General features: G+C 67.3%; 429 protein-coding genes, 8 tRNA genes and 2 pseudogenes (2 of these 439 running past the window's edge). 210 read left to right on the top strand and 229 right to left on the bottom strand.

Features of this window, described 5'->3' with window-relative positions; all coding sequences use genetic code 11:
• Positions 1-1,064, bottom strand: the 5' portion of a protein-coding gene (locus tag AC2YHA_RS04735; protein WP_487401702.1) for a lytic transglycosylase domain-containing protein. It extends 1,036 nt beyond the left edge of the window; the window shows 1,064 of its 2,100 coding nt (coding positions 1-1,064); it begins with the start codon at positions 1,062-1,064; its stop codon lies beyond the left edge, outside the window.
• A 72-nt stretch (positions 1,065-1,136) separates the two neighbouring features.
• Here AC2YHA_RS04735 and dapA point away from each other — a divergent pair, with 72 nt between their 5' ends.
• Positions 1,137-2,015: a 4-hydroxy-tetrahydrodipicolinate synthase gene (gene dapA / locus AC2YHA_RS04730; protein ID WP_487400570.1), complete on the top strand. Its 879-nt coding sequence runs from the start codon at positions 1,137-1,139 to the stop codon at positions 2,013-2,015.
• A gap of 190 nt (positions 2,016-2,205) precedes the next feature.
• Here the strand turns inward: dapA and AC2YHA_RS04725 are convergent, their stop codons facing one another.
• A complete protein-coding gene (locus AC2YHA_RS04725) occupies positions 2,206-2,544 on the bottom strand; it encodes a gamma-glutamylcyclotransferase family protein (RefSeq protein ID WP_487400569.1) in 339 nt (112 codons plus the stop codon).
• Between the two features lie 45 nt (positions 2,545-2,589).
• Between AC2YHA_RS04725 and smpB the strand changes: the two genes are divergently transcribed.
• From smpB to AC2YHA_RS04700, 5 genes are all read left to right on the top strand, one after another.
• Positions 2,590-3,072, top strand: a complete 483-nt coding sequence (smpB, locus tag AC2YHA_RS04720; RefSeq protein ID WP_487400568.1) for an SsrA-binding protein SmpB — start codon at positions 2,590-2,592, stop codon at positions 3,070-3,072.
• The gene (locus AC2YHA_RS04715) at positions 3,065-3,649 is read left to right on the top strand and encodes a DUF2062 domain-containing protein (protein ID WP_487400567.1); all 585 of its coding nucleotides are present in this window, start codon (positions 3,065-3,067) and stop codon (positions 3,647-3,649) included. Before smpB ends, AC2YHA_RS04715 begins: the two co-directional genes overlap by 8 nt.
• Before the next feature lie 82 nt (positions 3,650-3,731).
• A complete protein-coding gene (locus AC2YHA_RS04710) occupies positions 3,732-5,783 on the top strand; it encodes a M13 family metallopeptidase (RefSeq protein WP_487400566.1) in 2,052 nt (683 codons plus the stop codon).
• A gap of 47 nt (positions 5,784-5,830) precedes the next feature.
• Entirely contained in the window at positions 5,831-8,227 is a 2,397-nt protein-coding gene (locus AC2YHA_RS04705) for a hybrid sensor histidine kinase/response regulator (protein ID WP_487400565.1), read from the top strand.
• A 37-nt stretch (positions 8,228-8,264) separates the two neighbouring features.
• A complete protein-coding gene (locus AC2YHA_RS04700; RefSeq protein WP_233782633.1) occupies positions 8,265-8,627 on the top strand; it encodes a response regulator in 363 nt (120 codons plus the stop codon).
• Positions 8,628-8,754: 127 nt separating this feature from the next.
• On the opposite strand, the gene AC2YHA_RS04695 is transcribed toward AC2YHA_RS04700, so the two are convergent.
• Positions 8,755-11,025, bottom strand: a complete 2,271-nt coding sequence (locus AC2YHA_RS04695) for a coiled-coil domain-containing protein (RefSeq protein ID WP_487400564.1) — start codon at positions 11,023-11,025, stop codon at positions 8,755-8,757.
• A gap of 111 nt (positions 11,026-11,136) precedes the next feature.
• On the opposite strand from AC2YHA_RS04695, the gene AC2YHA_RS04690 reads away from it, so the two are divergent.
• Positions 11,137-11,427, top strand: a complete 291-nt coding sequence (locus AC2YHA_RS04690) for an Hpt domain-containing protein (RefSeq protein ID WP_233782635.1) — start codon at positions 11,137-11,139, stop codon at positions 11,425-11,427.
• On the opposite strand, the gene AC2YHA_RS04685 is transcribed toward AC2YHA_RS04690, so the two are convergent.
• The 8 genes from AC2YHA_RS04685 to AC2YHA_RS04650 form a co-directional block, all read right to left on the bottom strand.
• Positions 11,424-11,948, bottom strand: coding sequence for a hypothetical protein (locus tag AC2YHA_RS04685; RefSeq protein ID WP_487400563.1), 525 nt, complete (start codon positions 11,946-11,948; stop codon positions 11,424-11,426). The two genes, AC2YHA_RS04690 and AC2YHA_RS04685, sit on opposite strands and share 4 nt — an antisense overlap.
• On the bottom strand, positions 11,948-13,126 hold the full coding sequence (locus tag AC2YHA_RS04680) for a vWA domain-containing protein (protein WP_487400562.1): 1,179 nt from the start codon (positions 13,124-13,126) through the stop codon (positions 11,948-11,950). Before AC2YHA_RS04680 ends, AC2YHA_RS04685 begins: the two co-directional genes overlap by 1 nt.
• Before the next feature lie 9 nt (positions 13,127-13,135).
• On the bottom strand, positions 13,136-14,545 hold the full coding sequence (locus AC2YHA_RS04675) for a hypothetical protein (RefSeq protein ID WP_487400561.1): 1,410 nt from the start codon (positions 14,543-14,545) through the stop codon (positions 13,136-13,138).
• Positions 14,546-14,595: 50 nt separating this feature from the next.
• Complete coding sequence (locus tag AC2YHA_RS04670) at positions 14,596-15,444, bottom strand: AAA family ATPase (RefSeq protein ID WP_487400560.1); 849 nt, start codon at positions 15,442-15,444, stop codon at positions 14,596-14,598.
• 248 nt (positions 15,445-15,692) lie between these two features.
• Positions 15,693-16,361, bottom strand: a complete 669-nt coding sequence (locus AC2YHA_RS04665) for a DUF6975 family protein (protein ID WP_487400559.1) — start codon at positions 16,359-16,361, stop codon at positions 15,693-15,695.
• 340 nt (positions 16,362-16,701) lie between these two features.
• Positions 16,702-18,732, bottom strand: coding sequence for an RNA polymerase sigma factor RpoD (rpoD, locus tag AC2YHA_RS04660; RefSeq protein WP_487400558.1), 2,031 nt, complete (start codon positions 18,730-18,732; stop codon positions 16,702-16,704).
• A complete protein-coding gene (gene dnaG / locus AC2YHA_RS04655; protein ID WP_487400557.1) occupies positions 18,732-20,594 on the bottom strand; it encodes a DNA primase in 1,863 nt (620 codons plus the stop codon). Before dnaG ends, rpoD begins: the two co-directional genes overlap by 1 nt.
• Before the next feature lie 50 nt (positions 20,595-20,644).
• Positions 20,645-21,097, bottom strand: a complete 453-nt coding sequence (locus AC2YHA_RS04650; RefSeq protein WP_487400556.1) for a GatB/YqeY domain-containing protein — start codon at positions 21,095-21,097, stop codon at positions 20,645-20,647.
• A gap of 96 nt (positions 21,098-21,193) precedes the next feature.
• Here AC2YHA_RS04650 and carA point away from each other — a divergent pair, with 96 nt between their 5' ends.
• From carA to AC2YHA_RS04625, 5 genes are all read left to right on the top strand, one after another.
• Positions 21,194-22,366, top strand: coding sequence for a glutamine-hydrolyzing carbamoyl-phosphate synthase small subunit (carA, locus tag AC2YHA_RS04645; RefSeq protein WP_487400555.1), 1,173 nt, complete (start codon positions 21,194-21,196; stop codon positions 22,364-22,366).
• A complete protein-coding gene (locus AC2YHA_RS04640) occupies positions 22,363-22,599 on the top strand; it encodes a hypothetical protein (RefSeq protein WP_487400554.1) in 237 nt (78 codons plus the stop codon). The genes carA and AC2YHA_RS04640 overlap by 4 nt, the downstream gene beginning before the upstream one ends.
• Entirely contained in the window at positions 22,599-25,922 is a 3,324-nt protein-coding gene (gene carB / locus AC2YHA_RS04635; RefSeq protein ID WP_487400553.1) for a carbamoyl-phosphate synthase large subunit, read from the top strand. Before AC2YHA_RS04640 ends, carB begins: the two co-directional genes overlap by 1 nt.
• A 77-nt stretch (positions 25,923-25,999) precedes the next feature.
• Complete coding sequence (gene greA, locus AC2YHA_RS04630) at positions 26,000-26,476, top strand: transcription elongation factor GreA (RefSeq protein ID WP_233782647.1); 477 nt, start codon at positions 26,000-26,002, stop codon at positions 26,474-26,476.
• Positions 26,477-26,495: 19 nt separating this feature from the next.
• Positions 26,496-27,137 carry a rhomboid family intramembrane serine protease gene (locus tag AC2YHA_RS04625; protein ID WP_487400552.1) on the top strand — a complete coding sequence of 214 codons (642 nt, stop codon included), beginning with the start codon at positions 26,496-26,498 and terminating at the stop codon, positions 27,135-27,137.
• On the opposite strand, the gene AC2YHA_RS04620 is transcribed toward AC2YHA_RS04625, so the two are convergent.
• Complete coding sequence (locus tag AC2YHA_RS04620) at positions 27,134-27,763, bottom strand: carbonic anhydrase (RefSeq protein WP_487400551.1); 630 nt, start codon at positions 27,761-27,763, stop codon at positions 27,134-27,136. The two genes, AC2YHA_RS04625 and AC2YHA_RS04620, sit on opposite strands and share 4 nt — an antisense overlap.
• A gap of 65 nt (positions 27,764-27,828) precedes the next feature.
• On the opposite strand from AC2YHA_RS04620, the gene lipA reads away from it, so the two are divergent.
• Both lipA and AC2YHA_RS04610 read left to right on the top strand, forming a co-directional pair.
• Positions 27,829-28,752 carry a lipoyl synthase gene (gene lipA, locus AC2YHA_RS04615; protein ID WP_487400550.1) on the top strand — a complete coding sequence of 308 codons (924 nt, stop codon included), beginning with the start codon at positions 27,829-27,831 and terminating at the stop codon, positions 28,750-28,752.
• Positions 28,736-29,233 (top strand): type II toxin-antitoxin system RatA family toxin, encoded by a 498-nt coding sequence (locus AC2YHA_RS04610; protein ID WP_487400549.1) that lies wholly within the window; start codon positions 28,736-28,738, stop codon positions 29,231-29,233. Before lipA ends, AC2YHA_RS04610 begins: the two co-directional genes overlap by 17 nt.
• Here the strand turns inward: AC2YHA_RS04610 and AC2YHA_RS04605 are convergent.
• From AC2YHA_RS04605 to AC2YHA_RS04595, 3 genes are read right to left on the bottom strand one after another with little or no spacing between them, the layout of a single operon-like run.
• Entirely contained in the window at positions 29,158-29,700 is a 543-nt protein-coding gene (locus tag AC2YHA_RS04605) for a CinA family protein (protein WP_487400548.1), read from the bottom strand. The two genes, AC2YHA_RS04610 and AC2YHA_RS04605, sit on opposite strands and share 76 nt — an antisense overlap.
• Positions 29,697-30,233 carry a hypothetical protein gene (locus AC2YHA_RS04600; protein WP_233782653.1) on the bottom strand — a complete coding sequence of 179 codons (537 nt, stop codon included), beginning with the start codon at positions 30,231-30,233 and terminating at the stop codon, positions 29,697-29,699. Before AC2YHA_RS04600 ends, AC2YHA_RS04605 begins: the two co-directional genes overlap by 4 nt.
• Positions 30,233-31,375: a bifunctional 2-C-methyl-D-erythritol 4-phosphate cytidylyltransferase/2-C-methyl-D-erythritol 2,4-cyclodiphosphate synthase gene (locus AC2YHA_RS04595; protein WP_487400547.1), complete on the bottom strand. Its 1,143-nt coding sequence runs from the start codon at positions 31,373-31,375 to the stop codon at positions 30,233-30,235. The genes AC2YHA_RS04600 and AC2YHA_RS04595 overlap by 1 nt, the downstream gene beginning before the upstream one ends.
• Before the next feature lie 353 nt (positions 31,376-31,728).
• Between AC2YHA_RS04595 and dusB the strand changes: the two genes are divergently transcribed.
• From dusB to hflX, 7 genes are all read left to right on the top strand, one after another.
• Entirely contained in the window at positions 31,729-32,727 is a 999-nt protein-coding gene (gene dusB / locus AC2YHA_RS04590) for a tRNA dihydrouridine synthase DusB (RefSeq protein ID WP_487400546.1), read from the top strand.
• Between the two features lie 53 nt (positions 32,728-32,780).
• Complete coding sequence (locus AC2YHA_RS04585; protein ID WP_487401701.1) at positions 32,781-33,794, top strand: two-component system sensor histidine kinase NtrB; 1,014 nt, start codon at positions 32,781-32,783, stop codon at positions 33,792-33,794.
• Positions 33,787-35,229 (top strand): nitrogen regulation protein NR(I), encoded by a 1,443-nt coding sequence (gene ntrC, locus AC2YHA_RS04580; RefSeq protein WP_487400545.1) that lies wholly within the window; start codon positions 33,787-33,789, stop codon positions 35,227-35,229. The genes AC2YHA_RS04585 and ntrC overlap by 8 nt, the downstream gene beginning before the upstream one ends.
• Positions 35,230-35,281: 52 nt before the next feature.
• Entirely contained in the window at positions 35,282-37,540 is a 2,259-nt protein-coding gene (locus tag AC2YHA_RS04575) for a sensor histidine kinase (protein WP_487400544.1), read from the top strand.
• On the top strand, positions 37,537-38,916 hold the full coding sequence (ntrX, locus tag AC2YHA_RS04570; protein ID WP_487400543.1) for a nitrogen assimilation response regulator NtrX: 1,380 nt from the start codon (positions 37,537-37,539) through the stop codon (positions 38,914-38,916). The genes AC2YHA_RS04575 and ntrX overlap by 4 nt, the downstream gene beginning before the upstream one ends.
• Positions 38,917-38,989: 73 nt before the next feature.
• Positions 38,990-39,529 (top strand): RNA chaperone Hfq, encoded by a 540-nt coding sequence (gene hfq, locus AC2YHA_RS04565; protein WP_487400542.1) that lies wholly within the window; start codon positions 38,990-38,992, stop codon positions 39,527-39,529.
• A 4-nt stretch (positions 39,530-39,533) separates the two neighbouring features.
• Positions 39,534-40,826: a GTPase HflX gene (gene hflX / locus AC2YHA_RS04560; RefSeq protein WP_487400541.1), complete on the top strand. Its 1,293-nt coding sequence runs from the start codon at positions 39,534-39,536 to the stop codon at positions 40,824-40,826.
• Between the two features lie 112 nt (positions 40,827-40,938).
• Here hflX and AC2YHA_RS04555 read toward each other — a convergent pair whose 3' ends face one another.
• Positions 40,939-42,291, bottom strand: coding sequence for a glycoside hydrolase family 27 protein (locus AC2YHA_RS04555; protein WP_487400540.1), 1,353 nt, complete (start codon positions 42,289-42,291; stop codon positions 40,939-40,941).
• A gap of 31 nt (positions 42,292-42,322) precedes the next feature.
• A complete protein-coding gene (mazG, locus tag AC2YHA_RS04550) occupies positions 42,323-43,060 on the bottom strand; it encodes a nucleoside triphosphate pyrophosphohydrolase (protein ID WP_233782662.1) in 738 nt (245 codons plus the stop codon).
• A gap of 219 nt (positions 43,061-43,279) precedes the next feature.
• Here mazG and AC2YHA_RS04545 point away from each other — a divergent pair, with 219 nt between their 5' ends.
• On the top strand, positions 43,280-44,245 hold the full coding sequence (locus tag AC2YHA_RS04545) for an endonuclease/exonuclease/phosphatase family protein (protein ID WP_487400539.1): 966 nt from the start codon (positions 43,280-43,282) through the stop codon (positions 44,243-44,245).
• A 128-nt stretch (positions 44,246-44,373) separates the two neighbouring features.
• On the opposite strand, the gene AC2YHA_RS04540 is transcribed toward AC2YHA_RS04545, so the two are convergent.
• The 9 genes from AC2YHA_RS04540 to AC2YHA_RS04500 form a co-directional block, all read right to left on the bottom strand.
• Complete coding sequence (locus AC2YHA_RS04540) at positions 44,374-44,988, bottom strand: retropepsin-like aspartic protease family protein (protein WP_487400538.1); 615 nt, start codon at positions 44,986-44,988, stop codon at positions 44,374-44,376.
• Positions 44,985-45,749: an MBL fold metallo-hydrolase gene (locus tag AC2YHA_RS04535; protein WP_487400537.1), complete on the bottom strand. Its 765-nt coding sequence runs from the start codon at positions 45,747-45,749 to the stop codon at positions 44,985-44,987. The genes AC2YHA_RS04540 and AC2YHA_RS04535 overlap by 4 nt, the downstream gene beginning before the upstream one ends.
• Complete coding sequence (locus tag AC2YHA_RS04530; RefSeq protein ID WP_487400536.1) at positions 45,746-46,525, bottom strand: TatD family hydrolase; 780 nt, start codon at positions 46,523-46,525, stop codon at positions 45,746-45,748. Before AC2YHA_RS04530 ends, AC2YHA_RS04535 begins: the two co-directional genes overlap by 4 nt.
• The gene (gene metG / locus AC2YHA_RS04525) at positions 46,522-48,060 is read right to left on the bottom strand and encodes a methionine--tRNA ligase (RefSeq protein ID WP_487400535.1); all 1,539 of its coding nucleotides are present in this window, start codon (positions 48,058-48,060) and stop codon (positions 46,522-46,524) included. The genes AC2YHA_RS04530 and metG overlap by 4 nt, the downstream gene beginning before the upstream one ends.
• An 82-nt stretch (positions 48,061-48,142) precedes the next feature.
• On the bottom strand, positions 48,143-49,126 hold the full coding sequence (locus AC2YHA_RS04520) for a DNA polymerase III subunit delta' (RefSeq protein ID WP_487400534.1): 984 nt from the start codon (positions 49,124-49,126) through the stop codon (positions 48,143-48,145).
• 163 nt (positions 49,127-49,289) lie between these two features.
• Positions 49,290-49,916 carry a dTMP kinase gene (gene tmk, locus AC2YHA_RS04515; protein WP_487400533.1) on the bottom strand — a complete coding sequence of 209 codons (627 nt, stop codon included), beginning with the start codon at positions 49,914-49,916 and terminating at the stop codon, positions 49,290-49,292.
• Positions 49,913-51,094, bottom strand: coding sequence for a D-alanyl-D-alanine carboxypeptidase family protein (locus AC2YHA_RS04510; RefSeq protein ID WP_487400532.1), 1,182 nt, complete (start codon positions 51,092-51,094; stop codon positions 49,913-49,915). The genes tmk and AC2YHA_RS04510 overlap by 4 nt, the downstream gene beginning before the upstream one ends.
• A gap of 26 nt (positions 51,095-51,120) precedes the next feature.
• A complete protein-coding gene (locus AC2YHA_RS04505) occupies positions 51,121-51,972 on the bottom strand; it encodes an SPOR domain-containing protein (protein ID WP_487400531.1) in 852 nt (283 codons plus the stop codon).
• Positions 51,956-52,999, bottom strand: coding sequence for a lytic murein transglycosylase (locus tag AC2YHA_RS04500; RefSeq protein WP_487400530.1), 1,044 nt, complete (start codon positions 52,997-52,999; stop codon positions 51,956-51,958). The genes AC2YHA_RS04505 and AC2YHA_RS04500 overlap by 17 nt, the downstream gene beginning before the upstream one ends.
• A gap of 100 nt (positions 53,000-53,099) precedes the next feature.
• On the opposite strand from AC2YHA_RS04500, the gene AC2YHA_RS04495 reads away from it, so the two are divergent.
• Both AC2YHA_RS04495 and poxB read left to right on the top strand, forming a co-directional pair.
• Positions 53,100-53,189, top strand: a tRNA-Ser gene (locus tag AC2YHA_RS04495).
• A 104-nt stretch (positions 53,190-53,293) separates the two neighbouring features.
• A complete protein-coding gene (gene poxB, locus AC2YHA_RS04490) occupies positions 53,294-55,027 on the top strand; it encodes a ubiquinone-dependent pyruvate dehydrogenase (RefSeq protein ID WP_487400529.1) in 1,734 nt (577 codons plus the stop codon).
• A gap of 1 nt (position 55,028) precedes the next feature.
• Here poxB and AC2YHA_RS04485 read toward each other — a convergent pair whose 3' ends face one another.
• From AC2YHA_RS04485 to rpsB, 13 genes are all read right to left on the bottom strand, one after another.
• A complete protein-coding gene (locus AC2YHA_RS04485) occupies positions 55,029-55,469 on the bottom strand; it encodes a hypothetical protein (protein WP_487400528.1) in 441 nt (146 codons plus the stop codon).
• A gap of 139 nt (positions 55,470-55,608) precedes the next feature.
• Positions 55,609-55,839, bottom strand: a complete 231-nt coding sequence (gene rpmE / locus AC2YHA_RS04480) for a 50S ribosomal protein L31 (protein WP_233782677.1) — start codon at positions 55,837-55,839, stop codon at positions 55,609-55,611.
• A gap of 98 nt (positions 55,840-55,937) precedes the next feature.
• Positions 55,938-56,420 (bottom strand): 3-hydroxyacyl-ACP dehydratase FabZ, encoded by a 483-nt coding sequence (fabZ, locus tag AC2YHA_RS04475; RefSeq protein ID WP_487400527.1) that lies wholly within the window; start codon positions 56,418-56,420, stop codon positions 55,938-55,940.
• Complete coding sequence (locus AC2YHA_RS04470; RefSeq protein ID WP_487400526.1) at positions 56,417-57,082, bottom strand: OmpH family outer membrane protein; 666 nt, start codon at positions 57,080-57,082, stop codon at positions 56,417-56,419. Before AC2YHA_RS04470 ends, fabZ begins: the two co-directional genes overlap by 4 nt.
• Positions 57,082-59,796 carry an outer membrane protein assembly factor BamA gene (gene bamA / locus AC2YHA_RS04465; protein ID WP_487400525.1) on the bottom strand — a complete coding sequence of 905 codons (2,715 nt, stop codon included), beginning with the start codon at positions 59,794-59,796 and terminating at the stop codon, positions 57,082-57,084. The genes AC2YHA_RS04470 and bamA overlap by 1 nt, the downstream gene beginning before the upstream one ends.
• A 109-nt stretch (positions 59,797-59,905) precedes the next feature.
• Positions 59,906-61,015, bottom strand: coding sequence for an RIP metalloprotease RseP (rseP, locus tag AC2YHA_RS04460; RefSeq protein WP_487400524.1), 1,110 nt, complete (start codon positions 61,013-61,015; stop codon positions 59,906-59,908).
• Between the two features lie 14 nt (positions 61,016-61,029).
• Positions 61,030-62,184 carry a 1-deoxy-D-xylulose-5-phosphate reductoisomerase gene (locus AC2YHA_RS04455; RefSeq protein WP_487400523.1) on the bottom strand — a complete coding sequence of 385 codons (1,155 nt, stop codon included), beginning with the start codon at positions 62,182-62,184 and terminating at the stop codon, positions 61,030-61,032.
• Positions 62,181-62,954 (bottom strand): phosphatidate cytidylyltransferase, encoded by a 774-nt coding sequence (locus AC2YHA_RS04450; RefSeq protein WP_487400522.1) that lies wholly within the window; start codon positions 62,952-62,954, stop codon positions 62,181-62,183. Before AC2YHA_RS04450 ends, AC2YHA_RS04455 begins: the two co-directional genes overlap by 4 nt.
• Position 62,955: 1 nt before the next feature.
• Complete coding sequence (locus tag AC2YHA_RS04445; RefSeq protein ID WP_487400521.1) at positions 62,956-63,681, bottom strand: isoprenyl transferase; 726 nt, start codon at positions 63,679-63,681, stop codon at positions 62,956-62,958.
• Between the two features lie 122 nt (positions 63,682-63,803).
• Positions 63,804-64,361 (bottom strand): ribosome recycling factor, encoded by a 558-nt coding sequence (frr, locus tag AC2YHA_RS04440; RefSeq protein ID WP_487400520.1) that lies wholly within the window; start codon positions 64,359-64,361, stop codon positions 63,804-63,806.
• 12 nt (positions 64,362-64,373) lie between these two features.
• Positions 64,374-65,096: a UMP kinase gene (pyrH, locus tag AC2YHA_RS04435; protein WP_233782685.1), complete on the bottom strand. Its 723-nt coding sequence runs from the start codon at positions 65,094-65,096 to the stop codon at positions 64,374-64,376.
• Positions 65,097-65,275: 179 nt separating this feature from the next.
• A complete protein-coding gene (tsf, locus tag AC2YHA_RS04430) occupies positions 65,276-66,208 on the bottom strand; it encodes a translation elongation factor Ts (protein ID WP_233782686.1) in 933 nt (310 codons plus the stop codon).
• Positions 66,209-66,298: 90 nt separating this feature from the next.
• On the bottom strand, positions 66,299-67,141 hold the full coding sequence (gene rpsB / locus AC2YHA_RS04425) for a 30S ribosomal protein S2 (protein ID WP_487400519.1): 843 nt from the start codon (positions 67,139-67,141) through the stop codon (positions 66,299-66,301).
• Positions 67,142-67,439: 298 nt separating this feature from the next.
• Between rpsB and AC2YHA_RS04420 the strand changes: the two genes are divergently transcribed.
• Positions 67,440-67,664 carry a hypothetical protein gene (locus tag AC2YHA_RS04420; RefSeq protein WP_233782688.1) on the top strand — a complete coding sequence of 75 codons (225 nt, stop codon included), beginning with the start codon at positions 67,440-67,442 and terminating at the stop codon, positions 67,662-67,664.
• Here the strand turns inward: AC2YHA_RS04420 and AC2YHA_RS04415 are convergent.
• Both AC2YHA_RS04415 and AC2YHA_RS04410 read right to left on the bottom strand, forming a co-directional pair.
• Positions 67,615-68,424: a CDP-alcohol phosphatidyltransferase family protein gene (locus AC2YHA_RS04415; protein WP_233782689.1), complete on the bottom strand. Its 810-nt coding sequence runs from the start codon at positions 68,422-68,424 to the stop codon at positions 67,615-67,617. The genes AC2YHA_RS04420 and AC2YHA_RS04415 overlap by 50 nt on opposite strands.
• The gene (locus tag AC2YHA_RS04410; RefSeq protein WP_487400518.1) at positions 68,424-69,152 is read right to left on the bottom strand and encodes a phosphatidylserine decarboxylase; all 729 of its coding nucleotides are present in this window, start codon (positions 69,150-69,152) and stop codon (positions 68,424-68,426) included. Before AC2YHA_RS04410 ends, AC2YHA_RS04415 begins: the two co-directional genes overlap by 1 nt.
• 111 nt (positions 69,153-69,263) lie before the next feature.
• Here AC2YHA_RS04410 and AC2YHA_RS04405 point away from each other — a divergent pair, with 111 nt between their 5' ends.
• Positions 69,264-70,484, top strand: coding sequence for an NADP-dependent isocitrate dehydrogenase (locus AC2YHA_RS04405; protein ID WP_487400517.1), 1,221 nt, complete (start codon positions 69,264-69,266; stop codon positions 70,482-70,484).
• 183 nt (positions 70,485-70,667) lie between these two features.
• Here AC2YHA_RS04405 and AC2YHA_RS04400 read toward each other — a convergent pair whose 3' ends face one another.
• On the bottom strand, positions 70,668-72,254 hold the full coding sequence (locus tag AC2YHA_RS04400) for a monovalent cation:proton antiporter-2 (CPA2) family protein (protein WP_487400516.1): 1,587 nt from the start codon (positions 72,252-72,254) through the stop codon (positions 70,668-70,670).
• 100 nt (positions 72,255-72,354) lie between these two features.
• Here AC2YHA_RS04400 and AC2YHA_RS04395 point away from each other — a divergent pair, with 100 nt between their 5' ends.
• The gene (locus AC2YHA_RS04395; RefSeq protein ID WP_487400515.1) at positions 72,355-74,136 is read left to right on the top strand and encodes a cation:proton antiporter domain-containing protein; all 1,782 of its coding nucleotides are present in this window, start codon (positions 72,355-72,357) and stop codon (positions 74,134-74,136) included.
• Between the two features lie 85 nt (positions 74,137-74,221).
• The gene (locus AC2YHA_RS04390) at positions 74,222-74,782 is read left to right on the top strand and encodes a hypothetical protein (protein WP_487400514.1); all 561 of its coding nucleotides are present in this window, start codon (positions 74,222-74,224) and stop codon (positions 74,780-74,782) included.
• A gap of 145 nt (positions 74,783-74,927) precedes the next feature.
• On the opposite strand, the gene alaS is transcribed toward AC2YHA_RS04390, so the two are convergent.
• Genes alaS through AC2YHA_RS04375 form a run of 3 tightly spaced genes read right to left on the bottom strand, consistent with a single transcriptional unit; the run spans position 74,928 to position 79,533 of the window.
• Entirely contained in the window at positions 74,928-77,585 is a 2,658-nt protein-coding gene (gene alaS / locus AC2YHA_RS04385; protein WP_487400513.1) for an alanine--tRNA ligase, read from the bottom strand.
• A gap of 32 nt (positions 77,586-77,617) precedes the next feature.
• Positions 77,618-78,283, bottom strand: a complete 666-nt coding sequence (locus AC2YHA_RS04380) for a phytanoyl-CoA dioxygenase family protein (protein ID WP_487400512.1) — start codon at positions 78,281-78,283, stop codon at positions 77,618-77,620.
• Positions 78,280-79,533: a M24 family metallopeptidase gene (locus tag AC2YHA_RS04375; RefSeq protein WP_487400511.1), complete on the bottom strand. Its 1,254-nt coding sequence runs from the start codon at positions 79,531-79,533 to the stop codon at positions 78,280-78,282. Before AC2YHA_RS04375 ends, AC2YHA_RS04380 begins: the two co-directional genes overlap by 4 nt.
• 78 nt (positions 79,534-79,611) lie before the next feature.
• Here AC2YHA_RS04375 and AC2YHA_RS04370 point away from each other — a divergent pair, with 78 nt between their 5' ends.
• Entirely contained in the window at positions 79,612-80,934 is a 1,323-nt protein-coding gene (locus tag AC2YHA_RS04370) for a dicarboxylate/amino acid:cation symporter (protein ID WP_233782699.1), read from the top strand.
• Between the two features lie 9 nt (positions 80,935-80,943).
• Here the strand turns inward: AC2YHA_RS04370 and AC2YHA_RS04365 are convergent, their stop codons facing one another.
• The 3 genes from AC2YHA_RS04365 to recA form a co-directional block, all read right to left on the bottom strand.
• Positions 80,944-81,570, bottom strand: coding sequence for a glutathione S-transferase family protein (locus tag AC2YHA_RS04365; RefSeq protein ID WP_487400510.1), 627 nt, complete (start codon positions 81,568-81,570; stop codon positions 80,944-80,946).
• 13 nt (positions 81,571-81,583) lie between these two features.
• Entirely contained in the window at positions 81,584-82,411 is an 828-nt protein-coding gene (locus tag AC2YHA_RS04360; protein WP_487400509.1) for a class I SAM-dependent methyltransferase, read from the bottom strand.
• A gap of 315 nt (positions 82,412-82,726) precedes the next feature.
• The gene (gene recA / locus AC2YHA_RS04355; protein WP_233782702.1) at positions 82,727-83,812 is read right to left on the bottom strand and encodes a recombinase RecA; all 1,086 of its coding nucleotides are present in this window, start codon (positions 83,810-83,812) and stop codon (positions 82,727-82,729) included.
• A gap of 168 nt (positions 83,813-83,980) precedes the next feature.
• On the opposite strand from recA, the gene AC2YHA_RS04350 reads away from it, so the two are divergent.
• Entirely contained in the window at positions 83,981-85,057 is a 1,077-nt protein-coding gene (locus tag AC2YHA_RS04350) for an oxidoreductase (protein ID WP_487400508.1), read from the top strand.
• A 15-nt stretch (positions 85,058-85,072) separates the two neighbouring features.
• Here AC2YHA_RS04350 and AC2YHA_RS04345 read toward each other — a convergent pair whose 3' ends face one another.
• Complete coding sequence (locus tag AC2YHA_RS04345; protein WP_233782704.1) at positions 85,073-85,969, bottom strand: SDR family oxidoreductase; 897 nt, start codon at positions 85,967-85,969, stop codon at positions 85,073-85,075.
• A 93-nt stretch (positions 85,970-86,062) separates the two neighbouring features.
• Here AC2YHA_RS04345 and AC2YHA_RS04340 point away from each other — a divergent pair, with 93 nt between their 5' ends.
• Entirely contained in the window at positions 86,063-86,956 is an 894-nt protein-coding gene (locus AC2YHA_RS04340; protein WP_487400507.1) for a helix-turn-helix transcriptional regulator, read from the top strand.
• On the opposite strand, the gene AC2YHA_RS04335 is transcribed toward AC2YHA_RS04340, so the two are convergent.
• The 25 genes from AC2YHA_RS04335 to thiE all read right to left on the bottom strand — a co-directional run bounded on the left by AC2YHA_RS04335 (position 86,896) and on the right by thiE (position 110,219).
• Positions 86,896-87,174 (bottom strand): DUF1467 family protein, encoded by a 279-nt coding sequence (locus AC2YHA_RS04335; protein WP_233782706.1) that lies wholly within the window; start codon positions 87,172-87,174, stop codon positions 86,896-86,898. The genes AC2YHA_RS04340 and AC2YHA_RS04335 overlap by 61 nt on opposite strands.
• A gap of 10 nt (positions 87,175-87,184) precedes the next feature.
• Positions 87,185-88,828, bottom strand: a complete 1,644-nt coding sequence (locus AC2YHA_RS04330) for a ribonuclease J (protein WP_487400506.1) — start codon at positions 88,826-88,828, stop codon at positions 87,185-87,187.
• Between the two features lie 106 nt (positions 88,829-88,934).
• The gene (locus AC2YHA_RS04325) at positions 88,935-89,726 is read right to left on the bottom strand and encodes a type III pantothenate kinase (protein ID WP_487400505.1); all 792 of its coding nucleotides are present in this window, start codon (positions 89,724-89,726) and stop codon (positions 88,935-88,937) included.
• Between the two features lie 100 nt (positions 89,727-89,826).
• Positions 89,827-90,525 carry a biotin--[acetyl-CoA-carboxylase] ligase gene (locus AC2YHA_RS04320; RefSeq protein ID WP_487401700.1) on the bottom strand — a complete coding sequence of 233 codons (699 nt, stop codon included), beginning with the start codon at positions 90,523-90,525 and terminating at the stop codon, positions 89,827-89,829.
• Positions 90,526-90,533: 8 nt separating this feature from the next.
• Positions 90,534-91,976: an NADH-quinone oxidoreductase subunit NuoN gene (nuoN, locus tag AC2YHA_RS04315; RefSeq protein ID WP_487400504.1), complete on the bottom strand. Its 1,443-nt coding sequence runs from the start codon at positions 91,974-91,976 to the stop codon at positions 90,534-90,536.
• The gene (locus AC2YHA_RS04310; RefSeq protein ID WP_487400503.1) at positions 91,976-93,514 is read right to left on the bottom strand and encodes an NADH-quinone oxidoreductase subunit M; all 1,539 of its coding nucleotides are present in this window, start codon (positions 93,512-93,514) and stop codon (positions 91,976-91,978) included. The genes nuoN and AC2YHA_RS04310 overlap by 1 nt, the downstream gene beginning before the upstream one ends.
• The gene (gene nuoL / locus AC2YHA_RS04305) at positions 93,511-95,586 is read right to left on the bottom strand and encodes an NADH-quinone oxidoreductase subunit L (RefSeq protein WP_487400502.1); all 2,076 of its coding nucleotides are present in this window, start codon (positions 95,584-95,586) and stop codon (positions 93,511-93,513) included. The genes AC2YHA_RS04310 and nuoL overlap by 4 nt, the downstream gene beginning before the upstream one ends.
• A 34-nt stretch (positions 95,587-95,620) precedes the next feature.
• On the bottom strand, positions 95,621-95,926 hold the full coding sequence (gene nuoK, locus AC2YHA_RS04300; protein WP_487400501.1) for an NADH-quinone oxidoreductase subunit NuoK: 306 nt from the start codon (positions 95,924-95,926) through the stop codon (positions 95,621-95,623).
• Entirely contained in the window at positions 95,923-96,534 is a 612-nt protein-coding gene (locus AC2YHA_RS04295; RefSeq protein WP_233782713.1) for an NADH-quinone oxidoreductase subunit J, read from the bottom strand. Before AC2YHA_RS04295 ends, nuoK begins: the two co-directional genes overlap by 4 nt.
• A 96-nt stretch (positions 96,535-96,630) precedes the next feature.
• A complete protein-coding gene (gene nuoI, locus AC2YHA_RS04290; protein ID WP_487400500.1) occupies positions 96,631-97,116 on the bottom strand; it encodes an NADH-quinone oxidoreductase subunit NuoI in 486 nt (161 codons plus the stop codon).
• Complete coding sequence (gene nuoH, locus AC2YHA_RS04285) at positions 97,113-98,165, bottom strand: NADH-quinone oxidoreductase subunit NuoH (protein ID WP_487400499.1); 1,053 nt, start codon at positions 98,163-98,165, stop codon at positions 97,113-97,115. The genes nuoI and nuoH overlap by 4 nt, the downstream gene beginning before the upstream one ends.
• Positions 98,166-98,385: 220 nt before the next feature.
• Positions 98,386-100,401, bottom strand: coding sequence for an NADH-quinone oxidoreductase subunit NuoG (gene nuoG, locus AC2YHA_RS04280; RefSeq protein WP_487400498.1), 2,016 nt, complete (start codon positions 100,399-100,401; stop codon positions 98,386-98,388).
• Positions 100,401-101,705 (bottom strand): NADH-quinone oxidoreductase subunit NuoF, encoded by a 1,305-nt coding sequence (gene nuoF / locus AC2YHA_RS04275; protein ID WP_233782718.1) that lies wholly within the window; start codon positions 101,703-101,705, stop codon positions 100,401-100,403. The genes nuoG and nuoF overlap by 1 nt, the downstream gene beginning before the upstream one ends.
• A 3-nt stretch (positions 101,706-101,708) precedes the next feature.
• Positions 101,709-101,858, bottom strand: coding sequence for a hypothetical protein (locus AC2YHA_RS04270; RefSeq protein ID WP_487400497.1), 150 nt, complete (start codon positions 101,856-101,858; stop codon positions 101,709-101,711).
• On the bottom strand, positions 101,858-102,526 hold the full coding sequence (locus tag AC2YHA_RS04265; protein WP_233782720.1) for a complex I 24 kDa subunit family protein: 669 nt from the start codon (positions 102,524-102,526) through the stop codon (positions 101,858-101,860). The genes AC2YHA_RS04270 and AC2YHA_RS04265 overlap by 1 nt, the downstream gene beginning before the upstream one ends.
• On the bottom strand, positions 102,526-102,981 hold the full coding sequence (locus tag AC2YHA_RS04260; RefSeq protein ID WP_233782721.1) for a hypothetical protein: 456 nt from the start codon (positions 102,979-102,981) through the stop codon (positions 102,526-102,528). The genes AC2YHA_RS04265 and AC2YHA_RS04260 overlap by 1 nt, the downstream gene beginning before the upstream one ends.
• Complete coding sequence (locus tag AC2YHA_RS04255) at positions 102,978-104,198, bottom strand: NADH-quinone oxidoreductase subunit D (RefSeq protein WP_487401699.1); 1,221 nt, start codon at positions 104,196-104,198, stop codon at positions 102,978-102,980. Before AC2YHA_RS04255 ends, AC2YHA_RS04260 begins: the two co-directional genes overlap by 4 nt.
• 33 nt (positions 104,199-104,231) lie before the next feature.
• Entirely contained in the window at positions 104,232-105,140 is a 909-nt protein-coding gene (locus tag AC2YHA_RS04250) for an NADH-quinone oxidoreductase subunit C (protein ID WP_487400496.1), read from the bottom strand.
• Positions 105,137-105,688: a NuoB/complex I 20 kDa subunit family protein gene (locus AC2YHA_RS04245; protein ID WP_487400495.1), complete on the bottom strand. Its 552-nt coding sequence runs from the start codon at positions 105,686-105,688 to the stop codon at positions 105,137-105,139. Before AC2YHA_RS04245 ends, AC2YHA_RS04250 begins: the two co-directional genes overlap by 4 nt.
• Positions 105,679-106,053: an NADH-quinone oxidoreductase subunit A gene (locus tag AC2YHA_RS04240; protein ID WP_487400494.1), complete on the bottom strand. Its 375-nt coding sequence runs from the start codon at positions 106,051-106,053 to the stop codon at positions 105,679-105,681. Before AC2YHA_RS04240 ends, AC2YHA_RS04245 begins: the two co-directional genes overlap by 10 nt.
• Positions 106,054-106,296: 243 nt before the next feature.
• Complete coding sequence (locus AC2YHA_RS04235; RefSeq protein WP_487400493.1) at positions 106,297-107,112, bottom strand: inositol monophosphatase family protein; 816 nt, start codon at positions 107,110-107,112, stop codon at positions 106,297-106,299.
• A gap of 128 nt (positions 107,113-107,240) precedes the next feature.
• Entirely contained in the window at positions 107,241-107,804 is a 564-nt protein-coding gene (gene efp / locus AC2YHA_RS04230; protein ID WP_233782726.1) for an elongation factor P, read from the bottom strand.
• 58 nt (positions 107,805-107,862) lie between these two features.
• Positions 107,863-108,480: a M23 family metallopeptidase gene (locus tag AC2YHA_RS04225; protein WP_487400492.1), complete on the bottom strand. Its 618-nt coding sequence runs from the start codon at positions 108,478-108,480 to the stop codon at positions 107,863-107,865.
• Positions 108,477-109,457, bottom strand: coding sequence for a L,D-transpeptidase family protein (locus tag AC2YHA_RS04220; RefSeq protein WP_487400491.1), 981 nt, complete (start codon positions 109,455-109,457; stop codon positions 108,477-108,479). Before AC2YHA_RS04220 ends, AC2YHA_RS04225 begins: the two co-directional genes overlap by 4 nt.
• A 60-nt stretch (positions 109,458-109,517) precedes the next feature.
• Entirely contained in the window at positions 109,518-110,219 is a 702-nt protein-coding gene (thiE, locus tag AC2YHA_RS04215; protein ID WP_487400490.1) for a thiamine phosphate synthase, read from the bottom strand.
• Here thiE and AC2YHA_RS04210 point away from each other — a divergent pair.
• Positions 110,218-110,958 carry a DUF72 domain-containing protein gene (locus tag AC2YHA_RS04210; protein ID WP_487400489.1) on the top strand — a complete coding sequence of 247 codons (741 nt, stop codon included), beginning with the start codon at positions 110,218-110,220 and terminating at the stop codon, positions 110,956-110,958. The genes thiE and AC2YHA_RS04210 overlap by 2 nt on opposite strands.
• A 124-nt stretch (positions 110,959-111,082) precedes the next feature.
• Here AC2YHA_RS04210 and AC2YHA_RS04205 read toward each other — a convergent pair whose 3' ends face one another.
• Together AC2YHA_RS04205 and AC2YHA_RS04200 are read right to left on the bottom strand one after the other, a co-directional pair.
• On the bottom strand, positions 111,083-111,736 hold the full coding sequence (locus tag AC2YHA_RS04205; RefSeq protein WP_487400488.1) for an O-methyltransferase: 654 nt from the start codon (positions 111,734-111,736) through the stop codon (positions 111,083-111,085).
• A 7-nt stretch (positions 111,737-111,743) separates the two neighbouring features.
• A complete protein-coding gene (locus AC2YHA_RS04200) occupies positions 111,744-112,652 on the bottom strand; it encodes a class I fructose-bisphosphate aldolase (RefSeq protein WP_487400487.1) in 909 nt (302 codons plus the stop codon).
• Between the two features lie 137 nt (positions 112,653-112,789).
• Here AC2YHA_RS04200 and AC2YHA_RS04195 point away from each other — a divergent pair, with 137 nt between their 5' ends.
• Both AC2YHA_RS04195 and AC2YHA_RS04190 read left to right on the top strand, forming a co-directional pair.
• A complete protein-coding gene (locus tag AC2YHA_RS04195; RefSeq protein ID WP_487400486.1) occupies positions 112,790-113,974 on the top strand; it encodes an MFS transporter in 1,185 nt (394 codons plus the stop codon).
• A gap of 142 nt (positions 113,975-114,116) precedes the next feature.
• Complete coding sequence (locus AC2YHA_RS04190; protein WP_487401698.1) at positions 114,117-114,533, top strand: TlpA family protein disulfide reductase; 417 nt, start codon at positions 114,117-114,119, stop codon at positions 114,531-114,533.
• A gap of 4 nt (positions 114,534-114,537) precedes the next feature.
• Here the strand turns inward: AC2YHA_RS04190 and AC2YHA_RS04185 are convergent, their stop codons facing one another.
• Genes AC2YHA_RS04185 through tkt form a run of 5 tightly spaced genes read right to left on the bottom strand, consistent with a single transcriptional unit; the run spans position 114,538 to position 119,573 of the window.
• Positions 114,538-114,954 carry a VOC family protein gene (locus AC2YHA_RS04185; protein ID WP_487400485.1) on the bottom strand — a complete coding sequence of 139 codons (417 nt, stop codon included), beginning with the start codon at positions 114,952-114,954 and terminating at the stop codon, positions 114,538-114,540.
• Positions 114,951-116,141 (bottom strand): phosphoglycerate kinase, encoded by a 1,191-nt coding sequence (locus tag AC2YHA_RS04180; protein WP_487400484.1) that lies wholly within the window; start codon positions 116,139-116,141, stop codon positions 114,951-114,953. The genes AC2YHA_RS04185 and AC2YHA_RS04180 overlap by 4 nt, the downstream gene beginning before the upstream one ends.
• Positions 116,138-116,593: an MOSC domain-containing protein gene (locus AC2YHA_RS04175; RefSeq protein ID WP_487400483.1), complete on the bottom strand. Its 456-nt coding sequence runs from the start codon at positions 116,591-116,593 to the stop codon at positions 116,138-116,140. Before AC2YHA_RS04175 ends, AC2YHA_RS04180 begins: the two co-directional genes overlap by 4 nt.
• Positions 116,593-117,603 (bottom strand): type I glyceraldehyde-3-phosphate dehydrogenase, encoded by a 1,011-nt coding sequence (gene gap, locus AC2YHA_RS04170; protein WP_487400482.1) that lies wholly within the window; start codon positions 117,601-117,603, stop codon positions 116,593-116,595. Before gap ends, AC2YHA_RS04175 begins: the two co-directional genes overlap by 1 nt.
• A complete protein-coding gene (tkt, locus tag AC2YHA_RS04165) occupies positions 117,600-119,573 on the bottom strand; it encodes a transketolase (protein WP_487400481.1) in 1,974 nt (657 codons plus the stop codon). The genes gap and tkt overlap by 4 nt, the downstream gene beginning before the upstream one ends.
• 124 nt (positions 119,574-119,697) lie before the next feature.
• Here tkt and AC2YHA_RS04160 point away from each other — a divergent pair, with 124 nt between their 5' ends.
• The 4 genes from AC2YHA_RS04160 (at position 119,698) to AC2YHA_RS04145 (ending at position 121,145) form a co-directional block, all read left to right on the top strand.
• The gene (locus AC2YHA_RS04160; protein WP_233782739.1) at positions 119,698-119,886 is read left to right on the top strand and encodes a hypothetical protein; all 189 of its coding nucleotides are present in this window, start codon (positions 119,698-119,700) and stop codon (positions 119,884-119,886) included.
• Entirely contained in the window at positions 119,886-120,194 is a 309-nt protein-coding gene (locus AC2YHA_RS04155) for a cell division protein ZapA (RefSeq protein ID WP_233782740.1), read from the top strand. Before AC2YHA_RS04160 ends, AC2YHA_RS04155 begins: the two co-directional genes overlap by 1 nt.
• A gap of 190 nt (positions 120,195-120,384) precedes the next feature.
• Entirely contained in the window at positions 120,385-120,927 is a 543-nt protein-coding gene (locus tag AC2YHA_RS04150) for a 5-formyltetrahydrofolate cyclo-ligase (RefSeq protein WP_487400480.1), read from the top strand.
• Complete coding sequence (locus tag AC2YHA_RS04145) at positions 120,924-121,145, top strand: DUF2842 domain-containing protein (RefSeq protein WP_487400479.1); 222 nt, start codon at positions 120,924-120,926, stop codon at positions 121,143-121,145. The genes AC2YHA_RS04150 and AC2YHA_RS04145 overlap by 4 nt, the downstream gene beginning before the upstream one ends.
• A gap of 23 nt (positions 121,146-121,168) precedes the next feature.
• Here AC2YHA_RS04145 and AC2YHA_RS04140 read toward each other — a convergent pair.
• Together AC2YHA_RS04140 and AC2YHA_RS04135 are read right to left on the bottom strand one after the other, a co-directional pair.
• Positions 121,169-121,245, bottom strand: a tRNA-Asp gene (locus tag AC2YHA_RS04140).
• A gap of 35 nt (positions 121,246-121,280) precedes the next feature.
• Positions 121,281-122,417: an AI-2E family transporter gene (locus tag AC2YHA_RS04135; RefSeq protein WP_487401697.1), complete on the bottom strand. Its 1,137-nt coding sequence runs from the start codon at positions 122,415-122,417 to the stop codon at positions 121,281-121,283.
• Positions 122,418-122,604: 187 nt separating this feature from the next.
• On the opposite strand from AC2YHA_RS04135, the gene AC2YHA_RS04130 reads away from it, so the two are divergent.
• The gene (locus AC2YHA_RS04130; protein ID WP_487400478.1) at positions 122,605-124,089 is read left to right on the top strand and encodes an FGGY family carbohydrate kinase; all 1,485 of its coding nucleotides are present in this window, start codon (positions 122,605-122,607) and stop codon (positions 124,087-124,089) included.
• Positions 124,090-124,153: 64 nt separating this feature from the next.
• Positions 124,154-124,405 carry a hypothetical protein gene (locus tag AC2YHA_RS04125; RefSeq protein WP_487400477.1) on the top strand — a complete coding sequence of 84 codons (252 nt, stop codon included), beginning with the start codon at positions 124,154-124,156 and terminating at the stop codon, positions 124,403-124,405.
• 154 nt (positions 124,406-124,559) lie between these two features.
• On the opposite strand, the gene AC2YHA_RS04120 is transcribed toward AC2YHA_RS04125, so the two are convergent.
• Both AC2YHA_RS04120 and AC2YHA_RS04115 read right to left on the bottom strand, forming a co-directional pair.
• Positions 124,560-125,426, bottom strand: a complete 867-nt coding sequence (locus AC2YHA_RS04120; protein WP_487400476.1) for an oxidoreductase — start codon at positions 125,424-125,426, stop codon at positions 124,560-124,562.
• A 42-nt stretch (positions 125,427-125,468) separates the two neighbouring features.
• Entirely contained in the window at positions 125,469-127,172 is a 1,704-nt protein-coding gene (locus AC2YHA_RS04115) for a class I adenylate-forming enzyme family protein (RefSeq protein WP_487401696.1), read from the bottom strand.
• A 210-nt stretch (positions 127,173-127,382) separates the two neighbouring features.
• On the opposite strand from AC2YHA_RS04115, the gene AC2YHA_RS04110 reads away from it, so the two are divergent.
• The 6 genes from AC2YHA_RS04110 (at position 127,383) to AC2YHA_RS04085 (ending at position 135,562) form a co-directional block, all read left to right on the top strand.
• Positions 127,383-128,603: a serine hydrolase domain-containing protein gene (locus tag AC2YHA_RS04110; protein ID WP_487401695.1), complete on the top strand. Its 1,221-nt coding sequence runs from the start codon at positions 127,383-127,385 to the stop codon at positions 128,601-128,603.
• A gap of 19 nt (positions 128,604-128,622) precedes the next feature.
• Positions 128,623-130,650 carry a 3-hydroxyacyl-CoA dehydrogenase NAD-binding domain-containing protein gene (locus tag AC2YHA_RS04105; RefSeq protein ID WP_487400475.1) on the top strand — a complete coding sequence of 676 codons (2,028 nt, stop codon included), beginning with the start codon at positions 128,623-128,625 and terminating at the stop codon, positions 130,648-130,650.
• A gap of 130 nt (positions 130,651-130,780) precedes the next feature.
• A complete protein-coding gene (locus AC2YHA_RS04100) occupies positions 130,781-132,097 on the top strand; it encodes an amidase family protein (RefSeq protein WP_487400474.1) in 1,317 nt (438 codons plus the stop codon).
• Complete coding sequence (locus AC2YHA_RS04095; RefSeq protein WP_487400473.1) at positions 132,094-133,281, top strand: acyl-CoA dehydrogenase family protein; 1,188 nt, start codon at positions 132,094-132,096, stop codon at positions 133,279-133,281. The genes AC2YHA_RS04100 and AC2YHA_RS04095 overlap by 4 nt, the downstream gene beginning before the upstream one ends.
• 130 nt (positions 133,282-133,411) lie before the next feature.
• The gene (locus AC2YHA_RS04090) at positions 133,412-134,539 is read left to right on the top strand and encodes an acyl-CoA dehydrogenase family protein (protein WP_487400472.1); all 1,128 of its coding nucleotides are present in this window, start codon (positions 133,412-133,414) and stop codon (positions 134,537-134,539) included.
• Positions 134,540-134,665: 126 nt separating this feature from the next.
• A complete protein-coding gene (locus tag AC2YHA_RS04085; protein WP_487400471.1) occupies positions 134,666-135,562 on the top strand; it encodes an acyl-CoA thioesterase in 897 nt (298 codons plus the stop codon).
• A 194-nt stretch (positions 135,563-135,756) separates the two neighbouring features.
• On the opposite strand, the gene AC2YHA_RS04080 is transcribed toward AC2YHA_RS04085, so the two are convergent.
• The 6 genes from AC2YHA_RS04080 to AC2YHA_RS04055 form a co-directional block, all read right to left on the bottom strand.
• Positions 135,757-135,999 (bottom strand): hypothetical protein, encoded by a 243-nt coding sequence (locus AC2YHA_RS04080; RefSeq protein ID WP_233782748.1) that lies wholly within the window; start codon positions 135,997-135,999, stop codon positions 135,757-135,759.
• 252 nt (positions 136,000-136,251) lie between these two features.
• A complete protein-coding gene (locus AC2YHA_RS04075) occupies positions 136,252-136,452 on the bottom strand; it encodes a hypothetical protein (protein WP_487400470.1) in 201 nt (66 codons plus the stop codon).
• A gap of 353 nt (positions 136,453-136,805) precedes the next feature.
• Complete coding sequence (locus AC2YHA_RS04070; RefSeq protein ID WP_487400469.1) at positions 136,806-137,606, bottom strand: SDR family NAD(P)-dependent oxidoreductase; 801 nt, start codon at positions 137,604-137,606, stop codon at positions 136,806-136,808.
• Positions 137,606-138,655: a phosphotransferase family protein gene (locus AC2YHA_RS04065; RefSeq protein ID WP_487400468.1), complete on the bottom strand. Its 1,050-nt coding sequence runs from the start codon at positions 138,653-138,655 to the stop codon at positions 137,606-137,608. Before AC2YHA_RS04065 ends, AC2YHA_RS04070 begins: the two co-directional genes overlap by 1 nt.
• Entirely contained in the window at positions 138,655-139,740 is a 1,086-nt protein-coding gene (locus AC2YHA_RS04060; protein WP_487400467.1) for a Zn-dependent alcohol dehydrogenase, read from the bottom strand. The genes AC2YHA_RS04065 and AC2YHA_RS04060 overlap by 1 nt, the downstream gene beginning before the upstream one ends.
• A gap of 115 nt (positions 139,741-139,855) precedes the next feature.
• On the bottom strand, positions 139,856-141,139 hold the full coding sequence (locus tag AC2YHA_RS04055) for an acyl-CoA dehydrogenase family protein (RefSeq protein ID WP_487400466.1): 1,284 nt from the start codon (positions 141,137-141,139) through the stop codon (positions 139,856-139,858).
• A gap of 135 nt (positions 141,140-141,274) precedes the next feature.
• On the opposite strand from AC2YHA_RS04055, the gene AC2YHA_RS04050 reads away from it, so the two are divergent.
• Entirely contained in the window at positions 141,275-142,516 is a 1,242-nt protein-coding gene (locus AC2YHA_RS04050; RefSeq protein WP_233782754.1) for a TetR/AcrR family transcriptional regulator, read from the top strand.
• A 150-nt stretch (positions 142,517-142,666) separates the two neighbouring features.
• Here AC2YHA_RS04050 and AC2YHA_RS04045 read toward each other — a convergent pair whose 3' ends face one another.
• Entirely contained in the window at positions 142,667-143,737 is a 1,071-nt protein-coding gene (locus tag AC2YHA_RS04045; protein WP_487400465.1) for an acyl-CoA dehydrogenase family protein, read from the bottom strand.
• A gap of 194 nt (positions 143,738-143,931) precedes the next feature.
• Complete coding sequence (locus tag AC2YHA_RS04040; RefSeq protein ID WP_487400464.1) at positions 143,932-145,143, bottom strand: acyl-CoA dehydrogenase family protein; 1,212 nt, start codon at positions 145,141-145,143, stop codon at positions 143,932-143,934.
• A 213-nt stretch (positions 145,144-145,356) separates the two neighbouring features.
• On the opposite strand from AC2YHA_RS04040, the gene AC2YHA_RS04035 reads away from it, so the two are divergent.
• From AC2YHA_RS04035 to AC2YHA_RS04020, 4 genes are all read left to right on the top strand, one after another.
• Complete coding sequence (locus AC2YHA_RS04035; RefSeq protein ID WP_487400463.1) at positions 145,357-145,701, top strand: ArsR/SmtB family transcription factor; 345 nt, start codon at positions 145,357-145,359, stop codon at positions 145,699-145,701.
• A 1-nt stretch (position 145,702) separates the two neighbouring features.
• Entirely contained in the window at positions 145,703-146,176 is a 474-nt protein-coding gene (locus AC2YHA_RS04030; protein WP_487400462.1) for an SRPBCC domain-containing protein, read from the top strand.
• 156 nt (positions 146,177-146,332) lie between these two features.
• Entirely contained in the window at positions 146,333-147,559 is a 1,227-nt protein-coding gene (locus tag AC2YHA_RS04025; RefSeq protein ID WP_487400461.1) for an MFS transporter, read from the top strand.
• A 189-nt stretch (positions 147,560-147,748) separates the two neighbouring features.
• Entirely contained in the window at positions 147,749-148,216 is a 468-nt protein-coding gene (locus AC2YHA_RS04020) for a hypothetical protein (RefSeq protein ID WP_487400460.1), read from the top strand.
• 77 nt (positions 148,217-148,293) lie between these two features.
• Here AC2YHA_RS04020 and AC2YHA_RS04015 read toward each other — a convergent pair whose 3' ends face one another.
• Positions 148,294-149,079, bottom strand: a complete 786-nt coding sequence (locus tag AC2YHA_RS04015) for an SDR family NAD(P)-dependent oxidoreductase (RefSeq protein ID WP_487400459.1) — start codon at positions 149,077-149,079, stop codon at positions 148,294-148,296.
• Between the two features lie 84 nt (positions 149,080-149,163).
• On the opposite strand from AC2YHA_RS04015, the gene AC2YHA_RS04010 reads away from it, so the two are divergent.
• From AC2YHA_RS04010 to pyrF, 10 genes are all read left to right on the top strand, one after another.
• A complete protein-coding gene (locus tag AC2YHA_RS04010) occupies positions 149,164-150,717 on the top strand; it encodes a class I adenylate-forming enzyme family protein (RefSeq protein WP_487400458.1) in 1,554 nt (517 codons plus the stop codon).
• Positions 150,714-151,487, top strand: coding sequence for a thioesterase family protein (locus AC2YHA_RS04005; protein ID WP_487400457.1), 774 nt, complete (start codon positions 150,714-150,716; stop codon positions 151,485-151,487). Before AC2YHA_RS04010 ends, AC2YHA_RS04005 begins: the two co-directional genes overlap by 4 nt.
• Positions 151,488-151,604: 117 nt before the next feature.
• On the top strand, positions 151,605-152,297 hold the full coding sequence (locus tag AC2YHA_RS04000; protein WP_487400456.1) for an EF-hand domain-containing protein: 693 nt from the start codon (positions 151,605-151,607) through the stop codon (positions 152,295-152,297).
• A gap of 79 nt (positions 152,298-152,376) precedes the next feature.
• Positions 152,377-153,105 (top strand): response regulator, encoded by a 729-nt coding sequence (locus AC2YHA_RS03995; protein WP_487400455.1) that lies wholly within the window; start codon positions 152,377-152,379, stop codon positions 153,103-153,105.
• Positions 153,099-154,445 (top strand): sensor histidine kinase, encoded by a 1,347-nt coding sequence (locus AC2YHA_RS03990; RefSeq protein WP_487401694.1) that lies wholly within the window; start codon positions 153,099-153,101, stop codon positions 154,443-154,445. Before AC2YHA_RS03995 ends, AC2YHA_RS03990 begins: the two co-directional genes overlap by 7 nt.
• Positions 154,446-154,511: 66 nt before the next feature.
• A complete protein-coding gene (locus tag AC2YHA_RS03985; protein ID WP_233782762.1) occupies positions 154,512-154,694 on the top strand; it encodes a hypothetical protein in 183 nt (60 codons plus the stop codon).
• A gap of 25 nt (positions 154,695-154,719) precedes the next feature.
• Complete coding sequence (locus tag AC2YHA_RS03980; protein WP_233782763.1) at positions 154,720-155,415, top strand: endonuclease/exonuclease/phosphatase family protein; 696 nt, start codon at positions 154,720-154,722, stop codon at positions 155,413-155,415.
• 43 nt (positions 155,416-155,458) lie between these two features.
• Complete coding sequence (locus tag AC2YHA_RS03975; protein WP_487400454.1) at positions 155,459-157,735, top strand: patatin-like protein; 2,277 nt, start codon at positions 155,459-155,461, stop codon at positions 157,733-157,735.
• Between the two features lie 43 nt (positions 157,736-157,778).
• Positions 157,779-158,102: a LapA family protein gene (locus AC2YHA_RS03970; RefSeq protein WP_233782765.1), complete on the top strand. Its 324-nt coding sequence runs from the start codon at positions 157,779-157,781 to the stop codon at positions 158,100-158,102.
• The gene (gene pyrF, locus AC2YHA_RS03965) at positions 158,099-158,770 is read left to right on the top strand and encodes an orotidine-5'-phosphate decarboxylase (protein WP_487400453.1); all 672 of its coding nucleotides are present in this window, start codon (positions 158,099-158,101) and stop codon (positions 158,768-158,770) included. The genes AC2YHA_RS03970 and pyrF overlap by 4 nt, the downstream gene beginning before the upstream one ends.
• 6 nt (positions 158,771-158,776) lie before the next feature.
• Here pyrF and AC2YHA_RS03960 read toward each other — a convergent pair whose 3' ends face one another.
• The gene (locus AC2YHA_RS03960) at positions 158,777-158,920 is read right to left on the bottom strand and encodes a hypothetical protein (RefSeq protein ID WP_233782766.1); all 144 of its coding nucleotides are present in this window, start codon (positions 158,918-158,920) and stop codon (positions 158,777-158,779) included.
• A gap of 91 nt (positions 158,921-159,011) precedes the next feature.
• Here AC2YHA_RS03960 and AC2YHA_RS03955 point away from each other — a divergent pair, with 91 nt between their 5' ends.
• The 7 genes from AC2YHA_RS03955 to AC2YHA_RS03925 all read left to right on the top strand — a co-directional run bounded on the left by AC2YHA_RS03955 (position 159,012) and on the right by AC2YHA_RS03925 (position 165,076).
• Positions 159,012-159,512 carry a GNAT family N-acetyltransferase gene (locus tag AC2YHA_RS03955; protein ID WP_487400452.1) on the top strand — a complete coding sequence of 167 codons (501 nt, stop codon included), beginning with the start codon at positions 159,012-159,014 and terminating at the stop codon, positions 159,510-159,512.
• A complete protein-coding gene (locus AC2YHA_RS03950) occupies positions 159,512-160,144 on the top strand; it encodes a phosphoribosylanthranilate isomerase (RefSeq protein WP_487400451.1) in 633 nt (210 codons plus the stop codon). Before AC2YHA_RS03955 ends, AC2YHA_RS03950 begins: the two co-directional genes overlap by 1 nt.
• 89 nt (positions 160,145-160,233) lie before the next feature.
• Complete coding sequence (gene trpB, locus AC2YHA_RS03945) at positions 160,234-161,478, top strand: tryptophan synthase subunit beta (protein WP_487400450.1); 1,245 nt, start codon at positions 160,234-160,236, stop codon at positions 161,476-161,478.
• Entirely contained in the window at positions 161,475-162,296 is an 822-nt protein-coding gene (gene trpA / locus AC2YHA_RS03940; RefSeq protein ID WP_487400449.1) for a tryptophan synthase subunit alpha, read from the top strand. Before trpB ends, trpA begins: the two co-directional genes overlap by 4 nt.
• Positions 162,293-163,153 (top strand): acetyl-CoA carboxylase, carboxyltransferase subunit beta, encoded by an 861-nt coding sequence (accD, locus tag AC2YHA_RS03935; RefSeq protein WP_487400448.1) that lies wholly within the window; start codon positions 162,293-162,295, stop codon positions 163,151-163,153. The genes trpA and accD overlap by 4 nt, the downstream gene beginning before the upstream one ends.
• Positions 163,154-163,281: 128 nt before the next feature.
• Positions 163,282-164,574: a bifunctional folylpolyglutamate synthase/dihydrofolate synthase gene (locus AC2YHA_RS03930; RefSeq protein WP_487400447.1), complete on the top strand. Its 1,293-nt coding sequence runs from the start codon at positions 163,282-163,284 to the stop codon at positions 164,572-164,574.
• Positions 164,575-164,647: 73 nt separating this feature from the next.
• On the top strand, positions 164,648-165,076 hold the full coding sequence (locus AC2YHA_RS03925; protein ID WP_487400446.1) for a DUF6628 family protein: 429 nt from the start codon (positions 164,648-164,650) through the stop codon (positions 165,074-165,076).
• Positions 165,077-165,547: 471 nt separating this feature from the next.
• Here the strand turns inward: AC2YHA_RS03925 and AC2YHA_RS03920 are convergent, their stop codons facing one another.
• Positions 165,548-166,933 (bottom strand): AmpG family muropeptide MFS transporter, encoded by a 1,386-nt coding sequence (locus AC2YHA_RS03920; protein ID WP_487400445.1) that lies wholly within the window; start codon positions 166,931-166,933, stop codon positions 165,548-165,550.
• 58 nt (positions 166,934-166,991) lie between these two features.
• Between AC2YHA_RS03920 and AC2YHA_RS03915 the strand changes: the two genes are divergently transcribed.
• On the top strand, positions 166,992-168,119 hold the full coding sequence (locus AC2YHA_RS03915; RefSeq protein WP_487400444.1) for an aromatic ring-hydroxylating oxygenase subunit alpha: 1,128 nt from the start codon (positions 166,992-166,994) through the stop codon (positions 168,117-168,119).
• A gap of 15 nt (positions 168,120-168,134) precedes the next feature.
• Here the strand turns inward: AC2YHA_RS03915 and AC2YHA_RS03910 are convergent, their stop codons facing one another.
• From AC2YHA_RS03910 to AC2YHA_RS03900, 3 genes are all read right to left on the bottom strand, one after another.
• The gene (locus tag AC2YHA_RS03910) at positions 168,135-170,735 is read right to left on the bottom strand and encodes a hypothetical protein (protein WP_487400443.1); all 2,601 of its coding nucleotides are present in this window, start codon (positions 170,733-170,735) and stop codon (positions 168,135-168,137) included.
• 248 nt (positions 170,736-170,983) lie between these two features.
• Positions 170,984-171,484, bottom strand: coding sequence for a hypothetical protein (locus AC2YHA_RS03905; RefSeq protein WP_233782777.1), 501 nt, complete (start codon positions 171,482-171,484; stop codon positions 170,984-170,986).
• A 196-nt stretch (positions 171,485-171,680) separates the two neighbouring features.
• Positions 171,681-174,686, bottom strand: coding sequence for a TonB-dependent receptor (locus AC2YHA_RS03900; RefSeq protein WP_487401693.1), 3,006 nt, complete (start codon positions 174,684-174,686; stop codon positions 171,681-171,683).
• 497 nt (positions 174,687-175,183) lie between these two features.
• Between AC2YHA_RS03900 and AC2YHA_RS03895 the strand changes: the two genes are divergently transcribed.
• The 3 genes from AC2YHA_RS03895 to AC2YHA_RS03885 all read left to right on the top strand — a co-directional run bounded on the left by AC2YHA_RS03895 (position 175,184) and on the right by AC2YHA_RS03885 (position 180,597).
• Positions 175,184-176,524: an oligogalacturonate lyase family protein gene (locus tag AC2YHA_RS03895; RefSeq protein ID WP_487400442.1), complete on the top strand. Its 1,341-nt coding sequence runs from the start codon at positions 175,184-175,186 to the stop codon at positions 176,522-176,524.
• Between the two features lie 247 nt (positions 176,525-176,771).
• Positions 176,772-179,744 (top strand): TonB-dependent receptor, encoded by a 2,973-nt coding sequence (locus AC2YHA_RS03890; RefSeq protein ID WP_487400441.1) that lies wholly within the window; start codon positions 176,772-176,774, stop codon positions 179,742-179,744.
• Between the two features lie 67 nt (positions 179,745-179,811).
• The gene (locus AC2YHA_RS03885) at positions 179,812-180,597 is read left to right on the top strand and encodes a rhamnogalacturonan acetylesterase (protein WP_487400440.1); all 786 of its coding nucleotides are present in this window, start codon (positions 179,812-179,814) and stop codon (positions 180,595-180,597) included.
• Here AC2YHA_RS03885 and AC2YHA_RS03880 read toward each other — a convergent pair.
• Positions 180,594-181,286 (bottom strand): DUF6250 domain-containing protein, encoded by a 693-nt coding sequence (locus AC2YHA_RS03880; RefSeq protein ID WP_487400439.1) that lies wholly within the window; start codon positions 181,284-181,286, stop codon positions 180,594-180,596. The two genes, AC2YHA_RS03885 and AC2YHA_RS03880, sit on opposite strands and share 4 nt — an antisense overlap.
• 169 nt (positions 181,287-181,455) lie before the next feature.
• Here AC2YHA_RS03880 and AC2YHA_RS03875 point away from each other — a divergent pair, with 169 nt between their 5' ends.
• From AC2YHA_RS03875 to AC2YHA_RS03850, 6 genes are all read left to right on the top strand, one after another.
• Positions 181,456-182,988, top strand: coding sequence for a rhamnogalacturonidase (locus tag AC2YHA_RS03875; RefSeq protein WP_487400438.1), 1,533 nt, complete (start codon positions 181,456-181,458; stop codon positions 182,986-182,988).
• Positions 182,989-182,997: 9 nt separating this feature from the next.
• A complete protein-coding gene (rhaM, locus tag AC2YHA_RS03870) occupies positions 182,998-183,312 on the top strand; it encodes an L-rhamnose mutarotase (protein WP_487400437.1) in 315 nt (104 codons plus the stop codon).
• Between the two features lie 50 nt (positions 183,313-183,362).
• Positions 183,363-184,475 (top strand): beta-galactosidase BglB, encoded by a 1,113-nt coding sequence (gene bglB / locus AC2YHA_RS03865; protein ID WP_487400436.1) that lies wholly within the window; start codon positions 183,363-183,365, stop codon positions 184,473-184,475.
• Between the two features lie 19 nt (positions 184,476-184,494).
• Positions 184,495-186,015: an MFS transporter gene (locus AC2YHA_RS03860; RefSeq protein WP_487400435.1), complete on the top strand. Its 1,521-nt coding sequence runs from the start codon at positions 184,495-184,497 to the stop codon at positions 186,013-186,015.
• On the top strand, positions 186,012-186,977 hold the full coding sequence (locus tag AC2YHA_RS03855; RefSeq protein ID WP_487400434.1) for an alpha/beta hydrolase: 966 nt from the start codon (positions 186,012-186,014) through the stop codon (positions 186,975-186,977). Before AC2YHA_RS03860 ends, AC2YHA_RS03855 begins: the two co-directional genes overlap by 4 nt.
• A 111-nt stretch (positions 186,978-187,088) precedes the next feature.
• Entirely contained in the window at positions 187,089-187,865 is a 777-nt protein-coding gene (locus tag AC2YHA_RS03850; RefSeq protein WP_487400433.1) for an IclR family transcriptional regulator, read from the top strand.
• 6 nt (positions 187,866-187,871) lie between these two features.
• Here AC2YHA_RS03850 and AC2YHA_RS03845 read toward each other — a convergent pair whose 3' ends face one another.
• The 10 genes from AC2YHA_RS03845 to AC2YHA_RS03800 form a co-directional block, all read right to left on the bottom strand.
• On the bottom strand, positions 187,872-188,846 hold the full coding sequence (locus tag AC2YHA_RS03845) for a glycosyltransferase (protein WP_487400432.1): 975 nt from the start codon (positions 188,844-188,846) through the stop codon (positions 187,872-187,874).
• 391 nt (positions 188,847-189,237) lie between these two features.
• Complete coding sequence (locus AC2YHA_RS03840; RefSeq protein ID WP_487400431.1) at positions 189,238-190,473, bottom strand: glycoside hydrolase family 5 protein; 1,236 nt, start codon at positions 190,471-190,473, stop codon at positions 189,238-189,240.
• Between the two features lie 548 nt (positions 190,474-191,021).
• Positions 191,022-191,459 carry a UDP-N-acetylglucosamine--LPS N-acetylglucosamine transferase gene (locus AC2YHA_RS03835; protein ID WP_487400430.1) on the bottom strand — a complete coding sequence of 146 codons (438 nt, stop codon included), beginning with the start codon at positions 191,457-191,459 and terminating at the stop codon, positions 191,022-191,024.
• Between the two features lie 76 nt (positions 191,460-191,535).
• Positions 191,536-192,105 carry a polysaccharide biosynthesis/export family protein gene (locus AC2YHA_RS03830; RefSeq protein ID WP_233782790.1) on the bottom strand — a complete coding sequence of 190 codons (570 nt, stop codon included), beginning with the start codon at positions 192,103-192,105 and terminating at the stop codon, positions 191,536-191,538.
• The gene (locus AC2YHA_RS03825; RefSeq protein WP_487400429.1) at positions 192,102-193,271 is read right to left on the bottom strand and encodes a glycosyltransferase family 4 protein; all 1,170 of its coding nucleotides are present in this window, start codon (positions 193,269-193,271) and stop codon (positions 192,102-192,104) included. Before AC2YHA_RS03825 ends, AC2YHA_RS03830 begins: the two co-directional genes overlap by 4 nt.
• Before the next feature lie 39 nt (positions 193,272-193,310).
• Positions 193,311-194,078 carry an exopolysaccharide biosynthesis polyprenyl glycosylphosphotransferase gene (locus AC2YHA_RS03820; RefSeq protein WP_487400428.1) on the bottom strand — a complete coding sequence of 256 codons (768 nt, stop codon included), beginning with the start codon at positions 194,076-194,078 and terminating at the stop codon, positions 193,311-193,313.
• Positions 194,079-194,227: 149 nt separating this feature from the next.
• Positions 194,228-194,965, bottom strand: a complete 738-nt coding sequence (locus AC2YHA_RS03815) for a CpsD/CapB family tyrosine-protein kinase (RefSeq protein ID WP_233782792.1) — start codon at positions 194,963-194,965, stop codon at positions 194,228-194,230.
• Positions 194,965-196,335 (bottom strand): Wzz/FepE/Etk N-terminal domain-containing protein, encoded by a 1,371-nt coding sequence (locus tag AC2YHA_RS03810; protein WP_487400427.1) that lies wholly within the window; start codon positions 196,333-196,335, stop codon positions 194,965-194,967. The genes AC2YHA_RS03815 and AC2YHA_RS03810 overlap by 1 nt, the downstream gene beginning before the upstream one ends.
• A 23-nt stretch (positions 196,336-196,358) precedes the next feature.
• On the bottom strand, positions 196,359-197,687 hold the full coding sequence (locus AC2YHA_RS03805; RefSeq protein WP_487400426.1) for an ATP-binding protein: 1,329 nt from the start codon (positions 197,685-197,687) through the stop codon (positions 196,359-196,361).
• 16 nt (positions 197,688-197,703) lie between these two features.
• Positions 197,704-198,981: a hypothetical protein gene (locus AC2YHA_RS03800; RefSeq protein WP_487400425.1), complete on the bottom strand. Its 1,278-nt coding sequence runs from the start codon at positions 198,979-198,981 to the stop codon at positions 197,704-197,706.
• A 384-nt stretch (positions 198,982-199,365) separates the two neighbouring features.
• On the opposite strand from AC2YHA_RS03800, the gene AC2YHA_RS03795 reads away from it, so the two are divergent.
• From AC2YHA_RS03795 to AC2YHA_RS03780, 4 genes are read left to right on the top strand one after another with little or no spacing between them, the layout of a single operon-like run.
• Positions 199,366-200,484, top strand: coding sequence for a Gfo/Idh/MocA family protein (locus AC2YHA_RS03795; protein WP_487400424.1), 1,119 nt, complete (start codon positions 199,366-199,368; stop codon positions 200,482-200,484).
• A 30-nt stretch (positions 200,485-200,514) separates the two neighbouring features.
• Complete coding sequence (locus tag AC2YHA_RS03790) at positions 200,515-201,003, top strand: glycosyltransferase (RefSeq protein WP_233782797.1); 489 nt, start codon at positions 200,515-200,517, stop codon at positions 201,001-201,003.
• A gap of 13 nt (positions 201,004-201,016) precedes the next feature.
• Positions 201,017-201,892: a hypothetical protein gene (locus AC2YHA_RS03785; RefSeq protein WP_487400423.1), complete on the top strand. Its 876-nt coding sequence runs from the start codon at positions 201,017-201,019 to the stop codon at positions 201,890-201,892.
• Between the two features lie 38 nt (positions 201,893-201,930).
• A complete protein-coding gene (locus tag AC2YHA_RS03780; protein WP_487400422.1) occupies positions 201,931-203,268 on the top strand; it encodes an outer membrane beta-barrel protein in 1,338 nt (445 codons plus the stop codon).
• Here the strand turns inward: AC2YHA_RS03780 and AC2YHA_RS03775 are convergent.
• The 7 genes and pseudogenes from AC2YHA_RS03775 to AC2YHA_RS03745 form a co-directional block, all read right to left on the bottom strand.
• Positions 203,265-204,752: an oligosaccharide flippase family protein gene (locus AC2YHA_RS03775; RefSeq protein WP_487400421.1), complete on the bottom strand. Its 1,488-nt coding sequence runs from the start codon at positions 204,750-204,752 to the stop codon at positions 203,265-203,267. The two genes, AC2YHA_RS03780 and AC2YHA_RS03775, sit on opposite strands and share 4 nt — an antisense overlap.
• A 161-nt stretch (positions 204,753-204,913) precedes the next feature.
• Positions 204,914-205,909: a hypothetical protein gene (locus AC2YHA_RS03770; RefSeq protein WP_487400420.1), complete on the bottom strand. Its 996-nt coding sequence runs from the start codon at positions 205,907-205,909 to the stop codon at positions 204,914-204,916.
• Positions 205,909-206,160 carry an acyl carrier protein gene (locus AC2YHA_RS03765; protein ID WP_233782802.1) on the bottom strand — a complete coding sequence of 84 codons (252 nt, stop codon included), beginning with the start codon at positions 206,158-206,160 and terminating at the stop codon, positions 205,909-205,911. The genes AC2YHA_RS03770 and AC2YHA_RS03765 overlap by 1 nt, the downstream gene beginning before the upstream one ends.
• A complete protein-coding gene (locus AC2YHA_RS03760) occupies positions 206,157-208,067 on the bottom strand; it encodes an HAD-IIIC family phosphatase (RefSeq protein ID WP_487400419.1) in 1,911 nt (636 codons plus the stop codon). Before AC2YHA_RS03760 ends, AC2YHA_RS03765 begins: the two co-directional genes overlap by 4 nt.
• A 14-nt stretch (positions 208,068-208,081) precedes the next feature.
• Complete coding sequence (locus AC2YHA_RS03755) at positions 208,082-209,695, bottom strand: MBOAT family O-acyltransferase (RefSeq protein ID WP_487400418.1); 1,614 nt, start codon at positions 209,693-209,695, stop codon at positions 208,082-208,084.
• Positions 209,696-209,809: 114 nt separating this feature from the next.
• On the bottom strand, positions 209,810-210,154 hold the full coding sequence (locus AC2YHA_RS03750; RefSeq protein WP_487400417.1) for a LuxR C-terminal-related transcriptional regulator: 345 nt from the start codon (positions 210,152-210,154) through the stop codon (positions 209,810-209,812).
• Between the two features lie 88 nt (positions 210,155-210,242).
• A pseudogene (locus tag AC2YHA_RS03745) lies at positions 210,243-210,479 on the bottom strand (hypothetical protein); the annotation flags it as partial.
• Positions 210,480-211,072: 593 nt separating this feature from the next.
• Between AC2YHA_RS03745 and AC2YHA_RS03740 the strand changes: the two are divergent.
• Genes AC2YHA_RS03740 through AC2YHA_RS03720 form a run of 5 tightly spaced genes read left to right on the top strand, consistent with a single transcriptional unit; the run spans position 211,073 to position 215,994 of the window.
• On the top strand, positions 211,073-212,161 hold the full coding sequence (locus AC2YHA_RS03740; RefSeq protein ID WP_487400416.1) for an NAD-dependent epimerase/dehydratase family protein: 1,089 nt from the start codon (positions 211,073-211,075) through the stop codon (positions 212,159-212,161).
• Complete coding sequence (gene rfbF, locus AC2YHA_RS03735) at positions 212,158-212,973, top strand: glucose-1-phosphate cytidylyltransferase (protein WP_233782807.1); 816 nt, start codon at positions 212,158-212,160, stop codon at positions 212,971-212,973. Before AC2YHA_RS03740 ends, rfbF begins: the two co-directional genes overlap by 4 nt.
• Entirely contained in the window at positions 212,970-214,295 is a 1,326-nt protein-coding gene (locus tag AC2YHA_RS03730; protein ID WP_233782808.1) for an NAD(P)H-dependent oxidoreductase, read from the top strand. The genes rfbF and AC2YHA_RS03730 overlap by 4 nt, the downstream gene beginning before the upstream one ends.
• A gap of 7 nt (positions 214,296-214,302) precedes the next feature.
• A complete protein-coding gene (locus AC2YHA_RS03725) occupies positions 214,303-214,851 on the top strand; it encodes a dTDP-4-dehydrorhamnose 3,5-epimerase family protein (protein ID WP_233782809.1) in 549 nt (182 codons plus the stop codon).
• A 30-nt stretch (positions 214,852-214,881) separates the two neighbouring features.
• Positions 214,882-215,994, top strand: a complete 1,113-nt coding sequence (locus AC2YHA_RS03720) for an NAD(P)/FAD-dependent oxidoreductase (RefSeq protein ID WP_487400415.1) — start codon at positions 214,882-214,884, stop codon at positions 215,992-215,994.
• Between the two features lie 21 nt (positions 215,995-216,015).
• Here AC2YHA_RS03720 and AC2YHA_RS03715 read toward each other — a convergent pair whose 3' ends face one another.
• Positions 216,016-216,984, bottom strand: a complete 969-nt coding sequence (locus tag AC2YHA_RS03715) for a glycosyltransferase family 2 protein (protein ID WP_487400414.1) — start codon at positions 216,982-216,984, stop codon at positions 216,016-216,018.
• A gap of 41 nt (positions 216,985-217,025) precedes the next feature.
• Complete coding sequence (locus tag AC2YHA_RS03710) at positions 217,026-218,267, bottom strand: class I SAM-dependent methyltransferase (protein WP_487400413.1); 1,242 nt, start codon at positions 218,265-218,267, stop codon at positions 217,026-217,028.
• A 240-nt stretch (positions 218,268-218,507) separates the two neighbouring features.
• On the opposite strand from AC2YHA_RS03710, the gene AC2YHA_RS03705 reads away from it, so the two are divergent.
• The 12 genes from AC2YHA_RS03705 (at position 218,508) to AC2YHA_RS03650 (ending at position 237,136) form a co-directional block, all read left to right on the top strand.
• Positions 218,508-219,881: a polysaccharide lyase 6 family protein gene (locus AC2YHA_RS03705; protein WP_487400412.1), complete on the top strand. Its 1,374-nt coding sequence runs from the start codon at positions 218,508-218,510 to the stop codon at positions 219,879-219,881.
• On the top strand, positions 219,881-222,082 hold the full coding sequence (locus AC2YHA_RS03700; protein ID WP_487400411.1) for an alginate lyase family protein: 2,202 nt from the start codon (positions 219,881-219,883) through the stop codon (positions 222,080-222,082). The genes AC2YHA_RS03705 and AC2YHA_RS03700 overlap by 1 nt, the downstream gene beginning before the upstream one ends.
• The gene (locus tag AC2YHA_RS03695; protein ID WP_487400410.1) at positions 222,079-223,371 is read left to right on the top strand and encodes an MFS transporter; all 1,293 of its coding nucleotides are present in this window, start codon (positions 222,079-222,081) and stop codon (positions 223,369-223,371) included. Before AC2YHA_RS03700 ends, AC2YHA_RS03695 begins: the two co-directional genes overlap by 4 nt.
• On the top strand, positions 223,368-224,120 hold the full coding sequence (locus AC2YHA_RS03690) for an SDR family NAD(P)-dependent oxidoreductase (RefSeq protein WP_487400409.1): 753 nt from the start codon (positions 223,368-223,370) through the stop codon (positions 224,118-224,120). Before AC2YHA_RS03695 ends, AC2YHA_RS03690 begins: the two co-directional genes overlap by 4 nt.
• 11 nt (positions 224,121-224,131) lie before the next feature.
• Positions 224,132-224,989 (top strand): rhamnogalacturonan acetylesterase, encoded by an 858-nt coding sequence (locus AC2YHA_RS03685; protein ID WP_233782817.1) that lies wholly within the window; start codon positions 224,132-224,134, stop codon positions 224,987-224,989.
• A gap of 165 nt (positions 224,990-225,154) precedes the next feature.
• Positions 225,155-228,031, top strand: coding sequence for a TonB-dependent receptor (locus AC2YHA_RS03680; protein WP_487400408.1), 2,877 nt, complete (start codon positions 225,155-225,157; stop codon positions 228,029-228,031).
• 102 nt (positions 228,032-228,133) lie between these two features.
• Entirely contained in the window at positions 228,134-228,883 is a 750-nt protein-coding gene (locus AC2YHA_RS03675; RefSeq protein WP_233782819.1) for a FadR/GntR family transcriptional regulator, read from the top strand.
• A 216-nt stretch (positions 228,884-229,099) separates the two neighbouring features.
• Positions 229,100-230,905 (top strand): IlvD/Edd family dehydratase, encoded by a 1,806-nt coding sequence (locus AC2YHA_RS03670; protein ID WP_487400407.1) that lies wholly within the window; start codon positions 229,100-229,102, stop codon positions 230,903-230,905.
• 20 nt (positions 230,906-230,925) lie between these two features.
• Positions 230,926-232,092 (top strand): cellulase family glycosylhydrolase, encoded by a 1,167-nt coding sequence (locus tag AC2YHA_RS03665; protein ID WP_487400406.1) that lies wholly within the window; start codon positions 230,926-230,928, stop codon positions 232,090-232,092.
• Between the two features lie 272 nt (positions 232,093-232,364).
• The gene (locus AC2YHA_RS03660) at positions 232,365-235,100 is read left to right on the top strand and encodes a TonB-dependent receptor (RefSeq protein ID WP_487400405.1); all 2,736 of its coding nucleotides are present in this window, start codon (positions 232,365-232,367) and stop codon (positions 235,098-235,100) included.
• Positions 235,100-236,044 carry a family 43 glycosylhydrolase gene (locus AC2YHA_RS03655; RefSeq protein WP_487400404.1) on the top strand — a complete coding sequence of 315 codons (945 nt, stop codon included), beginning with the start codon at positions 235,100-235,102 and terminating at the stop codon, positions 236,042-236,044. The genes AC2YHA_RS03660 and AC2YHA_RS03655 overlap by 1 nt, the downstream gene beginning before the upstream one ends.
• Positions 236,045-236,092: 48 nt before the next feature.
• Entirely contained in the window at positions 236,093-237,136 is a 1,044-nt protein-coding gene (locus AC2YHA_RS03650) for an arabinan endo-1,5-alpha-L-arabinosidase (RefSeq protein ID WP_487400403.1), read from the top strand.
• Between the two features lie 185 nt (positions 237,137-237,321).
• Here AC2YHA_RS03650 and AC2YHA_RS03645 read toward each other — a convergent pair.
• The 3 genes from AC2YHA_RS03645 to lon all read right to left on the bottom strand — a co-directional run bounded on the left by AC2YHA_RS03645 (position 237,322) and on the right by lon (position 240,290).
• Positions 237,322-237,396: transfer RNA gene (locus AC2YHA_RS03645), tRNA-Val, on the bottom strand.
• A 74-nt stretch (positions 237,397-237,470) separates the two neighbouring features.
• Positions 237,471-237,743, bottom strand: a complete 273-nt coding sequence (locus AC2YHA_RS03640) for an HU family DNA-binding protein (RefSeq protein ID WP_233782825.1) — start codon at positions 237,741-237,743, stop codon at positions 237,471-237,473.
• A gap of 141 nt (positions 237,744-237,884) precedes the next feature.
• Positions 237,885-240,290, bottom strand: coding sequence for an endopeptidase La (lon, locus tag AC2YHA_RS03635; RefSeq protein ID WP_487400402.1), 2,406 nt, complete (start codon positions 240,288-240,290; stop codon positions 237,885-237,887).
• Between the two features lie 131 nt (positions 240,291-240,421).
• Here lon and AC2YHA_RS03630 point away from each other — a divergent pair, with 131 nt between their 5' ends.
• The 5 genes from AC2YHA_RS03630 to AC2YHA_RS03610 all read left to right on the top strand — a co-directional run bounded on the left by AC2YHA_RS03630 (position 240,422) and on the right by AC2YHA_RS03610 (position 246,523).
• Positions 240,422-242,143, top strand: a complete 1,722-nt coding sequence (locus AC2YHA_RS03630) for a M1 family metallopeptidase (protein ID WP_487400401.1) — start codon at positions 240,422-240,424, stop codon at positions 242,141-242,143.
• A 400-nt stretch (positions 242,144-242,543) separates the two neighbouring features.
• Positions 242,544-244,103: an FAD-dependent monooxygenase gene (locus AC2YHA_RS03625; RefSeq protein ID WP_487400400.1), complete on the top strand. Its 1,560-nt coding sequence runs from the start codon at positions 242,544-242,546 to the stop codon at positions 244,101-244,103.
• 233 nt (positions 244,104-244,336) lie between these two features.
• Positions 244,337-244,783: a DUF1003 domain-containing protein gene (locus tag AC2YHA_RS03620; protein ID WP_487400399.1), complete on the top strand. Its 447-nt coding sequence runs from the start codon at positions 244,337-244,339 to the stop codon at positions 244,781-244,783.
• Positions 244,784-244,904: 121 nt separating this feature from the next.
• Positions 244,905-245,864 (top strand): magnesium transporter CorA family protein, encoded by a 960-nt coding sequence (locus AC2YHA_RS03615; RefSeq protein WP_487400398.1) that lies wholly within the window; start codon positions 244,905-244,907, stop codon positions 245,862-245,864.
• Complete coding sequence (locus AC2YHA_RS03610) at positions 245,861-246,523, top strand: hypothetical protein (RefSeq protein WP_487400397.1); 663 nt, start codon at positions 245,861-245,863, stop codon at positions 246,521-246,523. Before AC2YHA_RS03615 ends, AC2YHA_RS03610 begins: the two co-directional genes overlap by 4 nt.
• A 166-nt stretch (positions 246,524-246,689) precedes the next feature.
• Here AC2YHA_RS03610 and clpX read toward each other — a convergent pair whose 3' ends face one another.
• The 5 genes from clpX to AC2YHA_RS03585 all read right to left on the bottom strand — a co-directional run bounded on the left by clpX (position 246,690) and on the right by AC2YHA_RS03585 (position 251,903).
• The gene (clpX, locus tag AC2YHA_RS03605) at positions 246,690-247,961 is read right to left on the bottom strand and encodes an ATP-dependent Clp protease ATP-binding subunit ClpX (protein WP_233782832.1); all 1,272 of its coding nucleotides are present in this window, start codon (positions 247,959-247,961) and stop codon (positions 246,690-246,692) included.
• Between the two features lie 283 nt (positions 247,962-248,244).
• Complete coding sequence (locus AC2YHA_RS03600) at positions 248,245-248,862, bottom strand: ATP-dependent Clp protease proteolytic subunit (RefSeq protein WP_233782833.1); 618 nt, start codon at positions 248,860-248,862, stop codon at positions 248,245-248,247.
• A gap of 134 nt (positions 248,863-248,996) precedes the next feature.
• A complete protein-coding gene (locus tag AC2YHA_RS03595) occupies positions 248,997-249,923 on the bottom strand; it encodes a glycosyltransferase (protein WP_487400396.1) in 927 nt (308 codons plus the stop codon).
• Between the two features lie 211 nt (positions 249,924-250,134).
• Complete coding sequence (gene tig / locus AC2YHA_RS03590) at positions 250,135-251,745, bottom strand: trigger factor (RefSeq protein WP_487400395.1); 1,611 nt, start codon at positions 251,743-251,745, stop codon at positions 250,135-250,137.
• A 73-nt stretch (positions 251,746-251,818) separates the two neighbouring features.
• Positions 251,819-251,903: transfer RNA gene (locus AC2YHA_RS03585), tRNA-Leu, on the bottom strand.
• Between the two features lie 103 nt (positions 251,904-252,006).
• On the opposite strand from AC2YHA_RS03585, the gene AC2YHA_RS03580 reads away from it, so the two are divergent.
• Positions 252,007-252,234, top strand: a complete 228-nt coding sequence (locus tag AC2YHA_RS03580) for a hypothetical protein (protein ID WP_233782836.1) — start codon at positions 252,007-252,009, stop codon at positions 252,232-252,234.
• Between the two features lie 13 nt (positions 252,235-252,247).
• Positions 252,248-252,460, top strand: a complete 213-nt coding sequence (locus tag AC2YHA_RS03575) for a hypothetical protein (protein WP_487400394.1) — start codon at positions 252,248-252,250, stop codon at positions 252,458-252,460.
• A 93-nt stretch (positions 252,461-252,553) separates the two neighbouring features.
• Here AC2YHA_RS03575 and AC2YHA_RS03570 read toward each other — a convergent pair whose 3' ends face one another.
• The 4 genes from AC2YHA_RS03570 to gatB all read right to left on the bottom strand — a co-directional run bounded on the left by AC2YHA_RS03570 (position 252,554) and on the right by gatB (position 256,698).
• A complete protein-coding gene (locus AC2YHA_RS03570; RefSeq protein ID WP_487400393.1) occupies positions 252,554-253,051 on the bottom strand; it encodes a hypothetical protein in 498 nt (165 codons plus the stop codon).
• A gap of 101 nt (positions 253,052-253,152) precedes the next feature.
• Positions 253,153-254,355 carry a M48 family metallopeptidase gene (locus AC2YHA_RS03565; RefSeq protein WP_487400392.1) on the bottom strand — a complete coding sequence of 401 codons (1,203 nt, stop codon included), beginning with the start codon at positions 254,353-254,355 and terminating at the stop codon, positions 253,153-253,155.
• Positions 254,352-255,101: a hypothetical protein gene (locus tag AC2YHA_RS03560; RefSeq protein ID WP_487400391.1), complete on the bottom strand. Its 750-nt coding sequence runs from the start codon at positions 255,099-255,101 to the stop codon at positions 254,352-254,354. The genes AC2YHA_RS03565 and AC2YHA_RS03560 overlap by 4 nt, the downstream gene beginning before the upstream one ends.
• 139 nt (positions 255,102-255,240) lie before the next feature.
• The gene (gatB, locus tag AC2YHA_RS03555) at positions 255,241-256,698 is read right to left on the bottom strand and encodes an Asp-tRNA(Asn)/Glu-tRNA(Gln) amidotransferase subunit GatB (protein WP_233782841.1); all 1,458 of its coding nucleotides are present in this window, start codon (positions 256,696-256,698) and stop codon (positions 255,241-255,243) included.
• A gap of 105 nt (positions 256,699-256,803) precedes the next feature.
• On the opposite strand from gatB, the gene AC2YHA_RS03550 reads away from it, so the two are divergent.
• Both AC2YHA_RS03550 and AC2YHA_RS03545 read left to right on the top strand, forming a co-directional pair.
• Positions 256,804-257,601 carry an FkbM family methyltransferase gene (locus AC2YHA_RS03550; RefSeq protein WP_487400390.1) on the top strand — a complete coding sequence of 266 codons (798 nt, stop codon included), beginning with the start codon at positions 256,804-256,806 and terminating at the stop codon, positions 257,599-257,601.
• A 186-nt stretch (positions 257,602-257,787) separates the two neighbouring features.
• Positions 257,788-257,973: a hypothetical protein gene (locus AC2YHA_RS03545; protein WP_233782843.1), complete on the top strand. Its 186-nt coding sequence runs from the start codon at positions 257,788-257,790 to the stop codon at positions 257,971-257,973.
• Between the two features lie 464 nt (positions 257,974-258,437).
• Here the strand turns inward: AC2YHA_RS03545 and gatA are convergent, their stop codons facing one another.
• Positions 258,438-259,922 carry an Asp-tRNA(Asn)/Glu-tRNA(Gln) amidotransferase subunit GatA gene (gene gatA / locus AC2YHA_RS03540; RefSeq protein WP_487400389.1) on the bottom strand — a complete coding sequence of 495 codons (1,485 nt, stop codon included), beginning with the start codon at positions 259,920-259,922 and terminating at the stop codon, positions 258,438-258,440.
• Positions 259,922-260,209 (bottom strand): Asp-tRNA(Asn)/Glu-tRNA(Gln) amidotransferase subunit GatC, encoded by a 288-nt coding sequence (gene gatC, locus AC2YHA_RS03535; RefSeq protein ID WP_233782845.1) that lies wholly within the window; start codon positions 260,207-260,209, stop codon positions 259,922-259,924. The genes gatA and gatC overlap by 1 nt, the downstream gene beginning before the upstream one ends.
• 154 nt (positions 260,210-260,363) lie before the next feature.
• Between gatC and AC2YHA_RS03530 the strand changes: the two genes are divergently transcribed.
• Both AC2YHA_RS03530 and ruvX read left to right on the top strand, forming a co-directional pair.
• Positions 260,364-261,470, top strand: a complete 1,107-nt coding sequence (locus tag AC2YHA_RS03530; protein WP_487400388.1) for a DUF3089 domain-containing protein — start codon at positions 260,364-260,366, stop codon at positions 261,468-261,470.
• Positions 261,471-261,581: 111 nt separating this feature from the next.
• A complete protein-coding gene (ruvX, locus tag AC2YHA_RS03525; RefSeq protein WP_233786584.1) occupies positions 261,582-262,043 on the top strand; it encodes a Holliday junction resolvase RuvX in 462 nt (153 codons plus the stop codon).
• A 140-nt stretch (positions 262,044-262,183) separates the two neighbouring features.
• Here the strand turns inward: ruvX and AC2YHA_RS03520 are convergent, their stop codons facing one another.
• The gene (locus AC2YHA_RS03520; RefSeq protein WP_233782847.1) at positions 262,184-262,513 is read right to left on the bottom strand and encodes a PilZ domain-containing protein; all 330 of its coding nucleotides are present in this window, start codon (positions 262,511-262,513) and stop codon (positions 262,184-262,186) included.
• A gap of 176 nt (positions 262,514-262,689) precedes the next feature.
• On the opposite strand from AC2YHA_RS03520, the gene AC2YHA_RS03515 reads away from it, so the two are divergent.
• Together AC2YHA_RS03515 and AC2YHA_RS03510 are read left to right on the top strand one after the other, a co-directional pair.
• Positions 262,690-263,679 carry an aspartate carbamoyltransferase catalytic subunit gene (locus tag AC2YHA_RS03515; RefSeq protein WP_233782848.1) on the top strand — a complete coding sequence of 330 codons (990 nt, stop codon included), beginning with the start codon at positions 262,690-262,692 and terminating at the stop codon, positions 263,677-263,679.
• Positions 263,676-264,899, top strand: coding sequence for a dihydroorotase (locus AC2YHA_RS03510; RefSeq protein WP_487400387.1), 1,224 nt, complete (start codon positions 263,676-263,678; stop codon positions 264,897-264,899). The genes AC2YHA_RS03515 and AC2YHA_RS03510 overlap by 4 nt, the downstream gene beginning before the upstream one ends.
• 161 nt (positions 264,900-265,060) lie before the next feature.
• Here AC2YHA_RS03510 and AC2YHA_RS03505 read toward each other — a convergent pair whose 3' ends face one another.
• Genes AC2YHA_RS03505 through AC2YHA_RS03495 form a run of 3 tightly spaced genes read right to left on the bottom strand, consistent with a single transcriptional unit; the run spans position 265,061 to position 267,692 of the window.
• Complete coding sequence (locus AC2YHA_RS03505; protein ID WP_487400386.1) at positions 265,061-266,407, bottom strand: SPOR domain-containing protein; 1,347 nt, start codon at positions 266,405-266,407, stop codon at positions 265,061-265,063.
• Positions 266,408-266,416: 9 nt separating this feature from the next.
• Complete coding sequence (locus AC2YHA_RS03500; protein ID WP_487400385.1) at positions 266,417-266,977, bottom strand: hypothetical protein; 561 nt, start codon at positions 266,975-266,977, stop codon at positions 266,417-266,419.
• Between the two features lies 1 nt (position 266,978).
• Positions 266,979-267,692 carry an AAA family ATPase gene (locus AC2YHA_RS03495; RefSeq protein ID WP_487400384.1) on the bottom strand — a complete coding sequence of 238 codons (714 nt, stop codon included), beginning with the start codon at positions 267,690-267,692 and terminating at the stop codon, positions 266,979-266,981.
• A gap of 167 nt (positions 267,693-267,859) precedes the next feature.
• On the opposite strand from AC2YHA_RS03495, the gene AC2YHA_RS03490 reads away from it, so the two are divergent.
• A complete protein-coding gene (locus AC2YHA_RS03490) occupies positions 267,860-268,840 on the top strand; it encodes an SPOR domain-containing protein (RefSeq protein WP_233782853.1) in 981 nt (326 codons plus the stop codon).
• Between the two features lie 16 nt (positions 268,841-268,856).
• Here the strand turns inward: AC2YHA_RS03490 and AC2YHA_RS03485 are convergent, their stop codons facing one another.
• Both AC2YHA_RS03485 and serB read right to left on the bottom strand, forming a co-directional pair.
• The gene (locus AC2YHA_RS03485; protein WP_487400383.1) at positions 268,857-269,231 is read right to left on the bottom strand and encodes a Dabb family protein; all 375 of its coding nucleotides are present in this window, start codon (positions 269,229-269,231) and stop codon (positions 268,857-268,859) included.
• Positions 269,232-269,493: 262 nt separating this feature from the next.
• On the bottom strand, positions 269,494-270,375 hold the full coding sequence (gene serB / locus AC2YHA_RS03480; protein WP_487400382.1) for a phosphoserine phosphatase SerB: 882 nt from the start codon (positions 270,373-270,375) through the stop codon (positions 269,494-269,496).
• On the opposite strand from serB, the gene miaA reads away from it, so the two are divergent.
• The 9 genes from miaA to AC2YHA_RS03435 all read left to right on the top strand — a co-directional run bounded on the left by miaA (position 270,368) and on the right by AC2YHA_RS03435 (position 280,377).
• Positions 270,368-271,297: a tRNA (adenosine(37)-N6)-dimethylallyltransferase MiaA gene (gene miaA / locus AC2YHA_RS03475; protein WP_487400381.1), complete on the top strand. Its 930-nt coding sequence runs from the start codon at positions 270,368-270,370 to the stop codon at positions 271,295-271,297. The two genes, serB and miaA, sit on opposite strands and share 8 nt — an antisense overlap.
• Positions 271,298-271,376: 79 nt before the next feature.
• Complete coding sequence (locus tag AC2YHA_RS03470; protein ID WP_487400380.1) at positions 271,377-273,122, top strand: acetolactate synthase 3 large subunit; 1,746 nt, start codon at positions 271,377-271,379, stop codon at positions 273,120-273,122.
• Positions 273,123-273,282: 160 nt separating this feature from the next.
• On the top strand, positions 273,283-273,798 hold the full coding sequence (gene ilvN, locus AC2YHA_RS03465; protein WP_233782858.1) for an acetolactate synthase small subunit: 516 nt from the start codon (positions 273,283-273,285) through the stop codon (positions 273,796-273,798).
• A gap of 128 nt (positions 273,799-273,926) precedes the next feature.
• Positions 273,927-274,946, top strand: coding sequence for a ketol-acid reductoisomerase (ilvC, locus tag AC2YHA_RS03460; protein WP_487400379.1), 1,020 nt, complete (start codon positions 273,927-273,929; stop codon positions 274,944-274,946).
• Positions 274,947-275,150: 204 nt separating this feature from the next.
• A complete protein-coding gene (locus AC2YHA_RS03455; protein WP_487400378.1) occupies positions 275,151-275,789 on the top strand; it encodes a YceI family protein in 639 nt (212 codons plus the stop codon).
• Between the two features lie 6 nt (positions 275,790-275,795).
• On the top strand, positions 275,796-276,401 hold the full coding sequence (locus tag AC2YHA_RS03450; RefSeq protein ID WP_233782861.1) for a TMEM175 family protein: 606 nt from the start codon (positions 275,796-275,798) through the stop codon (positions 276,399-276,401).
• 184 nt (positions 276,402-276,585) lie between these two features.
• Positions 276,586-278,247: a 2-isopropylmalate synthase gene (gene leuA, locus AC2YHA_RS03445; RefSeq protein WP_487400377.1), complete on the top strand. Its 1,662-nt coding sequence runs from the start codon at positions 276,586-276,588 to the stop codon at positions 278,245-278,247.
• Positions 278,248-278,337: 90 nt separating this feature from the next.
• Positions 278,338-279,918 (top strand): hypothetical protein, encoded by a 1,581-nt coding sequence (locus AC2YHA_RS03440; RefSeq protein ID WP_487400376.1) that lies wholly within the window; start codon positions 278,338-278,340, stop codon positions 279,916-279,918.
• Positions 279,919-280,071: 153 nt separating this feature from the next.
• A complete protein-coding gene (locus AC2YHA_RS03435; RefSeq protein ID WP_233782864.1) occupies positions 280,072-280,377 on the top strand; it encodes a hypothetical protein in 306 nt (101 codons plus the stop codon).
• Positions 280,378-280,436: 59 nt separating this feature from the next.
• On the opposite strand, the gene folE is transcribed toward AC2YHA_RS03435, so the two are convergent.
• Positions 280,437-281,057: a GTP cyclohydrolase I FolE gene (gene folE, locus AC2YHA_RS03430; protein WP_233782865.1), complete on the bottom strand. Its 621-nt coding sequence runs from the start codon at positions 281,055-281,057 to the stop codon at positions 280,437-280,439.
• A 238-nt stretch (positions 281,058-281,295) separates the two neighbouring features.
• Between folE and AC2YHA_RS03425 the strand changes: the two genes are divergently transcribed.
• The 3 genes from AC2YHA_RS03425 to AC2YHA_RS03415 all read left to right on the top strand — a co-directional run bounded on the left by AC2YHA_RS03425 (position 281,296) and on the right by AC2YHA_RS03415 (position 286,066).
• Positions 281,296-284,259 carry a TonB-dependent receptor gene (locus AC2YHA_RS03425; RefSeq protein ID WP_487400375.1) on the top strand — a complete coding sequence of 988 codons (2,964 nt, stop codon included), beginning with the start codon at positions 281,296-281,298 and terminating at the stop codon, positions 284,257-284,259.
• Positions 284,260-284,614: 355 nt separating this feature from the next.
• A complete protein-coding gene (locus AC2YHA_RS03420; protein ID WP_233782867.1) occupies positions 284,615-284,893 on the top strand; it encodes an SWIB/MDM2 domain-containing protein in 279 nt (92 codons plus the stop codon).
• A gap of 384 nt (positions 284,894-285,277) precedes the next feature.
• Positions 285,278-286,066 (top strand): SapC family protein, encoded by a 789-nt coding sequence (locus AC2YHA_RS03415; protein WP_487400374.1) that lies wholly within the window; start codon positions 285,278-285,280, stop codon positions 286,064-286,066.
• A 200-nt stretch (positions 286,067-286,266) separates the two neighbouring features.
• Here the strand turns inward: AC2YHA_RS03415 and AC2YHA_RS03410 are convergent, their stop codons facing one another.
• Positions 286,267-286,884: a TetR/AcrR family transcriptional regulator gene (locus tag AC2YHA_RS03410; RefSeq protein WP_487400373.1), complete on the bottom strand. Its 618-nt coding sequence runs from the start codon at positions 286,882-286,884 to the stop codon at positions 286,267-286,269.
• Between the two features lie 106 nt (positions 286,885-286,990).
• Between AC2YHA_RS03410 and AC2YHA_RS03405 the strand changes: the two genes are divergently transcribed.
• The 6 genes from AC2YHA_RS03405 to AC2YHA_RS03380 all read left to right on the top strand — a co-directional run bounded on the left by AC2YHA_RS03405 (position 286,991) and on the right by AC2YHA_RS03380 (position 296,310).
• Positions 286,991-288,211 (top strand): efflux RND transporter periplasmic adaptor subunit, encoded by a 1,221-nt coding sequence (locus AC2YHA_RS03405; protein ID WP_487400372.1) that lies wholly within the window; start codon positions 286,991-286,993, stop codon positions 288,209-288,211.
• A 6-nt stretch (positions 288,212-288,217) separates the two neighbouring features.
• Positions 288,218-291,403, top strand: coding sequence for an efflux RND transporter permease subunit (locus AC2YHA_RS03400; RefSeq protein WP_487400371.1), 3,186 nt, complete (start codon positions 288,218-288,220; stop codon positions 291,401-291,403).
• A 5-nt stretch (positions 291,404-291,408) separates the two neighbouring features.
• Positions 291,409-292,839 carry an efflux transporter outer membrane subunit gene (locus AC2YHA_RS03395; protein WP_487400370.1) on the top strand — a complete coding sequence of 477 codons (1,431 nt, stop codon included), beginning with the start codon at positions 291,409-291,411 and terminating at the stop codon, positions 292,837-292,839.
• Positions 292,840-293,035: 196 nt separating this feature from the next.
• Complete coding sequence (locus AC2YHA_RS03390; RefSeq protein ID WP_487400369.1) at positions 293,036-294,562, top strand: cation:proton antiporter; 1,527 nt, start codon at positions 293,036-293,038, stop codon at positions 294,560-294,562.
• Positions 294,563-294,721: 159 nt separating this feature from the next.
• A complete protein-coding gene (locus AC2YHA_RS03385; RefSeq protein ID WP_233782874.1) occupies positions 294,722-294,970 on the top strand; it encodes a hypothetical protein in 249 nt (82 codons plus the stop codon).
• A 5-nt stretch (positions 294,971-294,975) separates the two neighbouring features.
• Positions 294,976-296,310 carry a L,D-transpeptidase family protein gene (locus AC2YHA_RS03380; protein WP_233782875.1) on the top strand — a complete coding sequence of 445 codons (1,335 nt, stop codon included), beginning with the start codon at positions 294,976-294,978 and terminating at the stop codon, positions 296,308-296,310.
• Positions 296,311-296,317: 7 nt separating this feature from the next.
• On the opposite strand, the gene AC2YHA_RS03375 is transcribed toward AC2YHA_RS03380, so the two are convergent.
• The 5 genes from AC2YHA_RS03375 to AC2YHA_RS03355 all read right to left on the bottom strand — a co-directional run bounded on the left by AC2YHA_RS03375 (position 296,318) and on the right by AC2YHA_RS03355 (position 298,644).
• A tRNA-Arg gene (locus AC2YHA_RS03375) sits at positions 296,318-296,394 on the bottom strand.
• Positions 296,395-296,443: 49 nt separating this feature from the next.
• Positions 296,444-296,875, bottom strand: coding sequence for a DUF1178 family protein (locus tag AC2YHA_RS03370; RefSeq protein ID WP_487400368.1), 432 nt, complete (start codon positions 296,873-296,875; stop codon positions 296,444-296,446).
• On the bottom strand, positions 296,872-297,696 hold the full coding sequence (locus tag AC2YHA_RS03365) for a carbon-nitrogen hydrolase family protein (RefSeq protein ID WP_487400367.1): 825 nt from the start codon (positions 297,694-297,696) through the stop codon (positions 296,872-296,874). Before AC2YHA_RS03365 ends, AC2YHA_RS03370 begins: the two co-directional genes overlap by 4 nt.
• Positions 297,693-297,950 carry a glutaredoxin 3 gene (gene grxC / locus AC2YHA_RS03360; RefSeq protein WP_487401692.1) on the bottom strand — a complete coding sequence of 86 codons (258 nt, stop codon included), beginning with the start codon at positions 297,948-297,950 and terminating at the stop codon, positions 297,693-297,695. Before grxC ends, AC2YHA_RS03365 begins: the two co-directional genes overlap by 4 nt.
• Positions 297,951-297,984: 34 nt before the next feature.
• A complete protein-coding gene (locus AC2YHA_RS03355; protein WP_487400366.1) occupies positions 297,985-298,644 on the bottom strand; it encodes a ComF family protein in 660 nt (219 codons plus the stop codon).
• 120 nt (positions 298,645-298,764) lie between these two features.
• On the opposite strand from AC2YHA_RS03355, the gene AC2YHA_RS03350 reads away from it, so the two are divergent.
• Positions 298,765-299,577: a class I SAM-dependent methyltransferase gene (locus tag AC2YHA_RS03350; RefSeq protein ID WP_487401691.1), complete on the top strand. Its 813-nt coding sequence runs from the start codon at positions 298,765-298,767 to the stop codon at positions 299,575-299,577.
• On the opposite strand, the gene AC2YHA_RS03345 is transcribed toward AC2YHA_RS03350, so the two are convergent.
• A complete protein-coding gene (locus AC2YHA_RS03345) occupies positions 299,574-299,981 on the bottom strand; it encodes a (deoxy)nucleoside triphosphate pyrophosphohydrolase (protein WP_487401690.1) in 408 nt (135 codons plus the stop codon). The two genes, AC2YHA_RS03350 and AC2YHA_RS03345, sit on opposite strands and share 4 nt — an antisense overlap.
• Positions 299,982-300,054: 73 nt before the next feature.
• Here AC2YHA_RS03345 and AC2YHA_RS03340 point away from each other — a divergent pair, with 73 nt between their 5' ends.
• Both AC2YHA_RS03340 and AC2YHA_RS03335 read left to right on the top strand, forming a co-directional pair.
• Positions 300,055-300,228, top strand: a complete 174-nt coding sequence (locus AC2YHA_RS03340; protein ID WP_233782880.1) for a Flp family type IVb pilin — start codon at positions 300,055-300,057, stop codon at positions 300,226-300,228.
• Positions 300,229-300,350: 122 nt separating this feature from the next.
• Positions 300,351-300,521, top strand: coding sequence for a Flp family type IVb pilin (locus AC2YHA_RS03335; RefSeq protein ID WP_487400365.1), 171 nt, complete (start codon positions 300,351-300,353; stop codon positions 300,519-300,521).
• A gap of 98 nt (positions 300,522-300,619) precedes the next feature.
• Here the strand turns inward: AC2YHA_RS03335 and AC2YHA_RS03330 are convergent, their stop codons facing one another.
• From AC2YHA_RS03330 to AC2YHA_RS03315, 4 genes are read right to left on the bottom strand one after another with little or no spacing between them, the layout of a single operon-like run.
• Positions 300,620-301,567 (bottom strand): acetyl-CoA carboxylase carboxyltransferase subunit alpha, encoded by a 948-nt coding sequence (locus AC2YHA_RS03330; protein WP_487400364.1) that lies wholly within the window; start codon positions 301,565-301,567, stop codon positions 300,620-300,622.
• A 14-nt stretch (positions 301,568-301,581) separates the two neighbouring features.
• Positions 301,582-302,487: a tyrosine recombinase gene (locus AC2YHA_RS03325; protein WP_487400363.1), complete on the bottom strand. Its 906-nt coding sequence runs from the start codon at positions 302,485-302,487 to the stop codon at positions 301,582-301,584.
• Positions 302,487-304,301: a hypothetical protein gene (locus AC2YHA_RS03320; RefSeq protein ID WP_487400362.1), complete on the bottom strand. Its 1,815-nt coding sequence runs from the start codon at positions 304,299-304,301 to the stop codon at positions 302,487-302,489. The genes AC2YHA_RS03325 and AC2YHA_RS03320 overlap by 1 nt, the downstream gene beginning before the upstream one ends.
• A complete protein-coding gene (locus AC2YHA_RS03315; RefSeq protein ID WP_264757851.1) occupies positions 304,285-304,419 on the bottom strand; it encodes a hypothetical protein in 135 nt (44 codons plus the stop codon). The genes AC2YHA_RS03320 and AC2YHA_RS03315 overlap by 17 nt, the downstream gene beginning before the upstream one ends.
• A gap of 73 nt (positions 304,420-304,492) precedes the next feature.
• Here AC2YHA_RS03315 and AC2YHA_RS03310 point away from each other — a divergent pair, with 73 nt between their 5' ends.
• From AC2YHA_RS03310 to AC2YHA_RS03295, 4 genes are read left to right on the top strand one after another with little or no spacing between them, the layout of a single operon-like run.
• Positions 304,493-305,032: a shikimate kinase gene (locus AC2YHA_RS03310; protein ID WP_487400361.1), complete on the top strand. Its 540-nt coding sequence runs from the start codon at positions 304,493-304,495 to the stop codon at positions 305,030-305,032.
• Positions 305,029-306,147, top strand: a complete 1,119-nt coding sequence (gene aroB / locus AC2YHA_RS03305; protein ID WP_487400360.1) for a 3-dehydroquinate synthase — start codon at positions 305,029-305,031, stop codon at positions 306,145-306,147. Before AC2YHA_RS03310 ends, aroB begins: the two co-directional genes overlap by 4 nt.
• A 29-nt stretch (positions 306,148-306,176) precedes the next feature.
• On the top strand, positions 306,177-306,446 hold the full coding sequence (locus AC2YHA_RS03300; protein WP_487400359.1) for a CopG family ribbon-helix-helix protein: 270 nt from the start codon (positions 306,177-306,179) through the stop codon (positions 306,444-306,446).
• Positions 306,443-306,739 carry a type II toxin-antitoxin system RelE/ParE family toxin gene (locus tag AC2YHA_RS03295; RefSeq protein WP_487400358.1) on the top strand — a complete coding sequence of 99 codons (297 nt, stop codon included), beginning with the start codon at positions 306,443-306,445 and terminating at the stop codon, positions 306,737-306,739. The genes AC2YHA_RS03300 and AC2YHA_RS03295 overlap by 4 nt, the downstream gene beginning before the upstream one ends.
• Here the strand turns inward: AC2YHA_RS03295 and AC2YHA_RS03290 are convergent.
• The 3 genes from AC2YHA_RS03290 to AC2YHA_RS03280 are packed head-to-tail and all read right to left on the bottom strand — an operon-like array spanning position 306,736 to position 309,280.
• Positions 306,736-307,077, bottom strand: a complete 342-nt coding sequence (locus AC2YHA_RS03290; protein ID WP_487400357.1) for a DUF423 domain-containing protein — start codon at positions 307,075-307,077, stop codon at positions 306,736-306,738. The two genes, AC2YHA_RS03295 and AC2YHA_RS03290, sit on opposite strands and share 4 nt — an antisense overlap.
• On the bottom strand, positions 307,074-308,855 hold the full coding sequence (locus AC2YHA_RS03285) for a cation:proton antiporter domain-containing protein (protein ID WP_487400356.1): 1,782 nt from the start codon (positions 308,853-308,855) through the stop codon (positions 307,074-307,076). The genes AC2YHA_RS03290 and AC2YHA_RS03285 overlap by 4 nt, the downstream gene beginning before the upstream one ends.
• Entirely contained in the window at positions 308,852-309,280 is a 429-nt protein-coding gene (locus AC2YHA_RS03280; RefSeq protein ID WP_487401689.1) for an iron-sulfur cluster assembly scaffold protein, read from the bottom strand. The genes AC2YHA_RS03285 and AC2YHA_RS03280 overlap by 4 nt, the downstream gene beginning before the upstream one ends.
• A gap of 128 nt (positions 309,281-309,408) precedes the next feature.
• Here AC2YHA_RS03280 and AC2YHA_RS03275 point away from each other — a divergent pair, with 128 nt between their 5' ends.
• Positions 309,409-309,975 (top strand): YncE family protein, encoded by a 567-nt coding sequence (locus AC2YHA_RS03275; RefSeq protein ID WP_487400355.1) that lies wholly within the window; start codon positions 309,409-309,411, stop codon positions 309,973-309,975.
• Complete coding sequence (locus AC2YHA_RS03270; RefSeq protein WP_487400354.1) at positions 309,969-310,556, top strand: YncE family protein; 588 nt, start codon at positions 309,969-309,971, stop codon at positions 310,554-310,556. Before AC2YHA_RS03275 ends, AC2YHA_RS03270 begins: the two co-directional genes overlap by 7 nt.
• A gap of 87 nt (positions 310,557-310,643) precedes the next feature.
• Here the strand turns inward: AC2YHA_RS03270 and AC2YHA_RS03265 are convergent, their stop codons facing one another.
• Together AC2YHA_RS03265 and radA are read right to left on the bottom strand one after the other, a co-directional pair.
• Positions 310,644-311,213 carry a CvpA family protein gene (locus AC2YHA_RS03265; protein ID WP_487400353.1) on the bottom strand — a complete coding sequence of 190 codons (570 nt, stop codon included), beginning with the start codon at positions 311,211-311,213 and terminating at the stop codon, positions 310,644-310,646.
• A 56-nt stretch (positions 311,214-311,269) separates the two neighbouring features.
• Positions 311,270-312,643: a DNA repair protein RadA gene (radA, locus tag AC2YHA_RS03260; protein ID WP_487400352.1), complete on the bottom strand. Its 1,374-nt coding sequence runs from the start codon at positions 312,641-312,643 to the stop codon at positions 311,270-311,272.
• Between the two features lie 108 nt (positions 312,644-312,751).
• Here radA and AC2YHA_RS03255 point away from each other — a divergent pair, with 108 nt between their 5' ends.
• Together AC2YHA_RS03255 and AC2YHA_RS03250 are read left to right on the top strand one after the other, a co-directional pair.
• Positions 312,752-313,531 carry a DUF6683 family protein gene (locus AC2YHA_RS03255; protein ID WP_487400351.1) on the top strand — a complete coding sequence of 260 codons (780 nt, stop codon included), beginning with the start codon at positions 312,752-312,754 and terminating at the stop codon, positions 313,529-313,531.
• 124 nt (positions 313,532-313,655) lie between these two features.
• Positions 313,656-314,810 (top strand): glycosyltransferase family 4 protein, encoded by a 1,155-nt coding sequence (locus AC2YHA_RS03250; RefSeq protein WP_233782895.1) that lies wholly within the window; start codon positions 313,656-313,658, stop codon positions 314,808-314,810.
• Between the two features lie 4 nt (positions 314,811-314,814).
• Here AC2YHA_RS03250 and AC2YHA_RS03245 read toward each other — a convergent pair whose 3' ends face one another.
• Complete coding sequence (locus AC2YHA_RS03245) at positions 314,815-316,311, bottom strand: hypothetical protein (protein WP_487400350.1); 1,497 nt, start codon at positions 316,309-316,311, stop codon at positions 314,815-314,817.
• Positions 316,312-316,419: 108 nt separating this feature from the next.
• Complete coding sequence (locus AC2YHA_RS03240) at positions 316,420-317,022, bottom strand: TetR/AcrR family transcriptional regulator (protein ID WP_233782897.1); 603 nt, start codon at positions 317,020-317,022, stop codon at positions 316,420-316,422.
• 128 nt (positions 317,023-317,150) lie between these two features.
• On the opposite strand from AC2YHA_RS03240, the gene AC2YHA_RS03235 reads away from it, so the two are divergent.
• A complete protein-coding gene (locus AC2YHA_RS03235) occupies positions 317,151-318,350 on the top strand; it encodes an MFS transporter (protein ID WP_487400349.1) in 1,200 nt (399 codons plus the stop codon).
• A 200-nt stretch (positions 318,351-318,550) separates the two neighbouring features.
• On the opposite strand, the gene AC2YHA_RS03230 is transcribed toward AC2YHA_RS03235, so the two are convergent.
• Positions 318,551-319,069, bottom strand: a complete 519-nt coding sequence (locus AC2YHA_RS03230; RefSeq protein ID WP_233782899.1) for a hypothetical protein — start codon at positions 319,067-319,069, stop codon at positions 318,551-318,553.
• A 163-nt stretch (positions 319,070-319,232) separates the two neighbouring features.
• Here AC2YHA_RS03230 and AC2YHA_RS03225 point away from each other — a divergent pair, with 163 nt between their 5' ends.
• Both AC2YHA_RS03225 and AC2YHA_RS03220 read left to right on the top strand, forming a co-directional pair.
• A complete protein-coding gene (locus AC2YHA_RS03225) occupies positions 319,233-319,817 on the top strand; it encodes a TetR/AcrR family transcriptional regulator (RefSeq protein WP_487400348.1) in 585 nt (194 codons plus the stop codon).
• A 195-nt stretch (positions 319,818-320,012) separates the two neighbouring features.
• On the top strand, positions 320,013-320,354 hold the full coding sequence (locus AC2YHA_RS03220; protein ID WP_487400347.1) for a hypothetical protein: 342 nt from the start codon (positions 320,013-320,015) through the stop codon (positions 320,352-320,354).
• A gap of 13 nt (positions 320,355-320,367) precedes the next feature.
• Here AC2YHA_RS03220 and AC2YHA_RS03215 read toward each other — a convergent pair whose 3' ends face one another.
• A complete protein-coding gene (locus tag AC2YHA_RS03215; protein ID WP_487400346.1) occupies positions 320,368-320,694 on the bottom strand; it encodes a DUF2218 domain-containing protein in 327 nt (108 codons plus the stop codon).
• A 71-nt stretch (positions 320,695-320,765) separates the two neighbouring features.
• Positions 320,766-321,401, bottom strand: coding sequence for a PadR family transcriptional regulator (locus tag AC2YHA_RS03210; RefSeq protein WP_233782903.1), 636 nt, complete (start codon positions 321,399-321,401; stop codon positions 320,766-320,768).
• A gap of 157 nt (positions 321,402-321,558) precedes the next feature.
• On the opposite strand from AC2YHA_RS03210, the gene AC2YHA_RS03205 reads away from it, so the two are divergent.
• From AC2YHA_RS03205 to AC2YHA_RS03190, 4 genes are all read left to right on the top strand, one after another.
• Positions 321,559-322,881: a replication-associated recombination protein A gene (locus AC2YHA_RS03205; protein WP_487400345.1), complete on the top strand. Its 1,323-nt coding sequence runs from the start codon at positions 321,559-321,561 to the stop codon at positions 322,879-322,881.
• The gene (locus AC2YHA_RS03200) at positions 322,874-323,083 is read left to right on the top strand and encodes a hypothetical protein (RefSeq protein ID WP_487400344.1); all 210 of its coding nucleotides are present in this window, start codon (positions 322,874-322,876) and stop codon (positions 323,081-323,083) included. Before AC2YHA_RS03205 ends, AC2YHA_RS03200 begins: the two co-directional genes overlap by 8 nt.
• Complete coding sequence (locus AC2YHA_RS03195; protein ID WP_487400343.1) at positions 323,067-323,951, top strand: hypothetical protein; 885 nt, start codon at positions 323,067-323,069, stop codon at positions 323,949-323,951. Before AC2YHA_RS03200 ends, AC2YHA_RS03195 begins: the two co-directional genes overlap by 17 nt.
• Before the next feature lie 16 nt (positions 323,952-323,967).
• Positions 323,968-324,043, top strand: a tRNA-Thr gene (locus AC2YHA_RS03190).
• A gap of 54 nt (positions 324,044-324,097) precedes the next feature.
• Here the strand turns inward: AC2YHA_RS03190 and AC2YHA_RS03185 are convergent.
• The gene (locus AC2YHA_RS03185; RefSeq protein WP_487400342.1) at positions 324,098-326,170 is read right to left on the bottom strand and encodes a M13 family metallopeptidase; all 2,073 of its coding nucleotides are present in this window, start codon (positions 326,168-326,170) and stop codon (positions 324,098-324,100) included.
• A 105-nt stretch (positions 326,171-326,275) separates the two neighbouring features.
• Between AC2YHA_RS03185 and AC2YHA_RS03180 the strand changes: the two genes are divergently transcribed.
• Complete coding sequence (locus tag AC2YHA_RS03180; protein WP_487400341.1) at positions 326,276-327,877, top strand: carboxyl transferase domain-containing protein; 1,602 nt, start codon at positions 326,276-326,278, stop codon at positions 327,875-327,877.
• 218 nt (positions 327,878-328,095) lie between these two features.
• On the opposite strand, the gene AC2YHA_RS03175 is transcribed toward AC2YHA_RS03180, so the two are convergent.
• The gene (locus AC2YHA_RS03175; RefSeq protein ID WP_487400340.1) at positions 328,096-328,260 is read right to left on the bottom strand and encodes an endonuclease domain-containing protein; all 165 of its coding nucleotides are present in this window, start codon (positions 328,258-328,260) and stop codon (positions 328,096-328,098) included.
• Between the two features lie 146 nt (positions 328,261-328,406).
• Here AC2YHA_RS03175 and AC2YHA_RS03170 point away from each other — a divergent pair, with 146 nt between their 5' ends.
• From AC2YHA_RS03170 to AC2YHA_RS03150, 5 genes are all read left to right on the top strand, one after another.
• Positions 328,407-328,880: a nuclear transport factor 2 family protein gene (locus tag AC2YHA_RS03170; protein WP_487400339.1), complete on the top strand. Its 474-nt coding sequence runs from the start codon at positions 328,407-328,409 to the stop codon at positions 328,878-328,880.
• Positions 328,881-329,018: 138 nt separating this feature from the next.
• On the top strand, positions 329,019-330,920 hold the full coding sequence (locus AC2YHA_RS03165) for an acetyl/propionyl/methylcrotonyl-CoA carboxylase subunit alpha (RefSeq protein WP_487400338.1): 1,902 nt from the start codon (positions 329,019-329,021) through the stop codon (positions 330,918-330,920).
• A 121-nt stretch (positions 330,921-331,041) separates the two neighbouring features.
• Positions 331,042-331,509, top strand: coding sequence for an N-acetyltransferase family protein (locus tag AC2YHA_RS03160; protein WP_487400337.1), 468 nt, complete (start codon positions 331,042-331,044; stop codon positions 331,507-331,509).
• Entirely contained in the window at positions 331,509-331,967 is a 459-nt protein-coding gene (locus AC2YHA_RS03155) for a MaoC family dehydratase (protein WP_487400336.1), read from the top strand. Before AC2YHA_RS03160 ends, AC2YHA_RS03155 begins: the two co-directional genes overlap by 1 nt.
• Positions 331,964-333,190 (top strand): flavin monoamine oxidase family protein, encoded by a 1,227-nt coding sequence (locus AC2YHA_RS03150; RefSeq protein ID WP_487400335.1) that lies wholly within the window; start codon positions 331,964-331,966, stop codon positions 333,188-333,190. The genes AC2YHA_RS03155 and AC2YHA_RS03150 overlap by 4 nt, the downstream gene beginning before the upstream one ends.
• 6 nt (positions 333,191-333,196) lie before the next feature.
• Here the strand turns inward: AC2YHA_RS03150 and AC2YHA_RS03145 are convergent, their stop codons facing one another.
• The 12 genes from AC2YHA_RS03145 to trmD form a co-directional block, all read right to left on the bottom strand.
• Positions 333,197-333,892 carry a hypothetical protein gene (locus AC2YHA_RS03145; RefSeq protein WP_487400334.1) on the bottom strand — a complete coding sequence of 232 codons (696 nt, stop codon included), beginning with the start codon at positions 333,890-333,892 and terminating at the stop codon, positions 333,197-333,199.
• Between the two features lie 92 nt (positions 333,893-333,984).
• Entirely contained in the window at positions 333,985-334,287 is a 303-nt protein-coding gene (locus AC2YHA_RS03140) for a hypothetical protein (protein WP_233782916.1), read from the bottom strand.
• Between the two features lie 152 nt (positions 334,288-334,439).
• Complete coding sequence (locus tag AC2YHA_RS03135; protein WP_487400333.1) at positions 334,440-335,915, bottom strand: flavin-containing monooxygenase; 1,476 nt, start codon at positions 335,913-335,915, stop codon at positions 334,440-334,442.
• Between the two features lie 61 nt (positions 335,916-335,976).
• Positions 335,977-336,426, bottom strand: a complete 450-nt coding sequence (locus AC2YHA_RS03130; protein WP_233782918.1) for a MarR family winged helix-turn-helix transcriptional regulator — start codon at positions 336,424-336,426, stop codon at positions 335,977-335,979.
• A gap of 44 nt (positions 336,427-336,470) precedes the next feature.
• Positions 336,471-337,889, bottom strand: coding sequence for a coniferyl aldehyde dehydrogenase (locus AC2YHA_RS03125; protein WP_487400332.1), 1,419 nt, complete (start codon positions 337,887-337,889; stop codon positions 336,471-336,473).
• A 19-nt stretch (positions 337,890-337,908) separates the two neighbouring features.
• On the bottom strand, positions 337,909-338,670 hold the full coding sequence (locus tag AC2YHA_RS03120) for a prepilin peptidase (RefSeq protein WP_487400331.1): 762 nt from the start codon (positions 338,668-338,670) through the stop codon (positions 337,909-337,911).
• 4 nt (positions 338,671-338,674) lie between these two features.
• On the bottom strand, positions 338,675-339,112 hold the full coding sequence (locus tag AC2YHA_RS03115; protein ID WP_233782921.1) for a GFA family protein: 438 nt from the start codon (positions 339,110-339,112) through the stop codon (positions 338,675-338,677).
• Positions 339,109-340,137 carry an aspartate-semialdehyde dehydrogenase gene (locus AC2YHA_RS03110; RefSeq protein WP_233782922.1) on the bottom strand — a complete coding sequence of 343 codons (1,029 nt, stop codon included), beginning with the start codon at positions 340,135-340,137 and terminating at the stop codon, positions 339,109-339,111. Before AC2YHA_RS03110 ends, AC2YHA_RS03115 begins: the two co-directional genes overlap by 4 nt.
• Before the next feature lie 154 nt (positions 340,138-340,291).
• On the bottom strand, positions 340,292-342,523 hold the full coding sequence (locus AC2YHA_RS03105) for a S9 family peptidase (protein ID WP_487400330.1): 2,232 nt from the start codon (positions 342,521-342,523) through the stop codon (positions 340,292-340,294).
• 42 nt (positions 342,524-342,565) lie between these two features.
• A complete protein-coding gene (locus AC2YHA_RS03100) occupies positions 342,566-343,936 on the bottom strand; it encodes a DUF418 domain-containing protein (RefSeq protein WP_487400329.1) in 1,371 nt (456 codons plus the stop codon).
• A 168-nt stretch (positions 343,937-344,104) separates the two neighbouring features.
• The gene (gene rplS / locus AC2YHA_RS03095) at positions 344,105-344,497 is read right to left on the bottom strand and encodes a 50S ribosomal protein L19 (RefSeq protein ID WP_233782924.1); all 393 of its coding nucleotides are present in this window, start codon (positions 344,495-344,497) and stop codon (positions 344,105-344,107) included.
• Positions 344,494-345,231 (bottom strand): tRNA (guanosine(37)-N1)-methyltransferase TrmD, encoded by a 738-nt coding sequence (trmD, locus tag AC2YHA_RS03090; RefSeq protein ID WP_487400328.1) that lies wholly within the window; start codon positions 345,229-345,231, stop codon positions 344,494-344,496. The genes rplS and trmD overlap by 4 nt, the downstream gene beginning before the upstream one ends.
• 45 nt (positions 345,232-345,276) lie before the next feature.
• Between trmD and AC2YHA_RS03085 the strand changes: the two genes are divergently transcribed.
• Positions 345,277-346,194, top strand: coding sequence for an NAD(P)/FAD-dependent oxidoreductase (locus AC2YHA_RS03085; protein ID WP_487400327.1), 918 nt, complete (start codon positions 345,277-345,279; stop codon positions 346,192-346,194).
• Here the strand turns inward: AC2YHA_RS03085 and AC2YHA_RS03080 are convergent.
• The 6 genes and pseudogenes from AC2YHA_RS03080 to ffh form a co-directional block, all read right to left on the bottom strand.
• Positions 346,191-346,490 (bottom strand): hypothetical protein, encoded by a 300-nt coding sequence (locus AC2YHA_RS03080; protein ID WP_487400326.1) that lies wholly within the window; start codon positions 346,488-346,490, stop codon positions 346,191-346,193. The genes AC2YHA_RS03085 and AC2YHA_RS03080 overlap by 4 nt on opposite strands.
• A gap of 32 nt (positions 346,491-346,522) precedes the next feature.
• Positions 346,523-347,254, bottom strand: a complete 732-nt coding sequence (locus tag AC2YHA_RS03075; RefSeq protein ID WP_487400325.1) for a metallophosphoesterase family protein — start codon at positions 347,252-347,254, stop codon at positions 346,523-346,525.
• A complete protein-coding gene (gene rimM, locus AC2YHA_RS03070; RefSeq protein WP_487400324.1) occupies positions 347,251-347,742 on the bottom strand; it encodes a ribosome maturation factor RimM in 492 nt (163 codons plus the stop codon). The genes AC2YHA_RS03075 and rimM overlap by 4 nt, the downstream gene beginning before the upstream one ends.
• Positions 347,717-347,854: a hypothetical protein gene (locus tag AC2YHA_RS03065; protein ID WP_487400323.1), complete on the bottom strand. Its 138-nt coding sequence runs from the start codon at positions 347,852-347,854 to the stop codon at positions 347,717-347,719. The genes rimM and AC2YHA_RS03065 overlap by 26 nt, the downstream gene beginning before the upstream one ends.
• A gap of 301 nt (positions 347,855-348,155) precedes the next feature.
• A pseudogene (gene rpsP / locus AC2YHA_RS03060) lies at positions 348,156-348,516 on the bottom strand (30S ribosomal protein S16); the annotation flags it as partial.
• Positions 348,517-348,569: 53 nt separating this feature from the next.
• A complete protein-coding gene (ffh, locus tag AC2YHA_RS03055; RefSeq protein WP_233782932.1) occupies positions 348,570-350,054 on the bottom strand; it encodes a signal recognition particle protein in 1,485 nt (494 codons plus the stop codon).
• A gap of 371 nt (positions 350,055-350,425) precedes the next feature.
• Between ffh and AC2YHA_RS03050 the strand changes: the two genes are divergently transcribed.
• Complete coding sequence (locus tag AC2YHA_RS03050; protein ID WP_487400322.1) at positions 350,426-352,048, top strand: putative bifunctional diguanylate cyclase/phosphodiesterase; 1,623 nt, start codon at positions 350,426-350,428, stop codon at positions 352,046-352,048.
• Here AC2YHA_RS03050 and AC2YHA_RS03045 read toward each other — a convergent pair.
• Positions 352,023-352,598 (bottom strand): DUF924 family protein, encoded by a 576-nt coding sequence (locus AC2YHA_RS03045; protein ID WP_233782934.1) that lies wholly within the window; start codon positions 352,596-352,598, stop codon positions 352,023-352,025. The genes AC2YHA_RS03050 and AC2YHA_RS03045 overlap by 26 nt on opposite strands.
• On the opposite strand from AC2YHA_RS03045, the gene AC2YHA_RS03040 reads away from it, so the two are divergent.
• The 3 genes from AC2YHA_RS03040 to AC2YHA_RS03030 are packed head-to-tail and all read left to right on the top strand — an operon-like array spanning position 352,597 to position 355,435.
• Positions 352,597-353,886 carry a MiaB/RimO family radical SAM methylthiotransferase gene (locus tag AC2YHA_RS03040; RefSeq protein ID WP_487400321.1) on the top strand — a complete coding sequence of 430 codons (1,290 nt, stop codon included), beginning with the start codon at positions 352,597-352,599 and terminating at the stop codon, positions 353,884-353,886. The genes AC2YHA_RS03045 and AC2YHA_RS03040 overlap by 2 nt on opposite strands.
• Positions 353,883-354,815 carry a signal recognition particle-docking protein FtsY gene (ftsY, locus tag AC2YHA_RS03035; RefSeq protein ID WP_487400320.1) on the top strand — a complete coding sequence of 311 codons (933 nt, stop codon included), beginning with the start codon at positions 353,883-353,885 and terminating at the stop codon, positions 354,813-354,815. The genes AC2YHA_RS03040 and ftsY overlap by 4 nt, the downstream gene beginning before the upstream one ends.
• A 2-nt stretch (positions 354,816-354,817) precedes the next feature.
• Entirely contained in the window at positions 354,818-355,435 is a 618-nt protein-coding gene (locus tag AC2YHA_RS03030) for a septation protein A (RefSeq protein WP_487400319.1), read from the top strand.
• A gap of 121 nt (positions 355,436-355,556) precedes the next feature.
• On the opposite strand, the gene AC2YHA_RS03025 is transcribed toward AC2YHA_RS03030, so the two are convergent.
• Positions 355,557-356,168 carry a superoxide dismutase gene (locus AC2YHA_RS03025; RefSeq protein ID WP_233782938.1) on the bottom strand — a complete coding sequence of 204 codons (612 nt, stop codon included), beginning with the start codon at positions 356,166-356,168 and terminating at the stop codon, positions 355,557-355,559.
• An 84-nt stretch (positions 356,169-356,252) separates the two neighbouring features.
• On the bottom strand, positions 356,253-357,281 hold the full coding sequence (gene pspF / locus AC2YHA_RS03020; RefSeq protein ID WP_487401688.1) for a phage shock protein operon transcriptional activator: 1,029 nt from the start codon (positions 357,279-357,281) through the stop codon (positions 356,253-356,255).
• 179 nt (positions 357,282-357,460) lie between these two features.
• Here pspF and AC2YHA_RS03015 point away from each other — a divergent pair, with 179 nt between their 5' ends.
• From AC2YHA_RS03015 to AC2YHA_RS02975, 9 genes are all read left to right on the top strand, one after another.
• Positions 357,461-357,604 (top strand): hypothetical protein, encoded by a 144-nt coding sequence (locus AC2YHA_RS03015; RefSeq protein WP_233782939.1) that lies wholly within the window; start codon positions 357,461-357,463, stop codon positions 357,602-357,604.
• A gap of 79 nt (positions 357,605-357,683) precedes the next feature.
• Positions 357,684-358,355, top strand: coding sequence for a phage shock protein PspA (pspA, locus tag AC2YHA_RS03010; protein WP_233782940.1), 672 nt, complete (start codon positions 357,684-357,686; stop codon positions 358,353-358,355).
• A 4-nt stretch (positions 358,356-358,359) separates the two neighbouring features.
• Positions 358,360-358,635, top strand: coding sequence for an envelope stress response membrane protein PspB (gene pspB, locus AC2YHA_RS03005; RefSeq protein ID WP_233782941.1), 276 nt, complete (start codon positions 358,360-358,362; stop codon positions 358,633-358,635).
• 1 nt (position 358,636) lies between these two features.
• Complete coding sequence (gene pspC / locus AC2YHA_RS03000; RefSeq protein ID WP_487400318.1) at positions 358,637-359,017, top strand: envelope stress response membrane protein PspC; 381 nt, start codon at positions 358,637-358,639, stop codon at positions 359,015-359,017.
• A 39-nt stretch (positions 359,018-359,056) separates the two neighbouring features.
• Positions 359,057-359,347: a hypothetical protein gene (locus AC2YHA_RS02995; RefSeq protein WP_233782943.1), complete on the top strand. Its 291-nt coding sequence runs from the start codon at positions 359,057-359,059 to the stop codon at positions 359,345-359,347.
• Positions 359,348-359,445: 98 nt separating this feature from the next.
• Positions 359,446-359,643 (top strand): hypothetical protein, encoded by a 198-nt coding sequence (locus tag AC2YHA_RS02990; RefSeq protein WP_406694210.1) that lies wholly within the window; start codon positions 359,446-359,448, stop codon positions 359,641-359,643.
• A gap of 254 nt (positions 359,644-359,897) precedes the next feature.
• On the top strand, positions 359,898-360,173 hold the full coding sequence (locus tag AC2YHA_RS02985; RefSeq protein WP_233782945.1) for a hypothetical protein: 276 nt from the start codon (positions 359,898-359,900) through the stop codon (positions 360,171-360,173).
• Between the two features lie 14 nt (positions 360,174-360,187).
• Positions 360,188-360,427 carry a hypothetical protein gene (locus tag AC2YHA_RS02980; protein ID WP_233782946.1) on the top strand — a complete coding sequence of 80 codons (240 nt, stop codon included), beginning with the start codon at positions 360,188-360,190 and terminating at the stop codon, positions 360,425-360,427.
• Positions 360,428-360,557: 130 nt separating this feature from the next.
• Positions 360,558-360,965, top strand: coding sequence for a SufE family protein (locus AC2YHA_RS02975; RefSeq protein WP_233782947.1), 408 nt, complete (start codon positions 360,558-360,560; stop codon positions 360,963-360,965).
• Here AC2YHA_RS02975 and AC2YHA_RS02970 read toward each other — a convergent pair.
• The 3 genes from AC2YHA_RS02970 to mutL are packed head-to-tail and all read right to left on the bottom strand — an operon-like array spanning position 360,953 to position 363,658.
• Complete coding sequence (locus AC2YHA_RS02970; RefSeq protein ID WP_233782948.1) at positions 360,953-361,276, bottom strand: (2Fe-2S) ferredoxin domain-containing protein; 324 nt, start codon at positions 361,274-361,276, stop codon at positions 360,953-360,955. The genes AC2YHA_RS02975 and AC2YHA_RS02970 overlap by 13 nt on opposite strands.
• Entirely contained in the window at positions 361,261-361,797 is a 537-nt protein-coding gene (locus AC2YHA_RS02965) for a J domain-containing protein (RefSeq protein ID WP_233782949.1), read from the bottom strand. Before AC2YHA_RS02965 ends, AC2YHA_RS02970 begins: the two co-directional genes overlap by 16 nt.
• Before the next feature lie 49 nt (positions 361,798-361,846).
• On the bottom strand, positions 361,847-363,658 hold the full coding sequence (mutL, locus tag AC2YHA_RS02960) for a DNA mismatch repair endonuclease MutL (protein WP_487400317.1): 1,812 nt from the start codon (positions 363,656-363,658) through the stop codon (positions 361,847-361,849).
• 146 nt (positions 363,659-363,804) lie between these two features.
• On the opposite strand from mutL, the gene AC2YHA_RS02955 reads away from it, so the two are divergent.
• The 6 genes from AC2YHA_RS02955 (at position 363,805) to AC2YHA_RS02930 (ending at position 369,636) form a co-directional block, all read left to right on the top strand.
• On the top strand, positions 363,805-364,851 hold the full coding sequence (locus tag AC2YHA_RS02955; protein ID WP_233782951.1) for a rod shape-determining protein: 1,047 nt from the start codon (positions 363,805-363,807) through the stop codon (positions 364,849-364,851).
• 23 nt (positions 364,852-364,874) lie between these two features.
• A complete protein-coding gene (locus AC2YHA_RS02950; RefSeq protein WP_487400316.1) occupies positions 364,875-365,780 on the top strand; it encodes a rod shape-determining protein MreC in 906 nt (301 codons plus the stop codon).
• On the top strand, positions 365,777-366,295 hold the full coding sequence (locus tag AC2YHA_RS02945; protein WP_487400315.1) for a rod shape-determining protein MreD: 519 nt from the start codon (positions 365,777-365,779) through the stop codon (positions 366,293-366,295). The genes AC2YHA_RS02950 and AC2YHA_RS02945 overlap by 4 nt, the downstream gene beginning before the upstream one ends.
• The gene (gene mrdA / locus AC2YHA_RS02940; RefSeq protein ID WP_487400314.1) at positions 366,292-368,343 is read left to right on the top strand and encodes a penicillin-binding protein 2; all 2,052 of its coding nucleotides are present in this window, start codon (positions 366,292-366,294) and stop codon (positions 368,341-368,343) included. The genes AC2YHA_RS02945 and mrdA overlap by 4 nt, the downstream gene beginning before the upstream one ends.
• The gene (rodA, locus tag AC2YHA_RS02935) at positions 368,340-369,458 is read left to right on the top strand and encodes a rod shape-determining protein RodA (protein ID WP_487400313.1); all 1,119 of its coding nucleotides are present in this window, start codon (positions 368,340-368,342) and stop codon (positions 369,456-369,458) included. Before mrdA ends, rodA begins: the two co-directional genes overlap by 4 nt.
• Before the next feature lie 102 nt (positions 369,459-369,560).
• Positions 369,561-369,636 (top strand) — tRNA-Lys (locus tag AC2YHA_RS02930).
• 181 nt (positions 369,637-369,817) lie between these two features.
• On the opposite strand, the gene AC2YHA_RS02925 is transcribed toward AC2YHA_RS02930, so the two are convergent.
• Positions 369,818-370,903: an alpha/beta hydrolase gene (locus AC2YHA_RS02925; RefSeq protein WP_487400312.1), complete on the bottom strand. Its 1,086-nt coding sequence runs from the start codon at positions 370,901-370,903 to the stop codon at positions 369,818-369,820.
• A 270-nt stretch (positions 370,904-371,173) separates the two neighbouring features.
• On the opposite strand from AC2YHA_RS02925, the gene AC2YHA_RS02920 reads away from it, so the two are divergent.
• Entirely contained in the window at positions 371,174-374,137 is a 2,964-nt protein-coding gene (locus AC2YHA_RS02920; RefSeq protein ID WP_487400311.1) for a TonB-dependent receptor, read from the top strand.
• A 150-nt stretch (positions 374,138-374,287) separates the two neighbouring features.
• Positions 374,288-376,981, top strand: a complete 2,694-nt coding sequence (locus AC2YHA_RS02915; RefSeq protein ID WP_487400310.1) for a glycoside hydrolase family 3 protein — start codon at positions 374,288-374,290, stop codon at positions 376,979-376,981.
• A gap of 133 nt (positions 376,982-377,114) precedes the next feature.
• Here the strand turns inward: AC2YHA_RS02915 and AC2YHA_RS02910 are convergent, their stop codons facing one another.
• Positions 377,115-380,102 (bottom strand): TonB-dependent receptor domain-containing protein, encoded by a 2,988-nt coding sequence (locus AC2YHA_RS02910; RefSeq protein ID WP_487400309.1) that lies wholly within the window; start codon positions 380,100-380,102, stop codon positions 377,115-377,117.
• Between the two features lie 107 nt (positions 380,103-380,209).
• Positions 380,210-381,160, bottom strand: a complete 951-nt coding sequence (locus tag AC2YHA_RS02905) for a cupin domain-containing protein (protein WP_487400308.1) — start codon at positions 381,158-381,160, stop codon at positions 380,210-380,212.
• A 105-nt stretch (positions 381,161-381,265) separates the two neighbouring features.
• Between AC2YHA_RS02905 and AC2YHA_RS02900 the strand changes: the two genes are divergently transcribed.
• Positions 381,266-381,745 carry a hypothetical protein gene (locus AC2YHA_RS02900; RefSeq protein WP_233782960.1) on the top strand — a complete coding sequence of 160 codons (480 nt, stop codon included), beginning with the start codon at positions 381,266-381,268 and terminating at the stop codon, positions 381,743-381,745.
• Here the strand turns inward: AC2YHA_RS02900 and AC2YHA_RS02895 are convergent.
• The gene (locus tag AC2YHA_RS02895; RefSeq protein ID WP_487400307.1) at positions 381,723-383,045 is read right to left on the bottom strand and encodes an MFS transporter; all 1,323 of its coding nucleotides are present in this window, start codon (positions 383,043-383,045) and stop codon (positions 381,723-381,725) included. The two genes, AC2YHA_RS02900 and AC2YHA_RS02895, sit on opposite strands and share 23 nt — an antisense overlap.
• 113 nt (positions 383,046-383,158) lie before the next feature.
• Between AC2YHA_RS02895 and AC2YHA_RS02890 the strand changes: the two genes are divergently transcribed.
• From AC2YHA_RS02890 to AC2YHA_RS02880, 3 genes are all read left to right on the top strand, one after another.
• On the top strand, positions 383,159-384,073 hold the full coding sequence (locus AC2YHA_RS02890; protein WP_487400306.1) for a cupin domain-containing protein: 915 nt from the start codon (positions 383,159-383,161) through the stop codon (positions 384,071-384,073).
• A gap of 65 nt (positions 384,074-384,138) precedes the next feature.
• Positions 384,139-384,561: a hypothetical protein gene (locus AC2YHA_RS02885; protein WP_487400305.1), complete on the top strand. Its 423-nt coding sequence runs from the start codon at positions 384,139-384,141 to the stop codon at positions 384,559-384,561.
• A gap of 57 nt (positions 384,562-384,618) precedes the next feature.
• Positions 384,619-385,635: an SMP-30/gluconolactonase/LRE family protein gene (locus AC2YHA_RS02880; RefSeq protein WP_487400304.1), complete on the top strand. Its 1,017-nt coding sequence runs from the start codon at positions 384,619-384,621 to the stop codon at positions 385,633-385,635.
• A 36-nt stretch (positions 385,636-385,671) separates the two neighbouring features.
• Here AC2YHA_RS02880 and AC2YHA_RS02875 read toward each other — a convergent pair whose 3' ends face one another.
• Positions 385,672-386,019 (bottom strand): c-type cytochrome, encoded by a 348-nt coding sequence (locus tag AC2YHA_RS02875; protein WP_487400303.1) that lies wholly within the window; start codon positions 386,017-386,019, stop codon positions 385,672-385,674.
• A gap of 9 nt (positions 386,020-386,028) precedes the next feature.
• Positions 386,029-387,870 carry a pyrroloquinoline quinone-dependent dehydrogenase gene (locus tag AC2YHA_RS02870; protein ID WP_487400302.1) on the bottom strand — a complete coding sequence of 614 codons (1,842 nt, stop codon included), beginning with the start codon at positions 387,868-387,870 and terminating at the stop codon, positions 386,029-386,031.
• A gap of 224 nt (positions 387,871-388,094) precedes the next feature.
• Between AC2YHA_RS02870 and AC2YHA_RS02865 the strand changes: the two genes are divergently transcribed.
• Both AC2YHA_RS02865 and AC2YHA_RS02860 read left to right on the top strand, forming a co-directional pair.
• On the top strand, positions 388,095-389,279 hold the full coding sequence (locus AC2YHA_RS02865; protein WP_487400301.1) for a CaiB/BaiF CoA transferase family protein: 1,185 nt from the start codon (positions 388,095-388,097) through the stop codon (positions 389,277-389,279).
• Positions 389,276-390,058, top strand: coding sequence for an enoyl-CoA hydratase (locus AC2YHA_RS02860; protein WP_487400300.1), 783 nt, complete (start codon positions 389,276-389,278; stop codon positions 390,056-390,058). The genes AC2YHA_RS02865 and AC2YHA_RS02860 overlap by 4 nt, the downstream gene beginning before the upstream one ends.
• A 150-nt stretch (positions 390,059-390,208) precedes the next feature.
• On the opposite strand, the gene AC2YHA_RS02855 is transcribed toward AC2YHA_RS02860, so the two are convergent.
• The 11 genes from AC2YHA_RS02855 to AC2YHA_RS02805 form a co-directional block, all read right to left on the bottom strand.
• A complete protein-coding gene (locus AC2YHA_RS02855; RefSeq protein WP_487400299.1) occupies positions 390,209-390,655 on the bottom strand; it encodes a c-type cytochrome in 447 nt (148 codons plus the stop codon).
• Positions 390,655-392,724 (bottom strand): outer membrane protein assembly factor BamB family protein, encoded by a 2,070-nt coding sequence (locus tag AC2YHA_RS02850; protein ID WP_487400298.1) that lies wholly within the window; start codon positions 392,722-392,724, stop codon positions 390,655-390,657. The genes AC2YHA_RS02855 and AC2YHA_RS02850 overlap by 1 nt, the downstream gene beginning before the upstream one ends.
• Positions 392,725-392,780: 56 nt before the next feature.
• A complete protein-coding gene (locus AC2YHA_RS02845) occupies positions 392,781-394,265 on the bottom strand; it encodes an NAD-dependent succinate-semialdehyde dehydrogenase (RefSeq protein WP_487400297.1) in 1,485 nt (494 codons plus the stop codon).
• Positions 394,266-394,285: 20 nt separating this feature from the next.
• On the bottom strand, positions 394,286-395,521 hold the full coding sequence (locus tag AC2YHA_RS02840) for an iron-containing alcohol dehydrogenase (RefSeq protein ID WP_487400296.1): 1,236 nt from the start codon (positions 395,519-395,521) through the stop codon (positions 394,286-394,288).
• Positions 395,518-395,916, bottom strand: a complete 399-nt coding sequence (locus AC2YHA_RS02835) for a c-type cytochrome (RefSeq protein WP_487400295.1) — start codon at positions 395,914-395,916, stop codon at positions 395,518-395,520. Before AC2YHA_RS02835 ends, AC2YHA_RS02840 begins: the two co-directional genes overlap by 4 nt.
• A 39-nt stretch (positions 395,917-395,955) precedes the next feature.
• Entirely contained in the window at positions 395,956-397,728 is a 1,773-nt protein-coding gene (locus tag AC2YHA_RS02830; protein WP_487400294.1) for a GMC family oxidoreductase, read from the bottom strand.
• Entirely contained in the window at positions 397,728-398,471 is a 744-nt protein-coding gene (locus AC2YHA_RS02825; protein ID WP_233782975.1) for a gluconate 2-dehydrogenase subunit 3 family protein, read from the bottom strand. The genes AC2YHA_RS02830 and AC2YHA_RS02825 overlap by 1 nt, the downstream gene beginning before the upstream one ends.
• Complete coding sequence (locus tag AC2YHA_RS02820; protein WP_233782976.1) at positions 398,468-399,790, bottom strand: MFS transporter; 1,323 nt, start codon at positions 399,788-399,790, stop codon at positions 398,468-398,470. The genes AC2YHA_RS02825 and AC2YHA_RS02820 overlap by 4 nt, the downstream gene beginning before the upstream one ends.
• Positions 399,787-401,118, bottom strand: coding sequence for an amidohydrolase family protein (locus tag AC2YHA_RS02815; RefSeq protein WP_487400293.1), 1,332 nt, complete (start codon positions 401,116-401,118; stop codon positions 399,787-399,789). Before AC2YHA_RS02815 ends, AC2YHA_RS02820 begins: the two co-directional genes overlap by 4 nt.
• A 186-nt stretch (positions 401,119-401,304) precedes the next feature.
• Positions 401,305-402,036: a GntR family transcriptional regulator gene (locus AC2YHA_RS02810; protein ID WP_487400292.1), complete on the bottom strand. Its 732-nt coding sequence runs from the start codon at positions 402,034-402,036 to the stop codon at positions 401,305-401,307.
• A 178-nt stretch (positions 402,037-402,214) separates the two neighbouring features.
• Entirely contained in the window at positions 402,215-402,460 is a 246-nt protein-coding gene (locus tag AC2YHA_RS02805) for an NADPH-dependent FMN reductase (RefSeq protein ID WP_487400291.1), read from the bottom strand.
• A 237-nt stretch (positions 402,461-402,697) separates the two neighbouring features.
• On the opposite strand from AC2YHA_RS02805, the gene AC2YHA_RS02800 reads away from it, so the two are divergent.
• From AC2YHA_RS02800 to AC2YHA_RS02790, 3 genes are all read left to right on the top strand, one after another.
• Complete coding sequence (locus AC2YHA_RS02800) at positions 402,698-403,063, top strand: hypothetical protein (protein WP_233782979.1); 366 nt, start codon at positions 402,698-402,700, stop codon at positions 403,061-403,063.
• A gap of 202 nt (positions 403,064-403,265) precedes the next feature.
• Entirely contained in the window at positions 403,266-404,093 is an 828-nt protein-coding gene (locus AC2YHA_RS02795) for an outer membrane beta-barrel protein (protein ID WP_487400290.1), read from the top strand.
• Between the two features lie 63 nt (positions 404,094-404,156).
• Positions 404,157-404,432 (top strand): hypothetical protein, encoded by a 276-nt coding sequence (locus AC2YHA_RS02790; protein WP_487400289.1) that lies wholly within the window; start codon positions 404,157-404,159, stop codon positions 404,430-404,432.
• 73 nt (positions 404,433-404,505) lie between these two features.
• Here the strand turns inward: AC2YHA_RS02790 and AC2YHA_RS02785 are convergent, their stop codons facing one another.
• From AC2YHA_RS02785 to AC2YHA_RS02770, 4 genes are read right to left on the bottom strand one after another with little or no spacing between them, the layout of a single operon-like run.
• Complete coding sequence (locus AC2YHA_RS02785) at positions 404,506-405,000, bottom strand: hypothetical protein (RefSeq protein WP_487400288.1); 495 nt, start codon at positions 404,998-405,000, stop codon at positions 404,506-404,508.
• 52 nt (positions 405,001-405,052) lie between these two features.
• Complete coding sequence (locus AC2YHA_RS02780; protein ID WP_487400287.1) at positions 405,053-405,676, bottom strand: trimeric intracellular cation channel family protein; 624 nt, start codon at positions 405,674-405,676, stop codon at positions 405,053-405,055.
• Positions 405,677-405,725: 49 nt separating this feature from the next.
• Positions 405,726-406,127 (bottom strand): lysozyme inhibitor LprI family protein, encoded by a 402-nt coding sequence (locus AC2YHA_RS02775; RefSeq protein WP_233782984.1) that lies wholly within the window; start codon positions 406,125-406,127, stop codon positions 405,726-405,728.
• 22 nt (positions 406,128-406,149) lie between these two features.
• Positions 406,150-406,695, bottom strand: a complete 546-nt coding sequence (locus AC2YHA_RS02770; protein WP_487400286.1) for a DUF3011 domain-containing protein — start codon at positions 406,693-406,695, stop codon at positions 406,150-406,152.
• Between the two features lie 247 nt (positions 406,696-406,942).
• On the opposite strand from AC2YHA_RS02770, the gene AC2YHA_RS02765 reads away from it, so the two are divergent.
• Genes AC2YHA_RS02765 through AC2YHA_RS02745 form a run of 5 tightly spaced genes read left to right on the top strand, consistent with a single transcriptional unit; the run spans position 406,943 to position 410,573 of the window.
• Positions 406,943-407,770, top strand: coding sequence for a transporter substrate-binding domain-containing protein (locus tag AC2YHA_RS02765; RefSeq protein WP_487400285.1), 828 nt, complete (start codon positions 406,943-406,945; stop codon positions 407,768-407,770).
• Between the two features lie 58 nt (positions 407,771-407,828).
• Positions 407,829-408,572 carry a L,D-transpeptidase family protein gene (locus AC2YHA_RS02760; RefSeq protein ID WP_487400284.1) on the top strand — a complete coding sequence of 248 codons (744 nt, stop codon included), beginning with the start codon at positions 407,829-407,831 and terminating at the stop codon, positions 408,570-408,572.
• On the top strand, positions 408,497-408,832 hold the full coding sequence (locus AC2YHA_RS02755) for a hypothetical protein (protein ID WP_487400283.1): 336 nt from the start codon (positions 408,497-408,499) through the stop codon (positions 408,830-408,832). Before AC2YHA_RS02760 ends, AC2YHA_RS02755 begins: the two co-directional genes overlap by 76 nt.
• 46 nt (positions 408,833-408,878) lie before the next feature.
• Positions 408,879-409,961, top strand: a complete 1,083-nt coding sequence (locus tag AC2YHA_RS02750; RefSeq protein ID WP_487400282.1) for an MBL fold metallo-hydrolase — start codon at positions 408,879-408,881, stop codon at positions 409,959-409,961.
• Positions 409,962-409,988: 27 nt separating this feature from the next.
• The gene (locus tag AC2YHA_RS02745) at positions 409,989-410,573 is read left to right on the top strand and encodes a hypothetical protein (protein ID WP_487400281.1); all 585 of its coding nucleotides are present in this window, start codon (positions 409,989-409,991) and stop codon (positions 410,571-410,573) included.
• 41 nt (positions 410,574-410,614) lie between these two features.
• Here AC2YHA_RS02745 and AC2YHA_RS02740 read toward each other — a convergent pair whose 3' ends face one another.
• From AC2YHA_RS02740 to AC2YHA_RS02710, 7 genes are all read right to left on the bottom strand, one after another.
• Positions 410,615-410,860 carry a DUF333 domain-containing protein gene (locus AC2YHA_RS02740; protein ID WP_233782990.1) on the bottom strand — a complete coding sequence of 82 codons (246 nt, stop codon included), beginning with the start codon at positions 410,858-410,860 and terminating at the stop codon, positions 410,615-410,617.
• Positions 410,861-411,063: 203 nt separating this feature from the next.
• Complete coding sequence (locus AC2YHA_RS02735) at positions 411,064-412,482, bottom strand: Gfo/Idh/MocA family protein (RefSeq protein WP_487400280.1); 1,419 nt, start codon at positions 412,480-412,482, stop codon at positions 411,064-411,066.
• A 284-nt stretch (positions 412,483-412,766) separates the two neighbouring features.
• Positions 412,767-413,489 carry a Crp/Fnr family transcriptional regulator gene (locus tag AC2YHA_RS02730; protein WP_233786592.1) on the bottom strand — a complete coding sequence of 241 codons (723 nt, stop codon included), beginning with the start codon at positions 413,487-413,489 and terminating at the stop codon, positions 412,767-412,769.
• Between the two features lie 408 nt (positions 413,490-413,897).
• Positions 413,898-414,224: a response regulator gene (locus AC2YHA_RS02725; RefSeq protein WP_487400279.1), complete on the bottom strand. Its 327-nt coding sequence runs from the start codon at positions 414,222-414,224 to the stop codon at positions 413,898-413,900.
• Between the two features lie 23 nt (positions 414,225-414,247).
• Positions 414,248-416,857: an ATP-binding protein gene (locus AC2YHA_RS02720; RefSeq protein ID WP_487400278.1), complete on the bottom strand. Its 2,610-nt coding sequence runs from the start codon at positions 416,855-416,857 to the stop codon at positions 414,248-414,250.
• The gene (locus AC2YHA_RS02715; protein WP_487400277.1) at positions 416,847-418,352 is read right to left on the bottom strand and encodes an ATPase domain-containing protein; all 1,506 of its coding nucleotides are present in this window, start codon (positions 418,350-418,352) and stop codon (positions 416,847-416,849) included. The genes AC2YHA_RS02720 and AC2YHA_RS02715 overlap by 11 nt, the downstream gene beginning before the upstream one ends.
• Before the next feature lie 146 nt (positions 418,353-418,498).
• A complete protein-coding gene (locus AC2YHA_RS02710; protein WP_233782995.1) occupies positions 418,499-418,819 on the bottom strand; it encodes a hypothetical protein in 321 nt (106 codons plus the stop codon).
• An 8-nt stretch (positions 418,820-418,827) separates the two neighbouring features.
• Here AC2YHA_RS02710 and AC2YHA_RS02705 point away from each other — a divergent pair, with 8 nt between their 5' ends.
• The 11 genes from AC2YHA_RS02705 (at position 418,828) to AC2YHA_RS02655 (ending at position 427,379) form a co-directional block, all read left to right on the top strand.
• The gene (locus AC2YHA_RS02705; RefSeq protein WP_487400276.1) at positions 418,828-419,586 is read left to right on the top strand and encodes a Crp/Fnr family transcriptional regulator; all 759 of its coding nucleotides are present in this window, start codon (positions 418,828-418,830) and stop codon (positions 419,584-419,586) included.
• 304 nt (positions 419,587-419,890) lie between these two features.
• Positions 419,891-420,022 (top strand): hypothetical protein, encoded by a 132-nt coding sequence (locus AC2YHA_RS02700; protein ID WP_264757852.1) that lies wholly within the window; start codon positions 419,891-419,893, stop codon positions 420,020-420,022.
• A 1-nt stretch (position 420,023) separates the two neighbouring features.
• Positions 420,024-420,284 (top strand): translation initiation factor IF-1, encoded by a 261-nt coding sequence (gene infA, locus AC2YHA_RS02695; RefSeq protein ID WP_233782997.1) that lies wholly within the window; start codon positions 420,024-420,026, stop codon positions 420,282-420,284.
• Positions 420,281-420,568 (top strand): antitoxin Xre/MbcA/ParS toxin-binding domain-containing protein, encoded by a 288-nt coding sequence (locus tag AC2YHA_RS02690; RefSeq protein ID WP_233782998.1) that lies wholly within the window; start codon positions 420,281-420,283, stop codon positions 420,566-420,568. Before infA ends, AC2YHA_RS02690 begins: the two co-directional genes overlap by 4 nt.
• 15 nt (positions 420,569-420,583) lie before the next feature.
• Entirely contained in the window at positions 420,584-421,495 is a 912-nt protein-coding gene (locus tag AC2YHA_RS02685) for a transglutaminase family protein (protein ID WP_233782999.1), read from the top strand.
• A 9-nt stretch (positions 421,496-421,504) separates the two neighbouring features.
• Positions 421,505-421,711: a cold-shock protein gene (locus AC2YHA_RS02680; protein ID WP_233783000.1), complete on the top strand. Its 207-nt coding sequence runs from the start codon at positions 421,505-421,507 to the stop codon at positions 421,709-421,711.
• Entirely contained in the window at positions 421,711-422,343 is a 633-nt protein-coding gene (locus AC2YHA_RS02675; RefSeq protein ID WP_487400275.1) for a hypothetical protein, read from the top strand. Before AC2YHA_RS02680 ends, AC2YHA_RS02675 begins: the two co-directional genes overlap by 1 nt.
• A 225-nt stretch (positions 422,344-422,568) precedes the next feature.
• Positions 422,569-422,742: a hypothetical protein gene (locus AC2YHA_RS02670; protein WP_233783002.1), complete on the top strand. Its 174-nt coding sequence runs from the start codon at positions 422,569-422,571 to the stop codon at positions 422,740-422,742.
• Positions 422,743-422,828: 86 nt separating this feature from the next.
• The gene (locus tag AC2YHA_RS02665; protein ID WP_233783003.1) at positions 422,829-423,086 is read left to right on the top strand and encodes a hypothetical protein; all 258 of its coding nucleotides are present in this window, start codon (positions 422,829-422,831) and stop codon (positions 423,084-423,086) included.
• Between the two features lie 343 nt (positions 423,087-423,429).
• Positions 423,430-425,541: a TonB-dependent receptor gene (locus AC2YHA_RS02660; protein WP_487400274.1), complete on the top strand. Its 2,112-nt coding sequence runs from the start codon at positions 423,430-423,432 to the stop codon at positions 425,539-425,541.
• A 149-nt stretch (positions 425,542-425,690) separates the two neighbouring features.
• A complete protein-coding gene (locus tag AC2YHA_RS02655) occupies positions 425,691-427,379 on the top strand; it encodes an alpha-L-fucosidase (RefSeq protein WP_487400273.1) in 1,689 nt (562 codons plus the stop codon).
• A gap of 113 nt (positions 427,380-427,492) precedes the next feature.
• Here the strand turns inward: AC2YHA_RS02655 and AC2YHA_RS02650 are convergent, their stop codons facing one another.
• The 5 genes from AC2YHA_RS02650 to AC2YHA_RS02630 are packed head-to-tail and all read right to left on the bottom strand — an operon-like array spanning position 427,493 to position 435,254.
• The gene (locus tag AC2YHA_RS02650) at positions 427,493-428,365 is read right to left on the bottom strand and encodes an NAD(P)-dependent oxidoreductase (protein WP_487400272.1); all 873 of its coding nucleotides are present in this window, start codon (positions 428,363-428,365) and stop codon (positions 427,493-427,495) included.
• Positions 428,362-429,540 carry an L-rhamnonate dehydratase gene (locus AC2YHA_RS02645; RefSeq protein WP_487400271.1) on the bottom strand — a complete coding sequence of 393 codons (1,179 nt, stop codon included), beginning with the start codon at positions 429,538-429,540 and terminating at the stop codon, positions 428,362-428,364. Before AC2YHA_RS02645 ends, AC2YHA_RS02650 begins: the two co-directional genes overlap by 4 nt.
• Complete coding sequence (locus tag AC2YHA_RS02640) at positions 429,537-430,808, bottom strand: MFS transporter (protein ID WP_487400270.1); 1,272 nt, start codon at positions 430,806-430,808, stop codon at positions 429,537-429,539. Before AC2YHA_RS02640 ends, AC2YHA_RS02645 begins: the two co-directional genes overlap by 4 nt.
• Before the next feature lie 16 nt (positions 430,809-430,824).
• Positions 430,825-432,504: a GH39 family glycosyl hydrolase gene (locus AC2YHA_RS02635; RefSeq protein WP_487400269.1), complete on the bottom strand. Its 1,680-nt coding sequence runs from the start codon at positions 432,502-432,504 to the stop codon at positions 430,825-430,827.
• A gap of 32 nt (positions 432,505-432,536) precedes the next feature.
• Entirely contained in the window at positions 432,537-435,254 is a 2,718-nt protein-coding gene (locus AC2YHA_RS02630) for a TonB-dependent receptor (RefSeq protein ID WP_487400268.1), read from the bottom strand.
• A 183-nt stretch (positions 435,255-435,437) separates the two neighbouring features.
• On the opposite strand from AC2YHA_RS02630, the gene AC2YHA_RS02625 reads away from it, so the two are divergent.
• Positions 435,438-436,166, top strand: a complete 729-nt coding sequence (locus AC2YHA_RS02625) for a FadR/GntR family transcriptional regulator (protein ID WP_487400267.1) — start codon at positions 435,438-435,440, stop codon at positions 436,164-436,166.
• 391 nt (positions 436,167-436,557) lie between these two features.
• On the opposite strand, the gene AC2YHA_RS02620 is transcribed toward AC2YHA_RS02625, so the two are convergent.
• The 5 genes from AC2YHA_RS02620 to AC2YHA_RS02600 form a co-directional block, all read right to left on the bottom strand.
• Positions 436,558-436,634: transfer RNA gene (locus tag AC2YHA_RS02620), tRNA-Met, on the bottom strand.
• Between the two features lie 40 nt (positions 436,635-436,674).
• Positions 436,675-437,184: a 2'-5' RNA ligase family protein gene (locus AC2YHA_RS02615; RefSeq protein WP_487400266.1), complete on the bottom strand. Its 510-nt coding sequence runs from the start codon at positions 437,182-437,184 to the stop codon at positions 436,675-436,677.
• Between the two features lie 12 nt (positions 437,185-437,196).
• On the bottom strand, positions 437,197-438,315 hold the full coding sequence (locus tag AC2YHA_RS02610) for a glycoside hydrolase family 130 protein (RefSeq protein ID WP_487400265.1): 1,119 nt from the start codon (positions 438,313-438,315) through the stop codon (positions 437,197-437,199).
• Positions 438,312-439,064, bottom strand: coding sequence for an SDR family oxidoreductase (locus tag AC2YHA_RS02605; protein WP_487400264.1), 753 nt, complete (start codon positions 439,062-439,064; stop codon positions 438,312-438,314). The genes AC2YHA_RS02610 and AC2YHA_RS02605 overlap by 4 nt, the downstream gene beginning before the upstream one ends.
• Positions 439,065-439,098: 34 nt before the next feature.
• Entirely contained in the window at positions 439,099-440,004 is a 906-nt protein-coding gene (locus tag AC2YHA_RS02600; protein ID WP_487400263.1) for an alpha/beta fold hydrolase, read from the bottom strand.
• A gap of 18 nt (positions 440,005-440,022) precedes the next feature.
• Between AC2YHA_RS02600 and AC2YHA_RS02595 the strand changes: the two genes are divergently transcribed.
• From AC2YHA_RS02595 to AC2YHA_RS02565, 7 genes are all read left to right on the top strand, one after another.
• A complete protein-coding gene (locus AC2YHA_RS02595) occupies positions 440,023-441,363 on the top strand; it encodes a protein adenylyltransferase SelO family protein (RefSeq protein WP_487400262.1) in 1,341 nt (446 codons plus the stop codon).
• Positions 441,364-441,542: 179 nt separating this feature from the next.
• Complete coding sequence (gene astD, locus AC2YHA_RS02590) at positions 441,543-442,958, top strand: succinylglutamate-semialdehyde dehydrogenase (RefSeq protein WP_487400261.1); 1,416 nt, start codon at positions 441,543-441,545, stop codon at positions 442,956-442,958.
• A 325-nt stretch (positions 442,959-443,283) separates the two neighbouring features.
• On the top strand, positions 443,284-444,072 hold the full coding sequence (gene cobA, locus AC2YHA_RS02585) for a uroporphyrinogen-III C-methyltransferase (RefSeq protein WP_487400260.1): 789 nt from the start codon (positions 443,284-443,286) through the stop codon (positions 444,070-444,072).
• A complete protein-coding gene (locus AC2YHA_RS02580; protein WP_233783019.1) occupies positions 444,069-444,365 on the top strand; it encodes a DUF2849 domain-containing protein in 297 nt (98 codons plus the stop codon). Before cobA ends, AC2YHA_RS02580 begins: the two co-directional genes overlap by 4 nt.
• Before the next feature lies 1 nt (position 444,366).
• A complete protein-coding gene (locus AC2YHA_RS02575; protein WP_487400259.1) occupies positions 444,367-446,001 on the top strand; it encodes a nitrite/sulfite reductase in 1,635 nt (544 codons plus the stop codon).
• Positions 445,994-446,422, top strand: a complete 429-nt coding sequence (locus AC2YHA_RS02570; RefSeq protein WP_487400258.1) for a DUF934 domain-containing protein — start codon at positions 445,994-445,996, stop codon at positions 446,420-446,422. Before AC2YHA_RS02575 ends, AC2YHA_RS02570 begins: the two co-directional genes overlap by 8 nt.
• Positions 446,415-447,179, top strand: coding sequence for a phosphoadenylyl-sulfate reductase (locus tag AC2YHA_RS02565; protein ID WP_487400257.1), 765 nt, complete (start codon positions 446,415-446,417; stop codon positions 447,177-447,179). Before AC2YHA_RS02570 ends, AC2YHA_RS02565 begins: the two co-directional genes overlap by 8 nt.
• A 46-nt stretch (positions 447,180-447,225) precedes the next feature.
• Here AC2YHA_RS02565 and AC2YHA_RS02560 read toward each other — a convergent pair whose 3' ends face one another.
• The 4 genes from AC2YHA_RS02560 to AC2YHA_RS02545 form a co-directional block, all read right to left on the bottom strand.
• The gene (locus AC2YHA_RS02560) at positions 447,226-448,737 is read right to left on the bottom strand and encodes a replicative DNA helicase (RefSeq protein WP_487400256.1); all 1,512 of its coding nucleotides are present in this window, start codon (positions 448,735-448,737) and stop codon (positions 447,226-447,228) included.
• A gap of 107 nt (positions 448,738-448,844) precedes the next feature.
• Positions 448,845-451,391, bottom strand: coding sequence for a glycoside hydrolase family 3 C-terminal domain-containing protein (locus tag AC2YHA_RS02555; protein WP_487400255.1), 2,547 nt, complete (start codon positions 451,389-451,391; stop codon positions 448,845-448,847).
• Position 451,392: 1 nt separating this feature from the next.
• Positions 451,393-451,713, bottom strand: a complete 321-nt coding sequence (locus tag AC2YHA_RS02550) for a hypothetical protein (RefSeq protein ID WP_487400254.1) — start codon at positions 451,711-451,713, stop codon at positions 451,393-451,395.
• Between the two features lie 5 nt (positions 451,714-451,718).
• Positions 451,719-452,148, bottom strand: the 3' end of a protein-coding gene (locus tag AC2YHA_RS02545; RefSeq protein ID WP_487401687.1) for an AMP-binding protein. 1,247 nt of this gene lie beyond the right edge of the window; 430 of the gene's 1,677 nt are visible here — the last part of the coding sequence; its start codon lies off the right edge, out of view; its stop codon occupies positions 451,719-451,721.

The following is a 452,148-nucleotide window of genomic DNA, read 5'->3' as shown; positions in this document are numbered from 1 at the left end:
ACCAGGCTGGTGTAATCGTCGCGCTCGCCCAGCGACTTGCTGCTGACGTCGGTCTGCGGCGGATAGGCGTCGTCGACCTGGCGCGCGATGTCATAGGCGGTCTGGTACTGACGGTCGGCATAGGCGCCGCGTGCGTTGGTGAGCAGCACCTCGTACCATTTCTCGGGGTGGGTCGGCAGGGTCCTGAGCTGGTGCGGCCGGGCGAGCTGGGCGCGCGCGGTGGGACTCGCATTGTTGTTGCGGTACCAGCTCGCGCGATCGGCGAGGAAGCCGGCGTCGTTCAGCGCCGAAGCCTCGACGGCGGCGCCGCGCGTCATCGCATCCGGCGCATTGGTGCGATAGGCGAGCCGCGCGGCGAAGATCGCCTGCCGCGCCGGCGAGGTATAGGGGAGCTGGCGCTGGGCGGCGCTGGTCGCGCCCTGCCACAGCAGCATGTCCATCCGCGCATCCTGGTCGTCGGGACCGAAGCTGCTGGAGAACTGGCCGAGCAGCAGCGATTCGTCTGACGGGCGCAGCACGCCCTTGCGCCACGCCTTGCGCGCCTGCTCGGCGGCACGGTCGCGCTGCCCCATCGCGGCGAGCGCCACCGCGTAACGGACGTGACCGGCGCCGGTCAGCGGCGGAAAGCGATCGAAGAAGCGGACGGTGGTGCTCGGCGAATCCTGGCCCGCGGATGTCTCCGCCGCGGCACGCCGGCTGGTCTCGCCCGGCCAGCCGGGATGGGCGAGCAGGAAATTGGCGTAGGTCGAGAAACCGAGATTGTCCGACTGCTGCAGCATCTTCCACTGATCGATCGCCGAAAGCAGCGCAGCGGAGGATGAATCGCCCGTCGAGGCATAGCTTTGCGTCGGATAGCTCGGCGTCACCGTCGGGGTCGGTGTCGGAGCGGGGCTGCCGTAAACCTGCGACGGAAGGATCTGCTGCGGAGCCCCCCCCGAGGTATTGGCATTGTATTGCGGCGGAAGCAGCTGCTGCGGCACGGCACGCTGATGCAGGCCGGCGGCGATTGCCCCACCCGATACGCACGCAAGCAACAACGCGCCCTTGGAAACCCACCCGAGCATGCTGGACATGATACGGAATACGGACGTATCTGCCACCCCACATTTAATCGCTCGAAGGTTGCTCACCGAAAAATGTTCTCCGGTTCGATTCCTGCACTGGTGACGCCGTTCCTGAACGGCGCCTTCGACGAAGCGGCATATCGCACGTTGGTTGAATGGCAGATTACCGAAGGTTCCTCGGCACTTGTGCCGTGCGGCACCACCGGCGAGGCTGCGACGATGTCGATGGAGGAGCATTTCCGCGTCGTCCGCGTCTGCGTCGAGGCGGCGAAGGGGCGCGTGCCGGTGATCGCCGGGGCAGGATCGAACGACACGCGGGTCGCGATCGCCAACATCAAGGCGGCGAAGGAGGCCGGAGCCGACGCGGCGCTGATGGTTCCGCCCTATTACAACCGGCCGAACCAGGAGGGCATCTTCCGCCATTTCGAGGCGGTGGCGGCCGCCTGCGACCTGCCGATCGTGCTCTATAACGTGCCGGGCCGTACGGTGACGGACATCAAGCCGGAGACGGTGGCGCGGCTCAAGGCGGCTTTTCCCAGCATCGTCGGCATCAAGGACGCGACCGGCGACATGCCGCGCGTGTCGCAGCACCGTGCCTCGTGCGGGCCGGATTTCGCCCAGCTCTCGGGCAATGACGACATGGCGATCGCGTTCAACGCGACCGGCGGGCGTGGCTGCATCTCGGTCACCGCCAATGTCGCGCCGCGCCTGTGCGCCGAATTCCAGGCGGCGACGCTTGCCGGCGATTATGCGAAGGCGCTGGCACTCCACGACCGGCTGTTCCCGCTTCATGGCGCGCTGTTCAGCGACGCGTCGCCGGGGCCCGTCAAATATGCCCTGAACCGCGTGAAGCCGGAGATCCCGGCCGAGCTGCGCCTGCCGATGACCCCGCCGTCGGACGCGAGCCGCAAGGCCGTCGACGCGGCGCTGGCGTTCGCGGGGCTGGTCTAGGACCGGCGGAAGGCGGACATCTCAACCCTCTTCAGCGTCACCCCGGACTTGTTCCGGGGTCCACCGGGAGGCAAGGGCTGGACAAGAGGGTTTAGCCCTGCCCGTGGGGCCCAGTGGACCCCGGAACAAGTCCGGGGTGACGGTTGGGAGCCGGACTAGGGAATATCCGCAGTTCCAGATGTTGACGGCCCTAGCCGACGTACACGAACGCCCGGCGTCCCGACCTCAGCGTCACCTCGACGCGCCGATAATCCGCGACCTCATAGGCGTCGGCGCGGGGCAGGTCGTCCGCACCGATGGCGAGCGCATGACCCTCGATCATGTCTGCCGCCGCGCCGGTCTCGCGCAGGATCGGATGCTCGGCGAGGCCGCTGGTGCGTACCACTTCGGGATCGCCGATCGCCAGCATCTCGACGCGATAGCCGGGCAGGGCATCGGCCTCGGCGGCGAGCTCGCGGCCGAACACGGCGAGCTGCACCTCGCGCTGGCGCAGCGTGCCGTAGGAGAACAGCCAGATCGTTCCGTCCATCATGCCTTTCCTTCGCGGCCTCATCCGCCTACATCGCCCGGCCTTATGGCCCGTCCTCGCCCCGATACGTTCGACAAGAAGAAGATCGTCGCCGAGAACCGGCGCGCGCGCTTCGAATATTTCATCGAGGACGTGTACGAGGCCGGCCTTGCCCTGACCGGCACCGAGGTCAAGTCCCTGCGCTTCGGCGAGGGATCGATCGCGGAGGCCTATGCCGAGGTACGCGACGAGCAGGTGTGGCTGGTCAACGCCAACATCCCCGAGTTCAGCCACGGCAACCGCTTCAACCACGAGCCGAAGCGGCCCCGTAAATTGCTGCTTCACGAGCGCGAGATAAACCGCCTCCATGGTGCGGTGGCGCGCGAGGGAATGACCCTTGTGCCGCTCAGCATCTACTTTAACAGCCGTGGGCGGGCGAAGGTCGAGCTCGCGCTCGCGAAGGGCAAGAAGGCGCATGACAAGCGCGACACGATCCGGGAACGGGACTGGAAGCGGGAGCAGGGAAGGCTCCTGCGCGAACGTGGCTGAGCCGGCCCGCCGCAAGGACTGGCTTGCACGCTGGATCGCGAACAACGTGCCGACGCGCGAGCAGCTCGAGCAGAGCCGGCTGCTGCGCCCCGTCGCGCATCGCGTGCTCGCGCCGGCGCTGTGGCGGTTCACCCGGCGATCGGTGCCGCGCGGCACGGCGCTTGGCCTGTTCGTCGGCATCTTCCTGATGATCCCGGGGCTTCAGATCGCCGGCGCTGCCCTGCTGGCGCTGCCGTTCCGCGCCAATGTGCCGATCGCCGCCGCGATGACCTTCCTCAGCAACCCGGCGACGACGCCCTTCATCCTCTACGCGTCGGTCTACATCGGCAATCTGCTGCTCGGCCGGACGGCCGACGCATCGGGGTTCATGGCGCTGGTCAACGCCAATGCCGGCCTGTCCCAATGGGTGGCCTGGCTCCTGTCCGAGGCCGCGCCGGCGCTGATCCTCGGGCTGACCATCATCGCGGGCGGCTGCGCGCTGGTCGGCTATGCCGCGACGGCGCTCGGCTGGCGCTGGTGGATCGCGCGCAAGTGGCGCAAACGCCACGACACGCGGAGTTCCTCCTTAACGCGTTGACGGGCCGTATCGCCGGGGTAAGACAGTCGGCATGGCCCGGAGTCCTTCCGGGCGACTGACTTCCGCACGAAAGGCTCCGCCCATGCGGCTTTCCGCCATTGCCACCATCCTTTTCGCCGGCACCGCGCTTTCGGCCGGCGCCCACGCCCAGTCGACCGTCGCGCCGGCGGATACACCGCCAGCGAGCGCCGGCGCGCCCAAGATCGGGACCTTCGGCCTCGACACTTCGGGCATGGACCGCAGCATCGCGCCCGGCGACGACTTCTACGACTATGCCAACGGCAACTGGGACAAGACGACGCAGATCCCCGCCGATCGCGCGTCGTTCGGCATGTTCCACGTGCTGCAGGACCTGTCGCTCGAGCAGACCCGCACGATCTTGGAGGAGGCCGCGAAGCAGCCCGGCAGCAAGATCGGCGATTATTATGCGAGCTTCCTGGACGAAGCCGCGGCCGAGGCGAAGGGGATCGCGCCGATCAAGCCGTGGCTGACGGCGATCGCCGGCGCCAAGGACAAGACCGCGCTGGTGACCGAGGCGGCCAAGCTCCAGCGCGCCGGCGTCGGCGGCTTCTTCGGGCTCGGCGTGACGCAGGATGCCAAAGAGCCCGAGAAATACATCGTCATGACGAACCAGTCGGGCCTGATGCTGCCCGACCGCGACTATTATCTGAAGGACGATCCCAAGCTCGAGGGTATCCGGACCGCCTACAAGGCCTATCTCGCCCAGCTGCTGACGATGGCGGGCGAGACCGACGGCGCCGCGCGCGCCAATGCGGTGTTCGAGCTGGAGAAGCAGATCGCGACGGTCCACTGGACCCGCATCGAGAACCGCGACGAGGACAAGACCTACAACCGCTGGCTGACGGCGGACTTCGAGAGCAAGGCGCCGGGCTATCCCTGGCACGCCTATGCGGCCGCGCTCGGCGTGCCGGCGCAGCCTTATTACATCGTCTCGCAGCCGTCGGCGGTGACCGCCGAGGCGAAGATCTTCGCCGACGCGCCGATCCAGGTGCTGCGCGATTTCTACACGCTGCGCGTGCTCGATACCTTCGCCCCCTATCTCAACAGCGCGTTCGACAAGGCGGAGTTCGCGTTCAACGGCACCGTCCTGTCGGGGCAGCCGCAGCAGCGGCCGCGGTGGAAGCGCGGCGTGGCGCTGGTCAGCGCCGGGCTGGGCGAGGCGGTCGGGCAGGTCTATGTCGCCCGCTACTTCCCGCCGGAATCGAAGGCGGCGATCGACGATCTGGTCAAGAACCTCCGCGCCGCGATGGGCGACCGGCTCCAGAAGCTGGAGTGGATGGCACCGGAGACCAAGCAGAAGGCGCTGGCCAAGCTGGCCGCCTTCACGCCCAAGATCGGCTATCCGGACAAGTGGCGCGACTATTCGGCGCTGCGGATCGACCGCGGCGACCTGGTCGGCAACGTCGCGCGTGCCAACGAGTTCGAGTTCCAGCGTGATCTCAACAAGCTCGGCAAGCCGCTCGACCGCGGCGAGTGGTTCATGACGCCGATGACGATCAATGCCTATGCCAATCCGCCGATGAACGAGATCGTGTTCCCGGCGGCGATCCTGCAGGCGCCGTTCTTCGATCCGCATGCCGACGCGGCGATCAACTATGGCGGGATCGGCGCGGTGATCGGGCACGAGCTCAGCCATCATTTCGACGACCAGGGCCGCAAGTACGATCCCAGCGGCAAGCTCGCCGAATGGTGGACGCCGCAGGACGTCGAGCGCTTCAAGAGCTTCACCGACAAGCTGGTCAAGCAGTACGACGCCTATGAGCCGCTGCCCGGCCAGCACGTCCAGGGCGAGCTGACGCTGGGCGAGAACATCGCCGACCTCGCCGGGCTGACGGTCGCCTATGAGGCGTACAAGAAGTCGCTGAACGGCAAGCCGGCGCCGGTGATCGGCGGCCTGACAGGGGACCAGCGCTTCTACCTCGGCTGGGCGCAGGTGTGGCGCTCCAAATATCGCGAGCCGATCCTGCGCCAGCAGCTCTTGAGCGATCCGCACTCGCCGGGGCCGGAGCGCGTCGCGACGGTGCGCAACCTCGATCCCTGGTACGACGCCTACAAGCCGAAGCCGGGCGAGAAGCTCTACCTGGCACCGGATCAGCGCGTCCGCATCTGGTGACGGCGCCAATGGCTTGACGGGGGCGCGGAGGCGCCGACAAGGGTCCGATGGCCACGCTTCCGCACTCGTCAGGACAGTCCGAACATCCCTCCGCCCTGCTGCCGGTCGCCATCGCGGTCGGCGCGGCGGCTCTGGCGGCGGCAGCGATCCTGTTGCTGATCGGTGACCGCACGCTGGCGATCGGATTCGGCGCGGCGGGCCTGATCGTCGGCGCTGCCGCCTTCGCGGCGTCGCGGCTGATCCATGCCGCGACCACCGTCTCGACCGAGCCGGACTGGGGCGTCGCTCATGCGATCGCCGCGACCTCGGCGGAGGCGATCGCGGTCACCGACCGGGCCGGGCGCATCGTCTGCGCCAACGACCGCTACGAGACGCTGTTCGGCGGCTATCCGACCCCGCCCAACGTGCCGCTGCCCGAGGACGAGGTCGGGCGGCTTGGCACCGCCGGCCGTGCCGCCTGGCGGGAAGGGGAGGGACGGACCGCGCTGATCGTGCGCGACGAGCGCGTCGAGGTGACCGTCGGCCGGATCGGCGACGAGATGCTGCTGTGGCGCTTCAAGATGGCCGATGCCGTCAACGTCGTCGCGATCGCGACGGCGGCCATTGCCGGGCCCAACGGCGACCGGCTTGGCGGCGCGGGGATCATGGCGGCCTTGCTCGGGCCGGACGGGCGGGTGCGTACCGCCAATCGCGTGCTCCGCGCCCGTGCGATGGGGCATGAGGAGGGCGCGATCGAGGGCCGCGACTTCGCGCGTTTCCTCATCACCGACAGCGCCGGGCTGGTCCGTTTCGAGCGCGAAGGGCTGGGTGGCAACCCGCTGCGCGTGCTGCAGGTGCCGTTCCTCGACGGCGACGATGCGCCGATGCTGGTGGTCCTGCTCGACGAGGAGCCGCAGATCACGGTGCCCGCGATCGGATCGAGCGCGGCGAGCCACGTCCGCAGCCTGATCGCGCTGCTGCCGGTGCCGCTGGCGCTGATCGATCGCGAGGGCCGCTTCCTGCACATGAACGAGGCCTTCACCCGGGTGACCGGCGTCAACGGGTCGGCGCCGCCGCTCTATCCGGGCGACCTGGTCGTGCGCGACGATAAGGCGGCGCTGGCCGACGCCATCCGCCGCTTCGCCGGCGGCGCGGCGCATTCGACCCAGATGCCGGTGCGCTTCGCGGATCGGCCCGACGAACCGGTGCAGGTCGGCCTCGCCGGCGCGCGCGGGCTCGGCGAGGCGGCGGTGCTGATGAGCGTCAAGGACGACGCCGAGGAAGGCAAGCTCAAGGACCAGGTCGCGCAGGCGACCAAGATGCAGGCGGTCGGCCAGCTCGCCGGCGGCGTCGCGCATGATTTCAACAACATCCTGACGGCGATCATCGGCCACTGCGACCTGATGCTGATGCGCCATACGCCGGGCGACAGCGATTACGACGACATCCAGCAGATCAGGATGAACTCGAACCGCGCGGCCGGGCTGACGCGCCAGCTGCTCGCCTTCTCGCGCCAGCAGACGCTCAGGCCACAGGTGCTGCAGCTTCCCGACGTGATCTCGGAGGTATCGAACCTCCTGAAGCGCCTGCTCGGCGAGACGGTGCGGCTGGTCGTCAACCACGGCCGCAACCTGGGGCCGGTGCGGATCGATCCGGGCCAGCTCGAGCAGGTGGTGATCAACCTTGCCGTCAACGCCCGCGATGCGATGCTCGCCAAGAATCCCAATGGCGGCGGGACGCTGACGATCGAGACGATGGCGGTCGGCCCGTCGGAAGTTCGCGGCATGGAGGACGACGTGCTTCCGGTCGGCGATTATACGGCGCTCCGCGTCTCCGACACCGGCACCGGCATTCCGGCCGACGTGCTGCCCAAGATCTTCGAGCCGTTCTTCACCACGAAAGAGGTGGGGAAGGGGACCGGGCTCGGGCTTTCGACCGTCTATGGCATCGTCAAGCAGTCGGGCGGCTATATCTTCGCCGAGAGCCCGCGCAGCGGCGGCGCGGCCTTCACCATCTATCTGCCGGTCCATTCGGCGGCCGCCGCGCCGGCTCCCGCACCCGCGTCGTCGTCGAAAGCGAAGCCGGGCGATACCTGGGGCAGCGGCACCATTCTCCTCGTCGAGGACGAGGACATGGTGCGCGCGGTGGCGGAGCGGGCGTTGACGCGGCAGGGCTATCAGGTGGTCACTGCCGAGAATGGCGAAGCCGCCCTGGAGCTGCTTGCGCAGATGGAGAGCGCGCCCGACCTGCTGATCTCCGACGTCGTCATGCCGACCATGGACGGCCCGACGATGGTACGGCGCGCCCGCGAACGTTATCCCAACCTCGCGATCCTGTTCATGTCCGGATATGCCGAGGAGCAGTTGCGTCGCTCGATCGACATCGACCGCGTCGCTTTCCTGCCGAAACCCTTTTCGGTTCAGCAGCTTGCCGAGGCCGCGCGCGACGTGCTGGCCGCGAAGTGACTAGCCACGACGCGGCTGATCGCTTAGGAAAACCGGAATGTCGCGTCCGCAACAAATCCTCATCGTCGAGGATGAACCTCTGATCGCCATGATGCTCGAGGATTTCCTCGATGCACTGGGCAAGGGCGTCGCGGGAGCGGTCGACACGGTCGCCGCGGCGCTCGATCGGATCGCCGCCGGCGGGATCGATGCCGCGATCGTCGACATCAACCTGCGCGGAGGCGAGACGAGCTGGGCCATCGCCGATGCGCTCGATGCGGCGGGTACCCCCTTCCTCTTCGCTACCGGCGGCACCGACGACGCAATCGTCGAACGTCATCGCGATCGGCCGGTGCTCACCAAGCCGTTCACGATGGACGGGGTAGAAAAGGCGCTCTCGAACCTGATCGTCGAGGTTTAGAGTTCGATCCATCTGGCTGTTCCCCGGCGAAGGCAGGGGCCCAGTTGCGAGCGGTTCGATACTGGGCCCCGGCCTTCGCCGGGGAACAGATTCAAACTGGCCTAAATCCGACTCTAGATAGCCGTCATCAGGTGCGCAGGCGTTCGATCGCCTGGGCGAGCGCGACATAGAGCTTGCCCATGTCGGACGAGAGCAGCGTGACGCCGAGCGACGACCCGTCACGCAACGCCAGGATCTGGCGCAGCATCGCTTCGAAATCGTGGATGTAGCGATTGACCTGCTCGCGGAAATCGCCGTCGGTATCGTAGAGCCGCAGGATCTCCCGTGCCTCGCTCGCATCGAGCAGGCGCACCGCGCGCCGCGTGAAGACGCCGCGATCGCCCTTGAGATAGGCGGCCCAGGCGCTGTCGGACACTTCGTGCGAGAAGCTCTTGGTGATGTCGATCGACGCCGAATTGAGCGCCTCGACCAGCAGCGACATGCGACGTCCGAAATTGTCGTGGTTGGCGGCCTCGCGATCGGCGCGCTCGGCGTCGATCCGCGCCTCGAGCTGTGCCGTGGTCTCGCTGATCGTCATGAGCTGCTCGGCCAGCCGTTCGGAGGCGCGCGTCGCGGCGGCGACGGCGCCTTCCGACGCTTCCGCCAGTTCGCCGAGCGGCTGCGGGAGCGCGCGGGCGAAGGCGCGGCGGACGGCATCGGCGCTTTCGGCTTCGATCGCGCCGGCGGCATCTGGGATGACCTGCGTCAACACGCCGCGCGCACTCTCGGCGGCGCGCGAGGCGGTTTCGCGGATACGGGCGAGCGCGTCGACCAGCTGCGGCGCGGCATCCTCGGCGAAGCGGCGCGCCTTGGCGATCGCCTCCTCGACCACCGCATCCATCGTCATTGCCTTGTCGTGGCCGGCGTCGAAGGTCTCGTTGAGCGTCGCGGTGATCTCGGTCAGCTTCTCGCGCTCGGTGGCGACGAGGCCGGCGACCGCGTTGACCGCATCGTGCGTGCTCTCGGCGGCGGTGACGAGCGCCAGCAGCTCGGGCTTGGCGGTGCCGACCAGCGAACGGCTGGAGGCGATCTTCTCCTCCAGCCGGCCGAGCGCGCCGGGGAGAGTCTCGTCGATCTCGCGGGTCGAGGCATCGAGCGCGGTCAGCAGGTCCTCGGTGGTCGCGATCAGCGTCCGGGCCACGCTCTCGCCGTCGCGCATCGTCTCGGTCAGCGCGCCCGCAGATCCGGAGAGGGCGCTGATCGACGCGGCGAGTTCCTGGCTCTTGGCGAGGCCGTCGGCGTGCAGCCGGTCGAGCTGCCCCGAGGCGCCTTCGACGCCGACCGAGAGGCTGGCGAACAGCGAATCGGTGCGATGCTGCTCCTCGCCGAGCCGGGCGGTGATGCGGTCGACCGCCGCCTCGACCTCGTCCAGCCGCTGCCGGAGCGCATCGGCGCTTTCGTGGCTGGCCTTCTCGATCGCGGCCTGGCTGGTGCCGAGCATCGCCAGCATCGCCTCGCCCTGCGCGGCGATGCCCTTGCGCGCCTCGTCGATCGCCCGGGCGGCACGGTCGAGCACGGCATCGACCGCGGCAGACATCTCGCCGGCGGCATTGTCGAGCCGGGCGGCGGCGGTCTCGCTGGTCGCCTCCATCCGCTCGAGATGAGCGGCAAGGCGGGCGGCTGCGCCGCTCGCGACCTCGTCCGCGGCACGCCCGCGATCGGAAAGCGTCGCCAGATGCCCGCCGAGCTCCACCGCCTTCTGGCTGGCCGCCAGCCCCGCGGCGTTGAGCGCTTCGGCCATGCCGGCGGTCTCCGCCTGCGCCTTGGGCAGCGAATTGAACACGACGTTGAGGCTCGCCTCGGTCGTCTCGGCCGATTTGACCAGCGATCCGCTGATCGTCTCGAGGATGCGTGCTTCGGCGGACAGTTCGCCGCTGATGGCGTGCAGCCGCTCCGACGCGGCATCGCCGATCGCGACGAGCGAGCTCGCCTGCTCGGCCAGTGCGCGGCGATTGGCCTCGATCCGGTTGGACAGCGCCAGGATCGTCTCGTCGAGCCGCGTCGCCTCGTTCCGCATCGCCCGCGCGGTGGCGCCGAAGCGGCGCGCCTCGGCGCGACTCGTGCGGAGGAACAGCAGATAGAGCGTGGCGGCGAGGAGCGGCGGCACGCAGAGCGCCGCAATGAACTCGGCGAGCGCGACCGGCGCCATCGGGAAGGCTCCGCGCGAGAACCACGCCATCGCGGCGACCCAAGCCAGCGACAACAGTACCAGCAGGACTGCGACGACCCGTGCAAAAGACGAGGGCGCCGGCTGCTCCGCCGCCCAGTCTTCCGCCTCCGCATCCGCTGGCGACTCGCTCCAGCTCTCCTCTTCGGCGGACAATGCGGTCCCCTCGTCCTCGTCAGGACGCAGATTCACGATACGCGTACCCCCGGTCACAGTCATTCGGAGACGTGTATCACGTTTCGTCCGGTTCGTAAGCCGGGCGTGGAAACCGGTCGTTAAGCATATGCGCCTAGTTCCGGGCACATGGCCTATGATCCCGGTGCAATCGATGCGACCCTGGCGGCGGCGGTAGGCGACGAGCCCGCGCTGATCGCCGAGCTGCGCGAAGCCTTTCTCGACAGCGCGAAGACCAATCTGGCGACGATCGAGAAGACGCGCGACCACGCGGTGTGGAAGGACGCGTCGCTGCGGCTCAAGGGCCTGGCGGCGAGCTTCGGCGCGATCCGCCTGATGGCGCTTGCGGGCGAGGCGGCCGATCGCCCGGGCGATCCGGAGGCGCTGCGCAAGATGCGGCGGGCGATCGAGCGGCTCTAGTCAGGCAGCAGCGGCAGCCTGCGGATCGCTTCGATCCGGTCGATGGTCGCAAAGCTTCCCGTCGGGTAGGAGGGAAAGCGCGCGGTTTCCCTGCCGACGAAAGTCACATGATAGGCTCGCGGCTTTTTCCATGAATCGGAGGTCGCCATCACGGTGCCGGACTTCAGCTTGACCTTCCGCTTCGGAAGAATCAGCTGATAGCGATCTGACACGACATCTAATCCAAAATGAAACAGGTCTTTTTCGCGCATCTGGGTTTCACCTTCGTGGAAGATGGACCACGAGCCGTTCGTGACGAGCACCCCACTCATCCGGCGCGGCGTTCCGAAGCGGTAGCATTGGTCCGCCCGTTGTTCCTCGCCGACGCCGACCCCGCCGATGCCGCATGGCACCCCGAGAAAGGGCAAATAGACCTTCAGCCGATTGCCCAGGTGCCGATACGCCTGCGCAGGCGGCGCCCAGTCGCCCTCGCTGCACGCCGTCACGAGAAGCACAGCCGCGACGGCGCCCCACAGCCGCATCAATGCTTCCTGCTCAGCTCGCGCATCGCTCCGTCCAGCCCGGCGAGCGTCAGCGGGTACATGCGGTCGTTCATCAGCTCGCGCATGATGCGGACCGACTGCGAATAACCCCATTGCTCCTCCGGCACCGGATTGAGCCACACCGCTGCGGGATAGGTGTTGGTGAGCCGGTGCATCCACACCGCGCCGGCTTCCTCGTTCATATGTTCGACCGATCCGCCGGGATGGGTGATCTCATAGGGGCTCATCGACGCGTCGCCGACGAACACCAGCTTATAGTCGTGGCCGAACTTGTGGAGCACGTCCCAGGTCGGCGTGCGCTCGGTGAAGCGGCGGCGGTTGTCCTTCCACACGCCTTCGTAGACGCAGTTGTGGAAGTAGAAGAATTCGAGGTTCTTGAACTCGCTGGTCGCGGCCGAGAACAGCTCCTCGCAGAGCCTGACGAACGGGTCCATCGACCCGCCGATGTCGAGGAACAGCAGCAGCTTGACCGCATTGTGCCGCTCCGGGCGCATGTGGACGTCGAGCCAGCCCTGCTTGGCGGTGCCGGCGATGGTGGCATCGAGGTCGAGCTCCTCGGCCGCTCCTTCGCGTGCGAAGCGGCGCAGGCGGCGGAGCGCGATCTTGATGTTGCGGGTACCGAGCTCGCGCGTATTGTCGAGGTTGCGGAACTCGCGGCCCTCCCAGACCTTCAGCGCACGCTTGTGCGTGCTCTCGCCGCCGATCCGCACGCCTTCCGGGTTGTAGCCCGAGTTCCCGTAGGGCGAGGTGCCGCCGGTGCCGATCCATTTGCTGCCGCCCTGGTGCCGGCCTTCCTGCTCGGCGAGGCGCTGCTTCAGCGTCTCCATGATCTCGTCCCAGGAGCCGAGCGACTCGATCTTCGCCATCTCCTCGGGCGTCAGATATTTCTGCGCGACCGCCTTCAGCCAGTCCTCGGGAATGTCCGCGCTCTGGGTGCCGTAGCTGGTGGAGATGCCGCGGAACACCTTGGTGAAGACCTGGTCGAAACGATCGAGCAGGCCCTCGTCCTTCACATAGGTCGCGCGGGCCAGATAGTAGAAGGCTTCCGGGGTACGCTCCACGACCTCCCGGTCGAGCGCCTCCAGGAGCACGAGATGCTCCTTGAGGCTGGCCGGAATGCCGGCCGCGCGCAATTCGTCGAGGAAGCCGAGGAACATGGCGTCTTTCTAGGGCTGGAGCTCGTAGAGCGTCCAGTCGGTTCCGGAGAGGCCTCGCGCATGGGCGCTGGCGACCGGCCGGTAGAGGCGGCCGCAGAGCGGGATGGTCGCGGGGAAGCTCTGCCCTTCGAACCGGTCGACGAAGACGAAGCGCGCCGGCGGACAATCGGCGTCGACGATCGTGAGCGGATAACGCTGGTGCTCGGCGGCGACGCGGATCACGGCAAGGCCGGTCTCGCGGTCGAGCCGCAACGTCGCGCCGCCGGGCGAACGTGCCGACATCGCCCGTACCGCCGCGCCGGGATCGCCGCGCTGGTTGGCGATGAGGATGCCGTCCTGGACCAGGCTCGCCGCAGTCAACGCGGCCAGCGCCGCTCCGGCGGTCCATCGTTTCCAGCGTCCGGCGGCAAGCCCCAGTCCCGTCGCTTCTCCGATCAGGATCAGCAAGGCGGCGCTGGAGAGGAGATAATAGCGCGCGAAGCTGACATTGCCTGCGTGCAGGATGGCGATCGTCAGCGGGAAACCGATGATCGCGAGACGATGGAAAGCGAGGCGCGAGACCCCGAAGCGAGGCGCCACCAGCACGAGGATCGCTACCAGGATCGGCAGCCAGACGTCGTGGCGCGGAATGCCGACGGTATAGCCCGCCATATCGCCGATGCCGCGGAGATAGGCGGGTAGGGTGAAGGGATCGTAGCGGCCGACGGTGAAACCGTTCTCGCTGGCCAACGCCGCGCCGGCGATCAGGCCGAGCACGCCGGCCAATGCGAGCAGCGCTGGACCGAACAGCCGCAGCGTGTCGCGGATCGCGCCCTTCCACCCGGCATGCTTCCATGTCGCGAAGAAAGCCCAGCCGACGACCGCGCAGACGCCGAATATCATGGTGAGTTGCGACAGCGCACCGAGTGCGAAGCACCAGGCCAACCCGCGGCGAGGGTGCGGGATCTCGCCTGCCAGCCAGCGATCCACCAGCAGCACCGCGGCGAGCAGCGCAAGCAGCATCGGCGCATAGCCACGCGCTTCCGATCCCATCGTCACCAGGATCGGCGATACGGCGAACAGCCATGCCGTGGTCAGCCCGACGACCGTGCCGCGCCGTGATCCGATCCGTCCGGCGACCCAGATCGTGACCGTGCCGCTTACGATCGACAGCGCGCGCGTCAGCACCGGCGGTGCGGCGAGGCCGACAAGCTGGAGCCAGAGCGAATTGAGATGGTGGTTGTTGTCGTGATTGATCTTGAGGAACACGCCGAGCGGCGTGCCCGTGTCGTGCGCGAGCGTCGCCGACCAAGCTTCATCAAGCCATAGCGAGCCCTGTGCCGATGCGATGCGCAGCGCCAGCCCGAACACGACGATCGCGCTGAGCAGGACAGGAAAGCGGCGGTCGAGTTCCCCCCTCGGGCCCATCGCAGCCAGCATGCGTCGGTCGGGCGCTCGGTGCAAGCTCGACCGGTAGAGCCGGAATGATGTCAGCGGCCGCCCTGCCGTTTCGCCATGAACGCCAGCCGCTCGAACAGCATCACGTCAGCCTCGTTCTTGAGCAGAGCGCCGTGGAGCGGCGGGATCGCCTTGGTGGGATCGCGGTTCTGCAGCACCTCGAGCGGCATGTCCTCGTGGAGCAGCAGTTTGAGCCAGTCGAGCAACTCGCTGGTCGAGGGCTTCTTCTTGAGCCCCGGCACCTCGCGGATGTCGTAGAACACGTCCATCGCCTTGCCGACCAGGATCTTCTGGATGCCGGGGAAGTGGACGTCGACGATCCGCTGCATCGTCTCGCGGTCGGGGAACTTGATGTAGTGGAAGAAGCAGCGGCGCAGGAAGGCGTCCGGCAGGTCCTTCTCGTTGTTCGAGGTGATGACGACGATCGGCCGCTCGGCGGCGCGCACGGTCTCGCCGGTTTCGTAGACGTGGAATTCCATCCGGTCGAGCTCCTGGAGGAGGTCGTTGGGGAATTCGATGTCGGCCTTGTCGATCTCGTCGATCAGCAGGACGGGCACTTGCGGAGAGGTGAACGCCTCCCACAGCTTGCCCTTGCGGATATAGTTGGAGATGTCGTGGACGCGCGGATCGCCGAGCTGGCCGTCGCGTAGGCGCGCGACCGCATCATATTCGTAGAGGCCCTGCTGCGCCTTGGTCGTCGACTTGACGTTCCACTCGATCAGCGGGGCGCCGACCGCCTTGGCGATCTCATAGGCGAGCACCGTCTTGCCGGTGCCCGGCTCGCCCTTCACCAGCAGCGGACGCCGGAGCATGACCGCGGCATTGACCGCGACCTTGAGATCCTCGGTGGCGACATAGCTCTGGGTACCCTCGAACCGCATCCGTGCCCGTCCTTTTCAAAGATCGGGTATGCAGTAGAGGGTCGCGGCGCCTCAGCGCAAGCGTTTGGTCGGACGGACATTTAGCTCCCGTGCGAGGTAGGAAGCCTTTCAATCCTCCCCCGCCAGGGGGAGGTGTCAGCCGTAGGCTGACGGAGGGGGAGGACGGCGACTCATTATCGACTCGTTTCCGCCCCCTCCGTCACGCTTCGCGTGCCACCTCCCCCTAGCGGGGGAGGATTTGATCCGTCTTAGCGGTGATGGCGGCGGGCGTCGGCGCGGGCCTCGAGCAACTGCCAGAGGGCGCGGTGCTGGGCGAGGGTCTGGCCGGCGCCGAACAGCATCGCCCGCTCGAACGCCGGGGTTTCTGCCAGGGCGGCGACCACCGTCGCGCTGTCGCGGGCGAGGGGGAGGGCGCTTTCCACCACCTGCAGCCCCAGCCGGCGCGCGCCGGCATCGAGGACGTGGCGGATCGCGGGCCAATCGAGCACCAGCGCCATCGCGGAGCCGATCGCGACGCCCGCCCGGTCGGAGCTGGCGAGCATGTCGAGCGCATGGCGCTGGCCGGTGATCGCGGCCTCGCTCTCGGCCTGGCCGGGGGTGCTCGGCAGCGGCCCGGCGGCGGCGACGAGACGGACGACGCCGGCGCGCTCCTCGGTAAAGCCGGTGGCCGCTTCGCCCAGCCACGCCTCCACCACCGGGTGTTCGGCGCGGCCCTGCGCATGTTCGAGGACGCCGGGATGGCGGGCGTGGAGCATGCACCAACAATGCGCGGCATCGGCCAGATCAAGGGTCGCCGAGCCGGCTCCCGCCAGCATGGCGGCGAACGGCTCGACCGCGCTGCCTTCTGCCGAGACCAGCGCGGTGAGAGCTTCCCATGCCTCGCCGAAGCGGGCGCCGTTTGCCGAGGTGAACGCCATAGGCTCCTATCCGAAGTGTCTGCCGGCCGGGCCGACGTCCACTCCTTCATCCGGCACAAGCCTATACCGAAGGACGTAAAAACGCGGTTGATCGCGAATTAATCAAGCGTTCGGAGAGATGAAGAAAGGGCCCGTTTCGGTGGAAACGGGCCCGTAGAGCGGCTCGCGACAAACCTGAATCGTCATGCCGGACTTGTTCCGGCATCCACCTCGCCCATGAAGACTGGCGCTGAGGTCTAGCCCGAACCTCGAAACCGGCGTCTGGCTGCCCGGTGGACCCCGGAACAAGTCCGGGGTGACGAAGAATTGCGGGTCAGCTTTTCCTCAATCCGCTCCCGGATCACTGATCGAGGAACGAGCGCATCTTTCGCGATCGGCTCGGATGCTTGAGTTTCCGCAAGGCCTTGGCCTCGATCTGGCGGATGCGCTCGCGCGTCACCGAGAACTGCTGGCCGACCTCTTCCAGCGTGTGATCGGTGTTCATGCCGATGCCGAAGCGCATCCGCAGCACGCGCTCCTCGCGCGGGGTGAGGCTGGCGAGGACGCGGGTGACCGTCTCCTTGAGGTTCGCCTGGATCGCGGCGTCCACCGGGATGACGGCGTTCTTGTCCTCGATGAAGTCGCCGAGGTGCGAATCCTCCTCGTCGCCGATCGGCGTTTCGAGGCTGATCGGCTCCTTGGCGATCTTCATCACCTTGCGCACCTTCTCGAGCGGCATCGACAGGCGCTCGGCCATCTCCTCGGGCGTGGGCTCGCGGCCCTGCTCGTGGAGGAACTGGCGGCTGGTGCGGACCAGCTTGTTGATCGTCTCGATCATGTGGACCGGGATGCGGATCGTACGCGCCTGATCGGCGATCGAACGCGTGATCGCCTGGCGGATCCACCAGGTCGCATAGGTCGAGAATTTGTAGCCGCGGCGGTACTCGAACTTGTCGACCGCCTTCATCAGGCCGATGTTGCCCTCCTGGATCAGGTCCAGGAACTGCAGACCGCGGTTCGTGTACTTCTTGGCGATGGAGATCACGAGGCGGAGATTGGCCTCGACCATCTCCTTCTTCGCGATCCGCGCCTCGCGCTCGCCCTTCTGCACCATGTTGACGATGCGGCGGAACTCGGCGAGCGCCATGCCGGTCTGCTGCGAGATCTCGGCGATCTCGGCACGGATGCGGTCGACCGCCGCCGCCTCGTTCGCGGCGAAGGCCGCCCATTTCTTGTCGAGGCCCGCGATCGACTGCAGCCACTGCTCGTCGAGCTCATGGTCGACATAGCGGTCGAGAAAGTCCTTGCGGCTGACCTTGTGACGCTCGGCGAGGCGCAGCATCTGCCCGCCCAGCGCGGTCAGGCGACGGTTGAAGCTGTAGAGCTGATCGACGAGATACTCGATCTTCGCCTGGTGGAACTGGACGCTCTCGACCTCCGCGGTCAGCTCCTCGCGCAGCTTCTGATATTTGCGCTCGTCTGCCGCCGTAAGCTCGCCGCCGGCGGCCATCGCGCCCAGCCGCTGCTCCTGCATCTTGGAGAACTTCTTGTAGATCGCGGTGATGTTGGCGAACCGCTCGAGCGCAGCCGGCTTGAGCGTTTCCTCCATCTGGGCGAGGCTGAGCGTATTGTCCTCGTCGTCGTCGTCCGATGGACGCGGGGCGCGCCGCTCGGTCATCGACTCCTCGTCGTCCTCGTCCTGGACCTCCTCGACGTCGTCCTCCTCCTTGAAGGAGGGGCCGGTGCTCGATTCGCTGATCTCGCCGCTATCGTCCTCGGCGCCCTCGACCTGCTCGGCCGATGGACCCTTGGACAGCATCGCGTCGAGATCGAGGATCTCGCGCAGCTGCATCGTGCCCTCGTTGAGCGCGGTCGACCAGCCGATGATCGCGTTGAAGGTGATCGGCGATTCGCACAGGCCGAGGATCATCGTGTCGCGGCCGGCCTCGATGCGCTTGGCGATGGCGATCTCGCCCTCGCGCGACAGCAGTTCGACGGCGCCCATCTCGCGCAGGTACATGCGGACGGGATCGTCGGTGCGATCGACCGTCTCCTTCTTCTTGACCGCTTCCAGCGTCGGGACCTGCTCGCCGTCGGAATCGCCGCCATCGACCTCGTCGACGCTGTCGTCCTCGGGCTCGGCATCCTCGCCCGCATCCTCGTTCTCGACGACGTTGACGCCCATGTCGTTGAGCGCGGACATGACGTCCTCGATCTGCTCCGAGGACATCTGATCCTGCGGCAGCATCTCGTTGAGCTGATCGACGGTGATGTATCCGCGCTTCTTGGCGCGCGCGACCAGCTTCTTGATCGAACCCTCGTTGAGGTCGATCAGCGGCGCGTCGCCCGTGTCCGGAGTGTCGGCGACGTCCGCCATATTCGCCTTGGCCATCAATTTCCCTCGGTACCTTCGGAAGTGTCTTTGTCGTCCAGCATCAGATTTGCAAGTCGTGCCTGAAGCGCCTGCTGCTCTCTGACCAGCGCAATCTGCCGCTCGAACGCCTCATCGGTGAAACGCTCGCCCAGCCTTGCCGTTGCCTCGGCGAGCGCAGCATCGACCCGTGGACGCGCGATCATCACCGCGATCGCCTCGTCCAAGTCGCTGTGCGCGCGGACGTCATCCCATCCCTTCTGGGTGAAGGTGAAGGGCATGCTGTCAGCGCGCAACAGATCTGCTGCGATTTCACCAAAGCCGGACTGCGCCAATATGGTGAGCACGCGCGACTGATCAAGCGCATGATCTTCAAGGGCAACATCGACCACCGCCTCGAACAGCCGCCCGAGCGCGCCGCCGGCGAGCCTGAGCGAGCCGAGCACCTCCATGTGCCGCGCGATCTCCGCCGGGTGGCGGATGAGGCCCGCGAGCACCGCCTTGGCCAGCACCGGGTCGATCCCGCTGGCGTTGACGGCACGTGCGGTGGGGGAGGGCGGCGGCGCCGGCGGCTGCCACTTGCCGGCGCGGGCATCGCGCACGCGCGGCGCGAAGGCGCGAGGCGGCGGCGCGAAATGGGCGTCGAAGCGGCGGCGGAACTCCGCGAGATATTCGGAACGGACGGCGGCATCGCCGATCGTGCCCGCGAGGTCGCCGAGGCGACGTTTCAGGCCGGCGCGCTGTTCGGGCGTGTCGAGCGGTTCGGCGGTGAGCTCGTGGCTCCAGAGGCGATCGACCAGCGGCTGGGGTCTAGTCAGTAGCCCTTCGAACGTCACTGCTCCCCGGGTGCGAACGAGATCGTCCGGGTCGAGCCCGTCGGGCAGCGTCACGAAGGCGAGGCTCCTGCCCGGCGCCAGCATCGGCAGCGCGCGATGGGCGGCGCGGATCGCGGCCTTCTGTCCGGCCGCATCGCCGTCGAAGCAGAGGACCGGCACGTCGGCGATGCGCCACAGGCGATCGAGCTGCGCCTCGGTCACCGCCGTGCCGAGCGGCGCCACCGCTTCCTCGAACCCGGCCTGGGCGAGGGCGATCACGTCCATATAGCCCTCGACCGCGATGATGCGGCCGGACTTGCGCGCGGCGGGGAGGGCGCGGTCTAGGTTGTAGAGCGTGCGGCCCTTGTCGAAGAGCGGCGTCTCGGGGGAGTTGAGGTACTTGGGCTCGCCTTCGCCGACGATGCGGCCGCCGAAGGCGATCGGCCGCCCGCGCGGGTCGCGGATCGGGATCATCAGGCGGCCGCGGAAGCGGTCGTAAGGGGTCTTGTCATCGACGGCGATCAGCAGACCGGCCTCGACCAGTATCGCGTCGCCGTAGCTCCTGAGCGCGTCCTTGAGCTTGCCCCGCGAATCGGGGGCGAAGCCGAGGCCGAACGCCTTCGCCGTCTCGGGCCGGATGCCGCGTCGGTCGAGCAGCGCACGCGCCTCGGCGCCGGCGATGCCGTTCAGCTGGTCGGTGAACCACTGGGCGGCGTCGGCCATCGCCTCGTGCAGGCCCTTGGCCCGTTCGGCGCGCTCGGCGGAGCGGCGGTCCTGCGCCGGCACGTCCAGTCCGGCAGCCTGGGCCAGCTCCTTCACCGCGTCCATGAACGGCAGGCCGCGCTGGTCGGTCATCCAGCGGATCGCATCGCCATGCGTGCCGCAGCCGAAGCAGTGGTAGAAGCCCTTGTCGTCGTTGACGTAGAAGCTGGGCGTCTTCTCGTGGTGGAAGGGGCAGCAGGCGCGCCATTCCTTGCCGGCGCGCTGGAGCTTCACCGACTTGGCGATCAGCCCGGACAGGTGCGTGCGGGCGCGCAATTCGTCGAGGAAGGCGGGAGTGAGACTCACGCCCCGATTCTATCACATCTGCCAGCCCGAGGCCGGTCTGACAACGCGTTTTAGGACAGCGCTGCCTTCACGAGAGCACTCGCCTTGCTCATGTCGAGCGTGGTGGCGTGTCGGGCCTTCAGCTCAGCCATAACGCGGCCCATGTCCTTCATCGAGCTGGCGCCGAGCTCGGCCTTGATCAGCTCGATTGCGTCCTTGGTCTGCTCCTCGCTCATCTGCTGGGGCAAGAAGCGCTCGATCACGTCGACCTCGGCCTGCTCGGCGGCCGCGAGCTCCGGGCGGCCGCCCTTCTGGTAGAGCTCGATCGATTCGCGGCGCTGCTTCACCATCTTCTGCAGCACCTCGACGACCAGCGCGTCGTCGTCGGCGGGGGCACCGCCGGTGCGCGCCTCGATGTCGCGGTTTTTGATCGCCGACTGGATCAGGCGGATCGCGGCGGTGCTCTGCTTGTCGCCCGCCTTCATGGCGGTGACGAGCGCGGTCTTGATGTCGTCTCGAATCATGCGGACCCTCCTAGCGGCGGTTGACGCGCGGGGGGAGGGGGTCTACGCGCCGCCACTTAGCGACATCGCCAACCCAAACAGGAGTGCCCGCCCCCCATGGCCGACGCCAACCCCAGCCGCGCGCCCGAAGGAGCCACGGGCGTTCTCGTACTCGCGAGCGGGGAGATCGTCTGGGGCCGCGGATTCGGCGCCGAGGGCGAGGCGGTAGGGGAAGTGTGCTTCCACACCGCGATGACCGGGTATCAGGAGATCATGACCGACCCGAGCTTCGCCGGGCAGGTCATCACCTTCACCTTCCCCCACATCGGCAACGTCGGCGCCAATCCGGACGACGTCGAGGCCGACGATCCCCATGCGCTCGGCATGATCGTGCGCGAGGACCCGACCGCGCCCAGCAACTTCCGCGCGGCCGAGAATCTCGATTCGTGGATGAAGAAGCACGCCCGCATCGGCCTCGCCGGCGTCGACACGCGCGCGCTGACCCGGCGCATCCGCACGGGCGGGGCGCCCAACGGGGTGATCGCCCATTCGGCGAGCGGGGAGTTCGACATCCCGCTGCTGCTCGACATGGCGCGGAGCTGGCCGGGGCTGGAGGGCATGGACCTCGCCAAGGAGGTCTCGACCGAGACGCATTACGGTTGGCAGGGCGGCATCTGGCGGCTCGGCTTCGGCTATGGGGGGGAGGGCAGCGAGGCGGATCGCCCGCATGTCGTCGCGGTCGATTACGGCAGCAAGCGCAATATCTTCCGTAATCTTGTTAAAGCCGGGGCCAAGGTCTCGGTGGTGCCGGCGACCGCCAGCTTCGAGCAGATCATGGCGCTGGAGCCGGACGGCTTCTTCCTGTCGAACGGCCCGGGCGATCCGGCCGCGACCGGCGAATATGCGGTGCCGGTGATCCGGAAGCTGCTGGAAACCGGCAAGCCGCTGTTCGGCATTTGCCTCGGCCATCAGCTGCTGGGGCTGGCGGTGGGGGCCGAGACCACCAAGATGTTCCAGGGCCACCGCGGCGCCAACCATCCGGTCAAGCGCCTGTCGGACGACGCGGTCGAGATCACCAGCATGAACCACGGCTTCGCGGTCGAGCGCGAGAGCCTGCCGGAGGGCGTGCGCGAGACGCATGTGTCGCTGTTCGACGGATCGAACTGCGGGCTGGAGCTGACGGATCGGCCGGCGTTTTCGGTGCAATACCATCCCGAGGCCAGCCCGGGGCCGCAGGACAGCTTCTATCTGTTCGAGCGGTTCGTGGGGATGATGAAGGCGGACGCGTGACTGACGAAATTTCCCGCTTCCGGATCAAGCCGGAGTTTTTGGAAATGGCGTTGGCAAATTTCCGTACTTCAGGAGCAGAGCCCAGCGCCATTGTCGAACGATCGGATGGCGGGGTCTCAGTTGAATTCCGAAATCTGACCGATGAGCAGGCTTCTGCAATAGCCAAGAACTTCCGCCCAGAGCATTCCGCGATCATTGGCGTGGTCGGCGGGTCGCCTTTCGAGAGCCAATAATGCCCAAACGCACCGACATCTCCTCCATCCTCGTCATCGGCCCGGGGCCGATCGTCATCGGTCAGGCGTGCGAATTCGATTACTCCGGCACGCAGGCGATCAAGGCGCTGCGCGAGGAGGGCTATCGCATCGTCCTGGTCAACTCGAACCCGGCGACGATCATGACCGATCCCGAACTGGCCGACGCCACCTATGTCGAGCCGATCACGCCCGCGGTGGTCGCGAAGATCATCGAGAAGGAGCGGCCCGACGCCGTGCTGCCCACCATGGGCGGGCAGACCGCGCTCAACACCGCGCTGGCGCTCGCGCAGGACGGCACGCTGGAGAAGTTCGGCGTCACGATGATCGGCGCCGACGCCGAGGCGATCGACAAGGCCGAGGATCGGCTCAAGTTCCGCGAGGCGATGGACAAGATCGGGCTCGAATCCGCCCGCTCGGCGATCGCGCACAGCGAGGCGGAGGCGCTGGAGGGGCTGGAGAAGGTCGGGCTGCCCGCCATCATCCGCCCCTCCTTCACGCTCGGCGGCACCGGCGGTGGCGTCGCCTACAACCGCGAGGAGTTCGTCGAGATCGTCCGCAAGGGACTCGACGCCTCGCCGACCACCGAGGTGCTGATCGAGGAATCGCTGCTCGGCTGGAAGGAATATGAGATGGAGGTCGTGCGCGACAAGCACGACAACGCCATCATCGTCTGCTCGATCGAGAACATCGACCCGATGGGCATCCACACGGGCGATTCGATCACCGTCGCGCCGGCTCTGACGCTGACCGACAAGGAATATCAGATCATGCGCAACGCCAGCATCGCGGTGCTGCGCGAGATCGGCGTCGAGACCGGCGGCTCCAACGTCCAGTTCGCGGTCAATCCCAGGGATGGCCGCCTTGTCGTGATCGAGATGAACCCGCGCGTGTCGCGCTCCTCGGCGCTGGCGTCGAAGGCGACCGGCTTCCCGATCGCCAAGGTCGCGGCCAAGCTGGCGGTCGGCTACACGCTCGACGAGATCGACAACGACATCACCGGTGCGACCCCGGCCAGCTTCGAGCCGACGATCGATTACGTCGTCACCAAGATCCCGCGCTTCGCCTTCGAGAAGTTCAAGGGCGCCGAGCCGGTGCTGTCCACCGCGATGAAGTCGGTGGGCGAGGTGATGGCGATCGGGCGCAACATCCATGAGAGCCTGCAGAAGGCGCTCAGGGGGCTGGAGACGGGGCTTTCCGGCTTCAACGACGTCGACCGGCTGGTCGGCGCGCCGCGCGAGGAGATCGAGGCGGCGCTGGCGGTGCCGACGCCGGACCGGCTGCTGGTCGCGGCGCAGGCGCTGCGCGAGGGCTTCTCGGTCGCCGAGGTCCATGCCATCGCCAAGTACGATCCGTGGTTCCTCGAGCGGATCGCCGAGATCGTCGCGGCCGAGGACGAGGTCGCCGCGAACGGTCTCCCGCGCGATGCCGAGGGGATGCGGCGGCTGAAGGCGATGGGCTTCTCCGACAAGCGGCTCGCTTATCTGGCGGTCAAGTCGGCGGGCCTGCGCGACCGCTTCCCGGCGCGCAGCGGCCTGATCCACGAGGCGGTCAAGGCGATGACCGGCGGGGTGAACGAGGCCGAGGTGCGCGCGCTGCGGCACAAGCTGGGCGTCCGGCCGGTGTTCAAGCGCATCGACACCTGCGCGGCCGAGTTCGAGGCCAAGACGCCGTACATGTACTCGACCTACGAGGCGCCCTCGTTCGGAGAGCCCGAAGACGAGAGCCAGCCTTCCGAGCGGAAGAAGATCGTCATCCTCGGCGGCGGGCCGAACCGGATCGGGCAGGGGATCGAGTTCGACTATTGCTGCTGCCACGCCTGCTTCGCGCTGGCGGACGCCGGCTATGAGACGATCATGGTCAACTGCAATCCGGAGACGGTGAGCACCGACTACGATACCTCCGACCGCCTCTATTTCGAGCCGCTGACCGCGGAGGACGTGTTGGAGATCCTGCATGTCGAGCAGTCGAACGGCACGCTGGTCGGCGTGATCGTCCAGTTCGGCGGGCAGACGCCGCTCAACCTGGCGCGCGCGCTGGAGGAGGCGGGCATCCCGATCCTCGGCACCTCGCCCGACGCGATCGACCTGGCCGAGGATCGCGAGCGTTTCGCCAACCTGGTCGCCAAGCTCGGGCTCAAGCAGCCCGCCAACGGCATCGCGCGCAGCCGCGAGGAAGCGGTCGCGGTCGCCGAGCGTATCGGCTACCCCGTGCTGATGCGGCCGAGCTATGTGCTCGGGGGGCGGGCGATGGAGATCGTCGACTCGACCGTCCAGCTCGACGATTACATTCAGACCGCGGTGCAGGTGTCGGGCGACTCGCCGGTGCTGATCGACCGCTACCTGCGCGACGCGATCGAGGTCGACGTCGACGCCATCGCCGACGGCACCGACGTGGTCGTGGCGGGCGTGATGCAGCATATCGAGGAGGCGGGCGTCCATTCGGGCGACTCGGCCTGCTCGCTGCCGCCGTACAGCCTGCCGGACGAGATCATCGCCGAGATCGAGCGCCAGGCCGACGCGCTGGCGCGGGCGCTGGGCGTCAAGGGCCTGATGAACATCCAGTTCGCGGTGAAGGACGGCGAGGTCTACCTCATCGAGGTCAACCCGCGCGCCAGCCGCACCGTGCCGTTCGTCGCCAAGGCGATCGGTACACCCATCGCCAAGATCGCCAGCAGGGTGATGGCGGGCGAGAAGCTCGCCGACCTGCCGAAGATCGATCGGGCGATCTCCCACGTCGCGGTCAAGGAGGCGGTGTTCCCGTTCAACCGCTTCCCGGGCGTCGATCCGGTGCTGTCACCCGAGATGAAGTCCACCGGCGAAGTCATGGGAATCGATCGCGATTTCACCGTTGCCTTCGCCAAGGCGCAGCTCGGCGCCGGCACGGTGCTGCCCGATGGCGGCACGCTGTTCGTCAGCGTCAAGGACAGCGACAAGCCGGTGGTGCTGCCGGGGGTGCGCACCCTCGCGGAGCTGGGCTTCACGATCGTCGCGACCGGCGGCACCGCCGACTATCTGATCGCGAACGGCGTTGAGGTCGAACGGGTCAACAAGGTGGCGCAGGGGCGGCCGCATATCGTCGACCGCATCCGCGACGGCGACATCGGCCTCATCTTCAACACCACCGAGGGCTGGCAGAGCCTCAAGGACAGCCAGGAGATCCGTAAATCGGCGCTTTCCGGGCGGATTCCCTATTTCACCACGGCGTCGTCGAGCGTGGCGGCGGCGCGGGCGATCGCATCGCTCAGGACCACGTCCCTTGAAGTGCGTCCTCTGCAAGCCTATTATTCGCAGTCGCACAATTGATCCCCACAACCGGTGTTAATGTGCGGGCGGCCCGGATGCGGGACGTCTGACGAGGACGCGTTGAAGGAAAAGGGCGAATGGCCACGGTCGAGAAAATGCCGATGCTGGCGGAGGGCTATGAGAAGCTCACCGCCGATTTGAAGCGCCTCAAGGAAGAGCGTCCGCAGATCGTCGACGCGATCGAGGAAGCGCGCGCGCACGGCGATCTCTCCGAAAACGCGGAGTATCACGCGGCCAAGGAGCGCCAGGGCCAGATCGAGGCATCGATCGCCGACATCGAGGACAAGCTCAGCCGCGCGCAGATCATCGACCCGACCGAGCTGTCGGGCGACAAGGTGGTGTTCGGCGCGACGGTGACCTTGCTCGACGAGGACGACAAGCCGGTGCGCTACCAGATCGTCGGCCAGACCGAGGCGGACGCCAAGACCGGCCGCATCAGCTACAACTCGCCGCTCGGCCGCGCGCTGATCGGGCGCAAGGTGGACGACGAGGTCGAGGTGACGGTGCCGTCGGGCGACCGCTACTATCTCGTCTCGAAGATCGAGTTCATCTGACGCCTGTCCGGCGGCGATGATGGGCGGCAACCTGCGCGTCGCTCCGGTCACCTGGGCGATCGTGGCGGTGACGGTTGCCGTCAGCTTGCTCGCCCAATGGACGATCGGCAACGTCAACGCGGCGCTCTACGCCGGCTTCGTGCCGGGGCGGGCGAGCTTGGGTTTCGCGGGTGATATCCCGGGCCTGTTTCCGGTCATACTGACGCCGCTCAGTGCGACGCTGATCCATGGCGGCCTGCTTCATCTGGCCATGAACATGGCGATGCTGGTCGCGACCGGCACACTCACCGAACGCGCGATTGGCGGGCGCGGGATGGTCGTGCTCTATCTGGTCGGTGCCTATGCGGCAGCGGCGGGGCAATGGTTGGGCGATCCCTCCTCCCCGGTGCCGATGGTGGGGGCGAGCGGGGCGATCTCCGCGGTCATCGGCGCCTCGTCGCTCTTCTACGGGCGATCCAGGGCGCGGGCGATCGGGCCGGTCCCGGCCGGCGCGGTGCACATGCTGTGGCTGCTCGCGGCGTGGACGGTGCTCAATTTCGCCTTTGCCCTCATTCTCGCCAATGCCGGAGTCGGCATCGCCGTCGCCGCGCATATTGGCGGGTTCGTCGCCGGCCTGGCGCTGGCGCGGCCGCTGCTGATGTGGCGGTGGCGGGGGGCTTAAGCCGGCGCGAACTCGCCGCGGTCGTCCATCACCCACAAGATGCCGTCGCGGATCGCGAAATAGGCGCCGCGCAGCGTAAGCCTGCCCGCCGCCTCGCGCTCGGGGATGCAAGGGAAGGTCCGGAGATTGGCGATCGAGACGCGGACCGTCTCCAGCTCCATCGCGCGCACCGCCTCCGGTGTGTTGCCGAACTCGGCGAGGATACGGTCGCGCGCCTCGTCGAGCAGGTCGACCCAGTGCGCGATGAAGCCGCCTTCGCCCGGCGGGGACCCCTCGAACCGGCGCGAGAGCGCGGCCGCGACGCCGCCGCACATGCCATGGCCCATCACCACGATCTCGCTCACCTCGAGCTGCGTCACCGCGAACTCGAGCGCCGCCGAGACGCCGTGGCGGCCGCCGCCGATCTCGAACGGCGGCACCAGGTTCGCGATGTTGCGCACGACGAAGATTTCGCCGGGCGAGACATCGAAGATCTGCGAAGGATCGACTCGGCTGTCCGAGCAGGCGATCACCATGACCTTGGGGCTCTGGCCCTCCGAGAGGCGGGCCCAGCGGTCGCGCTGTTGGGACCAGCCGCGCGCGCGGAAACGGTAATAACCTGCGATGAGATCGTAGAATTCGCTCATGACCCGTCTCTTGCACCGCTGCTCGGGGCTGGCAAGCCGGACGCAGCGTCGCTATCTGGCCCTTCATGAACGACATGTCCCCGCTCGCCCGGGAGCCGCGCCAGCGCAAGCCCGACTGGATCCGCGTCAAGGCCCCGACCTCTGCCGGTTTCGCGGCGACCCGCGCCCTGATGCGGGCGAAGAGCCTGACCACCGTCTGCGAAGAGGCGGCCTGTCCGAACATCGGCGAGTGCTGGACCAAGAAGCACGCGACGGTGATGATCCTGGGCGACACCTGCACGCGGGCCTGCGCCTTCTGCAACGTCAAGACCGGGATGCCGCGTCGCGTCGATCCGATGGAGCCGCAGAACGTCGCCGATGCCGCCGCGCAGATGGGGCTGCAGCACATCGTCGTCACCTCGGTCGACCGCGACGACCTGCCCGACGGCGGCGCCAGCCAGTTCGTCAAGGTGATCGAGGCGATCCGTCGCACCAACCCCACCACCACGATCGAGATCCTGACCCCCGACTTCCGCAACAAGCATGAAGCGGCGGTCGAGGCGATCGTCGCGGCTCGGCCCGACGTCTACAACCACAATCTGGAGACGGTGCCGAGGCTCTATCCGACCATCCGGCCGGGCGCGCGCTACTATGCCTCGCTCAGGCTGCTGGAGAGCGTCAAGAAGCTCGATCCGTCGATCTTCACCAAGTCGGGCATCATGCTGGGGCTCAGTGAGGAGCGGCTCGAAGTCCATCAGGTGATGGACGACATGCGCTCGGCCGACGTCGATTTCCTGACGATGGGCCAATATCTCCAGCCGACGCCGCGCCATGCCAAGGTCGCCGACTTCGTGACGCCGCAGGCGTTCGACGCCTATGCCGCGATCGCGCGGGCCAAGGGATTCCTGCTGGTCGCGTCCTCGCCGCTGACGCGGTCGAGCTATCACGCCGGCGACGATTTCGAGCGGCTGCGCGTGGCGCGCGAGGCGAAGCTTGCCCAAGCACGCTGAGACCCGGCAGCTTCCCTACACGCCGGAGCAGATGTTCGACCTGGTGGCCGACGTCGGCCGCTATGCCGAGTTCCTGCCCTGGGTGACCGCGATCCGCGTGCGCTCCGAGAGCGCGACACAGATGGTCGCGGACATGATCGTCGGGTTCAAGGGACTGCGCGAGACCTTCACCTCCAAGGTGGAGAAGGTGCGGCCGGAGCATATCCACGTCGATTATCTCGAAGGGCCGCTCAAGTATCTCCACAACGACTGGCGCTTCCGTCCGGACGGACAAGGGGGGACGCTGGTCGAGTTCGCGGTCGATTTCGCTTTCAAGAACCGGGTATTCGAGATGCTCGCGGGGCAGGTGTTCGACCGGGCGCTCAGGAAGATGATCGGCGCGTTCGAGGCGCGGGCGGCCGTGCTCTACGGCGCCGGCACCTCGACCTCCGGCGCGAGCGCGCCTGGCAGCAGCAAGGACAATGCGCACAACGCCGCCTGAAGCCTGACGCCACCACGGCCGAGGTTGCCGAACTCGCGCGTATCCGCCACGACATGATCCGGGTCCGCGCCCTTCTCGGCACGGGCGAAGACGACCGTGCCGACCGGCTTTTTCTCGCTGCCGCCGCCAGGCCCGGCAATGCCGGTAATCGCGACCGCCACATCGGCCCCGGTCGCTTCCAGCGCGCCCTGCGCCATCTGCCAGGCGACCGCGACCGAAACGGCGCCGAAGGTCTCGATCACTTCGTTGCCGACCTTGACCAGCCGGGTCTTGGCCTCATTGGAATAGGTGACGAGGCCCCCCTCGAACACGTCGGACGAGCCCGCGATCTCCGTCAGCGCGGCGGAGACGAGGCCGCCGGTGCAGCTTTCCGCGACGGCGACGCGGCGGCCGGCGGCGCGGTTGGCGTCGATCACCTGGCGCGCAGCCTCGACCAGCTCGGCGGGGAGAAGCGTGTCGATGCTCATGGCCTGGCCGCCCCCGGCTGACAGATGACGAACCCGCCGGCCGGCGGGTTCTTGCGCTGGGCGAGCTCGGCGACGGTCACGATTAGCGAGACGGTGTTCTGCGCCGGCAGCGGATCGATCAGCGACAGCAGCCGGTCGATCGAGGCGCAGTCGGCGGGCTTCAGGTCCTTGACCAGCAGCGGAGCGAGCAGCGATCCGACCAACGGCCGGGCGAAATCGTTCTGCAGCATCTGCGCACTGTCGGGCGGCAGCAGCTTGCCAAGCGCCGCGCGGGCAATCGGCCAGGCGCCGTCGCCTCCTACGGCATATTTGGCGGCGAGCCGGTCGGCTGGGCGGCGGAGATAGGCGCCCGCCGGCAGCGACGGCGCACACATCGAGGCGGTGAGGCGGATGAGATCGGGCGCGACGGTGGCCACCACCGCCTCGGCCTCACGCGGAGAGACGCAGACGGTGGCCGGAGCAGCCTGCGCGGCGGTCGCGGCGAACGCGCCCGTCCAGAGCGCGGCAAGCGCAGCGAACGATTTGAACGGCATCAACGGACTCCTGGGACCCGGACGGTCGCAATGGCCTGTGCGGCGATCCCCTCACGCCGGCCGGTGAACCCCAGCCTTTCGGTGGTGGTGGCCTTCACCGAAACCTGACGCTCGTCAAGCCGCAAGAGCGTCGCGATGCGCGTCCGGATCGTCGAACGGTGGGGGCCGACCTTGGGCTCCTCGCAGATGAGGGTGAGGTCGACGAAGTCGATCATGCCGCCCTCGGCGCGGACCAGATCGGCGGCATGCTCGAGGAACTGGCCCGAGGCGGCGCCGCGCCATTGCGGATCGCTGGGCGGGAAATGGGTGCCGATGTCGCCCGCGCCGATCGTGCCGAGCAGTGCGTCGGTGATGGCGTGGAGTGCGACGTCGGCGTCGCTGTGGCCGGAGAGGCCGCGGTCGTGAGGGATCAGCACGCCGCCGAGCCACAGCTCCTCGCCGGCTTCTAGCCGATGGACGTCGAAGCCGGTGGCGCTGCGCGAGATCAGGCTCGCGCCGAGTCGCGCCTCCGCGGCGACGAGGTCGGCGGGGTAGGTGAGCTTTTCGAGCATCGGATGTCCTTCGACCATCGCGACGTCGTGGCCGGCGGCCCGGAGCACCTGGGCGTCGTCGGTGGCCTCGGCGTCGTCGGGCCAGGCGGTGTGGGCATCGACGATCGCAGCATAATCGAACGCCTGCGGAGTCTGAACCCGGTGGAGGCCGGCGCGGGGGACGGTGGCGCCGAGCGATTCGTCGCCGAGCGCTAACGTGTCGGCGACCGGCAGCACCGGGACAGCACCGAGCGCGCGGTCGAGGGCCGATGTCAGGCGATCGACGACCTCGGCAGGAAGGAAAGGGCGGGCGGCGTCATGGATGAGGACGCGGTCGACGCCTTCCAGCGCGGCCAGGCCGGCGCGGACCGACTCGCGCCGGGTGGCGCCGCCGGTGACAAAGCGGACGTTCGGAGCGGCGGCGCGGAGTTGATTCTCCTGGCCTTCGCCGATCACGACGAGCAGCTCGTCGATCGCGGGATGCGCGCGGAAAGCAGCGATGCTGTGCGCCACCACCGGCTTGCCGCCGAGAAGGGCGAATTGCTTGGGCGTGTCGCCGCCAAGGCGCGATCCGGTGCCGGCGGCGACGATGAGGGCGGCGGTTCGTGCCATGCGCGGGCGCCTAGCCGATGCGCGAGGCAGGCGCCAATAGGTTGGTTCACGCGAAGGCGCGAAGACGCGAAGAAGAAGGAAGGTTTTGTGCGCGCAGAGCGCAGAGAGCTCAGAGGTGATTCGTTTGCAGTCCCGTCTCGCGTTAGCGAGACATTCAACCCTTGATGCGCAACAAGCTTGAAGGCCGCTGGCGCGGCCGGATGTGCGACAAGCGACGTAACCTCTGCGCTCTCTGCGCCTCTGCGCGAAAATCCTTCTTTTCCTTTCTTCTTCGCGTCTTCGCGTGAACCCCTTCTTCCTTGCCAATCCGCACTTGTCGCACTATCGGCTCATGCCTAATTTTCAGGCACATCATGCAGACGCTCGCCCCCATCCAGATCGGACCCGTCCGGATCGACACTCCCGTGCTGCTCGCGCCGATGACGGGGGTGACCGACCTGCCGTTCCGCCGTGTCGTGCGGCGGCACGGGTCGGGGCTCAACGTCACCGAGATGATCGCCAGCCAGGCGGCGATCCGCGAGACGCGGCAGTCGATCCAGAAGGCGCTATGGGATCCGATCGAGGATCCGGTGTCGATGCAGCTGGTCGGCTGCACGCCCTATGAGATGGGCGAGGCGGCGAAGCTGGCGGAAGACAAAGGCGCCGCGATCGTCGACATCAACATGGGCTGCCCGGTGCGTAAGGTCACCAACGGCGACGCGGGATCGGCGCTGATGCGCGACCTCAAGCTCGCCGCCGAGCTAGTCGATGCGGTGGTGAAGGCGGTGAAGGCACCGGTGACGCTCAAGATGCGGATGGGCTGGGACCATTCGAGCCTCAACGCGCCCGAGCTCGCGCGCATCGCCGAAGACCTTGGCGTCAAGATGGTGACGGTCCACGGGCGCACCCGCAACCAGATGTACAAGGGCTCGGCCGACTGGGCTTTCGTGCGCAAGGTCAAGGATGCGGTGGCGATCCCGGTCATCATCAACGGAGACATCTGCTCGATCGAGGATGCGCGGACCGCGCTCGACCAGTCGGGCGCGGACGGGGTGATGATCGGCCGCGGCGCCTATGGCCGGCCGTGGCTGCTCCGGCAGGTGATGGACGCGCTGGAAGGCCGCACGCCGCGTGCCGACCCGAGCCTCGACGAACAATATTCAACGATCATCGAGCATTATGACGAAATGCTGAACCTCTATGGCAAGGAGGTCGGCACCAATGTCGCGCGCAAGCATATCGGCTGGTACACGCGCGGCCTCCACGGATCGGCCGAGTTCCGCAACCGCGTCAACCAGGAGCCGGACCCCGAGGTGGTGAAGGCTATGCTTGCCGAATTCTACGCGCCGTGGACCACGCGCGCCGCCGCGTGAGCTCCGACGAGCCAGGTTTCGCGGAGCTGTTCGCGGCATTGCCGGTGGCGGCGATGCTGGTCGATCCCGAGGGGCGGATCGCGCGCGCCAATGCCGCGTGCGAGACTCTGCTCAATTTCTCCGAGCGCGCAATGGTGGGACAGGACGTCGACGTGCTGGTCCGCTTCCCCGAGGCGCAGGCCGACCGGCGGCGCGGACGGATGTTTGCGGCCTATGACGTCGACGTGGGGATCGGTCGGGTCGGGCGGTTGCGCGTCGACCTGCTCGAGAGCGAGGTGCCGGACCGGCCGGGCTGGCGGATCGTGACGATCCGGCAGAGCCCGGCGGCGCGCGGGCACACCACCGATCGCGCCGCGGGCGCGCGGGCGGCGATCGGCGCGGCGGCGATGCTGGCGCACGAGATCAAGAACCCGCTGTCTGGCATCCGCGGCGCCGCGCAGCTGCTCGCCGAGGGCGACGGGGCAGGGGAGCTCACCACGCTGATCACCACCGAGGTCGATCGCATCGCGGCCCTTATCGATCGGATGCAGGACTTCACCGATACACGGCCGCTAACGCTCGCGCCGACCAATATCTATCCGCTGCTGGGCCATGCGCGGCGGGTGGCGCTGGCGGGGTTCGGGCGAGGGGTGGCGCTGGACGAGCGGTTCGATCCGTCGCTGCCGCCGGCGCTGGTCGACGGCGATGCGCTGCTGCAGGTGGTGCTCAACCTGCTCAAGAATGCCTGCGAGGCGGTGAGCGAGGTGGCGGCGCCGCGCGTCACCGTCACCACCGCCTATCGCCATGGCATGTCGGCGAGCGCTGCGCCGGGCAGGCCGCGCCAGCCGTTGCCGATCGAGCTCACCGTGATCGACAACGGTCCCGGCGCGCCCCCGGATATCGCCGAGCACCTGTTCGAGCCGTTCGTGTCGGGCAAGGCGGAAGGGCGGGGGCTTGGCCTGCCGCTGGTCGAGAAGCTGGTGCGCGACATGGGCGGGATCGTCCAATATGCGCGCGAATATATCCGGGAGGGCGAGCCGGAGATGACGGTGTTCCGCGTATTGCTGCCGAGAGCCAAAAATGACTGAGGGCCATATCCTCGTCGTCGACGACGACGCCGCGATCCGCACGGTCGTCGGCCAGGCGCTGCGGCGGAAGGGGCATCGCGTCACCACCGCGGCGAGCCTGGCCGAGCTCAGGCGGGCGCTGGCGGGCGAGCTGCCCGACGTGCTCGTCACCGACGTGGTGCTGCCCGACGGCGACGGCATCGCGATGGTGCCGGAGGTGCTGGCCGAACATCCGCGGCTGCCGGTGATCGTGCTGTCGGCACAGAACACGCTCTCCACCGCCGTGCGCGCCAATGAGGCGGGGGCGTACGACTATCTTCCCAAGCCGTTCGACCTCGACGCGCTGAGCCAGGCGGTGGCGAGCGCGCTCGCGCGCGGGCGGCGAGGGCCGAGCGACGTCATGGCGCCGGCCGAGGAAGCGGTACCGATGATCGGCCGCTCGCCGGCGATGCAGGAGGTCTATCGGATCATCGCGCGGGTGGTCTCCAATGATCTCACTGTGCTGGTGTCGGGCGAGTCCGGGACGGGCAAGGAGCTGGTCGCGCGGGCGATCCACGACCTGGGGCCGCGGCGGCAGGCGCCGTTCGTCGCGCTCAACATGGCGGCGATCCCGCGCGAGCTGATCGAGGCCGAGCTGTTCGGGCACGAGCGCGGCGCCTTCACCGGCGCGGCGGCACGCAACGCCGGGCGATTCGAGCAGGCGGCGGGCGGCACCTTGTTCCTCGACGAGATCGGCGACATGCCGATGGAGGCCCAGACGCGGCTGCTGCGCGTGCTCCAGTCGGGCGAGTTCACCACCGTCGGCGGCGCGCGGACGATCCGCGCGGACGTGCGCATCGTCGCGGCGACCAACCGCGACCTTGCCGCGCTGGTGGCTGCGGGGGGCTTCCGCGAGGATCTCTACTACCGGCTCAACGTGGTGCCGGTGACGCTGCCGGCCTTGCGCGAGCGGCGGCAAGACATCGCGCTGCTTGCCCGCCATTTCCTCGATCGCGCCGCGGAGGACGGGCTGCCGCGCAAGCAAATCGGACCGGACGGGATCGCCGCGCTGGAGGCGTATGACTGGCCGGGCAACGTGCGCGAGCTCGAGAATCTGATGCGCCGGCTCGCCGCATTGAGCCGCGACGAATTGATCGGAGCGGCCGAGATCGCGGCGATGCTGAACGGCGGCCCGGTTGCCGGCGCTGCCATCGATCCGGAGATCGAGGCGGCGGTGCGCGGCCGGCTGGCGGCGATCGCGCGTGAGGAGCCGGCGCGGCTCGACGACGGCACGCTCTACGACCGCATCATCGCCGAGGTCGAGCGGCCGCTGATCGCGGCGATGCTGGAGCGGCACGGCGGCAACCAGCTGCGCGCGGCGCGGGCGCTCGGAATCAACCGGAACACGTTGCGCAAACGGCTCACCGACCTCGGGCTGACGGGCGACATGCGGTCAGGCGGACCGGATCCGCGTTAACTGTCACGATTCTGTGTTTTGCAGGCAACAGTGATGGTGTAGGCATGCAACGATGACCGTTGCCGCCGAGCCGATTGCCGAAGCGACCGCTGCCCCGCGGCGCTTCACGATCACGCCGGCGATCGAGCTCATGGTGTTCGGCGCCGCGGTGGCGGTGGCGATCGTGAGCTGGCTGGTGATCAGCGGCGACAGCGATACGCCGCGGCTGCTCAGCCCGCCCTTGGTGGCGCTGCTGCTCGTCGCCAATCTCCTCCCCGGAGTCGCGCTGCTGGTGCTGATCGGCCGACGGATTGCCCGCAGCCGCGCGGCGCGCCTGCCGCTGGCGGGGGAGGGGCGGCTGCATGTGCGGCTGGTGGCGCTGTTCTCGGTGCTCGCCAGCGTGCCGATGATCCTGGTGACGATCTTCGCCTCGTTCCTGTTCCAGTTCGGCGTCGAATTCTGGTTCTCCGACCGCGCGCGCGGAATGCTCGAGAACGTCCAGAGCCTGGCCCAGCAATCCTATCAGGAGATGCTGCGGTACGTGGACAACGAGAATCTGGCGATGGCGAAGGACCTCTCGTCCTTCCTGCTCGTCGACAAGCTGCCGATCGACAGCCGGGAATTCCAGGGCAATTTCGCCACCCAGGTGCTCTATCGCAACCTGTCCGAGGCGGTCATCTTCTCGATCACGCCCAATGGACAGCTCGACGCGCTGGCGCTGGTCAACCCCTATGACCGGCCGCTCGAGAAGGACATCGACGCCTCGGTCATCGCCCAGCTCAAGGCCGGGAAGCCGAGCGTCGTCGGGACGAGCAGCGAACGGACCCAGTCGGTCACGCAGATTCCGGGGACCGACCTCTACGTCTACGCCGCGCGCGTCTCGGGCGCGCAGGAGATGGCGGCCCGCATGAACCGCGCCAAGGCGGTGCTTGGCGATTATCAGGCACTGCTCGCGCGATCACGAAGTCTTCAGCTTCTATTCAATGCCGCCTTGCTGGCCATCTCCCTGCTGATCGTCGGCATCGCCGTGTTCGTGGCGCTGGCGGTCGCGGACCGCCTCGTACGGCCGGTCGGCGAGCTGGTCGATGCGGCGCAGCGGGTGGCGGGGGGTGATCTTGCCGCGCGCGTGCCCGAACCCAAGTCTCGCGACGAGATCGGCGTGCTCGCCAACGCCTTCAACCGTATGACAGGCCGACTCCAGGAGCAGACCGGTGCGCTGGTCGAGGCCAATGCCGAGGCGGAGAGCCGCCGCGCGCTGATCGAGGCGGTGCTGGCCGGCGTCACCGCCGGGGTGATCGCGATCGGCGAGGATCGCTCGATCCGCCTGTTCAACAGCTCGGCGCTGGAGCTGCTCCGGCCCGGTGCGATCCCGCTCGGCCGGCCGCTGGCCGAGGTCGCCCCCGAGCTCGATGCCCTGCTCGACGGCGAGGCGCGCGAGGGAATCGTCCAGCTCACCGCCGCCGGCGAGGCGCGCACTCTTGCGGTCAAGATCACCCGGGATGAGGACGGCCATGTTCTCACCTTCGACGACATCACCCAGCAGCTCATCGACCAGCGCCGCGCCGCCTGGTCCGACGTCGCGCGCCGCATCGCGCACGAGATCAAGAATCCGCTGACCCCGATCCAGCTCGCTGCGGAGCGGCTGCAGCGGCGCTACGGCAAGATGGCGGAGGAGGGCGATTCGACCTTCGCGCGCCTGACCGACACCATCGTGCGGCAGGTGAGCGACTTGAGGCGCATGGTCGACGAATTCTCGTCCTTCGCGCGGATGCCGAAGCCGGTGTTCCGGCGCGAAGCGGTGCTCGACCTCGCGCGGCAGGCGGTGTTCCTGCATGAGGTGGCGCATCCGGCGATCCGCTTCGGCCTCACCTATGACGATCCGCCGCCGAGTCTGGTGTGCGATCGCCGCCAGATCGGGCAGGCGCTCACCAACATCGTCAAGAACGCGGTCGAGGCGGTCGAGGCGCGCGAGGGCGAGGACCTGCCGCAAGGCGAAGTGTCGCTCAAGATCGCGAATGAGGGCGAGCGCTGCGTCACCATCCGCGTCACCGACAACGGCGTCGGCCTGCCCGCCGAGCGCGACCGTATCGTCGAACCCTATATGACCACGCGCAGCCGCGGCACCGGCCTCGGCCTCGCCATCGTCAAGAAGATCGTCGAGGAGCATTTCGGTACCATGACCTTCGCCGACCGGGCGGAAGGTAGCGGCACCGTGGTCACGCTCACCTTCGACGCGGTGATGCTCTCCAGCCTCGCCGATGCGCAGGCTGAGGATGCCGGCACCTCCGATCCCAGCCCAACAACCCTGACACGCCATCGGACCAACGCATGACCCTCGACATTCTCGTCGTCGACGACGAACTCGACATCCGCGAACTCGTTTCGGGCGTCCTCGAGGACGAAGGTTACGAAACACGGACGGCCGCCGACAGCGATGCCGCACTTGAGGCCATCGCTGCGCGGCGGCCGAGCCTGGTGCTGCTCGACGTCTGGCTGCAGGGCTCGCGGCTCGACGGGCTCGAGCTGCTCGACGAGATCAAGCGGCGCGACCCGTCGATCCCGGTGCTGGTGATCTCCGGCCACGGCAACCTCGACACCGCCGTGGCGGCGATCCGGCGCGGCGCCAGCGACTTCATCGAGAAGCCGTTCGAAGCGGAGCGGCTGCTGCTGCTCGTCGAGCGCGCGACCGAGACCGAGCGGCTGAAGCGCGAGGTGGCGAGCCTGCGCGCGACGGTGGGCCGTGAGACCGACCTTACCGGCAGCTCGACCGCGATCAACTCGGTCCGCGCGACGCTGAAGCGTGTCGCCTCGACCGGCAGCCGTGTGCTGATCATGGGCGGCGCCGGCGTCGGCAAGGAGGTGGCGGCACGGCTGCTCCACGGCTGGAGCACGCGTGCCAACGGCCCCTTCGTGGTGGTGAGCGCGGCGCGGATGACGCCCGAGCGTGTCGAGGAGGAGCTGTTCGGCGTCGAGGAGGGCGGCGATCTCGTGCGGCCCGGCCTGCTCGAGCAGGCGCATGGCGGCACGCTGTTCCTCGACGAGATCGCCGACATGCCGGTCGCGACCCAGGCGCGGATCCTGCGCGTGCTGACCGACCAGAGCTTCACCCGCGTCAGCGGCACCCGCATCGTCAAGGTCGACGTGCGCGTGGTCTCCGCCACCTCGCGCGACCTGACTGCCGAGATTGCCGAGGGGCGGTTCCGCGAGGATCTCTACTATCGCCTCAACGTGGTGCCGGTGACGATCCCGACGCTCGCCGAGCGGCGCGAGGACATTCCGGCGCTGGTCGAGCATTTCGTCGCCCATTACGCCGCCGAGCGCCGCGTGCCGACGCCCGAGATCGCGGCCGACGCGATGGTGGCGCTGCAGAGCTACGAATGGCCGGGCAACGTCCGCCAGCTCCGCAACGTCGTCGAGCGGACGGTGATCCTGGCGCCGGGCAACCGCATCGGCCGCATCGACTTGGACCTGCTGCCGCCCGAGGTGCTGGGCAATACGCCCGGCGGGGATGGGGGCGTGACCGCCACCGCGATCATGGGGGCGCCCCTGCGCGAGGCGCGTGAAAGCTTCGAACGCGAATATCTGCGCGTCCAGATCCGGCGCTTCTCGGGCAATATCTCGCGGACGGCGAGCTTCATCGGGATGGAGCGGTCGGCGTTGCATCGCAAGCTCAAGCTGCTTGGAATCACCGAGACGCGCGAGGAGTAGCCTCTAATCCCGTCATCCCGGCTTTCGCCGGGATGACGGGTAAAGGTGGACGTATCGGCTCGCGCACCTTAGATTGCGTCCCAACAACAATCGCGGAAAAGCCGCCAAGACCAAGGAGCCAATCATGGCCGACAAGCAGACCTCCCTCCAGGACCTGTTCCTCAACGCGCTTCGCAAATCCAAGACCCCGGTGACGATGTTCCTCGTCAAGGGCGTCAAGCTCCAGGGTATCGTTACCTGGTTCGACAATTTCTCGGTGCTGCTGCGCCGGGACGGTCAGTCGCAGCTGATCTACAAGCATGCGATCTCGACGATCATGCCGTCGGGGCCGCTGGACGTCGCCAGCATCGTCGAAGCGGTGGGAGAGAACCAGCACAAACAGCCGCTTTTGCAGGAAATTTTCCTGAATGCGGTGCGCCGCCAGCAGGAAAGCGTCACCATGTTCCTGGTCAACGGCGTGATGCTGCAGGGCTCGATCGCGGCGTTCGACCTGTTCTGCATGCTGCTCCAGCGCGAGGGCTTGTCGCAGCTCGTCTATAAGCACGCAGTGTCGACCATCCAGCCCGCCAATCCGCTCAATCTCGCCGACGAACAGGCGAGCGACGCCGAATAGCGGCGTGTCGACCGGTTTCGATCGCGACGCGCAGGATTTCGCGCGCGGCGCGCGGGCCGTGGTCGTGCTGCCCGACCAGGGCAGTGCGAGCCGCGACGCCGACGCGCGTTTGGAGGAAACCGCGGGCCTTGCGCTTGCGATCGGAATTGAAGTGCGCGCGAAGATCGCCTTCCGCGTGCGCGCGCCCAAGCCAGCGACGCTGATCGGCAGCGGGCAGGTCGACCAGCTCGCCGAGATGGTGAAGGCCGAGGAACTCGGTCTCGCCGTGTTCGACGCCGCGCTGACGCCGGTGCAGCAGCGCAACCTCGAGACCGCACTCGGCTGCAAGGTGATCGACCGGACCGGTCTGATCCTCGAGATTTTCGGGGAGCGGGCGCGGACGGCGGAGGGCCGGCTCCAGGTCGAGCTGGCGCATCTCGATTATCAGGCGGGCCGGCTGGTGCGGAGCTGGACCCACCTCGAACGTCAGCGCGGCGGCTTCGGCTTCCTCGGCGGCCCGGGCGAGACGCAGATCGAGGCCGACCGGCGCTTGATCCGCGACCGTATGGCGCGGCTCAGGCGCGAGCTCGACCAGGTCAGCCGCACGCGCGGCCTGCACCGCGAGCGGCGCCAGCGCGCGCCGTGGCCGGTGATCGCGCTGGTCGGCTATACCAACGCAGGGAAATCCACGCTTTTCAATCGCCTGACCGGCGCTGACGTCATGGCAGAGAACCTGCTGTTCGCGACGCTGGACCCGACGCTGCGGCAGATCAGTCTGCCGGGGATCGACAAGGCGATCCTGTCCGACACGGTGGGGTTCGTCTCCGAGCTGCCGACCCAGCTCGTCGCGGCGTTCAAGGCGACGCTGGAGGAAGTGGTCTCGGCCGACCTCCTGATCCACGTCCGCGACATCGCGCATCCCGACAGCGAGGCGCAGCGCGCCGACGTCGAGAAGGTACTGGGCGAGATCGGCGTCGCCGAGACGGCGCCCAGGATCGAGGCGTGGAACAAGCTCGACCTGCTGTCACCCGAGCGCCGGGCGGAGATCGCGGCCGAGGCGGCACGGCGCGAGGAGGTGGTGGCGGTATCGGCGTTGAGCGGGGAAGGCGTCGACACACTGCTTGCCACCGTCGCGGAGCATCTGACGCGCGGGCACCGACGCTACACGATCACGCTCGACGCGAGCGACGGCGCAGGGGCGGCGTGGCTCCACCAGCATGGCGACGTGCTGACGCATGACGTTGAAGGCGAGCGCGCGGTGTATGAGGTACGGATGGCGCCGCGGGATTACGAGCGGTTCTCGCTGCGGCGGGAGTAGGGGCCGCGGCCAGCGACCATAGCGTCATCCCGGCGAAAGCCGTGCCGCATCGCGCCTTCGCTTGAGATCCCGGCTTTCGCCGGGATGACGTATGTCCGGCCGATCCCAATCGCTAGCGTACTCCGAATAGGACAGCGCCGTGCGGCGGCACCGTCGCATCGATGCGATCGGTAACCGGCTCCAACTCCTTCGCTGCCCACAGATCGCGCAGCCGCCCTCCAGCAAGGCCGATCCGCCGCAATGGAACGCTCATCCGTGCCGCATCCGGCCGATCCGACAGGTTGAACATCGCGACATAGGCCGTCCGCCGATCGGGCGAGCGCGCGGTCCACACGCATTGGTTGTCGGCAAGATACCAGGGCCGATTTTCGATGCTGTGCTGGTTGACCGCGACCACGTCGTCGTTGGTCAGCAGGCTCAGGGTCCAGTCGTCGAGATGGCGCAGATCACCACCCATGATGAGCGGCGAGCGGGCGATCGACCACAAAGTCATCAGCGTCCGCTGCTCGTCGCGCGTGAATTTCGTGTCGCGCTCGCCCATCGAAAGGCGGCCGAGCGGCAGCATGTCGGCGTCGGGCCAGGAGCCGGGGCCGCAATAAGGGGTCCAGTTCTCGAGCCGGGTGAACTGGGCCTTCAGCATCGGCCATTCGTCCCAGAAATCGTCGCTGATCCGCCACATCTGGGCATGACGGCGGACATGCGGGCCGCGCACCACGGGCGTCTCGCCGGGCGAGAGGCTGAGGATGATCGGCCGGCCGCTGGCGAGGATCGCCTTGTGCGCCGCCTCGATCTCCGGCGCGTGCGCGTCATAGGGGCGGCTCATGTCGTCCATCTTGACGAAATCCACGCCCCAGCTCGCGAACAGCGCGAAGACGCTGTCGTAATAGGCCTGCGCGCCCGGCTTGGTCATGTCGACGCCGAACATGTCGGGATTCCACGGACAGATGCTGGAGCGGTCGGCGATGTCGCCGGCGCGGACGCCTCCGCCGCCCAGCACCGGCAGGTTGCGTTCGACCGCGAGCCGCGGGATGCCGCGCATCAGGTGGACGCCGAACTTGAGGCCCATCGCATGGATCTTCGCCGCGAGGGGGGCGAAGCCGGCACCGTTCGCGGCGGAAGGGAAGCGGTTCGGCGCCGGGACCAGCCGTCCGTGGGCGTCGAGCGCTGGCACCGGATTGTCGTTGTAGCGATAGCCCTTGGCGTCGGGTTCGTACCACTGGATGTCGACGGTGAAGACATCATAGCCATGCGGCTTGAGCTTCGTCGCCATAATCGCAGCGTTCTCCAGCGCCTGCGCCTCGGTGATGGTGGTGGCGAAGCTGTTCCAGCTGTTCCAGCCCATCGGCGGCGTTGGCGCCAATATTGCTTTCGGCGATCTCGCCTCCGATCCAGCGCCGGCGGTCGCCAGGGCAAGCCCCGCAGGAGCAAGCAGCGCCGCACGGCGCGACATGCTGAAATCCGTCATTCAAACCCCCTCTTGATGCTGCCGCGCCCGCTCAGCCGGCCTGTTTCGCCTTCTGCCACAGCGCTTCCTGACGATCGAGGCCGAGGGTCGGGAAGGCCGCGCCGGCCTCCGCCTCCATTGCGCGGAAGCGGTGCTCGAATTTCGCATTGGCACGGCGGAGCGCGGCCTCGGGATCGACGCCGAGCTTGCGCGCCCAGTTGACTGCGGCGAACAGGAGATCGCCGATCTCCTCCGCCCGATCCTCGGGCGCGGCGGCTTCGACCTCGGCGAGCTCCTCGTCGATCTTGGCGCGGGCTCCGGCCGGGTCGGGCCAGTCGAAGCCGGTGCGGGCGGCGCGCTTCTGGAGCTTTTCGGCGCGCGCGAGGGCGGGGAGGCCGATCGCGACGCCGGCCAGGGCGCTCGCATCGGGTTTGGCGGCACGTTCCTCGGCCTTGATCGCCTCCCAGAGGTGATGGCCGCCCTCGGCCAAGTCGCCGAAGATGTGGGGATGGCGGCGCTCCATCTTGTCGCTGATCGCCGTCACGACGTCATTCAAGTCGAACAGACCCGCTTCTTCGGCGATGCGGCTATGGAAAACGACCTGGAGCAGGAGGTCGCCGAGCTCGTCCTTGAGGTCGGCCATGTCGCCACGCTCGATGGCGTCGGCGACCTCATAGGCTTCCTCGATCGTGTAGGGCGCAATCGTCGCGAAGCTCTGCGCCACGTCCCATTCGCAGCCATGCTCCGGGTCGCGCAACCGCGCCATGATCGCCACCAGCCGTTCGATCATGCCTCTTTCCTCGGATTCGTCTATGATTGATTGCTCTTGGCGGAAGGCTTTAATCCGCCAGTGAATGGCGTCTAGTCGATAAGCAGGCATGGCTTGATGAAAGTTCGAAGCTCGATCGGTCGGCTGGTGAGGCGATGGGGAGGGTTCGCCGGATGCGCCCTGCTGCTCTCGTCATGCGGGACACCGCCGCCGCTCCGGGCGATCGCCTGTCAGTCCGCAATGCCGCCCGACATCGCCATATCGAAGGACGGCCGGACGGCGAGCACGACCTTGTCGGTGCTCACCTACAATATCGAAGGGCTGGGCTGGCCGGCACGCAGCGGCCGAGCGACGCAGCTGCGCGAGATCGGCGAGCGACTGGCGGCGATGCGGGCGTCCGGCAAGGGGCCGGACGTGGTGATGTTCCAGGAGATGTTCAGCGGTGCTGCTAAAAAGGCTGTAGCATCGACCGGTTATCCCGCGATCATTACAGGCCCACGCAGAACCACGCGGCCTCACGAATCGACCCGAGATCCGCTGCCGGGCAAGGCGAAGATCAAGCGGGGCGAGTTGGGCATCCACTTCAACGGCAGCGGACTTGCCGTCGCTTCCCGCTATGCGATCGTGCATGTCGACAGACGGGCCTACGGGCGACGATCCTGCGCCGGGTTCGACTGCCTCGCCAACAAGGGCATCGTGCTGGCCCGCATCGCCATTCCGGGCGTGCCGACGCCGGTCGACCTCTACGACACGCACATGAACTCGCGGAATGCCTCGCGTGCGCCGGCCAACCGCAACCTCGAAGCGCATGAGCGGCAGGCGCTGGAGGCATCAGAATTCATCGATCGGACACACGATGATGCCTTTCCGATCGTCTTCGGCGGCGACTTCAACATGCGGCATTCGGAGGAGCGGTGGGAGAATTTCACCCGCTATCAATCGCTCAAGCTGGTCCACCGCGTGTGCGCCGATCCTGCCTCGGGATGCGAGGTCCGCATGTCGTGGGACGATGATGAGCCCTGGATGGACACCCAGGATCTCCAATTCTTCTGGAGCGGCGACCAAGTGGCAATCCGCCCGATCCGCGTCGAGGCGGTGTTCGACGGTGGACCGACGGGCCCGGAGCTTTCGGACCACGACGGGTTCCTGGTCACGTATGAGCTGAAATGGCCAAGAAGCGCTTCGCCATGGCCGCAATGTCGGTGATGGAACTCGAATGCGAAGGGCTCCCGATATCTGTTATCCGCGATCCCGTGTTCCGCCTCGCAGGCACCTCGAATCAAGTTCGATAATATACATTATGTAAAGTAAAGATGTTTTTGTGAGGGGCTCTTCTAGTTTCGTGTCTCACCTCGTTTCGGTTCGAGCACCAGCGTCCGTCCCTCGACCCGCCACGAGCCGAGCCGCGACAGGAAGTTCATGCCGAGCACATCGGTGCTGCCGAATGCCGACGACACCACGACGCCGAGATCGCGGGTTTCGAGGTCGCCTATGCTAACGCGTTCGGCGCGGCCGCGGTCAGCGGTGACGCTGCCGTTGGCGGTATTGATCACCACTGGAAAGCCGCCGCCTCCAACTTCGATCCCGGCATTGCGCGCGGTTTCCGGCGACAAGGCGGTTATCGTTGCGCCGCTGTCGACCAACATGCGCTTCGTATAATCATTGAGCTTCACCCGTGCCCAGAAATGGCCGTCCTCGCTCATGGTGATGCGCACCGTGTCGCCGACCACCTCCTGATCACCCAAACCGAGCCGTTCGGCAGCGGCGGTCACCACCGTCTCGATCTGCTGGCGATACAGCAGTGCGATCGCGATGAGGCCGATGATTGCGCCCCAGGCGATCAGCGATCGGATGATCGTGCCCAACGAGGCACGCTGCGCCATCAGCGCGCTCACCGCCAGCACCAGCGCGCCCAACGCCCAGATGTAATTGGCCGAATCGAGGCTCACAACACGATCTCCAGGCCGTCATAGCCGGGCTCGACGCCGGACGGCAGCTCGGCGACGAGTGTCGCATAATCCATCGAATGGTCCATATGCGTCAGTACCGCCCGCCCGACACCGAGCTCGGCCGCCCAGCCGACCGCCTGATCCAGCGTCGGATGCGTCGGATGCGGCGCACGGCGCAGCGCGTCGACGATCCAGAGGTCGATATCCTTATAATGACTTCGCATATCGTCGGTTAAGATATTGAAATCAGTTGCATAACCTGTCGTCGACCGGCCGTCGGTGAATCGCAATCCAGCCGAGACGATATCGCCGTGCGGCTGATCGACGACCGTGACCTCGACATCGCCGATCCGAAGATTGTCCGGCAACAATTGGAGATCGACCGTCGCCGGATAGCCTTTCCGTCCGGCGACGACATAGGCAAAGCGTTCCCGCAGCACCTCCGCTGTCGCCGGGCGCGCATAGCCAGGCACCGGGTTGCCACGCAGGTGGAAGATCTGGCGGACGTCGTCGATACCGTGGGTGTGATCCGCGTGGTCGTGCGTCCAGATGATCGCATCGACGGTACTCACTTGCGCGGCCAACAGTTGCTCGCGCAGATCCGGGCCCGTATCGACGAGGATGCGCGTGGTTTCGGTCTCGACCAGGATTGAAACGCGGGTGCGGCGGTTCCTGGTCTCGGCAGGATCGCAGGCACCCCAATCGTTGCCGATCCTCGGCACGCCGGACGAGGTGCCGCAGCCGAGGATGCGGATCTTCACGCCGCCGTCTTTGCGAATAGCTTGTGGAAGTTGATGCGCGTAACTTCCGACAATTCCTCAGCATCTTCGCCGCGGAGATCGGCGAGGAAGCGGCAAGTGTCAGCAACAAATGCCGGCTCGCCGGTCTTGCCACGATGTGGGACCGGGGCGAGGAACGGCGCATCTGTCTCGATCAGCAGTCGCTCGCGCGGCAGCCAGGCGGCAGTTTCCTGGAGATCACGAGCGTTCTTGAAGGTCACGATGCCCGAGATCGAGATATAGAAACCAAGATCAAGCGCCTTGCGGGCGAAGTCGCCGCTGGCGGTGAAGCAGTGGATCACGCCGGGGAAGGCCCCCTTCCCCAGCTCGTCGGCCAGGATCGCAACGGTGTCCTCCTCGGCGTCGCGGGTGTGGACGACGATCGGCAGCTGCGTCTCGCGGCAGGCGGCGAGATGCGCGCGGAAGCTGGCCTGCTGTCGTTCGCGATCGCTGTGGTCGTAGTAATAATCGAGCCCGCTCTCGCCGATGCCGACCACGCGCGGATGGCGGGCACGCTCGACCAGCTTGGCGGTGTCGACATGGGGATGCTGGTCGGCTTCGTGCGGATGGATGCCGACGGTTGCCCACACGTCCGGCTCGCGTTCGGCGGTGGCGAGGACCGCGTCCCACTCGCTCTCGCGCGTGGCGATGTTGAGCATCGCGACCACGCCGGCATCGCGGGCGCGCGCCAGCACCTCGGGCTGCTGCTCGGCCAGCCCTTTGTAGTTGAGGTGGCAATGGCTGTCGGCGAGCCTCATGCCGCTTCGCTCAGCTCGAGCCGCGGGAACACGCCGCTCGGAGGCGGCAGCGCCGTTCCGGCCGCGATCGGGCGCGCGAGGGCGGCGAAATCACGGACGTCCGCCCCCTGCCCCAGCAGATCCAGCAGCTTGTCGGCGCTTTCGGGAATAACCCATCGCGTCATGACCGCGATCCGGCGGATCGCCTCGGCGGCATAGTAGAGGATGGCGTCGGCTCGCGCCGGGTCGGTCTTGCGCGCGCTCCACGGTGCCTGGTCGGCGAAATACTGGTTGGCGTCGCGCGCTGCCGCCCAGATCGCGTCGAGCGCGGCGTGGATGGCGAGATCGGTCATGGCGTCATGCATCCCCCGCTCCGCCGCGGCGACGCTCTCGATCAGCGCCTCCTCGGCGGCGGTCGGCTCGCCCGGCTGCGGCACTTGTCCGGCGCAATTCTTGGCGATGATCGACAGGCAGCGCTGAGCGAGATTGCCCAGATTGTTGGCGAGATCGGCATTGCAGCGGGTGACGATCGCCTCCTCCGAATAGCTGCCGTCCTGGCCGAAGCTGACCTCGCGCAGCAGGAAATAGCGCAAGGGGTCGACGCCGAAGCGGTCGGCGAGTTCCATCGGATCGGTGACGTTACCGAGCGATTTCGACATCTTCTCGCCGCGGTTGAGCAGGAAGCCGTGGCCGAACACGCGGCGCGGCAGCGGCAGCTTCGCAGACATCAGAAAGGCCGGCCAGTAAACCGTATGGAATCGCACGATATCCTTGCCAATCAGATGCAAGTCCGCCGGCCAGTATTTCGCCAACGGATCGCCCGCGTCCGGATAGCCGGTGCCCGTCAGATAGTTGGTGAGCGCGTCGACCCAAACGTACATCACATGGCCAGGGCTGTCGGGCACCGGTACGCCCCAGTCGAAGCTGGTGCGCGAGACCGACAGGTCGGAGAGGCCGCCCGAAACGAAGGCGATCATCTCGTTGCGGCGGGCCTCCGGCTGGATGAAATCCTTGTTCTCTTCGTACAGCTTTAGCAGCGGCTCCTGATATTTGCTCAGACGAAAGAACCAGGTCTCCTCCGCCGTCCATTCGACCGGCGTGCCCTGGGGCGAGAGCTTCTGGCCGCCCTCCCCTTCGACGAGTTCGCTTTCATCGTAGAAGGCCTCGTCACGGACCGAATACCAGCCCTCGTAGCGGTCGAGATAGAGGTCGCCCGCGGCCTCCATCGCGCGCCAGATCGCTTGGCTGGCGGCATGGTGATCGGGTTCGACCGTGCGGATGAAGCGATCATAGGAGATGTTCAGGCGATCATCCATCTCCTTGAAATAAGCTGACATCTCGTCAGCAAGCGTGCGCGTTTCGATGCCGCGGGCACGCGCCGTCTGGACCATCTTGAGGCCATGTTCGTCGGTGCCGGTCTGGAAGCGCACGTCGCGGCCCGCCTGGCGGTGATAGCGGGCGATCGCGTCGGCGGCGATCGCCTCATAGGCATGGCCGATGTGCGGGCGACCGTTGGGATAGCTGATGGCGGTGGTGATGTAATAGGGTTCGGCCATGCCGGCCATCTAGTGCAGCACGCGGTCGGGGGGAAGCAGCAGCTGGCGAGGTCGCCATTTCCTCGGTGCAAGGCCGGGGCAGTTAACGCGGGGCGAGCCTCGCGACCAGGCCGCCCATCTCGAACGCCGTCGTCGAGGCGTCGAGCGACTGGGCGAGCGAGACGCGGGCGAGCTCCGCCGCGGCGTCATAGGCGTCGAGGGCGTCCTTGAGCTGCGGCCCGGCGAGATCGCGCGCGCGCTCGGCGATGAAGGCGGGGACGCGTTCGAGGAAGGCTTCGTAGCGCGGCTGGGCGGACTTGAGGCCGAGCGTGCGGGCGAGGCGGACGCGATGCGCGTTCGAGGGATCGCCGTCGCGGGCGATCGCGGCGAGCTCCTTCTCCAGCCCGCCGAGGTCGAGGCCGGCAAAGTGCAGCGCGCGGCCGGGGGAACCCTGCCCCGCCCTGACCAACGCGGTGATCTCGGCCTTGCTCGCATCGGGAAGCTCGGCGTGGAGCACCTCGGCGACCTCCGCGTCGCTCAAGGGATCGAAACGGAGCAGCCGGCAGCGTGAGCGGATCGTCGGGAGCAGGCGGCCCGGGGCGTGGCTGACGAGCAGGAAGATGGTGCCGGCGGGCGGCTCCTCCAGGTTCTTGAGCAGCGCGTTGGAGGCGCCGGGACGCTCGAGGTCGTCGATCGCGTCGATCAGGATCACGCGGCGGTCGCTGAGCGCCGGCTTGGTCGCGAGCATCGGCTGGAGCGCGCGGACCTGCGCGATCGGGATCGAACGCGCGATGTCCTGGTCGGGCTTGTCGGGGTCCTTGGGGAGGCGCGTCATCTCGCGATAGTCGGGATGCGCGCCCGCGGCGATCAGCGTGACGGTGCGATTGTCCGCCGGCACGTCGAGGCCGGGCGGAAGCGTGCCGGGCGCGGCGGCCTCGGCGAGGAGGCGCGCGGCGGCGGTGCGGGCGAAGCGGGCCTTGCCCACCCCCTCCGGGCCGGCGATCAGCCAGGCGTGGTGGAGCTGCCCGCTGGCGAGCGAGGCGAGGAAGGCGTCGATGGCGGCCCGGTTGCCGATGAAGGGGGTCATGGGTGTGTCCAGCTCCTCCCCGGCACGGGGAGGGGGACCAGCCGCAGGCTGGTGGAGGGGGCCCTCCACCGGCGAATCGCTTGGGGCCGGGCCCCCTCCACCATTCGCTCCGCGAATGGTCCCCCTCCCCGTGCCGGGGAGGAGCTTGGGTGCGTCGCGCCTTTCATACCAACAGGTCCGCCAGCTCAGCCAGCAGCCGCGCGGTCACTGCCTCCGCATCGCCCGACGCGTCGACCAGCCGCACCCGCTCCGGCTCGCGCTCGGCGATGCGGCGGAAGCCGGCGGCGACGGCGGCATGGAAATCCGGCCCGCGCGACTGGAAACGGTCGAGCGCGCCGGCATCGCGGGTCGCGGCGCGCGAGGCGCCCTCGTCCTGGCCGATCTCCAGTACCAGCGTGCGGTCGGGCAGCAGCCCCTTCGAGCCGAAGCCGTGCAGTGCCAGGATCGCGGCGTCGTCGATGCCCTGCGCCCCCTGATAGGCCCGCGTCGAATCGACGAAGCGGTCGGATATCACCCAGATTCCTGTCTCGATCGCAGGCCGGATCTTCTTCTCGACGTGATCCGCGCGCGCCGCCGCGAACAGCAAGGTCTCGCTATGCGGGCTCCACCGCGCGACCTCGCCGCCGAGCAGCAGGCCGCGCACCGCCTCCGCACCCTCGCTGCCGCCGGGCTCACGCGTTACCAGCACCTCCAGGCCGCGCCGGCCGAGCTCGTCGGCGAGCCGAGCCGCCTGGGTCGACTTGCCGGCGCCCTCCCCTCCCTCGAGGGTGATGAAGCGCCCGGCCGTCACGCCCCGAACAGCGACTTGAACCCGGCCCAGACGCGGCCGAAGAAGCCTGCCTCGCCGACGTCGCTGGCGGCGACCAGCGGCAGCGTCTGCGGGCCGCCGTCGGGGGTCTGCACGACGAGGTCGGCGATGTGCTGGCCGGCCTTGATCGGCGCCTTGACCGGGCCGTTGTAGACCACTTTGGCAGTGACGTTGGGCGAGGTGCCCGCGGGCACGGTGATGGCGAGGTTGCGCGGGGCGACGAGGCCCACCTCGCCCGCGTCGCCGAGCTGGACCTCGGCGGTCGAGACCTGCTTGCCCTTGGCGACGAGCGGCTTCGAGTTCCAGGCGCGGAAGCCCCAGTTCATGAACTTGACCGATTCGTCGATGCGCTGATTGAAGCTGGTGAGCCCGGCGACGACCATGATCAGGCGGCGCCCGCCCTGCTCGGCCGAGCCGGTGAAGCCGTAGCCCGCCTCCTCGGTATGACCGGTCTTGAGGCCGTCGGCGCCCTGGACACGGCCCAGCAGCGGGTCGCGGTTGGCCTGGGTGATGTCGGCGCCGCTGCCCAGCGTCTTGCCCCAGGTGAAGCTCGGCAGCGAATAATATTTCTTGTAGAGATCGGGGTGTTCCTCGATCGTCGCCTGGGCGACCTTGGCGAGGTCGCGCGCGGTCACATAGGTGACGCCCCCGTCCGGCCAGCCGTTGGAGGTGCCGAAGTGGCTGTTCTTGAGACCCAGCTCCTGCGCGCGCCGGTTCATCAGGTTGACGAAGGCTTCCTCGGTGCCCGAGATGCCCTCGGCCAGCACGACGCAGGCATCGTTGCCGGACAGGGTGACGATACCCTTCAGCAGATTGTCGACGCTGACCTTCTCACCGGATGAGAGGAACATAGTCGAACCTGCTGCAGGACCGTGCCATTTCTGCCAGGTCTCCGGGCGCACGTCCATCATCTGGTCGAGCTTCAGATCGCCCTTCTTGATGAGGTCGAAGGCGACCAGCACGGTCATCATCTTCGCCATCGATGCCGGCGGCATCCGGCGGTCGGCGTCCTTGGAGTAGAGCTCGGCGCCCGACGAGAGGTCGATCATATAGGCGACCGGCGCCGCGGTCTGGAACGGCGGGGCCGCGGCCACCGTCGGATAGGCGATCGCGACCGCGAGGACGGGGGCAACGGCGGCGGCGAGATAGTTGCGGGTCATGGCACTCACTAACATAGGAGGGTGGATCAATTCATGCGGACGACGCGTGCGTCCGGATAGCCCTGCCGCACCGCGGCGGCGCGGCCGCGGCCGGCGGATTCGGCGTCGGGAAACGGGCCGAGGCGGACGCGGAACAGCGTGCCCGCGGGCTCGACGAGGCCGCCGATGCTGCTCGCCAGCGCGTCGGCACGGGCGCGGCTGGAGAGCGCGGCGACCTGGACGTAATAGCCGGCGATGTGGCGCGGCGCGGGTGCGGGCGCCTTGGCCGGGGCTTTCTTCGGCGGTGACGCCGGCTTAGGCGGTGGTGTGCGGGCCGGAGGCGGGCTCGGCGAAGCCGCGGGCGGCACGGACGCGGTGACGATAGGCGCCGTCGCACCCGGCGGCGGGCCGAGCCGCTTGCGCAGCGGAAGCAGCAGCGCCTTCGGAGCGTCGCTGCGGCCCGACGCGGCTTGGCCAGCACTCAGCAGCGCAATGTCCTGCGGCGGCGGCGTCACGCGGCGCACGCGCACCGGCGCCGGATCCGCGGCGATGCCGAGCGCCGATGCCGCGCCCGGCGACAGCAGCGCGAGGCGGTTAGGCGAACCATTGCCGGTCACCACCGCGAGGGCGGTCTTGCCGCTGTCGAGCGCCGTCACCTCGACATAGCTGCCGGGCGGCAGCGTCGAGCTCGCGATCGAGACGCCGCCGAGCTCTGCGAGACCGGCATAGCCGACCTCGTCATAGCGTACCTCACCAGGCTTGGCCTCGGACGAACCGCGCGGGCCGTCGCCGGGCGGCTCCTGGAAGGCTGCCGCGTCCTGTGGCTGCGCCTGGGCGTCCGCCTCCCCGATCCCGAGGACAAGCCCTGCCAGGGCCAGAAAGCTAGCGCACGATCTCATCGGCGAGCAGCCCTACCGAAAGCGCGTAGAAATTCGAGCAATTATAATCGAGGATCACGCGATAATTGCCGGTGAGAAGATAGGCGGTGCGGCCCGGCCCGTCGGGCTCGAGCAGGGTCGCGAGCATATCGTCCGCCGGCCATCCCCTCCCCTGCGGCACCAGGCCGAGCGCGCGCCATTCGCGCATCGTCTTCCAGCGGCTGTGGCGCTCGTGGACTCGCGGGCAGCGCGGGCTGACCGTCGAGGTGCCGAGCGCGGCGCGGTTGAGGCTCCCGGGCACCGTCACCGCGAAGCCCCAGGGCTGGCCGGGACGCCAGCCGGCATTCACGAAATAATTGGCGATCGAGGCGAGCGTGTCCGCCTCGCTGCTCCAGATGTCGGCGCGTCCGTCGCCGTCGCCATCGCGGGCGAGGCGGAGATAGACCGACGGCAGGAACTGCGGGCCGCCGAACGCGCCGGCCCAGCTGCCGACCAGGCGCGAGCGCGGGACGCCGCGGTCGATCATCTTGAGCGCGGCGATGAACTCGTCGGTGAAGAGCTGGCGGCGGCGCCCTTCATAGGCGAGCGTCGCCAGGCTGCGCGGCAGGTCGAAGCCGCCCATCACCCGGCCGTAATTGGTCTCGTGCCCCCAGATCGCGACCATGATCTGCTCGGGGACGCCGGTCTCCGCCTCGATGCGGGCGAGGCGGCCGCGCGAGCGCTGATAGGCGGCGCGGCCGGCGGTGATGCGCGCGGCGTCGACGTGCTGCGCGCGATAGGGTGCGAAGGGCGGGATCGGGGCGTTGGGCGCGGCTTCCGGCTGGCCGCGGTCGAGCTGGATCACGCGCGGGTTATAGGTCAGCGTCGGCGCGACCGAATCGAAGGTCGCGGGCGAGACGCCCTCGGCGATCGCCTTCGACCGGATCGATTGGAGAAAGGCCTGGAGCCCGGCGTCGTCCTGCGCGCTGGCCGGTCCTCCGGCAAGCGCTGCGCAGGCGAGCGCGATGGTGAGACCCAGGTGACGCAGACGTACGCTTACCCCCGACATGCGGCCTGTGTGCCACAGCCGGCGGGGCACGCGAAACCCCCAATCTCCCGCGGCTTGCACAAATGGCCGCAGGACCGGTAAGCGGGCGCACCGCTCGCGCGGAGAGGTGGCCGAGTGGTTTAAGGCAGCGGTCTTGAAAACCGCCGTGGGTTCACGCCCACCGTGGGTTCGAATCCCACCCTCTCCGCCACATGCTTTCAGCGCTCAGGCAGTTTATGCGGTTCCGCCCGGCCTTGAAACGCGGCGTCCGATCCCGAACTGGCAGGCTGAGCGATATTGCGAAGGAGCGAGCCGATGGCCCAGACCGTTGCCGACCAGTTCATCGAGACGCTTGTCGCCGCAGGGGTCAAGCGCATCTACGGCATCGTCGGCGACAGCCTCAACGGCCTCACCGACGCGGTCCGGCGTCGCGGCGACATCGAGTGGCTCCATGTCCGGCACGAGGAGGTGGCGGCATTCGCGGCCGGCGCCGAGGCGCATCTGACCGGCAGCATCGCCGTGTGCGCCGGCAGCTGCGGGCCGGGCAACCTGCATCTCATCAACGGGCTGTTCGACTGCCACCGCTCGCGCGTGCCGGTGCTGGCGATCGCGGCGCATATCCCCTCCCCCGAGATCGGGTCCGGCTATTTCCAGGAGACGCATCCGCAGAGCCTCTTCCAGGAGTGCAGCCATTATTGCGAACTGGTCTCCAGCCCGACGCAGATGCCGCGCGTCCTGGAGGTCGCGATCCGCGAGGCGGTGGGGAAGCAGGGCGTGTCGGTGGCGGTCATCCCCGGCGATGTCGCGCTTGCCCCGGCGCAGGAGGCGGCGGCGCCCTCTACGGTCGATCTGCGCCCTAGAGCGCCGGTCGTCGTGCCGCGGGAGGCGGACCTTCAGGCGCTCGCCGACCTGCTCAACGGGGCGAAACGCGTGACGCTCTTCTGCGGCGGTGGCTGCGCCGGTGCCCATGACGAGCTGCTCGCGCTCGGCGACGTACTCAAGGCGCCGATGGCCCACACCATCCGCGGCAAGGAGCATGTCGAGTGGGACAATCCCCATGACGTCGGGATGACCGGGCTGATCGGCTTCTCCTCCGGCTATTATGCGATGAACGACTGCGATGTCCTGCTGCTGCTCGGCGCCGATTTTCCCTATCGACAGTTCTATCCGGCGGCGGGCACGCGGATCGCGCAGGTCGACATCCGGCCGGAGAATCTGGGTCGGCGTGCGCCGATCGAGCTCGGCGTGGTCGGCGATGTCCGCGCGACGATCGCCGCACTCCTGCCCCTGCTGCGGGAGAAGGTCGACGGCGCGTATTTGGACAAGGCGCGCGATCATTATGCCAAGGCCCGGCAGGCGCTCGACGCGCTCGCCGACGGTTCCTCCGGCCGCAAGCCGATCCATCCGCAGCAGGTGGCCAAGGCGATCAGCGACCTCGCCGCGGACGATGCCGTCTTCACCTGTGACGTCGGGCTGCCGACCGTATGGGCCGCGCGCTATCTTGCCATGAACGGCAAGCGGCGGCTGCTCGGGTCCTTCTGGCACGGGTCGATGGCCAATGCGCTGGCGCAGGCGATCGGTGCCCAGGCGACGTTCCCGGAGCGGCAGGTGATCTCGCTCTCGGGAGACGGCGGCTTCACCATGCTGATGGGCGATTTCATCAGCCTGGCGCAGCTCGGGCTGCCGGTGAAGGTGGTGGTGTTCAACAATGGCTCGCTCGGCTTCGTCGAACTCGAGCAGAAATCCACGGGGTTCCTGGATTTCGGCGTGGAGCTGCAGAACCCCAATTTCGCCGCCATGGCCGAAGCCGCGGGCATCCGCGGGATCCGGCTAGAGGATCCGGGCGAAGTAACCTCCGGCATCCGCGCCGCGATGGAGCATGACGGTCCGGTGCTGGTCGATGCTCTCGTCAATCGCCAGGAGCTCGCGATGCCGCCGAAGATCACCGCGGCGATGGCGCAGGGATTCACGCTCTACATGGTGAAGGCGGTGCTGAACGGCCGCGTCGACGAGGTGCTCGACATCGCCCGCACCAACCTGTGGAGATGATTCAGGGCTCGATCACCCGGTCGACCATGCCGGCGATGCCGCCGTTCACACCGAGATCGCTCGAAGCGACGCCGCCGGCGTCGCCGACAAGACGCAGCGTCAGCCTGGTGTCGAGCGGGCTGCCGCCGCGGGACTGACGTGCGGGCGAATCAAGGCGGAGGGCGCGGACGCTCGCGGTTTCGACCGGCTCGAAGGATCGCTCGAAACGCTCGCGCCGGACGGTGGAACGAAGCGTTTGCGGACGCTTCGTCAGGTCGGGCATGTCGGTGGCGGCGACGGGGATGAAGGCCATGCGCCTCGCGAGGGAGCGCGATACGGGGGCGCGGACGGTGGAACCGGATGTGGCGACCGTCCGGTTCTTCAGCGCCACGCGCTCGCCCTGCGACGAGGCAGGCGCCGCGAGCATGACTGCGATGATCCCGGACAGGGTGCAAACCAGCATTCACCGCTCCCTTCAGGTGAACGGTATAATGCTGACGCAAGTCTTTCGATCCCGCAAGTCCTTAACAAGTCCTTAAACGGCCGCGGATTTTTATCGCCGCCGCGAACCGGCTCCGGTCCGCGGCGGAACGATGGAATGCTTACTTCTTGCCGAGGCTGAGGCCGCCGAAGCGCTTGTTGAAGCGCGCGACCTGGCCGCCCGCGTCGAGGAGCTGCTTGGAACCGCCGGTCCACGCCGGGTGCGCAAGCGGATCGATGTCGAGCTGCATCGTGTCGCCTTCCTTGCCCCAGGTGGAGCGGGTCTCGAACACGGTGCCGTCGGTCATCTGCACCTTGATCATGTGGTAATCGGGGTGGGTATCTTTCTTCACGTCACTCTAGCTCCTGTCGGCGGCTGGTTTCCGACCAGCCAAAAAGGAAGGCGCGCCCCTACATGGGAGCGCGCCCGATGGCAAGTTTCGTCGATGATTCAGGCGCTCGGCGGGTCGGCGATCATCGCGGTGAAATTGGCCTGCGCCGCCACCTGCCCGTCGATCAGCGCGCGGCCGGCGAACTTGGAGACCGTCGCGCGCTTCTGGACGAACTCGACCTCGAGGCGGAGCAGCACGCCGGGCTCGACCGGCTTGCGGAACTTCGCCTCGTCGATCGCCATGAAGTAGACGAGCTTGCCCGAGCCGGCGAGCCCGAACGATTCGACCGCCAGCACGCCGGCGGCCTGCGCCAGCGCCTCGACGATCAGCACGCCGGGCATGATCGGCCGGCCGGGGAAATGGCCCTGGAAGAAGCCCTCGTTGATCGTCACCGCCTTGATCGCGGCGATCGACTGGCCGGGAATCAGCTCCTCGACCCGGTCGACCAGCAGCATCGGGTAGCGGTGCGGCAGCGCCGCCATCACCCGTCCGATATCGAGCGGGCCGATGGAGGCGGTGCCGGCCGAAGCCGCTTCGTTCATCGACCCTGCTGCTGCGGACGCGCGGGAGTCGAGGCGGCCGGCGCTGCCGCGGCCGGAGCGGCGCCCGTCGCCTGCTGCTGCTGGCCCGGCTGCCAGTTGGCCGGCGGGGTGATGCTGACCGACGGAACGAGGCGGTCGAGTTCGGTGGTGACGTCGGCGGTGATGTCGGCCGTCGGTTGGGCGAACAGCGCCGCGTCCGGACGGAGCAGGAGCTGCACGTTCTTGCGGGTGGTCGCCGCGGTCACCGCGGGAGCGAGCTGAGCCTGGATCTGCTCGAGCGCATAGGCCTGGGCGCGCTGCGCCGGGGCGGTCAGACGGGCGAGCTCCTGGTTGCCGGCATTCTCGCGCGTCTGGATCGCCTGCGCCTGGGTACGCAGCGTCGCCTCGGCAACGTTCGCCTTACGGTCCGCCTCGAACTTGGTGTAGAGCGGCTGCAGCTCGGTCTGGATCGCCTTGCGGCGGGCCTCGGCCTGGTCGATCTGCGCCTTGTAGGTGGTCTGGATCTGCTGCTGGGCAGCGGTCCATGCCTTGCTGCGCGCGACGGCGGCCTCCGGATTGGCGACCGCGATGCCCGCGACCTGGGCGGCCGCCGGCGCGACCAGCGCGACGGTGCCGGGGATCGCCGCGGCGGCGGCGAGCAAAATCATCTTGAACGTCTTCATCAGAACTGAGTCCCTACGTTGAAAGTAATGAGCTTGGGATCGTCGCCCTTCTGCGTGAGAAGGGCCTTGGCGACGTCGATACGCAACGGGCCGAACGGAGAATTCCAGTTCACGCCGAAGCCGACCGACAGGCGCGGCTTCGCCGAATTGCCGAGATATTCCTCGTAGAACGGGTTGGTCGTCGAGGTCAGAACCGTGTTGGGAGTGTCGCCCACGCAAGGGCCACCCGCGGTCGCCGACGAGCCGATGGCGCAGGTGGTGACCGTGGTCGTGCCGGGAACGGTATAGAGCTGACGACCCTCCGAATCCTTGATGTAATCGATGAGGGGCAACAGCGTCGGCGAGCCGTCCTTGTTGTAGAGCAGGTTGCCGTTGGCATCGCGCGCCTGTGGGAAGGCGGCGGTCGGCAGCGGCTTCTTGAGGCCGAACAGCGCACCGGCCTGGACATAGATCGAGGGCCTGAGACCCATCTCGCGCGCGCCGGCGCCGAGCGGGATTTCGAGCTCCAGGCGGCTCAGGTAATAGGCACGGCCGCCGAGCGCGTCGTCGATGACCTGGTCACGATCCCTGTTGAGCGCCTGGTCGCCCGTCGCCGCCGAGCCGCTATACTGATAGCGCAGCACGCGCGGGCCGACGCCGCGGATGTCGAAGCCGCGGAACTGCGGCTCGCCCAGGTAGAAGCGGTCGGTGATGCGGACGCTGTCGACGCCGGGGCCCTTGTCCCCCTCCAGGCTGTGGATGTAGCCGCCCTCGCCCACCAGCGAGAGGATGAAGCCGCCGCCGACGCTCCAGAACTTCGACCCTTCGGCGCGGCCGCGGATGTAGCGCACGTCGCCGCCGAGACCGGCGAAGTCGGCGCTCAGCGAGAGGCGCTGACCGGCGGTCGGCCGCAGGCGGCTGTTGAGGCTGTCGTAGGAGATCGACAGGCCGATCATCGAGGTCAGACGGTTGCCGATCGCCTCGCAGAGATAGCGGCCGGCCTTGAGCGGATCGCAGACGCCGTTGGTGTAGAAGGTGCTCTTGTCGAGCCCAACGTCGTCCTTGCTCAGCGTATAGCGGCCCGACAGCGTCCAATATTCGGTGAGCGGCACGCCGGTCGCGATCTGGAAACCGGTCGAGACGTTTGAATATGTGGTCTGACGATCGCTGCCCAAGTAATTGAAAGCATTGTAGTCCCGACGGAAGATCGTGCCGCCGAGCGCGATGTTCTTGTCGAGGAAATAGGGCTCGGTGAAGCCCAGCTCGACCGACTTCGAATAGCTCGAATAATTGACCGAGGCGCGCAGGTCCTGGCCCTTGCCGCGGAAGTTGCGCTGGCGGATCGAGGCCTGGAGGATGAAGCGCTCGAGGCTCGAGAAGCCCGCCGACAGGGTGAGCTCGCCGGTCGCCTTCTCCTCGACGTTGGCGCCGAGCACGATGCGGTCGGGTGAAGAGCCCGGGTTCTGCGATATCTCGAACTTATCCTGGAAATAGCCGAGCGAGTTGATGCGGTCGGTCGAACGCTTGACCAGGAAGGTGTTGAAGGCGTCGCCCTCCGCCAGGCGCATCTCGCGGCGGATGATCTTGTCCTGGGTCTGGGTGTTGCCGGTGATGTCGATCTTCTCGACGTAGGTGCGGTTGGCTTCCTTGATATGGAAGTTGAGGCTCATCGTGAGCGCTTCGCGGTCACGCTGGAACTCGGGGTCCACGTCGGCGAAGGCGTAGCCGAAGGCGCCGGCGGTCTGGCTCAGCGAGTCGACGGTGTCCTCGACCTTCTTGGCGTTGTACCAGTCACCCTTCTTGATCCCGAGCGTCGCCGCCATCCGCTTGTCGTCGAAGTCGCGGATGTCGCTGTCGACGGTGACGTCGCCGAACTTGTAGCGCGGCCCTTCCTCGACCACGTAGGTGATGATGAAGTCGCGCTTGTCGGGCGTCAGCTCGGCGACCGCAGAGATCACGCGGAAGTCGGCATAGCCCTCGGTCAGATAGAACTGGCGCAGCTTCTGCTGGTCATAGGCCAGGCGGTCCTGGTCATAGGACGTGTTCGACGAGAAGATGGTGAGGAGGCGCGCCTCCTTGGTCGCCATCTGCTTCCTGAGCTCGCCGTCCGAGAATTTCTCGTTGCCGATGATGTTGATCTGGCGGACCTTGGACTTGGGCCCCTCGTGGATCTCGAAGATCACGTCGACGCGGTTCTGGTCGAGGCTGACCTGCTTGGGCTCGACCGAGGCGCCGAAGCGGCCCTGGCGGCGGTAAAGCTCGATGATGCGCGCGACGTCGGCGCGCACCGCGGTGCGCGTGAAGATCTGGCGCGGTTTGAGCTTCAGCTCCTTCTCGATCTTGTCGTTCTTGAGCCGCTTGTTGCCCTCCAGCACCACGCGGTTGATGATCGGGTTCTCGCGGATGCGGATGACGATGTCGCCGGTGACCGCGCCGTCGATCTGGACGTCCGCCAGCAGATCGGAAGCAAGCAGGTCCTTGATCGCTTGGTCGAGCGTCTCGTTGGTGTAGGGGATGCCGACGCGCAGGCGCGTGTAGCTCAGCACCGTCTCCGGCTCCACGCGCTGCGAGCCCTCGACCCGCAGCGAGCGGATGATGTGCTCCTGCGCCGGCGCGGGCGCGACGGTTGCGGTCACGGGCGGCGGCGGGGTCTGCACCGCAGGCGCCGTCTGGGCGAGGGCGGCGAGCGGCACACCGGCGAGCATCGTGCCAGCGAGCAGTGCCGTGGCACGCATGGAAGTCGTCGAAGCCAAGTTCGGTGTCACCTAATCCCACCCCAGAAGGAAGTCTCTGCCCGCAGGCGCCGCGCCCCCGCGCGGCCCCTGCCCTAAGCGCCCCGGCCGATCAACCCGCCAATCCATGAACCAAGTCGTTGAAAGTGACCAGCAGCATCAAAGCAAGGATCATCGCCAGCCCGCCGCGAAAGGCCCATTCCTGCACCTGTGGGCCGACCGGGCGCCGCCTCACCGCCTCGACTGCATAGAGAAGCAGATGGCCTCCGTCGAGCACCGGAACTGGCAAGAGGTTGATGAATCCCAGATTAATCGAGATGAGCGCGACCAGCCCGACGAACGGTTCCCAGCCGAGCGAGAGCTGCTGGCCGGCGACCTGGGCGATCTTGATCGGCCCGCCGAGCTCCTCCACCGAGCGGCGGCCGGTGACAATCTGGGCGAGCGAATCGACCATCATGCGGACGATCTCGACGGTGCGGCCGACGCCGATCCCCGGCGCCTCGAGCAGCGACACCGGCACGCGCACCGGCGGACCCGACAGGACGCCGAGCATCCCGATGCGATAATCGGTGCCGAAGCGGTCGGTCTCATGACGGACGGCGAAGGTCACCGGCAGCGCGAGCGTCTCGCCCTGGCGGTCGACCGTCATGATCGCACCTTCGCCGGGGCGGAGCGACACGTAGCGTGCGAGCTCGTCGAACCGCTCGATCGAGCGGCCGTCGATGGCGGTGATGCGGTCGCCGGCGTGGAGGCCCGCGGCCGCGGCGGCGCTGCGAGCGGTCACCTCCCGCACTACCGGCGGCGTGCGGCTGTCGCCATAGGCATAGGCGAAGCCGGCGAGGATCAGGATCGCGATCAGGAAGTTGGTGATCGGCCCCGCCGCCACCACGATCGCGCGCTGCCACACCGGCTTGGCCTGGAAGGTGCGCGCGCGTTCGGCGGGCGGGAGCTGGAGCCATTCGGCCGAGGGCTGGCTGGCCGGGTTCATGTCGCCGGCGAACTTGACGTAGCCGCCGAGTGGCAGCCACGCGAACTTCCAGCGGGTGCCGCGTCTGTCGGTCACCCCGAAGATCTCGCGCCCAAAGCCGATCGAAAAGACCTCCGCCTTCACCCCGAACAAGCGGCCGGCGAGATAATGGCCGAGCTCGTGCACGAACACGAGCGGACCCAGCACCAGCAGGAAAGCGGCGACGGTCAGGAGAAAGCCGGGGGTTTCGGTCAAGCTACGAATATCCTCTACACGCCAATCTTTACACGGCCACCGGCTATTCTGCGCGCCTCTGCGTCGACGTTCAACACGGCATCGAGGCTGTCCGGCGCACCCGGATCGTAGCGGCCGAGGGTATCCTCGACGATTGCGGCAATTTCGAGGAAGCCGATGCGGCGGTCAAGGAAAGCGGCGACGGCGACCTCGTTGGCGGCGTTGAGGATCGCCGGGCGGGCGCCGCCGGCCTCCAGCGCAGCGCGGGCGAGGCGCAGCGCGGGGAAGCGCACCGGGTCCGGCGCCTCGAAGTCCAGCCGGCCGATGGCGACCAGGTCGAGCGGCGCCATCGGCGTCGCCATCCGCTCGGGCCAGGCGAGCGTGTGCGCGATCGGCACGCGCATGTCCGAGGGACCGAGCTGCGCGAGCAGCGAGCCGTCGCGGTACTCGACCAGGGAATGGACCACCGACTGACGGTGGACGATGACGTCGAGGCGGTCGGAGGGCATGGCGAACAGGTGATGCGCCTCGATCAGCTCGAGGCCCTTGTTCATCATCGTCGCCGAATCGACCGAGATCTTGGCGCCCATCGACCAATTGGGATGAGCGACCGCCTGCTCGGGGGTGATCGCATGCATAGCCGCCGCATCCCAGTCGCGGAACGGACCGCCGCTGGCGGTGAGGATGATCCGGCGCACCGCGTCGCGGTTGCCGGGCTCCAGGCACTGGAAGATCGCGTTGTGCTCCGAATCGACCGGGAGCAGCATGGCGCCATTGGCCGCGGCGGCGGCAGTCATCACCTCGCCGGCGGAGACCAGCGCCTCCTTGTTGGCGAGCGCGACCGCGCCCCCTGCCCTGATCGCGGTCATCACCGGCCTGAGGCCGGCGCAGCCGACGATCGCGGCCATCGTCCAGTCGGCGCCCATCGCCGCCGCCTCGCACACCGCATCGGCGCCACCGGCGGCGGCGATGCCGGTGCCGGCGAGTGCGTCGCGGAGTGCTGGCAGGCAGCTTTCGTCGGCGACCACCGCAAGGCGCGCATTGGTGCGGATCGCCGCCGCCGCCAGCCGCTCGACATCGCAATTGGCGGTGAGCGCGAGCACCTCGAACGCCTCCGGCGCGCGCTCGACGAGGTCGAGCGTCGAGCGGCCAACCGATCCGGTCGCGCCGAGGACGGTGACGGTCTTCATCCGAGCCATCTCGGCAGTTCTACCAGCAGCGCGGCCACCGGCGCTACCGCGACCAGCCCGTCAAGGCGGTCGAGCAGGCCGCCATGACCCGGCAGGAGATTGCCCGAATCCTTGACCTCGGCGCGGCGCTTGAGCCAGCTCTCGTAGAGGTCGCCGGCCTGCGCCAGCAGCGCCAGCACCGGCGTCGCCGCAGCGAGGTGGAACGGCAGGCCCGCCCAGCAGTGCAGCGCGAATCCGAACAGCGCCGCCGCGATCATGCCGCCGATCAGGCCGGCCCAGGTCTTGTTGGGACTCAGCATCGGCGCGAGCCTGGGGCCGCCGAACGTGCGACCGGCGAAGAAGGCGCCGATATCGGTCGCCCACACCAGCGCCATCGCCCAGAAGGCGAGCAGCAGGCCATTGTCCTGCTCACGCAGCAGCAGCAGCGCCAGCACGGGCACGCCGACGTAAAGGATGCCGCCGCCGATCGCGCTGCGCCGGGTCGCGGCGGCGGCGAAGAAGGTGGCGCCGGCGATCAGCCCGAGCGCGAAGAAGCCCGGCCCGGCGGCGAGCGGTGCCGGCGCCATGATCGCGAGCGGCACCGACAGGCTGAACTGCGCGATCCGCCGCTCGCGCCGGGTACCGCCGCGCAGCGCCACCCACTCGACCGTCATCAGCAGCGCGGCCACCACCAGCACCAGCCAGAAGGCGAAGCCGCCCGCCCACAGCGCCGCGACGGCGAGCGCGACCAGCACGAGGCCGACCACCGACCGGACGGCGAGATCGGACATGTCAGAGCCCGCCGAACCGCCGCTGCCGCCGCCCGAACGCCGCAACCGCCTCCGCCAGCGCGGCGCCGTCGAAGTCGGGCCACAGCGTGTCGACGAACAGCAGCTCGGCATAGGCCGCCTGCCAGAGCAGGAAGTTGGACAGCCGCTGCTCGCCCGAGGTGCGGATGAGGAGGTCGACCGGCGGCAGCGCGCCGCTCATCAGCTCGCCTTCGAACGCCTGCTCGTCGATCGCCTGCGGGTCGAGCTCGCCCGCGCGGGCCTTCTCCGCCAGGCGGCGGGCGGCGGCAGCGATCTCCGCCTGCGCGCCGTAATTGAGCGCGATCACCACGGTCGGACCGGGATTGTTCGCCGTGCGGGCGAGCACGTCCTCGATCATCCGGACCAGATCGGGCGCCAGCGCGCGCCAGTCGCCGATGATCGCGAGCCGCACGCCTTCGCGCACGAACTCCTCGATGTCGGACTGGATGAAGCGGCGCAGCAGCCCCATCAGCTCGCCGACCTCCTCAGCCGGACGGCGCCAGTTCTCCGAGGAGAAGGCGTAGAGCGTCAGATACTCGATGCCCATCTCGCGCGCCGCGCGCGTGACACGGCGCACCGCTTCGACGCCCTTGCGGTGCCCGGCGATGCGCGGCAGGTGCCGGGCCTTCGCCCAGCGCCCGTTGCCGTCCATGATGATCGCCACATGGCGGGGTGCGGTCGCGCTGCCTGGCACGAGAGCAGTCGCCATCTAGCCCCTCCCCTTCAGGGGAGGGGTTGGGGGTGGGGCCTCGCCGCAAGCGACATGGCCTGCCGCACTCCCCCACCCCAACCCCTCCCCTGAAGGGGAGGGGCTTGAGAAAGGTACGTTCCTCACTTGCCGAGGATTTCCTTCTCCTTGGCGGCCGCGGCGGCATCGATGTCGGCGATCGTCGCATCGGTCAGCTTCTGCACCTCGGTCTCGTGGCGCTTGCGCTCGTCTTCCGAATAGACGCCCTTCTTTTCGTCAGTCTTGAGGCTATCCATGCCGTCGCGGCGCACGTTGCGGACCGCGATGCGCGCCTTCTCCGCATATTGGCCGGCCAGCTTGGCGAGCTCCTTGCGGCGTTCCTCGGTGAGGTCCGGGATCGGCAGGCGCAGCGTCTGGCCGTCGACGATCGGGTTGAGGCCGAGCCCGGCCGAGCGGATCGCCTTGTCAACCGGGCCGACGTTCGACTTGTCCCACACCTGCACCGACAGCATGCGCGGCTCGGGTGCCGAGACAGTGGCGACCTGGTTGAGCGGCATGTGCGCGCCATAGACCTCGACCGTCACCGGATCGAGCAGCGAGACGTTGGCGCGGCCGGTGCGCAGGCCCGCGAGGTCGTGCTTCAGCGCCTCGAGAGCGCCGGCCATGCGGCGCTCGAGGTCGGATTTGTCATAGGCGGCCATTTAAGTGTCCTCTCAAGCCTGGTTCCGGACGATGGTCGACGTGCCCTCGCCGCGCAGCACGGCGGCGAGATTGCCTTCGTCCCGGATGTTGAACACGACGATCGGGATGTCGTTGTCGCGGCATAGTGCGACCGCGCTCGCGTCCATGACCTTGAGGTCGTCGGCGAGCACGCGGTTGAAGCTCAGCGTGTCGTAGCGCTTGGCGGTCGGCACCTTCTTGGGATCGGCGTCATAGACGCCGTCGACGCTGGTCCCCTTGAACAGCGCGTCGCAGCCCATCTCGGCGGCGCGGAGAGCCGCCGTGGTGTCGGTGGTGAAGAACGGCAGCCCGGTGCCCGCGGCGAACAGCACCACCCGCCCCTTCTCCATGTGCCGCATCGCGCGGCGGCGGATATAGGGCTCGCAGACCGAGGCCATCGGGATCGCCGACTGGACGCGCGTGTCGACGCCGATCTTCTCGAGCGCGTTCTGCATCGCCAGCGCGTTCATCACCGTCGCGAGCATGCCCATGTAATCGGCCGAGGCGCGGTCGAAGCCCTGCGCGGCGCCGGCGAGCCCACGGAAGATGTTGCCCCCGCCCACCACCATGCAGATCTCGAGCCCACTGTCCTTCGCCGCCTTCACCTCCCCGGCGACACGCGCGCACATGGCGGGGTCGATACCGAACTGGCCGCTGCCCATCAGGACCTCGCCCGATAGCTTGAGGAGGATGCGGTTGAAGCGCGGGAGGGTCATGAAGGCCTTGATTTCGTGAGCGGGACAGCGAAGCGGCGCGGACCTTAGAGGTGCCGCGCCGCGAAGGGAAGCGTTGGCCTCAATCGTCATGCCGGACTTGTTCCGGCATCCACGCAGCCGCAGGCGATAAGGCTTGTGGAGACGTGGACCCCGGCACAAGGCCGGGGTGACGGTTGGAGCTACTTCGTCTGCGGAACGCCCGACGCCGCCGCCACCTCGGCGGCGAAGTCGCTGGCTTCCTTCTCGATGCCCTCGCCGAGCTGGAAGCGGACATAGTCCTTGAGCACGATCGACGCGCCCGCGTCCTTGCCCGCCTTCGCCACGACGTCGGCGATCGGCGTCTTGCCGTCCATCACGAACAGCTGGCTGAGGAGAGCATTCTCCTTGGCGAACTTCTTGATCGCGCCCTCGACCATCTTGGCGACGATGTCGGCCGGTTTGCCGCTCTCGGCCGCCTTCTCGGTCGCGATCGCGCGCTCGCGCTCGATCACGTCCTGGTCGAGGCCGCTCTCGTCGAGCGCCAGCGGGAAGGCCGCGGCGATGTGCATCGCCAGCTGCTTGCCGAGCGGCTCGAGCACGTCGACGCCCGCGTCCGACTCCAGCGCGACCAGCACGCCGATCTTGCCGAGGCCCGGCGCCGCCGCATTGTGGACATAGGGGATCACCGCGCCCTGCGACACTTCGAGGCGTTTCGCGCGGCGCACCGCCTGGTTCTCGCCGATCGTGGCGATGTTGTTGGTCAGCACCTCCTCGACCGTCTTGTCGCCGAGCTGCGCGGCCTTGATCGTCGCGAGGTCGTCGCCGAGCTCGAGCGCGACCGTCGTCACGTCGCGCACGAACGCCTGGAACTGGTCGTTCTTGGCGACGAAATCGGTCTCCGAGTTGACCTCGACCACCGCGCCCTTCGGCCCCGCGACGGCGACGCCGACCAGACCCTCGGCCGCGGTGCGGCTCGACTTCTTGGCGGCGGCGGCGAGGCCCTTGGTCTTCAGCCAGTCGAGCGCGGCGTCCATGTCGCCGTTCGTCTCGGTCAGCGCCTTCTTGCAATCCATCATGCCCGCGCCGCTCTTCTCGCGCAGGTCCTTCACGGCAGCGGCAGTGATCTCGGCCATGTGAAAATCCTCTTGGGGAAGGTTGATATATGAACAACGGGGCAGAGCGTGGTTGCGCCCTGCCCCGCCGATGTTTCAGTTCGGCGACGCTCAGGCGTCGATCTGGCGTTCGCCTTCGAGCGCGGTCTCGGGCTCGCTCGCCGCAGCCGGATGCTCGGGATCGGCCTCGGCGACCGGCTCGACGCTCAGCGCCTCCTCGGCCGGCGGCTCGTCCATCGCGCCGAGGTCGCGGCCCGACTGCGCCTGCGCCTGCTGGCCGCCGCGGGTGGCGGCGATCGCCACCGCCTCGCAATAGAGGCGGATCGCGCGCGACGCGTCATCATTGGCCGGCACCGGGAAAGCGATGCCGTCCGGCGACACGTTCGAATCGAGGATCGCGACGACCGGGATGCCGAGCGTGTTGGCTTCCTTGATCGCCAGCTCTTCCTTGTTGGCGTCAATCACGAACATGACGTCGGGCACGCCGCCCATGTCGCGGATGCCGCCGAGCGACAGCTCGAGCTTGTCGCGCTCACGGGTGAGCTGCAGCACTTCCTTCTTGGTGAGGCCGTGCGTGTCGCCCGACAGCTGCTCCTCGAGCGCCTTGAGGCGCTTGATCGAGCCAGAGATCGTCTTCCAGTTGGTGAGCATGCCGCCCAGCCAGCGATGGTTGACGAAATGCTGGCCGGCGCGGCGCGCGGCCTCGGCGATCGGCTCCTGCGCCTGGCGCTTGGTGCCGACGAACAGCACCTTGCCGCCGGCGGCGACGGTCGAGCTCACGAACTCCAGCGCGCGCGCGAACAGCGGCACGGTCTGCGAGAGGTCGAGGATGTGGACGCCGTTGCGGTCGCCGAAGATGTAGGGCTTCATCTTCGGGTTCCAGCGGTGCGTCTGGTGGCCGAAATGCGCGCCCGATTCGAGCAGCTGCTGCATGGTGACGACGGGTGCCGCCATAGGGTATAGACTCCTTCCGGTTGATCCTCTGGGAAGCGATGACCTGACGAGCGCGAGAGCGCCGGCCGGGCACCGGGTTATGGGCTTCCCATGCGGGTTGAGGCGGCGCCCTTAGCCGAAGCGCCGTCCCGATTCAAGCGAACATTGTGGCTTGACGCGCGAACATCAAGAGAACATAACGTGACTCAGTTGAGAACTTCGGCGGCAGCAGCCGTGCGGGTGCAACGGATATCGGCCTCAAACGTCTGGAATCGCGGGATTCCGAGCACGGGGCAGATTTGGATGGGAGCCAAGGGTGATGGCGGTCATTGCATTTCTCGTGTTCGCGGCCGCGTTCGTCGCGGCGTGCTGGACGATCTGGGCGACCGTGGCGCCTGAGGCGGGACGGATCGTCGACCTGCTCGTGCATGGCCCTGCCCTCTCCGCGCCCGTCCTGGCGCCGGTGCCGCCGCGCGGCGGACTGCGGCCGGCGGTCAGGGTGCGGACGGCGATGCGGCCGGCGCTACTGCGCGCAGCTGCCTGACCCGGCGATAGGATGACACGCTGAACGGCAGCGAAGCGATATAAAGCAGGCTGAGCACGCTCAGTGCCTGCCACGGCGCCGACACCAGCGCGGCGCCGATCGCGACCACCACCACGATTGCCTCGAAGCGGATGTTGCGCCTGAGGCGGAACGACGACCAGCTGTAGGTGGCGAGGCTCGACACCATCAACAGCGCGACCAGCGCCAGCCACGGGCCCACCAGCCAGGGCGAGCGGAGCACCGGCTCCTCGGTCCACAGCCAGAGATAGATGGGAAGCAGCGCGAGGCCGGCGCCGGCCGGCGCCGGGACGCCGGTGAGGAAGCCGGCAGACTTGTGCGGCTGATCGGTGAGGTCGATGCGCGCGTTGAACCGGGCGAGGCGCAGCGCGCAGAACACGGCGTAGAGCAGCGCGCCGATCCAGCCGAAGCGCGGCGCGTTGGTCAGCGACCAGAGATAGAGGACCAGCGCGGGCGATACGCCGAAGCTGATCGCGTCGGAAAGCGAATCGAGCTCGGCACCGAACCGGCTCTCACCGCGCAGCAGCCGCGCGATCCGCCCGTCGATCCCGTCGAGGATCGCGGCGATCATGATCATCAGCACCGCCTGCTCCCACTGGCCGGAGATGGCGAAGCGGACCGCGGTGAGGCCGGCGCAGAGCGCGAGCGCCGTCACCGCATTGGGCGCGACCGAGCGCAGCGGGATGCCGCGCGCCTCGCGGCGGCGGCGCAATCGTCGGCGCGCTTCGCCGTCGGTCGCCATTATTGCGCGACGCCGAGGACCGGATCGGCGCCCTTGCGGCCGATCACCGTCTCCCCCGCCACCGCGCGCTGGCCGAGCGCGACCTGGCAGGCGACGTCCTCGGGAAGGTAGACGTCGACGCGGCTGCCGAAGCGGATGAGGCCGATGCGCTGCCCGGCGACGACGATGTCGCCCGGCTTGGCGAAGGTGACGATACGCCGCGCGACCAGCCCGGCGATCTGGGTGAAGCCGACGCGCATGCCATCGCGGTCCTCGACCACGAAATGCTGGCGCTCATTTTCCTCGCTAGCCTTGTCCAGGTCCGCGTTCAGGAACTTGCCCGAAATATAGACGACCTGGCGGATCGTGCCGGAGATCGGCGTGCGATTGATGTGGACGTCGAACACGCTCATGAAGATCGAAACGCGCACGCGGGGCGCTTCGCCCAATCCGTTGTCGCCGGCGAGCTCGGGCGGCAGCGGCACGCGCTCGATCATGGTGACGAGACCGTCGGCGGGCGAGACGATCAGCCCTTCCCCTTGCGGCGTCACCCGCACCGGATCGCGGAAGAATGCGGCGACCCAGATCGTCAGGCCGATGAACGGCCAGGTGAGGATGGGCAGGAACAGCCACGCCACGAACGTGATCGCCGCGGCGATCAGCACATATTTGCGGCCCTCGGGATGGACCGAGGGGAAGCGCCACTTGACCGTCGGAGCGCCGGCGGCCGGCTTGTCTGGGGAAGTCATCGCATAAACCTAACGGCATGGCGCACCGCACACAACGCCGGACCGCTTGATCGTCCCGATCCTTCTGCCTAGGGCGTTCGCCAAATCCTCCCCTCAAGACAGGAAGCGAGCATGGCGAAGATCAAGGTGAAGACGCCCGTCGTGGAGATCGACGGCGACGAGATGACGCGGATCATCTGGGAATGGATCCGCGAGCGCCTGATCAAGCCCTATCTCGACATCGACCTCGATTATTACGATCTCGGCATCGAGCATCGCGACGCCACCGACGACAAGGTGACGATCGACAGCGCCAAGGCGATCCAGAAGTACGGCGTGGGCGTCAAGTGCGCCACCATCACCCCGGACGAGGCGCGCGTCGAGGAGTTCAACCTCAAGAAGATGTGGAAGTCGCCGAACGGCACGATCCGCAACATCCTGGGCGGCGTGGTGTTCCGCGAGCCGATCGTGATGCGCAACGTCCCGCGGCTGATCCCGGGCTGGACCCATCCGATCGTCGTCGGCCGTCACGCGTTCGGCGACCAGTACAAGGCGACCGACTTCAAGGTGCCGGGCGCGGGCAAGCTCACGATGAAGTGGCAGGGCGCCGATGGCCAGGTGATCGAGGAGGAGGTGTTCGACTTCCCGGGCGCCGGGGTGGCGATGGGGATGTACAACCTGGACGAGTCGATCCGCGACTTTGCCAGGGCCAGCCTGAACTACGGCCTCAACCGCAAGTGGCCGGTGTATCTGTCGACGAAGAACACGATCCTCAAGGCCTATGACGGGCGGTTCAAGGACATCTTCCAGGAGGTGTTCGAGAACGAGTTCAAGGCGCAGTTCGACGAACTTAGCATCGAGTATCAGCATCGCCTGATCGACGACATGGTCGCCAGCGCGCTCAAGTGGCACGGCGAGTTCGTGTGGGCGTGCAAGAACTACGACGGCGACGTCCAGTCGGACCAGGTCGCGCAGGGCTTCGGCTCGCTGGGGCTGATGACCTCGGTGCTGATGACCCCGGACGGCAAGACGATCGAGGCCGAGGCTGCGCACGGCACCGTCACCCGCCACTATCGTCAGCACCAGCAGGGCAAGGCGACCTCGACCAACCCGATCGCGTCGATCTTCGCCTGGACCGGCGGTCTCAAGTTCCGCGGCAAGTTCGACGGCACGCCCGACGTCACCCGCTTCGCCGAGACGCTGGAGAAGGTGTGCGTCGAGACCGTCGAGGGCGGCCAGATGACCAAGGACCTCGCTATCCTGATCGGCCCGGACCAGCCGTGGATGACCACCGAGCAGTTCTTCGAGGCGGTGCGCGTCAATCTCGAGAAGGCGATGGCGAACTGGGCCTGATTTTTGTTCACGCGGAGGCGCGGAGACGCGGAGGTATCTCATCTGGTGCTATCGTCTCGCGTCAGCGAGGCCTTAGTGCCTGCCGCGCCCATTCCATTGAGAGCCGCTCGCGCGGCTAAGACTGCGGCAAGCGCCGTCTCTCCGCGCCTCCGCGCCTCCGCGTGAATCTCCTTTTCTTCCGCCTCAACCCTTCGCCAACTCGATCATCCGCCGGGCGATCTCGCGTTCGCCCATGATGGTGTGGGTGGCGCCGTGTTCGTCGAGGTGGGCGACCTCTTGGTCGCGATGGGCGCGAGCGACGATACATAGGTCCGGATTGAGCCGGCGCGCCTGCTCGACGATCTGACCGGCCTCGAACGTATCGGGGATGGCCACCAGCAGCACCCTCGCCTCCCCGATGCCGGCACGGGCGAGGACATCCGGGTCGGCCGCGTTGCCGACGATCATCTCGGCATCGGTGCCTTCGGGTAGCGGGCCGACGTCGTCCTCGGTCTCGATCACCACCAGCCTGCCCTTGCCGATCCCGGCGCCGACCAGCGCGCCGACGCGGCCGTAGCCGACCAGCACGACATGGCCCTTCTTCGGCGCTGGCGGCGCGGGCGCGGCCTCGCGAGGCGGGGCGAGCCGGTCGATCAGCGCGAACAGCAGCGGGTTGAGCATGATCGACAGGATCGCGCCTGCCAGGATCAGATCGCGCGCGTCCGCCGGCAGGATGCCGAGCGATGAGCCGAGCGTGGCGAGGATGAACGAAAATTCGCCGATCTGCGCGAGGCTGGCGGCGATGGTCAGGCCGGTGCGGTTCGGGCGGCCGAAGGCGCGGACGATGGCGTAGGCCGCGATCGACTTGCCGAGCAGGATGATCGCCAGCGTCGCGAGCAGGGCGAGCGTGTCGGTGACGACGATCGCGGGATTGAACAGCATGCCCACCGAGACGAAGAACAGCACCGCAAAGGCGTCGCGCAGCGGCAGCGTCTCCTCGGCGGCGCGCTGGCTGAGCGGCGATTCGGCGAGGATGATGCCGGCGAAGAAGGCGCCCAGCGCGAACGATACGCCGAACAGCAGCGCCGCTCCCGCCGCGAAGCCGAGCGCGACCGCCAGCACCGCCAGCCGGAACAGCTCGCGCGAGCCACTGTGCGCGACCCAGTGCAGGATCCACGGCACCACGCGCCGGCCGACGATCAGCATGAAGGCGACGAAGGCGGCGACCTTGCCCGCCGTCACGAGCAGCGTCCAGCCGATCGCCTGCCCGCCCGAGGCCAGCGCCGGGATCAGCACCAGCGCGAACACCATCACCAGATCCTCGACGATCAGCCAGCCGACCGCGATGCGCCCGCGCTCGGTGTCGACGATCCGGCGCTCGTTCAATGCGCGCAGCAGCACCACCGTGCTCGCCACCGACAGCGCGAGTCCGAACATCAGGCTGCCGCCGGTCGGCCATCCGAGCAGATGGCCAAGGCCCCAGCCGAGCAGCACCGCGCAGGCGATCTGCCCGATCGCACCCGGCACCGCGATCCGGCGGACGGAGAGCAGGTCCTTGATCGAGAAATGCAGCCCGACGCCGAACATCAGCAGGATGACGCCGAGCTCGGCTAATTCGTTGGCCAAGCCCTGGTCGGCGACATAGCCCGGCGTGAAGGGCCCGACGGCGATACCGGCGAGCAGATAGCCGATCAGCGGCGACAGCCTCAGCCGCTGTGCGATCGCGCCGAAGATGAAGGCCAGCACGAGCCCGATGACGACGATGCCGATCAGCGGCGTGACATGATGCATGGACGGGAGGTTAGGCACCGCAGGCTGCAATTGCGAGCCGGCAGCAACTTTTTGTCACGCGGCACTGGCGCCACCGGCATTTCATCCGCAACAATGGGATATGCCGCTGCCGCTCAATTCCACCGCCTTCAGCGATTCCCTCGTCGTCCTCGGCGCCGCCGGCCTGGTCATTCCTGCCTTCGCGCGCTTCCGCATCAGCCCGGTGATCGGGTTCATCCTGGTCGGCATCCTGGTCGGACCGGCGGGGCTCGGCCGTTTCGTCGGCGAGTTTCCCTGGCTCTATCACCTCACCATCACCCATCAGGAATCGATCGAGCCCTTCGCGGAGCTCGGCATCATCCTGCTGCTGTTCGCGATCGGGCTGGAGCTGTCGCTCAAGCGGCTATGGGCGATGCGCGGCATGGTGTTCGGCGTCGGTGCCGCGGAGTTGCTCGCCGCTGCGGCGATCATCGGCGGTGCCCTCTATCTGTTCGGTGAAGGCGTGGGCGGCGCGATCGGGCTCGGCCTGGCGCTGGCGCTGTCGTCGACCGCGCTGGTGCTGCCGCTGACCGGCACAGAGAGCCGCGTCGGCCGCGCAGCCTTCGCGATGCTGCTGTTCGAGGATCTGGCGCTGGTGCCGATCATCTTCCTGCTCGGCGCGCTCGCCCCCTCCGCCGGGGGCGAGGGCTGGGCCGGGCTCGCCCGAGTCGCGTTGCAGGGGGCGCTGGCGGTGGGGGCGCTCTTCGTCGTCGGGCGTCTGGTGCTGCCGCGCCTGTTCGGCCAGGCGGCACGGACCAAGAGCCCGGAGCTGTTCCTGGCCACCAGCTTGATCGTCGTCATCGCGGCGAGTCTGGTCACCGTAGCGGCCGGCCTGTCGCCGATCGTCGGTGCGTTGGTCGCCGGCATCCTGATCGCCGAGACCGAATATCACAGCGAGGTCGAGGTGATGACCGCGCCGTTCCGGGGCCTGGCGCTCGGTGTGTTCCTGATCACGGTTGGAATGCGGCTGGACCTTGGCGTGGTGGCAGCCGAATGGAGCCGCTTCCTCGTCGCGATCGTCGCGGTGATGCTGGTGAAAGTGATCGTCACCGGGGCGCTGCTGCGCCTGTCCGGCAGCGGCGTCGGCACCGCGGCCGAGACCGCGGTTCTGATGGCGAGCCCGTCAGAGACGACGCTGATCGTGCTCGGCGTGGCGGGCGGCGCGGCGCTGATCCAGCCGTCGACCGCCGCCTTCTGGACCACCGTCACCGCGATCGGGCTCACCATCACGCCGCTGCTCGCCAAGGCCGGACGCGGAATCGCACGGATGCTGGAAGACCGCGAGGAGATCGGCGAGCCCGAAGTCGCCGAGCGGCCGGGAACGGTGGTCCTGGGCTTCGGCCGCGTCGGCCGCACCGTCGCGGACATGCTGAAGGCGCATGGCAAGCCCTATCTCGCGATCGACGCCGACATCGACGGCGTGAACGCGGCGCGGCGCGAGGGCTATCACGTCATCTTCGGCGACGTCGCGCGCAGCGAACTGGTCGACCGGCTGCGGCTCGGCCATGCCGACGCGCTCATCCTGACGATGGACGATCCGGTGCTGACGGTGGCACTCGCCCGCCGCGTGCGTGCCTGGGTGCCGCACCTGCCGATCGTCGCGCGCGCCCGCGATGCCGCGCATGCCGCGGAGCTCTACAAGGCCGGCGTCACAGATGCGGTGCCGGAGACGCTGGAGAGCTCGCTCCAGCTCGCCGAGGCGGTGCTGGTCGACATCGGCGTGGCGATGGGGCCGGTGATTGCCTCGATCCACGAGAAGCGCGACGAAATGCGCAAGAGCATCAAGGAGGCGGCTGGGCTGGACCGCGAACCGCGCATCCGGCGGGTGCGATCGCATCCTTCAGGCTCGATTAATCCCGCCTGAGGCTGCATCCGTCGCAGTTGGAGCGCGGGAACCGATCGTGTGACACTATCGTTCCTTGGCTCAAATGACGTGGAGATTTTTTGGAATGAAGGCTTCTACCTATCTGCTTGCGGCTGGCCTGATGATCGCGCCGGCCATTGCGTCGGCTCAGACCGCCCCGGCGGCGCCCGCCGCCGGCCAGGCGGCAGCTCCCGCGGTGGGTGACACTGTCTATGATTCGACCGGCGCGACGATGGGCACTGTCGAGGCGGTGACGCCGCAGGCCGTCGTGATCAACACCGGCACCGTCAAGGTTCCGGTGCCGCCGACGTCGGTCGGCAAGGATGCCAAGGGCTGGCACATGGCGATGACCAAGGCCGACCTGGAAGCGGCCGGCCAGCAGGCGCAGGCAGCCCAGCAGGCGCAGCTCAAGAGCGCGCTGACCCCTGGCGCGCAGGTTCACGCCAGCGACGGCACCACTGTGATCGGCACCGTCAAGGCAGCGGACGACCAGTTCGTCACGCTGACCAGCTCGAGCGGCCGTGAGGTCAAGCTACCGATCGCCGGCTTCGGTGCCGGCCCGAACGGTGTTGTCGTCGGTATGACTGCCGATCAGTTCAACGCCGCCGTGGGTGGCGGCGCTCCGGCGCCGACCCCGGGGAACTGAGCTGACGGGAGGGCGGTGCCGTTCGGGTGCCGCCCTTCCCGGCATATAATCTTCCGTCATCCCGGCGAAAGCCGGGATCTCCTGCGGAGGCGCTATACGGCCTGAGATCCCGGCTTTCGCCGGGATGACGAGGGAGGCTTGGCGTCTATGCCGCCCTCTTCATTCCTTCCAGCGCCGCCTTCACCGCCGCGATCGCCTCGCTTCCCTTGTCGCCGTCGGGACCGCCGCCTTGGGCCATGTCAGGCCGCCCGCCGCCGCCCTGCCCGCCCAGCGCCGCCACCGCGGCCTTGACCAGCTCGACCGCGTTAAGCCGTCCGACGAGATCGTCGGTGACGCCGACCGCGACCGAGGCGCGGCCGTCGTTGACCGCGACCAGCGCCGCCACGCCCGAGCCGATACGCGCCTTGGCCTCGTCGACGGCGCCGCGCAGGCCCTTGGGCTCCAGCCCCTCGATCACCTGGCCGATGAAGGCGACGCCGCCGACCTGCTCCGGTCCGGCCGTCTCGGCCTTGCCGCCGCCGCCGAGCGCCAGCGCCTTCTTCGCTTCGGCAAGCTCACGCTCCAGCCGCCGCCGCTCCTCCAGCAGCGATACCACGCGCGCCGGCACCTCGTCGGGCGGGGCCTTGAGGGCCGCGGCGGCTTCCTTGAGCTTGTCGTCGCGGGCGGAGAGATAAGCGCGTGCCGCCTCGCCAGTCAGCGCCTCGACCCGGCGGATACCTGAGGACACAGCGCCCTCGCTCACCACTTTGAAAAGGCCGATCTCGCCGAGCGCATTGACGTGGGTGCCGCCGCACAGTTCGAGCGAGTAGGTGCCGTCGGCATCCTCGCCCATGCTGACGACGCGGACCTCGTCGCCGTATTTCTCGCCGAACAGCGCCATCGCGCCCATCTCGATCGCGTCTTCGGGGGTCATCAGCCGCGTGGTGACGACGCCGTTGGAGCGGATCTGCGCGTTCACATCGGCCTCGACCTGGGCGAGCTCGGCCGGGAGCATCGCGGTCGGGTGGCTGACGTCGAAACGCAGGCGGTCGGGCGCGACCAGCGAGCCCTTCTGCGCGACGTGGGTACCGAGGCGTTCGCGAAGGGCAGCGTGCAGCAGGTGCGTTGCCGAGTGGTTGGCGCGGATGCGCGCGCGGCGGTCGAGGTCGATGACGAGCCTGACGGTGTCGCCGACGCGAAGCTCGCCGCTCTCGATCGTGGCGAGATGGCCGTGAAGCTTGCCGACGTGCTTTTGGGTATCGGTGACCACCGCGTGCACACCGTCGCCGTCGATCGTGCCGGCGTCGCCGACCTGGCCGCCGCTCTCGGCGTAGAAGGGCGTCTGGTTGACGACGATCTCGACCGTGTCGCCCTTCCCCGCCCGATCGACCCGCGCGCCGTCCTTGACCAGTGCGACCACCTCGGCCTCGCCGGTGTCGCTGGCATAGCCAGTGAACTCGGTCGCGCCCTTGTCCTCGGCGATGTCGAACCAGATCTCCTCGCTCGCCTTGGCGCCCGAGCCCTTCCAGGCGGCGCGGGCGGCGGCCTTCTGCTCGGCCATGGCGGCATCGAAGCCGGCGCGGTCGACCGCGATGCCCTGGGCTCGGAGCGCGTCCTCGGTCAGGTCGTAGGGGAAGCCGAAGGTGTCGTAGAGCTTGAATGCCGTGGCGCCGGGCAGCGTGTCGCCCTCGCCGAGGCCCTGCGTCGCCTCGTCGAGCAGGCGCAGGCCGTTCGACAGCGTCTGGCGGAAGCGCGTCTCCTCCTGGAGCAGCGTCGCCTCGATCAGCGGCTGGGCGCGGACCAGCTCGGGGAAGGCGGCGCCCATCTCGGCGACCAGCGACGGCACCATGCGATGCATCAGCGGCTCCTTGGCACCGAGCAGGTGCGCGTGGCGCATGGCGCGGCGCATGATGCGGCGCAGGACATAGCCCCTGCCCTCGTTCGCCGGCAGCACGCCGTCGGCGACGAGGAACCCCGAGGAGCGGAGGTGATCGGCGATGACACGGTGGCTCGCCTGGTTCTCGCCGGTGGTCGCCGTGCCGGTGAGCGCGCCGCTCTCGGCGATCAGCGCCTTGAAGGTGTCGGTGTCGTAGTTGTCGTGGACGCCCTGCAGCACCGCGGCGATGCGCTCGAGGCCCATGCCGGTGTCGATCGACGGACGCGGCAGGTCGCCGACGATCTCGTCATTCTCCTGCACGAACTGCATGAAGACGAGGTTCCAGATCTCGACGAAGCGGTCGCCGTCCTCGTCCGGCGACCCCGGCGGGCCGCCGGGGATATGCTCGCCGTGGTCGTAGAAGATCTCCGAGCAGGGACCGCATGGGCCGTCGGAGCCCATCGCCCAGAAATTGTCCTTGGTCGGGATACGGATGATCCTGTGGTCAGGGAGGCCGGCGATCTTCTTCCACAGGTCGAACGCCTGGTCGTCGGTGTGGTAGACCGTCGCGGTAAGCTTCTCGGCGGGGATGCCCCACGTCTTCGTAAGGAGGGTCCAGGCGTGAAGAATTGCCTGTTCCTTGAAATAGTCGCCGAACGAGAAGTTGCCGAGCATCTCGAAGAAGGTGTGGTGCCGGGCGGTGTAGCCGACGTTGTCGAGGTCGTTGTGCTTGCCGCCGGCGCGGACGCACTTCTGCGAGCTGGTAGCGGTCGAATAGGGGCGCGTCTCGAGGCCGGTGAAGACGTTCTTGAACGGCACCATGCCGGCGTTGACGAACATCAGCGTCGGATCGTTCTGCGGCACCAGCGGCGCCGACGGCACGCGGGCGTGGCCCTGGCTCTCGAAATAGTCGAGGAAGGATCGGCGGATGTCGTTCGTCGAGGTCATGGGGGGCGACTTAGGGGAGCAAGGCGACTTGCTCAAGCTGCGACCGCCCAGGCAAGCCCACCCGGCAAGCTATCGGCGGAAAAGTCGATCTGCATAACCCGCCGGTGGCGCCCGGCGGCCGCGCGATCCGAAGCGTGAAGAATGGGGGTCGAATAGAGCCAGACATCCCCCACGCCAGCGAAACACGGGATCTCGCCGGTTGCCGCCACAACGGCGGCGATCCGGTGCTCTTCTATCAACCCCAGGCGATGGGAGCCCGGAGCCACGAGGAGCGGAGCGTTGTCGGCGTCGACCGCATCAACGTGCAGACGCGCGGTCACCATCCGCTCGAGCAGTTCGATCGGCGGCGCGACATGCGGCCGCCCCTGTTTCACGGACCACGGGCCGAAACCCGGAACATCGCACCGCTCGCGTACCTCGATCGTACGATCCTGATGCCATCCCAACGCCCAGTTCCCCCCGTCACGTTTGTCGAAAAGCAGGACTCGAACCGGTCGCGCCGCTTCGCCGATATGCCGGGCGACGATTGCACGGACTCGCGCTACCGCAGATAGGCCGGCGATTTCGATAGGCGCGAGACGATACCCCGGGCGGCCATCCGGAAGCGATCGGAACAGCGTGTCGAGATCGGCGAGATCGCCGGTCTCCAGTAATCCGACGTGATGCTCGAACCCCATTTCGCACAGCGTGGAAATCATCCCAGCGGTGCGTCGATCGACTGCGGCGGCTCACTGAACCATTCCGGGCCACTCTCCGTCATGTGGAAGCAATCCTCCAGACGCACGCCGAACTTGCCGGGCAGGTAGATGCCGGGCTCGTTCGAGAAGCACATGCCTGGGGCGAGGCGCGTGGCCTCGCCGTGGACGAGGTTGACCGGCTCGTGGCCGTCGAGGCCGATGCCGTGGCCGGTGCGGTGCGACAGGCCCGGCAGCGCATAGCGCGGGCCGTAGCCCCAGCGTTCGTATTGCGCACGGACGGCGTCATCGACGCTGCCGGCCGGGACGCCGAGCTTCGCCGCCGTGAAGGCGATCTGCTGGCCCTGGCGGACCTGGTCCCACACCTTGCGGACCTCGGCCGAGGCGCTGCCCTTCACGAAGGTGCGCGAGACATCCGACTGATAGTCCTGGACGGTGCAGCCGCAGTCCATCAGCAGCACCGCGCCGTCGGTCATCTTCTGCGGCTTTCTGCTGCCGTGCGGATAGGCGGCCGATTCGCCGATCAGCGCCATCGAGAACTCCGGGCTGCCGCCGAGCTTGCGCGTCGCGGCGCTCATCAGTGCGCCGATGTCGGACTGGCTCATGCCGGCCTCGACCCGCTCCCACGTCCAGCGATAGGCGGCGATGGTGACGTCGGTCGCCTTCTGCATCAGCGCGATCTCGGCCGGCGTCTTGATCATGCGGCAGCCGCGCACCACCGGATTGGCCGAGACCAGCTTCGATGCCGGCAGATCGCGCGCCAGCGTGTCGGGGATGAAGAAGCGCACGGTCTCCTCGATCCCGATCGAACGGCCGGCAAGCTTGCGGTCTTTGAGGAAGCCGGCGACCAGCGCCAGCGGATCCTCGTCCTCCTGCCACACGCGGACCTCCGCAGGGACGGCAAGCGTCTCGCGCATCCGCGGTTCCTCGAAAAAGGGCGAGACGATGCACGGCTGCCCCTCGACCGGCAGCACCGCCAGCAGCGCGCGCTCGCTGCGGCCCCAGCGGATGCCGGTGAAATAGACGAGGCTCGACCCTGGCTCGACCAGCACGGCGCCGATGCCATGCGCCCGCATCAGCGCCTGCGCACGGGCGAGACGGCGGGCACGTTCCTCCGGGCCGATCGGTACCGCGTCGCCGGTGATATCTCTGAGCGCCGAGAGGTCGGGATCGGCGGCGCGGAGCAGGCCGGGCGTGGCGAGCAGCGGCAGCGCGGCGGCGGCCCGGACGAGGCGGCGGCGGGTCAGGATCATGGCGCCAAGCGATAGGGTGCTTGACCGCGGCGCCGCAATCCCCTTCCTGTGGCCGATGTTCAACGGGGGAGACGGATTTTGGCCAAGCGCCTGACCACCTTCATTCTGATCGGCCTGGTGCTGGGTCTCGTCGTCGGGTGGATCGTCAACGCGGCGTTCGACAGCGGAACGCCCGAATCGGCGGCGACGCTCAAGGAGATCGCCAAATGGTTCGGCATCGTGACGCAGGTGTTCCTGCATCTCATCAAGATGATCATCGCGCCGCTGGTGTTCGGCACTTTGGTGGTCGGCATAGCGCACATGGGCGACACCGGGGCGTTGGGGCGCGTGGGCCTGAAGTCGCTCGGCTGGTTCATCTGCGCGAGCCTGATGTCGCTGACGCTCGGCCTGATCATGGTCCACATCCTGCAGCCGGGCCTGGGGCTCAACCTGCCGCTGCCGCCGGCGAGCGCGGGCAGCGGGCTCGACAAGAGCAAGTTCGACGCGGCCGAGATCATCACCCACATCTTCCCGAGCTCGATCGTCGAGGCGATGGCGAGCAACGACATCCTGCAGATCGTCGTCTTCTCGGTGTTCTTCGGCGTCGCGATCACCGCGGTCGGCGAACGCGCCGCGCCGCTGGTCAAGGCGGCCGAGGCGCTGACGCAGGTGATGCTGCAGGTGACCGACTATGTCATGCGCTTCGCCCCCTTCGCAGTGTTCGCGGCGGTGGCGGCGACGCTGATCGAGCGCGGGCCGAGCGTGATCGGCAAGCTCGCTTACTTCATGGGATCGGTCTATCTGGGCCTCGCGCTGCTGTGGTGCGCGCTGGGGGCGCTGGCGCTGCTGTTCGTCGGCAAGCGGGCGCTGCAGCTGTTCCGCTATATCCGCGAGCCGACCCTGGTCGCCTTCTCGACCGCATCGTCGGAGGCCGCCTTCCCGCGCACGCTGGAGGCGCTCGATCGGTTCGGGGTGCCGCCGCGCATCGCCAGCTTCGTGCTGCCGCTCGGCTATTCGTTCAACCTCGACGGGTCGATGATGTACATGACCTTCGCGTCGCTGTTCATCGCCCAGGCCTATGGCATCCATCTCGACCTCGGCACGCAGATCGCGATGCTGCTGACGCTGATGATCACGTCGAAGGGCATCGCCGGGGTGCCGCGCGCCAGCCTGGTCGTGATCGCGGCGACGCTCAACCAGTTCCACCTGCCCGAGGCGGGGCTGCTGCTGGTGCTGGCGGTCGACCATTTCCTCGACATGGGCCGCTCGGCGACCAACGTGGTCGGCAATGCCGTCGCGGCGAGCGTGGTGGCGCGCTGGGAAGGCGGGCTCGATCCGGCCGAGCCGCCGGTGATCGAACCCGTGCCGGCACCGACCGGCGGCGGGCCGGTGAAGGATGATCAGAGCTTTCGCGATGTGTGAAGCCGCCGGTTAGGCATAGGCATAGGGCCCGCCGGCCTCGAGCGCGGCCTGATATGCAGGGCGGGCATGGATTCTTTCCAGCCACGCGATCGACGCCGGCCGCGAGGCATCGAGGCCAGCGCGGCCGCGAGCGGCTTCGAGGGGGTAGCTCATCATCACGTCGGCGGCGGTGAAGTCGTCGCCGGCGAACCAGGGGCGGCCGGCGAGCTCGCTCTCGATCCAGTCGAGATGGACGTCGATCATCGGCTGGAAGCGCTTGGTCGCCGTCCTCCCCAGCAACGGCACGCGGCTCAGCACGAGCTTGGCGAACAGCACCGGCATCAGCGAGCCCTCGGCATAGTGGAGGAAGTAACGGTAGCGCAGCGCCGAGTCGCGGTGCGCCGGCATGCCGAGCCGGCCATCGGCATGCTCGACCAGATACTCGACGATCGCCCCGGTCTCCGCGACCACCCGCCCCTCGTTCTCGATCACCGGGGACTTGCCGAGCGGGTGCACCTTCCTGAGCTCGGGCGGGGCGAGCATCGTCGCCTTGTTCCGCTCGTAGCGCTTGATCTCATAGGGAAGCCCCAGCTCCTCGAGCAGCCACAGCACGCGCTGCGAGCGCGAGTTCTCGAGATGGTGGACGATGATCGCCATGATGCTCCCCGTTCTAGTGTGCTGCCGACCATATCCATGCGGCGGCGGGGAAGTCGACGACATTGCCATGACGATAGCGCGATACGGCTGCGGCGAGGCGATCGAGCAATGCCGGCTGCACCTCGGGCGGCGCGTCGCGGATCAGTCGCGCTGCGGGGCCGATGCGGCGGAAGAAGGCGACCGCGTCCGTGACCGGGTCTTCGCCCTCGCCGGCGAGATAGGCGTAGTCGACCGGAGTGGCGATCGGATCGCGCCACCCCGCTTCACGGAGGATTGTCTCGACGCGATCGGCGTCTGCGAAAGCGAAAGGCCCCGGCCCGGCTTCGGTCGGTGGCGGTGCATGGCCGAGCACCGCGGCGGGGATCTCCTCGGCCCAGGGACTGAGGCTGCGGTCGCGGAAGCAGGAGAAGATGAGGCGCGCGTCCGGCGCTGCCGCTGCATGGAGCCGGGCGAAGGCCGCGACAGGGTCGGCGAAGAACATCACGCCGTGACGTGAGACGATGAGGTCGAAGGATGCGTGGCGCTCGGTCACGTCGAGCGCATCGCCGGCGACGAAGGCAAGATTGGCGCGGTCCTGCGCACGAGCGGTCGCGACGGCGACGAGTTCGGCAGACAGGTCGATGCCGAGCACCTTCGCATCTGGCCGGGCTGCCGCGAGCGCAAGGCTGGTGCTGCCAGCGCCGCAACCGATATCGGCGGCGCGGAAGCGGTCCGGCGGCGCCGCGGCGAGGATGGCGGCGTCGAAGTGCGGCGTGAACGCGGCGAAGCTGCGGTCGGTGCGGCGCCATTCCTCGGCCCAGGTCCGGCCAACCGTCCCGGTCCATTCGATTGCTCCGGTCAACCACGCTCTCCTTGTTGAGGCCGGCCATTCAAGGAACGGCGGCTCCTTGGATTAATTGCCAAGATGGGCGCTCAGCATAGGTGACATTCGGGTTGTCCACACGTGCCGTTCCAAGTCCCTCCTCTGAAGAGGAGAGGCTTGATGAGCGGAGCCGGTTCGAATTCCGAGGGCACTCCGGCATCCAAAGGTTCCGAAAAACGACATAGCCGCCGCCCTTTTCCCGAAACGGAAAAGGCCCGCCGCGCGGGCGAGCCTTTCCGGGAGCTTGCGGCGTACTCCGCGCATCGGCGGAGCCGTCGCGAAACCTGTCGCGCCTCAGAGATCGTCGTCCCCTGCGTCATCGTCGGCGCCGCCGACCATCATCTCCTCGGCGACCTGCTCGGTCCGGCCGCGGATCGCAGCTTCGAGCCGGGCGGTGATCTCCGGATTCTCCTTGAGGAAGGTCTTGGCGTTCTCGCGGCCCTGGCCGATGCGGACGCTGTCGTAGCTGAACCAGGCGCCCGACTTCTCGACCAACCCGGCCTTGACGCCGAGGTCGAGGATTTCGCCGATCTTCGAGATGCCTTCGCCGTACATGATGTCGAACTCGACCTGCTTGAACGGCGGCGCGACCTTGTTCTTCACCACCTTCACGCGGGTGGTGTTGCCGATGATGTCCTCGCGGTCCTTGATCTGGCCGGTGCGGCGGATGTCGAGGCGGACCGATGCGTAGAACTTGAGCGCGTTGCCGCCGGTGGTCGTCTCCGGATTGCCGTACATCACGCCGATCTTCATGCGCAGCTGATTGATGAAGATCACCATGCAGCGCGAGCGGCTGATCGAGCCGGTGAGCTTGCGCAGCGACTGCGACATCAGCCGCGCCTGCAGGCCGACATGGCTGTCGCCCATCTCGCCTTCGATCTCGGCCCTGGGCACCAGCGCGGCGACCGAATCGACCACCAGCACATCGATCGCGTTCGAGCGCACCAGCGTGTCGGTGATCTCCAGCGCCTGCTCGCCGGTATCGGGCTGCGACACGATCAGTTCGTCGATGTCGACGCCGAGCTTCTTGGCATAGACCGGGTCGAGCGCGTGCTCGGCATCGACGAAGGCGGCGGTACCGCCGTTACGCTGAGCCTCCGCGATGACGTGGAGCGCGAGCGTGGTCTTGCCCGAGCTTTCGGGACCGTAGACCTCGATCACGCGGCCGCGCGGCAGGCCGCCGACGCCGAGCGCGATGTCGAGCCCGAGCGACCCCGTGGAGATCGCCTCGACCTGCATTGCCTCTTTCGAGCCGAGCCGCATCGCGCTGCCCTTGCCGAACGCGCGGTCGATCTGTGCGAGGGCGGCGTCGAGCGCCTTCTGACGATCAGAGTTGGTGGTTGCCATGCCGGTATCGATGACCTTCAGGTTCGCTGCCATTGGGAAGCTCCGTCGCTAGGGCATCCACGCGCCCGGTTCAACGCTTTGTAAGGCGTACGTATCGCATTTGTTCTCATGGAACAAGAGCGGAACGAAATTTTTTCGTGCGGCCCGCCCCTCCTGCCCTGCGGTTGACCGGTCCGGCTGCCGCTGCGACATCGCGACACTATGACGACATCGACCGAAACCGCCGCCGTCCGGGCCGGGCTGATCGGCTACGGCTATGCCGGCAAGACCTTCCATGCGCCGATGATGCTGGCGACGCGCGGCCTGGCGCTCACGGCGGTCGTGTCCAGCGATCCGGCCAAGGTCGGGCGCGATTTGCCCGACGTCGAGGTGATCGCCGATCCGCAGGCCCTGATCGCGCGGGACGACATCGAGCTGGTCGTGATCGCCTCCCCCAACGCGAGCCACGCCCCGCTTGCGGCCACTGCGCTCGCGGCCGGCAAGCATGTGGTCGTCGACAAGCCCTTCACCCTCAACCTCGCCGAGGCGCGGAAGGTGGTGGCGCTCGCCGAGGCCCAGGAGCAGCTGCTGGCGGTGTTCCATAACCGGCGCTGGGACAGCGACTTCCTCGGCGTGCGGCAGGCCATCCAGAGCGGGCTGCTCGGACGCGTCACCCATTTCGAGTCGCATTTCGATCGCTTCCGGCCCGAGGTGCGCCAGCGCTGGCGCGAGGGGCCGGGGCCCGGGAGCGGGATCTGGTTCGATCTCGGGCCGCATCTCATCGATCAGGCGCTCCAGCTGTTCGGGCTTCCGCAGCGCGTACAGGCGGACCTCGCCATGCAGCGGAGCGGCGCGCTGACCGACGACTGGGCGCATGTCGTGCTCGATTACGGGGCGCTGCGGGTGATCCTCCATGCCGGAATGATGGTGGCGGGCGGCAGCAGCCGGTTCGTCGTGCACGGGGAGAAAGGAAGTTTGGTCAAGCGCAAGCCGGACCGGCAGGAGGCGCAGCTGCTCGCGGGGATGACGCCGGGCAGCCCCGGGTGGGGCACGGACGACGACGACATGCTGTTCTACGACGGATCGGGCGACGAGCGGCGGATCGCGGCGCCGGCCGGCGATCAGCTGAGCTTCTATCGCGGCGTCGCCGATGCTGTGCGCGGCGCCGCGCCGAACCCGGTGCCGCCGATCGAGGCACTGACCGTGATGGCCGTGCTCGAGGCGGCAGCCGAATCCGCGCGCGACGGCCGGACGGTCGCGCTGCCGCTGACCGAGCAGGAGCGCGCCGCGTTGGCGTGAGCGGTGGCCGGCGGGTCAGGCTGCAGGCACTTCCAGCCGTTCGAGATCGGCGATCAGGCCGGGACCGGTCGGCTGCCATCCCAGCTGCGCGCGCGTCCATTCGCTCGATGCGGGAAGGTCCCTCGCCGCGAAATGTGCGAGCCAGCCGAAATGGGCTCCGGCCTCCTCCGGAGCAATCGACGCCACCGGCAGTCCGAGGCGGCGGCCGATGGTTTCGGCGATCTCGCGCGTCGGGACGCCCTCTTCGGCAACGGCATGGTATCTGGCATTCGGCTCCGCGCGCTCGAGCACGAGCCGGTAGAGGCGCGCCACGTCGAGCACATGCGCGGCCGGCCAGCGGTTATCTCCCTCCCCGACATAGGCGAACACCCCCTTTTCGCGCGCGATCTCGATCGCCGGGGTGACGAGGCCCTGCTTGCGCGTGTCGTGAACCTGCGGAAGCCGCACCACCGACACATTGGCTCCGGCAGCCGCAGCGGCAGCGGCTGCCTCTTCCGATGCGGCGCGCGGAACCACCGAGGAGCTGACGGTCGGACCATCCTCCCTCGCCGGCTCCGCTGGCACGGTGTTACCGATGGCGGTGCCGGACGTCACGATCAGCGGCCGGTCCGAACCGGCGAGCGCGGCACCCAGGGCCTCGACGACACGCCGGTCGTCCTCGCAATTCTGCGCGAAGGTCGAGAAGTCGTGGTTGAAGGCGAGATGGATGACGCCGTCGGAGCGGGCGGCGCCGCTCGTCAGGCTGTCCCGGTCCGCGATCGATCCGCGGTGCGGTTCAGCCCCGGCAGCGGCGAGCGCCGCGACGCCCTGTTCCGAGCGTGTGAGGCCGAGGACCTGATGCCCCGCCGCCAACAGCTCCCGCACGACCGCCGAGCCGATGAATCCGGTCGCGCCGGTGACGAATACCCGCATGAGATGGTCTCCATGATTTCTGCGGAGACGAATCTGGCGGGTCGCGCTATCCTGTTAAAGACGAGACATTATCCTGGTATAAGAGCTAACAGCATGGGCACATCCGGCCAGAGCGACAACCGCCTCGGCGCCTATCTGAAGGATCGGCGGGGAAAACTCGATCCGGCGGCGTTCGGTTTTCCGGGCACGCGCCGGCGCACGCCCGGTCTGCGCCGCGAGGAAGTGGCGCAGCGGGCCAACATCAGCGCGACCTGGTACACCTGGCTCGAGCAGGGACGCGGCGGCGCGCCTTCGGCCGAGGTGCTCGACCGGATCGCCTCTGCGCTCATGCTGACCGAGGTCGAGCGTGAGCATCTCTTCCTCCTGGGGCTGGGGCACCCGCCGGAGGCGCGCTATCGGAAGGACGAGGGTGTCTCCCCGCGCCTGCAGCACGTGCTGGACCGGCTCGAACCGAGCCCGGCGATGATCCGGACGGCGACATGGGACGTCGTCGCATGGAACCGCGCGGTGGCGGTGACGCTGACCGACTATGGCTCGCTGCCGCCGGGGCAGCGCAACATCCTGCGCGCCATCTTCCTCGACCGGCGCGTCCGCGAGGCTCAATATGACTGGAAGAGCGTGGCGCGGTTCGTCGTCGGGGTTTTCCGTGTGGACGCCGCCCGCGCCGGCGCATCGGCGGAGGTGACCTCCTTCGTCGAGGAGCTCTGCCTGCTGAGCCCCGAGTTCGAGGCGATGTGGCGCGAGAACGACGTCCACAGCTATGGCGAGGGCACCAAGCACATCCGGCATCCGCTGCTCGGGCCGATCTCTTTCGAATATTCGGCCTTCGCGGTCGACGGCAGGACCGACCTCAGCATGATCGTCTACAATCCGGTCGATCCGGGCCTTTCCGACAAAATCCAGTCGCTCATCGACGAGGCCGATACTCAGCCCGCCGGCCGGCCCCAGCGCGTCCAGTCGAGCATGTCGGCGGTGACCCAGCCGTAGACGTAGTTGAGCAGGAATAGCCCCCACAGGATCGTCGCGACGATCGTCACGCGGAGCGCGATGCGGCCGGGCCGGAAGACGTGGGGCGCGCTCTCGGCCTGACCCGGCACCAGCTCGGCACCCGCCTCGTGCGCGGTGCGGACGCCGAAGGGGAGCACGAGGAAGACCGAGAAGGCCCAGAACAGGGCATAGATGGCGATCGCGGACTTCCAGTTCATCGCGGAAATCCTACGCCTGGATCACCAGCACGTCGACGATTGGCTTCTTGCCCGTCCAGCGCGTGGCGACGCGGCGAACGGCGAGACGCAGGGCCTCGCGGAGGGTGTCGAGTCCCTTGCCGCGGCTGTCCTTGACCGCCTTTTCGGCGGCGTCGACCGCTTCATCGAGGAAGGGCTCCCGCTCCTCCTCGACCGGAATGCCCTGGAGCCGCACTTCAGGCTCGCCGATCAGCGAGCCGTCCTTGCGGATCGCCACCGCGACCGAGATCTGGCCATAGGCGGCGATGCGGCGGCGCTCGTTGATGGTGCCGCCGTCCGCCGGCAGGATCACGTCGCCGTCGAGCGCGAGGCGTCCGACCAGGGCCTCACCGATCTTCTCGGGCGTGCCGGGGGCGAGACGGATGATGTCGCCGTCCTTTTGCAGCACCGCGCCGGGGACGCCGTTCTCCAGCGCGAAGCGGGCGTGTTCGGCGAGGTGGCGCATCTCGCCGTGGACCGGCATCACCAGCTGCGGGCGGATCCAGTGGTACATCGACTGGAGCTCCGGGCGCCCGGGATGGCCGGAGACGTGGACGAAGGCCTGGCGGTCGGTGATGATCTCGACGCCCGCAGTGGCAAGCTTGTTCTGGATCTCGCCGATCGCGCGCTCGTTGCCGGGGATCTGCTTGGAGGAGAAGACGACGGTGTCGCCGCGAGCCAGCTTGATCGGGTGGCTGTCGTCGGCGATGCGCGCGAGCGCGGCGCGCGGCTCGCCCTGGCCGCCGGTGGCGACGATCAGCACCTGGCTGCGCGGCAGGCCCATCGCCGTCTCCCAGTCGACCGTCTCGGGGAAGCCCTTGAGATAGCCGACAGAGCGGGCGACGCGCAGGATTCGGTCGAGCGAGCGGCCGGCGACGCAGAGGGTGCGGCCGGTGTCCTTGGCGACCTCGCCCAGCGTGGCAAGGCGCGCGGCGTTGGAGGCGAAGGTGGTGACGAGCACGCGGCCCTTCGCCGCCGAGATCACCTCGTCGAGCCCGGCGCGGACCTCGGCCTCGCTGCCCGACGCTTCGGGGTTGAAGACGTTGGTGGAGTCACAGACCAGCGCGAAGATGCCCTTGTCGCCGATCTGGGTCAGCTCCTCGGCGGTCGAGGTGGAGCCGAGCAGCGGGGTCTCGTCGATCTTCCAGTCGCCGGTGTGGAAGATGCGGCCGTGCGACGTCTCGATGAGGAGGGCGTTGCCCTCGGGGATCGAGTGGGCGAGCGGGACATAGGTCACGGCGAATGGGCCGAGCTGGACCTTGCCGTCCTCGCGGACGACGTGGAGCTTGACCTGGTCGGAGATGCCCTCCTCGTCGAGCTTCTCGCGGATCAGGCCGGCGGTGAAGGGCGAGGCGTAGAGCGGGACGCCCAATTCGGCGGCGAAATAGGGCAGCGCGCCGATGTGATCCTCGTGCCCGTGGGTCAGGAAGATGCCGACGAGATCGTCGAGCCGCTCCTCGATGAACGAGAGGTCGGGCAGCAGCACGTCGACGCCGGGATAGTCGGGATCGGCGAAGGTCACGCCGCAATCGACCATCAGCCACTTGCCGTTGCAGCCGTAGAGATTGACGTTCATGCCGATCTCGCCGGACCCGCCGAGCGCGACGAAGAGGAGTTCGTTGTTGGGGTTGGTCACTTGAGTCCTTTGGAAAACCGTATCCCCGCGAAGGCGGGAATCCAGGGGGTAACGGAGAGTGTCGCTTGAGCCCCCTGGGCTCCCGCCTACGCGGGAGCACATATCATTACTTCATATGGGCCCGCTGCCACACCAGCGCCAGCCCCTGGAGTGTGAGATCGGGTTCGTAGATGTCGAACACGTCGGTATGCTTTTCGAACAAGATGGCGAGGCCGCCGGTGCTGATCACCTTCGCCGGGCGGCCGATCTCGGCCTTGGTGCGGGCGACCAGACCCTCGATCATCGCGACATAGCCCCAGTAGATGCCGATGTTCATCTGGTCGACGGTGTTGCGGCCGATCACGCTGCGGCTCTCGGGCGCCTCGATCGCGATGCGGGGGAGCTTGGCGGCGGCGCTCACCAGCGCGTCGAGCGACAGGTTGATGCCCGGCGCGATGATGCCGCCCTTGTAGGCACCCGAATAGTCGACGACGTCGAAGGTGGTGGCGGTGCCGAAATCGATGATGATCGCGTCGCCCGGATGACTCGCATGCGCGGCGATGCAGTTGAGCGCGCGGTCGGCGCCGAGGTTCTGCGGCTCGTCGACGTCGAGCGCGAAGTCCCAGCCGCCCTCCCCCGCGATCATCGCCTCGCCGCCGAAATATTTGCTGGCGAGCATCTGGAGGTTGTGGAGCGCGCGCGGGACGACGGTGCCGATGATGACGCCGGTCACCGCCGATCGATCGAGCCCCTCGAGCGCGAGGAGCTGGCTCAGCCATACCGCATATTCGTCGAAGGTACGGCGCGGATCGGTGGCGATGCGCCAGCGCGCCCGGATCGCGTCCGGCCCCGGCGGCGCGTCGAGGTCGATCAGCGCGAAGACGACGTTGGTATTGCCGGCATCGATCGCGAGCAGCATTGCCCTCAAACCCTCCGTTCGTGTCGAGCGAAGTCGAGACACGCTGGTGTCGCCCAGCCCGTTCCTCGACTTCGCTCGGAACGAACGGGTGGGAATGCCCTCAGATGAGGAACACGTCGCCTGCGTGCATGACATGCCGGCCGCCGTCGGCCAAGCGCAGGATGAGCGCGCCCTGGCTGTCGAGCCCGTCGAACAGGCCGTCGACGCTGGTGCCGTCGGGCAGGCGCGCGGTAAGCGCGGTGCCGACCGGATGCGCGCGCTCCAGCCAGCGCTGGCGGATCGGGGCGAGCCCCTCCCCTCGCCAGCGCGCGAGCCAGCGGGCGAAGGATTCGGCGAGCGTCTCGGCGAAGACGGCGGGGTCGACGGTGGTGTCGTGGTCGGCGAGGCTGGTGGTCGGGCGGTCGGCGAGGCCGGGGTGATGCGCGAGGTTGACGCCGCAGCCGATCACCACCGCATCGCCGGCGCGTTCGAGGAGGATGCCTGCGATCTTCGCTCCCTCAAGGAGCAGGTCGTTGGGCCATTTGAGCGCGAGAGCGGTGCCGCCATGTGCGGCCACCGCCTCCTCCACAGCCACGCCTGCGACCAGTGCCAGCGTCGGGGGCGGCGGATCGGCGGGGCGCAGGCGGACCAGCGTGCTACCGTAGAAATTGCCCGCCTCGGAGACCCACGGCCGCCCTTGCCGCCCGCGTCCGGCGGTCTGGCGTTCGGCGCGGAGCCACCAGCCCTCCTCCGCACCGCCGGCGGCGGCGAGCGCGAGGAGGTCGGCGTTGGTCGATCCCGTCTCGGCGACGGTACGGATCGTCGGCGTCAGAACAGCGAGCCCGCCGCGACCTGGGTCCAGCGGCCGAGCGGCGCCAGCAGGAACCAGCCCACCGGCGACACCAGCACCGCCGCGACCGCGATCAGCCCGCCCTCGATCACGCTGCCGCGCGGGAAGGCCTCGGCCGGCGCGTCGAAGTACATGACCTTGACGATGCGCAGGTAATAATAGGCACCGATCACCGAGGCGACGAAGCCGGCGACCGCGAGCGGGAACAGCCCCGCGCCGACCGCGGCGTCGAACACCGCCAGCTTGGCGTTGAACCCGAGCAGCGGCGGGATGCCGGCCAGGCTGAACATGAAGATCGCCATCGCCAGCGCCAGCCCCGGCCGCGTGCGCGACAGGCCGGCGAGGCTGTCGATCGCCTCGACCTGCTGCCCCTCGGCATCGCGCATCTGCAGCACGACGATGAAGCTGCCGAGAGTCATGGTGATGTAGACGGTGAGGTAGAACAGCACCGCGGCGACGCCCTGCGGCGTACCGGCGGCGAGGCCGACCAGCACGAAGCCGACGTTGTTGATCGACGAATAGGCGAGCAGGCGCTTGACGTTGCGCTGCCCGATCGCGGCGACCGCGCCGAAGATGATCGAGGCGAGCGCGGCGAAGATCACGATCTGGCGCCACTGGCTCTCGGCCGGACCCATCGCCTCGATCGCGACGCGCACGCTGAGCGCCATCGCCGCCACCTTGGGCGCCGAAGCGAAGAAGGCGGTGACCGGGGTCGGCGCGCCCTCATAGACGTCGGGCGTCCACATGTGGAACGGCACCGCCGCGAGCTTGAAGGCGAGGCCCGCGAACACGAACACCAGGCCGATCAGCAGCCCGGTCGAATGGCCGCGCTCATAGGCGGCGGCGACCAGCTCGAAATTGGTCGAGCCCGAGAAGCCGTAGACCAGCGAAATGCCGTAGAGCAGGATGCCCGATGCGAGCGCGCCCAGCACGAAATATTTGAGGCCCGCTTCCGCCGAGCGGCCGTCGCGGCGCATGAAGCTCGCCAGCACATAGGCGGCGAGGCTCTGCAGCTCGAGGCCGATGTAGAGCGACAGCATGTCGCCGGCCGAGGCCATCACGCCCATGCCGATCGCCGACAGCAGCATCAGCACCGGATATTCCGGGCGCAGGTCGTCGCCGCTGGTGCGCTGGAAGAATCCAGGTGCGATGATGATCGATACCGCGGTGCCGGCGTAGATCAGCACCTTGGCGAAGGCAGCGAAGCCGTCGGCGCGGTAGAGGCCGTCGAAGGCGACTGCGCCGCTCGACGACGGGCCGATCAGCGCGATGCCGGCGCCGATCAGCACGGCGACCGCGGTCCAGCTCACCGCGCGGGTCGAGGCCTGGCCGCCCCAGGCGGCGACCAGCATCAGCACGAGCGCGCCGATGCCGAGTACGATCTCCGGCAGCGTCAGCAGGGTCTGGTGGGCGAGCGACATCAGTGCGCCTCCCCATGCGTGGCTTCAGCGGCGTGGGCGGCAGGCACGGCGGCGGGGTTGCCGGGGGTCGGCAGCGAATCGCCGGCCGGCTTGGCGCGGTCGACGCGGGCGAGCAGCGTGGTCACATCGTTGCGCATCGGCGCGAGGAAGCTCTCCGGATAGACGCCCATCCACAGCACCACCGCGGCGAGCGCGCCGAGCATCGCCAGCTCGCGGCGGTTGAGGTCGGGCATGGCCTTGACGTCGTCGTGGACGAGATCGCCGAACACGACGCGGCGGTAGAGATAGAGCATGTAGGCGGCGCCCAGGATGATGCCGGTGGTGCAGACGAGCGTGATCCACGTCGACACCTGATAGGTGCCCATCAGGCTCAGCACCTCGCCGACGAAGTTGCTGGTGCCGGGCAGACCGACCGAGGCCATGGTGAACAGCATGAACAGCACGGCGTAGCGCGGCATGTTGATCGCGAGGCCGCCGTAGCGGGCGATCTCGCGGGTGTGGAGCCGGTCGTAGATCACGCCGACGCAGAGGAACAGCGCGCCCGAGACCAGGCCGTGGCCCAGCATCACCATCATCGCGCCCTCGATGCCCTGCTGGTTGAAGGCGAACAGACCGATGGTGACGATCGCCATATGCGCGACCGAGGAATAGGCGATCAGCTTCTTCATGTCGCTCTGCACCAGCGCGACCAGCGAGGTATAGACCACGGCGATCGCCGACAGGCCGAACACCAGCCAGATCAGCTCAGCCGACGCCTCAGGGAACATCGGCAGCGAGAAGCGCAGGAAGCCGTAGCCGCCGAGCTTCAACAGCACGCCCGCCAGGATCACCGAGCCCGCGGTCGGCGCCTGCACGTGCGCGTCGGGCAGCCAAGTGTGGACCGGCCACATCGGCATCTTGACCGCGAACGAGGCGAAGAAGGCGAGCCACAGCCAGGTCTGCGCGTGAACCGGGAAGTCGTGCGTCAGCAGTGTCGGGATATAAGTGGTCCCCGCCTCCTGGCTCATCCACAGCATCGCCACCAGCATCAGCAGCGAGCCGAGCAGCGTGTAGAGGAAGAACTTGTACGACGCGTAGATGCGGTTGGCGCCGCCCCAGATGCCGATGATCAGGTACATCGGGATCAGGCCGCCTTCGAAGAAGATGTAGAACAGGAACAGGTCCTGCGCGGCGAAGGTGCCGATCATCAGCAGCTCGGTCGCGAGGAACGCGGCCATATATTCGGGCACGCGCTCGGTGATCGCATCCCAGCTCGCGCCGATGCAGATCGGCATCAGGAACACGCTGAGCAGGATCAGCAGCAGCGCGAAGCCGTCGATGCCGAGCGCCCAGGCGAAGCGCCCGAACAGCGGCACGTTCTCGACGAACTGCCACTGCGCGCCGCCGACGTCGAAATTGGCCCAGAGCACGATGCCGAGCGCGAGGTCGATGAACGTCGCGATCAGCGCGATCCAGCGTGCGGTGCTGGCGTTGACCAGCAGGCAGGCGACCGCGCCGAGCGCGGGCACCAGCAGCATGAGGGAAAGGATGCCGCTCATCGTGCCACCACCCAGGTCACCGCCGCGACCAGGCCGAGCAGCATCACGAACGCATAGGTGTAGAGGTAACCCGACTGGAGCCGCGCCGTGACGCCGCTGCCGCGCGCCACCACCCAGGCGACGCCGTTGGGACCGAAGCGGTCGATCGTGCCTTCGTCACCGCCCTTCCAGAACAGGCGGCCGATCGCGAATGCGGGCTTCACGAACAGCACGTTGTAGACCTCATCGAAGTACCATTTGTTGAGCAGGAAGCGGTAGAGGACGCGGAACATGTCGGCGAACTGGGCCGGGAACTCCGGCGCGCGGATGTAGGCGAGCCAGGCGATCAACAGGCCGAGCAGCATCACGATCGTCGCCGAGAGCTTCACCAGCACCGGCACCTCGTGCATCGCATGCATCAGATGCTCGTTGAAGGCGACCGCGCCGTGCCAGAAGCTCTCGCCGGCGGTCGGCTCGATGAAGAAGCCGTGGAACACCAAGCCCGCGAGCACCGCGCCGACTGACAGCAGCGCCAGCGGCAGCAGCATCGTCCACGGGCTCTCGTGCGGATGATAGCCGGCGGTGCCCTCGTGCAGGTCGTGCGCGCCGGGTTCGTCGACATGCTGGTCGTGGCCAGCGCCCTCATCGACGCCGTGATGGCCGTGGCCGTGCGCGTCGTGAACGGCGTGCTGGATATGCTCCGAGTTCGCCCAGCGCGGCTTGCCCCAGAAGGTCAGGAACATAAGGCGCCAGGAATAGAAGCTGGTCAGCAGCGCCGCGAACACGCCGACGTAGAAGGCGAGCTGGCTGGTGCCGCCGGCCGCCCAGGCCGCCTCGATGATCGCATCCTTCGAGTGGAAGCCGGCGAAGCCGATCGCGGCATTGCCGAAGATGCCGGGAATGCCGACACCGGTGATCGCGAGCGTGCCCGCCATCATCGCCCAGAAGGTGATCGGGATGTGCTTCCTCAGGCCCCCGTAGAAGCGCATGTCCTGCTCATGGTGCATGGCATGGATCACCGAGCCGGCGCCGAGGAACAGCAGCGCCTTGAAGAAGGCGTGGGTGAACAGGTGGAACATCGCCGCGCCATACGCGCCGACGCCGGCGGCGAAGAACATGTAGCCGAGCTGCGAGCAGGTCGAATAGGCGATCACGCGCTTGATGTCGTTCTGCACCGTGCCGACGGTGGCGGCGAACAGGCAGGTCGCGGCGCCGATGAAGGTGACGAAGCCCATCGCCACCGGGCTGGTCTCGAACATCGGCGACAGGCGGCAGACCATGAACACGCCCGCGGTCACCATCGTCGCGGCGTGGATCAGCGCCGACACCGGGGTCGGACCCTCCATCGCGTCGGGAAGCCAGGTGTGCAAGCCCAGCTGCGCCGACTTGCCCATCGCGCCGATGAACAACAGGATGCACAGCACCGTCATCGTGTCGAACCGGTGGCCGAGAAAGCCGATCGTGCTACCGGCCATGCCCGGCGCCGCCTCAAGGATCGCCGGGATCGAGATCGTCCCGAACACGAGATAGGTGCCGAAGATGCCGAGCATGAAGCCGAGGTCGCCCACACGGTTCACCACGAACGCCTTGATCGCGGCGGCGTTGGCGCTCGGCTTCTTGAACCAGAATCCGATCAGCAGGTACGAGGCGAGGCCGACGCCTTCCCAGCCGAAGAACATCTGGAGCAGGTTGTCCGCCGTCACCAGCATCAGCATCGCGAAGGTGAACAGCGACAGATAGGCGAAGAACCGCGGCTGATCCGGGTCCTCGTCCATATACCCCCAGCTATAGAGGTGGACGAGCGCCGACACGCTGGTGATCACCACCAGCATCACCGCGGTGAGCGCATCGACTCGGAGCGCCCAGGCGACGTCGAGCGTGCCCGACCTGATCCAGGTGAACACCGGCTCGACATGCGCCTCGGCATGGCCGCCGAGGAAGCCGATGAAGATCGGCCAGGACAGCAGGCACGACACGAATAGGCCCGCGGTGGTGATCACCTTGGGGAAGGTCGTGCCGAACGCGCGGTTGCTCAGCCCCGCGACGGCGGCGGCGAGCAGCGGCAGGAAGACAATGACGGCGATCGGCGTCATAGGACGCCGCCCCGGTGACGGTTATTGTTCTGCATCACCCCTTCATCCGGTTGACGTCGTCGACCGAGATCGTGCCGCGGCCGCGGAAATAGATGACCAGGATCGCGAGCCCGATCGCCGCCTCGCCCGCGGCGACGGTCAGCACGAACATCGCGAACACCTGCCCGACCAGGTCCTGGAGATACGCCGAGAAGGCGACAAGGTTGAGGTTCACGGCCAGCAGGATGAGCTCGATCGCCATCAGGATCAGGATCAGGTTCTTGCGGTTGGCGACGAGGCCGAACACGCCGAGCCCGAACAGGATCGCGGCGACGACCAGATAGTGCGTGAGGCCGATCACAGCTCCACCCCCTGCCCGACGGGCGCATCGATGTTGCGGACGGAGTCCTTGGAGCGGCGGCTCACCTGGCTCCAGATCTTCTGCGGACGCGTGTCGCGGCGCTCGCGGTGGGTCAGCACGATCGCGCCGATCATCGCCACCAGCAGCACCAGGCCGGCGCCCTCGAACACGAACAGGTAGCGCGTGTAGAGCAGCCGCCCGATTCCCTCGATGTTGGGCACTGCGGCGTCGATCGGGGCGGCGCGCGCGGCGAGGTCGACCCCGCCGGCGCTCCACGCGCCCGCGCCGATCACCACCTCGGCGGCGACCACCAGCGCCAGCGCCAGCCCCAGCGCGCCGTAGCGCACGAAGCCGGCGCGCAGCTCGGCGAAGTCGATGTCGAGCATCATGACGACGAACAGGAACAGCACTGCGACCGCGCCGACGTAGACGATCACCAGCAGCATCGCGATGAACTCGGCGCCCGCGAGCACCATCAGCCCCGCCGCGTTGAAGAAGGCGAGGATCAGCCACAGCACCGAATGCACCGGATTGCGCGACGTGATCGTCAGCGCTGCCGACACGATCACGATCGCGGCGAACAGGTAGAAGGCAATGGCCTGGATCATGCGCGCGCATCCTTGCGCTTGCAGCTCGCGGCCCCGGCTTGCGCCGGGATGGCGGAGGTAAAGTGAATCATCGGAGCCCCAGAAGTCACGGCGCGCTTACCGATAGGGCGCGTCGGCGGCAAGGTTCGCCGCGATCACGCTCTCCCAGCGGTCGCCGTTGGCGAGCAGCTTGGCCTTGTCGTAGATCAGCTCCTCGCGCGTCTCGGTCGAGAACTCGAAGTTCGGCCCCTCGACGATCGCGTCCACCGGGCATGCCTCCTGGCACAGGCCGCAGTAGATGCACTTGGTCATGTCGATGTCGTAGCGCGTGGTGCGGCGGCTGCCGTCGTCGCGCGGCTCGGCCTCGATCGTGATCGCCAGCGCCGGACAGATCGCCTCGCACAGCTTGCACGCGATGCAACGCTCTTCGCCGTTGGGATAACGGCGCAGCGCATGCTCGCCGCGGAAGCGGGGCGAGATCGGGTTCTTTTCGAACGGGTAGTTGATCGTCGCCTTGGGCTTGAAGAAATACTTCAGCGTCAGCCAGTGGGCCTTCACGAACTCCCACAGGGTGAACGAGCGGACGACTTGGGCGAGGCTCATGCCGCACCTCCGTAACGGGTCAGCATCAGAAATCCTGAAACCAGGACGACGAAGAACAGCGACAGCGGCAGGAACACCTTCCAGCCGAGGCGCATCAGCTGGTCGTAGCGGTAGCGCGGCACCGTCGCCTTCACCCAGCTGAAGATGAAGAAGAAGCACCAGACCTTGAGCAGAAACCAGATGATTCCCGGCACGAGATAGAGCGGCGCCCAGTCGAGCGGCGGCAGCCAGCCACCCCAGAACAGGATGGCGTTCAGCGCGCACATCAGGATGACGTTGGCATATTCGCCGAGCCAGAACAGCGCGAAGCTCATCGAGCTGTATTCGGTCTGATAGCCGGCGACGAGCTCCGATTCCGCTTCGGTCAGGTCGAACGGCGGGCGCGCGGTCTCGGCCAGCGCCGAGATCAGGAACACCACCGCCATCGGGAACAGCAGCGGGTTGAAGCCGAAGCCGTTGACGAAGCCGTACAGCCCCTTCTGCGCCATCACGATCTGGCTGAGGTTGAACGAGCCCGCCCACAGCACCACCGAGATGAGGACGAAGCCGATCGCGACCTCGTAGCTCACCATCTGCGCAGCGGCGCGGAGCGAGGAGTAGAAGGGATATTTGGAGTTCGACGACCAGCCGGCGATGATCACCCCGTAGACGCCCATCGACGACGCCGCGAGCACGTAGAGCAGCCCGACGTTGATGTCGGCGAGCACCACGCCGGCCTGGAACGGGATCACCGCCCACACGATCAGCGCGACGGTGAAGGTGATGATCGGCGCGAGCAGGAACAGGCCACGGTTGGCCGACGACGGGACGATCGTCTCCTGCAGGAAGACCTTGAGACCGTCGGCGAAGCTCTGCAGCAGGCCGAACGGGCCGACGACATTGGGGCCGCGGCGCAACGCCATCGCCGCCCAGATCTTGCGGTCGGCGTAGATGATCATCGCCACCGCCAGCATCAGCGGCAGAGCAATCACCAGGATGCCGACGATCGTGGCGATGAACCACGCCCAGCCGAAAGGCAGGCCGATGGTGTTCTGGAAGAAGGCGGTCATGAATTCACCCGTGCCCCGGCGAAGGCCGGGGCCCAGTTACGAGCTGCGTGGAGCTGGGCCCCGGCCTTCGCCGGGGCACAAGAACGACAAATATCCGTCACGTCAGCCACACCGCGATCAGCACCGCGGCGATCACCACCAACGCTATGATAAGGCAACCGATCTGCACCTTTGTCAGCAGCAGCTGAAACAGCAGATCGGAAACGAAGTCCCACATCCATCACTCCGCCGCCTCCGCGAACTCCTGGCCATGGATCAGCTCGGCCGAGCAGCGCTGCATCGTCGGGCTGGCGCGGCAGATGGCGTTGGTGAGGTAGAAGTCGGCGATCGGATAGGTCACCGGCCCGCTCGCCTTGGCGGCGAGCTTCGGCGGCGCCCAGTCGTAGCGAACGAGGCCCTCCTGCCCCAGCGCCGGCACCGCCTCGGCCATCGCCGCGCGCAGCTCGTCGAAGCTGTCGAACGGCAGCGTCGCGCCGAGCTTCTCCGACAGCGCGCGCAGGATCGCCCAGTCCTCGCGGGCGTCGCCCGGCGGGAAGACGGCACGGTCGCCGCGCTGCACCCGGCCTTCGAGGTTGACGTAGGTGCCCGGCTTCTCGGCATAGCTGGCGCCGGGCAGCACCACGTCGGCATGATGCGCGCCATTGTCGCCGTGATGGCCGATGAAGACCTTGAACGTGCTCTCGAACGCCGAATAGTCGACCTCGTCGGCGCCGAGGAAGAAGGCGAGCTGCGGCTTGGCCGCGACGATGTCGGCGATGCCGCCCTTCTGCGCATAGCCGAGCATCAGCCCGCCCATCCGCGCCGCCGCGGTATGGATCACGCCGAAGCCGTTCCACGCCGTGCCGTCCTCGAGCGTGCGGACCAGCTTCATCGGCTCGACCAGCGCGAGCGCCGCACCCTGCGCCGCCTTGAGCGAGCCCGGGCCGGCGATGACGAGCGGCCGCTTGGCATTCTCGAACGCCTGCACCACCTGCTCCGGCAGCTTGGCGAGCAGGCCGAGGTCGTCGCCCAGCCATTCGGCCTTGTAGGTGAGATCGACCTCGGGGCCGATCGCGAACACCTTGGCGCCCTTCTTAATCGCCTTGCGCACGCGCGTGTTGATCAGCGGCGCCTCCCAGCGGAGGTTCGAGCCGACCAGCAGGATCGCGTCCGCCTCCTCGACTCCCGCGATGGTCGGGTTGAAGGCGACGGCGCCGAGGTTGGTCACGTCATAGGACAGGCCGGTCTGGCGCCCCTCGAGCAGGGTCGAGCCGAGCTGGTTGACCAGCACCTTGGCCGCGAACATCGTCTCGCAGTCGACCTGGTCGCCGGCGATCGCGGCGACGCTGCTGCCGGCCTGGACCGCGGCGATCGCGTCGAACGCCTCTTCCCAGCTCGCCGGCTGGAGCTTGCCCTCGCGGCGGACATAGGGCCGGTCGAGCCGGCGCCGGACGAGCCCGTCGACGGCGTGGCGCGTCTTGTCGTGCGCCCACTCCTCGTTCACGTCCTCGTTGATCCGCGGCAGCGCGCGCAGCACCTGGCGGCCGCGGCTGTCGAGGCGGATGTTGGTGCCGACGCCGTCCATCACGTCGATCGCCAGCGTCTTCTTGAGCTCCCACGGCCGCGCCTCGAACGCATAGGGCTTCGAGGTTAGCGCGCCGACCGGGCACAGGTCGACGATGTTGCCCGACAGTTCGCTCTTGAACGCCTCTTCGAGATAGGTCGTGATCTGCATGTCCTCGCCGCGATAGATCGCGCCGACTTCCTCGACCCCGGCGACCTCCTCGGCGAAGCGCACGCAGCGGGTGCACTGGATGCAGCGGGTCATGACCGTCTTGACGATCGGGCCCATGTACTTCTCGGTGACCGCGCGCTTGTTCTCGTCGTAGCGCGAATGGCCGCGGCCATAGGCGATCGACTGGTCCTGCAGGTCGCACTCGCCGCCCTGGTCGCAGATCGGGCAGTCGAGCGGATGGTTGATGAGCAGGAACTCCATCACGCCTTCGCGCGCCGCCTTGACCATCGGCGAGGTGGTGAACACCTCCTGGTTGTCGGCGGCGGGCAGCGCGCACGACGCCTGCGGCTTCGGCGGCCCCGGCTTCACCTCGACCAGGCACATGCGGCAATTGCCGGCGATCGACAGCCGCTCGTGGTAGCAGAAGCGCGGAATTTCCTTCCCCGCGGCCTCGCATGCCTGGAGCACGGTGGCCCCGGCGGGCACCTCTACTTCGATACCGTCTACTTTGAGCTTGGGCATTACTCGGCAGCCTCTTGCATCGGGGCAGCGCCGGCGCCCTGACGCTCGGCGATGCGGCGCTCCAGCTCGGGGCGGAAATGGCGGATCAGGCCCTGGATCGGCCAGGCCGCCGCGTCGCCGAGCGCGCAGATGGTGTGGCCCTCGACCTGCTTGGTGACCTGCTGAAGCGTGTCGATCTCGCTGACGTCGGCGTCGCCGGTGCGCAGCCGCTCCATCACGCGCCACATCCACCCGGTGCCCTCGCGGCACGGCGTGCACTGGCCGCAGCTCTCATGCTTGTAGAAATAGCTGATGCGGCTGATCGCACGGACGATGTCGGTCGATTTGTCCATGACGATCACGGCCGCGGTGCCGAGGCCCGAGCCGACGCCGCGCAGCCCGTCGAAGTCCATCGGGCAGTCCATGATCTGCTCGGCCGGCACCAGCGGCACCGACGATCCGCCCGGGATCACCGCCAGCAGATTGTCCCAGCCGCCACGGATGCCGCCGCAATGCTCCTCGATGAGCTGACGGAACGGGATCGACATCGCGTCCTCGACCACGCACGGCTTGTTCACATGGCCGCTGATCTGGAAGAGCTTGGTGCCCTTGTTGTTCTCGGCGCCGAAGCTCGCAAACCATTCGGGCCCGCGGCGCAGGATGGTCGGCGCGACCGCGATCGATTCGACGTTGTTGACCGTGGTCGGACAGCCGTAGAGGCCGGCACCTGCCGGGAACGGCGGCTTCAGGCGCGGCTGGCCCTTCTTGCCCTCCAGACTCTCCAGCATCGCGGTCTCTTCGCCGCAGATATAGGCGCCGGCACCGCGGTGGACGAACACGTCGAAGTCATAGCCCGACCCGCACGCGTTCTTGCCGATGAAGCCGCGGTCATAGGCTTCGGCGACGGCGGCGAACAAGGTCTCCGCCTCGCGGATATATTCGCCGCGGATGTAGATGTAGGCAGCCCGCGCGCGCATCGCGAAGCCGGCGACCAGAGCGCCCTCGATCAGCTTGTGCGGATCGTGGCGGATGATCTCGCGGTCCTTGCACGATCCCGGCTCGGATTCGTCGGCGTTGATGACCAGGAAGCTGGGCCGGTCGGGGCGCGGCTCCTTGGGCATGAACGACCATTTGGTGCCGGTCGGGAAGCCCGCCCCACCCCGCCCGCGCAGGCCCGAGGCCTTGATGCGGTCGATGATCGTGTCCTGCCCGAGCGCGAGCAGCGCCTTGGTGTTGTCCCAGTCGCCGCGCTTGATGGCGGCGTCCACATTCCACGGCTGGTAGCCGTAGAGGTTGGTGAAGATGCGGTCCTTGTCTGCCAGCATTGCCTAGCGTCCCTGCCCCACCAGCCTCTCGGCGAGGAAATAGGCGATCACCGCGACCGCGAGGCCGACGACGATACCGAGGATGGCGCCGATCACCTTGATCGCGAACACGACCACGATGATGCCGATGATGATCGCAATGATCGCACCCATCACCACTCCCCCCGATAATCATGGTTCTCGGTGACCATCGCCTTGAGCGTGGTCGGGCCGCCGAGCGGCTCGACGGTGTGGCGGCCCGGCTCCTGCGTGCCGGTCTTGGGCTGCTCGCCCCGCGCCAGCGCGTCGAGGATCGCGGTCATGCGGTCGTAGTCGAGGTCCTCGTAGTTGTCGTCGTTGATCTGCACCATCGGCGCCGACGAGCAATTGCCCATGCACTCGACCTCGGTGAGCGTGAACAGCCCGTCCGGCGTCGTCTTGCCCTTGGCGAGGCCATAGTTGCGGCACGCGGCGAGCACGTCGTCCGACCCGCGCAGCATGCACGGCGTCGTACCGCACACCTGGACGTGGAAGCGGCCGACCGGCGCCAGGTTGAACATGGTGTAGAAGGTCGCGACCTCGAACACGCGGATGTATGGCATGCCGAGCTCGCGCGCGACGAACTCGATCACCGGGACCGGCAGCCAGCCCTGGGTATTGGTCTCGGCGCCGACCTGGCGCTGGGCGAGGTCGAGGAACGGGATCGAGGCCGACTGCTGGCGGCCCGGCGGATAGCGGCCGACGATCTCGGCGGCCTTCTTCCGGTTCTCCTCGGTCCACGCGAACGCGCCCCAGCGCGCGCGGGTCTCGGCCTCGTCGGGGATGTGGGCAGCTTCAGCCATCAACGCGGTTCCGTGGGAGCGGCCGGCGGCGCGGGCGGCGTCGCCGGTCTATAGACAGTCTGGGCGGCGCTGACCTTCGCGATCAGCTCGCCGTCGAAATCGATCTCGGTGGTGGTATCGGCCGGAAGGCCGCCGGTGCAGCGCATGGTGAGCACCACCGCATCCTCGTTCACCTCGAACGGCTTGACGCGCGTGCAGCCCTTGAGCGGCGCGATCGTGTCGGGCTTGAGCAGGCCCATGATGCCGTTGATGTCGGTGGTGGCCCCCGGCGCGACGATCGGCGTGAGCGCGGCGCCGTTGCCGTTGGCGGCGACCGCGAGCAGCGTCTTGACCTTGGCGACGCGCGCGCGGGCGACGTCCATCGACACCGACGGCGGCGGCGCGGGTGGAGGCGCAGGCGGGGCGGCCTGCTGCTGCGCGATGGCGAACGCGGCGAAGGCGACGAGACCGATCACCGGTCGCACTCCCCGAACACCACGTCGATCGCGCCCAGGATCGCGGTGGTGTCCGCGAGCATGTGGCCCTTCGACATGAAGTCCATCGCCTGGAGGTGACTGAACGCGGTGGGGCGGATCTTGCAGCGGTAGGGCTTATTCGAGCCGTCGGCGACCAGGTAGACGCCGAACTCGCCCTTGGGGCTCTCCGTCGCGACGTACACCTCGCCGGCGGGCACGTGATAGCCTTCGGTGTAGAGCTTGAAGTGGTGGATGAGCGCTTCCATCGAGCGCTTCATCTCGCCGCGCTTGGGCGGCACCACCTTGCGGTCGGTGCTGGCGATCGGACCTTCCGGCATCTCATTGAGGCACTGCTTCATGATCCGCGCGGACTGGCGGACCTCCTCGACGCGCACCATGAAGCGGTCGTAGCAGTCGCCGCGCGTGCCGACCGGCACGTCGAACTGCATCCGATCGTAGACGTCGTAGGGCTGCGACTTGCGCAGGTCCCACGGAATGCCCGAGCCGCGGATCATCGGGCCCGAGAAGCCCCAGCGCACCGCGTCCTCGCGGCTCACCACCGCGATGTCGACGTTGCGCTGCTTGAAGATGCGGTTCTCGGCGACCAGGCTGATCGCGTCCTCGAACAGGCGCGGCAGGCGGGTGTCGAGCCAGTCGGCGATGTCGGTCAAGAGCTTCAGCGGCACGTCCTGATGGACGCCGCCCGGGCGCAGGTAATTGTGGTGCATCCGCGCGCCCGACGCGCGCTCGAAGAAGTTGAGGCAGTCCTCGCGCAGCTCGAACAGCCACAAGTTCGGCGTCATCGCGCCGACGTCCATGACGTGCGACCCGAGGTTGAGCATATGGTTCGAGATGCGGGTCAGCTCGGCGAAGAACACGCGGAGATACTGCGCACGGATCGGCACCTCGAGGTCGAGCAGCTTCTCGACCGCCAGCACGAAGCTGTGCTCCATGCACATCGGCGAGCAGTAATCGAGCCGGTCGAAGTACGGCAGCGCCTGCGCGTAGGTCTTGTACTCGATCAGCTTCTCGGTGCCGCGGTGGAGCAGGCCGACATGCGGATCGACGCGCTCGACGATCTCGCCGTCGAGCTCCAGCACCAGCCGCAGCACGCCGTGCGCCGCCGGATGCTGCGGGCCGAAGTTGATCGTGTAGTTCTGGATGGCGACGTCGCCTTCGCTCTCCGGCTCGCGCACGGAGTCGACGGTCTGCTCCATCATCTGATCGACGGTATCAGCCATGGGCTACGCTCACTGGTTCTGCCCCTTGCCCTTGGTCGGCACGACGGCGCGCTTGCGAGGCTTCGGCTTGGCATCGGCCTCGGGCTTGCCGGCGCCGGTGTCGGCGGTGCTGTCCTTGGTCTTGGCGCGCTTCGCCTTGGGCGTGGCGGGCTTGGAGGCCTTCGCGCCGGCCTTCTGAATCTCGTCGGCGGTCACCGGCGAGGGCGCACCCTTCTCCTGCGGCACCGCGGGCGCGGGCGGCGCGGGAGGCGGCGGCGGAGTCGGCGCGGGCTTGCCCTGCGGCGTGTCGCCGGGGCCGGGGCCGGTCGCCTTCTCGTCACCCGGCAGCACATAGGCCGCACCTTCCCACGGGCTCATGAAGTCGAAGTTGCGGAAGTCCTGCGCCAGGCTGACCGGCTGGTAGACGACGCGCTTCGCCTCTTCCGAGTAGCGCAGCTCGACATAACCGCTCAGCGGAAAATCCTTGCGCTGTGGATGGCCGCGGAAGCCATAGTCGGTGAGGATGCGCCTGAGGTCCGGATTGCCCGAGAACAGCACGCCGTACATGTCGTACACCTCGCGCTCGAGCCAGCCGGCGTTGGGCCACAGCGAAGTGACCGACGGCACCGGCTTCACCTCGTCGGTGGTGACGCGGACCTGGATGCGGTGGTTGCGGGTGAGGCTCAGCAGGCAGTAGACCACCTCGAACCGCTCCGGACGGCTCGGATAGTCGACGCCGGCGATCTCCATGCACTGCTGGTACTCGAGGCCGGGCGTGTCGCGCAGCGCGGTCATCGCCGGCACCAGCGCCTCGCGATCGACATAGAGCGCGACCTCGCCGACCTGGTCCTGCGCGTGCAGCAGCTTGTCGCCGAGCGCGGCGGTCGCCGCCTCGATCACGCCGTCGTTGGTCAGGTAACGGGGTGCCGGGGCCCTCACCGCTCCAGGCTCCCGATGCGGCGGATCTTCCGCTGGAGCTGCATCACGCCGTAGAGCAACGCCTCGGCGGTCGGCGGGCAGCCGGGGACGTAGATGTCAACCGGCACGATGCGATCGCAGCCGCGCACGACGCTGTAGCTATAGTGGTAATAGCCGCCGCCATTGGCGCACGACCCCATCGAGATGACGTACTTGGGCTCCGACATCTGGTCGTAGACCTTGCGCAGCGCCGGCGCCATCTTGTTGCAGAGCGTGCCGGCGACGATCATCACGTCCGACTGACGCGGGCTCGCGCGCGGCGCCGCGCCGAAGCGCTCCATGTCGTAGCGGGGCATGTTGACGTGGATCATCTCGACCGCGCAGCAGGCAAGGCCGAAGGTCATCCACCACAGCGAACCGGTGCGCGCCCACTGGAACAGCTCCTCGGTCGAGGTGACCAGGAAACCCTTGTCGGTGAGCTCGGTGTTGATGTCGTCGAAGAACGCCTGATCCGGCGCGACCTTCTCGGTCGGGAACGCATTCTCCGACGGCGACAGGATCACTCCCATTCGAGCGCTCCCTTCTTCCAGGCATAGATGAGACCGAGCGCGAGCTCGGCGATGAAGACCATCATCGACCCCCAGGCGACCCAGCCCAGGTCGAACACGGTGACCGCCCAGGGATAGAGGAACGCCGCCTCGAGATCGAAGACGATGAACAGGATCGCGACCAGATAGAAGCGCACGTCGAACTGGCTGCGCGAATCCTCGAAGGCGGGGAAGCCGCATTCATATTCGCTGAGCTTCTCCGGCGTCGGCTGGTGCGTGCCGGTCAGTCGGGCGACCAGCATCGGCAGGACCACAAAGGCGCCGGACAGCAGGATCGCCACTCCCAGGAACAGGAGGATCGGAAGATATTGCGACAGGTCGACCAAGGGCGTTGCTCGCAGGTGCGAAATGGAATGGGGGGCTCCTAGACCCTGACCCCTAGCCGGGCAAGGGTTTGAGGCGTGAGAATGACTCGCAATTAGATCGCTTTGTTCCCTCTCCCCGTTGGGAGAGGGAGGGAGCCGCGAAGCGGCGGAAGGGTGAGGGTGACTGCGCCAGGTGAGGTCACCCTCACCCTTCCCACTGCCTTCGGCAGCGGGCCCCTTCCCTCTCCCAACGGGAGAGGGAGTTTAGCGCAGCGCGCCGCCGAGCAGCTTATGGAGCCGCGAATGGAGCACGTCATTCCCGGCGAGCACCTGGCCGCGCTCGAGCACGCGGTCCTGGCCGCGGAAGTCGGTGATGAAGCCGCCCGCTTCCTTGATCAGGATCACGCCGGCCGCGATGTCCCACGGCTGCAGTCCGCTTTCCCAGAAGCCGTCGTAACGCCCCGCCGCCACCCAGGCGAGGTCGAGCGCCGCCGAGCCGAAACGCCGGATGCCGGCCACCTCGGGCGCGATCGCGCCGAAGATGCGGCTCCATTCGGCGAAGTCGCCATGCCCCAGGAAAGGAATGCCGGTCGCGATCAGCGCCTCGGACATATCCCGCCGCGCCGACACGCGCAGCCGCTGGCCCTGCAGCCAGGCGCCGCGCCCCTTCTCGGCCCAGAAGCCCTCGTCGGTGAGCGGCTGATAGACCATGCCGTGGGTTATCTCGGGCTTGCCGCCCGCCCCCCGTGGATCCTCGACCGCGATGGAGATCGCGAAATGCGGGATGCCGTGGAGGAAGTTCGAGGTGCCGTCGAGCGGGTCGACGATCCAGCGCGGCTTGTCGGGATCGCCCTCGATCGAGCCGCCCTCCTCCGCGAGGATGCCCCAGTCGGGCCGCGCCTTGTGGAGCTCCTCGAGGATCGTCTCCTCGGCGCGCTTGTCGGCCATGCTGACGAAGTCGGCGGGCCCCTTGCGGCTCACCTGGAGGTGCTGGACCTCGTTGAAGTCACGGCGAAGCCGCGGCGCCGCCTTGCGGACCGCGCGCTCCATGATCGTGATGAGGCCGGAGTGACTAACCAAAACGATGCTCCAAAACCCCTCTCCCACCGGGAGAGGGAGGGGCCCAAAGCGTCAGCTTTGGGAGGGTGAGGGTGAGTGCGGACCGTCCCGTCGCCCTCACCCAACCTTCTCCCGAAGGGAGAGGGCTTTTAGTCCGCCCGGCGGACGTAGGTCTGCTCGTACACGTCGACGACGATACGCGTGCCCGAGGTGATATGCGGCGGCACCATCACCCGGACGCCGTTGTCGAGCAGCGCCGGCTTGTAGCTGGACGAGGCGGTCTGGCCCTTCACCACCGCGTCAGCCTCGACGATCGTCGCCTCGATCGTGTCGGGAAGCTGGACGTTGATCGGCTCCTCGTCGTAGAGCTCCATCACCACGTCCATGCCGTCCTGCAGGAAGGCGGCGGCATCGCCGAGCAGGTCCTTGGGCAGGGTGATCTGGTCGTAGGTGTCCTTGTCCATGAACACCAGCTGCTCGCCGTCTGCGAACAGGAACTGGAAGTCCTTGGTGTCCAGCCGCACGCGCTCCACCGTCTCGGCCGAGCGGAAGCGGACGTTGTTCTTGCGGCCGTCGCGCAGGTTCTTGAGCTCGACCTGCATATAGGCGCCGCCCTTGCCGGGCTGGGTGTGCTGGATCTTCACGGCGCGCCAGATGCCGCCTTCATATTCGATGATGTTGCCGGGACGGATGTCCACGCCGCTGATCTTCATGGGGATCTACCTGCTGGAAAGAGCGAGGGGCGCCCGCAAGCGCCCGTGGAGGCGCCCCTTAGCGTCCCGGCCGGTTTCCGACAAGCAGCGGATAGGGATTGACCGGCTCGCCCTGCCACCAGCCGTCCTCGGGGTTCATCCGCGAGATGCCGAAATGGAGGTGGTAGTTGCCGGCCCCCGCGTTGCCGGTGTCGCCGACGAAGGCGATCGGCTCGCCTGCGCGCACCTGCTTCCCTTCGGCAATGCCGGGCGCGTAGCCGGCGAGATGAGCGTAGTAATAGCTCCAGCGTCCGTCCGCCGAGCGGATGTAGAGGGTATGGCCGCCCGCCCTGCTGTCGAACAGCTTCTCGACCGTCCCTGCAGCCGCGGCGAGCACCGGCGTCCCGGCAGGGGCGATGATGTCCGTTCCCTGATGCGGCCGAGCGCCGCTGTCGCGCGACTGACCCCAGGTGTCGGTGATCTGCGCCATAGAGACGCCGACGACCGGCACGACGAGCGCCGGCGAGTCCTCCGACCGAACCGGTGCCGGCGGCGCGGGCGCGATCGTCCCGTCGGTGAAGTTCACCATCAGCGCCAGCGCGAGTCCCAGCATCAGCACGAACGCCAGGATGAGGCGTGCCGCCGCCTTGCGTCGAGTCCCCAGCCGGTCCCGATTCGAGAGCGGCGTCGCGGTCATGGCCGGAACTCCACCGGCGTGCCCGGCTTCACCATCAGCGCCAGCCGTGCGGCATCCCAGTTGGTCAGGCGGATGCAGCCATGGCTTTCGGTGCGGCCGATGTTCTGCGGCTCGGGCGTGCCGTGGATGCCGTAATGCGGCTTCGACAGGTCGAGCCACACTACCCCCACCGGCCCGTTCGGCCCCGGCGGCAGCATCTCGGCGTCATCACCCTTCTTCGCGTCCCAGAACAGTTTGGGATTATAGTGAAATCGGGGATTGGTGTCGGCGCCGTTGATCTTCCACCGGCCGATCGGCAGCGGATCATGCTCCGATCCCATGGTGGCGCTGAACTGGGCGACGAGGCGGTCGCCGCTGCCGAACACCTTGAGCACGCCCTCCGACTTGTCGACGACGATCCTCGCCGCGCTCGGCTGACGCGCGTCGACGTTGAGGTCGCCGAGCGTGCGCCGCCACTCGGGCTTGAGGTCGGCGGGATAGTCGCGGGACGTCGGCAGCACGTTCGGCACGACGATCGGCGTCCCCGGCCGCAGCATCGTCTCCGGGCTATTGAGCTCGAGCAGCACCGCGGGCGAGGTGTGGAACATCTCCGCCAGCTTCTCCATCGGCGAGCGATAGGCGAGCGAGGGCATCTTCGCCTGCTCTCCGTAATCCTTGGGCGTCGGGTTGATGAAGGGCCCGGCGAGCATCTCGGCGGTGAGTGAGATACGCGTCTCCGGCCGGATCGCTCGATGGGGATAGAGCGCCCGGAGGGTCGGTCGATCGATCCTGCCGCTGACCTTGAGCCCGCGCGATTGCTGGAAGCCACGCAATGCCGCCTTGAGCGACTGCCCGTCCCGCCCGTCGACGATACCCGGCGAGAAACCGAGGTGGTCGAGGATCACCTGGACATGGAGGATGCTGCGGTCGAGCGATGGCGTCTGGGCGGCGGCGGGCGTGGCGCACAATAGCGCAAGGATCACCGCAAACGCCCGCATCCAATTGACTCCACTCCTAAATAGGGAATCGTTGAACGCGCGAAACCAATCGACGTTGCGTCAGGTCGAACCAAGTATCTCGGCAAAAGCTCGTATCGCCGCGACTTCATCACCGCCCCACACCGCGTGCGAGACCGCGAGGAAATCGGCGCCGGCCGCGATCAGCGGCACGGCATTAGCCGGCGTGATCCCGCCGATCGCGACGCAGGGGATTTCGAACAGGGTCGACCACCAGGACAGGATCGACGGATCGGGCCGGTGCCGCGTCTCCTTGGTCGCGGTCGGGTAGAAGGCGCCGAATGCGACATAATCCGCCCCGGCCTCTCCCGCTTCCATGGCGAGATGGCGGCTGTCGTGGCAGGTCACGCCGATCTGCGCCGACGGCCCGAGGATCTGGCGTGCCTCGCGCGGGTCGCCGTCCTCCTGCCCTAGATGCACCCCATCGGCGCCGAGGCGCTTGGCGAGGCTGATGCTGTCGTTGACGATGAAGGCGACGTCATGGTCCGCGCAGATGCACTGGAGCGGCTCGGCGAGCCGCGCAGCCTCATGCTGGTCGACGCCCTTCACGCGGAACTGGAAGGCGGCGACCGGTCCCGCCTCAAGCGCGCGGGCGAGGCGGTCGGGAAAAGCGCCCGCCACGTCGAGCGGCGAGATCAGGTAGAGCTGGCACGGCGGTTTCTTGTCGTCGCGCTCGAAGCGCGCGGCGAAATCCGGGTCGAGTGCGTTGTCGAAACCGTCGTCGTCTTCGCCAAGGGACTGCATGTCGCGCTCCGAAATCCGTGTCGGCTGCTCCGGCTGGATGTACCGGCACTGGCGGGGCGCCTTCTATCCCGAGACGCTCGCCGTCAACCGCTGGTTCGGCTTCTATGCCGAACATTTCGACACGGTCGAGATCAACAACAGCTTCTACCGCCTGCCCACGGCCGAAACCTTCGCCAAATGGAAGGACCAGGCGCCGAGGGACTTCCGCTATGCGGTGAAGGCCAACCGCTACATCACCCAGGCCAAGCGGCTGAAGGACTGCGCCGAACCGCTCGCGCGGATGATCGCACCGACGCGCAAACTCGGCGACCGGCTGGGCGCGATCCTCTACCAGCTCCCGCCGCGCTTGCGGATCAACCTCGAACGGCTGGAGGATTTCCTGAAACTGCTCCCGCACGACCTCACCCACGCGTTCGAGTTCCGCGACAAGAGCTGGCTCACCGACGAGACGCTGGCGCTGCTGGGCTGCTACGGCGCCTCCTTCTGCGCGCACGACATGCCCGACCTTGCGACGCCGCGCTGGGCGGTCGGACCGATCGCCTATGTCCGCTTCCACGGCAGCGGCGGCAAATATTGGGGCCGCTACTCCGACGAAGCGCTGCTCGGCTGGACCGACTGGATGATCGCTCAGACACGGGAGGGCCGCAGCGTCTGGGCCTATTTCAACAACGACGCCCACGCCGACGCCATCCACGACGCGCAGACGCTGAAGGCGATGGTGCGGCGGGCTTTGCACTAACCTGCCCTATCCGTCACCCCGGCGAAGGCCGGGGTCCACCAAGCCTCCAATACTGTCCTTTGGTCCGCTTGCTCTGTGCTTGCCTTCCGGTGGACCCCGGCCTTCGCCGGGGTGACGGAGGTGTTTAGTCGACCACCGCGATCAGAAAGCCGTCCCACTTCTTCACGCCCACGGTTTGGATCGCAGTCGCGGAAAGGCGCGGCTCGGCCGCGACCGTCTCAAATAATCTGCGCGTGCCGACGATCCTTTCGTCACGGCTGTCCGCATCGAGCAGGCCACCCTCGCGCACGACATTGTCGACCACGATCGTCGTACCCGGCCGCGACAGGTCGATCGCCGCCCGCACATAGGCGGCGTTGTTCTGCTTGTCGGCGTCGATGAAGACGAAGTCGAACGGGCCGGTAAGCCCCTTCAGGCTGTCGAGCGCCGGGCCGACGATCACCTCGACCTTGTCCGTCAGCCCCGCAGTAGCGATGTTCGCGCGGGCGACGTCGGCGTGATGCGCATCGACCTCCAGCGTGGTCAGCCGCCCGCCCTCCGGCAGCGCCCGGGCGAGCCAGATCGTGGAATAACCGCCGAGCGTGCCGACCTCGAGGATGTGTTTCGCCCCGGCCATCCGCGCGAGCAGGTGGAGGAACTTGCCCTGCACCGGCGCGACGTCGATCGCCGGCAGCGCGCCCGCCTGGTTCGCCGCCAGCGCACCGTCGAGGACAGGATCGGGGCCGAGCAGTTGCCCGGAGATATAGTCGTCGACGTCGCGCCAGCGGTCTTCGGTCATGCCGCGGTCACTCCTCGTCCTTGTAGATGCGCACCAGCTTGTCGAGCATCGCCAACGCGTCGCCGCGCTCGCGCTGGAAGGTGTTGCGGCCGATGATCGAGCCGTTGCCGCCGCCGTCGCGGATGTCGCGCGCGTCCTGGTAGACCGCGTCCTCGCCCTTGGCGGCGCCGCCCGAGAACACCACGATGCGACGGCCGTTGAAGCAGGCCTTCACGACATGCTTCACGCGGTCCGACTGCTTCGACCAGTCGGTGCCCTCGTAAACCTTCTGCGCATCCTTCTGCTCGATGTGCGCGCTCGGCAGCTTGACCTTGATGATGTGTGCGCCGAGCAGCGCCGCCATGTGTGCGGCATAGGCGCCGACGTCGAGCGCCAGCTCGCCGTCCTTGGTGAGCTTGCCGCCGCGCGGATAGGACCAGATCACCGTCGCGATGCCGACCGACTTGGCCTCGGCGGACAGTTCCTTGATCTCCTCCATCATATCGAACACCTCGTCGGCGCCCGGATAGATGGTGAAGCCGATCGCCGAGCAGCCGAGCCGCAGCGCATCGTCGACGCCGCCGGTCACCGCCTGGTTGATACCGGTAGCCCATGAATTCGACGAATTGACCTTGAGGATCGTCGGGATCTGCCCGGCGAAGGTGTCGGCGCCCGCCTCCAGCATCCCGAGCGGGGCGGCATAGGCGGAGAGGCCCGCGTCGATCGCGAGCTGGTAATGGTAATGCGGGTCATAGGCCGGCTCGTTGACCGCGAAGCTGCGCGCCGGCCCATGCTCGAAGCCCTGGTCGACCGGCAGGATGATGAGCTTGCCGGTGCCGCCGAGGCGCCCCTGCATCAGGATGCGGGCCAGATTGGCCTTCACGCCCGGGTTGTCGGATTCGTAATTGGCAAGAATGGCCTTTACGGTCGGCGTCATCATTGTCTCCCCTTCTATGTTCCTTGCCGCGGCTGATAGTCAGCGCCTCGCCCGTCCGCAACGCGCCGAAACCGGAAATTCCGCGCTACCGGCAAGCTTCAGCTTGATTTTGCTGCGACGCAGCGCATCTGCGGCGGATGCACACGCCGCAACAGCATCAGCTCTCGCCCGCCCTCACCCTGCTGATGGCAGTCGGCTGCGGCGTGATGGTCGCCAATCTCTACTATGCCCAGACGCTGATCGAGATGATCGCGCCCGATGTCGGCCTGTCGCCGGCCGTCGCCGGCGGCATCGTCACGCTGACGCAGCTCGGCTACGGGCTCGGGCTGGCGCTGATCGTGCCGCTGTCGGACATCGTCGAGAACAAGCGGCTGGTGATCGTCGCCACCATCGGTGCCGTACTGGGGAGCATCGGCGTGGCCGCTGCGGGGAATGCCGGGCTGTTCCTGCTGGCATCGCTGATCGTCGGCACCTGCTCGGTCGGCGTACAGGTGCTGATCCCGTTCGCCGCGCACCTCAGCAGCCATGAGCGGCAGGGGCGCACGATCGGCATGGTGATGAGCGGCCTCTTGACCGGCATCATGCTGGCGCGGCCGGTGGCGGGCTTCATCGCCGCGGTCGCGGGCTGGCGCGCGGTGTTCGTCGTCTCGGCGATCGCGATGGCGGCGATCGGCGCGGTGCTGGCGGCGAAGCTGCCGCAGCGCCGGCCGGCGGTGCGGATGAGCTATGGCGCGATCCTGGCTTCGAGCTTCGGGACCTTCGGCCGCTATCGCCAGCTGAGGCTGCGCACCGCCTATCAGTCGCTGCTGTTCCTGGCCTTCAACCTGTTCTGGACCGCCGCGCCACTCACCCTCTACCGGGAGTTCGGCGCGAGCCACGCCGAGGTGGCATTGTTCGCCCTCGCCGGCGCCGGCGGCGCGCTGGCGGCCCCGATCGCCGGACACCTCGCCGACCAGGGCAAGCTCAAAGCGACCACCTTCGCGGCGCTGCTGCTGCTCACCCTCTCCTTCCTCGTCGCGGACCTGGTCGTGGCGGCGGGCAGCGTCATCGCCTTCGCGGTGACGGCAGTGCTGATCGACGCGGCGGTGCAGCTCAACCAGATCACCGGCCAGCGCATCATCTTCGGCCTCGCGCCCGAGGCGCGCGGACGGATCAATGCCGCCTACATGACGGTGATGTTCCTGATCGGCGCGATGGGCTCGCTGATCGGCTCCGCGAGTTACGAGCGCGGAGGCTGGGGCCTGTCGGCGCTGATCGGTGCCGGGATCGGCGCCGTGCTGCTGGCGCTGTTCCTGACGTTCGACCGCCGCGCCGACGCTTGACGGCCGCCCGACCCCCGCTCACAATCGGCGGCCGAGGGGGGCCTCAATGAAGACATTGTCGATGCTCGGGCTAGCGCTGCCTGCCATCCTGTTCGCCACGGCGGCATCGCCGGAACGCGTGCCATCGCAGCCGAAGGTCGGGATGCTCGCACCGAACTTCGAGCTCAAGCTGATCGACGGCAGCAAGGTGACGCTCGACGAGCTGCGCGGCAACGTCATCGTGCTCAATTTCTGGGCGACCTGGTGCGTGCCGTGCCGAGAGGAGCTGCCGCTGCTCGACCGCTATTACGACATCCAGCGCTCGCACGGCCTCAAGGTGTTCGCGATCACCACCGAAGGATCGGTGCCGCTCTACAAGCTCAAGCCTTTGTTCGCGAAGATGACGATCCCTTCGGCGCGCGGCATCAAGGGCCCCTACGGCTCGCTCGGCGGCGTGCCGACCAACTTCGTGATCGGCCGCGACGGCCGCGTGCGCTATGCCAAGGCCGGGGCGTTCGACCTGGATGCGCTCAACGCGATCCTGGTGCCGCTGCTCAAGGAGCCGGTGCCGGCGAGCTGACGGTTCAGCGCGGCACCGGCGCCCAGGGCGGTCCCTTGAGCTCGAGATTGTTGCCTTCCGGGTCGGTGAGGTAGATCGACGGCCCCTCGCCTTCCGCGCCGTAGCGCGACACGATCTCCGCCTTGATGCCATGCCCGGCGAGCTCCGCCAGGATCGCCTCTCCATCCCACGGCAGCACGCGGAAGCAGACATGGTCGACGTTGCGCCTCTCCCTGCCGGGAGCCGCGCCGCCCTGGCTGCCGAGCTTGCCGTCGATCGGAACCAGATCGATCAGCGCGGTGCCGACGCGCAGCTGATAGAGGCCGACCGCCTCCTGCTTCTTCTCCCAGCGCGCGCCGAGCACGTCGATGTAGAAGGCCGCCACCCTCTCCAGGTCGACCACGCGGAACACGACGTGGTCGATGGCCTGGACCGTGATCATCGCGCCAGCGCCGCCACACCGGGCAGCTCTTTCCCTTCCATCCACTCGAGGAACGCGCCGCCGGCGGTCGAGACGAAGCTGAACTGGTCGGCGACGCCGGCCTGGTTGAGCGCGGCCACGGTATCGCCGCCGCCCGCGACCGAGACCAGCGAGCCTTCCTTGGTGAGCGCCGCCGCGGTCTTGGCCAGGGTGACGGTCGCCGTGTCGAACGGCGGCGTCTCGAACGCGCCGAGGGGGCCGTTCCACACCAAGGTGCGGCAGGTCTTGAGCACGTCGGCCAACGCCTCGGTCGCGGCGGGGCCGACGTCGAGGATCATCTCGTCGGCGGCGACCTCGTGGACGTTGACGGTGCGGGTCGGCGGGTTGGGCTTGAACTCCTTCGCCACCACCACGTCATAGGGCAGGTGCACGGTGCAGCCGGCGCGGTCGGCCGCCTCCATGATCTCCTCGGCGGTGCCGGTGAGGTCGTGCTCGGCCAGCGACTTGCCGACGTCGACGCCGCGCGCGGCGAGGAAGGTGTTCGCCATGCCGCCGCCGATGATGAGATGGTCGACCTTCGCCACCAGATGCTTCAGCACGTCGAGCTTGGTCGACACCTTCGCCCCACCGACCACCGCCGCGACCGGATGCTCGGGATTGCCGAGCGCCTTGTCGAGCGCGTCGAGCTCGGCCTCCATCTGGCGGCCGGCATAGGCGGGCAGCTTGTGCGCCAGCCCTTCGGTCGAGGCATGGGCGCGGTGGGCGGCGGAGAAGGCGTCGTTGACGTAGATGTCGCCGAGCGCGGCGAGCCGGTCGATCGTCTCGGGCGCGTTCTTCTCCTCGCCGGGATCGAAACGGGTGTTCTCGAGCACGCCGATGTCGCCGGGCTGCATCGTCGCGATCGCCTCGGTCGCGTCCTGGTCGTCGATGAAACGGACCGGACGGCCGAGCACCTGCTCATAGGGCTTGGTGACCAGCGCCAGCGACATTTCGGGATTGCGCTGCCCCTTGGGCCGGCCGAAGTGCGCGAGCACGATCACGATCGCGCCCTTGTCGGCGAGCTCGGTGACGGTCGGGATGGTGGCGCGCAGCCGCGTGTCGTCGGTCACCGTGCCGCCGTCCATCGGCACGTTCAAATCCTCGCGCACCAGCACGCGCTTGCCCGAAACATCGCTGAGATCGTCGAGGGTCTTGAAGGGTCGGGTCATGGTTCGATCCTGATCGGGTCACCGACGGCAATCGCGCCGCCGGCAACGACAAAGGCACAGACGCCGCCGCGCCAGCCGGGCGTCAGCGCCTCGCGAAGTCCGGGCGCGAGCGCGTTCATCCGCTCGCACGGCTCGGTCTCGGCGGTGACCTCGAGCACCACGTCGGCGCCGATGCGCAGCCGCGTGCCGCCGGCCTGCGGCAGGTCGAGACCGTCAACCAGCAGGTTGGCGCGCCGTTCCTGCCACGGAACGCTCGCGCCGACCTCGGCGATCGCCGCCTGCCAGTCGCCGCGTTCGATCAGCGTCACCTGGCGCTTGTACGGACCGCCCTTCCTCCCGCCGCGGAAGTCGCCGGCAATGCCGCCCTCGACCGACACCTCGGTGCGATCGAGCGTCTCCATCGGCGCCTTGGGGGCCGCGTGGCGGGCGATGCCGGCGAGCACGCCGGTCATCACATCAGCTTCGCCATCGCGCCCGCGGTGTCGACCATGCGGTTCGAGAAGCCCCACTCATTGTCGTACCAGCTGACGACACGGACGAGCTTGCCCTCGATCACCGCCGTCTCCAGGCTGTCGACGGTCGACGAGGCCGGCGTATGGACGATGTCGACCGAGACCAGCGGGTCCTCCGAATAGACCAGCACGCCCTTGAGCGGCCCGCTCTCCGATGCGGCCTTGAGGATCGCGTTGACCTCTTCCTTCGTCGTGTCGCGCTTGGGGGTGAAGGTGAGATCGATCAGGCTGCCGTCCGGCACCGGCACGCGCACCGACGAGCCGTCGAGCTTGCCCTTCAGCTCCGGCAGCACCTCGCCCACCGCGCGGGCGGCGCCGGTGGTGGTGGGGATGATCGACATGGCGGCGGCGCGGGCGCGGCGCAGGTCCTTGTGGATCTGGTCGAGGATCTTCTGGTCGTTGGTATAGGCATGGACCGTGGTCATCAGGCCGCGCTCGATGCCGATCGAATCGTTCATCACCTTGGCGACCGGCGCCAGGCAGTTGGTGGTGCACGACGCGTTGGAGACGATCGTGTGCTCGGCGGTCAGCTTGTCGTGGTTGACACCATAGACGACGGTCAGGTCCGCGCCCTTGGCCGGGGCCGAGATCAGCACCTTCTTGGCGCCCGCGTCGATGTGCTTCTTAGCGCTCTCGCGGTCGGTGAAGAAGCCGGTGCACTCCAGCACCAGGTCGACGCCATTGGCCTTGTGCGGCAAGTTGGCGGGATCGCGCTCGGCGGTGACGTGGATGCGCTTGCCGTCGATGATCAGGTCGTTGCCGTCGGCCGCGACCTCGCCCGGATACTTGCCGTGGACCGAATCGCGGCTGAACAGCCAGGCGTTCGACTTGGCGTCGGCGAGGTCGTTGATCGAGACCAGCTCGAGCCCCGTGTCGCCGCGCTCCAGCATCGCGCGCGCGACGAGGCGGCCGATGCGTCCGAAACCATTGATCGCAACCTTCACCGTCATGCCGTCCACTCCTTCACTTTGGCGAGGACCTGGGGCGCGATCTTGTCCGCCGTCAGTCCGAAATAATCATAGAGCGCCTCCGCCGGCGCCGAGGCACCGAAGCGGTCGATGCCGAAACGCAGCCCATTGAGGCCGGTATAGCGTTCCCATCCCATCGTCGTTCCAGCCTCGATCGACACGCGGAGCGGGCCTTGGGGCAGGATGTCGGCACGATAGTCGGGCGATTGCGCGTCGAAGCGCGACCAGCAGGGCATGGACACCACATCGGCACCCAAGCCCGCCTCTTCAAGCCTGGCGGCGACCGCGACCGCGATCTCGACCTCCGAGCCGGTGGCGATCAGCACCACCTTGCGCTCCGCCTCGGCCGCCTTGAGTCGATAGGCTCCCTTCGCCGCCAGCATCTCGCCGTCGTGGCGAAGCTGCGGCAGGTTCTGCCGGGTGAGCGCGAGCAGCGACGGACCGCCCTCGTTCTCCAGGCTCGCCGCCCAGGCCTCGGCAGTCTCGACCACGTCGCAAGGGCGCCAGACCTCCAGGTTCGGGATCGTGCGCAGCGACATGAGATGCTCGATCGGCTGGTGCGTCGGCCCGTCCTCGCCGAGGCCGATCGAATCGTGCGTCATCACATAGACGACCCGCGCCCGCTGGAGCGCCGACAGGCGGATCGCCGGCCGGGCATAGTCGGAGAAGACCAGGAAGGTGCCGCCATAGGGGATCACGCCCCCGTGCAGCGCCATGCCGTTCATCGCCGCGCCCATGCCGAACTCGCGGATGCCGTAATAGACATAGCGGCCGGCATAGTCGTCGCGGGTCAGCGGACCGGTGGCGGCGGTCTTGGTGTTGTTCGAGCCCGTAAGGTCGGCCGAGCCGCCGACCAGCTCGGGCACCGCCACGGTGAGCGCGTCCAGTGCCAGCTCGGAGGCCTTGCGCGTCGCCACTTTCTGCGGCTCGGCGAACAGCTTGGCGATATGGGCAGGAATGCCGGTGTCGGCCGGCAGGTCGCCCGCAATCCGGCGCTCGAATTCCTTACGTTTGTCGGAGCTTGCGAGTCGTTTCTCCCATTCGGCATGAGGCTCGGTACCACGCCTGCCGGCAGCGAGCCAGGCTTCGCGCACCTCCTCCGGCACCTCGAACGGCGCCGAGGTCCAGCCGAGCTCGACCCGCGCCGCTGCGACCTCGTCCTTCCCGAGCGGCGAGCCGTGGGTCTTGGACGTGCCCTGCTTGTTGGGCGCGCCCTTGCCGATGATCGTGCGACAGCGGACCAGCGACGGCCGCGGGTCGGCGAGTGCGGCGTCGAAGGCGGCGGCGATGCTCGCCGGATCATGTCCGTCGCACTCGACCGTATGCCAGCCGGTCGCGGCATAGCGTGCCGGGATATCCTCGTCGGTCGACAGCGAGGTCGGGCCGTCGATGGTGATCTTGTTGTCGTCCCACAGCACGATCAGCCGGCCGAGCTTCAGATGCCCGGCAAGCCCGATCGCCTCATGGTTGACGCCCTCCATCAGGCATCCGTCGCCAGCGATCACCCATGTGCGATGGTCGACCAGATCGTCGCCGAACCCCGCGTTGAGGTGCCGCTCGGCAACCGCCATGCCGACCGCCATCGCCAGCCCCTGCCCGAGCGGACCGGTGGTGCATTCGATGCCCGGCAGCTCGAAATTCTCCGGATGCCCGGCGCAAGGGCTGCCGAGCTGCCGGAAATTGCGGATATCCTCGATGGTAGGACGCGCGTAGCCGGTCAGGTACAGCAGCGAATAGATCAGCATCGATCCATGCCCCGCCGACAGCACGAAACGGTCGCGGTCCGGCCATTTGGGATCGGCGGGATCGAACTTGAGATAGCGGGTGAACAGCACCGTCGCGACGTCGGCCATGCCCATCGGCATACCGGGATGGCCGGAGTTGGCCGCCTCGACCGCATCCATCGAAAGGGCGCGGATGGCATTGGCCTGGGCGGTGAAGATCTGATCCATGCGCGGTCCTGGCAATGGGTGATGCCGGCGACTCACCGGCCGCGCTGCCTTTCGCGAGCAAACCCCGCCGCGTCAACCGCGGGGCGAACTTGCCGCGCCGCAATGTTGGGGCTACATCTTCGGAATGGCGGACCAAGCGCCTGAAATTGCACTGCGCAGGATCGAGGACGCGCTGGCGCGGATCGAAACGGCCGCCGCGCGGCTGCGCACCGGAACCCCCGGCCTCGAACGTCGACATGAGCGGTTGCGCGAACGTGTCGAGGCCGCGATCGCCGCGCTCGACGAGATCATCGCACGGGAAGATGAAGGCTGATGGCCGAGGTCCAGCTCATCATCGGCGGCCGCAGCCACACCGTCGCCTGCCGCGACGGCGAAGAGGCCGAACTGGAGGCACTGGGCCGCCGGCTCGACCGCCACGCCGACGCCGCCGCCCGTGCGGCCGGATCGGCGGGCGGCGAACGGATGATGCTGTTCATCGCGCTGATGCTCGCCGACGAGCTCGCCGAGACCGAGCGGACGCGCGGCGACGGAGACGGAAACGTGGCCGCCGTGCTGCAGCATATCGCCAGGCGGCTCGAATCGGTCGCGACAGCCCTTGAGAACGGACCCGTGCAGCTCTAGATAGGGCAGCGGCGGGCACTGCCCGGTACGAGCCTCCAAATATCCCTGAGGCTATTCATCATCCATGGGGGCTGTCCCTGCGCAGATCCTGGTCTGTCGTACATGGTCCCCACCTGACGTACTGTGCGTCAGAGGATATCGTGGCATACGGCCACGGCGGTCCCGCCACCTCTTTCCCCGAGCCTGTCCGATGAGCGACGAGAAGCGCGCCCTGCGCGCCCGGATGCGCGCCGAGCGCGATGCCTTCGCGATGGCGAGCGATGCGGTGATCGCGCCGCCGCCCGAATATCTCGCGCGGCTGGCACCGGGCGTGATCGTTGCTTCCTACGTCCCGATGGGCAGCGAAGCAGACCCTAGCCCGCTCGCCGCCGCCGCCCGCGCCGCCGGCGCCCGGCTGGCGCTGCCGCACGTCGTCGACCGGCGGGGCGAGCTGCGCTTCTTCCCCTGGCGGGACGGCGACCCTCTCCACCCCGGCCCGTTCGGCCTGCGCCAGCCCGCCTGCGACGGCGAGGAGCTGGCGCCGGCGATCATCCTGACCCCGCTCGTCGCCTTCGACGACAGGCTCAATCGCCTGGGCCAGGGCGCCGGCCACTACGACCGCGCCTTCGCCCGCTATCCCGACGCGTGGCGGCTCGGCATCGCCTGGTCGGTGCAACGCCTGCTCGCGATCGACACCGATCCCTGGGACGTCCCGCTCCACGCGGTCGTCACCGAACAAGGACTGCTGCCGTGACTCCCGAAACCAAGCCGAGCTGGCGCAAGCCCGCCGGCATGTTCGCCCTACTTGCCTATATCGCGGTATGGGTGGTGCTGGTCACCAGCTTCTCCGGCGTGATCGGCACGCTCGCCTGGCTGCTGCAGCTGGTCATCTATCTCGTCGCCGGGATCGCCTGGATCGCGCCGCTGAAGCCGTTGCTGCTGTGGATGGAAACGGGCCGCTGGCGCGCCTGATTCCCGGTACCAATTACCAGGAATGGCGCGAGTGACGGGGCTCGAACCCGCGACCTCCGGCGTGACAGGCCGGCGCTCTAACCAACTGAGCTACACCCGCGTATCGCTGCGAGAGCGCGGCACCTAGAGCCCGCCCTACCCCCTGTCAACCGGTGTTTCGCCCCCTTTTTTCACGCGCAGCCGCGGCCCCTCGCTCTCGCCGTGCACCAGCGTACCGTGCTCGAACAGGAATCCGGCGATGTCGGGCTTGCCGGCGGCGTTCAGGATCGTCTGGATGATGATGAGCAGCGGCACCGCGAGCAGCGCCCCCGGCGTCCCCCACACCCAGCCCCAGAAGCTCAGCGAGATCAGGATCAGGATCGGGTTGATGGTCAGCCGGTGCCCGACGATGAACGGCGTCACCGCATTCGCCTCGAGCAGGTGGCAGCCGACCATGACCGCCGCCGGCAGCAGCGCCAGCCACAGATCGTCGAAGGTCATCAGTCCGCCGAGCGCGAGCAGCGCCGCCGCCAGGATCGGCCCGAAATAGGGGATATAGTTGAGCAGCGCGACCACGCCGCCCCACATCAGCGGCGTCGGCATCCCGATCAGGTAGAGCGCCGCCGCGACGATCAGCCCCAGCGATACGTTGATCGCGGTGATCGTGCCGAGATAGGCGGAGGTATCGTCGACCACATCCTGGATCACCCGCGCGGTGGCGAGCGCGCCGCCGAAGCTGGTGCGGCTGGTGATCCACTTGCGCCGCGTCCGCGTCCAGCCCGCCAGGAAGAAATAGACCACCAGCACGCCGTAGAACATCTCGATGAACGCCGACGGCGCCGAGGTCGCGAACAGCTCGACCACCGAGCGCGGCGGCGCGGTCGGCGCCACCACCGGCTGGCGGGCCGGGACCTCCGCCATCTGGCGCAGCGTCTTGTTCACCAGCTTCTCGAGGTTCGAATAGAAATCGATCACCGGCGCGATGTTGGTCTGGATCTGGTCGATCCGCTCGGGAAGCACCCGCACCCATTGCCACGCCGGCACCACGATCGAGGCGAGCGCGATATTGGCCGCGATCAGGAACAGCAGCACGCAGATCAGCGCCGCGAGGCCCGACGGGACATGATGCTCCTCCAGCCATTCAAGCAGCGGCACCAGCGCGATCGCGACGACGATCGCGGCGGTGGTGGGCAGGAAGAAGGACGACCCCGCCTGAAGCGCGAAGGGCAAGGCGACGACCAGACCGACCCCGGCGATCAGCGTCAGTCCGGCGAGCAGGCGGTCGCGCCGCAGGACCTCGACCTCCTCGACGCTTCCCTTGCCGCGCGGCGGAGGCGACGGTTTCGCGGCCGTCGCCTCGACGATCGCGTCGGCCTCGGCTTTGCTGATCTTCGCCGGCTTCTCGTTCACGCAGCACACCTTTCGGCCGGACTGTAGCGGCAATTCCCCGTTGGAGAAAAGCGGGCTAGCCTCTCCTATCATGACCGACCACCTGCTCGTCATCGACGAAGGCACCACCTCCACCCGCGCGATGCTGTTCGCCGCCGACGGCCGCTGCCTCGCCACGGCGCAGGAGGAACTGGAGCAGCATTACCCCCGCCCCGGCTGGGTCGAGCATGACGCAGCGGAGATCTGGGCCAAGAGCGCCCGCTGCGCCGCCGCGATGGTCGAGCACGCCGGCGGGGCCGAGTGCATCGCCGCGATCGGCATCACCAACCAGCGCGAGACGGTGGTGTTCTGGGACAAGCGCACCGGCGAGCCGCTCGCGCCCGCGATCGTGTGGCAGGACCGGCGCACCGCCGGGCTCTGCCGCCGGCTCAAGGACCGCGGCGAGGAGCCGGGCGTGCAGGCGCGCACCGGCCTGCTGCTCGATCCCTATTTCTCGGGCACCAAGATCGCCTGGGCGTGCGAGCAGTGGCCGGCGCTGCGCGAGGCGGGCGAACGCCTGGCGGTCGGTACGGTCGAGAGCTGGCTGGTCTGGAAGCTGACCGCCAACGAGACTCGCGGCGGCCTCCACGTCACCGACGCCACCAATGCCTCGCGCACGCTGCTGATGGGGCTCGGCAGCGGGCAATGGGACGACGGGCTCACCGAACTGTTCGACGTGCCGCGCCGGGCCCTGCCGGAGATCGTCGACTGCGCGGGCCGCTTCGGCACCACGACGCTGTTCGGCGGCGAGATTCCGGTCTCAGGCCTCGCCGGCGACCAGCAGGCGGCGACGATCGGCCAGTCCTGCCTCGCGCCCGGCGACAGCAAGGGGACGTTCGGCACCGGCGCCTTCGTCCTCACCCAATATGGCGCGCGCGTGCCCGTCTCGCGCAACCGGCTGCTCGCCACGGTCGTCTGGCAGCTCGGCGGGCAGCGCGCCTATGCGCTGGAGGGATCGGTGTTCGTCGCCGGCAGCCTGATCAAATGGCTGCGCGACAGCCTGGGCCTGATCGCCACCGCGGAGGAGACGGCGGCGCTGGCCGCGAGCGTCGCGGACAATGCCGGCGTCTATTGCGTCCCCGCTCTCTCCGGCCTCGGCGCGCCCTGGTGGGAACCGGAGGCGCGCGGTAGCCTCTCCGGCCTGTCCTTCACCGCGACGCGCGCGCATGTCGTCCGCGCGGCGCTGGAGGCGATGGCGCACCAGGCGCACGACCTCAAGACCGCCTTCGCCGCCGACGGCGCCGACTGGTCGTGCCTTCGCATCGACGGCGGCATGGTCGCCAACGACTGGATGGCGCAGGACATGGCCGACATGCTGGGGATCGAGGTCGAGCGGCCCACGTTCGCCGAGACGACGGCGCTCGGCGCCGCGATGCTGGCGGGCGTCGGCTGCGGCCTGTTCGCGAACCTCGAAGAGGCGGCGGCGATGCGCGGCAAGGTCGAGACCTTCACGCCACGGCTCGGCGCGGACGAGCGGCAGGCGCGGCTCGACGGATGGGCCCGGGCGGTGCGCAGCGTCGTCGAAGGAGCGCGCTGACCCGCTTCAGCGCCGGTTCAGCAGCGCGGGCATCGATTGCGGACAGCCTCCGAGAGTAAGGCCCATGATCGTCCTGATCACCGTGCTGGCCAGCGTCGCACCGGCGCAAGGCGCGCATCTCGCGAGCGTGAAATCCCCCGTCTTCGCCCCATCTCCGCCAATCGCCCCTTCGCCGCCGCCGCGACGCTCGCCGACCTCGCGGGTGCGCGAATGGACCCTCGATCAGCGTTATTGCGAGCACCGCCGCAACGGGTCGTGCATGATGAGTGCGCCCGACCTGCTCAAGCCGGACGTGGCGCCGAAGGAAGAGCGGTAGCTACCAAAAACCCCTCTCCCCTTGGGAGAGGGAGGGGCCCGCTCGGCGCTAGCCGAGTGGGAGGGTGAGGGTGACCGCCGCCGGCCGTGGTCACCCTCACCCTCCCGCCGCTTCGCGGCTCCTTCCCTCTCCCAATGGGAGAGGGACAGTCGGCTTAACCCTCGCGCCCGCCGATCGGCCGTATCTCCGCGTCCGGAAAGGCCGTCGCCTCGCTCACGGCGCGCCATGCCGCGACGTCCCCGTCGACCGCCGCCCGCTTCGCCTCCCATCCCGCCAGCGCGTCGGCGCCCAGCATCAGCCGCAGCGGCGGATCGTCGCTCTCCACCGCCGCGATCATCGCTTCCGCCGCCCGCGCCGGATCGCCCGGCTGCCTGCCGTCGTTGCCGTAGAGATAATCCTCGACCGGATCGATCACCGCCCGATAGGCGTCCAGCCGCGCCTCCGGCCGCATGTTCGCCCCTCCGGCGAACTCGGTGCGGAAGGCACCCGGCTCGACGATCGTCACATGGATGCCGAGCGGCCGCACCTCGTCGCGCAGCGCCTCGCTCCAGCCTTCGAGCGCGAACTTCGACGCGCAATAGACGGAGAAGCCGCCCATCGAGATCAGTCCGCCGATGCTAGTGAGGTTGAGGATATGGCCGCTCCCCTGCCCCCGCATCTGCGGCAGCGCGGCGCGGATCAGCTCGGCCGGGCCGAAGAAATTGACCTCCATCTGATCGCGCAGCTGATCGGCCGAGAATTCCTCGGCGGCGCCGAGCGATCCGCGGCCGGCGATATTGGCCAGCACATCGATCCGCCCGAAGCGATCGACCGCCGCCGCGACCGCGGCCCTGCGCGCGCCATCGTCGGTAACGTCGAGCGCGACGGGAAGCGCGCGCGCATCGTGCTCCGCCGCCAATTCCTCCAGCGCGTCGCTCCGCCGCGCGGCGAGCACGGCATTGTCGCCCCGCGCCAACACCGCCTCGGCCAGCGCCCGGCCGAACCCGCTCGACGCGCCCGTGATGAACCAGGTCCTCGCCACATTCCGTCTCCCGATCGCCCACCGGCGATTCGGGCGCGGAGATTATGCCGCTTCCTGCCCCGCGAACATCGCCTTCAGCTCCTTCTTCAGGATCTTGCCGTTGGCGTTCCTGGGCAGCGTCTCCTTCACGAAGCGGACAGCGACCGGCACCTTGAACGCGGCCAGCCGCTCGCGGACCCATTGCTGGAGCTCGGCCTCGGTCGCCTGCGTGCCCGGCGCCAGATGCACCACCGCCACCGGTTCCTCGCCGAGCGTGCGGTGCGGCACGCCGATCAGCGCCGCGTCGGTCACTGCAGGATGAGCGTAGAGCACATCCTCCACCTCCGACGAATAGATGTTCTCGCCGCCGCGGATGATGATGTCCTTGGCGCGGTCGACGATGTAGCAGAAACCTTCCTCGTCGAGCCGGGCGAGGTCGCCCGTGCGCACCCAGCCATCGATGAAGGTCGCCGCGGTCGCCTCAGGCTTGTTCCAATAGCCCTTCACCACCATCGGCCCCTTGGCCCAGAGCTCGCCGACCTCGCCGACCGGCAGCTCGCGGGGATTGTCGTCAATGGTCATGATCTTGAGGTCCGCAACGGGGACAGCCGGTCCGCAGCTCGTCGGGCGGTTGAGATAGTCCTCGGCGCCATGGCCGGTGACGGTCGCCATCGTCTCGGTCATGCCCCAGCCGTTGCCCGGCAGCGCGCCGAACTCGGTGTAGATGCGCTTCACCAACTCCGGCGCCGAGGGCGCACCGCCATAGGCGATCGATTCGAGCGAGGAGAGGTCGTATTTGTGGCGATCGGGATGCTCCAGCAGCTGCCAGGCGATCGTCGGCACGCCGCCGGTCAGGTGGACCTTCTCGCGCTCGATCAGCTCCATCGCCAGGACCGGATCCCATTTGCGCATGAAGATCAGCGTGTTGCCGACCGCGACGCAGCCCATCAGCGCCGCGCTGCAGGCGGTGACGTGGAACAGCGGGATCACCGTCAGCACCGTGCGCGGCTCGGGCTGCGCCGGCATCTCGCCGCGCCTCAGCGCCGAGCGCGCGGTCGAATAGCCGCTCGACAGGATGTTGGTGCAGATGTTGCGATGCGTGCCGAGCGCCCCCTTGGGATGGCCGGTGGTGCCGCTGGTGTAGAAGATCGTGGCGTCGTCGTCGGGCGCCAGCTCGACCTGCGGCAGCGTCGCCTGCGGCAGGTCCGCCCACGCCGAGGTCGGGCCGATCAGCTCGTCGAGCGACGAGGCGATGCCGTCGAGCGGTCCGCGCGCGCGGGTGACGATCACGCGCTCCAGGTCGGGCAGCCGCTCGTAGCAATCCTTGAGCCGCTCGTGCCGCTCCCCGTCGACGAACAGCACCTTCGAGCCCGAATCGGCCAGGCCATATTCGAGTTCGCCGCCGGTCCACCACGCGTTGAGCGGCACGCAGATCGCGCCGATGCTGGTGATCGCGAAGAAGATCGTCGGCCACTCGGGCAGGTTGCGCGCCGCCAGCGCCACCCGGTCGCCCTTCTGCACGCCCATGTCCTGCAGCTTCGCGGCGAGATGCGCGACCGCCTTGAAATTGGCGGCGTAGGTGACCCGCTCGCCTTCATACACCGTGAAGACCCGGTCGCCGTGCAGCTGCGACGCCATGATCAGCAGCGCCAGCGTCGGCGGCGTCTGTTTCCACACCCGCGTCGGCACGCCGCGGATGTCGACCGCCTCCATCTCGAACTTGGTGCCCGGAGCAGTGAGCAGCGCGTCGGCCTGCGCGATGCTCATCTTCGGCCAGTCGGCGGGAAGCGCGATCAGGGGTTCGGTCGACACATCTCTCTCCACTCGAAATCCGGGTCACTCGAAACTCGGGTTTGTGCGTGACCGCCTCTTTTCACAAAGGTTAGTGTTGATTCACGCGACGCTCAAGGCAATAGAAGCGCCTCGCCTGCCGGACACGGCGGGAGCAACGATTTGAAACAGTGGTATGGAGGAGAGATGGAGCTGGCGCGGCCCGAGGATCACGGTTTCGACCGTGCCCGCCTCGCGCGAATCGATGCGCTGCTGGATGAGCGCTACGTCGCTTCCGGCAAGCTTCCCCACGCCCAGATCCTGATCGCCCGCGATGGCGAGATCGTCCATTTCACCAGCCTCGGCGCCGCGCGCGAGGGCGGCGCGCCGGTCGACGAGACCAGCCTGTTCCGCATCGCCAGCATGACCAAGCCGATCACCTCGATCGCCTTCATGATGCTGGTCGAGGAGGGCAAGGTCGCGCTCGACACGCCGGTCCACCACATCCTGCCCGAGTTCAAGGGCATCGGCGTCTACGACGGCGGCGGCGGCAGCGTGCCCTTCGTCACCAAACCGACCGCCGAGCCGATGCGGATGGTCGACCTGCTCCGCCACACCTCCGGCCTCACCTATGGCTTCCAGAACCGCTCCAACGTCGACGCCGCCTATCGGGCGAGCAAGATCGAGGCATGGTACGACAACCTCGACCTCGACGGCTTCGTCGCCGCGCTGGCGAAGCTGCCGCTCGAATTCTCCCCGGGCGAGGCGTGGAACTATTCGGTATCGACCGACGTGCTCGGCGCCATCGTCCAGCGCATCGCCGGCAAGCCGCTGCCGGAGGTGTTCCGCGAGCGCATCCTCGCCCCGCTCGGCATGGACGACACCTTCTTCCAGGTGCCGGCCGACAAGCTCCACCGGCTGACCGACTGCTACACCTTCGTGCCCGACAAGGGCCGCATCATGTACGATCGCGGCGAGGAATCGGCCTGGGCCAGGCCCCAGACGCTGACCTCGGGCGGCGGCGGGCTGGTGTCGAGCGCGCTCGACTATCACCGTTTCTGCCGCATGTGCCTGAACGGCGGCGAGCTCGACGGAGCCCGCATCGTCTCGCGCAAGACGATCGAGCTGATGACGCTCAACCACCTGCCCGGCAGATCCGACCTCGCCACCATGTCCCGCTCGCTGTTCAGCGAGACCACCAACGCCGGCACCGGCTTCGGCCTCGGCTTCGCGGTGACCCAGGACGTCGCGAAGTCGATGATCCCGGGCAGCGTCGGCGAATATTATTGGGGCGGCATGTTCTCGACCGCCTTCTTCATCGATCCGGTCGAGCGCGTCACCATGGTGTTCATGACCCAGATGTCGCCCTCCAACACCTACCCGATCCGGCGCGAGCTCAAGACGCTGATCTACTCGGCGCTGGTCTGACCCTTCAGGAGAGAGAAACATGGCCTCCCCCGTCCGCACCGAACGCCACGACGACGTCCTCGTCATCATCTCCGACAACCCGCCGGTGAACGCGCTCGGCGCGGCGGTGCGGCAGGGATTGGACGCCGGCATCAAGGAAGCCGCCGCCGATCCGGCGATCAAGGCGGTGGTGATCCGCTGCGACGGCCGCACCTTCTTCGCTGGCGCCGACATCACCGAGTTCGGCAAGCCCCCGGTCGAGCCCTGGCTGCCCGCGGTGGTCGACGCGATCGAGGCGCTCGACAAGCCGGTGGTGGCGGCGATCCACGGCACCGCGTTCGGCGGCGGCTGCGAGGTGGCGCTCGGTTGCCATTACCGCATCGCCGTGCCCTCGGCGAAGCTCGGCACGCCCGAGGTCAAGCTCGGCCTGCTCCCCGGCGCGGGCGGCACCCAGCGCATCCCGCGCATCGCCGGCGTCAAGCTGGCGCTGGAGATGACCGCGCTCGGCGACCCGATCTCCGCCGAACGGGCACTCGACGCAGGTCTCATCGACCGCCTCGCCGGCGAGGACAGCCTGGAGCCCGATGCGGTCACCTTCGCCCGCGAAGTCGCCGACTGGCGCCCCCTGCCCCGCGCTTCCGAAAAGAGCGTGACGCCCGATCCCGGGGCGGTCGAAGCATTCAGACAAGCCAACGCCCGCCGCTTCCGCGGCTTCGAGGCGCCGTTCGCCAACATCGCCTGCGTCGAGAAGGCGGCGTCCGGCGCGAGCTTCGCCGACGGCATCGCCTTCGAGCGGCAGGAATTCATGAAGCTGATGATGGGCACCCAATCGGCCGCCCAGCGCCATATCTTCTTCGCCGAGCGCAAGGCCTCGAAGATCGACGACGTGCCCGAGGACATCAAGCTGCGCGACATCCACAGGGTCGGCGTGATCGGCGCCGGCACCATGGGCGGCGGCATAGCCATGAACTTCCTGTCGGCCGGCATCCCGGTCACCATCGTCGAGATGGCGCAAGAGGCGCTCGACCGCGGCACGGCCACGATCCGCAAGAACTACGAGGCCACCGCCGCCAAGGGCCGCATTACCACCGCGCAGGTCGAAAAGGCGATGGGCCTGCTCACCCCTACACTCGATTTCGACGCCCTCGCCGACTGCGACCTCGTCATCGAGGCAGTCTATGAAAGCATGGACGTCAAGAAGGAGGTGTTCGGCAAGCTCGATCATGTAGCCAAGCCCGGTGCGATCCTCGCCTCCAACACCAGCTACCTCAACATCGACGAGATCGCCGCGGCCACCTCGCGGCCTGAGGATGTGCTGGGGATGCACTTCTTCTCGCCCGCCAACGTGATGAAGCTGCTCGAGGTCGTGCGCGGGGCGAAAACCGCACCCGACGTGCTGGCGACGGTGATGGCGCTCGCCAAGACGATCCGCAAGATCGCGGTGGTCGCCGGCGTCTGCTTCGGCTTCATCGGCAATCGCATGCTGATGCCGCGCCAGATCGAGGCCAACAAGCTCCTGATGGAGGGTGCCAGCCCCGAACAGATCGACGAGGTCCATGTCGAGTTCGGGATGCCGATGGGCCCGTTCCAGATGAGCGACCTGGCCGGCGTCGACATCGGCTGGCACCGCGACCCGACCCGCATCGAAAGCATCCGCGACGCACTCTGCGCCGAGGGCCGCTGGGGGCAGAAGAAGGGCGCGGGCTTCTACGACTACGACGAGAAGCGCAATCCGACGCCGTCCCCGCGCGTCGCGGAGATCATCGAGGAGTTCCGCAAGAAGACCGGCACGCCTCAACACGCGGTGACCGACGAGGAGATCGTCGAGCGCACGCTCTACCCGATGGTCAACGAGGGCGCGAAGATCCTCGCGGAGGGGATGGCCCAGCGCGCGTCGGACATCGATGTGGTGTGGATCTACGGCTACGGCTGGCCGGTCTACCGCGGCGGGCCGATGTTCTGGGCGAACACGGTGGGGCTCAAGACCATCGTCGAGGGGCTGGAGAAACATGGCTTCGACGTGGCGCCGCTGTTGCGGGAGAAGGCGGAGAAGGGGGAGCGGTTCTGATGGGAGTGCTGCAATTAGCCCTCTCCCCTTTGGGGAGAGGGTTGGGAGAGGGGCAGTGCGGCAGGCGACGGTCTCTGCGAGGCTCCTCCCCCTCTCCCAACCCTCTCCCCAGAGGGGAGAGGGCTAAACGATGAAAACCGTCCAGCAAACCGTCGCCGCCATCGCGGCAGGCGAAACCTCCGCCCGCGCCGAGGTCGAATCCGCCATCGCCCGCATCGAATCCGGCGACGCCGCGATCAACGCCGTCGTCGTCCGCGATTTCGACCGCGCTCGCGCCGCCGCCGACGCGGCCGACCGCCGCATCATGGAGGGCGAACGCACCCCGCTGCTCGGCCTGCCGATGACGGTGAAGGAGAGCTTCGACGTCGCCGGTCTCCCCACGAGCTGGGGCTTCGTCGAGCATCGCGACTATGTGCCCACGGCCGATGCGGAGGCGGTGAAGCGCCTCAAGAACGCCGGCGCGATCATCCTCGGCAAGACCAACGTCCCGCCGGCGCTCGCCGACCTCCAGGCCGACAACCCTGTCTACGGCCGTACCAACAACCCCCACAACCCCGAGCGGGTCGCGGGCGGCTCCTCCGGCGGCTCGGCGGCCGCGCTGGCAGCCGGCTACGTCGCGCTGGAACTGGGCTCCGACATCGGCGGCTCGATCCGCGTCCCCGCCGCCTTCAACGGCGTCTGGGGCCACAAGCCGACCTATGCCGCCCTCTCCTCCGAAGGCCATCATTTCCCCCGTACCGACGGCGCCCGCGCGGCGATGGCGGTGATCGGCCCGCTGGCGCGCGATCCGGACGATCTCGCCCTCGCGCTCGACATCCTGGCCAGCCAGCCGCTCCCCAGACCCGCTCCGCGCGAGCCTGGCGAATGGCGCGTGCTGATCCTTGACGGCCACCCTTCCGCCAAGGTCGCCGCCCCGATCCGCGACGCGCTCGATGCCCTTGCCCGCGCCTTCGAGCGCGCCGGTGCCAGGGTCGACCGCGACAGCCCGCTGCTGCCCGACCTCGCCGAGCAGCACCGCCACTACATGCACATGCTGAACATCGCGATCACGCGCGGCGTCCCGCCCGAGGGAAAGCCGGCGCCGACGCTGGCCGAATGGTTCGACCTCCACGACCACCAGGCCCGCAACCGCCGCCGCTGGAACCGCCTGTTCGCCGACTATGACGCGGTGATCACGCCAACGCTCGGCGTCACCGCCTTCCCGCACGACCCGACCCCGCTCGCCGAACGCCAGCTGGTGATCGACGGCGAGCCCACCCCGTTCGGCGCGCAGTTCGCCTTCCCCGGCCTCGCCACCTTCCCGATGCTGCCCGCGACCAGCGTGCCGATCGCCGTCGATCCCGACGGCCTGCCGATCGGCGTCCAGGTGATCGCCGACACACTCGCCGACCACACCGCGATCGCCGTGGCCAAGGCCGCGCACGACCTGATGAGGACTGAGAGATGACCGACCTCGACACCTTCCGCACGGAGACCCGCGCCTGGCTGGAGGCGAACTGCCCGCCGTCGATGCGTGAGCCGGCGCATGGCGAAGCCGACATCAACTGGGGCGGCCGCAAGGCGGATTACTCGAAGAACCCCGATCAGAAGCTGTGGATGGACCGCATGGCCGAGCGCGGCTGGACGGTGCCCGACTGGCCGAAAGCATACGGGGGCGGCGGCCTTTCCCCGGCCGAGACCAAGATCCTGCGCGAGGAGATGGCCCGCCTCAAATGCCGCAACCCGCTCAACAGCTTCGGCATCTCGATGCTCGGCCCCGCACTTCTCAAATACGGCACCGAGGAACAGAAGCTCGAGCACCTGCCGAAGATCGCCCGCGGCGAAATCCGCTGGTGCCAGGGCTATTCGGAGCCCAACGCCGGCTCCGATCTCGCCGGCCTCCAGACCTGGGCCGAGGACGCAGGCGACCATTATGTCGTCAACGGCCAGAAGGTCTGGACCAGCTACGCCGACAAGGCCGACTGGATCTTCTGCCTGGTCCGCACCTCCAGGGAGTCGAAGCAGGGTGGTATCAGCTTCCTCCTGTTCGACATGGAAAGCCCCGGCGTCTCGACCAGGCCGATCCTGCTGATCTCCGGCTATTCGCCCTTCTGCGAGACCTTCTTCGACAATGTGAAGGTGCCCAAGGCCAACCGCGTCCATGACGAGAACAAGGGCTGGGACGTCGCCAAATACCTGCTCGGCCACGAGCGCGAGATGATCTCGGGCATGGGCCTCGGCTCGGGCGGCGGCAACCCGCTGATCGAGGGCGCGATCGCGACGATCGGCCTCGACGCCGACGGCCGCCTCGCCGACCCGCTGCTGCGCGCCCAGATCGCGCTGTTCGAGGTGCGGGCCAAGGCGTTCGCGGCGATGTCCGAGCGCTTCATCGACGAGCTCAAGGCGGGCAAGGCGCATCCCGCCCAGCCGTCAATGATGAAATATTATGGCACCGAGCTGAACAAGGCCCGCCACGAGCTGATGATGGCCGCGGGCGGCTCCGATGCTCTCGAATGGGAAAGCGATGCTTCCTACCATGGCGCGGCCGCACGGGCATGGCTCAGGACCAAGGCCAATTCGATCGAGGGCGGCACCAGCGAGATCCAGCTCAACATCGTCGCCAAGCGGATCCTGGAGCTGCCCGGAGCGTGACATATACAAGCCCTCTCCCCCTTGGGGAGAGGGTTGGGAGAGGGGTTGGGGTCTCACCGAGACCAGCGCCCGCGGCACCGCCCCTCTCCCCAACCCTCTCCCCAAGGGGGAGAGGGAGCAGGAGATAGCAATGCCCCTCTACCTCAACGACGAACAGACGATGCTCCGCGACACCGCAAAGGATTTCGTCGCCGAGCACGCCCCGGTCAGCCACCTCCGCGCCCTGCGCGACGCGAACGACCCCACCGGCTTCAGCCGCGACCTGTGGAAGCAGTTCGCCGAGATGGGCTTCACGGGCATCCTGATCCCGGAGGCGGACAACGGCCTGGGCCTCGGCCATGTCGAAGCCGGCGTGGTGCTGGAGGAGGTCGGCCGCAACCTTTCCCCATCCCCCTTCCTCACCACCGCCGTCGCCGCGGTCGAGGTGCTAAACGGCACCGCCCACGCCGCTCGCTGGTTCCCCGGCATCCTTACCGGCGAGACCGTCGCCGCTCTCGCGATCGACGAAGGCCCAAAGCATCGCAATCATTTCGCCATGAAGGCGGAGCGTTCCGGCAACGGTTTCAAGCTCAGCGGCAAGAAGCAATTCGTCACCCACGGCCACGTCGCCGACCTCATCATCGTCGCCGCCCGTACCGCTGGCGCGCCTGCGGACATGGACGGCCTCACCCTGTTCGCCGTGCCGAAGGACGCCGCCGGCCTCACCGCGACACCCGAGCGCCTTGCCGACTCCAGCCTCGCCGCCCGCCTGGACTTCGACGGCGTCGAGCTCGATGCCGACGCGGTGATCGGCGAGGTCGATGCCGGCCGCGATCCGCTGCGCCGCCTGATGCACGCCGCACGCGCCGGCGCCTCGGCCGAGCTGCTGGGCGTCGGCGGCGGCGCGATGGACATGACGATCGGCTATCTGAAGGAACGCAAGCAGTTCGGCCTGCCGATCGGCAGCTTCCAGGCCCTCCAGCACCGCGCCGCCCATCTCTATTCGGAAATGGAGGTCGCCCGCGCCGCCACGCTCAAGGCCCAGCAGCTACTCGATGCCGGCGACGACAAGGCGGCGGAGGCGGTGTCGGTCGCCAAGGCGATGACGGGCCTCGCCACCACCCTCGCGGTGCAGGAAGGCATCCAGATGCACGGCGGCATCGGCATGACCGACGAGTTCGACATCGGCTTCTACATGAAGCGGGCGCGCGTGCTTGCGGAGATGTTCGGCGACGCGAACTTCCACGCCGACATTCTGGCAAAGAATGCCGGCTACTGACCCCTCCCCCTTCGCCCTGAGCTTGTCGACCCGGAGGGCGAGCTTGCTCAACAGCCGCCCTTCTTTCTATCGAAGGGGAGAAGAGAGAACGGTGCTTCGACAAGCTCAGCACGAACGGAAGTAACAATGGCCGACGACGAACTCCCCAAACCCCGCCGCACCGATGCGGAGATCGTCGCCGAGCTGGTGACCCTGCTCGAGGTCGAAGAACTCGACACCGACCTCTACCGCGGCTCGCGCCAGCCGGGCGGGCGCGGCCGCGTGTTCGGCGGTCAGGTGATCGCACAGGCACTGCAATCGGCGCAGCGCTCGGTCAGCGAAGGCAAGATCGCCCATTCGCTCCACGCCTATTTCATGCGACCGGGCGACGAGGACTATCCGATCATCTACCGCGTCGTCCGCGACTTCGAAGGACGAAGCTTCGCCACGCGCCGCATCATCGCCATGCAGCGCGGCCAGCCGATCCTCAACATGGCTGCCTCCTTCCAGCTTCCCGAGGAAGGGCTCCACCACCAGGACGCGATGCCGGATGTCCCACCGCCCGAGGAGCTAAGGACCGAGCAGGAGCTTCGCCGCGAGGCGATCGACGAAATCCCGGAAAAGCTGCGTCCCTTCTTCCTCCGCCGCCGCCCGATCGAGATCCGCCCGGTGGCGCCCCGGCCCTGGCACAAACCGGAAAAGTCGGAACCCGCCCATCAAAGCTGGTTCCGCGCGATCGCACCGCTTCCCGACGATCCCGCGCTGCATCGCGCGGTCATTTCCTATGCCTCCGACATGATGCTGCTCGGCACGGCGATGCTGCCGCACGGCGTCACCTGGATGACGCACAATATGCAGACCGCCAGCCTCGACCATGCCGTGTGGCTGCACGAACCGGCCCGCGCGGATGAATGGCTGCTCTATGTCACCGACAGCCCCTGGTCTGGCCACGCCCGTGGCTTCAACCGCGGCAAGATCTACGATCGCGGTGGCCGCCTTGTTGCAAGCACCGCCCAGGAAGGCCTCATCCGCCTGCGCGGATAAAATTCCATCGGGCTGAAGCTTGTGCTCCCGTGAAAGCAGGAGCCTTGGATCTCGGAGCGTTCGCTTGCGGCCTGAGCTCCTGCCTTCGTAGGAGCACTGGCAGTATTTCCATTCGGACAGGACGGCCCCTGACCATCAAAAGAAAAAGGCCGCCGGAACAACCGGCGGCCTCAATCGGTCAATGACCGGAATTCTCAGTTGCTGTCGGAATCGTCGTCGTCATCGACCGCGATGATGATCGCACCGGCGCCGATCGCAAGGGCGCCGACGACAGCGGCCCAGGCTCCGGGAGCAAGCCGCGACTTGCCGTCGGTCTGCGACGACGCGCGAACCTGCGGCGCGTTGGCGACCGAAAGCTTCGCAGCCGGATTGGCAAGCGCCGGCGTCGCCATCAAGGACAGCGCGATCGCAGCGGATGTCATAAGCCTGATACGCATAATAAAGTAACCCCTTCGGCGGTTGAACCCTCAAGGCGATTCGTAACGCAACTCGCCCACTCGAGTTCCACGGAACCGGGCGAGCCTCACTGTGCAGTCATCTTCTGCACCGCACAAAATATCCCAACTAAGATACCAACGCAAGCTTAACTGGACAAAAGAAAATCGCCCGGCGACCGAAGGATAACCTTCACCCACCGGACGATCCCTCAGGCCGCGCCTGAACGCGGCCAATGTCATGCAACTGTCAGATCAGTTGCTGTCCGAATCATCGTCATCATCGGCGATGATGATGATGCCGGCGATGATCGCCACAGCCGCGAGGCCGATCAGCACGCCCGACCCGATGTGCGACGCCTTGTCGGCGGGCGACGAGGCGCGAACCTGCGACGCCTTGGCAACCGACAGGCGAGCCGCCGGATTCGCGAGCGCCGGGGTGGCGATGAGAGACATGGCAATGGCGGCTGACGTCAGAAGTCTGGCGCGCATAAAAAACAGCCCCTTTCGAGAGTGATAACTCGGATGAAATCGCTTACGCAGTTACAGGCTCGGGCCCTGCCGGACCGTCGCAACGACGCCCAGCCCAAGCCAGACGACGGGGTTCGCTTAACGCAAAGCAGCTTCCACCACAAGCTTGCTACGGATCGAAATCCCGAATTCGACACGCCCGGTCGCGAAAATGCCGGCTCATGCCGAATCGTATCTGGTGCCGAGACGTGCTTTGACAGCATTCGGCAAAGAATGGACACCGATTGTTACTGTCCGTTAACAATCTGCACCGGATCGGATCCATCGCCTGTGATCGGCTACACCGCCGGCTTGCCGAATTCCTGGCGCGTCACCGGATGGCTCGACGACAGGCCGCCGTCGACCGCGATCGCCTGACCGTTGATATAGCTGGCGTCGTCGGACGCGAGGAACAGCGCGGTGCGCGCGATCTCCTCGGGCGCGCCATAGCGCCCGAGCGGATTGAGCCGTCCGACCTTGTCGAGCTTGCCGGCCTCACGCGCATAGTCGAACACGCGCTGCGTCATGCCCGTCTCGATCAGGCCGGGACAGATCGCATTGACGCGCACGCCGGTCCCGGTGAGCTGCTGCGCCGCGGTCTGGACGAGGTTGATCACGCCCGCCTTTGATGCCGAATAGGCCGGTCCACCTGCGCCCGAGCGGATGCCGGCGACGCTGGCGGTGCAGACGATCGCACCCTTGCCCCGTTTGATGATCTCCGGAGCGCCATGCTTGATCGCCAGGAACGGCCCGATGAGGTTCACGCGCAGCACCTCCGTCCACAATTCGACCGAGGATTCGAAGATGCCGGCCATGCCGCCGGAGATGCCGGCATTGGCGTAGATCACGTCGAGGCCGCCGTACCGCTCGACCGCCAGCGCGACGGTGCGCACGACACCCTCCTCGCTGCCGGCATCCATCTGGATCGCGGTTGCCGTCCCACCCGCGGCCGTGATGAGCTCGACCGTCTCGTGCACCGCTTCAGTTTGGTCGGCAGCGATCACCCGACCGCCCTCCTCTGCGAACAGCCGAGCCGAGGCGCGGCCGATACCCGATCCCGCGCCGGTGACGATGATCGATTTGCTCGAAAAGCGCGCCATCAGATGCCCCCCGCCTTCTCCGCGAACGCCCATGCGCTCCTCGCTAGCATCGGCACCCGCGACCCCGCCTCCTCCGCCTGCGCGTTCGAGGCATTGCCGTCGAGGAAACGCCGCTTGATCCCCTGCACGATCCCCATCAGCCGGAACTGGCAAAAAGCGAAATACCAGTTGAGATCCGGCACCCCGTCCAGCCCGGTCGCGGCGCAATAGCGCTCGACCATCTCCTCGATCGTCGGAATGCCGCTGTCGCGCCCCGCAAGGCCGCCCACGGTGGCGGCCCCATTCGCTGGCATCGCCCAGTTGATCAGCAGATAGCTGAAGTCCGCCATCGGGTCGCCGAGCGTCGACAGCTCCCAGTCGAGCACCGCCCTCACCCGCGCCTCTCCGTCGGCGAAGATCATGTTGTCGATGCGATAGTCGCCGTGGACGATCGCGGTGCGTTTCTGCTCGGGCAGGGTGCGCGGCAGCCACTCGATCAGCCGCTCGGCCTCCGGAATGTCGTCGGTTTGCGCGAGCCGGTACTGCTTGGTCCAGCGCCCGACCTGCCTCTCGAAGTAACTTCCCGGCTTTCCGTAATCGTTTAAGCCAACTTTATCATAGTCGATATTATGAAGCTGGGCGAGACGGTCGACGATTTCGTGATAGATCGCGGTGCGCTGCTCGGGCGTGTGATCAGGCAAGGCGCCGTTCCAATAGGTGACGCCCTCCACCAGCTCCATCACATAGAAGGCGGAGCCGATGACGCTCTCGTCCTCGCACAGTCCGTAGGGCCGAGCGACCGGAAAGCCGGTCGGATGCAGGCCGGAGATCAAGCGATATTCACGGTCGACCGCGTGGGCGGACGGCAGCAGCGGTCCGAATGGCTTGCGCCGCAGCACATAGGGACCACTCGGCGAATCAATACGATAGGTCGGATTGCTCTGGCCGCCCGGGAACTTGGCGTAGCGGAGCGGTCCGCGGAAGCCGGCGACGTTCGCCTCCATCCACGCGGTCAGTTGGCCGGTATCAAGGTCGTCGACCTGCTCCAGTTCGGTCCGCCGCTCCGCCATCATGCGAACTCGATCACCGACCGGACGCTGTCGCCCTGGCGCAGCTTGTCGAACGCGTCATTCACATCCTCCAGCCTGATCCGCTCGGCGACCATCGTGTCGAGGTCGAGCTTGCCGTCGAGGTAGAGCCGCACCAGCCGCGGCATGTCGATCGGGAAGCGCGTCGATCCGGCCAGCGAACCCTGGATCTTCTTGGCGCTGAGGAAGGTCGGCCCCGGCAGGTTCACCGTCACCCCCGGCGCGATCATGCCGAGGATCGTCGCGGTGCCCCCACGGCACAGGATCGTCCAGGCCAGTTCGGCGGTGTTCCCCCGCCCGACCGCCTCGATTGCGTAGTTGACCCCGCCGTCGGTCAGCTTCAGCACCTGCTTGACCAGGTCGTCGGCATTGGCGTCGAGCGCATGGGTCGCCCCCATCTTCAATGCGATTTCGCGCTTCTCCGGCACCGGATCGATCGCGATGATCGTCTGCGCGCCCGCGATCTTGGCGGCATTGACCGCGCTGAGGCCGATGCCCCCCGCCCCCACTACCGCGACGCTGTCGCCGGGCCGCACGTCGCTGTCGTGGAAGATCGCACCGGCACCGGTCATCACCGCGCAGCCGAGTAGCGCCGCCCGGTCGAGCGGCATCGCCTTGTCGATCGCGACGCAGGCGTTCTCGTGGATCAGCATCCGCTCCGCGAAGGCGGACAGGTTGAGGTAATGCGCGATCGGCGTCCCGTCGGTCAGCTTCAGCCGCGGCTCGGCGCCCTCGGGCCGGCGCACCGACGCGTCGATGCACAGCGACGGACGGCCCGAGACGCAGAACTCGCAGCTCCCGCAGAAGGCGGTGAAGAAGCTGATGACATGATCCCCCGGCTTCAGCCGCGCGACGTCGCTGCCGACCGCCAGCACCACGCCGGCCGCCTCATGCCCCGGCACCGTCGGCATCGCGTGCGGATAGACGCCGTCGACGAAATGCAGGTCCGACCGGCACACACCGCACGCCGCCGTCTGCACCAGCACCTCGCGCGGGCCGGGATCGGCGACGATCACCTCCTCGATGCGGAGGGGCTGCTTCGGCTCGAACAGGACGGCTGCTTTCACTTTCATCCTCTCCCTTCGTCACCCCGGCCTTGTGCCGGGGTCCACCGCGCCACCCGCGACGGCATGAATTGTTGAGCCGTGGATGCCGGAACAAGTCCGGCATGACGGTTGGGGCCTAACGCGACACCCCGACATCCCCGCTCGACGCCGTATCCGCCCGATATTCCCCATATTTCCCGAACTCGTGCCGCGCGATCGCCCGGTTGTGCACCTCGTCCGGCCCGTCGGCGAAGCGCAACGTCCGTACGTTCGCCCAGGCACCCGCCAGCTCGAAATCGCCCGACACCCCGCCCCCGCCATGCGCCTGGATGGCATCGTCCAGGATCTGCAGCGCCATCGACGGCGCCTGCACCTTGATCATCGCGATCTCGAGCTGTGCCGACTTGTTGCCCGCCTTGTCCATCATGTCCGCCGCCTTGAGGCAGAGCAGCCGCGTCATCTCGATGTCGATCCGCGCCCGCGCGATGCGCTGCTCCCAGATCGAATGGTCGGCGATGCGCTTGCCGAAGGCGATGCGCGACAAGAGCCGCTTCGCCATCGCCTCGATCGCCACCTCGGCCACCCCGATCGTGCGCATGCAGTGATGGATGCGCCCCGGCCCAAGCCGCCCCTGCGCGATCTCGAATCCCCGCCCCTCGCCGAGGAGGACGTTCTCGACCGGCACGCGGACATTCTCCAGCACCACCTCGCCATGCCCGTGCGGAGCATGGTCGTAGCCGAACACCGACAGCATCCGCTCGATCCGCACGCCCGGCGCGTCGAGCGGCACCAGGATCTGACTCTGCTGGGCATGGCGCTTGGCTTGCGTGTCGGTCTTGCCCATCACGATCGCGATCTTGCAGCGCGGATCGCCCACCCCCGACGACCACCATTTCCGCCCGTTGATGACATAATGATCGCCCTCCCGGACCATCGAAGTCTCGATGTTGGTCGCGTCCGACGACGCCACCGCCGGCTCGGTCATCAGGAAAGCCGAACGGATCTCCCCGTCCATCAGCGGCCGCAGCCACCGCTCCTTCTGCTCGCGCGTGCCGTAGCGGTGCAGCACCTCCATGTTGCCGGTGTCGGGCGCCGAGCAGTTGAAGCATTCGCTCGCCCAGCCGATCCTGCCCATCTCCTCGGCACATAACGCATATTCGAGATTGGTGAGCTGCGTGCCCTCGAACTCGAAGCTGTCGTCGACATGGGCCTGCCCCGAATGCGGCGGCATGAAGAAGTTCCACAGCCCCTGCGCCCTGGCGATTGCCTTCACCTCCTCGACGACGGGAAGCACCTTCCAGCGATCGCCCTCGTCATGCTGTCGGCGATACTCGTCCTGCCGCGTGCGGATGTGCTGGTCGATGAAGGCCCTCACGCGGTCGCGGAAATAGGTCTCGCGCTCGCTCAGCGTGAAGTCCATGGCCGCCTCTCCTCAATCTCGCGTCATTCTGCCGCTCCGGCCATACCCGATTTTCGGTAAGGCCTGTCAAGCGTGCCGAACACTCCCGCAAAAAAAGACGCTTTGGTTTCAAAAATCCCCTGCTAGATTGAGGAGATGAACGCCCCGGACCCGATCCGCGCGGCCGAGGAGGGGGGAACGAAGCGGTTCCGCGCGAAGCGTGACGCCATCCTCGCCGCAGCCGCCGAAGCCATCAACGAACAGAGCGCGAAGGGCATGACCTTCGCCGACGTCGCCGCGCGCGTCGGGCTCAACACCACCAGCGTCACCTATTATTTCCGCCGCAAGGAGGACCTCGCCACCGCCTGCTTCGAGCATACGCTCGAGCGGCTGCAGGACATGCTGGCAGCCTCGATGGCGGAACCGACGCCGGAGCGGCGCGTCGCCAAATTCCTCGAGATCAACATGACCCGCCTCGCCGCGATCCGCCGCGAGGAGGAGAAGCCGCTGGCGGTGCTGTCGGACCTGCGCGCGCTGGAGGGGCCGGCGCGCGAGCAGCTCCTCGCCGGCTGGCGCGAGGTGTTCAGCCGCACCCGCCTCCTCTGGGGCGAGCCCGCCACCCGTGCGATCAAGGACCTCAACGGCGCCCGCGCGCACGTGCTGCTCGAGAACAGCTTCTGGCTGTCGGCCTGGCTCACCCGCTACGAACTCGACGAATATCCGCGCGTCGAGCAGCGTATCATGGACGTGTTCCGCACCGGCCTCGCCCGCCAGGACGCGGCCTGGGCGCCGGCGCTGCTCGACCTGACGCATGACGAAAGCGAGCCCGGCCGCGCCGCCTTCCTGACCGCGGCGACGCGCCTCATCAACGAGCTCGGCTACCGCGGCGCCTCGGTGCACAGGATCGCGAGCGAGCTCAACGTCACCAAGGGCAGCTTCTACCACCATCTCGACGCCAAGGACGAGCTGGTCACCGCCTGCTACAAGCGCAGCTTCGACACCATCGCCGACGCCCAGCGCCTCGCGCACGAGCGCGGCGGCAGCTTGTGGCAGATGCTGCAGGACGTGATCGCGACCTTGCTCGACGTGCAGTTCTCGGAGCACGGCCCGCTCCTGCGTACCACCGCACTGTCGGGCCTGCCCCCGCGCGAGCGGCAGACGATGATCGACCGCTCGAACCGCATCGCGCGCCGCTTCGCCGGCATGATCTCCGACGGCATCGCCGAGGGCTCGATCCGCCCGGTCGACCCGCTGGTCGCGAGCCAACTGCTGATGTCGCTGCAGAACGCCGCCTTCGACATGCGCAAATGGGCCGGCACCATGAGCCGCGAGCGCGCGGTGGCGATGTACGCCTCGACGCTGGCGTTCGGCCTATTCGACGACAGGGCGGCGGGGTAGCCCTTACCGTCCCTCTCCCATTGGGAGAGGGAAGGAGCGCCGAAGGCGCGGGAGGGTGAGGGTGACTACGGCCGGCGAGGGCACCCTCACCCTCCCACTCGGCTACGCCGAGCGGGCCCCTCCCTCTCCCAATGGGAGAGGGCCTTCTCTCTAATACCCACCCAACCGCGCGAACCGGTCACGGTGCCACGCCGCCGTCCCCCACATCTGCTCCAGCACCCGCATCCGCTTCAGGTAGAATCCCGCATCATACTCGTCGGTCATACCGATGCCGCCATGAAGCTGGATCAGCTCGCGGCTCATCAGGTTGCCGACCTCATTGGCCTTGGCCTTGGCGAGCGAAGCCGCCTGGCGCGTGTCGCCACCGCCGTCGAGCGCCTGGAGCCCCGCCTCGACCGCCGAGCGCATGACCTCGATATCGCCATAGAGCCCGGCCATGCGGTGCTGCAGCGCCTGGAAGGTCGCCAGCACCTGCCCGAACTGCACGCGCTGCTTAAGGTAGGCGAGCGTGGTCTCAAACGCCTGCCCTGCCATGCCAAGCATCTCGGCGGAGGCGAGGATCGCCGCGCGGTCGAGCGCCGCATCGAGCAGGCCATCCCCGCCCTCCGTCAGCTTCTCGGCCGCCGCGCCGGTGAAACGCACCTCGGCATGGCTACGGAAGTCGGCGAGGTGCCGTCGCGAGCGGGCAACCCCTTCCCCCTCCTCGACCAGATAGAGCCCATCGACCGCCGCGACGACGAACAGTCCCGCGGTATCGCCCTCAGCCACGAACGCCTTGACGCCGCTCAGCCTGCCGCCCTCGACTCGCGCGGCAATCGCCGCCGGGTCATGCCGCGGCCCCTCGTCGACCGCGAGCGTCGCCACCAGCTCGCCGCTCGCGATCCGGGGCAGGAACCGCGCCTTCTGCTCCTCGCTGCCGCCGAGGATGATCGCCGATGCCGCCACCGCCGACGCGACGAGCGGGCTGGCGGTGAGCGTCTTCGCCGTCTCCTCGATCACCAGCCCCAGGCTCAGCCAGCCGAAATCGCTGCCGCCATAGGCCTCGGGAATGATGATCCCGGTCCAGCCCATCCCGGCCATCTCGCCATAGACCGACGGATCGTACCCCGCCGCCTCGCCCGCATCGCGCACCTTGCGCCAGGCGCCGACGGGGCTCTCGTTGCTGGTCCACTCGCGCGCCATGTCGCGCAGCATCGTCTGCTCTTCGCTGAGAACGGCCATACCGAAACTCCCTCTCCCCACCGGGGAGTTTCAGGTCGGATTGTCCCCCGGACAATCCTAAACCGTGCGGGGCACGGTTTACCTGAAACTGGTTGGGGAGAGGGGCAGTGTGTCCCACCACCCTCTCGACCCAGCCCCTCTCCCGACTTCGCTACGCTCGTCTGCCCTCTCCCCGGACGGGGAGAGGGCGCAAATCACTGATGATCCAGCATCCCCAGAATGCGCTTGGCGATCACGTTGTTCTGGATTTCGGTCGATCCGCCGTAGATCGTGGTCGCCTTGCCGAACAGCCACGCTCGAGTGGCGGTGATCTCCTCGCGCGTGAAGCCTTTGCCTTCCCAGCCGAGCCCCTGCAGCCCCGCGATCTCGATGATCAGCTCGGCCCGCTCCTGCCCCAGCTTGGTGCCGATCGTCTTGAGGATCGACGACACCTCGGACACGCCGCCCGCCGCCTTCGATTCCGCCTGCACCCGCATCGCGGTGAGCAGGAAGGCGCGCCAGTCCATCTCGAACCGGGTGATCCGGGCGCGCAGCTCGCGATCGGCGATCAGCCCGTCCTCGTCCGTCCCGACATATGTCTTCGCGAGGTCCGCCAGCGACGGCCCGCCCGGCATCAGCCGCGCGCCCGCGCCCGACAGGTTGGTGCGCTCGTGCTGGAGCAGCCGCTTGCCGATCGTCCAGCCCTGCCCCTCCTCGCCGACGCGATCCTTCTTCGGCACCTTCACGTCGGTGAAGAAGGTCTCGCAGAACGGCGACATGCCGCTGATCATCCGGATCGGCTTCACCTCGACGCCGGGCGCCCTCATGTCGATCAGCACGAAGCTGATGCCGCCCTGCTTCTGGCTCTTGTCGGTGCGCACCAGGCAGAAGCATTTGTCCGCCCATTGCCCGCCGCTGGTCCAGGTCTTCTGCCCGTTGACGAGGTAATGATCCCCCATGTCCTCGGCGAAGGTCTGCAGGTTGGCGAGATCGGACCCGGCGTTGGGCTCCGAATAGCCCTGGCACCAGCGCACCTCGCCCCGGGCGATCGCCGGGATATGCTCGCGCTTCTGCTCTTCGCTGCCATATTCGAGCAGCGTCGGGCCGAACATCATCACGCCCATGCCGCCGATCGGGTTCCAGGCGCCGATCCGCGCCATCTCCTCGGCGAGCACCTTCGCCTCGGTCCGGCTCAGGCCGCCGCCGCCATACTCGCTGGGCCAGGTCGGGACGCCCCATCCCTTCTCGCCCATCGCCTTCTTCCAAGCGGCCTCCTCGGGCGACAGCTCGGTCGGTCCTTCGACCGCCGACATCGCATTGTCCTTGCCCTTCAGCGCCGACGGGAAATTCTCCGCGAGCCACGCGCGGACAGCCGCGCGGAACTCGTCCAACGCACTCGCCGTCTCCGGTTCAGCCAGGGTCGCCATTGCCTCTCCCATCCTTGGACCCGCCGAACGGCGCCTGTGGCAACTTCGGCGTCGACATGTTTACTTTCGCCCGCGGCCGACCCGCGGCCCGGACTCATGTTTCGAAGCTGCGGTACGGAAAGCGCGCCGTCAAGGCCCACTGTCCCTCTCCCGCTGGGAGAGGGGGCGTTTGATGCGATTGACCATTATATTTCCATTTGTCTATATAGCTTCATGGCAATCGAATCATCCCGCCTCGACGCGACCTTCACCGCGCTGGGCGATCCCACCCGCCGCGCGATCCTCGCCCGGCTCGCGCTCGGGGAGGCGACCGTGTCCGAGCTCGCCCAGCCCTTCGCACTCAGCCAGCCGACCATCTCGAAGCATCTCAAGATGCTCGAGCGCGCCGGGCTGATCGAGGTCGGCCGCGACGCGCAGCGCCGCCCGCGTCGCCTGCGCGCCGACGCGATCAAGGACGCCGCCGACTGGATCGAGCCGTTCCGCGCGCTGTGGGAGCGCCGCTTCGACAATCTCGACCGCCACCTCGCGGCCAAGCAGAAAACCAAGCAGGAGCAATAGCATGTCCCTCGCCGTCCAGGCTGCCGACACCGGCTTCACCATCGATCGCGCTCGCCGGACGATCCGCCTCGTCCGCGACTTCGCGGCACCGCGCGCAATGGTGTTCGAGGCATGGACCACGCCCGAGGACCTGACCCTATGGTGGGACGCCACCGGCGCGCCGCTCGCCGAATGCGAGCTCGACCTGCGCCCGGGCGGCCGCTTCCGCTTCGTCAGCGTGCACGAGGACATGCACGTCTTCGACGGCACCTATCTGGAAGTGGCGCCACCCGAACGGCTTGTGCTCGAGGCCAACGGCCTCATCGGCACCATCAGCTTCGCCGAGGCCGCAGGCGGCACCCGGATGACGCTGGAGATCGTCGCCTCCTCCGACGAGCATTTCCAGCACCTCCTCGAAACCGGCGTCGCGGAGGGAACAAGCCGCACCTGCGACAATCTCGTCGCCTATGTGGACAGGAAGCCGCGCGCAGCGTGATCATAGGCCGCCGTGCTCCTGCGAAGGCAGGAGCCTTGGCCGCGGACGATGTCCCTCGCCGCTCCGCAGGAGCACGGAAGCATCTCAAGAGCACGGTGACGGCTTCAATCCGATCGAAACCCGCTCTAAACAGCGCGCCCCAGGGAGAGACTTCACATGCGCTTCGAACATCGCGCGGTACCGATCGCATTGGCGGCGGTGCTGATCGACACGATCGGCTTCGGCATCGTCATGCCGGTGCTGCCGACGCTGCTGATGCAGCTCGGCCATACCGACATCGAGCACGCAACCCGCGTCGCCGGCTACATGCTCGTCGCCTTCGCGGGCGTGCAGTTCTTCGCCGGGCCGGTGCTCGGCAACCTCTCCGACCGGTTCGGGCGGCGGCCGGTGCTGATCTATTCGATGCTGTCGTTCGGCGTCGACTATGCACTGATGGCCTGGGCGCCGACGATCGGCTGGCTGTTCCTCGGCCGCGCGATCGCGGGCGCGGCGGGCGCGGTCTACGGCCCGGCCGGGTCGGTGATCGCCGACGTGACTCCGCCGGAGAAGCGCGCCGGCACCTTCGCGCTGATCGGCGCCGCCTTCGGGCTCGGCTTCATCCTCGGCCCGGCGCTCGGCGGGCTGGTGTCGGGCTGGGGCGTGCGCGCGCCGTTCATCGTCGCGGGGCTGCTCGCGCTGTTGAACGCGCTGGTGATGGCGGTCGCGATGCCCGAGACGCTGAAGCCGGAGAACCGCCGCCCGTTCAGCCTGGCCGACGCGCATATCGTCGGCGCCTTCCGCCCGCTGTTCCATGCCGGCGTCGCCGGGCCGCTGCTGCTGGCGACCTTCATCTTCCAGCTCGCGCACATGGTCTATCCCTCGACCTGGAGCTTCTGGGCGACGGCGCGCTTCGGCTGGAGCCCGCGCGAGATCGGCTGGAGCCTCGCCTTCGTCGGCTTCATGAGCGTGATCGTCCAGGCCGGGCTCACCGGCCGCGCGGTCAAGGCGCTCGGCGAGCGGCGCACCTTGCTGATCGGCATGGCGAGCTCGGCGATCGCGTTCATCGGCTACACCCTCATCACCGCCGGCTGGCAGGCCTATGCGCTGTTCGTGGTGAGCTCGCTCCAGGGCTTCGTCATGCCGTCGGTCCAGGGCCTGCTCTCGCGCCTGGTCGACGCGACCCGGCAGGGCCAGCTCCAGGGCGGCATGGGCAGCATGGGCAGCGTCTCGCTGATCCTCGGCCCGCTGATGCTGACGCAGGCGCTCGCGTTCGGAATCGACCACAGCTTCCCCGGCGCGGCCTTCGCGCTGGCGGCGGTGCTGACCCTCACTGCGACCGCACTCGTCATATGGAAGGTGCTGGGGCACGTGCCGCCGAAGGAGGCATCGGCCGCGGCTGCATAGCCGCCCGCCGGGTCGTGGACTTGAACGGGACGACTGGTTTCGACCCGTCGATGGTCGATGCCCCCTCGCGAGTTCGAAACCGGTCGTTCACCCTTCAGAGATAGAGGCAACGAAGCTCGATATCGCGGGACCGACCCTATGCGCGCCAATTTATGCCTTGCCGCTCTCCTCGCTGTCCAAGCTGCTGCCGTGAGCGCCGCCACGACAGCAGCTTACTACGGTCCAATGAAGGGCGGCCAAGGCTACAAGGATCAACTGACGAAGGACGGGTTTTGGAAGATTGAAGCGGCAACGAAAGGCCGGAAGATGCTCGCGATCGATGTTGCAATCTATCGTGCCGCTGAAATGGCCCGAGCCGCTGGCAGCAAATTCGTGGAAATTCATGATGCGTACTCTGGCGGGAACAGAATCGGCGATGAGCGGGCCACCTTATTTGCACGTCCGGCGGCGGCTGGTGTGCACCCAAGCGTCTGCAGGTCCGGCAAGCCCAATCGCTGCTACACCGCCGACATCGACATTATCCGGAAGCGGCTCAGTGGTGCTTCGGGCAATGAGCCGGGAATGGCGGCGCCTAGCTATGTGGATAAATATGGTCGCACCGTCATGGAAAGTGGTTATGGGATCGGTGCGGTTACGCCTCTTAAAGCCGTGAACTGAGCATCCCGCGCAGCTTCGGCCTCGGCTCGCGCCCGCCCTCGACTATTGTAAACGCACTTGCCTTATCAATTCACGGGCTAGATTTCCTTCCCCGGCCGCCGCGATAGCCCGACATCAAGGTGCGCGCCGGCGTCGAGCTCGACCACCTCGCCGGTGATCACGCGGCTCGCCGGATCGAGCAGCATCGCGATCGGGCCGGCGATATCCTCCGCCGTCGCGGCCATCGCCATGGGCACGCTCGCCGCGATCCGCTCATTGAGCGCCTTGAGCCCCTCCTCGCCCAGCCGGTTGGCGAACCAGCCGGTGCCGACGTAGCTCGGCGCCACCGCATTCATGCGAATCCTCGGCGCCAGCACGCGCGCGAGGCTTTTGGTCATGGTAATCAGCGCACCCTTCGACGCAGCATAGGCGACCGACGACCCGATCCCGTGCACACCCGCGACCGAGGCGACGTTGACCACCGCGCTGTGCGGCCCCTCGCGCATCGCGGGCGCGCAGGCGCGGATCATCTGGAAGGCGCCGATCAGGTTGAGCCGGTAGATGTCGATGAAATCCTCGGCGTCGAGCGCCTCCAGGTCCTCGTGCGCGGCGAACTTGGTCTTGCCGGCGTTGTTGACGAGATAGTCGATCCGCCCGAACGCCTCGACCGCCGCCTGCGCCAGCGCCCGGCACTGGCCGTCATCGACGACATCGGCCCGCACCGCGATCGCCCCATTGCCCACCTCTGCCGCCAAAGCCTCGGCCGCCTCACGACTCGAAGCATAATTGACGACACAGCGAACACCTCGCGCCGCCAGCACCCGCACCACCGCCGCCCCGATCCCGGTGCCCCCACCGGTAACCACCGCAACCTCTCCCGTCATGCCATCCTCCATTTTTCGAAGATCGCGTATGGCATTCCCCGCCACTTCCGCCTAGCTGTCGACCGAAAAGACCATGGAGAGCCCATGCCGACCGCCGTGGACATTCTAGGGAGCAATTTCGCCACCCTGCCCGATCTGATCGCCGCCCATGCCCGCGAGCATGGCGACAAGCCGGCGCTGATCCAGGGCGACCGCAGCCTGAGCTACGCCGAGCTCGACGAGGTAATGGATCGGGTCGCCGCGGCGCTTCAGCGGGAGGGCGTCCGGCGGCGTCAGGCGGTCGCGATCGTGGCGGCGATGTCGATCGAATATGCCTGCGCGTTCCTCGGTGCCGTGCGGGCCGGAGCGGTGCCGGCGCCGATCGCTCCGTCCTCGACCGGCGAACAGATGGCAGCGATGATCGCCGACAGCGGCGCCTCGATCCTCTACCTCGACGCCGATGCCGTCAGAACGCTTGGCGACAGGCCGACAGCCGCCAAGCGCGTCGCGCTCGACGACAGCGATGCCGGCGTGGCGCACGAGGATTTCATCGCGCCGAAGGGCAGCAAGCCGCAGGCGGTCGTAACCCTGCCCGACGATCCGTTCAACATCATCTATTCCTCCGGCACCACCGGCACGCCCAAGGGCATCGTCCAGCCGCACCGCATGCGCTGGGCGCACATCGCCCACAATGCGGCGGCGGGGTTCGGCGAGGCGGTGACGATGATCGCGACGCCGCTCTATTCCAACACCACGCTGGTCAGTTTCCTGCCGACGCTCGGCTGGGGCGGCACCTGCGTGCTGCTCGGCAAGTTCGATGCGCTGAAGTTCGTCCAGGCGGCGGAAAGGCACCGTGCCACCCACGCCATGCTGGTGCCGGTCCAGTACGCCCGGATCATGGCGCTGCCGGAGTTCGACCGCTTCGACCTTTCCAGCTTCCGGCTCAAGACCTGCACCTCCGCTCCCTTCTCCGCCGCACTCAAGGCCGACATCCTCGCCCGCTGGCCAGGGCTGCTCGTCGAATATTACGGCATGACCGAGGGCGGCGGCACCTGCGTGCTGATCGCCAACATGTTCCCGGACAAGCTCCACACCGTCGGCCGCCCGATCGAGGGCCACGATATCCGTCTGATCGACGACGACGGCCGCGAGGTGCCGGTCGGGGAGATGGGCGAGGTGGTCGGCCGCTCGCCGGCAATGATGACCGGCTATCACGGACGCAGCGAGGCGACCAGCGCCGCCGAATGGTTCGACGCGGAGGGCAACCGCTTCATCCGCCACGGCGACGTCGGTCGGTTCGACGAGGACGGTTTCCTGACGCTGCTCGACCGCAAGAAGGACGTGATCATCTCCGGCGGCTTCAACATCTACCCCTCGGACATCGAGGCGGTGATGGCGGAGCATCCCGACGTCGCCGACTGCACCGTCGTCGGCGTGCCGTCGGAGGAATGGGGCGAGACACCGGTCGCCTTCTTCGTGCCCAAGCCCGACACGCGCCCCGACCGCCAGGCGGTGATGGACTGGGTCAACGCCCGCGTCGGCAGGACGCAACGGCTGCGCGGCATCGAGGTGCTCGACGAGCTGCCGCGCAGCGCGATCGGCAAGGTGCTGAAGCGCGAGCTGCGCGATCGCTATCAGGCGGCCAGGGAAGCGGCATGACCGCCCTCGCCGAGCTGCTGGCCGGTGCAGAACCGGTTCAAGGCGGATTCCGCGTCGAAGTCCCGCCGAGCTGGCTCCAGGGCCGCACCGCCTATGGCGGCCTCTCCTCCGCGCTGGCGCTGCACGCGGCGAAGCTCAGCGACACCGATCTGCCGCCGCTGCGTTCGGCGCTGATCGCCTTCGTCGGGCCGCTGTCCGGCACGGTGACCGTCACCGCCGAGCGCCTCCGCCGCGGCCGCAACGCCGCCTTCGTCGAGGCGACGATCCGCTCCGAGGCCGGACTGGGCTATCGCGCCACCTTCGTGTTCATGGCCGACCTGCCCTCCAGCATCGCCCATGACGAGGCGGCCCGGACGCCGCACGCCCCGCCTCCAGCCGACGCCGAGCTCTACACCGGGCCGCCCGGGTTCTTCACCGGCAACTTCAACTTCTACGACATGAAGGCGCATGTCTCGGGCCCCGAATGGCTGCGCTGGGGCCGGCTGCGCGAGCGCGAGGGGCTCGATCCCGAGACGCACCTGATCGCCGTCGCCGACGCGCTGCCGCCCGCCGCCTTCGCGCTGATCCGCGACAACCAGGTGACGATGAGCTCGATGACCTGGATCGTGAACCTGCTCCAGCCCCGCCCTGTCACCATTGACGGCTGGTGGCTGCTCCACACCCGCAGCGATCGCGCGGTCGGCGGCTATTCGAGCCAGCGCATGACGATGTGGAACGCTGACGGCGTGCCCGTAGTCGAGGCGATGCAGGGCGTCGCGGTGTTCGGCTAGCGAAGCTGCGACATGTTGCGACAATCTCGCCGGCCAGTGACACACGCCAGCGACACCGGCCTTCCATATCGCCGACAGCGGGACCGATCCGGCCCGTCAGCGAAAGGATTGCCCGCAATGAAACCCTTCCCGCTTCTGGCCGCGCTCGGCGTCACGATGCTGACCGGCGTCGCCGCCTTCGCCACCCAGACCGCACCCGCCGCTACCATCGTCAAGCCGCTCAAGGGCGATACCGACAAGGACGGCAAGCTGACCCGTGCCGAGTTCCTCGCCGGTGCCGAGGCGCGCTTCGCCAAGCTCGACACCAACAAGGATGGCGTGCTCACGCCCGACGAGATGCACGCCGGCCACGGCAAGTTCGGCCATCGTTTCGGCGGGGCACCTGGGCTGATGCCGCAGGATTCGCCCCCGCCGATGGGCCGCGGGATGGGCGGACGGATGCTGGACCGCCTCGACACCGACAAGGATGGCAAGATCAGCAAGGCCGAGTTCGCCGCCCAGTCCGGCGAGCGCTTCGCGCGCATGGACACCAACGGCGACGGCAAGATCGATGCCGCGGAGCGTTCCGCAGCCGCCGAAGGCGGCCGGCGCGGCGGGCGCGGCATGAGCCGGATGGATCCCGACGGCGACGGCGTGATCACCCGCGCCGAGTATGACGCCCAGAGCGACCAGCGCTTCGCCCGGCTCGACACCAACGGCGACGGCTTCATCGATGCGGCCGAGCGTCAGGCGATGATGTCGCGCATGGGTCGCGGCCGCCCCGGCGGTGACACGCCTCCCCCTCCGCCGCCGGCCCCCGAGGGCAATTGAGCGCGGACGCCAGCGTCGGGCCGGTCACCCTCCTCGTCCGGCCCGGCGCTGGCCATGACGCGATGATATGGTAACTGCCATGGAGATGTCCGCCGAACTTCCCCATCTGCTGCTCGTCGACGACGAGCGCTCGATTCGCGAGCCGCTCGCGCAATATCTGACCAAACAGGGCTTCCGCGTGACCCAGTCGGGCGACGCCGAGAGCGCCCGCGCGCGGCTCAACGCCTATGCGATCGACCTGATCGTGCTCGACATCATGATGCCGGGTGAGGATGGCCTGTCGCTGTGCCGCCACATCCGCGCGACCAGCGACACGCCGGTGATCCTGCTCACCGCCCGCAGTGAGGAGACCGACCGGATCATCGGGCTCGAGATGGGCGCCGACGACTATGTGGTGAAACCCTTCTCCCCCCGCGAGCTTGCCGCGCGCATCCGCGTGGTGCTGCGGCGCGTGGCGGCCGGTGGAGTGCGTCAGCATGGACCGGAGGCGGGTGCCTACGCCTTCTCCGGCTGGGTGCTGAAGACCGCGGAGCGCACGCTGATCGATCGGGAGGGCGTCGCCGTCCCGCTCTCGACCGGCGAATACAACCTGCTGCTCGCGCTGGTCACGCGCCCGCGCCAGGTGCTGACGCGTGACCAGCTCCTCGATCTCACGCAAGGCCGCGAGGCGGCCGCGTTCGACCGCTCGATCGACAATCAGGTCAGCCGCCTCAGGAAAAAGATCGAGACCGATCCGAAGACCCCGACCCTCATCAAGACCGTGTGGGGCGGCGGCTACACCCTCGCCGCCGAAGTCACCAAATTGTGAGGTTCGGTCCGCGCAGCCTGCCCGGCCAGCTCGCGCTGCTCGTCGCGATCGCGTTGTTCCTCGCGCAGGCGATCAACTTCGGCCTGCTGCTGCGCGAGCGTAGCAAGTTACGACTGGCCGGCACCACCGGTCCGACCGTGACCCGCCTGATCGATGCCTTCGAGCGGCTCGGCAGCGGACGCCCCCTCTCCGACCGCCCGCGCGGACGCGTCCGCCTCGTTCCGGGCAATCCGATCCCCCGGGAATTGCCGCGCGTCGAGGATATAGAGTCCGCGATTCGCTCCGGCCTCGCCGAGGCCGGCGTTTCACCGGGCCGCATCGTCACCGGCGTCCGGCCGGTTTCTCCCAACGACCCGCGTATTATGCGTATGCGACCGGACCAGGCGCGCCGATTCCTCCACAGCGGCGCCGAGCTGGTGGTGGCGGTCGAGGCACCGAAGCGGGGCTGGCTGACGCTCTCCGTCCCATGGCCGCGCACCGAGCGCGGGCTAGTCGCGCAGCTCGCCGCGCAGACGCTGATCCTCTACGGCATCGTTCTGCTTGCGGTGCTGTGGATCGGGCACCGCATCGCCCGCCCGCTCCGCGCCCTTGCCGCTGCCGCGCATGATTTCCATCCCGGCGACAACGCGCCGCCGGTCGAGGAGCAGGGTCCAAGCGACGTCCGCGCCGTGATCGCGGCCTATAATGCGCTCAGCAAACGCGTGACGGCGATGCTCGACGAGAAGGACCGGATGCTCGGCGCGATCGGCCACGACCTGCGCACGCCGCTGGCAGCGCTGCGCGTCAGGATCGAATCGGTCGAGGACGACACCGACCGCGCGAAGATGGCCGACACGATCGACGAGATGAACCGCACGCTCGACGACATCCTCTCGCTCGCCCGGCTCGGCCGTCCGAGCGAGCCGCCGGTCGAGGTCGACCTCGCCGCGCTGGTCGACGCGGTGGTCGAGGATTTCCGCGACCTCGGTCATGACGTCACGGCAGAGGAGTTCCCGCGCCTGCCGATGCGGCTCAGGCCCGCACTGATGCGGCGCGCGGTGCGCAACCTCATCGAAAATGCGGTCAAATATGCCGCCGACGTCGAGGTGACACTTAACCCGACGCCGAAAGGTGCGCGGATCGAGGTGCTCGACCGCGGGCCCGGCGTTCCTCCGGACAAGCTCACCGCAGTGTTCGCTCCCTTCACCCGGCTCGAAAGCTCGCGCAACCGGGAGACGGGCGGCATCGGCCTCGGCCTCGCGCTCGCGCGGGCGATCGTCGAGGAGGCCGGCGGCACGATCGCGCTCGCCAATCGCGACGGCGGCGGCCTCGTCGCCACGATCGAGCTTCGCCGCAAATGAATGCGGCGCGGACGCAACTCCGGCGCCGTTCGACCGTTCCCGCGCGACGATCCGTGGAGGACGCAGATGCCCGACGGGAACAGATTGGCACAGCAGGCGGGTCATGCCGTCGCCGAGGAAGGGATAGTGGTGCTGGACGGACCGGACGGCGTCGCGATCACCATGACTCCCGAGGCGGCGGAGCAGACCGCCCGTAACCTCGAACAGGCGGCCGAGGAAGCGCGGCGCCAGCGCGAGATGCAACGCTGATCCGATTGCGTTACATCGGCCCGCGATGATCAAGGTCGCGAGCTACAATATGCGCAAGGCGATCGGCACCGATCGCCGCCGCCTTCCCGAGCGCACGCTGGAGGTTCTGCGCGAGATCGATGCGGACGTGATCGCTCTGCAGGAGGCCGACCGCCGCTTCGGCCGGCGCGAGGGTGTCATCTCGCTCCATCTCCTGGAGGAGCACAGCCCCTGGAAGGCGGTCCCGTTCGGGATGCGCGCGCACAGCATGGGCTGGCACGGCAACGCGCTGCTGGTGCGCAAGGACGCGACCGTCGCCGATTGTGAGGCGATCCACCTGCCCGCGCTGGAGCCGCGCGGCGCGGTGATGGCCGACGTCAGGGTGAACGGGATCATGCTCCGCGTGGTCGGCATGCACCTCGATCTTTCCGGCCTGTGGCGGCGGCGGCAGGCGCATGCGATCCTCACCCATGTCGCCACGGCCGCCACGCAGCACCCGACGGTACTGATGGGCGACCTCAACGAATGGAGCCGTCAATCCGGTTGCCTGCGCGACTTCAGCCGGGACTTCACCGCGGCGGAGACCGGCCCCAGCTTCCACGCCCGGCGGCCGGTCGCCCGCCTCGATCGGATCATGGTGTCGCATGACCTCACGGTGACGGGCTGCGGCGTGCATTCCAGCGCCGCGTCGCGGACCGCCTCCGATCATTTGCCCGTGTGGGCCGAGCTCGAGCTCGCCTGATCCCATGCTGGCTTCGATGCCCTTGAACGGCTAACCGGAAGCCATGCGGGAGAAGGAACTGAGGCTGGCGCTGGTCTGCTATGGCGGCATCAGCCTCGCCGTCTACATGCATGGCATCACCGGAGAGATCTGGCGCCTCATCCGCGCCAGCCACGCCTTTCACGAAGGATCCGAACGCGCCGGCGGCAGCCAGGGCGTCTATCATGCGCTGCTGGAGGAGATCGCCGACAGTGCCGAACTGCGGCTGCGCGTGCTGGTGGACATCATCGCCGGCGCCAGCGCCGGTGGGATCAACGGCATCTTCCTGGCGCAAGCGATCGCCGCCGGCCAGTCTCTCGATCCCCTCACCCAGATGTGGTTCGACTATGCCGACGTCGAGGCGCTGCTCGATCCGGATGCCGCGCCCAATCCCTTCTCGAAGCTGTGGGCGGCGCCGATCGCCTGGATGGCCGCCAGCCGCGATGCGATCGCCGAAACGGTCGAGCCGGCGACCCGCGAGGAGGTCGGCCGCAAGCTCCAGCGCTTCGTCCGCGCCCGCTGGTTCGAGCCGCCATTCGGCGGCAAGCGCTTCACCCACATGATGTTCGACGCGCTCGACGCGATGGCCGCCGGCCCCAAGGGACCGCGCCTGTTGCCGGAGGGGCAGCCGCTCGACCTGTTCGTCACCGTGACCGATTTCCGCGGCCATCCCGAACGGCTCCGGCTCAACTCGCCGCCCGAGGTGGTCGAGACCGAGCATCGGCTGATCTTCCCCTTCTCCGACGACGGCGAGGGAAGCTGTGGCGAGCCGATCGAGCTCGCCTTCGCCGCACGCGCGACCTCGAGCTTCCCCGGAGCCTTCCCGCCGCTCCGCCTCGCCGAGATCGATGAGGTGGTGGCTGAGCGCAAACTCGAATGGCCGACGCGCCAGGCCTTCGTAGAGCGCGTATTGCCGCGCCATTCCGCCGCCAACGCCGCCGAGAGCGCTGTGCTGATCGACGGATCGGTGCTCGCCAATGCCCCTTTCCGCCCCGCGATCGACGCGCTGCGCGATCGTCCCGCCAAGCGCCAGATCGACCGCCGCTTCGTCTATGTCGATCCGGTACCAGGCTTCCATTTCTCACTGGGCTCGACCGCCGCCGAGCAGCCCGGTTTCTTCCAGACCATCATCGGCGCACTTTCCGAGCTCCCCCGCCAACAGCCGATCCGCGACAATCTCGACGCGATCGCGGCGCGGACCGAGCGGATCGAGCGGATGCACGCGATCCTGGAGGGGCTACGCGCCGAGGTCGAGGGCGCGGTAATGGGCATCTTCGGCTATACGCTGTTCCTAGACTATCCGACGACGTCGCGGCTCGCGACTTGGCGACGGCGCGCCCAGATCGCCGCGGCCAAGAATGCCGGCCTGTCCTATTCGGCCTATGCCCGGCTCAAGCTGGTCGATGTGACCGCACTCACGGCGGACCTGCTCGAACGCGCCGGGGGGGAAACCAGTCCGGATCGCCGGCAGCATCTACGTGATCGCGTCGGCGCCGCGATCGCTGCACGGGGCGTTACGCCGGCCACCGCGGGCGAGCTCTCCGTGAACTCGGCGATCGTCCATTTCCTGCGCGCGCACGACCTCGGCTTCCGCATCCGTCGGCTGCGGCTGCTGGCGCGGCGGCTGACCGAGATGGATACGGGCGGCGACGACCAGCGGCTCCAGCCGTTCCGCGACGCGCTCTACGAAAGCCTCGCCCGCTATCTCGATCTCCAGGACAGCGACCGGCACAAGGCACTGCGCGACCAGGTCCGCCATCTCGGCGACGACGCCGGCCCGCTGCTCGATGCGCTCGCCGCCGCGATGGACCTCCCCGGCATCGACGCCGAGACCGATCGCCGCCTGTCCGAGGGCTTTTCCGCGCTGCCCAAGGAGCTGCGCCGGCCGCTGCTGCTCGCCTATCTGGGCTTCCCCTTCTTCGACATCGCCACCTTGCCGCTGCTCCAGGGCGAGGGGCTCGACGAGTTCGATCCCGTAAAGGTCGACCGCATCTCCCCGGATGATGCCAAGGCGATCCGCGCCGGCGGCGCCGCGGCGACGCTGAAGGGCATCCAGTTCAACAATTTCGGCGCCTTCTTCAGCCGTGCCTATCGCGAGAACGACTATCTGTGGGGTCGCCTCCACGGCGCCGACCGGCTGGTCGACATCATCGTTTCCACCCTGCCCCTCAACGTCAGCCTGAAGCCGGGCCGGATCGCCGCGATCAAGCGCGCCGCCTTCCTCGCCATCCTCGACGCGGAGGAATCGCGCCTCACCGCGATTCCGGGCCTTTTCGAACAGCTGCGGCAGGAGATCGGCTGATCGGGGTGGCCATTTGCCGCAGACGCACATAAGGTCCACGCTCATGCAATTCCTCAAGACATTGCTGATCGTCCTCATGGTCGGTCTCGGGGTCGCCTTCGCGATCAACAATTGGACGACGGTGCCGCTGGCGCTGTGGGGCGGCCTCGTCGCCGACGTGAACCTGCCGCTGCTGATGCTGGTGTGCTTCCTCGCCGGGCTGGTCCCGATGTGGCTCGCCTGGCTCACCACCCGCTGGCGGCTGCGCAACCGCCTCGCCACCACCGAGCGCACCGTCGCCGACCTGCGCCAGGCCACCGCCACGCCGCCACCGCCACCCCCCGTGGCTGAGGAGAGCGCCTCGCCGCTTCCGGGGACGCTGCTGTGAGCCCGCTGTTCGTCGCCCTCGATACGCCGGACCTCGACCGCGCCAAGGCATTGGCGATGCGGGTGCGCAACCACGTCGGCGGGATCAAGCTCGGCCTCGAGTTCTTCCTGGCCAATGGTCGCACGGGGGTGCGCGAGATGGCCGACATCGGCCTGCCGGTGTTCCTCGACCTCAAGCTCCACGACATTCCCAACACCGTCGCCAAGGCGATCCAGGCGCTCCGCCCGCTGGAGCCGGCGATCCTCACCGTCCATGCCGCCGGCGGCCGCGCGATGATGGAGGATGCCAAGGCCGCCGCGCCGCTCGACACCAAGGTCGTCGCGGTGACGATGCTGACCAGCCTCGACGGCGACGACCTGACCTCGATCGGCCTCAAGCCCGATCCGCACGAACAGGTGCTGCGGCTGACCGAGCTCGCGCGCTCGGCGGGCATCGACGGCATCGTCTGCTCGGGCGAGGAAGTCGCCGCGGCACGCAAGCTCTGGCACGACGGTTTCTTCGTGGTGCCGGGGGTGCGTCCGCTCAACAGCCACGCCGCCGATCAGAAGCGCGTGGTCTCGCCCCGTCAGGCGCTCGATTCGGGCGCCTCGATCCTGGTGGTCGGCCGCCCGATCACCCAGGCCGAAGACCCCGACCAGGCGGCCCGGGCGATCGAGGCGACGCTGTAGCGCGGTTCAGGCGGCGCCGGTCACGATCGCCAGGAACTCGCCGAATTCCATTCCCGCGAGGAAGATGGCGACGGCCGACGCCAGCACCAGCAGCGCGTTCGTCAGGCGCTTGCGCTGCTCGAAGAAGCGCACGATCTGATCGATATCCATGACCCAGAACCTAGCATCCGCCACGCCTCAGGAAAATCATCGTTGCGGCGGCGAACGCGCGAGCTATCCCGCCGCGATGTCATCCGACCTCATGATTCGCCTCGCGACGCGCGGGGACCTGCCCGGCCTGCATCCGGTGATCGAGCGCGCCTACCGCGGCGACAGCGCGCGCGAGGGATGGACGCACGAGGCGGACCTGCTCGACGACCCGCGCACCAGCCTCGACGTGCTGGAGGGCATCATCGCCAGCCCGGAGCAGCGCCTGCTGGTCGCCGAACGCGGCGACGGCACGCTGCTCGGCTGCGTCTCGGTGACGGGGCTCGGCGGCGGCCTCGCCTATCTCGGCCAGCTCTGCGTCGAACCGCGCCTCCAGGCCGGCGGCATCGGCAAGCTGCTGCTGACCGCTGCCGAGGATTGCGCCCGCAGCGAATTCGGCGCCGATCGCATCGAGATGACGGTGATCGACACGCGCGCCGAGCTGATCGCCTATTATGAGCGCCGCGGCTACGCACTCACCGGGGAGCGGCGCGATTTTCCCATTCCGCTCGATCCGCCGATGTTCATGGTGGTTCTCGAAAAGCCGCTTGCCTGATGCCTGCCAGCGCCAAGATCTGCGGCCTGTCGACGCCCGAAACGCTCGCCGCCGCCGTCGACGGAGGGGCGAGCCATGTCGGCTTCGTGGGGTTCCCACCGAGTCCGCGCCACGTTCCACCGGAACGGTTGGCGGCGCTGGCCGGGCGCGCACCGGCACGCGTGACCCGGGTCGGCGTGTTCGTCGATCCCGACGACGCGCTGCTCGACAGCGTCGTCCCATGGCTCGATGCGCTCCAGCTCCACAAGGTCGCGCCCGAGCGTGCCGCCGCAATCCGCGCCCGCCATGGCCGCGAGACCTGGATCGCGGTTCCGGTCAAGGCCCGTGCCGACCTCGATGCGGCACGCGGCTATCGCGGCGCGGCCGATCTCATCCTCTATGACGCCAAGACCCCCGACACCGCCGCGCTGCCCGGCGGCATGGGCTTGCGCTTCGATTGGACACTGCTCGACGGCTTCGCGCATCCACTGCCCTGGGCGCTCTCCGGCGGGCTCGACGTAGGCAACGTCGGCGAGGCGATCGGGCGCACCGGCGCGCGGCTAGTCGACGTCTCCTCGGGTGTCGAGAGCGCGCCGGGCGTCAAGGATGTGGACAAGATCGCCGCTTTCCTTAAAGCGGTGGCGCAATGTTGAGGCTGTCCGTTCCCGTCCGCATCGGTTCTCGATGGCGCTGATCGCTTGCCCCGAGCCAGCGAACGCCATCCTGAATCCGTGAGAGAGACATGACCGACACTGCTTCCCTGCCCAATTCCCTGCGCAATCAACCGGACGAACGCGGGCATTTCGGCCAGTTCGGCGGCCGCTACGTCGCCGAGACGCTGATGCCGCTGATCCTCGATCTCGAGCGGGAATATCGCGCGGCCAAGGACGATCCCGCCTTCCAGGCCGAGTTCGACGGACTGCTCGAGCATTATGTCGGCCGCCCGAGCCCGCTCTACTTCGCCGAGCGCCTGACCGCGCATTACCGCGAGGGCGCGCCGGCCGGCATGGGCGCCAAGATCTACTTCAAGCGCGAGGAACTCAACCACACCGGCGCGCACAAGATCAACAACTGCATCGGCCAGATCCTGCTCGCCCGCCGCATGGGCAAGACGCGGATCATCGCCGAGACCGGCGCCGGCCAGCACGGCGTCGCCACCGCGACCGTCGCCGCGCGCTTCGGCCTGCCCTGCACGATCTTCATGGGCGCCAAGGACGTCGAGCGGCAGAAGCCCAACGTGTTCCGCATGAAGCTGCTCGGCGCCGAGGTGGAGCCGGTCACCTCGGGCGCGCAGACGCTCAAGGACGCGATGAACGAGGCGCTGCGCCACTGGGTCGCGAACGTCCACGACACCTTCTACATCATCGGCACCGCCGCCGGCCCGCATCCCTATCCTGAGCTCGTCCGCGACTTCCAGGCCGTGATCGGCAAGGAGACGCGCGCGCAGATGCTGAAGGCGGAGGGGCGCCTTCCCGACCTGCTGATCGCGGCGGTCGGCGGCGGATCGAACGCGATCGGGCTGTTCCACCCCTTCCTCGACGATCCCGACGTGGCGATGCTCGGCGTCGAGGCGGCGGGGCACGGCATCGAGACCGGCCAGCACGCCGCCAGCCTCACCGGCGGTGCGCCCGGCATTCTCCACGGCAACAAGACCTATCTGCTCCAGGACGAGGATGGCCAGATCACCGAGGCGCATTCGATCTCGGCCGGGCTCGACTACCCGGGCATCGGCCCCGAGCACAGCTGGCTGCACGAGAGCGGCCGCGTCGAGTATCTTCCGATCACCGACCGGCAGGCGCTGGACGCGTTCCAGCTCTGCTGCCGCGCAGAAGGCATCATTCCCGCCCTCGAAAGCTCGCACGCGCTGGCAGCTCTCGAAGCCAAGGCGCGGGAAATGCACGAAGATCAGATCATCGTCGTCAATGTCTCCGGCCGCGGCGACAAGGATATCTTCACCGTCGCCGAAGCGCTGGGGGCGGGAATATGACCCTTTCCCATGAAGCGGCGACCCGCCTCTCCGCCGCCTTCGCCAAGGGCCGTCCCGCGCTCGTGACCTTCGTCACCGCCGGTGATCCCTCCCCCGCCGCTACCCCGGCGATCCTCGACGCGCTGGTCGAGGGCGGTGCCGACGTGATCGAGCTGGGGATGCCCTTCACCGATCCGATGGCGGACGGCCCGGCGATCCAGGCGGCGAACCTGCGCAGCCTCGCGGCGGGCACCACCACCGCCGACATCCTCGCGCTGGCCAAAGGCTTCCGCGAGCGGCACCCGGAGACGCCGCTGGTGCTGATGGGTTACGCCAACCCAATGCTCCGCCGCGGTGCCGAATGGTTCGCCGACGCCTGCGCGGCGGCTGGCGTCGACGGCGTGATCTGCGTCGACGTTCCCCCCGAGGAGGACGATGCGCTCGGCCCCGCGCTCCGGGCGAAGGATGTCGCGCTGATCCGTCTCGCTACGCCGACCACCGACGCCGCGCGTCTGCCCGCGGTGCTGGGCGACGCCGGCGGCTTCCTCTACTACGTCTCGGTCGCGGGCATCACCGGCCTCCAGCAGGCCGCGCAAGCCTCGATCGCCGAGGCGGTCGGCCGGCTCAAGGCCGCCACCGACCTGCCCGTTGCAGTCGGTTTCGGCATCCGCACGCCCGAACAGGCGACCGCAGTGGCCGCGGTGGCGGACGGCGTCGTCGTCGGCTCGGCGATCGTCGACCTTATCGCCCAGCACGGCGCAGATGCATCCGGCCCGGTCCGCGACTATATCGCGTCGCTCGCGGCCGCGATCCGCGCCGCAAGGAAGGAACCCGCATGAGCTGGCTCAGCCGCGTCCGCAACGCCATTTCCGCCGTCGTCACCCGCGGCGCGCAGACCACCGACAACCTCTGGCACAAGTGCAAGGGCTGCGGTCAGATGGTGTTCGTCAAGGAGCTGGAGGAGAACCTCTACGTCTGCCCGCATTGCGAGCATCACGAGCGCATCGGGCCGCAGCTGCGTTTCCAATATCATTTCGACGAAGGAAGCTGGCAGGTGCTGCCCAGCCCCAAAGTCGCGGAGGATCCGCTCCGCTTCCGCGATTCGAAGCGCTACACCGACCGTCTCAAGGCCGCGCGGGCAGCGACCAATGAGCAGGACGCCTTCGTCAACGCGCTCGGCACGATCGACGGCCGCAAGGCGGTGATCGGCGTGCAGGACTTCGCCTTCATGGGCGGGTCGATGGGCCAGGCGGTCGGCGAGGCCTTCGTCGCCGGCTGCGAGGCCGCGATCGCGAACGATGCCCCCTTCATCGTCTTCACCGCCTCGGGCGGCGCGCGCATGCAGGAAGGCATCCTCAGCCTGATGCAGATGCCGCGCTCGACCGTCGCGATCGAGATGCTGCACGACGCAGGCCTGCCCTATATCGTCGTGCTGACCGACCCGACCTCGGGCGGCGTGATGGCCGCCTATGCGATGCTCGGCGACGTCCAGATCGCCGAGCCCAAGGCGACGCTCGCCTTCACCGGCCGCCGCGTGATCGAGAACACCATCCGCGAGAAGCTGCCCGACGATTTCCAGACGTCGGAATATTATCTCGACCATGGCCTCATCGACATGGTCGTGGCGCGCAAGGAGCTTAAGGCGTCTCTCGCGCGATTGGTCGGTTACCTCAGCGCGGAGCGGAAAGCGGCATGAACAATCAAAAGCCCTCTCCCCTTTGGGGAGAGGGTTGGGAGAGGGGAAGGTGTCTCACCGAGACCGCCTGCCTGCCGCACCGCCCCTCTCCCCGGCCCTCTCCCCGGAGGGGAGAGGGAGTTAGATAGATGGATTTCGCCGTCTCCACAGACCCCGCCGTCCAGGCCCAGCTCGATCGCCTGTGGGCATTGTCCCCCGGCGCCGACATCCTTGGCCTTTCCCGCGTTACGGAGCTGCTCGCGCGCCTCGGCGACCCGCATCTCGCGCTGCCGCCGGTGTTCCATGTCGCCGGCACCAACGGCAAGGGCTCGACCTGCGCCTTCCTCCGCGCCGCGCTGGAGGCGGACGATAAGCTGGTCCACGTCTACACCTCGCCCCATCTCGTCCGCTTCAACGAGCGCATCCGCCTTGCCGGCAAGCTGATCGACGACGCCGCGCTCGCCGCGCTGCTCGAACGCGTGCTCGACCATGCCGAAGGGATCGGCGCGAGCTTCTTCGAGGTCACCACCGCCGCCGCCTTCCTCGCCTTCGCCGAGACGCCGGCCGACGCCTGCGTGATCGAGGTGGGCCTCGGCGGCCGGCTCGATGCCACCAACGTCATCGCCGATCCGGCCGTCTGCGGCATCGCCCAGCTCGGCATCGACCATCAAGCCTTCCTCGGCGATACGATCGAGAGCATCGCCTACGAAAAAGCCGGCATCGGCAAGCCCGGTCGCCCACTGGTGATCCATTCCCAGAGCTTCAATATCCGTGCCGCGATCGCGCACGGCGCCGGCGAGGCGAAGATCGTTGCCGAAGGGGAAGACTGGTCGTTCCGCATCGAGGATGACGCCAGCCTCTCGATCCGGGACGGCCGCGGCAGTATCCGCACGCCAGGCCCTGCGCTGATCGGCACGCACCAGCACGCCAATCTGGCCCTCGCGATCGAGATGATCCGCAACCAGGATCGCGTGCCCGTCGCGGAGGAATCGCTGCGCGCCGCCCCGCTCGCCGCGCGCTGGCCAGCGCGGATGCAGCGCCTTGCCGACGGTCCGCTCACCCGCCGGGCGAAGGGCCCGGTCTGGCTCGACGGCGGCCATAATCCCGCCGCAGCCGACGCGGTTGCCGCCGCGCTCGCCGACCAGCTCGGCGACGGCCAGGTCCACCTGATCCTCGGCATGCTCGTCAACAAGGACGCCGCCGGCCTGCTCGCCCCCTTCGCGCCGCTGGTCGCCTCGCTGACGGCGGTGCCGGTTCCTGGCCACGAACATCATGCGCCGGAGGTCCTCGCCGAACTCGCCCGCGAGTTCGGCATTCCCGCCGACACCGCGCCGGACGTCCCCGCTGCACTCGATGCGGCGCCCGCCGGCACCACGCTGATCCTCGGCTCGCTCTACCTCGCCGGCATCGTTCTGGCTCTCAACGACGAGCCGCCCATGTGACCCGTTTAATTGCGATTGACTTGCAATAGCAGACAAGAGACATTGGATCGGCGCCATCAGCGGAGCCGATTCCATGACGACCACCCAATCCTTCCAAGCGTTGTTCCAGCCGCTCCCGCCCGATGATCCCGCCGCGCGGCTGATCCTGTTCGGCTTCCGTCAGATGGGGGCGCGCGGGCTGGACGACGCCTGCGTCGCGCACAGCTTCATGACCGCGTTCGGCAAGGATTTCCGCCGCCCGCTCGTCCTGCTGCGCACGCTGATGATGGAGCTGTCGGCGGCCACCACCGGACCGATCCAGATCGCCCCTTGGTGCTGCGCGCGCCTCACCCCGGCCGAGGCGGGCATCCTCGACGTGCTCAGGACCTGCCTCTCCAACGAGCGCACCGCCGGCCTGCTGCTCGCCGATCTGCTCGGCACGCGTGATGCGGCCGGCCCGCTCGCCACCGCGACGGCCCTTGCGATCGCCTTCGCCGATTTGGGCCTGCCGCTCGGAGGCTAGGATCGACCCTGATGAAACGAACCCGTGCTCCCGCGAAGGCGGCGCTTACGGCCTGGATGTCTGTCTTCGCAGGGGCATTGGACATCTTGCAATGTAGGATTTCGTCTGCTGAGCTCGCCCGATCCCAGCCGCGCGAGCGCCGGTCCGCTCTTTGATCCTGTCGATCTCATTGATCCTGTCGATCTCATCGATGTCGCGCCACTGCCGCGTCGCTGTAGCGTTGCCGTAGCGTCCCTGACGCGCCGCCGCCGCGTCAGCGTCGCGTCCGTGCAGCGTTCAAGGCGGACCGGCTCGCAGACACACGACCTGAGTCAACTTAGTCAACATTTTCGGATGCCCGATACCGGAAGACGCCATCCGGACAGGGGCCGTTTTACCTATGACTTTCGTGACCTTCGACGGTTTTCCGCGGGTTTCCGGCTCCCGTCCTGAGGCGCTCGTGCACGCGGCGAGACGCGCTTCGACAGAGGATCACGCCGGCGCCCCCTCTCGCGCTTCGCCGGCGCTTTCGCGGGATGCGGGCGGCGGCTCGGCCTCGACCTGGCGAATGCTGTCGACCACGAAGCCGCGCTTCCACAGGAGCCACAGCAGCACCATGCCCGGCACCGCCACCAGCGTGGTCATGATCCAGAAGCCCACCCAGCCGAGCGTATCGGCGGCATAGCCGGCCGGCGTCGACAGCCACGTCCGCCCTACGGATGCGAACGAGGACAGCAGCGCGAACTGCGTGGCGGTATAGGCGAGGTTCGACAGCCCCGACAGGTAGGTCACGAATACCGCGAGCCCCATGCCGCTCGTCACCTGCTCCGTCGCGACCGCGATGGTAAGCCAGGTGGTCGAATGCCCTTGAGATGCCAGGATCGCGAAAGTCAGGTTGCTCAGCATCATCAGCACGCCGGACGCAAACAGGGCACGCCCCATGCCGAGCCGGGCCATAAACGGTGGCGCCAGCGCGACACCCACGATCAGCCCCCAGAAGCCGACGAGCTTGTTGATCGCCACGAACTCGGTGTCGGTGAAGCCGAGCTCGACGATCATCGGATTCAGCATCGCCTGCCCCATCGCGTCGCCGAGCTTGTAGATCAGCACGAACAGCAGGATCAGCACGGCGCCGCGGCGGGCGAAGAATTCGCGGAACGGGCCGACGATGGTCTCCTCCAGCCACCGGGCGAAGGATCGGCGCGGCTCGGCCTCGACCGCGCGTTCATGCAGCCCCGGTCCAGCCCAGAGCGCAGCTAGAAGCCCCGGAATCACGCAAAGGCCGGTCAATCCATAAGCCATCGCCCAGCCAAGCCCCAGGCCCTCGGGCGAGGCGATCGCGATCGTCCCCACACCCGCGAAGAACGCGCCGAGGCGATAGCCGAACTGGTTGTTGGCGGTGCCATAGGGCAGTTCCTCGTCCGAAAGGATCTCGATGCGATAGGCATCGATGACGATGTCCTGAGTCGCCCCAAGGAAGGCGGTGACGATCGCCCAGAAGGCGAACACGCCGAGATGCTTTTCGGGCGCGCTCGCTCCCAGCATCCAGACGGCGCCGAACAGCAGCGCCATGATCAGGAACAGCCAGGCGCGCCGCTGCCCGAACAGCGCCGAGAGAAGCGGCAGGCGCACACGGTCGATGAGCGGCGCCCATAGGAACTTGAGCGTGTAGGGTGTCGTCAGGCCGACAGCGAAGCCGATCGTCTTCTTGTCGATGCCGACCTTCGCCAGCCAGAAGGTCATCGTGCCGAGCAGCAGCGCCAGCGGGAACCCGCTCGTTATGCCCAGCAGCAAGGCCGCGATCGGCCGGGGACGAACATAGGGCGCAATCGCCGTCAGCCACCCGCCTTCCGCACTTCCGTCGACCCGTGCCGCCATCCACTTGCTCCCCACCCGTAACCGTACGACACTAACGCAAAAGATCGGGAGAGGAAGGATGAACGCGCCCACCAGCGGCCAGCTCGCGCTCGCCGCCCGTCTCGCTGAAGGCGGCAGCCGCGCCGCCGATGCGATCAGCTACGTCGAGGCGAGCGTCTATACCTCGCCGGAAGTGTTCGCCGCGGAGCGCGCACGCATTTTCGCCCGCGTGCCACTGGTGATCGCGCCTTCGGTCCTGCTGCCCGACCGCAACATGGCCGTACCGCATGACGGCTTCGGGAAGCCGCTGCTCGTCACCCGCGACGGCAACGGCGAGGCGCACGTCTTCCTCAACGTCTGCCGCCATCGCGGCACGAGACTAGTGGAGGGACAGGAGTGCGTGAAGGCGCCACGCCTCGTCTGTCCCTATCACGCCTGGACCTACGCCACCGACGGCCGCCTGGTCGGCGTACCGCGGCCTGAGACCTTCCCCGGACTCGACAAGGCCGAATATGGATTGAGACGCCTGCCGACCTACGAAGGCGGTGGCCTGATCTGGTTCTCCTTCGCCGAAGACGCGGATTTCGCCGAACCGCGCGCGCTCGCGCAGGATTTCGAGGCATTCGATCTCGCCGGACAGCATCTATTCCGCCGCCGCACCCATGACGTCGCCGCCAACTGGAAGCTGATCATGGACGCGTTCCTGGAGAGCTACCACGTCGCCCGCCTCCATTCGGGGACGATCGGCAAGTTCTTCAAGGACGGCGTCTCCACCGCCGACACGATCGGGCCGCACCAGCGCTCCGCGGTCGGCCGCGATGCCGACGAGGCAACGCTCTCTTCCCGCGACTGGGCGGAGCTGCGCCGCGCGATCACCTTCACCTACCAGATGTTTCCGGGCGCGGTGCTCGTCGCCAGCCCGGACTACATCAACCTCATGGTGCTGATGCCGCAGTCCGAAGGCCGCGTGCTGGTCGAGGATTTCATGCTGATCCCCGAAGCCCCCGTCACGGATCAGGCCCGCGATCATTGGGAGCGGAGCTGGGCGTTGCTCGACGGCCGCGTGTTCGGCGCAGAGGATTTCCGTGCGGCCGAGCTCGGTCAGCAGGGCCTCGCCTCGGGCGCGGTCGAGCGGATCACGCTGGGCGGTCTCGAACGCGGCATCCGCATCTTCCACGATGCGGTCGAGACGCGGCTGCGGGCCTAAAGGCGCAAGAGCCGGTCAGAATCGCTTGCGGATGCCCAGCCGGATGGTGCGGCCGAGAGGATCTATCTCGGCTCGGCTGAAACCGGGAGGGACGCTTCCGTCGCTCAGCGTGACGCGCCGATAGCTGTCGAGGAGATTCTGAACGTCCAGCGTGATGCGCAGATTTGAGAGCAGCGAGTCCTTGCGCGCCTGCCCCAGGAGACGTTCAGGCTCGACGAACATTCCCAGATTGAACTGCGTCATCGTCGGATAACGGAAATCGAGCTGTCCGCTCGACAATGCGGCACCGCGGACATAGGCGGCGCTTTGCCAGCTTCCGCTCAGCGTCGCGCCGATGCCGCGCTTGCCCGCAACCATCTGGATCGAGACAGTGTGCCGCGGTTGCGCGCCATCGCCGCCCAGCCGGTCGAACACGGGAAGCCCCGGCCGGATCAGCAGCTCGCTTCGCAGCTGCCAACGATGGTTGAGCGAGAAGGTCAGCTGGATCGGGTCCGCTATCCTGGCCGGCAGCGTGCCCGTTCCGGGGCGCCCGCCGTTCGCCCGGCCCTTTGTCGACAGGCGCAGCACGAGCGATGTGGTGAGCTGCTCGCTCAGATCCCGCGTTATGTTGATCGGGCGCGCATCGATCGCGACGAGCCGGCCCGATGCATCGCGCGTGATCCGCTCCGGGAATACGGCCTCGACCGCCGGCGTGAATGTCGGGAATGAAGCGACGCCGCCATCGGCGACCTGCCGCTGATACCCCAGGTTGATCGTCGCGACCTGGCTGCCGAACGGGCGCAACATGCCGTTGAACGAAAGGTTGCGGCGGCTTCCACGCTGAAGGTCCGGATTGCCTCCCGTGATCAGGACCGGATCGGCGACCTCCTGACGAACGAAATCATAGATCTGGGTGACGGTCTCGACCCGCGGTCCGTCGAGCAGATCGACGCTCGGCGCCATTTCCTCGTAGCTGAATGACCCGCGGAGCTGGAGAATGGGGAATGGCGACCAGATCAACCTTCCCGTGAATTGCGGCTGCGGCCTGACGTTCGTACCCGTCTCGACGCTGCCGGACAGCTCGGCGGAAAGGTCCCCTAACGGCGCAAGCACGCCGGCGCTCCGGCTGGCGATGGGAATGCTGATCAGCTCCTGAATGTTGAGCCGATCGCGCTGGGCCGCATTGCGTGAAGTCATGCCGGTGGCATCGTCGATGCGGCTGTTCACCGCATTGCTGCGGCTCGCGACCGCCGAGAAATTGGAGCTCACCTGTCCGGCCGGAAGCGAGAAAATCGCCTTCGAAACATTGAGCTGCACATTCAGGCTATCGCTCCTCGAACGGTTCCGGTCGATGAGCAGACGGTCCTTTTGCCAAGGTCCATAGGGGTCGAACGAAGGATCGTTCCCGTCGATCAGATCCTGAATTTCGGCGCCATCGATTCCGCGCTCGAAAATGCCGTTGGACCGGCTGCGCATATAATTGGCGATGACGGTGGTCTGCCAGTCGCCGATCGCCCCGGAAAGCGACAACGACATGCCCAGCGTCTGGGTCCGCTGCGTGTTGCGTAGCGCCCGCGCGCCTTCGAGGCCGCGTACGAGCACGACATCATCGGCGAAGGGAGACCAGGGACTGCCCACCGGCAATGTGACCGCAGTCGTCGCGAGCCCATGAAGCTGCGTGCTGCTGCCGGTGGTCGCATTGATGTTGAGCGAGCCCGAAAACGATCCCAAGGGCCGCGTGACGCCGGCGTTGAACGACAATGAGCGCGTCGATGGCAGCAGGGTTTCATAGTCGTTCGGGTCGCCCCACCGGACCGCATCCGCAGTCGCGGCGAAATCGCCCAGCACGGGCGGCTGGAACACGGCGCCTGGCGGAATGCCTGCGATGGTGACCGGCCGCCCCGTCAGCTGGCTGAGCTCGGGATCGATCTCACCTCCGTTCACGCCTTCGATGTGGCCGGCGAGATCGACCGGCGTGCGACGTGGGGTCCGCCTTTCGCTCTTGAGCAGACTGCTGTCGCGCAAGACCTGTGCCTGCGCATTCCACTGCGTCTGCCCATCAATCACCACCCGCCCGACCGACAATCGTTCGCTGTCGCGCCCGCCGGCCGTCGGCAAAGTCACGCCTGTTTCGGCGTGCCAGCTGACGAATTGTTTCTTGAGCACCAGGTTCACGACACGCTGGTCGGACGGATAGCCGTATCGCGCAGCGGCCTCGGGGGGCAGGATCGCGAGACGGGCGAGTGCTTCCGGAGGAAAGCCTGCGATGCCGGCCGCCGTGCCGATCCGCTTCCCGTTCACGAGAAGGACCGGCTGCTGGTCGTTGATCAGGGGTTTGATGTTCTGGATCAGTTCGCCGATGCTGTCGGCGCCGTAGATTTCGATGTCGCTTTCGCTCAACTCGGTTTCCGGTGCGACGCTCGCGTCGCCATAGCGGGCGGTCACCACGATATCGTCCGCCGCGCCGGAGACGGTAGCGGATTGCCCCCTTCCCTGCGCCTGATCCGCGGAATCCGGAGCTGCGCCGGTTTGCAACGTCGTTTGCGCACAAGCACGATCAACGACGACGGTTAGAATCACCAGTCCAGCCAAATGAGCCCAACTCACCGTTGCGCGCCAATCGGTCGTCGCGACCATCGCGCGATCTGTGCCCTTCGATCGGCACACGGCCAATGTCGACCGGTCGACAGGTTAGACGAATGATACTCGGTCACTTCGAGCATAAGGCTCGCATTTCTCTAACCAATTGCGACGACGGCAAGGCTGTTGTCGCAATGTCCTTAGATCAGCACTTTCAACCGGCTCCGTTGAAAAATTTGGGCGCCCAATGGGCGCCCAAGTCACGGGGAGTACCGTTGCAAAATCCAGTCTGTCGCGGAAGCCTATCAGGGATCGACGACGCTTCCGTTCGACGGCGAGATCAGATGGACATCGCCGATCACCGTGCATGGTGCCGAGCCGCCGCCACCCGGCAGGGACGCATTGACCGACAGGACCTTGGTCCCATTGTTCCAGATGCCGCCGATAGTTCCGGAGCATCCGCCTGGCGTGATCGTGGAAACATCGACGTTGCTGATCGACAGCGTGCTGCTCGCACCATCGAAAGTGACCGGATACGGCGTGTTGTTGAAGGTAATGGTGCTGCACAGACCGAACGTTCCGCCGGAAAGGCTGGGCGTGGCGGTGGCGCTGTGTCCATCCGGTGCGACAGTCACCTCGAGCGTGAGATCGCAAGTCAATGCGATGCCCTTGTTCACGTTCACCGTCCCCTGCAGGATCCAGGGGCTGGGATAGGCCGTGCCATCCGGGCTGTAGGTGTCGGCATAAGCAGCCTGCGCGCCCAACAGCGCCAGCGGGCTCATGCACAATGCCACGATCTTCTTCATGGTTTCCTCTCCTAAATACCATAGGTTATTATTGGAGAATGCCCCTGCACTAATAGGGCAAATATAAAATCATTGAAATTTACACTGATGTCAAGAAAGTTTTTTGATATCTAAAATTAATGTACACGAATCACCTTTTCAGAAAACATTGTTCTCTGAATTATGTCTGCCTCGACCTTGTAGTTACCGACTTATACTAGAATCTCTTCGCAACGCTAAATCCGAATATACGTGGATCGAGAGTGAATACGTTGGCCGTCAGGCCAGTATCATCGCTGTTCGTGAAGAAGTCTGTGATTGGGGTCTTGTTGAAGACGTTCTTCACATAGAACTGCAGGGAAAGGTCCCATTTCGGCTGGTTCAGCGTCACCGCTAGGTTGGCGTTGTCCCAGGCCCTGAGACGATCATATTCGGTGTTGTAGATGCGCGCGTAGCTCTTCGACTGGCGATAATAGTCGCCGCGGAGAGTCAGCTCCCAATCGTCGATGAAGAGCGTGTACTGCGCGCCGACGTTGAAGGTCAGGCGCGGCGAGTTGGGCAGCTCGTTGCCTCCCAGATCAGCATAGAAGCCGCGTCCGCTATTCGGCGCGCCGCTGCCGCCTTGGGCGATGTTCAGGCCGATCGTATCGGGATTGTACGGCGCGAAAGGATTGTAGGTGAAGCCGTAGAGCCTGTCGAAGGGCACCGTCCCTGGCACGGCGGGATTGAAGGTTCCGACGCGGGATGATCCCGGACACAGCGCGGCAAGTGCGACATCCCTGGTCGGAAGCGGCGAGGCCAGGATCCGCTCGACGAAGACGCGTGGCGCGATGCAATTGGACGGCACCTGGATCCACGGGCGGAGCACCACCCAATTGGGATCGCCTTGGGTGCGGTCCATGACGTCGATCGATTGAGCGCCGTCCTTCAGCCGCGTCCGGAGATAGCCGAGCGTGGCATCCATCCGGAACGCGCGCGACGGACGCCATGCCGCTTCGAACTCCAGGCCCCAGCTCGTCGCGTTGAAATTCTCGTTATAGGCGATCCGATCGACGATCTGGGAGATCTGGTAATCCTTGTAATCATAGAAGAAGCCGGTGGCGTTCAGCGTGAACTTCCCGCCGGCGAAGCTGTTCTTGGTTCCGATCTCGAAGGCGTTGACATATTCGGGCCGGAAGGTTTGCGGCAGGGGCAAGTACTGGACGACGGACGGGTTGAAATCGACGCGAGGCGGATTGGTGCCACCGCCCTTGTATCCCCGCGCGGCGGAGAAATAGACCAACGTATCGTCGGTGAAGCCGAGCTCCGGCTTCCAGTCGAGCACCAGCCGGCCGGTGAACTTGTCCCATTTCTGCTCGATATCGGGCAGGGCCGGATAGCCGCTGTTCACGCGACCGCCCGTGGTCCCCCCCGGAAAGGCGGTCTCGGTTCCGCCGCCGAGCAGCAGCTGGCTGGGGATCTGGGAGGAGGTCTTCTTGTCCTGAGTATACCGCAATCCCGCGGTGAGCTTCACGTTCCGCGCGACGTTCCAGTAGAGCTCGCCGAAACCGGCCCATGATTTAGTCCTGATCAGGTTCCGGCTCAGGAAATAATTATGCCCCTGATCGTTGAGCGCGTTCAATGGATTGGGATCGACGTAAACGCACTCCCTGCCCTCAAATCCCAGTTCGCAGGGGCGCAGTGAGTTGGCATTTCCATTCCTGTTATAGAACCACTGCGACAGCAGCGTGAAGATATTGTTGAATACGTAATAATCGTCCTGCGATTTGAAATCGAGGTAATTGGCTCCGATGTTGAAGTTGATCGGCCCGTCATAGGATGATTGCAGCCGCAATTCCTGAGTCCACTGGCGATTGCGCGACCGGCTGATGTCGATGGACACCATCCGATCCGAGCACCCCAGCTGCGGATCGCAGAATTGGCCGCCCGGCGTCGGCCCCGGAAAAGCGGTGGTGTCGATCGGCCGGTTCAGAGCGTCCACGAGTGGCTGCGTGGAACTGTTGAACAGCGGTGCCGAAACGAAGCGGTTGTAATCCTGCGAGGAGTAATAGCGATCGCGCGTATAGGCGGTCTGCGACACCAGCTTCAGCCCATTGGCGGGCTCGAACTCCATGTTGAACTGGAAGATGTCGTTCTTCGCACGAAACACCGGATCGTAGCTGGTGGATATCTCGCGCAGGTTGCGCGATTGCACCACGTCCGCAAACGGATCGCCAGCAGTGACCGCATATACGGCCTTGCGAGGATTGGGACCCGGCACATAGCCCAGGTTGATACCGCCGGCGACCCCCAGGAATACCAGGCTGTTGCCGTTGGGCGCACTATAGGCTGCATCGTCATAGAGCGATCCCGGCAGGCACCCCTGGCTGAGGCGCCCGCGCGTCACCGGACTGGTGACGTTGACATTCCCTACCCGCTCCGGCCCCGGATCGCGCGTGCAGAGCTGCTTGCCTGTGCGTGAGCGGTCGTCGTCCTCCTCGAAATGCTGCCAGATCGCGTTGACGCGGAAATTGTGGCTCGGCTCCCATTGCACCGAGGCGCGCGTCGACCAGAGATCGCGGCCGTTCACGCGGTTCTTCGTGAAGCTGTTGTAGTCGAAGCCGTCGCGCTTGGTCATCTGCCCGGCGAGGCGGAAACCCAGCGTGTCGGTGACCGGCACGTTGATCATGCCCCACAGGCGGCGGCTGTCGTAATTGCCCACCTCGGCCTTCACCTCGGCCTCGAACTCGGCGCTCGGAAGCGCCGGGATCAGGTTGACCACGCCGCCGGTCGCATTGCGGCCGTAGAGCGTGCCCTGCGGGCCGCGCAGCACCTCCACGCGCTGCATGTCGAAGAATTCGGATTCGAACAGCCGATTGCGGATCATCGGCGTGTTGTTGAAGCTCACGGCGACCGCCGGATCGGTCGACGCCGAGATCGCCTTGGTCCCGATCCCGCGGATCGAGAAATTGTACATGCTGAAATTGCTCTTGGAGAAGCTGACGTTGGGAACAGCGCGCAGCAGTTCCGAGCCGGCTTCGATCTTGTGATCGGCGAGCGACTGCGCCGAAAAGGCGGAGATCGCGATCGGAACATCCTGGAGCCGCTGCTCCGTCTTCTGTGCGGTGACGACGATGTCGTTGGCGGAATCATATTCGTCGGCCGGCGGCTGCGGTGCCTGCTGGGTCGCGGCGGCAACGCCTTTTGTCTGCGCCTGCGCATGCGCCGTCGCCGAACAGGTCATGGCCACCAGCGAAGCGCCCACGATCAGATGCGCACGAAATCCCCTAGATTTCATTCCCTCCAACCCCTCCCTGTTACGGCTTCGCCCTGTCGGACGGCCGCTTTTTCACCACCCGTCGAGTCGCGGCTGGTGAATGAAGCCTTCCCCTTATGTACATTGATGTCAACACGAAATAACACTGATGTTAATGTTTAATTGACCTCATATCTCTCCAGCAAAATGGCTGATTATCAGGATATTAGCCGTTCACGATCGGCAGCTGTCTCGCCGCATATCGCCACCTGCGCGACTAGCCGGCTATCGGACGGCGCAGGATAGCGTGGTGGCAGCGGTCCAGATCGACGCCGCATCACTCAACAAACCGGACATCTGTTTAATCAGGTGACGGGAAGCGTCCTCGACTCACCGCATGGACGATTGACGTTAAATCTCACTCTCCAGTATCGATATCCAAAATATGGGACATCTGGGTCCCACTGGAGGATGGAAAGGTGCGGATGATACGTCGCTATGCTGGCTCGCGTGTCGCCGGGCTTCTCGCAGCGCTGATATTGGTCACCAGCGGCGGGGCGGCGCCGGCGCAGGACCCGCCGCGCGAGTGGATCGATCCCGACACCGGCCATCGCGTGATCCGCATCTCCGACCAGCCGGGCAGCTCCAGCCTCTATTTCAACTACAACGGCTATACGCCGCAGGGCGACAAGCTGCTGATCTCGACCCCGACCGGGATCGCCGCCTACGATCTCAAGACGCGCAAGCTCTCGCCAGTGGTGACGATCAAGGGGCCGTTCCGGCTGCTCTTCACCGGCCACAGGACGCGTTCGGTCTATTACCAGGTCGCGCCCGACGGGAGCCGGCCCGGCCCCAAGACGATCTATGCGGCGGATGTCGACACCGGCAAGGTGCGCAAGGTCGCGGAGGTGCCGAACGGCGAAATCCAGACGATCAACGCCGACGAGACGCTGCTCGGCGGGGTCGAGACCGATCCCAATTCCAGCGCCGAGGCGCTCAAATATTTCCGCCAGCGCGACGCCCGCTACGACCAGGCGGACTATCGCGCCTCGTGGCCCGACGGCCGGCCGATGACCTATGCGGAGTCGAAGGAAGTCCGCATGAACGAGCGGCTCGAGTCGAAAATCCCGATGACGATGTTCGTCATCGACACGCGGACGGGCAAGCAGCGCACGGTCTACGGCTCGACCGATTGGCTCAACCATCTGCAATTCTCGCCGACCGATCCGGGCCTGCTCATGTATTGCCACGAAGGGCCGTGGCATAAGGTCGATCGGCTATGGCTGATCCGCGTCGACCAGCCCGACGCCAAGCCGCTCAAGCTGCACGAGCGCACGATGAACATGGAGATCGCCGGCCACGAATGGTTCAGCCGCGACGGCAAGACCGTGTGGTACGACCTGCAGACGCCGCGCGGCGAGGATTTCTGGGTCGCGGGCTATGAGATCGCGACGGGCAAGCGCAACTGGTACCATCTCCAGCGCAACGAATGGTCGGTGCACTTCAACAGTTCGCCCGACGGCACGATGTTCGCGGGTGACGGCGGCGACAGCGAGATGGTCGCACACGCGCCCGACGGGAAGTGGCTCTACCTGTTCAAGCCGAACGGCATTCCCGATGTCGCCGGCATCCAGGCACCGAATTCGGGCTCGCTGATCCACCCCGGCTATTTCACCTCCGAGCGGCTCGTGAACATGAAGAATCACGATTACCGGCTCGAGCCGAACGTGAACTTCACGCCGGACGGCAAATGGCTGGTGTTCCGATCGAACATGTTCGGACCGACTCAGGTCTACGCGGTCGAGCTCGCCAAGGCGCAGCAATAGGCGCGGTTGGCGCCGGCGATGCGCTCTATCGGACGATGATGGCGACGGGCCGGCAGCAAGCGGCCGACCGCGATGCGTGGCCTTGCCGCCACGGTCCGGCGCACGGCCGGGGCAATGTTTTTTAACGGGCTTGACACCGCTAGCCCCAAAGGCGCATCGCTCCAATTAGTGATATTATATTCCACATCGTGGGACTAAGGCGATCCGGTAGGAACACGCCGGACCGAGCGTGAATGGGAGGTTTGGGATGAGTGAAAGCGTACCGGCCCGCGGCAGCGCACTGCGGTTCACGGCCTCGATCGGGGCAATAGTGCTCGGACTGACGAGCGCATCCGCCTTCGCACAGGAAACACCCCCCGCTCCCGCCGGTCAGGACGGTGCGCAGGAGGCGACCGCTCCCGCCCCCGATCAGCAGGACACCAGCCCGGACATCGTCGTCACCGGCTTCCGCGGCTCGCTGGAGAACGCGCTGCGCATCAAGCAGAGCTCGGCGGGTGTCGTGGACGCGATCAGTGCGCAGGACATCGCCGACTTCCCCGACGCCAACCTCGCCGACTCGCTCCAGCGTGTCCCCGGCATCTCGATCGAGCGCGACGGCGGCGAGGGGCGCGCGATCACGGTGCGCGGGCTCGGCGGCGACTTCAGCCGCACCCGCTTCAACGGGTTGGAGGCGATCTCGGCGACCACCGGCTCGACGCTCGGCGCCGGCATCAACCGCGGCCGCACCTTCGACTACAGCGTGTTCGCGTCGGAGCTGTTCAGTCAGGTGGTGGTCAACAAGACCCAGTCCGCCGAGGTCGACGAAGGCTCGCTCGGCGCGACCGTCGATCTCACCACTGGCCGGCCGTTCGACAAGCCCGGCTTCCAGGCGGCGCTGTCCGCGCAGGCGGCCTATTACACGATCAACGACAAATGGGCGCCGCGCATCGCCGGCCTGATCAGCGACACCTTCGCCGACGATCGGATCGGCGTGCTGTTCTCCTTCGCCTGGAACAAGCGCAGCGTGCAGGAGGACGCCTATTCCAACACCAGCCTGTCCGACTTCACCGACATCAACAACGGCTTCTGCCCGATCGTGCCGGGCACGCCGACGACGCCCGTCAACCCGCTGGTCGGCACCGCGCCGCGCGCCTCGCAGTGCATTCCCGCCTCGGGACCCAATCCGGGCTCGACGCCCGACGCCTACAACGCGATCAACCAGCCGAACGTCTTCATGGCCCGCCTGCCGGGTTACGGCCGCTTCCTCAACGATCAGGAGCGCCTCGGCCTGACCGGCTCGATCCAGCTCAAGCCGACCGATCACATGCAGATCACGATCGATCTCGCCTATTCGCGGTTCGATCAGAAGAAGACCGATCTCGCCACCAACCCGATCAGCCTCAACCGCGGCCTCGGCTCGCCGCCCGCCGGCACGCCTTGGACGCCCGCACAGCTCGCCGGGCGCCCGAACATGAAGATCCACGACGTCGAGATCAACGACGCGGGCGAAGTCGTCTACGGCCTGTTCGACGACACCGACTTCGGCGTCACCAACAGCTACGACGTCTCCTCGACCTATTTCTGGCAGGCCAATGGCCGGATCGACCAGGATGTCGGCGAGAAGGGCAAGCTCAGCATCCTCTACGGCCAGTCGCGCTCCTATTTCGACAACCCTTATTCCCGCCTGGTCACCTTCAGCCGCTTCGACGGGGACGGCTTCGTCTACGACGCGCGGGATAATCGGAAGACCCCGATCCTCGACTATGGCTTCGACGCGACCGATCCCAACAACTGGCAATACGCCAACGGCTACGACAACATCCGCCAGTTCCGCGCGACCGTCGACAACCAGTTCAAGACGCTGAAGGTCGATTTCCAATACGAGCTCAATGACGCGCTGACCTTCAAGACCGGCATCGCCGGCAAGCGCTTCAAGTTCGCCTCGACCCGCGAGCAGCGCATCGCCTCACAGAACCTGATCCCGCCGCTGCCTGCCGGCATGACCATGGCCGACATCAGCAAGGTGGTGACGGTCGACGGCATCAGCATCCCCGACGGGTCGACCAACTCGTTCGTGGTGCCTGACATCTTCAAGATCATGCAGACCTTCAACGTCGACTGCGAATGCGTGAACCAGTTCGGCGACTTCCGCATGGGCAGCGTCGGCACGGGATCGCAGGGCGACAACCGCTCGGTGATCGAGCAGGACGTCAGCCCCTATGCGCAGCTCGACTATAAGTTCGACCTCGCCAACGGCATGATCGTGCGCGGCAATGCCGGCGTGCGCTATGCGCATACCGACCAGAGCTCGACCGGCTATGTCGGCGCCGGCGTGCTGACGCGCGTCAACCGCAGCTACGACAACTGGCTGCCGGCGGTGAACCTGGCGGTCGACGTCACGCCCAAGCTGACCGCACGCCTCGCCTATGCCAAGGCGATGTCGCGCCCCTCGCTCGGTTTCCTGACGCCAGGCGGCGCGATCGGCACCGCGCAGATCCCGTTCACCGCGACCGTCGGCAATCCCTATCTCAAGCCCTATCTCGCGGACAATTACGACGTCAGCGTCGAGTGGTACTTCCAGCAGGGCGCGGTGCTGTCGGCCGCCTATTTCCACAAGGACATCAGCAACTTCGTCCAGCAGATCACGACGACGATGGGCTATTCCGATGCCGGCCTGCCGCTCTCGCTGCTCTCGCCGACGCAGGATCCCAACACGCCGACCAACATTACCACCTACCGCAACACCGCGGGCGGCAAGATCGACGGCTTCGAGATCTCCTACCAGCAGCCGTTCACCTTCCTGCCCGGCTTCCTCAAGCATTTCGGCGCGATCCTGAACTACACGCACATCAAGTCGAACATCTCCTATGTGCTGACGACCAGCGCCTCGGGTCCGACGATGCAGGCTCCGCTGATCAACGTCTCGCCCAACTCGGCGAACGCGACGCTCTATTACGAGGACGACAAATTCTCGATCCGCGGCTCGCTCGCCTATCGCGACGAGTATCTGCGCATCATTCCGGTCCGTGCCGGCCTCGCCGACACCGCCGGCGCCTACAGCAGCACCAACATCGACGCCTCGGCGAGCTACAAGCTCACCGACCGGCTGACGCTGACCGTCGACGCGATCAATCTCACCAACCAGCCCACCAGCTATTGGGACGGCGAGGACCGGCGCGACCAACAGGTCTACAGCTCGACAGGGCGGCAGTTCTTCTTCGGGGCGCGGTACAAGTTTTAGACGGCTCCTCACCTCGGGAGGCGGGGCATCGGCGCCGCCTCTCGTTTTGGAGCTTTGGGGAGGGGTTATGCGCAAGGCTGCTCTGACGATGCTGCTGATGCTGGGAACGGCGGCGGCCGCCGATCCGCCTCCTCCGCGCGTCCTGATCGCGAGCGATTCGACCGCGGCCAATTATTCTTCCGATCAGTTCCCGCAGATGGGCTGGGGCATGTTCCTCGGCTGCTCGCTCGATCCGGGCAGCGAGGTGATCAATCGGGCGCGCGGCGGCCGCAGCACACGGACGTTCCTGTCGGAAGGGCTATGGTCGGCGCTGCTCGATGATATCCGTCCCGGCGACACGGTGCTGATCCAGTTCGGCCATAATGACGAGGATCTGAAGAAGCCCCAGCGCCACACCGAGGCGAACGGCGAATATCGCGAGAACCTCGAGCGCTTCGTGCGCGACGTGCGCGCGAAGCGGGGTCGGCCGGTCCTGGTGACTCCGGTCGCCCGGCACGAGTTCCGCGACGGGCATATCCAGCCGACTCACGGCGACTATGCCAGGGCGGTGATCGCTGTCGCCCGCGCCACTCGCACGCCGCTGATCGACCTCGATGCCGACAGCCGTGCCTTCCTCGACAAGCAGGGCGAGGCGGCATCGGCGCGCTATTTCATGATCTACACCCCCGACGATCATATCGCGCGCTTTCCGGATGGGCACAACGACACCACCCACCTCAACGAGCTCGGCGCGCGGGCGACGGCGCGCATCGTCGCGAATGCACTGGCAAAGCTGCGGCTGCCGATCTCGCGCCATGTCCACCGGGACGATCCGGACGCAGCGGTCGCGCGCGGCAATGCCGCGTGCGGCTAGGCGGTCCGCACGGTGAAGTCGCGGATCCGAAGATGACTTTTGGTCGTGCGGAGTCCGAAATGCCCATGCAGATAGGGCTCGGCATCGTCGAGTGCGAACAGCAGCTTTCCGTCGCGCTCCACGGCAATATGCCGGCCGTCGGCGATCAGGCGGACATGCGTCCAGCGGCTGGGCTCGAGCAGCGCCCCTCGGTCGGACCGGTCGTGCTGCGGCAGGATCGGCCGGTCGCCGGCGCGGCCGACGTAGCGGCGCAGGCGCGTGGTGGTGTTCCGGTTGCCGCCGATCCCGACATAATAGGTGCGGAGCGTATCATAATCGGCGAAGGCGCCGCTGCGCGGGCGATCGAGCACCGATCCGTCCGGCGCCGCCGGGTCGGTCGCCATCCAGAACGCGTTGACGTCGCTTACCGCATCATTGGGGCCGCCCTCGGCGACCGCCAGCACCCGATAGTCGATCGTCACCGGCGCCTGCAGCTCCGGCCGGAACCACAAGGTGATCCCCGCCGGCGCATCGATGTCGAGGATTCCGTCGCGGACGCTCACCTTGGCGGGGCGCTCGGCTTCGACGGCCCATTGACTGAGATCGCGGCGGAAATCATCGCGCAACACCCGCCCACTATCCCGCGCGGCGGCGAGTATGGGTACAAGGGCCAGCGCTCCGATCAGCGAGCGACGCTTGAGTGCAATCATCGGAGTGCATCTTCCTTGCATAATATGAATTATAAAAGCATATTGTGGGATATCGGCGCAACCGACCGCGCTCAGGATAGTCGTCCGTAGAGGGGAAAGCGATGCGTGGCAGGATGCGCCGACACGGCCGGACGGCGTGGTGTTGACGTCCCTGTTGTCGCGTCGGGACGTGAGCGGTGCGCTCGCGGCGGGGCTTGCCGCCCTGCCCTTCCCTGCGCGCGCCGGCCAGCGCTACGACGTCCGCGACTTCGGCGCGCGGGGCGACGGCGTCACGCTCGACACCGATGCCGTGAACCGCGCGATCGCGGCGGCGTCCCGCGGCGGCGGTGGGACGGTTGTGTTTCCGGCGGGACGGTACCTGTGCTTCTCGATCCGCCTTCAAAGCCGCGTCACGCTGCAGCTCAATGCCGGCGCGGTGATCGAGGGCGCCGATCCGGCCGTCCACCCCGGCCGCTACGACGATCCCGAGCAGGGTTCGGACGGCCTTTACCAGGATTTCGGCCACAGCCACTGGCGCAACAGCCTGATCTGGGGCGATGGCGTCGAGGACGTCGCGATCGTCGGACCGGGGATGATCCACGGCAAGGGACTCACCCGCAACGGCCCCGGCGCCCGCTGGACGCGCGGCGCGGGCGAGCGGCCGAACTCGATGGCCGGCATGTCCGCCACCGAGATATCGCGGCTGGAACCGGCATTCGAGGCGATGCGCGGCCTTGGCAATAAGGCGATCGCGCTCAAGAACGCCCGCAAGGTGCGCCTCTCCGGCTTCACGCTGCTGCTCGGTGGACATTTCGCCATCCTCGCCACCGGCGTCGAGGGGCTGACGATCGATCGGCTGACGATCGACACCCAGCGCGACGGGATCGACCTCGATTGCGTGCGGAACGCCACCGTCACCAACTGCCGCGTCAACACGCCCAACGACGACGCGATCGTGCTCAAGAGCAGCTTCGCGCTCGGCCGTATCGTACCGACCGAGCATGTCCTCGTGCGCGACTGCACCGTCTCCGGTTACGACGTCGGCACGATGATCGACGGCACGCGCGGGCGCACTACCCTGCTCGCGCCCGACCGCGACGGACCGACCGGGCGCATCAAGCTCGGCACCGAGAGCAACGGCGGCTATCGCCACATTCTGATCGAGCGCTGCCGGTTCGAGCGGTCGCGGGGGCTGGCGCTGGAGACGGTCGACGGCGGCGCGATGGAGGATGTGGTCGCGCGCGATCTCACCATGCGCGAGGTCACCACTGCGCCGATCTTCGTGCGGCTCGGCGATCGCCGCAGGGGGCCAGCCGGTACTCGCGTTGGATCGACGCGCGGCATCGTCATCGCGGATATCGATGCGGCCATGTCCGAACACCGCTATCCGGCGATCGTCGCGGGGTTGCCGGGGCATCCGGTGGGGGACGTCGCGCTTCGTAACATTCATCTCGCCTTTCCAGGCGGCGGCACCGCCGCAGAGGCCGCGACACGACCCGCGGAGCAGGCGGAAGCCTATCCTGAACCGAGCATGTTCGGCCCCCTCCCCGCCTGGGGACTGTGGATGCGCCATGCCCAAGGCGTCACGATCGACCGGCTGTCGATGGAGACCGCCGCCCCGGACGCGCGTCCAGCAATTATGACCCAAGACGCCACACGACTCGCCGTCACCCGCACGCCGCTCTGGTCGGGCGCCGTGCATCTCCCGTCAGAGCCGGCCTGAAGGATAGCCATGACCATCCACGCCTTCCGCATGCAGCTCAAGCCCGGCACGGTCGAGGAATACCGCCGCCGCCACGACGAGATCTGGCCCGAGCTCGCCGAGCTGCTCCGCACATCCGGCATCTACGACTATTCGATCTTCCTCGACGAGCAGACGCTGGCGCTGTTCGCCGTTCTCAAGCTCGCCGACGACAACCGCCGCGACGCCCTGCCCGACCATCCGGTGATGCGCCGCTGGTGGGATCACATGGCGCCGCTGATGGAGGTTCAGCCCGACAACCGGCCGGTCGAATGGCCGCTGGTGCCGATGTTCCACTTGGATTGACCGCGGCCTTGCCCGCGCCCCCGCACAGCTTCAGGAGTGAAAGACAGTTTATGGCAGCCTTGACCCATTCGATCCCGCGATCCCAGGTGATCGATGCGATCGACCGGCTGATCGACAATCTCGTCAACTTGCATGACGAGACCGGCGAGTTCCTGCTGCGCCTCGACGACGGCCGCGTCATTGACACCAAGGGATGGAACGACTGGGAATGGACCCACGGCGTCGGCCTGTTCGGCCTCTACCGCTATTGGGAGCAGACCGGGAGCGACCGTGCGCTGGACGTGATGCTCGACTGGTTCCGCGACCGCTTCGCCGCGGGCACGCCGACCAAGAACATCAACACCATGGCGCCGTTCCTGACGCTCGCCAATCTCTACGAGCAGACCGGCGACCAGACCTATATCCCCTATCTCGACACTTGGGCCGAATGGCTGATGGCCCCGAACGGCCTGCCCAAGACCGAGGAGGGCGGCTTCCAGCACATCGTCTTCAACGACGAGAATCCCGGCGAGCTGTGGGACGATACGCTGATGATGTCGGTGCTGCCGCTCGCGCGCATCGGCCTGCTGCTGGGGCGGCCGCATTATGTCGAGGAGGCGAAGCGCCAGTTCCTCGTCCACGTCAAATATCTCGCCGACCGCAAGACCGGCCTGTGGTATCACGGCTGGACCTTCGACGGCCGCCACAATTTCGCCGAGGCGCTGTGGGCGCGCGGCAATTGCTGGGTGACGATCGCGATTCCCGAGATCATCGAGATGCTCGATCTGCCGGAGGGCGATGCCTTCCGCACCTTCCTGATCGACGCGCTGACGACGCAGGTGAAGACGCTGGCCGAGCACCAGCACGAGAGCGGCCTGTGGCACACGCTGATCACCGATCCGACCAGCTATCTCGAGGCCTCCGCCACCGCCGGCTTCGCTTACGGCATCCTGAAGGCGGTGAGAAAGCGCTACATCTCCGCCGACTATGAGGCGGTGGGGATCAAGGCAATCGAGGGCGTGCTCGCCAACATCGACGAGCACGGCGAGCTCAAGCAGGTGAGCTTCGGCACCGCGATGGGCGACACGCTCCAGTTCTACAAGGACATCCCGCTCACCTCGATGCCCTATGGCCAGAGCCTGGCGATCTGTGCGCTCGCGGAGTTCCTCCGCACCTATATCTGACGGCGGGAGGGAGAGGATCATGGCGCAGCCGCAGGCACAACCATCGGCCGGCGCGGCGCGCCCCGTCCGGTTCATCAACTATCTGGCCTATGGCTCGAACGACTTCCTCGGCGCGGGCTCGATGGCTGTCATCTCGGGCTGGGTGCTGATCTTCTACACCACCGTCTGCGGCCTCAGCGCCGGCCAGGCGGCTACGATCTTCGCGGTGGCGCGCATCCTCGACGCGATCACCTCCCCGCTGATCGGCCACATCTCGGACCATTTCGGCGGCACCTGGCTCGGCAGGAAGTTCGGGCGGCGGCGCTTCTTCATCCTCGCCGCCATCCCGCTGATGCCCGCCTTCGCACTGATGTGGCTGCCGGGGCAGAGCTTCCTCTACTACCTCGTCACTTACGTCCTGTTCGAGATGGTCTACGCGATGGAGATCATCCCCTACGAGACGCTCGCCGCCGAAATGTCCAACGACTATAAGGTGAAGGCGAAGTTCGCCGGCGCGCGTATCCTGCTCGGCCAATGTTCGGCGATCCTGGCGGGCTTCCTGCCGCTGTGGATCATCAACTACCTCGGCCGCGAGAGCCCGAATACCTTCTTCTACATGGGCCTGATCTTCACCGCGCTGTTCATGACCACGGCGACGATGCTCTACCTGTTCAGCTGGGAACGGCAGCGGCCTGCGGCGGCGGCATCGCAGTCCGGCGGTTCGGCCTGGGAATCGCTGCGCGGACTCTATCGCAATCTCCTGTCGACGATGCGGATCCGGGCGTTCCGCCTGCATCTCGGCATGTATCTCGGCGGCTATATCAGCCAGGACATCTTCAACGCGGCCTTCACCTTCTTCGTGATCTTCGCGCTGGCCGGCTCGACCGCGCTCACCTCCGGCCTGCTGGGGCCGCTCTACATCGTCCAGCTCGTCGCGGTGATGCTGGCGATCAACGTCGCGCTGCGGGCCGCGCCCAGCATCGCCTATCGCGTCGCCGCGCTCAGCTTCGGCATCGGCGTGCTGCTGCTGCTCGGCTGCTGGTGGGCCGGGATCACCGCGCACAGCTGCCTGCTGTGGGTGCCGATCGTCTTCGCCGGGCTCGGCCGCGGCGCGCTCAATTACATCCCGTGGGCGACCTACAACTACATGGCGGATGTCGACGAGATCGTCACCGGTCAGCGCCGCGAGGGCAGCTTCGCCGGTGTGATGACCTTCGTCCGCAAGGCGACCCAGGCGGCGGCGGTCGCGGGTGTCGGCGTCATCATGGAGCTGGGCGGCTTTCAGTCCAAGGCGGCGGTGCAGACGCCTGAGGCAGTCCAGACGATCGCCTGGGTGCTGGGGATCGGCACGCTGTCGGTGCTCGTGCTCGGCGTCATCGTCTCGCTGCGCTTCCGGCTCGACCCGAAGACCCACGCCGTGCTGATGCACGAGATCGAGCGACTGCGCGCCGGCGCCACCGCCCCGGAAAGCGAGGAAAGCCGGGCAGTCGTCGAAGACCTGTCGGGCTGGCGCTACGAGCAGCTCTGGGGCCGCAATCCCGTCGCGAGGACCGCGCAATGAGTTCAAACATCGACCGCCGGACACTGCTCGCCGGGGGCGTCATGCTGGGTGCCGCGTCTGTCGCCGGAGCGCAGTCGACACTCCCACCGGGCTTCGAGCGTTTCGCGATCTGGCCCGGACCGGCACCCGGCGGCGAAAAGATGACGGCGGTGGAGGAGGAACGCCCCCGCTCGCCGGACGGCCCGCCGGACGACACCGCCTTCACCCACGTCACCCGTCCGACCCTCACCGTGGTGAGGCCGGCGAAGTCCAATGGCGCGGCGCTGCTGCTGGTGCCGGGCGGAGGCTACCGGCGCGTCGCGATCGGTCGTGGAGGCCATGCCATCGCCCGGCACTTCGCCGATGCGGGCTACACCTGCTTCATACTACTCTACCGCCTGCCCGGCGACGCCTGGGCCGCCGGCCCCGACGCGCCGCTGCAGGACGCGCAGCGCGCGATACGGCTGATTCGCACGCGTGCGAAGCGGGACGGATTCGACGGGGAGCGGATCGGGGTGCTCGGTTTCTCGGCCGGCGGCCATCTTGCCGCGCGCCTCGCCGCGCAGCCGGACCTCGCCACCTATGCCGCGATCGACGCCGCCGACGCGCTGCCGGCACGGCCGACGATCGCCGGCCTGCTCTACCCGGTCGCCTCGATGGCGGACGGGATCGCGCATATGGGATCGCGCAACGAATTGCTCGGCCGTCAGCCCAGCGAGCAACGGATCGCCGCCTATTCGACCGATCGGCTGGTGACCGGTGCGATGCCGGCGACCTTCCTCGCCCACGCCGTCGACGACACGACGGTACCGGTCGAGAACAGCCTCGCGCTGTTCTCCGCGCTGCAGGCGCAGAAGGTGCCGCGGGAGATGCACCTGTTCGAGACGGGCGGGCACGGCTTCGCCCTGCAATTGCCGGACGGCACCACCTCGCCCTGGCCCGAGCTGTTCATCGCCTGGTCGCGGCGGCACGGCATGGGCTGAGCGGATCGAGGCGGCGGGCTGGCTATCCTCGGAATAATTCACATATTGAGGCGCATCGCGATACGCTAAGACCCAATCACAAACGCCGCCGGATCCCAGGAGATGAATTCCATGCAAGACGAGACGCTCGAGAAGGGCGCCCCTGCCGCGAAGGGCGCGCAGACCCTGATGCGCGCGCTCGATATCCTCGACGAGATCATCGAGGGCCCGGCCAAGGTCACCGATCTCGCCCAGAAGCTGAGCCTCAGCCGCGCCACCACCTATCGCCTCGCGCAGGCGCTGCGGTCGCGCGACTATCTGTCGCCGACGCGGGACGGCTATTCGCTCGGGCCGAAGCTGCTCCAGCTCGGCTCGCTGGCGCTCGAGCAGACCGATTTCCTGCGGATCGCACGGACCCATATGGAGCAGCTTTCGGAGCAGACCGGCTTCTGCGTGTTCATCGGCAAGCGCGAGGGCGACTGGTCGCGTCACCTCGACCGCGTTACCGGCCGCCAGCGACTCCGGGTCTCCACTGCGCCCGGCGACCGGCGCTTCATCACGGAGACCGGCCTGGGCAAGGCGCTGCTGCTCGACGAGGACGCTTCGTCGCTGACGCGGCTTTTCTACGAGGGGAAGCCGCATGCCAGCGAAGCGCAGCTGAAGGCGTTCCTGTCCGCGATGGAAGTGCATCGCGGGCGCCAGCTGGTGATGCACGAAAGCGAGCTGGACGACGGCGTCCGCTCGGTGGCGTCGCCGGTGCGCAATGCGAAGGGTCAGATCATCATGGCGATCAGCATCGCCAGCGCCGCCCATTACCTGACCGACGAGGTCACCGCGGAGATCGCGGGGCCGGTACGGTCGACCGCGATCGACCTCAGTGCCGCCTTCGGGTACGCGCGGCCGGAATAGCCCCGGTCAACATTCCAGTTCCTGTCGCCAGCTCTCGGCGAACCGCTCGCGCGTGAAGCGGCCCAGCGATTGCCGCATCGCGTCGGCGCGGCTGAAGCGTTCGGCGGGTGTCATCGTCGCGAGTCGGATCATGGTTTCCGCGATCCCGGCCTCATCGTCGGCTCGGGCGGTGAGCGCTCCGGGACCGGCGACCTCCTCCAGCACGCTCGCCGCCGTCACCAGCGGGATCGCGCCATGGCTGATCGCCTCGGCCACCGGCATGCCGAAGCCCTCCAGCCGGCTGACGAGGACGAAGCCGACGGCATTGGCATAGAGCCAGGTGAGCTCGGCATCGGAGACATAGGGCAGCAGATGCACGCCCGTCGTTCTGGCGGCGGCCTGCTCCACCAAGTCGGCTCCGGGTTCCCGCGCACCGCAGAGCACGTAGCTGAACCCCTGATCGGCAAGACCCGAGCGTGCGAAGGCACGGATGGTCGCGAGCTGGTTCTTCCGCCGGCCGAGGCTGCCGACGGTCAGCAGGAAGGGGCCTTGGATGCCCGGGATCGGCTGCTGCCACGGATGGCGGATGCCCTCCCGCATCTGGGGATAGACCACCGCCATCCCTGGGCCCGGCCCATAAAGGCCGGCAAAGGCGTCGCGCGACGCCGCACTGACGAACACCGTCCGTGCACGCGCGGCGACGATCTTGCGAAAGGCGTTGCGGTACAGGCGATGAAGCCAGGGTTGGAACAGATCGGGATGGGTGATCGGGCCCATGTCGTGCACCAGCACCATGTCCTGTGGCCCTATCCGGCTGTGCAGCACCGAATAGGGATCGAGATGGAGCGTAGGATTGCGGCCGCGGCGAGGAGGCAGCGGATTTCCGTCCAGCAGACTCGCCAGACGCATCTCGATCTTGAGACCGAGTTTGAGGGTCCGGGCACGCACCCCCTCCGGCGTCTCGCCACGCCGGCTCCGCCAGTAATATACGTTCCCGATCATCGCGCGGTGATCGGAGATGATGTCGCGCCCGATGAAGTATTTACCCGTCCTGTTCTCCAGGGCCGAGGAGAAATCTATGTTCCATAACGGCAATGACGCATTCCCGGGCCTGCTGCTGGAATGACGGACAGGCTAATCCCGCCGCGCTGCGGGAATCAAAGAACATCTTGATCGAACCCGTTTTTGCGCGGGTTCACCTGATCGGAACACTGAAGGCTCTTCGGAGCTAATCCCCTTTCAGGGATCGATTCGGCCGTCGGACTTGCTAGCCACCGGTACCAAGAGATCGATTCCTCGCTTCCGTTGTTCCGGCCCCCGCCGGACGAACGAAGGGCCGCCTCCCCCACCCCCTGGCGGCCCTTCACCCTTCTTTATCGAATGCGGCTGCGCATCATTGCGCCACTTGCTGAAGAACCTGCATGACGCCGCGGTCGGCCCCGACGATCTTTCCGGAGCTGTCCGTCTGCGGGAACAGGTTCATCGTGTAGGTATCGTTCAGATACGGGATGTCCTGGTGCGCCGTCAGCCTGAGACCGGCGGCATCGGCTGACTGAACGAAATTGCGCACGATCGTCTGCCATTCGGTGCGATCGGGGGCACCGAACTCGCCGATGTGACCGCGATCCTGGAAGCCATGCGCCTTCAGCCATTCGATGAACGGCGCGAGCCGCTGGACGCCGATGTTGGCGTTGGTCGGCGCGCTCTCGCTGCCGCCGCCGTAGACGCCGCTCGAGTTCGCATCGAAATACTGGTGCGCCGACCACATGATGCGGTTGGCCGGATCGGACAGCGTGTGGATCGTCGGGTTGTTCTGCGGCCACATCTGCGCGCTGGCCCAGCCATAACCGTCGATCAGGATCCAGAGCGAGCTGTTGATCTTGCGGATCGCGTTGATCGATTGCTGGCACGCATCGCGCCAGCCGGCCTCGCCGATCGCCAGGTCGTGCGGCTCGTTCATCAGCTCGATGCCGACGACCGCGGGATGGCTGCCGAACGTCTGCACCAGCTTCGTGCAATAATCGACGAACGCCGAGATCGGCACCTGGGAGGAACCGAGCTGCGCCTTCGATTTCGCCGACCAGCTGCCGTTGTAGCCGACCCAGCGCGAGCCGTAGTTATGGCAGAGGTCGAGGAACACCTTGAGCCCGTTCGCCTGGGCGCGATCGAGATAATGGCGGACGAGGTTGACCGTATTGCGCAGCGGGTTGTTCGGGTCGGCATAGTGATCCAGCAGCTGCTCGCCCAGCTCGCCGAAGGTGCGCGGCTGGAGCCGCTCCCAGGCGCCCTGGAGGCGGATGTGGTCCATCCCCTTCGACTTGTAATAGGAGAAATGGCTGTCCGGGGTGACGAAGACCTCGCCGTTCAGACGACCGGGCAGCGTGTCGGGCGTGCCTTCCAGGCTGGCGAAATTGACACCGTATCTGAAGTCCTGTCCCGATGGCGCCGGTGTAGGGGTCGGCGTGGGAGTGGGCGCCGGAGTCGGAGCGGGAGTTGGTGTCGGTGTCGGCGAGGGCGTCGGCGTGATGATCGACCCGCCGGTCTCGGCCGACGAACCCCCGCCTCCGCAGCCGGCGACGATCGCGCCCGCACCGGCGACCAGCCAGCGGATCGCCCGGCGCCGGTTCACTGGATCGAGCTCGCGAAGCAGCGGGATATGAGATGAATCGTCATGCACCCCATTATCAAAGCCGCCATCAGCTAATATTTGGTAATCGGTGTCACTATTCTTCACTGATACTACCTTGGTATTATTGAACAAGATCCAGAAGAGCCACCCCGTCAGCAGGCACGCATTTCGCCGATCGCGAAGCCATGAGGCTCCACGCATCCTCTCGATTGGCGTTTATTGTTCTGACCCCGCGCGCAGGAGCGCCGGGACTTCAGTTGCAGGGCATCACGCGGAGAAGCGCAGCCTCACCGCAGACAGCAGTTTTCGAAGGAACAGGAACAAGACGGGGAAGGAATTATCGAAGCGGATGGTTCGAATTAGGTAGGGGACCTCCACTGGAGTAGCTCGTTGGACGTATTCCCCTATAGCCGATGGAGTCGGCTTAACAACATGAGTAAGTCAACGCCCTGTCGCGTTGAGGCTTCACAACGTCGATTCATAACAAATGTTATATAATCCAAAAGTATTACTTCACCCGCGGTAGCACCTTGGGCCGGCGGATTCTCTCAGACGATTCTGCCCCAACATTCGAGCCCCTCGGCTTTGGCGACGTCCGGCCATTGCGGCACGCAGCGATGCGCCAGCCGCTTGGCAATACGGCCGGATGTAGAGAGATGCTCGGAGTTGGCGATGCTGTCGATCCACAGCGTCCTGGCGCCAATGAGGCGGCCGAGCAGCACGAACGGCAGCATCGGCGCCGATCCGGTCGTCACAATGGCGTGCGGCCGTTCGCTGAGGAGGATGCGGATCGCGCGCCAGAAGATCGGCACGAATCCTTTCAGGCTGAAACGAGAGGCGTCCGGTACCCAGTAATAGCGGTGCCCGGGCACGAGCTCAGCATAGCTGTGGAAGGTCGAGACGTAGGCGACCTCGAAGCCGTCGAAGGCCGGCCGCAGGCGCTGCAACTCGATCCAATGGCCGCCGCCGGACGCCCCGACCAGCATTCTCGGCTGGTTCGCTTTGGCCCCACGCGAACGCCCGGCGACGCTGATGCCGCCCTGCGGCGGCTTCCTCCCCGGCTCAGAAATAGCGCTCTCCCACGCGGATCGTGTCGCCCGGATTGATCGGCGTCGAGGCGGTGAGACGTATCGGCATCTCGGTGCTGGCATTGTCGCGGGTGATGTAGATCGTCTTGGCATTGGCGCGATAGGTGAAGCCCTCGGCGGTCGCGACCGCCTTGAGCGCGGTCAGCCCATTCGAGAAGGGATATTGGCCCGGCTTCCGCACCTCGCCGAGAATGTAATAGGGCCGGTATTTGAGCACCTCGCAGCTGACCTGCGGCTTGCGGACCATGTTGGCGGCGAGCAGCCGGCCGGCGATCTCCTTTTCGAGCTCCGCCGGCGTCATGCCGCGCACCGAGAATGGCTCGATCAGCGACAGCGAGATGGTGCCGTCGGTCGCAACCTCATATTCGCCGCTGAGATCCTTGAAGCCGAAAGTGGTCACGCGCAGCCGATCACCCGGCCCCAGCGTATAGGCGCTCGTCGCCGCGAGCGGCGGCCCGTCGGGCAGATGCGTGTTGCTGCATCCGGCGGCAGCGGCGGTGGCCGCCGCCAGGCAGATGATGCGAATTCTCGTCCACGTCTTCATGCTGATCCTCCCTGACCCTGGCTTTGCATGATTTGAGTGATCGTCTCGGGCACGGGGCGGCGGTCCGCCTTCAGCGCGCGGGCATAGAGCGCCTCGATCTGATCGAGCACGCCGCGCCATCCGAAGCCGGCCAGACGCGGCGCCAATGCCGCATCCCGGGCTTCGATCGCCTCATAGGCGGCGAGATCGGCGAGGAAGCGATCGATGTCCCTGCCCCGCTCGAACGCGATCGCGGTTCCGCATCCGACGCGGGCGATGGTGCGGCGAAAGGGCGCGATGTCGCTGAGCAGCGGATAGAGACCCGCCCCCACCCCCTCCACCGCCGCGACGCCGAATCCCTCGAAGGCGGAGGCGCACGCATAGACGCTGCTGCGCGCGATCAGGCGCCGCAGGTCATCGTCGCTCGGCAGCGCGTGGAGCTCGACGGCATCCTCGACGCCTTCCGCCCGGGCCCAGGAGCGGAGCTGGTCCAGCGAGACGCCCATTTCCTTGCCGGCGACGATCAGCCGCCACGCGGGATCGCGCTCGCGCAGCCCTGCGAACCAGGCGATCAGCCGGTCGAGCCCCTTGTTGGGCGCGAGCCGGCCGAAATAGATCATCGTCCTGGCGCCCGGTGCCGCCAGGCCGGCGAACTTGGCGGTATCGACCGCATTCTCGACCGCCACCACCTTGCTGCCGGCGATCCGCTCGAAGATCGCCGCATCCGCGATGCCGGAAGCGGCGACGAAGGCATAGTTGCGCAGCGTCGCCCGCGTGATCCCGTGGAACCACAGCCGCTTGATCGTGCGGGCAAACGGGGTGTGGAAGAAGCCGCCGTGTGTCGACAGGATCAGCGGCTTGCCGTGCAGCGGCCGCAGCCAGCCGAGAAAGTCGGCGAAGAAGTCCAAGCCATGGACATGCACGATCTCGGCATTGCCGATGTGACGCAGCACCCCCGGCGCGAAGGGATATTTGGGCGAACCGCGGTACGGCACGCGGACGATCTCGACCCCGTTGCGCCACTCGCTGGATGCCAACCGCCGGCCATCGCTGTAGAAGATGCGGTTGAGCGTCACCACGCGTACCTGATGTCCTTCGCGTGCCTGGCGCTCGGCCAGCGACGATACCGTCGCCTCGACCCCGCCGACGCCGGGCGGGTACTGCCGGACGGCATGAACGATCCTCATGCCGCCGCTCCCCAGCGCGAGGCGAGACGCGTGCGCATCTCAGTACGCGTTCCGGTCGCGGACCATCAGCGGGATGGTCTGCAGCAGGATGGCGAGATCGAAGAACAAAGACCAGCGCTCGATATATTCGCAATCGGCGCGAACCCGTGCCTCCATGCAGGAGAGATCATGGATTTCGCCGCGCAACCCGCGAATCTGCGCGAGGCCCGTCATGCCGGGTTTCGCGCGGAAGCGCCGGGCATAATCGCCGATCAGCAGGCCGTAGCGGCGGTCATGCGCGACCGCATGCGGCCGCGGCCCGACCAGCGACATGTCGCCCGCGAGCACGTTGAACAGCTGCGGCAGCTCGTCGAGGCTCGTGCTCCGGAGCAGTGCACCGATCGGCGTCACGCGCGCGTCGTTGCGCGTCGCATGGGCAATGCCGTCGCCGTCCTCCAGCACGCGCATCGTCCGGAATTTCCAGACGGCGAAGACGCGTCCGTGCAACCCGGTACGGCTCTGTCGGAATAGGATCGGACCGGGGCTCGTCACCCGCACCGCCAATGCGATCAGCATCAACGACGGCAGCAGCAGGATCAGCAGGAGGAGCGCGACGCTCACGTCCATCGCCCGCTTGGCCCGGGACGTCGCCGCCGGCGTCGCGAAGGCCTGTATCGTTTCCGTCGGCAGCGAGATGACGATGGTCGAGACAGAAGGCGCCGAGGCCGCAGGCCGCACCGGGACAGGGCTGTTCGTAGGAACCGGGACCGGCGCAGCCTCAGAGAAGTTCGCCGGAGCGCTCTCGACCGCCGTCCCGTACCCGCTCATGACCAGGCCCTCGCTCGATCTTTTCGAGAACTAGAGGTACAGGACGCCGGAGGTGGTCGAAATTAATCAGAAGTTTACGAACAGGATCATTGGTATATCGCTGCGTATAACTCTAAAGATGACAAATTTATCTTATAAAATATCGTGAGTTATGTGGCCATGATTGTACCAACCACTCTGGTCTTCATATCATTCAAACGGTTTATGACGTGCGCAATCTCTTCTACTGAAGTGGTATTGTTCCTGACGACCACAACCGCAGCGTCGATGGCCTCGCACACGGCCGCAGGCTCGCCGAACGGCACCCCGGCGTCGACGATCATCATTCCGTAGCTTTCCAGCAGCCGCATCGCGCCGTGATGGAAGTGCTGGCCGTCGAGCAGCACCGGCGCGTTCGCGGCCGTCTTGCCGCCGGGCAGAACGACGAGATCGGCAACCGGCGACGGCTGCACGAGCGTCCGCACGTCGGCTTCGCCCGACAGCGCCGCCACCAGCCCGGCCGACTCGTGCAGCCCGAAGAACAGGTGCTGCGACGGCTGCTCGAGATTGGCGTCGACCAGAACCGTCGGCGTTCCGCCCTGCGCATAGGTGATCGCCAGATTGGCGGCGAGCACCGATGCCTCCAGCCCGGCCCCCGCACCGAGCACCGCGACCGAGCGGATCGGCGGCTCGTCGGGCAGCGGCAGCGCCGAGATCGACAGGCGCAGGCTGCGCGCGAGCCGGGCGATGGCGTTGTCCGGATCGTACGCCGCGACGGCGAGCGGACTCAGCCGCCCGTCCTCCGGCGCCAGCAGGGCCTCCCCTGCCGTGCCCTCGTTTCGCGGCGCCTCGTCGACCGCATCCGCGTCATGGACGAGCACCGCATGCTCGGTGGATCGTATCCGCATCAAACCCCTCCCGCCTTGAGCTCCCTAAGCTGCGGGAGCGCCTTGAAATCGAAGGTCCCGAGCACCGGCACGCCGGTATTCTCGAACAGGCTGCTGACCGTCCGGATGATCGGCCGGCGCAGTTCCATCGCCACCGCGGCGATGATGCCGAGGCCGAGGCCGCCGAGCGCGGCCAGCAGCAGCAGCAGCGGCACGTTCGGGGTGGCCGGCAGCAGCGGCGGCGTGGCGCGGTCGACCTGCTGGGCGTTGGTGGTCGGCAATCCGCTCTGCAGCCGCATCATGTTGAGCCGCTGCGTGACCGCCTCATAGGCCTTCTGCGCGCTGGTGACCTCGTTCTGAAGCGCTTCGAGCTGCGCCTGATTGGCGGTCACCGCCAGCATCCGTCCCCGCTGAGCATTTACGAGTCGCTGCAGCTGCGACTCCCGCGAGGATGCAGCCGAGCTCGCGACGCGGACCGTCTGGCTGGCGGCCCCCGTCTCGGCGCGGAGCTTGGCGCGGAGCGTGTCGCGTTCCGCCCTTGCGGCGACCAGATCCGGGTGCGCGTCGCCATGCGTCGACGCCAGCTCGGAGAGTTTCGCCTCGCTCACGGCGACCTGCTGGCGCAGCGACTCGATCACCGCGCTCGACTGCACGTCGGGCGACTGCGAGACGCGGTTGCCGGCGCGCGCGCGCATGTCGGCGGCGGCGCCCTCGGCCGACGCCAGCTGCGAGGACAGCGCGCTCAGCCGGTCGGCCTCGAGCGCCAGGGCATTGCCGTCGACCATGCCGTGGCTGCGCTGGAAATCGGTCACCGCCGCTTGCGCGCGCTCCAGATTGCCGCGGACCTCCGTGGTCTGCTGCTGGAACCAGCGGGCATATTGCTTGGCGGTGTTGGTGCTGATCTCCATGCGCAGCGCCACGAAGTTCCGCGCGAAGCTGTTGGCGAGCCGCGCCGCCGTGCGCGGGTCGTTCGCCGTGTAGCGCACGGCGAGCACGTTGGTGTCCCTCTCCGGTGCCACCTGGACATGCTGCAGCACGTCCGACACGAGCCAGGTCTCGAACGAGCGCCCCGGCTCGCCGGCCTTGCGCCACTTGCGCTGCATGTCCGGATCGGCGGCGAGCCCCTCCGCGCGGATCACCCGCCGCGCGACCGCATCGCTGCGGATGAGGTCGGCCTGGGTGCCGAGCATCGACTTCTCGTTCTGCACCGGCTGCGAGTTGCGCAGCTCGGGATCAGGGCCGCGATCGTCGAACAGCAGCGATGCGCGCGCGACATAGGTGCGCTCCACCAGCATGAGCCAGCCGGCGGCCAGCGCGACGGTTGCGGCGAACACCGCGAGGATCAGTCGCCAGCGCGATTTCAGCGCCAGGGCCATGTTTGATTGGAGCATCGCTTCGACTCCCCTTCGTTGCGTCAGTTGCCCGCCTCGGAAACCGCCTTCAGCCGCGCGCCCTGATGCAGGGCGAGGATCGTCAGCAGAAACTGCGGCGCCGCGCCGTCACGGAAATAGGCCCGCTCGCTCCGCCCGGTGTCGCGGCGCAGCGCCGGGCCGAGCAGCCCCTCGATCTCTTCGTCCGCACTCAGGCTGTCGCGCATCGCCGCCTCCCGCGCCGCGCGCTGGATCCGCGTGCGCTTGTCGAGGTCGGCCGCCGCCAGCCGCTGGAACAGCTCGGCATCGCCCGGATTGAGCAGCGCCCATGTGTCGAACGCCCGCCGCATCGCGACGCGGGTGATGACCAGGTCGACCGCGGCACAATCGCGCCGCACCGCCTCCAATGCGGCGAGATAGCAGAACAGCTGCACATGATAGGGCGAGCCGCAGGCGAGATCGGCGATCTCGCCCTGGCTGGCCTCGTCGAAGGTGACGCCGGCGCGCTGCGCACCCGTGGTGATCAGCGCAAAGGTGTCTTCGCGCGAGATCCGGCCGATCGGGATCGGCACCAGATGCCGCCTGAGCGACGGATGGCAGAGGATCAGCTCCTCGACCGTCTGCGCGATGCCGACCAGCAGCATCTGCACCGGAAGCCGTGCATCCGACAGCAGCTTCATCAGCGTCGCGATCTGGCTGTTCACCTCACCGTCCTCGACGCGGTCGAACTCGTCGAGGATCAGGATGATCTGGCAGTCCGGCGTCAGGCGGGAGAAGAGATCCACCACCATCCGCGGCCCGAAATCGCCGGCGAGCAGCGCATCGCGTTCGATGCGGAAACCGTGCTTCTCGACGAACGGGATGCAGGAATCGGGGATGAAGCCGAGATAGGGGCGGATCAGGTCGGCGAAGGAGGTCGATGCCTCGCACGCCGTGTAGATGACGACCGCGCCCTCCTGATCGGCATAGTCGCCGAACACCTGCGCGAGCGACGTCTTTCCCGATCCGCGTGACCCGTGGATGATCGCATGCTGCCGCCCGACCAGCACCGCTTCGAACAGCGTCTCCAGCTTGTCGTCGCGGCCGTACAGATTCTGGCGCTGGCGGACCGGATGCGCGGCATCGAAGGCCGCGATGATCCGCGCAGCCGCGCTGACCGGTGCGAGCCGGGTATTGACCGCGGGACGTCCGCTGCCGAGCCCGGCGCCGGCGGCCGTCCGCTTTAGCGGTTCCGGGGCGATCGCGGCGACAGTCTGCACCGTGCGCTCTTCCGGCTTGCCGAGCAGCCATCTCAGCGCGCGGCGCCACAGGCTGTCGCGGCGGGTTTCGACAGGGGCGAGGGACATGGCGTCCGCTGTCTGCTCGGCGATCATCCGCGAGAATCCTTCTTCATCGAACTCTCCATGCTCCGGGACGAATGGGGCCGGCGATCGGCCGACGGCCGGCTGCGGCAGGGGCGTGCGCGGGCCGCAACCGCCCGAGCGCGCGATCCGCGGCCATCCGGTCCCGCACCGCCGAAAGCGAGCGCATGAATCCGGCCAGCAGCCACATCGGCGCGGCGACCTTCATGCTGAAGATGGCATTCCCCGCCACCAGCAGGTTCATGAAGAAGAAGATGCCGATCCCCCATGCGCAGCGCCTCTGCGCATCGGATTCGAACGGCACGATCAGCGCGACATAGATCCACAGCGCGATCGCGCCGACGATCGAACTCGAATAGAGCACATAGGAGTAGCCGCTGTCGGGAAACTGGCCGGACTCGAAGACGCGCGCGCCCAGCGACGCCGGCAGGTCCGTCAGCGACAGGAGATAGATCGTCTGGCCGAGCCGCCCTGCCAGGTCGTCCTCGTTCGACGGACCAAGGAAGGTTGCCACCACGATCGCCAGCCCGAGCATGACGAGCGGCAGCAGCAGCGTCGCATAGCGCGGGAGGCGCGGATAGACGAAATAGCCGACGACGGAGAGCAGCGCGAAACCCGACGACATGCGTGTGTTGTTGGAAAGGAGCGCCAGCACCACAAAGGTGACGCCGATCCATTTCTCCAGCCGCCCCAGCGACCTCCACATCGCGACGAGGTAGATCAGGATCACCCCGGCGAAATTGGCGAGCGATGTCTGCTCGATGAAGATCGAGGAGGTTCGCGGCGTCATGAACACGCCGAAGCTGAACCGCCCCTCGAAGCCGAGCGCGTTGCCGAACAGGCCGGTGTCCTCATAGTCGAATTCGCCGAGACCGCGCGTGTTCTGGTAGTAGTTGAACGGCTGGAAGAACGTCGCATAGCCTTGGCGCGAGCTGAGCTCGAACAGCAACCCCGCCAGCACGATGCCGATGGCGAGCGCGAACGCCAGGCGGATGCCGCGCTCGCTCGAACGAAGGCCCAGCATCGTGAACAGCACGATGATGGCGACGTTGCGCAGCGCCTCCACCACCAGCGCGCCGTTGATGAAGGAAAGGAACAGCGCGCCCATCAGGAACGCCACGCCGAGGATGACCGGTGGCTCGTCCCGCGGCGACAGGCCACGCGACAAGACGGCAGCGGCCGCGGTCGCGAGGATGATGAATTCGGCGGCTGCGACTTCGGTCATCGACAGCGTCCGCCCATGCGCGTTCACGAAGGCGAGCACGGCATTGTAGGAGATCGCCCCGACCAGCAGGAAAGCGATCATCCAATCGTGCAATGTCCTTTGGAGCGGCTGGCTACCCACTTTTAGAGTTCCCCGAGCTCCTTGGTGTTATCATCCAAGTGTGTTGCGCACGCGGGCGACGAAAAAACGCCAGTCAGCCGTTGCCATCCTTGCTTATCATTGGTTTGGCCGAGCCAAACTTGCTTACGAGTATTAACCCCCATTAACTGTGGATAATACTTAGATACAATTTTCCGCCGTTTTGCTTTGTGCGAGACAATCCCTACCCGCGCCGCACCTGCCTCAAGGCAGGCGGCGGGGGACCATGGCGAGTGCGAGGGGGCGTTGGTCCGCCGGCTGCGCAATGCGCACCGGCGCGGGCATCGCCCTGCCCGCAACCTGGCCGGACACAAGGGGGTGACGCCAGTGAGCAGCGACAGAAAGATAGCCGTCGTCGGCCTGGGCAAGATGGGTATCTCGCACCTGGCGATCGCCAACGCGACGCCCGGCCTCAGGGTCGTCGCCGCCTGCGACAGCTCCACGCTGATCGGCAGCATGGTCGAGAAATACTGCCGAATCCCGGTGCTCCCGAAATTCGATCAGCTGATCGAGCTTCCCGGTATCGACGGCCTGATCATCGCGGCACCGACGCGGCTCCATGCCGACATGATCCGGGCCGCCCTGGCGCGCGGACTCCACGTCTTCTGCGAGAAGCCGATGACCCTGTCGCACCGCGTCAGCAGCGATCTTGCCGAGGAGGCGGCGGTACGCGGGCTGGTCGGGCAGGTCGGCTATCACAACCGCTTCGTCGGGACATTTCGCGAGGCCAGGCGGCTGATCGACGCCGGCGCGATCGGCCGCGTCCGCCATGTCCATGCCGAGGCCTATGGCCCGGTCGTCCTCAAGCCCGCCTCCAAGACGTGGCGGAGCAAGGCCGGCGAAGGCGGCGGCTGCCTCTATGACTATGCCGCGCATCCCATCAACCTGATGAACTGGTTCGTCGGACGCCCGGACGCCTGCTCGGGCGGACAGCTCACCCGCCAATGGTCGACCGAAGTCGACGATGCGGTCTATGCCAATCTGAGCTTCGCACAGGGTGTGACCGGCCAGGTGTCGGTGAACTGGTCCGACGAGACCGCGCGCAAGATGACGACGCGGATCACGGTGATGGGCGACGGCGGCAAGATCGTTGCTGACCGGCAGGAGCTGACGGTGTTCATCGGCGCGCGCGGCCAGCCACCGGCCGGATATCTCCACGGCTGGAACGTCAAGTACATCACCGAGCTCACGCCCCACCCCGCCTTCTATCTTCGCGGCGAGGAATATTCCGCGCAGCTCGAGGCGTTCGCGGCGGCGATGGCCTCGCCCGGCGCGGAGCAGATCAACGATTTCGCCAGCGCCGCCGATACCGATTTCACGCTCGAGCTGATCCGGCTCGCCGATCGTCCGGAGGAGCGTCCTGCGGCCGCCGCGGCGGTCAACGGCACCGCCACCGCCTTTCCACCGCGGCGAACCTTGCTCAGCCGCACGCTGGGGCTGCGCTGACCGGCGCGGCGGGACGCTGAAGGCAGTGCCATGATCTTCGCATCGGTAGGCTCGATGCTGCCGTTCGACCGTTTCGTGCGGGCGGTGGACGAGTGGGCGGCGGCGAACCCCGGCGTCCCGGTATTCCTCCAGATCGGCGACGGCGCCTATCGGCCTCGCCATGCGGAGAGTGCACGCATCCTGCCGCATCAGGACTATGCCGCGCGGCTGGCGCAGTGCCGGCTGTTCGTCGCCCACGCCGGGATCGGGTCGATCGTGCAGGCGCTGGAGATCGGCAAGCAGATCCTGATGCTGCCGCGGCTGGCGAGGCTCGGCGAGCACACCACCGACCATCAGCTCCATACGATCGAGCGCTTCCGCGACACGCCCGGGCTGAGGGTCGCCGGCGATACCGACGCGCTGAAGGCGGAGATGAGCACGCTGCTCGCCGCCCCGCTCAGCGGCGGGGCCGCCCTGCCCCCTTATGCTCCGCCCGAAATGATCGCGAAGATCCGCGACTATCTGCGCGCACCGCGCTGAGGAGACGACGACGATGGACCGCATCCTGTTCGGCGACAACCAGTTCTTCGGCATCAACCATATGTCGGAGGAAAAGGCGCGGCAGCAGGCGATCGCCTTTCGCGACGTGAGCGCGATCGTCGATACCCTCCGGGCAGCGCACAAGGCCGGGATTGACGTGTTCATGTGCACGACGCACGATCGCGTCGCTGAAGTGGCGGACATCGTCCGCGCCAATCGGGGGGATTGGCAGGGCATGAAATTCTACCCGTGCATGCCGTACGCGCACAAATACGCGAACGCCGTCACCGAGCTCGGCTATGTCGACGCGCTCAGGAAGTTCATGCCGAGCGGCAATATGCTCGACGCGGCGATGCGGGGCGGCAAGGCGCTGCTGACCCGCGACGTCAGGAGTGCGGCGACGCTACTGATCGACGCCGAGATGAAGCCGTTCGAGGGACTGGAGACGCCGATCGTCTTCCTCCAGAACGTCGTCACCGACCTGTTGCTCGGGCTCGGCTTCTTCGATGCATTCCGCATCTTCGCCGATCATGTCGAGCGCCGCTACGGCGCCGAGGCGGGCTTCATCACCATGAACCTGCCGGCGCTGCTGCCCGCGCTGGAGTCGGTCGGCATCCGCAACCCGATCGTCTGCGCGAACGTCAACAAGATCGGCTTCCGCATGTCCGGCGGAATCCCTGCCTATCGCGATGCGCTCGCCAGCCGGCCCGCGCGCGTCATCGCCATGTCGGTGCTCGCTTCCGGTGCGATACCGCCCGCGGAAGCGATCGAGTGGGTCGTGAACGAACCTTATGTCCAGTCCATCCTGTTCGGTGCCTCCAGCGAGCGGAACATCCGCAACACGGTCGAGCTGATCCGGCGCTTCGATGGCGAAAGCGTAATGGCCTGAGCGCGGCCGTCGCGCCCTCCTCCAGCAGGAGCCTTCGCATGATCGCATCGTCCTCCCTGTTCCGCCCGTTGCCGAGATGGCTGCTGGCCTCGACCATTCTTTGCGGGACCTGCTCCCCTGCCTTCGCGCAGGAAGCCCAGCTGCCGCGCCTCGCGAACATCGAGACGGTGACCGTCGAGGACGGCGTCGATCTCGACGTGCGTGAACGGCACCGGCCGGAGCTCGATCCCGTCGGCCATGCGCTGGGCGCCTGGCGGATCTATCCGTCGGCCACGTTGAGCGCCGGCTGGGACAGCAACCTGTTCGGCTCCGAGGATGATCGCGTCTCGGCCGGCTTCCTCCAGCTCGAGCCGGCGGTGGCGGCGGTGCTCAGTTCCTCGCAGCTCGACGTGACGCTGGACGCCAGCGGCCGGTTCGCCCGGTTCGCCGATCAGCCGCATGCGAAGGAGAATGCCTACCGCCTCGCCGGCTTCGCGCGCCGCGAGCTGTCGTCGCTGAGCTCGATCGAAGGCGGCGTCGATTTCGAGCAACTCGTCGAGCGGCGCGAGTCGAGCGAGTTCCCGGGAGGACGCGTGGCGCCCTCGATCTTCCTGCGCACGCGTCTCTATACGACCTTCCGCTATCAGACGGGCAAGTTCGGCGGGCTGGCGACGGTGGACTATACGACGTTCAACTATCGCGACACCGACGCGCTGGCGGCGGACGGTAGCGTGGTCGGCCGCATCGACCAGGACGTGCGCGACCAGCACACGCTCCGCGGCAGCCTGCGCGGCGAGTTCGAGGTGACGCCGGCGATCGGGTTGTTCGTCCAGGGCATCGGCTCGTCGATCGACTATCGCAAGGACGAGGTCGCGCCGGGCGTCCCCAATCCGGGCGGCTCCGAATATACGCTGCTCGGCGGCGTCGCATTCCGACCCAGCAGCCTGTTCGTGGGATCGATCGGCGCCGGCTATGTGTGGCGCAGCTATGACGCCGTCAGCCTCCGTTCGATCAACGGCTTCGCGCTCAACGCCGACGTCCGCTACTATCTGACGCCATTGGTGACGATCTCCGCCCAGGCCGCGCGAACGGTCGAGGAGGCGGTGCTCCAGAGCGCCCGCGGCTACGTCAGCGACAGCGCGAGCGTGCGCGCCGACTATGAGCTGCTGCGATCGCTGCTGATCAACATGCGGGCGTCCTACCAGCACAACGACTTCCGCTCCTCGCCGCGGCTCGACCGCATCGTCGATGTCGGAGCGGGTGCCCGCTATCAGGCGAACCGCGCACTCGCGCTCGACGTGGATGCCAGCTACGTCAATCGCGACGTGAAGGGCGATCCGTTCGCCGCGAGCTTCGACGAGTTCCGCGTCCGCGCCGGGGTCCGCTACAGCTTCTAGGCGTCGCCGCCGCGGGCGAGCGCGATGTCCCCGCGGATCCTTTCGCGGCCGACCACTGCCGTGGCGATCTGGACGATCTGCCCGAACAGCCTCGGCGCGCAGATGCGGAGCGCGACGGCGTAGATCACGATGCCGCCGACGACGGTCAATGCCAGGCCGGCAAGCGCAGGCAGCTCGTCCGAAAGCAGCCTGTGGATCATCGACAACAGCACGATCATCACGACCGTGGCCGCCTGCGACGGCAACAGCGCCGCCAGCATCGTGCGCCACCCCAGCCCCACCTCGCGAAGCGCCAGTCCCAGGCGCAGCGGGAACAGCAGCATCGTGGTGCAGGAGAAAGCGGCGGCAAGCGCCACCGGTCCGAATGCGACCGCGACCAGGTAGACGCAGATGTTGGTGACCGCGAGCACCGCCGAGCACAGCGAATCGATATGCGCGCGCTGCGCCACCACCAGCACCGAGCTCGAGAATTGGCTGAGCGACAGGAAATAGCCGCTCGCCGCCAGCGCGGTCAGGATCGGCGCGGAGGCGTGCCAGCTCGGCCCCAGCATCACCCGGATCAGCTCGGGCGCGACGATCGCCAGGCCGGCGAAGGCCGGGGCGCACAACGCACTCGTCAGCATCATGCCGCTGCGGAACGCCAGTCGGCGCTGATCATCGGTCTCGAGGTTGGCGAGCGCAGGCAAGGTCAGCGTCGACACGCTGTTCACCAGCATCAGGTTGGCGGCGAGCATGATCCGCTTCGCCGCGTTGTAGAGACCGGTGACGGCAGGACCGAAATAACCGCTGACGAAGATCAGGTCGGAATCGTTCGCGATCGCCGTCCACAGCGCCCCGAGCGAGACGTGCCGCGCGCGCCGCAGTATCTCGCGCACTCGCGTCCATGACCGCACCAGCCGCGGCCGCCAGCCCGCGCTGATCCAGAGCGTCGCGACGTTGACCACGGCGATGGTGAACTGCTGCCCCACCAGGCTCCACAGGTCATAGCCGTTCACCGCCATCGACAGCCCGACCACGCCGCCGAAGACCACCGACAGCGTCGAGCGGACGGCGAGCGCACGGAACTCCATGCGCCGGGCGAGCCACGCCGCGGGCGTTCCCGACAGGCCGTAGCCGAGCAGCAGAAACGCGATCATCCGAAGCGCCGCCCCCGCCTCGGGCGAGCCGATCAGGTCGGCGACGGGCTGGGCGAGCAGGACCATCGCGGCCGTCGTCACCGATCCGGTGATCGCGACGATGGTGAAGCAGACGTCGTAGTCCTCGTCCCTGACGTCGGGGTTGGAATAGACCGCGATCGTGACCGAATCGATCAGCAGGCGCCGCACGAACTCGACGACGGTGATGCTGACCGCGATCAGGCCGAAGCTGCTCTGCGAGACGTAGCGGGCGATGAACAGGAAGACGAGCAGCGACAGCCCCTGCCCCGCTCCCTGGCCCAGCACGATCCACAGCGCGTTGCGGCCGAGCTGCCTCTGCGCGCTCACCGAGCCGTCCGTCCCGGGACGCAACGCGTCCGGCTGGGGCCGGGAAAGACGTGAGGCATGATCATGGCGCTTCCCCGAACGGATCGTGCGCCCCTGTATCACCGGCACGCGGGGCTCCGGCCGGTGCGTTCGGCTTACCCCCGATGGACCCTGGGCGCGGGTCAGGTGGCGCTCGCGGGATGCAGATGGGAAGAGGCATCCGTTTCGCGCAGCAGGGCGCGGGTGAACGGCCCGGTGCTCGACCAGCGCAGGTGCATCGCATCGAAATAGGCGGTCGACGGCAACCGGATCAGAGAGACATGCAACCCGCCGTGCGTGCCGGCCAGGGCAGCGCGCGCGTCGTGCTCGAGTGCCCTCAGCGTGGGTTCGCCATAGCGACGGCTCCATTCCGATTGCATCGGCATCAGCACGACGTCGAAGGCGATGTTACGCTTCTCCAACGCTCGCGCCATCCCGCGCAGCGACGCGAAGCAGGCGGCGTCGAGCTTGCGCACGTCGCCGTAATGGAGGCCGCGCGAGACCGGCGGCTCCGCCGGCCCGTCGCCCCAACGGTTCTGCACCAGCGTGCTGGTCGACGCCGCGCTGGCGCGGTCCTCGCGGATGCCGCGCGCATTGCTCGCCAGCGTCAGCGGATCGAAATAGCGGGCGTAGAACCAGGCGGGCGAGGCATGGCCGAACACGAAACGATCCGCCTCACCGGTGTCGAAACGCGAGGCCTCGCCAAACCCGCACGCTTCGAAATCGAACGGCGAGGCGATCAGCACGATATGGCGCACGCTCGGCAGGCGCTGCGTCAGCCAGGCGGTGATCCGCGCGCTCTGGCTGATCTGGGCGCCGCAGAAGCCGGCATTGTACGGGCGTATCGCCGGATCGGTCGCGATCGCCACCGGGCTGTTGAAATGGCGCCAGGCGACCGATGATCCGACAATCAGCAGATTGGGCTCCTGCGGCGGGTGGGCGCGCATGCCGTTGAGCTTCTCGTCGATGCACAGGCTGTTCGCGATCTGCGGCGGCGGCAATCTGTCGGCGGCCCGCAGCCCCACCAGCGCACCCACCAGCGACAGGACGGTAAGGATGGCACCGAGCGCGAAGCCGGCGAGATAGCGCTGCATCCGCGCGGTCTCGCGCGGGGCGTCGGCGGGCGCGTGGCTGGCCATCACCCCCGCCTCGCCAGCTTGTCGCCGATCAGCGTGGCGAACTCGCCGACGTTTTTGAGCGATTCGAACTCGGCGGTGGTGAAGCGGATGCCGAACCGCTGCTCGGTCGCGACGATCAGCAGGACGTGCGCCTGGCTGTCCCAGCCGGGCACGTCCTGCGCGGTGGTGGTCGAGCCGATCTGGAGATCGTCGTCCTCGAAGACGTCGCGCATGACCTCGGTCAGACCGGCGTAGATGTCCTGCTGCGTCATGCGCGGATCTCCAGTTTCATGTGATGGGCCGGCAGCGCGGCGTCGGCGAGCGGCAGGTGCCAGAAGCGGGCGCCGTTGCTGGTTTCGGGCGACTGCATCGGCGTGAAGCCGAGCCGCTCATAATGTTCCTCGACCATCGCGTTGCGGCCGGACGGCCGGTACTCGCCGACCAGCCGGATCGCGCCCGACCTGCGCGCCGCATCGGCGAGCACCTGCAGCGCCGCCGCCTCGACCCCGCGGCCGAGCACGCGGCAGCTCATCAGCCAGGTATCGATCAGCAGCGAGCCCTCGCCCCATTGCGGGTCCGGCCGCGCGAGGATCACGCTGATCAGGCCGTTGTCGCCGAACCGGTCGCGCAGCCGGAAGCACAGGCCGACGTTCGCCGGATCGCCGAGCAGGGCCGCCAGTTCCTGCTCGCCGCGGCGCACGGTGGTCAGGTTGAACTGGTTGCTCTTGTTGATGAGCTGCGCCGCACGCGGCCGGTCCACCGGTGAGATCGGCCCGACCGTCAGCGTCATGTCGAGGCTCTCCAGGAACCCGTCCATGTCGGTCGACGCCTCGACCGCAGCGGCGCGTTCGGCATTGGCGGCATAGTTTTGCCCGCGAGCGAAATCGTCGTGGGTCACGGCGACCGCCTCGAAATAGCCGGCGGCCGCCAGCCGCTCGGGATAATAGGCGACGTCGTCGGGAAGCTCCGGCACCGCCACCTGCGGCAGCTCGCGGCGGATGATCGCCCGCTCGGCGGGGTTGTCGTCGACGAACACCAGGCTGTCGAGGCCGATGTTCAACCGCCGGGCGATCTCGCGCAGGTTGGTGGCCTTGTCCTGCCAGTTGGCGACGAAGCAGGCGACGTGGCTTTGCCGGAGGTGCATCTCCGGATGCTGCTCGAACATCGCCGCGGCAACCGCATGATCGTTCTTGCTGCACACGGCGATGATCACGCCGCGCTCGGCGAGGCGGACGACCTGGTGCTGGAAGGCGAGATACGCCTCCCCTTCCGCGCTGCCCTGCCCCAGCTTGACGCCGTCGATGCCGTCGTCGCCGATCACGCCGCCCCACAGGGTATTGTCGAGGTCCAGCACCAGGCACTTGCGCGATCGGCCGCCCGCAGCGGCGAGCACGCGCGCGACGAGATCGCCGTAGAGCGGCGCGAATATGGGATTGATGAGCTGCTTGGCCTGATGCCAGCGGACCGGGTCGTAGCGGCGGTCGTCGCCGATCGCCTCGGGCAGCTGGTCCGCGATGTCGACGACGGGCACGCCGTCCTCCACCGCCGCCTCGCGCAGGGCCTGGTCGAGCCGGCGGCACAGGCTGGCGGGCGACGCCGGCAGCAACAGCTCGTTGGAGCCGATCACCGGCGGCGCCTGGCCGATCAGCGTCTGGTGCACCGGCTGCGCCCCGAAGCGATTGCGCGCCTGCCGCCAGAGCTGCCGCACGTCCGCCACCGTCGCCCTCACGAGCTCATCCGCCTCGCTTTCGTCGGTGCTGAGAGGCAAGGCGGGCAGCAGCGCCGCGGTATCGAGCGCCAGCAGGACGAGCTGCGGATCGAAACGTTCCAGCGCGGCGTCTCCGGTCAACAGAGTCTGCCGGAACTGGGCATAGCCGTCGACATGCACCGATGCGGCGATGCCATGGGACAGACCGGCCACACGGATGGCCGGAACGAGATGATCGACGCTGTGCGACGCCAGGATCGCAAGGCGAAGCGGCGTCAGTCCGGCATCGTCGAGCTCGGCGAGGCATCCTTCCGCCAGCCGGTCGATCCGCTGCGTCGCGACCGCGTCACGGTCATGACCGGCGAGCCCGATCGCCGCGCGAAGCCGCGCGAGCGGATCGGCGATGCCGCGGGCCGTCTTGATCGCGCCGGAGAGATCGGGGTCTTGCGGGAGCCAGGGGAGCATCTGCATCGGCGCCACCCCCATCAGAACTGGAAGTAGAGGAACTCTGTCGGCGCGGCCGACAGGGCATAGAGCAGGGTCACGGCGCACACCGCCCCCATCACCACCCCCAGCGCAGCCGAGGGACGCCAGTGCAATGCCGGCAGCCACCGCCCCAGCCAGCTCGCCCGCGCCTGGAAGTCCAGCGCCGTGGGATAGTCGCGCAGCCATTGATAGGCGTTGGGCAGGGTCCACACGACCGCGAGGAAGACGGCGATCCTGAGCGGATAGCTGAGCTCGAAATTCTCGAGCGAGGCGAAGTGCAGGCCGAGCAGCTGGGCGAAGACCTCCGCTCCCGGCACGCCGGCGAGCGGACGCGGCAGGGTGATGCCGTTGAGGCCCGCCATGCCGGCGAGCAGGTCGAGCGCGGCGCCGACGCTCGGCGCGCGGAAGAACACCAGCGCCACGACCACGCACAGGAACGTGAGCAGCACCGATGCCGCAACCGCCAGCGGCCCTCCGGCATCGAGCGGGCGGCCCCGGTGGACCTTCCACGCGCGCCAGCCATGCGCGACGACCAGGTAAAGGCCGTGCAGCAGGCCGAAGATCACGAACTGCCAGCCGGCGCCGTGCCAGACGCCGGAGACGAACATGGTGAACACCGTCGGTAGCGCGACCAGCGCGACGAAGGTGCCGGGCGTCATCCGCCCGCGCCTCGGCAGCGGCAGCCCTTTCGCTGCGCGCCGGCGGGTGAGGGTCACGACGATGGGATTATAGACATAGGCGGTCAGGAACCGCGTCAGCGTCATGTGCCAGCGCGACCAATATTCGATCACGTTGCGCGCCTTGTAGGGGCTGTTGAAGTTGGGCGGCAGCGCGATGCCGAACAGCAGCCCCAGGCCGATCGCCATGTCGGTGTAGCCGGAGAAGTCGAAATAAATCTGTAGGGCATAGGACAGCGCCGCCGTCCAGGCGTGGACGAGTTGCACGCCGCCGGGCTCGGCGGAGAAGGTGAAGATCGGCGATGCGATCGCGCCGAACGGGTCGGCGACCATCACCTTCTTGAACAGCCCGATCAGGAACAGCGTGACGCCGATGCCGATCAGGTCCCAGCGCGGGCGGAACCGCTCGGGGCTGCCGAACTGCGACAGCATCTCGCGATGGTGCGTGATCGGCCCGGCGATCAGGTGCGGGAAGAAGGTGATGAACAGGCAATAGTTGAGCGGATCGCGCTCGCTCACCTTCCCGCCGAATGCGTCGACCAGATAGGCGATCTGCTGGAAGGTGAAGAAGGAGATCGCCAGCGGCAGGATGACGTGCGGGATATGCCAGTCGAGGCTGAGCGCCCCGCTCAGCGTCGTCATGAAGAACACGGTGTATTTGAAATAGCCGAGCAGCGCCACGTTGAAGAGGATGCCGCCGGCGAGGATCCACTTGTCCGGCCGGCGGATCAGCACGCCGCCGAGCATGTAATTCACCGCGATGCTGAGCAGCAGCAGCGGCAGGTTGGCCGGCCGCCACCAGCTGTAGAAGGCGAGCGAGGCGAGCGTCAGCCACAGCGCCGCCAGCCGCCGCTGCCGGAATTTTGCCAGCACCAGGAAGCCGACGAAGACGATCGGCAGGAATACGAGCAGGAACTCGTCCGAATTGAACAGCACCTACCGTCCCCCAAAGGGAAGCCGGCCACTTCATCCGGGCTTCCTGGCTGGTACGTTCCGATCGACGCCGGCGCGCGTCCTTTGCTGGCTGGTGCGGCGGCCTGGGACGCGGTGTCAGACCGCCGCCACCTCGCCATATTTGAACGGCGGACGCTTGATGGCGCCGGTTATCCTGCGCAGCGCCGTGTCCGGCCACTTCTCCCCCACCGCCCAGATCGCGGCCTGCGTTCGGTTCTGTACGCCGACCTTGCGCAGGATCGCCTTCACATGGACCTTCACGGTCGCTTCGCTGATGCTCAGCTGGCGTGAGATGACCTTGTTCGGCTGGCCTGCGATCAGGCACTGCAGAATCTCGACCTCTCGGCTGGAAAGCCCCGCGCCTTCGATCGACTGGCTCGTATGCATCGGTGCCGAGGCGGAGGCGATGTCCGGAAGCACCTCGGCCAGCGAGGAGGGCATCACCTTCTCCCCCCATCGCCACCAGACGCAACGAGGCGATCAGCGGCTCGACCGAGATGTTCTTGACGATATAGGCCTGCGCTCCCGCGCGGAACGAGGCCGCCATTGTCTCAAAATCGAACTCGTCGGCGAGCAGCACCAGCTTCGCGGCGGGGAACTCCCGTCGCAGCTTCTCGACGAACTCGGCGCCATGCGTGTCGATGAAGTTTTCCACCAGGATGAGGTGGGTGTCGCTCTCGGTCGCCTGGCGCGAACTTTCCAACTGCGCTGGATCATCCGCGGTTTCGACGACCTTGAAATCATGCTCGGCAAGGATGCGTACCATGCCTTCACGCGTGATTGGATTACGGCCCAACAGTGCAACGGTTACGGGCGATTTCATCATCGGTCTCCCCAGTCCGATTAGCAGCCCTCAGAAACATCCTCTTCAGTGCTGCCCTTTTATCGACGAACCGATTTTCTGGTAACCAAGATTACCTATCAACTTCCCCCTTGATTCCGCAAAGGCGACTCTGTGGTAACCCAATGTGATAGCTTAAGTCCCCCGGTACACAAGATTGTCACATACTAGTCTGATCGGCTCTAACATGGATCAAATTTTTCTCCTAGTTCTTTAACCCTATTACGTGGGCGATAACTTGCTTTTACCCTGCAGTCATTCGCTAGCCTGCGCATCGTTCGCCCGAGAGCGATGAGGCCAAGAGCGGGCTCGACATCATCCACCCGCATGATCGGGCAAGTCCCTTTTCGGGACACAGATCCGACTACAATCCGGGATGGGTTGCGGTTGGCGCCCGGCCTGATCGCGCTGCCTACGAAGTATGATGACCCAAAGAAAGCACGACAGAACGCCGCCAATTGTGGGAGTTCGGACAAGGAAATCCGGTCGCACTTGCATTTGCAGGAAAGGGGGCGCCGATGAAGATCCTCGTCACGGGAAACATGGGATATGTCGGACCTGCCGTCGTCCGCCGCCTGCGCGCGCGATATCCGGACGCCGTCATCCACGGATACGACAGCGGCTTCTTCGCGCACTGCCTGACGACGCAGGAGGGCATGCCCGAGCGGCGCCTCGACTGCCAGATCTTCGACGACGTGCGGAACGTGCGGCGGCGCGACCTCGACGGTTATGACGCGGTGATCCTGCTCGCCGCGATTTCCAACGACCCGATGGGCGAACGCTTCAGCGCCGTGACCCGCGCCGTCAACCAGGACGCCGCCGTGTCGATCGCCCGGGCCGCGAGTGCCGCAGGCGTCCGCAACCTCGTCTTCGCGTCGAGCTGCAGCGTCTATGGCGTCGCCGACGGGCCGCCGCGCCGCGAGGAGGATCCGGTCGATCCCCGCACCGCCTATGCCGCGTCCAAGGTCGGCACCGAGCAGGCGCTCAGCGCACTCGACGGCGACATGACGATCACCTGCCTGCGCTTCGCCACCGCCTGCGGCATGTCCGACCGGCTGCGCCTCGACCTGGTCCTCAACGACTTCGTCGCCTCCGCGCTCAGCAAGGGTCGGATCGAGATCCTTTCGGACGGCACGCCCTGGCGTCCGATGATCGACACCGCGGACATGGCCCGCGCCATCGATTGGGCGGCGACGCGGCCGGCTGAGAACGGCGGGCGCCATCTGATCGTCAACGTCGGCGCGAACGAAGCCAATTACCGTGTCCGCGACCTTGCGGAAGCGGTGGCGGCGGCGGTGCCGGGCTGCACCGTGTCGCTGAACCGGGAGGCGCCGGTCGACTCGCGGTCCTATCGCGTCGACTTCAGCCGCTACGCCGAGCTGGCGCCGGATCACCTGCCACAGGTCAGCCTGGCGACGTCGGTCCAGGAGCTGATCGCCGGCCTCTCCAACCTCGGCTTCGCCGATCGCGACTTCCGCAGCTCAGGACTGATCCGGCTTCAGACGCTGAAGCAACTGATCGCCGAGGGCCAGCTGTCCGAGGACCTGACATGGACGAGAGGGGCACCGCGAAGCATCGCGATCCGGCGCGAGGAGGTCGAGGCATGAAAGCAGTTCTGCTCGCAGGTGGTTTCGGCACGCGCCTCAGCGAAGAGACGACCGTCACGCCGAAGCCGATGGTCGAGGTCGGCGGGCGTCCGCTGCTCTGGCACATCATGAAGATCTATGCCCATTACGGCATCCGCGAGTTCGTGATCCTCGGCGGCTACAAGGTCGAGTATATCCGCTCCTATTTCCTGAATTACATGGCACGGACCTGCGACCTGTCGATCAACCTCAGATCCGGCGCGGTCGAATGGCTCGATTGCAGCACCGAGGACTGGCAGGTCACCATCCTCGATACCGGGCTCAACACGATGACGGGGGGGCGCCTGCGCCGGGCACGGCACCTGCTCGACGGCACCTTCTGCCTGACCTACGGCGACGGTGTCAGCAACGTCGACATCCCGGCGCTGATCGCCAGGCACCGCGCGTCAAAGGCCGTGTGCACCCTCACCGCCGTCTCCCAGCCCGGCCGCTACGGCGCGCTGCGGCTCGCGGACAACGGCGCCACCGTCCAGGGCTTCCGCGAGAAGGGGGCGAGCGACGGCGGCATGATCAATGGCGGCTTCTTCGTGTGCGAGCCCGAGGTGGTCGACTTCATCGACGAGGACGGCACCGTCTTCGAAGGCGCGCCGATGGATCGCATGATCGCGCAGGGCAGGCTCGGTTCGCACGTCCACACCGGCTTCTGGCAGAGCATGGATACGCTGCGCGACAAATACCTGCTGGAGGAGCTCTGGCAGAGCGGCACGCCGCCGTGGAAAGTGTGGTCCGACGAACCCGAATCCAACATCGCATTGTGGAGGCGGTCGGCATGATCATCATCGACCAGGCGCTCGCGAGACGCGAGGCCGAGGGAAAGCCGATCCGCGTCGGGCTGGTCGGCACCGGCTTCATGGGCGCGGGCATCGTCCGGCAGATCGTCACGGCGACGAAGGGCATGCGGATCGTGGCGGTCGCCAACCGCCACATCGCCACCGCGATCCAGGCGGTGCAGGATGTCGGCATCGAGCCTTTGCTGTGCGACAGCGCGCAGGCGATCAGCCGCGTGATCTCGTCCGGCTATGTCGCCGTCACCCGCGACGGCGAGGCGCTGGCGAGCGCCGACGGCATCGACGTCGTGGTCGAGGTGACCGGGTCGATCGACTATGCCGCTGGCGTGGTGCTGGCGGCGATCTCGGCCGGCAAGCACGTCGTCCAGATGAACGCCGAGCTCGACGGTACCGTCGGTCCGATCCTCTATGCCAAGGCGCGCTCGGCCGGCGTCACCTACACCTTCAGCGACGGCGACCAGCCGGGCGTGCAGATGAACCTGCTGCGCTTCGTCCAGGGAATCGGCGTCACGCCGGTGATGTGCGGCAACATCAAGGGACTGCACGATCCCCACCGCACTCCGGAGACCCAGCGCGCCTTCGCCGAGAAATGGGGGCAGAAGCCGGTGATGGTCTCGTCCTTCGCCGACGGGTGCAAGATTTCCTACGAACAGGCGATCGTCGCCAACGGCACCGGCTTTCGCGTCGCCCAGCGCGGCATGGTTGGTCTGGACTTCTCGGGCGGCGATCCGACCGCGCCGCTGTTCCCGCTCGACGAGGCATTGCCGCAGCTCGTCGAGATCATCGAGGAGCATGGCGAGGGGCTGGTCGACTATGTCGTCGGCTGCCGCCCGGCGCCCGGCGTGTTCGTGATCGGCCGGCACGACGATCCGCGCCAGCGCCATTTCCTCAATCTCTACAAGCTGGGGCCAGGGCCTTATTATTGTTTCCAGACGCCCTATCATCTCTGCCATTTCGAGGTGCCGAACTCGATCGCCCGCGTCTGCCTGTTCGGGGATTCGGTGCTGGCGCCGACCGCGGGCCCGCGCGTCGGCGTCGTCGCGGCGGCGAAGAAGGATCTTCGCCCCGGCGACACGATCACCGAGTTCGGCGGCTTCGAAGCCTATGGCGTCGCCGAGAATTACGACGTGATCGAGCGCGACCGGCTGCTGCCGATGGGCATCGCGCTGGATGCCACGTTGATCCGGCCGGTGCCGAAGGACCATGTCCTCACCTACGCCGACGTCTCGCTGCCCAAGGATCGCCTGATCGACAATCTCTACGCGCAGCAGTCTCGCCGCTTCGGGCACAACACATTGGCGGCGTGACGGCACCATGTTCTTCGCGCCGACATCGCTGGCGGACGCCTATCTGATCCGGCCCGACCGGCGGGTGGACGATCGCGGCTATTTCGCGCGCACCATGTGCTACGACGAGTTCGCCGAGCGCGGGCTCGTCAGCGACTTCGTGCAGCAGAGCCTGTCGGTGACCGCCAAGGCGGGAACGGTCCGCGGCCTGCATTTCCAATACCCGCCCTATGGCGAGGCCAAGCTGGTCCGCTGCGTCCGCGGCGCGATCCAGGACATCATCCTCGATCTGCGCCAGGATTCCCCTACCTATCTGCGGTCGGAGGGGTTCAGGCTGGATGCGGAGAACGGACACCAGCTCTATGTGCCGCCGGGCTTCGCCCACAGCTTCCAGACGCTGGTCGACGACGTCGAGGTCACCTATCTCATCTCGGCGCCTTACACGCCCGACGCGCAGGGCGGGCTGCGCTACGACGATCCCGAGCTCGGGATCGAGTGGCCGCTGCCGGTGGCGGCCATCTCGCCGCGGGACCTCGCATGGCCGCTGATCCACCCGCACGCGCCGCCCGCCCTGTGATCCTGCCGTTCCTACAGAGTCCGGGACGTCGTGGCTGACATCGACGTCCTCGTCGTCGGCGCCGGCGTGATCGGCCTCGCGATTGCGCGAAGGCTCGCCTCGGCCGGCCTCAGCACGATCGTCGCCGAGCGCGAGTCGAGCTTCGGCACCGTGACCAGCTCACGCAACAGCGAGGTGATCCACGCCGGCCTCTACTATGACGGCACACCGCTGAAGGCGGAGCTGTGCGTCGCCGGCCGCGGCCTGCTCTACCGCTATGCCGGGCAGCGCCACGTCCCGCACCGGCGGATCGGCAAGCTGATCGTCGCCTTCGAGCCCCAGGAGGAAATCGCGCTCGAGCGGATCGCGGCGAGCGCGCGCAACGCCGGCGTCACCGATCTCAAATGGCTGTCCGCTGCCGAGGTCCGGGCGCTGGAGCCCGCGCTGCACTGCTCGAGCGCCCTGCTCTCCCCCTCGACCGGGATCATCGACAGCCATGCCTATATGCTGACGCTGCTCGCCGATGCCGAGACGGCCGGCGCGGCGTTCGTCCCGCATACGCGCGTAGATCGGCTGACGCGCACGCCGGCGGGAAACTGGGCGATTCACATCGAGGGCGAGCCACGGCCGGTGCTGTCGGCGCGCCGCGTGGTCAACGCCGCGGGCCACGGCGCGCGGGCGCTTGCGCTGAACACCGAGGGACTCGACGCGAACCGGGTGCCGGACGTCCATTATGCCCGGGGCAATTATTTCACCTACCAGGGCAAAGTGCCGTTCACCCGGCTGATCTATCCCGTTCCCGTTCCGGGCGGGCTGGGTACCCATCTGACGCTCGACCTTGCCGGTGCGGCACGCTTCGGGCCGGATGTCGAGTGGATCGACGAGATCGATCACAGCGTCGATCCCGGCCGGGCCCATCAGTTCGCGGCCGCAGCGCGGCGCATCTGGCCGGCACTGGACCCGGAGCGGCTCGCGCCAGGCTATTGCGGCATCCGCCCCAAGCTCAGCCGTGCCGGCGGGCCGGCCGCCGATTTCGCGATCCGCGGACCCGCCGATCACGGCGCGCCCGATCTCGTCACTCTCTTCGGGATCGAGTCGCCCGGCCTCACCGCATCGCTTGCCATAGCGGAACTGGTCGCGCGCAAGCTGGACCTGGCAGGCTGAGGCGGACGCCCTGCCCGCGTTTCACGCCGCGCGCCTGGAGGGCGCCGCGAGCCTGTCCTGCGTGACGACGGGACGATCCAGCCTGTCGTCCAGCATCTCGATCTTCGGCCGGTAGACGAAGCCGGACGCGGTGCCTCGGGCAACGATCGCTGCCCTGCGCCAGTGTCCGCGCATGGTCAGCAGGGCGAAGGTCTTGGCCTGGCGCCACAGGTGCAGCGCGATCCGCGACGGGCGGTCGTATCTCAGCAGCGAGTAGGTGGTGTTGCGGTGCAGGTAGTAATGATAGCCGAGCCGCCGCCGGTCCTTCTCCGTGCGGATATCGAGCGCACCTTCGAGCTTGCGGGCATGGAGCACGCGGCTGCTCCCGACCGCATAACCCGGGCCGTCCTGCGTCACGCGCAGAGTGAACTCGCGGTCCTCGCCGAAGATGAACATCGACGCGATCGGCAGGCCGTGGCGGCCGAGCGTGGCTCGCGGCAGCAGGATGGAGGCGAAAGTCGCGGCCAGGGTCGGCACGATCGTCTCTTCCAGCAGCTCGCCCCAGTTCGGGAAGCCGAGCGCGTTGCGCGTCCGGTCGATATCCGGCACCTCGGTCAGCAATCCGCTGGTGGAGCGGGCCATCGACACCAGATAGGGCGGGTCGATGCCGCGCAGCGTCAGCTTGGCATGGGCGTCGAGCAGTCGCTCCAGCGCCTCCGGCTCGGGGATGACGTCGTCGTCCATCACCCAGATGAAATCGCTGCCGCCCTCATAGGCGAGCCGCATCCCCAGGTTGAAGCCGCCCGCCGCGCCAAGGTTGGTAGTCAGCGAGTGCGTCTGCACCCGCCCCGCCCAGGTCCCGGCCAGCATCTCGCGGGTGCCGTCGCTGCTGGCGTTGTCGATCACTAGGATCCGCTCGCACCGCCGCGTCTGCGCCGAGAGCGCGAGCAGGCAGCGCGTCAGCATCTCCTTGCGATTATAGGTCAGGACGACCGCACAGACTGCGCCCATATTGCCCCCATTTTCGACACCGCTGCCCCGTTTAGCGGTGTTCAGACGACACTCGGCCAGGGAATCGCCGTGATGAACCGGAGGCCCCAGCCCGACGTTCCGGCCATCTGCTGCATGATTTCGTCCTTCAGGTTCCACGGAAGGATCACGAGGTAATCGGGCTTGGCGGCGGCGATCATCTCCGGGGCGACGATCGGGATGCGCACGCCGGGGATCGACTTGCCCTGCTTCGACGCTGCGCGGTCGACGGTGAACTCGATCACGCTGCGATCGACCCCGCAATAGTTGAGCAGCGTCGTCCCCTTGGCCGGGGCGCCATAGGCGGCGATCCGCTTGCCGTCGGCCTTGAGGTCGAGGAGCAGGCTGCGGAACGCCAGCCTCAGCCGGTCCACATTCTCGGCGAAGCCATGATAGATCTCGTCGCGATCGAGGCCGTACTCGATCTCCTCGGCCAGCACCCGTGCCACCGCCGGTCCGGTCGGGTGCCCCGCTTCCTGGCGACAGACGAAGTAGCGCAGCGATCCGCCGTGCGTCGGCAATTCCTCGACGTCGAACACGCGCAGCCCCGCGGCTTCGAACACGCGCTTGGCGGCGAGCAGCGAGTAATAGGAGAAATGCTCGTGGTAGATGGTATCGAACTGGTTGCGCTGCATCAGCCGGAGCAGGTGCTGCACCTCGACCGTCGCCACCCCCTCCGGCTTGAGCAGGGTGCGGATGCCGGCGGCGAAGTCGTTCACGTCAGGGACATGGGCGAAGACGTTGTTCGCGGTGACGAGGTCGGCCTGCCAGCCCTCGGCGACCAACCCATCCGCATAGGCGCGGCCGAAGAAGTCGACGCGCGTCGGAATGCCCTTCGCGATCGCGGCGTCGGCGACCGAGCGGCACGGCTCGATCCCCAACGTGTCGAGCTGCCGCTGCATCGAGAACTGCAGCAGATAGCCGTCGTTGCTCGCGATCTCGACGTGCCTGGCGCCGGGAGCCAGCCCAAAGCGCTCGATCATGCGATCGACATAACGCTCGGCATGATCGAGCCAGCTCGTCGACGCCGATGAGAAATAGGCATAGTCGTTGCGGAACAGATCGTCGGCGGCCTTCAGGTCGACGGTCTGGGCAAGGCGGCAGTCGCCGCACACCATGACCTTGAGGGCGACCTTCGGGTCGTCCTCGACCGTAACCGCCATCTCGACGAAGTCATTCGCGACCGGAATATCCCCCAGGTCGGCGAGAACGAGCTCCATTTGCTTGCCGCAGTGGCGACAAAAGGCGCGATCATCTGCTGCCATCACCCCACCCTTCTAGGATCGCGGTACGTCGATCCGGCCGGATATTGTCGGCGACCCTGATCGATCGCTCCGGCCCGTTCAACTATTCTTCCGTGGTAACTCGCGCGCCCTCGCGGCGGTTGGGTCCGACGCTCTACAGACCAATTATTAGACCAAATACCGAAATTGGCATGCACACTACCTTGCCTATGCCGCATGTCACTGTTAGGCCAGTGCTCAACGAGATCGTAGGCGGAGGACATGAAGGCGATTTGGCTGGGCATCGCAGCGTGTGTCATGGCGCCTCCCGCGGCCGCTCGCGATTGGGTGGTGCGTGACCGCCAGGGCTATGCTGAGGCCGCCGCGCGCCTGAGCCCCGGCGATCGGCTCCTGCTCGCCGATGGTGAATGGCGCGATTTCGTCATCCGCTTCACCGCCACCGGCACGGCCGACCGGCCGATCACGTTCGCTGCGCAGACCCCTGGGAAGGTCGTGCTCAGCGGCCGGTCGAGCCTCAGCATCGCGGGCCGGCATCTCGTCGTGTCGGGACTGGTGTTCCGCGACGGCCATACCCCCGGCGAGTCGGTGATCGAGCTGCGCGACGGCAAGCGGTGGGCGGAGCATGTGCGGCTGACCGGAATCGTGATCGACCGCTTCAACCCGCCCCGCCGCGACCGCGCCGACCATTGGGTTTCGCTGTTCGGCAGCGACAACCGCGTCGACCACAGCCATTTCGTCGGCAAGGCCAATGCCGGCGCGATGATGGTGGTGGTGCGCGACACGGGATGGCCACTCGCCAATCGCCATCGCATCGACCACAATTACTTCGGCCCGCGCCCGCCGCTCGGCCGCAACGGCGGCGAGACGATCCGCATCGGCACCAGCACGCAATCGCAGAGCGATTCCGGCACGATCGTCGAGGACAATTATTTCGAGCGCTGTGACGGCGAGGCCGAGATCGTCTCGATCAAGTCGGGCGGCAACGTCGTCCGCCGCAACATGTTCGTCGAATCGCAGGGCGCGGTGGTCCTTCGCCACGGCCACGGCAACCTCATCGAGCGCAACGTCTTCCTCGGCCGCGGGATCAAAAGGACTGGCGGCGTGCGCGTCATCAATGCCCGCCAGACCGTGCGCGGCAATTACATGGAGGGGCTCGCCGGCACCGACTTCACCAGCGCGATCGCGGTGATGAACGGCGTGCCCAACTCGCCGCTCAACCGCTACGCGCCGGTCGAGGACGCGCTGATCGCCAACAACAGCGTGATCGAGGCAGCGCGGATCACGCTGGCGATGGGCGCCGACCGCGAGCGCACCGTGGCGCCGCGATCGACGCGTTTCGTCGCCAACCTGATCGTCAACCACGGCGACGACCCCTTCCGCGCGGAGGGACCGATCGACGGCATCCGCTTCGAAGGCAACGTCCAGCAGGCAGGCCGGCGCGGGCCGCTCGAACTCGGCATCGCCCAACGCCCCGTCCGCCTTGAACGCGCGGCCAACGGGTTGCTGTATCCCGCCGACCCCGCATTGGCCGCGATCGGCGCACCGCGCGACCTCGCCCCGTTCGGTCGCGAGGCAGTGGGGGTGGACTGGTATCCGAAACCGGCGACGACCGGGACGACAAGGGAGGAGAGTTGATGCGCATGATGAGGCCGGCGATCGCGCTGGCGCTGCTGGTGACCGTGGCGCCGGCGACGGCGATGTCCGCAGCCACGGGCCAAACCAATACGGCTGCCGCTCCGGTGCTGCTCGACCCGCAGGGCATGGCCGCGATGGCCGGAGAAGGCGCCCGCTACCCGCTGTTCGCCGCCGAGCTGCGCCGCGTCCGCACCGAGGTCGATGCCGCGATGCGCCGGCCGATCGACGTGCCGGTGCCGAAGGACCCAGGCGGCGGCTTCACCCACGAGCAGCACAAGCGCAACTACACGCTGATCTACGGCGCCGGGTTGCTCTACCGCATCACCGGCGAGCGCGCCTATGCCGACTATGCCCGCACCATGCTGCTCGCCTACGCCAGGCTCTATCCCACGCTCGGCAAGCACCCGGCCGCCTCGAACGAGGAATATGGCAAGCTGTTCTGGCAGAGCCTCAACGACAGCGTGTGGGTGGTTTATGCGGTCCAGGGCTATGACGCGATCCGCGACACGCTGACGCCGGCCGACCGCAAGGCGATCGACGACCAGGTCTTCCGCCCGATGGCGAAGTTCCTGTCGGAGGAGCAGGTCCGCGTCTTCGACCTGATCCACAACCACGCGACCTGGTCGTGCGCGGCGGTCGGCATGATCGGCTATGTGCTGCGCGACCACGCGCTGGTCGACAAGGCGCTGAAGGGCAGCGACCTCAGCGGCAAGGCCGGCTTCCTGCGCCAGGTCGACCTCCTGTTCTCGCCCGACGGCTATTACACCGAGGGTCCCTATTACCAGCGCTACGCCCTGCTCCCGTTCGTGCTGTTCGCGCGGATGATCTCGGAGAATGACCCAAGCCTCAATATCTTCCAGTACCGCGACGGCGTGCTGGTCAAGGCGATCACCACCGCGATCCAGCTGACGCAGGACGGTTATTTCTTCCCGATCAACGACGCGATGCCCGACAAGAGCCTCAAAACCGACGAGCTCTATCAGGCGGTCGCGATCGGCTACGGCGTGACGCACGATCCGGCGCTGCTCTCGATCGCCGAGTGGCAGGGACGGACCGTGCTCAGCCCCGATGGCCTCGCCGTGGCGCGCGATGTCGCCGCGGGCAAGGCCAAGCCCTTCCCCTTCGTCGCCTCCGCGCTGTTCCGCGACGGACCGGACGGCGGTCAGGGCGGGCTCGCCGTGATGCGCGACAAGGACCAGACGCTGCTCGCCAAGAACAGCGCCATGGGCATGGGCCACGGCCATTTCGACAAGCTCAACTGGCTCCTCTACGACAACGGCCATCCGATCGTCGTCGACTATGGCGCCGCGCGCTTCCTCAACGTCGAGAGCAAGGACGGCGGCCGCTACCTCAAGGAGAACGAGAGCTGGGCGAAGCAGAGCGTCGCCCACAACACGCTGGTGGTGAACGAGACCAGCCAGTTCGCCGGCAAGTGGAAGGTCGGCCAGACGCTGGCGCCCAGGCAGGTCTTCTTCTCGGGCGACGGCCCGACCAAGGTCAGCACCGCGGAGATCGCCGGTGCCTGGCCGGGCGTCACCTTCCGCCGCACGCTGGTGCAGCTTCCCGTCGCCGGCATGGCGAGCCCGCTCGTCGTCGACCTGATGAGCGTGAAGGGCGACAGCCAGGCCACCTACGACCTGCCGCTCCACTACAACGGGCACATCACCGACGTCGGCTTCCCGATCCGGTCCAACGTCGCGGAGCGGCCGGTGCTCGGCAAGCAGGCCGGCTATCAGCACATCTGGGTCGATGCGACCGGCACGCTGCCCGCGGGCGGCGGAGCGCTCACCTGGATGACGGACGACCGCTTCTACACCTATCGCATGTTGCCGCCCGCGGGCGCTGAGGTGATCCTGGGTGAGAGCGGCGCCAACGATCCCAACTTCAACCTGCGCCGCGAGCCGCTGCTGATCGAGCGGGTGACGGGCAAGGACGTGCAGTTCGTCAACCTGCTCGAGCCGCACGGCGTCTACGATCCCTCGGCCGAGACCACGGTCGGCAGCAGCAGCCGGATCGCGGCGCTCCGCCATGCCCGGGGGGACGACGGCGACCTGATCGCGATCGACCTGGTCGGCGGCGGCACGATCACGCTGGCGATCGCCGACTCCGCCGATCCTGCCGCGACGCACCGCGCGACGATCGACGGCCGGACGGTCGAGTGGAAGGGACACTTCGCCCGCTTCGACGGAACCGCCAAATGACGCGCCCGATCCAGGGCCTGCGCTGGTTTGTGATCGGCCTGATCGCGCTGGCGACCGTCATCAACTACATCGACCGCAACGCGCTGGCGGTGATGTGGCCGGCGGTGTCCAAGGACATCGGTGCCGACAAGGCCGATTACGCGCTGCTCGTGACCGCGTTCATGATCGCCTATGCGGTCGGCCAGTCGCTGTTCGGGCGGCTGCTCGACGTGATCGGCACGCGGCTGGGCTTCGTCGTCTCGATCTTCGTCTGGTCCGCCTCGATCGCCGCACATGCGCTGGTGCGCTCGATCGGCGCGCTGACGGCGCTGCGCCTGACGCTCGGCGTCAGCGAGGCGGGCACCTGGCCCGGCGCGGTCAAGGCCAACGCCCTCTGGTTCCCGCAGCGCGAGCGGGCGCTGGCGCAGGGCATCTTCAACTCCGGCGCGGCGATCGGCGCGATCGTCGCGGCGCCGCTGGTCGCCTGGCTCTATTCGCTGTTCGGATGGCAGGCGACCTTCCTCGTCGTCGGCCTGCTCGGCTTCGCCTGGCTGCTGCCGTGGCTGTGGCTCTATCGCGGCGATCCCGATGCGCACCCCTGGCTCAGCGAGGCCGAACGCGCCCACATCGCCGGCGACGCGCCTCGCGAGACGAGCGAGGATGCCGGCTCGCCGGGCATCCTCGGCCTGCTCCGCTACCGGCAGAGCTGGGCGATCCTGCTGTCGCGCTTCTTCCTCGATCCCGTGTGGTGGCTGTTCGTCTCCTGGCTGCCGATCTACCTGTCCGAGACCTTCCATTTCGACGTGAAGCAGATCGGCCTGTTCGGCTGGGTGCCGTTCGTCGGCGCGATGCTGGGGAGCCTCGGCGGCGGCTGGCTGTCGGGGGCGTTGATCCGGCGCGGCTGGCCGGTGCTGCGCGCGCGGCTCGTCGCGATCGCGCTCGGCGGCGCGATCATGTTGCCGGCGCTGCTGCTGACGATGACGGCGGCGAGCCCGCTCTACGCGGTGCTGCTGATCGCGGTGATCCTGTTCGGCTTCCAGATCGCGATCAACAACATCCAGACGCTGCCGAGCGATTATTTCGCCGGCGGCGCCGTCGGCACGCTCGCCGGGATCGGCGGCACCGCCGCGGTCGCGGGCACGCTCATCACCACCTGGCTGGTGCCGGTCATGACGCGGCAGGGCTACGCGCCGATCTTCGCGCTGGGCGCGGCGATCGTGCCGCTGGGCGTGCTCGCGGTGTGGCTGCTCGGGCGCAGCCGCCCTGCCCCCATTTCCATCTCACCATCATCGAAAGGGTTCGACGCATGAAGCTCAAGGACAAGGTCGCGATCGTCACCGGCGGCGGGCGGGACATCGGCCGCTCGGTGTCGCTGCGGCTGGCGGCGGAGGGCGCGCGCGTCGTCGTCAACTATCGCCGTGACGAGGCCGCCGCGGCCGCGACCGTCCAGGAGATCGAGGCGGCCGGCGGCACCGCGCTGCTCGTCCAGGGCGACGTGACCGATGCCAATGCGGTGGCATCGCTGGTCGGTGCGACGACCAGGGCATTCGGCGAGCGCATCGACGTGCTGGTCAACGTCGCCGGCGGCATGGTCGCGCGCAAGACACTGGCCGAGATGGACGCCGCTTTCTTCGACACGGTGATGGACCTCAACCTGCGTTCGGCGTTCCTGGTGACCAAGGCGGTGCTGCCGCACATGGGCCAGGGCGGCGCGATCGTGAACCTGTCGTCGCTCGCCGGACGCGACGGCGGCGGGCCGGGCGCGACCATCTATGCCACCGCCAAGGGCGCGCTGACGAGCTTCACCCGCGGCCTCGCCAAGGAGCTCGGGCCGCAGGGCATCCGCGTCAACGCGCTCTGCCCCGGGCTGATCGGCACCAGCTTCCACGACATCTTCTCCAAGCCCGAGGGCCGCGCCGCCGTCGCCGGCAACACGCCGCTGCGACGCGAGGGGCATCCGGACGAGGTGGCGGCGGCGGTGGCCTATCTCGCCTCCGACGACGCGTCGTTCCTGACCGGCGTCAACCTGGACATCAACGGCGGTCTGTTCTTCTCGTGAGGAGGTTCGGCATGAGGACGATGCTGGCAACGGCGGCGGTTCTCTCGCTGGTGGCAGGAACCGCGGCAGCGCAGACCCAGCCCCGCGAGCGTACCGACGCGCCGCCGATCAGCGCCTATAAGGTCATCCTGGTCGGCGATTCGACGATGGCGCCGGGCAGCGGCTGGGCGTCGATGTTCTGCGCCGAGCACGTCAAGTCGTCGATCGCCTGCCTCAACCTCGGCCGCGGCGGCCGCTCGACGCGCAGCTACCGTGCGGAAGGATCGTGGGATCTCGCGATCGCCGAGGCGAAGCTGCCCGGCTATCGCAAGACCTGGGTGCTGATCCAGTTCGGCCACAACGACCAGTCGGACAAGCCCGAGCGCTGGACCGACATGGCCACGGAGTTCCCCGCCAACCTCAAGCGCATGGTCGAGGAGGTCCGCGCGGCCGGCGCCGAGCCGGTGCTGCTCACGCCGCTGTCGCGCCGCGCATTCCGCGCCGGCAAGCTCGACAACACGCTCGAGCCATGGGCGGCGGAGGTGCGCAAGGTCGCGGCGGCCATGCAGGTGCCGCTCGTCGATCTCAATGCGCACAGCGCCGCGCTGGTGCAGAAGCTCGGACCGGTCGAGGCGACCAAGCTCGCGATGGCCGAGCCGCTGCCCGAGGAACTTGCCGCCGCCAAAGCAGGCACCACGCTCAAGCCGCGCACGGCGGAGGAGGCGCGCGTCCCCGATCCGGCGCCGACACCCAACGGTCCGCGCGGCAGCTATGGGCGCAAGTTCGACTACACCCATGTCGGCGATGCCGGCGCGCGCGTCTTCTCCGCGATGGTCGCCAACGACCTCGCCGCTGTCGTGCCGGAGCTGCGGGGCCAGCTCGTTCCCTGATCTCCTCCCCTGCCGGACCCGTTCTCTCCCCGGGCGGGTCCGGCCTTTTCTCGACTGGCCGGCCATACCCGGCATAATTGGTATATATACAGGTATTGATAAGTACCTTGACAATTGGCCGGCCACAGGCGCATCGGAAGGCATAACCATAATCGGGAGGGATGGATGATCGGGATCGTGCGGCACGACGGCATTTCGTCTGGAGCGTTGCTGCTGGCCGGGGTTGCCGGCGCTTGCCTCGCCATGGCGCAGCCCGCGCTGGCGCAGGATGCTCCGCCTGCAGGAAGCCAGGTCCCGGCCGATCAGCCCACCGAGGAGCAGCAGCAGGACATCGTCGTCCGCGGCATCCGCGAGACCATCCAGACCTCGATCAACGTCAAGCGCACCGAGACCGCGATCGTCGACGCCTTGAGCGCCGAGGACATCGGCGACCTGCCGGCGCTGTCGATCGGCGAGGCGATCCAGACGATCACCGGCGCCACCACCCACCGCGAGAAGGGCGGCGCGACCGAGATCGCGCTGCGCGGCCTCGGCTCCTTCCTCAGCAACACCACCTTCAACGGCCGGGAGGCGACCAACGGCAGCGGCGACCGCTCGGTCAACTTCAACCAGTTCCCGTCCGAGCTGATCAACGGGATCAAGATCTACAAGTCGCAGCAGGCGAACCTGATCGAGGGCGGCGTCGCCGGCACGATCGAGCTCGGCACGCTGCGCCCGCTCGACTATGGCAAGCGGCTGATCCAGGCCGAGGTCAAGGCCAACTACAATCCCTATGAGGACCGCATCACCGGCGCGAGCGGCTGGGGCTGGCGCGGCACGCTGAGCTACGTCGACCAGTTCCACGCCGGCGCGCTCGGCGACATCGGCATCGCGATCGGCGTCCAGCGCAACCAGGTCAACAATCCCGAGGAGACCTATGCGGCGAGCTCGACCTGGGTCGCCTGCGACCCGACGCGCCCCAGCACCAGCGCCTGCAACCAGGTGAGCCGCGAGCAGGCGGCGGCGGGCCGGGACTTCTACCTCGCGCCGAACTCGGCGACCTTCCGCCAGATCACCGAGGCGGACAAGCGCGACGCCGTCATGGGTTCGGTCCAGTGGAAGCCGTCGAGCCGGCTCGATATCAACCTCGACTTCCAATATTCAAAGCGCGACTACACCGAGGACCGCCACGACCTGAACATCTCGGAGGCGACCTACAACCTGCGCAACGTCCAGTACGACGACCAACATCGGCTGCTCTATGCCGAGGGCACCTCGTCGGTGGAGGCGAACGGTAACTATCTGACCCGCGACGAGAAATATATCGGCATCGGCGGCAGCGCGACCTGGCGGGCGACCGACCGGCTGACGTTGAACGGCGATATCTCCTGGTCGCGCACCGAGCGCGGCACGGTCGAGCGCTCGACGCGCCTGCGCACCGACCCGCTCGACCTCGACGGCCGGCGCACGGCGATCAACAACCAGCGCATCCCCTGGGTCTATGACGCGCGCGGCGGCTTCGCGACCGCGATCAGCTTCGATCCGCGCTTCAACGCCAACGATTGGTCGCTGTTCAGCGACGACGCCCGCTTCCGTCGCGACGACGAGGAGAAGACCGACGACATCATCGCCGCGCGCTTCGATGCCGGCTACGACCTCGACGGCTTCCTGAGCAAGATCGAGGCGGGGCTGCGCTTCTCGCACCGCCGCTACACCGCCTATGACGACCGCGTCGAGCTGACCCAGGACGACCGCGCCGTCGACCGCGCGGTCAGCCTCGCCTGCCGCCGTCCGTTCCCGCAGCGCGACTACCTCTCCGGCGCGCCCGTCCAGTCGATCACCAGCTGGGCGACCTACGACACGCTCTGCCAGTTCCGGAACTATCTCGGCACCGAGGATCCGGGCCCCAACGCCGATCTCCGCTCCGTCACCAACGCCGACGTGCGCGAGAACGTCTGGGCCGGCTATGTCATGGCGTCGTACAAGGGCTCGCTCGGCAGCCTGCCGGTGCGCGGCAATTTCGGCGTGCGCCTGATCGACACCCGCGTCACCTCGATCGGCCTGCGCGCCGGCCTCGACGTGATCCAGAACTCCGACGGCTCGATCCGCCTGGAAGAGAACGGTGACTTCGACAGCGTTCGCCTCACCAACCATTATTTCCGCGCGCTGCCGAGCATCAACGCCAACTTCGACCTCGCCCGCGACGTGATCCTGCGCGCGGCCGTCTATCGCGCGATGTCGCGTCCGGCGCCGAGCGACCTCGCTGCCGGCCGCTCGATCACGCTCGAGGACGGCACCGACTTCGACAATATCGCCGACGCGATCGACAACATCCTCGCGGAGGGCAGCCCCGGCCTCAAGCCGATCATGTCGTGGAACGGCGACCTCGCGCTCGAATGGTATCCGAACAAGGACACGATGCTGGCAGGCACGGTCTACTACAAGCGCTTCGCCGGCGGTTTCCTGCCGGTCGCGATCGACGAGGATTTCGAGATCGGCGGCGAGACGGTGACCGTGCCGGTCACCCAGCGCACCAACAGCGACGCGAAGAGCACCGTCTACGGCCTGGAGATCACGCTCGCCAACCGCTTCTCCTGGCTGCCGGCGCCGTTCGACGGGCTCGGCACCAAGATCAGCTACGATCATGCGCTGTCGAACTTCAAGAACTACGACATCCGCCTCGGCGACCTGCTCGACCCGGCGACCGGCGCGGTGACGCCCGGCATGATCCCGGCCGCCAACCTCAACGGCTATTCTAGGGACGTGCTGTCGGCGCAGCTCTATTACCAGATCGGCGGCCTGTCGCTGCAGGCGATCGGCAACTATCGATCGGGCTATTACCAGGACTTCGTCGGCGGCAACTCGCAGCTCCGCTTCGTCCGGTCGTCCGAGACGCTGGACCTGCGCGCCTCGTACAACATCAACCGCAACGTCTCGCTGCGGTTCGAGGCGCTCAACCTGTTCGACGAACCCAAGGTCACCGACATGCCGGTGCTCGGCAGCAGCCGCCAATATCACTATTACGGGTCGAAATACTTCATCGGCCTCCGCGTCCGCCTGTGAGGGAGAGCGGAATTGGTCTGTCACCTGCTTGATGTTTGATCCCGCACCGGTATGACAATCGCCCAGGCATAGGCGCCCAGGCATAGGAGGACGATCACAGGCATGGCGGAGCGCCGGCTCTTTCAGGAAATCGCGCAGCGTATCGCGGATCTGGTCGATCGCGGCGAGTTTCCGCCCGGCTCGCGCCTGCCCGGCGAGCGCGAGCTGGCCGAGCGCTTCGGCGTCAGCCGTGTCACCATCCGCGAGGCCGAGATCGCGCTGCAGGCGACCGGCCTCGTCCGCATCAAGACCGGCTCGGGCGTCTACATCACCGACGCCGCCACCACGCGGACGAGCGAGTTCCCGCCGATCACCGCGTTCGAACTCACCGAGGCGCGCTCGCTGTTCGAGGCGGAGGCAGCCGCCCTGGCGGCGCCGATCATCACCGACGAGCAGATCGCGCGGCTGGAGCGGCTGCTCGCCGAGATGTCCGAGGACGACGAGGAGGACAGCGGCCGCGCCACCGATGCCGACCGCGATTTCCACCTGACGATCGCCTCGGCGTCCGACAATCAGGCGATCATCCATGTGATCAGCACCCTGTGGCGGATGCGCACCGAGATCGCGGAGGTGCGCAACACCTACGCCACCGTCTGCCACCACGACGGGCCGACCCGGCACCGCGAGCATGTCGCGATCGTCGAGGCGCTGCGGGCACGCGACCCACAGGCGGCGCGCGTCGCGATGCGCCAGCATTTCAGCCGGCTGCTCGAGGCGATGATCGACGCGACCGAGCAGCGCGAGCTCCAGGAATTACGCCGCAAGTCCGAGGCGAGCCGCGCCCGCTTCCTGATGAGCGCACAGCTGTCCTGAGCCGGCGCATTTACAACCCCTCGTCGCCCCGGCGCAGGCCGGGGTCCACCGAGCCGCACGCTCTGGACCCGATCCTCTAACTCGTCGCTTGCGCGGTGGACCCCGGCCTGCGCCGGGGGTGACGGCCCCAGGGGCATCCTTATGTCGGTTGTTTTTATAAGATATATATGCTTTTAATGAGCAATCGTGGTGTTGAATCGATGTAACGGAGAGGTGATGAGCGACGGCAGCAATGGGAGCGGCACGAAGCTCAGGTCCCGTGCCTGGTTCGACAACCCTCACAATCCGGACATGACCGCGCTCTACGTCGAGCGTTACCTCAACTACGGCCTCAGCCTTGCCGAGCTGCAGTCGGGCAAGCCGATCATCGGCATCGCCCAGACCGGCAGCGACCTGGCACCGTGCAATCGCCATCATCTGGTGCTGGCGGAGCGAGTGAAGGAAGGAATCCGCGAGGCCGGCGGCATCCCGCTCGAATTCCCGACCCATCCGATCCAGGAGACGGGCAAGCGCCCGACCGCCGGCATCGACCGCAACCTCGCCTATCTGAGCCTGGTCGAGACGCTCCACGGCTATCCGATCGACGGGGTGGTGCTGACGATCGGCTGCGACAAGACCACTCCCGCCTGCCTGATGGCCGCCGCGACGATGAACATCCCGGCGATCGCGCTGTCGGTCGGGCCGATGCTCAACGGCTGGTACAAGGGCGAGCGCACCGGATCGGGCACGATCGTGTGGAAGGCGCGCGAGCTGCTCGCGGCCGGCGAGATCGACTACAAGGGCTTCATCGAGCTGGTCGCCTCCTCTGCTCCCTCGACCGGCTTCTGCAACACGATGGGCACGGCGACGACGATGAACTCGCTGACCGAGGCGCTCGGCATGTCCCTGCCCGGCTCGGCGGCGATCCCCGCCCCCTATCGCGACCGCCAGCAATGCGCGTGGGAGACCGGGCGCCGGGTCGTCGAGATGGTTCACGCCGACCGCAAGCCCTCCGACATCCTCACCCGCACCGCCTTCCTCAACGCGATCCGGGTGAACTCGGCGATCGGCGGCTCGACCAACGCGCCGATCCATCTCAACGCGATCGCCCGCCACATCGGCGTCGAGCTGACGCTGGCCGACTGGGAGGAGCATGGCGCCGACGTGCCGCTGCTCGTCAATCTCCAGCCGGCCGGGGAGTATCTCGGCGAGGACTATTATCGCGCCGGCGGCGTTCCGGCGGTGATGGGCGAGCTCCTTCGCGCCGGCCTCATCGACGGCACCGCGCTCACCGCCAACGGCCGCACCGTCGCGGATAACGTGGCGGACGCGCGGATCGAGGACGAGGCGGTGATCCGCCCGCTCGCGGCCCCGCTCAAGCCCGCGGCCGGCCTCACCGTGCTGTCGGGCAACCTGTTCGACGGCGCGGTGATGAAGCTGTCGGTGATCTCGGACGAGTTCCGCGCGCGCTACCTGTCCGACCCCGCCGACCCCGAGGCATTCGAGGGCCGCGCCGTCGTGTTCGACGGGCCCGAGGACTATCACGCGCGCATCGACGATCCCGCGCTCGGCATCGACGAGCGCACCATCCTGATCATGCGCGGCGCCGGCCCGATCGGCTATCCCGGCGGCGCCGAGGTCGTGAACATGCGCCCGCCCGCCGCGCTGATCCGCGCCGGCGTCCATGCCCTGCCCTGCATCGGCGACGGCCGCCAGTCGGGGACGAGCGGCAGCCCGTCGATCCTCAACGCCGCGCCCGAGGCGGCCGTCGGCGGTGGGCTCGCGCTGGTGCGCACCGGCGACCGCATCCGCATCGACCTCGGGCACCGCCGCGCCGACATGCTGGTCGACGAGGCCGAGCTCATCCGCCGCCGCGCGGAGATGACGGATGTCGAGGCTCGCCTGATCCCCGAATCGCAGACGCCATGGCAGGAAATCCACCGCGACATCGTCGGCCAGTTCGACACCGGCGCGGTGATCGAGAGCGCCGTCAAATATCAGCGCATTGCCCAGACCCGCGGCCTGCCCCGCGACAGCCACTGACCAGAAAAGAGGACAAGAGGATGACCGCGTTCCGCCCGATGACGATCCGTTTGCTTGCCGCCGCCGCGACCGCCGCGCTCGCGCTCGGCGCCGCCACGCCCGCCGCCGCGCGCGATCTTTGGACCAAGGCCGAGGCGAAGCGCTGGTACGATGCGCAACCCTGGCTGCTCGGCGCCAACTACGCGCCCGCGACCGCGATCAACCAGCTCGAGATGTGGCAGGCGGACAGCTTCGACCCCACGACGATCGACAAGGAGCTCGGCTGGGCCGAAGGCCTGGGCATGACGACGATGCGCGTCTTCCTCCATAATCTGCTGTGGGAGAACGATCCGGAGGGCCTCAAGAAGCGCATCGACACCTTCCTGACGATCGCGGCCAAGCACAAGATCAAGCCGATGTTCGTGCTGTTCGACAGCTGCTGGGATCCGAACCCGGTCGCCGGCAAGCAGCATCCGCCGATCCCCGGCGTCCACAATTCGGGCTGGGTGCAGGGCCCGGGCGCGGCGCGGCTCGCGGACACCGCCCGGTACGACAAGCTCGAAGCCTATGTGAAGGACATCGTCGGCAGCTTCGCCAACGACAAGCGCGTACTCGCCTGGGACGTGTGGAACGAGCCCAACAACGAGGGCGGCGGCAATTACAAGCCGACGCCGAACAAGAAGCAGCTCGTCGCCGGCCTGCTCGGCAAGGTGTTCGACTGGGCGCAGTCGGCCAATCCCAGCCAGCCGCTGACATCGGGGCTGTGGATCGGCGACAGCTGGGACCGCGCGGAGACGCTCGACGCCGTCGAAAAGATCCAGATCGCCCGCTCCGACGTGCTGACCTTCCACGACTACAATTGGCCGGAGAAGTTCGAGCAGCGGGCGCGCCAGATGCTGAGCTACGGCCGCCCCGTCATCTGCACCGAATATATGGCGCGCGGCGCGGGATCGACCTTCGACGGCTCGCTGCCGATCGCCAAGCGGCTCGACATCGGCATGGTCAACTGGGGCTTCGTCGACGGCAAGACCCAGACGCGGCTGCCGTGGGACAGCTGGAAGAAGCCGTACACCTTCGACGAGCCGACCGTCTGGTTCCACGAGGTGCTGCGCGCCGACGGCACGCCCTATCGCCAGGCCGAGGCCGACATGCTGCGCGCCTACAGCGCGGCGCCCAAGGGCGTGGTGCCGTCCCCGTCCCGAAAATAGGTGCACTCGAGTTCGATCAGGCCCCCATGCACGACTTTTCTAAGCCCCTCCCCTTCAGGGGAGGGGTTGGGGTGGGGCAGCGCCGCAAGCAGATCGCCCGTGGATAGGCCCCACCCCAATTCCTTTCCTGAAGAGGAGGGCCTTGCATGTCCTAACGATTTCAATCGGACGCTCCCGCATCCGACCATAAATAATACTTGTCATATAAATCAATTTAAGACATAGTGAGAATCCATAATGGCCCGAACGGGCCCCGTAGGGAGGAGAGTATTATGATCCGCAAATCCACGTTGCTCGGCGCGTCCTCGGCCGCAGTCCTGCTGTGCGCTTTGGCCGCTCCTGCGCTCGCGCAGACCGAGCAGACACCCCCGCCCGCCCCCGCCGCAACCGGCGATCAGGCGGACACGTCCGAGGACATCGTCGTCACCGGCATCCGCGCCAGCCTTGCTCGCGCCGCCGAGATCAAGCGCGACGCCGCGCAGGTGGTCGATTCGATCGTCGCGCAGGACATCGGCAAGTTCCCCGATCCGACCACGGCGGCGGCGCTCCAGCGCGTGCCCGGCATCCAGGTGACCGTCGGCTCCAACAACGAAATCGTCAATCCGCGGATCCGCGGCCTCGACGACATCCTGACCACGCTCGACGGGCGTGAGATCTTCACCGCCGAAGGGCGCGGCTTCGCGTTCCAGGACCTGCCGGCCGAGGCGCTGGCGCGCGTGGACGTCTACAAGTCGAACACCGCCAACCTGATCGAGGGCGGCGTCGCCGGCACGATCGACCTGCGGCTCAACAAGCCGTTCAATTACAAGGACCCGACCTTCGCGGTCAGCGGCAAGCTCAACTATGCGTCGAACGCCGAGAAGCTGAGCCCGCAGATCAGCGCGCTCGCCACCGACCGCTGGGACACCGGCATCGGCGAGATCGGCGTGCTGCTCAACGTGTCGTGGTACGACATGAAGTTCAATCGCCCGGTCAACTATGTCGCGGAGCGGCGCTCGGGCGACCATCTGAATGGCGGCGATGGGTACGCGATTCCGATCTCGACGGGCGGCCTGAACGAGTTCGGCAGCTACTCGCGCCCGCAGGCCAACGGTTCGATCCAGTGGCAGGCGTCACCGGAGCTGCAGCTCTATGTGGACGGCCTCTATTCGGCCTATCGCGGCAAATTCTCGACGGCATTCTACGAGTATCAGTTATTCAATTCGGATAGCGTTTCCAATATCAGCACCGACGACAACTGCTTCACCGCACGGGTGAACGACGACGGGTTCAACGCCAATTCGGGCCAGATCCTGAACAACGAATACACCGACCGGCAGCTCTGCAATCTGACGTCCGGCCAGTTCCACAACACCAACTCCTTCACCAGCACGCAGGCGAAGAATCACAAGACCGACAGCTATCTCGCGGCGTTCGGCGCGAAGTATGACGCGGACCGGGTGCACCTGGCGCTCGATCTTTCCTATCAGGAATCGATCGTCAACAATGAGACGTTCATCGTCGACACCGGCAAGAAGGTGGATTCGGTGTCGCTCGACCTCAATCGGTCGGATCATTCGCCGGTGGTGACTGCGCCCGGCAATCCGATGATCGATCCGACGGGCTACACCTTCTTCAACGGCCTGTTCCAGGACTATCTGCGCGCGAAGGGCGACCTGTTCGCCGCCAAGCTGGACGGCAGCTACGATGTCGGCGGGATCATCAAGACCATCGAGTTCGGCGGCCGCTATGCCGATCGCGGCGCGCTGTTCCAGCAGGTACAGCTCGGCGTCGGCGCCCCGGGCGGCTCGGGTAACGTGCCGGTCACCGCGGCAGGCGTTCCGAGCGATTTCTTCGTGCGCGCGCCGGGCATTCCCCAGATCAACGGGGGAGCGCCGTTCCTGATCCCCAGCCGCTCCTATCTGCTGTCCGACGAGGGACAGGCCCTGCTGCGCGACTATTTCGGCGCGCCGGAGGGCCAGCCGCCGTTCGATCCGACACGGCGGTTCGAGGCGAACGAGAAGACCTATGCCGCCTATGCGCAGGTCGGATACGAGATCCCGCTCGGCGGCGCCATCGGCGTCGACGGCAAGATCGGCGTCCGCTACTCGCGCACCGATCGCGACATCACCGGTACCGGCGTGGTCGACGGCGATCCGGTGACCACGACCGCCAGCACCAGCGACACCGACTGGCTGCCCAACGCCAGCGCACGCATCAAGTTCGGCGGCGGCCTCCAGGCACGCTTCACCTACGCCAAGACGCTGGCGCGGCCGCCCTTCGGGTCGCTCAACCCCGGCCTCAACTACATCGTCTCGACCAACCCCAACATCCGCAACGGCGGCTCGGGCGGCAATCCGGACCTGCTGCCGCAGATGTCGGACAGCTTCGATGCCACGCTCGAATATTACTGGTCTTCGGGCTATCTCGCGATCGGCGGCTATTACCGCAAGATCAAGAACCGCATCGTGAACGGCGTCGATGTCGAGACGATCGACGGAATCGAATACAACATCTCGCGGCCGCGCAACGTCGGCCGGGCGAAGCTCAAGGGCATCGAGGTCAGCGGCCAGACCTTCTTCGATTTCCTGCCGGGCGACCTCGCCGGCTTCGGCGCGTTCGGCAACTTCACCTATGCCGACAGCGAGATCGGCGTGGGCGACGACCTGTCGGGCTTCCCGCTCCAGGGCGTATCGAAGTACAACTTCAACCTGGGCCTGCTGTACGATCGTCACGGCATCTCCGGCCGCGTGGTCTACACCTATCGCTCGAAATATTTCGACGAGGACCGCAGCGGCGCCGGCGACGTGCGCCCGGTCGGCACGGAGACCTGGCTGAACTACGTCCGCCCCAACGGCCGCCTGGATTTCAGCCTGGGCGTCGACGTGACCCGCAACCTCACCCTGACGGTCGAGGGGACCAACGTCCTACGCTCGCGCTACCAAAGCTACATCAACAACAGCTATTTCATCCGGGACACGCGTACCGACGACAGCATCTACGCGGTCGGCTTCCGGGCGCGCTTCTGATGCGATGGCGGGGCATGGCGGTGGCGGCAGTTCTTGCCGCCACCCCGGCTCATGCGGACAATCCGCAGTTTCGCGGCGCCGATCCGCATGCGATCATCATCGGCAGCGAACTCTGGGTGTTCCCGACCGGCGGCCCCAGCGGGAGCTGGAGCGCCGGCCGGTTCGGCGCCTGGTCCAGCGCCGACCTGGTCCATTGGAAGAGCCGCGGCGTGCTGATCCGCCGCGACGCGATCAAGTGGATCGGCGACGACGGCGCGGCGGAGCATTTCCTGTGGGCGCCGGCCGTCGCGACACGAAACGGCAAATGGTATCTCTATTATTCGGTGGGTCCACAGAACCCGACGCCGAGCCGGATCGGCGTCGCCGTCGCCGATCGTCCGGAAGGACCTTATCAGGACAGCGGAAGGCCGCTGCTGACCGGCGGCAACGGGTTCGAGGCGATCGACCCGATGGTGTTCGTCGATCCCAGGACGCAGACGCCCTATCTTTATGCAGGCGGCAGCGCCGGCGCCACGCTCCGCGTGTTCGAGCTCAAGCCAGACATGGTGACGATCGCGCGCGAGATAGCGGTCGAACAGCCGCCCCAGTTCACCGAAGGGGCGTTCATGCATGAACGGAACGGCCTTTATTATCTCTCCTACAGCCACGGCAAATGGAATGGGCCGAGTTATTCGGTCCATTATGCCACCGCGCCCTCTCCGACCGGTCCTTGGACCTATCGGGGCCCGATCCTGACCGGCGACAAGAGCCATCAGGGGCCGGGCCACCACAGCTTCGTCCAGCGCAACGGCGAATGGCTGATCGTCTATCATCGCTGGGAACGGCCGCCCGGCGAAGGTCCCTATCGAGGCGAACGCCAGGTCGCGATCGAGCCCATCCGCTATGCAAGCGACGGATCGATCCTGCCGGTCAAAATGACGGACGGAGCGGATTCGCCGCGCTGATCGAGCGAGCCGCGGCAATTGCTCCGTCGCTTATTCAAGGAGCCCACCATGCACATCGATCGTCGCAACCTGCTGATCGGAGGAGCCAGTGCCGCCCTCGGTGCGGGCGGAGCCGGCCTCGCCTTTGCGCAGAGCATGTCGCCCAATTCGCTCAACGCGAAGCTCACTGGCGACCTGACGCCAATCCATGATCCGGTCATCATCCGTGAAGGCGACACCTATCACGTCTTCGGCTCCGGCGGATGGAGCAAGCGGCCGTCGGTGACATGGCGCGTGTCCAAGGATCTGGCGAACTGGCGCGATAACGGCGATCCGTTCGATGCCGTGCCGGCCTGGGCAAAGGCGGCGATCCCCAAGGCCGAGAGCATGTGGGCGCCCGACATCTCCTATGTCGATGGCCGGTTCCGCCTCTATTATGCGGTCTCGACTGGCGGCAGCATGCGCTCTGCGATCGGCTTCGCCACGACGAAGACGCTCGATCGGAGCTCCCCGGACTATGGCTGGACCGATCACGGCATGGTGATCGAGACCTTCGAAGGCGGCACCTACAACGCGATCGACGCCAATTTCGTGATCGACGCCGAGGGCAATCACTGGCTTGCGTTCGGCAGCTACTGGAGCGGCCTCAAGCTGATCCCGCTCGACAAGGCGACGGGCAAGCCCCGCCCCGGTGACAGGACGATCCACTCGATCGCCTATCGCCCCGCGCCCACCGGCGGCGACAATCCCATCGAGGGCGCCTTCATCATCCGCCGCGACGGCTGGTACTATCTGTTCGCCAGCTACGACTATTGCTGCAGGAAGGAAGCGAGCAACTATTACGTCGCCGTCGGCCGGGCGAAGCAGGTGACCGGCCCCTATGTCGGCCGCGACGGCAAGGCGATGATGGATGGCTACGGCACTGCGGTGATCGTCGAGCGGCCGTGGGCGTCCTCACGCTGGCGTGGCCCCGGCCATTGCGGCCTGTATCACGACGGGAACCGCGACCTGATCGTCTACCATGCCTATGACACCGAGCATGGCTCCGCTCCCACCCTGCGCATCGCCGAGCTCAGCTGGAGCGCCGACGGGTGGCCTTCGGCGCTGACCTGATCTCCGCTCGCCGACTCACCGAATCGGGCTCCTGCGAAAGCAGGAGCCCTGGATCAGGGGCGTGTTGCTTGCGGCCAGAGCTCCTGCCTTCGCAGGAGCACTATCCGCGCGTCTGCCGCGCTTTGATAGGGAGAGAGCATCTCCCTCGGAGCTACCGATAGTGGCTTAACTCCGAGGGGAAGAAATGGTGGGCGCGGCTGGGATTGAACCAGCGACCCCTGCGGTGTGAACACAGTGCTCTACCACTGAGCTACGCGCCCGAAACGGGAAGCGGGCCTTTAGGCGGGGGCGGACCGGCTGTCCAGCCCCCAGCCCGCGCAGCCCATCGATTAAATCAGTTCACCGAGTCCTTGAGGCCCTTGCCGGCCTTGAACTTGGGCTGGGACGAGGCCTTGATCGTCATCGGCTCGCCGGTGCGCGGGTTGCGGCCGGTCGAGGCCTTGCGCTTGCTGACCGAGAAGGTACCGAAGCCGACGAGGCGCACTTCGTCGCCCTTCTTGAGCGCGCTCGCGATCGCGTCGAATACCGCTTCCACCGCGCGGCTGGCGTCGCCCTTGCCCAGACCCGATGCGTCGGCGACCTGTCCGATCAGTTCCTGCTTGTTCATGCCCTGGAATCCCCCTTACCTGGTACGCGGAAAAGAATCGCGGCCGCTGGCCGAACGGCCAATAAGGCTCGCGCCATCGGCTGAGTCAAAGGATTTTCGGCATCTTTCCGGCTGAACGGAGCCGAAACGATGCCGAAATCCTCAGTGGTGCAAAGCCTCGCCCGCCGGCGGCACGCCCTGCGGCGGTTGCGTAGCAAGCTCGTCAGCCTCGCTCCAGTCGATCGGCGTGACGGGTTCGACCAGCGCCAGACGCAACACCTCGTCGACATGCTTGACCGGAACGATCTCGAGCCCTTCGAGGATGTTGTTCGGGATCTCCGCCAAATCCTTCTCATTCTCGACCGGGATCAGCACCGTCTTGATGCCGCCGCGCAGCGCCGCGAGCAGCTTTTCCTTGAGCCCGCCGATCGGCAGCACGCGGCCGCGCAGCGTCACCTCGCCGGTCATCGCCACATCCTTGCGCACCGGAATGCCGGTCAAAGTCGACACGATCGAGGTGACCAGGCCGATGCCCGCCGACGGCCCGTCCTTGGGCACCGCGCCCTCGGGCAGATGGACGTGGATGTCCTTGCGGCCGAACAGGCTCGGCTTGATACCGTAGCTCGGCGAGCGCGCCTTGACGAAGCTGAAGGCGGCCTCGACCGATTCCTTCATCACGTCGCCGAGCTTGCCGGTCGTCTTGATCGCGCCCTTGCCGGGCACGGTCACGCTCTCGATCGTCAGCAACTCGCCGCCGACCTCGGTCCAGGCGAGCCCGGTGACAGCACCGATCTGATGCTCCTCCTCGCCGAGGCCATGGCGGAACTTCTGGACGCCCGCGAACTCGGCGAGATTGTCCGGCGTGATCGTCACGCTCTCCGCCTTCCCTTCCAGGATGCGGCGCAGCGCCTTGCGGGCGAGCTTGGCGATCTCGCGCTCCAGCGTGCGCACGCCCGCCTCGCGGGTGTAGCGCTGGATGAGCGCGCGCAGACCCTCCTGGGTCAACGTGAACTCACCCTCCTTGAGCCCGTGCGCCTCGACCTGCTTGGCGATCAGGTGACGCTCGGCGATCTCGACCTTCTCATCCTCGGTATAGCCCTCGAGCCGGATGATCTCCATGCGGTCGAGCAGCGGCTGCGGCAGGTTGAGAGTGTTGGCCGTCGTCACGAACATCACGTCCGAAAGATCGATGTCGATCTCCAGATAATGGTCGTTGAACTTGTTGTTCTGCTCCGGGTCCAGCACCTCGAGCAGCGCCGAGGCGGGATCGCCGCGGAAATCCTGGCCGAGCTTGTCGATCTCGTCGAGCAGGAACAGCGGGTTCGACGTGCCGGCCTTGCGCAGGTTGGTCACGATCTTGCCCGGCAGCGAGCCGATGTAGGTGCGGCGGTGGCCCCGAATTTCTGCTTCATCGCGCACACCGCCTAAAGATTGACGGATAAATTCGCGGCCGGTGGCCTTGGCGATGCTCTTGCCGAGCGACGTCTTGCCGACGCCGGGCGGGCCGACGAGGCACAGGATCGGGCCCTTGAGCTTGTTGGTGCGGGCCTGGACCGCGAGATATTCGATGATCCGGTCCTTGACCTTCTCCAGCGCGTAATGGTCCTCGTCGAGGATCGCCTGTGCGGCGGCGATGTCCTTCTTGATCTTGGACTTCTTGCCCCACGGCAGCCCGAGCAGCACGTCGAGGTAGTTGCGCACCACCGTCGCCTCGGCGCTCATCGGCGCCATCGTCTTGAGCTTCTTGAGCTCGGCGGTCGCCTTGGTCCGCGCCTCCTTCGACAGCTTGAGCGTCGCGATCTTCTGGGTCAGCTCGGCGACCTCGTTGCCGTCGCCGTCCTCGCCCTCATTGCCCAGCTCGCGCTGGATCGCCTTCAACTGCTCGTTGAGGTAATATTCGCGCTGGGTCTTCTCCATCTGGCGCTTGACGCGCGAGCGGATCTTCTTCTCGACCTGCAGCACGCCGAGCTCGCCCTCCATGAAGGCGAACACCATCTCCAGCCGCTTCTGTGGGTCGGTCTCGACCAGCAGCGCCTGCTTGTCGGCGACCTTGACCGCGATGTTGCCCGCGACCGCGTCGGCGAGGCGCGACGGCTCCTCGAGCTCGGACAGCTGCACCGCGGTCTCGGCCGGCAGCTTGCGGTTGAGCTTGGCGTAATTCTCGAACTGCTCGACCACCGAGCGCATCAGCGCCTGGAGCTCTGCACTGGCCACCTCGAGCGTGTCGTCGCTCTCGACCGCGCTCACCGTCGCGGTGAGGTAGCCCTCGGTCGTCTCCAGCGTCTCGAGCTTCGCGCGCTCCTTGCCCGCGACCAGCACGCGCACGGTGCCGTCGGGCAGCTTGAGGAGCTGCATCACCTCGGCGGTGACGCCGACATCATAGAGGTCGTCGCGGCCGGGATCGTCCTCGGACGGATCGAGCTGGGCGATCAGCAGGATCTCCTTGTCCCCCGCCATCGCGGCTTCGAGGGCCGCGACCGACTTGTCGCGGCCAACGAACAGCGGCACGATCATATGCGGGAAGACGACGATGTCGCGCAGGGGAAGAACGGGGTAGGACTGTTTCATGGAAACTCCGGGTGGCCCAGAACCGGGCCGATTTCCTGCTTTATATGGTGCCGATGCGGATCGCATCAATCCGCCGTTAGAACTATGACGCGCCTTCGCGCCCACCATCGTTGAAACCGAAAGCCTTCTCCATGCATCTTCGCTCCTTCGCCGCGCTGGCGCTGCTCACCACCTCGCTGACCCCGCAGCTCGCCGCGGCCGAGAAGGGCAAGCCCGAGGTCACCGCGCTGACCCAGCGATCGGGCGGGCCGGTCGATCCCGAGCAGGCGAAGCTGCAGCTCGACACGGTCGACCTCGCGATCGAGGTGTTTCCCGACAAGGAGACGATCGCCGGCACCGCCACCCTCGCCTTCACCGCCAAGGCGCCGCTGACCCGGCTGCTGATCGACCTCGACCGCAACCTGCCGGTCAGCGCGATCGAGATCGACGGCACGCCGCTGAAGCCCGGCGCCTGGACCAACCCGGAAGGGCGTCTGTTCGTCACCCTGCCGGCGCCGATTCCCGCGGGCGGCAAGGTCACGGCCAAGCTCACCTATGGCGGCACCCCGCACGTCGCGATCCGCGCGCCCTGGGACGACGGCATCGTCTGGGCGAAGACGAAGGACGGCCGGCCGTGGATCGCCACCACCAGCGAAGGGTCGGGCTGCGACCTGTTCTGGCCCTGCCTCGACATGCCGAGCGGCGAGCCCGAGCGGATGGACCTTCACATCACCGTGCCCAAGGGGCTCAAGGCGCCCTCCAACGGCGTGCTCAAAGGGGTCGACACGCTGCCCGACGGCCGCACCACCTGGAACTGGAGCGCCAAGCACCCCAACACCTATGCGATCGCGCTCAACATCGCGCCCTATGAGCTGATCGAGGGCGACTACAAGAGCCGCTTCGGCAACACGATCAGGATGCAATATTGGTATCTGCCGGGCGAGGAGACGCAGGCCAAAGGGCTGTTCGCCGAGTTCGCACCGACGCTCGATTTCTTCGAGACGCTGATCGGCCCATACCCGTTCGGCGACGAGAAGATGGGCGTGGTCGAGACGCCGCATCTCGGCATGGAGCACCAGACGATCAACGCCTATGGCAACGGCTACAAGAAGGCGGCGGAGGGCTTCGACTGGCTGTTCCAGCACGAGTTCAGCCACGAATGGTTCGGCAACCAGCTCACCGCCGCCAACTGGGACGATTACTGGCTGCACGAGGGCTATGGCGCGTACATGCAGCCGCTCTACGGCCTGTGGCGCGAAGGCCAGGCCCGCTACGCCGCGATGATGGCGACCCAGCGCACCGGCATCCGCAACAAGGCGCCGATCGTCTCCGGCCAGGTCCGCACCGAGGAGCAGGTCTATGACGAGGACAAGGGCGGGCCCGGCGGCGACATCTACAACAAGGGCGCGTGGATGCTCCACACGCTGAGGAACCTGATCGGCGACAAGGCCTTCTTCGAGGTGACCACCCGGGCCGTCTACGGCCGTCCCGATCCCCGGCCGGGCAATTTCAAGCCGCGGTTCGGCTCGACCGCGGAATACCGCCGGATCGTCAACGAGGTGACCGGCAAGGACTATGGCTGGTTCTTCGACGTTTACCTCAGCGAGGCGGCGCTGCCCGACCTGGTCGAGAGCCGTAGCGGCGACACGCTGACGCTCGCCTGGAAGACGCCGGGCGACCGCCCCTTCCCGATGCCGGTCGAGGTGCAGATCGGCCTGGACGGACCGGTCAAGGTCGTGCCGATGACCGGCGGCAGCGGCACGCTGGCGGTTCCCGCCGGCGAGCACATCATCATCGATCCCGCCGCGAAGATCCTCCGCCGCTCGCTCGCGATCGAGGCCGTGCAGGCGCAGCGGCAGGCGGAGGCGCAATAGTCTTCAAGGTTGGGTGAGCCGCCATCGGCTGCCGTTGGCAGCCATCCTGCTCGGATGGAGGCCGAGTCGGTGCTCCTGCGAAGGCAGGAGCTCAGGCCGCAAGCGGCACGCCCGGCAATCCAGGGCTCCTGCCTTCGCAGGAGCACGATTCCACCTCATCCAGGGGGCCGCATCCCTTCCCGTTGCGGCCCGATCGCTGCGCCGCTATATCGCCCGCGTCGGAAAAGGCAGACTTGGTTTGGTAAGCCCAAGTCCTTTCGGTAACGAAAGCTCTGGTCTCTGGCCTCGTGCATGAGATCCCCACGACGAACATCGGACGCCGCCCGGCGCCCCCATGTTCGTCCGTGTGGGACTCGCATCCGAGGAACGCTCCGGTCGAACATCGACGAAGGAGCGTTTCATGCACGATCCCTATCCCGACCCCTATGATGTCGTAATCGCCGGAGCCGGCCCCGTCGGCCTGTTTCTCGCTTGTGAGCTGCGCCTCTCCGGCCTCTCGGTCCTGATTCTGGAGCAAGGCGAGGACCCGCACTCTCCCTTGAAGCGACTTCCGTTCGGGATGCGCGGCCTTTCTGCGCCCACCCTCGAAGCCTTTTACCGTCGCGGATTGCTGGACGACATCGTCACAGCCCAGCGCGCGAACGATGACGCGGGGGGCCGCACCCCGGCTGAGGCACATTGGATGCAGCAGCCGCGCCGTCCCGGAGGCCATTTCGCCGGCATCCAGTTCTATCACGACGACATCGATACTTCGGCATGGCGATATCGCCTGCCGAGCCCGGCCGGCACCGGCATGGCGGTCGAGATGGAGACACTCGAATCCGTTCTGGCCGCGCGAGCCATTGCGATGGGGGTCGAGATCCGGCGCGGCATGGCCGTCGAGGGCTTCGATCCTTCGGACGAGGAGGTGACCGTCCGCGCCGCCGGACAGACCTTCCGGGGACGCTGGCTCGTCGGCTGTGACGGCGGCCGCAGCACGGTGCGCAAAACGGGCGGCTTCGGATTCGCCGGCACCGATCCCGAGTTCACCGGCTATTCCATCGATGTCGAGATGGCCGATCCGGACGGGCTTCGCCCGGGGCGCCACTATACGCCGACGGGCATGTATACCTATGCACGGCCAGGGGTGATCGCGATGGTAGACTTCGACGGCGGCGCCTTCCACCGAACCCGTCCGGTCACGCTTGACCATGTGCAGGCAGTGCTGCGCCGCGTTTCGGGCACGGATATTACCCTGACGGCTCTCCGGCTCGCCACCACCTGGACGGATCGTGCCTGCCAGGCGACGGCCTATCGCAGGGGACGGGTGCTGCTCGCGGGCGATGCCGCGCATATCCATTCTCCTCTCGGAGGCCAGGGGCTCAATCTGGGGCTCGGCGACGCGATGAACCTGGGATGGAAGCTCGCCGCCACGATCCGCGGCGACGCACCGGCCGGCCTGCTCGACAGCTATATGACCGAGCGGCACCCGGTAGGGGCCCAGGTCCTCGACTGGTCGCGGGCCCAGGTCGCGCTCATGCGGCCGACGCCGAGCACCCGTGCGCTCGAATCGATCATCCGCGATCTCATCGAGACCCGTGACGGCGCGACCTACTTCGCCGAGCGCGTGTGGGGCGTTTCCCTCCGCTACGACCTAGGCGGCAACCATCCGCTGGTGGGCCGCAGCGTCCCCGATTTCGAACTGGCCGACGAGACGAGGGTCGGCGATCTGCTGACCGAAGGGAAAGGCTTGTTTCTGGACTTCGACCCTCGCGCGCCGCTTCAAGCCCTCGCAAGGCGCTGGAAGGGGCGGATCGCCTATATCGCGGCCGACGCCAAGGATCGGCTCGGCCTGAGCGCCGTGCTGGTGCGCCCCGACGGTTTCGTCGCCTGGGCCAGCGAGGCCGCCGCCGACGATGAGGACGCCGCTCGGGCCGCTTTGCGATGGTTCGGCCAACCTGAGGCACATAGGCCCGCCTAGCTCCTCCGATGCCGCTCGCACGGCGCACCATGACGCATTTGTCATTTGCGCAGCGCAGCATCGTCGCCTACATGGCCACCCGCGGACAGCAGCGTCCGTAGTCCGAACCCCCGAGGGGATCATGTCCAACAACGACCAAAGTCGATCGAGATTGCCCGCCGGGCCTCGCCGTTGAGCTGATCCTGTCGGCTCACCGCGACGGTCCGAGCGGGCCGTCGAAAGCGAGGTGAGCCATGAACACCACCATCCGTTTCCTCACCCAGTCCTGGCGCCGCGACGGCGTGCGCCGTGACGCCAACGAGCTGTTCGCCGAGCGCCTGACCTTCGGCGAGCGGCTGGCCGACCGTGTCGCCGCGATCGGCGGTTCTTGGGGCTTCATCATCGGTTTCGGCCTGTTCCTCGGCCTGTGGGCGGTGACCAACACCGTCCTGCTCGGGGTGCGGGCGTTTGACCCCTTCCCCTTCATCTTCCTCAACCTGATGCTGTCGATGCTCGCCGCGCTGCAGGCGCCGATCATCATGATGAGCCAGAACCGCCAGGCGGCGAAGGACCGGCTCGACGCACGGCTCGACTATGAGACCAACCTGCGCGCCGAGGCGCAGATCGAGGCGCTGCACGAGAAGATCGACGCGCTCACCGAGACGGTGATGCGGCTGATCCTCGAAAACAAGGCCGCGTGACGCCGCCGCCCCTGGAGACCGCAATGGACCCCGACAGTCAACCTAGCCCGAACTCCCGCGCAGCGACCGGCTGACCTTCCTGGTCCGGTGCTGCCACCGCAGCAACCGGAAGGACAGACCCATGCTGACAGCCTTCGGCCGGCATCACGACCGGCTCGTTCCCATCGACATCGACACCCCCGGCGCCACCGCGCCGCTCTGGATCGACCTCGACGCCCCCTCCGATGAGGAGGCCGAGCTCGTCGCGCGGCGCTTCGGAATCGCCGTCCCGAGCCGTTCCGACATGGACGACATCGAGCCGTCCTCGCGCCTCTATCGCGAGGACGGCGTCGCGTTCATGACCGTGACGGTAGTCACCAACGGCGACGGCAAGTCGCCCGTCACCTTCGCGCTCGGCCGCGAGGTGCTGGTGACGGTGCGCTATGCCGATCCCACGCCGTTCGGCAATTTCGTGCACAGGCCGCACGCAGCCGACGCCGCGATGAGCGCCGAGACGGTGATGACCGGCCTCGTCGAGACGATCGTCGACCGCATCGCCGACACGCTGGAGCAGATCGGCGGCACGCTGGACGGCGTGTCGCGCGAGGTGTTCGCGGGCGGGCCGAGCAACCCGACCGCGAAGACCCGCGACCTCCAGGCCATCCTAGAGCAGATCGGCCGCGCCGGCGACCTGCTCACCCGGCTGCGCGAGAGCCTGGTCGGGCTCAACCGCCTGCTCAGCTTCCACGGCGCCCACGCCGCCACCTCGAAGCCGGCGCGCGAGGCGCGGGCGCGGCTCAAGACCGTCCAGCGCGACGTGCTGTCGCTGACCGATCATGCGGGCTTCCTGTCGGCCAAGGTCAACTTCCTGCTCGACGCGACGCTGGGGCTCATCAACCTCGAGCAGAACCAGATCATCAAGATCTTCACCGTCGCCTCGGTCGCCTTCCTGCCGCCGACGCTGATCGCGTCGCTCTACGGCATGAACTTCGAGATGATGCCGGAGCTCAAATGGAGCCTCGGCTATCCGTTCGCGATCGTGCTGATGGTGCTGTCGGCGGCGATCCCCTTCGCCTATTTCTCGCGCCGGGGTTGGCTGTGATCCGCGCCGGCATTCTCGCGGTCGTCGCCACCGTCTGGGCGCTCCCGGCCTCGGCGAGCGGCGGCGCGCATGTGGTCGACGATGCGGCGGTGGAGATCGTCGGCACCTGCCATCTGGAGAGTTGGGTCAGCAGGACTGGGCGGCAGAGGGTCCTCGTCAACAGCGCGCCGGCATGTACCTTCCGTATCCTGCCGCGCATCGAGTTCGGCGGTGCGCTCCAGCGCGAATGGCTGCGGGGCGAGGATGCGCGCACGCTGGCAGGCCCCAGCATCAAGCTGCTGCTCGCCGCTCCGTCTCACGGGCCGTCGCTTGCGCTGGTCGGCACCGCCGCGATCGACACCCGCTCCGGCGCTATTGCCACTGCGTCCGTGATAGCGCCGGTGACGTTCACGCTGTCAGGCCGGACGCGGCTCAACCTCAATGCCGGCTGGACGCGCACCGGCCGGCGCGACGCCGCATTCTACGGCGCGCAGGTCGAGCATGCGGTCAACGAGACGCTGGCGGTGATGGTGGAGGCGTATCGCCTCGGCGGGGCGACCGGTGTCCAGAGCGGGCTGCGCTGGACGCCGAAGCCGGGCCGGATCGACGTCGACCTGCTCGTCGCCCGCGAGACCAACCTGCCGCCGCGCTTCACCTTGGGGCTTACGGTGCGGGCTTAGGGCGGATCAGCATTCAAATCCTCCCCGCCAGGGGGAGGTGGCGCGCGAAGCGTGACGGGAGGGGGAGAAAGCACACCGATAGCGTATCGCGTCCTCCCCCTCCGTCAGCCTGCGGCTGACACCTCCCCCTGGCGGGGGAGGATTGAAAAGGCGGCGCATTCCGGCCCTAGGCCGCGTCGCCGGCCTTTTCCTTCTCTTTCTTGGCATAGACGCGCACCGGCTCCTTGGTGCCGGCGACGACGTCCTTGTCGATCATCACCTCGTCGACGCCGTCCATGCTGGGCAGGTCGAACATGGTGTCGAGCAATATGCCCTCGAGGATCGAGCGCAGGCCGCGCGCGCCGGTCTTGCGGTCGATCGCCTTCTTGGCGGTCGCCACCAGCGCGTCGTCGGTGAAGCCGAGCTTCACCTCCTCCATGTCGAACAGCTTCTGATACTGCTTGACCAGCGCGTTCTTGGGCTCGGTCAGGATCTTGACCAGCGCCTCGGTATCGAGGTCCTCGAGCGTCGCGATCACCGGCAGGCGGCCGACGAACTCGGGGATCAGGCCGAACTTGAGCAGATCCTCCGGCTCGACGTTCTTCAGCACCTCGCCGGTGCGCCGCTCCTCGGGCGCGGCGACGTGCGCGCCGAAGCCGATCGACTTGCCCTGGAGGCGGTCGCCGATGATCTTGTCGAGGCCCGAGAAGGCACCGCCGCAGATGAACAGGATGTTGGTCGTGTCGACCTGCAGGAACTCCTGCTGCGGGTGCTTGCGGCCGCCCTGCGGGGGAACGGAGGCGGTGGTGCCCTCCATCAGCTTGAGCAGCGCCTGCTGCACGCCCTCGCCCGAGACGTCGCGGGTGATCGACGGATTCTCGGCCTTGCGGCTGATCTTGTCGATCTCGTCGATGTAGACGATGCCGCGCTGCGCCCGCTCGACATTGTAGTCGGACGCCTGGAGCAGCTTGAGGATGATGTTCTCGACGTCCTCGCCGACATAGCCCGCCTCGGTCAGCGTGGTCGCGTCGGCCATGGTGAAGGGCACGTCGAGGATGCGCGCCAGCGTCTGCGCCAGCAGCGTCTTGCCGCAGCCGGTCGGGCCGACCAGCAGGATGTTCGACTTGGAGAGCTCGACCTCGGCGCCCTTGGCGCCGTGGTTGAGGCGCTTGTAGTGGTTGTGCACCGCCACCGAGAGCACGCGCTTGGCGCGGCTTTGGCCGATCACGTAATCGTCGAGGACATCGCAGATCTCCTGCGGCGTGGGGACGCCGCCGTCCTTCTTCGACACCAGCGCGGACTTGGTCTCCTCGCGGATGATGTCGTTGCACAGCTCCACGCACTCGTCGCAGATGAAGACGGTGGGGCCCGCGATCAGCTTGCGCACCTCGTGCTGCGATTTGCCGCAGAAGGAGCAATAGAGGGTGCTCTTCGAGTCGCCACCGCTCAGCTTGGTCATTCAATCACCTCTTGCGCGCAGCTCATACGGGCGCGTCCAACATTCGGGCACGCATCCTAGCGCACCCACGTAAACCCACAATGAAAATTCCGTTGGGTCATCTCAACTGGGGATCGCGGCGTCGCAACTTCGTCGACCGCTTCCTTCCTTCTTGAGATGGAGACTCGCGGTCTGGTGCACAAGCCCGGCTTGACCGCGTGAAGCCCCGCCGCGATCGGCGGAAGCGGCGGGATCGGCCAGTGGCAGCGAGATACTTACCCACCAGCCGATCCACCTACCCGGCTCAGGCGGCCTGGGCGGCGTCTTCGGCCGGAGTCGGGCGCTTGTCGAACACCTCGTCGACGATGCCGAAGGCCTTGGCCTCCTCGGCCTCGAGGAAGGTGTCGCGGTCCATCGCCCGCTCGATCTCCGTCAGCTCCTTGCCGGTGTACTTGGCATAGAGATCGTTCATCCGCTTGCGGATGCGCAGGATCTCCTTGGCCTGGATCTCGATGTCGCTGGCCATGCCCTGGGCGCCGCCCGAGGGCTGGTGGACCATGATCCGGGCGTTGGTGAGCGCGACGCGCATCCCCGGCTCGCCCGAGGCGAGCAGGAAGCTGCCCATCGACGCCGCCTGGCCGATGCACACCGTGCCGACGCGCGGGCGGATGTACTGCATGGTGTCGTGGATCGCCATGCCCGCGGTCACCACGCCGCCCGGCGAGTTGATGTACATCCAGATGTCCTTCTTCGGATTCTCCGATTCGAGGAACAGCAGCTGGGCGGTGATGAGGGAGGCCATGTGGTCCTCGACCGGGCCGGTCACGAACACGATCCGCTCGCGCAGCAGGCGCGAGTAGATGTCGAAGCTGCGTTCGCCGCGGCTCGACTGCTCGATGACGATGGGGACAAGGGCGCTCATAGGATCGTGCATGACAGTCCGCTCTGAAAGGTGGACGCCTTACATCGGCGTTCGACATTCCCGGTGCAAGAGGAGAACAAGGTGAACATCATGCGGACGGATCGCGCGGCACCCGTTTCCACTTCGGTCGCGGGCTATGTCGAAGGTCCCGGCACGGCGAGGTAGGCGAGGCGACGCACCTCGCGACGGCCGCGGACGACGGTGTCCAGGATCAGACCCGCGGTGGCGCTCAGCGACGCGAGGATCATCAGGCCGGTCGCCAGGATCGCGGTCGGGAAGCGCGGGACCAGGCCGGTCTGGGCATAGGTGACCGCCAGGGGAATCCCGAGCAGCACCGCGGTCAGCGCGAGCAGGCCGCCGATCAGGCCGAAGAACAGCATCGGCCGCTCGATGCGGTAGAGGGTGATGATGGTGCTGAGGATGCGCAGGCCGTCCCGATAGGTGTTGAGTTTCGACGCGGAGCCCTCGGGACGGGCGAAATAGGGCGTTTCGACTTCCCCCACCGGCATCTTGAGCTCCAGCGCATGGACGGAAATCTCGGTCTCGATCTCGAAGCCGCCGGAAAGGACCGGGAAACTCTTCACAAATCGCCTCGAAAAGGCGCGATAACCTGAGAAGATGTCGGTGAAAGTCCGGCCGAACAGGCGGGCGAGGATGCCGGTCATCAGCCGGTTGCCGAGCACATGGCCGCGCCGGTACGCCTCGGCCGCCTCGTGGACGCGGGTGCCGACCACCATGTCGAGGCCGTCCTCGAGCAGGCGGGCGACCATCTTCGGCGCGGCCTTGGGATCATAGGTCGCGTCGCCGTCGGCCATCACGTAGACGTCGGCGTCGACGTCGGCGAACATGCGGCGGACGACGTTGCCTTTGCCTTGCATCCGCTCGCTGCGGACGACCGCACCGGCCGCGCGCGCGACCTCGACGGTGCGGTCGCGCGAATTGTTGTCGTAGACGTAGATGGCGGCGCCGGGGAACGCGTCGCGGAAGCCCGCGATCGTCTGCGCGATCGCGGCCTCCTCGTTGTAGCAGGGCAGCAGGACGGCGATGCGTGGCTGATTCAAATCGCGAAGCCCCCCAAACCTTCTCCCCTTGTGGGAGAAGGATACCGTAGCTTAGCGGCGCCAGCCGCTTAACGGAGGTTGGATGAGGGGTAAGCGGCTTCCCAGAAGCCGCGCGGTCGCAAGCGCGACCGCCTTCCCCTCACCCAGCTCCGCCCCGGACTTGATCCGGGGCTGCGCAACCCTTTCCCACAAGGGGAAAGGGAAGAAAAGGTTACGCTTCCGCCTTCTTCTTCGCCGGAGCCTTCTTGGCGGCGGGCTTGGCCTCCGTCTCGGCGGCCTCGGCCTTCTTCGCCGGCGCCTTGCGGGTCGCGGCCTTCTTGACCGGCTCCTCGGCGACCAGTTCGGCCTCGGCGACCGCTTCGCTCAGCGACTCGTCCTTCTTGGCGGCAGCCTTCTTCGCCGGAGCCTTCTCCTTGGCAGGAGCAGCCTTCTTCGACGACTTGCGCGGCTTGTGGTTGTCGTGGTCGTGGGTGTGGGTGCCCGAGGCGAAGCCATCGTCGCTCTCGATCGCGGCTTCCAGCTCCTCGCGGGTCACCTCGCGGTCGGTGATCTCGGCTTTGTCGAACAGGAAGTCGACGACCTTGTCCTCATAGAGCGGCGCGCGCAGCTGGGCGGCGGCGAGCGGTTCCTGCTGGATGTACTGGACGAAGCGCTGGCGATCCTCCGGGCGGTACTGCGACGCCGCCTGCTGGATCAGCATGTTCATCTCCTGCGCCGTCACCTCGACGCCGTTGGCCTGTCCGATCTCCGAGAGCAGCAGGCCCAGGCGCACGCGGCGCTCGGCGATCGCGCGGTAATCGTCCTTCTCGGCCTCGAGCTCGGCCTTGGCCGCCGCGACGTCCTCCTCATGCTCGGCCTCGTGCTGGAGCTGGTGCCAGATCTGGTCGAACTCCTGCTCGACCATCGTCGGCGGCACCGGGAAATCGTGGCCCGCCGCGAGCTGGTCGAGCAGTTTGCGCTTCATGTAGGTGCGGGTGAGGCCGTTGAGCTCCTGCTCGGCCTGGCCCTTGAGGATGCCGCGGAGCTGCTCGAGGCTCTCCAGGCCCAGGTTCTTGGCGAGGTCGTCGTCGATCTTGGTCTCGCCGAGCTTCTTCACCGCGGTGACCTTGACGTCGAAGGTCGCCGGCTTGCCCTTCAGAGTCTCGACAGGGTAATCCTCGGGGAAGGCGACCTCGACCGTCTTCTCGTCGCCCGCCTTGACGCCGACCAGTTGGTCCTCGAAGCCCGGGATCAGGCGGCCCGAGCCGATCTCGATCGACATGTCGGTGCCGGTGCCGCCGTCGAAGGCGACGCCGTCGACCTTGCCGGCGAAGTCCATCACCACCAGGTCGCCGGTCTTGGCCTTGTAGGTCTTGGGCGCCTCGTCGAAGCTCTTCGACTGGCCGGCGAGCTCGGCCAGGCGCTCGTCGATCTTCGCCTCGTCGACGGGCACCGTCAGCCGCTCGAGCTTCAGCCCGTCGATCGACGGGGTCGGCACGTCGGGCAGCACCTCGAGCTCGATGGTGATCTCGGCGTCCTTGCCGGCCTCATAATCGTCGTTGAGACGGACCGAAGGCTGGATCGCGGGGCGCAGCTTGAACTCGCTGACGAGCGACTGCACGCCGTCCTGGATCGAGCTGTTGAGCGCGTCCTGCGCCAGCGCCTCGCCATGCATCTTGCGGACCAGGTTCGCCGGCACCTTGCCGGGGCGGAAGCCGGGCATGCGCACCTGCGGCGCGACGCGCTTGACCTCGGCATCGACCTTCTTGTCGATGTCCTTGGCAGTAATCTTGAGCGTATAGGCGCGCTTCAGGCCCTCGTTCAGCGTCTCGACAGTCTGCATGGGTTGGGGTTGCTCTCGTTCTTTAATCGGAATCCGTCAGGCGGCGTCCTGCCAGCACGTGCGTGGAACGGGCTGGTGCGGGCGAAGGGAGTCGAACCCCCACATCTTTCGATACTGGAACCTAAATCCAGCGCGTCTACCAGTTCCGCCACGCCCGCATACGGGACACCGCCGGTGTGCGCGCGGCTCTATAGCAAAGGCGCGCGCGGGCGCAACCGCGACGGGCAGGCAAACGTTGGATGGGCGAAGGAGATGCCCGAAATGCCCGTCGAACCGCCGATCCCCGGCCCCGATGCCCCGCCCCCGCCCGGGCCGCCGCCGGCGCCGCAGCCGGGCCAGCCGACCACTCCGCCGCCCGAAACCCCGCCGCAGCCGGCGCCGGGGCGGCCGGACGCGCCGCCGCCGGAGGTCGATCCGCCGGGACCCGACATCGACGTGCCGACGCCGGGGAGCGACCCGAGCACGCCGCCTATCCAGCCCATCGCCTGAGAGGAATTACGTCATGAGCGACCGGAATAGCGATCCACATCCCGACAGCCTGCCCGAGGATGACCACGACGAGCGCAGCGACATCGAGCAGGCGGTCGAGAGCCGCAGCGACGAGCTCAAGCGCCGCGGCGCCGATACCGATTCGCCGCTGGAGCCAACGGTGTCGGTCGACACTGCCGGTGGTGCCGGCGGGACGGTGAAGAATCAGGAGGATGCAGGGCAGTAGTGCCTGAACATCATCCCCTGCAGGGATCATGCGCGCTCGTCCTCCAGCGCTTCTTCCTGCCCAGGTGAAGGATGCTCCGCGGATAGCGAGAGGTCAGGTGAGAGTGGCGGACTTCACCAAGGCGCGGAAATCGCCAACCGCCTGATCGAAATAATAGAGCCGCGGCGCATCGAACGTCATCATGTAAAGATTGCCCTTGATGATCGCGGCGCTCGCTTCGCCCTTGCGGGGCAGATTGTCCGAATCGGTATAGGTGTAGGTGAATCGCACGCCTTCATGGCCCAGGAATTCCGCCGGCTCGGTCGACGCAACTGAAAACGTCCCGATCTGCTTGTAGGCGCGATAGGTGGATTCCAGCAGTTCCGGCACCTCGACGATCAGCGTGTCCTTCGTGAATTTGGGAAGCGGCTCCTTCTTCTTGCTCCGCTCCTTGATAAGCGGCTTGCCGGCAGCGATTCCGCCGTAGAAGGTGACATCGTTGAGCTGATCGCCGTCGAGCGTCCAGGTTTCGGTATTCTTCCCGGCGCTCACGCCAAGGCGATTCCAATCGCGGGACGGCGTCACCGAAACCGCTGAATCGGCCACCGCCACCGTCACCCCCTTCTCGCGCAGCTTGTGGGCATAGGCGGTTGTCGTCAGCAAAAGCGCCGGCAGCAGGGCCAGGGCGAGCACGGGTCGTGCGTGCAGGGACATCAATTGGTCACCCCTTCCTTGGGAAGCATCATCCGGATCATGGCGGCGTCCGATGCTTCGGGTTTCAACTCGAGATATTTGCGCAAGGCGGTCTGCCCATCCGTCGGGCGGCCGGTCTTGATCAGGGAAAGGCCGAGCCCGCGATGCGCATCGGCCAGCGCGGTGTCGAGCCGAATGGCCGATTCGTAGAATTCGGCCGCGTTGACCAGGTCACGTTGCTGACCGCGCAGCCGATACAGCTCGCCGCGCGCGAACCAGAGCGGCGCCGTCCACCCCGACGCGGCAAGCGATTGGATCAGATAGTCGCTGGCCCCGAAATCGTTCAGCTTGATCTGATCGTCGAGGAAGATCGGCAACCAGTGGGCCATCGCCTCCCGGTAACGATCGGCGCCGTCGTCGCGGGAAGCACCGTCGGGGTCCGCCAGCGCCGCCATCGTCAAGGCCCGCTCGCCCTCGGGAGGATGCGACGCCGTGAACGCGATCGCATTGAATCTCGGCTTGCTGAGCCCCTTGCTGCGGGACGATGCCTCGATCTCCGCCATGAGATTCTGCCAGACCGCGGAGGCGGCCTGCGGCCTCAACTTGCTGGTGTTCAGATATCCGACCCCCAGCCGATCGGCCTCGCGCTCATTGTCCCGGCTGTACCGGAACAAATTGCCGTAGACGGAGAGTTGGACATCAGCGTACGACCGCCTCACATCATAGCTCGGCGCCATGCTGGCGAGCAGCGCGCTCCATGCCAGCAGATCGGTTCCCGTCCGCCTGGCCTTGAAAAGTTTCAAGCCATGGCGCTGCTCATAATGCCCGAACTCATGGCCGAGGATGGCGCCCAGCTCGGCTTCGCTGCGCATCCGCAGCAGGAGACCGGAGAAGACCCGCATCGTGCCGTTGGACGACATGTTGGCGTTGAACGTGGGTTCGCGCATGATGTACACGCGCACCGCCTTGCAGCGATCGGTCCCGACCGTGTCGCACAGGACATGTCGGACATAGGCGTTCAGCTTTTCGTCGCGAATGACCAGTTCGGAGGCGGCGAGCCTGCGTTCGGACTCGTCAAACTCCCGCCACAGACCGATCTCGTCGACGCCCTGCGGCTGGTAGGCGCCGACATAGGGCGGCGGCGGCGGAGCGACCTCTGCCATCGCCGGCCCGGCGAGAACTGCCGCCAGGGCGCCGGCGACCATCGCGCCGGCGCGCCTCACTTGTCGGCATCCTTGTCGAGATTGCTGCCCGGGAAATCCTCGAGCAGCTGGCGCACGCGCTTCTCGGAGCCGTCGACTTCCCTGGGGTCGCCGCCCATCTGTCCGTCCGCATTGAGCCAGAGAAGGTTGCCGGTCCTGAGGTCGACCAGCCCGGCAAAGCCCTGATGCTCGCCCGATTTGACCGCGATCCCGGGTCCGACCGCCGCCAATATCTGCAGCACTTTCCGTCCGGTCGATCCAAAGGCGTCCTTGTTGTAGATGAACAGCGCGTAATCGGCATCCTTTGCGCCGGGAAGGTCGGCGACACTGGCGCCCAACGACCAATCGAAAATATTCGCCTTATTGTCGCGCTTCTTGGTCGGCAGCCGATTGCCGACGAAGAACTGATATTCGATCACCGCCTGGGAAACCGCACCGAAGAGCTGCATGTGCTCCTCGAGATTCCGGGCATCCTCACCATAGGCCTCGGGTGCGGTGATCACCGCATTGCCGAGCTGCTTCTGATATTTCTCGAGTGCAGCCTGAATGTTCGTTCTGGCCCGATCCGTCCATTCCGCGTTCGGCTCGAATATCCCGCCGGTCGATTGGGATCCGACCCGCACCGATGGGCGGAAGACCAGGATTTTCTTGCCGCTGTTGCTGGCAAGCTCGAAGTCCTGTCGGACAGCGGACTTCTCCTGTGCCGCCACCGGAACGACGACAAGGCACAACGCCGCCGCTACGGCGAGCGCAATCCCCCTGAACATTATGTCCCCCCTTCGCGCGCCGAATCAAACCCCCATCGGCGCGCGGTCGGAGGGTAACTCCGGTCCGGCTAGTTGCAAGATAGTTTGTTGCGATCGGACAACGATATTGTCTCCGATCCGGCGCAGCTGAAGGCGGCTTCTAACCGCCCAGCGCCTTCCTGAGCAGCTCGTTGACGACGCCTGGGTTGGCCTTGCCGCCCATCGCCTTCATCGTCTGGCCGACGAAGAAGCCGAACAGCTGCTGCTTGCCGGCGCGATACTGTTCGAGCTGGCCGGGATTGGCGGCGAGGACATCGGCGATGACCTTCTCGATCGCGCCGGTGTCGGACGTCTGCTTGAGGCCGCGCTCCTCGACGATTTTCGCCGGGTCGCCGCCGGTCTCCAGCATCACCTCGAACACCTGCTTGGCGAGGCTGCCCGACAGCGTGCCGTCGGCGACGAGGCCGAGCAGCTCGGCAGCCTGATTGGGCGAGACCGGCGATTCGGTGATGTCCTTGCCGAGGCGGTTCAGCGCCCCGAACAGCTCGGAAGCGACCCAGTTGGAGGCCTGGACGGGCGCGGCGCCGGCCTCGAGCAGCGCGTCGAACCAGCGCGCGGTCTCGACCTCGGCGGTCAGCACGCCGGCATTATAGGGGGTGATCCCCAGCGCCTCGTAGCGCGCGCGCTTGGCGTCGGGCAGCTCGGGCAGGCTGGCGCGGCATTCCTCGAGGAAGGCGTCGTCGAGCTCGAGCGGGAGCAGGTCCGGGTCGGGGAAATAGCGATAGTCGTGCGCATCCTCCTTGGAGCGCATCGACCGCGTCGTGCCGGTGTCCGGATTGAACAGTCGCGTCTCCTGCACCACGCGGCCGCCCGCCTCCAGCACGTCGACCTGGCGCATCGCCTCATGCTCGATCGCCTGCATGACGAAGCGGACCGAGTTGACGTTCTTGGTCTCGGTGCGGATGCCGAACGGCTCGCCCGGCTTGCGGACCGACACGTTGACGTCAGCGCGCATGGAGCCCTCCTCCATGTTGCCGTCGCAGCTGCCGACATATCTCAGAATCGATCTGAGCTTGCGGAGATAAGCTCCCGCTTCAGCAGGTGAACGCATGTCCGGGCGACTGACGATCTCCATCAGCGCTACGCCCGAGCGGTTGAGGTCGACGTAGCTGCGGGTCGGATGCTGGTCGTGCATCAGCTTGCCCGCGTCCTGCTCGACATGGATGCGCTCGACACCGACCGTCTTGGTCGCGTCGTCGACCTCGATCTCCACCGCGCCCTCGCCGACCAGCGGATGGTAGAGCTGGCTGATCTGATAGCCCTGCGGCAGATCGGCGTAGAAATAGTTCTTGCGGTCGAACCGCGACCATTTGTTGATCTGCGCGTCGATCGCCATGCCAGTGCGCACCGCCTGACGGATGCACTCCTTATTGGGTACCGGCAGCATGCCGGGCATCGCCGCGTCGACCAGGCTGACCTGGGTGTTGGGCTCTGCGCCGAAAGCGGTCGAGGCGCCCGAGAACAGCTTGGCGTTGGAGGTGACCTGGGCGTGGACCTCGAGGCCGATCACGACCTCCCACTCACCCGTGGCGCCCTGGATGCGATATTCTGCAGACATGCCGCCCCCATATGGCGTCGACGGATCGTTGGAAAGCCCGGTCCAGCGGTCTTGCGAGGGCCGAAGGGCCGTGCAACTGTGCAGTAAAGTAGCGGAGTCGAATTGATGTCGACCGCGGGGCTGCAATATGGCTTCCACCATAAACGATCCTTCACCTCGACGGCGAAGGCGGCGCTGCGTTACCAAAGCTACTCCGGTACCCTGAAAGTATTACTCCATTGCTATAGCCCGATCAATTTCCTTAAGCGCTACGTTACCGGCCAGGGATCCTACCCCGTGACCATCGACCTCAGGACACCGATCGGACCGGTCGGCGTGACTGCCTTTTCGCCGGAGGATATTCTGACGATCAACGAGATTTTCTTCTGGAAGGATTATGGGCAATCGCGCACCGACCGGATCGTCGTCGATTTCGGGTCGAACGTCGGGATATCGAGCCTCTATTTCCTGACGCGCAATCCCTATTCCACCCTCTATTGCCACGAGCCGCTGCCGCAGAACGTCGCGCGGCTGCGGCAGAATCTGCGCGGGTTCGAGGATCGCTACCACCTGTCCGAGGCCGCGGTGGCCGAGCATGACGGTACCGCGCAGTTCGGATGGGAGCCGACCGGGCGCTATGGCGGAATCGGCTATGCCTCGGCACGGCAGATGACGGTGCCGGCGGTCGATTCGAACCGCGTCCTAGCCGAGATCGTCGAGCGGCATGGCGAGATCGATCTGCTCAAGATCGACATCGAGGGATCGGAGCATGAGATCACCGCGCGCATCCCCTTCGACCTGGCGCGCAGGATCAGGCGGATGGTGATCGAACTGCCGTTCCGCGACAATCCGCTGCCGCGCACGCACGACATGCACTATCGCTGGCCGATCACGACGCTGATCCGGCGGATGGAGCAGTTTTAGGGAGCGTTTGGCGTCGCACCACGAATATTCACATGGCGAAGATCATGTCATTCAGATCCGGAGAGGCGAAGATCGGCGAATTTCAGATGAGAGCGAAGTGATGATATTGCATTATTGTGCTTGCGCCGAGACCGGCACCGTTGATATTATGGCTATCCAGGCCAGTGACCTGACGAGGCGGAAGGCATGACCGGGAACGAGGCGCGGCGCCAAGAATTGCCTGCCGAGGCTGATGACGCGACCGAGTTCGCGGTAGCGGCCCTCCTGGAACAGCTCTGCATTTCGTCATTGAATGATGATGAAGACGCAGTCGCCGAGCTGAGCATGTTGCTACGCCACGCGTTGCAGAACGCCTCGGATTTGCACAGCTAACGTCTTTTGCGCGATTTCCCGGTGCGCGGCGCCGTCTTCGACTGGGCGGAGCGGGTCGGTTGGTGCGTGATACGAGGTACTTGTTGAAAGGGCATCAGATCGTAGATCTGTCTTGCAAGGTAACGCATCCGGATCACGCCGGCCTTGTTCTTCGCCAAGGCAAATTCGATCGTCCTGCCCGCGATCTTGTGTAGCATCCGTCGAGCAGTCGAATACGTCGCTCGATCCATCGGCTCCCCGTTTCCCGCGTCAACTGGGCACGCTGTACGGCGATTATAGTCTATAAATGCCCGGTTTGCATCCATTGCTTCAGGAAAAGCAGCGATAACTACCTGCCTACTCCAATAGAGGTAGTACCAAGGAATTATATTTTCTCGCCACGCAGGGAGAGTAGCGCAGATTCCCCTCACGCTGCCGGACCAACGGCTCCCGACGATCCGGCCGAGCGCATCGGCCGGATCATCCTACCACCAGGCATCCGGCCGGGCCGTGAAGCCCGCACGCTGCTCGATCGCCAGGCCGGCGTCGAGGACGCCCTGCTCGTCGAGCGGCTTGCCGATGATCTGGAGGCCGAGCGGCAAGCCGCCCGCGTCGAGGCCGCCCGGCACGCTCATCGCCGGCAGGCCCGCGAGGCTCGACGGCACGGTGAAGACGTCGTTCAGGTACATCGCGATCGGATCGGCGCTCTTCTCGCCGAGCGCGAAGGCGGCAGAAGGCGCGGTTGGGGTCAGCAGCAGGTCGCAGCTTTCCCACACCTGCTCGAAGTCGCGCGCGATCAGTGCACGGACCTTCTGCGCCTGAGTGTAATAGGCATCGTAGAAGCCGGCCGAGAGCACATATGTGCCGATCATGATGCGGCGCTTGACCTCGTCGCCGAAGCCGGCCGCGCGCGTCGCCGCATACATGTCCTGCAGGCCTGCGCCCTCGGGCAGCTCGCGCCGGCCGTAGCGCACGCCGTCGTAGCGGGCGAGGTTCGACGACGCCTCCGCCGGCGCGATGATGTAATAGGCCGGCAGCGCGTATCTGGTGTGGGGCAGCGACACCTCGACCACCTCGGCGCCGGCGTCCTTCAGCCAGTCGATGCCCTGCTGCCACAGCGCCTCGATTTCGGCGGGCATGCCGTCGACCCGATACTCCCTGGGAATACCGATCCGCTTGCCCTTGAGATCGCTTGATAATCCCGATTCCCACTGCGGCACCGGCAGGTCGAGCGAGGTCGCATCCTTGGGATCGAACCCCGCCATCGCCTCCAGCAGGATCGCGCAGTCGCGCACGTCACGCGCCATCGGCCCCGCCTGATCGAGCGAGGAGGCAAAGGCGATCACGCCCCAGCGCGAGCAGCGGCCGTAGGTCGGCTTGATGCCCGAGATGCCGGTGAACGCCGCCGGCTGGCGGATCGAGCCGCCGGTGTCGGTTCCGGTAGCGCCCGGGCACAACCGCGCCGCGATCGCCGCCGAGCTTCCGCCCGAGGAGCCGCCCGGCGCGAGCGGGGCATTGCCGCCGTCGTTGCGGCGCCATGGCGAGATGACGTTGCCGAAATGGCTCGTCTCGTTGGACGAGCCCATCGCGAACTGGTCCATGTTGAGCTTGCCGAGCATCCCGGCGCCAGCGCGCCAGAGATTGCCCGACACGGTCGATTCGTAGGTCGGCGTGAAGCCTTCGAGGATGTGGCTGGCCGCGGTCGCCGGCACGCCCGCGGTGCAGAACAGGTCCTTCATGCCGATCGGCACGCCGGCAAGGGGCTTGAGCTCCTCGCCCGCGGCGCGCGCGTCGTCGGCCGCCTTGGCGGCGGCGAGCGCGTGATCGGGGGTCTCGACCAGGAACGCGTTGAGCGCCTTGGCCGCGCTGACGCGGGCAACGAAGGCGTCCGCCACCTCGCGCGCGGAAAAGTCGCCAGCGCGGACGCCGTCGCGGATGGCGGCGACGCCGAGATCGGTGAGCTCGGCCATTATTCGATCACCTTCGGCACGGTGAAGAAGCCGTGCTCGGCCTGGGGCGCGTTCGCCAGCACCTGTTCGCGCACGCCGCCGTCGGTGACGACGTCGTCGCGCAGGCGCAGGTGGTTGGGGATGACGGCGGTCATCGGCTGCACGGACGAGGTGTCGACCTCGCCCAGTTGCTCGATCCAGCCGAGGATGTTGGCAAGCTCGGGAGCGAGGCGCTCGGCCTCCTCCTCGGTGATCGCGATGCGCGCCAAGCTCGCGACCTTCTTCACGGTGGCAATGTCGATGGACATGGGGAGCGCGGCTAGCACCCGCCCCCGCCGCAGCGCAACCTCGGATGCGCACTGACAGAAGCATGGGGCGATTGCGCAATGAGCAACCATGGGGCACGGCGGTTGCGATTGCAGCCGCTACGAATATGCTGCACTGCACAATGGAGTCGCCGGGGTGGCCAGGAAATTCCTCTATGTCATCGCAGGACTGATCGTGCTCGCCATCGCCGCCACCTTCGCCTACCGCCTGTTCGGCGTGCAACTGCTCCGGCAGGCGCTGGTGCCGGGCACGTCGTTCCAGGCGCAGCCGGCGATGGCACGGGGCATCTATGCCCGGCGCGACATGTGGATCGCGCAGCCCGACCTGCCGGGCAATCCGGCGCTGTGGACGCCTGCCGGCATGGCGCCGGCCAAGACTCCGGCGGCGGCGGTGTTCTTCATCCATCCGACCTCGTATCTCGACCGGGCGCGCTGGAACGCGCCGCTCGACAACAGGGAGGCGAACGATCGCGCCGCACTGTTCCTGCGGGGGCAGGCGAGCGCATTCAACGGCGTCGGCGGCATCTGGGCGCCGCGCTATCGCCAGGCGACGTTCGGGGCGTTCCTGACCAATCAGGCGGATGCCGAAAAGGCGCTGGACCTAGCCTATGGCGATGTGACGCTCGCGTTCGACCGGTTCCTGGAGGAAGCGGGCGACCGGCCGATCATCCTGGCCGGGCACAGCCAGGGGGCGCTCCACCTGACGCGGCTGCTGCACGACCGCATTGCCGGAACGCCGCTCGCGAAGCGGATCGTCGCGGCCTATGTCGTCGGCTGGCCGGTGTCGCGCACCGCGGACCTGCCGGCGCTCGGGCTGCCGGAGTGCGCCGCGGCCGACCAGGCCGGCTGCATCCTGTCGTGGCAGAGCTTCGCCGAGCCCGCCGACCCGTCGCTGATCGTCGACACCTTCGACGGGACCAAGGGGTTCACGGGCGCGCCGCGCAAGGGAACGCCGATGATCTGCACCAACCCACTGACCGGCACGCCCGGCGCGACGGCGCCGGCGAGCGCCAACCTCGGTACGCTGTTCCCCAATGCCGATCTCAGCGGCGCGACGCTGCAGCCGGGCCGGGTGCCGGCGCGGTGCGACGGGCGCGGGTTCCTGCTGATCGGAAGCGGGCCGGAGGTCGGGCCCTATGTGCTGCCGGGGAATAACTATCATGTGTTCGACTACAGCTTGTTCTGGGCGAACGTGCGCGCGGACGCGGAGCGGCGGCTGAAGGCGTTCCAGGCGCGGAAGTAACTTACCCGTCATGCCGGACTTGTTCCGGCATCCACTGTGCAGCAAGTTCCGCAGCCGAAGGATTGGCGGCACCGTGGATGCCGGAACAAGTCCGGCATGACGGGTAGGGATATGATCACCACCGATCCAACACAGTTCCATGCGACGCTTCCCGACGGCGGTCGCCTGCTCGGGCTCGACGTCGGGACGAAGACGATCGGCACGGCGCTGTGCGATGCGGGCTGGAGCTTCGCCTCCCCTGCCCCGTTGGTCCGGCGCACCAAGTTCACCGCGGACAAGGCCGCGCTCGCGGCAATGCTGGGGCCGCAGGCGGTGAAGGGGGTCGTGATCGGACTTCCCCTCAACCTCGACGGCAGCGATTCCCCTCGCACGCAGTCGACGCGCGCCTTTGCCCGGAACGTCGAGGACTGGGGCCTGCCCATCCTGCTGTGGGACGAGCGCTGGTCGACCGTGGCGGTCGAGCGGACGATGATCGAACAGGATCTCTCCCGCGCCAAGCGGGCCGAGCGTGTCGACAGCCTCGCCGCCGCGCACATCCTGCAGGCGGCGATCGATGCTTTGGTGAACGTCTAGAAGGTGATCCTGCCGGATTGAAGCAAGCCGTTCCCCGGCGAAGGCCGGGGTCCAGTATCGGTGAAGGGGAGGTGGTATCCCGCCACCCGAGTTGTCTTGCAACTGGGCCCCGGCCTTCGCCGGGGAACAGAGTCAGATACCTAGACGAGCTTGAGGACGATCGCGCGGAGCAGCGAACGGTCGATCGGGGTATCGAAGCGGCAGCCCATCATCGCACCGTCGCGCCACACCACGCGCGCGGCGACGGGATCGCTGCCGTCGAGGCTGAGCTGGACCGAGGCGCCGGGCTTGCGCGGACGGTCGCCCTCGATGCGGCAGCCGTAGATCGAGAGATCGCGCAGGATCGCCTCGCGCGGCTCGCCCATCACGCGATGGATGCTGACGCAGGAGATCGGCGTCGGCACGCGCCGCGCCGCGCGCCGTTCGACCGGCGCCGCCTCATCCGCCATATGCACCGCTTTGGAAGCCATGCCGCCTCCCTCCCTGCCGGGACTGTGCCGCGCCGATGGTAAACGATTGGTTAATCCGCGAGGCGCGAATCGAAATCCGCTGCCCGCGCCGATTCGTACCGTCACAACAACGAGCCGGCAAGGGAGCCGTCGCCAGGCTTGCCCGGCGCCGGCCCACGCGCTAGCGGTCGGCTTTAATGCCAGCATCCGATCACCGACCCGCCGCGCTCCTCAGGGGACGCGAGGCGTTCCCGCACAGGCATCTGGTCGGCATCGCCGGCCTCCAGCCGCACGAGATCATGTTCCTGCTCGACGAGGCCGAGCAGTGGATCGACGCCAACCGCACCCGCGCCAAGGGCGACGGGCGGCTGGCGGGGCTGACGCAGATCAACGCCTTCTTCGAGAACTCGACGCGCACGCTGCTGTCGTTCGAGATCGCGGGCAAAAGGCTGGGCGCCGACGTCGTCAACATGCACGCCGCCCAGTCCAGCGTGAAGAAGGGCGAGACGCTGATCGACACCGCGGTGACGCTCAACGCGATGCGCGCCGACGTGATCGTGATCCGCCACATGAGCTCGGGCGCGGTGCAGCTCATCGCGGACAAGGTCGATTGTCCGGTGCTCAACGCGGGCGACGGGCGGCACGAGCACCCCACGCAGGCGCTGCTCGACGCGCTGACGATCCGGCGGCGGCGCGGGCGCGTGGAGGGGCAGCGGGTGGTGATCTGCGGCGACCTGCTCCACAGCCGCGTCGCGCGGTCGAACATCCTGGCGCTGACCGCGCTGGCGGCGGAGGTGCGGGTGTGCGCGCCCTCGACGCTGATGCCGCCGGCGATCGAGGCATTCGGCGTCACGCCCTTCACCGATTTCGACGCCGCGCTGGAGGGGGCCGACGTGGTGATGATGCTGCGCGTCCAGAACGAGCGGATGTCGGGCGGCTTCATCCCCTCGACCCGCGAGTTCCATGCACGCTACGGCCTCACGCCCGAGCGGCTGGCGCGGGCCAAGGACGACGCGCTCGTGATGCATCCGGGGCCGATGAACCGGGGGGTCGAGATCACTTCGAGCGTGGCCGATCACCCGAGCCGCTCGGCGATCACCGAGCAGGTCGAGATGGGGGTGGCGGTGCGCATGGCCTGCCTCGACGTGCTGACGCGAGCCGAGCGCGGCGTGGAGGGCTGGGCATGAGCCGGATCGCCTTCACCAACGCCCGCATCGTCTGCCCGGCGAACGGCATCCGCCACGGCACGCTGCTGATCGAGGGCGAGACGATCGCCGCCGGCGAGGATGTGCCCGCCGATGCCACAGTGATCGACTGCGCGGGCAAGACGCTCGCGCCCGGCATCGTCGATCTCGGCGCCTTCGCGGTCGACAAGGCGGCGTGCCGCGACGGCGGCGTGGTCCGCGTCGCGCTGATGCCCGACCAGTCGCCGGTGCTCGACGATCCCGGCATCGTCCGCCGCGCCGCGACGATGGGCAAGCCGGAGCTGTGGGTCCATCCGCTCGGTGCCGCAACCAGGGGGCTGGCCGGCACCGACCTTGCCGAGATGGCGATCAACGCCTCGGCCGGCGCGCGCGCGGTGGCGACGGGACGGCGCTGGATCGCCGATTCAGGGCTGATGCGCAAAGTGCTCGCCTATGCCCGCGACTGCGGCCTGGCGGTGGTGAGCCATGCCGAGGATACCGGCCTCACTGGCGAGGCGGTCGCCACCGACGGGCTGACCGCGACCCTGCTCGGCCTCCCCTCCGCGCCCGCGATCGCCGAGGCGCTGGCGATCGCGCGCGACCTGATGCTGGCGGAGGAGACCGGCGCGCGAATCCATTTCCGGCAGGTCACCACGGCAGCGGGCTTCGACCTGGTCCGCGCGGCCAAGCGGCGCGGCGTCGCCGTCACCTGCGGGATCACACCGGCGCACCTGCTGCTGTCGGACATCGCCGTCAGCGATTTCCGTACCTATGCGCACCTGTCGCCGCCGCTGCGGAGCGAGGCGGATCGCCGGGCGTGCCTGGCCGCGCTCAAGGACGGCACGATCGACGTGCTCGCCTCCGGCGACGATCCGCGCGGGCCCGAGGAGAAGCGCCTGCCCTTCGCCGATTCGGCGCCGGGGGCGGCAGGCACGCGCACGTTGCTCGCGCTGGCGCTCGGCCTCGCGCGTGATGCGGAGATGCCGCCGGACCGGCTGTTCGCGCTGCTCGCCGCCAATCCGGCCAGGGTGCTGGGGCTGGAGACGGGTACGCTGGAGCCCGGCCGCCCCGCCGACCTGATCCTGTTCGACCCGGACACGCCGTGGCAGATCGATGCCGAGGCGCTCGGCAACACGCCGTTCGACGGCCTGCCGGTGCAGGGCCGCGTGCTCCGGATGTTCAAGGGCGGGAAGGAGATCCTGGCCTGGAGTCGGTCCGGATGAAATGGAATCGTGCTCCTGCGAAGGCAGGAGCCCTGGATCATCGGGATGTCGCTTGCGGCCAGAGCTCCTGCCTTCGCAGGAGCACCGACGCTGCTTCAATCTGAACAGGACAGCCGCTAGAGGCGTACCTTAGCCCCTCCCCTCCAGGGAGGGATTTGAAGTCAGCGCGCGGCCAGCTGGACGCCGCCGCCATTGCGGGGCCTGGACCAGCTCGCGATCGTCTCGCCCACCGCGCCGCGTACGAAGCAGCGGCCGCCGACGCGCCTGACGTTGGCGCAGAGCCGCACCGCGTCCGCACGCGTGAAGCCGCCGACCGACAGGCGGTAGAAGCTGGCGCCGTTCACCGTCGCCTGCATCCCCTGCGGCTGCAGCGACGAGAGCGCGGCGACGCGGCGGCTCAGGCCTCCCCACTTCTCCTGGGCAATAGCGGCATTCTCATAGGCGCCGAGCTGGACGAAGTAGCTGCCGGTGGCGGGCGCGAAAGCCTTGTGCGGCTGGGCCTTGACGATGGCGGCCGGCTTCCGCGTGGCGATGGGCCGCGCCTGGGCGACCCGCGCGACCGGGATCGGCTGGACGATCTCCTGGCGCGGCGCGAACGAGACTCCGACCGCGGGAGCGGCTTCGGCGACCGTTTCGACCCGCGCCGGTGCCGGTGCGGGCATGGCCCCCTCGCTCGCCGACGGGGCTGCCGGAGCTTCCGCAACAGCCTTGGGTGATTCGCCGGTGCCGGGCATGAAGGCGTCGACCGGATCGACCACCTGCGCGACGACGGCCACGGCGCGCGTCGTCACGCTGAGGGCGAGCTGCTGCGGCTGGCCGGCGTCCTCGACCGGCGTCACGCCGAGCAGCGCGGCGACCTGGTCGGATGCGGAGCTCGGGCGCGCGAAGGCGGCCCATTGCACGATGCGCTTGTCGACCTCTGCCGGCGACACGTCGAGCGCGGCGACGGTCTTGGCATCGCTCCAGCGGCCGGCAAGCGCGAGGCTCAGCGCGAGGTTCTGGCGGGTCTTCGCATCCGCCTCGGGCGCGCGTGCCGCCGGGATCAGGAGCTCGACCGCGCCGACCGGATCGCCGGCCAACGCCATCGCAAGGCCGCGGTCGGCCGCGGAAATGCTGTCGCGGTGCGCATCGAGCGTCTCGCGCGCGCCGCCCCAGTCGCCGGTGCCGATCTGCGCGAGCGCGAGGTGCAGCGCCGCGGCGCCGTCGGCGGGATTGAGCGCCAGCGCATCCTTGAGCGCCTCGCCGGCCGAGACGAAGCGGCCGGCCATCAGATAGGCCTGCCCCAGCAGCGTGCGATAGCTCGCCTCGCGCGGCTGCAGAGCCACCGCGGCCTCCGCCGCCGTCACCGCCTGCCCGGCCTTGTGCCTGGCCAGCGCCTTGGCGGCAATGCCAGCCTGCTCGGCGGCGCGGCGCGGGGCGCCGGTGTCGCTCGCGGCGGTGGCGGCGATGCTGCCGGCGAGCGTCACCCCGACGAGCGCGGCAGCGGCGATGGTGGTGCGGAACGTCATGTTATCCCCTCAGGCATTGTCGGGGCGGGAGAGCTGGCCGACCAGCGGCTCGACCTCCGGAAGCGAAGCGATGAAGGCGTCGAGCGCCTCGGTGACCAGCGCCTGCGCGGAGCGGTTGCGGCACGCCGAGGCGAGGCGGAGGCGCAGGTGGCGCTCGGGGTCGAGGCGCAGCGTGAATGCCGCCCTGGGCTTGCCGGCGCGGACCTCGCGCTGGATGCGCGCGGCGGTCGCGATCGAGACGGGGCGGACCTCCTCCTCGACATGGGCGGCCGGGGCGGGAGCCGGTTCGGCGACCGGTTCGTCGAACTCCCGGCGGAGCGCCCGGCGCTCGACCAGCACCGGCGGCACCGGCGCCTCGGCGGGCGGCTCGATCGAGGAGAGCAGCGGCTGCACCGGCGCGGGCGTGGGGAGTTCCTGCGCGTCGCCCATGTCGTTCCAGCCGAGATCCTCCAGGCTGAGGCCCGTGCCGTGGAAACCCTGCGGCCGCATCGCCGGCCGTGCCTGTCCCTTGCGTGCGAGCAGCCCCGAGGAGAGCGAGGCCAGCGGCTTGCTGTTTCCGATCGCGGCCATGTCAGCTCACCACCCGGCGGCCGAAGCCACCCTGAGGCCGCGCCGCGGGGAAGCCGACGCCCTGGGCCGGCGCGGCGAACACGGTGCGGCGGAAATTCTTCTCGAGCCGGTCGGAGACATAGGTCCACAGTGCCTCGACCTCGGCGGCGGAGCGGCCGTTGGGATCGACCTCCATCACCGTGCGGCCGTCGATCATCGACGCGGCGAAATCGGTGCGGTGGTGCAGCGTCACCGGCGCGACGGTGCCGTGCTGCGACAGCGCGACCGCGGCTTCGCTGGTGATGCGCGCCTTGGGCGTGGCGCCGTTGACGACGAAGATCAGCGGCTTGCCGGCGCGGTCGCACAGGTCGACGGTGGCGCCGACCGCGCGCAGGTCGTGCGGGCTCGGCCGGGTCGGGACCACGACCAGCTCGGCGACCGCGATCACGCTCTGGATCGCCATGGTGATCGCCGGCGGCGTATCGATGACGGCAAGGCGGAAGCCCTGCTGGCGCAACACTTCGAGATCGGCGGCGAGCCGTGCGACCGTGGTCTGGGCGAAGGCCGGGAAATCCGTGTCCCGCTCGTTCCACCAGTCGGAGAGCGACCCCTGCGGGTCGATGTCGATCAGCACGACCGGGCCTGCGCCCGCCATCTGCGCCTGCACGGCGAGATGCCCGGAAAGCGTCGTCTTTCCGGACCCGCCCTTCTGCGATGCCATCGCGAGTACGCGCATTGCCACCCCTGAGCCCATCTGTTCCTGGATGCGGGCAGTGCCATGCCTTCCAATAAGAACTGGTTAATGGGCCGGGAGGCGATTTCCGGCGGCCGGGCCCGTGGTTAACGGAAGCTTTGCCAATTGCCGGCCAAAGGGCATATCCCTTGAGCCAGGAGACGCAGGCGATGAGACATGCATGGTTGGGTGCGGCGGTGCTGGCCGCCGGTCTGGCAGTGCCGGCCGCCGCCGACGTGAAGGCGGGCGTCGATGCCTGGGGGCGCGGCGAATACAAGAAGGCGGTCGAGGAATGGCGCGGCCCGGCGCTGGCCGGCGATCCCGATGCGCAGTTCAATCTTGGCCAGGCCTACAAGCTCGGGCGCGGCGTGCCGGTCGATCTGGCGATGGCCGAGGAATGGTACCGCAAGGCCGCGCAGCAGGGCCATCCGCAGGCTGAGGACAATTACGGGCTCGCGCTGTTCCAGAACAACAAGCGCGACCAGGCGCTGCCGTGGCTGGAGAAATCCGCCGGCCGCGGCGAGCCGCGGGCGCAGTATGTGCTCGGCACTATGTATTTCAACGGCGACACGGTGAGGCGCGACTGGGTGAAGGCCTATGCGCTGGTGACACGCGCCTCCGCCGCCGGGCTGCCGCAGGCGTCGAGCGCGCTGGCGCAGATGGACAGTGCCATCAGCCTCGCCGACCGCCAGCGCGGCACCGAGCTGGCGCGGCAATATGAAGCGCAGGCCCAGCGCGCGCAGACGACCAGCGCACTTGCCGCGAGCGAGGACCGGCCCGTCCGTCCGATCGAGGCCGCGCCGGTGCCGGCGACGCGGGCTCCGGAGCGCGTCGCGGCGAACGACACTCGGCGGCCGAGTCCGCCCCCCGCGCCGCCGGTCAGGCGGGATGCGTCGCGTCCCTCCCCTGCCCCGCGCGTCGACGGCGGCTGGCGGGTACAGCTCGGCAGCTTCCGCGAGACCGGCAATGCGCACGGCCTGTTCGCCACGCTCCAGCGCAAGGGCGCGGTCGGCGGGCTCACGCCCTATTTCGTCAAGGCAGGCGAGCTGACCAAGCTCCAGGTCGGCCCCTTCCCCAGCAGCGCCGCCGCAACCCAGGCCTGCAGCACCATCAAGCGCGCCGGCAGCGAGTGCGTGCCGGTGCGGAGATAGCGGCTGGTCGCGCCGCTCAGGCCTTCAGCGTGTCGTAGACGACCACCTTGCGCCACAGGTGGCTGCACTTGGCGACGAATTGCTGATGGATGGGATGATCCTGATAGATCTTCTGATCGGCGACGCTGTCGAAGAACATCAGCTCCGACACGTCATAGCTGGCATCGACCACGTCGCGCGCCTCGGTCGGCGCGGGTACGCCGATATGGAGGCCGCGGATGGCCTCGATACCCCCGAGCGTCCGCAGACCCGCGATCAGCTGCTCGCGATCCTCGGCGGAACCGGGATTCTTCAGCCAGAACAGGACATGATGGACCAGCTTCGCGGAGATAGGCGTTGCGGCGGCCGCGCCGGGGCCCGCCGCGGCGGCCGCGCCGCCAGCTGCGATCATCGTCATAACGCTCCTGCGATCGGTTTCCATTACGCGCCCTCTTCCCGCTTGCCTTCTAAGGTTAGGGTGCAGCACCGCCGGCGACAATCCTAGGGCGGATCGACATTTGAGTTGCCAGGACGCCGCAACCCCATTTTCAGCGCAATCCCGGGCTTGACCCGGGATCCAGAGTTACAGGCGACGCCGCTCGTGGCCCTGGATGCCGGATCAAGTCCGGCATGACGAGTATGAGAAGCGCCTCGACGCTGAATGTCGATCAGTCCTAACCTTCTACCCAATCCTGCCGGCCGATCCCCTGCGCCCACAGCAGCGCCGTCAGGTCGCCATGGTCGATCCGCGCCCCGGCAGCGGCGGCGACGATCGGCTTGGCATGATAGGCGACGCCGAGGCCGGCCCTGCGGATCATCGCGAGATCGTTGGCGCCATCGCCGACCGCCAGCGTCGCCTCGGGCGCCAGGCCGTGCTCGGCGATGGCGCCGAGCAGCGTCGTCTCTTTGGTCGAGGAATCGACGATCGGCTTCTCCACCTTGCCGTTCAGCCTGCCCTCGGCGATGACGAGTCGGTTGGCGATGGCGCGGTCGAAGCCGATCTCCGCCGCCACCGGCTCGGCGAAGCGGGTGAAGCCGCCCGACACCAGCACCGTATGCGCCCCCCGCGCGCGCATCGTGCGGACCAGCGCCTTGGCGCCCGGCATGATCCGCACCCGCTCGGCGAGGCAGCGGTCGATGGCGCTCTCGTCCAGCCCCTCGAGCAGCGCCACCCGCGCGTCGAGCGCCTGGGCGAAATCCAACTCGCCCCTCATCGCCCGCTCGGTCACCTCGGCGATCCGCGGCTTGATGCCGGCATAGTCGGCGAGCTCGTCGATGCACTCGACGGTGATCATCGTCGAATCCATGTCGGCGACCAGCAACGCCTTGGCCCGGCCCTCCGCCGACTGCACGACGACGTCGGTCGCGGCGAAGGCGCCCTCCAGCACACCGCGGGCGATTTCCGGATTGTGCGCGAACGGAAGGTCCGCGGCGGCGCCCTCGTCGAGCCATCGCCATGCTCCGGGCACGCAACCGGCCGCGGCGAGCCGATCGGCGGCTTCCGACAAATCTCCCGCCGAAAGCTTTCCGGCTGCTATCAATGTCGCAATGAACACGTCCGACCTCCCGCTGCTGGCGCTCATCGCAGGACCGACCGCGAGCGGCAAGTCGGCGCTCGCGCTGGCGCTGGCCGAGCGGCATCGCGGTACGCTGATCAACGCCGACGCGAGCCAGGTCTATGCCGACCTGCGCCTCCTTTCCGCCCGCCCGAGCGCGGAGGAGGAGGCGCGTGCGCCGCATCGGCTGTTCGGGCATGTCGACGGAGCCGACCTCGGCTATTCCGCCGCGCGCTGGGCGGAGGAGGCGAAGGCGGCGATCGGCGAGACGGTCGCGGAGGGGCGGCTGCCGATCCTCGTCGGCGGCACCGGCCTTTATCTGCGCACCCTGCTCGACGGCATCGCGCCGGTGCCGGAGATCGATCCGGACATCCGCGCCGAGGTTCGCGCGCTGCCGGTCGCCGGGGCTCGTGCCGCACTCGCCGATGCCGATCCCGTTGCCGAAGCGCGTCTCCGCCCCACCGACACCACCCGCATCGCCCGCGCACTGGAGGTGATCCGCTCGACCGGCCGCCCGCTCGCGGCATGGCAGGCGGAGCGTGTCGGCGGGATCGCCGGCGATCATCGCCTCGTCCCGCTCGTCCTGCTCCCCGATCGCGCCTGGCTGGTGGCGCGCTGCGATGCGCGGTTCGAGGCGATGATGGAGCAAGGCGCCGTCGAGGAGGTGGAGGCGCTGCTCGCCCGCGACCTTCCCGAAACCGCGCCGGTTCGCCGGGCCATCGGGGTACGGGAAATCGGTGACTGGCTGGCCGGACTTTCGATGCGCGAAGAAGCGATTGCTCGCGCCCAGGCGGCGACGCGGCAATATGCCAAACGGCAATACACCTGGTTCCGCCATCAGCCGCCGGCCGATTGGCGTCGCACGGATAAGACAGAAACATCCATTCTTATGAGTGAATTTGAAATAAGATTACCACGATAAGCGTTGACACGTAGTTTTCCTGCGACTAGCAGGCCGCCTCCACCCGGTGCTATTGCACCTGCGAAGAAAGGACCGAACCGTGGCCGAGAAAAGCGGAGCCGATATCCTGGTCGAGGCGCTCGGCGATCTCGGCGTGGAGGTCGTGTTCGGCTATCCGGGCGGGGCGGTCCTTCCGATCTACGACGCGCTGTTCAAGCAGAAGAAGATCCGCCACATCCTCGTCCGTCACGAGCAGGCGGCGACGCATGCCGCCGAGGGCTATGCGCGCTCGACGGGCAAGCCGGGCGTGGTGCTGGTCACCTCTGGACCGGGCGCGACCAACGCGGTCACCGGCATCACCGACGCGTTGATGGATTCGATCCCGATGGTGGTGATCACCGGCCAGGTGCCGACGGCGCTGATCGGCACCGATGCCTTCCAGGAGGCCGACACCGTCGGCATCACGCGGCACTGCACCAAGCACAATTATCTAGTGAAGGACCCGTCGACGCTCGGCGCGACGATCCATGAGGCGTTCCACATCGCCACCTCCGGCCGTCCGGGCCCGGTGGTGGTCGACATTCCCAAGGACGTCCAGGTCGCCACCGCGCGCTACGAGAGGCCGGGCCCGATCCAGCACAAGACCTATCGCCCGCAGGTGAAGCCCGACCTTCCCGCGATCGAGACCGCGGTCGACATGCTCGCCGCCGCCGAGCGCCCGGTGCTCTACACCGGCGGCGGGGTGATCAACGCGGGGCCGGCAGCGTCGCAGATGCTGCGCGAGCTGGCGAAGATCACCGGCGCGCCGGTCACCTCGACGCTGATGGGGCTCGGCGCCCTGCCCGCCTCGTCGCCGCAATGGCTGGGCATGCTCGGCATGCACGGCACCTACGAGGCGAACTGGGCGATGAACCAGGCCGACCTCGTCATCGCGATCGGCGCGCGCTTCGACGACCGCGTGACGGGCCGGCTCGACGCATTCAGCCCGAACAGCCGCAAGGTCCATATCGACATCGACCGTTCCTCGGTGAACAAGACGGTGCGGATCGACCTCCCCATCATCGCCGACGCCGGCCATGCGCTGGAAGCGATGGTCAAGCTGTGGAAGGCGCGTCAGCATCCCAAGCCCGACCTGTCCGAATGGTGGGCGCGGATCGACGGCTGGCGCGCGGCCAGATGCCTCGACTTCGCCGAGAGCGGCGAGACGATCATGCCGCAGCGCGCGATCCGCGCGCTCTACGAGGCGACCAAGGATCGCGCGCCGATCATCTCGACCGAGGTCGGCCAGCACCAGATGTGGGCCGCGCAGCATTTCGGATTCGAGGCGCCGAACAAGTGGCTGACCTCGGGCGGGCTCGGCACGATGGGCTATGGCCTGCCCGCCGCGATCGGCGCGCAGCTCGGCAACCCGGGCGCGCTGGTGATCGACATCGCCGGCGAGGCGTCCATCCAGATGAACATCCAGGAACTGGCGACTGCGACCCAGTATCGCCTGCCGGTCAAGATCTTCATCCTCAACAACGAATATATGGGCATGGTCCGCCAGTGGCAGGAGCTGACCTACCAGTCGCGCTACTCGGAAAGCTATTCCGACGCGCTGCCCGACTTCGTGAAGCTGGCCGAGGCCTATGGCTGGAAGGGCATCCGCATCGACACGCGCGCAGAGCTGGACGACGGCATCGCCGCGATGCTGGCGCACGACGGGCCGGTGATCGTCGACTGCCGCGTGGCCAAGCTCGCCAACTGCTTCCCGATGATCCCGTCGGGCGCCGCCCATACCGAGATGCTCCTCCAGGCCGCCGAGGTTTCCGGCGAAATGGACGACGAAGCCAAGGCGCTGGTGTGATGGCACATATAAATCCTCCCCGGCACGGGGAGGGGGACCATCGCGGAGCGATGGTGGAGGGGGCCCTCCACCTGCTGCACCGCCTGCCGCCCACCCCCTCCACCAAGCCGCTACGCGCCTTGGTCCCCCTCCCCGTCCCGGGGAGGATCTGAGAAGAGCCATGCACATCAAGGAAGAGCAGCGCGAGCGGCATACGCTCGCCGTGATCGTCGACAACGAGCCGGGCATCCTCGCCCGGATCGCCGGCCTGTTCACCGCCCGCGGCTACAATATCGAGAGCCTGACGGTGTCGGAGATCAGCGAGGACGATCTCATCAGCCGCATCACCATCGTCACCTCCGCCTCGGCGCCGGTGATGGAGCAGATCATCGCCCAGCTCGAGCGGCTGGTGCCGGTGCACAAAGTGACGGACCTGACCGCCCTCGGTCCCCACGTCGAGCGCGAGCTGGCGCTGGTCAAAGTGAAGGGCACGGGCGACCATCGCATCGAGGCGCTGCGCCTCGCCGAGGTCTATCGCGCCCGCGTGGTCGACGCGACCACCGCCAGCTTCGTGTTCGAGGTGACCGGCGCGACCGAGAAGATCGACAAGTTCGTCGAGCTGATGGACGAGCTCGGCCTGGTCGAGGTCGCTCGCACCGGCATCGTCGCCATCGCGCGGGGGGCGGAGGCGGCCTGAGTTCGAAGGAAATGAAACCAACCCGTCACCCCGGCGAAAGCCGGGGTCCAGGGTCACAGGCGGGAACCTGCCTGGCTCTGGATCCCGGCTTTCGCCGGGATGGCGAATAGAAAGGGAAATACCGGGAAATGCGTGTCTATTACGATCGCGACGCCGATCTGAACCTGATCACGGCCAAGAAGATCGCCATCCTCGGCTACGGCAGCCAGGGCCATGCCCATGCGCAGAACCTGCGCGATTCGGGGGTGAAGGAGGTCGCGATCGCGCTTCGTCCCGGCTCGGCGAGCGCGAAGAAGGCGGAGGATGCCAGCTTCAAGGTGATGGCGAACGCCGACGCCGCGAAGTGGGCCGACATCCTGATGGTGCTCGCGCCCGACGAGCATCAGGCGGCAATCTATGCCGACGATCTCCACGCCAATCTCCGTCCCGGCGCGGCGATCGCCTTCGCGCACGGCCTCAACGTCCATTTCAGCCTGATCGAGCCGCGCGCCGACATCGACGTGATCATGATCGCGCCCAAGGGCCCCGGCCACACCGTCCGCAGCGAATATGTCCGCGGCGGCGGCGTGCCCTGCCTGATGGCCGTGCACCAGGACGCGTCGGGCAACGCCCATGACCTTGCGCTCGCCTATGCCTCGGGCGTCGGCGGCGGCCGGTCGGGCATCATCGAGACCAATTTCCGCGAGGAATGCGAGACCGACCTGTTCGGTGAGCAGGTGGTGCTGTGCGGCGGCCTCACCCACCTGATCCAGGCCGGGTTCGAGACGCTGGTCGAGGCGGGCTACGCGCCCGAGATGGCCTATTTCGAGTGCCTCCACGAGGTGAAGCTGATCGTCGACCTGATGTACGAGGGCGGCATCGCCAACATGCGCTACTCGATCTCGAACACCGCCGAGTACGGCGACATCACCACCGGTCCGCGCATCATCACCGAGGAGACCAAGAAGGAGATGAAGCGCGTGCTCGCCGACATCCAGGGCGGGCGGTTCGTGAAGGACTTCGTGCTCGACAACCGCGCGGGCCAGCCCGAGCTCAAGGCCGCGCGCAAGCTGGCCGCGGCGCATCCGATCGAGAAGGTCGGCGCGGAGCTGCGCGCGATGATGCCGTGGATCGGCGCCAACAAGCTGGTCGACAAGGACAAGAACTGACGATCGGCGTCGTCAGGACGCCGGTCGTCATCCCGGCGCAGGCCGGGATCTCGAGCCACGAGCCCAGTGTTTGTGGCATGAGATCCCGGCTTTCGCCGGGATGACGATGAAAAGAGACGCAGATTTCATTCCCCGGGCACGAGGCGTTTGACGACGCCTCGTTTCGACGCGAGGATGGCGCATCGACTTTCAGGGGAGTCGCTCATGCGCCGTATCGTGCTCGCTTCCGTCATCGCCACCGTTGCAGTCGCCGCGCCGATCGTCGCCCAGCAGGGGATGCAGGCGCCGGGATCGAAGAACCCCGCCGCGATCACCGGCGGCACCTATCAGGTCGATCCCGGCCATACGCTGGTGCGCTGGCAGGTCGATCACCTCGGCTTCACGCCCTATTTCGGCATCTTCGGCAGCGTCACCGGCACGCTGACGCTCGATCCCAAGAACCCCGGCGCGGCCAAGGTCGACGTGACCATCCCGGTCGCCAAGGTGACCACCGCGAACGAAGCGCTGACCGCCCACCTGCTGCGCGCCGGCAAGGACGGCGGCAAGCCCGATTTCTTCGGCCCCTCGCCCGCCGATGCGCGCTTCGTCTCCACCAGCGTGACGGTCGCCGGCCAGTCGGCGACGATCGCCGGCAACCTCACGCTCAACGGCGTCACCAAGCCGGTGACGCTCGCCGCAGAATTCTACGGCGCAGGCAAGATGCCGGAGCAGATGGGCGGTAAGGAGAACGTCGGCTTCACCGCCACCGGCACGATCAAGCGCAGCGATTTCGGCGTGACGATGGGCATCCCGCTCGTCTCCGACGAGGTCAAGCTCGACATCGCTGCCGCCTTCGCGAAGTAAGACGGCATGGCGGAGGAAGGTGAGGAAGGCCGCCCCGGCGTCGGCCGGGTCGAGGCCTTTTCCGACGGCGTGGTCGCGATCATCGTCACGATCATGGTGCTCGAGCTCCACCCGCCGGTCGCCGAGGGGATGGACCGGCTGTGGACGCTGTGGCCGGTGTTCCTCGCCTATGTGCTGAGCTACGCCTATGTCGCGATCTACTGGGTCAACCACCATCGCCTGTTCGGCCATGCGACGCGGGTCACCAACGGGCTGATCTGGTGGAACATGCTGCTGCTGTTCACGCTCAGCCTGGTGCCGTTCTCGACCAGCTATCTCGGCGAGCATCATTTCAGCCGCGAGGCGACCTGGGTTTATCTGGCGACGATGCTGTTCCCAGCGATCGCCTACACCTTCCTCCAGCGGGTGATCCGCGTCACCGGCCGGCAGGGCGAGGCCGCAGAAACCTATCATCGCCAGACCATCCGCAAGGCGATCGTGGCGACGCTGATCTATATTGCCGGCGCCCTGCTCACCTTCGTCTCGCCCTGGTTCGGCGTCGCCGCCGCCGCGCTGGTCGCGGTGCTGTGGTTCCTGCCGTACGGACCGCTTGACAGGCTCTTCGCGCGATAGACGCTGGACAGCACCCCTCTGCTGTGGCTAACGCAAGGCGCATGACGCAGGCGCTTCGCCTCTCGCTGCTTCTTCGACTTACGCGCCCTTAGGCGCGACCCTCGCCGTGCGCCCGCGGGCGCCGCGACCCGCCTAAGGGCCACAACCGACCCGACCGCCAACCGCGAAGCCCGCGAGACGACCCATGCTGCGCAATCCCGAGACCAAGTACCGCCCCTTCCCCACCATCGACCTGCCCGACCGGCGCTGGCCGTCGGCGGTCATCGCCAAGCCGCCGCGCTGGCTCTCCACCGACATGCGCGACGGCAACCAGGCGCTGATCGACCCGATGGATGCGGAGAAGAAGACCCGCTTCTTCGACCTCTTGGTCAAGGTCGGCCTCAAGGAGATCGAGGTCGGCTTCCCCGCCGCCGGCGCGACCGAGTTCGACTTCATCTCGAGCCTGGTCCGTTCGGACCGCATCCCCGAGGACGTGACGGTCCAGGTCCTGACGCAGTCGCGCCGCGACCTCATCGAGACCAGCTTCAGGAGCCTGGAGGGCGCGCGGACCGCGATCGTCCACCTCTACAACGCCATCTCGCCGTCATGGCGCCGCATCGTGTTCGGCATGAGCCGTGAGGAGATCAAGCAGATCGCGGTCGACGGTGTGAAGGTGCTGCGTGACCAGGCCGCGGCCTATCCCGGCACCGACTGGCGCTTCGAATACAGCCCCGAGACCTTCTCCACCGCCGAGCTCGATTTCAGCCTGGAGGTGTGCGAGGCGGTGATGGACGTGCTGCGTCCGACGCCGGAGAAGCCGCTGATCCTCAACCTGCCGGCGACGGTCGAATGCGCGACGCCCAACGTCTATGCCGACCAGGTCGAATGGTTCGGCCGCAACATCCGCGACCGCGACAGCGTGGTGATCAGCCTCCACACCCACAACGACCGCGGCACTGGCGTCGCCGCGACCGAACTGGGGCTGATGGCCGGCGCCGACCGCGTCGAAGGCTGCCTGTTCGGCAACGGCGAGCGCACCGGCAACGTCGACCTGGTGACGGTCGCGCTCAACATGTATACCCAGGGGATCGACCCGGGCCTGGACTTCTCGGACATCGACGAGGTCATCAAGACGGTCGAATATTGCAACAACATCCCCGTCCACTCGCGCCATCCCTATGCGGGCGACCTGGTCTTCACCGCCTTCTCGGGATCGCACCAGGACGCGATCAAGAAGGGCTTCGCGGCGCAGGAAGCGCGCAACGACGATCTCTGGGACGTGCCCTATCTGCCGATCGATCCCAAGGACTTGGGGCGCGACTACGAGGCGGTGATCCGCGTCAACTCGCAGTCGGGCAAGGGCGGCGTCGCCTGGGTGCTGGAGCAGGACAAGGGGCTGAAGCTCCCCAAGCGGCTGCAGGCCGATTTCAGCCGCCACGTCCAGGCCTTCGCCGACCAGACCAGCCGCGAGCTCGATGCCGCCGACATCTGGCGGCTGTTCGAGGCGACCTACCTGCCGGGCGCAGACGATCGCATCGCCCTCACCGACTATGAGGAGAGCGGCCAGCCCGGCGACCGGCTTTTCGTAGGCCGGGTACGGGTCGACGGCGCCGAGCGCTCGATCTCCGGCCGCGGCAACGGCCTGATCTCGGGCGTGGTCGCCGCGCTGGCGGAAGCGACCGGCCAGGCGCTGGAGGTGGTCGACTATAACGAGCACGCCATCGGCCATGGGACGGACGTGCAGGCGGCGACCTATCTCGAATGTCGCACGCCCGACGGCCGAACCGTGTGGGGCGTCGGCATCGACAGCGACGTGGCGACGGCTTCGGTCCGGGCGGCGATCGGGGCGGCGAACGCGGCTGGCTGAGCCTGCATCTAATCGAATCGTTTAGTGACGGTTCCGGCCGTTGCTGAAAGACTCCTGCGCCAAGCACCATTTCGCGCAGGAGAAGTTCGGATGTTGGATGCAGCAGGCGGTTCGGGTGCGGTTTCCGCGACGCAGGCGCAACAGCTGGCGCCGAGCCAGAACGGCGCCCGTGACCCGAAGGTCGAGCAGGCAGTCCAGCAGACCGCACGCTTTGCCCAGGAATATCACGGCGACCCGGCCTATGTGATCCAGCAGACCATGGCTGATCCCGATCTCAGTCAGGCACAGAAGGACGAATATATCGCCCGCGTGGTCGATCTCGCGAGTGGCTCCGACTCCGGCTTCCGCACCCAGGCGGGCGGGCTCGACGATCGCGCACGCGGCGAGCTGGTGACTGCGCTCGAGCAGATCGGCGTCGCCTATACCGATCCCGCCACGCCCGAGCTGCGCGAGCAGGTGACCGCGGCGATGGGCCGCAACATCGATTCGGGCCGGCTCGACGCCGATCAGATCCATTCGCTGGTCGATCCGTCACGCAATCCAGCGTCGGACGGGGTGCGCCAGCTGCTCAGCACTGCCACCGACGGTGCAGTGCTGCAGCAGGTCGCCTACGACTTGCGCACCGATGCCGGGCGCAACGGCTATGACATCAACACCCAGAACGGGATGCGCGGCGTCCAGGCGCTGACCGCCGCCGCCGATATCGCCGGCATGGCGGCAAAGCACGGCTATTCGGCCGCGGCCAACGGCATCATCGCCCATATCGCCGACCAGCCCAATCCCGGCGAGTTGATCCAGCTGATGGATCGGCTGCCGATGAACGCCTACGGCAACCCGCCGTCGGGCCGCGGCGGCTTCGACGCGGTCGCCTCCGCGCTCGCCGGCACCAACAACCTCTACGCGCAAGCCAAGTTCGACAAGGTCTTCAGCGCCATGGTCGATCTCAGTGGCGAATCGAACGTGCTCGACCGCTCCGCGGGGCTCAACGACCTCGGCGCCTACTTCGACCGCAACCTCAGCCGGCTGAACCAGGAGACCACCTACGCGGGAAGCTGGAACGACCGCGGCGGTGACGCCAAGCCGCCGACGCCCTACCATTCGCTCACCGAGCGCTTCATGCGCAACGTGATGCTCAACAGCGAGTTCGACGGCAAGGCCGCCACCCAGCAGGCGATCGGCGACGAGATGGCGCAGCTCGGCAACATCGTCGGCGCGCGCCCCGGCGCGGGCGCTCCCAACGAGGCGCAGCGCACCGAGGCGGCGATGCAGTTCGGCACGCTGCTCGGCTCGATGCAGGGCGCCGCGGCGTCCTACGTCAAGAGCACCCGTGATAGCGCCGACCAGCAGATCGAATCGATCCGCACCATCACCGATCTCCTCACCGATCAGGTGCTCGGCAAGACCGGTCCGCTCGGCGAAGCGTTCGGCGGTCAGCTCGTCGATGCCTTCTGGGATCATCTCGGCAGCAGCGCCGAAGCCGGCGCCGAACAGGACGTCAGCGACGCGATGGGACAGCTCACCGACATCGGCGAGGCGATCGACCAGGCGATGACGCGGTCGCTGCGCGACAACTACCCGCCCTCGACCGCCGATCGGACGGGGGTCAACGGCCCAGGCATCATCGCCGACTACGAAGGAGCGGTGACGACGCACCGGGCCAATCCGGAGTGACGGATGGGTCAGTTCTCCGCCAACTGCTCCGGGCGCGGGTGTTCTACATCCCGTGCTCACCGATCCTGAACCTCGGCTGCCGATCGGGTTCAGCGCCGCCTCAGCCGGCCTGCACTATTCGCCGATGATGCGAAGACCCGCAGGAGATCGGACATGACCCTGAAGACCTTGTTGCTCGGCCTCACCGCCGCCGCCGCGATCGCGGTGCCCGGTGTCGCGTCGGCGCAATATTATGACCATGGCCGCGGATATTACGGCCGCGGCTATTATGACGGCCCCCGCTATGACGGCCGCCGCGACTATCGCCATCACGATCGCTGGGATCGCCGCGACCGGTGGAGCCGGTGGGACCGCTATCGCTGGGAGCAGCGCCGCCGCTGGGCACGGGAACGGCGCCATCATCGCCACTATCGCGATTACGACCGAGGCGGGTGGAACGGCTACGGCTATTATCGCTGATCCACGCGAGGAGAGGTTCGGGACCGGCTGTCACATGGCGGCCGGTCCCGTCCCGTTCATCAGTCCCTGACCCCCATCAGCGCCAGCACTTCCTTGCGGCTGCGATCGTCCTCGCGGAACACGCCCATCATCCGGCTGGTGACCATCGCCACGCCCGGCGTGCGCACGCCGCGCGCGGTCATGCAGGCGTGGCTCGCCTCGATCACCACCGCGACGCCGCGCGGCTTGAGATTGTCCCAGATGCAGTCGGCGACCTCGGCGGTCAGCCGCTCCTGCACCTGCAGCCGCCGCGCGAAGCCGTGCAGCACGCGCGCGAGCTTCGAGATGCCGACGACATGGTCCTGCGGCAGATAGGCGATGTGCGCCCGGCCGATGATCGGCGCCATGTGATGCTCGCAATGCGACTGGAACGGAATGTCCTTGAGCAGCACGATCTCGTCATAGCCGCCCACTTCCTCGAACACGCGGCTCAGATGCTCCGAGGGGTGTTCGCCATAGCCCTGGCAATATTCCTTCCACGCGCGCGCGACGCGCTTCGGCGTGTCGAGCAGCCCTTCGCGATTCGGATCGTCGCCGGCCCAGCGGATCAGCGTCCGCACCGCCTCCGCGACCTCGTCGGGCACCGGAATCTTGGGGGCGGAAGCGACCAGATCGCCGTCGTCGGGTTCGTCGCCATGCATGTCCGTTCTCGTCTCCTGCGTCGCTTCCGCCGGATTTCCGTTACGGCAGTCGCGATTTTCCAAATATCGGTCTTGTATTGAAACTGTTTCACCTTGGCCACAGCCCGGAAAAACCGCGGAAAAGCTGAGTTAAATGCAATTGACGCTTCAGAATCGTGGGCGTTAGTATCTCCGGTATGGTTTTCCAACCCCGTTAGACCGGCTCGAAGACCGGCGGCGGACAAGAGAGGGGATGTCCATGAAGAAGTTCGAGCTGCTTGCGGCTTCGGCGTTGACTTTGGTCGCCGCCACGCCCGCTTTCGCCCAGGATACCGCCGCAACGCAAGCGCCGCCAGCCGCGGCGACGCAGACGGCGGACGAAGATCAGGGCGGCGTCGCCGACATCGTCATCACTGCGCAGCGCCAGTCCGAACGGCTCCAGGACGTGCCGATCGCGGTGTCGGCCTTCACCGCCGAGAACCTTCAGCAGCAGCAGATCGTCAACCCGACCGCGCTGCAGCAGACGCTGCCCAACATCACCTATACCAAGACCAACTTCACCAGCTCGAGCTTCACCATCCGCGGCATCGGCGATCTGTGCGTGGGCGTCACCTGCGACAGCGCGACCGCGATCCACGTCAACGACATGCCCCTGCTCGGCAGCCGCCTGTTCGAGAGCGAGTTTTACGACCTCGAGCGCGTCGAGGTGCTGCGCGGACCGCAAGGCACGTTGTTCGGCCGCAACGCGACCTCGGGCGTGGTCAACTTCATCACTGCCAAGCCCGACCTCTCCGGCATCCATGCCGCGGGCGAGTTCGAATACGGCAACTACGATTCCAAGCAGGCCAAGGCGATGCTGAACGTGCCGCTGGCGAGCACGCTGGGCGTGCGCGTCGCCGGCATGTGGCTCAACCGCGACGGCTATACGAAGAACCTCCACACCGGCAACGACATCGACGGGCGCGATCTGTGGTCGGTGCGTGGCACCATCTCGTGGGAGCCGGATCCCAACACCCGGCTCGACCTGATCGGCTATTATTTCCACGAGAAGGACGACCGCTCGCGCATCCAGAAGCAGCTCTGCCACCGCGATCCGACCGGCGTGCTCGGCTGTCTGCCCGACCGCCTGGCCAACGAGACCACCAACGGCAACTCGCTGCTGAACACGATCTTCACCTCGACCGAGGTGATCAACCTCAACTTCGGCGCCGCCGCGGGGCTGTTCCGGCCGCTCTCGACCGGCAGCCTCTACAACCCCAACGACGCCTATGCCGGCGTCGTCAACCCGCGCGGCATGCGCACGGTCGACATCGATTTCGAGCCGACCTATTTCGCCAAGGAGCAGCAGTACACCGCCAAGTTCTTCCACGATTTCGGTTCGGTCTCGCTCAACATGACCGGCGGCTACATGGAGAACGAGGTCCGCTCGCGTACCGACTACAACCTGGCGGTCAGCAGCTTCTCCACCTCCGCGCTTCAGGCGCTGGAACTCTATGCAAGCAACCCGTCGCCGTACCAACCGCTCTTCCAGGCGATCCGCAACACGCTGATCCCCAATGGTCCGACCGGCGGCCTGTGCCAGTCGGCGCCCGATCCCAATAACCTCGGCGTGTTCGGTGGGGCGTCGATCGGCTGCTATCCGACCAGCCTCGATTTCGACGAATCGAGCCAGAAGGTGAAGCAATATTCCGCCGAAGCGCATATCGACAGCCATTTCGACGGGATGTTCAACTTCCTGCTCGGCGGTATCTATTTCGACAGCAAGACCTACAACAACAGCTATTACGTCAACAGCTTCGGCCTGGATTATGCCGCGGCGATCCTTGGCGCCGGGCAGACGATCGCGCATTGGGCTGCCGGCGATACGGACTATCCGCCGGTCTACCGCGGGTCGCCGTTCTTCCGGAACAACACCGACTTCTTCCACCTGAAGTCGTGGGGCGTGTTCGGCGAGACCTATTTCGAATTCAACGATAAGGTGAAGCTGACGCTGGGCCTGCGCTACAACCACGATGAGAAATATGTGCGGGCGCGCAGCACCCTGCTCTCGGATGCGATCGGCCAAGGGGTGTTCATCCCTTATGGCAGCGATTCCTTCACCGACGCGGTCAACTACGCCAATCTCGATTTCGACGCGAACACGCCGGGCGCGCAGGACTTCGCGATCAACAAGGTCAAGTTCAACCGGCTGACCGGCCGCGCGGTGCTCGACTATCGCATCACGCCCGACAACCTGCTCTACGCATCCTATTCGCGCGGATATAAGTCGGGCGGCATCAACCCGCCGCTGTCGCCGTCGTTCGCGGTGCCGATCACGTTCACGCCCGAGAAGGTCGATGCGTTCGAGATCGGCAGCAAGAATACCTTCGCCAATGGCAAGCTCCGGCTCAACGTCACCGCCTTCTACTACAAGTACAACAGCCTACAGCTCAGCCGCATCGTCTCGCGCACGGCGGTCAACGACAATGTCAATGCCGACATCTATGGTGTCGAGGCGGAGGCGATCATCAGCCCGGTCCGCAAGTTCGTGGTCAATGCGAACTTCAGCTACCTGCACTCGAAGGTGTCGGACGACAAGTTCATCGCCGATCCGCGCGATCCGTCGGGCGGCCGGTCGGACGCGGTGATCATCAAGGACATCTCGAACGCGGCCAACTGCGCGGTCGTGTCCAACAGCGGCAGCGCGGCGGCGGTGAACGGCTTCGTCACCCAGGTCAATTCCCAGCTCGGCCTGCGCGCGCCGACACCGGTGCCGGGCACCAATACCACGGGTGCGTTCAGCGTCTGTTCGGTGCTGCAGGCAGCGGTGGCCGCCAACTCGCTGCCCTTCACCGTCCTGGGCAGCGGCGTCGACGTGAACATCCGCGGCAACAAGCTGCCCGGCGCGCCGACCTACAAGGCGTCGGTGGGGGCGCAGTACACCATCGACTTCGCCAACGGCATGTCGCTGGTGCCGCGCGCCGACCTCAACTTCACCGGCAACAGCTACGCCAGCGTGTTCAACCGCCAGATGGACCGCCTGCCCGCCTATGAGGTGATCAACGCGCAGATCACGCTGAACGGCGCCGACGACCGGTGGTATCTGCGCGGCTTCGTGCAGAACCTGACCAACAACAACGCGGTCACCGGCCAATATACCGGCGATCAGGCGTCGGGTCTCTACACCAACGTCTTCACGATCGAGCCGCGGCGCTACGGCATCGCTGCCGGTTTCCGCTTCTGATCGGCGGAGGGGAGGAGAAGGGGCGGGTGCACGGCGCCCGCCCCTTTTTCTCGCCGTCTCGATGCAGTCGACCGCACCGGACGGACGCTTCACCGCACCGGAGCGGGCGACTGTACCAAAAGCGCTTCACAAGCGCGGCCGGGTCCGCTGGAAATCCCTTGACGGCACATGGCAAGGGATATCGACGAAGAAACAGGCTCCAAATACGTGGATAACCGTCACAAGACGCGTGCATCCGGCGAAAATCCGCAATACATCACGCGAAGCGACAACGGCGGGAGGCAGCGCCAGGCCGTCGGCGCTTATCAAGGAATGAACGCGGGGGTAGGCCCCTCGCGATGAGTGGGAGAAGAACATGGCAAAGGAAGCCACCAAGAAGTCCGGCGGCGCTCGTGGGGGGATCACCGCGCCGGTGACTCCGTCTCCGGAGCTCGCCGCGATCGTCGGCAACGGCCCGCTGCCGCGCAGCGAGATCGTCAGCAAGATCTGGGCTCACATCAAGGCGAACAACCTTCAGAACCCGGCGAACAAGCGCGAGATCCTGGCCGACGACAAGCTGAAGAAGATCTTCGGCAAGGACAAGGCCACGATGTTCGAGATGAACAAGCACATCAGCGGCCACGTCAAGGCGTGAGCCCAAGCGCCCGGCGGCGATACCCTCGCCGCCGGACCGCCTGCCGGGCGCGCGGCGCCGGCAAATTGAGGGGACTGGACCATGTCCGCCCCCTCCACCGTCATCCCGGACCTGTTCCGGGGTCCACGGGGCAACCAAGCGTAGCTTTCGCGGTTCCAGCCGAAACCGCAGCGCCATTCCTTGTGGAGACGTGGATGCCGGAACAAGTCCGGCATGACGATTTAGGCCGTCCCAGGCCGTGGCGCGGCCACAAAGGCTTCCAAAGCCAAGTCCGCCCCTCTCAACAGCTTGCGGCCGCCCCGCGCTCCGCCTAGTAAGCGGTGATCGTCAGACGCAGCGTGCGCCGGGCGGCAAAGATTCCAACTCCCGCAGGAGAGACCTTCGATGGCCACCAATCCGGCCGCCCAGCTTCCGCTGTTCTACAACGACCTTCAGCCGCTCTCGAGCCAGACCCACGCCGACTGGCGCGTGCGCCAGACCAATGCCGCGCCGTTCCTCGCCACCCAGCACGCCGTGCCGCTGACGGTCGAGGAATTCCCGCTGGTCCAGCGCCGCATGCCGATCGTGTTCTCGGTCGGCGACGATCCGATCCCGCTCGCGCTGATGGGTCTCAACGAGGGCGTCAACGTCTTCATCGACAGCGAGGGCAAGCTGCGCGATCAGGAGACCTACGTCCCGGCCTATATCCGCCGCTATCCCTATATGCTGGCGCGGCTGCGCCCGGATGCGGACGAGCTGTCGCTGTGCTTCGATCCGTCGTCGGATACGATCGGCGCGTTCGATGAAGGCGAGAAGCTGTTCGAGAACGGCGAGCCGACCGAAGTGACCAAGGCGATCCTGGGCTTTGCCGAGCAGTTCGAGCAGGCCGGCCAGCGCACGTCGCAGTTCATGGCCGAGCTCAAGCAGCTCGAGCTGCTGATCGACGGCGAGGTCCAGATCCAGCCCGACGGCGCGGCGCAGCCGTTCATCTACCGCGGCTTCCAGATGGTCGACGAGAAGAAGCTCACCGAGCTGCGCGGCGACCAGCTGCGCAAGATGGTGCAGTCGGGGATGCTGCCGCTGGTCTATGCCCATCTCTTCTCGCTGAGCCTGATGCGCGATCTGTTCGCCAAGCAGGCGCAGCAGGGTAACGCGCCGGTGCCGGCCTCGGCGATCGAGGCTGCCAACGCCTGACGCGGAACCGTCATAGAGCCCGGTTAGGGCATCCCGAAAGGGGGAAAGCGCCGGACGCCAAGAGCGGCCGGCGCTTTTTTGTTTCCAATTGCCGTCATCCCGGCGAAAGCCGGGATCTCCCGAGGCTATAGTACGACCGCCGCCTGAGATCCCGGCTTTCGCCGGGATGACGTTTCAATCCGGATCGGTTCAGATTCCGCTTAACGCGACAGCTCGTCGATCTCGCGTTCGATGACGGCGGTAATGTAATGGCCGAGCGGCTCCGTCTTCATGTCGGGATGAACGACCATGCGCGCCATCACGCCGAAGCCCTGCGCCAGGATGAAGTCGATGAGCGTTGCGCATTTGTCGGTCCGCTCCTTCGCCGGAGCGAGCGCAGCGAGCGCGGCCGACAGGTTCCGGCGGATACGCGCGTCCATCGTGCGCATGATCGCCGCGACACGATCGTTGCGGCCCGCTTCGGCCAGGATCTCGGTCATCATCCGGCACTTCTCGGCGGTGTCGTCAACCGTACCGAATCGCTTGATCCAGCAGCGGATCGCGGGGAGATCGCCCTTGGCGACGGCCTGGGCGAGGACATCCTCCTCGATCCATTCCGCGACGCCTTCCTCGCAAATGGCGGCGATCACGTCCTCCTTGCTCTCGAAGTCGCGGTAGATCTGGCCGACCTTGATTCCCGACGCGGCAGCGATCTGCGCGACGCCGGTGCGGTGAAAGCCATGCTCGATGAAAAGCGCCCGTGCCGTCTCGATCACATGCCGGCGCCGCACGTCGGCCCGGCTCGCACGCGCCGCATTCTCGACGAGCGCCGTGTTCATCTGTATCTTTCCCTCCGGCTTGACAACGACCCTGCCGGCGGACTAGTCGGCGCCGACACACAAGTGAATGATCGTTCACATATAATCACAGCCTGCAGGTAAGTCCATGAAAAATATCGCTTCCGCGATCGGAATCACGTTGCTGCTCGCAGGCTGTGGTGGTGCACCGCAGCAACCGCCGCCCGGTCCGCCGCAGGTCGGAGTCGTGACGGTGCGCGAGGAGCCGGTGACGCTCAGCACCGAGCTGCCGGGCCGCACCAGCGCCTATGAGACCTCGGACGTGCGTCCGCAGGTCAACGGCATCATCCTCGCCCGCCTGTTCGAGGAAGGCGACTATGTGCGCGCGGGGCAACCGCTCTACCGCATCGATCCCAAGCCCTATGAGGCGCAGGTCGCCAACGCCCGTGCGGCGCTGGCTCGGGCGCGGGCGGCGATCGCCTCGTCGCAGGCGCTCGCGCGGCGCTACGGCGAACTGGTCAAGATCAACGCCATCTCCCGCCAGGACGCCGAGAACGCCATCACCAGCGCGCAGCAGGCGCAGGCCGATGTCGCAGCGCAGCAGGCGGCATTGCGCAGCGCCGAGATCGATCTCGCCCGCACCACCATCCGCGCGCCGATCTCGGGCCGGATCGGCCGCTCCGCCTTCACCACCGGCGCGCTGGTCTCGGCGGCGCAGGCCGATGCGCTCGCCGTCATCCAGCGGCTCGATCCGATCTATGTCGACATCCAGCAGTCGAGCGCCGACCTGCTCAGGCTGCGCCAGCAGATCATGTCGGGCGAGCTCGCCTCCGGCGGCAACGCGCGCGTGCGGCTGAAGCTGGAGGACGGATCGACCTATCCGGTCGAGGGCACGCTCAAGTTCACCGACGTGACGGTCGATCCGACGACCGGCAGCCAGGTGATCCGCGCGGTCTTCCCGAATCCGCGCGGGCTGCTGCTGCCGGGGATGTATGTCCGCGCCGAGCTGGTCCAGGGCATCAAGTCCAACGGCATGCTGGTGCCGCAGCGCGGCGTGACGCGCGACGAGAAGGGCAATGCCACCGCGCTGGTGGTCGGCGCCGACGGCAAGCTCCAACCGCGCACGCTCACCGCGCCGCGGACGGTCGGCCAGAACTGGCTGGTCACTGCGGGCCTCAAGCCCGGCGACCGCGTGGTCGTCGAGGGCGCGCAGAACCTCCAGCCCGGCACGCCGGTCAAGGCCGTTCCCTTCCAGGAGAACGCCGGCAACCAGGCGCCGGGCGGCCAGCAGCCGCAGGGCGCCGCGCCGGCAGGTGAGGGTCAGGCTCAGGCCAATCAGCCGCAAGGCAACCAGACACAGGCGAAGTAACCGGCCATGTCACGCTATTTCATCGACCGGCCCATCTTCGCGTGGGTCATCGCCATCATCCTGATGCTGGGCGGCGTGCTCGCGCTGCGCAGCCTGCCGATCGAGCAGTTCCCGACGATCGCAGCGCCGGCGGTGACGATCACCGCCACCTATCCCGGCGCCGACGCGGAGACGATGGAGCGAACGACGACGCAGATCATCGAGCAGCAGCTCAAGGGCATCGATCACCTGCGCTACTTCTCGTCGTCGTCCTCCTCGTCCGGCAGCGCGACGATCACCCTCACCTTCGAGCAGGGGACCAACCCCGACATCGCTCAGGTGCAAGTGCAGAACAAGATCCAGGCGGCGACCTCGCTGCTGCCGCAGGAGGTGCAGCGCCAGGGCGTCCAGGTGCAGAAGTCGTCGGCCGCCTTCCTGCTGATCGTCGGCCTTTATTCCGAGGACGGCTCGCACAACTCGGTCGACCTCGCCGACTATGTCATCTCGCGCTTTCAGGACCCGATCAGCCGTGTGAACGGCGTCGGCTCGCTCCAGACCTTCGGCGGCCAATATGCGATGCGCGTCTGGGTCGATCCGATCAAGCTGGCCAACTACAGCCTGACCATCGGCGACATCAGCAACGCGTTGCAGGCGCAGAATGCGCAGGTTTCCGCCGGCCAGATCGGCGCGCCGCCCGCGCCCAAGGAGCAGATGCTGAACGCGACCGTCTCGGTCCAGTCGCGCCTGCAGACGCCCGAACAGTTCGGTGCGATCCGCCTCAAGACCTCGTCCGACGGCGCGGTCGTGCGGCTGCGCGACGTCGCGCGCCTCGAGCTCGGGGCGGAAGTCTACGGTTTCGCTCCGCTCTACAACGGCAAGCCTGCGTCGGGTTTCGCGGTGATGCTGGCGCCGGGCGCCAACGCGCTCAACACGGTCGACGCGGTGAAGGCCGAGGTCGAGCAGATCGCCAAGCAGTTCCCGTCGGACATCAAGGTGGTCTACCCGCTCGACAGCACGCCCTTCATCCGGCTGTCGATCGAGCAGGTGGTCGAGACGCTGGTCGAGGCGGTGGTCCTCGTCTTCCTCGTCATGTTCCTTTTCCTGCAGAACTGGCGGGCGACGCTGATCCCGACGATCGCGGTGCCGGTGGTGCTGCTCGGCACCTTCGCGGTGATGTCGATCGCGGGCTATTCGATCAACACGCTGACCTTGTTCGGCATGGTGCTCGCCATCGGCCTGCTGGTCGACGACGCGATCGTCGTCGTCGAGAACGTCGAACGCCTGATCCAGGACGAGGGGCTCAGTCCCAAGGACGCCGCGCGCAAGTCGATGGACGAGATCACCGGCGCACTGGTCGGCATCGCCGCGGTGCTGTCCGCGGTGTTCCTGCCGATGGCCTTCTTCGGCGGCTCGACCGGCGTGATCTACCGCCAGTTCTCGATCACCATCGTCTCGGCGATGGCGCTGTCGGTGATGGTCGCGCTGATCCTGACCCCGGCGCTGTGCGCCACGATCCTGAAGCCGCACGATCCCAACAAGCACGAGGGCAACGGCCCCCTCGCCCGCTTCTTCCGCTGGTTCAACGACTGGTTCGATCGCGGCCGCCACAAGTACGACAAGGGCGTGCGCGGCACCACGCGCAGCTGGAAGCGCTCGGCGCTGGTCTATCTGCTGATCGTGGTGGGCATGGGCACGCTGTTCTATCGGCTGCCGACCAGCTTCCTGCCCGAAGAGGATCAGGGATGGCTGATGGCGATGGTCCAGGGCCCGTCGGGCGCGACGCTGCCGCGCACGGAAAAGGCGCTGGACGTGGTACGCGACCATTTCCTCAAGGACGAGAAGGCGAACGTCACAGGCATCTTCACGGTCGCCGGCTTCTCCTTCGCCGGCCAGGGGCAGAACGCCGGCATCGCCTTCATCCAGCTCAAGGACTGGAAGGACCGCAAGGGTGCGCAGAACTCGGCGCAGGCGATCGCCGGGCGCGCGATGGGCAGCTTCATGCAATATAAGGACGCGATGATGTTCGCGTTCCTGCCGCCCGCGGTGCAGGAGCTCGGCAACGCCACCGGCTTCGATACCTGGCTCGTCGACCGCTCCAACCTCGGCCATGCGCAGCTCACCCAGATGCGCAACATGATGCTCGGCATGTCGATGCAGGAGAAGCGCGTGGCGCAGGTGCGCCCGATGAGCCTGGACGACGCGCCGCAGCTGAAGGTCAACGTCGACCAGGACAAGGCCGGCGCGCTCGGACTCGACCTCGCCGCGATCAACACGACGATCGCGACCGCCTGGGGCGGCGCCTATGTCAACGACTTCATCGACCGCGGGCGCGTGAAGCGCGTCTACCTCCAGGCGGACGAGCCCTATCGCCAGTCGCCCGAGAGCATCGGCGACCTCTATGTGCGCGGGGCGAGCGGGACGATGGCGCCGTTCACCGCCTTCTCCGATCTCAGCTGGGTCAATGGGCCGGTGCAGCTCACCCGCTACAACGGCCAGCCCGCGCTCCAGCTTCAGGGCGGCGCGGCACCCGGCGTCAGCACCGGCGACGCGATGACGGCGATGGAGGGCATCCATGCCAAGCTGCCGCCCGGCACCGCGCTCGACTGGACCGGCCTCTCCTATGAGGAGCGGCTGTCGGGGAGCCAGGCGCCCGCGCTCTATGGCCTGTCGCTGCTGATCGTGTTCCTGTGCCTCGCCGCGCTCTACGAGAGCTGGTCGGTGCCGATCGCGGTCCTGCTGGTGGTGCCGCTGGGCGTGCTCGGCGCGCTGCTCGCGGCGACGCTGACGGGACTCAACAACGACATCTACCTCCAGGTCGGCCTGATCACGACGATCGGCGTCTCGGCCAAGAACGCGATCCTGATCGTCGAGTTCGCGGAGGAACGCGTGCGCGCCGGCTGGACCGCGTTCGACGCGGCGATGGAGGCGGCACGGCTGCGCTTGCGACCGATCCTGATGACCAGCTTCGCCTTCGTGTTCGGTGTGCTGCCGCTCGCGATCACCACCGGCGCGGGTGCCGGCGGCCAGAACGCGATCGGCCGTGCGGTGGTCGGCGGCATGTTGTCGGCGACCGTGCTGGCGATCTTCTTCGTGCCGATGTTCTTCGTGGTGGTGAGCCGGCTGTTCGGCCACGGCCAAGTCGACAAGCGAACCAGCCCGCCCGAAGGCGAGCCCCGGCCCAATGATGGCGGCGTCGCGCCGCAGGGAGCCTGATTGCAATGACCAAGCCGCTTCTCGCTCTCCTGATGGGCGCGACGATGCTCGCCGGATGCAATCTCGCGCCCAAATACGCCCGTCCCGCCAGCCCTGTCCCGCCGGCGCTGCCGGAGGGCGGCGTCTATCCGCGCGCCGCCAGCGACGCGCCGGACGTCACCGCGATCGGTTGGCGGGACTTCTTCCTCGACCCGCGGCTGCGGCAGGTGATCGAGACGGGCCTCGACAACAACCGCGACCTGCGCGTGGCGGCGGCGAATGTGCTGCAGGCGCGGGCGCAGCTGCGCACGCAGCGTGCCGACCAGGTGCCGACGACCACGGTGACGGGCAGCGGCACCTATACGAACAACATCCAGGGTGCGGGTGCCGGAGCAGGCGCGGGCGCAGGTGCCGGCGCGACTTCGTCGAACCTCGAATTCTACTCGCTGAACGCCGGCTTCTCCGCCTTCGAGCTCGATCTGTTCGGCCGCATCCGCAACTTGACGCGGGCCGCGCAGGAGCAGGTGTTCGCCAGCGAGGAAGCGCAGCGCTCGACGCGGATCAGCCTGATCGCGGAGATCGCCACCGCGTGGCTCACCCTCGCCTCCGACCAGGAGCAGCTCCGCCTCTCGCGCGACACGCTGCGCACCTTCGAGGAGACGCTGCGCCTCACCCGCGAGCAGTTCCGCGTCGGCGTCGGTTCGGAGCTCGAGGTGCGGCAGGCGGAGACCAACTACCAGTCCGCCCGCAACGACATCGCGACGCTGGAGACCCGCATCGCGCAGGACCAGAACGCGCTCAACCTGCTGGTCGGCACTACCGTGCCCGCCGAGCAGCTCCCGACCAGCCTCGGCGCGGAGCCGGTCACACGCGACGCATTGCCTGCCAACCTGTCGTCGGAGGTGCTGCTGCGCCGTCCCGACGTGCTGCGCGCCGAGCATCAGCTGATCGCCGAGAACGCCAATATCGGCGCAGCGCGCGCGGCTTTCTTCCCGACGATCTCGCTGACCACGACGATCGGCACGATCGGCACCGCGCTGTCGAGCCTCTTCTCGGGCGGCAGTTTCACCTACAATGCGCAGCCGAGCGCGTCGCTGCCGCTGTTCGACGGCGGACGCCGGGCGGGCAACCTCGACTATGCCAAGGCGTCGCAGCAGGTGGCGGTCGCGACCTATGAGAAGGCGATCCAGACCTCCTTCCGCGAGGTCTCCGACGCGCTCGCCCAGCGCGGCAAGATCGGCGATCAGCTCTCGGCGCAGACCGCGCGGGTCGAGGCGGCGCAGGTCGCCGCGCGGCTGTCCGATGCGCGCTTCCGGGCGGGGGTCGATTCCTTCCTCACCACCCTCGACGCGCAGCGCACCGCCTATGCGACCCAGCAGCAGCTCGTGACGACGCGGTTCACCCAGGCGAGCAATCTGGTCGAGCTCTATCGTTCGCTGGGCGGCGGGCTGAACTGATCGCCGCGACGACCCTATCCTTTGTCATTCCCGCGAAGGCGGGAATCCATTGTCGCTGCAGTTGGTGAGACTCACGACGGCCAGCCAGAATGGATTCCCGCCTTCGCGGGAATGACGTGGAAGGGAGGCCGCGCTCAAGCTACGGCACTCCGGGTTGATAGTTGCGAAAGCGGAGTCTTGATCTAGGCTCCCGCGCGTGACCTTCTTCGAGAGCCTCCTCGCGCTGATGCTGGTGGCGGTCCTGCTGCTGCAGGTCTCGCGCAGGCTCGGACTCCCCTACCCCACGCTGCTCGCCGCCGCGGGAGTCGCGGTCGGCATGATCCCGGGCGCGCCGTCGATCCTGATCGCGCCGGAAACCGCGCTCGCGCTGTTCCTCGCGCCGGTGCTGATCGATGCCGCATACGACTACCCGATCGGCGCCGCACGCAAGCTGCTGGCGCCGCTTGTCGTCTATGCCGTCGTTGCGGTGATCGTGACGGCGCTGGCGGTCGCCGGCATCGGCGTCGGGATGCTCGGCCTGCCGCTCGCCGCCGCGCTGACCCTGGGTGCGATCGTCGCGCCGCCCGATGCCGCCGCGGCGACGGCGGTCCTCGTCAACCTGCCGGTCGCGCGCCGCATCGACGCGTTGCTGAAGGGCGAGAGCCTGTTCAACGACGCGACCGCGCTGCTGCTGTTCACCGCCGCGCTGACGGTGCAGCAGCGCGGCGGGCTCGATGGCGGCACGGCCGCGCAGCTCGCCCTCGCCGCGCCGGGCGGCATCCTGTTCGGCATCGCCTATGGCTGGCTCGTCTCGCGGCTGCAGCCGCTGGTCGGCAATACCGTGGGCGCGACGTTGCTCCAGTTCGTCCACGCTTTCCTCACCTGGATCATCGCCGAGCATCTGCACCTGTCCGCCGTCCTCGCCGTGGTGGCGAGCGCGATGACGATCGCTTCCCGTGCCAGGGCGAGCGATTCCCCGCGGATGCGCGTCCATTCCTTCGCGGTGTGGACGACCGTGGTGTTCCTGCTCAACGTCCTCGCCTTCCTGCTGATGGGCCTGCAGGCGCGGCGCATCGTGGCGGCGATGGACGCCGCCGAATTCGCCCGCGCCGCCTGGTTCGCGGGCGCGGTGGTGCTGGCGGCGATCGTGGTGCGGCTGGTGATCTCGTTCGGCTATCGCTGGGCAGTCACCCCTCGCCACGGCGAGGAGACCGAGCGTCTTTCCCGCGCCGAAACCTTCCTGCTCGGCTGGACGGGAATGCGAGGTCTCGTCACCCTCGCCACCGCCTTCGCGCTTCCGGCCGACTTTCCCGAGCGCAACACCGTCGTCCTTGCCGCCTTCGCGGTCGTGCTGGTGACGTTGGTCGTGCAGGGAGCGACGCTCGCGCCCTTCATCCGCTTCTTCGGCATCAGCCGCACCGCCGAGGCCGAGAACGAGATCGTCCAGGCGCGCATCGCCCTCGCCGGCGCCGCGCTCGAACGGCTCGAGGACGAGCCCGGCGAAGAGGCTGGGCAGTTGCGCGGTCTCTACGAGCAATTCCGCGACGGCCGGCGCAGTTCGCCGTCGCTCGATCGCCGCCAAGGCCTAGCGCTCGCGGCAGTGCTCGCCCAGCGCGAGCGGCTCGACCGCCTGCGCGCCGAGAACCGCGTCGGCGCCGATGCCTATCTCCAGCTCCAGGAGGAGCTCGACTGGAAGCAGCTCTCGGTGGCGAGCGACGACGAGCGGCGTATCGCCGAGAGCTGATCGCCGACATCGCCGCCACATCCGTCGCAGGTCGTCGCGCATCGCGCACCGTTGGTCGCTCCCGGGATGGCGGGCGGGCTCCCGGCGAGTTCCTCTCCCGCTGGGGGTGACCATGCGTACCGGCCTCAGAGACCGGACGCGCTTGAAGGGATGTGACATATGCGTTTCCGACCCATCATGCTGGCGAGCCTGGGCGCGCTCACGCTCGCGGCTTGCGCCAAGGAGGAACAGGTCGCGTCGGCGCCGCCGCCACCGCCCGGAGCGGTTCCGGGCAGCACCGCGGCGGACCGCGACGGCGACGGCATCGTCGACGGCTATTACACCGCCGACGGCATCTATCATCCCAACGCCGCGCCGGCCCTGCCGCCGCCTCCGCCGGCACCGACCCGTCTGGGAGAACGGGGCTGACCACCATGCTTCCGGGAGTGCGGCGGCGCCGCACTCCCCTCTGCCTCGCCATCGCGATTGCTGCCTTCTTCGCCGGCCAGGCGACCGCCGCGGCACCGGCAGGACAAAGGACCGCGCGCTCCGCCCGCGTCCCGGCCATATCCGACGCGATCGTGTCAGCCATTCGGGAGGAAGCCAATGGCTCGCTCAAGCGCTTCTACGCCAGCCGCGGCTTCCGGCCGCTATGGGCGCCGGACGGCCGGTTCGGACGCGCCACTGACACGCTGATCGGCTATCTGAACTCGGCCGAGCTCGACGGGCTCGAGCCTTCATCCTACGATGTCGGTGAGCTCCGCGATCTCGTCGGCCAGGCGCGCAGCGGCGACCCGCGGGCGGTCGCTCGCGCCGAGCTCGCGCTCTCGGAAGCCTTCGCGCGCTACGTCCAGGACCAGCGCCGACCGCGCGACGTCGGCATGATCTATGCGGACCGCAAGCTGAAGCCGAAAAAGCTCCGCACCGAGACGGTCCTACGCGCCGCCGCCTTCCCCAAGTCGTTCGGCGACTATGTCGCCGACATGGGCTGGATGAGCGACCAGTACGTCCGCCTGCGCGCACTGGCGGCGCGGGCCCGCAAGGTCGGCGCATCCGAGCAGGAAATGGAACGCCTGCGCCTTAATCTCGATCGCGCACGGCTGCTTCCGGGTCCCTGGACCCGCCATGTCGTCGTCGATGCCTCCTCCGGCCGGCTCTGGTATTATGAGGCGGGAAAGCAGGTCGGGACGATGCGCGTCGTTGTCGGCGCACGCGAGACGCAGACACCGATGCTCGCCGGCACGCTGCAATGGGCGATCCTCAATCCCTATTGGAACGTGCCGACCTATCTCGCCCGCAACGACATCGCGCCCAAGGTGCTGGGCGGCCGCTCGCTCGCCTCGATGAAGATGGAGGCGCTGTCCGACTGGAGCGCCTCGCCGCGCACGCTCGATTCCAGGGCGATCGACTGGCACGCGGTGGCGGCCGGCGAAGAGGAAGTGCGCCTGCGCGAGCTGCCCGGCCCGGCCAATTCGATGGGGAAGGTCAAGTTCCTCTTCCCGAACAAGGAGGGGATCTATCTGCACGACACGCCCAAGCGCGACCTGCTGCGCAAGGACGACCGCCATTTCAGCAACGGCTGCATCCGGCTGGAGAATGCGGCGGAACTCGGCCGCTGGCTGCTCCAGAAGCCGCTCGGGACGGCGAAGACGCCGGAACAGGCGGTGCCGCTTCCAGTGCCGACCCCGGTTTACCTGACCTACATCACCGCGACCGCGACGGACGCGGGTCTGGCCTTTCGCAACGACGTGTATGGGCGGGACGGCTGAAGGGCGATGGTGCCCTCGAGAGGATTCGAACCTCCGACCTGCGGTTTAGGAAACCGTTGCTCTATCCTGCTGAGCTACGAGGGCGCCGGAGAGGCTGGTAGTAGGCGCGCCGCCGAGGGTCAATCGCGCGCGCTCAGTTGAGCGTCTCGGGCGGGACCACCGGCACCAGCAGCGGCGCCACCGGCACGCCTTCCTCGACCAGCGCCTTCGCCTGATCGGGAGTCGCCTGGCCGTGGATCGGCCCGGCCGGCTCGTCGCCGAGATGCATCGCGCGCGCCTTGTCAGCGAAGGCCATGCCGACCCATTGCGAGGTCTTGAGCGCCTCCGCCTGCTCGGCCGCGATGGCCGCCAGCGCCGCCTTCACCGCCTCCGGCGTCGGCCGGGCGTCGCGGCGATTGCCCTTGGACGCGACGTTGGGCGCCATTACCGCCTTCGCTACGTCGCTGACGCCGCACATCGGACAGGCAATCAGCGATCCTGCGCGCTGCTCCTCATAGGCCGTGCTGGAGGCGAACCACGCCTCGAACACATGGCCGCTGGCGCATTTGAGGTCGAACGCGATCATCGCGCCGCCTCCACCGGAGGAATCGCGCGGCGATGCGCGAGCACCGGGATGCGCGCGCGGGTGTCGGCCACACGCGCCGGATCGATCTCGGCAAAGCCCAGTCCCGCCTCGCTCCCCATGTCGAGCAACACACCGCCCCAGGGATCGATCACCAGCGAATGGCCATAGGTGGCGCGGCCGTCGTCGTGATTGCCGACCTGCGCCGCGGCGACCACGAAAGCGGCAGATTCGATAGCGCGCGCTCGGAGCAGCGTATGCCAGTGCGCCATACCCGTCGGCACCGTGAACGCCGCCGGCACCGCCAGGATCGTCGCCCCCGCCCCGCTCAGCGCCTGGAAGAGCGCGGGAAAGCGCAGGTCGTAGCAGATCGACAGGCCCAAGGTGCCGAGCGGCGTCTCCGCCGTCACCGCACGCTCGCCCGGCGCATAGGCGGCCGACTCGCGCCAGCTCTCGCCGGTGGGCAGGTCGACGTCGAACAGATGGAGCTTGTCGTAGGTGGCGCGGATCGCGCCCGTATCGTCGATCACGAAGCTGCGGTTGGCGAAGCGCCCATCGTCCGCCAGCACCGCCAGTGAGCCGAGATGCACCCACAGCCCCTGCTCCGCCGCCGCGCCGCGCACCGCCGCCAGCACCGGATCGTCCTCGGCGCGCACGATCGACTCCGCCGCACGATCGCGGTCGCGGTCGATCAGGTTGGACATCTCCGGCGTGAACAGCATCGCCGCGCCGGCCGCCTTCGCCTCGGCCACTGCCGATACGATGGTGCGCGCGTTCGCCGCGGGGTCGATCCCGCTGGTCATTTGGAGCAGGGCCGCCTTCATGCCGCGAGGAACCGATCCAGCGATCCCTCGCGATCCAGCGCGGCCAGATCGTCCGATCCGCCGACATGGCGACCGTCGATGAAGACCTGAGGCACGGTGGTTCGCCCATCGGCGCGCTGGATCATCTCGGCGCGGCGGGGGCCGCCCATGGTGATGTCGAACTCCTCGTACGCCACGCCCTTCTCGCCGAGCAGCCGCTTGGCGCGCGTGCAATAGGGACAGAATGCCTTGGTGTAGATTTCGACCTTCGCCATGATGGCGGAGAGGTGTGGGCGGAAGCCCGTCTTGTCAATCATTTGCTTGGCGCTCGATCACCCGCGCCCAGGCGAGCACCGTCACCCGCGCCGCACCGCCCTTGAGCAGGACGCGGGTACAGGCGGCCACTGTCGCGCCCGTGGTATAGACGTCATCGACCAGCACGACGTGCTTCTCGCTGAGCCGCTCCCCTGCCCCGTCGGCCAGCGCGAACGCTCCCGCGACTGCCTTCGCCCGCTGGCGCGGCCCCATTCCGCGCAATACCGGCGTCGCCTTGGCGCGCAGCAGCAGCCGTGGCTCATGCGGGATGCCGCTCCCCTTCGCCAGCCCGCCGGCGATCAGCGCCGCCTGGTTGTACCCGCGCGACCAGAGCCGCCAGCGATGGAGCGGCACCGGCACGATCAGCTGCGCATCACCGGGCAGCAGCCGCGCCATCTGCCGCGCCGCCGTCTCGGCAAAGGCGCTGCGCCCGCCATATTTGAGCCGCAGCGCCACCGTCTTGGCGATCTCGCCATAAGCCACCGCGGCGCGGGCGCCGGCATAGGGCGGCGGATCGGCCAGGCAGGCGCCGCACAGCGCCTCCTCGCCGCGATCGAACTCGAACGGCAGCGCGCAGCCCGCGCACCACGGCGGTCCCAGGAAATCGAACGACGCCCAGCAGGCGGCGCAGAAGCGGTGGTCCGCTTCGACCACGGCACCACACCCTGGACAACGCGGCGGCAGCGCCAGCGCGGCGACGAGGGCGAGCGGCCGGGCGACATTCGCGATCACACCCCCTTGTCGCCGCCCGCGCGCCGCCGCACAAGCGCCGGCGTGGACACGCCCGAAATCTTCGACCGCCGCCTCCGCCGCCTGCGCCGCGACCGTGCTGCGCGGGGCTATGACGGCTTCCTGCGCGACTTCATGCTCGAGGGGATCGTCGACCGGCTGGGGGCGGTGACGCGCAGCTTCGGCGAAGTGCTCGACCTGGGTGCGGCCGATCACAGCTTCGCCCTGCCTGGCGCCCGCGTCGTCCGCTGCGATCCCGGTGCGCTGTTTGCCCGCGGCGGCGTGCAGGCCGACGAGGATCGCCTCCCCTTCGACGACGCGAGCTTCGACCTCGTCGTCTCGGCCGGCGTGCTCGACCAGGTCAACGATCTGCCTGGCGCGCTCGCGCTGATCCGGCGCGTGCTGCGGCCGGACGGGCTGTTCCTCGGCGCCTTCGCCGGCGCCGGCAGCCTCGCCACCTTGCGCGCGGTGCTGCGCGAGGCCGAGCCCGGCGTTGCCCGGCTCCACCCGCAGATCGACGTGCGCTCGGCCGGCGACCTGCTCGTCCGCGCCGGCTTCGCGCTGCCGGTCGCCGATACCGAGCGGCTCGACGTCCGCTACGCCAGCATCTTCAAGCTGTTCGCCGACCTGCGCGCGACGGCCTCCACCAACCTGCTCGTCGACCGCACGCCCCTCACCCGGGAGACGCTTGCCCGCGCCGCTCAGGTGTTCATGGACCGCGCCGATTCCGACGGCCGCACGCCCGAGCGCTTCGAAATCGTGTTCCTGACCGGCTGGGCGCCCGATCCCTCGCAACCCAAGCCCGCCCGCCGCGGCAGCGCAACTGCCAGCCTCGCCGCGGCATTGCGGCCGAACTAGACGAGCGCGTCGAGCAACCCGATCAGCGGCTTGTCAGCGGGCGGCATCTCCAGGCGGTGCAGTTCCACCGGCCGCACCCATTTGAGTGCGGCAGCGTGATGCGGCGCGGCTGTGCCCGACCATTTTCGGCAGACGTAGAGCAGCAGCAGGAGATGCTTTTCCCCGAGAGGCTCGCTGGCGAAGGCGGCCGGGGCCAGGCAGGCCGCTTCCACGCCGATCCCCAACTCCTCGGCGAGCTCGCGGATCAGCGCTCCTTCCGGCGTCTCACCCGGCTCGATCTTGCCGCCGGGGAATTCCCACAGGCCCGCCATCGGCTTGCCCGGTGGACGTTGCTGCACCAGCACGCGCCCGTCGGCATCGATCAGCGCCGCCGCCGCGACATGGAACAACTCCGCGCCCCCCAATGACACTTCGTTAATCCTCCGCCTTTAGCTTCACGGGCGATCGACCGGAGACCGATCGCGAATGCGCATCATCATGACCGCCCTGCGCCGGCTCGTCGGCGACCGCAAGGCCGCGACGGCCGTCGAATATGGCCTGATCCTGGCGTTCATCGTCATCGCGATGATCGTCGCCCTGCGTGCCATGGCCGATGCGACCACCGGCATGTGGGGCATGGTATCGGATACCGTTTCCTCCGTCATGGGCTGACGCAGCAAAACTCTCCGACGCCTTAAACCTTTCTCAACCTCCCGCCCCCTAATCTGCGACCGCTGTCCAGGGGGTCACCCGGGGCGGCCGGGTGACTGAAGCTTCCAATTGGGGAAACCGACATGCAGAAGATTCGCAACTTCCTGAAGAATCGCAAGGGCGCGACCGCCATCGAGTACGGTCTGATCGCCGCGCTCATCGCCGTTGCCGCGATCGCCGCGATGCAGGGTCTGGGCAACTCGCTCAACAAGACCTTCAACAACGTCTCGGGCCAGCTGGATTCGCGGACCTAAGACCTGCGCTTAAGACAGGAAAGGGCGGTGGAACCAACGTTCCGCCGCCTTTTTCTTTACCTGTCCTTGATCCGCATCGCCCGCCAACGGTCGGTCGCTCAAATCCGCCCGATCTTCAGAAACTTCGCGCGCCTCGCCGCGCGCACCGCCGTCGGCTCCTGCCCGTCGAGCGCCGTCAGCTCCTCCCACAGCGCATCCCCCAACGAGGCAATCGCCGCCGCCGGATCGCGGTGCGCGCCGCCAAGCGGCTCGGGCACGATACGGTCGATCACGCCCAGCGCCTTCAGGTCTTGCGCCGTGACCTTCATCGCCTCCGCCGCCTCGGCCGCCTTGTCCGCCGTACGCCATAGGATCGACGCGCAGCCCTCCGGTGAGATCACCGAATAGACCGCGTGCTCGAACATCAGTACGCTGTTGCCCGTCGCCAGCGCCACTGCGCCGCCCGAGCCGCCCTCGCCCACCACCGCGGCAATCAGCGGCACGCCCAGCTCGAGACACGCCTCGGTCGAACGCGCGATCGCTTCCGCCTGGCCGCGCTCCTCCGCCTGCACGCCGGGGAAGGCGCCCGAGGTATCGACCAGGGTCAGCACCGGCAGGCCGAAGCGGTCGGCGAGTTTCATCAGCCGGATCGCCTTGCGATAGCCCTCGGGCTTGCCCATGCCGAAATTGTGCTTGAGACGGCTCGCGGTATCATCGCCCTTCTCGTGGCCGATCACCATCACCTTGCGGCCGCGGAACATGCCGAGCCCGCCGATGATCGCCTGATCGTCGGCGAAGGCGCGGTCGCCGGCGAGCGGCATGAAATCCTCGACCAGCGCGGCGATGTAATGCTTGAAATGCGGCCGATCGGGATGGCGCGCGACCTGCGTCTTCTGCCAGGGCGTCAGCCGCGCATAGGTGTCGCGCAGCAGCTTGTCCGACTTGGCCTGCAGCTTGGCGATCTCGGCATCGATGTCGATGCTGCTGTCCGCCGCGCTCTCGCGCAGCTCGTCGATCCGGCCCTGCAGCTCGGCGATCGGTTTCTCGAAGTCCAGGAAGTTTGCCATGAGCGCGCCTGCGGTTAGGCCCGGCGGAGCGGCACGTCAACGAGCGGATGGCGCTGGTTGACCAGCTCGACCAGCCGCCGGCTGTCGACATGGGTGTAGATCTCGGTGGTGGCGATGCTCGCATGGCCCAGCATCGCCTGCAGCGCGCGCAGGTCCGCGCCGCCCTCCAGCAGGTGCGTGGCGAAGGCATGGCGCAGCACGTGGGGGCTCACCCGCTCGGGCGGAATGCCGGCCTCCGCCGCCAGTCCCTTGACGATCTGGTAGAGCCTGACCCGCGAGAGATGCTTTTTGCCCGACGGGAACAGCCACGCGCGATCGCTCGCGACATGGTCCCGCCACACCGCCACGGCGGCGCGCGCGCGATCGGAGATCGGCACCAGCCGCTCGCGCCCGCCCTTGCCGCGCAGGATTAGATAGGGCCGGTCGGGCTGCACCGCGTTGCGCGGCAGCGACACGAGCTCACTCGCGCGCAGCCCTGATCCGTAGAGCAGCTCGACCAGCGCGGCGAGCCTCAGGTCATTGGGATCGGCCGGCACCCGCGCGATCCGCGCCTCGATCGCGGCGAACATCGCGTCGACATCGGCGGTCGACAGCACCTTGGGCAGCGACCGCGCGGTTCCCGGGCGGGGCAGCGCGGCGCCGGGGTCGTCGCTCCTGAGGCCCTCATCGGCCAGGAAAGCGAAGAAGCGCCGGAGCGCCGCCGACTTGCGCGCCACGGTCGACCGCGCCAGCTCCGCCCAGCCGCCCGCGAGCCGCTGCAACGCCTCCGCGTCGGCGGAGCCGAGCCGTCCGCCCAGCACTTCCGACGCCAGCATCAGGTCGCTGCGATAGGCGGCGATGGTATTCCCCGCCGCCCCGGCCTCCGCCGCCAGCATCTCGAGGAAGCGCTCGACCAGCGCCCGATCCTCACCGGCAGGCATCAGAGCCGCGCGATCGCCTCCGCGGCGATCATCCGCGCCTCGCCTTCGAGGCCGACCGCGCGCAGCGCCGCAACGCTGTGGAACAGCACCTCGGGCGGCACCCCCCGCCAGCTCGTCGTCTGCATACCCACACCGGCAAGCAGCAGCACCGTACCCGCTTCGCCCCGCGCCGCCGCCGCCTCGATCGCGCGGGTCCAGCTGTTCTCCAGCCCGAAGCGCACGTCGAACGACCGTCCGAGCCGCTGCGCCTCGTCCTCGGACAGCCGCCCGAGCCCGGCGAGCCCGGCGAGCAGCATCCGTGCCTTCAGCCGCTCGGCATCCTGATCGCCGCTGCGATAATCCTCGACGTCGCCGGGCCGCACCCGGCCTCCGCGCGGATCGGTGAGCGCGATCATCGCCCAGGCATCGCCCGCCCGCGGCGCCACGCCGCGCCAGCGCGCCGCCATGGTATCGAGCCCACCGGTCAGCATCGAGGCCACGAGCCGATCGGAATCGCCCGCGAGGTCCTGCGCCGGCGCGACCCGTGCCGCCGCTCGCGCGGTCAGGATCAGCCGCGCGAAGCGTTCGCGCACCGTCTCGCCGCTGTCCCAGATCTGCCGCAGCGCGCCGATCCGTTCCTCGGGCGTCGCGCCGGTGAAGGCGGTCTGCAGATCGTTCGCCCGCGCGCCCGCTGCCGAGGTACTTTCGCCGCCGGCAGCGATCTCGCCATAAAGGTCAGCCAGCGCCAGGCTGGAGAGCACACCCTGCGCGGCCGCCATGTCGGCGACGCCGACCCGGTCCGCCGGCTCGATCATCGGCGACGTCGCGCGCCACGAGGCGACCTGCGCCCCCACGGTCCCGAACAGCTCTGCCGGGATCTCTACCCCGGTCGCGGTGGCGAGTCCGTAGCGCCAGATCGTCAGCCGGTCGACGCCGTTCCATTCGGTCGGCTCGATCGTCACCGAACGGCCGCCGCCAGCGCCGACCACCTTCTCGGCCAGCAGCGCGTCGAGGGTGCGCCCCATGCCGCGCCGCGCGGACTGGAGCTGCTGCCCCGCCTCGCGCGGCTTGCCGGCCAGCGCGGAGCACATCGCCTTGGCGAAGGCCCAGCCGCGTTCGTTCGATACGCCCGACGCGGGCTCCGCCAGCGGGCAGAGACCCGCCGGATCGCCGGTGGCGAGCATCGCCTGCATCGCCACCTGGAACAGCTTGGGCGTATAATCCTCGGTATCGACGCTCTGCACCACCGCGCGCGCCACATCGGCCTCGCCCATGCGCAGCAGCAGCCAGGCGCGTTCGGCGGCGAAGTCGGCGCCGTTGACGCCCGGCGGCGGCGCCAGCCGCGACGCCAGCGCGCGGCGCAGCGCGATCGACAGCCAGCGTGACGGCAACGGCGCGTCGAGCCGCCGCATCAGCAGCTCGATCGTGCGGCCATTCGCACGCCCGAAGGCATTCAGATCCACGCCGCCGCTGTTCGGCCCGATCGCGCCGAGCTGGTTCAGCGGCCGCTTGGCATAGGCCGGCAGCTCATAGGCAGAGAGGTCGACCGGCGTCGGCGTCGCGGTGGGCGTCGGCGTAGGTGTCGGCACGGCGCCCGGCGGCAGCAGCTCGACCGGCGGCGGTGCCACTGCCGGAGCAGGCGCAGGCGTACCCGGCTGCACGGGCCGCGACGCGGGTGCTGGTCCCGGCGCCGGGGTCGGCGCGGGTGCGGCCGGCTCGTTGAAGCCGGGCGGCAGGATCGATTCGGGGGCGTTCTGTCGGCTGCTGGCGAATCCCGCGCCCGCCGCAAGCGCCAGGGCGAGCGCGCCGAGCCCGACGCTAGCTGAGGTTTTCAAGCGCGACCGCCTTCTCGACCTTCACCGGAGCCTTCTCGCTATTCCGTCCCGCCAGCCAGAACATGCCGCCTACGAGCACGACGAGAATGAGGAGGAGAATGACCAGGGAACGCGACATGACCAACCTTTGCGGACTTTTGTTACGGGCCTTTTGCCCGACCGGCACCCTCGCTGTATAGCCCCCGCCGACGATGTTGCACTCCCCACCTCGCAAACCGCTCTGGACGGGCAAGCCGATCGTACTGGTAGGGCTGATGGGCGCCGGCAAGTCGACGGTCGGCCGCCGCCTCGCGATGCGGCTCGGCCTGCCCTTCATCGATGCCGACAGCGAGATCGAGACTGCCGCCGGCATGACGATCACCGAGATTTTCGACACCTTCGGCGAGCCTTATTTTCGCGACGGCGAGCGCCGGGTGATCGCGCGCCTGATCGACGGCACGCCCAAGGTGATCGCGACCGGCGGCGGCGCCTTCATCAACGACGACACGCGTGCGCTGATTCTCGATCAGGCGCTGGCGGTGTGGCTGGATGCGCAGCCGCAGGTGCTTGCCGATCGCGTCGCGCGCCGCGATACGCGTCCGCTGCTCCGGGGCCGCGACCCGCACGACGTGCTGTCCGACCTCGCCGCCAAGAGGAATCCTTATTACGCCATGGCCCCCATCCGCGTGCCCAGCAACAACGCCCCCCACGAGCATACCGTCACCGCGATCCTGAAGGCGCTGGGGCTGTGACGATCGTCCGCGTCGACCTCGCCGACCGTAGCTATGACGTGGTCATCGAAAGCGGTCTGTTGGGACGCGCCGGCGAGCGCCTCGCCCCGCTCTCCCGCCGCCGTCCGATGGCGATCGTCACCGACGAGAACATCCGCCCGCATCTCGCCACGCTCCAGGCGAGCCTTGCGGCGCACGGCGTCGCCAGCGAGCCGATCGTCCTCCCACCGGGCGAATCGACCAAGAGCTGGGCGAGCCTCGAATCGCTCACCGACCGCCTGCTGGAGCTGGGCGTCGAGCGCGGCGATCATGTCATCGCGCTCGGCGGCGGCGTGATCGGCGACCTCGTCGGCTTCGCCTGCGCCATCCTCAAGCGCGGCTGCGGCTTCGTCCAGGTGCCGACCACCTTGCTGGCCCAGGTCGATTCGTCAGTCGGCGGCAAGACCGCGATCAACGCCCGCGCCGGCAAGAATCTGATCGGCGCCTTCCACCAGCCGAGCCTCGTCCTGATCGATCCCGACGTGCTCGACACGCTGCCCCCGCGCCAGCTGCGCGCCGGCTATGCCGAAGTCGTCAAATATGGCCTGATCGACGACTTCGCCTTCTTCGAATGGTGCGAAGCCAACGCACCCGCGCTGCTCGCCGGCGACCCCGCGGCGCGAGAATATGCGATCGCCCACTCCGTCGCCGCCAAGGCCCGCATCGTCGCTGCCGACGAGCGCGAGACCAGCGGCACGCGCGCCCTGCTCAATCTCGGCCACACCTTCGGCCATGCACTGGAAGCGGAGACCGGCTTCTCCGACCGGTTGCTGCATGGCGAGGGCGTCGCGGCCGGCATGGCGCTCGCCTTCGCCTTCTCCGCGGCGCAAGGCATCGCTCCCGGCCAGGATGCCGAGCGCGTCGCCGCGCATCTGCGCGCCGTCGGCCTTCCCGACAGTCCCGCGGCGGCGGGTATCGACGCGAGTGGCGAAACGCTGGTCGCGCACATGCTCCACGACAAGAAGATGGATGCCGGCGCCCTCCCCTTCCTGCTCGCGCGCGGGATTGGCCGGACCTACCTCGACAAGACGGTGGACCTGACGGCGGTGGCGGCGTTCCTCGACGGCCGGCTTGTCGCTGAAGCGCAAAGTGATTAATTTCTAATCAAGTCGATTGGAAACCGATCATGAATGCCCCGACCAAGGTATTGACCGCTCATGTGCCGGCAAGTCTTGCCGAGCGAGTCGATCGCATGGCCTCGCGGCTCGAACGCTCGCGCGGCTGGGTGATGAAGCAGGCACTCGCTGCATGGATCGACCAGGAGGAGGAGCGCGATCGGCTGACGCGTGAGGCGTTGGCGGATGTCGATGCGGGACGCCTGATCGATCACCAGGACATTTGCGCCTGGGCCGATAGCCTGGCGACCGACGAACCGCTCCCGCCCCCGACGGCATGAAGGTTCGATGGACGAACCGCGCTTCGGCCGACCTCGTTCGGCTTCATGCTTTTCTTGAACCTGTTGCACCGGATGCCGCGGCGCGTGTCGTTCGGGAACTCGCTCACGCGCCCGAACGCCTGCTCGACTATCCTCGGATCGGCGAAAAGCTTGATGCGTATGAGCCGCGCGAGATTCGCCGCATCCAAGTCGGCCACTATGAGCTGCGATACGAAATTGCCGACGCGACGATCCTTATCCTTCGCCTGTGGCACGCTCGGGAAAACCGCAGCTTCGATGGCGACGACGACTAAGGATTGGCCGTCCCCATCGCGCTCCACGCCAGCCACAGCCACCCCGCGATCATCGCCGCGCCGCCGATCGGCGTCACCGCACCCAGCCAGCGCGGCGCGCCGAGTGCCATCGCGTAGAGCGTGCCCGCGAACACCGTTCCACCCAGCACGAAGCACCAGGCCGGTCCCGGCGCCGCCATCCGCGCCGCCACCAGTGCCGCGACCGCGTGGATAAGCTGATACTGGCCGCCGGTCCTGAGCCATTCCGCCGCCTGCCCCTCGGCGCCATGCGCACCGAACGCGCCGGCCGCCACCGCCAGCGCGCCCGACAGCGCCGCCAGAACCGAGACCAGGTTCATCCGCAATCCTCCCCTAGCGTGTCGCGCAGGTTGCGCGGCGTGACGATCATCGTGTCGCGCGCCGCGCGGATGTCGCCCGATTCGAACTGAATCTTGAGCCGCTCGCGGTCGCGGGCGCGATAGAGGTCCTCCGTCCGCCGGATCTCCTCCTCGTCGACGCCGACCGCCGCCATCGCCTCGCGCGCCATGCGGATTGCCGATTCGATCAGCTCGCGCACCACACCCCGCGCCGGCGAGCCCCGCAGCTTGAGCAGCTGCCGCCGATCGAACGCACGCACAAAGATCGCGGCGTTGGGAAACGCCTCATGCACCGCCTCGACCAGCTCGGCATCGACCCTGTCCCCGTCCATGCAGAACAGGATCAGCTCCGCCTCGCCCGCACCGGCCTGACGCAGCAGGTCGACGCGCGTGCCGTCGCCATAATAGACCTTTGCGCCGAACTCGCCGGCGACATCGATCATCTCGATGTCGGTATCGACCAGCGTGACGGCGATCCCCTGCGCCAGCAGCATCTGCGCCACCGTCTGCCCGAACCGGCCATAGCCGACGATGATCGCGTTGGAGCCGTCGGCCTTGGGGCCCTCGCGCTCCTCCTGCACGATCGGCTCCGCGCGCATCCGCCGCGTCGCCATCATCAGGAACGGCGTCGTCGCCATCGACAGCGTCACGATCGCGCCGAACAGGCTCGCCGCCTGCGGCTCGATCAGCCAGGCGTTCTGCGCCTGCGCGAACAGCACGAAGCCGAACTCGCCGCCCTGGCTCAGCAGCAGCCCCAGCGCGAGCGCCCCGCGCCAGCTCATGCGGAAGGCGATGCCGATCAGGAAGATCACCAGCGCCTTGGTCGCGACCAGCGCCAGCGCCATCGCCGCGACGAACAGCGGCCGCTCGGCGATCGCGGTGAGGTCCAGCGTCATGCCGACGGTCACGAAGAACAGGCCGAGCAGGATCGACCGGAACGGCTCGACGTCCGCCTCCAGCTCGTGCCGATAGGGCGAATCGGCGAGCATCATGCCCGCGATGAAGGCGCCGAGCGCGGTCGACAGTCCCAGCATCTGCATGATCGCCGAGCTCGCGATCACCGTGAACAGCCCGGCGAACACGAACATCTCGCGCTCGCCCAGGTTGCCGATCAGCCGGAACAGCGGACGCAGCAGGAAGCGGCCGGCGAGCACCAGCCCGACGATCGCCGCGACCGTATAGACGAACAGCACCCATCCCGGTGGTCCGGCGGCGTCGGCGGGATTGCGGCTCATCGCGGCGATGATCGTGATCATCGGCACGATCGACAGGTCCTGGAACAGCAGGATCGAGAAGGCACGCTCCCCGAATGGCGTGCGCAGCCGCCCCGCCGACTGCAGCATCGGCAGCACCTGCGCGGTCGAGCTGAGCGCCAGCGGCAGGCCCAGCGCGAACGCAGCCGCGACCGAGAATTTCGCGCCGAAGCCGATGATCGCGGCGATCGCCAGCCCGCACAGCACGACCTGGAGCAGCCCGAGCCCCAATATGTCCTGCTTCATCCGCCACAGTCGCGACGGATTGAGCTCGAGCCCGACCAGGAACAGCAGCAGGGTGATGCCGAGCTCGGAGAACTCCATCTTGGTCTCGGCCCCGCCGACGAGACCGAGCAGCTGCGGCCCGACGACCGCGCCCGCGACAAGATAGCCGAGGGTCGCCCCCAGCCCGAGCCGGCGGAAGATCAGCACGAACACCAGCGCGAAGCCGAACATCGGCACCATGTCGCGCAGGAGCCCGGCGGTGGCGTGCGCCCCTTCGCTCATCGGCCGGCGCCCTGGCGGGCGGCATCGGCAACGGCCTCGAAGGCCAGACGGATCGAGGGATGCCGCGCGCTGTGCGGCAGCGCCGGCGCGAGCAGATCGAGTCCCGGCCAGTCCGGCGGCGCATCGCGCTCGCCGGCAAGCCACGCGGTCAGCGCATCGCGCGCCTCCTCCAGCTCCGCGACCGACCGCCCCACCGCATGGCTCGCCATCAGCGACGCGGACGCCTGCCCCAGCGCGCAGGCCCTCACCACCATCCCGATCGCCGAGACGCGGCCCTCACCGTCGAGGTCGACATCGACCGTCACCCGGCTCCCGCAGATCGGCGAGCGTTTCTCGGACGACCCCATCGGCACCTCCAGCCGCTGCTGAAAGGGTACGCCGGCGGCGAGGCGAAGGATTTCGGTGTTGTAGAGCGGCGCGTTCACATCCGCCATGTAGGCGGCAAATCCGCCGCCGCCCAGCCCCTCATCCGGCTGCGATCATGAAACGGAGATTGACGCTCCTGCCCGTCGATCTACCTCTTGCGCACGAAGGGTCGAGGGAGCGGATGACGATGAGATTGCGCTGGCTGCTGACAGGGCTGCTGTGCACACCGCTTCCCGCACAGGCTCAGCTCGTAGGCATAGGTCTGGATGCCGACGCCCGGATGGTGGATGGAGAAGTTCTGCCGCCCCCCGCACCTCCGCCGGATCGCGTGGTTTTCCTGGAGTTCCGTGACGGCCGCGCCCTGAATCGCCGTGAGGTCGAGGTACCGATCAGCTTCCAGGGACCACCCTCGGCAATCGCCTTCACGCGAGACCGGCGAACCGCCTTCGTCACCGCTGCAACCGGCCGCACGCCCGCGCAGCCGGACAAGATCGGCCCGGCGGACCTGCTCACCGTCGTCGATCTCGCCGGGGCGCAACCGCGCGTCGTCCAGACGCTCCACCTCGGCGCCTCGCCCGCGTCGCTCGCACTCAGCCCGGATGGCTCGATGCTCGTCGTGCCGCACGCCGACGACGACAGCGCCACCATCCTGCGCGTGACCGGCGACGGCCATGCCGCGATCGTCGAACGCGTCCGCTTCGCCAAGGGCGCCCGCCCCCTCTCCGCGGCCTTCCTGCGGGAGATCGCGTGCTGATGACCTTCGCCGGGCAGAACGTCACCCGCCTGTTCGCGGTGGAGGCCGGCCGCCTGAAGCCGGAGCCGCTCGCGGAGCTGAGCGCCGGCGTCTATCCGGCCGCGCTTGCGGTCTGCGGGAACAGCGGCCTCGCCGTCGTCGCCAACTACGGCGTAGTAAGCGGCGATGCGGACACGATCAGCCTCATCGACCTCGCCGGCGAACGCCCTCGCGTGATCGACACCGCGACGGTCGGCCCCGCACCGGAGGGCGTCGCCTGCTCGCCCGACGGCCGCCACGTCGCCGCCGCGATCCAGAACATGAGCACCGTCGCCGCGACCGATCCCCGCTACGCACCGGCGAGCAAGATCATCCTTCTCTCGATCGAAAACCGCCGCCTGACCCGCCACGCGGAAGCCGACCTCGGCGCCTGGTCGCAGGGGGTCGCGTTCGTCGAGGGCGGCGCGACGCTGGTGGCCGAGAGCATCGTCGACACGTCGCTCCATGTCTTTCGCGTCGTCAATGATCGGCTGCAGGCAGCCGGACCACCGATGCGTTTCGAAACCGGCGGCCCCGCGTCGCTCGGCGTCTCGCCGGACTAAAAGGTCGGATGGCCTTGGGAGGTCAAAGCTCGGTCACCCGATCCGCCCGGAGTTCCGAAGCCCGGCCGCGGACATGCTTTCCGCCGCTCAATGCGTATTCCCCGCCCCGCTCGCATTCTCCGACGCGCTGAAGCCGGACGCCTCGAACACCGGCTCGCCCCGCCGCCGCTTGTCGACGAAATCCGCGATGCTGGCGCTGGTCGCGTTGAGCAGCGGATAGGTGCGCGACGTCGTGATCCACGCGGGCCGGCGCTTGGCGCCGCCGCCGATCGTGTCGATCACCAGCACCACCAGCAGGAAGCCGAGGCTCGCCAGGATCAGCCCCTTGAGCGCACCGAAACCGAACCCCAGCGCCCGATCGACCGGCCCCAGGACAGAGCTGCGCGTCCGCGATCCGATCGCATTCGCCACCAGCCGCCCGCCGAACCAGGTCACGCCGGCGATGATCGCGAACGCCAGCGTCGCCGCCCCCGCCGCGGTTCCCACCACCCCGGCGAACAGCGTGGAAAGGGGCGTGTGGAACAGCTTCAGCGCGAACACGACGAAGATCCACGCCATCAGCGACAGCACTTCGGTGACGAAGCCGCGCAGCAGTCCCAACACCGCTGCCCCGCCAACGGCAATCAGCACAACGATGTCGAGTGCGGTCAGGCCCATATGATCGATTCCCGTCCCCCGCCGCCCGCGCCACGCGAACCGGCTTTCCCGCTCCGCTATCCCCGCCCCAGCAGATGGTCAACGAACCGCCCGAGGTTGCCGAAGCTCGCGACCTCCACCGCCGCGCCTTCGCTTCCCTGCTTGGCCGGCACCAGCGCCCGGCCGAATCCCAGCTTCGCGGCCTCCTTGAGCCTGAGCGCGCCATGCGCCACCGGCCGCACCTCGCCCGACAACGCGATCTCGCCGAACGCCACCGCATCCGCCGCGATCGGCCGCTCGCTCAAGGCGGAGACCAGCGCCGCCGCCACCGCCAGGTCCGCCGCCGGGTCCTGCACGCGATACCCGCCCGCGATGTTGAGATAGACCTCGCACGAGGAGAAGCTGAGCCCGCACCGCGCCTCCAGCACCGCCAGGATCATCGCCAGCCGACCCGAATCCCAGCCCACCACCGCCCGCCGCGGCGTCGCACCGGACGCGAGCCGCACCGTTAGCGCCTGCACCTCGACCAGCACCGGCCGCGTGCCCTCCAGCGCCGGAAACACTACCGTCCCCGCCACCGTCTCGTCACGCGCGGTGAGGAACAGGCTGGAGGGATTGGCGATCTCGCTGAGGCCCCCCGCCTCCATCGCGAACACGCCGATCTCGTCAGTGCCGCCGAAGCGGTTCTTGGTCGCACGCAGGATGCGATACTGGTGGCTGCGCTCGCCTTCGAAGGCGAGCACGGTGTCGACCATATGCTCCAGCACGCGCGGGCCCGCGATCGTGCCGTCCTTGGTGACATGCCCGACCAGCACCAGCGCCGTCCCCCGCTCCTTGGCGAAGCGGATCAGCTCCTGCGCGGAGGCGCGCACCTGGCTCACCGTCCCCGGCGCGCCCTCGATCAGGTCGGAGTGCATGGTCTGGATCGAATCGATCACCAGCAGCGCCGGCGCCGCGCCTTCTCCCAGCGTCGTCAGGATGTCGCGCACCGACGTCGCCGCAGCGAGCCGTACCGGCGCCCGCCCGAGCCCCAGCCGCTGCGCTCTGAGGCGCACCTGATCCGCCGCCTCCTCGCCCGACACATAGGCCACCGCGCGCCCGGCGAGCGCCAGCCGCGCCGCCGCCTGGAGCAGCAGCGTCGACTTGCCGATCCCCGGATCGCCGCCGATCAGCGTCGCCGACGCTTCGACGAAGCCTCCACCCAGCGCCCGGTCGAGCTCGGCGATCCCGGTCGCCATCCGCTCGGGCAAGGGAATCGCGGTGTCGAGCCCGCTCATCTCGATCGCCCGTCCGCCCGACTGCAGGTTGTGGCGCGCCTGGAACGGCGTCACCACCGCGCCTGCATCCTCGACCAGCGTGTTCCATTCCCCGCAATCCGCGCATTGCCCGGCCCATTTCGACGAGACCGATCCGCACAGCTGGCAGACGTAGCGCTTCTGGGGTTTGGCCATGCGGAGCGGCTTAGCCGAACCGGAACGATAAGGGAACATGGCAAAGCGGCGCCTTCCCTGCGCGGCAGGGGTAGGCTATGCACTGCACGCTCATTCAGGGAGAGCGTCATGCGGTCGATCCTGGCCTTTGCCCTATGTCTCTCACCGGCGGCGGCGAACGCGCAGGACGTCTGGGGATGGAGCGTGCTCGTCCCGTCCTACACCGGCACCGACACGCTCGGGCTGCACCTGCGCGACCGGATGAACCGCGCCGATCGCCCGGGCCCGGCGCAGCGCGAGGAGCGGCGCCCGGCCGCCAAGGCGCCCGCCGCGACCTTCCGCTATGCACCCTCGCGTGAGCGCCGCGCCGCCAACCTCGCCCGCTTCGTCGAAAGGAGCCGGGCGATCGATCCGAAGGGCGCGGACGGGCTCGCTCAACTGTTCGCCCAGGGCGACATCATCGAGCGGATACGGCCGGAGCTGGCGAAACATGGCCTCAGCGTCGACGACGTCGCCGATGCCTATGCCGTGTGGTGGATCAACGCCTGGCAGGCGAGCCGCGGCCTGTCCGGCGACGTGAGCGATGCCGCCACCGCTTCGGTGCGCCGTCAGGTGACCGAGGCGATGGCCGCGACGCCGGCATTCCGCAGCGCGGGCGACGCCGCCAAGCAGGAAATGGCGGAATCCTTCCTCATCCAGGCGGTGCTGCTGGCAGGCGCCGTCGAGCAGTCGAAGGGCAACCGCGCGCAGCTGGACGCGGTGAGCCGGGCCGCGGTGCAGGGCGCGCACGGCATGGGGATCGACCTGCCTGCGATGACGCTGACCGACGACGGCTTTGTTCCCGCCGATCAGGCCGGCGCGGCCTGGCCTCGGCCCGACGGAGAGCCGGTCGAGCTCGCCCGGCGATAGGGCGATCGGTCGCAGGACCATCGACATAGCGCGGCGCGCCCCACCCGATACCCTCTCGCCGGCGCGGCACCCGCCCGCGCTTCGGGGTGGAGTTCGCGCGGCGCGGGCGCTATCGGCGCGCGCCATGCACCCTTCCGACCTTCGCGTCGCCATGTTCAGCGGCAACTATAACTATACCCGCGACGGAGCGAACCAGGCCCTCAACCTGCTGGTCGGCCATCTGCTCGAGCGGGGCGCCGCGGTGCGCGTCTATTCGCCGACGATCGATCCGCCCGCCTTTCCGCCGACCGGCGACCTCGTCAGCGTGCCGAGCTGGACGATGCCGGGCGGCCGCAAGGAATATCGCGTCGCGCGCGGCCTTCCCGCCCGGACGCAGCGCGACCTCGCCGCCTTCGCACCCAATCTCGTCCATGTCTCCGCGCCGGATATCCTCGGCCATCGCGCGATCAGCTGGGCGCGACGCCGCGGCATTCCCGTCGTCGCCTCGCTCCACACCCGGTTCGAGACCTATTTCCGCTACTATCACATCGGCTTCCTCGAGCCGCTGGCGATCCGCGCGCTGACGCGCTTCTACAACCGCGTCGACCAGGTGCTGACCCCGGGCCAGTCGACCGCGGATATCATCCGGTCGTGGGGCGTCACCACCCCGATCGGCATCTGGTCCCGCGGCGTCGATCACGACCGCTTCAATCCCGCGCGTCGCAGCCTCGAGTGGCGCCGCTCGCTCGGCATCGCCGACGACGAGGTGGCGATCGGCTTCCTCGGCCGGCTGGTGCTGGAGAAGGGGCTCGACATCTTCGCCGACGTCTCGCGCGAATTGAAATCGCGCGGCGTCCCCCATCGCGTGCTGGTGGTCGGCAAGGGCCCGGCGCGCGACTGGTTCGCCGAACGCGTCCCCGATGCGGCCTTTGCCGGCTTCCAGCGCGGCGACGATCTCGGCCGCGCCGTCGCCTCGATGGACATGCTGTTCAATCCCAGCGTCACCGAGACCTTCGGCAACGTCACGCTGGAGGCGATGGCGGCGGCCGTCCCCGTGATCGCCGCACGCGCGACCGGCGCGGTCGATCTCATCGAGGAGGGCGTCAACGGCCATCTCGTCCCCCCTCGCGACGTCGGCGCCTATGCCGACGCGATCGCCCACTACGTCCGTGACGGCGAAGCCCGCCGCGCCGCCGGGGCAGCGGGTCATGCCAAGGCGGCCGCCTATGTGTGGGATGCGGTCAACCAGGTCGTGCTCGACGCCTATCTGGAGGTGATGGCGCGCAGGACGCGGGGCTGATCCCTCACTCCGCCGGAAGGACGCTCTCACCCCGCAAGGGGCAAAAACCCGCCATCTCCGGCCGCAGCCGGTACACGCGCTGCGGCAGCGAGCCGATCCGCACTGCTCCGACCACCCGATAGCGTTCCGCCAGCACCAGCTCCACCTCGCGCACCGCGGCGGGGTTGCTGTTGTCCTTGGCCGCCCGCACCACGATCGTGCCGGGACAGCGGCCCAGCACGCGCCGCAGCTCCATCAGCGGATCGACCCCGATCGCCCGCGCCTCGCGGGTCTGGCTCAGGTGGCTGCGGAACAGATAGGGCGTCAGCGTGCACGAGCGCGTGAGATGGTAAAGGATCGGCTCCGCCCCGAAGCCGAACATGCACCCCGCCGGCCGATCGCCGATCATCCGCACCAGCGAGGCGATCGCCTTCGCGTTCCCGCGCCGCTTCACATGATCGCGGACGGTAAGCCCCGCCAGCACCAGCCCCAACAGCAGCAGCGGCACCACGATCCGCCACTCGAGCCGCCGCGCCTGCCCCGCCCGCGCGAACATCGGCGCTGCGGCGACGCTCAGCGGCACCAGCACCGGCAGGAAATAATGCGCCTTGAATGATTTCCCCAGCAGCACCGCCAGGATGGCCACTCCCAGCCACAGGAGCACGAATCTCATTGCCCGCCGCTCCGCCGGCGACTTCGCCGGCCGGCGCCGAACGCCCACTACGGCGCAGGCGAGCAGCGGCAGCAGCCCGACCGCGGCGAGCGCCACATAGGTGACCCTCTCGACCGCCGTATCGACGGCCTCCTGGTCGAAGATCGAGACGAAATTGGCATAGGCAAAGGCGCCGCCATGCCCCGCGGCGGCATAGCCGGCATAGGCGATCAGCGTCGGCAGCAACGCCGTACCTGCCCACAATGCCGCATCGCCGGCCAGTCCGGGCAGCGCCGCCCCGCTGCGATGCCGCCGCCAGACCAGCGCCAGCCCGAACAACAACCCCTCGAACAGCACGGTATATTTGATCTGGATGGCGATCCCCACCAGCGCCATCGCCGTCACGCCACGCCAGCGCGCGCATGCGCCGCTCGCGTCGCTCACCACGTCGACCATGATCAGCGCCGCCCCGGCCATGGCGAGGTTGAAGAACAGCGGCGCCTGCGCGCCCGCTCCATCGAAAATCAGCAGCCAGACGAGGTAGATCACGCCCGCCATGATCGACGCTGTCGCACCGGTTCGCCGCGACGCGATGCAAGCGACCAGCCACGCCGTCGCCGCCGCAGACAGGGTCGCAGCGACCTGGCAGGCGATGATCCCATTCCCGCCGCCGATCCACCTGGCGGCGGCGAAGATCAGGAACAGTCCGATCGGCTTCCTGTCCCAGATGTCGACGAACGGCAGCGCGCCGTGCAGCATCCGGTCGCCGACGAGCAGGTAGAATTGCTCGTCGCTGTGGATCACCGGATTGCCGAACAGGGGAAAGCGCAGAGCAAAGGCGACGAGCAGCAGGATCAGCGCATACCCCATGTGGAGCCGCTGTCGATCGCCTGTATTTTCATGGGGTTGGAGATGCATCGGCACCTCCTTGCCCTCCTTTTACGCGGAAGGCCATCGACGCGCGATCGGCGATCGGCGCTACGCTGTCCCGGAACGGCGCAGCAGGCCCTCCATCAACGCACGGAATGCCGGAATCGCCCTCCGCGATGCCTCCCGAGGATCATCGGCATTGGCGATCCACTGCGCCGCATAGGTCGAGGCACCGCAGACGAGCCGGGCGGTCGCTTCGGCATCGACCGGCTCGACCAGCCCCTCGGCCTGCAGCCGCTCGAGGCTGGCGCGCAGCGCGGCGACGCAGCCTTCCGTGTTCGACCAACGGAACGGATCGCCGAGCACCGCTGGTCCGTCGCGCAGCATGATCCGCTGGATCTCCGGCTCCAGCGCCAGCTCGACATAGGCGATATTCTCGGCGACGAAGCCCTCCCAGGGGGAAGCGGCCTTTGCCGAAACCTTGTTCAGCCGCACCGCGATCTCGGCGTCGATCTCAAGCAGCACCGCCTCGAACAACCCCTTCTTGTCCCCGAAATGGTGATAGAGCGCGCCGCGCGTCAGCCCGGCCTCCGCGGTGAAGTCGTCCATCGACGCCTCTGCATAGCCCTTCTCGCCGAATGCCTTGCGCGCCGCGGCGATCAGCCGGGCGCGGGTCTCTGCCGCCGTTTCCGCGCGGGATTTCGCCGCCATCGTAATTCGCTCCGCCCAGGCAGTTGACATACGTGTCGTATGTCACCACGTATTTGACATACGACGCGTATGTAAGCCATCCGACCGACGTCGCCAAGTCGAGGGGGCCAAGCCGAGAGGGCACGAGCATGACCAATCCCTATGCAGCGATCTTCCGGGCGCGGGGTGCGAAGGGCTTCGCTACCGCAGCCTTCGTCGCCCGGCTGCCGATCGCGATGGCGCCGATCGGCATCGTCACCATGCTCTCGCAGAGCCGCGGCGAATATTGGCTGGCTGGCGCGGTAGCGGCGACATTCACCCTCACCAACGCCGTCGCCGCGCCGCAGATCTCGCGGCTGGTCGACCGGCTCGGACAGTTCCGGCTGCTGGTCCCGGCCACGACGATCGCGGTGCTGGCCTTTGCCGTACTGATGATCGCGACCCACCGGCAATGGCCGGCCTGGACGCTGTTCGCTGCGGCGCTGGCGGCGGCGGCGATGCCCAGCATCCCGGCGATGGTCCGCGCCCGCTGGACCGAGTTGTTCCGCGACCGGCCTGAGCTCAACACCGCCTTCGCCTTCGAATCCGCGGCCGACGAGCTGGTCTACATCGCCGGCGCCTCGCTGTCGGTCGGGCTGAGTGTGGCGCTGTTCCCGGAGGCGGGCGTATTAGCCTCGACCCTGTTCCTCGCGCTGGGCACCACCGCCTTCGTTCTGCAGCGCGGCACCGAACCGCCGGTCCGGCAAACCGGATCGGGGCCGGGCAGGTCCGCGATCCTACTGCGGCCAGTCCAGCTCGTCACGCTGACGCTGGTGTTCGTCGGCGCTATCTTCGCGACCGCGGAGGTGAGCACCGTCGCCCTCACCCGCGATCTCGGCCAGCCCGGCGCCGCCAGCCTGGTGATCGGCGTCTATGCTGCCGGATCGTTCGTCGTCGGCGTGATCGTCGGCGCGCTCAACCTCAAGGCGCCGCTGCAGCGCCAGCTGCTGGCCGCGCTCGCCGTGCTGCTGGTCACGACGCTTCCCCTGCTACTGGCCGATTCCGTCCCGTTGCTGGCGCTGACCATCTTCGTGAGCGGCGTCGCGGTCTCGCCGACCTTCATCACCGCTTTCGGCCTGGTCGAGCGCAGCGTCCCGTCCGCGGTGCTGACCGAAGGCGTGACCTGGGTGACGACCGGCATCGGCATCGGCATGGCGCTGGGGGCGTTCGTCTCCGGCTGGGTGGTCGACGAATTCGGCGCGCGCAGCGGCTTCCTGGTATCGGTGGGCGCCGCCGTGACGGCCCTGTCGATCGTCGCGCTGGGCCAGCCGGTGCTGACCCGGGCGCTCGGCACGGACCACCGGGGCTAGGGCCGATCGACATTCAAATCCTCCCCTACAAGGGGAGGTGGCGGCCGCGCAGCGGCTGACGGAGGGGTGTCCCCCCTGTCACACACCTCCACCATTCGCCTGACGGCGAATGGTCCCCCTCCCCTTGCAGGGGAGGATTTTGGGACAACGCCGCCGCGCCGCCGGTATCTGAATGTCGATCGGTCCTAGGACGGCGATCGTCAAGACGCCGCGCCGGCAGCGAGCGTTTGCGCCGCCCTGGGCCGAGACCGCACCAGCAGATAGAATGCGAGGACATGCGTGATCATCAGCGCGGGCACGTAGAGGATCGGAATCCAGTAGGTCGCCGCCAATTCCCCTGCCAGTTCCGGCAAGCGAACCTGGGCGCCGTGATAATAATTGATGAGAAGATCGGCCGTTCCCACCGCATTGAAGGCCACGACGAGCAGCCAGAACAGCGGACGCACCCGGACGGTCAGCAGCGCCAGCATGGCGAGGACCCCGGCGACGAAATCGCCATAGGCGGCGGGCACCGCGAAGCCCGTGGGCAATTCCCGGCCGACCACGCCTGGAAGGATGAAGGCCAGGCCGAAGAAGCGGAAGCTGTGCAGCGTGGCAATCGCCCGCTGCGCCTCGACAGGGTCCATCGACTTCAGCCTGGGCAGCACATAGGTGCCGAGGAGGAGCCAAGGCACATAGCCAAGGATCATCTGGATTCCGAAAATGGTCGACGGCGCCATATGCACCTCCTGTCGGGACTATCCCGCACGGGCTCGATGATGGATTCGGGCATATCGCGTGCTATGCATGGTACCGATGGGTACCATAGTCAAGGGACAAAATGTGAGGATGACAACCGGAGCTCCGCCATCGCCGATGGATAGGGAGGCTGGCGCCGCCCGAATGCGCATCATCGATGCCGCGTTCGAAACCTTCAGCGCGCGCGGCTATTCGCAGACGAGCATGTTGGAGATCGCGACCCGCGCGAAAGTCTCCAAACGCGAGCTCTATGCCTTGGTCGGCAACAAGCACGACATGCTGGTCGCCTGCATCACGGAACGAGCGGGGCGCTTGCGCGCGCCGGCCGACATTCCCGAGCCTCGCGATCACGATAGTCTCTTCGATGCGTTGGCGACCTTTGGGAAACGGCTCCTGCGCGAGATCAGCGACCCGATCGTCCTCGGCGTCTTCCGGCTGGCGATTGCCGAAGCCGAACGGACGCCGGAGATCGGGCGCGCGCTGGATGCGATCGGCCGAGCGGCGGCGCGGAGAGAGTTGGTGGCCCTGCTCGAAAAGGCGCAGGGACACGGCCTTTTGCGCGGAGGAGACCCCGCTGACATGGCGATCCGGTTCCTGGCGTTGCTCTGGGGCGACCTCATGATCGGTCTGCTCCTTCGCCTCGTCGAACCGCCGTCGGCGGAGGAAGCCGGGCGTCGGGCTCGCGACGCCGCCTCAGCCTTCGTGCGTCTGCAAGCAGCTGGGACCTAGGGTCTTTCCGGTGAGATTGGATCGCTGCCATTCCCGCGAAGCCTGTCCTGAGCGCCTGCCTTGGCAGGCAGTCGAAGGGTCGGAATGCTGCAGCGATAGGAAAACTGCATGCTGGCAATCCTCGCCGGCCTGTGTTTCTATGCAGCGAATGCATGCCGTTGGTCGATGTGTCGATAACTGACGGGGAGTGCTCTTATGTCGATCGGACATCACGGACTGACGCCGGGCCGCTTGATTGGTGGCTGCATTCTCGCGGTTACCCTGGCGTCCTCCGCACCAGCTCAAAACGCGGCGCCGGGAGATACCGGCCGGCCGCGCCCCGGGACACACGCCAAGACGTCGGTGGCGGCTCCACAGCTCCGGGCAACCCAACCCACCTCCCGCGCAGCAACCGCCACGCAGCCGAGCTCCGAGCTGGAGATGGTCAAACTTCAGCAAAAGATCAGCGAACGGCAGAGGGCGATAGCCCTGGCCAAAAGCATGGCCAAGGCCCAATCCGAAAGCCAGGCGACGATCGCAAACAATGTAGGCCGCTAATTCTGCTAGCTTCTTAAGCCAGGCTCTCAACCCACGCGAACGCCAGCGGCGCCTCGCGAAACGCGAAGCGGTCGACATGCCGCGCCACCGCGTCCTTCAACGCGTCGAGCTGCCCTTCGATGCTGGCGTCGATCCGCACGTCGAGCGTCTCGGCCTTGGCGGCGAGCGTCACGAGCGCATCACCCGGCCAGTCGGCGCCGCGCGCGTCGCGCGGGAAGACGATCGTCCCATGCTCGGCGTTGAACACGACAGTGAGGTTATGCTGCCAGTGCTTGCACAGCTGCTGGAGATATTTGCTCGCCTGCGCCGTCGGCACCTTGGCGATCGCGCTGATCGTCATTCGCGGTTCCTCCCTGAAAAGCTGCGCCGGTGGCGTATAGTCCAGCCACCGGCACAGAAGTTGAAGGCAGTTCACTTGCGCTCCAGCCGCTCGATGCGACGGGTAGCCTCGTCGAGGATGTCGGCGATCGCGTGCAGCGTCTCGTCGTCGACGTCGCTCTGCGACAGCCGCTCGCCGAGCGCCGAGCGCAAATTGCCCATCGCGCGGCGGATCACGCCGCCGCTGGTGCGCTCGCGCTCCTCGCCGAGCTCGGTGAGCCGCGCCAGCAGCGCCGCCACTTCCTCGGCCTTGGCCTCGAGCTCGGCGTGGCCGGCCTCGGTCGCCGCGAACAGCTTGCGCGCGCCTTCCGACTGCTGCTCCTCGGTGAGGCCCATGTCGGCGAGCATGGTGAGCGTCGGATAGACCACGCCCGGGCTCGGCGCATAGGCGCCGCCGCTGCGCTCCTCGATCTCCTTGATGAGGTCGTAGCCGTGGCGCGGCTGGTCGGCAATCAGGCGGAGCAGCACGAGCCGCAGCTCGTTGCCGTCGAACATGCGCCGGCGACCGCCGCGTCCGCCGCGGCCACCCTCGCCCGCCATGTCCCAGCCGAAGGCGAAGAACGGGCCATGGCCCCAAGGGCCGCCCCCGCGCCGGCCGCCCCAGCGGCCGCCGCCATGCCATCCGCGCGGCCCGCAGCCGCGACCTTCTCCACGATGTCCGAAATGCATTGAAATGTTCCTTTGATGATTCATGATGCGTCTAAGATATATCTTGAGTCTTATGAGTCAACCCCCATTGCACGTACGACTTTCGTGACTTTCGGGCGCGGCATCCCGAAAGCAGCCGCTGGCCCATCGCCCCCGTCGCCCCTATCTTTGGCAGGCCATGGCCGACCTCTTCGCCGCCTTCGATCCGCCCCCCGCCGCCGACGTGCCCTCGCCGGACGCGCCGCTCGCCGACCGGCTGCGCCCGGCGCGGCTCGAGGACGTGGTGGGCCAGGAGCATCTGACCGGCCCGGAGGGCGCGATCGGCCGCATGGTCGCTGCCGGGCGCCTGTCGTCGATGATCCTCTGGGGCCCGCCCGGCACCGGCAAGACCACCATCGCCCGCCTGCTCGCCAACGCGGTGGGGCTGCGCTTCGTCGCCATCTCGGCAGTGTTCTCAGGGGTGGCCGATCTCAAGAAAGCCTTCGCCGAGGCCCGCCAGGCCGCCCGCGCCGGCCAGCGCACGCTGCTGTTCGTGGACGAGATCCACCGCTTCAACCGCGCCCAGCAGGACGGCTTCCTGCCCTATGTCGAGGACGGCACCGTCACCCTGGTCGGCGCCACTACCGAGAACCCCTCGTTCGAGCTCAACGCCGCGCTGCTGAGCCGCGCCCAGGTGCTGATCCTCCACCGCCTCGACCGCGCAGCGCTGGAGAAGCTGCTCGATCGCGCCGAGACGATCATGGAGCGCCCGCTCCCGCTCACTCCTGCCGCCCGCGACGCGCTGGTGGCAAGCGCGGACGGTGACGGCCGCTTCCTCCTGAACCAGGCCGAGACGCTCTATTCGGTCGACATCGCAGAGCCGCTCGACCCGGCAGGTCTCTCCAGCTTCCTGCAGCGCCGCGTCGCCGTCTACGACAAGGACCGCGAGGGCCATTACAATCTGATCTCCGCGCTCCATAAGTCGATGCGCGGCTCGGACCCGCAGGCTGCGCTCTACTATCTCGCCCGGATGCTGACCGCCGGCGAGGAACCGCTCTACGTCCTGCGCCGCATCACCCGCTTCGCCAGCGAGGACATCGGCCTCGCCGATCCCAATGCGTTGGTGCAATGCCTCGCCGCCAAGGACGCCTACGACTTCCTCGGCTCACCCGAGGGCGAGCTCGCGATCGCGCAGGCGTGCCTCTATTGCACCACCGCACCCAAGTCGAACGCCGCCTATGTCGCGCAGAAGGCCGCGTGGCGCTCGGCGAAGGAGACCGGCTCGCTGATGCCGCCCGCCTCGATCCTCAACGCGCCGACGCGCCTGATGAAGGACATCGGCTACGGCAAGGGCTACGCCTACGACCACGACACCGACGAGGGCTTTTCCGGCGCCGACTATTGGCCCGAGGAAATGGGCCCGCAGACCTTCTACGCCCCCACCGACCGCGGCTTCGAGAAGCGCCTGCGCGAACGGCTCGACTATTGGGAGCAGCTGAGGCGCGAGAAACGCGATGGCTGAGCGCTTCGACAGCTGGGACGACGTCACCGCCTTCGCCCTGGCCTTGCCCGACGTGGAACTGGCGCCCTTCTACGGCACCCCCTGCCCCCTGCTCGTCCGCTACGGCTCGGCCGATCCCGAGCGCGTCGCCAACATCATCCGCCGCGCGTGGTGGGACCGCGCGAAAAAGCCCCAACGCACCGCCTTTGGCCCACGTCCCTGATCATTTCACCCATTTCGCCGCGATCGACTGGTCGGGCGCCATCGGCCCGCGCCAGCCCGGCATCGCGGTTGCGCTATGCACGCGCGATGGCGGCCCGCCCGCATTGGTCCGGCCCGGCCATATCTGGTCGCGCGCCGACGTGCTCGACTGGCTGAGGCGCGGCCTCCCGCCCGCCACGCTGGTCGGCCTCGACATCGGTATGTCGCTACCCTTCGTCGACCGCGGCGACTTCTTCCCCGGCTGGAGCGAGAGCCCGTCGGACGCCCGCGCGCTCTGGGCGCTGGTCGACCGTCTGTGCGACACGGACCCGCACCTCGCCGCCTCCAGCTTCGTCGATCATGCGGAGGCGTCGCGCCACTTCCGCCGCCACGGCGGCCGCGCCGGCGACCTGTTCGAGCCGGGCCGCGGCCGCCTGCGCGTCACCGAGGTCGCCCAGCACGAGCAGGGCCTCAATCCTTACAGCAACCTCAACCTCGTCGGCGCCGCCCAGGTCGGCAAATCCAGCCTCACCGGCATGCGCCTGCTCCACCGGCTGAAGGATGCGCTGCCGATCTGGCCCTTCGATCCGGCCCCCGCCGCCGGCTCGCTCATCGTCGAGATCTACACCAGCATCGCCGCCCGCGATGCCGGCCGCCCGCGCGGCCGCACAAAGATGAAGACGGTGGAAGCCCTCAACCAGGCCCTCGTCTCTCCGGCGATCGCCAGCGCTCCGGTGCCGGGTACAGGCCCGATCGACGACCACAGCAGCGACGCCCTCCTCACCGCCGCCTGGCTGCGCGCCTGTGCCCGCCGCAAGGAACTCTGGCGCCCGGCCGCCCTCGTACCCGCCCTCGCCCACACCGAGGGCTGGACCTTCGGCATCACATGACGCAAGGGAGCCGGACGCCGGTTTAGCTCAGCTGGTAGAGCAGCGGTTTTGTAAACCGAAGGTCGCGGGTTCGATCCCTGCAACCGGCACCACCCCCTCCGTCACAACAATCCTCCCCGAGCACGCCCGGGGAGGATCGGCAAGCGTCACCACACCTTCACACGCTTGTCCGGCGCCAGGTACAGCTTCTCCCCAGCCTGGACGTTGAACGCCGGATACCAGGCATCCAGGTTCCGCACCGTCTGCACGCGCCATTGCGCCGGTGCATGGACGTCGGTAGCGATCGCGGCGCGCAGCGCCTTCTCGCGCACCTTGGTCTTCCAGCTCTGCGCGAAGGCGAGGAAGAAGCGCTGGTCGCCGGTCAGGCCGTCGATCACCGGCGCCTCCTTGCCGCCCAGCGACGCGCGATACGCCTCGTACGCCGCGGTCAGGCCGGCGACATCGGCGATGTTCTCGCCCAGCTCCTGCTTGCCGTTGAGGTGCAGCCCCGGCAGCGCCTCATAGGCGTCGTACTGCGCCGCCAGCGCCGCACCCGCCTTCTCGAACCGGGCGAGGTCGGCCGGCGTCCACCAATTGTGCAGCTTGCCGCTCGAATCGAAATCGGCGCCGAGATTGTCGAAGCTGTGGCTGATCTCGTGCCCGATCGTCGCACCGATCGAGCCGTAGTTGGCGGCGGCGTCGAACCTGGGATCGAAGAACGGCGGCTCCAGGATCGCGGCCGGGAAGTTGAGCGCGTTCTGCAGCGGCAGGTTGACCGCATTCACCGTCTGCGGCGTCATCCACCATTCGCCGCGGTCGACCGGCTTGCCGATCTTGGCGATCTGGTGACGATACTCCGCGAGCTCGGCGCGGCGGGCGTTGCCGAGCGGATCGTCGGCGCGGATCTCCAGCGCCGAATAGTCGCGCCACGTGTCCGGATAGCCGATCCCGACCTTCAGCACCTGGAGCTTGCGCCGCGCCTCGGCCTTGGTGCTGTCCGCCATCCAGTCGAGCGCCGCCACCCGCTTGTCGAAAGCGGCGACGATGTTCTTCACCATCCCCTCGATCTCGGTCCGCGACGAGGCGGGGAAATATTTGGCGACGTAGAGCTGGCCGACCGCGTCGCCGAGGTCGTTGTTGACCGCGGTGATCGCGCGCTTGTCGCGCGGGCGCTGCTGCGGCGTGCCGTAGAGCGTCTTGCCGTAGAAGTCGAAACGCGCGTCGTCGAACGCCTTGGGCAGCGTCGCCGCGGCGGTGTTGATCGAATGGAAGGTCAGCCAGGCCTTCCAGCTGTCGAGCGGCTCGCTCCTGACCAGCGCCGACAGCTTGGCGATCGCCGCCGGCTGCCAGGCGATGAAGTCCTGCTGGCCCGGCAGCCCCGCCGCCGTCCAATAGGCATCCCAGTCGATCCCCGGCGCCTTGCCGGCGAAGTCGGCCCGCTTCCACGGATTGTTGCTCTTGTGCGCATCCTGGCTGGTCGGGATGTCGGCGTGCGCCGCCGCGATCTTCATCTCCAGCGCGAAGATGCGATCCGCCTTCGCCGCCGCGTCGGGCACGCCGGCCAGGCCCAGCATCCTGGCGAGATATCCCTTATAGGCGTTGCGGATTTCGACCATCTCGGGCTTCGGCGACAGGTAATAGTCGCGGTCCGGCAGCCCCAGCCCGCCCTGCATCAGATAGGGCACGGTGCGGGTCGGGTTGTTGAGGTCCTGCGTCACGAACAGGCCGAACAGGTTCTCGGTCGAGAAGTTGGTCGCGTTGAGGGGATCGGTGTCCGCACGCATCCGCGAGCCGAGTAGCGACGACAGCGCCTTCACGTCGCCGACCGCCGCGATCGCATCGAGCTCGGGCTTGAGCGGCGCGATGCCGCGCTTCTCGATCCCCGCCGTGTCCATGAAGGCGGCGTAATAGTCCGCGATCTTGCGCTCGTTGGTGCCGGCCGCCGGATTGGCGTCGCCGATGCTCTTGATGAGGTCGGCGTTGCGCTGCTCGGCCACTTTGATCACGTCGAGGAAGGCGCCGGTCGACGATCGGTCGGCCGGGATCTCCGCCTTCGCCCGCCATGCGCCGTTGGCATAGGCGTCGAAGTCGTCGCCGGGCTTCACATTCTTGTCGATCGCCGACTGGTCGACGCCGGCAAGCGTCCCGGCAGCGGCAACGCTGGCATCGTTGGTGGTGGTGGACGAGTTGCACGCGGTGCTGGCGAGCAGCAGCGCGGTGACAAGGGCAAGACGCTTCATCCGAGGAACCCCTCCGCAATTCAGGATGGCGCTTGGCTACACCCGCGCGGGCCACATCGCCAGCCGCCTTCCCTTAACGCCCCGGCCCGGCTAGCACCTCCGCCCATGAGCGCACCCGTCCTCGACACCCGCCTCTCCCCCGACAGCGAGCAGTTCCGCACCAATGCCGCGCACAATCGCGCGCTAGCCGAGCGCCTGCGCGCCGACGTCGCCCAGGCCGCGCTCGGCGGCAGCGACAAGGCCCGCGAACGCCACACCGCGCGCGGCAAGCTCCTCCCCCGCGATCGCGTCGAGCGGCTGCTCGATCCCGGCTCGCCCTTCCTCGAGATCGGCCAGCTCGCCGCCTGCGACATGTACGAGGGAGAGGTGCCCGGCGCCGGCATGATCGCCGGCATCGGCCGCGTCTCCGGCCGGCAGGTGATGATCGTCTGCAACGACGCGACGGTGAAGGGCGGCACCTACTATCCGATGACGGTGAAGAAGCACCTGCGCGCCCAGGAGATCGCCGAGCAGAACCGCCTGCCCTGCGTCTATCTGGTCGATTCGGGCGGCGCCAACCTGCCCCACCAGGCCGAGGTGTTCCCCGACCGCGAGCATTTCGGCCGCATCTTCTTCAACCAGGCCAACATGAGCGCGAAGGGTATCCCCCAGATCGCCTGCGTGATGGGCAGCTGCACCGCCGGCGGCGCCTATGTCCCCGCCATGTCCGACGAGACGGTGATCGTGCGCGGCCAGGGCACGATCTTCCTCGCCGGCCCGCCGCTGGTGAAGGCCGCCACCGGCGAGGTGATCTCGGCGGAGGAACTGGGCGGCGCCGACACCCACGGCCGCAAGTCCGGCGTGGTCGACCATGTCGCCGAGAACGACGAGCATGCGCTGACGATCGTCCGCGACATCGTCTCGACGCTGCAGCCGCAGCATCAGCCGGGCATCAACCTGCGCGAGCCCCGCCCGCCGAAGTTCGCGGCCGAGGATCTCTACGGTATCATCCCCACCGACGTGCGCGCGCCCTATGATGTCCACGAGGTGATCGCCCGCCTGGTCGACGGATCCGAGTTCCACGAGTTCAAGCCGCTCTATGGCAGCTCGCTGGTATGCGGCTTCGCGCACATCTGGGGCATCCCCGTCGCGATCCTCGCCAACAACGGGGTCCTGTTCAGCGAAAGCGCGGTCAAGGGCGCCCACTTCATCGAGCTCGCCTGCCAGCGCCGCGTGCCCTTGCTGTTCCTCCAGAACATCTCGGGCTTCATGGTCGGTGGGAAGTACGAGGCGGAAGGCATTGCTAAACATGGCGCGAAGCTGGTGACAGCAGTCGCCACCGCGAGCGTGCCGAAGATCACCGTCCTGATCGGCGGCAGCTTCGGCGCGGGCAACTACGGCATGTGCGGCCGCGCCTATAGCCCACGCTTCCTGTTCACCTGGCCCAACAGCCGCATCAGCGTGATGGGCGGCGAGCAGGCGGCAAGCGTGCTGGCGACCGTCCACCGCGACGCCGAGACCTGGACCGAGGAGCAGGCCGAAGCCTTCAAGGCGCCGATCCGCCAACGCTACGAGGACGAGGGCAACCCCTGGCACGCGACCGCGCGCCTGTGGGACGACGGCATCATCGACCCCGCCCAGACCCGCAACGTCCTGGGCCTGGCGTTCGCCGCGACGCTCAACGCACCCATCCCCGAGACGCCGAGGTTCGGCGTGTTCCGGATGTGATGGGGGAAGACGGCGCCTATTCAATCCTCCCCGAGCTCGTCTCGGGGAGGGGGACCATCCGGCGCAGCCGGATGGTGGAGGGGCAGGCGCGATCGCGCTGTGGCAATGACGCCGCGCAAGGCTGCATCCATATCATTGAGGATATCGCCGGCCGGAATCCGCAACGTCATGATACCGTGCCCCGCCAACCATGCGTCACGGTGCGCATCCAGAACCGGCTAATCGCCGCGCGAATGGGCTTCCCCGTCGACCTCGATCACCAGCCGGGCGTCGCTGCAATAGAAGTCGAGAGTATAAGGTCCGCTCGGATGCTGCTTGCGGAACTTGAGCCCGCACGGTCGCGAACGCAGCGCGGTCCAAAGCAACACTTCCGGCAACGACATCTTCCGCCGCAAGGCGCGGGCGCGTTTCACCCCACCTCGCTTCGCTTTCGGCGCAACATCTTTGAGCATCGCCCAGGCCCCTCCACCATGCTTCGCATGGTCCCCCTCCCCGAGACAAGCTCGGGGAGGATTTGAAAGGTATCCCCATGATCCTCGCCGCCCTCCTCCTCGCCCAGACCACCCCGACCAAGCTCCCGCCGGCCAACCCCCTCCCCCCGCCCGGCGCGGAGGAGTCGGCGGTGCTCGCCCCGATCGAGGCGATGTTCGCCGGTCTCGCCGCGCGCGACGGCGCGAAGATCCTCGCCCAGACCCGGCCCGAGGGCAGCGCCACCGTCGCCGTCGAGAAGCCCGACGGCACCCGCAACCTCAAGCACCTCAGCTGGGCCGACTTCGCCGGCGGCATCAAGCCGGGCCCGGAACGCTACGAGGAGCGCAGCGGCACCCCCGCGATCGACATCGATGGCGACATCGCAATGGTGTGGGCGCCGTACCAGTTCCTCGTCGACGGCAAGGTCCACCACTGCGGCGTCAACCACTTCGACCTCGTCCGCGAGAGCGGCCAGTGGAAGGTGCTGAACGTCACCTGGTCGCAGCGCACCACCGGCTGTGAGGCGCCGTGACCGCGGGCTCCGATGCCCCCTGTCCTACATCATCCGAATGTGCCTAGGCTGACCGGCAGGAGGATGATTGGAAGCCTTTATTTTCATAGCTCCTGCGCACGAAGTTCGTGAAATTTGCGAAGATACGGAACAGGCAAGATGTTGAAATCACTACTGATTGCCAACCGCGGGGAAATCGCCTGCCGCATCATTCGCACCGCGCGGGCGATGAAAATCCGCACGGTCGCGGTCTATTCGGACGCCGACTCGAACGCACTCCACGTCCGCCGGGCCGACGAGGCGGTGCACATCGGCCCATCGCCGGCGCGCGAGAGCTATCTCGTCGGCGACCGCATCATCGCCGCGGCGAAGGAGACGGGCGCCGAGGCGATCCACCCCGGCTACGGCTTTCTCAGCGAGAACGCCGATTTCGCCCAGGCCGTGATCGATGCCGGCCTGATCTGGGTCGGCCCCAGGCCCGACAGCATCCGCGCGATGGGCCTCAAGGACGCCGCCAAGGAACGCATGATCGCCGCCGGCGTGCCGGTGACGCCGGGCTATCTCGGCGAGGACCAGTCGCCCGAGCGCCTGGCCAGCGAAGCCGAAGCGATCGGCTATCCCGTGCTGATCAAGGCGGTCGCCGGCGGCGGCGGCAAGGGGATGCGCCGCGTCGATGCACCGCAGGACTTCGCCGACGCCCTCGCCTCCTGCCGGCGCGAGGCAGCCTCCTCGTTCGGCGACGACCGCGTGCTGATCGAGAAATACATCCTCTCGCCCCGCCACATCGAGGTGCAGGTGTTCGGCGACGCCCATGGCAACGTCGTCCACCTGTTCGAGCGCGACTGCTCGCTGCAGCGCCGCCACCAGAAGGTGATCGAGGAGGCCCCCGCCCCCGGCATGGACCAGGCGACGCGCGAGGCGATCTGCGCCGCCGCCGTCCGCGCGGCCAAGGCGGTGGATTACGTCGGCGCTGGCACCATCGAGTTCATCGCCGACGCGAGCGAGGGCCTGCGCGCCGACCGCATCTGGTTCATGGAGATGAACACGCGGCTCCAGGTCGAGCATCCGGTGACCGAGGAGATCACCGGTGTCGACCTGGTCGAGTGGCAGCTGCGGGTCGCCTCGGGCGAGCCGCTGCCGAAGCGGCAGGAGGAGCTGGCGATCGACGGCTGGGCGATCGAGGCGCGGCTGTATGCGGAGGATCCGGCGAAGGGGTTCCTGCCGAGCCCTGGTCGCATCGACCATCTCGCATTGGATCATCGCATTCGCGTTGAAACCGGAGTTGAGGAGGCTGACGCCGTCAGCCCCTTCTATGATCCAATGATCGCCAAGCTAGTCGCCCACGCCGACACGCGCGACGTTGCGCGTACCAAGCTGATGCACGCACTGGATCAGAGCTATGTCGCACCGCTCCGCACCAACGCCGGCTTCCTTTTCGAGTGCCTCGACTGCTCGGAATTCGCACTGGGCCAAGTCGATACCGGTTTGATCGAGCGGGCCGGTGAAGCGTTGTTGCCGGCGGCGGAGCTGTCCCAGGCCGTGCTCGATGCCGCTGCGCGACGCTACCGCCGCGACTGGCTCGATTGGGCGGGTCTCGACCTGAACGAGCAACATCGGCGGGCAGGGCTGTTCGGCTTTCGGCTGAACGCCGCTGCCAAGGATACGATCGACCTCCATGGACGGGGCGGCAAGGGAGTCGGCTCGACAATGGGCTTCGACAAGTCGTTCGGGATAGCTTCGACAATGACGTCGGAGGGCGAAATCCTCGTTACCGATCGCGGTGTGACCTACACCTTCGATCAGCGTCCAACGACGGGCGGAGCAGCGGGTGCAATCGGCGATGGCGCTATCCTCGCGCCGATGCCTGGCCGCATCACAGCCGTCGAGGTCGCGGCTGGCGAGCGCGTCGCCACAGGCCAGAAGCTCGTCACCCTCGAAGCGATGAAGATGGAGCACGGCCTCACCGCTCCGTTCGACGGCATCGTCGCGGAGCTCGACGTCGAACCCGGCGCGCAGGTGAGCGAGGGCCGGATGCTGGTGCGGGTGGAGAAAGCCGAATGAGCTACTCCCCCCTCCCGTTCGTGCTGAGCTTGTCGAAGCATCGCTCTTTTCTTCTCTCTTGCGGGTTGAAGAAGGACGGCCCTTCGACAAGCTCAGGGCGAACGGATTTGGGGGGAACGCAATGAACCTCCACCTCCGCCCCGCCACCGCCGCCGACCTCCCGGCCATCGTCGCGCTCCTCGCCGACGACGTGAACGGCGCGGAGCGCGAGGACGCCTCGCTCCCGCTCGACCCGGGCTACACCGCCGCCTTCGCCGCGATCGAAGCCGATCCCAACCAGGAGCTCATTGCCGCCGAGCAGGCCGGCCGCATCGTCGGCACGCTCCAGCTGAGCTTCCTCCCCGGCCTCTCCTTCAAGGGCGCCTGGCGCGGCCAGATCGAGGCGGTCCGCATCACCGTCGCCCTGCGTGGCCAGGGACTCGGCGGCGAGATGATCCGCTGGGCGGTCGAGCGCTGCCGCCAGCGCGGCTGCCGCATGGTCCAGCTCACCTCCAAGACCAACCGCGCCGATGCACACCGCTTCTACGAGAAGCTCGGCTGGAAGAAGACCCACGCCGGCTTCAAGCTGCACCTGACGGAGGACCGCTGATGGCCGGCCGCTTCTTCGACGAATGGCGGGTCGGCGACACCATCGTCCATGAGCTCCGCCGCACCGTCACCGAGACCGACAACCTGCTGTTCTCGACGATGACGCACAATACCCAGCCGCTCCATCTCGACGCCGAGGCGGCGCGGGCGAGCGAGTTCGGGCAGATCCTCGTCAACGGCACCTTCACCTTCGCGCTGATGGTCGGCATCACCGTCGGCGACACCACCGCCGGCACGCTGGTCGCCAACCTCGGCTACGACAAGCTGGTGATGCCGAAGCCCGTGTTCATCGGCGACACGCTCCGCGCGGAGAGCGAGGTGGTCGAGACCCGCCCGTCGAAGTCGCGCCCCGGCCAGGGCATCGTCACCTGGAAGCACCGCATGCTCAACCACCGCGACGAGATTGTGTGCGAATGCCTGCGCAGCGCGCTGCTCAAATCGCGCGTCCAGATCGTGTGAGCGCGGTCGACGTCGCCATCGTCGGCGCCGGCGCGGCCGGGATCGGCGCGGCCCGGCGCGTTGCGGCAAGCGGCCGTTCGGCGCTGCTCGTCGAAGCCGGCAGCCGCATCGGCGGCCGTGCCTGGACGTTGCCGGTGGAGGGGATGCCGCTCGATCTCGGCTGCGGCTGGCTCCATTCGGCCGAGCGCAATCCCTGGGTGCGGATCGCCGAGGAAGCGGGCTTCGCCGTCACCCGCGGCCCCACCGCCTGGGGCAAGCAGTATCGCGACCTCGGCTTCACCCAGGCCGAGCGCGACGCCGCCGGCGCGGCCTATGCGGCGTTCGAGCAGCGCCTGCGCGACGATCCGCCGGCCAGCGACCGCGCCTTCGACGCACTGCCGCCGGGCGGCGAGTGGAACGACTTCATCGAATCGCTGTCGGGCTACATCAACGGCGCCGGGCTCCGCACGCTCTCGATCGCGGATTACCTCGCCTATGACGGCGCGGCGAGCGACCAGAACTGGCGCCTTCCCGCCGGCTACGGCACGTTGGTCGCAGCCAGCCTGCCGCGCCTGCCTGTCGCGATGGCGACGCCGGTCACCCACATCGACCATGCGGGCAGGCTCCTCCGCCTCGAGACATCGCGCGGCGCCATCGAGGCGCGGACCGCAATCGTCACGGTCCCCACCAACGTGATCGCCAACGGCGCCCTCTCCTTCTCGCCCGCGCTAGACGACCATGTCGAGGCGGCCGCCAGGCTCCCGCTCGGGCTCGCCAACAAGATCTTCCTCCACCTGGACGGCGCCGAGGAGATCGCCCCGGATAGCCACCTGCTCGGCAATCCCCGCGATCCGGCAACGGGCAGCTATTATCTCCGTCCCTTCGGCCGCCCGGTGATCGAATGCTTCTTCGGCGGCGAGGGAGCGAAGGAGATCGAGGCGACCGGCCTCGACGGCGCCGCCGCCTTCGCCGCGGCCGAGCTGTCCGCGCTGTTCGGCAGCGGTTTCGCCAGGCGCCTCCGCCTGGTCACCGGCTCGGCCTGGGGCCAGGCGGACGGGTTCGGCGGCTCCTACAGCCACGCCTGCCCCGGCCATGCCGGTGCCCGCGCGGTGCTCGCCCGCCCGGTCGACAACCGCCTCTTCTTCGCCGGCGAGGCCTGCTCCCCCACCGACTTCTCCACCGCCCATGGCGCGCTCGCGACCGGCATCGCCGCGGCGGAGGCGGCGCTGGCAGTGCTTGACTAGTCCGTCTTAGTGCGCTCCGCCGTTCGTGAATGCTTGAACCCTCAAGCGCGGAAAGACGTCTTCAAGCGGCTTGGTATCGGGCAACACATAGACATATCCGCCCTTCTTCTGAAAAAGTGGACGTACGCCCTTGTTATATAGCGCCATGGGCACGTTGATACACCCGAACGTTATGCGGTTGTCGTCCGGGGTCGGCGACAGCATCCGCTGGCGACGCCGTTCCTTCCTGCTGGCACCCTTCGGGATCGGGTGGAGCGCCACCGACGTGGCATAATCGACCCAGAGCACCCTCTGCTTTCCGGCCGCCAATCCATATTTCGCAAGGAAGCGCCCCGCAGGCGTCGTCTTCTCCGCAGGACCGATTTCGGCAAGATTTTTACTACCGACTCCGGGGGTTGCGTCATCCCCGACGGCCACGCCGATCAACACCGGAGCCTTGCCGAGCGGTTTCCCCTTTGCATTGAAGAGGAAGAGAGAAGCGGCCTTCTTGTCGATGATGATGTACGGCAGGGAACCATTATCCCCCGACGCAGCGATCCAATCGGCGACGCGCATCGCCGCCGCCGATCGGATCATCCCGTCCTCGGCTTCCGCACTCTCCGGCTGCGACGATACCGACTCAAGCGGCCGAGCGCTCTCGGCCCGTGCGGGCACGGGAACGGTCAGCGCCAGTCCGGCAAGCGCCGCAAGGACATGGATCATCGCTCGAGGCGCTCGCAATCAAACGATCGTCGCCCCGAGAGGAAGCCGAGGCGGGGGATCACAATCTGGTCAGCATTTGCTCGCTTGCAGCATCAATTGCGGGGTCGCTTACGCTGATTCTCCTGCATCCGCTGCTCGATGCCGTCCACCCGGGCATTGAGCTGATCCAGGCGCTGGCCGTTGTTCTGTGCCTGCCCGGATGCCGCCTGCGCCTCTGACAGCGCCGACTTCGCCGTGCCGTCGGTCTCCTGCACTTTTGCCTCGAGCGCATCGACGCGTTGGCTCACGGTGGCGATCTGCTCCCTCACGAAGCCCTTGGTGGCACAACCGCCAAGGCCCAGCGCACCAATCAGGATCACAGCTGCAGGGGCAAGTTTTGTCACGTACGCCGACATCACATTTTTCCAATGGTTAACGAACTGTCACAACCCCAAGCCGAGTGCCCTGGTTCCAACAATCCGATTCTGTCCGGCTGTGCATCTGCTCAGTCGAGTGGATAAGGCCGGCGTTCTCATCCTGCGGGCCCGGTTTCCTCATGCCGATCGCCTTACGCCGCCTTGCGCTCGCCCTTCGGCACGGGATTAGAGAACTCCATCTGATCGTCGACCGACCCGAACCGCAACATCATCAGGTCATGCGCATAGCTCTGCTTGAGCCGCCACGGCGCCTTGGTGCCCTGCTTCGGAAAACGATCGAGCGCCCGCTGCACATAGCCGGACGTAAAGTCGAGAAACGGCAGCGCCGCCACTTCCGGATCGCGCACGCGCGGCGTCGCCTGCCTCAGCCCTCGCGCCCGCATCGTGTTGAGCAGGCGGCAGACATAGGCGCAGGTCAGGTCCGCCTTCAGCGTCCACGACGCATTGGTATAGCCGAACGACGACGCCAGATTCGGGATGTCGGAGAACATCATCCCCTTGTACTGGAACGACTTGGCCGGATCGACCGCGACCCCGTCGACGCTGAACTGGAGCCCGCTCATCAGCTGGAGCTCGAGCCCGGTCGCGGTGATGATGATGTCCGCAGGCAGTTCCTCCCCGGATTTGAGCCGGATGCCGCCCGCTGTGAAGCGCTCGATTTCCGCCGTCACTACCGAGGAGGTGCCGGCCTTGATCGAATCGAACAGGTCGGCGTCGGGCACCAGGCACAGCCGCTGATCCCAGGGATTGTAGCGCGGCGTGAAATGTTTCGCGACGATCTCCTCCCCCAGGTGCTCGCGCGCCCAGCCGAGGATGCGTTCCTTCGCCTTCTCCGGATACTTGCGCGCCCGCGTGTAGAAGAACTGGCCGAGCAGCACATTCTTCCACCGCGTGAGCCCATAGGCAATCTTCGCGGGCAACCGCTTGCGTAACCAGTTGGCGATACCGTCCTCGCTCGGCCGCGACACGACATAGGTCGGCGAACGTTGCAGCATGGTGACGTGGCCAGCGGTCTTGGCCATCTCCGGCACCAATGTCACCGCGGTCGCGCCGCTGCCGATCACGACCACGCGCTTGCCGGCATAGTCGAGGTCCTCGGGCCAGAACTGCGGGTGGACGATCCGTCCCTTGAAGTCCACTGATCCCGCGAACTCGGGCGCATGGCCGCGCTGGTAGTTATAATAGCCCGAGCACATGAAGAGGAAGTTGCAGGTGATCTCCACCCGCTCCTTCTCCGGCCCGCGTTCGATCGTCACCGTCCAGGCGGCGTCGGGCGTCGACCAGGCGGCGCTGAGCACGCGGTGCTGGTAGCGGATGTGCTTGTCGACACCGTAGTCGCGCGCCGCCTCGGTCAAATACCTGAGAATCGACGGCCCGTCGGCGATCGCCTTGGACTCGGTCCAGGGTCGGAAGGAATAACCGAGCGTGAACATGTCCGAGTCCGAGCGGATGCCCGGATAGCGGAACAGGTCCCAGGTGCCGCCCAGCCGTTCGCGCCCTTCGAGGATCACATAGCTGCGGTCCGGGCAGCGCGACTGCAGGAAATATCCGGCACCGATGCCGGAGATTCCCGCGCCGACGACGACCACGTCGAAATGTTCGGCCATTCTGTCTCTCTCCTGCGTACCGATTATTCCAAAATCGGTTGCAAGGAAAGACGGATCATCTTCATCCGCCTTCGAGTTCGTCGACCGCGCTTTCGAGCCGGTCGAGCATCGCGTTCAGGGCTGCGATCTCCTCGACCGAAAAGGTACCGAAGATCCGCGCCTCCATCTCCAACGCTTTCGGAGCGACTTCGGCGTAAAGCTCGCGCCCGGCGGCGGTGAGTGCGAGCAGATGGGACCGTTGATCGTCCGGATTGGGCGTGCGCGCGACAAGGCCGCGCTCGGCGAGCGCAGCGGCAGCGCGGCTTACCGTCACCTTGTCCATCCGCGTCGCCCGCCCGAGCGCCTGCTGGGTGAGCCCTTCGCTCTCTGCGATCACCGCCACCAGCCGCCATTCAGGGATGCGCAGGCCGAACAGCGAGCGATACGTCTCCGCGATCGCATCCGACACGCGGTTCGATGCGATCGACAGCCGGTAAGGGAGGAACGAGTGGAGGCGGAGCTTTCGTGTCATATCGCCTGACTGTGCGGGAGCGGGCGGCTATGGGCAAGTACGCCTTAGCCTTTCATCTGGCGGGCGATCGCCTTGCGGGTGGCCGCTCCATACGGCGGCTTGAGGCCGGCAAGCCTGGCGACGTCGAGTCTCGACTGCTGGAACACCGCACGGGCGTGGCTGAAGGTCCTGAAGCCGTCGCGACCGTGATAGGCTCCCATACCGGATGGACCAATGCCGCCGAAGGGAAGCTCCTCCATCGAGACGTGGAAGATGACGTCGTCGATGGTCACTCCGCCCGAGATGGTGCGGTCGAGCACGCGACGGCGTTCGGCGGCGTCGGAGCCGAAATAGTAGAGGCCGAGCGGTCGGTCGCGGCGGTTCACCTCGGCGATGGCATCGTCGATCGTCTCATAGCGGCGGACGGGAAGGATCGGGCCGAAGATCTCCTCCTGCATCACCGTCATGTCGTCGGTCGCATTGCGGACGATGGTCAGCGGCATCTTGCGGCTGTTACTGACGGCGAAGTCCTCATTCGCCGGATTGACCGTGACCAGCTCGGCGCCCTTGGCGCGGGCATCCTCCAGCCAGTCGTGGAGGCGCTCGTGATGACGATCGTTGATGACCGAGGTATAGTCGGGATTGGCGAGCAGCGTCGGGTACATCGCCGAGGCGGAGGCCACGAGCGCGTCGACCACTTCCCCCTCCTTTTCATTCGGCACCAGCATATAATCGGGGGCGAGGCAGATTTGTCCCGCGTTGAGCATCTTGCCCATCGCCACCCGCTCCGCGGTCTTGCGAACGTCGGCGGAGCGGCCGAGGATCACCGGGGACTTGCCGCCGAGCTCGAGCGTCACCGGCGTCAGGTTGTCGGCGGCGGCGTGGAGGATATGGCGGCCGATGCCGGTCGCGCCGGTGAAGATGAGATGATCGAACGGCAGCTCGGCGAACGCCTTGCCGACATCGGGGCCGTCGGAGACGAACGCCAGCTCCTCGGGTGCGAAATTGCGGAGCGTCAGTTCCTCGAACAGCGCGGCGACGCGGGGGGTATATTCGCTGGTCTTGACCATTGCCCGGTTACCGGCGGCGAGGATGCCGGCGAGCGGCGCCATCACCAGATTGACCGGGAAGTTCCATGGGCTGATCACGCCGACCACGCCCTTGGGCTGGAACTCGACCCGCGCCCGCGCGCCGAGCAGGCCGAGAGGAAACAGCACCGGCCGCCGCTCCGGCCGCGACCAACGATCGACGTGCTTCAGGGCATGGCGGAGTGGGGCGACCGAGGCGGCGATGTCGGTGATCATCGACTGTTCGCGGCTGCGATGGCCGAAATCTTCGCTGAGGGCGTCGCAAAAAACGTCGGCGTTGTCAGCGATCATCGCAATCGCGCGCTTGAGGCGGTCCTTGCGCGTGGCGATGGCGACCGGCAGTTCGGCAGTGAAGGCGGCGCGCTGGGCCGCGAGAATTGCCGTAAGATCGGTCATCGGCCCTCTTCCCGGATATTTACTGACCCCAGTGTAAATAGGCTTCGGGCCTTTGGGCAAGGCTGCTTGCAAGCCACAGCCACACGACGAAGGCGCCAGCTGCGAGTAACGTCCCCAGCGGGAGGCGGTCGGTCGCGTGCATCCGCCGAGCCAGCGCCACGGCAAGCCCCAGCAGGCAGCCAATCAGCAGCACCGCCGGCAACGCACGCCAGCCGAGCCACAGGCCAATCGCCCCGAACAGCTTGGCATCGCCGCCGCCGAGGCCCTCCCGGCCCCGCAGCCGCTGATAGCCGGTCGCAACCAGCCACAGCGCCGCGAAGCCGGCGACACCGCCGATCAGCCGGTCGGCGAGCGGCGGCAGGCCGAGGATCGTGCCCGACAGCGCCAGCGCACCCGTCAGCTCGTTCGGCAACCAGAAAGCTCGCAAATCGATCGCAGCCAACGCGAGCAGTAGCCACCCGAACAACGCCCCCGCCACTCCTTCCCAGCCCGGCGCGGCGAAGCCGGCAGCAAGGCCGATCAGCGCCCCGACCGCCTCGGTAACGGGATGGCTCGGCGCGATCGGCGCACTGCAGGTCCGGCAACGGCCCCGAAGCGCGAGATACCCAACCAGCGGCACCAGCTCGAAGCCGTTGAGCGTCCGTCCGCAGCCGTCGCATTGCGAGCGGCCGCGGAGCGCCGACCGCCCTTCGGGCCAGCGGATTGCGACGGTGGCGATGAAGCTGCCGAACACCGAACCGAGGAGGCCGAGCAGCAGCGGCCAGAGCGGCTCGACCGGCATCGGCTCAGCGGGTCAGCAAGGCGAAGAACTCGGCCGGCGGCGGAGCCTCCGCAAAGGCGGGAACCCCGTCGGGAAGTGCAACCCACGGCTGCTTGCGCTTCACCCAGATATGCGCGCGCGGCTCCAGCCGATCGCTGTCGTCGAGCGTGCCGGCGCGGATGATCCGGAGCTGCGGCCGGGCGCTGTTCACGTTCCACAGCCGCGTATGGCACGTGCCGCAGATATATTGAGTGGAGATCGATCCGCTCGGGTTGGTGAAGGCGTAGGTGACGATGGGCCCTTCGCCTGCCACCTCGTCCTCGCCCACCACACCCTGCATGGTGAAGGCGCTGCCCGACCAGGTCTGGCAGTCGCGGCAATGGCAGCAATAGACCGGCGGCAGCATTTCGAGCGCGAGCGTGTAGCGGCTCGCCCCGCAGCGGCAGCCGCCGGTGACGGTCACGCCGCCTTCTTGAGATGCCGCCGCCCGAGCAGCTCGGCGATCTGAACGGCGTTGAGCGCGGCGCCCTTGCGGAGATTGTCGGAGACGCACCACAGCGCGAGGCCGTTCTCGACCGTCGGGTCCTCGCGGACGCGGCTGACGTAGGTCGCATATTCGCCGACGCACTCGACCGGAGTCACGTATCCGCCGTCCTCGCGCTTGTCGACGAGCATGATGCCCGGCGCCTCGCGCAGGATCGCCTGGGCCTCGGCGGCGGAGATCTCGTCCTCGAACTCGATGTTGATCGCCTCCGAATGGCCGACGAACACCGGCACGCGGACGCAGGTAGCGGTGACCTTGATCTTGGGATCGAGGATCTTCTTGGTCTCGACCACCATCTTCCACTCTTCCTTGGTCGAGCCGTCGTCGAGGAAGCTGTCGATGTGCGGGATCACGTTGAACGCGATCTGCTTGGTGAACTTCTTGGGCTCGGCGCTGTCGCCGACGAAGATGTTGCGGCTCTGCTCGAACAGCTCGTCCATGCCCGCCTTGCCGGCGCCCGAGACCGACTGATAGGTCGCGACCACCACGCGCTTGATCTTCGCGGCGTCGTGGAGCGGCTTCAGCGCCACCACCATCTGCGCGGTCGAGCAGTTCGGGTTGGCGATGATGTTGCGCTTCACATAGCCGTCGATCGCCTCCGGGTTCACCTCGGGCACGATCAGCGGCACGTCGGGGTCCATGCGGTAGAGCGAGGCATTGTCGATCACCGTGCAGCCGGCGGCGGCGAAGCGCGGCGCGTGCGCCTTCGAGCCGTCCGAGCCGATCGCGAAGATCGCCATGTCCCAGCCCTTGGGATCGAAGGACTCGATGTTCTGGACGCGCAGCTTGCGCCCGGTCTCGCCGAAGTCGATCTCGTCGCCCTGGCTGCGCGACGAGGCGAGCACCGCGATGTCGTCGATCGGGAACTCGCGCTCGGCGAGGATCGCGAGCACCTCACGCCCGACATTGCCGGTCGCGCCGGCGACAACCACACGGTAACCCATATCCGTCGTTCCATCCGTAATCGTCATCCCGGCGGAAGCCGGGATCTCGTGCCTCAGGCCGTTCGCTGCCGCATGAGATCCCGGCTTTCGACGGGATGACGGTTTAGTGTCGCCGCGCGGTTACGCTTCCCGCGCGCTCTCGGCAACCCAAGCTCTACTTGGGCCCGGCCCCCACCGTCCTATCGAGAAAGTTGAGGATGGTCGTCCAGACATGGATGTCCTTCCCCGCCGAGTGGGTCTTGCCCGGATAGAGCATCATCTCGAACGGCGTGTTGGTCGCCTGCATCTTCGCAGCGAAGGCCGTCGTGTGATCCAGCACGACGTTGTCGTCGGACATGCCGTGGATCAGCATCAGCGGATCGGTGATCTTCGGCGCGTTGTCGATCGCGTTGGATGCGGCATAGGCCTTCGGGTCCGTCCGCGGATTGCCCATATAGCGCTCGGTATAATGGGTGTCGTAGAGTTCCCACTTGGTCACCGGCGCGCCGGCGATGCCGGCCGCATAGACGCCGGGATTCGCCTCCAGCATCTTGAGCGTCATGTAGCCGCCATAGGACCACCCGTAGATCGCGATCCGCTTCGGATCGACGAAATCCAGCGTCTTCAGATAGTTCGCACCCGCAAGCTGATCCTGGACCTCAACTGATCCCATCGCGTGCCAGATCGCGTCCTCGAACGCCTTGCCACGATTGGCCGAGCCGCGATTGTCGATCTGGAAGACGATATAACCCTTGTCCACGAGCAGCTGGTGGAGCGGCCCGCCCCAGCTGCGGCTGACGGTCTGGCTGTGCGGACCGCCATAATGTTCGAAGAATACGGGGTATTTCTTGCCGGGCTCGAGCGGCGGCGTGATCATCTGCCAGTGCAGCGTCGCGCCGTCGGCGGTCTTGAGATCGCCGAAGCGGGTCTGCTGATGGCTGGCGAGATAGGGGTAATAGGGATGCCCCGCAGCCAGCGCGTTCTCGCTGATCCAGGCGGTGCGCTGGCCGGTCGTATCGGCGAGATAAACTTCGGTCGGCTGCTCCGGATTGGAGCGCGTGACGATGAAATGCGTCGCGCTCTTGTCCGCGACCGCGCTGTTCCACCAGCCGACGCCGGTCAGCCGCGTGATCGCGCCCGTCTTGCCGAGGTCGAGGCTATAGAGGTGGCGCTCCAGCACGTCGTCCTTGTTGCCGAGGAAGTAGAGCTTCTCGTTGGCTTCGTCGACCGCGACGACGCTCGCGACCTCCCAGTCGCCTTTGGTCAGTTGCTTCCAGCGCCCCTTGACGTCGAGGCGATAGAGATGGCCGTGACCGTCACGCTCCGACCACCAGATGAAGCTGCCGTCCTTCATCGGCTCGAGCCCGAAGTCGCCCTCCTTCTCGGGCGAGGTGGCGAGATTGATCCAGCTCTTGGGCTCAGCCTTCTCGCTGAACAGCAGCGTCGAGGCGCCGGTGGCGGGATCGACCTTGAGCACGTCGAGCTGGGTCTGGGTGCGGTTCATGCGCTGGACGAGCAGCGCGGAGCCGTCGGGCATCCACTTCACGCGGGTGAGATAGATGTCCTTGTCCTTGCCGAGGTCGACACGGACCTTGCCCGAGCCGTCCGGGCGCATGACGTAGAGCTCGACCAGCACGTTGGGGGTGCCGGCGGCGGGATAGCGCTGGTCGAACACCTTGGCGCCGTCCGCGCCGATCGCGGTGCGGGTGACGATGCCGACCGGCGCCTCGTCGAAGCGCTCGACGGCGATATGTTGCTCGTCGGGCGACCACCAATAGCCGGTCGAGCGGTCCATCTCCTCCTGCGCGACGAACTCGGCCTCACCCCAATGGACGGTGCCGGCCCCGTCCGGGGTGATCTTCTTGTCCTTGCCGGTGGCGAAATCGAGAATGTGGAGATTCTGGTCGCGCACGAAGCTCACGAACTTGCCGCCCGGGCTGACCGCCGGGTTGAGCTCGCCGTCGGGCGTATTGGTCAGGCGGTGGACGTTGCCGTCGAGGGTGGCGAGGTAGAGATCGCCGTCGAGCGGGACCAGGATCGAATGGCCGTCGGTCGACCATTGATAGTCGACGATGCCGCGCTGGTTGCCGATGCGCGCGCGCTCGCGCTGCATCTTCTCGGCCTCGCTCAGTTCGGCGCCGGTGCCGACCTTCTTGCTGTCGACCAGCATCCGCCATTCGCCGGTGGCGGTGTCCATCGCCCACAGGTCGTAGCGGTCCTTCTCGTCGGCGCGCGGGCGCAGCGAGGTCACCAGCTTGCCGTCGGGCGACATGGCGAGCGCGCGCGGCTTCTCGCCGGAAAGGTCGGGGCTGGCGAAGACGCGCTGGAGAGTGAGATCCTGAGCGTCGGCAGGAAGGGTCATGGCGGCGACGGTGGCGGCAGCGGCCGCGGCGAGGAGGCGATGCATGGGCGGGTGTGTAACGACCCGCCCGCCCCTCGCCAACCCGGCTCAGGCCGGTTGCGCGGCCGCCGTCTGCGGACTTCTGCGGATCGGCAGAGATCGTCCGGCGAGAATCGAGCGCCACGCCCATTCGACCGGGGCGATCCTGTAGTACCGCAGATAGACATTCGCCGCCCATAGCAGCAGCGCGTTCACCGCGACGGCGGTCAGCATCCAGACCGCCCAGCTGTGCTTGCCATAAAGGCCGAGCGCGAAGGGCGGATAGAGGATCCACAGGCAGATGATCGTCTGGGCGATGTAGAGGGTGAGCGCGGTTCGGCCGGCGGCCTCGAACGGCTTCAACAAGCCGGCGCCAGCCGCTGTCCGCAGCAGCAAGTGGATGAGGCCGATATGGCCGAGCGTGGTGGCGAGCCGCGCCAGCTCCTGCGTCGCCCAGGTGATCGAAGGGCCCTCGTAATCGGCGAGATCGTTGAACGCGCCGATCGCGCGGATGGCCAGGCCAAAGGCGTAGCAGGCAAACGTCAGGAGCAGGTAGAAGCGCGTCGAACGGTTACCCTGGATCACACCCCATTTGAACAGCGCCGCGCCAATCAGCATCGTCGCCGCCGCCTCCCAGATCCATATCGGTTCGAGGAACATGCCCTCGAGATAGAGGAAGATACTCCATTGCGCTTGCGCCCAGCTCATGAAGCTGCCCGTCGCGGCGGAGCGCCCCTTGTCCTCGGCGGCCATGCGGGCCTCCATCTCCCGGTGCTGCTTGGCGCGCTCGGCCTTGCGCTTGTCCACATCGGCAAGGGTCTTCGCATCCTCCTTGCTGATCGGTTCGCCCGCCTTCTGCCTGACTTCGATCGCCGCCGCGCGCTGATCCTGCAGGCGCGTCATCATATAGCCGGTACCGCCGCCGCCGAGCTGCAGCAGCGCGAAGACCAGGCCGACGCCGAGCAGCCATCTGGCGCTGAGCCGGCGGAACAGGAAGGCGATCAGCGCGGCGAGGCCGTAGGTGTGGAGGATGTCGCCCGGCCACAGCAGGATGAAGACATGGACCAGGCCGAACAGGAACAGCACGACGTTGCGCCAATAATAGCCGCGCAGCACCGCCCACCGGCTCTCCGCCGCCCTCTCCGCCCGTTCGGTCAGGATCACCATGCCGACGCCGAACAGCATCTCGAGCAGGCAGCGCGCGGTGCCGTCGGCAAGGGTATTGCGCAGGAAGAAGGCGATCCGGTCGGCGCCGCTCATGCCGTAGCGGCCGATGTCCACCCACCCCATGAACAGCGCGCCGCCCATGTCGTTGATGTTCATGAACAGGATGCCGAGAATCGCCACGCCGCGCAGGATGTCGAGACTGGCGAGGCGCGGTGCGCCATCGGGCTCGGCGGCGGTGGTCATCGCCAACGGCTGGGCGGTGGTATCGGTCACGCGCTTCCCCCTTTGGTGTAGGATCAGAGTAACACACCCGGACAAGGGTGCAACGCCAAATCGGGGACGAGGAAGTATTGTGGAGTAACTGGCCGGCGCCGGAATTGAACGGGGCGACGGAGCCTATTGCTCCGACGCCCCGCAAAAGGCTCTCGCGATGGAGGCCGCTTATTCGGCCGCCACGGCCTCCTCGGCCTGGCGGTTGTCGCGGCGCTCGGCGATGCGGGCCGACTTGCCGGTGCGGCCGCGCAGGTAATAAAGCTTGGCGCGGCGGACGGCGCCCTTGCGCACCACCTCGATCGAATCGACGTTGGGCGAATAGAGCGGGAAGACGCGTTCGACACCCTCGCCGAAGCTGATCTTGCGCACGGTGAACGAGCTGCCCATGCCCTTGTTGGCGCGGGCGATGCACACGCCCTCGAAGTTCTGGACGCGGGTGCGCTCACCCTCGACCACCTTCACGCCGACCTTGAGCGTGTCGCCCGGGCGGAATTCCGGAATCTTCTTCGCCTCGTTGAACTTGGCGATCTGCTCGGCTTCGAGCGTCTGGATCAGGTTCATGACTTGTCCGTCCTGGTTCTCTGCCGCGCGCCAGAGGGAGAACCGACCCGAGCGCCCTCATGGCGCTCCCAAAGGTCCGGCCTCCTTAGCCGTGTATCGGTCTCGGCCATCGACTTGCGCCAGGCCGCGATCCTCGCATGATCCCCCGATCGCAGCACTTCGGGGATCGTGCGCCCTTCCCATTCGACAGGTCGGGTATAATGCGGATATTCGAGGAGGCCGCTTTCGAAGCTTTCCTCGTCCCCGCTGGAAGGCGCGCCCATTACGCCGGGAATGAGCCGAATGCAAGCGTCGAGCACCACCAGCGCCGCCATCTCGCCGCCGGAGAGGATATAGTCGCCGATCGAGACCGGTTCGATGGGGCGCGCCTCGAACAGACGTTCGTCGATCCCCTCGAAGCGGCCGCAGAGAAGGACGACGCCGGGGCCGGCGGCGAGCTCGCGCACGCGGGCCTGGGTCAGCGGGCGGCCGCGCGGAGTCATGGCGAGGATCGGGCGCCCCTCCCCCACGCTATCGACCGCCGCCGCTAGCACATCGGCGCGCATCACCATGCCGGCGCCGCCGCCGGCGGGCGTGTCGTCGACCGAACGATGTTTGTCCGTGGCGAAATCGCGGATCTGGACGGTGTCGAGGTTCCAGCGCCCCTCGCGCAGCGCCCGGCCGGCAAGCGACGTACCGAGCGGACCGGGAAACATTTCCGGGTAGAGCGTTAAGACGGTGGCGGCGAACGGCATCGTGCGGCTGTCGCCCGAAGGGCCGCGCTTGGCAAGGGATGACCGGTGAACCAGGAATCCGACGACTGCATCATCATCGGCGCCGGGCCAGCCGGACTGACCGCGGCAATCTACCTCGCCCGCTTCCATCTCTCGATTCGGCTGTTCGACAATGGATCGAGCCGCGCGGCGCTGATCCCGCGGACGATGAACCACGCCGGCTTTCCGGACGGGATCGCCGGCGCCGACCTGCTGACGCTGATGCTGCGCCAGGCGGAGAACTTCGGAGCGGTACGCGAGACGGTCGAGGTAACCGCAGTGGTGCCGGAGGATCGCGGCTTCCGCGTCGAAGCGGGCAGCCGCGACTATCGCGCCCGGACGGTGCTGCTGGCGACCGGCGTGGTCAACAACCGGCCCGAGATGGAGGCCGAGGAGCATGACCGGGCGCTGGCGCGCGGCCTCATCCGCTACTGTCCGATCTGCGACGGCTATGAGGTGACCGACAAGGCGGTGGGCGTGATCGGCACCGGCGAGCACGGCATGCGCGAGGCGCTGTTCCTGCGCGGCTATACCCGGGAGGTGACGCTGATCGCGCATCAGGGGCCGCACGAGCTCGACGAGACATGCCGGCGCGCGCTCGACGAGGCGGGCGTGGAGCGGATCGACGGGCCCTGCTCGCCGATCCGGATCGATGGCGACCGGATCGCGGTCGGTACCGCGGAGGGCGAGCGGCGGTTCGACAGCCTCTATCCGGCGCTGGGATCGGTGATCCGCTCAGAGCTGGCAATCCGTGCGGGCGCGCGGGCGAGCGCCGACGGCTGCCTGGAGGTCGACGAGCACCAGCGCACCTCCGTGCCGGGGCTGTTCGCTGCGGGCGACGTGGTGAAGGGGCTCGACCAGATCAGCCACGCGATGGGCGAAGCCGGCGTCGCCGCGACGACGATCCGCAACGCGCTGAACGAGATGCGGCCGATTTGGCGCTAGCGCGCCCGCCAGCCGAGTTTCTCCTCGGCGACGAACCAGACGGGCAGCACCGCCAGCGCGGCAAAGGCGCCGACGAAGAAGCTGACGAGAAGGAAGACGGCATCCCAACCGGGCTCGCTCCCGGGCATACGCTTCTCCAGATAGCTGAGCCACACCCACCCCCCGGCAAAAAGCGCCGGAACAGCGATCGTCAGGACCAAGCGCCCAAGATGCCGGAGTCGTAACAGGAACGCCGCCGTCAGCCACAGCGCGAAGGCGAGTCCGGTAAGCGCCAGCAGCCACGCCACCAAAGTCATGGCGCGAGCTTACCAGAAGCCGACGTCGCCGACTATGCCTCCACCTTGCCGGTCTGCAGCGCCATCGCCCAGTCGGTGTGCCCTTCCCGCTCGGCTTTCGCCGCAGCGGCGGCGTGGTCGTAGGGGACGGCGCGCAGGTCAAGATCGCCGTCGGAGCCGAGGATCGCGTAGCGTGCCGACGGGTCGCCGTTCTCGACGCGGTAGGGATAGGGGTGATCGTCGACGAATGCCTGCAGGCCGACGCTGCCCGGATTGGCGGCACTGCGCCCGTCGGGCAGCGTGACGGTCGCCGGCAGGTGGGTGTGGCCGCACAAGATCAGCCGTTCCGATACGCATTCGAGGCGGGCGGTGATTTCCTCGATCGTCGCGCGACGGATGCCCGTGAGCTCGATCGTCTCGATCAGGGGCTGGACATCGCTGGACGGGGTGCCGTGGCAGAGAAGGATGCCGTCGGCCGTCAGCGTCGGTGGCAGGCTCGCCAGCCAGGCGAGGTGCGCGTCTGTCAACGTCGCACGGGCGTGGCGGTCGCTCGCGTTCATCCGGTCGGGCGGCACCGTCAGCAGCTGGCGTTCGTGGTTGCCGGCGATCGTCGGCCAGTCGAGCGACATCAGCACGTCGGCGGTCTCGGCCGGCCAGAGCGGACCCGACAGCAGGTCGCCGAGGTTGAGCCAGCGTGTGCAGCCCTGAGCCTCGGCATCCGCGATCACCGCCTCCAGCGCCGGCAGGTTGCCGTGAATGTCGGAGAGGATCGCCGTCCGAGTCATTCGGCGAAGGCGGCGGTCACCACGAGGCGATCGTCATTCCATTCGGGCACCGCAACGGGGGTCATCGGGACCATGAAGCGCTTGCCGTCTGGCCGCTCGATTTCGAGCACGTCGCCGGCGCCGTAATTGTCGACCGCGACGACGGCGCCGAGCGTCTCGCCGACGGTCGAGACGGCGGGAAGGCCGATCAGGTCGAAGTGGTAATATTCGCCCTCCCCCAGCGGCGGCAGCGCGGAGCGGGGGACGGTGAGTTCTGTGCCGCGCAACGCTTCCGCCGCGGAGCGGTCCGTGATCTCGGCGAAGCGGGCGATCGCGCCGTTGGGGCCGCCGCGGAGCGCCTTCAGCGACAGGGCGCCGCCGTTAAAGCTGCGATAGCTCGCGAGATCGTCGGCGAAGACCTTGAGGCGGACCTCGCCGGCGATGCCGTGCGCGCCGACGACCACCGCGAGCGTGACCGGACGGTCAGCGTCGCGGCGAGCCGTCGTCACCGCCGGGGGCGTCGTCGGCGCCTTCGGCGGGCTCTTCGGTGGAGACGCCCTGGTTGGTCGCGTCGTCCTGGTCATCGGCGGGCGGCTGTTCGGGTGGCGGCTTGCTGGCCATGATGCGCTCCTCTCGGGTCGGAAAGGAAACGCATCAGGCCAGCATCCGATGCCTTACTCGGCCTTGGCTTCTTCGTCGGCGGCCGGAGCGGCCTCCGCCTCGGCCGGCGCGGCTTCCTCGGCAGCGGCCTCGGCCGCAGGCTCTTCGGCAGCCGCCTCGGCCGGCGGGGTCTCCTCGGCCACCGCCTCGGCGACTGCCTCGGCCTCCGGCGTCGGCTCCTCGGTCGCGGCCTCGACCTCGGCGGCGATCACCGCCTCGGCTTCCTCGTTCGAGCCCTCGGCCGGAGCCGGAGCCGCCGACGCGGCGGCAGCAGCCTCGGCGGCCTCCGCGGCCTTGGCGGCACGCTCCTCGGCGCGCTCCTTGGCCTTCTCGCCCGGCTCGGCCTTCTTCGGGTTGTTGCGCGCGGCGCGCTCGCGGACGCCGGCGGCGTCGAGGAAGCGGGCGACGCGGTCGGTCGGCTGCGCGCCGACGCCGAGCCAGTGCTTGGCGCGGTCGGCGTCGAGCTGGACGCGGCCGGCATCATCCTTGGCGAGCAGCGGGTTGTAGTTGCCGATCTTCTCGATGAAGCGGCCGTCGCGGGGCGAACGCGCGTCGGCGACGACGATGCGGTAGTAAGGCCGCTTCTTGGAGCCGCCACGCGACAGGCGAATGCTGAGTGCCATTTAAGTTCCTTCTTTCTTTCTCGTAGGTTGATGCCGGAATCTTCCGGCCGATCTCACTTCTTCTTCAAAAAATTCTCGAAGCCGGGCGGCAGGTTGGGCATCCCCGCTCCACCCAGGCCGGGAAGACCGCCGGCCGGGCCGTCCATCTTCCCCATCATGTCGCCGAGCGGCTGGCCGCCGAGCGCCTTGCCGACGCCGCCCATGCCGCCGCGCCCGAGCAGCGCCGCCATGCCCTTGATCCCGCCCATCTTGCGGATCTTCTTCATCGCAGTCGACATTTCCTGATGCATCTTCAGGAGCTTGTTGACGTCCTGAACGGTGGTGCCGGAGCCCTTGGCGACGCGGATCTTGCGCTTGGCGTTGATCAGCTCGGGCTTGGCGCGCTCCCTGGGCGTCATCGAGGTGATGATCGCATCCATGCGCAGCAGCACCTTGTCGCCGCCGGCCTGGTCGACCGCGGCCTGCGCCTTCTTCATGCCCGGCATCATGCCGGCGAGCGCGCCGATGCCGCCCATCCGGCGCATCTGCGAGAGCTGGGCGCGCAGGTCGTTGAGGTCGAACTGGCCCTTGGCGAGCTTGGCCGCCATACGCTCGGCGTCTTCCTGCTCGATCGTCGCCGCGGCCTTCTCGACCAGCGACACCACGTCGCCCATGCCGAGGATGCGGCCGGCGACGCGGTTCGGGTGGAAGGGCTCGAGCGCGTCGAGCTTCTCGCCCATGCCGGCGAACTTGATCGGCTTGCCGGTGACCGCGCGCATCGACAGCGCCGCGCCGCCGCGGGCGTCGCCGTCCATGCGGGTCAGGATCACGCCGGTGAGCGGCACCTGCTCGGAGAAGGCCTTGGCGACGTTGACCGCATCCTGGCCGGTCAGGCTGTCGACGACGAGCAGGATCTCGTTCGGGGTCGCGATGTCGGCGACCGCCTTCATCTCGTCCATCAGCGCCTGGTCGACGTGGAGCCGCCCGGCGGTGTCGAGCATCAGGACGTCGTAGCCCTGCAGCTTCGCCGCCTGCAGCGCGCGGCGGGCGATGTCGACCGGCTGCTGGCCGGCGACGATCGGCAGGGTCGCAACCTCGGCCTGGGTGCCGAGCACCGCCAGCTGCTCCTGCGCGGCCGGGCGGTTGACGTCGAGCGACGCCATGATGAGCTTCTTGCCCTGCGACTTGAGCAAGCGGGCGAGCTTGGCGGTGGTGGTAGTCTTGCCCGAGCCCTGGAGGCCGACCAGCATCACCACCGCCGGCGGCGTCACGTCGATGTCGAGCCCGGTGTTCTCCGAGCCCAGCATCTCGACCAGCGCATCGTTGACGATCTTGACGACCTGCTGGCCCGGCGTGACCGAGCGCAGCACCTGCTGGCCGACCGCCTGCTCGGTGACCTTGTCGACGAACTCGCGGGCGACCGGAAGCGCGACGTCCGCCTCGAGCAGCGCGACGCGCACCTCGCGCATCGCGGCGCGGACGTCGGCCTCGGTCAGCGCGCCGCGGCCGCGCAGGCGGTCGAACACCCCTCCCAGCCGGTCGCTCAAGCTCTCGAACATCTGCGTCTCCAAATACCTCCAGCCACGTAACGCGAAAAACGCCGGCGGACGAAACCTCGTCGGCCGGCGTCGCCCGTAGGCGGCGAATGCGTCACGTGCCCGAAGGAACGATCGGGCGGGCACTTAGGCGAAGGCTGCGGAAATCGCAAGCGTGGGTTGAAAACCGAATAAGCTCTTCCTCGTCACCCCGGCCTTGTGCCGGGGTCCACCGGGAGGCTGGCTGTTGGTCAAGAGGCTCCTGCCGTTACGCCCGCGGCTCCGTGGACCCCGGCCCAAGGCCGGGGTGACGATGGAGGAAGGCGCCCTTAACCCGATCTACACCTTCGACGTGCCAAGCCCGGCCGTTGGTCGGCTCGGGGGCAATTAGGGGCATGGCACTGGATTTCGACGAGGATCGTCGCGCACCTCGCGGCGCGCCGCGTGACCTGGTCACCGGGGCGATCACCGTCGCTTCGATCCTGATGTTCGTCGGCATCGGCAGCCAGGTGCTCGCCGCCACGGTCCGCCACTATTTCATGGGCGGCGCACCGGTCGACCAGCCGCTGGTGGTGGCGCTGCTGCTCAACATCGCGCTGATCCTGCTCGGCTGGCGCCGCAACCAGGCGCTCGCCCGCGAGGTTGCCGAGCGTGCCGCCGCCGAGGAGCGTGCGCAGATGCTCGCCGCGCGCGACCCGCTGACCGGCTTCCTCAACCGCCGCAGCCTGGCCGAGGACGGCGCGGCGCTGTTCGCCCGCGCCGAGAAGCGCCGCAAGGCGATGGCGCTGCTGATCCTCGACCTCGACCATTTCAAGACGGTCAACGACATGCACGGCCACGCCGTCGGCGATTCGCTGCTGCGCGCGGTGGCGGTCGAAATCGAGCGCGTGCTGCCGGCGAGCGCGCTGATGGCGCGGCTGGGCGGCGACGAGTTCGCTTGCGCCTTTCTGTTCGATGCAGCCAATCCCGACGTGGTCGAGCGCATCGCCGAGCGGCTGGTCAGCCGGATGGCGCAGCCGTTCGACGCGGAGGGTCTGCGTTGCCACATCTCGGCTTCGATCGGGCTTGCCCGCTCCGACTTCGACTGCCGAAGCATCGATGCGCTGATGCGTGCAGCCGACATCGCGATGTACGCCGCCAAGAAATCGGGCCGCAACCGTTACGCCTGGTTCGACATGTCGATGGAGCGAGAGCTCCAGGCGCGCAACGAGCTGGAGAGCGGCCTCCGCCTCGCCATCCCGCGGCAGGAGATCGTCCCCTATTTCGAGCAGCAGATCGACATCGCCACCGGCGAGCTCAGCGGCTTCGAGGTGCTGGCGCGCTGGGAACATCCGAGCCGCGGGCTGATCAGCCCCGACCAGTTCATCCCGATCGCCGAGGAAACCGGCATGATCGCCGATCTGTCGCTGTCGATCATGCGCCAGGCGTTCACCGCGGCGCGCGACTGGGATCCGTCGCTGACCGTCGCCATCAACATCTCGCCCTGGCAGCTGCGCGATCCGTGGCTCGCCCAGAAGATCATCAAGGTGCTGACCGAGACCGGCTTCCCCGCCAGCCGCTGCGAGATCGAGATCACCGAGAGCGCGCTGTTCGACAATCTGTCGCTCGCCCAGTCGATCGTCGGCTCCCTCAAGAACCAGGGGATGCGGCTGGCGCTCGACGATTTCGGCACCGGCTATTCGTCGCTTGCGCATTTGCGGATGCTGCCGTTCGACCGGATCAAGATCGACAAGAGCTTCGTGATCTCGATGACCGAGAGTCCGGATTCCGCCGCGATCGTCCATGCGATCGCAAGGCTCGGCGAGAGCCTCAACCTGCCGGTCACCGCCGAGGGGATCGAGGACGGCGAGATCGAGCGGCGGCTGATCGCGGCCGGCGTGTCGCGGGGACAGGGGTGGCATTACGGCAAGCCGCTGTCGACGGCGGGCGCGCGGCGGATGCTCGCCGAGCGGCGGATGCTGCACGTCGCGCAGGCGGAGCCGTTTCGCAAGGCTACCAGCCGGCGCCGGGCTGGCTGAGGTATTCGAGCTCCTCGGGCGTGGACTCGCGGCCGAGCGCGGCGTTGCGCGAGGGAAAGCGGCCGAAGCGCTCGATCACCGCGGCATGGTCGCGGGCGTAGGCGAGCGCCTCTTCCTCCCCGAGCGCCTCGAACTGGGCGAGGCTGAGCCGCTGCGTGTCGGCATTCTCGGCGTGCTCGAGCGGCAGCAACAGGAATTGCGCGCGTTCCTTGGGGAAGAGGCGGACCCAGTCGCGCGCGATCGCCTCGCGGGTGAGGCTCTCGGCGAGCGGGTCGGCCTCATAGGCGCGTGGGGAGCCGCGATGGATGTTGCGGCTGATCTGGTCGAGCAGGATGACCGCGGCGAGCAGCGTCTCGGGCTCGTCCCGCCAGCCCTCGGCGCCGCTGGCGAGCACCGCGTCGCGCATGGGGCCGAACCGCGCGCAGGCGTGATCGACCGCCGCATCCTTGGCGAACCATTGCTCGGGGCCGAGCTCGCCGAACCAGAAGTCGAGGACCTGCTTTGCCGCGTCGTGGACTTCGCCCGATCCGGGGCCTAGATGCGCTTCCATGCTCGCTCCCTCCGCCGGCCCCGAGGTGATCACCCTCGGCTGCCGTCTCAACATCGCCGAAAGCGAAAGCATACGCGCCATGCTCGGTTCCCGCGACGTCGTCGTGGTGAACAGCTGCGCGGTGACCAATGAAGCGGTCAAGGCGACGCGAGCGGCGATCCGGCGCGCACGGCGGGCGCGGCCGCATGCCGAGCTGGTGGTGACCGGCTGCGCGGCGACGATCGACCCCGACGGCTTCGCGGCGATGGCGGAGGTCGACCGGGTGGTCGGCAACATGGCCAAGCTCGATGCGGCGGCATGGGGCGGGCTGGAGATGGCGCCGGCCCGCTTCACCGGCCACGCCCGCGCGTTCGTCGAGGTGCAGAACGGGTGCGACCATCGCTGTACCTTCTGCGCGATCCCCTATGGCCGGGGACCGAGCCGGTCGGTACCGGCGGGCGCGGTCGTGGAGCGGATCGCGACGCTGGCCGCGGCCGGGCATCGCGAGGTGGTGCTGACCGGGGTCGACGTCACCAGCTACGGCGCCGACCTGCCGGGGGCGCCCTCATTCGGGTCGCTGGTCGAGCGTATCCTGCGTCATACTGCGGTCGAGCGGCTGCGGCTGTCGTCGCTCGATTCGATCGAGATCGACGAGCGATTGTTCGAGCTGCTGACCGGCGAGGCGCGGGTGATGCCACATGTCCACCTTTCGCTCCAGGCGGGCGACGACATGATCCTCAAGCGGATGAAGCGGCGGCATTCGCGGGCGCAGGCGGTGGCGATCGTCGAGCGGCTCAAGGCCGGGCGGCCGGAGATCGCGATCGGCGCGGACCTGATCGCCGGCTTCCCGACCGAGGACGAGGCGATGTTCGCCAACACGCTGGCGATCCTCGACGATTGCGATGTGGTGCATCCGCACATCTTCCCCTTCTCCCCTCGCGAAGGCACGCCGGCGGCACGGATGCCGCAGGTGGTGCGCGAGGTGGTGAAGACGCGCGCCGCCAGGCTGCGTGAGGCGGGCGAGGCGCGACGGCGGCGGTGGCTGGCGACGCTGGTCGGGACCGAGCAGCGCGTGCTGGTGGAGCGGCCGGGCGACCGCGGACATGCGGAGAATTTCGCGGAGGTACGGCTCGATCGGCGGTGCGAGCCGGGAACGGTGGTGCGTGTCACAGTTCATGGATCGGACGACACCAGCCTCCTCTCCTCCGTCATCCCGGCGCAGGCCGGGATCCACTCATCCACCAGTGCTGCGGGCACGGTGGACCCCGGCCTTCGCCGAGGTGACGACATGGTTTTGGCAACGGCATGAGCACCAATCTTTCCTGGCACCAACGCTTGCTCGGCGGATTCAAGCGGACCTCCGACCGGCTGGTCGGCAATCTCGCCGGCCTCGGCACCGCGCGGCTCGACGATGCGGTGCTCGACGAGATCGAGGAGGCACTGATCGCCTCCGACCTCGGACCCGAGACCGCCGCGCGCGTCCGCTCGCGGCTGGCCGAGGGGCAGTATGAGCGCAACATGGAGGAGCTCGGCATCCGCCTGGTCGTCGCCGAGGAGGTGGCGAAGGCGCTCGCGCCCGTCGCGCAGCCGCTCGACGTCGACGCCTTCCCCCGCCCGCAGGTGATCCTTGTCATCGGCGTCAACGGATCGGGCAAGACCACCACCATCGCCAAGCTCGCCAACCTGTTCCTGGAGCAGGACTATTCGGTGATGCTGGCGGCCGGCGACACCTTCCGCGCCGCCGCGATCGGGCAGCTGCGCACCTGGGCCGAGCGGATCGGGGTGCCGATCGTCTCCGGCAACGAGGGCGGCGACGCGGCGGGGATCGTCTACGAAGCCGTCAAGCAGGCCACCGCCAACGGCACCGACGTGCTGATCGTCGACACCGCCGGCCGCCTCCAGAACAAGCGCGAGCTGATGGACGAGCTCGCCAAGATCCGCCGCGTGCTCGGCCGCCTCAATCCCGAGGCGCCGCACGACGTGGTGCTGGTGCTCGACGCCACCACCGGCCAGAATGCGCTGAGCCAGATCGAGGTGTTCAAGGAGGTCGCCGGCGTCACCGGCCTGGTCATGACCAAGCTCGACGGCACCGCGCGCGGCGGCGTGCTGGTGGCGGCGGCGGAGCGATACGGCCTGCCGATCCATGCGATCGGGGTCGGCGAGAAGGTCGACGATCTGAGGCCCTTCGATGCGAACGAGGTCGCGCGGATCATCGCCGGCGTCGAGGAGTTGCTGTGACCATGACCGACCCCCGCCCCGCCGCCTCTCCCGGCTTCCGCCTCGCGCTCGACTATGGGCCGCTGGTCGCCTTCTTCGCGGTCAACTTCCTGGCGCCGGGGCCGGCGCTGGCGCGGATCATGGCGGCGACGATCGCCTTCATGGTCGCGATGGTGATCGCGGTGAGCCTGTCGTGGATCAAGACCCGCCACGTCTCGCCGATGCTGTGGGTGTCGGCAGTGCTGGTGCTCGTGTTCGGCGGGCTCACCCTCTATTTCCACGACGAGCGCTTCATCAAGATGAAGCCGACCTTCGTCTATGCCACCTTCGCGGCGGTGCTGGGCTTCGGCCTCGCGACCGGCCGCCCGCTGCTGCAGGGGCTGCTCGGCAGCGCCTACCCGGGCCTCACCGAGCGCGGGTGGCGCAAGCTGACGATCAACTGGACGCTGTTCTTCATCGGCATGGCGGTGCTGAACGAAGCCGTGTGGCGCTCGACCAGCACCGATTTCTGGGTGAGCTTCAAGGTGTGGGGGGCGATCCCCCTCACCTTCCTGTTCGCGATGGCGAACATCCCGATGCTGCTGCGCAATGGCCTCAGCACAGGCGAGACGAAGGACGTGCCGGTGCCGCCGGAGGGCTAAGGATAAGCCCTCTCCCCATCGGGGAGAGGGTTTGGGAGAGGGGCAGTGCGGCAGGCCGCGGTCTCGGTGAGACCCCGCCCCCTCTCCCCAGCCCTCTCCCCGATGGGGAGAGGGAGAATCGTTACTTCGCCGCTGCGTAGCGCTCGGCGACGACGTCCCAGTTCACCACGTTCCACCACGCCTTGAGATAAGCGGCACGGTCGTTGCGGTAGGTGATGTAATAGGCGTGCTCCCACACGTCGTTGCCCAGGATCGGCGTGCCCTTGACGGCCGCCACGTCCATCAGCGGATTGTCCTGGTTGGGGGTCGAGGTGATGGCGAGCTTGCCGTCCGCGCCGACGATCAGCCACGCCCAGCCCGAGCCGAACTGGCCGGCGCCGGCCGCGTTGAACTTCTCCTTGAATTCGTCGAACGAGCCGAAGGTCTCGTCGATCGCAGCCGCGAGTTCGCCGGTCGGCGCGCCGCCCGCGTTCGGAGCCATCGTCTTCCAGAAGAAGTCGTGGTTCCAATAGCCGCCCGCGTTGTTGCGCAGCAGCGGCGGCTTGCCTTCGATATGGGCGAAGATTTCCTCGATCGTCTTGCCGGCCAGGCCGGGATCCGCGTCGATCGCCTTGTTGAAATTGTCGGTATAGGCCTTGTGGTGCTTGTCGTGGTGGAGCGTCATCGTCTCCTTGTCGATCGTCGGCTCGAGCGCATCATAGGCGTAGGGCAGCGGCGGCAGTTCGAAAGCCATGGGATTTCCTCCTTGTTCGGGCTCGTGCGACGAACGCGGACGGCGCCGGATGGCTCCGCCCTCGTTGCGCGGCCGATATGGGATTCACCCCGCGTTGAGCAAGCCGTGTCGGCGCAATGCGTGACGAAGCTGGTCGTAGGTGAGACCGAGCGTCTCCGCCGTGGTACGCTGGTTGAAGCGGTTCTCGGCAAGCGCGCGGTTCAGCAGCTCGCGCTCGAAACGGGCGACGCGGTCCTTGAAGCTGGTGGAACCACCCTCCTCGCGCACGATCGTCAGGGCAGGTTCGGCCTGCACGATCGGCGCCGGCGCGGACGGAGACATGGCCGCGATGCCCCGCGGGCGGTGCGGCGAGGAGAAGGGATCGATCTCGATCGCGTCGACCGGCCCTTCCCGCTCCCATCGATAGACCGCGCGCTCGACGACGTTGCGGAGCTCGCGGACGTTGCCGGGCCAATTGTAATCGGTGAGCGCATCGACCGCATTGGGCCCGAAGCCGGGCCATTCGCTCCACCCGATCTCCGATGCCATGCGCCGGCCGAAGAAATCGGCGAGCACCATGATGTCGCCCGGCCGCGCCCGGAGCGGCGGCAGCGTCACCACCTCGAAGCTCAACCGGTCGAGCAGGTCGGCGCGGAAGGTGCCGGCGGCGACGCGGTCGGGGAGATGCTCGTTGGTCGCGGCGACGATGCGCACGTCGACCTCGATCGGGCGCGAGGCGCCGATCCGCGTCACCTCCCCATATTCGACCGCGCGCAGCAGACGCTCCTGCGCCGCCATCGACAGCGTGCCGAGCTCGTCGAGGAACAGCGTGCCGCGATCCGCTTCCTCGAACCGGCCGGCACGGGCGCGGGTGGCGCCGGTGAACGCCCCCGCCTCATGCCCGAACAGCTCCGCCTCGATCAGCGTCTCGGGCAGCGCGGCGCAGTTCATCACCACCAGCGGCTGGTCCCAGCGCGGGGACAGGCGATGGAGACGCTCGGCGACCAGCTCCTTGCCGGTGCCGCGCTCGCCGATCACGAGCACCGGCCGGTCGAGCGCCGCCGCGCGGCTGGCGCGCTCCAGGGCATCGAGGAACGCGCCCGATTGCCCGATGACCTGTGTCGTCCGCTCCACCATCGCCGAACCATTGGCGTAGATTCCCAACATTTGGCAAGAGAAACCTGCCCACCTGCCCGCCCGGTGCAGCGAAATGCCCGGATTCCCGTCATTTTCGAAATTGGCACGCCCCCTGCAATGCAGTTGGCATCCCGCCAATCGCGGCGGACTGGAATGAAGGTTCAAGGAGTTTTCCGATGCAGACCGTTTCCGCCAACTTCGCCCGGGTCGTCTCGACCGTGGTCGCGGCCCTGATGCTGAGCGCCGTATGCGTGGGCGGCGCGGTCGCCCCGGCCCAGAGCTTCCCGGCTCACAGCTTCGCCGTCACCCATCAGGCGTGACGGCCAGGCCGGGGCGGGATCCCTCGCCCCGCCCCGGCCTTCCCATTAGTATTGCGTACGCACGAAGGAGTTCGAACACATGGGTATCTTCTCGCGAACCCGGGATATCATCGCCGCCAACGTCACCGATCTGCTCGATCGGGCGGAGGATCCGGCGAAGATGGTCCGGATGATCATTCTCGAGATGGAGGAGACGCTGGTCGAGGTGCGCGCGAGCGCCGCCCGCACCATCGCCGACCAGAAGGAGATGCGCCGCCACATCGCCAAGCTCGAAGGGCTCCAGGCGAGCTGGACCGAGAAGGCCGAGCTGGCGCTGTCCAAGGATCGCGAGGACCTGGCCAAGGCCGCGCTGGTCGAGCGCCAGAAGGCCGCCGACATGTGCGAGCAGCTCAAGAGCGAGATCGGCGTGCTGGACGAGTCGCTGAAGGCCTCCGAGGCCGACATCGCCAAGCTGCAGACCAAGCTGCGCGAGGCGCGGAGCCGCCAGAGCTCGATCGAGACGCGGCTGGAGACGGCGAACAACCGCTTCCGCCTGCGCGAGATGTACGGCGGCAGCAAGACGGCCGAGGCCTTCTCACGCTTCGACGTGCTCGAGCGCCGGGTCGACCTCGCCGAGGGTCGCGCCGAGGCGGCGGGGCTGATGGCGGTCAAGACGCTCGACGAGGAGATCGAGGAGCTCAAGGCCAACGAGAAGGTCGATGCGGAGCTCGAGGCGCTCAAGAAGCGCCTGAGCGGCAACAAGGAGGGCTGATCCGATGGAAGATTTCCTGCTGCCCGTCTTCATCGTCGGGATGCTCTTCATCGGGCTCCCGTGGCTGATCTTCCACTACATCACCAAGTGGAAGCAGGCCCCGCGGATCACCGAGGAGGACGAGAAGCTGCTCGACGAGATGTTCCTGACGGCGCGCCGGCTCGAGGAGCGGCTGCAGACCGTCGAGCGCATCCTCGCCGCCGACAATCCCGATTTCCGTCCCGGCACGGGCGTCAGCTCGGCCGCGGATACCGACTACGACTATATCCGGAGGAACTGAGATGTCCGCCAGCCGCACCAAATTCTATCTCGACAAGCAGAACGCCAAATGGCTGGGCGTCTGCTCAGGGGTCGCGGACTACACCGGGGTCGACGTGACCTGGGTCCGGGTCGGCACCGTGGTCCTGACGCTGGCCGGGGGCTTTCCCTGGACGCTGATCGCTTACTGGCTAGTCGCGTGGATGGCGGAGCCCAAGCCGCTCGGCCTCTACGAGGGGCCGGAGGACGCCAAGTTCTGGCAGGGCGTGCGGTCGAACCCCAAGCGCTCGGCGCATGAGGTCCGCTCCAAGTTCCGCGACATCGACCGCCGGCTCGCCGACATCGAGATGTACTACACCAGCCGCAACACGCGCCTGGCCGACGAGATCGACGCGCTGCGCTGAGGCCCTGGCCCGAGCGCTCCGTCAACAGGGAGAAACGAGATGCATTGGGGTGGTCCCGGCTTTGTCATCGCGATCATCGCGATCAGCACCGCCGGCTGGGTGATCAATAACTGGATCCGTGCCCGGCACGGCTATCCGGTGGAAAATGAGTGGAAGGGCGTGAGCCACAAGGGCGATCCCGCCGCCGAGCGCCGGATCGAGCTGCTCGCCAGCGAGAACGAGCGGCTGGTGGGACAGATCGGCCGGCTGGAGGAGCGGATCGCGGTGCTGGAGCGGATCGCCACCGATCCCGCCGAGCGCACCGCCCGCGAGATCGACGGCCTGCGCTGAAGGAGGATAGGACGATGAACGGCTTCAACGGCTTTACCGTCTTCATGCTGGCGCTGGTCGTGGTCGGTCTGCCGGTGATCCTGGGGGTCTCCAGCGAGATGCTGAAGACCTGGGTCCGGCACAAGGAGAAGATGGCCGACGTGCTGACCGCCCAGACCGCGGAGAAGGCGGCGCAATATGCGGCCCATACCGAGCGGCTCGAAGCCAGGGTGCGGGTGCTGGAGCGGATCATCACCGACCGCGGCATCGCCGTCGCCGAGGAGATCGAGGCGCTGAGGGACGAGCCGCTGAACTGAGCGGGACCGCTCCAAGGTCCACATAAGTCCGGCCGCTCCCGAGCGGCCAAGCAAGAACCCCGGATGCCGACCCGATCGGCACCGAACGGAGGAGTAGTGCCATGTTGATCCTGTTTGCCGTGATGGCCGTAGTCACGGGGATCGGCGTCTTCCTGACCGAGCGCGTCGATCGTCCCCGCCGCCGCGCAATGCAACTGGCGGCCGAGACGCCGGCCGAGTAAGTCACGTCCACGAAATTCTAGGAGCGAGCACCGATGAACCCGTTCGAAATGGTAGTGGCGATCGTGATCATCGTGACGATCGGCAGCGTTGTTCGAGCGAAACTGGGCATCCGCCGCGACCGCCACGGCCGTGAATACGGCGTGCGCGAGGACGGCGCCCTCGCCGCCGAGAACCACCGTCTCAAGAGCGAGATCGCCGACCTCAAGGAGCGCGTCCAGGTGCTGGAGCGCGTGGTCACCGACAACGAAGGCAGCCTGCGGCTCGATCGCGAGATCGAGAAGCTCCGCGACGGCCTCAAGAGCAAATGACGGGAGATACGGTCATGACCGATCCCAATTTCTACATCACCGCCGCCGTCGCGGGCCTGGCCGGGCTCGCCATGGTGACGATGGCCGGCCTCTCCGGCTGGCGCGGTTGGCTGGCGCTCAAGGCGCAGGAGCTGAGCTTCGCCCGCGAGGTGGGCCAGCCGGCCGCCCCGAGCGCCAGCGCGCGCATCGAGATCGCCGACCTCAGGGAGCGCATCCGCAAGCTGGAGGCGATCGCCTCGGGAGTGGAGTTGTAAGGAAGAGCGGAAGCCCCTCCCCTTCAGGGGAGGGGTTGGGGGTGGGGCAGTGAGGCAAGCGAAATGGCCTGCGGATAAGGCCCACCCCAACCCCTCCCCTGAAGGGGAGGGGCTCGTTATATGGCCTGGCATGTCCACGCTTGCCGACCTTCACGAGGAATATGAGTTCCTCGACGCCGACGACCGTTACCGGATGCTGATCGATCTCGGCCGCGCGCTCGAGCCGATGCCCGACGCGCTCAAGACCGACGCGACGCTGGTGCGCGGATGCTCGGCGGCGGTATGGGTCTATCCGACGCGGCTGGAGGACGGGCGGCTGCACTTCCTCGCCGATTCGAACGCGGCGATCACCAAGGGCATCATCGCGCTGGTGCTGACCGCGGTGCAGGACCGCTCCCCCGCCGAGATCCTGGCGACCGACATCGAGGGCGAGCTGGCGCCGTTCGACCTCAGGAACCAGCTCAGCTCCAACCGCACCCAGGGCATTCCCAACATGATCGCCCTGATCCGCGCGACCGCATCGCGCTACGCCGCCTGATCGGGGAGGCCGAGCTCACCCGCGAGCTGGTCGAGATCGGCCCCCGGCCGCACCAGCAGCCATTCGCCGGCCGCGGCGCCGTCGACCACCGTCACCGCATTGGTCGGACAGACGCCGAGGCACTTCACCTCGACGATCCCGGCGGCAGCCTTGCGGCCCTTCCTGAGCTTCAGGTGCCGCCGCAGCGCCTTCGCGAGCGGCGTGCGTCCCTTGCGGCCGAAGCCGCCGTCGATCCGCTTCGAGCATTTCGAGCAGACCAGCACCGCCCGCCCCCAGTTCGAGCGGACGCGCTGCTTCACTCCGGCCGCCATTGCCGCCGCTCCTCGGCGACGCGCAGCACGTCGTAGGCGGCCTGCACCGCCTGGAAGCGCTTCGCCGCTTCGGCATCGCCGGGACGGACGTCGGGGTGGCTCTCCTTGGCGAGCCGGCGCCAGGCGGCGCGCACCGCCTCGAAATCGGCATCCGCCTCCAGCTCGAGCACGTCGAGCGCGCGCATCTCGTCGCGCGAGCGGGTGCCGTCGCCGGGGCCGGCCCAGGCATTATGCCGCGCGCTGGTGAAGCCCGAAGCGTCGCGCCGCTCGTTGGCCTCGCGCTGCGCCGCCTCCTCCTCGCTGAGGCCGGCGAAATAGTTCCAGCCGCGATTGTATTCGGCGGCGTGCTCCTGGCAGAACCACCAGCGCTCCGGGCTGTTGGGGGCCTTGGGCGCGGGGCAATCGCCCGGCTCCTCGCAGCCTTCGCGGTCGCACAGCCGCACGCGCGTCGCCTCGCGCGCCGCGCCATAGCTGCGCCAGCGGGGAAAGCCCCAGTCGTTGGATCGTGAAGTTCGCGCCATCGCGCCCGAAATAGGCCGAAGCGCCGTTCAGGCAAGCGGGCGCGCGCGACTATCTTCGCCCGAACAGCTTCTCGATGTCGGCATGGGCGAGTTTCACCCACGTCGGGCGGCCATGGTTGCACTGGCCGGAATGGGGCGTGACCTCCATCTCGCGGAGCAGCGCGTTCATCTCGGCGACCGAGAGGATGCGGCCGGCGCGAACCGAGCCGTGGCAGGCCATAGTCGCGGCGACATGGTCGAGCCGCTCCTTGAGGCTCAGCGCCTCGTCATAGGCGGCGAGCTCGTCGGCAAGGTCGGTGACGAGGCCGTGGACGTCGCCCTGCCCCAGCAGCGCCGGGGTCGCCCGCACCAGCATCGCGCGCGGGCCGAAGCGTTCGAGCTCGAGGCCGAACTCGGCGAGCTCGGCGGCGCGCGCCTCCAGCCGGTCGCAGCCGGGCTCGTCGAGCTCGACCACCTCGGGGAGCAGCAGCGCCTGGCTGGCGATGCCGCCGTCGCCGAGCGCGCGGCGCATCCGCTCCAGCACCAGCCGCTCGTGCGCGGCGTGCTGGTCGACGATGACCAGGCCGTCCTCCGCCTCGGCGACGATATAGGTCTTGGCGACCTGCCCGCGGGCGACGCCGAGGGGGAAGCTGGCGGTTTCGGGGGGCGGATTGTACGCCGGTTCGGCCCTGGCCTGGGGCGGTGCGATGAAAGTGGGGCGACGGTCGTGGACGTATCTCAGCCCCTCCCCTTCAGGGGAGGGGTTGGGGTGGGGCTGTGCCACATGCCATAGGCTCGGTGAGACATCCCCCACCCCCAACCCCTCCCCTGAAGGGGAGGGGCTTAAACCCGGCTGCCACGCTCCCAGCGCCGCCTCATTCGGCCGCTGAACGGACCGGAACCCCGCCTCGTCCAACGCCCGCCGCAGGCCGCTGACGATCAGCCCCCGCACCAGCGCCGGATCGCGGAAGCGGACCTCCGTCTTCGCCGGATGGACGTTGACGTCGATCGCGTCGGTCGGAACCTCCAGGAACAGCGCCACCACCGGATGCCGGTCGCGCGCGAGCATCTCGGCATAGGCGCCGCGCACCGCCCCGGCGAGCAGGCGATCCTTCACCGGCCTCCCATTGACGAACAGATATTGATGATCGGCCACGCCACGATTGAAGGTCGGCAACCCCGCCACGCCGCCCAGCACCAGCCCTTCCCGCTCCAGGTCGATCGCGACGCTGTTCGGCCCGAGATCGCGGTCGGTGAGCGCCGCCACCCGCTCCGGCCGCGTCTCGCCGCCCTGCACGCCGAGGCTGCGCCGCCCGTCATGCTCAAGGCTGAAGGCGATGTCCGGCCGCGCCATCGCCAGCCGCCGCACCGCGTCGAGACAGGCGGCATATTCCGCCTTGGCCGATCGCAGGAACTTGCGCCGGGCGGGCACTTTCTCGAACAAGCCCTCCACTCGTACCCGCGTGCCGGGCGGCAATGCAGCAGGTCCTTCCCGGACCAGCACGCCGTTGTCGACCTGCCGCGCCCAGCCCTCCTGCCCCCGCACCCGGCTCTCCAGCGTCAGCCGCGCGACGCTGGCGATCGAGGGCAGCGCCTCGCCACGGAAGCCAAGCGTGGTCACCGCCTCGATCGCGTCATCCGGCAGCTTCGAGGTCGCATGCCGCTCCAGCGCCAGCGCCATTTCGGCCGGGCTCATGCCGCAGCCGTCGTCGACCACCTCGATCAGATCGACCCCGCCCGCCGCCAGTTTCACCGCGATCCGGGTCGCGCCGGCGTCGATCGCGTTCTCGACCAGCTCCTTCAACGCGCTGGAGGGTCGCTCCACCACTTCGCCGGCCGCGATTCGGTTGACGAGATGCTCTGGCAGACGGCGTATTGACATGGGGTGCGCTCTAGCCCAAGCGGCGCCATCCCGCGACCCGTATCCGCCAGAATCGGAGCCGGATTTCCTGGCTCCGCCGGATAAGGGTATCGGTAGTGCGAACCGCCGCCGGGGCTCGGCCCGCGCGGCTTGACACGGATGCTTCGATGGCCGCCTTTTCCCGCCTCTTCAGATTCATGTCCCATGACATGGCGATCGACCTCGGCACCGCCAATACGGTGGTCTATGTCCGGGGCCGCGGCGTCGTGCTCAACGAGCCCTCGGTGGTCGCGATCGAGACCATCAACGGCGTCAAGAAGGTCCGCGCCGTCGGCGACGACGCCAAGCTGATGATGGGCAAGACCCCCGGCACGATCGAGGCGATCCGGCCGTTGCGCGACGGCGTCATCGCCGACATCGACGTGGCGGAGGAGATGATCAAGCACTTCATCCGCAAGGTCCATGGCGGCCGCAAGTCGATGATGCGCTGGCCGCAGATCGTGATCTGCGTGCCGTCGGGCTCCACCTCGGTCGAGCGCCGCGCGATCCGCGACGCTGCCTCCAATGCCGGCGCCAGCCAGGTGTGGCTGATCGAGGAGCCGATGGCGGCCGCGATCGGCGCCGACATGCCGGTGACCGAGCCGATCGGCAGCATGGTCGTCGACATCGGCGGCGGCACCACCGAGGTCGCCGTCCTCTCGCTGCGCGGCCTCGCCTACTCCACCTCGGTCCGCGTCGGCGGCGACAAGATGGACGAGGCGATCGTCAGCTACGTCCGCCGCAACCACAACCTGCTGATCGGCGAGGCCACCGCCGAGCGCATCAAGCAGGACGTCGGCATCGCCAAGGCGCCGCCCGACGGCATCGGCATGACGCTCCACATCAAGGGCCGCGACCTCGTCAACGGCGTGCCCAAGGAGATCCAGATCAACCAGGGCCAGATCGCCGAGGCGCTCAGCGAGCCGGTCGGCACGATCGTCGAGGGCGTGCGCATCGCGCTGGAGAACACCGCGCCGGAGCTCGCCGCCGACATCGTCGACCAGGGCATCGTGCTGACCGGCGGCGGCGCGCTGCTGCAGGGCATCGACGACGTGCTGCGCGACGAGACCGGCCTGCCGGTGACGGTCGCCGAGGACCCGCTGACCTGCGTCGCGCTCGGCACCGGCCGCGCGCTCGAGGATCCGGTGTTCCGCGGCGTGCTGCTCGCGGTTTAAGTTCCGAAGGGGGCGCGGGGACCATGGCGCCGCCGCTCAACCGGCGCACCGGCTTTTCGCGGCGCGCCCAGTACGGCTTGTTCCTGAGCTATGTCGTGGCCGGCGCCCTGGTGGTCGTCGGCCTCGTCCTGCTGCTGCTCGCGCGCTTCGATCCGCCGGCGTTCACGGCGCTCAGGATGGGCGTCGCCGAGCTGACCACCCCGATCTCGTCGGGTCTCAACGGGCTGCGCAGGGCGGCAACGGTGCCGTCGGGCGTCACCGACTATTTCGGCGGCGCGGGCAAGATTCGCGAGCTCCGCAAGCAGATTGAGGAGGAGCGCGCGATCATCATGCGCGCCCGCACGCTCAACGCCGAGAACCGGCGGCTGCGCGCGCTGCTCAAGGTTCGCGATGCCGAGCCGATGCCGGTGGTGGCGGCGCGGCTGGTCGCCTCGACCGCATCGAGCACGCGCCGCTACGCGATCCTCAATGCCGGGTGGCGCCAGGGCGTCAAGCCGGGCCAGTCGGTGCGCGGCCCCGAGGGGCTGATCGGGCGCGTCCTGGAGGCCGGGCCGAACAGCTCCCGCGTGCTGCTCATCGTCGATGCCGAGAGCATCGTCCCCGTCCGCCGCGCGCGCGACGGGCTGCCCGCGATCGTCGCGGGGCGTGGCGACGGGCTGCTCGAAGTGCGCTCGGCCGCCTCGGTCGACGCGCCGTTCCGGGCGGGGGACATCTTCATGACCTCGGGCTCCGGCGGACTCTATCCGCCCAACATCCCGGTGGCGCGCGTGGTCCGGGACGCGCGCGATGCCGCCGACGCGCGCGCCTTCGCCAATCCGGATTCGCTCGATTTCGCGCTGGTGCAGCAGGTGTTCCTGCCCGAACCGCCCGCCCCAACACCCACGCCGACCCCGACGCCAACCCCGCGACCGAGCGGAACCGGCGAATGAAGCTGACGAGCGCCCCGCCTCTCAGGCCGGAGCCCGCATCGCGCTGGGACGTCGCGATCGCCGCGATGACGGTGATCGCCGGCTCGCTCATCACGCTTATTCCCATCGTCACGACGGTGCCGTTCCTGCCGCCGTGCGGCCTGCTGATGCTGCTCGCCTGGCGCCTGAGGCGTCCCGAGCTGTTCGCGAGCTGGGGCGCCGCGCCGCTCGGCCTGTTCGACGATCTCGTCAGCGGCCAACCGGTCGGCGCAGCGATGGCGTTCTGGACGCTGTGCGTCCTCGCCATCGACGTGCTAGATACGCGGCTGGTATGGCGCGACTTCTGGCAGGATTGGCTGATCGCCAGCGGCGCGATTGGCTTCTGTTTGATCGCTTCGCGGCTGGTCGCCTCGCCGATCGCGGCGCAGGTCGATACGGTGCTGCTGCTCCAGATCGCGATGTCGTGCGCGCTCTATCCCCTCGCCGCTTTCCTCTGCGCGCGGATCGAGCAGCGTAGGCGCCGGCAGTTCCAATGAGTGGCCCGACACGCATCGTCACCGAAGCCAGCCAGGCCTTCACCTTCTCGCGCCGGGCGATGGTGATCTCGGGTCTGCAGATCGGCATGGGCGTGCTGCTGGCCGGGCGCATGACCTGGCTCGCCGTCGCCGAGAACGAGCATTACTCGCTGCTGTCGGAGAGCAATCGCGTCAACCTGACGCCGATCCCCCCGCGCCGGGGCTGGATCGTCGACCGCAAGGGCGTCGCGATCGCCAACAACCGTACCGATTTCCGCGTCGACATCATTCCCGACCGGCTTCAGGACAAGGACCGGGTGATCGGCGAGCTGACCACGCTGCTCGGTCTCAAGCCCGAGGACGTCGCCCGCATCCAGGCCGAGCTCAAGCGCGCCGCCGGCTTCCAGCCCGTGCAGGTCGCCGAGAACCTCGACTGGGAGCGCTTCGCCGCGGTCAGCGTGCGCATTCCCGAGCTGCCGGGCGTAGCGCCGACGCGCGGCTTCTCGCGCAGCTATCCGCTGGGCGCGGCGGTCGGCCATCTCGTCGGCTATGTCGGCGCGGCGACCGCCGAACAGTATAAGGCGACCAGGGACCCGCTGCTGATGACGCCCGGCTTCAAGGTCGGCAAGGACGGGCTCGAAAAGACGCTGGACGCCCAGCTGCGCGGCAAGCCCGGCGCCAAGCGCGTCGAGGTCACCGCGCGCGGCAAGCTGGTCCGCGAGCTCGCGACCCGCGGCGACACGCCCGGCCAGACCGTCCGCCTCACCATCGACGCGGGGCTCCAGGAATATGCCGCGCGGCGCCTCGGCACCAATTCGGGCTCGGCGGTGGTGTTCGACTGCCAGACCGGCGAGATCCTGGCGATGGTGTCGATGCCGGCCTACGACCCCAACAGCTTCTCCGACGGGATCAGCCACAGCGAGTGGAAGATGCTGTCGGAGGACGATCACATCCCCCTGATGAACAAGGTGACGCAGGGGCTCTATCCGCCGGGGTCGACCGTCAAGCCGATGAACGGCCTCGCGCTGCTCGCCGCCGGCGTCGATCCCAACGAGCGCGTGTTCTGCTCGGGCGCGCTGCGCGTGGGCACCGGCGTGTTCCATTGCCATAAGCGCCGCGGCCACGGTCCGCTCGACCTCAAGCATGCGATCATGCAGAGCTGCGACATCTATTTCTACGAGATGGTGCGGCGGCTGGGCTACGACCGCGTCGCTCCTGTCGCGCGGATGGTCGGGCTGGGCGAGAAGTTCGACCTGCCCTTCGCCAGCCAGCGCTACGGCACCGTCCCCGACAGCGCGTGGAAGCTAAAGAAATACAAGCAGCCCTGGGCGGTCTCGGACTCGCTCAACGCCTCGATCGGCCAGGGCTATGTGCTCGCCAATCCGCTCCAGCTCGCGGTGATGTCCGCCCGGATCGCCTCCGGCAAGCATCTCCATCCGCATCTGCTGGCGGGCAAGGACAGCCGCGGCGCCCCTGCCCTCGGCGTCTCGCCCGAGCATCTCGCGATCGTCCGCGATGCCATGTCGGGCGTGATCAACGGCGGCGGCACCGGCGGCGCGGCGCGGATGCAGATTCCCGGCATCCTGATGGGCGGCAAGACCGGCACCGCGCAGGTGCGCCGCATCACCATGGCGGAGCGGCGTTCGGGCGTGCTCAACAATGCCGCCCTGCCCTTCAAGCTGCGCGACCACGCGCTGCTCGTCTGCTTCGCGCCGGTCGACAATCCCCGCTACGCCGCGGCGATCGTGCTCGAGCACAACGCCCACCTCATCCGCAACCTCGACACGCCGATGACCGGGCGCGACATCCTGACCTATTTGTTCGATCGCGACCGCGCACTGAAGACCCTCGCCGAGATCGAGCCGACCTGGGGCGGCGACATCAAGACACGCATGGAGGCGCAGGCGCGGGCGTTCGAGGCTGCGCAGAACGCCCCGCCGACCGCGCTCCCGCCCGAGGATGCCGCCGCGGCTGCCAGCAATGTCGCCGATGCCGCCGCCAACGCCGCCGCGGCCGCTGCGCCGACCACCGGTGTCGCCGAGACCCGCGGCGGCGGAGACCCGGAATGAGGGCGCCCGTCTCCGGCTTCGTCCCGGCGCCGCTCGCGCAGCTTCCTTGGGGCATATTGCTACTGGTGATGGCGATCGGTGGGTTCGGACTGGTCGTGCTGTTCTCGGCGGCGGGCGGCAGCATCTATCCCTGGGCCTTCCCCCAGGCGGTCCGGTTCGGCGCCTTCCTGTGCCTGGCGGTGGCGATGTCGCGGGTGCGGCCGTCGACCTTTGCGGCGGCCGCCTTTCCCACTTACGGCGTGCTGGTGGTGCTGCTGGTGCTGGTCGAGCTGCTCGGCGCGGTGCGCGGCGGCAGCCAGCGCTGGCTCGATCTCGGCATCATCCGCCTGCAGCCGTCGGAGCTGATGAAGCCGGCGATCGTGCTGACGATGGCGCGCTTCTACGCGATGCTGCCGCCGTCGGAGACGCGCAAGCTGTTCTCGCTGATCCCGGCGGGCATCCTGATCGGCGTACCGTTCCTGCTGGTGCTGGTGCAGCCGGATCTCGGCACCGGCCTGATGATCGCGTTCAGCGGCGTGACGGTGATGTTCCTCGCCGGCGTGCGGCTGCGCCTGTTCATCGGCGGCGCGCTGCTGGTTGCGGTGGCCGCGCCGCTGGCGATCAACTACGGCCTCCACGATTATCAGCGCAACCGCATCCTGGTGATGCTCGATCCGGAGAGCGACCCGCTCGGCACCGGTTATCACATCAGCCAGTCCAAGATCGCGATCGGATCGGGCGGGATCACCGGCAAGGGGTTCCTCAACGGCACCCAGAGCCATCTCGACTATCTGCCCGAGGGCCACACCGACTTCGCCTTCGCGACCATGGCCGAGGAATGGGGGTTGCTGGGGGGCTTCTTCCTGATCGTCGCCTTCATGGTACTGATCCGCTGGGGCATCAACGTGGGCCTACGCGCCGGCGACCGTTTCTCGCGGCTGACGGCGGCGGGGCTGGCGACGACGATCTTCTTCTACGTCGCGATCAACATGGCGATGGTGATGGGCATGGCGCCGGTGGTCGGCATCCCGCTGCCGCTGGTCAGCTTCGGCGGATCGGCGCAGATGACGGTGCTGATCTGCCTCGGCATCCTGATGTCGGTCGACCGCGAAAACCGCCGCATCCAGCGCTGGTGAGCCCTTTGTGCGGGGGCCGCCAGAAAACCTCTTGCAATCCCCCGAGGCCACGCTAAATCGCCCCCTCCGATCGCAGCCGCTCGCGGCTTTCCGCCGATCAATGGACGCATAGCTCAGTTGGTAGAGCAGCTGACTCTTAATCAGCGGGTCCTAGGTTCGAGCCCTAGTGCGTCCACCATTTTCTCTAAATGATTTACTCAGATACTTACTACCAAATGGATCCTCTGCCGAGGCCCCTAGAGGTGGTTTTGTGCCGTGTCTTCCGGCCGATTTCCGCCATTCAATGCGCAGGCGCGCGGCGCGATATTATCGCGGCAGCTACATATGCAACGCTTTGAGGCGCAGTCTTGCCCCAGCGACTAGCGACGCGCCTCGGGGGCCAGGTTCCTGCTGAAGAACGGGATCACATGGTCCTGGAAGCGTGCGGCGACGTCGCTCGTATGATCGCCCGGATAGATTTCGAAGCTGTTGGCGATGCCGTAGCGGTCGAGCGCTTCGTGCAGCTTCTGCGCGTCAGCCTTGAGTCCGTCGCGGTCGCCCACGTCGATCGCGATCGCGCGATATCGCCGGAGATTTCCGACATATTGATCGAGGAAGGCGAGCGGCGCGTTCGCGGCCCATTTGGCGAGCACGTCCGGCTGCACCGCGCCATTTTGGACCGGCAGGTCGAGAAACAGTGGCGGATTGCGCGGATTGGGTGACCAGGCGGCCGCGGTCGCAAGCTGCGCGCGCTCGCCCCATTTGAGCTTCGCCGCCTCCTCGAACGACTTGACGTTGGCCAGCGCCGCGCTTGCGGCCGGATCGAACTGCTTGGGATCGCGCGGCGACAGGCAGCAGGGGCTCATCATGTAGATCGCCCCGAACACCTCGGGATGCTTCATGCCGATGCGCGCCGTGCCGTAGCCGCCCATCGAATGGCCAGCGAGCCCGCGGCTCTCCCGCGATGCGATCGTTCGGTAATGCCGATCGATATACCCGACGAGGTCGCGCGCCACGAAGGTCTCGAAATCGCCGGTGGTGACCGAGCTCGAGTACATCGAGCCGTTGTGGACGGTCTTGCTGTCCGGCAGCACCACGATCATCTCCTTCGCCCCCTTGGCGAAGCCGCCCTCGATCGTTTGCGGAACATGGATCTCCTTGACCCACTGCTCGGCGCCGATCGAATAGCCATGCAGCGCGTAGAGCACCGGATAGCGCCTGTGCGCGTCCTTCGCATAGCTCGGGGGAAGGACCACCAGCACATCGCGGTCGGCAGATTCACCCTCGAGATTCCCTTCGATCGCGGGCGAATGCACCTTGATCCGCTCGATCGTTGTCGGAGCGGCACCGGGTACGGGAGCCGGGACGTTGGTCGCGACTTGCGCCGCCGCCGGAACAGCCATTCCGAGGACGGCAATTGCCATCGCCACGCCCAGCACATGGGCAGACCTGGTCGCCATGGTCATGCATCTCCTCCCTTGCGCGCGGGATCTCAGTCGCCGCGATCCACGCAGAATATACACCGACAAATAAATATTGATAGCGCTACCTTTCCACAGTAAAACCCTCTTTCAGATTCGCTGAAGATGAATCGGGGAGGATTGTCATGCGCCCATACGCGAGTGTGAAGGCCAAAGCCCTTCCCGGAAAAACTGCAGCACCTGGAGTGCCCGCGTGACGTGAACCGTCGTCGAGCCAGAAAACAACCGGCTCAAATCCGAGGAGGGGGTAACGAAATGAACAAGACCGACCGGCAGCAGAACCGTCACCGGCGCCATATCATCGCAGCGCGGATCGCGCTCGGCAGCTCAAGCATTATAGCGCTCACATTGGCGCCTTCGGCGATGGCAGCTCCTGCAGCGGCGCAGGACGGCGGCACGGCGCCGGCGCAGATCAGCGAAGCCCAGGCCGACGACATCGTCGTCACCGGCATCCGCGGATCGCTCCAGCGCAACCTCGATGCCAAGCGCGAGGCATCGGGCGTCGTCGACGTCATCTCGTCCGAGGATATCGGCAAGTTCCCCGATTCCAACGTCGCGGCATCGCTGCAGCGCCTGCCGGGCGTGTCGATCCAGCGCGACGGCGTGCGCGGCGAGGCGAACGGCGTCACCATCCGCGGCTTCGGCGGCGACTTCAACGAGACGCTGGTCGACGGCCGCCGCCTGTCGACGGCGACCGGCGGCCGCTCGATCGATTTCAGCACGGTCGGCTCCGACTTCATCGGTGCGCTGACAGTGCTCAAGACGCCCGACGTCGCGCTGTCGTCGAACTCGATCGGCGCGACGATCAACATCGCCTATCCCAAGCCGCTCGACAAGCCGGGCTTCCGCCTTGCCGCGTCGGCCTCGGGTTCGATCCAGAACTATGCCAAGCGCGTGGTGCCGACCGGCGGCCTGCTGATCAGCGATACCTTCGCGGACGATACGTTCGGCGTGCTGGCCAGCATCATCTACACCCGGCACGACACGCGGACGAACAATGTCTTCATCCATGGCTTCCCAGGCGGCCGCTATGCGCCCTGCCAGCTGGCGGGAACCACGGCGACGAGCTGCAGCCCGACGAGCGACGCCACCTCGGCCGCCTATGCCGATCCCAACAACCGGCAGACCGTGGTCGGCTGGTTCCCGCAGCAATATGGCGCCCAGCAATCCTATACCCGGGACGAGCGTATAGACGGCCGTATCGCGCTCCAGTGGAAGCCGACCGACGACCTGCTGCTGACGCTCGACAACAATTACGCGGACCAGCGAGTCAACACCGATACGTTCGGCTTCGGCATCTGGTTCAACCAGGGCTCGCTGCGCAACGTGAAGCTCGATGAGAATGGCGTGCCGCTCGACTTCACCCAGTCGGGATCGCAGACCGATTTCACCGCCGGCACCGACAGCAACCTGCGCCGTACCAACCAGACCGGTCTCAACGTCAAATGGAATGCCACCGAGCATCTCGAGATCGAGGCGGACGGGAGCTTCTCGCGCAGTTGGCTCAATCCCGACGATCGCGTGAACTCGATCGGCGCCGACATCGGCTACGGGTTCGCGATCGGCCCCTCGCTCGGCGTCGCGATCGGCGGCAACAGCGACAAGGTCATTCCGACGCTGCACGATTACGGCGTCAACGGCGATCCCAGCCGCTGGGCCGACACCTCGGTGATCGGCTCGCACGTGACCGTCAACATCGCCAACAAGAACACCGACACGATCAAGCAAGGCCGGCTGCGCGCCAAATGGACGCAGGAAGACCTGACCCTGACCGTCGGTGGGTCCTATCTCGACGACACCTTCAAATTCCGCAGTGCGAACACCTTCGCCAACAATTTCTGGCAGGCCTATTCGGGATACGGCCCGGCGTCGGGAACGACGGGCGGCGTGCCCATTCCGACGAGCCTCTATCGCGGCACGGTCGGCACCAGCAACTTCATTCCGGGCTTCAGCGGCGCGCTGCCGCCGGCGCTGATCAACTTCAAGGCGGCGGACTATCAGGCCTTTCTCTCGGGTCTCGGCAATCCCTATGCGACGCCGATCCCAGGCTTCAACTATCCGGACCCCGTCAACGATCCCAACAACGGGTTGTGGGGCTTCCGCGGCATGTTCGACGTCGCCAACGACGTCGGCAGCTATCGCAACATCAACGAGAAGACCTGGTCGCTCTTCCTGGCGGCGAACTTCAAGACCGAGATCGCCGGGATGCCGTTCTTCTTCAACGCGGGCGTGCGCCAGGAAACGACTCATCTCACCTCGTCCGGCATCGGCCGGCTGCCGACGTCGATCACGCCCAGCACCACCGATCCGACACTGCTGACGGTGAACTTCGGTCCGTCGCAGCTGGTGACGAACAAGAGCAACTACAGCTATTTCCTGCCGGCGGTCGACCTGAAGCTCGAGTTGACGCGCAACCTCATCCTGCGTTTCGACGCGTCCCGGACGCTGACCCGGCCCACGCTCAACCTGCTGACGCCGGTCCTCAACGTCGGCAGCGGTCAGCGGGTCAACGCATTGACCGCAGATGGCGGCAATCCCGACCTGAAGCCGTACCTCGCCGACAATTTCGACGTCGCGGCCGAATGGTACTATCAGCGCAACTCCTATCTGGCGGTGAACTTCTTCCTGAAGAACGTCTCGAACTTCATCGTCCAAGGCACGCAGCGCCAGACCATCAACGGCGTGATCGATCCGTCGACGGGGCAGCCTGCCCAGTTCGCCGTATCTCAGCGCGTGAACGGGCCGGACGCGACCGTGCGCGGGGTCGAGCTGGCGCTGCAGCACACGTTCGGCAACAGCGGCTTCGGCTTCATCGCCAACGCGACGTTCGTCGACACCAACAAGCCCTATGACCCACAGGACATCAGCCAGAGCGGCTTCGCCGTCACGGGTCTGGCGAACTCGGCCAATTTCGTCGGCTTCTTCGACAAATATGGGGTCGAGTTCCGCGCGGCGCTCAACTGGCGCGACGAATATCTGCTGCAGTTCGGCCAGGCGCAGAACACCGGCGCGTTCGGATCGGAGCCGACCTTCGTCAACGCCAGCACCCAGGTCGACCTCAGCGCCAGCTATCAGATCACCGATCACATCAACATCTTCGGTGAAGCGCTGAACATCACCAACGAGACGATGAGCACCCACGGCCGTTTCAAGAACCAGCTGCTCGACGTCTACGGATACGGGCGCCGGTTCACGGCGGGTGTCCGCGTCCGCTTCTGAACTCTCCTCTGGTCCGGGGATGTCTTCCGACGTTCCCGGGCCTTTTTTTGAATTTTCCACGATGCGCCGGTCGGAACATCGTGAGCATCGGCAGCGACGCGTGGGCTCAGCGGAGGCTCCGACGATGGTGGCGATAAGGAGAGAACGGACATGATCTTTGCGACCAAGCGCGGCGCCGGTCTCTTCGCGCTTCTTTTCGCGGGGACCGCCCTCGTTCCCCCGGCGGCGCAGGCGCAGTCCGGATCGCCCTCCCCCAAGCCTGTTCAGGCGCGAGCGGAACGGTTGGCGGACGATCTCGTCGCCAAGATGACGCTCGACGAGAAGATCGACCAGTTGCTCAACGTCGCGCCCGCGATTCCGCGCCTTGGGGTGCCCGCATACAATTGGTGGACGGAATCGCTTCACGGCGCGATCGGCACCTTGCCGACGACCAATTTCCCCGAGCCGATCGGCCTCGCCGCGACCTTCGATGCGCCGCTCGTCAAGGAGGTCGCGGGCGCGATCAGCGCGGAGGTCCGCGGTCTCCACGCGCTGGCGCGCCGGACCGGGCGGATGGGGCGGATCGGTACCGGGCTCGACACCTGGTCGCCCAATATCAACATCTTCCGCGATCCGCGCTGGGGTCGCGGGCAGGAAACCTACGGCGAGGACCCATTCCTCACCGCGCGCATGGGGGTTGCCTTCGTCACCGGAATGCAGGGGCCCGATCCCGATCTGCCGAACGTGATCGCCACGCCCAAGCATTTCGCCGTCCACAGCGGCCCGGAATCGACCCGGCACAGCGCCAATGTCTTCGTCTCGCGCCACGATCTGGAGGACACCTACCTGCCCGCCTTCCGCGCCGCGATCGTCGAGGGCGGGGCGGGATCGGTGATGTGCGCCTACAACCGCGTCGATGGCCAGCCGGCCTGCGCGAGCGACGAGCTGCTCAAGGAGCATCTGCGCGGCGTCTGGGGGTTCACCGGCTATGTCGTCTCGGACTGCGACGCGGTGAAGGACATCAGCGACAACCACCATTATGCGCCCGACGGCGCCGCAGCGGTGGCGGCGGCGATGCGGGCGGGCGTCGACAACGAGTGTCACACGGCAACGCTCTCCGACACCGGCGGGCTCGGCGACCGCTATCGCGAGGCGCTCGCGCGGGGCCTCATCACCGAGGCGGACATCGACCGCACCCTCGTCCGCCTGTTTTCGGCGCGATACCGCAACGGCGATCTGTCCGGCCTGCGCCGACCCGACGGCGACGTCGCGTCGATCGGGAAGCCTGAGCACGGCACCCTCTCCCTCGCCGCCGCCGAGAAGAGCCTCGTTCTGCTCAAGAACGACGGCATCCTGCCGCTGCGCCCCGGCCTTCGCATCGCGGTGATCGGGCCGCTCGGCGACGCGACGCGCGTCCTGCGCGGCAATTATTCGTCGTCGCTCTCCGCACCGCCCATCTCGGTCGTGGACGGGCTGCGCCAGGCGCTGCCCGGCGCGCAGATTTCCTATGTGCCTTTCGGCGAGACCTATACCGACGGCGATCCGATCCCGGAGACGGCGCTGCGCACGCCCGATGGGCAGGCGGGGCTGCTCGCCCGCTATTATAACGTGCTGGGCCAGCCGCCGGCCCGCTTCTCGCCCGGCACGCTGCAGGATTATGTGAAAACCGCCCGCTTCGCGGAGACGCCGGTCGCGACCCGCGTCGAAGCGGGGGTGGCCGGCCGCAGCCTGGACCTGGCGCAGGTGTCGGACCATCATCGCGTGGTCTGGACCGGCTTTCTGGTGCCGCCGGAGACGGGCCACTACCGGCTGGGCCTGGCCGGATTCCAGAGCGGGACGCTCAAGTTCGACGGGCAACCGTTCGTCGATCTCAAGGACGCGCCCTGGGGCAGCCTGCCGACGATGAAGACGGTGACGCTCGAAAAGGGCCGCCGCTATCCGATCGAAGTGACGGGCGATGCCCATACGGGCAGCGCCGGCATCGGATTGGTGTGGAAGCGCGTATCCGCTGCGCCCGAACGCGACCTGAAGGCCGCGGCAGCGCAGGCCGACGTACTCGTCGCCGTGGTCGGCCTCACCTCCGACCTCGAGGCAGAGGAATCTCCCGCCCAGATCCCCGGCTTCAAGGGAGGCGACAAGACCAGCCTCGACCTGCCCCCAGACCAGCAGGCGCTGCTCGAACAGGCGCGGGCGACCGGGAAGCCGCTGGTCGTCGTCGCGATGAACGGCAGCCCGATCAACCTCGCATGGGCCAAGGAGAATGCCGCCGCCATCCTCGAGACCTGGTATCCCGGCCAGGCGGGTGGGCTCGCGATTGGCAACCTGTTGTCCGGCAAGGTCAATCCCTCCGGCCGGCTGCCCCTCACCTTCTACCGCAGCGTGGACGAACTGCCGCCGTTCGGCGATTATGGCATGGCCGGTCGCACCTATCGCTACTTCATCGGGAAGCCGGTCTATCCATTTGGTTACGGGCTCAGCTACACGCGCTTCGCCTATGCCCCGCTCGACGTGCGGCCGGTGAGCGGCGGTGCCGCAAATGGAATCCGCGTTACGACCGAAGTGCGCAACACCGGCGACCGCGCGGGCGACGAGGTGGCGCAGCTCTATCTCGACTTTCCCGACGAGCCGGGCGCGCCGCGCATCGCGCTTCGCGGGTTCCAGCGCGTGACGCTGAAGCCGGGCGAAGCGCAGACGATACGCTTCGACCTCACGCCGCGCGACCTGAGCGCGGTCACGGTCGACGGCGTGCGCAAGGTGCTGGCCGGCGACTACCGCGTGAGTGTCGGCTCGGGCCAGCCGGACACCGGCGTGGCGGGACAGACGGCCGGATTCTCCGTCGCGTCAGCCGTCACGCTTCCCAAGTAAACGCTTCGGCGGGCGCGGGAGCCCCTGCGATCGCCTAGCCGAGCCTTTGGGCAGACCGATCCGCACAAAATGCGGGGCTCCGGAGGAGCCATGCTCCGGAGCCCCTTTCCGTGCGCCGCTTCCGGGGAGGGGATTACATCCGGATGCGCAGGCCTACGGAAACAAGCCGGCCGATCGGGTTCGACACGAAACCGTTATAGCCCCAGGCGCCGCCCAGGATGCCCGCGGTGTTGCCGTTGTAGAATGGCGGGTCCTTGTCGAAGATGTTCTGGGCGTCGACGTAGACCTGCCAGCCCCGGGCGAAGTTGTCGCCCTGGAACTCATACTGAACGTGCAGATCGAACGTATTGTTGGCCTTCACCTTGTCGCCGCCGCCGACCGGATTGCCGGCCGAATTGACGATGATCGGATTCACCGTGGTACTGATCCAGTTGCGATAGGAACCGGTATGGTTCCAGAACAGGTCGATCGACATCCCGTCCTTCGCCCAGCCGAACTGTGCCCGGTTCTTGAACCGGACCGACGGGAACGTGGTGTTGTAGCCGGAGGTGTTGAGGATGCTGAAGTCCGTACCGCCCCCGAAATTCTGCCGGAACTTGGTGAAATAGGTGAAGCCGGTGCCGATGACGAAGGTGCCGAGGTCTCCGATCTCCGAGTTGTAATTGAACTGGCCGTCGATGCCTTCGACGGTCAGGTTGAGCGCGTTGCGGCTGCTCTGGTCGATCAGGAAATAGACCTGCGGCGGGATCGCGCCCGACACCGTCGCGCCGTTGGCGATGTTGGCGAATTCGTCGATCTGCGCCTGCGAGCAGGTCTGCGGGCAGATCGTCAGCAGGTTGCGCAGGCCCGCCGAGTTCACGATCGCGCTCGGGCTCGGCGAGGAGACGCCGCCGATGAACTTGTTGTGGAAATAGGTGAAGGCAGCGGTGAAACCGCGCAGGAAGCGCGGCGCGAGGTCGATGCCTGCGGACCAGCTCCGGCCCTTTTGCGGCGTCATGTTGGAGAAGCCGCCGCCGAGCTGTCGCCGCATGCCCTGAATCGCCGGCGTGCCGATCGTGCAGGTGGTGGCGTTGCACTGGACACCGGGGATGTTCACCACGTCGGGATAATTGGCGATCGGCACGGCAATCTGCGTGCCGTTCACGCCGACGCTGCCCGATGCGTAGAGATAGCCCTGCGTCGGATCGCCGATGACCGCCGTCGGCGGCGCCACGAATGCGCGGGAATAGTTGCCGCGCAGCTTGACGCCCTCCACCGGCTCCCAGTTCGCCGCGAACTTGGGATTGGTAGTCGAGCCCACGTCGCTGTAGCTGTCGTACCGGCCGGAGATGCTGAGATCGAGGCTGTGCACGAGCGGCACCCCCATCTCCGGTGAGACGACCGGGACATAGAGCTCGGCATAGAGCGACTTCACGTCGCGCTTGTAGTTGTAGACGCGGAAATTGGACCCGGTCGTCGTCGGCCCGGTATTGTTGGAGCCGCTGATCTTCTGGGTCTGTTCGTACCAGAGATATTCGCCGCCCACCGCGATCTTGAGCTTGCCCGCGGGCAGGCTGAACAGCGACCCGTTCAGGTCGAGCTTGATCTGGTTGAACGTGTTGTAGTTCGTGTTCTCGCTGTTGTTCCGGTAGAGCGAGCGGATGACGGACTCGGGAGTCCGGTTGGTGCCGTCGAACGGCCGCCATACGTCGAGGGCGTTCGCGGTGGTCAGCGGCAGGTTGAGGGCGATGACATTCTGTCCCGGAATGTCGGTCGCCGTGGTGCTGCCGCTGAGCTGCGCGGTGCCGTTCAGCGCCAGCAGCGCACAGGCCGAGCAGAAGCCGTTGACGGTGTTCAGCGCCGAACGATTCCAGCCGAAGGCGTCGCTGAGGGTAACGGTCCAGTCGTCGTTGACGCGATATTCGGCGACGGCCGTCGAATAGATCGAGTCCGACTGCGATTCCGCTTCGCCATAGTCGGCGTCGGGCAGCAGGGCGAGCCAGCTGACCGTCTGCTGCGTGGCACCGGGCGCGCCGGCCGGCGCCTGGTAGAACGGGTTGATCTGGCCGCCCTTGCCCGACCCCGGGCCGAACACGGTCGCATTGGTGATACCGCCCGGCCCGTTGGCGTTATGCGTTTCCTGGCGGTTGTAGTTCAGCATGGCGGTGACGGTGAATTTGTCCGAGAAATCGTTCGTCACCTTGATCATCGCGTTCGCACGGAACTGCGACGGCAGCAGGTTGGCGTAGATCGAGTTGTTGCACGGCGCATTGTCTTGGGTGTTGGCCACGGTCGAAGCCGCATCCGGCGACAGGAACACGCCGCTGACGCCCGGCACCACGATGGTCGCGGGGCTGCACTGATAGCTGTTGGTGTTGGTCCCGCCGATCGAACGATAATCGCCGAGGCTCGAGAAGCGGCGGTCCTTGTTCTTCAATTCCGACTGGTTGGAATAGGAACCGGCGACATAGACGCCGCCCGTCTCCCACTTCTTGCCCCAGATGAAGTTGACGTTGGTATTGTGGTAATCGTCGGCGAAGCCGGCCTGGGCATTCGCCTCGAAGCCGTCGAAGGTGCGGCGGGTGATGAAGTTGACCACGCCCGCGACCGCGTCCGAACCATAGACCGACGAAGCACCGTCGGCGAGGACCTCCACCCGCTGGATCGCGCTCACCGGAATGATGTTGGGGTCGGTCTGGGCGAACTGCGTGCCGCCGCCGGGCAGGCGCAGGCCGTCGAGGATCACCAGCGTGGTGTTGGACGACGATCCCGCGAGGCTGTGGATCTGCGGCGAATAATAGGAATAGGCGTTCTCGCCCTGTGCCACCGAACCGGCGGTGGAAATCGACGGCACCGTGTTCACGAGCTGCGACGCGTTGACGGGCGCGGTCTTCTCGATCGTGTCCTGGCCGACGGAGATCAGGTTGGAACCGACCGGCGCCACGCCGCGAATGGCCGAACCGGTGACGATGATGTCCGGGTCCGTAGTGGATGGTGGGCTTTCCAAAGCGGGCGGCGTGTCTTGAGGCGGCGGCGCAGCGGCAGCGTTGTCCTGAGCGAACGCAGGCTGGCTGGCCACCATCACCGCCGCGATCGCGATAAGCGAACTGCTCAATCGTCCGGGCAGAATATCTCCCAACATTTTCCTCTCCCTCTTTTCATATACTATAGGATTTTACATTGATTTCATGACTTTCCCGCGAGCTTTCTCTCGGTCCGGAGTTGGCGGTTGCGCTCGCTTGAGCGCGCTCAGTGTGGCTGGAAGCTGTGCAGGCCGCGCGGATAAGGGTTGATCGCGACGCGCGTGGCCATCTGGCCCGGCTGTCCGCCGAAGCTGGCACGGTGCCATCGGCCCTGTGCGGCGGTCACGACGTCGCCGGGCGATGCGGTGAAGAACGGCACGCCCTCGATCTGGTAGTCGACGTTGCCTTCCATGATGAACCAGAATTCGTCATAGCCGAAATGAAAGTGGCCAAGATCCGTTGGAGGCGGCGTCTTCACGCCCGGCCCGCGGATGTTGTTCACGAACAGATGATCGCCGGCGATGAACGCGCCAGCCCGCTGCCCGCCGTTCACCACGTCCTTGTAATAGTCGAGATAGGGTCGGTCCGCCGTGCCATAGCGGCCGTCGCCGCCCATCAAGGCAGCCTTCACATAGGTGAAGCCCGGCACGTCCCCGGGCTTCTCCGGCCTCGTCGCGGTTCGATAGAGCGGCACGTCGCCCGCGCCATGCACCTCGAGCCACAGCGCCGGCACGTCGCCCACGCTTTCCAGCGTGAACGGCAGGCGGAAGGGAATGTTGACCTCTCCTCCCTTGACCGCGACGAACGGCTCCTGCCCCTTGATGCTGACCCGCAACTGCCCGCCCCAGACGATGAGGGCCGTCGCATTGTCGGCGTACATCAACGGCTCGGTCCGCTGCCCGGCCGCCATTTGGTGCCAGTCCGCCTCCAGGTCGCGGTTGCGGACGATCGCATGGGTCCAGCTTTTCTCGCCCTTATGCGCCGCGAGAATGTCGGAAAGTTTCCACCAGGGGCGATTCGGCGCGTCATAGGCGCGCGGCGGCGTTCGCTTGGGCGACCAGGCACTTTCCATCGGCGGACGGCTCGGAGCGCCGGGCGGCGCTGACGTCTGCGCGGCGGCGCCCGCTATGAACAAGGCAGGCGAACATAGACAGAAAGCGGTCTTGGCGAATGCCATCGATCCTCCCCTTCAGCAGACTTTTGCGTCTTGCGTTTTATCATATAGGATATGATGCTGAGCCATTAGTCAAACAAAAATGTCACATGGGAAGAGGAGAAGGGCGTGAAAGGCATCCGGCGACTGGCCGTTATCGGCGGGATTGCGTTGTTTCCGCCATGGGTCGCCCACGCCCAGGAGGATGGCTGCGCGCGCATAGATGATCCGTCGGCGCGCCTTGCCTGCTATGATCAACGGTCGGGCCGGACAGAACGAGGAAGCCCGCCGGTTTCCATCCCTGCCCCGCCCGCTCCTGCCCCATCGTCGCAACCGTCGAGCCGAGCCACCGCCGACAGCTACGAAGATCGCCGCGATGCGCTGAAGAGTCGGACGGATTTCACCAGCCGGCTGAAGGCGGTGAAGCCCCTGCGCCACGGCTATTACCGGCTGGAGCTGGAGGACGGCACGGCGTACGACACCACGACCGTCGCACCGCCGCCGCCCGTCGGCGAGACGATCCGCGTCCGCCGGTCCGCATTCGGCACGACCTTCTTCGACATCGACGGGCGAAAGCCCTTCACCGTCAGGCTGTCGCGCCGCCAATAGGTCTCGCCTCGCCGGTCTCACGATCCGGCTGCTCGAGCAGTCGGTTCGGATCGACCATCGCCCAGGCGAGCACGCCCGCCATAACCACGGCGGCGCCCGCGTAGAAGGCGGCGATCCAGCCGAACTGCGCGGCAATCATCGGCGTCAGCGTGGCGGTCAATGCACCGCCGATCTGGCATCCCATGTTCATGAAGCCGGACACCACGCCGCTGTGCTGGCCGGCAATGTCCGCCGTCACCGACCAGAACGAGCTCTGCGAGAGATAGATCGCGCCTGCGCCGCCGGCCAGGATCAGCACCGCGAGCGGCGCATTGTCCACCATCGATCCGCAGGCCAGGAACAGGCCCGTCAGGATGAACGATATGATGCCGAGGCCCGAGCGCCCCCAGTAGAGGCCGTGGCGCGCCGAGACCCGGTCGTTGATCACGCCGCCGAGCAGGCAGCCGAACGTCATGCACAGGAAGGGCAGCATCGAGAAGACGGCGCTCGACTTGACATCCAGATGCCGCGCTTCCGCCAGGTAGATGAAGAACCAGCTGAAGAAGATCCAGATCACATAACCGAACGCGAAATAGCTGATGAACAGGCCCCAGACGTTGCGGCTGGCGAGGATCGTCCCCCAGGGGATAGGGGCGCGCGAGGCCGCCTTGGCCGGCGGCAGGCCAGCCTCGATATGCGCCAGCTCGGCCGCGTTGACCGACGGATGCTCCTGCGGCCGGTCGCGCGCCAGCAGGAACCAGACGGCGGCGGCGACAAGCCCCAGGGCGGCGCAGACATAGAAGGACGCCCGCCAGCCGCCCCACAGGATGATCGCGGTGATGAGCGGCGGCGTGATGCCGGACCCCGCGCCCACGCCGGCGAAGATCCATCCGTTCGCCTTCCCCCGCTCCTGCGCGGGGATCCAGCGCGACAGGAACTGGTTGCCGCACGGATAGACGACCGATTCGCCGATACCGAGCGCAAACCGGGTCAGCGCCAGCAGCAGCAGCGCGCCGCTGCCCTGCGGATGGATGATCGCCGTCGCCGCGGTGAACACGCCCCACCAGAGCAGCGCGCCGGTCAGCACGATGCGGGGGCCGTAGCGGGCCGCGAGCCAGCCGGCCGGAACCTGGAACAAGGCATATCCGATCAGGAAGGCGCTGAAGACCCAGCCCAGCTCGACCTGGTCGATGCCATATTCCTTCCGCATCTCCACCCCGGCGACCGAGATGTTCGTGCGATCGAGAAAGGCGATCGCGCTGATGATGAACAATAGGAAGACAAGGCCCAGCCTGACCCTGGACCGCGCGGCACCGCTCATGACCATCCCTCCCGTCCGGCTTGCGTGCCGGACAATATAGTATATGATCCGTGATAGGACGGATACATGTCCGCGTAAACAGACAAGAGCATCGGGAGGGGAACGACATGGGCATGGCGATGCCGCGCATCGGGGTGGTCGCAGCATTGGTGGCCTTCTCCGCGGTCGCGGTGGCGCAGACCGCGATACCGCTGGCGCAGCGCATCGGCCGCAGCGATCCCGGCAAGATGCAACTTGCGACCGGCGTCCATGGCGGCGCGGGCTCGATGAGGTTCGGCGCGCTGCTCGGGGCGAACGCGCTCAGCACCAACTTCATCTTCCTCCACCGTGGCACGATCGCGCCGAAGAGCGGGATCGGCCAGCATTTCCACAACGACTGCGAGGAGATGTTCGTCATCCTCGACGGCGAGGCGGAATTCACGATCGATGGACGGACCTCGCGCCTGACCGGGCCAGCGGGGGCGCCCGATCGCAAGGGCCATGCCCACGGCATCTACAATCCCACCGACAAGCCCGTTCAGTGGCTGAACATCAACGTCGGCATGACGAAGAGCTACGACAATTTCGACCTGGGCGACCCGCGCACCAACGCCCCGCTCGATCCCGTGCCGCAGTTCATCACCATGCGGCTGGATCGCAGCCTGCTGAAGCCGGCGGCGGCGAACCTGCCTGAGGCGACCGGCGCCGTGCTCTACCGCCGCGCCCTGGGGCCGACGATCTTCTCGACGGCCTGGTCCTATGTCGATCATATCCTGCTGCCCGCGGGGTCGGCGCTGGGCCGCCGTATCCAGCCGGACATGAGCGAGGTCTATTACGTGATGTCCGGCACCGGCGAGGTCACGCTGGGCGATGAGGCCGCGCCGATCAAGGCCGGTGATGCCGTGCCCGTCGACCTCGGCGAAGCGCGGGCGATCCGTCAGACCGGCGGCGAACCATTGGAATTGATGGTCATCGGCGTCGCGCGCGATCTGGCGGCGAAAGCCCGTTATCGCGCGGAGGCCGAGGCACGGATGCGGCCGCGCAGATAGCGCTGCTGGGGATAACAGCCATTCCTTCCCCCGACGGGGAGCCATCACAACAAGGAGAGAAGCCCATGAACAGGCGTCATATGCTGCAGGGACTGGCCGCGCTGGGCATCGGCGCGACGACGGGGGCAGCCGCCGCCGCCCAGACCCGCCCTTCCCCGCGCAAGCCCATCGTCCTCTATTGCGACCTCGCCATCGATCCGGCGCGTGAGCAGGAGATGCTCGACGCGTTCCACAATCACTTCAAGCCCGTTGCCGAAACCTTCCGCGGTCGCGGCTATATCGACGTCAAGATGCTGAAGCTGCGCAGCGTGATCCAGGGCGGTCCCGCGCCGGCCCCCGGCATCAACTACCGCTTCCAGCTCACCTATGAGAGCGAGGAGCAACGGCAGGTCTGGATCAAGTCGGACGTGCACCAGAAGAACTGGCCGCTGATCGAGAACACCGTGCTCAACAAGGATTATCTGGTCCTGCTGACCGACAGCGTCTGAGCGGAAGCGGACCCGCCTCTCTCTTCCTCCCGCCCGATCCATCGAGGGAATAGCGCCATGTCCTCCCGTCTACGCGTCGCCCTGCTTGCAGCGGTCCTCTGTCATCTGAGCAGCCCGCTGGTCGCGCAGGGACCTGCGTCCGCGTCCGCCGTACCATCGATCGAGCGGCTCGACCCCGCGCTCGACGCAGTTATCGCGCCGGGCACACCGATCGAGCGCGTGGCCACCGGCTTCGGTTTTACCGAGGGGCCGATGTGGCATGACGGGCGGCTCTGGTTCTCCGACGTCACCAGAGACAAGATGCGGGCGGTGACCCCGGACGGAAAGGTGCAGGAACTGATCGCCAATGCGGGCGGGCTACCCAATCCGCCCGCCGGCGCCAGCATCGGCTCGAACGGCATGGCCCCCGCCCCGGACGGCACGGTGCTGATGACGCAGATGGGTGCGCGCCGTATCGTGAAGGTCGGGAAGGACGGGAGGCTGCAACCGTTCCTGTCGAACTATCAGGGCAAGCGGCTGAACAGCCCCAACGATCTCGTCTATGACAAGACGGGCGCGCTGTGGTTCACCGATCCGCCGTTCGGCCTGTTCAACGGCATGGACAAGGACCCGGCCAAGGAGCTGCCGTTCAACGGCGTGTTCCGCTATGCGGGCGGCAGGCTGACCGCGGTCATCACCGATATGACCCTGCCGAACGGCATCGGCTTCTCGCCCGATTTCAAGACCCTGTACGTCGGCAATTACGGGCCGGACATGTATGTCCGCGCCTATCAGGTGGGCCCGGACGGCACATTGTCGGCGCCACGCGAGCTGATCCGCCTGCCGGCTGGCCGCGGCGGGCCGGACGGGCTGAAGGTCGACACGGCCGGCAACATCTGGATGACCGGCCCGGGCGGCATCCGCATCGTCACGCCTGCGGGCAAGGTTCTGGGGCAGATCAAGTTGCCGGAAACCGCGGCCAACCTCGCCTTCGCCGGCGACGGCCATATCGTCTACATTACCGGCAGCACCAGCATCTATCGCCTGCGCAGCAAGGTGAAAGGCATGCTGCCGCTTTACGCCGATGCGAAATGACGGGCGGCGGGCGGCAACCGGCCGCCCGCCCCATCCCTAATGGTGGCCCTCACTGGTCGCGCCTGCTGAAGGCGTGGCGGGCGCCGCCGCATAGTTCTTCGCCAGATAGGCGGTGATCACCTTGATCTCCTCGGGCGACACCTCGGCGCCGCGGTCGGCCATGCCCTGGACTGTTGCCGCCCATTCCGCTTCGGTCCGTCGCCTCTGGAAGACCTGTGCGGTCGAGTGGCAGAAGCCGCAGCGCTCGTTGATGAGGTCGAGCCCCGGGCCGGGCGGCGGTGTCGCCGCGGCCGCGGCGGCCGGTGCCGGCGGCTGCTGGGACAGGGCGCGCGCGCCGATCACCGGCAGGGTGAGCGCGATGATGATCAATCCGACTGTGCGCATATCACGTCCTCAAGGCAGAGCGTAGGCGATCACCGCGTCGCTGGTGGCCGGTGAAAAGGCGAAACCTCCGGTCGCGACGACGGCGACCATCTGCCGTTTCCCGACCGCGTAGGTCATCGGCGTTCCGTAGTTCGAGTCCGGCAGCTCGGCCGTCCACAGCAGCTTGCCCGTCTTCGTCTCGAAGGCACGCAGGCGCTTGTCCTTGGTCGCGCCGATGAAGGTGAGGCCGCCCGAGGTGGTGAACGGACCGCCTGCGCTGGTGATCCCAGCGTCCTTGAGCGCCGGATGACCGGTGTCGCCCAACGGCCGGCGCCACGCGACGGTGCCTTTCGCGACATCGACCGCCACCAGCTCTCCCCACGGCGGCTTGCTGCAGGGGAAGCCGGTTTCCATGTCGGCGAAATAGGCGTAGCCGCCCTTCATCCCCCAGCTTCCGTCCGGCTGCCGTTCCAGCTGCTGCGGGCTGCCGAGCTCGTTGAGGTTGATGACGTAGAGGCCGAGCTTCGGATCGAACGCTCCGCCGCCCCAGTCGACGCCGCCCAGGCTGCCTGGGAAGGTGTTGACCGCGCTGTCCGCGCGCAGCGGCTGGAAAGGCTTGCTCGGCGCGATGTTCAGATTCTTCGCGACCTGCTCGCACCTCGCCTTGAGCTCCGGCGTGACGTCGAGGATGTCGTCCGGATCATAGGACAGGCGCGTCAGCGGCGGCGGCGCCGCCGGCATCGGCTGGGTCGGCCAGGGCTGTTCGCCGGGAACGTCCGTTTCCGTCGGCACGGGCACTTCGCGCACGTCGAACAGCGGCTTGCCCGTCACGCGGTCGAGGACGAACATGATCGCCGTCTTGTTCATCGCCGCCAGCGCCGGGATCACCCGCCCGCCGCGCCGCACGTCGATGAGGGTCAGCGTCGGCAGGTCGAGGTCCCAGATGTCGTGATGGACCGTCTGGAAATGCCAGAGATACCGGCCGGTCGCGGCATCCACCGCGACCACCGAGTTGGAATAGAGATTGGCGCCCTTGCGATCGCCACCCCAGCGGTCGAACGTCGGCGTACCGATCGGCAGATAGGCGATGCCCCGCTTCTCGTCGACCTGGACGAACGTCCAGACATTGGTGCCCGATCGTCCCTTGGTGCTGCCCGGCTCCCAGGTGTCGGCACCCGGTTCGCCTTCATGAGGGATGGTGTGGAAGGTCCAGACCAGCCTGCCGGTCCGCGCGTCCCAGGCCCGCACGTCGCCGGCGGCGCCCTTGATCGGCATCTCCTGAACGCGGGAGCCGGTGATGACCAGATCCTTGTAGATCGCGGGCGGGCTGCTCATGCCGAGCGGCGCGACCTTGAGGCCGTTCATCACCTCGGGCGTCTTCAGGTTGACGATCCCGGCCTCGCCAAAATCGGCGGCCGGACGCCCCGTAGCCGCGTCGAGCGCGATCAGTTTGCCGGAGCGCGTGCCGAAGAAGATGCGGGCGCCCTTCCCCTTGGCTCCGGGCCAATAGGCGACGCCGCGCGTCGAGGGCTGATCCTTGTTCGCGAGGGTATAGGCCCAGCGCTCCCGCCCCGTCGCGGCATCGAGCGCGACGACACGGTTATAGGGCGTGGAGAGATACATGACCCCGTCGACGACCAACGGTGTCGCCTCGGACGCGGAGAACCCCGTGGCGAAACGGGCCCGCATACCGTCCGGCATCGGTCCCACGTCGGCGGTCACGCCGGGCGGGCGCATGTGATACACCCACGCCTGACGCAGCTTATCGACGTTCGCGGTGGTGATCTGCTTGAGCGGCGAGTGGCGTGCCCCGCCTGGATCGCGGCCATAGCTGGCCCAGTCCCCGTCCTTGGGCGGAGCCGCGATGGCCACGCTCCCGAGGGCCGTTGCGAGAGATATCAATGACGCCAGTGCAAGGGACCGGCGGAACGAGGATGGAGCTTTCAACGACATGCCTCTCCTGAAGGCAGGATCCGGTCTTTCATCGAGCCCGGTTGTCCTTTTCCGATGGAGATGCTAGCAGAGCCTCAAATCATATACAATATGATCCGTGGCTGGAAATTGGCGCCGTCTGGCGGCGTGTGAGGGAGAAGGATATGGCGCTGCCGCTCGCCGGCATTCGGGTGCTCGACGTTTCGCAGGTCATGGCCGGCCCGTTCTGCTGCATGCTCCTGGGCGACATGGGCGCCGACGTCATCAAGGTCGAACCGCCGCAAACCGGGGATTCGACCCGCCATTCGATGGGCTTCCGCCTGAAGGGGGAGGACAGTCCCGGCTTCCTCGCGCTCAACCGCAACAAGCGGAGCATCGCGCTCAACCTCAAGGACGATGACGACCGCGCGGTGTTCTACGCGCTGGTGAGGAGCGCCGACGTGCTGGTCGAGAATGCGCGCCCCGGCGTGGCGGCACGACTGGGCATCGACTATGACACGCTGGCGAAGATCAATCCGCGCCTCGTCTACGCCAGCATCTCCGGCTTCGGCCAGACGGGCCCCTGGGCGCAGCGCCCCGGCTTCGACCTGATCGCGCAGGCGATGTCAGGCATCCTCAGCTCCAACGGCTTCCCCGGCATGGAGCCTGCGAAGAACAGCATCGCCGTCGCCGATCTGGGCGCCGGCCTGTTCTCCGCCTATGCGATCCTTTCGGCCATCATCGGACGGGAGAAAAGCGGACAGGGCCAGTATATCGATGCCTCCCTGCTGGAAGCCGCGCTCGGCCTGTCGATCTGGGAGACCACCGAGCTGTGGGGAACCGGCAAGCCCCCCGCGCCCATCGGCTCCGCCAACCGCATGTCGGCCCCCTATCAGGCGGTGCAGGCGTCGGACGGCTGGTTCGTCATCGGCGCCGCCAACCAGGGGCTGTGGCTCACCTTCCTGCAGGTGCTCGGCCGCCCCGAGCTCCAGGACGACCCGCGCTATTCGAGCAACGCCGCGCGCGTCGTCAACCGCGTCGCGCTGATCGAGGATCTGGCGCCGACCTTCCTCACCCGCACGCGGCAGGAATGGATCGACGCCTTGCTCGCGGCCGGCGTTCCCGCCGCGCCCATCCTCGACTATGCCGAGGCGGTGACGAGCGAACAGGCGGTCGCGCGCGAGATGGTGATGCAGGTGCCGCATCCGGTGGAGGGCGAGTTCAAGGCGCTGGGCTTCCCGGTGAAGATGCGCGGCACGCCGCAACAGGTCCGCCTCCCTCCCCCGCTGCTCGACGAGCATGGCGAGGCGATCCGCCGGGAGCTGGAAGAGACGGGCCTGCTCGCGCCTCAGCGGGAAGGCGCCAAATGAGCGACGCGCGCCTGATCTACGAGAAGCGGGGCAACCAGGCGCATATCCGCTTCGACAATCCCGCCGCCCACAACGCGCTGACGAGCGCGATGTGGCACGACCTGCGCGACGCCGCACGCGACATCGCCGCCGATTCCGGCATCCGCGTCGCGGTGTTCCGCGGCGTCGGCGGCAAGGCGTTCATATCGGGCACCGACATCTCGAAGTTCGCGGATTATGCGACCGGCCGGCAGGGCGTCGATTACGAGCGCGACATCGACGACTGCATGGGCGCGATCGACGCGATCCCCTGCACGACCATTGCCGTCGTGGAGGGCTGGGCCGTGGGCGGCGGCCTCAACATCTCGTCGGCCTGCGATTTCCGCATCGCCACGCCGGACGCCCGCTTCGGATCGCCGATCGGGCGCACGATCGGCAACTGCCTGTCCGCTGCCAGCGTGGCACGGATCGGCGCAGCGGTCGGCGTGCAGCGCGCCAAGCGCATGGTGCTGCTGGGCGAGATGCTGACTGCAGAGGAACTGCTCGGCTGCGGCTTCCTGCTGAAGATCGTCGAGCGCGAGACGCTAGATGCGGAAGCCGGGGCGCTGGCGGAGCGCGCGGCCGAGAATGCGCCGCTCACCACCCGCGCGACCAAGGAGATGATCCGGCGCATCACCTTCGGCAACCTGCCCGACGTCGAGGACCTGATCGCTGAGGTCTATGGCAGCGCCGATTTCAGGCGCGGCGTGGCGGATTTCCTGGCGCGCACGAAGAAGGTGCCGGACTGGACTGGGAGTTAGAGCAGGGTTGACCCACTCACCCTCACCCTTCCCACCGCCTACGGCGCCGGGCCCCTTCCCTCTCCCATCGGGAGAGGGAGGGAGCGGCGAAGCCGCGGAAGGGTGAGGGTGACAACGGTTCCGCTTGAATTCATCTTGCTTTAGGGAATCCTACTCCGCCGGCTTCTGCGCGGTGATCCTGACATTGGGCATCAGCGCCGCGTTGGGCGGCAGCGGCAGTGTGCCCGGCGGAAAGCCGTTCGCCTCGAACATATATGCCTCGATATCCGCCACCTTGCGGCCGCCAAGGCTGCCCGGCGCGTTCAGCGGCATGGTCGACTGGATGCGGCCGAACAGATCCCCGGCCGAGGTGTTGTTCCAGTTGTTGAGGAAGCCCGGGCCGACGAGCGCCGGCGCCACGTCGATCCCGGCCAGCGTGTCGCCGTGGCAGGCGGCGCAGTTCTCCGCATAGGCGATCTTGCCGCGCTCGGCCTGCTCGGCGGTGTAGACGCCGCTCCACACGTTGCGCTCGGGCGCCTGCGCGCGCGACATCACGGCGCCGCCGAGAAGCAGCGCGGCGCCTGCCAGCCAATATCCCTGCGTTCCCTTGCCCATCATCACGCCGCTCCCGGAAGCCGGAACGCTACCAGCTCGGCGCTGTAGTTGCCGCCGCCGATGGCGACGACGATGTACTGGCGCCCGTTCAACATATAAGTCATCGGCGAGCCGCTCTGCGGCGCGGGCATGTAGACTGCGCCCTTCTCCTCGCCGGTCGCCTTGTCATAGGCGCGCAGCATCGCGCCCCTGATGCCGTATTCGTTGGTATAGAAGCCCGCCTCGCCACAGATGACGAGCGTCTTGGTGCACAGCGGCCCCAGATTGCCGGCACGGCCGGTGCGCGGGATCTTCAGCCCCTTGAGCGCCGGGTGATCGCGGACGTTGTCCGGCGTCTCGCCATGGGCGATCTGCCATTTGACGTCACCTTTGCTCAGGTCGATCGCGGTTATGCGACCATAAGGCGGCTTGAGCAGCGGCAGGCCTTGCACGGTCAGGAAGCCCGGCGGCGGACCCGAGCCGGGCTTCGCCGCGGGCGGGCGCCGGAACGGGGTGGCCCCTTCCGCGCCCATCGCCACCTGCGGCCGCACGTCCCTACCGGCAATGCCATGCACCTGCGGAAACTCGGAGACGCTGGAATCGTCATTGGGGACGATCCCGATCACCGACGGCTGGGTCTTGGAATAGACGAAGGCGGTGTGGCTCTCCGGATCGTAGCAGCCGCCCGGCCAGTTGGTCCCACCCTGGATGCCCGGAACGGAGATAGTGCCCCAGCGGCCGGGCTTGCTCACCACCGGCGGCGTGTAGAGCGGTCCGATCTTGTACTGCTTCACCAGCTCGACCGCCTGGGCGCGCAGCTCCGGGGTGAAGTCGATCAGGTCGTCGACCGTGACCCCCTGCACGTCATAGGCGGGCGGCTTGGTCGGGAAGGGCTGGGTCCTGGCATACCATTCGCCCGGCACGTCGCCCGCCTCGACCGGCCGCTCGATGATCGGCCAGATCGGCTTGCCGTTGGTGCGATCGAGGACGTAGAGGAAGCATTGCTTGGTGGGCTGGGCGAGCGCTTTCACCGTCCTGCCGTTCACGGGGATGTCGCACAGGATCGGCGCGCATGGGATATCGCGGTCCCACAATCCGTGGTGGACCAGCTGATAGTGCCAGCGCCGCTCGCCGGTCTCCAGATCCAGTGCGACGAGAGATTCCCCGAACAGGGCGTTGCCGCGGCGGAACAGGCCCATCTCGTCGCCAGTAGGCAGCTCGACCGGCACATAGACCAGGCCGAGCTCCTCGTCGGCGGACATCTCCGCCCAGACGCCGGCATTGCCGGCCTCGTCGGCATCGCCGTTCAGCCAGCTGTCATAGCCGTACTCGCCCTTCTTCGGGATGGTATGGAATATCCATTTGCGCTTGCCGGTGCGCACGTCGAACCCACGCACATAGCCCTTCACGTTCTTGCGGACCGCCGGCACGTCACCCGCCGCATGGGCCGCACCGACGACGACCACGTCGCGCGCGATCAGCGGAGTCGCGTGCAGGCCGACATCGGCCGTCTCCGGGTCGATCTCCTGGTCGAAATCCTTCTTGAGGTCGACCACGCCGCCGATGCCGAACGCGGGATCGGGAAGGCCGGTAGCGGCATCGAGCGAGACGAGCTGGTAGCCGATTGTCACGAACAGGATGCGTTCCTGCGTGCCGTCGGTCCAGTAGGAGCAGCCGTGGCCGGAAAGCTGGCGCGGCGAATTGAGCGCGCGCTGTCCCTCGTCCTTGCGGTACATCCACAGCAGCTCGCCGGTCGCCGCGTCGATCGCCACGCAATCGCGGCGCGAGCCCACCGTCAGGAACAAGCGGCCCTTGATCAGCAACGGCGTCGGCTCGAACTGATACTCCTTGCGCGCGCCCAAAATGTCGGTCTTGAAGCTCCACGCGACCTGCAAATCGGCGAAGTTCTCGGCATTGATCTGGTCGAGCGGCGAGTAGCGGGTATTGGCCTGATCGGCCGCATAGTGGCGCCATTCCGTGTCCGCCGCTCCGGACGGCTCCTCCGCCGCCGCGCGCCGCACCGGGCCGATCCCCATGGTCGCGACGACGGCGGCCGTTCCGCCCAGCAGGTTGCGTCGGGTTATCCTGAACATCGCGCTTCCGGCCCCTCCCTCACCTCACGCTCTGCGGCGCTACGGACCTTCGCGGGTCACCAGCTCACCGCGATATATTTCGCCTCGCAAAATTCGAGCAGGCCGTGATGCGCGCCCTCCCGCCCGAGCCCGCTCTGCTTGACGCCGCCGAAGGGTGCGGCCGCATCGGACACGAGGCCGCGATTGATCGCCACCATGCCGGCCTCGATGCGCTCGGCGATCTGCAGGCCGCGCTTCAGATCATCGGTGTAGACATAGGCGGCGAGGCCATATTCGGTGGCATTGGCGAGCGCCACGGCCTCCTCCGCATCATCGAAGGGGATCACCGCCGCCACCGGGCCGAATACCTCCGTCGTCAGGATTTCCGAACCTGGCTGGACGTTCGCGATCACGGACGGCGGATAGAAGAAGCCCGTGCCCGCCGGCGCCTTGCCGCCCAGTTTCACCTCGGCTCCGCGGCCGACGGCATCGGCGACCAGATGCTCGATTTTCTCGATCGCCTGCCGGTTGATCATCGCCCCGCACTGCGTCGCAGCCTCGATGCCGGGGCCCATCGTCATCGCGCCCATGCGCTCGACCAGCTTCGCGACGAAGGCGTCATGAATGCCGCGCTGGACGTAGAAGCGGTTGGCGGCCGTGCACGCCTCGCCGGCGTTGCGCATCTTGGCAACCATCGCGCCCTCGATCGCCTCATCGAGGTCCGCGTCGTCGAGGACCAGGAAAGGCGCGTTGCCGCCCAGCTCCATCGACGCGCTGATCACCTGATCCGCCGCCTCGCGCAGCAGGATGCGCCCGACCCCGGTGGAGCCGGTGAAGGACAGCTTACGCACGCGCGGGTCGTGCAGGATCCCGCTGCAGAGCGGCCCCGGATCGCTGGTGTTGACGACGTTGACGACGCCGGCCGGCACGCCTGCCCGGCGCATGATCTCCGCGACGGCGAGCGCGGTCAGTGGCGTTTCCTCGGCCGGCTTGAGGATGCAGGTGCAGCCCGCCGCCAGCGCCGGAGCGATCTTGCGCGTCGCCATTGCGGCGGGGAAGTTCCACGGCGTGACGAGCAGCGCGATGCCGATCGGCTGATACTGCACCATGATGCGGTTGGCGCCGGACGGCGACACGGCCAGCTCGCCGTTGATGCGCACCGCCTCCTCCGCATACCAGCGGAAGAATTCGGCGGCATAGGCCACCTCACCGCGCGCATCGGACAGCGCCTTCCCATTCTCGAGCGTGATCAGCTGCGCCAGCCATTCCTGCTCGGCCATCATCGTATGGAAGCAGGCCGTCAGGATCTCGGCCCGCCTGCGCGGCGGGGTCGCCGCCCATTGCGGCGCGGCGGCGGCGGCGGCATCCACGGCGGCGATACCCTCCGCGGGGTTCGCGTCGGCGACCGAGGTCAGCACCGTCTCCGTCGCCGGATTGAGGATGTCGATGCGTTGCCCACTGGCGGCGGGAACCCATTCGTCGCCGATCAGCAGGTCGGTGGGAATGGCAAATGGGCCGGCATGGCCGTCAGTGGTTGTGCAGGTGAAGCTGTTGGTCGTCATGGGAGCTCTTGTTCCGGGGATCAGGCGGATTTCAGCGCCGCCCGCTCGCCCGAGAAGGCCGCGCGGGTGATGCTCTGCATCGCCGAGAGATCGAGGGGACGGGGATTGTTCTTGACCAGCCGGGCCGCGTCCAACGCGTTTTCCGCGACGAACTCCTGCTGATCGGCCTTCAGGCCCAGCGCGGCGAGCGAGCGGGGAATGCCGACGCGGCCGAGCAGGTCTGCGACCGCGTCGATGAAGGCCTGCGACATCTCATCCTCCGGCGCGTCGGGCAGATCGGCCGTCCGCGCCAGCTCGGCGAAGCTACGGATGCAATAGGGCTGGTTGAACTGCATGACGAACGGCAGCAGCGTCGCCACCCCGTCCCCGTGCGCGGTATGCGTGAGGTTGCCGACCGGATATTGCAGCGCATGCGCCGCCGCCGTACCCGCCGTGCCAAAGGCGCAGCCCGCCGCCAGCGCGGCCAGCATCAGCCCTTCCCGCGCCTCGATGTCGTTGCCGTCGCGATAGGCCCGTTCGAGGAACAGGAAGATCTTGGCGACGGCAAGCCGCGCGAAATGGTCGGAGAGCACGTTCTTGCCGACGAACACATGCTGCTCCGTCAGCATGGGATCGGCGGGGCGTGCCAGCGTCGTATAAGCCTCCACCGCATGGGTCAGCGCGTCGGCCCCCGAACAGGCGGTCAGGGCCGGCGGGCAGCTGACGGTCAGCTCCGGATCGCAGATCGCGATCAGAGGGATGAGATAGGGGCTGGCGATGCCGACCTTCGCGCCGCGCTCTTCGTCGGATACCACCGCAACCGGCGTCACCTCCGATCCGGTGCCGGCCGTCGTCGGCATCGCGATCAGCGGCATGACCGGACCCGGCACCGCGAACTCGCCATAATAGGAGCGGATGTCGCCCCCATGGGTGAGCAGGACGGCGACCGCCTTGGCCATGTCCATGGAACTGCCGCCGCCGATGCCGATCACCAGATCGGGCGCGAAGCCGCGCACTTCCTCGACGCAGGCCGTGATCGACGCGATCGGCAGGTCCGGGATCGTCCGGTCGAAGACATGGACCTCCAGGCCATGGGCGCGCAGATCGGCGACCATCGCATGGAATTCGGGCTGAGCGCCTTGCCGCGCATCGGTGCAGACCAGGGCGCGCCTGCCGCACTTGCCGGCGGCGGAGCCGAGCGCATGGCGCTGCCCGCGCCCGAACAGGATCGAGCGTGGCAGGCGAAGGGCGCCGAAGATGGGAGGGAGCTCGCTCACTTCCTGCTACCGTCCGCGCCATATTGTTTCAGATAGGCGATCACGTCCGCGCGATCCTGCGGCGCGGCCATGCCGGGGAAGATCATCTTCGTGCCGGGCACCAGCTTGGACGGCCCCTGGAGCAGCCTGTCGATGCTGGCTTCGTCCCATGTGATGCCGGACGCCTTCATCGCCGGCGAATAGCGATAGCCCGCCTCGCTGCCCGCCGCGCGTCCGATCACGCCGTTCAGCGCCGGACCGATCGAACGGGCGGGGTTCGGGCCGACCTTGTGACAAGCCGCGCAGCGCGTGAAAAGCTGCTGCCCGCGAGCGGGATCCCCCTTCGGGGCCGGCGCCGCGATCGCCGCCCCGGCCATCACGGCCCCCATGCCGACAGCCAATATCCAGGTCTTCACGTACACAACCTCCTATCGAGCGCGTCTCGCGCGCCCAGTTCACACCAAGGCGCCTGGGCGCTTCAGATATTTCTTCGTGATGGCGTCGGCCGCCCAGAAGGCGAGCGCGCCGACCGGCCCGGTCGGATTGCGGCCCGCGTTCTGCGGGAACACGCAGGCGCCGAGCACGAAAACGTTCGGCACGTCCCACGACTGGCAATATTTGTTGAGAGCGCTCGTGTTCGGATCGTCGCCGAACACCACGCCGCCCGTGTTGTGGGTGGTCTGGTAGCGGGCGCTGTTGAAATGGCCGAAGCTGCGCGGCGTGCCGGCGCTCTCTTGCTTCCGCCCAGTGATCTCCGCCGCGATCCGTTCGCAGACCGCGGTGTGCGCGGCCATCAGCTTGCGCTCGTTCTCCTGCCAGTCGAAGGTCAGGCGCAGCAGGGGCCGGCCGAAGGCGTCGCGATAGGTCGGATCGAGATCGAAGTAATTCTGGCGATAGCTCATCACCGCACCCTGGTGGCCGATCGCCGAGACGTGCTGATAGGCGTCGACCATCGCCTTCTTCCATCCCCTGCCCCAGCGCGGCTGGCCGGGCATGGTCGGATGGTAGGTCAGCGGATCGCCGCTGTTGTTGCCGAGGCTGATGCCGCCGCCGCCGATGTAGCCGGCCCTGGCGAAATCGTAATTGTCGCCGTTGAAGTCGTCGATCCAGCTGCCGAGCGCCCCCGATCCCATGAAGGGATTGGTGAACACGTCCTTGTCCAGCAGGATGAACGCCCCGCCCCCGCCCTGGAACGCGTAGTTGCGGCCGACGACGCCGGTATTCGTCTTGGGATCATAGGGCTTGCCGATGCCGGAATGCAGCATGAGGTGGACGTTGCCGGTGACGAAGGCGCCCAGGATCACGAGGTCGGCGGGCTGCTCCAGCTCGCGCCCGCGCGCATCGACATAGGTGACGCCGGTCGCCCGCTTGCCGTCCGCGGCAAGGTTGACCTTCACCACCGTCGCATTGGCGCGCAGCTCGAAATTCGTGTTCTTGCGCGCCAGCGGCAACATCAAGAAATGCGGGCTCGCCTTCGCATTCGCCTCGCAACCATAGGCGGTGCAGTGTCCGCAATAATGGCATTGGCCGAGCGGGATGCCGTCCGGGTTCACATAATCCTGCGAGCAGTTCGCCGTCGGGATCGGGAATGGATGATAGCCAAGGTTGCTCGTCGCCTTGTCGAACAGCGTCATCATGTGCGACGCGGTCATCGGCGGCGTAGGATATTCGTTCTGGCGCGGCGCCTCGAACGGATTGCCGCCCGGCACCTTCCGCCCCTTGATGTTCCCGGCCTTGCCGGAGATGCCGCACACCTTCTCGAACTTGTCGTAATAGGGCTCCAGCTCGTCATAGGAGACCGGCCAGTCCTGGAGGTTCATGTCCTCCGGAACGATGCCCTTCCCATATTTGGCGATGGTGCCGGAGCGCATCTTGTGCTCCCACTCCAGCCAGCGCCAGGTCAGCCCCGACCAGTGCGCGCCCGAGCCGCCGACATTGGTGCCGGGCCAGTAGAAGCCGTGCTCGCGGATCGGCAGCGCGACCTGGTCCATGCTGTTGCGGAAGGTGATGGTCTCCTGCGAAAGGTCCTGCACCATGTGCAGGCGGCGCGTGTACTTGAGGGCGTCGTGCGCCTGGGGACCCGCGAAATCCGGATAGGTGTCCTGCGGCCGGCCGCGCTCGAACATCACGACCTTGAGGCCGGTCGGCGCCAGTTCCTTGGCGACGATGCCACCGGTCCAGCCCGAACCGACGATCACGACGTCCACCGGCGGAAGCTTCGTCGCCATCACGTCAGGTCCTGGATCGATTGGGGCTCGGCGACCCGGTAGGGGCGATTGCGCCATTCGGCGATCTTGTCGGCATACATCTCGCCCACGCCCGGGTAGCCGAGCAGCTTCCAGGATGCCTTGCCCCGGTTGCCGCCGTAGATCGGGTCGGCGAAGAAGCCGTCCATGACTAGCTGGAACAGCGTGTTGAAGAAGTTGCGCGTCGGCACGGTTGGCAGGTCGATCGCCGCCTGCTCGAGCGCCGACACCAGCTTGATCCGGTCCGCCTCCTCCAGCATGTCGAAAGTGCTGCCGCCATGGGTAGCGCGGACATGGTCGTTCACGTCGGCGATGCCTGCGCGGACGAGCTGGTTGGGTGTCAGGCGCAGCTGATATCCCTGCTCCGGTGTTCCCTCGCGGAAAGGCCCCTGCAGGTACATGCGCTCGCCATTGCCCCAGGCGCTGTAGAGCTGCCGGTCGACGAACAGCGCGACGCCCAGCTCCGTGCCCCTGGCAGTGAACTCGTCCTGCGGGATCAGCGTGTCGACGAAGGCTTCGACGAAGGCGGCCTCATCGGGATTGAGGAAGATGTAACCCGGGGACGGCGCCGCGCCTGCAGGCGGCGCTCCGCTGGTGCCCTGCGCCGGCATGTCATGCCCGGCGTGCGTCTCCTGCGCCTCGGCAAAGGGCGCCGCTGCCATGCCCACGCCGAAGCCGGCCAGCTTCAGCAGCGTGCGGCGGTCCGCGGTCGGCTTCCCGCTCATGCCAGCGCCTCCTGCCCATCGCGGAGCTTGCGCGAGGCGTCGATGCGCAGGAACAGCAGCGCCGCGATCAGGCACAATATCGACAGCACTGCGAAGGCGGCGAACCAGCCGCTCATGCTGACAATATAGCCCGTCACCGCGGCGGCGACCGCCGCGCCCGTATTGCCGAGCGTGTTCATGACCGCTGACACCGAGCCCGCATATTCGCCGCCGATGTCGAGCGTCACCGCCCAGGACACGCCGACGGTCAGCTCCAACCCGAACAGCGCGACGCAGAAGCACAGGATGCTCGGCACCGGATCGGCGATCGCCGCGGCCAGCGGGATCATCGCCGCCGCCGTCAGGAAGCCGACGATCGCCACGGCCCGGCGGGCCATCTTCAGTCCGGCGCCGCGCTTGACCAGCAGGTCGGATGCCCAGCCGCCCGTGAGGTCGCCGATCACACCGGCCATGAGCGGCAGGCTGGCGAACAGCCCCATCAGCGCGATGTCGAACCCGCGCGCGTCGTGCAGGTACTTGGGAAACCAGGTCAGGAAGATGTTGATGCAATAGGCGTAGCAGAAGTACATCGCCGACAGCACCCAGAGCTGCGGATTGGCGAGCAGGTGGCGCCACGGCACGCTGACCCGAGCACGGCCGGCCCCCAGTGCGCCCTCGATCATCTCCAGCTCGGCGGCGTTGACGGAAGGATGCTCGCGCGGCGTGTCGCGATAGTAGAAGAACCACAAGAGCGCCCAGGCAATGCCGACGAGGGCAAAGACCAGGAACGGCATCCGCCAGCCGAACTGTACGATGAGGAGCGCGACGAACACCGGTGTCACCGCCCCGCCCAGCCGCGCGCCGGCATGGGTCACCCCCTGCGCCCAGCCGCGTTCCGACGGCAGCATCCAGCGCGACAGCGACCTGGTGGCGATCGGGAACGCGCCCGCCTCGCCCATGCCGAACAGGAAGCGGCACACCATCATCGATCCCGCCGACCAGGTCAGCGCCGTGGCGGCGGTGAAGGTGGACCACCAGAGCACCACGCCGGTCAGCGCACGGCGCGGCCCGAACCTGTCGCCCAGCCAGCCGCCGGGAATCTGGAACAGCGCATAGGCGATGGAGAAGGACGCGAAGATCCAGCCCATCGTCACCGGCGAGAAGCCATACTCGCGCTCGATCACCGGCGCGGCCGTCGCGATCACGACGCGGTCCATATAGGTGATGAGATAAGCCAGCACCGTCAGCCAGAGCACGACGTGGCGCGCGCGCGTGGGACGCGCCGCACCGGCGGCGGCCGCGGTGTCACGCTGCTCCGCGACCGCTGCCTCGCTCGTCACGGACGCCCTCCGCAAGCACCGGCGGCGCGGCCGGTGCAGGTCTGCCAGATCGTCGGCACCTTGGTCCCGGCGATGTAGACGGCATCGATGGCGCGCGTGTTGCGGATGTCCGCGGTTGGATCACGATCCAGCACCAGCAGGTCGGCCCATTTGCCCGGCGCGATCGAGCCGATGTCGCTGGCGCCCATGAATTCCGCATTGGCGCCGGTGGCCGCGGTGAGCGCCTGCAGCGGCGTCACCCCCGCCTTGACCATCAGCTCGAGCTCCCAATGCGCGAAATAGCCGGGGAAGCGCGCCGTGGGTCCGCTATCGGTGCCCATGCCGTAGCGGATGCCGGCCTTCACCTCGCGTCCGAAATTCTCCATCGCGGTCTTGAGGGCCGGCGCATATTTGGGGAAGTTCGGCGCCGCGCCCAGCTTTGCCGCCCGCTCCGGGCTTGCGAGCTCCTTCTGCACCTCTGGCGTCACCCCGCGCGTGAAGAAGGGGTCGTCGAGGAAAGGCAGCGTCTTATAGGTGAAAGACGCCTCGCGGCTGAGCGTCGCGGCCATCTGCCAGACGCCCTTCGTCTTCATCTGGCCCAGCAGGGCGTCGTCGACGGCGCGGTCCCGCACGGAATGGGCGAAGGCGTCCACGCCCTCCCGTGTCAGTTCGGCGGCATTGTCATAGTAGAAGATGTGGGCGACGGCCTTCCTTCCGTCCTTGTGCGCTTCGTCGATCACTGCGCTGCTGATCCGCGGCGGCATCCGCTCATCCAGCATGCCGAACTCGTCGTCGACCCAAAGCTTGATGAGGTCGGCGCCCTTGGACGCCTGCGCGTCCACCATCGCCCGCGCCTCTTCCGGCGTGGCGACCGACTGTTCGAGGCCGGGAACCCCGCCATAGCTGCCCTTGAAGACCACGCCCTGCCCGACGGTATAGACCCGCGCCATCGTCGTGCGCCCCTTGCGCAGCTGCTGGATCGGGAAGATCAGGTCCTGCTCGGTGCCGAGTGTCTGGACGGTGGTGACGCCGTAGGCGGCGTATGTCCTGAGCTGCTTCTCGATATTCTCGGGCGTCTGGTACTTGAGGTTCTGGGTGATACCGTCGACCAGCCCCAGATGAACATGGCTGTCGATCAGGCCGGGCATCAAATACTTGCCCTTCAGCGTTTCGACCTCCGCCCCGGCAGGCACCTTCACCTTCGCGGAAGGCCCGACCCAGGTGATCCGGCCATCGGTGACAATGATTGCCTGGTTCGCCGCCGGCGCACTTCCGGTCCCGTCGATCAGCGTGAAATCGCGCAGCACCGTCGTTTGCGCGGCCGCCGTCCCCGGAAGTCCGGCGAACATTGCCGCTGCCAGGCTGAGAACCGAAAGTCCGGCTTTCTTAGCAGACCACATAGCCATCCTCTCCAGACCGATTTCATATCCTATATGATCTGGTTTCGGTTGTGGTAGGTGGTTGCGGTTGGCGCGTCAAGCCGCTTTCCGGAAACTCCGTCGATCCTGTTGCGCCGCCTTCGCCCGGCCGTGCGCTCAGCCGCGGGAGGTGCCGTTCGCCCTGTCCATCCGCTGCTGCGAACAGGTCAGATGGTCGCGCACCGACTGTTCGGCCGCGGCAGGATCATGCGCCAGCAGGGCGGCGATGATGCGCTGATGCTCCCGCGCCGCCACGTCGGGCGCGTTGGGCTGCGCGCTATTCTGGTAGAGCGATCGAAATATCTGGAGATGCGCGTGCAGCCGCTCGATCGTTTCCTCGATCAGCCGGTTTCCGCTGCCCTTCGCGATCAGCCGATGGAGTTGCGCATCCGCCTCGGCGAACCGGGCATAGGCCTGCTCGTCGCGCTCGACCACCGCGTCCATCTCGGCCTGGATCGACTGGAGGATCGACAGCGCCTCATCGTCCATACGCTCGGCCGCACGCGCGGCGGCATAGGGCTCGATCAGCAATCGAAGCGTATAGAGGTCGTGCACCTCCTCCGGCGTCATCTGCGGACTGGCGCGGTAGCCGACATTGGTGGTCTTGTAGACGAGCTTCTCCGCCTCCAGCTGACTCAGCGCCTCGCGAATCGGTGTCTGCGACATGCCCAGCTGTCGCGCGACCGTGTCGATCGGAATGCGCTCCCCCGGCGCGATCTTCACCGACATCAGCATCGAGAGAAGATGCTGATAGGCGTGCTCCACCAGCGTCGGCGCAGAAGCGGCGCGCGCCGTGGGAGCGATGGCATTGGAAACTTGAGACGTGTTCTGCAGATCGGACATAGCCATGACTTATATGCTCGGATGCGAGTAATATAGGATATTATCGCCTAGTTGGCGATGACGCATTGCACCCTGGGCGATGAGGGGAGGAGATGTCTTGTCCAGCGCTCAAATCGTCGGCGAAAGGTGAACATCACCGGCACCCGAGCAGTCGGGTTACGTCGAGATGTCAGGAAGCCGCCGATCACGCTGTCGCCATAACAAACGGGACCGCCGCTATCGCCCTCCCCGGTCGCCGCCGCCTATTGCCGCGCTTCGGTCGATCCAGGGCGGCATCTACAAGATAATCCCGCCCGGGATAGGCATAGTCGAGCGCGTTCCTGAGCACCGCCAGCACGCCGCGGTTGTATTCGGCCGTGACCAAGATGTAGCCGTCGAATTCCACCACCTTGCGCTGCCGTCGCTGGACCGCCTCAGCTTGCGAGAGCACCTAGGCGGTCGATGCCAACTCGTCGAAGAAGCGTGTCGGATAAACAAGCGGCCGGCATCGGTGAAAAGCAGTTCTGACGAATTCCGACCGAAGTCGTTGAAGGTCGACCTGAATGGGCACGCACCGAATCGCGTTGAAGTCCCTGAAGCACGAGTACGAACTACACATCTTCTTGCAAAAAGAAGTCCTTCATGGCATGTAACGGTGGCAAGATCCTCTTCGATAAAGGAAACACCGATGCGTGCTGTGTCCTTTATATCGGCCTTTATAATCGTTGGATCATTCGGGTGGATACCGAGCGAGGCGCGTGCCGCTCAAGACAATACGGAGAAAATGGACGCGAAAAACAAGGAGCGGTGTGCAAACTTCGGCTTTAGAGAAGGCACCGATGCCTTTGCAAATTGCGTGATGCAGTTTTCGCTCAGTCAGGAGCGGCGCCAGCCGCCCGATCACGAGACACTTGTCCGTCGATATCGGGATCGCAGCATGGCTCGGCGTGGCGATGATCGTTACCCGGTATGCACTGCCGGTATGATGGAGAATGAGCTCGACATATCGACGGGAAAATGGGTTGGCCCCAATTGCCAAATGGCGCCTGATTAAGGCTAGGAATCAGCCTCCAATCCTAACGATAACTATAGAGATCGACAGACCATCACCAAAGACCGCAAACTGAATGTTGGCGTTAGTCTATATTATTAGATTATAACTTGTTCTATTCGGCGGAACTATCGCTCACCATTGCTACAAAGCTGGAATGATACAGCATTCGTTATTTGAAGGATAGCAAAAAGGGGGATCGATCATGCGTCTTCGCCGATTGTACTCCATCATCCTTTCGGCCGTTGCCTATATCGCATCCGGCACAGCTGCACACGCTCAACGTGTAGATGACAAGATCTGGCTTCAGGCTGGTGCCTTTCGGCCTTCCTTCGACTCCGATGCGCGCGTCGATATTCCCGGTTCTCCGATCGACGGTACTGATTTCGACTTTGAAACCGATCTCGATCTTCCGGAACATAAGACTGTCGTCAACGTGGAAGGCGGCGTTCGGATCACCAATCATCTTCGGCTCGAGGGAGGGTATTTCTCTCTCAAGCGGGCTGCAGAAGTGACGCTCGAACAGGATATTCGTTGGGAGGAAACCACCTATCCAGCGACCGGAGTCGTCGATAGCGCCTTCCGGAGCGACATCTATCGCGCCGCGCTGGGATACTCCTTTGTAAAATCGAAAGATTTCGAGCTTGGTGCGCGAATTGGCGCCCACATAACGAAATTCAAGATGTTCATTGAAGGGGATGCGATCGTCGATAGCCTGCTTGTGGCGGTCAAGCGCGAGCAGAAGGACAAGACCGTACCGATGCCCAATCTCGGGCTCTATGCCAATGTCGATCTTTCCAGGACCTTTTCGCTGAACGCCGGCGCCAATTGGTTCAAGATCAAAGTGGGAGATTATAAGGGCAATATCTTCGACGTTTCCGCCGGCATATCCGCGCGCGTCGTTCGCAACCTGGGTATCGGCGCGCGCTATCGCTATGTCGATTACGGGTTGCGCGCGCAGGCGGACGACTGGGATGGCAAGGTGAACTACCGCTTCCACGGTCCTGCCGTGTTCGTGGAGCTAGGCTTCTGAAGTGAAAGCGATTTAACAGCGAGGAGATGACCTATGTTGCTTAAATCATTCAAGGCAGCCTGCTTGCTCGGTATCATCGCCGGGGCCGCGGCCCTGCCGGCGCAGGAGCGGCCGAAATGGGTCCAGGACGGTGACGACCTTAACGACATGGAGAAGGACCTCGCCCAATGCAAATATGAGGCAGCGGCCGCCACCGCCACGATTGGAACGAACGATCGACCGAAGAGCACATCCGAGGCCGTCAGCAGCGGCGTGAGCTCGGGTATCGTGGCCGGAATGGAGCAGGCCAGCCTCATCAAGAAATGCATGAAGGCCAAGGGCTATCGCAAGGCGAAATGATGCGCGCGGGCAAGGCACACGCCATGCCCGTCGTCCGGACAGACGAGGCAAGCCGGAGAACGGGCTTGCCTCGTCAGGAAACGAAGCGCGTCTTCGTCCCTTCGGCAATCAATGAGCAGCGCAGCTCAACCGGCATGCGCGAAGGCGCGGGCAGCGGGCCGTCCATGAAGTCGCATGCCAGGATATTGTCCGGGCTGCTCCTGCGCGCCGAATAGACGTTCACGTTGACCTTGATCGGTCCCCTTATCCACCGCCTCCTTGCACGAGGAATCTCGCCGAGCGGGAACGTGGCGATGCCGCCTGTGGCCGGCAATGTCCTGATCCGGTTGAGCAACGGCACGCGACCGCTCTCGTCGGCATGCCGCCGTGCCGCCGGCGCCGGGTCCCCGTAGAAGGCGGCGTCCACCAGGATCAGTTCCCTACCGGCGCTCAGCTTCGCCTGCGCCGCGCGCGACACCGTCACGCGGACCTTGAGATCGGCCGCGCTGGCCGCGGACATGGATGGGCTCTGGCCGAATCCGGCCAGCAGCAGCGCGGCGAGCAGGACGATCGGCCGGGTTGCATGCATGTTCGACGCTCCCTTCGCTGTTGCCATGGCAACCTCCGCTCCTTTCCTGCCGTCAAGTGAAACGAGGCAGTTGCCACGCCAGCGCGACGGCCACGACGCGGAGCAGGAAGCAGGCCGATCCCGCAAGTAGCGCGACGATGCGGGCATTCGCCCCGGCCGACCTGCCCAGCACGACGATCACGGCCGCGAGGAACGCCGCGCTGGCATAGATGTCCACATGCAGGATCCGGGGCACGGCGTTGAGCAGAATATCCCGTATCGCGCCGCCGCCCACGCCGCCGACGGTGCCCAGGAAAGCCGCCGGCAGCGGGTGCACGCCGTGGTCGAGCGCCTTCTCTGTGCCGGCAACCGCGAACAATCCCAGCCCCGCGGCATCGAGCACGATCATGATCCACGTCGGCAGCGTCCCGGCGAGCGGATGAAGGACGATCGTGGCGATCGCCGCACCCGGCACGATCATCCCGTATCGCCAGTCGGCGACGGCGGCGGGGCGGATGCCGATCAGGAGATCGCGGATGACGCCGCCGCCGAGTGCGGTCGCAAAGGCGAGCGTGACGATCCCCACCGGATCGAAGCCCGCACCGATCGCGATCAGCGCGCCCTCGACCGCGAAGACGAAGGTTCCTGCGAGATCGGCAACGCGGACGATCGCCGCGGTACCGGATATGCTGGTCATAGGTGCCTATGCCGGGTTCCGATTGAAGCGAAGATAGTCGAGCGGCCGGTTACCGCCCCTGGCTGAATTCCTTCCCCAACTCGACCAGCGCATTGGTGCGATCGGAGATCACTCTCGCGACACAGGCGGGATAGCTCAGAACCTGGCCCTCACGCCCGAAATCGCCGTTCGCATAGAATTTGCACGCCGCTTCCCTGAACGCGATCCAGGCACGTTGCTCGGCAAGCAGATCCGTCTTGGTCTGTCCGTTGGTCCGGCCATACACCTGCTTCCAGGCCGCATTGAGCTTGGCGTCCTCGCGCTTGACATAGTCACTTCCGCACTGGCTCCAGGACGCGTTGTCGCTCGCCGCATTGACGCATTTGTCGTAGAGATCATCCGCTCGCGCGGAGTTCATGGGAAGAAGCAGGGCGCAGGTCGCAAGCGCGGCTGCCGTCACGAAAATCTTCATACGCCATCCCTCCTGCCGCGCGTCATTGATTCGGGTTGCTGCCGTCGGACGAGGGGGCATCGGGATTATCGACCAACGATCCCAAGCCATGGGCGCCGATATAATTCCCGTGCGTGTCGAAATTGGGATTGCCGTCCTTGTCGAACTGCGGCGTGGGATCGATGTCCTGCGAATGGTCGTCGGGATTGTCGACCATGCAGCCGAGGCCGTGGCAACCGACGTAGCGCCCCTTCCTGTCGTAATTGGCGTTGCCGTAGCGGTCATAAGGCGGAGGGGACGGATCATCATAACGATGATGGTGGTGGTGATAATCGGAATCGCTGCTCCCGTGCGAGCTGCCGCCGAGCAGCGCGCCGACGATGCCGCCGATGATCGCCGCGCCGACGACGGAGCCGGCGTCGCCGCCCGAACTGACCGAGAATTGCGCCGAACAGCCACGATCGACCCAGATTCCGCGAGGATCGGTGCCCCAGGTCTGCCCTCTGATGCAGGGCGACCGCGATAGCGTCTGGAGCAGCCTCACGCCGTTGCGCGTGTCGACGGGGCAATAGGAATAGTCATAGTTCACGCTGGAACATACCAGCTTCGTCGCGGCCGTTGCCGGCGTCGGCGCGATTGAGAGACGTTCCGGACTTCCGCTCGCCAGAACCAGGCCGAGAACGCCAAGACCGATACCCCTGTTCGTTGGCTTCATCGCAATTCTCCCAACTAAGCCGTTGGAAATGATTCGACTTGCGGCGAAACTGTGGCACTATGCGCATGTTGTGACAACAGCCCATTTCTAATGTTACAGTTCGACTAACAGGGGGATGACTATGCGTGCGTATTCGCATTGGTTGCTCGCGCTGCTGATCGCGCTGATAACTCCGATGTCTCCGGCCGTTGCTGCCGACGACAGTCTCCAGCGTGTGATCGCGGCCAAAGTCCTGAAGGTCGGCGTCGCACCCAACGCTCCCTGGGTCATCAAGAAGCCGGATGGCGGCTTCGCCGGCCACGACATCGATCTGGTGGAGGCCTTTGCCGAGGATCTCGGCGTCAAGGCGCAGTTCGTGGAGATGCCGTTCGCCGATCTCGTCCCGCGCCTCGCCAGGGGTGAGGTCGACATGATCGCGGCCGGGATCGCGATCACGCCCGAACGCGCGCGCAGCGTCGCCTTCTCGACGCCGACGGGCATGCAGGAGATCGCAACCGTCGCCGATCGCAAGGCACTCGGCACCGATCCCGCCGCCGCGCTGGAGAAACCGTCGTTCAGGATCGCCGTCCTGGCGAAATCCACCGACGAGGCGGCGGCGCGGAACGCCTATCCCAAGGCGAGCGTCGTTTCCTACCCGACGGCGGCCGCGGCGCTGGCGGCGCTGGTCGACGGCGAGGCGCAGGCGATGGTCGCCACCTCGACGGTCCCGCGCATGGCGGCATCGCTCTACGATGCGAAGCTGCGCCTGATCGGCGGTCCGCTCGAACGGACCGGCGAAGCCTTCGCTTTCCGTCCGGACGACATGCGCCTTCTCACCTACGCCAACAACTGGATCGCCGCGCGCCAGATCGACGGCTTCATCGCCAATGTGGGAACCCATTGGTTCGACGGGCACAAGTGGCTGAGGACCGCCGAGGGCGATTTGAAGCCGCAACGGGCCGCCAGATAGATAGCGCCCGCCGCGGACCGCGTACGAGGCTCAGGCTCCCTTTCCGGGAATATAGTGGATGCACCCGTTCGTACCGGCGTTGCTGTTGCTGCTGTCGTTCTGGTTGCCGGTCGGGGCATGGGCGCAGGGAGCGAAGACGTCCGAGCCCGCGAGCGTGCGCGTCTTCGACCTGAAGCCCGGCCAATTCGTCTGGGAGCCCGACGCGGCGCCGCAGGGGCCGGTCGTGATCCTGGTCAACCTCGCCGAGCAGTTCGCGGTGGTCTACCGCAACGGCATTCGCATCGGCGCGACGAACGTCTCGACGGGAAGGCCCGGGTTCACGACCCCGACAGGCGTCTTCACGATCCTCCAGAAAGACGCCAACCACCATTCCTCGATCTACAACAAGGCGCTCATGCCCTATACCGAGCGCCTGACCTGGTCGGGCGTGGCGCTGCATGCCGGCGGACTGCCCGGCTACCCCTCGTCCCACGGCTGCATCCACCTCCCTCTCGCCTTCGCGAAGGAGTTGTTCGGCGTCACGACCACCGGCATGACGGTCGTGATCACCGACACGCCCATCCGGCCGGCCACGCCGACGGCATCCGCGCTGCTCGCTACCTACGACCCCAGGGGGCGAAGCGGCGCGATCGCGGCGGAAGGCGCCGCCTCCGGATGGACGGCCGAGCGAGCCCCGCCGGCCCGCTCAGCATCATTATCAGCGGCGCGGATCGCCGCCTGGTCGTCATGCGCAACGGCGTCGAGATCGGCTGGGCGCGGGTCGAGCTCAGCGGCGCCGATCCCCTCGGCACGCATGCGCTGACGCTGGTCGCGGGAAATGGCGAGAAGGCCGATCCGGATGAGTTCGCCAAGGCCGGCTATCGCTGGCACCAGGTCACCTTGCCGTCCGCCGCACCCGATGACGCGGATGGCACGGCCGCGCTCGGACGGGTTTCGGTTCCGAACGGATTTCTCGCGCAACTGCTGCCGGCGATCGAGGCCGGAACCACCATCGTCATCACCGACCTCTCGCTCTCGGCGACAGGCCGCGCGGGCCCCATGACAGTGATCGCCAGCAAATGACCGGAGGTTCGCGCCCCATGTCGCGCCGTTGCAGGGAGGTTCGAACATGATGCCTTCTCGACAGCTGTTGCTCGCCCTTCTGCCCCTTGTCGTCGTGAGCTGCTCCCATGGCGGGAAGACGCCGGCGTCGCGCATCTACTACAGCGGGCCTGCGAGCGACCATTTCGACGGCCAGAAATTCTTCAATCCCGACGGTGAGCAAGGCTCGGGCGGCGCGCAGCGCGATGGCGCCAAACGCTTCCTGGCGATCGGCCTCGGCGGCGGCCATAAGGGCTGGCCGAAATCCGTTCCCGTCACCCCGTCGGTTCCGGCACCCCGCGTCGAAGGCGAGGCTCTCCGGGTCACCTGGATCGGTCATGCGACCACGCTGGTCCAGACGCAGGGGCTCAACATCCTGCTCGATCCGGTCTGGGCGCATCGCGACTCGCCCGTCCAGATCGTCGGTCCGAAGCGCGTCCGTGCCCCCGGAGTCCGGCTGGAGGACCTGCCCAGGATCGACCTGATCCTGATCAGCCACAATCATTACGACCATCTCGACATCGGCGCGCTCAAGGCGATCGTCGCCCGCGACCATCCGCGGATCGTGGCCGGCCTCGGCAACGACACGCTGCTGCGCGAGCACCGCATCGAGGCGACCGCGCGCGACTGGGGCGAGCGGGTGGAGGTGCGCCCCGGCATCGACGTCATCCTCAACCGGGCGCATCACTGGAGCGCGCATTGGACCGACGATCACGATCGAGCGCTCTGGGCAGGGTTCACGGTGACTCTTCCCGGCGGCAACCTCTATTATGCCGGCGACACGGGCGCAGGCGATATGCGCTGGGCGGCGGAGGCGCGCCGCTACGGCCCCGTCCGCTTGGCCATTCTACCGATCGGCCCCTACCATGTGACGTCGCCGCCGACCGGCAATCACATCGATCCGGAGCACGCCGTCACCGCATTCCGGCAGACCGGGGCGCCCTATGCGCTGGGGGTCCACTGGGGAACTTTCGAGCTGGGCGAAGAGCCGATCGATGGCCCCCCGGCGCGGCTGCGCGAGACGCTCATGAAGCAAAGGCTCGATCCCGGCCGCTTCCGTACGCTGGAAGCGGGACAAAGCTGGGACGTTCCCCGCCTGGCTCCGTCATAGCAGCCGAGAGCAGCGAGGCGATCATCGATGGATATCGACCAGCTCTACATGCACATCCGCGTGGTGCTCGGCATCCTGCTGGGGCTGGCGATCACCAAGCTGCTGACCGGCATCACGTCGATCGTCGAGCATCCCCGCCGCTACAAATGGTCGTGGATCCATATGGGCTGGGTGACGTGGGCGCTGCTGTCCATCGTCACCTTCTGGTGGTGGGAATTCCGGTTGGTCGAGGTCAAGAGCTGGACGTTCGAATCCTATCTGTTCATCATTGCCTATGGGTCGCTGTATTTCGTCCTGACTGCCTTGCTCTTTCCGTCCGATGTCGACGAATATCGCAGCTACGAAGGCTATCTGCTTCACCGGCGCCCCTGGTTCTTCGGGCTGATCGCGATGATCACCGTCATGGACCTCGTCGACACCGTGCTCAAAGGCGTCAGCCGCTGGCATGCGCTGGGAGCGGCATATCCCATTCACGCGGTGTTGATGCTGGGGATCGCGGCCATCGGCATATCGTCCGAGAGCCGGCAGACCCAGATCGCCCTGGTGGCCGCGGCATTGGCTTATCAGATCGCCTATTTCATCTTCGAATATTTCACCGTTCTCGCGACTTGACATATCCCAGGTCGACGACGGCCAATGCAATCTGAGCGGGATCAGCGAAACGGGTTCGCGTGATTGGGCGGCTTCTTGCCCTTGAGCATGCGGAACAGCGTCCACTCCTCGACGATCTTATCCTTGGGGAGATAGCATAGCCCTATCTCGTCACCCGACGGCAGCTTGGCGATGACCGTCCTGCCGCCCATCTTGCCGCAGAAGACGGACGCGGGATTAGGGATCGCTATCGCGGCAGATGGAATAATCGCGAGTGCGAGAGCGACATTAGCAAGCGTCTTTTTCATCGCGACATCCTTGTCCTCGTGACGAACTTACATTCCATATGCCCGAATTACCGAATGTCGGCTTTTGAGCGAGCGCGTTAACTCCCGCAATTCAGAAATGGGTGTTACTGCCCTTGTCAGCGGACTGGCCGCTCTCGGCATCGTGGTCAATCAAGGCGGACACATAGCCTGGAGGTCATGTCCGCGCCCAACCTGGACACCGCTTACGCCGGCAGGCGGTAAGGTGCGCGATAGCTAGGTGTGATCAGGGCGTTGGCTTCGGCGTCGTTCTTGAACTGGCCCGCGGCGGCATCCCAATGGACCTTGCGGCCGGTGCGCCAGGCGACGTTGCCCATTTGACAGACGATGGCCGTGTTGGCCGCCGATTCGATGGGGCATGCAGGCGTGCGTGCGCGGTCCTTCACACAGGCGATGAAGTCTGCCGTGTGTCGGTCGAGCCCGTTGTCCGAGGCCTTGGTGACAGGAATTTCCCGGGTCAGCGGCTTGCCGTCGCTCATCTCCGGCGAGACCCACCATTTGCCGCGGTCCACCACCAGCGTGCCGGTCTCGCCCACGAAGGCAACGCCATGGTCGCCGCCGCCGAAGGGGCCGTGGCTGATGCCGACCGCATGCTCCCATTCCACCGAATAATTGCCGAAGTCGAAGATGGCGGTCTGGGTGTCCGGTGTCTCCATGGCCGAGTCCGGATAGCCATAGGCGCCGCCCAGCGAGCTGACGGAGTTCGGCGCCTGGGCCTTCATGCCCAACAGGGCGATGTCCATCAGATGGACGCCCCAGTCGGTCATCAGGCCGCCGGCATAATCCCAATACCAGCGCCAGCTGAAATGGAAGCGATTGGGGTTGAAGGGGCGCAGGCGCGCAGGGCCGAGCCAGCGGTCATAGTCGACGCCTGGAGGCGGCGCCTGGTCGGGCTGCGGAGCGACGTTCTTCATCCAGCCCTGATAGGCCCAGGCCTTGACCTTGCGCACCCGGCCGATCCCGCCGGAATGGACATGGGCGATGGCGTCGGCCCAATGCTGGTTGCTGCGCTGCCACTGGCCGACCTGGACGACGCGGTTGTGGCGCGCCTTGGCGGCGACCATGGCGCGGCATTCAGCGATGGAGTTGCCGAGCGGCTTTTCACAATAGGCGTCCTTGCCCGCCGACATGGCATCGATGAGCTGGAGCGCATGCCAGTGGTCGGGCGTCGCGATGATCACCGCATCCACCGATCTGTCGTCGAGCATGCGGCGGTAGTCGTCGTAAAGCCGCGGCGTGCGGCCGGAGACCTTCTGCAGCTCGGAACCGCGACCGGTGAGGACCGTGGCGTCCACGTCACAGAGGGCGACAGGGGTGACGTCGGCCCCCTTCATCATCGCCATGAGGTTCCCCCAGCCCATGCCCTTGCAGCCGATCAGGCCCACCTGGACCTTGTCGTTGGCGGACACGCGACGGCGGCGCTGGGCGAAGGCCTCGCTGAGAGGAGTCAGGGTAGCCGAGGCAGCAAGGCCGCCGACGAGCAGAGTACGGCGATCGAAACTTGAGGTCATATTGGCCTCCCCCTGATTTATCGTTCGACGTTGGTAGCGCGAACACACCTCTTCGCAAGGCGCAAAGTGCGTGTCATCGGACAGATTGAACAACCGCTTTCCAGTCCACCGATCGTACAGGTTGCCGGCTGGAACGGAGCGCATTCCCGACCGGCAGCTTACGTCGAAAACGGTCTAACTGCTCGTGGAGGGTAGCTGATAGTCAGCGATTGGACCAACTTGGAAAAGCGGACATCGCCGATCGGGACATCCGAAGGATGTTGGCCCTCGTTCTGCCCAATGAGTGAAGCCAGCCTTTGATCAAGGGTAAACTTCCTATCGAGTGATCCAGCAGGACGAGGCGTTTCGGATCTCTTTGCCTAAGCCCCGCATCCTAATCAGCCCGAGGAGAATTGCTGCTCGACCGAAACCGGCCAGATTTCCTCCTTGGCCATCGCCAGGCTCTCGCGGCAGTCGCACGCGACCCGCTCCAGGCGAGCGACGTCGAGCACTTCGATCGCGCCTCGGCTGCTGCGGATCAGTCCCTCGCGCTGCAGCTTGGCGATGCAACCGGAGACCGAGGTGCGTTGCGCCCCAAGCATCTGGGCGAGCGCCTCCTGAGTGATCGGCAGCATCCGCTCCAGGCAGCTGCGCTCGAGCGCATCGAGGATCGAGCGGCTCAGCCGCCCCTCGATCGAATGCAGCGCGTTGCAGGCCATCAGTTGCCGGGCTTCGGTCACGAGCATCTCAAGATGTTGTTCGACCGCGCGCTGGAGCCCCGGCGATGCCCGCAGCATCTCGCGATAGCGCGCGACGCCGAGACGCACTGCGGCACCTGGGATCTGGACCTCGCCGCGGGAGCGGTGGCGTCCGCTGCCAAAGGCCTCCAGAATACCCACGCCGCCATTGCACCCGACCATGCCGGTCTGGACGCTTTCGCCGGCGATGGTCTGGGTCACGATCGCCACCAGCCCCGCCAGGGGGAAATAGACCCAATCGATGAGCTGTCCGTCGCTGTGCAGCACGTCGCCTCGGCGCAGCTCCACTCGCTGGAAATGGGGAAGAAAACGCGCACGCGCAGCCGATTCCAGGGCCGCCAGCAGCGCGTTCGATCCGATCATCGTCTCCACACAATGCCTCCTGGCTGCGACGGGTCGCAGCGAACGAGGCAAGCGCTCCTTCGGGCGCCAAAGATCCGCAACCAGTCATCGCAACCGACTTACAAGTTACCCAAGTGTCTGCGATCATAACTCCGACGGAACGAACGCGGTTCCCTGCAGGCAAATAGCTAGCGGTCCGCAGACGATATTGTTCATCATGCGGCAATGTTTGAAATTATTTTACAGATAACAGATGACATACTTTAACTAGGATAAATTCATACTTATCTAATCTCATCGAAATTTATTGGCCGCTGGATACGCGACATCAGTATCTTCGCGTCGATCTTCGTCTCGCACGATTATCGGGCCCAGTGGATGCCATTGCGCCCGTCTCGCAGCTGCGCGCATTTCCGCGACGCGCTGGAATCAGGCGATCAATTCCGACAGCGCCGCCTCCACCGCCCCCGGCCGGAAGGGCTTGTTCAGCGTACCGCTCGCGCCGGGCACCGTAGCGGCCTCCCCGCTTCCGCTCGCGATCACGAACGGAATTTGCCGTTCGCGCAGGAGATCGGCGATCGAGTGGCTCGTTCGATTGCCGAGATTGACATCGAGGATGGCGGCATCGATCGCCGCCCCACGCGCGAGTGCTTCGGCTTCGCCGAGGTCGAGCGCGGGACCGATCACCGCGCAGCCAAGATCGCCGAGTATGTCTTCGAGCATCATCGCGATGAACGGCTCGTCGTCGACAACCAAGATTCGCTTGCCTGCAAACCCGCTCATCGGCCTCGCTCGACCTTGTTGATGAGGCGGCGCATCAGCGCGCCGAGCGCATCCATCGAATAGGGTTTGCGCAGCACCTCCACATCGTCCGAGCCTTCCTCGATCAGAACGTCGCTATAGCCGGTGGTCAGCACCACCGGCAGCTCGGGATGCATCCGTGCCAGCGTTCGCGCCAGTTCGAGCCCGCTCATCCCGCCGGGCATGACGATATCGCTCAGGACCAGGTCGAACGGCTCACTCGCTTCCTGCAAAGCCTGCAGCGCACTGCGGGCATCCTGGACGCGGACCGTCTCATAGCCCAGGTCGCATAGGAGCTGCGAAGCATGTTCGCCGACATTCTCATTGTCCTCGACGACAAGGATGCGGCCGCTGCCGTCGCCATCGATCGTTTCAGCTTGAGGCTCGGCTTCGGGCATGAGCTCGGCCTCGGCCGCCCTCGGCAGGTAGAGGGTGAAGGTCGCGCCTTCACCGGGCGCGCTGTCGACGCGGACATCGCCGCCCGACTGTTTGGCGAAGCCATAGACCTGGCTCAGGCCGAGCCCGGTGCCCTTGCCGACCGGCTTGGTCGTGTAGAAGGGCTCGAAGATGCGCGCGATCTGGTCTGCGGCCAGGCCGACGCCGCTGTCGGTGATGCTGACCGCGATGAATGCGCCCGCCACCGCCGGATGCCCGGGGATAGGGGGAATCTCGTCGCTGGCATCGACCCGCAGCAGGATCGAACCCTCACCGTCCATCGCGTCGCGGGCATTCACCGCCATGTTGACCAGCGCCGTCTCGAACTGGATGAGGTCGGCCTTCACGGGCGCCGGAGAAAGCCTGAAGTCGGTGTCGAGCGTGATCCGTGAGCCGACCACCGTCGCCAGCATCTCGACGATGCGACCGACATTGTCGGCTGCGTCGAACACGATCTCACGCAGCGGCTGGCGCCGCGCGAAGGCAAGCAGCTGCGCCGTCAGCTTCGCCGCGCGCTCCGCCGTCTCGGCGATCGCATTGACGTAGCGAGACCGGCGCTCTTCGCTCAGCCCGGGACGGCGCAGCGCATCGACGCCGGACATGATCACGGTCAGCAGGTTGTTGAAGTCGTGCGCGACACCGCCGGTGAGCTGTCCGATCGCCTCCATCTTCTGCGACTGCCGCAGCGCCTCCTCGACCTTTTCGCGCTCGGCCGCCTCTTCTTCGAGCCGGGTGAGCGCACGCTGCAGATCGCTGGTGCGCTCGGCCACCCGCGCTTCGAGGGCAGCCTCGACCTCCCGCTGCTCGGTGATGTCGGCATGCGTCCCGCACCAGCGGAAAATGGACCCGGTCTCGTCCCGGATCGGCGTGATACGGCAGAGGAACTCGCGGACCGCGCCGTCGTGCCGCCGCATCGGGAAGATCATCTCGAACCGCTCGCCCGTGCGCAGCGCGTGCTGCCAGCGCTCGCGGATTTCCGGAGCAGCTTGCGGATCATGGGCGGACTCCCACGCGACGCCGTCCTCCGGGCTGCCGCCGGTAAATTCGTACCACCGCTTGTTGTACCAGAAGATCGTGCCGTCGCCGTAAGCGAGCCAGCAGAGCGAGGAGATGTTGTCGGCCAGCGTGAGAAATTCGTCACGCTGGCGCTTGAGCTCGGCTTCGGCGCGGCGGCGCTCCTCGAGCTCGCGCTGCTCGGCGAGGAACAGGCGGACATTGTCGATCGCCGTCGCGGCCTGGCCGGAAACACCGACCATGATCCGCTCGGCCGCCTCGCCGAACATGTCGGGCGTCGAGTGGCCGAAGAACAGCCCCCCAAGCACCTCGCCGCTGCGCGAGGTCACCGGCACTGCAAGATAGCTGCGCACCGGCAGATGGCCTTCGGGCATGCCGGCATACGGCGCGTTCCGGCCGTAACGCGGATCGCGGGTGATGTCGCCCGAGCGCACCACCCCCTCGCCGGAAAAGGTCGGGGCGAACACCGCCGTGTTGCGCGGCATCGGGAAGGTCTCGAACTTGCTCCGCGGGGCACCCGACAGCGTGTAGAGCGTGTAGGATTCGCCCTTCTCGTCGATGACGTTGTAGAAGAACGCGCCAAACTCGGCTCCGGTCAGTGCGACCCCGGCATCGGTCACCGCCTGCACCACCCGCTCGAGGTCGAGCTCGGCGCTGAGCGTCGCCCCCAGCTCGTTGAGGATGCCGAGCGTCCGAGTTTCCTCGGCCAGCGCGCGGCGCATGCGTTGCTGCTCGGCGAGCTGCTCGCCCGCCTCGAACTGCCGCAGCCGCGCCCGGCGCGCCGAGCTGACCGCCGACACCAGCGTGGTCTGGTCGACCGGGCGTTCGATCACGGTCACGTTGCCGAGCAGCGCGATCAGCCGCCGGTCGACCATGCTGCCGCGATGCGACAGCAGCACGAACGGAAAATCCGACCAGCTCGGCTGCGCCTTCACCCATTGCTCGATCGCGGCGAGATCGGCACCAAGCAGCCCTTCCTGGGCAATGACCGCCCCGGCCGCACCGTCCAGACCATGGAGGAGGTCGTCGAACCCGCTACAGGGCCGGCTGGGAATCCCGACACCACCAAGCAGCCGCTGGATGACGGGGCCGTCCCGCCCGATCGGCGTCCAGATCAGAACCGTCGGATCATTCCCCATGCCCGACGGTCTCGCCGAGGAGGTTCGAGTCCGCACCTATATAGGTCGGCACGCCGGTCAGCACGCCCTGAAACTCGGTCAGCGCCTCGCCGACCGCAACGCCGCGCGAGCTGATCCGATATTCGCGGATCGTCTCTTCATGATGGCCGGTGCGCTTCTTGAGCACCGACAGCGCCCGTCGCAGCTTGCCGCCGGCTTCGAAGAATCGCAGCATGATGACGGCGTCGCTGAGATAGGTGAGATCGACCGGGCTCGCCATGTGCCCGACCATACCGTGCTGGGCGAGCACCAGGATCGTCACGATGCCCTGCTGGTTCAGATAGGACAGCATCTCATGCATCTGGAGCATCATGAAATGCTCCTCGGGCATGGCGTTCAGATAGCCGCTGAGGCTGTCGAGGACGACGATGCGGGCGCCGTGCCCCTCGACGGCGTCGCGGACCGTGGCGGTGAGCTCGCCCGGGGTCAATTCCGCTGGATCGATCTGGCGCAGCCTGAGCAGCCCCTGATCGAGGAACGGCATGAGGTCGAAGCCCATGCCCTGCGCGCGGCGCAGGAACACGCTGCGCACCTCGTCGAACACCAGGATCAGCGCGGGTTCGCCCCGCTTGAGCGCGGCATAGACGAACTGCATCGCAAGCGATGACTTGCCCGAGCCGGATGGGCCGATGACCAGTGTACTGGTGCCACGATCGAGACCGCCGCCGACCAGCGCATCGAGCGCCGGAACCCCGCTGCTGACGATGTCCGCCGCGAAATCGACATGATGATCGGCCGCGACCAGACGTGGATAGACGCGCAAGCCGCCGCGCTCGATCGTGAAATCATGATAGCCGCCGCGGAACTTGACCGCGCGCATCTTGATGCAGCGCAGGCGCCGGCGCTCGGCCCCGTACAGCGCCGCGACCTGCTCGAGGCGCAGCACGCCATGGCTGATGCTGTGTAGGTTGAGATCGTCCTGCTCGGAGGTCAGGTCGTCGAGCATCAGCACCGTGCAGCCCAGCTTCAGGAAGAAGTGCTTGAGCGCCAGCACCTGCCGCCGATAGCGCAGCGACCCCTGCGAGAGCAGACGGATCTCCGACAGGCTGTCGAACACCAGCCGCTTGGGCTTGACCCGCTCGACCTCGGCCATGACCATCCGGACGGTTTCGCCAAGCTCGAGCTCGGACGAGTAGAGCACCGTCTGCTGCGCATTGGGATCAAGCGACAGCTCGGGAGGAATCATCTCGAAGATTTCGATGCCGTCGAACGTCCAGCCATGGCTGGCCGCGACCGCGCAGAGCTCGGCCGTCGTCTCCGACAAGGTGACGTAGAGGCCGAGCTCTCCCCGTTTCGCGCCATCCATCAGGAACTGCAGCGCCATGCTGGTCTTGCCCGACCCGGGCTGCCCCTCGATCAGATGAACGCGATTCTCGGCATATCCACCCGCCAGAATCGGATCGAGGCCCGGCACGCCCGTCGGAATCAGGGTAGTTGGGCGGTACTCCAGTTCCATTCGGACGCATCCCTTCCTTCGCCAGGGACGCGCTATAATCAGCTATCTTCGGGAACTGTGTTCGATACCCAACAGAAGAAGGCGATTGAATTGATTACGCTGCGCCGATGCAGCAGCATTCCCGCGCCGTCCGGCCCGCTACGCGATCAGAAAACATCGTTGGACGCCGCACCATCCATCCGTTGGACCGCTGCCGCGCGCGCCTGCTCGATCGCCAGGTTCGCGGCGGCGAGCAGTCGCTGCGCCGTTTCGGTCGCCGCCGTCGGATGCAAGGCGATCGCTACCCGCGGACCGGTCATGACGACCTCGCCATTCAGCACATCCACCTTGAGCGGCTGCTCCTCCGCATTCAATGTCATGCGTATCGTGTCCGCTGCTGGCCGGTCTCCCCCACATAAAAGCATACGCTGACCGACAGTTCCGCTATCGTGAAACTTGCACCGGCGGTGATGCCGGATCTGATCCATCTTCAACAATGCGCCGGACCGTTCCCGACGCGAGCGGGGACGCGATGACCTTCAATCCCAAAAACGAGATTCTTGCCGAGATCGAACCCGCCATCGCCTTGCGGTTCGCGGCTCATATCGAACGGGTCGAGCTCGGCCGCGGCGATGTGCTCCAGGAGACCGGCGTGGAGGTGCACTGGGTCTGGTTCCCCGACGATGCGCTGATCTGCATCGCATCGGAGAGCGTCGAAGGCGAAAGCATCAGCGGCGGAATGATCGGCCGCAACGGCGCATTCGGCGCATTCGAAGCGTGCGGCAGCCGGCTCAGCTACTCGCGGGCGCTGGTGCAGATCGGCGGCACCGGCTGGCGCATCCGCGACTCGCACTATCGTGAGATGTTCGAGCAATCCGCGAACTTGCGGGTGGCGATCCACAAGCATGTCGAGGCACTGCTGGTCGAGGCGCGGCAACTCGTCGCCTGCACTGCGATCCACCGCGTCGAAAGCCGAATGTGCCGCGTTCTGCTCGACGCCTCGGCGCGCAGCCATCGCGGCAGCCACCTGACCCTCACCCAGGAAGAGCTTGCCAACATCCTCGGCGTCCAGCGCTCGACGATCGCCGTGACCTCCTCCGCGCTTCAGCGCGCCGGCCTGATCCGCAGCCGTCGCGGCAGCATCGACATTGTCGATTTCGACCGCCTCGAAGCCGCCGCCTGCTCGTGCCGCCGGACGATTGCCTATGCGCAACGGGAGATCGATCGCGCCGCCGACGACGTCTGTGAAGGATAAGAACGCGGCCCCTTCCAGCGTGGTTGTCCGCGTGCCGGTGAAGGTCAGGCTGTTCAGCATCAGCGTGTGCCCGCAGCACAGAGCACCGCCGAATATGGAGAGCCGCTCTTACTCGGCGGGCATTCGCCAACATTCTTCGGCGCGGGGTTTCGTCGGGGCGGCTTCATCCCTATATCATGATTATCGCTGGCAGGACCGACACGTAGGCGCCAGCGGCTGAGAGACCATCGCGCTCCCGCTTACATCAAGCCGGAGGCGTCCCGTGGATCTCAATTACCTTCTCTCTCGTCATCAGATTTCGCTGATGCAGGCCGATGCTGCCGGTTCCCGCGAGGCGCGCATCGCCCATCGCAGCCGTGCCAGATGCTATGCGGAGCGCGTCCGCGAGCTCCAGGACACGCTGGGCGCGACCCCGGCGCCGCCGGGGCAGGCCTGACTTGACCAAGGAGGACCTCCTCACCCTCGACGGGCTGATCGAGGAGATCCTCCCCGATGGTCGTTTCCGCGTGTTCCTCGAGAACGGCCATCGCGTCATCGTCTACACGGCAGGCAAGATGCGCAAATACCGCATCCGTACCCTCGTCGGAGACCGCGTTCAGGTCGAGATGTCGCCGTACGACATGGACAAGGGCCGGCTCGTCTACCGCGAGCGCGTGGCAAGCTCCGGCCACATCCCCAGGAGAGGACAGCGGCGATGAAGGGTGAACAACCAGTCGAGCCGCCGACCGTCGCCTCTCCGGCGCCGAAGCGAAACCCGTTTCACAACAAGGCCACAAGAGCGCGTCTTTCGCCCGAGAGCGTGGAGCGGCAGGGCCGGATCACGCTGCTTGCCTGGAATCTTCTCGGTGGCGATGCCGCGATCGCCTTTCTCAACACGCACGACGAGGCGCTCGGCGGTCGCCCGCTCGATCTCGCGATAGCCAGTGCGGCCGGTTGCGAGGCGGTCGAGCGCGCCATCTCCGCGCGCGCCGGAGCCGATTAGGATCGCCTCCTCATCATGCTGCTGACGATCTGCCACCGGACCGTTTACCGCTATGCAAGGCCGGTGACCTTGCTGCCGCACAGGATGATGCTGTGCCCGCGCGGTCAGCATGACCTGCGCCTGCTCACCACGCTGCTGAGCTGCACGCCGCCGGCGCATATCGAATGGACGCAGGACGTGTTCGGCAATCTCATCGCCACCGCCACCTTCTGGGACGAGGTGGAGACGCTGACCATCGACAGCCGCATGGTGGTCGATCAATCGGCCACGGCCTGGCCGGTCTTCAGCATCGCACCGTCGGCGCAGGAGTTCCCGTTCACCTATTCGGCCGACGAGGTGGCCGACCTTGGGTCGATGCGGGATCCTCAATATCCCCAGGCTGCCGACAGCATCCGCGATTGGATCGACACGTTCCGCGGATCCGAGCCGACCGACACCCTGACGCTGCTGAAGGAAATCAACACCGGAATCCTGGCGGAATTCGCCTATCGCGCAAGCGCTGCGGAGCGCGCCCAGTCTCCCGACGAGACGATCCATTCGGGGCACGGCTCCTGCCGCGACTTCGCGACGCTGTTCATCGAGGCGGTTCGTCAGCTCGGCTTCGGAGCACGCGCCGTTTCGGGGTATATGCAGGCCCTCGAGGCGGACGAGCACGGTGCCGGCAAGCAATATGGCGCGGCTCACGCCTGGGCGGAGGTCTATCTCCCCTGCGCCGGCTGGAGCGCGTTCGATCCGACCCACGCCCGGATGGGAGGGGCCGGCCTGATCCCCGTCGCGGTCGCCAGGACCGTCGATCAGATCCGCCCCGTGCAAGGTGGCCATACCGGCGCACCCGACGATCTCGTCGAGATGCTGGTCGACGTGAACATCACCGCCGGCACCGTGCTGGCGAGCGCCTTCGATCAACCGCAACCGGCACCAAGCTGAGGGGGACCCATGCCGATCGGAACAGTGTGCTTCTACAACGTGCGAGGGGGATTCGGCATCATTCAGCCGGACGGCGGCGGGCGCGATGCGTTCGTCCATGTCAGCGCCGTCGAAGCCTCGCAGCTCGGCTCGCTCGAATGCAACCAGCGGGTACGCTACGTCCTGCAGACCGATCTACGGGGACAGACCTGCGCGCACGATCTGCGGCCGGAGTGATGGACGAGCTTGCGCGGGCGCACGCGACGCTGCGCCGCGGCGCGGATTTCTTCGCCGCTTCGCTACGACCGTGGAACCCATCGGTCCGCCCGATACGATCCGTCACGCATCGTCTCCGGTCCAAGGTGATCGGCAACGGGTTGCGTGAGCTCGACCGGTTCCTGAACATCCTGATCGACGAAGCTGCGCGGCGACAGCGCCTCCCGACCGCGCCGCGCCAGCGCAATACCGCGAACAAGCTCCGGGGGTTCCGCAGGACAATGACGCTGCCGAACGACGATCACGAACGGCTTCTTGCGCTCGGCGGGTCCCGGGAATGCCTGTTTCACTGCGACGGCATCGCCAGACGAGCGGACGCCGGCGAAGCCGGAACGATGACCTTGGGCTGGCCTGGTGAGCGAGGCCGGCTTCGGCGCGTGCTCCTGGGCAACGCGATCGTCGTCGAGAGAGCCGATCTCGAAAACATCGGACTGTTCTATGCCCGGCTGGCGGACGACCTCATTTTCGCCGCGACCTGCGATATCGGGCGCGGCACTGGTAACGGAGGCTCTCGTGCCCCATATCCACCTCATCGCTCCGCTTCGCTCATGAGCAAGGACGCGACTGAGAGATGTTTCGTGCTCCCGCTCTGACGTGGAGCCGCATCATGCCTTCCCCAGCATTCGATTCCGTCAAGAGGCGCCTCGTCCGTGTCGTCGGCTGCGCGCCGGGCTCGCCACGAGGCGGTCGACAGCCGTTTCGGTACTCGAACCCCGCCCCTTTCGATACACGACGCGCCGTCACGAACGCGTCTCTGCAGGCTGCCTGAGATGTCGCGAGCCGTGAACATCGACGCTACCGTTGATCAAGTCGTTGCGATGTCGGCCAAGCATGGGGCTACGATCAGCGCGATCGAGGCGCTCGTTCCAAAGGGAACCCGCGTGGTCTTCGTCCGTGCCGAGGACGCAAGGGCGATCGAGCGCATCTATGCCGCACGCCTGCTCGCCGGCTCCGTGACCCGCACGCCGTTCTGGCCTCGCCCCGGGAGCTGAACTTCCAACCGCTCGAAGCTGGAAGCGGCGATGATAGCCTAGGGCATCGAACGACCTGTTCTACCGTCTCTGGAAGGAATCACCCGATGCAGCCAACGTCCGCCGTCTGCCGCGCCCGCGAGGCGCACCATCGCGCCCTTGCTGCAACTGCCGCTCTGCCGAATGCACGCAGGGTCGCGACGCTTGCCGCCGCCGCTTGGGGCAAGGAAGCGCTGCTCGCCGAAAAGCGCGAGGCGAGGGCTGCCGAAGCACGACTGCTCCGCAAATCCGCAACTATCGTGCATGCTTCGATGGACGACCGCCTCCTCAGCGAGAATCCCGACCTGGGATTTGCCGATCGCTGACGGCGTCGACGGATCGGCTAGCCGCGATCTCGCGCTGCCCTGATCCGCACGATCTTATCGAGTTCGTTCCCGGGAAAATCCTTTGGACCGGCAATGCCGACCTATCGGGAACGGTGACCGCTGAAGCCGCGCGCCTGTATATCGCAGACACCGCTGCCGGTTTCCTTTCCGACCCGCGCGCGGATGGTCAAGGGTTTCGAGGACCGACCATGACGAACGTCTGAGCGGGCGGCCGATCGTCATTCCGACCATCCTGCATGCCCAAACGACCGCCGGTATATTGCAAACGACTCTTACTTGCAGCTAAGGCCCCGCGTCATTCGCACGAAGGGGACTCTATTCCATGGCAAAGCACCGCACCGGCCGAACCGCGGGTCGGGCGTTTTCCTGCGCTCTCGTTCTCGCAAGCGTTCCGGCCTATGCCGCGGATGCCTCGTCGGAAGGTGCCGACACGCCCCAGCAGCAGGACATCGTCGTCACCGGGACGCTGGACAAGCAGGGCTATGTTCCGACCAGCACCGGTGCGGCAAAGGTCCCGATCGCGTTGAAGGATCTGCCGCAGTCGGTGTCGGTCGTGCCGGCCGCGGTGCTCCAGGATCAGCGCGCGCTCTCGCTCCAGGACGCGCTCAAGAACGTGCCCGGCGTCGGCTTTTCCCACGGCGACGGCCAGCGCGATCAGGTGACGATCCGCGGCTTCACCGCCATCGCCGACCAGTTCGTCGACGGCTTCCGCGACGACGGTCTCTATTTCCGCGACCTCTCCAACGTGGAGCGGATCGAGGTCGTCAAGGGGCCGGCGGCGGTCCTCTACGGCCGCGGCTCGTCGGGCGGCCTCATCAACCGCGTCACCAAGAAGCCCGATGTGGACATCGCCTCCGCCGCCGTCTCGGCGGGGTCGTTCGATACCTATCGCGGCGAAGTGGACATCGGCCAGTTCGACGAACGCTCGGGCGTGGGCTTCCGCCTGACCGGCGCCTATGAGGATGACGACAGCTTCCGCAGCCAGCAGTTCCTTAAGCGAGTCGCGCTGGCGCCGTCGCTTGTGCTCGGCCAGGGCAAGGACACGACCCTGCTGGTCCAGGCGGACTATCTGCTCGACCGACGGCTCACCGACTTCGGCATCCCCGCGATCAACGGACGCCCGGTCGATGTCCCGCGCTCGACCTATTACGGCGCGGCCAATGCGCGCGACGCCGACGTCAGCCGGTCGGAGGTGCTGTCGCAGTCGATCACGCTGGTGCATCGCTTTTCCGACAGCCTGAGCTTCCGCAACGGCTTCCGCCATTATCGCTTCACGCTCGACCGCCACAACACCAACGCGACCGGGGTGAACGCCGCGGCCGGCACCGTGACGCTCAGCCACGGCGGCATCGCACGCGACGAGGACGGCTGGTCGAACCAGTCCGAACTCACGCAGAAGCTGGACCTCGCCGGAACGCACCACACGTTGCTCTACGGCTTCGAGATCGCCCGGCAGGTCAAGGATGCGAAGACGTTGCAATCGCGCGTCGTCGCGGTCACCGACATCCTCGATCCGGTCCTGCCGACCGTCAACAACACCGCTTTCACGCAGCTCAGCGCCAGCACGCTGTCGACCTTCGACACGCGCGGCCTCTACGTCCAGGACCTGATCGACTTCGGCCATGGCATCAAGGCAATGTTGGGCCTGCGCCACGACTGGTTCATCCAGAAGACGGATCAGCGCCTGCCCGGCCAGCCGGACCTCGAGCGCACCGACCGCAAGTTCTCGCCTCGCGCCGGCCTGATCTTCCAGCCGGACGACAACCAGTCCTATTATGCGTCGTGGAGCCGCAGCTTTCAGCCATCCGCCGAAACCTTCGCGCTCGCCGCCAACAACGCCGATATCGCACCCGAGCAGACGACCAACAAGGAAGTCGGCGCGAAATACTCGCTGCTGGACCAGCATCTCTCGATCCAGGTTGCCGGCTTCGTCCTGCGGCGCACCGGCATCAAGGGCACCGATCCGGCCACCAACACCATCGTTCCGATCGGCACGCAGCGCACACGCGGGGTGGAGCTGTCGGCGGCGCTCGACCTGCCGTCAGGGCTGCGCGTGATCGCCGGCTATTCCTACCTCGACACGCGTGTGACGGCGTCAGCCACACCAACCTTCATCGGCAAGCGCGCGACGATCACCCCAAGGAACCAGGCCAATCTCTTCGTCACCAAGACCATCCTCAAGGATTACGGTGTCGGCGCGGGTGCGAACTACGTCGGCGACCGCTGGGCCGATCCCCAGAACACGACGGTGCTGCCGCATTATTTCACCGCCGACGCGATGGCCTGGGCCAATCTTGGCCCGGCGCGGTTCCAGATCAACGCCTATAACCTGTTCGACAAGCACTATATCGTATCGGGGCACGGTACGTCCGCATGGCTCAACCTGCCGGGTGCACCTCGGACGGTCCTCGGGACGATAAGGTTCGCCATGTAAGATAGCGGACAAGCGCCAGCCGACCGGCGCTGTCCCATGGCGACGCGCTTCGACGCCCCAACTCGACGGCAGTCCACCGCATATGAAAGTATATTTCATATGCGATAGGCCTCGACTATGCTTGATCAACCAGAACATGGAGGAGGGGCATGGGCATCACGCGCAGGCAAGCAGTTGGCGGCGTGCTCGCCGCGGGGGCTACGGCGGGTGTGTCGAAGACGGCGTCGGCCGCCTGCGGTGTCGCCACCGCGCCGGCAGGACGTGCCGCCCGGGTCGCCCTGCCCCGCGCCTTCACGCCCGACTGGGCATCGCTGACGGGCGGCTACACGGTCCCCGACTGGTTCCGCGATGCCAAGTTCGGCATCTGGGCGCATTGGGACGCGCAATGCGTGCCGGCCGCGGGCGACTGGTATGCGCGCAACATGTATGTCCAGGGGCATCCCGCCTACGAACATCACCTCCGGCACTATGGCCATCCGGCCGACGTCGGCTTCATGGAGATCCAGAACCAGTGGAAGGCCGAACGCTGGGACCCGGCACGGCTGCTCGATCTCTACCAGCGCGCCGGCGCGAAATATTTCATGGCGCTCGCCAACCACCACGACAATTTCGACTGCTACGCGTCGACCTATCATCCCTGGAACTCGACGCGGGTGGGGCCGAAGAAGGACATCGTCGGCACCTGGGAGAAGCTGGCGCGCGAGCGCGGGCTGCGCTTCGGCGTCTCCAACCATTCCGCCCATGCCTGGCACTGGAACCAGGCGGCCTATGGCTATGATCCCGAGGGACCGCGGCGCGGGCAGCGTTATGACGCGTTCCGCCTGACCAAGGCGGACGGTCGCGGCAAATGGTGGGACGGGCTCGACCCGCAGCAACTCTACACCGGGCGCGGCGCGTACATGCCCGACGGCGTCACCACCATCGCCGAGGCGAAGGCTTGGCACGAGGCCAACGACGGGCTGTGGAGCGAAGGCGTACCGGATCGGCCCGAGTTCGTGCGCAGCTGGTTCCTGCGCTGCCGCGAGCTGATCGACCGGTACCGGCCCGACCTCGTCTATTTCGACAATTTCGACCTGCCGCTCGAACAGGCGGGGCTCGACGTCACCGCCCATTTCTACAACCAGAGCATGCGCTGGAACGGCGGCCGGCTCGAAGCGGTGGTGACCGCCAAAGGCACCCCGCCGCAGCGGCGGATGGGCATCGTCGACGACGTCGAGCGCGGCGGCAAGACCTATATCGAGACCTATCCCTGGCAGACCGACACCTGCATCGGCGACTGGCATTACAGCCGCAAGGTCTATGAAGAGGACGGCTACAAGTCGGCGCAGACCGTGATCCACACCCTTTGCGACGTCGTGTCGAAGAACGGCAATCTGATGCTCAGCATCCCCATACGTGGCGACGGCACCATCGACGACAAGGAGGAGCGGATCCTCGAAGGGCTTGCCGCCTGGATGCAGCCCTATGGCGATGCGATCTACGGCAGCCGTCCCTGGCGCCTCCACGGCGAAGGGCCGGCGGGCGGCGGCGGCGGCAATTTCTCCGAAGGCGGCCCGAAGTCGCGCTTCGGCGCCAGGGACGTGCGCTATGTCGTCAAGGACGGCAATCTCCACGCACTGGTGCTCGGCTGGCCCGAGGACGGGATCGCACGGATGGAGCTGCTCGGCGCCGGTAATCCCGTCGGTCGGGGCGAAGTCGCCCGCGTGACGCTGCCGGGCGATGCCAGTCCCCTGCCCTTCACGCGCAAGCAAGGCGCGCTCGAGGTGCGCCTGCCGGATGCGCGCCGTAACGAGATCGGCATCGCGCTGGTGATCAGTGGCCCCGGCCTCGTGGCCTGAGAAACCCGACGGGCCGCTGTCGACCCGGCGACAGTCATCTCCCCCGACGGAACAGCCGGTCCGCCCTTATCGATTGCGGTGAGCCGCCGAGCGCATCAACGCCAGGGCCTCATTCACGTCCGCCGGAGCGGCTCCACGATCGCGGCGATATCTCGATGCCCTTCCCCTGCGGCATCCGCCTCCAGGAACCGCTGCCGTGCGGCCTCCGCGATGGAGGACCGGATGCCGGCAGAGGCCATGGTCTGCGCGGCATAGCCCAAGTCCTTGGCCATCAACGGCACAAGGAAATGAGGGGCATAGTCGTGGTCGAGCATCCGGCGGCCAACCGCCTTCACCATCGGACTGGCCGGCGCGCCGTCGGTCAGAATGGACATGGCCTGTTCGACATCCAGCCCTCGCTTCTCGAACAAGGCAACCGCCTCGGCCAAGGAGGCCGCCTGGACTCCGCAGAGATAATTGTTCGCCAACTTGACGGTCGCCGCGCTGCCGACCGGTCCCAGATGGACGAGCGCGCTGCCCATCGCGTCGAAGACGCCGCGCGCCGCGGCGACGACATCGGCCTCCCCACCGACGAGGAACCGGAGCGCGCCCTGCGCTGCCTGGTCGCGGCTGCCGGTCACCGGCGCCTCGAGAAAGCGGACGCCGCGCGCGGATGCCGCCTGCGCGAGGTCCGCGATCCAGGCGCCGGTCAGGGTGCTGGATTCGATCGCGATCGCACCCGGTGCCATCGCCGCCAGTGCCCCACCCTCGCCCATCCAGACCGCGCGCGAGACGCTGTCGTCGGCAAGCATGGCGACGACGATTGCGGCATCCGCCACCGCCTCGGCCGGCGTGGCGGCGGCGCGTGCGCCGGCCTGCGTCAAGGGTGCCGCCTTTCCGGGACTGCGGTTCCACACCGTAACGTCGAAGCCGGCCGCCAGCAGCTGCCGCGCCATACCCGAGCCCATGATGCCCAGACCCAGGACCGCTATTTTTTCCTTGGTCATCCGATCACCTTGAAACGCGAGAGGGCGGCTTCGTCGATCTCGAGGCCCAGGCCCGGCAGATCGTCGTCCAGATCGATATGACCGTCCACCGCCTGCGGCTCCCCCTTGAAGATATACCAGAACAGCTCGTTGCCGACCTCCACGTCGACCATCGGGAAATATTCCGCGATCGGCGAATTCAGGCTGGCCATCACGACATGATAATTGTGCATCTGACCCGCGTGAGGGACAACGGGGATGGAATAGGCCTCGGCCAGCGCCTGGATCTTGCGCGCGGCGGTGATGCCGCCCACCCGGTTGGTGTCGAACTGGAAATAGTCGAGCGCTTTCGCCTCGATCATCTGGCGGAAGCCGTAGCTGGTGAACTCGTGCTCGCCCGCCGCGATCGGCGTGGTGCCGAAACGGCGCAGCTCATGATAGCCGTTGATGTCGTCGGGGATGATCGCCTCTTCGAGCCAGCGGAGATTATACGGCTCGATGAGGCGCATCATCCGCTTCGCATAGTCGAGGCTCCAGCCCATATAGGCGTCGGCCATGACGTCGATCTCGTCGCCCACGGCCTCCCGCACGGTGCGGATCAGCTCGACGTTGCGGGCCATGCCGTCCGCGCCGTCGACCGGCCCCCAGCCGAAACGCAGCTTCATCGCCTTGTAGCCCTGGGCCTTGTAGCGGGCGGCCTCCTCGGCCAGCGCATCGAGCGGGATCGAATAGAGGCGGCTGGCGTAGACGGGGATCTTCGCCTTGGTCCGGCCGCCCAGCAGGCGATAGCAGGGCTGTTTCGCCGCCTTGCCCATCAGGTCCCAGATGGCGATGTCGAGCGCGGAGATGGCGACCATCGCCACGCCCTTGCGCCCGAAGGCCATCGTCTTGCGGTACATGTGCTGCCACAGGAACTCGCTGTCCCACGGGTTCTGCCCGATCAGCAGCGGAGCGAGGTGAAGGTCGATCAGCTGCTTCGTCACCAGCGGGGCGAGCGCCGCGTTGCCGATGCCGACGAGGCCCTGGTCGGTGAAGATCTCCACGATCAGCCAGCCATGGAAGGTGAAGGTCCCCATCGTCTCGCGCGTCAGCAGCGGCGAGACGAGATCCATCGGATTGGTGCAGAAATGCGGCGGCAACGGCACGGTATCGCCTTCCCACTGGACGACGCGCGTACGGATCTCGGTGATCTTCAAGGCAGGACCTTTCCGGTGAAATCGAGTTGCGAAATGCGAGGAATGGCAAGGCAGATGAGCGCGAAGGCGGCGACGTGCAGGCTGGCGGCGACGACCAGCACCGGCGCATAGCCAAGCCCGATGTCGAGCGCCCATCCCGCCGCCTGCCCCATGACGATGCCGCCGAACGCGCCGCCCAGGCCGACCAGCCCGGCCAGGCGGCCCAATGCGCTGCGCGGCACGAGATCGGTCGGCAGCGTCATGACGAGGGTGGACCAGCTCTGCTGGCCGAAGAAGGCGAGGCTGAAGATGGCGATCACCGCGGCGACGGAAGCGGTGGCGGGCGCCAGCATCACCCAGGGCATGCAGGCGGCGCTGAGCCCAAGCGCGATCTTGCGCGCGGCGTCGACCGACCAGCCGGAGGAAAGCAGACGGCTGGACAGCCAGCCGCCGCACAGGCTGCCCACGCCCGAGGCCGCATAGGGTATCCAGCCGATCGTCGCCGCCTGCTTCAGGTCGAAGCCATGGGCCTCGAACAGATATTTGGGCAGCCAGAAGAGATAGAAATACCAAGCGCCGTCGCTCAGGAACTTGGCGCCGACGATGCCGAGCACCTCGCGGCGCGATAGAAGCGAAGCGACCGTCAGCCCCGGCCCGTCGGTCAGGCCGTCACCCGCGTCCTCTCCCGGCGGCGTGCGATAGGTCAGGAACCACCAGAGCGCCCAGGCGAGGCCGAGGCAGCCGGTGATGAAGAAGACCCACCGCCAGCTCGCCAGATCGAACCAATGGCCATAGGCCAGGATGCCGGCGATCAGCGGCGGCGCGGCCACGGCGCCCAGCGCCGTCCCGGCATTGACCAGCCCCATCGCGGCCGACCGATGCCGCGGCGCGAACCATTCGGCGATGGCGCGGGTCGCGGCCGGGAAGCCCCCGCCCTCCCCTACGCCCAGGGCCAGACGGCTGACGACCAGCGCCGCGATACCGCCCGCCAGACCGTGGCTGGCGCAGGCGAGCGACCAGAAGATCATGATCGCCAGGAAACCGGCCCGCGTCCCCACCCGGTCCAGCAGCCAGCCGCCCCCCAGGTACATGAGGCCATAGGTCGCGAGGAACGCGGAATCGAGGAGCGCTTTCGTCTGGTTGCCGATCGGGATGTCGGCCTCGATATGCTTGATCGCCCAGGGCAGGGTCTGGCGATCGAGGTAGCTGATGGCGATGGCGACGGTGATCATCGCCGCGATCGCCCAGCGCCCCGCGTGCAGCCGCTCTCCTGCCTCGTTCCGCGTCATCGCGCCGCGTATCCGCTTACTTCGCGTCGAGCATCAGCAGGGCGACGCCCTGACGCGGCAGGCGCAGATCGACCGTCGCTGCCCCCCGCGCGCCGCCGGTCACGGCGACATCTTCCGCCTGCATGCGCGACGCGGCTTCGAGCTGCGCATATTGATCCTGGTTGGGCGATTGGGGCGACCCCATCTTCTTCCAGGCAGTGAAGGCGTTGGCATGGTCGCCGTCGACACGCCACAGCGTCGCGGCGGCGGGTACGGCCTTGAGGCCCTTCAGGTTGATCCTCACGCGTGCGTCCGGCCCCGCGACATCGTCGTCATGATAGTGCCAGAGCAGCAGCGCGACCTTGCCGTCCGCCGTGCGCGTGGCGATCGACCCGATGTCCGCCTCGCCCTGAATGCCGTTCGCCATCGCCTGATCGAGCGGAATCTGGGCGCCGTTGGTGGTCGCGAGCTTCGTTTCGCCCAGCCGGGCGAACATGCGGAAGACATTGAGCACCGGCAAGTCCACACCGTTGGTGGACAGTTGGCGATAGCCCGCGAACCATGGCTGATCCTCGAACTCGAAGGACCAGGATAGGACACCTTCCAGATTGACCTTCCGCCGCTCCGCCAGTTCCCAAATGCGCGCGAAGCTGGCCGCGGTGTAGCTCGAATACATGGTGCCGTTGCGATAGGCGTTCTGCGGTCCCGGACAGGCGGCGCAGCCCTCCGGGTCGCTTTCGCCGATGACTACCGGCTTGGTCGCCAGCGACGGGATCGACAGCACCTTGGTGAAGCCGCGATCCGCCTCCTGCAAATGGGTGGCGATCCCCATGCGAACATGGCCGTCGACGAAGACAGGCCTGCCCTTGGCGTGGAAGGACAGGAAGTCCGTGGGCGTGCCGGTCCGGCCCGTCGCATAGTTTTTCCCAGACGACACATGTTTCAGGAAGCCGTCCATGAAGGCGCCGCCCGCCCCGGCGACGTCCGGTCCTCCGACCCGTGCGGTCGGCAGCGCGCGGCGCACCGCATCGACCGCATAGTCATGCAGCTTGTAGAATTCCTCCGGCGTCCCCTTCCAGTAGGACGATCCGTTAGGTTCGTTCCAGACCTCGAAATACCACCGTTCGACCTCGGCCCGGCCATAGCGCTCGATATTGTGGAGCGTCCATTGATAGACGAGCTCGCCCCACTTGGCGTAATCCTTCGGCGGATAGTTCCAGCCGCCCTCGATCAGATTATAGGAAAAGCCCGGTCGCCAGCTATGCTGATAGGGCGTCCCGGCCGGCGCGCTCGACATGGCCTCCGGCATGAAGCCGATCTGCAGATAGGGCCGCACTCCGCGCGCAAGGTAGGTGTCGATGATGCCGTCCAGCACCCTCCAGTCGTAGACCGGCTTGCCGTCCTTCGTTTCCGTATAGGCGTTGCTGCTGCCCCATTTGAACGCGGGGGTGCCGTCGCCGCTGCTCAACAGATTATGAGCACGAAAGAAGACCTCGCCCTTCTTCAACTCCCCCAGTTCGACCAGCAATTTGCGGCCGTCCTTCATCGTCGCATAGTTCGGCTCGTCCGCGCCGAAGAAGCGCCAGACGGGCGGCAGCTCGCCTGCCGGCTTGCTCGCGTCCACGCTGATCGCAACCTGTCGTTCCTCTTGCGCCTGCGCCATCTGCGGCAGCGCCATCAGCGCCGACAAGGAGGCGATCACCCGCGAAATCATCATGGCATATCCTCTCGAAACTGGCATGGCGGTCATTAGAGTTTCGCCCGGAACCCGAAGGCAAAGGTGCGTGTGTAGAGAACCGTATCGCGCGGGAAGAGACGGGGATCGTTGAACGAAGTCTGGTAGAGATTCTTCAGCACATTGGTCGCATCGAACACGACGGTGAATTTGGGATTGATCTCGTAAGAGAAGGACAGGTCGAGGTTGCTGATCTGCCCGTTGGTGATGAAATTGGGGTTGACCCCGGTGAAATGCAGGCCGCCATTATACTTGTCGCGCCAGACGTAGGAGGCGCGGCCGGAAAAGCCGCCCTTTTCGTAGATCAGCGTGCCCGTGGCGGAATATTTTGAGACATTCTGGAACGGTATGTCCATGTAGCCGGTGACGCCCGGCAGCGGCGACAAGGCGGTGTTCTTGCCGTCGATATAGGTGCCGTTCGCACTGACGCCCACGCCGTCCAGCCAGGTCGGCAACCCCTTGGGAAAGACGGTGAAGCCGCCCTCTATGCCCTGCAGCCGGCCCGAGCCGGAGTTTTCCGGACGGGTGATCTGATAGACGCCATTGTCGGCGCCCAGATAGTCGATGTCGAAATTGCTGGTGACCGACTGGATGAAGCCGGTGACGTCGCGGCGGAAGATCGTCGCGGTGATCGAGCTGGAGCGGTCGATATACCATTCGAGCGACAGGTCGTAATTGTCCGACCGGATCGGCTTCAGATCGGCATTCCCGCTGGTGCCCCGGCCGAAAGGCTGCTGCCCCGGTATCGGCGGCGTCAAGGTGAGCGCCGGATTGAGCTGGGCGAAGCTTGGCCGAGTGATGGTCTTGCTGGCGGCAAGGCGCAGGAACAGATTGTCCTTCAGCTTGTAGCGTAGCGCCAGGCTGGGCAGCACGTCGGTGCTCTTGTTGCGGATGGTGACCGGCGAGGTCGCGCCGCGCAGCACCAGGAAGGCGCTGGAGGTGATGTCGGTGCGGATGACGCGCACGCCCATCTGTCCGTCCAACCGGCCGGCCTCGATATTGGCCTGCCCATAGCCGGCGTAATTCTTCTCGGTGATGTCGAAATGCTGGGTATCCTGGAAAGCGGGATCGTCCGGCGCCAGGCCGAACAGCTGGCGCAGCGTACCGATGTCGTTCAGCAGATAATCGGTGGCAGGCGTCGCCCATCGGCGCATGTATGGCCGCGTGCCCGCGTAGAAATCACCCGGCGTCACCGTCATCAGCCCCGGCAGGCTGGCCGCCTTGATATCATAGCATTTGACCGCGCCGGTCGGGGAACAGTTCACGGTCTGGGTGAAGCTGTCCGACTTCGCGTCGCGCTTGCTGAGGCGGACTCCGGCATCCAGGCCGGAGAAGATCAGGAAAGGCGAGCGGTAGGACAGGTCGCCGCGCCAGGCCAGCTCCGTGCCGTCGCCGATCGTCCGTGTGGTCGACAGGCGCGAGAGATAATAGCGCGACGGATCGGCGGGATCGTCGTTGGGCAAGGTGAAGTGGGGCGTCCCCGATCCGTCGTTGAACACGGCATCGGTACGGGACGCGATGAAGTCCACATCCAGATTATTGCCGATGTCGGTCGCCTTCGATCGTGTGTAGGAAAACTCGGTCGCAGCCTTCCAGTCGCCGGCCTCCCAGTCGGCGCCAAGCGCGCCCTGCCAGCGGTCAGCCTTGTTCTTGTAGGCGTTACCGAAATTGGCGACGCGGCCGTTGGCGATGCTGAGCGATTCGACCAGCTTGGTGTCGCCCACGAATTGCAGCGGCGACAGTAGCGTGCCGTTCATCGACGTGAAATTCTGGTTGCCGTTGCCGCGCTCGCGATAGCCGTAGAACAGGCCGTCGGCATGGATCGTCAGCCGGTCGTCGGGCGCCCATTGCAGCGTGGCGTTGACCGCCGGACGCGTGCGCGTACCGATCCGGTCGAAGGCGCCGATCACATCCGTACGGAACACCCGGGGATCGATTGGACTGCTACCCCGCGGGTCGAGCGGCACGCCGGGCGTATAAGGCGCGCGGCTATTGTCCGGATTATAGCCGAAATAGCCGCCGCTAAAGATGGTCTCGTCCCGATATCGGGTCTTGTGATAGGATACGCTCACCAGCGCGCCGATCTCGCCGATGCCGGTCGACCAGCGGTTGCTGATAAGCGCGCTGACATAGGGATCGATCTTGTCGGGCTGCTCGCTGTAGACTTGGCGGCCCGCCAGCGCGACTTCAAACCCCTTGAAATCGAAAGGACGCCGGGTGCGGACGTTGATGAGGCCGGCAATGCCGCCTTCCAATTGGTCGGCCGAGCGCGATTTGTAGACATCCACGCCCGACACCAGATCCGCCGGCACATCCGCGAGCGAAAGAGAGCGGCCGGTCGTGCTGAAGATGTTGCGGCCGTTGATCAGGGTCACCACGTCCGGCAGGCCGCGGATCAGCACCGTGGCGGACTCGCCACGGGCGCGGGGCGACACCTGGATGCCCGGCACGCGCTGCAGCGCTTCGACCACATTATTGTCCGGCAGCTTGCCGATATCCTCCGCCACGACGGAATCTACCAGCTGCCGGGCATTGCGTTTGATGTTCTGGGCAGAGGACAGGCTGGCGCGCATGCCGGTGACGACGATGTCGTCGGCGCTCACCGCGGCAGGCTCCTGCGCCTCCTTGTCCGCCGTAGCCTGAGGCTCGACATCCTGCGCCTGTGCGACGGCGGCCTGCGCGAACAGAAGCGCGACGGCCGATATATGATGCGGCTTGAACCCGGATTTCATGTCTCCCTCCCCTCAAGTTTTTCTATTTCTCATACCAGATGAGCCGATTCTCAGCGCAATTCAAGCCAGAATCCTTCATTTTGGCCCATACCGCGCGGAAATGGGCATTTTTTCTCATACTAGATCGACTCCTGCGCAAAGGATGGGCTTGACGGGCCGATGGAGACAGCAGACGGAAGGGCGATGAACGTTATGGACGATCACCCCCTGGCGCGTGCGGCGGCGCGCGCCACGCGGGCAATCCATGACCGGATCGCGCACGATCTGGGCGTCGCTATCGTCAGTGGCCGATATCAGCCCGGGGAAATGCTGCCGGGCGAGGAACGCTACAGCGCCGAGCAAGGCGTGTCGCGCACGGCCTATCGGGAAGCGGTGCGGGTCCTGTCGGCCAAGGGGCTGGTCTATAGTCGCACCAAGAGCGGCACCCGCATCAACGAGCGGTCGCGCTGGAACATGCTGGACCTGGACGTGCTGGCCTGGATGTTCGAAGCCGGCCCGACGCCCGAATTCCTCCGCGACATATTCGATCTACGCATGGTGGTGGAGCCTGCGGCGGCGCAATTTGCCGCGCTTCGCCGCGATGTGCAGGACATCTCGAAAATGGGTCATGCGCTGGAGGAGATGCGCCGGTTCGGCCTGAAAACTGCTGAGGGAAGAGCCGCAGATCAAAGTTTCCACCGGCTCGTCCTGTTCGCCGCGCGGAACGAATCGCTCATCACCTTGGCGACATCCGTAACGGCGGTGGTGGCATGGACGACGCGTTTCGCACGCGACGAGCGGCAGGAATCCCGCGATCCCATGCCGGACCATGACGCCGTGTTCGACGCGATCGTCCGTGGAGACGCGGAGGAAGCACGGCTGAAGATGCTGGCGCTCATCCACAATGCCTCTCGCGACGCCGGCATGTTGTGACGGCCCGACAAACTCGTGCCGATCTGTTTCTCATACTAGATTGGCACCTGCCTGAAGCGAGGCCCGGTCCGGTACGAGCTATGGCCGTATTACCGCCCGTCGCATTGCCCGCATTGAAGCCGCGCCCTCCGCAATCCGAGGGAGTCACATCATGCGTCGGGCAAATCCGGTTCAATCTCGATGTCGAGGATCAGACCCGGCTCATCCATGGCCGGGCCAGCGCCGCGATGTCGGAGAGGCAAGCGGCGCGTCTAGCGCGTTCGCCGGTTGCCTCGCGGTCGCGGCGGCGACCGAGATTCTGGCGGACGAGGGTCCCGGCATGCTCCAGGCAGAGCTTCGCCTGGTCCATGGCGCCAAGGGACGAACTGAACAAATCGGGAAAATCCGGCCCTGGTAGCGGAGGAGGGACTTGAACCCCCGACACGCGGATTATGATTCCGCTGCTCTAACCAGCTGAGCTACTCCGCCCCAGGCAGGCCGGGGCACATAGGCGGGGGTATGGCGTCGGTCAAGCGAACATGTGACGGGACAGCGGCTCCCACGGGCCGCCACGATAATGCCAAGCCGCCAGGCCGGCGATCGCGAGCGGCCTGCGGGCGATGTCGGCGGCGAGCCGGGCACGCAGCGTCCGTGCCTCGGCAGGCGCGACCTTGTTCTGAACGGTGACGTGCGGGCGCCAGCCGGCGCGATCCTGGGGCATCAGCATCGCGCCGAACGCTTCGGCGAGATCGGCCCGGATCGCCTCGAGCTCGGGCGATTCAACCCGGAGACCCACACCGCCATCCATGTCGAGCACGCCCGCGATCCAGGCGCGCGGCGCCGGCTGGCCGCGGGTGGCGGCGGCGAGGCGCTGCCTGAGTTCCGGCGCCAGGTCGGGCGCGAGGTGATGGAAGAGCGTGAGATGCGCCGGCACGCGGTTACGCTCCGCCGGATAGTGACGGCGGCGGAAGCCATCCAGCCAGGCGAAATCCTGCGCACCGAAGAGAGCGGTGACGATGATCGGAGCCGGCGCCGTCACGTCCCTCTCGCGCTAAAGGCCGAACGCCTGCTTCGGGATGTGCGTGATCCGGCAAGCGAGGTCCGCCTCCCCGCTGGCGACGACATAATGATCGCCCGCATCGGCGATCCCCGTCGTGAACACGACATTGTCGATATACATCAGCGCCTTGAGCGGCTCCGTGAGCGCCGGCGAGGCTTCGAGCAGCGGCGCATGCTCGGTCGCAACCAGCCGGGCGGGATCGTCCCTGTCCATCAGCGACCAATAGGTGCGGTAGATGCCGACCACGCCGAGCGGCTCGACGCCGTGCCACAGGCTCAGCCAGCCGCGGTCGGTGAGGATGGGCGGCGTGCCTCCGCCGATCCTGGCGGTGGCGACGGTGCCGGAGTGCGGGCGGATGCCGGGCCGGTCGTGGGGCTTCCAGTGCAATGCATCGGGCGAGGTCGCGAGATTGATCGACGGCCCCGCCCGCCACTCGCTGCCCGGCGGATAGGCGAAATAGAGATCGCCGAGCGGCCGCGTCTGCGCCCAGTACCTGCCGTCGACCAACCCTTCGAAGATCAGCATGTCCTTGTTCTGATGATCGAGGACGATGCCCTCCAGCGTCCAGTCGAGCGCGTCGTCGGAGGTGTAGAGGGTGGTCGAATGCCGCTCGGGACTCACCGAGCAGGTGGTCATCAGATAGCGATCGCCGACCCTGCTGATCCGCGCGTCCTCGACGCCATAGCATTGATAGGGCTCGCGCGGGTGGATCGCGCGGTCGTAGTGGATCGCCTCGACCTCTAGCCCGTCCGGCGACAGCTCGACCGGCAGCAGCCAGGAGAGCGAGGTCAGCGCCATCACCTTCCATCCGCCGCCGCGCATCATGAACTTGCGGGGATCACTGGTGTCGACCAGGTCGAGCGGCCAGGCATCGAGCGTATATCGGCCCTCGCTCCACCGGATCGAGTGGATGTTGCCGGCACGGATCGGCTCGCGCAGCGCCTCGGCGATCCGCACCACCATCAGCAGATTGCCGTTGGCGAGCCGCGTCAGGCCGGGGTTGAAGGCGCCGAGCACATAGGTCTCCGCGCCGAGATGGCCAGCGAGCGGCGAACGGGAGAGATCGATGTCGGCCGGAGTGAGGACCAGCCGGTCGACGGGGAAGCTCATGCCTCCTGCAGCCTCGGCACCACCGCCATCTGCATCACCACCGTCCGCCGCGGCTGAGTCAGCATGAAATGGGCGGCAACGGCGATGTCCTCGGCGCGCAGCATCTTGTCCTCGTTGATCAGCTTCGCCTGCTGGTCGGGCGGGATATCGGGGCTCTGCATGTCGGAGCCGGTCATGCCCGGCTCGATCAGCGAGACGCGGATGCCCTTCGCCCCCACCTCCTTGGTCAGGGCCTCCGCGAAACCGGCGATGCCCGCCTTGATGCCGGCATAGACGGTCGAGTTAGGCGATAGCGAATGAGCGGAGGTCGAGCCGATCAGGATGACGTCCCCTTCGGTGATGTGCCGGACCGCGGCGTGGGCGGTCGCATAATAGGCGGCGAAGTCGGTCGCGACGACATAGTCGAGCTCCTCGGCGCTGGTGTCGGCCAGGCCGTCGGCGGCGATGGCGGCGTTGATCACCGCGATGTCGAGCCCGCCCAGCCATTTCACCGCTTCGTCGACATAGCGCGCGGGCGCCCCGCGCTCGGCCAGGTCGATGGCGACGCCGTCGCCCTCCCCCACCTCGTCGATGCGCGTCAGAGCGTCCTGGAGAGCCTCTTCGTCGCGCCCGCAGATGTGGACGCGCGCGCCCTCCGAGGCGAGCAGCACCGCGATGGCACGGCCGATGCCCTTGCTCCCGCCGGTGACGAGCGCGCGCTTGCCCTTGAGGCTGGTGACCGCGGTATGCGCATCGGACAGGCTGGTCATTGGGGAGCTCCTCGCAATACCCCGCAACGACGGTTCAGGCGGCGACCGGTTCCGCGGAAATCTTGTCGAGCAGCCGATCGATCGCCGCCGACACCTCCGGCTCGTCGAGCGTGGGGGCATGGCCGCAGTCGGGCACCGTCACCAGCTCCGCGCGCTGGCCGAGGCGCAGGATCATCGCGTCCGCCGTCCTGGCGCTCAATATGTCCGACGTCTCGCCGCGCACCAGCAGCACCGGCCGCCCGGCGAGCGCATCGAGCGTGCGCCACATGTCGGGCCCCGCCTCGTTGCCTGGCACGCGGAAGGGCTCGGCGATCTTCATGTCATAGTCGAGCACGATGCGCCCCGCCGAGTTGAGCCGGAACAGCCGCTTCGCCATCGCCAGCCAATCCTCGATGTCGAAGCGCGGGTGGACGTCGGCATTCGCCTCGGCCAGCGCGCGGGCGGCATGCATCCAGGTCGGGTGCCACGCCGCCTTGCCGACATAGCCGCGGATGCGCGCGAGGCCGGCGGGGTCGAGCTCCGGCCCCACGTCATTGAGCAGCACCCCGGCGATGCGCTGGCGCTCGGCGCTGGCGAGCAGCATCGTCACGATGCCGCCGAGCGAGGTGCCGAACGCCACGAACCGCTCGATCGATAGGTGCTCGAGCAGCGCCTCCACGTCCTGGAGATAGGTGAGCGGGACATAGCTCATCGGGTCGGCGGCATAGCCGCTCTCGCCGCGACCGCGGAAATCGACCGCGATCACCCGCCAATCGCCGGACAGCCGCTCGGCGACGTTCGCGTAATCGCGCGCGTTGCGGGTCAGCCCTGCGAAGCACAGGATCGGCGGCCGTCCGTTCACCGCGTTGGCATGGCCGTAATCGCGGTAATGCAGCCGCACCCCGTCCTTCGACCACCAATAGCCGTCCTGGTATCCGTCGAGGTTGCGCCGATCCGCCATCCTTCCCCATATCGCCGCATGACCGCCCTCCCGCAACCGGAAGCGACGATCCTCGAGCTCGGGGACGAATTTTACGACCGCGTCGTGCCGGCGCGCTTTCCCGAGACGGTCCTGCGCTTCCGCAACGACCGCGCCGCGGCGGAGGTCGGGCTCGATTCGCTCACCGACGCGCAGTGGATCGCCCATTTCGGCCGGTTCGAGCCGATCCCCGGCAGCCTGACCGAACCGCTGGCGCTGCGCTATCACGGGCATCAGTTCCGCGTGTACAACCCCGATATCGGCGACGGGCGGGGCTTCACCTTCGCGCAGCTCAGCGATTCGGCGGGACGGCTGATGGACCTCGGCACCAAGGGATCGGGGCAGACGCCGTGGAGCCGCTTCGGCGACGGCCGGCTGACGCTCAAGGGCGGCGTGCGCGAGATCCTGGCGACCGAGATGCTGCAGGCCCTTGGCGTCGAAACCTCGCGCAGCTTCTCGCTGATCGAGACCGGCGAGGCGCTGACCCGGGGCGACGAGCCCTCCCCTACCCGCTCCTCGGTGCTGGTGCGGCTCAGCCACGGCCATATCCGCATCGGCACCTTCCAGCGGCTCGCCTATTTCCGCGATGCCGACGCCATGCGGCGGCTGGTCGACTATGTGCTGGTCCACCTCCACGGCGAGTCGCCCGGCGATCCGGTGCGCATGCTCGACAATGTCGTCGGCCGCACCGCGCGGCTGGCGGCGAGCTACATGGCGGCGGGATTCGTCCACGGGGTGCTCAACTCCGACAACATCAACGTCACCGGCGAGAGCTTCGACTACGGCCCGTGGCGGTTCGCGCCGACCTGGGACCCCGGCTTCACCGCCGCCTATTTCGACCATGCCGGCCTTTACGCCTTCGGCCGGCAGCCGGGGGCGATCCACTGGGACGCGATGCAGCTGGCCGTGGCGCTGCGCACGATCGCGGAGGCCGAGCCGATGATCGCCGTGCTGGAGACCTTCCCGGAGCGCTACCAGGCGGAGGTGACGCGGGCGCTGCTGTGGCGGCTGGGCGTCGAGCCGCGCGACTCCGGCGACGATCATGCGCTGGTCGAGGCCATCGAACGGGGCCTTCGCGCGTCCGGCATGGGCATCGATACCTTCTTCCACCGCAGCTTCGGCGGAACGCTGCCCGCCGACACCGCCTTCGACGCGGCGCGCGCCGCCATCGCCGGCTATCGGCCGCGCAAAGCCCGCACCCCCTATTGGGACGGCGAGCCCTGCTCGATGCTGATCGACGAGGTCGAGACGATCTGGTCCGCGATCGACCAGCGCGACGACTGGGCGCCGCTCCATGCCAAGATCGCCGAGGTCAGGCGGCTGGGGAAGGCACTTGCCTAGGCTCCTCCCCGGCACGGGGAGGGGACCAGCCGAAGGCTGGTGGAGGGGGCCCTCCCCCAAACGGTGTCGTCAATGGCGGACCCCCTCCACCACCGCCTTCGGCGGCGGTCCCCCTCCCCGTGCCGGGGAGGAATGAGCTGCCCCTTGGCATCGCTTCCGAATCCCGGCAGGAGGCGATGATGGCCGGCCAAGAGATCGTCTCCACCGAACCCGCAACCGGCGCCGTGTTGTGGCGGCGCGGACCCAGCGACGTCGATGCCGAAGTGGAGCGCGCCCGCGCGAGCTGGGCCGAATGGGCGGCGCGCCCCCATGCCTATCGCGTCGAGACGCTGCGCCGCTTCGCCAATGTCGTGCGGAGCAAGACAGATGCCTTCGCCGACCTGATCGCGCGCGAGACCGGCAAGCCGCTATGGGAAGCGCGCACCGAGGTCGAGACCGTGATCAACAAGGTCGACATCTCGATCAACGCCTATTCCGAGCGCACCGGCCAGCGCCGCAGCGAGGGCGCGATGGGCGCCCGCACCGCGCTCCGCCACAAGCCGCACGGGGTGCTGGCGGTGCTCGGGCCGTATAACTTCCCGGCGCACCTGCCCAACGGCCACATCGTCCCGGCGCTGCTCGCGGGCAATGCGGTGGTGTTCAAGCCCTCGGAGAAGACGCCGGCCACCGGCGAGTTCCTGGTCGAATGCTACCACGCGGCCGGCGTGCCCGACGGCTGCGTGCGGCTGGTGATCGGCGGGCCGGACGAGGGCAAGGCGCTCGCGGCGCACGACGGCATCGACGGGCTGCTCTTCACCGGGTCGGCGCGGACCGGCCTCGCGCTCAACCGCGCCTTCGCCGACAAGCCGGAGAAGATCCTGGCGCTGGAGATGGGCGGCAACAACCCGATCGTGGTGTGGGATACGCCCGACCTCTATTCGGCCGCGGTGCTGGTGGTGCAATCGGCCTTCACCACCGCCGGCCAGCGCTGCACCGCCGCGCGCCGGCTGATCGTCGACGAGAAGCTGTACGAGCCGCTGCTCGCCGAGGTCACCAAGCTCGCCAACCGCCTGATCATCGGCGATCCGCACGCCGACCCGCAGCCCTTCATGGGTCCGGTGATCGACAACGACACCGCCGACATGCTGACCGAAAGCTTCCTCGCGCTCTCGGCGATGGGCGGACGACCGCTGCGTTACATGGAGCGGCCGATCGAGGGGCGCCCCTTCCTCACCCCCGGCATCGTCGACATGACCGAGGCGAAGGAGCGGCCCGACGTCGAGCTGTTCGGCCCGGTCCTCCAGGTGATCCGCGCGACCGACTTCGACGAGGCGATCGCCGAGGCGAACGCCACCCGCTACGGCCTCTCGGCGTCGCTGATCAGCCAGGACCCGGCGCTCTACGACCGTTTCTGGGCCAATATCCGCGCTGGCATCGTCAACTGGAACAAGCCGACCAACGGCGCCAGCTCGGCCGCGCCGTTCGGCGGCATCGGCTGGTCGGGCAATCACCGCCCCAGCGCCTATTACGCCGCCGACTATTGCGCCTATCCCGTGGCGTCGAACGAGGCCGATCAGGCCCGCGCCGCGATCGGCATCGGCCTCAGGGACGCGTAAGATGGATCGACATTCGGCCTTTTGCCCTCTCCCCTTGATAGGGGAGAGGGTTACCGCAGCTTGGCGCTTTAGCGCCTAGCGGAGGTTGGGAGAGGGGTAGATCGGCGCGAAGCGCCGAGCGCCTGCTCCGCAGCCGCCCACCCCTCTCCCAGCTCCGACTAAGCGCCTGCTCCGCAGCCGCTAAGTCTACGCAACCCTCTCCCCTCCTTGAGGAGGGGAGAGGGCAGAGGCTGAATGTCGATCGGCCCTAGCGCAAAAGCTCGGCTAGGCTGGCCTCAAGCATCCCTGCGTTGCCGCCGACGCCGCTCCGGCCCATCTGGCCGCCATGGCGACGCTACTCGACCCCAACGCGCGCGGGCGCGTGATCCTCGTCGGTGCCGGCCCCGGCGATCCGGGGCTGCTCACCATCCGTGCCGTCCAGGCGCTGCGCCAGGCCGACGTCGTCGTGCACGACGGCCTCATCGACCTGCGCGTGCTCGACATGGCGCCGCCCCACGCGCACCGCATCTCGGTCGCCAAGCGCCGCGCCCGGCATACGCTGCCGCAGGAATCGATCAACGCGCTGATCATCGCGCATGTGAAGGCCGGCGCGATCGTCGTCCGCCTCAAGGGCGGCGACCCCTTCATCTTCGGCCGCGGCGGCGAGGAAGTGGAGGCGGTGCGCGCCGCCGGCCTGCCCGTCGAGGTGGTCCCCGGCGTCTCGGCGGCGCTCGGCTGCGCGGCGGAGGCGATGCTGCCGCTCACCCATCGCGACTGGTCGAGCGCGGTCAGCTTCGTCGCCGGCCAGTGCAAGGGGCTCAAGGACCAGGACTGGTCGGGCCTCGCCGGCAAGGGCCGCACGCTCGTCATCTACATGGGCGTCGCGACCTGCCCCGACATCGCCGACAAGCTGATCGCCGACGGCGTCGCCCCGGACATGCCGGTGGCGGTGATCGAGAAGGGTACGCTCGACGGGCACCGTGCGATGCGGACGCTGCTCGCGGACCTCGGCGCGATGGTCGAGCGCGAGAAGGTGCAGAGTCCCGCGATCATCGTCGTCGGCGAGGTGGTGATGCTTGCCGACGCCGAGGACAAGATGGCCGCCTGGGCCAAGGCCGCGGAGGCGCTTGCGTGAAGATCCTGACCGGAAACGACCTGCGCACCGGCGCGGTGATCTGGTGGACCGGCGAAGGCTGGTCGCTCCATGTCGAGGACGCCGTCGACGTCGGCGAGCACGGCGAGGCGATCCTGACCGAGGAGACGGGCGCGCGCCGCGTCAACGGCGGCGTGATCATCGACGCCACGATGACGCCCGAGGGTCCCCGCCCCGCGCACATCAAGGACCGCATCCGCGCGCTCGGCCCCACCGTTCGCCCCGACCTCACGCTCAAGCCGGCCGATCCCAATGCCGGCAGCTGGGTGATCTGACATGTACCGCTACGACCAATACGACCAGGCGATCGTCGACGCGCGCGTCGAGGAATTTCGCGACCAGACCGCTCGCCGCATCGCCGGCGCGATGAACGACGACCAGTTCAAGCCGCTCCGGCTCAAGAACGGCCTCTACCTCCAGCTCCACGCCTATATGCTGCGCGTCGCCATCCCCTATGGGACGCTCGATTCGCGCCAGATGCGCAAGCTCGCGCACATCGCGCGCCGCTACGACCGCGGCTACGGCCATTTCACAACCCGCCAGAACATCCAGTACAACTGGATCAAGCTGGAGGAAGCGCCCGACATCCTCGCCGAGCTTGCCACCGTCGAGATGCACGCGATCCAGACCTCGGGCGAGAGCATCCGCAACATCTCGGCCGACCAGTACGCCGGCGCCGCCGCGGACGAGATCTGCGATCCGCGCCCCTGGGCCGAGCTGCTGCGCCAGGCGAGCACCTTCCATCCCGAGTTCAGCTACCTGCCGCGCAAGTTCAAGATCGCGGTGATCGCCGCCGGGGAGGACCGCGCGGCGCTGCGCTGGCACGACTTCGCGCTGCGCATCGTCCGGAACGAGGCGGGCGAGCAGGGCTTCGAGGTGTTCGCGGGCGGCGGCATGGGCCGTACCCCGATCATCGCCTATCGCATCCGCGAGTTCCTGCCCGCGGGCGAGATCTTCTCCTATCTCCAGGCGGTGCTGCGCGTGTGGAACCGCCATGCGCGCCGCGACAATATCCACAAGCAGCGTATGAAGATCCTCGTACATGACCTTGGCGAGGAAGAGTTCCGTCGCCAGGTCGAGGAGGAGTTCCAGCACTTCCTGACGCTCGGCACTGACTTCCCCCAGGCCGAATACGACCGCATCGCCGCCTATTTCGCGCCGCCGCCGTTCGAGACCGGCCTGCCCGACGAGATCGACCGCTCCGATCCCGAGTTCGCGCTCTGGGCTGATCGCCAGACCCTCCGCCACAAGGCGCCGGGCTATGCCATCGTCAACATCAGCCTGAAGCCGATCGGCGGCATCCCCGGCGACATCTCCGCCGAGCAGATGGAGGTCGTCGCCGACCTCGCCGAACGCTACAGCTTCGACGAGCTGCGCGCGACGCACGCGCAGAACCTGGTGCTGCCGCACGTCCGCAAGGCCGATCTCCATGCCGTCTGGCAGGCGCTCGACGCGGCGGGGCTGGCAAGCGTCAACCTCGACCTGGTGACGGACATCATCGCCTGCCCCGGGCTCGACTATTGCAGCCTCGCCAACGCCCGCTCGATCCCGGTCGCACAGAAGATCGCGCAGCGTTTCGCCGACATGGACCGGCAGCTCGAACTGGGCGAGCTCAAGATCAAGATCTCGGGCTGCATCAACGCCTGCGGCCATCACCACGCCGGCCACATCGGCATCCTCGGCGTCGACCGTAAGGGCACGGAGAACTACCAGCTCCTGCTCGGCGGTTCCGGCGCGGAGGATACCTCGCAGGCCAAGATCACCGGTCCCGGCTTCGACGAGGACGGGGTGGTGGACGCCGTGGAGAAGGCGACGGACGTCTACCTACGCGAGCGAACTGAGGGTGAGCGCTTCATCGACACCTACCGCCGCATCGGGCTCGAGCCATTCAAGGAGGCGATCTATGGTTGAGAACAACCTGCGCTTCCGCGACGACGAGCCGCACGACGAGCCGGCGGTCTCGATCGACGCCTTCCTCGGCCAGTCCAACGCCACCGCCGTCCGCATCGAGGCCGGCGAGGACGCGCGGCTGCTGATCCCGCATCTCGAGCGGCTCGCGCTGGTCGAGATCGACTTCCCGCGCTTCCGCGACGGGCGCGGCTACAGCTCGGCGCGAATCCTGCGCGAAGCCGGCTACAAGGGCGAGATCCGCGCGTCCGGGGACGTGCTGGTCGACCAGATGCTGTTCATGCGCCGCTGCGGCTTCGACAGCTTCGCGCCCGACGCGCAGATCGACCCGGAGGTGCTCGACGCCGCGCTCAACCGCTACGACTATGTCTATCAGCACGCCGCGGACGACGCGGTGCCGGTGTGGAAGCTCCGTCATGGCTGAGGCTGCACGCAAGCTCGACCGCATCGATCTGGCGCCGCGCTGGACCGCGGCGGACGCGCTCAGGCTCAACAACCTGTTCCGCGGCACCGACACGCCGACGATGCTTCGCACCCTGCTCGCCGAGCACATGCTGGGCGAGGTCGCGCTGGTTTCCTCCTTCGGCGCCGAATCGGCGGTGCTGCTGCACCTCGTCGCCAGCGTCGACCCGACGGTGCCGGTGCTGTTCCTCGACACCGGCAAGCATTTCCCCGAAACGCTTGCCTATCGCGACCGGCTCGCCGAGCGCCTGGGCCTGACCGACCTGCGCATCATCACGCCCGACCCCGCCGAGCTTGCCGCGCGGGACGAGGCGGGCCTGCGCTGGTCCTACGACCCCGACGGCTGCTGCGAGCTGCGCAAGGTCAAGCCGCTGGAGAAGGCGCTCGTCGGCGTCGACGCCAGCATCACCGGCCGCAAGGCGTTCCAGGCGAGCACCCGCGCCGCCCTTCCCCGCTTCGAGCTGGACGGCGATCGGCTGAAGGTGAACCCGCTGGCGAGCTGGTCGAAGGCCGACATCGATGCCTATTTCGCCGAGCATGACCTTCCCCGCCACCCGCTGGAGGCCGAAGGCTATGCCTCGATCGGCTGCGCCCCGTGCACCAGCAAGGTGAAGCCGGGCGAAGACCCGCGCGCCGGCCGCTGGCGGGGATGGGAAAAGACCGAGTGCGGCATCCACACCGCGGTCGAGGACGGCGACCCGGATCAGCCGAGCTTCTGATCCCAAGAAACCTCCCCGAGCTTGCTCGGGGAGGAATTTGTCGGGCTCAATCCATCGGCGCGTAGTTTTCACCCGCATAGTCGCTGAAGCGGGTGATGTTCGGCTCGAACTTCAGGATCACCTTGCCCGTCGCGCCGTGGCGCTGCTTGGCGATGATCAGCTCGGCGAGGCCGAACACCCGCTCCATGTCGAGCGCCCATTTGGCGTGGTCGTCGAACACCTTGGGATCGTCGCCATCCCTTGGCCGCTTAGGCTCGCGCCCGGCGACGTAATAGTCCTCGCGATAGACGAACCATACCATGTCGGCGTCCTGCTCGATTGATCCCGACTCGCGCAGGTCCGAGAGCTGCGGCCTTTTGTCCTCGCGCTGCTCGACCGCGCGGCTGAGCTGGGAGAGCGCCAGCACCGGCACGTTCAGATCCTTCGCCAGCGTCTTGAGGCCGCGCGAAATCTCCGAGATCTCCTGCACGCGATTGTCGTTCGACCCGCGGCCGCTGCCGGACAGCAGCTGGAGATAATCGACCACCACCAGCCCGATCTCGTTGTTCTGCCGCCGCTGCAGCCGCCGCACGCGCGTATGCAGGCCGCTGATCGACAGGCCGGCGGTGTCGTCGATGAACAGCGGCAGGTTCTCCAGGTCCGCCGCGGCATCGGCGAGCTGGTGGAACTCGGCCTTGCTGATCTTGCCCATGCGCAGCGCCTCGGAGCTGATCCGCGCCTGCTCCGACAGGATACGCGTCGCCAGCTGGTCGGCCGACATTTCCAGGCTGAAGAAGGCGACCTTGGCGCCGGTCGAGCGCTCGGGCGGGATGCCGATGCGCATGTCGTCCATCCAGCGCCGCGCTGTGTTGAAGGCGATATTGGTGGCGAGCGAGGTCTTACCCATGCCGGGACGGCCGGCGAGGATCATCAGGTCCGAATGGTGCAGGCCGCCGGTACGCGCGTTGATCGAATCGAAGCCGGTGGTGACACCGGAGAGGCCGCCGCCCGCGTTCAGCGCCTTCTCGGCCATCTTGACCGCCTGGGTCGTCGCCTGGGCAAAGGTCTTGACCGCGCCGTCGGCGTTGCCCTCACTCGCGACGTTGAACAGCGCCGCCTCCGCCGCCTCGATCTGTGCGCGCGGATTGACCTCCTCGCTGGTGTCCATCGCCCGGTCGACCAGCTCGCGCCCGACCGTCACCAGCGCGCGCAGCATGGCGAGGTCGTAGATCTGCTGCGCGAACTGCCGCGCGCCGATCAGCCCCGCACCGCTGCCGGTCAGCTTGGCGAGATAGGCGGGGCCGCCGAGCTCGCGCATCGCCTCGTCGCCCTCGAACAGCGGGCGCAGCGTCACCGGCGTGGCGAGCTGGTCGGTCGAGCGCAGCCGCCGGATCGCCTCGAAGATGCGGCCGTGGAGCGGCTCGTGGAAATGCTGCGGCTCCAGCCGGTCGACGATGTCGTCCGCCAGCCGGTTGTCGATCATCATCGCGCCGAGCAGCGCCGCCTCGGCCTCCACATTCTGCGGAAGCTGCTGCGCCGCGGGCGCGGCGGCGTCATTGGCGTGAAGAAGCGTGGCCATCGAGCCCTCATCTCACCAATGGCCGCCGTCCTCAACCGCTGATGGGCTGTGGAACACGGGGAAAGCGCCGTGCTGAGCCCGTCGAACGCTACCCGGTCCCCGCCGGATCAGGGCACCGGTGCGGAGCCGGTGACCTGGATTGCCTTCTGGAGTCGGATGTCGTCCGAAGCGCTGCCGATCAGCAATCGATACGCACCGCCTCGCGCGATCCAGCGATGCGTCGCCGTATCCCATCCCGCGAAAGCACGCGGATCGAGCGTCAGCTCCACTGCCCGGCTCTGGCCCGGCGCCAGCGCGACCTTGGCGAAGGTCCGGAGCTGCTTGACCGGCTCATTCTCCGCCCGCGTCGCCGGAGCGACATAGAGCTGAACGACCTCTTTGCCCGTGACCTTGCCGATGTTGCGGAGCGTGACCCTCACCTTCACCGGCGCACCGGGCTTTACCGTCGCGGGCGCGGTCAGCCCCGAGTAGGCGAAGCTCGTATAGGAGAGGCCGTGGCCAAAGGCGAACAGCGGCTTCACCCCGCGCGCCTCATAGCCGCGATAGCCGACCAGCAGGCCCTCGGCATATTGGCTCTTGGCGCTTTTCAGGTCGACCGTATCGTCGCTGCTCCCGGCCGGAAAGGTCACCGGCAGCTTGCCCGAGGGATTGACCTTGCCGGTCAGCACGTCGGCGAGCGCGGCCGCCCCGCCCTGCCCTGGCAGGAACATGTCGACCACCGCCGGAACCCGGTCGATCCAGGGCATCGTCATCGCCGCGCCGGCGTTGATCACCACCGCCGTGTTCGGATTGGCGGCCGCGACCGCCTCGACCAGCCGGTCCTGCTCGCCCGGCAGGTCGATCGTCGACCGGTCATAGCCTTCGCCCTCGGTCAGCGACGAGGACCCGACGATCACCACCGCCGCGTCGGCGCGCTTTGCCGCCGCCACCGCCGCGTCGAAGCTCGGCCGCGGCGTGCGCACGCCGAACGCGAGCAGCTCATAGGGTGTGCGTCCCGTCGCATAGTCGAGCCGCACCGGATAGGATTTCCCCGCCTCCAGCTCGACCGTCACCGTCCGCCGCGGCACCGGGAAGCCGATCACGTCGCGGTTGTCGGGGGTGCTAGGCGTCGCCTTGTCGAGGATGGTCCTGCCGTCCAGCATCAGCGTGGCCGATCCGGTCCCGCGCACGCTGAACTCATAGGGTCCGGTCTCGGGCGGCCAGAACAGCCCCTCCCAACGGAGCGCCGAGTAGCCGACCGCCTGCGGACCGGCGACATTGCCGCTGATCCGCTTGCTGAAATCGGTCGCGAGCTCGCTGCGCGTGGGCGCGCCGGCGAAGTCGTTGGCGGCGAAATAGCTGGCCCTGAGCCCCGTCTCCTTGCGGTCCGCAGCCGGGCTGAACAGCTTGGGATCGGCGGCCGGCGGCGCCTCGTCGCTGTCGACGCCCTTCTCATAGGCCACTTCGACGCCGGGCAGCGCCGCCCTGATCGCCTCGAGCGGCGTCTGCAGCCTGGCGAAAGGCACCACCGCCGAGCTGCCACCGCCCTGGATGCGTGCGACCGCGGCATTGGGCCCGATCACCGCCAGCCTCCTGATGCCAGGCTTCAGCGGCAGCACGCCCGCGTTCTTGAGCAGCACGATCGCCTCGTCGGCGGCCGTTCGCGCCACCGCCTCGTGCCGCGCGCCGCCGATTTCTCCCCTGGCCGGGCCGCCGTCGAGGATGCCGCTCCGCACGATCGCCCGCACCACACGCCGCACGTTGTCGTCGAGCTGGGCCGGGCTGACCTCGCCTGCCTTGACCGCCGTGATCAGCTTGTCGCCGAAATGCTTGGGAGGTCCGGGCATCTCGATGTCGAGTCCCGCATTCGCCGCCGGCACGGTCGAGTGCGTGGCACCCCAGTCGGACACCACGAATCCCTTGAACCCCCACTCCTTCTTGAGCAGCTCGGTCAGCAGCCAGCGGTTCTCGCCGGCATAGGTGCCGTTCACCTTGTTGTACGACGCCATCACCGACCAGGGATCGGCCGCCTTCACCACCGTCTCGAACGCGGGCAGGTAGATCTCGCGCAGCGTGCGCTCGTCGACCACCGAGTCGACGACGAACCGGTTGGTCTCCTGGTTATTGGCGGCGAAATGCTTGACCGAGACGCCGATGCCCTGCGCCTGCACCCCCTCGACATAGCCGAGCGCCAGCCTGCCCGCGAGCAGCGGGTCCTCCGAATAGGTCTCGAAATTGCGCCCCCAGCGCGGCGTGCGGACGATGTTGACCGTCGGCGCGAGCAGCAGCGATGCGCCATAGCCCCGCGCCTCCTCCGCGATCGCACCGCCGACCGCGCGGGTGACTTCCGGATTCCAGGTCGCGGCCAGCGAGACCGCGGTCGGGAACACCGTCGCCGGCTTCCCCTCCGGCGAGCGCACGCCGGTCGGCCCGTCGGTCATGCGGAACTCGGGGATGCCGAGCCGCGGGACCGCGTGCAGCGTCATCCCCGAGGCGCCGGCGAGCAGCGACACCTTCTCCTCGAGCGTCAGCCGTGCGACCAGGTCGTCGACACGCTTCTCGACCGGCGCGGCCTTGTCGCGATAGACCTCCGACTGCGCCGCCGCCGGCCCGCTGCCGAGCGCAAGCGTCAACGCGGCGACGGCGATGCCGCCCAGCTCCCAGGATGACCTCATCTTACTTGATCGCGGCGAGGTCGGCGTCGACCTTGGCCAGCAGCTCGTCGGTGAGCTTGCCGTCCGAATAGGCCTGGAGCTGCCGGAGGCTCATCCCCTTGAACATCTCGTACTCCGGCCGCGCAGTGAGGCCCGGCAGGTCCTTCTCCAGCACGACCTTCGCCGCCGGGTCGGCCGCGAGCTCCTGGATCGGCGTCTGGGTCGAAAACTTCGCGGCGGGCGCCGGCGCGGCCGCCTCCGGAGCCGCCGCGGGTGCCGGCGCAGTCTGCGCGGCAAGCGGAGCGGCGGCGGCGAACAAGACGGTCGCAATCACGGTCTTCATGGCATTCATCCTTCTTTGGAGGTGTCGCTTTCGAGCTCGGCGATCATCGCCTCGCGGATCAGATATTTCTGGATCTTGCCGGTCACCGTCGTCGGAAAGGCGTCGACGAAGCGGATGTGGCGCGGAATCTTGTAGTGGGCGATGCGGCCACGGCAGAAGCTGCGGATGTCTTCGGCATCGCCCGTGGCGCCGGGACGCAGCCGGATCCAGGCGCACAGCTCCTCGCCCATCCGCTCGTCGGGTACGCCGACCACGGTCACATCCTCGACCGCAGGGTGGCCGTAGAGATACTCCTCGATCTCGCGCGGGTAGATGTTCTCGCCGCCGCGGATAACCATGTCCTTGAGGCGGCCGACGATCGTGCCGTAGCCCTCTGCGTCGATCACGGCGAGGTCGCCCGAGTGCATCCAGCCCCCCGCGTCGATCACCTCCGCG

Source organism: Sphingomonas sp. SRI_018, from assembly GCF_057586275.1.
Note: the sequence above shows the minus strand (reverse complement) of the source record. Positions and strands in the feature narration are given on the sequence as shown.

Bases quoted from the DNA above. Each gene is read 5' to 3' on its own strand.
- grxC (WP_487401692.1), bottom strand. From the start codon at position 297,950: ATGGCGAAGGTCGAAATCTACACCAAGGCATTCTGTCCCTATTGCACG.
- ntrX (WP_487400543.1), top strand. From the start codon at position 37,537: ATGACCCTCGACATTCTCGTCGTCGACGACGAACTCGACATCCGCGAA.
- AC2YHA_RS04350 (WP_487400508.1), top strand. From the start codon at position 83,981: ATGACGACATCGACCGAAACCGCCGCCGTCCGGGCCGGGCTGATCGGC.
- AC2YHA_RS02565 (WP_487400257.1), top strand. From the start codon at position 446,415: ATGGCTGAGGCTGCACGCAAGCTCGACCGCATCGATCTGGCGCCGCGC.
- AC2YHA_RS02745 (WP_487400281.1), top strand. From the start codon at position 409,989: ATGGATATCGACCAGCTCTACATGCACATCCGCGTGGTGCTCGGCATC.
- AC2YHA_RS03225 (WP_487400348.1), top strand. From the start codon at position 319,233: ATGCGCATCATCGATGCCGCGTTCGAAACCTTCAGCGCGCGCGGCTAT.
- AC2YHA_RS04390 (WP_487400514.1), top strand. From the start codon at position 74,222: ATGAAGGCTTCTACCTATCTGCTTGCGGCTGGCCTGATGATCGCGCCG.
- AC2YHA_RS04270 (WP_487400497.1), bottom strand. From the start codon at position 101,858: ATGGGTGCGATCATTGCGATCATCATCGGCATCATCGTGGTCGTGTTC.
- AC2YHA_RS03235 (WP_487400349.1), top strand. From the start codon at position 317,151: ATGACCAATCCCTATGCAGCGATCTTCCGGGCGCGGGGTGCGAAGGGC.
- AC2YHA_RS04395 (WP_487400515.1), top strand. From the start codon at position 72,355: ATGCCGCTGCCGCTCAATTCCACCGCCTTCAGCGATTCCCTCGTCGTC.
- AC2YHA_RS03285 (WP_487400356.1), bottom strand. From the start codon at position 308,855: ATGAGCGAAGGGGCGCACGCCACCGCCGGGCTCCTGCGCGACATGGTG.
- AC2YHA_RS04110 (WP_487401695.1), top strand. From the start codon at position 127,383: ATGGAGCTGGCGCGGCCCGAGGATCACGGTTTCGACCGTGCCCGCCTC.
- AC2YHA_RS03125 (WP_487400332.1), bottom strand. From the start codon at position 337,889: ATGACCGATCTTACGGCAATTCTCGCGGCCCAGCGCGCCGCCTTCACT.
- AC2YHA_RS02755 (WP_487400283.1), top strand. From the start codon at position 408,497: ATGCGCAACGGCGTCGAGATCGGCTGGGCGCGGGTCGAGCTCAGCGGC.
- AC2YHA_RS04045 (WP_487400465.1), bottom strand. From the start codon at position 143,737: ATGGCCGTTCTCAGCGAAGAGCAGACGATGCTGCGCGACATGGCGCGC.
- AC2YHA_RS04200 (WP_487400487.1), bottom strand. From the start codon at position 112,652: ATGACGCCGACCGTAAAGGCCATTCTTGCCAATTACGAATCCGACAAC.
- AC2YHA_RS03145 (WP_487400334.1), bottom strand. From the start codon at position 333,892: ATGATCCATGTCCTTGCGGCGCTTGCCGGACTGGCGCTGACCGTTCCC.
- AC2YHA_RS02640 (WP_487400270.1), bottom strand. From the start codon at position 430,808: ATGACGCGGAACGAGGCAGGAGAGCGGCTGCACGCGGGGCGCTGGGCG.
- AC2YHA_RS02825 (WP_233782975.1), bottom strand. From the start codon at position 398,471: ATGAGCGGGAAGCCGACCGCGGACCGCCGCACGCTGCTGAAGCTGGCC.
- AC2YHA_RS04675 (WP_487400561.1), bottom strand. From the start codon at position 14,545: ATGCTGGCTGCGATGGGCCCGAGGGGGGAACTCGACCGCCGCTTTCCT.
- AC2YHA_RS02740 (WP_233782990.1), bottom strand. From the start codon at position 410,860: ATGAAAAAGACGCTTGCTAATGTCGCTCTCGCACTCGCGATTATTCCA.
- cobA (WP_487400260.1), top strand. From the start codon at position 443,284: ATGGCGACGCTACTCGACCCCAACGCGCGCGGGCGCGTGATCCTCGTC.
- AC2YHA_RS04155 (WP_233782740.1), top strand. From the start codon at position 119,886: ATGGCCGAGGTCCAGCTCATCATCGGCGGCCGCAGCCACACCGTCGCC.
- AC2YHA_RS04130 (WP_487400478.1), top strand. From the start codon at position 122,605: ATGACCGACCACCTGCTCGTCATCGACGAAGGCACCACCTCCACCCGC.
- nuoI (WP_487400500.1), bottom strand. From the start codon at position 97,116: ATGAGCCTCGCCCAAGTCGTCCGCTCGTTCACCCTGTGGGAGTTCGTG.
- AC2YHA_RS03915 (WP_487400444.1), top strand. From the start codon at position 166,992: ATGAACGCGCCCACCAGCGGCCAGCTCGCGCTCGCCGCCCGTCTCGCT.
- AC2YHA_RS02845 (WP_487400297.1), bottom strand. From the start codon at position 394,265: ATGACGACCAACAGCTTCACCTGCACAACCACTGACGGCCATGCCGGC.
- AC2YHA_RS03685 (WP_233782817.1), top strand. From the start codon at position 224,132: ATGAGGACGATGCTGGCAACGGCGGCGGTTCTCTCGCTGGTGGCAGGA.
- AC2YHA_RS03325 (WP_487400363.1), bottom strand. From the start codon at position 302,487: ATGCCTGCCGGTGAGGATCGGGCGCTGGTCGAGCGCTTCCTCGAGATG.
- AC2YHA_RS04470 (WP_487400526.1), bottom strand. From the start codon at position 57,082: ATGAAGACGTTCAAGATGATTTTGCTCGCCGCCGCCGCGGCGATCCCC.
- AC2YHA_RS03930 (WP_487400447.1), top strand. From the start codon at position 163,282: ATGGATTTCGCCGTCTCCACAGACCCCGCCGTCCAGGCCCAGCTCGAT.
- AC2YHA_RS03450 (WP_233782861.1), top strand. From the start codon at position 275,796: ATGGCGGAGGAAGGTGAGGAAGGCCGCCCCGGCGTCGGCCGGGTCGAG.
- AC2YHA_RS03650 (WP_487400403.1), top strand. From the start codon at position 236,093: ATGCACATCGATCGTCGCAACCTGCTGATCGGAGGAGCCAGTGCCGCC.
- AC2YHA_RS03340 (WP_233782880.1), top strand. From the start codon at position 300,055: ATGACCGCCCTGCGCCGGCTCGTCGGCGACCGCAAGGCCGCGACGGCC.
- AC2YHA_RS03490 (WP_233782853.1), top strand. From the start codon at position 267,860: ATGAGACATGCATGGTTGGGTGCGGCGGTGCTGGCCGCCGGTCTGGCA.
- AC2YHA_RS04665 (WP_487400559.1), bottom strand. From the start codon at position 16,361: ATGGCGTTCACCTCGGCAAACGGCGCCCGCTTCGGCGAGGCATGGGAA.
- AC2YHA_RS04340 (WP_487400507.1), top strand. From the start codon at position 86,063: ATGGGCACATCCGGCCAGAGCGACAACCGCCTCGGCGCCTATCTGAAG.
- AC2YHA_RS02555 (WP_487400255.1), bottom strand. From the start codon at position 451,391: ATGAGGTCATCCTGGGAGCTGGGCGGCATCGCCGTCGCCGCGTTGACG.
- AC2YHA_RS04160 (WP_233782739.1), top strand. From the start codon at position 119,698: ATGGCGGACCAAGCGCCTGAAATTGCACTGCGCAGGATCGAGGACGCG.
- AC2YHA_RS03825 (WP_487400429.1), bottom strand. From the start codon at position 193,271: ATGAGGATCGTTCATGCCGTCCGGCAGTACCCGCCCGGCGTCGGCGGG.
- AC2YHA_RS02660 (WP_487400274.1), top strand. From the start codon at position 423,430: ATGGCAAAGCACCGCACCGGCCGAACCGCGGGTCGGGCGTTTTCCTGC.
- lipA (WP_487400550.1), top strand. From the start codon at position 27,829: ATGAACGACATGTCCCCGCTCGCCCGGGAGCCGCGCCAGCGCAAGCCC.
- AC2YHA_RS04180 (WP_487400484.1), bottom strand. From the start codon at position 116,141: ATGACCCGACCCTTCAAGACCCTCGACGATCTCAGCGATGTTTCGGGC.
- AC2YHA_RS03205 (WP_487400345.1), top strand. From the start codon at position 321,559: ATGGCCGACCTCTTCGCCGCCTTCGATCCGCCCCCCGCCGCCGACGTG.
- AC2YHA_RS04605 (WP_487400548.1), bottom strand. From the start codon at position 29,700: ATGAGCATCGACACGCTTCTCCCCGCCGAGCTGGTCGAGGCTGCGCGC.
- miaA (WP_487400381.1), top strand. From the start codon at position 270,368: ATGAACACGTCCGACCTCCCGCTGCTGGCGCTCATCGCAGGACCGACC.
- AC2YHA_RS04365 (WP_487400510.1), bottom strand. From the start codon at position 81,570: ATGGCGATCATCGTCCACCATCTCGAGAACTCGCGCTCGCAGCGCGTG.
- AC2YHA_RS03110 (WP_233782922.1), bottom strand. From the start codon at position 340,137: ATGGGTTACCGTGTGGTTGTCGCCGGCGCGACCGGCAATGTCGGGCGT.
- AC2YHA_RS04345 (WP_233782704.1), bottom strand. From the start codon at position 85,969: ATGCGGGTATTCGTCACCGGCGCGACCGGATTCATCGGCTCGGCGGTC.
- AC2YHA_RS03630 (WP_487400401.1), top strand. From the start codon at position 240,422: ATGCATCTTCGCTCCTTCGCCGCGCTGGCGCTGCTCACCACCTCGCTG.
- frr (WP_487400520.1), bottom strand. From the start codon at position 64,361: ATGGCCGCCTATGACAAATCCGACCTCGAGCGCCGCATGGCCGGCGCT.
- AC2YHA_RS03065 (WP_487400323.1), bottom strand. From the start codon at position 347,854: ATGGCCAGCAAGCCGCCACCCGAACAGCCGCCCGCCGATGACCAGGAC.
- poxB (WP_487400529.1), top strand. From the start codon at position 53,294: ATGGCCCAGACCGTTGCCGACCAGTTCATCGAGACGCTTGTCGCCGCA.
- AC2YHA_RS04445 (WP_487400521.1), bottom strand. From the start codon at position 63,681: ATGGCGACTGCTCTCGTGCCAGGCAGCGCGACCGCACCCCGCCATGTG.
- trpB (WP_487400450.1), top strand. From the start codon at position 160,234: ATGACCGACACTGCTTCCCTGCCCAATTCCCTGCGCAATCAACCGGAC.
- AC2YHA_RS04005 (WP_487400457.1), top strand. From the start codon at position 150,714: ATGACCGCCCTCGCCGAGCTGCTGGCCGGTGCAGAACCGGTTCAAGGC.
- AC2YHA_RS03675 (WP_233782819.1), top strand. From the start codon at position 228,134: ATGGCGGAGCGCCGGCTCTTTCAGGAAATCGCGCAGCGTATCGCGGAT.
- AC2YHA_RS03750 (WP_487400417.1), bottom strand. From the start codon at position 210,154: ATGCCCTCCTCGCTGGCCGAGGTGCTTCCGGACATCGCCTCCGCCTCG.
- AC2YHA_RS04620 (WP_487400551.1), bottom strand. From the start codon at position 27,763: ATGAGCGAATTCTACGATCTCATCGCAGGTTATTACCGTTTCCGCGCG.
- AC2YHA_RS03425 (WP_487400375.1), top strand. From the start codon at position 281,296: ATGAAGAAGTTCGAGCTGCTTGCGGCTTCGGCGTTGACTTTGGTCGCC.
- rfbF (WP_233782807.1), top strand. From the start codon at position 212,158: ATGAAAGCAGTTCTGCTCGCAGGTGGTTTCGGCACGCGCCTCAGCGAA.
- AC2YHA_RS02655 (WP_487400273.1), top strand. From the start codon at position 425,691: ATGGGCATCACGCGCAGGCAAGCAGTTGGCGGCGTGCTCGCCGCGGGG.
- carB (WP_487400553.1), top strand. From the start codon at position 22,599: ATGCCCAAACGCACCGACATCTCCTCCATCCTCGTCATCGGCCCGGGG.
- AC2YHA_RS03155 (WP_487400336.1), top strand. From the start codon at position 331,509: ATGGCCGGCCGCTTCTTCGACGAATGGCGGGTCGGCGACACCATCGTC.
- rpoD (WP_487400558.1), bottom strand. From the start codon at position 18,732: ATGGCCAAGGCGAATATGGCGGACGTCGCCGACACTCCGGACACGGGC.
- AC2YHA_RS03625 (WP_487400400.1), top strand. From the start codon at position 242,544: ATGCACGATCCCTATCCCGACCCCTATGATGTCGTAATCGCCGGAGCC.
- AC2YHA_RS02995 (WP_233782943.1), top strand. From the start codon at position 359,057: ATGCATTGGGGTGGTCCCGGCTTTGTCATCGCGATCATCGCGATCAGC.
- AC2YHA_RS03435 (WP_233782864.1), top strand. From the start codon at position 280,072: ATGACCCTGAAGACCTTGTTGCTCGGCCTCACCGCCGCCGCCGCGATC.
- AC2YHA_RS02875 (WP_487400303.1), bottom strand. From the start codon at position 386,019: ATGCGCACAGTCGGATTGATCATCATCGCGCTCACCCTGCCGGTGATC.
- AC2YHA_RS03240 (WP_233782897.1), bottom strand. From the start codon at position 317,022: ATGGCGGCGAAATCCCGCGCGGAAACGGCGGCAGAGACCCGCGCCCGG.
- AC2YHA_RS04205 (WP_487400488.1), bottom strand. From the start codon at position 111,736: ATGACCGAAGACCGCTGGCGCGACGTCGACGACTATATCTCCGGGCAA.
- AC2YHA_RS03075 (WP_487400325.1), bottom strand. From the start codon at position 347,254: ATGACTCGGACGGCGATCCTCTCCGACATTCACGGCAACCTGCCGGCG.
- AC2YHA_RS02625 (WP_487400267.1), top strand. From the start codon at position 435,438: ATGAACGTTATGGACGATCACCCCCTGGCGCGTGCGGCGGCGCGCGCC.
- AC2YHA_RS03705 (WP_487400412.1), top strand. From the start codon at position 218,508: ATGAAGGCGATTTGGCTGGGCATCGCAGCGTGTGTCATGGCGCCTCCC.
- AC2YHA_RS03330 (WP_487400364.1), bottom strand. From the start codon at position 301,567: ATGGCAAACTTCCTGGACTTCGAGAAACCGATCGCCGAGCTGCAGGGC.
- AC2YHA_RS03550 (WP_487400390.1), top strand. From the start codon at position 256,804: ATGTCGACCGCGGGGCTGCAATATGGCTTCCACCATAAACGATCCTTC.
- AC2YHA_RS03860 (WP_487400435.1), top strand. From the start codon at position 184,495: ATGGCGCAGCCGCAGGCACAACCATCGGCCGGCGCGGCGCGCCCCGTC.
- AC2YHA_RS02720 (WP_487400278.1), bottom strand. From the start codon at position 416,857: ATGGGGAATGATCCGACGGTTCTGATCTGGACGCCGATCGGGCGGGAC.
- AC2YHA_RS02880 (WP_487400304.1), top strand. From the start codon at position 384,619: ATGTCCTCCCGTCTACGCGTCGCCCTGCTTGCAGCGGTCCTCTGTCAT.
- AC2YHA_RS03995 (WP_487400455.1), top strand. From the start codon at position 152,377: ATGGAGATGTCCGCCGAACTTCCCCATCTGCTGCTCGTCGACGACGAG.
- AC2YHA_RS02980 (WP_233782946.1), top strand. From the start codon at position 360,188: ATGACCGATCCCAATTTCTACATCACCGCCGCCGTCGCGGGCCTGGCC.
- AC2YHA_RS02605 (WP_487400264.1), bottom strand. From the start codon at position 439,064: ATGACCAGCCTGTCCGATGCGCATACCGCGGTCACCAGCCTCAAGGGC.
- AC2YHA_RS04000 (WP_487400456.1), top strand. From the start codon at position 151,605: ATGAAACCCTTCCCGCTTCTGGCCGCGCTCGGCGTCACGATGCTGACC.
- AC2YHA_RS04400 (WP_487400516.1), bottom strand. From the start codon at position 72,254: ATGCATCATGTCACGCCGCTGATCGGCATCGTCGTCATCGGGCTCGTG.
- AC2YHA_RS03040 (WP_487400321.1), top strand. From the start codon at position 352,597: ATGCTCGCTCCCTCCGCCGGCCCCGAGGTGATCACCCTCGGCTGCCGT.
- AC2YHA_RS02635 (WP_487400269.1), bottom strand. From the start codon at position 432,504: ATGATGATTTCGCGGGTGATCGCCTCCTTGTCGGCGCTGATGGCGCTG.
- AC2YHA_RS04650 (WP_487400556.1), bottom strand. From the start codon at position 21,097: ATGATTCGAGACGACATCAAGACCGCGCTCGTCACCGCCATGAAGGCG.
- AC2YHA_RS03805 (WP_487400426.1), bottom strand. From the start codon at position 197,687: ATGATCGCCGAGCAGACAGCGGACGCCATGTCCCTCGCCCCTGTCGAA.
- nuoH (WP_487400499.1), bottom strand. From the start codon at position 98,165: ATGACCGCCTTCTTCCAGAACACCATCGGCCTGCCTTTCGGCTGGGCG.
- AC2YHA_RS04530 (WP_487400536.1), bottom strand. From the start codon at position 46,525: ATGAGGCTCGCCGACAGCCATTGCCACCTCAACTACAAAGGGCTGGCC.
- AC2YHA_RS04040 (WP_487400464.1), bottom strand. From the start codon at position 145,143: ATGGCGACCCTGGCTGAACCGGAGACGGCGAGTGCGTTGGACGAGTTC.
- dapA (WP_487400570.1), top strand. From the start codon at position 1,137: ATGTTCTCCGGTTCGATTCCTGCACTGGTGACGCCGTTCCTGAACGGC.
- AC2YHA_RS03665 (WP_487400406.1), top strand. From the start codon at position 230,926: ATGACCGCGTTCCGCCCGATGACGATCCGTTTGCTTGCCGCCGCCGCG.
- AC2YHA_RS03655 (WP_487400404.1), top strand. From the start codon at position 235,100: ATGCGATGGCGGGGCATGGCGGTGGCGGCAGTTCTTGCCGCCACCCCG.
- trpA (WP_487400449.1), top strand. From the start codon at position 161,475: ATGACCCTTTCCCATGAAGCGGCGACCCGCCTCTCCGCCGCCTTCGCC.
- pspC (WP_487400318.1), top strand. From the start codon at position 358,637: ATGTCCGCCAGCCGCACCAAATTCTATCTCGACAAGCAGAACGCCAAA.
- AC2YHA_RS02905 (WP_487400308.1), bottom strand. From the start codon at position 381,160: ATGGCATTCGCCAAGACCGCTTTCTGTCTATGTTCGCCTGCCTTGTTC.
- greA (WP_233782647.1), top strand. From the start codon at position 26,000: ATGGCCACGGTCGAGAAAATGCCGATGCTGGCGGAGGGCTATGAGAAG.
- AC2YHA_RS03850 (WP_487400433.1), top strand. From the start codon at position 187,089: ATGCAAGACGAGACGCTCGAGAAGGGCGCCCCTGCCGCGAAGGGCGCG.
- AC2YHA_RS03810 (WP_487400427.1), bottom strand. From the start codon at position 196,335: ATGCTCCAATCAAACATGGCCCTGGCGCTGAAATCGCGCTGGCGACTG.
- AC2YHA_RS03815 (WP_233782792.1), bottom strand. From the start codon at position 194,965: ATGCGGATACGATCCACCGAGCATGCGGTGCTCGTCCATGACGCGGAT.
- AC2YHA_RS04095 (WP_487400473.1), top strand. From the start codon at position 132,094: ATGACCGACCTCGACACCTTCCGCACGGAGACCCGCGCCTGGCTGGAG.
- AC2YHA_RS02700 (WP_264757852.1), top strand. From the start codon at position 419,891: ATGCAGGCCGATGCTGCCGGTTCCCGCGAGGCGCGCATCGCCCATCGC.
- AC2YHA_RS03925 (WP_487400446.1), top strand. From the start codon at position 164,648: ATGACGACCACCCAATCCTTCCAAGCGTTGTTCCAGCCGCTCCCGCCC.
- AC2YHA_RS02920 (WP_487400311.1), top strand. From the start codon at position 371,174: ATGAACAAGACCGACCGGCAGCAGAACCGTCACCGGCGCCATATCATC.
- AC2YHA_RS04100 (WP_487400474.1), top strand. From the start codon at position 130,781: ATGAAAACCGTCCAGCAAACCGTCGCCGCCATCGCGGCAGGCGAAACC.
- AC2YHA_RS03820 (WP_487400428.1), bottom strand. From the start codon at position 194,078: ATGAGCGGGTACGGGACGGCGGTCGAGAGCGCTCCGGCGAACTTCTCT.
- AC2YHA_RS03980 (WP_233782763.1), top strand. From the start codon at position 154,720: ATGATCAAGGTCGCGAGCTACAATATGCGCAAGGCGATCGGCACCGAT.
- AC2YHA_RS04035 (WP_487400463.1), top strand. From the start codon at position 145,357: ATGGCAATCGAATCATCCCGCCTCGACGCGACCTTCACCGCGCTGGGC.
- AC2YHA_RS03950 (WP_487400451.1), top strand. From the start codon at position 159,512: ATGCCTGCCAGCGCCAAGATCTGCGGCCTGTCGACGCCCGAAACGCTC.
- AC2YHA_RS04600 (WP_233782653.1), bottom strand. From the start codon at position 30,233: ATGCCGTTCAAATCGTTCGCTGCGCTTGCCGCGCTCTGGACGGGCGCG.
- AC2YHA_RS03560 (WP_487400391.1), bottom strand. From the start codon at position 255,101: ATGTTCAGGGGGATTGCGCTCGCCGTAGCGGCGGCGTTGTGCCTTGTC.
- AC2YHA_RS03265 (WP_487400353.1), bottom strand. From the start codon at position 311,213: ATGGGCCTGACCGCACTCGACATCGTTGTGCTGATTGCCGTTGGCGGG.
- ffh (WP_233782932.1), bottom strand. From the start codon at position 350,054: ATGTTCGAGAGCTTGAGCGACCGGCTGGGAGGGGTGTTCGACCGCCTG.
- AC2YHA_RS03615 (WP_487400398.1), top strand. From the start codon at position 244,905: ATGCTGACAGCCTTCGGCCGGCATCACGACCGGCTCGTTCCCATCGAC.
- AC2YHA_RS02560 (WP_487400256.1), bottom strand. From the start codon at position 448,737: ATGGCCACGCTTCTTCACGCCAATGACGCCGCCGCGCCCGCGGCGCAG.
- AC2YHA_RS02600 (WP_487400263.1), bottom strand. From the start codon at position 440,004: ATGGCGGATCGGCGCAACCTCGACGGATACCAGGACGGCTATTGGTGG.
- AC2YHA_RS02830 (WP_487400294.1), bottom strand. From the start codon at position 397,728: ATGGCGACGAAGCTTCCGCCGGTGGACGTCGTGATCGTCGGTTCGGGC.
- AC2YHA_RS04325 (WP_487400505.1), bottom strand. From the start codon at position 89,726: ATGCTGCTCGCGATCGATGCCGGCAATACCAACGTCGTCTTCGCGCTG.
- AC2YHA_RS04310 (WP_487400503.1), bottom strand. From the start codon at position 93,514: ATGAGCGGCATCCTTTCCCTCATGCTGCTGGTGCCCGCGCTCGGCGCG.
- AC2YHA_RS02760 (WP_487400284.1), top strand. From the start codon at position 407,829: ATGCACCCGTTCGTACCGGCGTTGCTGTTGCTGCTGTCGTTCTGGTTG.
- AC2YHA_RS03955 (WP_487400452.1), top strand. From the start codon at position 159,012: ATGATTCGCCTCGCGACGCGCGGGGACCTGCCCGGCCTGCATCCGGTG.
- AC2YHA_RS03030 (WP_487400319.1), top strand. From the start codon at position 354,818: ATGACCGACCCCCGCCCCGCCGCCTCTCCCGGCTTCCGCCTCGCGCTC.
- AC2YHA_RS02975 (WP_233782947.1), top strand. From the start codon at position 360,558: ATGTCCACGCTTGCCGACCTTCACGAGGAATATGAGTTCCTCGACGCC.
- AC2YHA_RS02965 (WP_233782949.1), bottom strand. From the start codon at position 361,797: ATGGCGCGAACTTCACGATCCAACGACTGGGGCTTTCCCCGCTGGCGC.
- AC2YHA_RS02750 (WP_487400282.1), top strand. From the start codon at position 408,879: ATGATGCCTTCTCGACAGCTGTTGCTCGCCCTTCTGCCCCTTGTCGTC.
- AC2YHA_RS04450 (WP_487400522.1), bottom strand. From the start codon at position 62,954: ATGTCCGATCTCGCCGTCCGGTCGGTGGTCGGCCTCGTGCTGGTCGCG.
- AC2YHA_RS03220 (WP_487400347.1), top strand. From the start codon at position 320,013: ATGTCGATCGGACATCACGGACTGACGCCGGGCCGCTTGATTGGTGGC.
- AC2YHA_RS03315 (WP_264757851.1), bottom strand. From the start codon at position 304,419: ATGTCGCGTTCCCTGGTCATTCTCCTCCTCATTCTCGTCGTGCTCGTA.
- AC2YHA_RS03310 (WP_487400361.1), top strand. From the start codon at position 304,493: ATGTTGCACTCCCCACCTCGCAAACCGCTCTGGACGGGCAAGCCGATC.
- AC2YHA_RS04410 (WP_487400518.1), bottom strand. From the start codon at position 69,152: ATGACTTCCCCAGACAAGCCGGCCGCCGGCGCTCCGACGGTCAAGTGG.
- AC2YHA_RS03960 (WP_233782766.1), bottom strand. From the start codon at position 158,920: ATGGATATCGATCAGATCGTGCGCTTCTTCGAGCAGCGCAAGCGCCTG.
- AC2YHA_RS04080 (WP_233782748.1), bottom strand. From the start codon at position 135,999: ATGCGTATCAGGCTTATGACATCCGCTGCGATCGCGCTGTCCTTGATG.
- thiE (WP_487400490.1), bottom strand. From the start codon at position 110,219: ATGCAGTCCCTTGGCGAAGACGACGACGGTTTCGACAACGCACTCGAC.
- AC2YHA_RS02715 (WP_487400277.1), bottom strand. From the start codon at position 418,352: ATGGAACTGGAGTACCGCCCAACTACCCTGATTCCGACGGGCGTGCCG.
- AC2YHA_RS02815 (WP_487400293.1), bottom strand. From the start codon at position 401,118: ATGTTCGCCGGACTTCCGGGGACGGCGGCCGCGCAAACGACGGTGCTG.
- AC2YHA_RS03275 (WP_487400355.1), top strand. From the start codon at position 309,409: ATGAGATTGCGCTGGCTGCTGACAGGGCTGCTGTGCACACCGCTTCCC.
- AC2YHA_RS03185 (WP_487400342.1), bottom strand. From the start codon at position 326,170: ATGAAGCGTCTTGCCCTTGTCACCGCGCTGCTGCTCGCCAGCACCGCG.
- AC2YHA_RS03255 (WP_487400351.1), top strand. From the start codon at position 312,752: ATGCGGTCGATCCTGGCCTTTGCCCTATGTCTCTCACCGGCGGCGGCG.
- AC2YHA_RS03710 (WP_487400413.1), bottom strand. From the start codon at position 218,267: ATGGCAGCAGATGATCGCGCCTTTTGTCGCCACTGCGGCAAGCAAATG.
- AC2YHA_RS04710 (WP_487400566.1), top strand. From the start codon at position 3,732: ATGCGGCTTTCCGCCATTGCCACCATCCTTTTCGCCGGCACCGCGCTT.
- AC2YHA_RS03725 (WP_233782809.1), top strand. From the start codon at position 214,303: ATGTTCTTCGCGCCGACATCGCTGGCGGACGCCTATCTGATCCGGCCC.
- gap (WP_487400482.1), bottom strand. From the start codon at position 117,603: ATGACGGTGAAGGTTGCGATCAATGGTTTCGGACGCATCGGCCGCCTC.
- gatC (WP_233782845.1), bottom strand. From the start codon at position 260,209: ATGTCCATCGACATTGCCACCGTGAAGAAGGTCGCGAGCTTGGCGCGC.
- AC2YHA_RS03690 (WP_487400409.1), top strand. From the start codon at position 223,368: ATGAAGCTCAAGGACAAGGTCGCGATCGTCACCGGCGGCGGGCGGGAC.
- AC2YHA_RS02730 (WP_233786592.1), bottom strand. From the start codon at position 413,489: ATGATCGGATCGAACGCGCTGCTGGCGGCCCTGGAATCGGCTGCGCGT.
- AC2YHA_RS02810 (WP_487400292.1), bottom strand. From the start codon at position 402,036: ATGGCTATGTCCGATCTGCAGAACACGTCTCAAGTTTCCAATGCCATC.
- AC2YHA_RS03580 (WP_233782836.1), top strand. From the start codon at position 252,007: ATGCCCGTCGAACCGCCGATCCCCGGCCCCGATGCCCCGCCCCCGCCC.
- AC2YHA_RS02860 (WP_487400300.1), top strand. From the start codon at position 389,276: ATGAGCGACGCGCGCCTGATCTACGAGAAGCGGGGCAACCAGGCGCAT.
- AC2YHA_RS03230 (WP_233782899.1), bottom strand. From the start codon at position 319,069: ATGGCGCCGTCGACCATTTTCGGAATCCAGATGATCCTTGGCTATGTG.
- AC2YHA_RS03385 (WP_233782874.1), top strand. From the start codon at position 294,722: ATGCGTTTCCGACCCATCATGCTGGCGAGCCTGGGCGCGCTCACGCTC.
- AC2YHA_RS03440 (WP_487400376.1), top strand. From the start codon at position 278,338: ATGTTGGATGCAGCAGGCGGTTCGGGTGCGGTTTCCGCGACGCAGGCG.
- AC2YHA_RS02910 (WP_487400309.1), bottom strand. From the start codon at position 380,102: ATGTTGGGAGATATTCTGCCCGGACGATTGAGCAGTTCGCTTATCGCG.
- tig (WP_487400395.1), bottom strand. From the start codon at position 251,745: ATGCAGACTGTCGAGACGCTGAACGAGGGCCTGAAGCGCGCCTATACG.
- AC2YHA_RS04555 (WP_487400540.1), bottom strand. From the start codon at position 42,291: ATGACGGATTTCAGCATGTCGCGCCGTGCGGCGCTGCTTGCTCCTGCG.
- AC2YHA_RS03895 (WP_487400442.1), top strand. From the start codon at position 175,184: ATGATACGTCGCTATGCTGGCTCGCGTGTCGCCGGGCTTCTCGCAGCG.
- AC2YHA_RS04075 (WP_487400470.1), bottom strand. From the start codon at position 136,452: ATGTCTCTCATCGCCACCCCGGCGCTCGCGAATCCGGCGGCTCGCCTG.
- dusB (WP_487400546.1), top strand. From the start codon at position 31,729: ATGCAGACGCTCGCCCCCATCCAGATCGGACCCGTCCGGATCGACACT.
- AC2YHA_RS03760 (WP_487400419.1), bottom strand. From the start codon at position 208,067: ATGCAGATGCTCCCCTGGCTCCCGCAAGACCCCGATCTCTCCGGCGCG.
- AC2YHA_RS03835 (WP_487400430.1), bottom strand. From the start codon at position 191,459: ATGCTGGTCGGGGCGTCCGGCGGCGGCCATTGGATCGAGTTGCAGCGC.
- nuoL (WP_487400502.1), bottom strand. From the start codon at position 95,586: ATGACGCCGATCGCCGTCATTGTCTTCCTGCCGCTGCTCGCCGCCGCC.
- AC2YHA_RS04225 (WP_487400492.1), bottom strand. From the start codon at position 108,480: ATGACCGCGACGCCGCTCTCGAATCGGGACCGGCTGGGGACTCGACGC.
- mrdA (WP_487400314.1), top strand. From the start codon at position 366,292: ATGAGTGGCCCGACACGCATCGTCACCGAAGCCAGCCAGGCCTTCACC.
- alaS (WP_487400513.1), bottom strand. From the start codon at position 77,585: ATGACCTCGACGAACGACATCCGCCGATCCTTCCTCGACTATTTCGAG.
- AC2YHA_RS03420 (WP_233782867.1), top strand. From the start codon at position 284,615: ATGGCAAAGGAAGCCACCAAGAAGTCCGGCGGCGCTCGTGGGGGGATC.
- AC2YHA_RS04105 (WP_487400475.1), top strand. From the start codon at position 128,623: ATGGCCTCCCCCGTCCGCACCGAACGCCACGACGACGTCCTCGTCATC.
- AC2YHA_RS03245 (WP_487400350.1), bottom strand. From the start codon at position 316,311: ATGGGGTATGCGCTGATCCTGCTGCTCGTCGCCTTTGCTCTGCGCTTT.
- AC2YHA_RS04500 (WP_487400530.1), bottom strand. From the start codon at position 52,999: ATGTCGGGGGTAAGCGTACGTCTGCGTCACCTGGGTCTCACCATCGCG.
- AC2YHA_RS03975 (WP_487400454.1), top strand. From the start codon at position 155,459: ATGCGGGAGAAGGAACTGAGGCTGGCGCTGGTCTGCTATGGCGGCATC.
- fabZ (WP_487400527.1), bottom strand. From the start codon at position 56,420: ATGAACGAAGCGGCTTCGGCCGGCACCGCCTCCATCGGCCCGCTCGAT.
- AC2YHA_RS03740 (WP_487400416.1), top strand. From the start codon at position 211,073: ATGAAGATCCTCGTCACGGGAAACATGGGATATGTCGGACCTGCCGTC.
- AC2YHA_RS02665 (WP_233783003.1), top strand. From the start codon at position 422,829: ATGCAGCCAACGTCCGCCGTCTGCCGCGCCCGCGAGGCGCACCATCGC.
- AC2YHA_RS04680 (WP_487400562.1), bottom strand. From the start codon at position 13,126: ATGTTCCTCGGCTTCCTCGACGAATTGCGCGCGGCCGGCATTCCGGCC.
- trmD (WP_487400328.1), bottom strand. From the start codon at position 345,231: ATGCCGTTCGCCGCCACCGTCTTAACGCTCTACCCGGAAATGTTTCCC.
- accD (WP_487400448.1), top strand. From the start codon at position 162,293: ATGAGCTGGCTCAGCCGCGTCCGCAACGCCATTTCCGCCGTCGTCACC.
- AC2YHA_RS04055 (WP_487400466.1), bottom strand. From the start codon at position 141,139: ATGGACTTCACGCTGAGCGAGCGCGAGACCTATTTCCGCGACCGCGTG.
- AC2YHA_RS04375 (WP_487400511.1), bottom strand. From the start codon at position 79,533: ATGATCCTGACCCGCCGCCGCCTCGTCCGGGCCGCCGCCGCGCTGCCG.
- pyrH (WP_233782685.1), bottom strand. From the start codon at position 65,096: ATGACCCTCCCGCGCTTCAACCGCATCCTCCTCAAGCTATCGGGCGAG.
- AC2YHA_RS03765 (WP_233782802.1), bottom strand. From the start codon at position 206,160: ATGACGCAGCAGGACATCTACGCCGGTCTGACCGAGGTCATGCGCGAC.
- AC2YHA_RS03700 (WP_487400411.1), top strand. From the start codon at position 219,881: ATGCGCATGATGAGGCCGGCGATCGCGCTGGCGCTGCTGGTGACCGTG.
- ilvC (WP_487400379.1), top strand. From the start codon at position 273,927: ATGCGTGTCTATTACGATCGCGACGCCGATCTGAACCTGATCACGGCC.
- AC2YHA_RS02710 (WP_233782995.1), bottom strand. From the start codon at position 418,819: ATGGATCAGATCCGGCATCACCGCCGGTGCAAGTTTCACGATAGCGGA.
- AC2YHA_RS03485 (WP_487400383.1), bottom strand. From the start codon at position 269,231: ATGATCGCAGCTGGCGGCGCGGCCGCCGCGGCGGGCCCCGGCGCGGCC.
- AC2YHA_RS04010 (WP_487400458.1), top strand. From the start codon at position 149,164: ATGCCGACCGCCGTGGACATTCTAGGGAGCAATTTCGCCACCCTGCCC.
- AC2YHA_RS02650 (WP_487400272.1), bottom strand. From the start codon at position 428,365: ATGACCAAGGAAAAAATAGCGGTCCTGGGTCTGGGCATCATGGGCTCG.
- ilvN (WP_233782858.1), top strand. From the start codon at position 273,283: ATGCACATCAAGGAAGAGCAGCGCGAGCGGCATACGCTCGCCGTGATC.
- AC2YHA_RS03730 (WP_233782808.1), top strand. From the start codon at position 212,970: ATGATCATCATCGACCAGGCGCTCGCGAGACGCGAGGCCGAGGGAAAG.
- AC2YHA_RS02670 (WP_233783002.1), top strand. From the start codon at position 422,569: ATGTCGGCCAAGCATGGGGCTACGATCAGCGCGATCGAGGCGCTCGTT.
- rhaM (WP_487400437.1), top strand. From the start codon at position 182,998: ATGACCATCCACGCCTTCCGCATGCAGCTCAAGCCCGGCACGGTCGAG.
- AC2YHA_RS03890 (WP_487400441.1), top strand. From the start codon at position 176,772: ATGAGTGAAAGCGTACCGGCCCGCGGCAGCGCACTGCGGTTCACGGCC.
- pspB (WP_233782941.1), top strand. From the start codon at position 358,360: ATGGAAGATTTCCTGCTGCCCGTCTTCATCGTCGGGATGCTCTTCATC.
- AC2YHA_RS04585 (WP_487401701.1), top strand. From the start codon at position 32,781: ATGCTGGTCGATCCCGAGGGGCGGATCGCGCGCGCCAATGCCGCGTGC.
- AC2YHA_RS02705 (WP_487400276.1), top strand. From the start codon at position 418,828: ATGCGCCGGACCGTTCCCGACGCGAGCGGGGACGCGATGACCTTCAAT.
- AC2YHA_RS03985 (WP_233782762.1), top strand. From the start codon at position 154,512: ATGCCCGACGGGAACAGATTGGCACAGCAGGCGGGTCATGCCGTCGCC.
- rpsB (WP_487400519.1), bottom strand. From the start codon at position 67,141: ATGGCGGCACCCGTCGTCACCATGCAGCAGCTGCTCGAATCGGGCGCG.
- AC2YHA_RS02675 (WP_487400275.1), top strand. From the start codon at position 421,711: ATGGACGAGCTTGCGCGGGCGCACGCGACGCTGCGCCGCGGCGCGGAT.
- AC2YHA_RS04050 (WP_233782754.1), top strand. From the start codon at position 141,275: ATGAACGCCCCGGACCCGATCCGCGCGGCCGAGGAGGGGGGAACGAAG.
- AC2YHA_RS03295 (WP_487400358.1), top strand. From the start codon at position 306,443: ATGAAGGTTCGATGGACGAACCGCGCTTCGGCCGACCTCGTTCGGCTT.
- AC2YHA_RS03120 (WP_487400331.1), bottom strand. From the start codon at position 338,670: ATGCCGGTCGAGCCGCTCTGGCCGCTGCTGCTCGGCCTCCTCGGTTCG.
- AC2YHA_RS02990 (WP_406694210.1), top strand. From the start codon at position 359,446: ATGCTGAAGACCTGGGTCCGGCACAAGGAGAAGATGGCCGACGTGCTG.
- AC2YHA_RS04255 (WP_487401699.1), bottom strand. From the start codon at position 104,198: ATGGAGCAGACCGTCGACTCCGTGCGCGAGCCGGAGAGCGAAGGCGAC.
- AC2YHA_RS04185 (WP_487400485.1), bottom strand. From the start codon at position 114,954: ATGATCACGGTCCAGGCCATCGACCACGTCGTGTTCCGCGTGGTCGAC.
- smpB (WP_487400568.1), top strand. From the start codon at position 2,590: ATGGCCCGTCCTCGCCCCGATACGTTCGACAAGAAGAAGATCGTCGCC.
- AC2YHA_RS03845 (WP_487400432.1), bottom strand. From the start codon at position 188,846: ATGATCGGGAACGTATATTACTGGCGGAGCCGGCGTGGCGAGACGCCG.
- leuA (WP_487400377.1), top strand. From the start codon at position 276,586: ATGCTGCGCAATCCCGAGACCAAGTACCGCCCCTTCCCCACCATCGAC.
- lon (WP_487400402.1), bottom strand. From the start codon at position 240,290: ATGAAACAGTCCTACCCCGTTCTTCCCCTGCGCGACATCGTCGTCTTC.
- AC2YHA_RS02950 (WP_487400316.1), top strand. From the start codon at position 364,875: ATGGCGCCGCCGCTCAACCGGCGCACCGGCTTTTCGCGGCGCGCCCAG.
- AC2YHA_RS02970 (WP_233782948.1), bottom strand. From the start codon at position 361,276: ATGGCGGCCGGAGTGAAGCAGCGCGTCCGCTCGAACTGGGGGCGGGCG.
- AC2YHA_RS03855 (WP_487400434.1), top strand. From the start codon at position 186,012: ATGAGTTCAAACATCGACCGCCGGACACTGCTCGCCGGGGGCGTCATG.
- AC2YHA_RS04190 (WP_487401698.1), top strand. From the start codon at position 114,117: ATGCTCGCACCGAACTTCGAGCTCAAGCTGATCGACGGCAGCAAGGTG.
- AC2YHA_RS04685 (WP_487400563.1), bottom strand. From the start codon at position 11,948: ATGCGGCTGTGGGGCGCCGTCGCGGCTGTGCTTCTCGTGACGGCGTGC.
- AC2YHA_RS02550 (WP_487400254.1), bottom strand. From the start codon at position 451,713: ATGAAGACCGTGATTGCGACCGTCTTGTTCGCCGCCGCCGCTCCGCTT.
- AC2YHA_RS03545 (WP_233782843.1), top strand. From the start codon at position 257,788: ATGACCGGGAACGAGGCGCGGCGCCAAGAATTGCCTGCCGAGGCTGAT.
- AC2YHA_RS03380 (WP_233782875.1), top strand. From the start codon at position 294,976: ATGCTTCCGGGAGTGCGGCGGCGCCGCACTCCCCTCTGCCTCGCCATC.
- AC2YHA_RS04670 (WP_487400560.1), bottom strand. From the start codon at position 15,444: ATGCGGTTCGAGGGTACCCAGAGCTATGTCGCCACCGAGGATCTCAAG.
- nuoF (WP_233782718.1), bottom strand. From the start codon at position 101,705: ATGCTGGCAGACAAGGACCGCATCTTCACCAACCTCTACGGCTACCAG.
- AC2YHA_RS04690 (WP_233782635.1), top strand. From the start codon at position 11,137: ATGGCCTATGATCCCGGTGCAATCGATGCGACCCTGGCGGCGGCGGTA.
- AC2YHA_RS03400 (WP_487400371.1), top strand. From the start codon at position 288,218: ATGTCACGCTATTTCATCGACCGGCCCATCTTCGCGTGGGTCATCGCC.
- AC2YHA_RS03880 (WP_487400439.1), bottom strand. From the start codon at position 181,286: ATGATTGCACTCAAGCGTCGCTCGCTGATCGGAGCGCTGGCCCTTGTA.
- AC2YHA_RS03640 (WP_233782825.1), bottom strand. From the start codon at position 237,743: ATGAACAAGCAGGAACTGATCGGACAGGTCGCCGACGCATCGGGTCTG.
- gatA (WP_487400389.1), bottom strand. From the start codon at position 259,922: ATGGCCGAGCTCACCGATCTCGGCGTCGCCGCCATCCGCGACGGCGTC.
- AC2YHA_RS03025 (WP_233782938.1), bottom strand. From the start codon at position 356,168: ATGGCTTTCGAACTGCCGCCGCTGCCCTACGCCTATGATGCGCTCGAG.
- AC2YHA_RS03080 (WP_487400326.1), bottom strand. From the start codon at position 346,490: ATGACTTTGGTGGCGTGGCTGCTGGCGCTTACCGGACTCGCCTTCGCG.
- AC2YHA_RS04245 (WP_487400495.1), bottom strand. From the start codon at position 105,688: ATGGGAGTGATCCTGTCGCCGTCGGAGAATGCGTTCCCGACCGAGAAG.
- AC2YHA_RS02855 (WP_487400299.1), bottom strand. From the start codon at position 390,655: ATGATGGGCAAGGGAACGCAGGGATATTGGCTGGCAGGCGCCGCGCTG.
- AC2YHA_RS04125 (WP_487400477.1), top strand. From the start codon at position 124,154: ATGATCGTCCTGATCACCGTGCTGGCCAGCGTCGCACCGGCGCAAGGC.
- AC2YHA_RS03900 (WP_487401693.1), bottom strand. From the start codon at position 174,686: ATGACCTGTTCGGCGACGGCGCATGCGCAGGCGCAGACAAAAGGCGTT.
- AC2YHA_RS03905 (WP_233782777.1), bottom strand. From the start codon at position 171,484: ATGAAGAAGATCGTGGCATTGTGCATGAGCCCGCTGGCGCTGTTGGGC.
- AC2YHA_RS02865 (WP_487400301.1), top strand. From the start codon at position 388,095: ATGGCGCTGCCGCTCGCCGGCATTCGGGTGCTCGACGTTTCGCAGGTC.
- AC2YHA_RS03140 (WP_233782916.1), bottom strand. From the start codon at position 334,287: ATGTCGGCGTACGTGACAAAACTTGCCCCTGCAGCTGTGATCCTGATT.
- AC2YHA_RS03015 (WP_233782939.1), top strand. From the start codon at position 357,461: ATGCAGACCGTTTCCGCCAACTTCGCCCGGGTCGTCTCGACCGTGGTC.
- gatB (WP_233782841.1), bottom strand. From the start codon at position 256,698: ATGTCTGCAGAATATCGCATCCAGGGCGCCACGGGTGAGTGGGAGGTC.
- AC2YHA_RS02680 (WP_233783000.1), top strand. From the start codon at position 421,505: ATGCCGATCGGAACAGTGTGCTTCTACAACGTGCGAGGGGGATTCGGC.
- AC2YHA_RS03170 (WP_487400339.1), top strand. From the start codon at position 328,407: ATGATCCTCGCCGCCCTCCTCCTCGCCCAGACCACCCCGACCAAGCTC.
- AC2YHA_RS03045 (WP_233782934.1), bottom strand. From the start codon at position 352,598: ATGGAAGCGCATCTAGGCCCCGGATCGGGCGAAGTCCACGACGCGGCA.
- AC2YHA_RS04090 (WP_487400472.1), top strand. From the start codon at position 133,412: ATGCCCCTCTACCTCAACGACGAACAGACGATGCTCCGCGACACCGCA.
- AC2YHA_RS03415 (WP_487400374.1), top strand. From the start codon at position 285,278: ATGGCCACCAATCCGGCCGCCCAGCTTCCGCTGTTCTACAACGACCTT.
- AC2YHA_RS04085 (WP_487400471.1), top strand. From the start codon at position 134,666: ATGGCCGACGACGAACTCCCCAAACCCCGCCGCACCGATGCGGAGATC.
- AC2YHA_RS04015 (WP_487400459.1), bottom strand. From the start codon at position 149,079: ATGACGGGAGAGGTTGCGGTGGTTACCGGTGGGGGCACCGGGATCGGG.
- AC2YHA_RS03575 (WP_487400394.1), top strand. From the start codon at position 252,248: ATGAGCGACCGGAATAGCGATCCACATCCCGACAGCCTGCCCGAGGAT.
- tsf (WP_233782686.1), bottom strand. From the start codon at position 66,208: ATGGCCGAGATCACTGCCGCTGCCGTGAAGGACCTGCGCGAGAAGAGC.
- AC2YHA_RS04195 (WP_487400486.1), top strand. From the start codon at position 112,790: ATGCACACGCCGCAACAGCATCAGCTCTCGCCCGCCCTCACCCTGCTG.
- AC2YHA_RS03335 (WP_487400365.1), top strand. From the start codon at position 300,351: ATGCAGAAGATTCGCAACTTCCTGAAGAATCGCAAGGGCGCGACCGCC.
- AC2YHA_RS02595 (WP_487400262.1), top strand. From the start codon at position 440,023: ATGACCGCCCTCCCGCAACCGGAAGCGACGATCCTCGAGCTCGGGGAC.
- AC2YHA_RS03600 (WP_233782833.1), bottom strand. From the start codon at position 248,862: ATGAGCGCCCTTGTCCCCATCGTCATCGAGCAGTCGAGCCGCGGCGAA.
- rodA (WP_487400313.1), top strand. From the start codon at position 368,340: ATGAGGGCGCCCGTCTCCGGCTTCGTCCCGGCGCCGCTCGCGCAGCTT.
- AC2YHA_RS04025 (WP_487400461.1), top strand. From the start codon at position 146,333: ATGCGCTTCGAACATCGCGCGGTACCGATCGCATTGGCGGCGGTGCTG.
- rplS (WP_233782924.1), bottom strand. From the start codon at position 344,497: ATGAACCTGATCCAGACGCTCGAAGCCGAGCAGATCGCCAAGTTCAAC.
- nuoG (WP_487400498.1), bottom strand. From the start codon at position 100,401: ATGCCCAAGCTCAAAGTAGACGGTATCGAAGTAGAGGTGCCCGCCGGG.
- AC2YHA_RS03660 (WP_487400405.1), top strand. From the start codon at position 232,365: ATGATCCGCAAATCCACGTTGCTCGGCGCGTCCTCGGCCGCAGTCCTG.
- AC2YHA_RS02895 (WP_487400307.1), bottom strand. From the start codon at position 383,045: ATGAGCGGTGCCGCGCGGTCCAGGGTCAGGCTGGGCCTTGTCTTCCTA.
- AC2YHA_RS02685 (WP_233782999.1), top strand. From the start codon at position 420,584: ATGCTGCTGACGATCTGCCACCGGACCGTTTACCGCTATGCAAGGCCG.
- AC2YHA_RS02690 (WP_233782998.1), top strand. From the start codon at position 420,281: ATGAAGGGTGAACAACCAGTCGAGCCGCCGACCGTCGCCTCTCCGGCG.
- ftsY (WP_487400320.1), top strand. From the start codon at position 353,883: ATGAGCACCAATCTTTCCTGGCACCAACGCTTGCTCGGCGGATTCAAG.
- AC2YHA_RS03790 (WP_233782797.1), top strand. From the start codon at position 200,515: ATGATCTTCGCATCGGTAGGCTCGATGCTGCCGTTCGACCGTTTCGTG.
- pspA (WP_233782940.1), top strand. From the start codon at position 357,684: ATGGGTATCTTCTCGCGAACCCGGGATATCATCGCCGCCAACGTCACC.
- AC2YHA_RS02775 (WP_233782984.1), bottom strand. From the start codon at position 406,127: ATGAAGATTTTCGTGACGGCAGCCGCGCTTGCGACCTGCGCCCTGCTT.
- astD (WP_487400261.1), top strand. From the start codon at position 441,543: ATGGCCGGCCAAGAGATCGTCTCCACCGAACCCGCAACCGGCGCCGTG.
- AC2YHA_RS02570 (WP_487400258.1), top strand. From the start codon at position 445,994: ATGGTTGAGAACAACCTGCGCTTCCGCGACGACGAGCCGCACGACGAG.
- AC2YHA_RS02985 (WP_233782945.1), top strand. From the start codon at position 359,898: ATGAACCCGTTCGAAATGGTAGTGGCGATCGTGATCATCGTGACGATC.
- AC2YHA_RS02610 (WP_487400265.1), bottom strand. From the start codon at position 438,315: ATGAGCTTCCCCGTCGACCGGCTGGTCCTCACTCCGGCCGACATCGAT.
- AC2YHA_RS04065 (WP_487400468.1), bottom strand. From the start codon at position 138,655: ATGGCGGAGCGGCGGACCGAACTGGAGCAGGTCGACGACCTTGATACC.
- AC2YHA_RS04510 (WP_487400532.1), bottom strand. From the start codon at position 51,094: ATGACCCGCAACTATCTCGCCGCCGCCGTTGCCCCCGTCCTCGCGGTC.
- AC2YHA_RS03395 (WP_487400370.1), top strand. From the start codon at position 291,409: ATGACCAAGCCGCTTCTCGCTCTCCTGATGGGCGCGACGATGCTCGCC.
- AC2YHA_RS03695 (WP_487400410.1), top strand. From the start codon at position 222,079: ATGACGCGCCCGATCCAGGGCCTGCGCTGGTTTGTGATCGGCCTGATC.
- AC2YHA_RS03165 (WP_487400338.1), top strand. From the start codon at position 329,019: ATGTTGAAATCACTACTGATTGCCAACCGCGGGGAAATCGCCTGCCGC.
- AC2YHA_RS03180 (WP_487400341.1), top strand. From the start codon at position 326,276: ATGAGCGCACCCGTCCTCGACACCCGCCTCTCCCCCGACAGCGAGCAG.
- AC2YHA_RS03680 (WP_487400408.1), top strand. From the start codon at position 225,155: ATGATCGGGATCGTGCGGCACGACGGCATTTCGTCTGGAGCGTTGCTG.
- AC2YHA_RS04420 (WP_233782688.1), top strand. From the start codon at position 67,440: ATGGCGGTCATTGCATTTCTCGTGTTCGCGGCCGCGTTCGTCGCGGCG.
- AC2YHA_RS03510 (WP_487400387.1), top strand. From the start codon at position 263,676: ATGAGCCGGATCGCCTTCACCAACGCCCGCATCGTCTGCCCGGCGAAC.
- AC2YHA_RS04700 (WP_233782633.1), top strand. From the start codon at position 8,265: ATGTCGCGTCCGCAACAAATCCTCATCGTCGAGGATGAACCTCTGATC.
- radA (WP_487400352.1), bottom strand. From the start codon at position 312,643: ATGGCCAAACCCCAGAAGCGCTACGTCTGCCAGCTGTGCGGATCGGTC.
- AC2YHA_RS03290 (WP_487400357.1), bottom strand. From the start codon at position 307,077: ATGAACCTGGTCTCGGTTCTGGCGGCGCTGTCGGGCGCGCTGGCGGTG.
- AC2YHA_RS03505 (WP_487400386.1), bottom strand. From the start codon at position 266,407: ATGACGTTCCGCACCACCATCGCCGCTGCCGCGCTCGTCGGGGTGACG.
- AC2YHA_RS03405 (WP_487400372.1), top strand. From the start codon at position 286,991: ATGAAAAATATCGCTTCCGCGATCGGAATCACGTTGCTGCTCGCAGGC.
- AC2YHA_RS02575 (WP_487400259.1), top strand. From the start codon at position 444,367: ATGTACCGCTACGACCAATACGACCAGGCGATCGTCGACGCGCGCGTC.
- AC2YHA_RS03770 (WP_487400420.1), bottom strand. From the start codon at position 205,909: ATGGCCAGCCACGCGCCCGCCGACGCCCCGCGCGAGACCGCGCGGATG.
- AC2YHA_RS03105 (WP_487400330.1), bottom strand. From the start codon at position 342,523: ATGCATCGCCTCCTCGCCGCGGCCGCTGCCGCCACCGTCGCCGCCATG.
- AC2YHA_RS03300 (WP_487400359.1), top strand. From the start codon at position 306,177: ATGAATGCCCCGACCAAGGTATTGACCGCTCATGTGCCGGCAAGTCTT.
- AC2YHA_RS04575 (WP_487400544.1), top strand. From the start codon at position 35,282: ATGACCGTTGCCGCCGAGCCGATTGCCGAAGCGACCGCTGCCCCGCGG.
- AC2YHA_RS03215 (WP_487400346.1), bottom strand. From the start codon at position 320,694: ATGACGATCAGCGCGATCGCCAAGGTGCCGACGGCGCAGGCGAGCAAA.
- AC2YHA_RS04595 (WP_487400547.1), bottom strand. From the start codon at position 31,375: ATGGCACGAACCGCCGCCCTCATCGTCGCCGCCGGCACCGGATCGCGC.
- AC2YHA_RS03520 (WP_233782847.1), bottom strand. From the start codon at position 262,513: ATGGCTTCCAAAGCGGTGCATATGGCGGATGAGGCGGCGCCGGTCGAA.
- AC2YHA_RS03135 (WP_487400333.1), bottom strand. From the start codon at position 335,915: ATGGCCGAACATTTCGACGTGGTCGTCGTCGGCGCGGGAATCTCCGGC.
- AC2YHA_RS03500 (WP_487400385.1), bottom strand. From the start codon at position 266,977: ATGGCCGCGATCGGAAACAGCAAGCCGCTGGCCTCGCTCTCCTCGGGG.
- bamA (WP_487400525.1), bottom strand. From the start codon at position 59,796: ATGCGTGCCACGGCACTGCTCGCTGGCACGATGCTCGCCGGTGTGCCG.
- AC2YHA_RS04625 (WP_487400552.1), top strand. From the start codon at position 26,496: ATGGGCGGCAACCTGCGCGTCGCTCCGGTCACCTGGGCGATCGTGGCG.
- AC2YHA_RS03800 (WP_487400425.1), bottom strand. From the start codon at position 198,981: ATGATCGCTTTCCTGCTGGTCGGGGCGATCTCCTACAATGCCGTGCTC.
- AC2YHA_RS02885 (WP_487400305.1), top strand. From the start codon at position 384,139: ATGAACAGGCGTCATATGCTGCAGGGACTGGCCGCGCTGGGCATCGGC.
- AC2YHA_RS04115 (WP_487401696.1), bottom strand. From the start codon at position 127,172: ATGAGCATCGCGCAGGCCGACGCGCTGCTCACTGCTCCGGGCACCAAG.
- AC2YHA_RS04485 (WP_487400528.1), bottom strand. From the start codon at position 55,469: ATGCTGGTTTGCACCCTGTCCGGGATCATCGCAGTCATGCTCGCGGCG.
- AC2YHA_RS03410 (WP_487400373.1), bottom strand. From the start codon at position 286,884: ATGAACACGGCGCTCGTCGAGAATGCGGCGCGTGCGAGCCGGGCCGAC.
- AC2YHA_RS03365 (WP_487400367.1), bottom strand. From the start codon at position 297,696: ATGAAGGCGGCCCTGCTCCAAATGACCAGCGGGATCGACCCCGCGGCG.
- AC2YHA_RS04175 (WP_487400483.1), bottom strand. From the start codon at position 116,593: ATGACCGGCGTGCTCGCCGGCATCGCCCGCCACGCGGCCCCCAAGGCG.
- AC2YHA_RS02780 (WP_487400287.1), bottom strand. From the start codon at position 405,676: ATGACCAGCATATCCGGTACCGCGGCGATCGTCCGCGTTGCCGATCTC.
- AC2YHA_RS04725 (WP_487400569.1), bottom strand. From the start codon at position 2,544: ATGGACGGAACGATCTGGCTGTTCTCCTACGGCACGCTGCGCCAGCGC.
- AC2YHA_RS02925 (WP_487400312.1), bottom strand. From the start codon at position 370,903: ATGACCATGGCGACCAGGTCTGCCCATGTGCTGGGCGTGGCGATGGCA.
- AC2YHA_RS02800 (WP_233782979.1), top strand. From the start codon at position 402,698: ATGCGTGCTGTGTCCTTTATATCGGCCTTTATAATCGTTGGATCATTC.
- AC2YHA_RS03885 (WP_487400440.1), top strand. From the start codon at position 179,812: ATGCGCAAGGCTGCTCTGACGATGCTGCTGATGCTGGGAACGGCGGCG.
- AC2YHA_RS04265 (WP_233782720.1), bottom strand. From the start codon at position 102,526: ATGGCTGAAGCTGCCCACATCCCCGACGAGGCCGAGACCCGCGCGCGC.
- AC2YHA_RS03455 (WP_487400378.1), top strand. From the start codon at position 275,151: ATGCGCCGTATCGTGCTCGCTTCCGTCATCGCCACCGTTGCAGTCGCC.
- AC2YHA_RS02785 (WP_487400288.1), bottom strand. From the start codon at position 405,000: ATGCATGCAACCCGGCCGATCGTCCTGCTCGCCGCGCTGCTGCTGGCC.
- AC2YHA_RS03160 (WP_487400337.1), top strand. From the start codon at position 331,042: ATGAACCTCCACCTCCGCCCCGCCACCGCCGCCGACCTCCCGGCCATC.
- AC2YHA_RS03785 (WP_487400423.1), top strand. From the start codon at position 201,017: ATGGACCGCATCCTGTTCGGCGACAACCAGTTCTTCGGCATCAACCAT.
- ruvX (WP_233786584.1), top strand. From the start codon at position 261,582: ATGATCACCACCGATCCAACACAGTTCCATGCGACGCTTCCCGACGGC.
- AC2YHA_RS02765 (WP_487400285.1), top strand. From the start codon at position 406,943: ATGCGTGCGTATTCGCATTGGTTGCTCGCGCTGCTGATCGCGCTGATA.
- nuoN (WP_487400504.1), bottom strand. From the start codon at position 91,976: ATGTCGCTCGCCCACCAGACCCTGCTGACGCTGCCGGAGATCGTACTC.
- AC2YHA_RS03050 (WP_487400322.1), top strand. From the start codon at position 350,426: ATGGCACTGGATTTCGACGAGGATCGTCGCGCACCTCGCGGCGCGCCG.
- AC2YHA_RS03620 (WP_487400399.1), top strand. From the start codon at position 244,337: ATGAACACCACCATCCGTTTCCTCACCCAGTCCTGGCGCCGCGACGGC.
- AC2YHA_RS04705 (WP_487400565.1), top strand. From the start codon at position 5,831: ATGGCCACGCTTCCGCACTCGTCAGGACAGTCCGAACATCCCTCCGCC.
- mazG (WP_233782662.1), bottom strand. From the start codon at position 43,060: ATGATCGAACGGCTGGTGGCGATCATGGCGCGGTTGCGCGACCCGGAG.
- AC2YHA_RS03495 (WP_487400384.1), bottom strand. From the start codon at position 267,692: ATGCGCGTACTCGCGATGGCATCGCAGAAGGGCGGGTCCGGAAAGACG.
- AC2YHA_RS03515 (WP_233782848.1), top strand. From the start codon at position 262,690: ATGCCAGCATCCGATCACCGACCCGCCGCGCTCCTCAGGGGACGCGAG.
- AC2YHA_RS04520 (WP_487400534.1), bottom strand. From the start codon at position 49,126: ATGACCCCCTTCATCGGCAACCGGGCCGCCATCGACGCCTTCCTCGCC.
- AC2YHA_RS04210 (WP_487400489.1), top strand. From the start codon at position 110,218: ATGTCGCGCTCCGAAATCCGTGTCGGCTGCTCCGGCTGGATGTACCGG.
- AC2YHA_RS04380 (WP_487400512.1), bottom strand. From the start codon at position 78,283: ATGATTTCCACGCTGTGCGAAATGGGGTTCGAGCATCACGTCGGATTA.
- AC2YHA_RS04505 (WP_487400531.1), bottom strand. From the start codon at position 51,972: ATGAGATCGTGCGCTAGCTTTCTGGCCCTGGCAGGGCTTGTCCTCGGG.
- AC2YHA_RS02795 (WP_487400290.1), top strand. From the start codon at position 403,266: ATGCGTCTTCGCCGATTGTACTCCATCATCCTTTCGGCCGTTGCCTAT.
- metG (WP_487400535.1), bottom strand. From the start codon at position 48,060: ATGGCCGAACCCTATTACATCACCACCGCCATCAGCTATCCCAACGGT.
- AC2YHA_RS03970 (WP_233782765.1), top strand. From the start codon at position 157,779: ATGCAATTCCTCAAGACATTGCTGATCGTCCTCATGGTCGGTCTCGGG.
- efp (WP_233782726.1), bottom strand. From the start codon at position 107,804: ATGAAGATCAGCGGCGTGGACATCCGTCCCGGCAACATCATCGAATAT.
- AC2YHA_RS04405 (WP_487400517.1), top strand. From the start codon at position 69,264: ATGGCGAAGATCAAGGTGAAGACGCCCGTCGTGGAGATCGACGGCGAC.
- AC2YHA_RS03250 (WP_233782895.1), top strand. From the start codon at position 313,656: ATGCACCCTTCCGACCTTCGCGTCGCCATGTTCAGCGGCAACTATAAC.
- AC2YHA_RS03830 (WP_233782790.1), bottom strand. From the start codon at position 192,105: ATGAAGACGTGGACGAGAATTCGCATCATCTGCCTGGCGGCGGCCACC.
- AC2YHA_RS03130 (WP_233782918.1), bottom strand. From the start codon at position 336,426: ATGACACGAAAGCTCCGCCTCCACTCGTTCCTCCCTTACCGGCTGTCG.
- AC2YHA_RS03670 (WP_487400407.1), top strand. From the start codon at position 229,100: ATGAGCGACGGCAGCAATGGGAGCGGCACGAAGCTCAGGTCCCGTGCC.
- AC2YHA_RS04415 (WP_233782689.1), bottom strand. From the start codon at position 68,424: ATGGCGACCGACGGCGAAGCGCGCCGACGATTGCGCCGCCGCCGCGAG.
- folE (WP_233782865.1), bottom strand. From the start codon at position 281,057: ATGCATGGCGACGAACCCGACGACGGCGATCTGGTCGCTTCCGCCCCC.
- mutL (WP_487400317.1), bottom strand. From the start codon at position 363,658: ATGTCAATACGCCGTCTGCCAGAGCATCTCGTCAACCGAATCGCGGCC.
- AC2YHA_RS04220 (WP_487400491.1), bottom strand. From the start codon at position 109,457: ATGCGGGCGTTTGCGGTGATCCTTGCGCTATTGTGCGCCACGCCCGCC.
- clpX (WP_233782832.1), bottom strand. From the start codon at position 247,961: ATGACCAAGCTGAGCGGTGGCGACTCGAAGAGCACCCTCTATTGCTCC.
- AC2YHA_RS02850 (WP_487400298.1), bottom strand. From the start codon at position 392,724: ATGTTCAGGATAACCCGACGCAACCTGCTGGGCGGAACGGCCGCCGTC.
- AC2YHA_RS04455 (WP_487400523.1), bottom strand. From the start codon at position 62,184: ATGAAGACCGTCACCGTCCTCGGCGCGACCGGATCGGTTGGCCGCTCG.
- AC2YHA_RS02955 (WP_233782951.1), top strand. From the start codon at position 363,805: ATGGCCGCCTTTTCCCGCCTCTTCAGATTCATGTCCCATGACATGGCG.
- AC2YHA_RS02915 (WP_487400310.1), top strand. From the start codon at position 374,288: ATGATCTTTGCGACCAAGCGCGGCGCCGGTCTCTTCGCGCTTCTTTTC.
- AC2YHA_RS04295 (WP_233782713.1), bottom strand. From the start codon at position 96,534: ATGATCCAGGCCATTGCCTTCTACCTGTTCGCCGCGATCGTGATCGTG.
- AC2YHA_RS03210 (WP_233782903.1), bottom strand. From the start codon at position 321,401: ATGCATTTCGGACATCGTGGAGAAGGTCGCGGCTGCGGGCCGCGCGGA.
- AC2YHA_RS03920 (WP_487400445.1), bottom strand. From the start codon at position 166,933: ATGGCGGCACGGGTCGACGGAAGTGCGGAAGGCGGGTGGCTGACGGCG.
- AC2YHA_RS03715 (WP_487400414.1), bottom strand. From the start codon at position 216,984: ATGGGCGCAGTCTGTGCGGTCGTCCTGACCTATAATCGCAAGGAGATG.
- AC2YHA_RS02890 (WP_487400306.1), top strand. From the start codon at position 383,159: ATGGCGATGCCGCGCATCGGGGTGGTCGCAGCATTGGTGGCCTTCTCC.
- recA (WP_233782702.1), bottom strand. From the start codon at position 83,812: ATGGCAGCGAACCTGAAGGTCATCGATACCGGCATGGCAACCACCAAC.
- AC2YHA_RS04545 (WP_487400539.1), top strand. From the start codon at position 43,280: ATGCCGCCCGACATCGCCATATCGAAGGACGGCCGGACGGCGAGCACG.
- carA (WP_487400555.1), top strand. From the start codon at position 21,194: ATGGCCGACGCCAACCCCAGCCGCGCGCCCGAAGGAGCCACGGGCGTT.
- tkt (WP_487400481.1), bottom strand. From the start codon at position 119,573: ATGGATCAGATCTTCACCGCCCAGGCCAATGCCATCCGCGCCCTTTCG.
- AC2YHA_RS03910 (WP_487400443.1), bottom strand. From the start codon at position 170,735: ATGGTCGCGACGACCGATTGGCGCGCAACGGTGAGTTGGGCTCATTTG.
- AC2YHA_RS04070 (WP_487400469.1), bottom strand. From the start codon at position 137,606: ATGGCGCGCTTTTCGAGCAAATCGATCATCGTCACCGGCGCGGGATCG.
- AC2YHA_RS02945 (WP_487400315.1), top strand. From the start codon at position 365,777: ATGAAGCTGACGAGCGCCCCGCCTCTCAGGCCGGAGCCCGCATCGCGC.
- bglB (WP_487400436.1), top strand. From the start codon at position 183,363: ATGGCAGCCTTGACCCATTCGATCCCGCGATCCCAGGTGATCGATGCG.
- AC2YHA_RS03200 (WP_487400344.1), top strand. From the start codon at position 322,874: ATGGCTGAGCGCTTCGACAGCTGGGACGACGTCACCGCCTTCGCCCTG.
- AC2YHA_RS03780 (WP_487400422.1), top strand. From the start codon at position 201,931: ATGATCGCATCGTCCTCCCTGTTCCGCCCGTTGCCGAGATGGCTGCTG.
- AC2YHA_RS04030 (WP_487400462.1), top strand. From the start codon at position 145,703: ATGTCCCTCGCCGTCCAGGCTGCCGACACCGGCTTCACCATCGATCGC.
- AC2YHA_RS04150 (WP_487400480.1), top strand. From the start codon at position 120,385: ATGAGCGACGAGAAGCGCGCCCTGCGCGCCCGGATGCGCGCCGAGCGC.
- ntrC (WP_487400545.1), top strand. From the start codon at position 33,787: ATGACTGAGGGCCATATCCTCGTCGTCGACGACGACGCCGCGATCCGC.
- AC2YHA_RS03175 (WP_487400340.1), bottom strand. From the start codon at position 328,260: ATGTCGTTGCCGGAAGTGTTGCTTTGGACCGCGCTGCGTTCGCGACCG.
- AC2YHA_RS04335 (WP_233782706.1), bottom strand. From the start codon at position 87,174: ATGAACTGGAAGTCCGCGATCGCCATCTATGCCCTGTTCTGGGCCTTC.
- AC2YHA_RS02630 (WP_487400268.1), bottom strand. From the start codon at position 435,254: ATGAAATCCGGGTTCAAGCCGCATCATATATCGGCCGTCGCGCTTCTG.
- AC2YHA_RS03370 (WP_487400368.1), bottom strand. From the start codon at position 296,875: ATGATCGCGTTCGACCTCAAATGCGCCAGCGGCCATGTGTTCGAGGCG.